423 protein-coding genes, 1 tRNA gene, 6 pseudogenes and 2 riboswitches (2 of these 432 cut by a window edge) are annotated in these 451,819 nt (G+C 70.3%); of the genes and pseudogenes, 268 read left to right on the plus strand and 162 right to left on the minus strand.

Annotated features, from left to right (window positions below):
• On the plus strand, window positions 1-628 hold the 3' portion of the coding sequence (locus ACGFWE_RS16770) for a UDP-N-acetylmuramate dehydrogenase (RefSeq protein WP_393600317.1). It extends 428 nt beyond the left edge of the window; the window shows 628 of its 1,056 coding nt (coding positions 429-1,056); the start codon falls outside the window, past its left edge; the stop codon is at window positions 626-628.
• A 140-nt stretch (window positions 629-768) separates the two neighbouring features.
• Window positions 769-1,437: a hypothetical protein gene (locus ACGFWE_RS16775; RefSeq protein WP_393600318.1), complete on the plus strand. Its 669-nt coding sequence runs from the start codon at window positions 769-771 to the stop codon at window positions 1,435-1,437.
• Here the strand turns inward: ACGFWE_RS16775 and ACGFWE_RS16780 are convergent.
• The gene (locus tag ACGFWE_RS16780) at window positions 1,418-2,458 is read right to left on the minus strand and encodes an adenosine deaminase (protein ID WP_352389254.1); all 1,041 of its coding nucleotides are present in this window, start codon (window positions 2,456-2,458) and stop codon (window positions 1,418-1,420) included. The two genes, ACGFWE_RS16775 and ACGFWE_RS16780, sit on opposite strands and share 20 nt — an antisense overlap.
• Before the next feature lie 116 nt (window positions 2,459-2,574).
• Window positions 2,575-3,801: a pyridoxal phosphate-dependent aminotransferase gene (locus ACGFWE_RS16785; protein ID WP_352389253.1), complete on the minus strand. Its 1,227-nt coding sequence runs from the start codon at window positions 3,799-3,801 to the stop codon at window positions 2,575-2,577.
• Window positions 3,802-4,049: 248 nt separating this feature from the next.
• Between ACGFWE_RS16785 and ACGFWE_RS16790 the strand changes: the two genes are divergently transcribed.
• From ACGFWE_RS16790 to nusG, 3 genes are all read left to right on the plus strand, one after another.
• Window positions 4,050-4,122: transfer RNA gene (locus ACGFWE_RS16790), tRNA-Trp, on the plus strand.
• A gap of 108 nt (window positions 4,123-4,230) precedes the next feature.
• Window positions 4,231-4,518 (plus strand): preprotein translocase subunit SecE, encoded by a 288-nt coding sequence (gene secE / locus ACGFWE_RS16795; protein WP_352389252.1) that lies wholly within the window; start codon window positions 4,231-4,233, stop codon window positions 4,516-4,518.
• A gap of 80 nt (window positions 4,519-4,598) precedes the next feature.
• Window positions 4,599-5,498 (plus strand): transcription termination/antitermination protein NusG, encoded by a 900-nt coding sequence (gene nusG, locus ACGFWE_RS16800; protein ID WP_393600319.1) that lies wholly within the window; start codon window positions 4,599-4,601, stop codon window positions 5,496-5,498.
• A 75-nt stretch (window positions 5,499-5,573) separates the two neighbouring features.
• On the opposite strand, the gene ACGFWE_RS16805 is transcribed toward nusG, so the two are convergent.
• The 4 genes from ACGFWE_RS16805 to ACGFWE_RS16820 are packed head-to-tail and all read right to left on the minus strand — an operon-like array spanning window position 5,574 to window position 8,942.
• Window positions 5,574-6,821, minus strand: coding sequence for a tyrosine-type recombinase/integrase (locus ACGFWE_RS16805; protein ID WP_393600320.1), 1,248 nt, complete (start codon window positions 6,819-6,821; stop codon window positions 5,574-5,576).
• Complete coding sequence (locus ACGFWE_RS16810; protein ID WP_393600321.1) at window positions 6,821-7,012, minus strand: helix-turn-helix transcriptional regulator; 192 nt, start codon at window positions 7,010-7,012, stop codon at window positions 6,821-6,823. The genes ACGFWE_RS16805 and ACGFWE_RS16810 overlap by 1 nt, the downstream gene beginning before the upstream one ends.
• Complete coding sequence (gene repSA, locus ACGFWE_RS16815) at window positions 7,009-8,406, minus strand: replication initiator protein RepSA (protein ID WP_393600773.1); 1,398 nt, start codon at window positions 8,404-8,406, stop codon at window positions 7,009-7,011. Before repSA ends, ACGFWE_RS16810 begins: the two co-directional genes overlap by 4 nt.
• A gap of 26 nt (window positions 8,407-8,432) precedes the next feature.
• Window positions 8,433-8,942, minus strand: coding sequence for a hypothetical protein (locus ACGFWE_RS16820; RefSeq protein WP_393600322.1), 510 nt, complete (start codon window positions 8,940-8,942; stop codon window positions 8,433-8,435).
• Window positions 8,943-9,128: 186 nt separating this feature from the next.
• Here ACGFWE_RS16820 and ACGFWE_RS16825 point away from each other — a divergent pair, with 186 nt between their 5' ends.
• The 9 genes from ACGFWE_RS16825 (at window position 9,129) to ACGFWE_RS16865 (ending at window position 23,118) form a co-directional block, all read left to right on the plus strand.
• Window positions 9,129-9,866, plus strand: a complete 738-nt coding sequence (locus ACGFWE_RS16825) for a GntR family transcriptional regulator (RefSeq protein WP_393600323.1) — start codon at window positions 9,129-9,131, stop codon at window positions 9,864-9,866.
• A 759-nt stretch (window positions 9,867-10,625) separates the two neighbouring features.
• Entirely contained in the window at window positions 10,626-11,060 is a 435-nt protein-coding gene (gene rplK / locus ACGFWE_RS16830) for a 50S ribosomal protein L11 (protein ID WP_019072313.1), read from the plus strand.
• Window positions 11,061-11,142: 82 nt separating this feature from the next.
• Window positions 11,143-11,868, plus strand: coding sequence for a 50S ribosomal protein L1 (gene rplA / locus ACGFWE_RS16835; protein ID WP_352389250.1), 726 nt, complete (start codon window positions 11,143-11,145; stop codon window positions 11,866-11,868).
• 114 nt (window positions 11,869-11,982) lie between these two features.
• Entirely contained in the window at window positions 11,983-12,825 is an 843-nt protein-coding gene (locus ACGFWE_RS16840) for a hypothetical protein (RefSeq protein ID WP_393600324.1), read from the plus strand.
• Window positions 12,826-12,915: 90 nt separating this feature from the next.
• Complete coding sequence (locus ACGFWE_RS16845; RefSeq protein WP_393600325.1) at window positions 12,916-13,767, plus strand: LppX_LprAFG lipoprotein; 852 nt, start codon at window positions 12,916-12,918, stop codon at window positions 13,765-13,767.
• Window positions 13,768-14,044: 277 nt separating this feature from the next.
• Window positions 14,045-14,575 (plus strand): 50S ribosomal protein L10, encoded by a 531-nt coding sequence (gene rplJ, locus ACGFWE_RS16850; RefSeq protein WP_007384048.1) that lies wholly within the window; start codon window positions 14,045-14,047, stop codon window positions 14,573-14,575.
• A 115-nt stretch (window positions 14,576-14,690) separates the two neighbouring features.
• Window positions 14,691-15,074, plus strand: a complete 384-nt coding sequence (gene rplL / locus ACGFWE_RS16855) for a 50S ribosomal protein L7/L12 (RefSeq protein ID WP_030039747.1) — start codon at window positions 14,691-14,693, stop codon at window positions 15,072-15,074.
• A gap of 558 nt (window positions 15,075-15,632) precedes the next feature.
• Window positions 15,633-19,118: a DNA-directed RNA polymerase subunit beta gene (gene rpoB, locus ACGFWE_RS16860; RefSeq protein ID WP_393600326.1), complete on the plus strand. Its 3,486-nt coding sequence runs from the start codon at window positions 15,633-15,635 to the stop codon at window positions 19,116-19,118.
• 100 nt (window positions 19,119-19,218) lie between these two features.
• Window positions 19,219-23,118 carry a DNA-directed RNA polymerase subunit beta' gene (locus tag ACGFWE_RS16865; protein WP_393600327.1) on the plus strand — a complete coding sequence of 1,300 codons (3,900 nt, stop codon included), beginning with the start codon at window positions 19,219-19,221 and terminating at the stop codon, window positions 23,116-23,118.
• 55 nt (window positions 23,119-23,173) lie between these two features.
• Here ACGFWE_RS16865 and ACGFWE_RS16870 read toward each other — a convergent pair whose 3' ends face one another.
• The 6 genes from ACGFWE_RS16870 to ACGFWE_RS16895 all read right to left on the minus strand — a co-directional run bounded on the left by ACGFWE_RS16870 (window position 23,174) and on the right by ACGFWE_RS16895 (window position 29,621).
• Window positions 23,174-24,169: a M48 family metalloprotease gene (locus tag ACGFWE_RS16870; RefSeq protein ID WP_393600328.1), complete on the minus strand. Its 996-nt coding sequence runs from the start codon at window positions 24,167-24,169 to the stop codon at window positions 23,174-23,176.
• Between the two features lie 27 nt (window positions 24,170-24,196).
• Window positions 24,197-24,706, minus strand: coding sequence for a Pycsar system effector family protein (locus ACGFWE_RS16875; RefSeq protein ID WP_393600329.1), 510 nt, complete (start codon window positions 24,704-24,706; stop codon window positions 24,197-24,199).
• Window positions 24,703-25,797, minus strand: a complete 1,095-nt coding sequence (locus tag ACGFWE_RS16880; protein ID WP_393600330.1) for a hypothetical protein — start codon at window positions 25,795-25,797, stop codon at window positions 24,703-24,705. The genes ACGFWE_RS16875 and ACGFWE_RS16880 overlap by 4 nt, the downstream gene beginning before the upstream one ends.
• 17 nt (window positions 25,798-25,814) lie before the next feature.
• Entirely contained in the window at window positions 25,815-27,968 is a 2,154-nt protein-coding gene (locus ACGFWE_RS16885) for a hypothetical protein (RefSeq protein ID WP_393600331.1), read from the minus strand.
• Window positions 27,965-28,720, minus strand: coding sequence for a hypothetical protein (locus tag ACGFWE_RS16890; RefSeq protein WP_393600332.1), 756 nt, complete (start codon window positions 28,718-28,720; stop codon window positions 27,965-27,967). The genes ACGFWE_RS16885 and ACGFWE_RS16890 overlap by 4 nt, the downstream gene beginning before the upstream one ends.
• Before the next feature lie 184 nt (window positions 28,721-28,904).
• Entirely contained in the window at window positions 28,905-29,621 is a 717-nt protein-coding gene (locus ACGFWE_RS16895) for a Crp/Fnr family transcriptional regulator (protein WP_393600333.1), read from the minus strand.
• Between the two features lie 304 nt (window positions 29,622-29,925).
• Between ACGFWE_RS16895 and ACGFWE_RS16900 the strand changes: the two genes are divergently transcribed.
• From ACGFWE_RS16900 to truA, 39 genes are all read left to right on the plus strand, one after another.
• Window positions 29,926-30,474: a DUF1707 and DUF4190 domain-containing protein gene (locus ACGFWE_RS16900; RefSeq protein ID WP_352389243.1), complete on the plus strand. Its 549-nt coding sequence runs from the start codon at window positions 29,926-29,928 to the stop codon at window positions 30,472-30,474.
• A gap of 333 nt (window positions 30,475-30,807) precedes the next feature.
• Window positions 30,808-31,179: a 30S ribosomal protein S12 gene (gene rpsL, locus ACGFWE_RS16905; protein ID WP_003948652.1), complete on the plus strand. Its 372-nt coding sequence runs from the start codon at window positions 30,808-30,810 to the stop codon at window positions 31,177-31,179.
• 2 nt (window positions 31,180-31,181) lie between these two features.
• Complete coding sequence (gene rpsG / locus ACGFWE_RS16910) at window positions 31,182-31,652, plus strand: 30S ribosomal protein S7 (RefSeq protein ID WP_007384059.1); 471 nt, start codon at window positions 31,182-31,184, stop codon at window positions 31,650-31,652.
• 39 nt (window positions 31,653-31,691) lie between these two features.
• Window positions 31,692-33,818 carry an elongation factor G gene (fusA, locus tag ACGFWE_RS16915; RefSeq protein WP_352389242.1) on the plus strand — a complete coding sequence of 709 codons (2,127 nt, stop codon included), beginning with the start codon at window positions 31,692-31,694 and terminating at the stop codon, window positions 33,816-33,818.
• A 155-nt stretch (window positions 33,819-33,973) separates the two neighbouring features.
• Window positions 33,974-35,167 carry an elongation factor Tu gene (gene tuf, locus ACGFWE_RS16920; RefSeq protein WP_164423757.1) on the plus strand — a complete coding sequence of 398 codons (1,194 nt, stop codon included), beginning with the start codon at window positions 33,974-33,976 and terminating at the stop codon, window positions 35,165-35,167.
• 229 nt (window positions 35,168-35,396) lie between these two features.
• Window positions 35,397-36,605, plus strand: coding sequence for an acyltransferase family protein (locus ACGFWE_RS16925; protein ID WP_393600334.1), 1,209 nt, complete (start codon window positions 35,397-35,399; stop codon window positions 36,603-36,605).
• A 75-nt stretch (window positions 36,606-36,680) separates the two neighbouring features.
• Window positions 36,681-37,034: a hypothetical protein gene (locus ACGFWE_RS16930; protein WP_352389240.1), complete on the plus strand. Its 354-nt coding sequence runs from the start codon at window positions 36,681-36,683 to the stop codon at window positions 37,032-37,034.
• Window positions 37,035-37,106: 72 nt separating this feature from the next.
• On the plus strand, window positions 37,107-37,937 hold the full coding sequence (locus tag ACGFWE_RS16935; protein WP_352389239.1) for a hypothetical protein: 831 nt from the start codon (window positions 37,107-37,109) through the stop codon (window positions 37,935-37,937).
• A gap of 493 nt (window positions 37,938-38,430) precedes the next feature.
• Entirely contained in the window at window positions 38,431-38,739 is a 309-nt protein-coding gene (gene rpsJ, locus ACGFWE_RS16940; protein WP_003948644.1) for a 30S ribosomal protein S10, read from the plus strand.
• A 17-nt stretch (window positions 38,740-38,756) separates the two neighbouring features.
• Window positions 38,757-39,401 carry a 50S ribosomal protein L3 gene (gene rplC / locus ACGFWE_RS16945; protein WP_020135811.1) on the plus strand — a complete coding sequence of 215 codons (645 nt, stop codon included), beginning with the start codon at window positions 38,757-38,759 and terminating at the stop codon, window positions 39,399-39,401.
• Window positions 39,402-39,406: 5 nt separating this feature from the next.
• Window positions 39,407-40,063 carry a 50S ribosomal protein L4 gene (rplD, locus tag ACGFWE_RS16950; RefSeq protein WP_057607914.1) on the plus strand — a complete coding sequence of 219 codons (657 nt, stop codon included), beginning with the start codon at window positions 39,407-39,409 and terminating at the stop codon, window positions 40,061-40,063.
• On the plus strand, window positions 40,063-40,482 hold the full coding sequence (rplW, locus tag ACGFWE_RS16955) for a 50S ribosomal protein L23 (protein ID WP_352389238.1): 420 nt from the start codon (window positions 40,063-40,065) through the stop codon (window positions 40,480-40,482). Before rplD ends, rplW begins: the two co-directional genes overlap by 1 nt.
• Window positions 40,483-40,520: 38 nt before the next feature.
• Window positions 40,521-41,357 carry a 50S ribosomal protein L2 gene (gene rplB / locus ACGFWE_RS16960; protein ID WP_007384068.1) on the plus strand — a complete coding sequence of 279 codons (837 nt, stop codon included), beginning with the start codon at window positions 40,521-40,523 and terminating at the stop codon, window positions 41,355-41,357.
• A gap of 12 nt (window positions 41,358-41,369) precedes the next feature.
• Complete coding sequence (rpsS, locus tag ACGFWE_RS16965) at window positions 41,370-41,651, plus strand: 30S ribosomal protein S19 (RefSeq protein WP_007384069.1); 282 nt, start codon at window positions 41,370-41,372, stop codon at window positions 41,649-41,651.
• A 44-nt stretch (window positions 41,652-41,695) separates the two neighbouring features.
• Window positions 41,696-42,043 carry a 50S ribosomal protein L22 gene (rplV, locus tag ACGFWE_RS16970; protein ID WP_006604878.1) on the plus strand — a complete coding sequence of 116 codons (348 nt, stop codon included), beginning with the start codon at window positions 41,696-41,698 and terminating at the stop codon, window positions 42,041-42,043.
• Window positions 42,043-42,876 (plus strand): 30S ribosomal protein S3, encoded by an 834-nt coding sequence (rpsC, locus tag ACGFWE_RS16975; protein ID WP_352389237.1) that lies wholly within the window; start codon window positions 42,043-42,045, stop codon window positions 42,874-42,876. The genes rplV and rpsC overlap by 1 nt, the downstream gene beginning before the upstream one ends.
• A gap of 5 nt (window positions 42,877-42,881) precedes the next feature.
• Entirely contained in the window at window positions 42,882-43,301 is a 420-nt protein-coding gene (rplP, locus tag ACGFWE_RS16980; RefSeq protein WP_006140905.1) for a 50S ribosomal protein L16, read from the plus strand.
• Window positions 43,301-43,525: a 50S ribosomal protein L29 gene (gene rpmC / locus ACGFWE_RS16985; protein WP_005481220.1), complete on the plus strand. Its 225-nt coding sequence runs from the start codon at window positions 43,301-43,303 to the stop codon at window positions 43,523-43,525. Before rplP ends, rpmC begins: the two co-directional genes overlap by 1 nt.
• Window positions 43,525-43,812 carry a 30S ribosomal protein S17 gene (gene rpsQ / locus ACGFWE_RS16990; protein WP_007384073.1) on the plus strand — a complete coding sequence of 96 codons (288 nt, stop codon included), beginning with the start codon at window positions 43,525-43,527 and terminating at the stop codon, window positions 43,810-43,812. The genes rpmC and rpsQ overlap by 1 nt, the downstream gene beginning before the upstream one ends.
• A 128-nt stretch (window positions 43,813-43,940) precedes the next feature.
• Window positions 43,941-44,309: a 50S ribosomal protein L14 gene (gene rplN / locus ACGFWE_RS16995; protein ID WP_003998823.1), complete on the plus strand. Its 369-nt coding sequence runs from the start codon at window positions 43,941-43,943 to the stop codon at window positions 44,307-44,309.
• A 2-nt stretch (window positions 44,310-44,311) separates the two neighbouring features.
• Complete coding sequence (gene rplX, locus ACGFWE_RS17000) at window positions 44,312-44,635, plus strand: 50S ribosomal protein L24 (RefSeq protein ID WP_003992365.1); 324 nt, start codon at window positions 44,312-44,314, stop codon at window positions 44,633-44,635.
• Window positions 44,635-45,192: a 50S ribosomal protein L5 gene (gene rplE, locus ACGFWE_RS17005; protein WP_007384074.1), complete on the plus strand. Its 558-nt coding sequence runs from the start codon at window positions 44,635-44,637 to the stop codon at window positions 45,190-45,192. Before rplX ends, rplE begins: the two co-directional genes overlap by 1 nt.
• Window positions 45,193-45,197: 5 nt before the next feature.
• Window positions 45,198-45,383, plus strand: a complete 186-nt coding sequence (locus ACGFWE_RS17010) for a type Z 30S ribosomal protein S14 (protein WP_003948630.1) — start codon at window positions 45,198-45,200, stop codon at window positions 45,381-45,383.
• 210 nt (window positions 45,384-45,593) lie between these two features.
• Window positions 45,594-45,992 (plus strand): 30S ribosomal protein S8, encoded by a 399-nt coding sequence (rpsH, locus tag ACGFWE_RS17015; RefSeq protein ID WP_007384075.1) that lies wholly within the window; start codon window positions 45,594-45,596, stop codon window positions 45,990-45,992.
• 25 nt (window positions 45,993-46,017) lie between these two features.
• Window positions 46,018-46,557: a 50S ribosomal protein L6 gene (gene rplF / locus ACGFWE_RS17020; RefSeq protein WP_352389236.1), complete on the plus strand. Its 540-nt coding sequence runs from the start codon at window positions 46,018-46,020 to the stop codon at window positions 46,555-46,557.
• A 3-nt stretch (window positions 46,558-46,560) separates the two neighbouring features.
• Window positions 46,561-46,944, plus strand: a complete 384-nt coding sequence (gene rplR, locus ACGFWE_RS17025) for a 50S ribosomal protein L18 (RefSeq protein ID WP_352389235.1) — start codon at window positions 46,561-46,563, stop codon at window positions 46,942-46,944.
• Window positions 46,945-46,980: 36 nt separating this feature from the next.
• Window positions 46,981-47,589: a 30S ribosomal protein S5 gene (gene rpsE / locus ACGFWE_RS17030; protein ID WP_007384078.1), complete on the plus strand. Its 609-nt coding sequence runs from the start codon at window positions 46,981-46,983 to the stop codon at window positions 47,587-47,589.
• Window positions 47,589-47,771 (plus strand): 50S ribosomal protein L30, encoded by a 183-nt coding sequence (rpmD, locus tag ACGFWE_RS17035; protein WP_005481207.1) that lies wholly within the window; start codon window positions 47,589-47,591, stop codon window positions 47,769-47,771. The genes rpsE and rpmD overlap by 1 nt, the downstream gene beginning before the upstream one ends.
• Window positions 47,772-47,773: 2 nt before the next feature.
• On the plus strand, window positions 47,774-48,229 hold the full coding sequence (rplO, locus tag ACGFWE_RS17040; protein WP_007384079.1) for a 50S ribosomal protein L15: 456 nt from the start codon (window positions 47,774-47,776) through the stop codon (window positions 48,227-48,229).
• A 175-nt stretch (window positions 48,230-48,404) separates the two neighbouring features.
• Window positions 48,405-49,718 (plus strand): preprotein translocase subunit SecY, encoded by a 1,314-nt coding sequence (gene secY / locus ACGFWE_RS17045; RefSeq protein ID WP_352389234.1) that lies wholly within the window; start codon window positions 48,405-48,407, stop codon window positions 49,716-49,718.
• A complete protein-coding gene (locus ACGFWE_RS17050; RefSeq protein ID WP_057607909.1) occupies window positions 49,718-50,380 on the plus strand; it encodes an adenylate kinase in 663 nt (220 codons plus the stop codon). The genes secY and ACGFWE_RS17050 overlap by 1 nt, the downstream gene beginning before the upstream one ends.
• Before the next feature lie 148 nt (window positions 50,381-50,528).
• Window positions 50,529-51,365, plus strand: coding sequence for a type I methionyl aminopeptidase (gene map, locus ACGFWE_RS17055; protein ID WP_393600335.1), 837 nt, complete (start codon window positions 50,529-50,531; stop codon window positions 51,363-51,365).
• Between the two features lie 153 nt (window positions 51,366-51,518).
• On the plus strand, window positions 51,519-51,740 hold the full coding sequence (gene infA, locus ACGFWE_RS17060; RefSeq protein ID WP_003948620.1) for a translation initiation factor IF-1: 222 nt from the start codon (window positions 51,519-51,521) through the stop codon (window positions 51,738-51,740).
• Window positions 51,741-51,799: 59 nt separating this feature from the next.
• On the plus strand, window positions 51,800-51,913 hold the full coding sequence (gene rpmJ, locus ACGFWE_RS17065) for a 50S ribosomal protein L36 (protein WP_003998809.1): 114 nt from the start codon (window positions 51,800-51,802) through the stop codon (window positions 51,911-51,913).
• A 186-nt stretch (window positions 51,914-52,099) separates the two neighbouring features.
• Window positions 52,100-52,480, plus strand: coding sequence for a 30S ribosomal protein S13 (gene rpsM, locus ACGFWE_RS17070; RefSeq protein ID WP_352389232.1), 381 nt, complete (start codon window positions 52,100-52,102; stop codon window positions 52,478-52,480).
• A gap of 70 nt (window positions 52,481-52,550) precedes the next feature.
• Window positions 52,551-52,955: a 30S ribosomal protein S11 gene (gene rpsK / locus ACGFWE_RS17075; RefSeq protein WP_003956432.1), complete on the plus strand. Its 405-nt coding sequence runs from the start codon at window positions 52,551-52,553 to the stop codon at window positions 52,953-52,955.
• A gap of 158 nt (window positions 52,956-53,113) precedes the next feature.
• Entirely contained in the window at window positions 53,114-54,136 is a 1,023-nt protein-coding gene (locus ACGFWE_RS17080; protein ID WP_003966937.1) for a DNA-directed RNA polymerase subunit alpha, read from the plus strand.
• A 162-nt stretch (window positions 54,137-54,298) separates the two neighbouring features.
• On the plus strand, window positions 54,299-54,808 hold the full coding sequence (gene rplQ / locus ACGFWE_RS17085) for a 50S ribosomal protein L17 (protein ID WP_393600336.1): 510 nt from the start codon (window positions 54,299-54,301) through the stop codon (window positions 54,806-54,808).
• Between the two features lie 136 nt (window positions 54,809-54,944).
• Complete coding sequence (gene truA / locus ACGFWE_RS17090) at window positions 54,945-55,799, plus strand: tRNA pseudouridine(38-40) synthase TruA (protein WP_393600337.1); 855 nt, start codon at window positions 54,945-54,947, stop codon at window positions 55,797-55,799.
• A gap of 30 nt (window positions 55,800-55,829) precedes the next feature.
• Here truA and ACGFWE_RS17095 read toward each other — a convergent pair whose 3' ends face one another.
• A complete protein-coding gene (locus ACGFWE_RS17095) occupies window positions 55,830-60,239 on the minus strand; it encodes a choice-of-anchor D domain-containing protein (RefSeq protein WP_393600338.1) in 4,410 nt (1,469 codons plus the stop codon).
• A gap of 292 nt (window positions 60,240-60,531) precedes the next feature.
• Here ACGFWE_RS17095 and ACGFWE_RS17100 point away from each other — a divergent pair, with 292 nt between their 5' ends.
• The 6 genes from ACGFWE_RS17100 (at window position 60,532) to ACGFWE_RS17125 (ending at window position 68,263) form a co-directional block, all read left to right on the plus strand.
• On the plus strand, window positions 60,532-62,124 hold the full coding sequence (locus tag ACGFWE_RS17100; protein ID WP_393600339.1) for a glycosyltransferase family 2 protein: 1,593 nt from the start codon (window positions 60,532-60,534) through the stop codon (window positions 62,122-62,124).
• Window positions 62,121-63,170: a glycoside hydrolase family 26 protein gene (locus ACGFWE_RS17105; RefSeq protein ID WP_393600340.1), complete on the plus strand. Its 1,050-nt coding sequence runs from the start codon at window positions 62,121-62,123 to the stop codon at window positions 63,168-63,170. Before ACGFWE_RS17100 ends, ACGFWE_RS17105 begins: the two co-directional genes overlap by 4 nt.
• Window positions 63,167-65,074 (plus strand): ArnT family glycosyltransferase, encoded by a 1,908-nt coding sequence (locus tag ACGFWE_RS17110; protein ID WP_393600341.1) that lies wholly within the window; start codon window positions 63,167-63,169, stop codon window positions 65,072-65,074. The genes ACGFWE_RS17105 and ACGFWE_RS17110 overlap by 4 nt, the downstream gene beginning before the upstream one ends.
• On the plus strand, window positions 65,071-66,900 hold the full coding sequence (locus ACGFWE_RS17115) for a glycosyltransferase family 39 protein (RefSeq protein WP_393600342.1): 1,830 nt from the start codon (window positions 65,071-65,073) through the stop codon (window positions 66,898-66,900). Before ACGFWE_RS17110 ends, ACGFWE_RS17115 begins: the two co-directional genes overlap by 4 nt.
• Before the next feature lie 68 nt (window positions 66,901-66,968).
• Window positions 66,969-67,727, plus strand: a complete 759-nt coding sequence (locus tag ACGFWE_RS17120) for a polyprenol monophosphomannose synthase (RefSeq protein WP_352389224.1) — start codon at window positions 66,969-66,971, stop codon at window positions 67,725-67,727.
• A gap of 8 nt (window positions 67,728-67,735) precedes the next feature.
• The gene (locus ACGFWE_RS17125; RefSeq protein ID WP_352389223.1) at window positions 67,736-68,263 is read left to right on the plus strand and encodes a GtrA family protein; all 528 of its coding nucleotides are present in this window, start codon (window positions 67,736-67,738) and stop codon (window positions 68,261-68,263) included.
• A gap of 34 nt (window positions 68,264-68,297) precedes the next feature.
• Here ACGFWE_RS17125 and ACGFWE_RS17130 read toward each other — a convergent pair whose 3' ends face one another.
• Window positions 68,298-69,185 (minus strand): hypothetical protein, encoded by an 888-nt coding sequence (locus ACGFWE_RS17130; protein ID WP_393600343.1) that lies wholly within the window; start codon window positions 69,183-69,185, stop codon window positions 68,298-68,300.
• 340 nt (window positions 69,186-69,525) lie between these two features.
• Between ACGFWE_RS17130 and rplM the strand changes: the two genes are divergently transcribed.
• The 3 genes from rplM to glmM all read left to right on the plus strand — a co-directional run bounded on the left by rplM (window position 69,526) and on the right by glmM (window position 72,087).
• Window positions 69,526-69,969, plus strand: a complete 444-nt coding sequence (gene rplM, locus ACGFWE_RS17135; RefSeq protein WP_352389221.1) for a 50S ribosomal protein L13 — start codon at window positions 69,526-69,528, stop codon at window positions 69,967-69,969.
• A 42-nt stretch (window positions 69,970-70,011) separates the two neighbouring features.
• On the plus strand, window positions 70,012-70,539 hold the full coding sequence (gene rpsI / locus ACGFWE_RS17140) for a 30S ribosomal protein S9 (RefSeq protein ID WP_352389220.1): 528 nt from the start codon (window positions 70,012-70,014) through the stop codon (window positions 70,537-70,539).
• 189 nt (window positions 70,540-70,728) lie between these two features.
• Window positions 70,729-72,087: a phosphoglucosamine mutase gene (gene glmM, locus ACGFWE_RS17145; protein ID WP_352389219.1), complete on the plus strand. Its 1,359-nt coding sequence runs from the start codon at window positions 70,729-70,731 to the stop codon at window positions 72,085-72,087.
• 18 nt (window positions 72,088-72,105) lie between these two features.
• Here the strand turns inward: glmM and ACGFWE_RS17150 are convergent, their stop codons facing one another.
• The 3 genes from ACGFWE_RS17150 to ACGFWE_RS17160 all read right to left on the minus strand — a co-directional run bounded on the left by ACGFWE_RS17150 (window position 72,106) and on the right by ACGFWE_RS17160 (window position 74,383).
• Window positions 72,106-73,026 (minus strand): DUF389 domain-containing protein, encoded by a 921-nt coding sequence (locus ACGFWE_RS17150; protein ID WP_393600344.1) that lies wholly within the window; start codon window positions 73,024-73,026, stop codon window positions 72,106-72,108.
• A 26-nt stretch (window positions 73,027-73,052) separates the two neighbouring features.
• Complete coding sequence (coaA, locus tag ACGFWE_RS17155) at window positions 73,053-74,021, minus strand: type I pantothenate kinase (RefSeq protein WP_352389288.1); 969 nt, start codon at window positions 74,019-74,021, stop codon at window positions 73,053-73,055.
• 101 nt (window positions 74,022-74,122) lie between these two features.
• Window positions 74,123-74,383 carry a CbrC family protein gene (locus ACGFWE_RS17160; protein WP_352389287.1) on the minus strand — a complete coding sequence of 87 codons (261 nt, stop codon included), beginning with the start codon at window positions 74,381-74,383 and terminating at the stop codon, window positions 74,123-74,125.
• 166 nt (window positions 74,384-74,549) lie between these two features.
• Here ACGFWE_RS17160 and glmS point away from each other — a divergent pair, with 166 nt between their 5' ends.
• Complete coding sequence (gene glmS / locus ACGFWE_RS17165; RefSeq protein ID WP_393600345.1) at window positions 74,550-76,397, plus strand: glutamine--fructose-6-phosphate transaminase (isomerizing); 1,848 nt, start codon at window positions 74,550-74,552, stop codon at window positions 76,395-76,397.
• Here glmS and ACGFWE_RS17170 read toward each other — a convergent pair.
• The 3 genes and pseudogenes from ACGFWE_RS17170 to ACGFWE_RS17180 form a co-directional block, all read right to left on the minus strand.
• Window positions 76,384-78,168 carry a M16 family metallopeptidase gene (locus tag ACGFWE_RS17170; RefSeq protein ID WP_393600346.1) on the minus strand — a complete coding sequence of 595 codons (1,785 nt, stop codon included), beginning with the start codon at window positions 78,166-78,168 and terminating at the stop codon, window positions 76,384-76,386. The two genes, glmS and ACGFWE_RS17170, sit on opposite strands and share 14 nt — an antisense overlap.
• Before the next feature lie 17 nt (window positions 78,169-78,185).
• The gene (locus ACGFWE_RS17175) at window positions 78,186-79,151 is read right to left on the minus strand and encodes a tetratricopeptide repeat protein (RefSeq protein ID WP_393600347.1); all 966 of its coding nucleotides are present in this window, start codon (window positions 79,149-79,151) and stop codon (window positions 78,186-78,188) included.
• A 66-nt stretch (window positions 79,152-79,217) separates the two neighbouring features.
• Window positions 79,218-79,373 (minus strand): annotated as a pseudogene (locus ACGFWE_RS17180) (DUF397 domain-containing protein); the annotation flags it as partial.
• Window positions 79,374-79,381: 8 nt separating this feature from the next.
• Between ACGFWE_RS17180 and ACGFWE_RS17185 the strand changes: the two are divergent.
• Complete coding sequence (locus ACGFWE_RS17185) at window positions 79,382-79,789, plus strand: ATP-binding protein (protein WP_393600348.1); 408 nt, start codon at window positions 79,382-79,384, stop codon at window positions 79,787-79,789.
• A 15-nt stretch (window positions 79,790-79,804) separates the two neighbouring features.
• On the opposite strand, the gene ACGFWE_RS17190 is transcribed toward ACGFWE_RS17185, so the two are convergent.
• On the minus strand, window positions 79,805-80,428 hold the full coding sequence (locus tag ACGFWE_RS17190) for a histidine phosphatase family protein (RefSeq protein ID WP_393600349.1): 624 nt from the start codon (window positions 80,426-80,428) through the stop codon (window positions 79,805-79,807).
• A 766-nt stretch (window positions 80,429-81,194) separates the two neighbouring features.
• Between ACGFWE_RS17190 and ACGFWE_RS17195 the strand changes: the two genes are divergently transcribed.
• From ACGFWE_RS17195 to ACGFWE_RS17230, 8 genes are all read left to right on the plus strand, one after another.
• Window positions 81,195-81,455 carry a hypothetical protein gene (locus ACGFWE_RS17195; protein WP_352389210.1) on the plus strand — a complete coding sequence of 87 codons (261 nt, stop codon included), beginning with the start codon at window positions 81,195-81,197 and terminating at the stop codon, window positions 81,453-81,455.
• A 30-nt stretch (window positions 81,456-81,485) separates the two neighbouring features.
• Window positions 81,486-81,857 (plus strand): holo-ACP synthase, encoded by a 372-nt coding sequence (locus ACGFWE_RS17200; RefSeq protein ID WP_352389209.1) that lies wholly within the window; start codon window positions 81,486-81,488, stop codon window positions 81,855-81,857.
• A gap of 901 nt (window positions 81,858-82,758) precedes the next feature.
• A complete protein-coding gene (locus ACGFWE_RS17205) occupies window positions 82,759-84,192 on the plus strand; it encodes an NAD(P)H-hydrate dehydratase (protein ID WP_393600350.1) in 1,434 nt (477 codons plus the stop codon).
• Window positions 84,193-84,305: 113 nt separating this feature from the next.
• Window positions 84,306-84,929 (plus strand): M23 family metallopeptidase, encoded by a 624-nt coding sequence (locus ACGFWE_RS17210; protein WP_393600351.1) that lies wholly within the window; start codon window positions 84,306-84,308, stop codon window positions 84,927-84,929.
• 113 nt (window positions 84,930-85,042) lie between these two features.
• Window positions 85,043-86,212, plus strand: a complete 1,170-nt coding sequence (gene alr, locus ACGFWE_RS17215) for an alanine racemase (protein ID WP_393600352.1) — start codon at window positions 85,043-85,045, stop codon at window positions 86,210-86,212.
• An 84-nt stretch (window positions 86,213-86,296) separates the two neighbouring features.
• On the plus strand, window positions 86,297-87,550 hold the full coding sequence (locus ACGFWE_RS17220) for an alpha/beta hydrolase (RefSeq protein ID WP_352389204.1): 1,254 nt from the start codon (window positions 86,297-86,299) through the stop codon (window positions 87,548-87,550).
• Window positions 87,522-88,028 (plus strand): tRNA (adenosine(37)-N6)-threonylcarbamoyltransferase complex ATPase subunit type 1 TsaE, encoded by a 507-nt coding sequence (gene tsaE / locus ACGFWE_RS17225; protein ID WP_352389203.1) that lies wholly within the window; start codon window positions 87,522-87,524, stop codon window positions 88,026-88,028. Before ACGFWE_RS17220 ends, tsaE begins: the two co-directional genes overlap by 29 nt.
• 150 nt (window positions 88,029-88,178) lie before the next feature.
• On the plus strand, window positions 88,179-88,352 hold the full coding sequence (locus ACGFWE_RS17230) for a hypothetical protein (protein WP_393600353.1): 174 nt from the start codon (window positions 88,179-88,181) through the stop codon (window positions 88,350-88,352).
• 53 nt (window positions 88,353-88,405) lie between these two features.
• On the opposite strand, the gene ACGFWE_RS17235 is transcribed toward ACGFWE_RS17230, so the two are convergent.
• Window positions 88,406-88,957 carry a hypothetical protein gene (locus ACGFWE_RS17235; RefSeq protein ID WP_352389201.1) on the minus strand — a complete coding sequence of 184 codons (552 nt, stop codon included), beginning with the start codon at window positions 88,955-88,957 and terminating at the stop codon, window positions 88,406-88,408.
• Between the two features lie 176 nt (window positions 88,958-89,133).
• Between ACGFWE_RS17235 and tsaB the strand changes: the two genes are divergently transcribed.
• The 4 genes from tsaB to ACGFWE_RS17255 are packed head-to-tail and all read left to right on the plus strand — an operon-like array spanning window position 89,134 to window position 91,643.
• Entirely contained in the window at window positions 89,134-89,790 is a 657-nt protein-coding gene (gene tsaB, locus ACGFWE_RS17240; protein WP_352389200.1) for a tRNA (adenosine(37)-N6)-threonylcarbamoyltransferase complex dimerization subunit type 1 TsaB, read from the plus strand.
• A complete protein-coding gene (rimI, locus tag ACGFWE_RS17245) occupies window positions 89,787-90,317 on the plus strand; it encodes a ribosomal protein S18-alanine N-acetyltransferase (RefSeq protein ID WP_352389199.1) in 531 nt (176 codons plus the stop codon). The genes tsaB and rimI overlap by 4 nt, the downstream gene beginning before the upstream one ends.
• Window positions 90,310-91,395, plus strand: coding sequence for a tRNA (adenosine(37)-N6)-threonylcarbamoyltransferase complex transferase subunit TsaD (tsaD, locus tag ACGFWE_RS17250; RefSeq protein ID WP_352389198.1), 1,086 nt, complete (start codon window positions 90,310-90,312; stop codon window positions 91,393-91,395). Before rimI ends, tsaD begins: the two co-directional genes overlap by 8 nt.
• A complete protein-coding gene (locus tag ACGFWE_RS17255) occupies window positions 91,392-91,643 on the plus strand; it encodes a hypothetical protein (RefSeq protein WP_352389197.1) in 252 nt (83 codons plus the stop codon). The genes tsaD and ACGFWE_RS17255 overlap by 4 nt, the downstream gene beginning before the upstream one ends.
• A gap of 9 nt (window positions 91,644-91,652) precedes the next feature.
• On the opposite strand, the gene ACGFWE_RS17260 is transcribed toward ACGFWE_RS17255, so the two are convergent.
• Entirely contained in the window at window positions 91,653-93,953 is a 2,301-nt protein-coding gene (locus ACGFWE_RS17260; RefSeq protein WP_393600354.1) for a glycoside hydrolase family 3 N-terminal domain-containing protein, read from the minus strand.
• A 128-nt stretch (window positions 93,954-94,081) separates the two neighbouring features.
• Between ACGFWE_RS17260 and ACGFWE_RS17265 the strand changes: the two genes are divergently transcribed.
• From ACGFWE_RS17265 to ACGFWE_RS17295, 7 genes are all read left to right on the plus strand, one after another.
• The gene (locus ACGFWE_RS17265) at window positions 94,082-95,146 is read left to right on the plus strand and encodes a LacI family DNA-binding transcriptional regulator (protein WP_393600355.1); all 1,065 of its coding nucleotides are present in this window, start codon (window positions 94,082-94,084) and stop codon (window positions 95,144-95,146) included.
• 269 nt (window positions 95,147-95,415) lie between these two features.
• Window positions 95,416-96,759, plus strand: a complete 1,344-nt coding sequence (locus ACGFWE_RS17270) for an endo-1,4-beta-xylanase (protein WP_393600356.1) — start codon at window positions 95,416-95,418, stop codon at window positions 96,757-96,759.
• A gap of 61 nt (window positions 96,760-96,820) precedes the next feature.
• The gene (locus tag ACGFWE_RS17275; RefSeq protein WP_393600357.1) at window positions 96,821-97,867 is read left to right on the plus strand and encodes an LCP family protein; all 1,047 of its coding nucleotides are present in this window, start codon (window positions 96,821-96,823) and stop codon (window positions 97,865-97,867) included.
• Between the two features lie 138 nt (window positions 97,868-98,005).
• Window positions 98,006-99,364 (plus strand): FG-GAP and VCBS repeat-containing protein, encoded by a 1,359-nt coding sequence (locus ACGFWE_RS17280; RefSeq protein ID WP_393600358.1) that lies wholly within the window; start codon window positions 98,006-98,008, stop codon window positions 99,362-99,364.
• A 137-nt stretch (window positions 99,365-99,501) separates the two neighbouring features.
• Window positions 99,502-99,858: a YciI family protein gene (locus tag ACGFWE_RS17285; RefSeq protein ID WP_037719081.1), complete on the plus strand. Its 357-nt coding sequence runs from the start codon at window positions 99,502-99,504 to the stop codon at window positions 99,856-99,858.
• Window positions 99,859-99,905: 47 nt separating this feature from the next.
• Window positions 99,906-101,183 carry an RNA polymerase sigma factor gene (locus ACGFWE_RS17290; protein ID WP_393600359.1) on the plus strand — a complete coding sequence of 426 codons (1,278 nt, stop codon included), beginning with the start codon at window positions 99,906-99,908 and terminating at the stop codon, window positions 101,181-101,183.
• Window positions 101,184-101,297: 114 nt separating this feature from the next.
• A complete protein-coding gene (locus ACGFWE_RS17295) occupies window positions 101,298-103,340 on the plus strand; it encodes a cell wall-binding repeat-containing protein (RefSeq protein WP_393600360.1) in 2,043 nt (680 codons plus the stop codon).
• Here ACGFWE_RS17295 and ACGFWE_RS17300 read toward each other — a convergent pair.
• Complete coding sequence (locus ACGFWE_RS17300; protein ID WP_393600361.1) at window positions 103,318-104,511, minus strand: methyltransferase domain-containing protein; 1,194 nt, start codon at window positions 104,509-104,511, stop codon at window positions 103,318-103,320. The genes ACGFWE_RS17295 and ACGFWE_RS17300 overlap by 23 nt on opposite strands.
• Before the next feature lie 91 nt (window positions 104,512-104,602).
• Between ACGFWE_RS17300 and ACGFWE_RS17305 the strand changes: the two genes are divergently transcribed.
• From ACGFWE_RS17305 to ACGFWE_RS17335, 7 genes are all read left to right on the plus strand, one after another.
• The gene (locus ACGFWE_RS17305; protein ID WP_393600362.1) at window positions 104,603-105,550 is read left to right on the plus strand and encodes a polysaccharide deacetylase family protein; all 948 of its coding nucleotides are present in this window, start codon (window positions 104,603-104,605) and stop codon (window positions 105,548-105,550) included.
• Entirely contained in the window at window positions 105,547-106,323 is a 777-nt protein-coding gene (locus tag ACGFWE_RS17310) for a polysaccharide deacetylase family protein (protein ID WP_393600363.1), read from the plus strand. Before ACGFWE_RS17305 ends, ACGFWE_RS17310 begins: the two co-directional genes overlap by 4 nt.
• 315 nt (window positions 106,324-106,638) lie before the next feature.
• Window positions 106,639-106,947 (plus strand): co-chaperone GroES, encoded by a 309-nt coding sequence (gene groES, locus ACGFWE_RS17315; protein ID WP_019066754.1) that lies wholly within the window; start codon window positions 106,639-106,641, stop codon window positions 106,945-106,947.
• 111 nt (window positions 106,948-107,058) lie between these two features.
• A complete protein-coding gene (gene groL / locus ACGFWE_RS17320) occupies window positions 107,059-108,684 on the plus strand; it encodes a chaperonin GroEL (RefSeq protein WP_393600364.1) in 1,626 nt (541 codons plus the stop codon).
• Window positions 108,685-108,893: 209 nt separating this feature from the next.
• Complete coding sequence (locus ACGFWE_RS17325) at window positions 108,894-109,376, plus strand: hypothetical protein (RefSeq protein ID WP_393600365.1); 483 nt, start codon at window positions 108,894-108,896, stop codon at window positions 109,374-109,376.
• 77 nt (window positions 109,377-109,453) lie between these two features.
• Window positions 109,454-110,770: a KGGVGR-motif variant AAA ATPase gene (locus ACGFWE_RS17330; protein ID WP_393600366.1), complete on the plus strand. Its 1,317-nt coding sequence runs from the start codon at window positions 109,454-109,456 to the stop codon at window positions 110,768-110,770.
• Entirely contained in the window at window positions 110,767-112,248 is a 1,482-nt protein-coding gene (locus ACGFWE_RS17335) for a hypothetical protein (protein WP_393600367.1), read from the plus strand. Before ACGFWE_RS17330 ends, ACGFWE_RS17335 begins: the two co-directional genes overlap by 4 nt.
• Window positions 112,249-112,407: 159 nt before the next feature.
• Here the strand turns inward: ACGFWE_RS17335 and ACGFWE_RS17340 are convergent, their stop codons facing one another.
• The 3 genes from ACGFWE_RS17340 to ACGFWE_RS17350 all read right to left on the minus strand — a co-directional run bounded on the left by ACGFWE_RS17340 (window position 112,408) and on the right by ACGFWE_RS17350 (window position 114,653).
• Entirely contained in the window at window positions 112,408-113,097 is a 690-nt protein-coding gene (locus ACGFWE_RS17340; RefSeq protein WP_352389186.1) for an ester cyclase, read from the minus strand.
• A gap of 63 nt (window positions 113,098-113,160) precedes the next feature.
• Window positions 113,161-113,934 carry an SDR family oxidoreductase gene (locus ACGFWE_RS17345; RefSeq protein WP_352389185.1) on the minus strand — a complete coding sequence of 258 codons (774 nt, stop codon included), beginning with the start codon at window positions 113,932-113,934 and terminating at the stop codon, window positions 113,161-113,163.
• A 50-nt stretch (window positions 113,935-113,984) separates the two neighbouring features.
• Window positions 113,985-114,653: an MOSC domain-containing protein gene (locus ACGFWE_RS17350; RefSeq protein ID WP_352389184.1), complete on the minus strand. Its 669-nt coding sequence runs from the start codon at window positions 114,651-114,653 to the stop codon at window positions 113,985-113,987.
• An 80-nt stretch (window positions 114,654-114,733) separates the two neighbouring features.
• On the opposite strand from ACGFWE_RS17350, the gene ACGFWE_RS17355 reads away from it, so the two are divergent.
• The gene (locus ACGFWE_RS17355; RefSeq protein ID WP_393600368.1) at window positions 114,734-115,630 is read left to right on the plus strand and encodes a LysR family transcriptional regulator; all 897 of its coding nucleotides are present in this window, start codon (window positions 114,734-114,736) and stop codon (window positions 115,628-115,630) included.
• 78 nt (window positions 115,631-115,708) lie between these two features.
• On the opposite strand, the gene ACGFWE_RS17360 is transcribed toward ACGFWE_RS17355, so the two are convergent.
• Entirely contained in the window at window positions 115,709-116,035 is a 327-nt protein-coding gene (locus ACGFWE_RS17360; RefSeq protein ID WP_393600369.1) for a WhiB family transcriptional regulator, read from the minus strand.
• A 381-nt stretch (window positions 116,036-116,416) separates the two neighbouring features.
• Between ACGFWE_RS17360 and ACGFWE_RS17365 the strand changes: the two genes are divergently transcribed.
• The 4 genes from ACGFWE_RS17365 to ACGFWE_RS17380 all read left to right on the plus strand — a co-directional run bounded on the left by ACGFWE_RS17365 (window position 116,417) and on the right by ACGFWE_RS17380 (window position 120,806).
• On the plus strand, window positions 116,417-117,028 hold the full coding sequence (locus ACGFWE_RS17365) for a response regulator transcription factor (protein WP_003948568.1): 612 nt from the start codon (window positions 116,417-116,419) through the stop codon (window positions 117,026-117,028).
• Window positions 117,029-117,314: 286 nt separating this feature from the next.
• The gene (locus tag ACGFWE_RS17370) at window positions 117,315-117,902 is read left to right on the plus strand and encodes a sigma-70 family RNA polymerase sigma factor (protein ID WP_007384137.1); all 588 of its coding nucleotides are present in this window, start codon (window positions 117,315-117,317) and stop codon (window positions 117,900-117,902) included.
• A gap of 158 nt (window positions 117,903-118,060) precedes the next feature.
• Entirely contained in the window at window positions 118,061-119,563 is a 1,503-nt protein-coding gene (guaB, locus tag ACGFWE_RS17375) for an IMP dehydrogenase (RefSeq protein ID WP_352389182.1), read from the plus strand.
• Between the two features lie 118 nt (window positions 119,564-119,681).
• The gene (locus ACGFWE_RS17380) at window positions 119,682-120,806 is read left to right on the plus strand and encodes a GuaB3 family IMP dehydrogenase-related protein (protein ID WP_393600370.1); all 1,125 of its coding nucleotides are present in this window, start codon (window positions 119,682-119,684) and stop codon (window positions 120,804-120,806) included.
• A 687-nt stretch (window positions 120,807-121,493) separates the two neighbouring features.
• Here ACGFWE_RS17380 and ACGFWE_RS17385 read toward each other — a convergent pair.
• Both ACGFWE_RS17385 and ACGFWE_RS17390 read right to left on the minus strand, forming a co-directional pair.
• On the minus strand, window positions 121,494-122,066 hold the full coding sequence (locus tag ACGFWE_RS17385; RefSeq protein WP_393600371.1) for a hypothetical protein: 573 nt from the start codon (window positions 122,064-122,066) through the stop codon (window positions 121,494-121,496).
• Between the two features lie 123 nt (window positions 122,067-122,189).
• Complete coding sequence (locus ACGFWE_RS17390; protein ID WP_393600372.1) at window positions 122,190-123,395, minus strand: nucleotide sugar dehydrogenase; 1,206 nt, start codon at window positions 123,393-123,395, stop codon at window positions 122,190-122,192.
• 311 nt (window positions 123,396-123,706) lie between these two features.
• On the opposite strand from ACGFWE_RS17390, the gene ACGFWE_RS17395 reads away from it, so the two are divergent.
• Window positions 123,707-125,413: a glycerol-3-phosphate dehydrogenase/oxidase gene (locus tag ACGFWE_RS17395; RefSeq protein ID WP_393600373.1), complete on the plus strand. Its 1,707-nt coding sequence runs from the start codon at window positions 123,707-123,709 to the stop codon at window positions 125,411-125,413.
• Window positions 125,414-125,496: 83 nt separating this feature from the next.
• On the opposite strand, the gene ACGFWE_RS17400 is transcribed toward ACGFWE_RS17395, so the two are convergent.
• Window positions 125,497-126,573, minus strand: coding sequence for a serine hydrolase domain-containing protein (locus ACGFWE_RS17400; protein ID WP_393600374.1), 1,077 nt, complete (start codon window positions 126,571-126,573; stop codon window positions 125,497-125,499).
• Window positions 126,574-127,115: 542 nt separating this feature from the next.
• Here ACGFWE_RS17400 and ACGFWE_RS17405 point away from each other — a divergent pair.
• The 9 genes from ACGFWE_RS17405 to ACGFWE_RS17445 all read left to right on the plus strand — a co-directional run bounded on the left by ACGFWE_RS17405 (window position 127,116) and on the right by ACGFWE_RS17445 (window position 142,408).
• The gene (locus ACGFWE_RS17405) at window positions 127,116-129,230 is read left to right on the plus strand and encodes a serine/threonine-protein kinase (RefSeq protein WP_393600775.1); all 2,115 of its coding nucleotides are present in this window, start codon (window positions 127,116-127,118) and stop codon (window positions 129,228-129,230) included.
• 174 nt (window positions 129,231-129,404) lie between these two features.
• Window positions 129,405-132,098 carry a protein kinase gene (locus tag ACGFWE_RS17410; RefSeq protein WP_393600375.1) on the plus strand — a complete coding sequence of 898 codons (2,694 nt, stop codon included), beginning with the start codon at window positions 129,405-129,407 and terminating at the stop codon, window positions 132,096-132,098.
• Between the two features lie 152 nt (window positions 132,099-132,250).
• Complete coding sequence (locus ACGFWE_RS17415) at window positions 132,251-134,002, plus strand: serine/threonine-protein kinase (RefSeq protein ID WP_352389284.1); 1,752 nt, start codon at window positions 132,251-132,253, stop codon at window positions 134,000-134,002.
• A 58-nt stretch (window positions 134,003-134,060) separates the two neighbouring features.
• A complete protein-coding gene (locus ACGFWE_RS17420) occupies window positions 134,061-135,671 on the plus strand; it encodes a serine/threonine-protein kinase (RefSeq protein WP_352389175.1) in 1,611 nt (536 codons plus the stop codon).
• A gap of 74 nt (window positions 135,672-135,745) precedes the next feature.
• On the plus strand, window positions 135,746-137,329 hold the full coding sequence (locus ACGFWE_RS17425) for a serine/threonine-protein kinase (protein WP_393600376.1): 1,584 nt from the start codon (window positions 135,746-135,748) through the stop codon (window positions 137,327-137,329).
• Between the two features lie 44 nt (window positions 137,330-137,373).
• On the plus strand, window positions 137,374-137,859 hold the full coding sequence (locus ACGFWE_RS17430) for a DUF3710 domain-containing protein (RefSeq protein ID WP_393600778.1): 486 nt from the start codon (window positions 137,374-137,376) through the stop codon (window positions 137,857-137,859).
• 46 nt (window positions 137,860-137,905) lie between these two features.
• Complete coding sequence (locus tag ACGFWE_RS17435; protein ID WP_393600377.1) at window positions 137,906-138,838, plus strand: serine/threonine-protein kinase; 933 nt, start codon at window positions 137,906-137,908, stop codon at window positions 138,836-138,838.
• Window positions 138,839-138,963: 125 nt separating this feature from the next.
• The gene (locus tag ACGFWE_RS17440) at window positions 138,964-140,577 is read left to right on the plus strand and encodes a succinic semialdehyde dehydrogenase (RefSeq protein ID WP_352389172.1); all 1,614 of its coding nucleotides are present in this window, start codon (window positions 138,964-138,966) and stop codon (window positions 140,575-140,577) included.
• Window positions 140,578-140,629: 52 nt separating this feature from the next.
• Window positions 140,630-142,408, plus strand: a complete 1,779-nt coding sequence (locus ACGFWE_RS17445; protein ID WP_393600378.1) for a GMC family oxidoreductase N-terminal domain-containing protein — start codon at window positions 140,630-140,632, stop codon at window positions 142,406-142,408.
• A gap of 120 nt (window positions 142,409-142,528) precedes the next feature.
• Here the strand turns inward: ACGFWE_RS17445 and ACGFWE_RS17450 are convergent, their stop codons facing one another.
• Window positions 142,529-143,560 carry an LPXTG cell wall anchor domain-containing protein gene (locus tag ACGFWE_RS17450; protein ID WP_393600379.1) on the minus strand — a complete coding sequence of 344 codons (1,032 nt, stop codon included), beginning with the start codon at window positions 143,558-143,560 and terminating at the stop codon, window positions 142,529-142,531.
• Between the two features lie 214 nt (window positions 143,561-143,774).
• Here ACGFWE_RS17450 and ACGFWE_RS17455 point away from each other — a divergent pair, with 214 nt between their 5' ends.
• Complete coding sequence (locus ACGFWE_RS17455; protein WP_393600380.1) at window positions 143,775-144,872, plus strand: hypothetical protein; 1,098 nt, start codon at window positions 143,775-143,777, stop codon at window positions 144,870-144,872.
• A 573-nt stretch (window positions 144,873-145,445) separates the two neighbouring features.
• Here ACGFWE_RS17455 and ACGFWE_RS17460 read toward each other — a convergent pair.
• On the minus strand, window positions 145,446-145,700 hold the full coding sequence (locus ACGFWE_RS17460) for a chorismate mutase (RefSeq protein WP_352389168.1): 255 nt from the start codon (window positions 145,698-145,700) through the stop codon (window positions 145,446-145,448).
• Between the two features lie 316 nt (window positions 145,701-146,016).
• Here ACGFWE_RS17460 and guaA point away from each other — a divergent pair, with 316 nt between their 5' ends.
• A complete protein-coding gene (guaA, locus tag ACGFWE_RS17465; RefSeq protein WP_352389167.1) occupies window positions 146,017-147,594 on the plus strand; it encodes a glutamine-hydrolyzing GMP synthase in 1,578 nt (525 codons plus the stop codon).
• 18 nt (window positions 147,595-147,612) lie between these two features.
• Here guaA and ACGFWE_RS17470 read toward each other — a convergent pair whose 3' ends face one another.
• Window positions 147,613-148,080 carry a pyridoxamine 5'-phosphate oxidase family protein gene (locus ACGFWE_RS17470; RefSeq protein WP_393600381.1) on the minus strand — a complete coding sequence of 156 codons (468 nt, stop codon included), beginning with the start codon at window positions 148,078-148,080 and terminating at the stop codon, window positions 147,613-147,615.
• Between the two features lie 140 nt (window positions 148,081-148,220).
• On the opposite strand from ACGFWE_RS17470, the gene ACGFWE_RS17475 reads away from it, so the two are divergent.
• Window positions 148,221-149,027: a class II aldolase/adducin family protein gene (locus ACGFWE_RS17475; RefSeq protein WP_352389165.1), complete on the plus strand. Its 807-nt coding sequence runs from the start codon at window positions 148,221-148,223 to the stop codon at window positions 149,025-149,027.
• Window positions 149,028-149,093: 66 nt separating this feature from the next.
• Here ACGFWE_RS17475 and ACGFWE_RS17480 read toward each other — a convergent pair whose 3' ends face one another.
• Complete coding sequence (locus ACGFWE_RS17480) at window positions 149,094-149,951, minus strand: ANTAR domain-containing protein (RefSeq protein WP_393600382.1); 858 nt, start codon at window positions 149,949-149,951, stop codon at window positions 149,094-149,096.
• Window positions 149,952-150,301: 350 nt separating this feature from the next.
• Here ACGFWE_RS17480 and ACGFWE_RS17485 point away from each other — a divergent pair, with 350 nt between their 5' ends.
• Window positions 150,302-150,991 (plus strand): hypothetical protein, encoded by a 690-nt coding sequence (locus ACGFWE_RS17485; RefSeq protein WP_352389163.1) that lies wholly within the window; start codon window positions 150,302-150,304, stop codon window positions 150,989-150,991.
• A gap of 137 nt (window positions 150,992-151,128) precedes the next feature.
• On the opposite strand, the gene ACGFWE_RS17490 is transcribed toward ACGFWE_RS17485, so the two are convergent.
• Window positions 151,129-152,025 (minus strand): DUF4429 domain-containing protein, encoded by an 897-nt coding sequence (locus tag ACGFWE_RS17490; protein WP_352389162.1) that lies wholly within the window; start codon window positions 152,023-152,025, stop codon window positions 151,129-151,131.
• Window positions 152,026-152,256: 231 nt separating this feature from the next.
• Between ACGFWE_RS17490 and ACGFWE_RS17495 the strand changes: the two genes are divergently transcribed.
• Together ACGFWE_RS17495 and ACGFWE_RS17500 are read left to right on the plus strand one after the other, a co-directional pair.
• Window positions 152,257-153,546, plus strand: a complete 1,290-nt coding sequence (locus ACGFWE_RS17495) for a hypothetical protein (RefSeq protein ID WP_393600383.1) — start codon at window positions 152,257-152,259, stop codon at window positions 153,544-153,546.
• A 117-nt stretch (window positions 153,547-153,663) separates the two neighbouring features.
• Window positions 153,664-154,194, plus strand: coding sequence for a DoxX family protein (locus ACGFWE_RS17500; RefSeq protein ID WP_352389160.1), 531 nt, complete (start codon window positions 153,664-153,666; stop codon window positions 154,192-154,194).
• Window positions 154,195-154,242: 48 nt separating this feature from the next.
• Here ACGFWE_RS17500 and ACGFWE_RS17505 read toward each other — a convergent pair whose 3' ends face one another.
• Window positions 154,243-154,512 carry a hypothetical protein gene (locus ACGFWE_RS17505; RefSeq protein ID WP_393600384.1) on the minus strand — a complete coding sequence of 90 codons (270 nt, stop codon included), beginning with the start codon at window positions 154,510-154,512 and terminating at the stop codon, window positions 154,243-154,245.
• On the minus strand, window positions 154,499-155,971 hold the full coding sequence (locus ACGFWE_RS17510; protein ID WP_393600385.1) for a PspC domain-containing protein: 1,473 nt from the start codon (window positions 155,969-155,971) through the stop codon (window positions 154,499-154,501). The genes ACGFWE_RS17505 and ACGFWE_RS17510 overlap by 14 nt, the downstream gene beginning before the upstream one ends.
• Before the next feature lie 142 nt (window positions 155,972-156,113).
• Here ACGFWE_RS17510 and ACGFWE_RS17515 point away from each other — a divergent pair, with 142 nt between their 5' ends.
• Window positions 156,114-157,442, plus strand: a complete 1,329-nt coding sequence (locus tag ACGFWE_RS17515; protein ID WP_393600386.1) for a PspC domain-containing protein — start codon at window positions 156,114-156,116, stop codon at window positions 157,440-157,442.
• Window positions 157,439-158,149: a response regulator transcription factor gene (locus ACGFWE_RS17520; RefSeq protein ID WP_352389156.1), complete on the plus strand. Its 711-nt coding sequence runs from the start codon at window positions 157,439-157,441 to the stop codon at window positions 158,147-158,149. Before ACGFWE_RS17515 ends, ACGFWE_RS17520 begins: the two co-directional genes overlap by 4 nt.
• A 3-nt stretch (window positions 158,150-158,152) precedes the next feature.
• On the opposite strand, the gene ACGFWE_RS17525 is transcribed toward ACGFWE_RS17520, so the two are convergent.
• Window positions 158,153-159,214, minus strand: coding sequence for an NlpC/P60 family protein (locus ACGFWE_RS17525; RefSeq protein ID WP_393600387.1), 1,062 nt, complete (start codon window positions 159,212-159,214; stop codon window positions 158,153-158,155).
• A gap of 459 nt (window positions 159,215-159,673) precedes the next feature.
• Between ACGFWE_RS17525 and ACGFWE_RS17530 the strand changes: the two genes are divergently transcribed.
• On the plus strand, window positions 159,674-160,027 hold the full coding sequence (locus ACGFWE_RS17530; RefSeq protein WP_352389154.1) for a hypothetical protein: 354 nt from the start codon (window positions 159,674-159,676) through the stop codon (window positions 160,025-160,027).
• Window positions 160,028-160,067: 40 nt separating this feature from the next.
• Here ACGFWE_RS17530 and ACGFWE_RS17535 read toward each other — a convergent pair whose 3' ends face one another.
• Complete coding sequence (locus ACGFWE_RS17535) at window positions 160,068-161,213, minus strand: NlpC/P60 family protein (RefSeq protein WP_393600388.1); 1,146 nt, start codon at window positions 161,211-161,213, stop codon at window positions 160,068-160,070.
• Window positions 161,214-161,221: 8 nt separating this feature from the next.
• A riboswitch (cyclic di-AMP (ydaO/yuaA leader) is annotated at window positions 161,222-161,367 on the minus strand.
• Between the two features lie 311 nt (window positions 161,368-161,678).
• On the opposite strand from ACGFWE_RS17535, the gene pcrA reads away from it, so the two are divergent.
• Entirely contained in the window at window positions 161,679-164,162 is a 2,484-nt protein-coding gene (gene pcrA / locus ACGFWE_RS17540) for a DNA helicase PcrA (protein WP_393600389.1), read from the plus strand.
• Between the two features lie 46 nt (window positions 164,163-164,208).
• Here the strand turns inward: pcrA and ACGFWE_RS17545 are convergent, their stop codons facing one another.
• On the minus strand, window positions 164,209-165,720 hold the full coding sequence (locus ACGFWE_RS17545; RefSeq protein WP_393600780.1) for a M23 family metallopeptidase: 1,512 nt from the start codon (window positions 165,718-165,720) through the stop codon (window positions 164,209-164,211).
• Window positions 165,721-166,058: 338 nt separating this feature from the next.
• Window positions 166,059-166,922, minus strand: a complete 864-nt coding sequence (locus ACGFWE_RS17550; protein ID WP_352389151.1) for an alpha/beta fold hydrolase — start codon at window positions 166,920-166,922, stop codon at window positions 166,059-166,061.
• 551 nt (window positions 166,923-167,473) lie between these two features.
• On the opposite strand from ACGFWE_RS17550, the gene ACGFWE_RS17555 reads away from it, so the two are divergent.
• Window positions 167,474-167,890 carry a cobalamin B12-binding domain-containing protein gene (locus tag ACGFWE_RS17555; protein WP_352389150.1) on the plus strand — a complete coding sequence of 139 codons (417 nt, stop codon included), beginning with the start codon at window positions 167,474-167,476 and terminating at the stop codon, window positions 167,888-167,890.
• A 333-nt stretch (window positions 167,891-168,223) separates the two neighbouring features.
• On the opposite strand, the gene ACGFWE_RS17560 is transcribed toward ACGFWE_RS17555, so the two are convergent.
• Together ACGFWE_RS17560 and ACGFWE_RS17565 are read right to left on the minus strand one after the other, a co-directional pair.
• Window positions 168,224-169,846: a DUF5691 domain-containing protein gene (locus tag ACGFWE_RS17560; RefSeq protein ID WP_393600390.1), complete on the minus strand. Its 1,623-nt coding sequence runs from the start codon at window positions 169,844-169,846 to the stop codon at window positions 168,224-168,226.
• Between the two features lie 41 nt (window positions 169,847-169,887).
• Window positions 169,888-171,243: an SWIM zinc finger family protein gene (locus tag ACGFWE_RS17565; protein ID WP_393600391.1), complete on the minus strand. Its 1,356-nt coding sequence runs from the start codon at window positions 171,241-171,243 to the stop codon at window positions 169,888-169,890.
• A 157-nt stretch (window positions 171,244-171,400) separates the two neighbouring features.
• Between ACGFWE_RS17565 and ACGFWE_RS17570 the strand changes: the two genes are divergently transcribed.
• The 7 genes from ACGFWE_RS17570 to sucD all read left to right on the plus strand — a co-directional run bounded on the left by ACGFWE_RS17570 (window position 171,401) and on the right by sucD (window position 182,296).
• Entirely contained in the window at window positions 171,401-172,531 is a 1,131-nt protein-coding gene (locus tag ACGFWE_RS17570; RefSeq protein WP_352389147.1) for an AAA family ATPase, read from the plus strand.
• A 279-nt stretch (window positions 172,532-172,810) separates the two neighbouring features.
• Window positions 172,811-175,384 (plus strand): DUF5682 family protein, encoded by a 2,574-nt coding sequence (locus ACGFWE_RS17575; protein WP_393600782.1) that lies wholly within the window; start codon window positions 172,811-172,813, stop codon window positions 175,382-175,384.
• Window positions 175,385-175,559: 175 nt separating this feature from the next.
• Entirely contained in the window at window positions 175,560-176,882 is a 1,323-nt protein-coding gene (locus ACGFWE_RS17580) for a VWA domain-containing protein (protein WP_393600392.1), read from the plus strand.
• Window positions 176,883-177,133: 251 nt separating this feature from the next.
• Window positions 177,134-178,129, plus strand: coding sequence for a hypothetical protein (locus ACGFWE_RS17585; RefSeq protein WP_393600393.1), 996 nt, complete (start codon window positions 177,134-177,136; stop codon window positions 178,127-178,129).
• A gap of 172 nt (window positions 178,130-178,301) precedes the next feature.
• Complete coding sequence (locus tag ACGFWE_RS17590) at window positions 178,302-179,750, plus strand: hypothetical protein (RefSeq protein ID WP_393600394.1); 1,449 nt, start codon at window positions 178,302-178,304, stop codon at window positions 179,748-179,750.
• 461 nt (window positions 179,751-180,211) lie between these two features.
• Window positions 180,212-181,390, plus strand: coding sequence for an ADP-forming succinate--CoA ligase subunit beta (gene sucC / locus ACGFWE_RS17595; protein ID WP_352389143.1), 1,179 nt, complete (start codon window positions 180,212-180,214; stop codon window positions 181,388-181,390).
• A gap of 21 nt (window positions 181,391-181,411) precedes the next feature.
• Window positions 181,412-182,296, plus strand: a complete 885-nt coding sequence (sucD, locus tag ACGFWE_RS17600; protein WP_352389142.1) for a succinate--CoA ligase subunit alpha — start codon at window positions 181,412-181,414, stop codon at window positions 182,294-182,296.
• A gap of 231 nt (window positions 182,297-182,527) precedes the next feature.
• Here the strand turns inward: sucD and ACGFWE_RS17605 are convergent, their stop codons facing one another.
• Window positions 182,528-183,355: a sigma factor-like helix-turn-helix DNA-binding protein gene (locus ACGFWE_RS17605; RefSeq protein WP_393600395.1), complete on the minus strand. Its 828-nt coding sequence runs from the start codon at window positions 183,353-183,355 to the stop codon at window positions 182,528-182,530.
• 96 nt (window positions 183,356-183,451) lie between these two features.
• Here ACGFWE_RS17605 and ACGFWE_RS17610 point away from each other — a divergent pair, with 96 nt between their 5' ends.
• Window positions 183,452-185,152 carry a DUF6350 family protein gene (locus ACGFWE_RS17610; protein ID WP_393600396.1) on the plus strand — a complete coding sequence of 567 codons (1,701 nt, stop codon included), beginning with the start codon at window positions 183,452-183,454 and terminating at the stop codon, window positions 185,150-185,152.
• Between the two features lie 6 nt (window positions 185,153-185,158).
• On the opposite strand, the gene ACGFWE_RS17615 is transcribed toward ACGFWE_RS17610, so the two are convergent.
• Window positions 185,159-185,959 (minus strand): hypothetical protein, encoded by an 801-nt coding sequence (locus ACGFWE_RS17615; RefSeq protein WP_352389140.1) that lies wholly within the window; start codon window positions 185,957-185,959, stop codon window positions 185,159-185,161.
• Window positions 185,960-186,249: 290 nt separating this feature from the next.
• On the opposite strand from ACGFWE_RS17615, the gene purN reads away from it, so the two are divergent.
• On the plus strand, window positions 186,250-186,897 hold the full coding sequence (purN, locus tag ACGFWE_RS17620; protein ID WP_393600397.1) for a phosphoribosylglycinamide formyltransferase: 648 nt from the start codon (window positions 186,250-186,252) through the stop codon (window positions 186,895-186,897).
• Entirely contained in the window at window positions 186,894-188,468 is a 1,575-nt protein-coding gene (purH, locus tag ACGFWE_RS17625) for a bifunctional phosphoribosylaminoimidazolecarboxamide formyltransferase/IMP cyclohydrolase (RefSeq protein ID WP_393600398.1), read from the plus strand. Before purN ends, purH begins: the two co-directional genes overlap by 4 nt.
• A gap of 35 nt (window positions 188,469-188,503) precedes the next feature.
• On the opposite strand, the gene ACGFWE_RS17630 is transcribed toward purH, so the two are convergent.
• A complete protein-coding gene (locus ACGFWE_RS17630) occupies window positions 188,504-190,168 on the minus strand; it encodes a protein kinase (protein WP_393600399.1) in 1,665 nt (554 codons plus the stop codon).
• A gap of 171 nt (window positions 190,169-190,339) precedes the next feature.
• Window positions 190,340-191,014 carry an RDD family protein gene (locus ACGFWE_RS17635; protein WP_352389136.1) on the minus strand — a complete coding sequence of 225 codons (675 nt, stop codon included), beginning with the start codon at window positions 191,012-191,014 and terminating at the stop codon, window positions 190,340-190,342.
• A 239-nt stretch (window positions 191,015-191,253) separates the two neighbouring features.
• Between ACGFWE_RS17635 and ACGFWE_RS17640 the strand changes: the two genes are divergently transcribed.
• From ACGFWE_RS17640 to ACGFWE_RS17665, 6 genes are all read left to right on the plus strand, one after another.
• Entirely contained in the window at window positions 191,254-192,108 is an 855-nt protein-coding gene (locus ACGFWE_RS17640; protein ID WP_352389135.1) for a bifunctional methylenetetrahydrofolate dehydrogenase/methenyltetrahydrofolate cyclohydrolase, read from the plus strand.
• A gap of 298 nt (window positions 192,109-192,406) precedes the next feature.
• The gene (locus ACGFWE_RS17645) at window positions 192,407-192,877 is read left to right on the plus strand and encodes a DUF3017 domain-containing protein (RefSeq protein ID WP_393600784.1); all 471 of its coding nucleotides are present in this window, start codon (window positions 192,407-192,409) and stop codon (window positions 192,875-192,877) included.
• Between the two features lie 242 nt (window positions 192,878-193,119).
• Entirely contained in the window at window positions 193,120-193,596 is a 477-nt protein-coding gene (locus ACGFWE_RS17650; protein ID WP_352389134.1) for a helix-turn-helix transcriptional regulator, read from the plus strand.
• Between the two features lie 233 nt (window positions 193,597-193,829).
• A complete protein-coding gene (locus tag ACGFWE_RS17655; RefSeq protein ID WP_393600400.1) occupies window positions 193,830-195,065 on the plus strand; it encodes a DUF2690 domain-containing protein in 1,236 nt (411 codons plus the stop codon).
• A 350-nt stretch (window positions 195,066-195,415) separates the two neighbouring features.
• Window positions 195,416-196,405 carry a malate dehydrogenase gene (locus ACGFWE_RS17660; RefSeq protein WP_352389132.1) on the plus strand — a complete coding sequence of 330 codons (990 nt, stop codon included), beginning with the start codon at window positions 195,416-195,418 and terminating at the stop codon, window positions 196,403-196,405.
• Between the two features lie 153 nt (window positions 196,406-196,558).
• A complete protein-coding gene (locus tag ACGFWE_RS17665) occupies window positions 196,559-197,449 on the plus strand; it encodes a hypothetical protein (RefSeq protein WP_352389131.1) in 891 nt (296 codons plus the stop codon).
• A 25-nt stretch (window positions 197,450-197,474) separates the two neighbouring features.
• Here ACGFWE_RS17665 and ACGFWE_RS17670 read toward each other — a convergent pair whose 3' ends face one another.
• Both ACGFWE_RS17670 and ACGFWE_RS17675 read right to left on the minus strand, forming a co-directional pair.
• Complete coding sequence (locus ACGFWE_RS17670; RefSeq protein ID WP_352389130.1) at window positions 197,475-197,795, minus strand: hypothetical protein; 321 nt, start codon at window positions 197,793-197,795, stop codon at window positions 197,475-197,477.
• 52 nt (window positions 197,796-197,847) lie between these two features.
• Window positions 197,848-199,253, minus strand: a pseudogene (locus tag ACGFWE_RS17675) (MFS transporter).
• 50 nt (window positions 199,254-199,303) lie between these two features.
• Here ACGFWE_RS17675 and ACGFWE_RS17680 point away from each other — a divergent pair.
• Window positions 199,304-199,540 (plus strand): annotated as a pseudogene (locus tag ACGFWE_RS17680) (LysR family transcriptional regulator); the annotation flags it as partial.
• Here ACGFWE_RS17680 and ACGFWE_RS17685 read toward each other — a convergent pair.
• A complete protein-coding gene (locus ACGFWE_RS17685) occupies window positions 199,492-200,388 on the minus strand; it encodes a GNAT family N-acetyltransferase (protein WP_393600401.1) in 897 nt (298 codons plus the stop codon). The pseudogene ACGFWE_RS17680 and the gene ACGFWE_RS17685 sit on opposite strands and share 49 nt — an antisense overlap.
• A 140-nt stretch (window positions 200,389-200,528) precedes the next feature.
• Between ACGFWE_RS17685 and ACGFWE_RS17690 the strand changes: the two genes are divergently transcribed.
• From ACGFWE_RS17690 to ACGFWE_RS17725, 8 genes are all read left to right on the plus strand, one after another.
• Window positions 200,529-202,310 carry a hypothetical protein gene (locus ACGFWE_RS17690; RefSeq protein ID WP_393600402.1) on the plus strand — a complete coding sequence of 594 codons (1,782 nt, stop codon included), beginning with the start codon at window positions 200,529-200,531 and terminating at the stop codon, window positions 202,308-202,310.
• Window positions 202,297-202,653, plus strand: a complete 357-nt coding sequence (locus ACGFWE_RS17695) for a hypothetical protein (protein WP_393600403.1) — start codon at window positions 202,297-202,299, stop codon at window positions 202,651-202,653. The genes ACGFWE_RS17690 and ACGFWE_RS17695 overlap by 14 nt, the downstream gene beginning before the upstream one ends.
• Window positions 202,654-202,748: 95 nt before the next feature.
• Window positions 202,749-203,903: a hypothetical protein gene (locus tag ACGFWE_RS17700; protein ID WP_393600404.1), complete on the plus strand. Its 1,155-nt coding sequence runs from the start codon at window positions 202,749-202,751 to the stop codon at window positions 203,901-203,903.
• A 186-nt stretch (window positions 203,904-204,089) separates the two neighbouring features.
• A complete protein-coding gene (locus ACGFWE_RS17705; protein ID WP_352389125.1) occupies window positions 204,090-205,616 on the plus strand; it encodes an aldehyde dehydrogenase family protein in 1,527 nt (508 codons plus the stop codon).
• 50 nt (window positions 205,617-205,666) lie between these two features.
• Window positions 205,667-207,196 (plus strand): GMC family oxidoreductase, encoded by a 1,530-nt coding sequence (locus ACGFWE_RS17710; RefSeq protein ID WP_393600405.1) that lies wholly within the window; start codon window positions 205,667-205,669, stop codon window positions 207,194-207,196.
• Window positions 207,196-208,275, plus strand: coding sequence for a glycine betaine/L-proline ABC transporter ATP-binding protein (locus ACGFWE_RS17715; RefSeq protein WP_393600406.1), 1,080 nt, complete (start codon window positions 207,196-207,198; stop codon window positions 208,273-208,275). Before ACGFWE_RS17710 ends, ACGFWE_RS17715 begins: the two co-directional genes overlap by 1 nt.
• On the plus strand, window positions 208,275-210,218 hold the full coding sequence (locus tag ACGFWE_RS17720) for an ABC transporter permease (RefSeq protein ID WP_393600407.1): 1,944 nt from the start codon (window positions 208,275-208,277) through the stop codon (window positions 210,216-210,218). Before ACGFWE_RS17715 ends, ACGFWE_RS17720 begins: the two co-directional genes overlap by 1 nt.
• Before the next feature lies 1 nt (window position 210,219).
• Window positions 210,220-211,167: an ABC transporter substrate-binding protein gene (locus tag ACGFWE_RS17725; RefSeq protein WP_352389121.1), complete on the plus strand. Its 948-nt coding sequence runs from the start codon at window positions 210,220-210,222 to the stop codon at window positions 211,165-211,167.
• Between the two features lie 6 nt (window positions 211,168-211,173).
• Here ACGFWE_RS17725 and ACGFWE_RS17730 read toward each other — a convergent pair whose 3' ends face one another.
• Genes ACGFWE_RS17730 through ACGFWE_RS17740 form a run of 3 tightly spaced genes read right to left on the minus strand, consistent with a single transcriptional unit; the run spans window position 211,174 to window position 212,830 of the window.
• On the minus strand, window positions 211,174-211,896 hold the full coding sequence (locus tag ACGFWE_RS17730) for an isocitrate lyase/phosphoenolpyruvate mutase family protein (RefSeq protein ID WP_393600408.1): 723 nt from the start codon (window positions 211,894-211,896) through the stop codon (window positions 211,174-211,176).
• Window positions 211,893-212,336, minus strand: coding sequence for a carboxymuconolactone decarboxylase family protein (locus ACGFWE_RS17735; protein WP_393600409.1), 444 nt, complete (start codon window positions 212,334-212,336; stop codon window positions 211,893-211,895). The genes ACGFWE_RS17730 and ACGFWE_RS17735 overlap by 4 nt, the downstream gene beginning before the upstream one ends.
• Window positions 212,333-212,830, minus strand: coding sequence for a carboxymuconolactone decarboxylase family protein (locus ACGFWE_RS17740; protein WP_393600410.1), 498 nt, complete (start codon window positions 212,828-212,830; stop codon window positions 212,333-212,335). Before ACGFWE_RS17740 ends, ACGFWE_RS17735 begins: the two co-directional genes overlap by 4 nt.
• 46 nt (window positions 212,831-212,876) lie before the next feature.
• Here ACGFWE_RS17740 and ACGFWE_RS17745 point away from each other — a divergent pair, with 46 nt between their 5' ends.
• Window positions 212,877-214,265 (plus strand): PLP-dependent aminotransferase family protein, encoded by a 1,389-nt coding sequence (locus ACGFWE_RS17745; protein ID WP_393600411.1) that lies wholly within the window; start codon window positions 212,877-212,879, stop codon window positions 214,263-214,265.
• Between the two features lie 112 nt (window positions 214,266-214,377).
• Here the strand turns inward: ACGFWE_RS17745 and ACGFWE_RS17750 are convergent, their stop codons facing one another.
• A complete protein-coding gene (locus tag ACGFWE_RS17750; protein ID WP_393600786.1) occupies window positions 214,378-215,241 on the minus strand; it encodes a hypothetical protein in 864 nt (287 codons plus the stop codon).
• Between the two features lie 29 nt (window positions 215,242-215,270).
• On the opposite strand from ACGFWE_RS17750, the pseudogene ACGFWE_RS17755 reads away from it, so the two are divergent.
• A pseudogene (locus ACGFWE_RS17755) lies at window positions 215,271-215,390 on the plus strand (glutathionylspermidine synthase family protein); the annotation flags it as partial.
• A gap of 157 nt (window positions 215,391-215,547) precedes the next feature.
• Window positions 215,548-215,637, plus strand: a riboswitch (ZMP/ZTP riboswitch).
• 41 nt (window positions 215,638-215,678) lie between these two features.
• Window positions 215,679-217,130 (plus strand): glycine hydroxymethyltransferase, encoded by a 1,452-nt coding sequence (locus ACGFWE_RS17760; protein WP_393600412.1) that lies wholly within the window; start codon window positions 215,679-215,681, stop codon window positions 217,128-217,130.
• Window positions 217,131-217,180: 50 nt separating this feature from the next.
• Here the strand turns inward: ACGFWE_RS17760 and ACGFWE_RS17765 are convergent, their stop codons facing one another.
• The 3 genes from ACGFWE_RS17765 to ACGFWE_RS17775 all read right to left on the minus strand — a co-directional run bounded on the left by ACGFWE_RS17765 (window position 217,181) and on the right by ACGFWE_RS17775 (window position 219,547).
• On the minus strand, window positions 217,181-217,825 hold the full coding sequence (locus tag ACGFWE_RS17765) for a hypothetical protein (protein ID WP_393600788.1): 645 nt from the start codon (window positions 217,823-217,825) through the stop codon (window positions 217,181-217,183).
• A 245-nt stretch (window positions 217,826-218,070) separates the two neighbouring features.
• On the minus strand, window positions 218,071-219,000 hold the full coding sequence (locus ACGFWE_RS17770) for a hypothetical protein (RefSeq protein WP_352389115.1): 930 nt from the start codon (window positions 218,998-219,000) through the stop codon (window positions 218,071-218,073).
• Window positions 218,987-219,547 (minus strand): RNA polymerase sigma factor, encoded by a 561-nt coding sequence (locus ACGFWE_RS17775; RefSeq protein ID WP_352389114.1) that lies wholly within the window; start codon window positions 219,545-219,547, stop codon window positions 218,987-218,989. Before ACGFWE_RS17775 ends, ACGFWE_RS17770 begins: the two co-directional genes overlap by 14 nt.
• 142 nt (window positions 219,548-219,689) lie before the next feature.
• On the opposite strand from ACGFWE_RS17775, the gene trpS reads away from it, so the two are divergent.
• Complete coding sequence (gene trpS, locus ACGFWE_RS17780; RefSeq protein ID WP_352389113.1) at window positions 219,690-220,703, plus strand: tryptophan--tRNA ligase; 1,014 nt, start codon at window positions 219,690-219,692, stop codon at window positions 220,701-220,703.
• A 185-nt stretch (window positions 220,704-220,888) separates the two neighbouring features.
• Window positions 220,889-221,473 (plus strand): 2'-5' RNA ligase family protein, encoded by a 585-nt coding sequence (locus ACGFWE_RS17785; RefSeq protein WP_393600413.1) that lies wholly within the window; start codon window positions 220,889-220,891, stop codon window positions 221,471-221,473.
• Between the two features lie 27 nt (window positions 221,474-221,500).
• Here the strand turns inward: ACGFWE_RS17785 and ACGFWE_RS17790 are convergent, their stop codons facing one another.
• Both ACGFWE_RS17790 and ACGFWE_RS17795 read right to left on the minus strand, forming a co-directional pair.
• Window positions 221,501-222,256: a decaprenylphospho-beta-D-erythro-pentofuranosid-2-ulose 2-reductase gene (locus ACGFWE_RS17790; protein ID WP_352389111.1), complete on the minus strand. Its 756-nt coding sequence runs from the start codon at window positions 222,254-222,256 to the stop codon at window positions 221,501-221,503.
• Window positions 222,257-222,303: 47 nt separating this feature from the next.
• Window positions 222,304-223,695 (minus strand): FAD-binding protein, encoded by a 1,392-nt coding sequence (locus tag ACGFWE_RS17795; protein ID WP_393600414.1) that lies wholly within the window; start codon window positions 223,693-223,695, stop codon window positions 222,304-222,306.
• A gap of 168 nt (window positions 223,696-223,863) precedes the next feature.
• Here ACGFWE_RS17795 and ACGFWE_RS17800 point away from each other — a divergent pair, with 168 nt between their 5' ends.
• Window positions 223,864-224,775 carry a YihY/virulence factor BrkB family protein gene (locus ACGFWE_RS17800; protein ID WP_352389109.1) on the plus strand — a complete coding sequence of 304 codons (912 nt, stop codon included), beginning with the start codon at window positions 223,864-223,866 and terminating at the stop codon, window positions 224,773-224,775.
• Here ACGFWE_RS17800 and ACGFWE_RS17805 read toward each other — a convergent pair.
• A complete protein-coding gene (locus ACGFWE_RS17805; RefSeq protein WP_352389108.1) occupies window positions 224,720-226,015 on the minus strand; it encodes a D-alanyl-D-alanine carboxypeptidase in 1,296 nt (431 codons plus the stop codon). The genes ACGFWE_RS17800 and ACGFWE_RS17805 overlap by 56 nt on opposite strands.
• A gap of 91 nt (window positions 226,016-226,106) precedes the next feature.
• On the opposite strand from ACGFWE_RS17805, the gene ACGFWE_RS17810 reads away from it, so the two are divergent.
• The 4 genes from ACGFWE_RS17810 to ACGFWE_RS17825 all read left to right on the plus strand — a co-directional run bounded on the left by ACGFWE_RS17810 (window position 226,107) and on the right by ACGFWE_RS17825 (window position 229,926).
• Entirely contained in the window at window positions 226,107-226,367 is a 261-nt protein-coding gene (locus ACGFWE_RS17810; protein WP_352389107.1) for an SCO4848 family membrane protein, read from the plus strand.
• Window positions 226,368-226,373: 6 nt separating this feature from the next.
• A complete protein-coding gene (locus ACGFWE_RS17815) occupies window positions 226,374-227,654 on the plus strand; it encodes a metallophosphoesterase (protein ID WP_393600415.1) in 1,281 nt (426 codons plus the stop codon).
• 194 nt (window positions 227,655-227,848) lie between these two features.
• Window positions 227,849-229,405: an ABC transporter substrate-binding protein gene (locus tag ACGFWE_RS17820; RefSeq protein WP_393600416.1), complete on the plus strand. Its 1,557-nt coding sequence runs from the start codon at window positions 227,849-227,851 to the stop codon at window positions 229,403-229,405.
• A 122-nt stretch (window positions 229,406-229,527) separates the two neighbouring features.
• Window positions 229,528-229,926 (plus strand): ATP-binding protein, encoded by a 399-nt coding sequence (locus ACGFWE_RS17825; protein WP_352389104.1) that lies wholly within the window; start codon window positions 229,528-229,530, stop codon window positions 229,924-229,926.
• Window positions 229,927-229,953: 27 nt separating this feature from the next.
• Here the strand turns inward: ACGFWE_RS17825 and ACGFWE_RS17830 are convergent, their stop codons facing one another.
• Together ACGFWE_RS17830 and ACGFWE_RS17835 are read right to left on the minus strand one after the other, a co-directional pair.
• Window positions 229,954-231,408 carry an ATP-binding protein gene (locus ACGFWE_RS17830; RefSeq protein WP_393600417.1) on the minus strand — a complete coding sequence of 485 codons (1,455 nt, stop codon included), beginning with the start codon at window positions 231,406-231,408 and terminating at the stop codon, window positions 229,954-229,956.
• Window positions 231,405-232,106, minus strand: a complete 702-nt coding sequence (locus ACGFWE_RS17835; protein ID WP_352389277.1) for a response regulator transcription factor — start codon at window positions 232,104-232,106, stop codon at window positions 231,405-231,407. Before ACGFWE_RS17835 ends, ACGFWE_RS17830 begins: the two co-directional genes overlap by 4 nt.
• A 187-nt stretch (window positions 232,107-232,293) precedes the next feature.
• Between ACGFWE_RS17835 and ACGFWE_RS17840 the strand changes: the two genes are divergently transcribed.
• Window positions 232,294-234,702 (plus strand): MMPL family transporter, encoded by a 2,409-nt coding sequence (locus ACGFWE_RS17840; protein WP_393600790.1) that lies wholly within the window; start codon window positions 232,294-232,296, stop codon window positions 234,700-234,702.
• Between the two features lie 5 nt (window positions 234,703-234,707).
• On the opposite strand, the gene ACGFWE_RS17845 is transcribed toward ACGFWE_RS17840, so the two are convergent.
• The 4 genes from ACGFWE_RS17845 to ACGFWE_RS17860 all read right to left on the minus strand — a co-directional run bounded on the left by ACGFWE_RS17845 (window position 234,708) and on the right by ACGFWE_RS17860 (window position 236,898).
• Entirely contained in the window at window positions 234,708-235,460 is a 753-nt protein-coding gene (locus tag ACGFWE_RS17845; RefSeq protein WP_352389102.1) for a TetR family transcriptional regulator, read from the minus strand.
• Window positions 235,461-235,471: 11 nt separating this feature from the next.
• The gene (locus tag ACGFWE_RS17850; RefSeq protein WP_393600418.1) at window positions 235,472-235,978 is read right to left on the minus strand and encodes a thiol-disulfide oxidoreductase DCC family protein; all 507 of its coding nucleotides are present in this window, start codon (window positions 235,976-235,978) and stop codon (window positions 235,472-235,474) included.
• Entirely contained in the window at window positions 235,975-236,370 is a 396-nt protein-coding gene (locus ACGFWE_RS17855; protein WP_393600419.1) for a hypothetical protein, read from the minus strand. The genes ACGFWE_RS17850 and ACGFWE_RS17855 overlap by 4 nt, the downstream gene beginning before the upstream one ends.
• Before the next feature lie 117 nt (window positions 236,371-236,487).
• Entirely contained in the window at window positions 236,488-236,898 is a 411-nt protein-coding gene (locus tag ACGFWE_RS17860; RefSeq protein WP_393600420.1) for a VOC family protein, read from the minus strand.
• Between the two features lie 125 nt (window positions 236,899-237,023).
• Here ACGFWE_RS17860 and ACGFWE_RS17865 point away from each other — a divergent pair, with 125 nt between their 5' ends.
• Genes ACGFWE_RS17865 through ACGFWE_RS17880 form a run of 4 tightly spaced genes read left to right on the plus strand, consistent with a single transcriptional unit; the run spans window position 237,024 to window position 240,778 of the window.
• Window positions 237,024-237,440 carry a TM2 domain-containing protein gene (locus tag ACGFWE_RS17865; RefSeq protein WP_393600421.1) on the plus strand — a complete coding sequence of 139 codons (417 nt, stop codon included), beginning with the start codon at window positions 237,024-237,026 and terminating at the stop codon, window positions 237,438-237,440.
• A complete protein-coding gene (locus ACGFWE_RS17870; protein ID WP_393600422.1) occupies window positions 237,412-237,858 on the plus strand; it encodes a DUF2752 domain-containing protein in 447 nt (148 codons plus the stop codon). Before ACGFWE_RS17865 ends, ACGFWE_RS17870 begins: the two co-directional genes overlap by 29 nt.
• Window positions 237,859-237,908: 50 nt before the next feature.
• Window positions 237,909-238,301: a hypothetical protein gene (locus ACGFWE_RS17875; protein ID WP_393600423.1), complete on the plus strand. Its 393-nt coding sequence runs from the start codon at window positions 237,909-237,911 to the stop codon at window positions 238,299-238,301.
• Between the two features lie 2 nt (window positions 238,302-238,303).
• Window positions 238,304-240,778, plus strand: coding sequence for a DUF4132 domain-containing protein (locus ACGFWE_RS17880; protein ID WP_393600424.1), 2,475 nt, complete (start codon window positions 238,304-238,306; stop codon window positions 240,776-240,778).
• A 20-nt stretch (window positions 240,779-240,798) separates the two neighbouring features.
• On the opposite strand, the gene ACGFWE_RS17885 is transcribed toward ACGFWE_RS17880, so the two are convergent.
• From ACGFWE_RS17885 to ACGFWE_RS17915, 7 genes are all read right to left on the minus strand, one after another.
• On the minus strand, window positions 240,799-242,082 hold the full coding sequence (locus ACGFWE_RS17885; RefSeq protein ID WP_393600425.1) for a M48 family metallopeptidase: 1,284 nt from the start codon (window positions 242,080-242,082) through the stop codon (window positions 240,799-240,801).
• A gap of 90 nt (window positions 242,083-242,172) precedes the next feature.
• Window positions 242,173-242,961: a hypothetical protein gene (locus tag ACGFWE_RS17890; RefSeq protein WP_393600426.1), complete on the minus strand. Its 789-nt coding sequence runs from the start codon at window positions 242,959-242,961 to the stop codon at window positions 242,173-242,175.
• Between the two features lie 600 nt (window positions 242,962-243,561).
• On the minus strand, window positions 243,562-244,341 hold the full coding sequence (locus ACGFWE_RS17895) for a succinate dehydrogenase iron-sulfur subunit (protein WP_352389097.1): 780 nt from the start codon (window positions 244,339-244,341) through the stop codon (window positions 243,562-243,564).
• Window positions 244,341-246,095: a succinate dehydrogenase flavoprotein subunit gene (sdhA, locus tag ACGFWE_RS17900; RefSeq protein WP_352389096.1), complete on the minus strand. Its 1,755-nt coding sequence runs from the start codon at window positions 246,093-246,095 to the stop codon at window positions 244,341-244,343. Before sdhA ends, ACGFWE_RS17895 begins: the two co-directional genes overlap by 1 nt.
• 19 nt (window positions 246,096-246,114) lie before the next feature.
• Window positions 246,115-246,597, minus strand: coding sequence for a succinate dehydrogenase hydrophobic membrane anchor subunit (locus ACGFWE_RS17905; RefSeq protein WP_352389095.1), 483 nt, complete (start codon window positions 246,595-246,597; stop codon window positions 246,115-246,117).
• Window positions 246,598-246,602: 5 nt separating this feature from the next.
• Complete coding sequence (gene sdhC, locus ACGFWE_RS17910) at window positions 246,603-246,983, minus strand: succinate dehydrogenase, cytochrome b556 subunit (RefSeq protein ID WP_352389094.1); 381 nt, start codon at window positions 246,981-246,983, stop codon at window positions 246,603-246,605.
• 201 nt (window positions 246,984-247,184) lie between these two features.
• Window positions 247,185-247,697: a 2-oxo-4-hydroxy-4-carboxy-5-ureidoimidazoline decarboxylase gene (locus ACGFWE_RS17915; protein WP_352389093.1), complete on the minus strand. Its 513-nt coding sequence runs from the start codon at window positions 247,695-247,697 to the stop codon at window positions 247,185-247,187.
• 155 nt (window positions 247,698-247,852) lie between these two features.
• Here ACGFWE_RS17915 and ACGFWE_RS17920 point away from each other — a divergent pair, with 155 nt between their 5' ends.
• From ACGFWE_RS17920 to ACGFWE_RS17935, 4 genes are all read left to right on the plus strand, one after another.
• On the plus strand, window positions 247,853-249,505 hold the full coding sequence (locus ACGFWE_RS17920) for a family 20 glycosylhydrolase (protein ID WP_393600427.1): 1,653 nt from the start codon (window positions 247,853-247,855) through the stop codon (window positions 249,503-249,505).
• A 123-nt stretch (window positions 249,506-249,628) separates the two neighbouring features.
• Window positions 249,629-250,396: a DUF4328 domain-containing protein gene (locus ACGFWE_RS17925; protein WP_393600428.1), complete on the plus strand. Its 768-nt coding sequence runs from the start codon at window positions 249,629-249,631 to the stop codon at window positions 250,394-250,396.
• An 86-nt stretch (window positions 250,397-250,482) separates the two neighbouring features.
• Window positions 250,483-250,995, plus strand: coding sequence for a hypothetical protein (locus tag ACGFWE_RS17930; RefSeq protein WP_352389090.1), 513 nt, complete (start codon window positions 250,483-250,485; stop codon window positions 250,993-250,995).
• Window positions 250,996-251,071: 76 nt separating this feature from the next.
• Window positions 251,072-251,671 carry a hypothetical protein gene (locus ACGFWE_RS17935; protein ID WP_352389089.1) on the plus strand — a complete coding sequence of 200 codons (600 nt, stop codon included), beginning with the start codon at window positions 251,072-251,074 and terminating at the stop codon, window positions 251,669-251,671.
• A 43-nt stretch (window positions 251,672-251,714) separates the two neighbouring features.
• On the opposite strand, the gene ACGFWE_RS17940 is transcribed toward ACGFWE_RS17935, so the two are convergent.
• Window positions 251,715-252,176, minus strand: coding sequence for a DUF1877 domain-containing protein (locus ACGFWE_RS17940; protein ID WP_393600429.1), 462 nt, complete (start codon window positions 252,174-252,176; stop codon window positions 251,715-251,717).
• Window positions 252,177-252,364: 188 nt separating this feature from the next.
• Here ACGFWE_RS17940 and ACGFWE_RS17945 point away from each other — a divergent pair, with 188 nt between their 5' ends.
• Both ACGFWE_RS17945 and ACGFWE_RS17950 read left to right on the plus strand, forming a co-directional pair.
• A complete protein-coding gene (locus tag ACGFWE_RS17945) occupies window positions 252,365-252,793 on the plus strand; it encodes a hypothetical protein (protein WP_352389087.1) in 429 nt (142 codons plus the stop codon).
• A gap of 57 nt (window positions 252,794-252,850) precedes the next feature.
• A complete protein-coding gene (locus ACGFWE_RS17950; protein WP_352389086.1) occupies window positions 252,851-253,012 on the plus strand; it encodes a hypothetical protein in 162 nt (53 codons plus the stop codon).
• Here ACGFWE_RS17950 and ACGFWE_RS17955 read toward each other — a convergent pair.
• Window positions 253,005-255,218 carry a peptidoglycan recognition protein gene (locus tag ACGFWE_RS17955; RefSeq protein WP_393600430.1) on the minus strand — a complete coding sequence of 738 codons (2,214 nt, stop codon included), beginning with the start codon at window positions 255,216-255,218 and terminating at the stop codon, window positions 253,005-253,007. The genes ACGFWE_RS17950 and ACGFWE_RS17955 overlap by 8 nt on opposite strands.
• Before the next feature lie 269 nt (window positions 255,219-255,487).
• Here ACGFWE_RS17955 and ACGFWE_RS17960 point away from each other — a divergent pair, with 269 nt between their 5' ends.
• The 3 genes from ACGFWE_RS17960 (at window position 255,488) to ACGFWE_RS17970 (ending at window position 258,145) form a co-directional block, all read left to right on the plus strand.
• Window positions 255,488-256,105: an RNA polymerase sigma factor gene (locus tag ACGFWE_RS17960; protein WP_393600431.1), complete on the plus strand. Its 618-nt coding sequence runs from the start codon at window positions 255,488-255,490 to the stop codon at window positions 256,103-256,105.
• A complete protein-coding gene (locus tag ACGFWE_RS17965) occupies window positions 256,102-257,175 on the plus strand; it encodes a hypothetical protein (RefSeq protein WP_393600432.1) in 1,074 nt (357 codons plus the stop codon). The genes ACGFWE_RS17960 and ACGFWE_RS17965 overlap by 4 nt, the downstream gene beginning before the upstream one ends.
• A 199-nt stretch (window positions 257,176-257,374) precedes the next feature.
• The gene (locus ACGFWE_RS17970; protein WP_393600433.1) at window positions 257,375-258,145 is read left to right on the plus strand and encodes an alpha/beta fold hydrolase; all 771 of its coding nucleotides are present in this window, start codon (window positions 257,375-257,377) and stop codon (window positions 258,143-258,145) included.
• A 76-nt stretch (window positions 258,146-258,221) separates the two neighbouring features.
• On the opposite strand, the gene ACGFWE_RS17975 is transcribed toward ACGFWE_RS17970, so the two are convergent.
• The 4 genes from ACGFWE_RS17975 to ACGFWE_RS17990 are packed head-to-tail and all read right to left on the minus strand — an operon-like array spanning window position 258,222 to window position 262,467.
• On the minus strand, window positions 258,222-258,653 hold the full coding sequence (locus ACGFWE_RS17975; protein WP_393600434.1) for a PPOX class F420-dependent oxidoreductase: 432 nt from the start codon (window positions 258,651-258,653) through the stop codon (window positions 258,222-258,224).
• 41 nt (window positions 258,654-258,694) lie between these two features.
• Window positions 258,695-259,951 (minus strand): ATP-grasp domain-containing protein, encoded by a 1,257-nt coding sequence (locus ACGFWE_RS17980; protein ID WP_352389080.1) that lies wholly within the window; start codon window positions 259,949-259,951, stop codon window positions 258,695-258,697.
• A gap of 19 nt (window positions 259,952-259,970) precedes the next feature.
• Window positions 259,971-261,194: an MFS transporter gene (locus tag ACGFWE_RS17985; RefSeq protein WP_393600435.1), complete on the minus strand. Its 1,224-nt coding sequence runs from the start codon at window positions 261,192-261,194 to the stop codon at window positions 259,971-259,973.
• 7 nt (window positions 261,195-261,201) lie between these two features.
• The gene (locus tag ACGFWE_RS17990) at window positions 261,202-262,467 is read right to left on the minus strand and encodes an acetyl-CoA carboxylase biotin carboxylase subunit family protein (protein ID WP_393600436.1); all 1,266 of its coding nucleotides are present in this window, start codon (window positions 262,465-262,467) and stop codon (window positions 261,202-261,204) included.
• A 158-nt stretch (window positions 262,468-262,625) separates the two neighbouring features.
• Between ACGFWE_RS17990 and ACGFWE_RS17995 the strand changes: the two genes are divergently transcribed.
• Window positions 262,626-263,732, plus strand: a complete 1,107-nt coding sequence (locus tag ACGFWE_RS17995; protein ID WP_352389077.1) for a LuxR C-terminal-related transcriptional regulator — start codon at window positions 262,626-262,628, stop codon at window positions 263,730-263,732.
• 125 nt (window positions 263,733-263,857) lie between these two features.
• Window positions 263,858-264,886 (plus strand): LuxR family transcriptional regulator, encoded by a 1,029-nt coding sequence (locus ACGFWE_RS18000; protein ID WP_352389076.1) that lies wholly within the window; start codon window positions 263,858-263,860, stop codon window positions 264,884-264,886.
• A 120-nt stretch (window positions 264,887-265,006) separates the two neighbouring features.
• Here the strand turns inward: ACGFWE_RS18000 and ACGFWE_RS18005 are convergent, their stop codons facing one another.
• The 7 genes from ACGFWE_RS18005 to ACGFWE_RS18035 form a co-directional block, all read right to left on the minus strand.
• Window positions 265,007-266,446: a uracil-xanthine permease family protein gene (locus ACGFWE_RS18005; RefSeq protein ID WP_393600437.1), complete on the minus strand. Its 1,440-nt coding sequence runs from the start codon at window positions 266,444-266,446 to the stop codon at window positions 265,007-265,009.
• 148 nt (window positions 266,447-266,594) lie between these two features.
• Complete coding sequence (locus tag ACGFWE_RS18010) at window positions 266,595-267,830, minus strand: ATP-grasp domain-containing protein (RefSeq protein ID WP_393600438.1); 1,236 nt, start codon at window positions 267,828-267,830, stop codon at window positions 266,595-266,597.
• Between the two features lie 56 nt (window positions 267,831-267,886).
• Entirely contained in the window at window positions 267,887-268,936 is a 1,050-nt protein-coding gene (locus tag ACGFWE_RS18015; protein WP_393600439.1) for an isopenicillin N synthase family dioxygenase, read from the minus strand.
• A gap of 39 nt (window positions 268,937-268,975) precedes the next feature.
• Window positions 268,976-269,536 carry a TIGR00730 family Rossman fold protein gene (locus ACGFWE_RS18020; protein WP_352389072.1) on the minus strand — a complete coding sequence of 187 codons (561 nt, stop codon included), beginning with the start codon at window positions 269,534-269,536 and terminating at the stop codon, window positions 268,976-268,978.
• Window positions 269,537-269,555: 19 nt separating this feature from the next.
• Entirely contained in the window at window positions 269,556-270,320 is a 765-nt protein-coding gene (thyX, locus tag ACGFWE_RS18025; protein WP_352389071.1) for an FAD-dependent thymidylate synthase, read from the minus strand.
• A 57-nt stretch (window positions 270,321-270,377) separates the two neighbouring features.
• Window positions 270,378-270,572 (minus strand): hypothetical protein, encoded by a 195-nt coding sequence (locus ACGFWE_RS18030; protein WP_352389070.1) that lies wholly within the window; start codon window positions 270,570-270,572, stop codon window positions 270,378-270,380.
• A gap of 209 nt (window positions 270,573-270,781) precedes the next feature.
• Window positions 270,782-271,087 (minus strand): hypothetical protein, encoded by a 306-nt coding sequence (locus ACGFWE_RS18035; protein WP_352389069.1) that lies wholly within the window; start codon window positions 271,085-271,087, stop codon window positions 270,782-270,784.
• A gap of 513 nt (window positions 271,088-271,600) precedes the next feature.
• On the opposite strand from ACGFWE_RS18035, the gene ACGFWE_RS18040 reads away from it, so the two are divergent.
• Entirely contained in the window at window positions 271,601-272,263 is a 663-nt protein-coding gene (locus ACGFWE_RS18040) for an RNA polymerase sigma factor (RefSeq protein ID WP_352389068.1), read from the plus strand.
• A complete protein-coding gene (locus ACGFWE_RS18045; protein ID WP_393600440.1) occupies window positions 272,263-273,342 on the plus strand; it encodes a hypothetical protein in 1,080 nt (359 codons plus the stop codon). The genes ACGFWE_RS18040 and ACGFWE_RS18045 overlap by 1 nt, the downstream gene beginning before the upstream one ends.
• A 222-nt stretch (window positions 273,343-273,564) precedes the next feature.
• Here the strand turns inward: ACGFWE_RS18045 and ACGFWE_RS18050 are convergent, their stop codons facing one another.
• The gene (locus tag ACGFWE_RS18050) at window positions 273,565-274,395 is read right to left on the minus strand and encodes a L,D-transpeptidase family protein (protein ID WP_393600441.1); all 831 of its coding nucleotides are present in this window, start codon (window positions 274,393-274,395) and stop codon (window positions 273,565-273,567) included.
• A gap of 124 nt (window positions 274,396-274,519) precedes the next feature.
• On the opposite strand from ACGFWE_RS18050, the gene ACGFWE_RS18055 reads away from it, so the two are divergent.
• Window positions 274,520-276,100, plus strand: a complete 1,581-nt coding sequence (locus ACGFWE_RS18055) for a methylmalonyl-CoA mutase (RefSeq protein ID WP_393600442.1) — start codon at window positions 274,520-274,522, stop codon at window positions 276,098-276,100.
• 34 nt (window positions 276,101-276,134) lie between these two features.
• Here ACGFWE_RS18055 and ACGFWE_RS18060 read toward each other — a convergent pair whose 3' ends face one another.
• Window positions 276,135-277,532: an FAD-dependent oxidoreductase gene (locus ACGFWE_RS18060; protein ID WP_393600443.1), complete on the minus strand. Its 1,398-nt coding sequence runs from the start codon at window positions 277,530-277,532 to the stop codon at window positions 276,135-276,137.
• Between the two features lie 70 nt (window positions 277,533-277,602).
• Between ACGFWE_RS18060 and ACGFWE_RS18065 the strand changes: the two genes are divergently transcribed.
• The gene (locus ACGFWE_RS18065; RefSeq protein WP_393600444.1) at window positions 277,603-278,301 is read left to right on the plus strand and encodes a TetR/AcrR family transcriptional regulator; all 699 of its coding nucleotides are present in this window, start codon (window positions 277,603-277,605) and stop codon (window positions 278,299-278,301) included.
• On the opposite strand, the gene ACGFWE_RS18070 is transcribed toward ACGFWE_RS18065, so the two are convergent.
• From ACGFWE_RS18070 to ACGFWE_RS18080, 3 genes are all read right to left on the minus strand, one after another.
• Window positions 278,292-279,452, minus strand: coding sequence for an acyltransferase family protein (locus ACGFWE_RS18070; protein WP_393600445.1), 1,161 nt, complete (start codon window positions 279,450-279,452; stop codon window positions 278,292-278,294). The two genes, ACGFWE_RS18065 and ACGFWE_RS18070, sit on opposite strands and share 10 nt — an antisense overlap.
• Window positions 279,453-279,630: 178 nt before the next feature.
• Complete coding sequence (locus tag ACGFWE_RS18075) at window positions 279,631-280,974, minus strand: alpha-2,8-polysialyltransferase family protein (RefSeq protein WP_352389062.1); 1,344 nt, start codon at window positions 280,972-280,974, stop codon at window positions 279,631-279,633.
• Window positions 280,974-281,960, minus strand: coding sequence for a glycosyltransferase family 2 protein (locus ACGFWE_RS18080; protein WP_352389061.1), 987 nt, complete (start codon window positions 281,958-281,960; stop codon window positions 280,974-280,976). Before ACGFWE_RS18080 ends, ACGFWE_RS18075 begins: the two co-directional genes overlap by 1 nt.
• A gap of 198 nt (window positions 281,961-282,158) precedes the next feature.
• Between ACGFWE_RS18080 and ACGFWE_RS18085 the strand changes: the two genes are divergently transcribed.
• The 9 genes from ACGFWE_RS18085 to ACGFWE_RS18125 all read left to right on the plus strand — a co-directional run bounded on the left by ACGFWE_RS18085 (window position 282,159) and on the right by ACGFWE_RS18125 (window position 294,601).
• Window positions 282,159-283,520 carry a DUF6716 putative glycosyltransferase gene (locus ACGFWE_RS18085; protein WP_393600446.1) on the plus strand — a complete coding sequence of 454 codons (1,362 nt, stop codon included), beginning with the start codon at window positions 282,159-282,161 and terminating at the stop codon, window positions 283,518-283,520.
• A gap of 35 nt (window positions 283,521-283,555) precedes the next feature.
• Window positions 283,556-284,803, plus strand: a complete 1,248-nt coding sequence (locus ACGFWE_RS18090) for a cytidylyltransferase domain-containing protein (protein WP_393600447.1) — start codon at window positions 283,556-283,558, stop codon at window positions 284,801-284,803.
• A gap of 14 nt (window positions 284,804-284,817) precedes the next feature.
• Window positions 284,818-285,759, plus strand: a complete 942-nt coding sequence (locus ACGFWE_RS18095; RefSeq protein WP_393600448.1) for an N-acetylneuraminate synthase family protein — start codon at window positions 284,818-284,820, stop codon at window positions 285,757-285,759.
• Window positions 285,760-285,856: 97 nt separating this feature from the next.
• Window positions 285,857-286,921, plus strand: a complete 1,065-nt coding sequence (locus tag ACGFWE_RS18100; RefSeq protein WP_352389274.1) for a hypothetical protein — start codon at window positions 285,857-285,859, stop codon at window positions 286,919-286,921.
• A gap of 105 nt (window positions 286,922-287,026) precedes the next feature.
• Window positions 287,027-287,395: an SseB family protein gene (locus ACGFWE_RS18105; RefSeq protein WP_352389057.1), complete on the plus strand. Its 369-nt coding sequence runs from the start codon at window positions 287,027-287,029 to the stop codon at window positions 287,393-287,395.
• Window positions 287,392-287,991 carry a hypothetical protein gene (locus ACGFWE_RS18110; protein ID WP_352389056.1) on the plus strand — a complete coding sequence of 200 codons (600 nt, stop codon included), beginning with the start codon at window positions 287,392-287,394 and terminating at the stop codon, window positions 287,989-287,991. The genes ACGFWE_RS18105 and ACGFWE_RS18110 overlap by 4 nt, the downstream gene beginning before the upstream one ends.
• Window positions 287,991-292,730 carry a putative T7SS-secreted protein gene (locus tag ACGFWE_RS18115; RefSeq protein ID WP_393600449.1) on the plus strand — a complete coding sequence of 1,580 codons (4,740 nt, stop codon included), beginning with the start codon at window positions 287,991-287,993 and terminating at the stop codon, window positions 292,728-292,730. Before ACGFWE_RS18110 ends, ACGFWE_RS18115 begins: the two co-directional genes overlap by 1 nt.
• Window positions 292,727-293,278, plus strand: a complete 552-nt coding sequence (locus ACGFWE_RS18120; protein ID WP_393600450.1) for a hypothetical protein — start codon at window positions 292,727-292,729, stop codon at window positions 293,276-293,278. Before ACGFWE_RS18115 ends, ACGFWE_RS18120 begins: the two co-directional genes overlap by 4 nt.
• 966 nt (window positions 293,279-294,244) lie before the next feature.
• Window positions 294,245-294,601 (plus strand): DUF1266 domain-containing protein, encoded by a 357-nt coding sequence (locus ACGFWE_RS18125; RefSeq protein WP_393600792.1) that lies wholly within the window; start codon window positions 294,245-294,247, stop codon window positions 294,599-294,601.
• Between the two features lie 2 nt (window positions 294,602-294,603).
• Here the strand turns inward: ACGFWE_RS18125 and ACGFWE_RS18130 are convergent, their stop codons facing one another.
• The 6 genes from ACGFWE_RS18130 to ACGFWE_RS18155 form a co-directional block, all read right to left on the minus strand.
• Complete coding sequence (locus ACGFWE_RS18130) at window positions 294,604-294,933, minus strand: hypothetical protein (protein WP_393600451.1); 330 nt, start codon at window positions 294,931-294,933, stop codon at window positions 294,604-294,606.
• A 137-nt stretch (window positions 294,934-295,070) separates the two neighbouring features.
• Window positions 295,071-296,015, minus strand: coding sequence for a hypothetical protein (locus ACGFWE_RS18135; RefSeq protein WP_393600452.1), 945 nt, complete (start codon window positions 296,013-296,015; stop codon window positions 295,071-295,073).
• An 80-nt stretch (window positions 296,016-296,095) separates the two neighbouring features.
• Window positions 296,096-296,755 (minus strand): class I SAM-dependent methyltransferase, encoded by a 660-nt coding sequence (locus tag ACGFWE_RS18140; RefSeq protein WP_393600453.1) that lies wholly within the window; start codon window positions 296,753-296,755, stop codon window positions 296,096-296,098.
• A gap of 75 nt (window positions 296,756-296,830) precedes the next feature.
• Window positions 296,831-297,031 (minus strand): DUF397 domain-containing protein, encoded by a 201-nt coding sequence (locus ACGFWE_RS18145; RefSeq protein ID WP_393600454.1) that lies wholly within the window; start codon window positions 297,029-297,031, stop codon window positions 296,831-296,833.
• Window positions 297,028-297,228 (minus strand): DUF397 domain-containing protein, encoded by a 201-nt coding sequence (locus ACGFWE_RS18150; protein WP_393600455.1) that lies wholly within the window; start codon window positions 297,226-297,228, stop codon window positions 297,028-297,030. The genes ACGFWE_RS18145 and ACGFWE_RS18150 overlap by 4 nt, the downstream gene beginning before the upstream one ends.
• An 8-nt stretch (window positions 297,229-297,236) precedes the next feature.
• On the minus strand, window positions 297,237-298,088 hold the full coding sequence (locus tag ACGFWE_RS18155) for a helix-turn-helix domain-containing protein (protein WP_393600456.1): 852 nt from the start codon (window positions 298,086-298,088) through the stop codon (window positions 297,237-297,239).
• 215 nt (window positions 298,089-298,303) lie between these two features.
• On the opposite strand from ACGFWE_RS18155, the gene ACGFWE_RS18160 reads away from it, so the two are divergent.
• The 9 genes from ACGFWE_RS18160 to ACGFWE_RS18200 all read left to right on the plus strand — a co-directional run bounded on the left by ACGFWE_RS18160 (window position 298,304) and on the right by ACGFWE_RS18200 (window position 308,511).
• The gene (locus ACGFWE_RS18160) at window positions 298,304-298,711 is read left to right on the plus strand and encodes an ATP-binding protein (RefSeq protein WP_393600457.1); all 408 of its coding nucleotides are present in this window, start codon (window positions 298,304-298,306) and stop codon (window positions 298,709-298,711) included.
• A 591-nt stretch (window positions 298,712-299,302) separates the two neighbouring features.
• Complete coding sequence (locus ACGFWE_RS18165; protein ID WP_352389272.1) at window positions 299,303-300,523, plus strand: M20 family metallopeptidase; 1,221 nt, start codon at window positions 299,303-299,305, stop codon at window positions 300,521-300,523.
• Window positions 300,524-300,811: 288 nt separating this feature from the next.
• Entirely contained in the window at window positions 300,812-301,870 is a 1,059-nt protein-coding gene (locus ACGFWE_RS18170) for a BMP family ABC transporter substrate-binding protein (RefSeq protein WP_352389046.1), read from the plus strand.
• 295 nt (window positions 301,871-302,165) lie between these two features.
• Window positions 302,166-303,713, plus strand: a complete 1,548-nt coding sequence (locus ACGFWE_RS18175; RefSeq protein WP_393600794.1) for an ABC transporter ATP-binding protein — start codon at window positions 302,166-302,168, stop codon at window positions 303,711-303,713.
• Window positions 303,710-304,837, plus strand: a complete 1,128-nt coding sequence (locus tag ACGFWE_RS18180) for an ABC transporter permease (RefSeq protein ID WP_393600458.1) — start codon at window positions 303,710-303,712, stop codon at window positions 304,835-304,837. Before ACGFWE_RS18175 ends, ACGFWE_RS18180 begins: the two co-directional genes overlap by 4 nt.
• Entirely contained in the window at window positions 304,837-306,120 is a 1,284-nt protein-coding gene (locus ACGFWE_RS18185; RefSeq protein ID WP_352389044.1) for an ABC transporter permease, read from the plus strand. The genes ACGFWE_RS18180 and ACGFWE_RS18185 overlap by 1 nt, the downstream gene beginning before the upstream one ends.
• Window positions 306,117-306,518, plus strand: coding sequence for a cytidine deaminase (locus ACGFWE_RS18190; RefSeq protein ID WP_352389043.1), 402 nt, complete (start codon window positions 306,117-306,119; stop codon window positions 306,516-306,518). Before ACGFWE_RS18185 ends, ACGFWE_RS18190 begins: the two co-directional genes overlap by 4 nt.
• Window positions 306,519-306,545: 27 nt before the next feature.
• Complete coding sequence (locus tag ACGFWE_RS18195) at window positions 306,546-307,823, plus strand: thymidine phosphorylase (RefSeq protein WP_393600796.1); 1,278 nt, start codon at window positions 306,546-306,548, stop codon at window positions 307,821-307,823.
• Window positions 307,824-307,917: 94 nt separating this feature from the next.
• Window positions 307,918-308,511, plus strand: coding sequence for a Uma2 family endonuclease (locus tag ACGFWE_RS18200; protein WP_352389042.1), 594 nt, complete (start codon window positions 307,918-307,920; stop codon window positions 308,509-308,511).
• A gap of 7 nt (window positions 308,512-308,518) precedes the next feature.
• On the opposite strand, the gene ACGFWE_RS18205 is transcribed toward ACGFWE_RS18200, so the two are convergent.
• Window positions 308,519-309,442 (minus strand): AEC family transporter, encoded by a 924-nt coding sequence (locus tag ACGFWE_RS18205; RefSeq protein ID WP_352389041.1) that lies wholly within the window; start codon window positions 309,440-309,442, stop codon window positions 308,519-308,521.
• Window positions 309,443-309,575: 133 nt separating this feature from the next.
• Here ACGFWE_RS18205 and ACGFWE_RS18210 point away from each other — a divergent pair, with 133 nt between their 5' ends.
• On the plus strand, window positions 309,576-309,962 hold the full coding sequence (locus tag ACGFWE_RS18210; RefSeq protein ID WP_352389040.1) for an STAS domain-containing protein: 387 nt from the start codon (window positions 309,576-309,578) through the stop codon (window positions 309,960-309,962).
• Here the strand turns inward: ACGFWE_RS18210 and ACGFWE_RS18215 are convergent.
• Together ACGFWE_RS18215 and ACGFWE_RS18220 are read right to left on the minus strand one after the other, a co-directional pair.
• Window positions 309,846-310,862 carry a sigma-70 family RNA polymerase sigma factor gene (locus ACGFWE_RS18215; RefSeq protein ID WP_352389039.1) on the minus strand — a complete coding sequence of 339 codons (1,017 nt, stop codon included), beginning with the start codon at window positions 310,860-310,862 and terminating at the stop codon, window positions 309,846-309,848. The two genes, ACGFWE_RS18210 and ACGFWE_RS18215, sit on opposite strands and share 117 nt — an antisense overlap.
• 201 nt (window positions 310,863-311,063) lie before the next feature.
• A complete protein-coding gene (locus ACGFWE_RS18220) occupies window positions 311,064-312,344 on the minus strand; it encodes an MFS transporter (protein WP_393600459.1) in 1,281 nt (426 codons plus the stop codon).
• A 63-nt stretch (window positions 312,345-312,407) separates the two neighbouring features.
• Here ACGFWE_RS18220 and ACGFWE_RS18225 point away from each other — a divergent pair, with 63 nt between their 5' ends.
• Window positions 312,408-313,358: a LysR family transcriptional regulator gene (locus tag ACGFWE_RS18225; RefSeq protein WP_393600460.1), complete on the plus strand. Its 951-nt coding sequence runs from the start codon at window positions 312,408-312,410 to the stop codon at window positions 313,356-313,358.
• A gap of 43 nt (window positions 313,359-313,401) precedes the next feature.
• Here the strand turns inward: ACGFWE_RS18225 and ACGFWE_RS18230 are convergent, their stop codons facing one another.
• Window positions 313,402-314,157, minus strand: coding sequence for an alpha/beta hydrolase (locus ACGFWE_RS18230; protein ID WP_352389036.1), 756 nt, complete (start codon window positions 314,155-314,157; stop codon window positions 313,402-313,404).
• Window positions 314,158-314,271: 114 nt separating this feature from the next.
• Between ACGFWE_RS18230 and ACGFWE_RS18235 the strand changes: the two genes are divergently transcribed.
• Both ACGFWE_RS18235 and ACGFWE_RS18240 read left to right on the plus strand, forming a co-directional pair.
• Window positions 314,272-315,435 (plus strand): adenosine deaminase, encoded by a 1,164-nt coding sequence (locus ACGFWE_RS18235; RefSeq protein ID WP_393600461.1) that lies wholly within the window; start codon window positions 314,272-314,274, stop codon window positions 315,433-315,435.
• A 137-nt stretch (window positions 315,436-315,572) separates the two neighbouring features.
• Window positions 315,573-315,929 (plus strand): ATP-binding protein, encoded by a 357-nt coding sequence (locus tag ACGFWE_RS18240; RefSeq protein ID WP_352389034.1) that lies wholly within the window; start codon window positions 315,573-315,575, stop codon window positions 315,927-315,929.
• 80 nt (window positions 315,930-316,009) lie between these two features.
• Here ACGFWE_RS18240 and ACGFWE_RS18245 read toward each other — a convergent pair whose 3' ends face one another.
• From ACGFWE_RS18245 to afsQ1, 5 genes are all read right to left on the minus strand, one after another.
• Entirely contained in the window at window positions 316,010-316,210 is a 201-nt protein-coding gene (locus ACGFWE_RS18245; protein ID WP_123762707.1) for a PspC domain-containing protein, read from the minus strand.
• Between the two features lie 91 nt (window positions 316,211-316,301).
• Window positions 316,302-316,853 carry a VanZ family protein gene (locus ACGFWE_RS18250; RefSeq protein ID WP_393600462.1) on the minus strand — a complete coding sequence of 184 codons (552 nt, stop codon included), beginning with the start codon at window positions 316,851-316,853 and terminating at the stop codon, window positions 316,302-316,304.
• A 92-nt stretch (window positions 316,854-316,945) separates the two neighbouring features.
• Window positions 316,946-317,599 (minus strand): hypothetical protein, encoded by a 654-nt coding sequence (locus ACGFWE_RS18255; protein WP_393600798.1) that lies wholly within the window; start codon window positions 317,597-317,599, stop codon window positions 316,946-316,948.
• A complete protein-coding gene (locus tag ACGFWE_RS18260) occupies window positions 317,599-319,176 on the minus strand; it encodes a HAMP domain-containing sensor histidine kinase (protein WP_352389032.1) in 1,578 nt (525 codons plus the stop codon). The genes ACGFWE_RS18255 and ACGFWE_RS18260 overlap by 1 nt, the downstream gene beginning before the upstream one ends.
• Window positions 319,173-319,850 carry a two-component system response regulator AfsQ1 gene (gene afsQ1 / locus ACGFWE_RS18265; protein WP_037718821.1) on the minus strand — a complete coding sequence of 226 codons (678 nt, stop codon included), beginning with the start codon at window positions 319,848-319,850 and terminating at the stop codon, window positions 319,173-319,175. Before afsQ1 ends, ACGFWE_RS18260 begins: the two co-directional genes overlap by 4 nt.
• A 229-nt stretch (window positions 319,851-320,079) precedes the next feature.
• Between afsQ1 and ACGFWE_RS18270 the strand changes: the two genes are divergently transcribed.
• Window positions 320,080-320,823: a SigE family RNA polymerase sigma factor gene (locus tag ACGFWE_RS18270; protein ID WP_393600463.1), complete on the plus strand. Its 744-nt coding sequence runs from the start codon at window positions 320,080-320,082 to the stop codon at window positions 320,821-320,823.
• Window positions 320,824-320,987: 164 nt separating this feature from the next.
• On the opposite strand, the gene ACGFWE_RS18275 is transcribed toward ACGFWE_RS18270, so the two are convergent.
• Window positions 320,988-321,323, minus strand: coding sequence for a DUF6281 family protein (locus tag ACGFWE_RS18275; protein ID WP_352389030.1), 336 nt, complete (start codon window positions 321,321-321,323; stop codon window positions 320,988-320,990).
• Window positions 321,324-321,397: 74 nt separating this feature from the next.
• Window positions 321,398-322,102 carry a uridine kinase gene (locus tag ACGFWE_RS18280; RefSeq protein WP_393600464.1) on the minus strand — a complete coding sequence of 235 codons (705 nt, stop codon included), beginning with the start codon at window positions 322,100-322,102 and terminating at the stop codon, window positions 321,398-321,400.
• A 60-nt stretch (window positions 322,103-322,162) separates the two neighbouring features.
• On the opposite strand from ACGFWE_RS18280, the gene ACGFWE_RS18285 reads away from it, so the two are divergent.
• Complete coding sequence (locus ACGFWE_RS18285; RefSeq protein ID WP_352389028.1) at window positions 322,163-322,558, plus strand: hypothetical protein; 396 nt, start codon at window positions 322,163-322,165, stop codon at window positions 322,556-322,558.
• Window positions 322,559-322,642: 84 nt separating this feature from the next.
• Here the strand turns inward: ACGFWE_RS18285 and ACGFWE_RS18290 are convergent, their stop codons facing one another.
• From ACGFWE_RS18290 to deoC, 3 genes are read right to left on the minus strand one after another with little or no spacing between them, the layout of a single operon-like run.
• Window positions 322,643-323,539 carry an aldehyde dehydrogenase family protein gene (locus ACGFWE_RS18290; RefSeq protein WP_352389027.1) on the minus strand — a complete coding sequence of 299 codons (897 nt, stop codon included), beginning with the start codon at window positions 323,537-323,539 and terminating at the stop codon, window positions 322,643-322,645.
• Window positions 323,532-324,974: an aldehyde dehydrogenase family protein gene (locus tag ACGFWE_RS18295; RefSeq protein WP_393600465.1), complete on the minus strand. Its 1,443-nt coding sequence runs from the start codon at window positions 324,972-324,974 to the stop codon at window positions 323,532-323,534. Before ACGFWE_RS18295 ends, ACGFWE_RS18290 begins: the two co-directional genes overlap by 8 nt.
• Window positions 324,975-324,979: 5 nt before the next feature.
• Window positions 324,980-325,939 carry a deoxyribose-phosphate aldolase gene (gene deoC / locus ACGFWE_RS18300; protein WP_352389268.1) on the minus strand — a complete coding sequence of 320 codons (960 nt, stop codon included), beginning with the start codon at window positions 325,937-325,939 and terminating at the stop codon, window positions 324,980-324,982.
• A 121-nt stretch (window positions 325,940-326,060) separates the two neighbouring features.
• Between deoC and ACGFWE_RS18305 the strand changes: the two genes are divergently transcribed.
• The gene (locus ACGFWE_RS18305; RefSeq protein WP_393600466.1) at window positions 326,061-326,720 is read left to right on the plus strand and encodes a PH domain-containing protein; all 660 of its coding nucleotides are present in this window, start codon (window positions 326,061-326,063) and stop codon (window positions 326,718-326,720) included.
• A 127-nt stretch (window positions 326,721-326,847) separates the two neighbouring features.
• On the opposite strand, the gene ACGFWE_RS18310 is transcribed toward ACGFWE_RS18305, so the two are convergent.
• From ACGFWE_RS18310 to ACGFWE_RS18320, 3 genes are all read right to left on the minus strand, one after another.
• On the minus strand, window positions 326,848-328,479 hold the full coding sequence (locus ACGFWE_RS18310; protein ID WP_393600467.1) for a phospho-sugar mutase: 1,632 nt from the start codon (window positions 328,477-328,479) through the stop codon (window positions 326,848-326,850).
• A 339-nt stretch (window positions 328,480-328,818) separates the two neighbouring features.
• Window positions 328,819-329,643, minus strand: coding sequence for a purine-nucleoside phosphorylase (locus ACGFWE_RS18315; RefSeq protein ID WP_352389023.1), 825 nt, complete (start codon window positions 329,641-329,643; stop codon window positions 328,819-328,821).
• A gap of 92 nt (window positions 329,644-329,735) precedes the next feature.
• Window positions 329,736-330,173, minus strand: coding sequence for a gamma-glutamylcyclotransferase (locus ACGFWE_RS18320; protein WP_007384315.1), 438 nt, complete (start codon window positions 330,171-330,173; stop codon window positions 329,736-329,738).
• Between the two features lie 96 nt (window positions 330,174-330,269).
• On the opposite strand from ACGFWE_RS18320, the gene ACGFWE_RS18325 reads away from it, so the two are divergent.
• Both ACGFWE_RS18325 and ACGFWE_RS18330 read left to right on the plus strand, forming a co-directional pair.
• Window positions 330,270-331,718: an NAD(P)H-quinone dehydrogenase gene (locus tag ACGFWE_RS18325; RefSeq protein ID WP_352389022.1), complete on the plus strand. Its 1,449-nt coding sequence runs from the start codon at window positions 330,270-330,272 to the stop codon at window positions 331,716-331,718.
• Window positions 331,719-331,884: 166 nt separating this feature from the next.
• Entirely contained in the window at window positions 331,885-332,847 is a 963-nt protein-coding gene (locus ACGFWE_RS18330) for a DeoR/GlpR family DNA-binding transcription regulator (protein WP_352389021.1), read from the plus strand.
• Between the two features lie 249 nt (window positions 332,848-333,096).
• On the opposite strand, the gene ACGFWE_RS18335 is transcribed toward ACGFWE_RS18330, so the two are convergent.
• The gene (locus ACGFWE_RS18335) at window positions 333,097-334,869 is read right to left on the minus strand and encodes an acetyl/propionyl/methylcrotonyl-CoA carboxylase subunit alpha (RefSeq protein WP_393600468.1); all 1,773 of its coding nucleotides are present in this window, start codon (window positions 334,867-334,869) and stop codon (window positions 333,097-333,099) included.
• 364 nt (window positions 334,870-335,233) lie between these two features.
• On the opposite strand from ACGFWE_RS18335, the gene ACGFWE_RS18340 reads away from it, so the two are divergent.
• Window positions 335,234-335,695, plus strand: coding sequence for a hypothetical protein (locus ACGFWE_RS18340; protein ID WP_393600469.1), 462 nt, complete (start codon window positions 335,234-335,236; stop codon window positions 335,693-335,695).
• Here the strand turns inward: ACGFWE_RS18340 and ACGFWE_RS18345 are convergent.
• The 4 genes from ACGFWE_RS18345 to ACGFWE_RS18360 form a co-directional block, all read right to left on the minus strand.
• Window positions 335,664-336,284 (minus strand): nucleoside triphosphate pyrophosphatase, encoded by a 621-nt coding sequence (locus ACGFWE_RS18345; RefSeq protein ID WP_352389018.1) that lies wholly within the window; start codon window positions 336,282-336,284, stop codon window positions 335,664-335,666. The genes ACGFWE_RS18340 and ACGFWE_RS18345 overlap by 32 nt on opposite strands.
• A gap of 18 nt (window positions 336,285-336,302) precedes the next feature.
• Window positions 336,303-336,431, minus strand: a complete 129-nt coding sequence (gene mmpB / locus ACGFWE_RS18350; RefSeq protein ID WP_352389017.1) for a morphogenic membrane protein MmpB — start codon at window positions 336,429-336,431, stop codon at window positions 336,303-336,305.
• Between the two features lie 102 nt (window positions 336,432-336,533).
• Entirely contained in the window at window positions 336,534-336,743 is a 210-nt protein-coding gene (locus ACGFWE_RS18355) for an acyl-CoA carboxylase subunit epsilon (RefSeq protein WP_352389016.1), read from the minus strand.
• Window positions 336,744-336,760: 17 nt separating this feature from the next.
• Window positions 336,761-338,353, minus strand: coding sequence for an acyl-CoA carboxylase subunit beta (locus ACGFWE_RS18360; RefSeq protein ID WP_352389015.1), 1,593 nt, complete (start codon window positions 338,351-338,353; stop codon window positions 336,761-336,763).
• Window positions 338,354-338,463: 110 nt separating this feature from the next.
• Between ACGFWE_RS18360 and ACGFWE_RS18365 the strand changes: the two genes are divergently transcribed.
• Complete coding sequence (locus tag ACGFWE_RS18365; protein WP_352389014.1) at window positions 338,464-339,327, plus strand: biotin--[acetyl-CoA-carboxylase] ligase; 864 nt, start codon at window positions 338,464-338,466, stop codon at window positions 339,325-339,327.
• 188 nt (window positions 339,328-339,515) lie between these two features.
• Window positions 339,516-340,610, plus strand: a complete 1,095-nt coding sequence (locus tag ACGFWE_RS18370) for an adenylate/guanylate cyclase domain-containing protein (protein ID WP_352389013.1) — start codon at window positions 339,516-339,518, stop codon at window positions 340,608-340,610.
• Here the strand turns inward: ACGFWE_RS18370 and ACGFWE_RS18375 are convergent.
• Window positions 340,607-341,257, minus strand: a complete 651-nt coding sequence (locus tag ACGFWE_RS18375; protein WP_393600470.1) for a hypothetical protein — start codon at window positions 341,255-341,257, stop codon at window positions 340,607-340,609. The two genes, ACGFWE_RS18370 and ACGFWE_RS18375, sit on opposite strands and share 4 nt — an antisense overlap.
• Before the next feature lie 199 nt (window positions 341,258-341,456).
• Between ACGFWE_RS18375 and ACGFWE_RS18380 the strand changes: the two genes are divergently transcribed.
• The 3 genes from ACGFWE_RS18380 to hutH all read left to right on the plus strand — a co-directional run bounded on the left by ACGFWE_RS18380 (window position 341,457) and on the right by hutH (window position 345,415).
• Window positions 341,457-342,260 carry an enoyl-CoA hydratase-related protein gene (locus ACGFWE_RS18380; RefSeq protein WP_352389011.1) on the plus strand — a complete coding sequence of 268 codons (804 nt, stop codon included), beginning with the start codon at window positions 341,457-341,459 and terminating at the stop codon, window positions 342,258-342,260.
• Between the two features lie 385 nt (window positions 342,261-342,645).
• Window positions 342,646-343,794: a GGDEF domain-containing protein gene (locus ACGFWE_RS18385; protein WP_352389010.1), complete on the plus strand. Its 1,149-nt coding sequence runs from the start codon at window positions 342,646-342,648 to the stop codon at window positions 343,792-343,794.
• A gap of 82 nt (window positions 343,795-343,876) precedes the next feature.
• On the plus strand, window positions 343,877-345,415 hold the full coding sequence (hutH, locus tag ACGFWE_RS18390) for a histidine ammonia-lyase (RefSeq protein WP_352389267.1): 1,539 nt from the start codon (window positions 343,877-343,879) through the stop codon (window positions 345,413-345,415).
• Between the two features lie 317 nt (window positions 345,416-345,732).
• Here the strand turns inward: hutH and ACGFWE_RS18395 are convergent, their stop codons facing one another.
• Window positions 345,733-346,014, minus strand: coding sequence for an LPXTG cell wall anchor domain-containing protein (locus tag ACGFWE_RS18395; protein ID WP_352389266.1), 282 nt, complete (start codon window positions 346,012-346,014; stop codon window positions 345,733-345,735).
• Between the two features lie 130 nt (window positions 346,015-346,144).
• Here ACGFWE_RS18395 and ACGFWE_RS18400 point away from each other — a divergent pair, with 130 nt between their 5' ends.
• From ACGFWE_RS18400 to ACGFWE_RS18420, 5 genes are all read left to right on the plus strand, one after another.
• On the plus strand, window positions 346,145-346,486 hold the full coding sequence (locus ACGFWE_RS18400; protein WP_393600471.1) for a hypothetical protein: 342 nt from the start codon (window positions 346,145-346,147) through the stop codon (window positions 346,484-346,486).
• A gap of 212 nt (window positions 346,487-346,698) precedes the next feature.
• Window positions 346,699-347,961: an Ig-like domain-containing protein gene (locus ACGFWE_RS18405; RefSeq protein ID WP_393600472.1), complete on the plus strand. Its 1,263-nt coding sequence runs from the start codon at window positions 346,699-346,701 to the stop codon at window positions 347,959-347,961.
• Window positions 347,962-348,150: 189 nt separating this feature from the next.
• Window positions 348,151-349,620 carry an ABC transporter permease gene (locus ACGFWE_RS18410; protein ID WP_393600473.1) on the plus strand — a complete coding sequence of 490 codons (1,470 nt, stop codon included), beginning with the start codon at window positions 348,151-348,153 and terminating at the stop codon, window positions 349,618-349,620.
• Window positions 349,621-349,891: 271 nt separating this feature from the next.
• Entirely contained in the window at window positions 349,892-350,575 is a 684-nt protein-coding gene (locus tag ACGFWE_RS18415) for an ABC transporter ATP-binding protein (protein ID WP_352389006.1), read from the plus strand.
• Between the two features lie 214 nt (window positions 350,576-350,789).
• Window positions 350,790-354,107 (plus strand): S8 family serine peptidase, encoded by a 3,318-nt coding sequence (locus ACGFWE_RS18420; RefSeq protein ID WP_393600801.1) that lies wholly within the window; start codon window positions 350,790-350,792, stop codon window positions 354,105-354,107.
• Between the two features lie 77 nt (window positions 354,108-354,184).
• Here the strand turns inward: ACGFWE_RS18420 and sigJ are convergent, their stop codons facing one another.
• Window positions 354,185-355,084: an RNA polymerase sigma factor SigJ gene (gene sigJ, locus ACGFWE_RS18425; RefSeq protein WP_393600474.1), complete on the minus strand. Its 900-nt coding sequence runs from the start codon at window positions 355,082-355,084 to the stop codon at window positions 354,185-354,187.
• A gap of 114 nt (window positions 355,085-355,198) precedes the next feature.
• On the opposite strand from sigJ, the gene ACGFWE_RS18430 reads away from it, so the two are divergent.
• Entirely contained in the window at window positions 355,199-355,702 is a 504-nt protein-coding gene (locus ACGFWE_RS18430; protein WP_352389004.1) for a nuclear transport factor 2 family protein, read from the plus strand.
• A gap of 52 nt (window positions 355,703-355,754) precedes the next feature.
• A complete protein-coding gene (locus ACGFWE_RS18435) occupies window positions 355,755-356,525 on the plus strand; it encodes an antibiotic biosynthesis monooxygenase (protein WP_352389003.1) in 771 nt (256 codons plus the stop codon).
• A gap of 7 nt (window positions 356,526-356,532) precedes the next feature.
• Here ACGFWE_RS18435 and ACGFWE_RS18440 read toward each other — a convergent pair whose 3' ends face one another.
• Window positions 356,533-357,435: a helix-turn-helix transcriptional regulator gene (locus ACGFWE_RS18440; protein WP_352389264.1), complete on the minus strand. Its 903-nt coding sequence runs from the start codon at window positions 357,433-357,435 to the stop codon at window positions 356,533-356,535.
• Window positions 357,436-357,625: 190 nt separating this feature from the next.
• On the opposite strand from ACGFWE_RS18440, the gene ACGFWE_RS18445 reads away from it, so the two are divergent.
• On the plus strand, window positions 357,626-358,666 hold the full coding sequence (locus ACGFWE_RS18445; RefSeq protein WP_393600475.1) for an NAD(P)-dependent alcohol dehydrogenase: 1,041 nt from the start codon (window positions 357,626-357,628) through the stop codon (window positions 358,664-358,666).
• A 249-nt stretch (window positions 358,667-358,915) separates the two neighbouring features.
• Here the strand turns inward: ACGFWE_RS18445 and ACGFWE_RS18450 are convergent, their stop codons facing one another.
• The 3 genes from ACGFWE_RS18450 to ACGFWE_RS18460 all read right to left on the minus strand — a co-directional run bounded on the left by ACGFWE_RS18450 (window position 358,916) and on the right by ACGFWE_RS18460 (window position 361,750).
• Window positions 358,916-359,071 (minus strand): hypothetical protein, encoded by a 156-nt coding sequence (locus ACGFWE_RS18450; protein ID WP_393600476.1) that lies wholly within the window; start codon window positions 359,069-359,071, stop codon window positions 358,916-358,918.
• A gap of 515 nt (window positions 359,072-359,586) precedes the next feature.
• The gene (locus ACGFWE_RS18455) at window positions 359,587-360,507 is read right to left on the minus strand and encodes a DUF5829 family protein (protein WP_352389263.1); all 921 of its coding nucleotides are present in this window, start codon (window positions 360,505-360,507) and stop codon (window positions 359,587-359,589) included.
• Between the two features lie 127 nt (window positions 360,508-360,634).
• On the minus strand, window positions 360,635-361,750 hold the full coding sequence (locus ACGFWE_RS18460) for an AI-2E family transporter (RefSeq protein ID WP_352389000.1): 1,116 nt from the start codon (window positions 361,748-361,750) through the stop codon (window positions 360,635-360,637).
• A gap of 172 nt (window positions 361,751-361,922) precedes the next feature.
• On the opposite strand from ACGFWE_RS18460, the gene msrA (ACGFWE_RS18465) reads away from it, so the two are divergent.
• Window positions 361,923-362,435, plus strand: a complete 513-nt coding sequence (msrA, locus tag ACGFWE_RS18465) for a peptide-methionine (S)-S-oxide reductase MsrA (protein ID WP_352388999.1) — start codon at window positions 361,923-361,925, stop codon at window positions 362,433-362,435.
• Window positions 362,436-362,478: 43 nt separating this feature from the next.
• Here msrA (ACGFWE_RS18465) and ACGFWE_RS18470 read toward each other — a convergent pair whose 3' ends face one another.
• The 4 genes from ACGFWE_RS18470 to ACGFWE_RS18485 all read right to left on the minus strand — a co-directional run bounded on the left by ACGFWE_RS18470 (window position 362,479) and on the right by ACGFWE_RS18485 (window position 365,330).
• Complete coding sequence (locus ACGFWE_RS18470) at window positions 362,479-363,483, minus strand: MerR family transcriptional regulator (RefSeq protein ID WP_393600477.1); 1,005 nt, start codon at window positions 363,481-363,483, stop codon at window positions 362,479-362,481.
• 6 nt (window positions 363,484-363,489) lie between these two features.
• The gene (locus ACGFWE_RS18475; RefSeq protein WP_393600804.1) at window positions 363,490-364,152 is read right to left on the minus strand and encodes a HEAT repeat domain-containing protein; all 663 of its coding nucleotides are present in this window, start codon (window positions 364,150-364,152) and stop codon (window positions 363,490-363,492) included.
• Between the two features lie 96 nt (window positions 364,153-364,248).
• Entirely contained in the window at window positions 364,249-364,689 is a 441-nt protein-coding gene (locus ACGFWE_RS18480) for a DUF4291 family protein (RefSeq protein WP_393600806.1), read from the minus strand.
• On the minus strand, window positions 364,629-365,330 hold the full coding sequence (locus ACGFWE_RS18485; protein ID WP_393600478.1) for a hypothetical protein: 702 nt from the start codon (window positions 365,328-365,330) through the stop codon (window positions 364,629-364,631). Before ACGFWE_RS18485 ends, ACGFWE_RS18480 begins: the two co-directional genes overlap by 61 nt.
• A 125-nt stretch (window positions 365,331-365,455) precedes the next feature.
• Here ACGFWE_RS18485 and ACGFWE_RS18490 point away from each other — a divergent pair, with 125 nt between their 5' ends.
• Window positions 365,456-366,049, plus strand: a complete 594-nt coding sequence (locus tag ACGFWE_RS18490; protein WP_393600479.1) for a DUF4291 domain-containing protein — start codon at window positions 365,456-365,458, stop codon at window positions 366,047-366,049.
• A 192-nt stretch (window positions 366,050-366,241) separates the two neighbouring features.
• Here the strand turns inward: ACGFWE_RS18490 and ACGFWE_RS18495 are convergent, their stop codons facing one another.
• Window positions 366,242-366,352: a DUF4839 domain-containing protein gene (locus ACGFWE_RS18495; RefSeq protein ID WP_352388995.1), complete on the minus strand. Its 111-nt coding sequence runs from the start codon at window positions 366,350-366,352 to the stop codon at window positions 366,242-366,244.
• A 332-nt stretch (window positions 366,353-366,684) separates the two neighbouring features.
• Between ACGFWE_RS18495 and ACGFWE_RS18500 the strand changes: the two genes are divergently transcribed.
• Window positions 366,685-367,032 carry a hypothetical protein gene (locus tag ACGFWE_RS18500; protein WP_352388994.1) on the plus strand — a complete coding sequence of 116 codons (348 nt, stop codon included), beginning with the start codon at window positions 366,685-366,687 and terminating at the stop codon, window positions 367,030-367,032.
• Window positions 367,033-367,170: 138 nt separating this feature from the next.
• Here the strand turns inward: ACGFWE_RS18500 and msrA (ACGFWE_RS18505) are convergent, their stop codons facing one another.
• Both msrA (ACGFWE_RS18505) and ACGFWE_RS18510 read right to left on the minus strand, forming a co-directional pair.
• Window positions 367,171-367,875, minus strand: coding sequence for a peptide-methionine (S)-S-oxide reductase MsrA (gene msrA, locus ACGFWE_RS18505; protein WP_393600808.1), 705 nt, complete (start codon window positions 367,873-367,875; stop codon window positions 367,171-367,173).
• Between the two features lie 145 nt (window positions 367,876-368,020).
• A complete protein-coding gene (locus ACGFWE_RS18510; protein WP_393600480.1) occupies window positions 368,021-369,139 on the minus strand; it encodes a hypothetical protein in 1,119 nt (372 codons plus the stop codon).
• 195 nt (window positions 369,140-369,334) lie between these two features.
• On the opposite strand from ACGFWE_RS18510, the gene ACGFWE_RS18515 reads away from it, so the two are divergent.
• Window positions 369,335-370,492 (plus strand): cystathionine gamma-synthase, encoded by a 1,158-nt coding sequence (locus ACGFWE_RS18515; protein ID WP_352388992.1) that lies wholly within the window; start codon window positions 369,335-369,337, stop codon window positions 370,490-370,492.
• Window positions 370,493-370,499: 7 nt separating this feature from the next.
• Here ACGFWE_RS18515 and ACGFWE_RS18520 read toward each other — a convergent pair whose 3' ends face one another.
• The 3 genes from ACGFWE_RS18520 to ACGFWE_RS18530 form a co-directional block, all read right to left on the minus strand.
• Entirely contained in the window at window positions 370,500-370,748 is a 249-nt protein-coding gene (locus tag ACGFWE_RS18520; RefSeq protein ID WP_352388991.1) for a hypothetical protein, read from the minus strand.
• Between the two features lie 28 nt (window positions 370,749-370,776).
• A complete protein-coding gene (locus ACGFWE_RS18525; protein ID WP_352388990.1) occupies window positions 370,777-371,280 on the minus strand; it encodes a sigma factor-like helix-turn-helix DNA-binding protein in 504 nt (167 codons plus the stop codon).
• Between the two features lie 135 nt (window positions 371,281-371,415).
• Window positions 371,416-371,919, minus strand: a complete 504-nt coding sequence (locus ACGFWE_RS18530) for a MarR family winged helix-turn-helix transcriptional regulator (RefSeq protein WP_209440215.1) — start codon at window positions 371,917-371,919, stop codon at window positions 371,416-371,418.
• A gap of 163 nt (window positions 371,920-372,082) precedes the next feature.
• Here ACGFWE_RS18530 and ilvA point away from each other — a divergent pair, with 163 nt between their 5' ends.
• From ilvA to ACGFWE_RS18545, 3 genes are all read left to right on the plus strand, one after another.
• Window positions 372,083-373,312: a threonine ammonia-lyase gene (ilvA, locus tag ACGFWE_RS18535; RefSeq protein ID WP_352388989.1), complete on the plus strand. Its 1,230-nt coding sequence runs from the start codon at window positions 372,083-372,085 to the stop codon at window positions 373,310-373,312.
• Window positions 373,313-373,505: 193 nt separating this feature from the next.
• On the plus strand, window positions 373,506-374,483 hold the full coding sequence (locus tag ACGFWE_RS18540; protein WP_393600481.1) for an ATP-binding cassette domain-containing protein: 978 nt from the start codon (window positions 373,506-373,508) through the stop codon (window positions 374,481-374,483).
• Window positions 374,484-374,488: 5 nt separating this feature from the next.
• Window positions 374,489-375,286 (plus strand): ABC transporter permease, encoded by a 798-nt coding sequence (locus ACGFWE_RS18545; protein WP_352389260.1) that lies wholly within the window; start codon window positions 374,489-374,491, stop codon window positions 375,284-375,286.
• A gap of 60 nt (window positions 375,287-375,346) precedes the next feature.
• On the opposite strand, the gene greA is transcribed toward ACGFWE_RS18545, so the two are convergent.
• Together greA and ACGFWE_RS18555 are read right to left on the minus strand one after the other, a co-directional pair.
• Entirely contained in the window at window positions 375,347-375,847 is a 501-nt protein-coding gene (greA, locus tag ACGFWE_RS18550; RefSeq protein WP_352388987.1) for a transcription elongation factor GreA, read from the minus strand.
• Between the two features lie 168 nt (window positions 375,848-376,015).
• Window positions 376,016-376,414, minus strand: a complete 399-nt coding sequence (locus tag ACGFWE_RS18555) for a DUF4307 domain-containing protein (protein WP_393600482.1) — start codon at window positions 376,412-376,414, stop codon at window positions 376,016-376,018.
• A 135-nt stretch (window positions 376,415-376,549) separates the two neighbouring features.
• Here ACGFWE_RS18555 and mca point away from each other — a divergent pair, with 135 nt between their 5' ends.
• Both mca and ACGFWE_RS18565 read left to right on the plus strand, forming a co-directional pair.
• On the plus strand, window positions 376,550-377,410 hold the full coding sequence (gene mca / locus ACGFWE_RS18560; RefSeq protein WP_352389259.1) for a mycothiol conjugate amidase Mca: 861 nt from the start codon (window positions 376,550-376,552) through the stop codon (window positions 377,408-377,410).
• On the plus strand, window positions 377,403-377,660 hold the full coding sequence (locus ACGFWE_RS18565; RefSeq protein ID WP_352388985.1) for a hypothetical protein: 258 nt from the start codon (window positions 377,403-377,405) through the stop codon (window positions 377,658-377,660). The genes mca and ACGFWE_RS18565 overlap by 8 nt, the downstream gene beginning before the upstream one ends.
• Before the next feature lie 175 nt (window positions 377,661-377,835).
• Here ACGFWE_RS18565 and ACGFWE_RS18570 read toward each other — a convergent pair whose 3' ends face one another.
• Window positions 377,836-381,039 (minus strand): tetratricopeptide repeat protein, encoded by a 3,204-nt coding sequence (locus ACGFWE_RS18570; protein ID WP_393600483.1) that lies wholly within the window; start codon window positions 381,037-381,039, stop codon window positions 377,836-377,838.
• A gap of 173 nt (window positions 381,040-381,212) precedes the next feature.
• Here ACGFWE_RS18570 and ACGFWE_RS18575 point away from each other — a divergent pair, with 173 nt between their 5' ends.
• Both ACGFWE_RS18575 and ACGFWE_RS18580 read left to right on the plus strand, forming a co-directional pair.
• Window positions 381,213-381,875, plus strand: a complete 663-nt coding sequence (locus ACGFWE_RS18575; protein ID WP_393600484.1) for a hypothetical protein — start codon at window positions 381,213-381,215, stop codon at window positions 381,873-381,875.
• A 29-nt stretch (window positions 381,876-381,904) separates the two neighbouring features.
• Window positions 381,905-383,935 (plus strand): thioredoxin domain-containing protein, encoded by a 2,031-nt coding sequence (locus ACGFWE_RS18580; protein ID WP_393600485.1) that lies wholly within the window; start codon window positions 381,905-381,907, stop codon window positions 383,933-383,935.
• Here the strand turns inward: ACGFWE_RS18580 and ACGFWE_RS18585 are convergent.
• The 4 genes from ACGFWE_RS18585 to ACGFWE_RS18600 all read right to left on the minus strand — a co-directional run bounded on the left by ACGFWE_RS18585 (window position 383,892) and on the right by ACGFWE_RS18600 (window position 387,695).
• The gene (locus ACGFWE_RS18585; RefSeq protein WP_352388981.1) at window positions 383,892-384,650 is read right to left on the minus strand and encodes a Mut7-C RNAse domain-containing protein; all 759 of its coding nucleotides are present in this window, start codon (window positions 384,648-384,650) and stop codon (window positions 383,892-383,894) included. The two genes, ACGFWE_RS18580 and ACGFWE_RS18585, sit on opposite strands and share 44 nt — an antisense overlap.
• A 33-nt stretch (window positions 384,651-384,683) precedes the next feature.
• Window positions 384,684-385,325, minus strand: coding sequence for a TetR family transcriptional regulator (locus ACGFWE_RS18590; protein WP_352388980.1), 642 nt, complete (start codon window positions 385,323-385,325; stop codon window positions 384,684-384,686).
• Window positions 385,322-386,866, minus strand: a complete 1,545-nt coding sequence (locus ACGFWE_RS18595; protein ID WP_393600486.1) for an MFS transporter — start codon at window positions 386,864-386,866, stop codon at window positions 385,322-385,324. The genes ACGFWE_RS18590 and ACGFWE_RS18595 overlap by 4 nt, the downstream gene beginning before the upstream one ends.
• A gap of 115 nt (window positions 386,867-386,981) precedes the next feature.
• A complete protein-coding gene (locus ACGFWE_RS18600) occupies window positions 386,982-387,695 on the minus strand; it encodes a hemolysin III family protein (protein WP_393600487.1) in 714 nt (237 codons plus the stop codon).
• 337 nt (window positions 387,696-388,032) lie between these two features.
• Between ACGFWE_RS18600 and ACGFWE_RS18605 the strand changes: the two genes are divergently transcribed.
• The gene (locus tag ACGFWE_RS18605) at window positions 388,033-389,856 is read left to right on the plus strand and encodes a phosphoenolpyruvate carboxykinase (GTP) (RefSeq protein ID WP_352388977.1); all 1,824 of its coding nucleotides are present in this window, start codon (window positions 388,033-388,035) and stop codon (window positions 389,854-389,856) included.
• A gap of 386 nt (window positions 389,857-390,242) precedes the next feature.
• On the opposite strand, the gene ACGFWE_RS18610 is transcribed toward ACGFWE_RS18605, so the two are convergent.
• Both ACGFWE_RS18610 and ACGFWE_RS18615 read right to left on the minus strand, forming a co-directional pair.
• Complete coding sequence (locus tag ACGFWE_RS18610) at window positions 390,243-390,665, minus strand: hypothetical protein (RefSeq protein WP_352388976.1); 423 nt, start codon at window positions 390,663-390,665, stop codon at window positions 390,243-390,245.
• Window positions 390,666-390,754: 89 nt separating this feature from the next.
• Entirely contained in the window at window positions 390,755-391,966 is a 1,212-nt protein-coding gene (locus tag ACGFWE_RS18615; protein WP_352388975.1) for a pyridoxal phosphate-dependent aminotransferase, read from the minus strand.
• A 1,313-nt stretch (window positions 391,967-393,279) separates the two neighbouring features.
• Here ACGFWE_RS18615 and ACGFWE_RS18620 point away from each other — a divergent pair.
• Window positions 393,280-394,212 (plus strand): serine protease, encoded by a 933-nt coding sequence (locus ACGFWE_RS18620; RefSeq protein ID WP_393600488.1) that lies wholly within the window; start codon window positions 393,280-393,282, stop codon window positions 394,210-394,212.
• Window positions 394,213-394,242: 30 nt separating this feature from the next.
• Here the strand turns inward: ACGFWE_RS18620 and ACGFWE_RS18625 are convergent, their stop codons facing one another.
• Window positions 394,243-395,853: an amidohydrolase family protein gene (locus ACGFWE_RS18625; protein WP_393600489.1), complete on the minus strand. Its 1,611-nt coding sequence runs from the start codon at window positions 395,851-395,853 to the stop codon at window positions 394,243-394,245.
• A 20-nt stretch (window positions 395,854-395,873) separates the two neighbouring features.
• Window positions 395,874-397,148, minus strand: a complete 1,275-nt coding sequence (locus ACGFWE_RS18630) for an amino acid deaminase (protein WP_393600490.1) — start codon at window positions 397,146-397,148, stop codon at window positions 395,874-395,876.
• 157 nt (window positions 397,149-397,305) lie between these two features.
• On the opposite strand from ACGFWE_RS18630, the gene ACGFWE_RS18635 reads away from it, so the two are divergent.
• The 5 genes from ACGFWE_RS18635 (at window position 397,306) to ACGFWE_RS18655 (ending at window position 401,934) form a co-directional block, all read left to right on the plus strand.
• Window positions 397,306-398,538, plus strand: coding sequence for a sugar kinase (locus ACGFWE_RS18635; protein ID WP_393600811.1), 1,233 nt, complete (start codon window positions 397,306-397,308; stop codon window positions 398,536-398,538).
• Window positions 398,535-399,296, plus strand: a complete 762-nt coding sequence (locus ACGFWE_RS18640; RefSeq protein ID WP_393600491.1) for an IclR family transcriptional regulator — start codon at window positions 398,535-398,537, stop codon at window positions 399,294-399,296. Before ACGFWE_RS18635 ends, ACGFWE_RS18640 begins: the two co-directional genes overlap by 4 nt.
• Window positions 399,293-399,712: a RidA family protein gene (locus ACGFWE_RS18645; protein WP_393600492.1), complete on the plus strand. Its 420-nt coding sequence runs from the start codon at window positions 399,293-399,295 to the stop codon at window positions 399,710-399,712. The genes ACGFWE_RS18640 and ACGFWE_RS18645 overlap by 4 nt, the downstream gene beginning before the upstream one ends.
• Before the next feature lie 123 nt (window positions 399,713-399,835).
• Entirely contained in the window at window positions 399,836-401,308 is a 1,473-nt protein-coding gene (locus tag ACGFWE_RS18650; RefSeq protein ID WP_393600493.1) for a GntP family permease, read from the plus strand.
• 83 nt (window positions 401,309-401,391) lie between these two features.
• Entirely contained in the window at window positions 401,392-401,934 is a 543-nt protein-coding gene (locus ACGFWE_RS18655; RefSeq protein WP_393600494.1) for a hypothetical protein, read from the plus strand.
• Window positions 401,935-401,940: 6 nt separating this feature from the next.
• Here ACGFWE_RS18655 and ACGFWE_RS18660 read toward each other — a convergent pair whose 3' ends face one another.
• Window positions 401,941-403,275, minus strand: a complete 1,335-nt coding sequence (locus ACGFWE_RS18660; protein WP_352388966.1) for a M14 family metallopeptidase — start codon at window positions 403,273-403,275, stop codon at window positions 401,941-401,943.
• A gap of 236 nt (window positions 403,276-403,511) precedes the next feature.
• On the opposite strand from ACGFWE_RS18660, the gene ACGFWE_RS18665 reads away from it, so the two are divergent.
• A complete protein-coding gene (locus ACGFWE_RS18665) occupies window positions 403,512-404,834 on the plus strand; it encodes an Nramp family divalent metal transporter (protein ID WP_393600495.1) in 1,323 nt (440 codons plus the stop codon).
• Here the strand turns inward: ACGFWE_RS18665 and ACGFWE_RS18670 are convergent.
• Window positions 404,831-406,081 (minus strand): hypothetical protein, encoded by a 1,251-nt coding sequence (locus ACGFWE_RS18670; RefSeq protein WP_393600496.1) that lies wholly within the window; start codon window positions 406,079-406,081, stop codon window positions 404,831-404,833. The two genes, ACGFWE_RS18665 and ACGFWE_RS18670, sit on opposite strands and share 4 nt — an antisense overlap.
• Window positions 406,082-406,158: 77 nt before the next feature.
• Window positions 406,159-406,665, minus strand: coding sequence for a SigE family RNA polymerase sigma factor (locus ACGFWE_RS18675; RefSeq protein WP_352388963.1), 507 nt, complete (start codon window positions 406,663-406,665; stop codon window positions 406,159-406,161).
• A 123-nt stretch (window positions 406,666-406,788) separates the two neighbouring features.
• Here ACGFWE_RS18675 and ACGFWE_RS18680 point away from each other — a divergent pair, with 123 nt between their 5' ends.
• Complete coding sequence (locus tag ACGFWE_RS18680; protein WP_352388962.1) at window positions 406,789-407,151, plus strand: hypothetical protein; 363 nt, start codon at window positions 406,789-406,791, stop codon at window positions 407,149-407,151.
• Window positions 407,148-407,465, plus strand: coding sequence for a hypothetical protein (locus ACGFWE_RS18685; RefSeq protein WP_393600497.1), 318 nt, complete (start codon window positions 407,148-407,150; stop codon window positions 407,463-407,465). Before ACGFWE_RS18680 ends, ACGFWE_RS18685 begins: the two co-directional genes overlap by 4 nt.
• Window positions 407,466-407,472: 7 nt before the next feature.
• Here ACGFWE_RS18685 and ACGFWE_RS18690 read toward each other — a convergent pair whose 3' ends face one another.
• A complete protein-coding gene (locus ACGFWE_RS18690) occupies window positions 407,473-409,155 on the minus strand; it encodes a chitinase (RefSeq protein WP_393600498.1) in 1,683 nt (560 codons plus the stop codon).
• Between the two features lie 255 nt (window positions 409,156-409,410).
• On the opposite strand from ACGFWE_RS18690, the gene ACGFWE_RS18695 reads away from it, so the two are divergent.
• From ACGFWE_RS18695 to ACGFWE_RS18760, 14 genes are all read left to right on the plus strand, one after another.
• Entirely contained in the window at window positions 409,411-410,310 is a 900-nt protein-coding gene (locus ACGFWE_RS18695; protein WP_393600499.1) for a hypothetical protein, read from the plus strand.
• A 66-nt stretch (window positions 410,311-410,376) separates the two neighbouring features.
• Window positions 410,377-411,084, plus strand: a complete 708-nt coding sequence (gene cpaB, locus ACGFWE_RS18700; protein WP_352388958.1) for a Flp pilus assembly protein CpaB — start codon at window positions 410,377-410,379, stop codon at window positions 411,082-411,084.
• A 9-nt stretch (window positions 411,085-411,093) separates the two neighbouring features.
• Window positions 411,094-412,344 (plus strand): CpaE family protein, encoded by a 1,251-nt coding sequence (locus ACGFWE_RS18705; protein ID WP_393600500.1) that lies wholly within the window; start codon window positions 411,094-411,096, stop codon window positions 412,342-412,344.
• Window positions 412,341-412,712 carry a TadE/TadG family type IV pilus assembly protein gene (locus ACGFWE_RS18710; protein ID WP_352388956.1) on the plus strand — a complete coding sequence of 124 codons (372 nt, stop codon included), beginning with the start codon at window positions 412,341-412,343 and terminating at the stop codon, window positions 412,710-412,712. Before ACGFWE_RS18705 ends, ACGFWE_RS18710 begins: the two co-directional genes overlap by 4 nt.
• A gap of 1 nt (window position 412,713) precedes the next feature.
• Window positions 412,714-413,067, plus strand: a complete 354-nt coding sequence (locus ACGFWE_RS18715) for a TadE/TadG family type IV pilus assembly protein (protein WP_393600501.1) — start codon at window positions 412,714-412,716, stop codon at window positions 413,065-413,067.
• A gap of 12 nt (window positions 413,068-413,079) precedes the next feature.
• A complete protein-coding gene (locus tag ACGFWE_RS18720; RefSeq protein WP_393600502.1) occupies window positions 413,080-414,417 on the plus strand; it encodes a CpaF family protein in 1,338 nt (445 codons plus the stop codon).
• Window positions 414,418-414,427: 10 nt separating this feature from the next.
• Complete coding sequence (locus ACGFWE_RS18725; RefSeq protein WP_393600503.1) at window positions 414,428-415,372, plus strand: type II secretion system F family protein; 945 nt, start codon at window positions 414,428-414,430, stop codon at window positions 415,370-415,372.
• 17 nt (window positions 415,373-415,389) lie between these two features.
• Window positions 415,390-416,277 (plus strand): DUF5936 domain-containing protein, encoded by an 888-nt coding sequence (locus tag ACGFWE_RS18730; protein WP_352389258.1) that lies wholly within the window; start codon window positions 415,390-415,392, stop codon window positions 416,275-416,277.
• A 16-nt stretch (window positions 416,278-416,293) separates the two neighbouring features.
• Complete coding sequence (locus ACGFWE_RS18735; RefSeq protein WP_352389257.1) at window positions 416,294-417,583, plus strand: histidine kinase; 1,290 nt, start codon at window positions 416,294-416,296, stop codon at window positions 417,581-417,583.
• Window positions 417,584-417,735: 152 nt separating this feature from the next.
• On the plus strand, window positions 417,736-418,533 hold the full coding sequence (locus ACGFWE_RS18740; RefSeq protein ID WP_393600504.1) for a response regulator: 798 nt from the start codon (window positions 417,736-417,738) through the stop codon (window positions 418,531-418,533).
• 112 nt (window positions 418,534-418,645) lie between these two features.
• A complete protein-coding gene (locus tag ACGFWE_RS18745) occupies window positions 418,646-418,807 on the plus strand; it encodes a Flp family type IVb pilin (protein ID WP_249125848.1) in 162 nt (53 codons plus the stop codon).
• On the plus strand, window positions 418,804-419,433 hold the full coding sequence (locus tag ACGFWE_RS18750) for a pilus assembly protein TadG-related protein (protein ID WP_393600814.1): 630 nt from the start codon (window positions 418,804-418,806) through the stop codon (window positions 419,431-419,433). The genes ACGFWE_RS18745 and ACGFWE_RS18750 overlap by 4 nt, the downstream gene beginning before the upstream one ends.
• Window positions 419,434-419,467: 34 nt before the next feature.
• On the plus strand, window positions 419,468-420,043 hold the full coding sequence (locus ACGFWE_RS18755; RefSeq protein ID WP_393600505.1) for a hypothetical protein: 576 nt from the start codon (window positions 419,468-419,470) through the stop codon (window positions 420,041-420,043).
• An 8-nt stretch (window positions 420,044-420,051) separates the two neighbouring features.
• Window positions 420,052-420,672: an OmpA family protein gene (locus tag ACGFWE_RS18760; protein ID WP_393600506.1), complete on the plus strand. Its 621-nt coding sequence runs from the start codon at window positions 420,052-420,054 to the stop codon at window positions 420,670-420,672.
• 45 nt (window positions 420,673-420,717) lie between these two features.
• Here ACGFWE_RS18760 and ACGFWE_RS18765 read toward each other — a convergent pair whose 3' ends face one another.
• The gene (locus tag ACGFWE_RS18765) at window positions 420,718-421,950 is read right to left on the minus strand and encodes a cytochrome P450 (RefSeq protein WP_393600507.1); all 1,233 of its coding nucleotides are present in this window, start codon (window positions 421,948-421,950) and stop codon (window positions 420,718-420,720) included.
• Between the two features lie 311 nt (window positions 421,951-422,261).
• Between ACGFWE_RS18765 and ACGFWE_RS18770 the strand changes: the two genes are divergently transcribed.
• From ACGFWE_RS18770 to ACGFWE_RS18790, 5 genes and pseudogenes are all read left to right on the plus strand, one after another.
• Window positions 422,262-422,600, plus strand: coding sequence for a hypothetical protein (locus ACGFWE_RS18770; RefSeq protein ID WP_393600508.1), 339 nt, complete (start codon window positions 422,262-422,264; stop codon window positions 422,598-422,600).
• Between the two features lie 66 nt (window positions 422,601-422,666).
• Window positions 422,667-424,904, plus strand: coding sequence for a hypothetical protein (locus tag ACGFWE_RS18775; RefSeq protein WP_393600509.1), 2,238 nt, complete (start codon window positions 422,667-422,669; stop codon window positions 424,902-424,904).
• On the plus strand, window positions 424,904-425,533 hold the full coding sequence (locus ACGFWE_RS18780) for a hypothetical protein (RefSeq protein ID WP_393600510.1): 630 nt from the start codon (window positions 424,904-424,906) through the stop codon (window positions 425,531-425,533). Before ACGFWE_RS18775 ends, ACGFWE_RS18780 begins: the two co-directional genes overlap by 1 nt.
• Window positions 425,534-426,022: 489 nt before the next feature.
• Window positions 426,023-426,643, plus strand: a pseudogene (locus tag ACGFWE_RS18785) (DUF6082 family protein).
• 85 nt (window positions 426,644-426,728) lie between these two features.
• Window positions 426,729-427,046: pseudogene (locus tag ACGFWE_RS18790) on the plus strand (IS5/IS1182 family transposase); the annotation flags it as partial.
• A gap of 151 nt (window positions 427,047-427,197) precedes the next feature.
• Here ACGFWE_RS18790 and mycP read toward each other — a convergent pair.
• The 3 genes from mycP to ACGFWE_RS18805 all read right to left on the minus strand — a co-directional run bounded on the left by mycP (window position 427,198) and on the right by ACGFWE_RS18805 (window position 430,300).
• Window positions 427,198-428,514, minus strand: coding sequence for a type VII secretion-associated serine protease mycosin (gene mycP, locus ACGFWE_RS18795; protein ID WP_393600511.1), 1,317 nt, complete (start codon window positions 428,512-428,514; stop codon window positions 427,198-427,200).
• A 79-nt stretch (window positions 428,515-428,593) separates the two neighbouring features.
• A complete protein-coding gene (locus tag ACGFWE_RS18800; protein ID WP_393600512.1) occupies window positions 428,594-429,958 on the minus strand; it encodes a hypothetical protein in 1,365 nt (454 codons plus the stop codon).
• A gap of 18 nt (window positions 429,959-429,976) precedes the next feature.
• The gene (locus ACGFWE_RS18805; protein ID WP_352388941.1) at window positions 429,977-430,300 is read right to left on the minus strand and encodes a hypothetical protein; all 324 of its coding nucleotides are present in this window, start codon (window positions 430,298-430,300) and stop codon (window positions 429,977-429,979) included.
• Between the two features lie 344 nt (window positions 430,301-430,644).
• Between ACGFWE_RS18805 and ACGFWE_RS18810 the strand changes: the two genes are divergently transcribed.
• The 5 genes from ACGFWE_RS18810 (at window position 430,645) to ACGFWE_RS18830 (ending at window position 435,979) form a co-directional block, all read left to right on the plus strand.
• Entirely contained in the window at window positions 430,645-431,214 is a 570-nt protein-coding gene (locus ACGFWE_RS18810; RefSeq protein WP_393600513.1) for an SseB family protein, read from the plus strand.
• Window positions 431,211-431,795 (plus strand): hypothetical protein, encoded by a 585-nt coding sequence (locus ACGFWE_RS18815; RefSeq protein ID WP_393600514.1) that lies wholly within the window; start codon window positions 431,211-431,213, stop codon window positions 431,793-431,795. Before ACGFWE_RS18810 ends, ACGFWE_RS18815 begins: the two co-directional genes overlap by 4 nt.
• Window positions 431,795-433,759, plus strand: coding sequence for an ADP-ribosyltransferase (locus tag ACGFWE_RS18820; RefSeq protein WP_393600515.1), 1,965 nt, complete (start codon window positions 431,795-431,797; stop codon window positions 433,757-433,759). The genes ACGFWE_RS18815 and ACGFWE_RS18820 overlap by 1 nt, the downstream gene beginning before the upstream one ends.
• Window positions 433,756-434,796: a type VII secretion system-associated protein gene (locus tag ACGFWE_RS18825; RefSeq protein ID WP_352388937.1), complete on the plus strand. Its 1,041-nt coding sequence runs from the start codon at window positions 433,756-433,758 to the stop codon at window positions 434,794-434,796. The genes ACGFWE_RS18820 and ACGFWE_RS18825 overlap by 4 nt, the downstream gene beginning before the upstream one ends.
• A gap of 172 nt (window positions 434,797-434,968) precedes the next feature.
• Window positions 434,969-435,979: an alpha/beta hydrolase gene (locus tag ACGFWE_RS18830; protein ID WP_393600516.1), complete on the plus strand. Its 1,011-nt coding sequence runs from the start codon at window positions 434,969-434,971 to the stop codon at window positions 435,977-435,979.
• A gap of 34 nt (window positions 435,980-436,013) precedes the next feature.
• Here the strand turns inward: ACGFWE_RS18830 and ACGFWE_RS18835 are convergent, their stop codons facing one another.
• A complete protein-coding gene (locus ACGFWE_RS18835) occupies window positions 436,014-436,376 on the minus strand; it encodes a DUF192 domain-containing protein (RefSeq protein WP_352388935.1) in 363 nt (120 codons plus the stop codon).
• A gap of 65 nt (window positions 436,377-436,441) precedes the next feature.
• On the opposite strand from ACGFWE_RS18835, the gene ACGFWE_RS18840 reads away from it, so the two are divergent.
• The 10 genes from ACGFWE_RS18840 to ACGFWE_RS18885 all read left to right on the plus strand — a co-directional run bounded on the left by ACGFWE_RS18840 (window position 436,442) and on the right by ACGFWE_RS18885 (window position 446,389).
• Window positions 436,442-437,023, plus strand: coding sequence for a dihydrofolate reductase family protein (locus ACGFWE_RS18840; RefSeq protein WP_352388934.1), 582 nt, complete (start codon window positions 436,442-436,444; stop codon window positions 437,021-437,023).
• A 40-nt stretch (window positions 437,024-437,063) separates the two neighbouring features.
• On the plus strand, window positions 437,064-437,936 hold the full coding sequence (locus tag ACGFWE_RS18845; protein WP_393600517.1) for an LLM class flavin-dependent oxidoreductase: 873 nt from the start codon (window positions 437,064-437,066) through the stop codon (window positions 437,934-437,936).
• 117 nt (window positions 437,937-438,053) lie between these two features.
• On the plus strand, window positions 438,054-438,842 hold the full coding sequence (locus ACGFWE_RS18850; RefSeq protein WP_393600518.1) for a methyltransferase domain-containing protein: 789 nt from the start codon (window positions 438,054-438,056) through the stop codon (window positions 438,840-438,842).
• A gap of 713 nt (window positions 438,843-439,555) precedes the next feature.
• Window positions 439,556-440,329, plus strand: coding sequence for an isoprenyl transferase (locus tag ACGFWE_RS18855; RefSeq protein WP_352388931.1), 774 nt, complete (start codon window positions 439,556-439,558; stop codon window positions 440,327-440,329).
• A 325-nt stretch (window positions 440,330-440,654) separates the two neighbouring features.
• Entirely contained in the window at window positions 440,655-441,980 is a 1,326-nt protein-coding gene (locus tag ACGFWE_RS18860; protein WP_352388930.1) for a PhoH family protein, read from the plus strand.
• A gap of 408 nt (window positions 441,981-442,388) precedes the next feature.
• Window positions 442,389-443,075 carry a transglycosylase SLT domain-containing protein gene (locus ACGFWE_RS18865; protein WP_352388929.1) on the plus strand — a complete coding sequence of 229 codons (687 nt, stop codon included), beginning with the start codon at window positions 442,389-442,391 and terminating at the stop codon, window positions 443,073-443,075.
• A 126-nt stretch (window positions 443,076-443,201) separates the two neighbouring features.
• Window positions 443,202-444,545 carry an AI-2E family transporter gene (locus tag ACGFWE_RS18870; protein ID WP_393600519.1) on the plus strand — a complete coding sequence of 448 codons (1,344 nt, stop codon included), beginning with the start codon at window positions 443,202-443,204 and terminating at the stop codon, window positions 444,543-444,545.
• 154 nt (window positions 444,546-444,699) lie between these two features.
• Entirely contained in the window at window positions 444,700-445,518 is an 819-nt protein-coding gene (locus tag ACGFWE_RS18875) for a MarR family transcriptional regulator (RefSeq protein WP_352388927.1), read from the plus strand.
• Between the two features lie 42 nt (window positions 445,519-445,560).
• The gene (locus ACGFWE_RS18880; RefSeq protein WP_352388926.1) at window positions 445,561-445,956 is read left to right on the plus strand and encodes a roadblock/LC7 domain-containing protein; all 396 of its coding nucleotides are present in this window, start codon (window positions 445,561-445,563) and stop codon (window positions 445,954-445,956) included.
• Window positions 445,957-445,960: 4 nt separating this feature from the next.
• Entirely contained in the window at window positions 445,961-446,389 is a 429-nt protein-coding gene (locus ACGFWE_RS18885) for a hypothetical protein (RefSeq protein WP_393600520.1), read from the plus strand.
• Between the two features lie 22 nt (window positions 446,390-446,411).
• Here ACGFWE_RS18885 and ACGFWE_RS18890 read toward each other — a convergent pair whose 3' ends face one another.
• From ACGFWE_RS18890 to ACGFWE_RS18910, 5 genes are all read right to left on the minus strand, one after another.
• A complete protein-coding gene (locus ACGFWE_RS18890; protein ID WP_393600521.1) occupies window positions 446,412-448,775 on the minus strand; it encodes an ABC transporter permease in 2,364 nt (787 codons plus the stop codon).
• The gene (locus tag ACGFWE_RS18895; protein WP_352388923.1) at window positions 448,772-449,458 is read right to left on the minus strand and encodes an ABC transporter ATP-binding protein; all 687 of its coding nucleotides are present in this window, start codon (window positions 449,456-449,458) and stop codon (window positions 448,772-448,774) included. The genes ACGFWE_RS18890 and ACGFWE_RS18895 overlap by 4 nt, the downstream gene beginning before the upstream one ends.
• Window positions 449,455-449,979, minus strand: a complete 525-nt coding sequence (locus ACGFWE_RS18900; RefSeq protein WP_352388922.1) for a PadR family transcriptional regulator — start codon at window positions 449,977-449,979, stop codon at window positions 449,455-449,457. Before ACGFWE_RS18900 ends, ACGFWE_RS18895 begins: the two co-directional genes overlap by 4 nt.
• A gap of 115 nt (window positions 449,980-450,094) precedes the next feature.
• A complete protein-coding gene (locus ACGFWE_RS18905) occupies window positions 450,095-450,418 on the minus strand; it encodes a hypothetical protein (RefSeq protein WP_393600522.1) in 324 nt (107 codons plus the stop codon).
• A complete protein-coding gene (locus ACGFWE_RS18910) occupies window positions 450,364-451,281 on the minus strand; it encodes an SPFH domain-containing protein (RefSeq protein WP_352388920.1) in 918 nt (305 codons plus the stop codon). Before ACGFWE_RS18910 ends, ACGFWE_RS18905 begins: the two co-directional genes overlap by 55 nt.
• Before the next feature lie 229 nt (window positions 451,282-451,510).
• Between ACGFWE_RS18910 and ACGFWE_RS18915 the strand changes: the two genes are divergently transcribed.
• Window positions 451,511-451,819: the start of a transglycosylase domain-containing protein gene (locus ACGFWE_RS18915; protein WP_393600523.1), read on the plus strand. Its footprint extends 2,037 nt past the window's final position; the window shows 309 of its 2,346 coding nt (coding positions 1-309); its start codon is at window positions 451,511-451,513; the stop codon falls past the right edge of the window.

The following is a 451,819-nucleotide window of genomic DNA, read 5'->3' on the forward strand; positions in this document are numbered from 1 at the left end:
CAGCGGCGAAACCGTCACCCTCACCAACGACGACTGCGCCTTCTCCTACCGCCACAGCCGCTTCAAGGAAGACCCCGCCCGCTACGTCGTCCTGCGCGTCCACTTCGACCTGGAGGACGCCGGCGGCCTCTCCGCGCCGATCAAGTACGCCGAAACCGCCCGCACCCTGGGTGTCGAGCCCGGCGACCGCGTCCCCCTCACCGACGCCCGCACAACCGTCCTGAAGCTGCGCGCCGGAAAGGGCATGGTCCTGGACCCCGACGACCACGACACCTGGTCGGCAGGCTCCTTCTTCACCAACCCCATCCTCACGGCCACCCAGTTCGCGGAGTTCCACACGCGCGTGAAGCACCACTTGGGCGAGGACACCGAACCCCCCGCCTACCCCGCGGGCGACGGCCGCACCAAGACCTCCGCGGCCTGGCTCATCGACAAGGCCGGCTTCACCAAGGGCTACGGCACCGGCCCGGCCCGCATCTCCACCAAGCACACCCTGGCCCTCACCAACCGCGGCAACGCCACCACGGAGGACCTCCTCGCCCTGGCCCGAGAGGTCGTGGCAGGTGTAAGGGACACCTTCGGCATCACCCTGGTCAACGAACCCGTGACAGTCGGCGTCACCCTCTAGGCCACGCACCCGCACCCCGCACCCCCGCACCCCGCACCCGAGCACCCCTCCGCGGCGCGCCCCCTCCCCGGCGCGGAATACCGTTTGCCGACGCCCGACCCCGGCGGCCACGCTGGGCCCATGACGTCCAGGACCCCCGCATGCGGCTGAGTCTCACCGAGTTCAGACCCCGCACCGGACCTCACGAACACCGTGTGGTCCAGCCCCGCCACACCCTGCGCCACACCTCGCTGACCGCGCCGGAACCGATCGGCATGCTCCTCGGCGACCACGACGGCCTGAACCGGCTCGCCGGTCTGTTCTCCTTCGCCGCCTGCTCACGGCACACGATCGTCCACGTACCCCTGCGGGACGGCATCCCGCCGGACGAGGGCCAGGGGCAGCGCGTCGACATCGTCCTCGCACACCACTCGTACGGCCTGCGCCCCAGCAAGTGGCCCGAGCTGCGGCGCACACTCAAGGCCGGCACCCCCCTGTCCGTACGCACCGACGAGGCACGTACGCACAAGGACGCCGACGCGTGGAGGCAACGACACACGCGCGCGGACTTCCGGGACGAACTGCGGCACGCCACGCACGCGCGCACGTTCTTCCTGTTCGGCAGCCGGGACGCCTTCGCCGGGGCGGCCGTGAACTTCGCGTACGCCGCGGGCTGGGGACCACGCCAGAAGGGCGTCGGCAAAGGACGCTCGGCCATGGTCGCGGGGATCTGGCTGAAGGACGAGCCCGGCGGCGGGCACCCCCGCGAGATCCTGATCTGCTTCAAGCCCTATCCGCCCTACGCCCACTTCAAGCCACCGGGCCACTGAGCCAGTCGTCCACCCCCGACAGCAGTTTGGTCTTCACGTCCTCCGGTGCCGCCGAGGCCCGTACCGACTGCCGGGCCAGCTCCGCCAGTTCCGCGTCCGAGAAGCCGTGATACCGCCGGGCGATCTCGTACTGCGCCGCCAGCCGGGATCCGAACAGCAGCGGGTCGTCGGCGCCCAGCGCCATCGGTACCCCGGCCTCGAACAGTTTCCGCAGCGGCACATCCTCGTGCTTCTCGTAGACGCCGAGCGCCACATTGGACGCCGGGCACACCTCGCACGTCACCTGCCGGTCCGCCAGCCGCTTCAGCAGCCGCGGGTCGTCCGCCGCGCGCACCCCGTGCCCGATCCGGTTCGCGTCCAGATCGTCCAGACAGTCCCGTACCGACGACGGCCCGGCCAGCTCGCCACCGTGCGGCGCCGACAGCAGCCCGCCCTCGCGCGCGATGTTGAAGGCCCGGTCGAAGTCCCTTGCCAGGCCACGGCGTTCGTCGTTCGAGAGGCCGAAGCCGACCACGCCCTTGTCCGCGTACCGCACCGCCAGCCGGGCCAGGGTGCGCGCGTCCAGGGGATGCTTCATCCGGTTCGCGGCGACCAGCACCCGCATCCCGAGCCCCGTCTCCCGCGAGGTGGTCTCCACCGCGTCCAGGATGATCTCCAGCGCGGGGATCAGTCCGCCGAGCATGGGGGCGTACGACGTCGGGTCGACCTGGATCTCCAGCCACCCCGAGCCGTCGCGGACGTCCTCCTCCGCGGCCTCCCGCACCAGCCGCCGGATGTCCTCGGGCTCTCTGAGGCACGAGCGGGCCGCGTCGTACAGGCGCTGGAAACGGAACCAGCCCCGCTCGTCCGTGGCCCGCAGTTTCGGCGGTTCCCCGCTGGTCAGTGCTTCGGTCAGCGCATCCGGCAGGCGTACGCCGTACTTGTCGGCCAGCTCCAGAACCGTCCCCGGCCGCATGGATCCGGTGAAGTGCAGGTGCAGATGGGCTTTCGGCAGCTCAGAGACATCACGTACACGCTCCATTCGAGGATCCTGCCGTACGTCACCGGTGTCCCGGTACCGCTTTCCCCTTTAGTGGTCTTGCTCGCACAAAAAAATGGGACCCCCTCATGTGAGGGGGTCCCATGACTACGGCGATCTCAGTCCCGCGCCTCCGCCAGCAGCTTCTGGATCCGCGAGACGCCCTCGACGAGATCCTCGTCACCCAGCGCGTACGACAGCCGCAGATAGCCCGGCGTGCCGAAGGCCTCGCCCGGGACGACCGCGACCTCGGCCTCCTCCAGGATCAGCGCGGCCAGCTCGACCGTGTCCTGCGGGCGCCTGCCGCGGATCTCCTTGCCGAGCAGGGCCTTGACCGACGGGTAGGCGTAGAAGGCGCCCTCGGGCTCCGGGCAGAGCACGCCGTCGATCTCGTTGAGCATGCGGACGATGGTCTTGCGGCGGCGGTCGAAGGCCGTGCGCATCTCCGCCACCGCGTCGAGGTTGCCGGAGACCGCGGCGAGGGCCGCGACCTGGGCGACGTTGGACACGTTGGACGTGGCGTGCGACTGCAGGTTGGTCGCGGCCTTGACGACGTCCTTCGGGCCGATGATCCAGCCCACCCGCCAGCCGGTCATGGCGTACGTCTTCGCCACCCCGTTGACGACGACGCACTTGTCGCGCAGCTCGGGCAGGAGCGCGGGCAGCGAGGTGAACGTCGCGTCGCCGTAGACGAGGTGCTCGTAGATCTCGTCGGTCAGCACCCACAGGCCGTGCTCGACGGCCCAGCGGCCGATTGCCTCGGCGTCGGCCTGGCTGTAGACGGCACCGGTCGGGTTGGAGGGGGAGACGAAGAGGACGACCTTCGTCTTCTCCGTGCGGGCCGCCTCCAGCTGGTCGACGGAGACCCGGTAGCCGGTCGTCTCGTCGGCGACGACCTCCACCGGGACACCGCCGGCCAGCCGGATCGACTCCGGGTAGGTCGTCCAGTACGGCGCCGGGACGATGACCTCGTCGCCCGGGTCGAGGATCGCGGCGAAGGCCTCGTAGATCGCCTGCTTTCCGCCGTTGGTCACCAGGATCTGGGACGCCTCGACCTCGTAGCCGGAGTCGCGCAGCGTCTTCGCGGCGATCGCGGCCTTCAGCTCGGGCAGTCCGCCGGCCGGCGTATAGCGGTGGTACTTCGGGTTCGAGCAGGCCTCGATGGCGGCCTGGACGATGTAGTCCGGGGTCGGGAAGTCCGGTTCACCGGCGCCGAAGCCGATCACCGGCCGCCCCGCGGCCTTGAGGGCCTTGGCCTTGGCGTCCACGGCGAGGGTGGCGGACTCGGAGATCGCGCCGACTCGGGCGGAGACCCGGCGCTCGGTGGGAGGGATTGCAGCGCTCATGGGCCCCATCGTTCCAGACCGGAAACTCCCCCGGCACACGGGTTTCACAGACTGAACACCGGCTGAACAACCGTCCGGATTCGCATCGCACGCTGGGCGATCTTCCTCTCCCAAGCCCCGTACGGGCGCTTTCTGTTCGACGGGGGGCCGTGGACCACGTACACTCTCACCTCGTTGGCCTTCAGCCGCCGCCCATCCAGGTGCACACCGAGCACCCGGTCGGATGCGGTACGTTGGGGGACACACAAAGGGTCGTAGCTCAATTGGTAGAGCACCGGTCTCCAAAACCGGCGGTTGGGGGTTCAAGTCCCTCCGGCCCTGCTACACACACCTTCGCCAGGATGTGTGCGCATGTACGTACAGCAATGCACCGCCGTGCGGCTCCAACCGGGCGCGGCACGGCCACGACCCGGGAACAGGTGAGGACGAATGGCGGATGCCGTGGGCTCCATCGACACGCCTGGCGCCCAGGATGAAGTGCCGGACACCAAGAAGAAGGTCCGCAAGGGCGGCAAGCGTGCCAAGAAGGGCCCGCTGAAGCGTCTTGCGACCTTCTACCGGCAGATCGTCGCAGAACTCCGCAAGGTCGTCTGGCCGTCGCGGAACCAGCTGACGACGTACACGACCGTGGTGATCGTCTTTGTTCTCGTCATGATCGGCCTGGTGACCGTGATTGACTATGGACTCAACCACGCCGCCAAGTACGTATTCGGCTGAGCACAGAGCGAAGGGCGCCGAGGTTACCGGCGCCCCTTTTCGCATGTTCCACCCCTTGTATCCAGGAAGAAGCAGCCACCGTGTCTGACCAGAACCTGAACGACGCCATCGAGCCCGACGAGTCTGTCGACGACGAGCTCGACATCGTCGAGGGCGCGGACGAGGACCTGGACGAGGTCGAGGCTGCCGACGCCGAGGCCGGCGAGCCCGCCGAGGAAGCCGCCCTCCACGCCGAGGACGACGACGCCGAGGACGAGTCCGGCGGTGACATCGAGTCCGGTGGTGACATCGAGTCCGGCGGCGACATCGAGGCCGTCGAGGACGGGGAAGAGGCGGACGCCGAGGAGGAGCCGGCCGAGCCGGTCGACCCCGTCGCCGCCCTCCGCGAGGAACTGCGGACCCTGCCCGGCGAGTGGTACGTCATCCACACCTACGCCGGTTACGAGAACCGCGTGAAGACCAACCTCGAGCAGCGTGCCGTCTCGCTGAACGTCGAGGACTTCATCTTCCAGGCCGAGGTGCCGCAGGAAGAGGTCGCGCAGATCAAGAACGGCGAGCGCAAGACCATCCGTCAGAACAAGCTCCCCGGCTATGTGCTGGTGCGCATGGACCTGACGAACGAGTCCTGGGGCGTCGTCCGCAACACCCCCGGCGTCACCGGCTTCGTGGGCAACGCCTACGACCCGTACCCGCTGACCCTGGACGAGATCGTCAAGATGCTCGCCCCGGAGGCCGAGGAGAAGGCCGCCCGTGAGGCCGCCGAGGCCGAGGGCAAGCCGGCTCCGCAGCGCAAGGTCGAGGTCCAGGTCCTGGACTTCGAGGTCGGCGACTCGGTCACCGTCACCGACGGCCCGTTCGCCACGCTGCAGGCCACGATCAACGAGATCAACGCCGACTCCAAGAAGGTCAAGGGCCTCGTCGAGATCTTCGGCCGCGAGACCCCGGTCGAGCTGAGCTTCGACCAGATCCAGAAGAACTAGGTCAACGATCATCCGAAAGAGCCCCTGACCAGCGGTTTCCCGTTGGACAGGGGCTCTCTCGCGTGCTGGGGGCCGTCATTGGGCCGTCGTACGCCTCCGGGCCTTGAGGTAGACCGCATCCACGGCCTTCCGGGTCCGGGTCTCGCTCGCGGGCATCAAGTGCGTGTACGTCCGCAGGGTGAACCCCGCATCGGAGTGCCCGAGGTAGGTGCTCAGAGCCTTGATGTTCTCCCCAGCGTCCAGGAGAACCGAGGCGTAGAAGTGCCTCAGGGCATGCATGCCGTCTTCGCGGGCTTCCTTGTACCGCTCGCCAGGACCCGGGACAGGGATCACTCCGGCCGTGGCCAGCGCGGGCTTCCAGACGTGGGTGTTGAAGTCGTTCCGGCGAAGAGCCGAGCCGTCCTGAGTGGTGAAGTACAGGAGCTTGGTCACCGGCGGGCCGTCCGAGCGCAACCAGGGCAACGTGATCTCGACCGGCGGGAAAGCCGTCATGTGCGTGGCGAGTACGGCAGCCACCGAGTCAGGGAGAGGCACGTCACGGAGCTTGTTGTTCTTGGGCGGAGCGAAGATCAGGTGACCGTTCACGAGCTTCACCTGTTGCGTGACGTGCAGCACACCGGCCAGCGGATCCACGTCGTCCACGGCAAGTCCGAAGATCTCACCTTGCCGTAGGCCGCAGCCAGCGCCGACATCGACCATGGCCCGGAGCCGATCAGGCATCCCGGCTCGGACCGCGAAGACGCGATCAGGCGACCAGGGCGCGACCCGTCCCGGCGACGGCTTGGGAGGGCGGACCGAGCCAGCGCGGCACGGGTTGCGAGCCAGGTAGCCGTCATCCACGGCGGCCGACAGTACAGCCGAGACGTTCCCGAAGATCACACGTCGGTACGAGCTGGCGGCCCCTGTGTCCTCCAGGAGCCGAGCCCAGGCACGGATGTGCGAGGGCTGGAAGGAAGCCAGCGGCCGAGTGCCCAGGTGCGGGAAGGCGTGGAGCCGTAGCCGACTCTCGACAGCAACGCGGGTAGCCGGGTCGGTCGTCTGCGAGGCAAGCCAGTCATCGGCGTACTGCTTGAACGTGATCTTTCCGGCCTTAGGGTCGATGTACTGGCCGCGCGCCATGTCCGCTTCGATGTGCGAGAGCCACTGATCAGCGAGCCGCTTCTGTCGGTCCGGGAAGCTCTTGGACTTCTCGGATCCGTCCGGGCCGATGTAGCGCGCGCGGTAGCGCAGGCCCAAGCCGTACCGGTCGGTCTTGACCTTGCGCGTCTTGCCGTCCGAACCGATCTCGGTCTTGTACCAGCGGTCTTGGACGTGTCCGGCCATCAGGCAGCCCCTTCCATGAGGGATTCCACCCAGGCCCGGACGTCTTCCGGGTCGAAGCGGAGATGCCGGCCAACGCGGAAGCCGCGCGGTCCAGTGCCCTTGCGTCGCCATTGATAGACGGTGTCCACGCTGGGCAGGCGCAGCATGACCACGAGGTCTTCCGGGGTGAGGTACTGATCGGGGAGCCTCATGCGCACACCCCCCAATCGCCCGGGTCGGGTTGATCGGCGAGGGCTTCACGTGCGATCTCTCGGTTCAGTCGGATGTCCTTTGCGATCGATTCGGCCAGCCAGGACTCCCCCGGCGTGTGGCCCTGTCCGGCGTAGGTCCAGTGGGCGAGCACGAGCGTGGAGCCCTCCGAGTCGTCGAGGTCCTCGGACAGGCCCCGTTCGCGGCGCTCTTGGCGGGCGCGGTAGTCGGCGCGCACCTGCCGGAGGGCGCCGAGGGTGGTGGAGTAGCGACGGGACTTGGTCGAGAAGTGCCCGCGGAAGCCGAGCATGTGAGCCCACCGCGCCAGCATCCGGTCCGGGTAGGCGTCGTCCAGGTCCCAGCAAGCTTCGATCAGGCGCCGGGTGTGGGCAGGCAGAGGGAGCTTGTCGAGTTCGGCCAGCTCCCCGATCCGGTGATCTACGGTGCCCGTGGTCTCCGCTGCCTTGGTGGCGTACTTAGCGACGTAGGAGGCCACCGCCGCTTCGGTCAGCTCCTCATGTCCGAGGGCGCCGATCGGCTGCACGTCGACCTGAGAGCCCCACCGCAGTACCCGCGCGGGAAAGCCGCCGGAAGCAGGCACCGGCACGGAGACCCGATCGGCAGCGGCACGGATCGCATCGTCCAGGAGAGCGATCGTGGCCCACGCTGGCGGGGTGGTGTCCGGGCCGTCCGGCCCGTCGAGGCGCACCACGGCGTGGAAGTGAACGGCGCCCCGCTTCTGGAACTCAGCAACCTTCCCGAAGGAGACCCGGCACACCTCCTTCAGTGCGGACTGCGTGAGCCCGGCCCGTGCGGCGATCTCACGGCGGAGGTAGATCGTGAACCGGCGCCACAGGTCCCCGGCGAAGTTGTTGAACAGCACCGCACCCGCGTAGTCGTACCGGTCCGGGGCCAGCGCCGTACCGAGGGCGGGATCGTCCTCAGCATGGGAGCTCCCGCAGCGGCAGCGTCCGGAGTCCGGCCGGTTGTGCACGGGCCCGAACGAGGGCGCGGTGAGGGTGGCGAAGACCCGGGGGTGATCCCGCACGAACGGCGAGACGCCCTTGTTGAGGTCACCGGTGATCCCGGCACGGATCAGGTGGTAGGTGTCCCCGGCGTAGGTCCACGCGCAGGCCGGGCAGCGCGAGGCACGGCGGTTGCCGCAGGCCACCCGCAGCATGCCGCCCGGCTCAGCCTCAGTGCTGTAGGAGTAGAGGACGTCACCGGTCTTGGCGTCGCGGGTGACGGTCTGGCCCTGGAGGCGGATCGGATGCGCGCAGCCACCGGTACGGCGGACCTGTTCCTGCCAGCGGTCGAAGCCGGGCGAGTTGGCCACCCGGAGCATGTCCGCGAGGGTGAGCGGGTCGGTGCCCAGGGAGGCCGCAGCATCGGCCACGGCCTCAGGGGCGACGGGGAAGTCCGTCACGCGGCACCGCCGTCCTGGCACACCCAGCACGGGACGTAGCCCTCTTCGTACCAGCCGGAGGCCTCGTCGATGACCTGGTTGACCCAGAGCTTCCCGGCGCCGTCACACCTCGGGCACGTCCCGTCGATCACGGCAGGGAGGTCCCTCGCGGCCGGGGCGGGAGCGATCCACATGACGGTGACCGACGCCACGGATTCCGCGAGGCCAAGCCGCCGCTTGGACGGAAACCGCTCCTTGTGGCGGCGGTCGATCTCCGGGGTGGTCATGTCGCGCAGCCACAGCCTGCGGTGACCGAGCAGGCGGGACGCGCGCTGACGAACCTCCTCACGACCAAGGCGGGCAACGCCCTGAGCGATCCAGCCGATCACGGCCGGGTCGTGAGGCCCCCGCAGCAGGTAGCGAGTCGGCATGTCTGAGGCGTAGAGCGCAACAGCGCGCTCCATGGCTTCCAGATCTTCGAGTAACGCAGTGGCCAGGGTGTGCGAAGCAACCAGCGTTCCGGGCATGATGGGGCATCCCTTCCAGGGAGCCAGGGGCGGCGGTTCTTCTTGGCGGTTGAGCGCCGCCCCTGGGCATGGCGTATTTCGTGCCGAATGTCACCTGTCGGAGCGTGAGGCACAGCTCTATAGTGTTTTAGAGCACCTCGACCGTCAAGGGGGTGTTCTAAAGTGCTCTAGAAGGGAGCTGTGTGCATGGCCGGGAACTCGCCAGCGCTGCCGCCGTATCGGCGTATTGCCGCGCAGATCAAGGACCGGATCGAACGTGGCGAGTTGCAGCCCGGAGATCGCATTCCGTCGGTCCGGGAGATCGTGCGTGACGAAGGTGTCTCAGTGGCCACGGCTACGCGAGTCGCGTCCGTCCTCCGGGCAGAGGGATATGCAGAAACCATCCCTGGGATCGGAACGGTGGCGCGTATGCCTGGCAAGCTCACAACGGGACCTGACCGACTTCAGTTGCAGCGAGCGACGGGTAGCGGGTTCAGGCCCGGCGAACGGGTCGAGATCATCAGCGCGGAATTGGTGCCCGCAAGCGCTGAGGTGGCCGACGCCCTAGAAGTAGGGGAGGGGACGCAAGTCGTCCAGCGTCGGCGCCGGTACTTGGATGAAGACGGGGTGATCGCTCTGTCTACTTCTTGGCTGCCGGGCGAGATGGCGGAAGCCGCTCCGGAGCTGATCTCGACAGGGCCACTCCCGAAGATGACGTTCGGCCTGATTGAGGACCGGACAGGCCGCCGGGCGATCAAGCGCCGGGACACTGTGTCGATCGAGGAGCTTCCGGAAGGTGTCGCCTCCCTTCTGGACCTTGATCCAGGCACCCCGGTACTGAGCATGGCCAACCGCTACTGGGATCAACATGGACAGATCACCGAGTACGCGCGCGACTACATGGGGCCGGGTCGCGTTCTTGAGGCGGACTACGACCTTCAGTAGCCAGCCTTCCTGTCGGGATGCTTAGCGGCCCCCGGTGGCCCCCAGTTACGGGTTTCTCTACCTCATCAAGTGCCCGCGCAAGCGCGGGCTGGCCCCTTGGGCCCTGGCCCTCTACGCCTTCGGCGTCCGGGCCTGGGCCCCTGGGGCCGCAAGCGAGTTACGGCCCTATAGGTAGAAGCCGGACTACGCCGGCGGGGCCGGTCGGCTCCGAGACTTTAGGCAGCCACCATGGGGCGAGCCTCGAAGATCATGGCCCCAACGTCGTGCTTTAACGGGCAGGTCCACAGACTGCCCGACTCGCCGGAAGCTTACGGGGCCATGATCACTCGCCCCATGGCAGCTCCAGCCCAAAGTCTCGGAGCCGACCTCTCGCCGTCTTCGACCTTCAGCCGACAGGGGCGGAAGGGGAGGAGGGGGTGAAGGAGGTGGAGGAGGGGGGAGTGGATGGGAGCCGGGGCCGTCTGGGGGCCGTGCGAGGCGAACCGACGTTGACAGATGATGACAACTGATCACAGCGTTCGCGCTGGTCAGAAACCGGCGTCCGCAGAGCGCCCCACGTGAGAGACTTGGCGCACCACTTCCAGAAGAACTAGTTTCTTCCGGACAGAGCTTCCGACCAGGTCAGGCGGGCTGTCACAGCTCGTCTGACCTGGTCGGTTTTTGGCCGCGCATCTATACCCGCTATCGTTGTGCGGTATGCCTGCGTTCGGGTGGTCCCCGTAGGCAGGCAGGACCCGAATCGAAAGGACCCGGAGAGCTATGCCTCCCAAGAAGAAGAAGGTCACGGGGCTCATCAAGCTCCAGATCAACGCCGGTGCGGCGAACCCCGCCCCGCCGGTCGGCCCCGCGCTCGGTCAGCACGGCGTCAACATCATGGAGTTCTGCAAGGCCTACAACGCCGCGACCGAGTCGCAGCGTGGCTGGGTCATCCCGGTGGAGATCACGGTCTACGAGGACCGCTCCTTCACCTTCGTGACCAAGACTCCGCCGGCCGCGAAGATGATCCTCAAGGCCGCGGGTGTCGAGAAGGGCTCCGGCGAGCCGCACAAGACCAAGGTCGCCAAGATCACCCAGGCGCAGGTCCGTGAGATCGCCACGACCAAGCTCCCCGACCTGAACGCCAACGACCTGGACGCCGCGTCCAAGATCATCGCTGGCACCGCCCGTTCCATGGGCATCACGGTCGAGGGCTGATCCCCAGCCCCCAGCACCTTCGTAGCACCGTGGAAGGGCCTGCTCGGCCCGTACCACGACTCCTCAACACTCAGGAGCAGTAGTGAGCAAGCGCAGCAAGTCCCTCCGCGCTGCGGACGCCAAGATCGACCGGGAGAAGCTCTACGCCCCGCTCGAGGCCGTCCGTCTCGCCAAGGAGACCTCCACCTCCAAGTTCGACGGCACCGTCGAGGTCGCCTTCCGTCTGGGTGTCGACCCGCGCAAGGCGGACCAGATGGTCCGTGGCACCGTGAACCTCCCGCACGGCACCGGCAAGACCGCCCGGGTCCTGGTCTTCGCGACCGGTGACCGTGCCGAGGCCGCTCGTGCCGCGGGCGCCGACATCGTCGGCGCCGACGAGCTCATCGACGAGGTGTCGAAGGGCCGTCTGGACTTCGACGCCGTCGTCGCCACCCCGGACCTCATGGGCAAGGTCGGCCGCCTCGGCCGCGTGCTCGGTCCCCGTGGTCTCATGCCGAACCCCAAGACCGGCACCGTCACCCCCGATGTCACCAAGGCTGTCAACGACATCAAGGGCGGCAAGATCGAGTTCCGCGTCGACAAGCACTCGAACCTGCACTTCATCATCGGCAAGACGTCGTTCGACGACACCAAGCTGGTGGAGAACTACGGCGCGGCGCTGGAGGAGATCCTCCGTCTGAAGCCGTCCGCCGCCAAGGGCCGGTACATCAAGAAGGCCGCCATCAGCACCACGATGGGCCCCGGCATTCCGCTCGACTCCAACCGCACCCGCAACCTCCTCGTCGAGGAGGACCCGGCCGCGGTCTGAGCCACCGGCAGGTTTCACGGGCCCCGCACCTTCAAAGGTGCGGGGCCCGTTCCCATGTGCGGGGAGCGTGCTCTGAGTTAGCGTGCGAGCAGGGCACCTGCACCAGGGGGACGCATGAAGAGGACGACGGTCCGGCTCACCACGGCCGCCGCACTGGCGGGACTCGCCGCCTGTACGTCCTCCGGTTCCTCCGACCGGCCGGCGAAGGAGGAGCACACGGCCTCGGCCCCCGCCTCCCTGGCGGCCCTGCGCACCGCCGAGCACTCCACCGAGCGGGCCCGGACCGCCCGGGTGAGATCCACCACCGTGATGGGCACCCAGCTGTCCCTCACCGCCGACGGCGTCCTCGCCTGGCGCGACGGCCTCTCCGGCGCCCTCACCATCGACTACACCGGCGGCACCGCGGCCGAGACGATGCGCGACCTGGGTGTCACCTCCATGGAGGCCCGCTACCTCTCCGACGCGTACTACGCGCGCATGGGCGACACCTTCGCCGCCAAGACGGGCGGCAAGCACTGGCTCAGGTACGCCTACGACGACCTGAAGACCCTCGGCGGCGGCGCCGACCTCGCCGACCAGATGCGCTCCACCACCCCCAACCAGTCGGTGCGGCTGCTGCTGGACTCCGACGACGTGCGCGAGCTCGGCCGGGAGACCGTGGACGGCCAGAGCACCACGCACTACACCGGCACGGTGGACGTCCGGAACGTCACCGACACCGAGCTCCGCCGCCGCCTTCAGGACGCCGAGGTCACCGCCGAGACCGTCGACATCTGGGTCAACGAGAAGAACCTGCTGGTCAAGAAGATCGAGAAGACCAGTACGGCGAACGGCAGGGTGACCCAGACCGCCCACTACAGCGACTACGGCGTCAAGGTCGCCGTACGGAAGCCGCCGGCCGCCGACACCGAGGACTTCAAGACCCTCCTGTCACAGTCGAGCATCAACCCCACCTGAGCAGCGGGGAATTCACGGACCCCTCGGGTCCCTCTCGGATAAACTCGCGGTCTTGCTGTGAATCGACCATGTGTTCCTTGGGGGGAATCAATGTCTATTTCTGTACGACGTTCCGTGCGCGGTCGGACCATCGGTGCCGGACTCGCCGCCGTGGCCCTGGCCGCGGGTGCGGTGAGCTGTTCCAAGGGGGACGAGGAGTCGCCCGAGATGACTCCCGCGGCGGCGGTCGCCAAGGCGGCGAAGAACACGGAGGAGATCACCTCCTTCCGCTACCGCATGAAGGGCGAGATCCCCGAGCAGGGGCAGGTGGTGGCCGAGGCCTCCATGCGGACCAAGCCCGACATCGCGATGAGCATGAAGATGACCTCGCCCAAGGAGGGCTCCGCCGAGATCCGGCTCGTCGACAAGGCCATGTACATCGGCGGCAACGCCGAGCTGGCCAAGGAGATGGACGGCAAGAAGTGGATGAAGTTCGACCTGTCCGGGCTCGACAAGGAGGGCGGCCTCGGCGCGACCGCTCCCGGCGCCGGCCAGGCCGACCAGAACCCGGCCAGCATGTCCGCCTTCCTCAACAGCGCCAAGGACGTGAAGAAGGTCGGCACCGAGACCGTCGACGGGGTCAAGACGACCCACTACGCGGGCGACGTCACCCTGGCCGAGCTCAAGGCCTCCTACAAGGACGCCGACAAGTCGGTCCGTGAGCAGCGTGAGAAGAGCACCCAGCAGATCGAGAAGCTGGGCCTGGACAAGTTCACGATGGACATGTGGGTCGACGGTGAGGACCACGCCAAGCAGTTCCGCATGCGGGGCGACGCCGACAAGGGCAAGTTCGACATGACCTTCACCTTCCTCGACTACAACAAGCCGGTGACCGTCACGGCGCCGCCCGCCAAGGAGACCGCGGACCTGGCCGAGATGATGAAGGAACTCCAGAACAGCTGAACGCCGTAGGGCCGGATTTGCTTGACAGGGATCCGGTCCCGTACGCTCCTACAGAAGCCAAAGACCGCTGGTCGTTGCCGTGTCCTCGCAAGAGGGGGCGGTGGCCGAAGGATCCGCTGAATTCTGCGGACGACCCGCGCAGGTGACCGTGGAAGTGCTCCCAGGATCGCGTCAGTGATTCCGGTAGAGCTACGCCCCGTGCGCCTGCGCCGGGGCGTTTCGTTTTGTGCAGCCCCTTCCGAGCGGTCCTCATCACCCGGAAGGAGGCCGACGCTCTATGGCAAGGCCCGACAAGGCTGCCGCGGTAGCCGAGCTGACGGAGCAGTTCCGCAGCTCGAACGCCGCCGTGCTGACCGAGTACCGGGGTCTCACCGTGGCGCAGCTCAAGACGCTGCGTCGTTCGCTCGGTGAAGACGCCCAGTACGCCGTGGTGAAGAACACGCTGACCAAGATCGCGGCCAACGAGGCCGGGATCTCGACGCTCGACGACCTGTTCAACGGTCCGACAGCGGTTGCCTTCATCACCGGTGACCCGGTGACGTCGGCGAAGGGTCTTCGTGACTTCGCCAAGGACAACCCGAACCTCGTCATCAAGGGCGGTGTCCTTGACGGCAAGGCGCTGTCCGCCGATGAGATCAAGAAGCTCGCGGACCTCGAGTCCCGCGAGGTTCTGCTCGCCAAGCTGGCGGGCGCCTTCAAGGGCAAGCAGACTCAGGCTGCTCAGGTCTTCCAGGCGCTCCCGTCGAAGCTCGTCCGCACCGTGGACGCGCTTCGCGCCAAGCAGGACGAGCAGGGCGGTGCCGAGTAACTCGGCTCGCGCATTGATCCACGCCGCGTGAGGCGCGGGTCGTAGCGGGCCGTAAGTACGCCCGCCGTATCGATACAACCGGCACCTGCCGACATTAGTGGAAGGATCGCCCCTCATGGCGAAGCTCAGCCAGGAAGACCTGCTCGCGCAGTTCGAGGAGATGACCCTCATCGAGCTCTCCGAGTTCGTGAAGGCCTTCGAGGAGAAGTTCGACGTCACCGCCGCCGCGGCCGTCGCCGTCGCGGGCCCGGCCCAGGGTGGCCCGGCTGCCCCGGTCGAGGAGGAGAAGGACGAGTTCGACGTCATCCTCACCGGTGCGGGCGACAAGAAGATCCAGGTCATCAAGGTCGTGCGTGAGCTGACCTCCCTGGGTCTGAAGGAGGCCAAGGACCTCGTGGACGGCGCCCCGAAGCCCGTTCTCGAGAAGGTCGCCAAGGACGCCGCCGAGAAGGCCGCCGAGTCCCTCAAGGGCGCCGGCGCCTCCGTCGAGGTCAAGTAACACCCCACAGGCCCCGATCGGCCTGTAACGCGCAAGCGCCGAAGAGCGATCATCCATCCGGGTGGTCGCTCTTCGGCGTTCCTGGAGGCGCGGTCACGGTTGCCTTGCGGCCTCGTGGGCGAGGGGTATGGTGATCTTCGTCGTGTCTCCCGGAACCTCAGGTTCGGGCAGAGGGGGCCTTGACGAACCGCACGCAGCGCGCAATTCTCAGGACGCGTCGCCAGAACGGTCCGAATCCGAGGCATGGATCGGCGACGAAGAGGGCAGTATCAACGTGCGTTGAGGGCACCATGCAGAGGACGTTGAGGGCAGCGAGAGTTTTTGAAGACCGGGCAGAAAAGCAGGGCTGGACATCAGTGCGCCAAGTGGCTACACTGACCCTTTGCGCTGCCTGTTAGCTGTCCCCTGCCCGTCACCAGGGGTCTGCCCTCGCCTCAGCATCGACGACCGGACATCTCCGACCTGGCCTCTTGGCCAAATCGGAGAGACCTGTCTCTGTGCCGCGGAGGAGGGCCCGGGGAGCGCGTAGTGAGTCCGAGCCCTCGGAAGGACCCCCTCTTGGCCGCCTCGCGCACTGCCTCGACCGCGAATACGAACAACGCCGCCAGCACCGCCCCGCTGCGCATCTCTTTTGCAAAGATCAAGGAGCCTCTCGAGGTTCCCAACCTGCTCGCGCTGCAGACCGAGAGCTTTGACTGGCTGCTCGGGAACTCCGCCTGGCAGAGTCGGGTCGAGGAGGCTCTTGAGTCCGGTCAGGACGTCCCCACCAAGTCCGGTCTGGAGGAGATCTTCGAGGAGATCTCCCCGATCGAGGACTTCTCCGGGTCGATGTCGCTGACGTTCCGCGACCACCGTTTCGAGCCGCCGAAGAACAGCATCGACGAGTGCAAGGAGCGCGACTTCACGTACGCGGCTCCGCTCTTCGTGACGGCCGAATTCACCAACAACGAGACCGGCGAGATCAAGTCCCAGACGGTCTTCATGGGCGACTTCCCGCTCATGACGGGCAAGGGCACCTTCGTCATCAACGGCACCGAGCGTGTCGTGGTGTCCCAGCTGGTCCGCTCGCCGGGTGTCTACTTCGACTCCTCCATCGACAAGACGTCCGACAAGGACATCTTCTCGGCCAAGATCATCCCGTCCCGGGGTGCCTGGCTGGAGATGGAGATCGACAAGCGCGACATGGTCGGTGTCCGCATCGACCGCAAGCGCAAGCAGTCCGTCACCGTGCTTCTGAAGGCTCTCGGGTGGACCACCGAGCAGATCCTGGAGGAGTTCGGCGAGTACGAGTCGATGCGCGCCACCCTGGAGAAGGACCACACCCAGGGCCAGGACGACGCGCTGCTCGACATCTACCGCAAGCTGCGTCCGGGCGAGCCCCCCACCCGTGAGGCCGCCCAGACTCTTCTGGAGAACCTCTACTTCAACCCCAAGCGCTACGACCTCGCCAAGGTCGGCCGCTACAAGGTCAACAAGAAGCTGGGTGCGGACGCTCCGCTGGACGCGGGCATCCTGACCGTCGAGGACATCATCTCGACGATCAAGTACCTGGTGAAGCTGCACGCGGGCGAGACCGAGACCACCGGTGACAGCGGCACCTCGATCGTCGTCGAGACCGACGACATCGACCACTTCGGCAACCGTCGTCTGCGCAGCGTCGGCGAGCTCATCCAGAACCAGGTCCGTACGGGTCTGGCTCGTATGGAGCGCGTCGTCCGTGAGCGCATGACGACCCAGGACGTCGAGGCGATCACGCCGCAGACCCTGATCAACATCCGGCCGGTCGTCGCCTCCATCAAGGAGTTCTTCGGCACCAGCCAGCTGTCGCAGTTCATGGACCAGAACAACCCGCTGTCGGGTCTCACCCACAAGCGCCGTCTGTCGGCTCTTGGCCCGGGTGGTCTCTCCCGTGAGCGGGCCGGCTTCGAGGTCCGTGACGTGCACCCGTCCCACTACGGACGCATGTGCCCGATCGAGACGCCCGAAGGCCCGAACATCGGTCTGATCGGTTCGCTCGCCTCCTACGGCCGCGTCAACGCGTTCGGCTTCGTGGAGACGCCGTACCGCCGGGTCACCGACGGCATCGTCACCGACGAGGTCGACTACCTCACGGCCGACGAGGAGGACCGCTTCGTCATCGCGCAGGCCAACGCCACGCTCGACGACGACATGCGGTTCTCCGAGAACCGTGTCCTGGTCCGCCGTCGTGGCGGCGAGGTCGACTACGTCCCCGGTGACGACGTCGACTACATGGACGTCTCGCCGCGCCAGATGGTGTCGGTCGCGACCGCCATGATCCCGTTCCTCGAGCACGACGACGCCAACCGTGCCCTCATGGGCGCGAACATGATGCGTCAGGCGGTGCCGCTCATCAAGAGCGAGGCCCCGCTCGTCGGCACCGGCATGGAGTACCGCTCCGCCGTCGACGCCGGTGACGTGGTCAAGGCCGAGAAGGCGGGTGTGGTCCAGGAGGTCTCCGCGGACTACATCACCACCGCCAACGACGACGGCACGTACATCACGTACCGCCTGGCCAAGTTCGCCCGCTCCAACCAGGGCACCTCGGTCAACCAGAAGGTCATCGTCAACGAGGGCGACCGGATCATCGAGGGCCAGGTCCTGGCCGACGGTCCGGCCACCGAGAACGGCGAGATGGCGCTGGGCAAGAACCTGCTCGTGGCGTTCATGCCGTGGGAGGGTCACAACTACGAGGACGCGATCATCCTGTCGCAGCGCCTCGTGCAGGACGACGTCCTCTCCTCGATCCACATCGAGGAGCACGAGGTCGACGCCCGTGACACCAAGCTCGGCCCCGAGGAGATCACCCGGGACATCCCGAACGTCTCCGAGGAGGTCCTCGCCGACCTCGACGAGCGCGGCATCATCCGTATCGGTGCCGAGGTCGTCGCCGGCGACATCCTCGTCGGCAAGGTCACGCCCAAGGGTGAGACCGAGCTGACGCCGGAGGAGCGCCTGCTCCGTGCGATCTTCGGTGAGAAGGCCCGTGAGGTCCGTGACACCTCGCTGAAGGTGCCGCACGGCGAGATCGGCAAGGTCATCGGCGTCCGCGTCTTCGACCGTGAAGAGGGCGACGAGCTGCCGCCGGGCGTGAACCAGCTGGTTCGTGTCTACGTGGCGCAGAAGCGCAAGATCACGGACGGTGACAAGCTCGCCGGCCGGCACGGCAACAAGGGTGTCATCTCCAAGATCCTGCCCATCGAGGACATGCCGTTCCTCGAGGACGGGACCCCGGTCGACATCATCCTCAACCCGCTGGGTGTGCCGTCCCGAATGAACCCGGGACAGGTCCTGGAGATCCACCTCGGCTGGCTCGCCAGCCGCGGCTGGGACGTCTCCGGCCTCGGCGAGGACTGGGCCAAGCGCCTGCAGGTCATCGGTGCCGACCAGGTCGACCCGGGCACCAACGTCGCCACCCCCGTCTTCGACGGTGCGCGTGAGGACGAGCTCGCGGGTCTGCTGCAGCACACCATCCCGAACCGCGACGGTGAGCGCATGGTGCAGCCCACCGGTAAGGCGAGGATGTTCGACGGCCGCTCCGGCGAGCCGTTCCCGGAGCCGATCTCGGTCGGCTACATGTACATCCTCAAGCTCCACCACCTGGTCGACGACAAGCTGCACGCCCGTTCGACCGGTCCGTACTCGATGATCACCCAGCAGCCGCTGGGTGGTAAGGCCCAGTTCGGTGGCCAGCGCTTCGGTGAGATGGAGGTGTGGGCGCTGGAGGCATACGGCGCCGCGTACGCCCTCCAGGAGCTGCTGACCATCAAGTCCGACGACGTCACCGGCCGCGTGAAGGTCTACGAGGCCATCGTCAAGGGCGAGAACATTCCCGAGCCCGGCATCCCCGAGTCCTTCAAGGTGCTCATCAAGGAGATGCAGTCCCTGTGCCTCAACGTGGAGGTGCTGTCCTCGGACGGCATGTCCATCGAGATGCGCGACACCGACGAGGACGTCTTCCGCGCGGCGGAAGAGCTCGGCATCGACCTGTCCCGGCGCGAGCCGAGCAGCGTCGAAGAGGTCTGACGGGAGTCCGGCCGGAGGACCTGGTGAGGACCTCCGGCCGGCCCCTGGACCCCCGTTTCAGACCCCTAAGACTTACAACCCTGAGAGGGATTGACGCATAGTGCTCGACGTCAACTTCTTCGATGAGCTCCGGATCGGTCTGGCCACCGCTGACGACATCCGTCAGTGGAGCCACGGCGAGGTCAAGAAGCCCGAGACCATCAACTACCGCACCCTCAAGCCCGAAAAGGACGGACTCTTCTGCGAGAAGATCTTCGGTCCGACCCGGGACTGGGAGTGCTACTGCGGCAAGTACAAGCGTGTCCGGTTCAAGGGCATCATCTGTGAGCGCTGCGGCGTCGAGGTCACTCGCGCCAAGGTGCGCCGTGAGCGGATGGGCCACATCGAACTGGCCGCCCCCGTCACGCACATCTGGTACTTCAAGGGTGTCCCGTCGCGTCTGGGCTACCTGCTCGACCTGGCTCCCAAGGACCTCGAGAAGGTCATCTACTTCGCGGCGTACATGATCACGTACGTCGACGAGGAGCGCCGCACGCGTGACCTGCCCTCCCTGGAGGCGCACGTCTCCGTGGAGCGTCAGCAGGTCGAGAACCGTCGCGACGCCGACCTCGAGGCCCGCGCCAAGAAGCTGGAAAGCGACCTGGCCGAGCTGGAGGCCGAGGGTGCCAAGGCCGACGTGCGCCGCAAGGTGCGCGAGGGTGCCGAGCGCGAGATGAAGCAGCTGCGCGACCGTGCGCAGCGCGAGATCGACCGTCTCGACGAGGTGTGGACCCGCTTCAAGAACCTCAAGGTCCAGGACCTCGAAGGTGACGAGCTGCTCTACCGCGAGCTGCGTGACCGCTTCGGCACGTACTTCGACGGTTCGATGGGTGCCGCGGCGCTGCAGAAGCGCCTGGAGTCCTTCGACCTCGACGAGGAGGCCGAGCGCCTCCGCGAGATCATCCGTACCGGCAAGGGCCAGAAGAAGACCCGTGCGCTGAAGCGGCTGAAGGTCGTGTCTGCGTTCCTGCAGACCTCCAACAGCCCCAAGGGCATGGTCCTCGACTGCGTCCCGGTCATCCCGCCGGACCTTCGCCCGATGGTGCAGCTGGACGGTGGCCGCTTCGCGACCTCCGACCTGAACGACCTGTACCGCCGTGTGATCAACCGCAACAACCGCCTGAAGCGACTCCTTGACCTCGGCGCGCCCGAGATCATCGTGAACAACGAGAAGCGCATGCTTCAGGAGGCCGTCGACGCGCTCTTCGACAACGGCCGTCGTGGTCGCCCGGTCACGGGCCCCGGCAACCGTCCGCTGAAGTCGCTGTCCGACATGCTCAAGGGCAAGCAGGGCCGTTTCCGTCAGAACCTGCTCGGCAAGCGTGTGGACTACTCCGCGCGTTCCGTGATCGTCGTCGGCCCGCAGCTCAAGCTGCACCAGTGCGGTCTGCCGAAGGCGATGGCGCTGGAGCTGTTCAAGCCGTTCGTGATGAAGCGCCTGGTGGACCTGAACCACGCGCAGAACATCAAGAGCGCCAAGCGCATGGTGGAGCGCGGCCGCACGGTCGTGTACGACGTCCTCGAAGAGGTCATCGCCGAGCACCCGGTGCTGCTGAACCGTGCTCCCACCCTGCACCGCCTCGGCATCCAGGCCTTCGAGCCGCAGCTGGTCGAGGGCAAGGCCATCCAGATCCACCCGCTCGTCTGCACCGCGTTCAACGCGGACTTCGACGGCGACCAGATGGCCGTACACCTTCCGCTGTCCGCGGAGGCGCAGGCCGAGGCCCGCATCCTGATGCTGTCCTCGAACAACATCCTCAAGCCCGCCGACGGCCGTCCGGTGACGATGCCGACGCAGGACATGGTCCTCGGTCTGTTCTTCCTCACCACCGACGGCGAGCTGCGTGACACCAAGGGCGAGGGCCGCGCGTTCGGCTCCACGGCCGAGGCGATCATGGCGTTCGACGCCGGCGAGCTGGCGCTGCAGTCGCCGATCGACATCCGCTTCCCGGTGGGCACCATCCCGCCGCGTGGCTGGACGCCGCCGGAGCGCGAGGAGGGCGAGCCGGAGTGGCAGCAGGGTGACTCGTTCCGCCTGCGCACCACCCTGGGCCGCGCGCTCTTCAACGAGCTGCTGCCCGAGGACTACCCGTTCGTCGACTACTCGGTGGGCAAGAAGCAGCTCTCCGAGATCGTCAACGACCTGGCCGAGCGCTACCCCAAGGTCATCGTGGCGGCGACGCTCGACAACCTGAAGGCGGCGGGCTTCTACTGGGCGACCCGTTCCGGTGTCACCGTGGCCATCTCCGACGTCGTCGTTCCCGAGGCGAAGAAGGAGATCGTCAAGGGCTACGAGGCGCAGGACGAGAAGGTCCAGAAGCAGTACGAGCGCGGTCTGATCACCAAGGAAGAGCGCACGCAGGAGCTCATCGCGATCTGGACCAAGGCGACCAACGAGGTCGCCGAGGCGATGAACGCGAACTTCCCCAAGACGAACCCCATCTTCATGATGGTTGACTCGGGTGCCCGAGGAAACATGATGCAGATGCGGCAGATCGCCGGTATGCGTGGTCTGGTGTCGAACGCCAAGAACGAGACGATTCCGCGTCCGATCAAGGCGTCCTTCCGTGAGGGCCTGTCCGTGCTGGAGTACTTCATCTCCACGCACGGTGCCCGTAAGGGTCTGGCGGACACCGCCCTGCGTACCGCCGACTCGGGTTACCTGACCCGTCGTCTGGTGGACGTCTCGCAGGACGTCATCATCCGCGAGGAGGACTGCGGCACCGACCGCGGCCTCAAGCTCAACATCGCGGAGGTCGGCGCGGACGGCGTGCTGCGCAAGGCGGACGACGTCGAGACCAGCGTGTACGCACGTGCGCTGGCCGAGGACATCACCGTCGACGGCAAGGTGCTGGCCCCGGCCAACACCGACCTCGGCGACGTCCTCATCGACGAGCTCGTCAGGCACGGCGTCTCCCAGGTCAAGACCCGCTCGGTCCTGACCTGCGAGTCCGCCGTCGGCACCTGCGCCATGTGCTACGGCCGCTCGCTGGCCACCGGCAAGCTGGTCGACATCGGTGAGGCGGTCGGCATCATCGCCGCCCAGTCCATCGGTGAGCCCGGTACCCAGCTGACGATGCGTACCTTCCACACCGGTGGTGTGGCCGGTGACGACATCACCCAGGGTCTGCCGCGTGTCGTCGAGCTCTTCGAGGCCCGTACCCCGAAGGGTGTCGCCCCGATCTCCGAGGCCCAGGGCCGCGTGCGGATCGAGGAGACCGAGAAGACCAAGAAGATCGTCATCACGCCGGACGACGGCAGCGACGAGACGGCGTTCCCGATCTCGAAGCGCGCCCGACTCCTGGTCAGCGAGGGCGAGCACGTCGAGGTGGGCCAGAAGCTCACCGTGGGTGCCACCAACCCGCACGACGTGCTGCGCATTCTGGGTCAGCGTGCCGTCCAGGTCCACCTGGTCGGCGAGGTCCAGAAGGTCTACAACTCGCAGGGTGTGTCGATCCACGACAAGCACATCGAGATCATCATCCGGCAGATGCTGCGCCGTGTGACGATCATCGAGTCCGGCGACGCCGAGCTGCTGCCCGGCGAGCTGGTCGAGCGCTCGAAGTTCGAGACCGAGAACCGTCGTGTGGTCCAGGAGGGCGGTCACCCGGCCTCCGGTCGTCCGCAGCTGATGGGTATCACCAAGGCCTCGCTGGCGACGGAATCCTGGCTGTCGGCCGCCTCCTTCCAGGAGACGACCCGAGTCCTGACGGACGCGGCGATCAACGCCAAGTCCGACAGCCTCATCGGCCTCAAGGAGAACGTCATCATCGGTAAGCTCATCCCGGCCGGTACGGGTCTGTCCCGCTACCGCAACATCCGGGTCGAGCCGACCGAGGAGGCCAAGGCCGCGATGTACTCGGCCGTCGGCTACGACGACATCGACTACTCGCCGTTCGGCACGGGGTCCGGCCAGGCTGTTCCGCTGGAGGACTACGACTACGGGCCGTACAACCAGTAGGCGCATTGCTTGAGTCGGAGGGCGGTCACCTTTGAGGTGGCCGCCCTTCGGCGTTTCAGCGTCGCCCGCGGTCCAGATGGGCCTGGAGACGGTGCATACGGGTGTGGACGTCGGGACGCGAGTCCAGCAGCCGCACCATGACCGCGTCCGGGGTGGTTCGCCGGGTCTGCTGGCGGTGGTGCTCGGCATGCAGCACCGCCAGCAGATGCGCGGCGAAACCGAGGCCCGCGGCATGCTCGTCCGCGCGCAGCTCGGCTCGTCGGGAGACCGCGGCCACCAGGTACGGGGTGGCCAGGGGCAGGAAGATCAGACCGTACGTCGCGGTCGCCAGCACGAGGAGTACGACACCGGCCACGACGGCGGAGAGGACCGCCGCGCTCCCCGATGGGCGCTCCACACGCGAGGCCAGCCAGAGCACCAGGCGCCGGGTCAGCCGTGCGGGCAGTGCGTACCAGAGCGAGAGCAGCGACGCCCAGGCGTGTCCCCGGGTGTGGTGGCCCAGTTCATGTGCGAGCACACCGCCGAGCTGGGCCGGGGTGAGTGTCGCCAGCGAGTGGCTGGTCACGCTGACGATGTGACCGGCCGCCGCCAGGGCATTGATCTCCTCGCTCTCCTCCACCCATAGCTGGTATCCGTTGGCGTCGACTCCGGCACGGCCGGCCACCTCCCGCCAGACCGGCCGCAGCTTGCGCTCCTCCTCCGGCGCTGGATACCGCAGCCGCAGCAGCCAACGGGCCAGCAGCCGTTCGCAGGGTCGGCTGAAGACCAGGACTCCGCTCAGCGCCCAGCAGCCCAACGGGACCCACCACGCCAGTCCGGTCACGATGCCTACGAGACACGACAGCGCGAACACCACGGCCGTACTTGCGAGCCCATGGGGAAGATGGAGTGCCAGATGGCCGATAGCCGTGAGGTCCATGCCGCGCTGCCGGGCCGGTATGTGGACGCGTCCGGTGCGGAGCGGCAACTCATCCTGTGGCTCCGCCGGCTTTCGCAGTTTCTCCGGCATGGGTGGATCGCCGGGCGCCTCGGGGTCGTAGAACAGGGACATGGCGCTTCCTTCCGCACGGGGACGGGTTCAGGCGACGAGCAGGGACAGCGGGAGCAGGAGGGCCGAGCCGCCGAAGGCGATCAGGCCGGTCCGGATCCAGAAGTGCTTGCGGGCGGCGATGCGGCTGTTCTCGGTGAGCGCGGCGCGCAGCGCCCGCGCGGGGGCGCGTTCGGTGTCCGCGAGGGCCGAGCCGAGCTGGCCCGCGCGGGCGGCGCGACGGATGTCGCCGAAGTAGGTGAGCGGGAGGCCCGGGGCCCAGCGGCTCCTGCCGTAGCGGGGGGTGACGGCAAGCAGCAGTGCGAAGAGCGAGCCGACCAGTAGGGCCGATCCGGACCACCACAGCAGGGCGGCGGCCGGAGGGAGCCGGGCGGGGCTCCAGTGGAGGTCGATCACCAGTGCGCTCAGCACCCCTGCGGTCAGGCCGAGCACGCCGACCAGGACCGTGGCCTTGGCGTCCGCGCGGGCGATCTCACCGCGGAGGTCGGCGAGCAGCTGGACGTCGGCCCGAGGCCGCGGGGCGCGCGGACCCCGGGTCACGGCCCGTCGTCCAGGCGCTTCTGGAGCGGCAACTCCGGGTAGGGCGGGGGTAGTTCGGTACCGGTGGTGGTTCCGGTCGCCCGTAGTATCGCGGTCATCCGTTCGACGACGAGGTCGGTGGGTTTCTCGAGCTGGTAGCCCTCCAGCCATTTGTTGTCGAGGGCCCGGTCGATCAGCTGCAGCTGGGTCTTCACCGCCTCCGCCTGCTCGGTGTGCAACCGGTCGAGGACCAGAGCGGTGTCCTCCGGGTGCACCGCGAGGTGCAGGGCGACCGCGGCCGTGCCACCCCGGTCCAGGTGGTGCTTGTAGAACGTGAGCTTCTCCGCAGTCCGTTCGGAGGCGTACTGCTCACGGAGCCGTGTCGCCTCGTGCTCCGGCCGGGCGGCCTCCTCCTCGTGCCGGGCGGTGCGGAGCCGGTTCTGGTGGATCCGCTCGACGGCATCCCGGCGCAACCGCACCGAGCAGGTGACCTCCAGCCCCTCCATGGCCGCGAGCTGTGGAGAGGCGTCCACCGCCCGCTGCACGGCTTTTTCCGCCTCCGCGCTCGCCTCGATGGGGTGCCCGCGGCCGGCCGCCCGCAGCACGGGCCGGAGCCGGCGGGTGACGAGGCCGGGCACATCACGCTCCTGGCTGCGGACGAATCGCTCCGGGTCGACGACCCGCCAGGTGATGTCGGCGACGGCCTCGAACTCGAAGCTGTCGACCTGACTGGGCAGCGGCTCGGTCAGCCGGAAGGCGTGCGGGTCCGTGTCCACCTCGTACAGGGCGACGTAGCCCCATACGGACGTGGGGCGCTTCGGCGGCATGAACGTTCGGTACGCCCCTTTGCGGGTGACCAGGACCAGGGCGTGCTGGAGGTCTCCGGCGAAGCGGCGGCTGCCGAGGCGGAAGCGGGACAGTTGCCAGACGGTGCGGACGGGGTCCGCGTCCTTGTGGGGGCGCTCGGGCTGCTGGAACCAGTCGAGCTGGTCCTCCGGTGGCGGGGTCCGGCCGACGCTCTGTCCGGGGGGCGACTTCGGCTCGGTGTTCTCCGTTTGCTCACCCGGTGTCGACGACCGCGGCAGGTCGGGGGGCGGGGCGGTGTGTTCCATGATCGGTCTCCTCGGGCTCAGGGAGCGGAGATGCGTGCCAGCAGCCGTTCGGCTGCCGGGGAGCCGCTCTTGTCGGCGTCGCGGACGGTTCGCAGCAGGTGGCTCACGCGGCTGTGGTTGGCGGGTGTCGTGACGAGAGCGGGGAGCAGCGAGGTGAGGGCCGCCTCGGACTCCGGGTCGCGGTCGGCGGCCCGCACCCAGCCGCGCAGGATGCGCAGCGCCTTCGTCGTGCGGGCCCGGTCGGCCAGCGCCTCCTGCCAGAACGAGATCAGGTGCTGGGCGTCGGTGTCATCGATCGCCGCCGCGGCCTGGGCGTACCAGTCGAGGACGAGCGGACGGTCGTTGTGCTCGTCGGACTGCTCGCAGGCCTGGAGGAAGGCGAGCAGCGCGTACTCACGGACCGCGCGGTCGCCGGTGAGGTGTTCGGCGAGTGCCCTCAGGACGGGCCGGCGTACCGCGAGGAGCAGCAGTTCGAGGGCGTCCGCGAACTGGATGGCCTCCTCCTTCACGAACTCCGCGTAGGCCTCGGCCTCGTCCTCGTCGCCCTCCAGGTCCTGTTGCCTGCGCTGCCCCCGGATGGCCTCCAGCAGGGCGTTCAGGGCGTGTTCGTAGTGCACGGGACCGAGCAGGCCGTAGGCGCGCACGGCCGTCCAGCGGCGGCCCTCGAAGCCGTCGTAGTCGCCGGTGCACCAGTCGTGCAGGATGCGGAAGACGGCGGGAACGTCCAGGAGCTGGGCCATGGTGAGGGCGTTGGCCGCCGTCAGCCAGGAGTTGAACTCCTCCTCGTCCGCCCAGGGTTCGATGAGCAGGGCCATGGCCGAGGACAGGTCGGCGGTCGCGAGCAGGGCGGTGGCCGAGGCCGCCCGGGTCCTGACCAGGGGGCGGCCGTCGTCGGCGAGTTCCTGGATCCACTCGACGAGGGCCGGCCGGGCGGACGGGTGGAGGTTCCACACATCCTTCAGCAGGAGCTGGGCCATGCGCTCGTCCCGGAAGGCCGCGAAGTACTGGCCCACGAGCGGCCCCCACCCGGTGGCCTCGGTGTCGATGTAGCCGCGGGCGTGGGCGAGGCGCAGCCGTTCCTCACGCGAGCCGCCGAAAACCGGGATCTCGGCTGGCTTGTGGGGGTTGGACGTCCGCTGGAGCCGTATGTAGAGCAGGTCGGCGAGTTCGGCGGTCACCGCGTACGGCGCTCTGTCGAACACGGCGAGGGCGATCAGGAAGGCCTTTTCGTGCAGCGGGGTCGGGCGGTTGTCGTCGCCGAGCCAGCGGGAGACCTGGGTGGTCGCGGCCTGCTCGCCGTGGGCGGCGAGTTTCTCCTCGTCGATCTCGTCGCGGTGGAAGGCGACGATCAGCCGCGCGAACTCCTCGATCCCGTCCGGTTGCTGCTGCCGCGCCAAGAACTCCGTTATCGGCGTGCGCCCGCACAGCTCGGCCCACGCGGCCTCCCCGGTGTGCCGAACGACATGGGAGCGCAGCATGTCCTCGGCGGCGGGAGGTTCCCAGCGCACGAACGGGACGTCCTCCAGAGCCGCCGACGGTTCGACCGTGATCACCAGATAGCCGCCGGTATGCTCCAACCGCTCGCGCAGGCCCAGCAGATGGGGCTCGCGCAGGGGACGGCTGCGACTGGTGGCCAGGTTCAGCAGGACGTATCCGGCCCCGTCGGCCAGCTGCTCCAGGAGGGCTGCGAGCGAGGCGGGCGGGTCAAGGTTGCGAACCCGCTCGGCCCGCAGCCGGGTCAGCAGCATGAGGGCCGCCGAACGCCGGCCGGTGTCGCGTCCACCGGCCAGGATCACCACTCGGTCGGTGCGCAGCCGGGCCAGCGCCTCGTCGAAGCTCGGGCAGGCGTGGAAGACGTACGACAACTCCTCGATCTGCTCCCGGCGGATCTCTCCGGAGAGGTGTTCCGAACGCTCCGGCCGTGCGCCGAAGTGGTAGTTCACATCGCCTTTGACGGTGCCGCCGGTGATGCCGAACAGGTCGCGCTCGACGCCGGTGCGGGCCAGCGGCATGACGAACGCGGGGCCGTGGTCGATCAGGCTCCGGCGGGCGTCCCAGGCCTTCTGTCGCTGCTGTTCCTGTTCGGCGGACTCGTCCTGCTTCTTCTGCTTGTCCGGGTCGGCTCCGTCGGTCGGGGCCGCCGGGCCGGCGGCCGTGTCGTCCTGGTTCATCGGCCTTCACCTCGCCGGGCGGAGCCGAAGTCGTAGTTCAGGTCGCGGGAGGTGCCGCCACTGGGGCCGTAATGGTCGCCGCCGACGTGGGTCTCGTTGTGCTGGGAGGAGGGGGCACCAGGTGCGGGGGAGCCGGTGCCGGTCGCGGCGGTCGGGTCCGTCGTATCCGACGCGGGCGGGCCGTGGAGCCAGGCGACCGTGGGGCCCTCCTTCGTGTCCAGGGTGATGCGGTGGAAGTCCTCCGGGCGTACGCCCAGCGGGCCGTCGGACACGACTCCCTGATAGATGGCGTCGGACGCGCACAGCACGCAGTCGTCACCGCGGGCCTTCAGTGCGTCCTTCAGCGGGTCGGAGTCCAGCAGCCGTACGGCGTGGTTGAGGTCCCGGCCGACCCAGCCGCCGAGCTCGTCCACGGCGACGTAACCGGCGGAGAGCACCATGCGCAGGCGCATCCGGGTGCTTTCGGCGATCAGCCGGTTCTTGCCGTGCAGCAGCGCGGGCGTCTCGGACAGCAGGGTCTTGGTGAGCGCCGACACGGAGATCCGGGTGTCGATGAGCTCCATGACGGAGTCACCGCGGTCGGCGCGCAGCCGGGAGGTCTCGTCGACGCCGGCGGCCAGGAGGGTGGCGTCGACGACGTCGTAGAGCATGCGGCGCAGATACGCCTGCTCCACGTTGTCGCGCCTGCCGAACCGCTCGATGTCGAACAGCAGGATGGTGCGGTACACGGGGTCGGTCGTGCGCTGGGTCATGGCTGCCTCTCGCGAGTGGGACTGGTGCCCAGCACGATGGCCGCCCCCGGGACGTTCGGCGGAGGGACGATGACACGGAGCGACTGTGACCGTGTGCACAGACAGCGCGCGCCCGTGCCCGTACGGCCGGGAGCCCCTCATACGGGCAGGCGGCCCCCGGTACGGGCAGCGGGTTCCCGCACGGTCAGCCGGCGCTCCCCCCGACGATGCGGCGCAGCACATCGGGACGGAGCACGACGATGCGGCGGCGATCGGTGATGACGACCTCGCGGCCGCGGAGGTCCTTGAGGAGCCGGGCCACCGCCTCGCGTGAGGAGCCGACCGAGCCCGCGAACTCCTGCTGGCTGAGACCGATGGTCAGTTCGATGCCCTCGTCCGTGTGCTTGCCGTGGGTCCGCACGAGTTCGAGCAGCAGGACGGCCAACCGCTCACGCACGGTCAGGGCGGCCCATTCCAGCCTGCGGCGGTCCGTCGAACGCTGCCGGTCGGTGGCGAGGCCCAGCAGTTGGAGGGCCACCCGGGCGTTGGCGGAGAGGAACGCGGTGAAACGGCTCTCCTCCACGACCACCGCGCCGACCGGTTCCAGGGCGGTGACCGTCGCCGAGCGCAGCCGCCTGCTGAGGGCGGCGCCCTCGCCGACTATGTCGCCCGGGCCGCGGAGGGCGAGCAGAGCCTCGTAGCCGTTGACGGCGTTCACCGTGACCTTGGTCCAGCCGTGCAGGAGAAGCAGCACATGGGTGGACGGTTCGTTCTGGCGCATGACGACCCCGCGTGCCGGATAGTTCAGCGGGCGGCCGATGGCGAGCAGGGCGACCCGGTCCTCCTTCTCCAGACGGGCGAGAAACGGCACCTTGTCGTCGAAACCGTCGTCGTCCCACGTGTGCGTGTGCCCCCCGGCCATATCTCCCGCCCCCTCGTTCACCTGCACGGACGCCGTTGATTCCGCAACCAGTCAACGTACTTGAAGTGGCGGTTCGGGAAACGGGCGACAATCGGCCGCCGTGGCCGACGCGCCGTAGGTCGTCGTAGGGGCCGGTGCTGTTGGGCGTTTCCCGCTGGAGATGCGGGAACCTGTCCCGGTATCGCAGCGTTGGAGCATCATGGAGGCATTCGACCGCCCAGGGGGTGCTCCTGTGTCGCAACCGTCATGGCAACCGTGGCAGGGCAAGGACGAGTCGCCGTCAGGGCCGGGAAGAGCCGGCCCTGTGGCGGGTCCCTGGTCCGGCGCGGGCGCCCCTGTGGCCCGTCCCTGGCCCCCGTATGCCGCCCCGCAGCCCGTCGCCTCCGCCATGCTCGCCTCCCACGCCGACCGTGAGCGGGCCGTCGATGTGCTGCGGGCCGGGTACGGCGAGGGGCGGCTGGAGAAGGGCGAGTTCGACAAGCGGGTGGAGCGGGCCTACGGCGCGCGGACCGTCGGAGAGCTGGCGCTGCTGGTGTCCGACCTGCCGCTGGGGCCGATGCCGCAGTCTGCGCCCGTCATGGCCGTACCGCGGACGTTCCTGCCCGCCCCGCGGCCGCGGGCCAACGGGAAGGCGGTCGGGGCCGCGGTGTGCGGGCTGCTGTGCGTGCCGACGTTCGGGTTCACCGGGATTCCGGCGGTGATCCTCGGACACGCGGCGCGGGCGGAGATGGAGCGGACCGGAGAGGGCGGTGACGGGCTCGCACTGACCGGGCTCGTGTTCGGCTGGCTGTCGATCGCCGCGTGGTCGGTCGTGATGACGCTGCTGATCGCGGTGGGCCTCGCCTCCGGGTGAGCACCGCGAGAAGACGCCGCTCGTGCGTGTGCACCATGTGAAATCGAAGATCATCCACGGCGTAGGGGCTTGACACCGGCCGCAGTGAGAGGTTGCGCTCGTCCATCTGTTTTGACCGCAGCGAATCAGCTGGGTACGCTCAGACCTTGTGCCTGGGGTGTGCCCTGGCTCCCGTGCGTGCCTTCAACCGCATAGGGGGAGTCGTAAGCGGCCACCGTAATCTGCGCCCTTTTCGCCTTGCGGCGGGAGTCCGCGGCTTCGACACACCCGACCGCGTGGGTCGGCGATGTTCCAGGTTAGCTTCACACTCGGCACACAGAAACCGGAGAAGTAGTGCCTACGATCCAGCAGCTGGTCCGGAAGGGCCGGCAGGACAAGGTCGAGAAGAACAAGACGCCCGCGCTCGAGGGTTCGCCCCAGCGCCGTGGCGTCTGCACGCGCGTGTTCACGACCACCCCGAAGAAGCCGAACTCGGCCCTGCGTAAGGTCGCGCGTGTGCGTCTGACCAGCGGGATCGAGGTCACTGCTTACATTCCGGGTGAGGGACACAACCTGCAGGAGCACTCCATCGTGCTCGTGCGCGGCGGCCGTGTGAAGGACCTGCCCGGTGTTCGCTACAAGATCATCCGCGGTTCGCTCGACACCCAGGGTGTCAAGAACCGCAAGCAGGCCCGCAGCCGCTACGGCGCCAAGAAGGAGAAGTAAGAATGCCTCGTAAGGGCCCCGCCCCGAAGCGCCCGGTCATCATCGACCCGGTCTACGGTTCTCCTCTTGTCACCTCCCTGATCAACAAGGTGCTGCTGAACGGCAAGCGCTCCACCGCCGAGCGCATCGTGTACGGCGCCATGGAGGGCCTGCGCGAGAAGACCAGCAACGACCCGGTCATCACGCTGAAGCGCGCGCTGGAGAACATCAAGCCCACGCTTGAGGTCAAGTCCCGCCGTGTCGGTGGCGCCACCTACCAGGTGCCGGTCGAGGTCAAGCCCGGCCGCGCCAACACGCTGGCGCTGCGCTGGCTGGTCGGTTACTCCCGCGCCCGTCGCGAGAAGACCATGACCGAGCGTCTGCTCAACGAGCTTCTCGACGCTTCGAACGGCCTCGGTGCGGCCGTCAAGAAGCGCGAGGACACCCACAAGATGGCCGAGTCCAACAAGGCCTTCGCGCACTACCGCTGGTAGTCGCAGACCCCATCGAGACCGAGAGAAGACTGAAGCCTTATGGCTACCACTTCACTTGACCTGGCCAAGGTCCGCAACATCGGGATCATGGCCCACATCGACGCGGGCAAGACGACCACCACCGAGCGGATCCTCTTCTACACCGGCGTCAGCTACAAGATCGGTGAGGTCCACGACGGCGCCGCCACCATGGACTGGATGGAGCAGGAGCAGGAGCGTGGCATCACGATCACCTCTGCTGCCACCACCTGTCACTGGCCGCTCGAGGACGACGACTACACGATCAACATCATCGACACCCCCGGGCACGTCGACTTCACGGTCGAGGTGGAGCGTTCGCTCCGCGTCCTCGACGGTGCCGTCACGGTGTTCGACGGTGTCGCGGGTGTCGAGCCGCAGTCCGAGACGGTGTGGCGTCAGGCCGACCGTTACGGCGTGCCGCGCATCTGCTTCGTGAACAAGCTGGACCGTACCGGCGCCGAGTTCCACCGCTGTGTGGACATGATCTCGGACCGTCTGGGCGCCGTCCCGCTCGTCATGCAGCTGCCGATCGGCGCCGAGATGGACTTCAAGGGCGTTGTGGACCTGGTCCGCATGAAGGCGCTCGTGTGGTCCGCCGAGGCGGCGAAGGGCGAGATGTACGACGTCGTCGACATCCCGGCCACGCACACCGAGGCTGCCGAGGAGTACCGCGGCAAGCTGGTCGAGGCCGTCGCGGAGAACGACGACGAGATCATGGAGCTGTTCCTGGAGGGCCAGGAGCCCACCGAGGAGCAGCTGTACGCCGCGATCCGTCGTATCACCATCGCGTCCGGCAAGTCCGACGGCGTCACCGTCACCCCGGTGTTCTGCGGCACCGCGTTCAAGAACAAGGGCGTCCAGCCCCTGCTCGACGCGGTCGTGCGCTACCTGCCGACCCCGCTCGACGTCGAGGCCATCGAGGGCCACGACGTGAAGGACCCCGAGCTGGTCGTCAAGCGCAAGCCGTCCGACGACGAGCCGCTGTCCGCGCTGGCGTTCAAGATCATGAGCGACCCGCACCTGGGCAAGCTCACCTTCGTCCGGATCTACTCCGGTCGCCTGGAGTCCGGCTCCGCGGTGCTGAACTCCGTCAAGGGCAAGAAGGAGCGCATCGGCAAGATCTACCGCATGCACGCGAACAAGCGTGAGGAGATCGAGTCGGTGGGCGCCGGCGACATCGTCGCCGTCATGGGCCTCAAGCAGACCACCACCGGTGAGACGCTGAGCGACGACAAGAACCCGGTCATCCTGGAGTCCATGGACTTCCCGGCGCCGGTGATCCAGGTCGCCATCGAGCCCAAGTCCAAGGGTGACCAGGAGAAGCTGGGTGTCGCCATCCAGCGTCTCGCGGAGGAGGACCCCTCCTTCCAGGTCCACTCGGACGAGGAGACCGGCCAGACCATCATCGGTGGTATGGGCGAGCTGCACCTCGAGGTGCTGGTCGACCGTATGCGCCGTGAGTTCAAGGTCGAGGCCAACGTCGGCAAGCCGCAGGTCGCCTACCGTGAGACGATCCGCAAGGCCGTCGAGCGCGTCGACTACACGCACAAGAAGCAGACTGGTGGAACCGGCCAGTTCGCCAAGGTGCAGATCGCGATCGAGCCGATCGAGAGCGGCGACGCCTCGTACGAGTTCGTGAACAAGGTGACCGGTGGCCGTATCCCGAAGGAGTACATCCCTTCGGTGGACGCCGGTGCGCAGGAGGCCATGCAGTTCGGCATCCTCGCCGGGTACGAGATGACGGGCGTTCGCGTCACGCTTCTCGACGGCGCCTACCACGAGGTCGACTCCTCCGAGCTCGCGTTCAAGATCGCCGGCTCGCAGGCCTTCAAGGAGGCCGCGCGCAAGGCAAGCCCCGTGCTGCTCGAGCCGATGATGGCCGTTGAGGTCACCACGCCCGAGGACTACATGGGTGAGGTCATCGGCGACATCAACTCCCGCCGTGGTCAGATCCAGGCCATGGAGGAGCGGGCCGGTGCCCGCGTCGTGAAGGGCCTCGTGCCCCTCTCGGAGATGTTCGGCTACGTCGGAGACCTCCGCAGCAAGACGTCGGGTCGCGCAAGCTACTCGATGCAGTTCGACTCCTACGCCGAGGTTCCGCGGAACGTCGCCGAGGAGATCATCGCGAAGGCCAAGGGCGAGTAACGCACCGCGTTCGCACGCTTTAGGCTTGACTCCGGAGCCCGGAGGGGCATTCACCCGCATTTGCGGGGGGAGTGCCCCCGGGCCGAGGCTTTCCAGCAAAGATCACCTGGCGCCGATGAAGCAAGGCGTTCAGAACCACTCCACAGGAGGACCCCGTGGCGAAGGCGAAGTTCGAGCGGACTAAGCCCCACGTCAACATCGGCACCATCGGTCACATCGACCACGGTAAGACGACCCTTACGGCCGCCATTACCAAGGTGCTGCACGACGCGTACCCGGACCTGAACGAGGCCTCGGCCTTCGACCAGATCGACAAGGCTCCCGAGGAGCGCCAGCGCGGTATCACCATCTCCATCGCGCACGTCGAGTACCAGACCGAGACGCGTCACTACGCCCACGTCGACTGCCCCGGTCACGCGGACTACATCAAGAACATGATCACGGGTGCGGCGCAGATGGACGGCGCCATCCTCGTGGTCGCCGCCACCGACGGCCCGATGCCGCAGACCAAGGAGCACGTGCTCCTGGCCCGCCAGGTCGGCGTCCCCTACATCGTCGTCGCCCTGAACAAGGCCGACATGGTGGACGACGAGGAGATCCTGGAGCTCGTCGAGCTCGAGGTTCGCGAGCTGCTCTCCGAGTACGAGTTCCCGGGCGACGACCTTCCGGTCGTCAAGGTCTCGGCGCTCAAGGCCCTTGAGGGCGACAAGGAGTGGGGCCAGACCGTCCTCGACCTGATGAAGGCCGTCGACGAGTCGATCCCGCAGCCCGAGCGTGACGTCGACAAGCCGTTCCTGATGCCGATCGAGGACGTCTTCACGATCACCGGTCGTGGCACCGTCGTCACCGGTCGTATCGAGCGTGGTGTCCTCAAGGTCAACGAGACCGTCGACATCATCGGCATCAAGACCGAGAAGACCACCACCACGGTCACCGGCATCGAGATGTTCCGCAAGCTGCTCGACGAGGGTCAGGCGGGCGAGAACGTCGGTCTGCTCCTCCGTGGCATCAAGCGCGAGGACGTCGAGCGCGGCCAGGTCATCATCAAGCCGGGTTCGGTCACGCCGCACACCCAGTTCGAGGCCCAGGCCTACATCCTGTCCAAGGACGAGGGTGGCCGCCACACGCCGTTCTTCAACAACTACCGTCCGCAGTTCTACTTCCGGACGACGGACGTGACCGGCGTGGTGACCCTCCCCGAGGGCACCGAGATGGTCATGCCGGGTGACAACACCGAGATGAAGGTGGAGCTCATCCAGCCCGTCGCCATGGAAGAGGGCCTGAAGTTCGCCATCCGTGAGGGTGGCCGGACGGTCGGCGCCGGCCAGGTCACCAAGATCACTGCCTGATCTTGGCCCGGTCGGGTCTCTGACCCGGTAGGTCTCTGAGGGGGCCCGTACGACTTCGGTCGTACGGGCCCTTTCGCATGGTTGCCGCACACCTCGCCGCAGCGCTTCACAGAGTTCCCTCGGACTTCATCTGACGTCCCCGCGACCGCGGTTGTGCGGGTCGTAGCCTGAGGCGTCCGGTGGCCGCTTCCGGCCCGGGATTCCCTCGCGAGGACGGACGGACACGCAGGTGTCGATGCAGGACGCGGAGAGCAGAAGGCCGATACCGCGCCGGGTCGTCAGCGGCCTGCAGCAGCCGCTTCCGCCGCTCACCGTGCCCGTCCAGCCGGGCCGGCCCGCGCACACCGCCCGGCACCCCGTCGTACGCGACCGCGCTGGCCGCCGGCTGTACGCCATCGACGGCATCCGGCTCCTCGCCGCCCTGTTGGTCGCCGTGCACCACTACGCCGGCACCCGCCGCGTCGACCAGCCGGGCAACCGCGTCTGGGACCGCCCGGTCTCCGACGTCATGCCGACGGTCTTCCGGTTCGCCTCCTACGGCTGGATCGGCGTCGAGATCTTCTTCGTGATCAGCGGCTTCGTGATCTGCATGTCCTGCTGGGGCCGTACCCCCCGCCAGTTCTTCACGTCACGGGTGATCCGGCTGTACCCGGCGTACTGGTTCGCCATCGTCTTCACCACGGCCGTCCTGGTCGCCCTGCCCGGCGTGTGGGACCGCCTGCGCACCCGGGACGTACTCCTCAACTTCACGATGCTGCAGTCCGGTTCGGGCGTGACGAACGTCGACGGCGTCTACTGGACCCTCTGGTCGGAGCTGCGCTTCTACCTTCTCTTCCTGGTGGTCGTGCGGAGCGGCCTGACCTACCGCAAGGTCGTCGTCTTCTGCTGCGTGTGGGGCGCCGCGGCCATGCTCGCCCCGATCTCGAAGCTCCCCCTGCTGGAACTGGTCGCCAACCCGGAGGGCGCCTGGTACTTCATCGCGGGCCTCTCCCTCTACCTGATGCACCGCTTCGGGCAGGACCTGCTGCTGTGGGGCATCCTCGCGATGGCCTGGCTGATGGGCCAGCGCGAACTGGGCATCAGGATCGACGAGGTCGAGCATGTGTCGGGCTGGCGGGGGAGCGTGGCGATCTTCACCGTGTTCCTGCTCGCCATGGTCGCCATCGCCCTGGGCGCCACAGACCGCATCCGCTGGAGGTGGCTGGTGACGGCGGGCGCGCTGACGTATCCGCTGTACCTGACGCACTACGCGGCCGGTACGACGGTCATCAACCGCCTGCGCGACACCATGGAAGCCCGTCTGCTGGTCGTCTGCGTCATCGCCGGGTTCCTGCTGCTGAGCTGGCTGGTGCACCGGTTCGTGGAGCGGCCGGTGGCACGGCTGCTGAAGCGGGGGCTGGACACGTCGTTCGCACGCCTCAGGAACGCCGGCGCCTGAATCCCGTACGACGGCCCGGCCATCTGAGTACGAACGCTCATGCGACCGCACCCGCTCGGGGGCTGTGATGGACCCATGCCGGACCTCACGCTCGACGACGACCGCGCGAACGGCGCCTGGGTCGCCCCGCTGCTCTCGACACTCCTCACCGTGCCCGCGTGTCTGCTCGCCTACGTCTTCGGCGGCCTCTCCGCTATGGCCTGCGACTCCTGCACGGCCCCCGAGGCCGACCGCTTCGAGTCGAGCTTCGGCATCGCCTTCCCGGTGCTGCTGGGGGGCCTGGGCACCGCCCTGTTCCTGCTGGCCGCCGGATGGGCCCTGCCATGGGAACGCCGCAACACGGCACGCCGGACGGGCCTCACACTGGCGGCACCGGCGCTGGTGCCGGTCGTGTACGTCGTGTTCGCGGCGCTGGTGGACTGGCCGTAGCCCAAGCGAACGTCATGATCAGGTCATGGGATAGTCTGCGCGGTTTCTGTCCCGCACCACGAAAGAGGTGGCATGACCACTGGCAGACGCGCGGCCACCGGGATCGCGCTCGCGGGGGCCCTGGCCCTCACGCTCCTGAACGCCCCGGCGGCCCAGGCCCAGGACACCGGCATCACGGTGTCCGACATCGTGATCAACAAGGGCAAGCCGATCGTGGTCGGCACGACCAAGCCGGTCGAGCCGTCCATCACCTTCAAGATCACCCTGCCGTCCGGGTACAGCACGAGCGACCCGTTCCGGTACGACGCGTTCCCCTTCCTCTACCGGGGAGCCCTGCCGCAGGACCTGGCCGGTTCCATGGACCACTACATCGGCCCCGGCGGCTACACCTGCTACGAGCAGAGCGACAAGAAGGCCGAGTGCGAGGGGTCCCTGTACATCGACCCCCACCCGAGCCGTGACGAGGTCGACTCCAACAGTGATGCCACCACCTGGAAGACCGGCGTGTCCCTGCTCCTGTTCAAGGCCAACGGCAACCTCGCGGCCCACGAGCGCGAGACCCGGTCCCTGACCGTCCGGCTCAAGCGGGCGGCGAAGGTCACGGTGAACGCCTCGCCGGAGCCGGTCGTCAAGGGCAGGAAGATCACCGTCACCGGCAAGCTCACCCGCGCGGACTGGGCGACCAAGAAGTACGGGGCCTACGGCGGCCGTTCGGTCACCCTGCAGTTCCGTGAGACGGGCACCAGCTCCTTCGTCACGGTGAAGAAGGTCACGTCGAGCAGCACCGGAGCTCTGAAGACGACGGTCACCGCCTCGAAGGACGGGACCTGGCGCTGGTCGTACGGGGGCAACGACACGACGGGCGCCGCGACCAGCGGCGGGGACCACGTCGACGTGCGCTGAACCGACTTCCGCAAGCGGCAGGCCGCGCCCCGACTCGCCAGCGGGCGCGGCCTGTTGTCCGTACGGGCGCCGGAGGCTCGTAGTGTGACCCGTGTGCCGCTGTGAAGAGGACTCGTGTTTGACCTGCGTCACTCTCGGGGTAAGGTCTCCGGCTCGATTGGCCAGGCCCCTGCCCCGTATGGCAGACTAGCGGGGTTGCTCGGTCGAGTGTTGATGCTGCGCGCCTCCCGCCGGGAGGACCGGAAGCGAGTCCCACAGTACTCGTCGTTCCAACTGCCGTAAGGCAGCGCTGGGGCGGACGTACGGGAATCTTTCGGGAAGTGTCAGTGCGGCGCCGACCAGGCACCCGGTGAACTTCTTTCTCAGGCAAAAGATGTTCGGACAAGGGACATCTGTGTCAGTGAGAGTGCGACACACCCGACCGCGTGGGTCGGAGAAGGTCAAGGGAACACCGGGTTCCAGAGCTGTAGAGAGACAGGACTAACGAGTAGCCATGGCGGGACAGAAGATCCGCATCCGGCTCAAGGCCTACGACCACGAGGTCATCGACAGCTCGGCGAAGAAGATCGTCGAGACGGTGACGCGTACTGGTGCGTCGGTCGCGGGCCCGGTGCCGCTGCCCACTGAGAAGAACGTGTACTGCGTCATCAAGTCGCCGCACAAGTACAAGGACTCTCGCGAGCACTTCGAGATGCGCACGCACAAGCGTCTGATCGACATCCTCGACCCGACCCCCAAGACCGTTGACTCTCTGATGCGACTCGACCTCCCGGCCGGTGTCGACATCGAGATCAAGCTCTGAGGCCGGTGATCTGAAAGATGGCTAAGCAGATCAAGGGCATCCTGGGCGAGAAGCTCGGCATGACGCAGGTGTGGGACGAGAACAACCGTGTTGTTCCGGTCACCGTCGTCAAGGCCGGCCCCAATGTCGTGACCCAGGTCCGTACGAACGATGTCGACGGCTACGAGTCCGTCCAGATCGCGTTCGGCGAGATCGACCCGCGCAAGGTGAACAAGCCCCTCAAGGGCCACTTCGCCAAGGCCGACGTCACTCCCCGCCGCCACCTCGTCGAGATCCGTACCGCTGACGCCAGCGAGTACACCCTCGGCCAGGAGATCACCGCTGAGGTGTTCGAGGCCGGCATCAAGGTAGACGTGACCGGCAAGAGCAAGGGCAAGGGCTTCGCCGGTGTCATGAAGCGTCACAACTTCAAGGGCCTCGGCGCCGGTCACGGCACCCAGCGCAAGCACCGCTCTCCCGGTTCCATCGGTGGCTGCGCCACCCCGGGCCGCGTGTTCAAGGGCCTCCGCATGGCGGGTCGTATGGGCAACGAGCGGGTCACCACCCAGAACCTGACCGTTCACGCCGTTGACGCGGAGAAGGGCCTGCTGCTCATCAAGGGCGCGGTTCCTGGTCCGAACGGCGGCCTCGTCCTGGTCCGCACCGCGGCCAAGGGGGCCTGAGGACTATGAGCACCATTGACATTCTGTCGCCCTCCGGCGACACCGCCGGGACCGTAGAGCTCCCGGCCGAGATCTTCGACGTCGAGAAGATCAGCATCCCGCTGCTTCACCAGGTCGTCGTCGCGCAGCTGGCCGCCGCCCGTCAGGGCACGCACAAGGTCAAGCGTCGTGGCGAGGTCCGTGGTGGCGGCAAGAAGCCGTACCGCCAGAAGGGCACCGGCCGCGCCCGTCAGGGTTCGACCCGTGCGCCGCAGTTCGCCGGCGGTGGCGTCGTCCACGGCCCCACGCCGCGTGACTACTCGCAGCGGACCCCGAAGAAGATGAAGGCCGCGGCCCTGCGCCACGCCCTCACCGACCGGGCCCGCAACAACCGCATCCACGTCGTCTCCGGCGTCATCGAGGGCGAGTCGCCTTCGACGAAGGCCGCGAAGACGCTCTTCGGCAAGATCAGCGAGCGCAAGAACCTGCTGCTCGTGATCGACCGTGCCGACGAGGCCGCGTGGCTGTCCGCCCGCAACCTGCCCCAGGTGCACATCCTGGAGCCGGGCCAGCTGAACACGTACGACGTTCTCGTCTCGGACGACGTGGTCTTCACCCAGGCCGCTTTCGAGTCCTTCGTGTCTGGCCCCAAGGCCGCTGACACCGAAGGGAGCGAAGCCTGATGGCTACGCGTCACCCGAGCATTGCCTCGAAGGCCGCCAAGGCCAAGAAGGTCGCGCGCGTCGCCAAGGCGCGCCGCCACGAGGCCGAGGGCAAGAACACCGTCGTCACGCCGGCGAGCAAGGCCTTCACGGACCACCGTGACGTCCTGCTGAAGCCGGTCGTGTCCGAGAAGAGCTACGCGCTTCTCGACGAGGGCAAGTACACGTTCATCGTGGCTCCCGGCGCCAACAAGACCCAGATCAAGCAGGCCGTCCAGGCGGTCTTCTCGGTCAAGGTCACCGGGGTGAACACGATCAACCGCCAGGGCAAGCGCAAGCGGACCCGCACCGGCTTCGGCAAGCGTGCCGACAGCAAGCGCGCGATCGTGACCCTTGCCGAGGGCGACCGTATCGACATCTTCGGCGGTCCGTCCGCGTAAGCGGGTCGGATCGTCCGATATCGGACGAGGACTGAGAAATGGGAATCCGCAAGTACAAGCCGACTACGCCGGGCCGTCGTGGCTCCAGCGTCGCCGACTTCGTCGAGGTCACGCGGTCCACGCCGGAGAAGTCGCTGGTCCGCCCGCTGCACAGCAAGGGCGGCCGTAACAACGCCGGTCGTGTGACCGTTCGCCACCAGGGTGGCGGACACAAGCGCGCCTACCGAGTGATCGACTTCCGTCGTCACGACAAGGACGGCGTGCCGGCGAAGGTCGCGCACATCGAGTACGACCCCAACCGCACCGCGCGCATCGCGCTGCTGCACTACGCGGACGGCGAGAAGCGCTACATCCTCGCCCCGCGCAACCTGCAGCAGGGTGACCGCGTCGAGAACGGTCCCGGGGCCGACATCAAGCCGGGCAACAACCTGGCGCTCCGCAACATCCCGGTCGGTACCACGATCCACGCGATCGAGCTCCGTCCCGGTGGCGGCGCCAAGTTCGCCCGCTCCGCCGGTGCCTCCGTGCAGCTGCTGGCGAAGGAGGGCACCATGGCCCACCTTCGTATGCCCTCCGGTGAGATCCGCCTGGTCGACCAGCGCTGCCGCGCCACGGTCGGCGAGGTCGGCAACGCCGAGCAGAGCAACATCAACTGGGGTAAGGCCGGCCGCAAGCGCTGGCTGGGCGTCCGCCCGACCGTTCGCGGTGTGGCGATGAACCCGGTTGACCACCCCCACGGTGGTGGTGAGGGCAAGACCTCCGGTGGTCGCCACCCGGTCAGCCCCTGGGGTCAGAAGGAGGGTCGTACTCGTTCGCCGAAGAAGGCTTCGAACAAGTACATCGTCCGCCGCCGCAAGACGAACAAGAAGCGCTAGGAGCGGGTTTAGATGCCGCGCAGTCTCAAGAAGGGGCCCTTCGTCGACGACCACCTCATCAAGAAGGTGGACGCCCAGAACGAAGCCGGTTCCAAGAACGTCATCAAGACCTGGTCCCGTCGCTCGATGATCGTCCCGGCCATGCTCGGCCACACGATCGCGGTGCACAACGGCAAGACCCACATCCCGGTGTTCGTCACCGAGTCGATGGTCGGCCACAAGCTCGGCGAGTTCTCGCCGACGCGCACCTTCCGGGGTCACGTCAAGGACGACCGGAAGTCGAAGCGCCGCTAAACGCGGATCGCATTCAGACACGTAAGTAACTGAGAGGGACAACCATGGAAGCCAGGGCCCAGGCGCGGTACATCCGCGTTACGCCCATGAAGGCCCGCCGCGTGGTGGACCTTATCCGTGGCATGGACGCCACGGAGGCTCAGGCGGTCCTGCGATTCGCTCCGCAGGCCGCCTCCGTGCCCGTCGGCAAGGTGCTCGACAGCGCCATCGCCAACGCCGCACACAACTACGACCACACCGACGCCGGCAGCCTCGTCATCTCCGAGGCGTACGTCGACGAGGGTCCGACCCTGAAGCGGTTCCGGCCGCGCGCCCAGGGCCGTGCCTACCGGATCCGCAAGCGGACCAGCCACATCACCGTGGTCGTCAGCAGCAAGGAAGGAACCCGGTAATGGGCCAGAAGGTTAACCCGCATGGGTTCCGGCTCGGCATCACCACGGACTTCAAGTCCCGTTGGTACGCCGACAAGCTGTACAAGGACTACGTCAAGGAAGACGTCGCCATCCGTCGGATGATGACGTCCGGCATGGAGCGCGCCGGCATCTCGAAGGTGGAGATCGAGCGCACCCGTGACCGTGTGCGTGTGGACATCCACACCGCTCGTCCGGGCATCGTCATCGGCCGCCGTGGCGCCGAGGCCGACCGCATCCGCGGTGACCTCGAGAAGCTCACGGGCAAGCAGGTCCAGCTGAACATCCTCGAGGTCAAGAACCCCGAGACCGACGCTCAGCTGGTTGCCCAGGCCGTCGCCGAGCAGCTCTCCTCCCGCGTCTCCTTCCGCCGCGCCATGCGTAAGAGCATGCAGTCGGCGATGAAGGCCGGCGCCAAGGGCATCAAGATCCAGTGCGGCGGCCGCCTCGGCGGCGCCGAGATGTCCCGCTCGGAGTTCTACCGCGAGGGCCGCGTGCCCCTGCACACGCTCCGCGCGAACGTGGACTACGGCTTCTTCGAGGCCAAGACGACCTTCGGCCGCATCGGTGTGAAGGTCTGGATCTACAAGGGCGATGTCAAGAACATCGCCGAGGTCCGCGCCGAGAACGCTGCTGCCCGCGCCGGCAACCGCCCGGCCCGTGGTGGCGGCGGCGCCGACCGCCCGGCCCGTGGTGGCCGTGGTGGCGAGCGCGGCGGTCGCGGTCGTAAGCCGCAGACGGCTCCCGCTGCCGAGGCCCCCAAGGCCGAGGCTCCGGCTGCCGCTCCGGCTGAGAGCACCGGAACGGAGGCCTGACCGACATGCTGATCCCCCGTAGGGTCAAGCACCGCAAGCAGCACCACCCGAAGCGCCGTGGTCAGGCCAAGGGCGGTACGACGGTCTCGTTCGGCGAGTACGGCATTCAGGCCCTCACGCCGGCGTACGTGACCAACCGTCAGATCGAGGCGGCCCGTATCGCCATGACCCGCCACATCAAGCGTGGCGGCAAGGTCTGGATCAACATCTACCCGGACCGCCCGCTCACGAAGAAGCCTGCCGAGACCCGCATGGGTTCCGGTAAGGGTTCGCCGGAGTGGTGGATCGCGAACGTGCACCCGGGCCGGGTCATGTTCGAGCTGTCCTACCCCAACGAGAAGATCGCCCGTGAGGCCCTGACTCGCGCAGCCCACAAGCTGCCGATGAAGTGCCGGATCGTCAAGCGCGAGGCAGGTGAAGCGTGATGTCGGCCGGTACCAAGGCGTCCGAGCTGCGCGAACTGGGTGACGAGGAGCTTCTCAACAAGCTCCGCGAAGCCAAGGAAGAGCTGTTCAACCTCCGCTTCCAGGCGGCGACGGGTCAGCTCGAGAACCACGGTCGGCTCAAGGCCGTCCGTAAGGACATCGCGCGGATCTACACCCTGATGCGTGAGCGCGAGCTGGGCATCGAGACGGTGGAGAGCGCCTGATGAGTGAGAGCAACGTGACTGAGCAGACTGCAGAGGCCCGCGGCTTCCGCAAGACCCGTGAGGGTCTCGTCGTCAGCGACAAGATGGACAAGACCGTCGTCGTCGCCGTCGAGGACCGCGTCAAGCACGCGCTGTACGGCAAGGTCATCCGCCGTACCAACAAGCTCAAGGCGCACGACGAGCAGAACGCTGCCGGAGTCGGCGACCGGGTACTCCTCGCGGAGACCCGCCCGCTGTCGGCGACCAAGCGCTGGCGCGTCGTCGAGATCCTCGAGAAGGCCAAGTAGGTAATTCCCGCAAGGGAATTCCAAACAAGTACGCCTGCGGGGATCATCCCGCAGGACAGTTCCGCCAGGCTCCGGGAGCCGCTCGCTGAGCGGCTCCCGGGGAACCGGCAGACAAACAGGAGATAGACGTGATCCAGCAGGAGTCGCGACTGCGTGTCGCCGACAACACTGGTGCGAAGGAAATCCTTTGCATCCGTGTGCTCGGTGGCTCCGGTCGCCGCTACGCGGGCATCGGTGACGTCATTGTCGCCACCGTCAAGGACGCGATCCCCGGTGGCAACGTGAAGAAGGGTGACGTCGTCAAGGCGGTCATCGTTCGCACCGTCAAGGAGCGCCGCCGTCCGGACGGCTCGTACATCCGCTTCGACGAGAACGCCGCCGTCATTCTGAAGAACGACGGCGACCCTCGCGGCACCCGTATCTTCGGCCCCGTCGGCCGTGAGCTGCGCGAGAAGAAGTTCATGAAGATCATCTCGCTCGCGCCGGAGGTGCTGTAAGCATGAAGATCAAGAAGGGCGACCTGGTCCAGGTCATCACCGGTAAGGACAAGGGCAAGCAGGGCAAGGTCATCGCGGCCTTCCCCCGCGAGGACCGTGTCCTGGTCGAGGGTGTCAACCGGGTCAAGAAGCACACCAAGGCCGGCCCGACCGCTCGCGGTTCGCAGGCCGGTGGCATCGTCACGACCGAGGCGCCGATCCACGTCTCCAACGTCCAGCTGGTCGTTGAGAAGGACGGCAACAAGGTCGTCACGCGTGTCGGTTACCGCTTCGACGACGAGGGCAACAAGATCCGCGTTGCCAAGCGGACGGGTGAGGACATCTGATGGCTACCACCACGACTCCGCGTCTCAAGACGAAGTACCGCGAGGAGATCGCGGGCAAGCTGCGTGACGAGTTCAAGTACGAGAACGTCATGCAGATCCCCGGCCTCGTCAAGATCGTGGTCAACATGGGTGTGGGCGACGCCGCCCGCGACTCCAAGCTGATCGACGGCGCGATTCGCGACCTCACCACGATCACCGGTCAGAAGCCGGCCGTCACCAAGGCCCGTAAGTCCATCGCGCAGTTCAAGCTGCGTGAGGGCCAGCCGATCGGTGCCCACGTCACACTTCGTGGCGACCGCATGTGGGAGTTCCTGGACCGCACCCTGTCGCTCGCGCTGCCGCGCATCCGCGACTTCCGTGGTCTGTCCCCCAAGCAGTTCGACGGCCGTGGCAACTACACCTTCGGTCTCACGGAGCAGGTCATGTTCCACGAGATCGACCAGGACAAGATCGACCGTACCCGGGGCATGGACATCACCGTGGTCACCACGGCGACCAACGACGCTGAGGGCCGCGCGCTCCTTCGTCACCTCGGCTTCCCGTTCAAGGAGGCGTGAGCGAGATGGCGAAGAAGGCTCTGATTGCCAAGGCTGCTCGCAAGCCCAAGTTCGGTGTGCGTGGCTACACCCGCTGCCAGCGCTGCGGCCGTCCGCACTCCGTGTACCGCAAGTTCGGCCTGTGCCGCGTGTGCCTTCGTGAGATGGCTCACCGTGGCGAGCTGCCGGGCGTGACCAAGAGCTCCTGGTAGTCCCGTACTTCGGGACTGCAGGAACTCTCGGTAAGTAAAGGGCAGTGTCAGGTGCCCACCCCTTCATGGCTTAGGCTAGAAGGGTTGGGCGCCTGGACGCCCATACGACTTACTACGCCGTAGGTCCACCGCACCGCACCCGCCTCGTCTCGGATCGAGGAGAGGGATGGGCACCTGGAAACCCCGGCGAGAGAGGCCGAAGGCCAATTCATGACCATGACTGATCCGATCGCAGACATGCTTACGCGTCTGCGGAACGCGAACTCGGCGTACCACGACTCCGTGACGATGCCGGCGTCCAAGATCAAGTCTCACATCGCGGAGATCCTCCAGCAGGAGGGCTTCATCACGGGCTGGAAGGTCGAGGACGCCGAGGTCGGCAAGAACCTCGTTCTCGAGCTGAAGTTCGGCCCGAACCGTGAGCGCTCCATTGCGGGCATCAAGCGGATCTCCAAGCCCGGTCTCCGGGTTTACGCGAAGTCCACCAACCTGCCGAAGGTGCTGGGCGGCCTGGGCGTGGCGATCATCTCCACGTCGCACGGGCTCCTCACCGACAAGCAGGCCGGCAAGAAGGGCGTAGGCGGAGAAGTTCTCGCCTACGTCTGGTAGCGGAAAGGAATCGGAGGAAAAAGCTATGTCGCGTATTGGCAAGCTCCCCATCACGGTTCCCGCCGGCGTGGACGTCACCATCGACGGCCAGACGGTCTCGGTCAAGGGCCCCAAGGGCGAGTTGACCCACACCGTCGTGGCGCCGATCGAGATCGCCAAGGGTGAGGACGGCGTTCTGAACGTCACCCGCCCCAACGACGAGCGTCAGAGCAAGGCCCTGCACGGCCTGTCCCGCACGCTGGTGGCGAACATGATCACCGGCGTGACCCAGGGTTACGTGAAGAAGCTCGAGATCAGCGGAGTCGGTTACCGCGTTCAGGCCAAGGGATCGAACCTCGAGTTCGCTCTGGGCTACAGCCACCCGATCACCGTCGAGGCCCCCGAGGGCATCACCTTCAAGGTGGAGGCCCCCACCCGGTTCTCGGTCGAGGGCATCGACAAGCAGAAGGTCGGCGAGGTTGCGGCCAACATCCGCAAGCTGCGCAAGCCTGACCCGTACAAGGCCAAGGGCGTCAAGTACGAGGGCGAAGTCATCCGCCGCAAGGTCGGAAAGGCGGGTAAGTAAGCCATGGCATACGGACAGAAGATCCTGAAGGGCGACGCCTACAAGCGCGCCGCGATCAAGCGCCGTCACATCCGGATCCGCAAGCGGCTCTCCGGTACGGCGGAGCGTCCCCGTCTGGTCGTTACCCGCTCCAACCGCCACATCGTGGCCCAGGTGATCGACGACATCAAGGGTCACACCCTGGCGTCGGCGTCCACCCTGGACACCACGGTCCGCGGTGGCGAGGGCGACAAGTCCGCGCAGGCCAAGCAGGTCGGCGCCCTGGTCGCCGAGCGCGCGAAGGCGGCCGGTGTCGAAGCAGTCGTGTTCGACCGTGGTGGCAACCAGTACGCCGGGCGCATCGCCGCCCTGGCGGACGCCGCCCGCGAAGCCGGGCTCAAGTTCTGAGCCGCTCGTAGCTAGCGGAAAGAGAGAGGTAATCCAATGGCTGGACCCCAGCGCCGCGGTGGCGGTGCCGGTGGCGGCGAGCGGCGGGACCGTAAGGGTCGTGACGGTGGCGCAGCTGCCGCCGAGAAGACTGCTTACGTTGAGCGCGTTGTCGCGATCAACCGCGTCGCCAAGGTTGTGAAGGGTGGTCGTCGCTTCAGCTTCACTGCGCTCGTCGTAGTGGGCGACGGTGACGGCACCGTGGGTGTCGGTTACGGCAAGGCCAAGGAGGTGCCGGCCGCCATCGCCAAGGGTGTTGAGGAGGCCAAGAAGCACTTCTTCAAGGTCCCCCGTATCCAGGGCACCATCCCGCACCCGATCACGGGTGAGAAGGCGGCGGGCGTCGTCCTGCTCAAGCCGGCGTCCCCCGGTACCGGCGTTATCGCCGGTGGCCCGGTGCGTGCCGTGCTCGAGTGCGCCGGCGTTCACGACATCCTGTCGAAGTCGCTCGGTTCGTCGAACGCGATCAACATCGTGCACGCCACCGTGGCGGCCCTGAAGGGCCTGCAGCGTCCCGAGGAGATCGCGGCTCGCCGCGGTCTGCCCCTCGAGGACGTCGCTCCCGCGGCTCTGCTGCGTGCGCGTGCCGGGGCTGGTGCTGCGTAATGGCTCAGCTCAAGATCACGCAGACGAAGTCGTACATCGGCAGCAAGCAGAACCACCGTGACACCCTGCGTTCCCTTGGTCTCAAGGGCATCAACACGCAGGTCGTCAAGGAGGATCGTCCCGAGTTCCGCGGCATGGTGCACACCGTCCGCCACCTCGTGACGGTCGAGGAGGTCGACTGATCATGGCGGAGAACAACCCGCTCAAGATCCACAACCTCCGTCCCGCCCCGGGCGCCAAGACCGCCAAGACCCGTGTGGGTCGTGGTGAGGCGTCGAAGGGTAAGACGGCCGGTCGTGGTACCAAGGGTACGAAGGCCCGTTACCAGGTTCCGGAGCGCTTCGAGGGTGGCCAGATGCCCCTCCACATGCGTCTTCCGAAGCTGAAGGGCTTCAAGAACCCGTTCAAGACCGAGTTCCAGGTCGTGAACCTCGACAAGCTGGGCGCGCTGTACCCCGAGGGTGGCGAGGTCACCGTCGAGGACCTCGTGGCCAAGGGTGCCGTTCGCAAGAACAGCCTCGTCAAGGTCCTCGGCCAGGGCGAGATCTCCGTGGCGCTGCAGGTGACGGTCGACGCCGTCTCCGGCTCCGCCAAGGAAAAGATCACCGCCGCCGGCGGCACGGTCACCGAGCTCGTCTGAGCACGATGACCTGAAGCAGTACCCACCGGGGATACCTCACAACGAGGTATCCCCGGTTGGTCGTTCCACGGCAGGCGGCGGCCCGGGTAAGGTGGCCTGCACTGCTTTCTCTCATATTCGTGAACCTCAAGACCGTCACCCTTGACGCAGTAGCGCGGGGGTCGCAGGAGGCACCGTGCTCACCGCGTTCGCCCGGGCGTTCAAGACGCCCGACCTGCGCAAGAAGCTGCTCTTCACGCTCGCCATCATCGTGGTGTACCGCGTGGGTACCCACATCCCGATCCCTGGCGTCGACTACAAGTCTGTCCAGGAATGCGTGGACCAGGCGTCCGGCAACCAGGGACTCTTCGGTCTGGTCAACATGTTCAGCGGTGGCGCGCTGCTGCAGATCACGATCTTCGCGCTCGGCATCATGCCGTACATCACGGCGAGCATCATTCTGCAGCTGCTGACCGTGGTGATCCCACGCCTGGAAGCCCTCAAGAAGGAGGGCCAGGCCGGTACGGCGAAGATCACGCAGTACACCCGTTACCTCACGGTGGCGCTCGCCATCCTGCAGGGCACGGGCCTGGTGGCCACCGCCCGCAGCGGCGCCCTCTTCTCCGGCTGCACCGTCGCGTCGAGCATCGTCCCGGACCGCGCCATCTTCAGCACCATCGTCATGGTCATCACGATGACCGCCGGTACGGCCGTCGTCATGTGGCTCGGTGAGCTCATCACCGACCGCGGCATCGGCAACGGCATGTCGATCCTGATGTTCATCTCGATCGCCGCCACCTTCCCGTCCGCGCTCTGGGCCATCAAGAAGCAGGGCACCCTGGCCGGCGGCTGGATCGAGTTCGGCACCGTCATCGCGGTCGGCCTGGTCATGGTCGGTCTGGTGGTCTTCGTCGAGCAGGCGCAGCGCCGCATTCCGGTGCAGTACGCGAAGCGCATGATCGGCCGCCGTTCCTACGGTGGTACGTCGACGTACATCCCGCTGAAGGTCAACCAGGCCGGTGTGATTCCGGTCATCTTCGCGTCGTCGCTGCTCTACATCCCGGCGCTGGTGGCGCAGTTCTCGAGCGGTACGTCGAGCTGGAAGACCTGGATCGAGGCCAACCTCACCAAGGGCGACCACCCGATTTACATCAGCATGTACTTCTTGCTCATCGTTTTCTTCGCGTTCTTCTATGTGGCGATCTCCTTCAACCCCGAGGAAGTCGCCGACAACATGAAGAAGTATGGTGGCTTCATCCCGGGCATCCGGGCTGGCCGACCGACCGCTGAGTACCTGTCGTACGTACTCAACCGGATCACCTGGCCGGGTTCGCTGTACTTGGGTCTGATCGCACTCGTACCGACGATGGCGTTGGTTGGCTTCGGGGCAAGCCAGAACTTCCCGTTCGGTGGGACAAGCATCCTGATCATCGTGGGTGTGGGTCTCGAGACGGTGAAGCAGATCGAGAGCCAGCTCCAGCAGCGCAATTACGAAGGGTTCCTCCGCTGATGCGTATCGTCCTCGTCGGGCCGCCGGGCGCCGGTAAGGGAACGCAGGCCGCGTTCCTCGCCCAGAACCTGTCGATCCCGCACATCTCCACGGGCGACCTGTTCCGCGCCAACATCAGCCGGCAGACGGACCTCGGCAAACTCGCGAAGTCCTACATGGACGCGGGCAACCTGGTTCCGGACGAGGTCACCATCGGCATGGCCAAGGACCGCATGGAGCAGCCGGACGCCGAGAACGGCTTCCTGCTCGACGGCTTCCCGCGGAACGTCTCGCAGGCCGAGTCGCTCGACGAGATGCTGCAGCACGAGGGCATGAAGCTGGACGCGGTGCTGGACCTCGAAGTACCCGAGGAGGAGGTCGTCAAGCGCATCGCCGGCCGCCGCATCTGCCGCAACGACTCGGCGCACGTCTTCCACGTGTCGTACAAGGCGCCGAAGCAGGACGGCGTCTGTGACGTCTGCGGCGGCGAGCTGTACCAGCGTGACGACGACTCCGAGGAGACGGTCCGCAAGCGCCTGGAGGTCTACCACACCCAGACCGAGCCGATCATCGACTACTACAAGGCCCAGGGCCTGGTGGTCACGATCTCGGCGCTCGGCAAGGTGGAGGACGTCACCGGCCGTGCCATGGAGGCGCTCCAGCACGAGGGCGACGCCGCGTAAGCGGTCTTCCCCAGCGGTTTTTCGCGTACGACAGCCGCGGTTCCCTTCCCAGGGGGCCGCGGCTGCTGTGTGGGTGCACGTATCGTTGAAGACGCCTTGTCGAAGGCACCCCCGCAGGTTCCCCCGGTTTCAGAGAGGCTTCCGCCGCATGGTGCAGATCAAGACCCCCGAGCAGATCGCCAAGATGCGCGAGGCGGGGCTGGTCGTCGCCGCCATTCACGCGGCGACCCGAGACGCCGCGGTGCCCGGGGCCACGACCAGGGATCTCGACCAGGTCGCGCGCAAGGTCCTCGCGGAGCACGACGCCAAGCCGAACTTCCTCGGCTACGGCGGCTTCCCGGCGACGATCTGCACCTCCGTGAACGAGGTCGTCGTCCACGGCATCCCGTCCGACGAGGTCGTCCTCAAGGACGGCGACATCATCTCCATCGACTGCGGCGCGATCATCGACGGCTGGCACGGCGACGCGGCCTACACGGCCTTCGTGGGCTCGGGCCACGCCCCGGAGCTCCTGGAGCTCTCGCGGGTGACCGAGGAGTCCATGTGGGCCGGCATCGCGGCGATGAAGCAGGGCAACCGGCTCGTCGACGTCTCCCGGGCCATCGAGACGTACATCCGCCGCCAGCCGAAGCCGGGCGGCGGCCGCTACGGGATCATCGAGGACTACGGCGGCCACGGCATCGGCACCGAGATGCACATGGACCCGCACCTGCTGAACTACGTCGACCGGCGCCGGGGCAAGGGGCCGAAGCTGGTCACCGGGTTCTGCCTGGCGATCGAGCCGATGGTGTCCCTGGGCACACCGAAGACGGAGGTCCTGTCGGACGACTGGACGGTCATCACGACGGACGGCACATGGTCCTCCCACTGGGAGCACTCGGTGGCGCTGACGGACGAGGGACCGCTGGTCCTGACGGCTCCCGACGGGGGCAGGGCGAAGCTCGCGGAGCACGGCGTCACGGCCGCTCCCGACCCGCTCGCTTAACGATCTCCGTTCCGGGGCATCCTTCCTCGATTCGTGTTTCGGAGTGGCCTGACGTAGACTGACTCGTCGGCTCTCGTGCACCCGCATGTCCGCATGCGCCCATCAGGGAAGTGCAGGGGAACCGATCAAGGTAGTCGATTCGAAGGGCGAAGCGTGGCCAAGAAGCAAGGTGCCATCGAGATCGAGGGCACTGTCGTCGAGTCTCTTCCGAACGCCATGTTCAAGGTCGAGCTCCAGAACGGCCACCAGGTCCTGGCTCACATCAGCGGCAAGATGCGTATGCACTACATCCGTATCCTCCCTGACGACCGGGTCGTGGTGGAGTTGTCTCCGTACGACCTGACACGTGGCCGGATCGTCTACCGGTACAAGTAGATCTTGCCCGCATCCCGCTGCGGCGGGGTGGTGGCACTGACCCGGAGAACCTCAATCCCATGAAGGTCAAGCCGAGCGTCAAGAAGATCTGCGACAAGTGCAGGGTGATCCGCCGTCACGGCCGGGTCATGGTCATTTGCGAGAACCCGCGCCACAAGCAGCGCCAGGGCTGACGCAGGACCGAACCCTCTGCTCTCGCAGGGATTCGCGCGACGCAAGCTGAATTGTTCATACGCAGAACCCAGACGTACTCCGTCTGACACCCCCGGTTCGGAGGCCGGGGACCCAGTTCGTACCTGGTACGGCGGCTGGGAACCGGTTCTGTGGAAGACCTCCGAAGATCACCAGGAGCCATTGAAGTGGCACGCGTTTCCGGTGTTGACATCCCGCGCGAAAAGCGCGTGGAGGTCGCCCTGACCTATGTGTTCGGCATCGGCCGGACCCTTTCGCAGAAGACGCTGGCCGAGACCGGCGTCAACCCGAACACCCGCGTTCGCGACCTCTCCGAGGAGGAGCTCGTCGCGATTCGTGAGTACGTCGACAACAACCTCAAGACCGAGGGTGACCTTCGTCGCGAGGTCCAGGCCGACATCCGCCGCAAGGTCGAGATCGGCTGCTACCAGGGTCTGCGCCACCGCCGTGGACTGCCCGTCCGTGGTCAGCGCACCAGCACGAACGCTCGTACCCGCAAGGGCCCGCGTCGCGCCATCGCCGGCAAGAAGAAGCCGGGCAAGAAGTAGTCCTCAGCGGACAACGCTTCATCAGCGGTCTTCGCTGTAGGACCGACCACCTCCCCGTAGGAGTTTGTAGATGCCCCCCAAGGGTCGTCAGGGCGCTGCCAAGAAGGTGCGCCGCAAGGAAAAGAAGAACGTCGCTCATGGGCACGCCCACATCAAGAGCACGTTCAACAACACCATCGTCTCGATCACGGACCCCTCGGGCAACGTGATCTCCTGGGCCTCCGCCGGCCACGTCGGCTTCAAGGGCTCGCGCAAGTCCACCCCCTTCGCCGCGCAGATGGCCGCCGAGTCGGCCGCCCGCCGCGCGCAGGAGCACGGCATGCGCAAGGTTGACGTGTTCGTCAAGGGTCCCGGCTCCGGCCGTGAGACCGCGATCCGCTCCCTCCAGGCCACCGGCCTCGAGGTCGGCTCGATCCAGGACGTCACGCCGACCCCGCACAACGGCTGCCGTCCGCCGAAGCGCCGCCGCGTCTGACGCGTCGGCCCAGGGCAGCTCGCTGTCTTGAGGGTGCGGGCGGTACGGCTCTTCGGAGCGGTGCCGCCCGTACCCTTGCAGTACCCCGCGCTTTCACCGGTGCGGGTCCGTCGGGCGTCAAATAGCGGGCGTCCACGAAAGAAGGATCTGATCCACACATGCTGATCGCTCAGCGTCCGTCACTGACCGAAGAGGTCGTCGACGAATTCCGCTCCCGGTTCGTGATCGAGCCGCTGGAGCCGGGCTTCGGCTACACCCTCGGCAACTCCCTCCGCCGCACCCTCCTGTCGTCGATCCCCGGCGCTGCTGTCACCAGCATCCGCATCGACGGCGTCCTGCACGAGTTCACCACCGTGCCGGGCGTCAAGGAGGACGTCACCGACCTGATCCTCAACATCAAGCAGCTGGTCGTCTCCTCGGAGCACGACGAGCCGGTCGTGATGTACCTGCGCAAGCAGGGCCCGGGTCTGGTCACCGCCGCCGACATCGCGCCCCCGGCCGGTGTCGAGGTGCACAACCCCGACCTCGTCCTCGCCACGCTCAACGGCAAGGGCAAGCTGGAGATGGAGCTCACGGTCGAGCGTGGCCGCGGTTACGTCTCCGCAGTGCAGAACAAGCAGGTGGGCCAGGAGATCGGCCGTATCCCGGTCGACTCCATCTACAGCCCCGTGCTGAAGGTCACGTACAAGGTCGAGGCGACCCGTGTCGAGCAGCGCACCGACTTCGACAAGCTGATCGTCGACGTCGAGACCAAGCAGGCCATGCGTCCCCGTGACGCCATGGCGTCGGCCGGTAAGACCCTGGTCGAGCTGTTCGGTCTCGCCCGCGAGCTGAACATCGACGCCGAGGGCATCGACATGGGCCCGTCCCCCACGGACGCCGCCCTTGCCGCTGATCTCGCCCTGCCGATCGAGGAGCTGGAGCTCACCGTTCGGTCGTACAACTGCCTCAAGCGTGAGGGCATCCACTCCGTGGGTGAGCTCGTGGCGCGTTCCGAGGCCGACCTGCTGGACATCCGCAACTTCGGTGCGAAGTCCATCGACGAGGTCAAGGCGAAGCTGGCCGGCATGGGCCTGGCCCTGAAGGACAGCCCGCCCGGATTCGACCCGACCGCCGCCGCGGATGCCTTCGGCGCGGACGACGATGCAGACGCCGGGTTCGTCGAGACCGAGCAGTACTAAGAGCTCGGGACCGACTGCCGGTCCTTGGCTGCGGGGCCGTTGTGGCTGGTCGCGCAGTTCCCCGCGCCCCTTTGGGGCGCGGGTCTCCGACGAGCAACCCGCTCGCTCGGATACTGACCTCGGTACCTGATACGGCCGGGGCAGACACCTAGGAGAGACACCATGCCGAAGCCCACCAAGGGTGCCCGTCTGGGCGGCAGCGCCGCACACGAGAAGCTGCTCCTCGCGAACCTCGCGAAGAGCCTCTTCGAGCACGGCCGCATCACCACCACCGAGGCGAAGGCGCGCAAGCTGCGCCCGTACGCCGAGCGTCTGATCACCAAGGGCAAGAAGGGCGACCTTCACAACCGCCGTCAGGTGCTCCAGGTGATCACGGACAAGAGCATCGTGCACACGCTCTTCACCGAGATCGGCCCGCGCTACGAGAACCGTCCCGGTGGCTACACCCGCATCACCAAGATCGGTAACCGTCGTGGCGACAACGCGCCCATGGCTGTCATCGAGCTGGTCGAGGCGCTGACGGTCGCGCAGCAGGCGACGGGTGAGGCCGAGGCCGCCACCAAGCGTTCCGCCAAGGACGCCGAGGCTGCTCCGGCCGCCGAGGAGACCAAGGTCGACACGACCAAGGCCGACGAGGCCGAGGACGCCACCGAGGAGTCCAAGGACGCCTGACGCTTCCGCGTCGTGACGGGCCCGCCCCTTTCGGGGGCGGGCCCGTTCGTGTTGTGCGGACGCGAGCGGGAGGGCTCCGGCGGACGAGTCCGCCCCTCGGGGTGGGCCCGTGCCGCGTTGCTGAGAGGATCCAGGGGTGAGCGACGAAGTACAGCCCGGTTACGTCCGTGTCCGCCTCGACCTGTCCTACGACGGCACCGACTTCTCCGGATGGGCCAAGCAGGCCGGTGGTCGGCGGACCGTACAGGGTGAGATCGAGGACGCGCTGCGCACGGTCACGCGGTCGAAGGACGTGACGTACGAGCTGACCGTGGCCGGACGGACCGATGCCGGGGTGCATGCGCGGGGGCAGGTGGCGCATGTGGATCTGCCCGAGGGGCTGTGGGAGGAGCATCGGGAGAAGCTGCTGAAGCGGCTGGCGGGGCGGTTGCCGAAGGATGTGCGGGTGTGGGGGGTCACGGAGGCGCCGGGGGGGTTCAATGCGCGGTTCGCCGCTCTGTGGCGCCGGTACATCTACCGGGTGGGGGACCGTCCCGGTGGCGTGGATCCGTTGCTGCGCAACCATGTGCTGTGGCACGACTGGGAGTTGGACGTCGCGGTCATGGACGCCGCCGCCAAGTCCCTCGTCGGGGAGCACGACTTCGCGGCGTACGCGAAGAAGCGTGAGGGGGCGACGACGATCCGGGAGATCCTCGACTTCGGGGTGCGGCGGCGGACGGACGGGGTCGTCGAGATCGAGGTCCGGGCCGACGCCTTCTGTCACAACCAGGTGCGGTCGATGGTGGGTGCCCTGCTGTTCGTGGGAGACGGACACCGAGGGGCGGAGTGGCCCCGGAAGGTGCTGGACGCCGGTGTCCGGGACAGTGCCGTCCATGTCGTACGGCCGCACGGGCTGACGTTGGAGGAAGTGGGCTACCCCGCCGACGAGTTGCTGGCGGCGCGGAGCAAGGAAGCGCGGAACCGGCGGTCGTTGCCGGCGGCCGGTCGCTGACCGGCCGCCGACGCAGGACCGCAGTCGGGGTCACTGCCTGACGGTGAAGTACTGCCAGGCCCCCCAGGTGCTGAGGTTGGTGTTGTCCCGGCTGCTGTGGACGTACTGCGCGGCCACCCGGTACTTGTTGTCGACGCCGTTGGTGAGGGACATCTGCTGGCTGCCGGTGCTGGCGGAGGTGAGGGCCGAGCAGGGCGAGGTGCTCTGCGTGTGCCAGGCGCCGCTGTAGTACCGCTGTACGCGGTAGAGGACGCACTGGCCGGCCTTGTTGGGCGAGACGGTGACGTCGAGCCGCTCCTTGGCGGTGCGGTGGTACACCCGGTAGAGGGTGCTTCCGTAGTGCGTGCTCGTGTAGTAGCCGGACAGCTTCTCCGCGACCCCCGCATAGGAGTGCACGGCGTGGGCGGCGGTCTTCGGGGCGTACCGGTGGTCACCGGCGAACACCGCGCTGAACGTGGTGTTGCGGGTGAGTTTGTAGGACGCCGTCAGATTGCCGTGGGAGTCCACCGCCCCGGACTTCACCAGGACCTTCGTGCCGCTGTACGGCTGAGCGTAGATCGACACCGTACGGCTGTTGTAGGTCGTGCCGAGGTGCGCGGTGATCTTCGCTGACTGACCGTAGTTGTAGGTCGAGTGGTCCGTGGTGACGGTCAGGGAGGTCGAGGTCCGGGACACCTGGACGGTGGCGGTGCTGCTGCCGGACTTGTGCGAGACGTCGCCGCCGTAGGACACCTTGTAGGTGTTGGCGCCGCCGATCTGCGGGGTGTCCTTGAGCGTGAACGAACCGTCCGTGGCGACCTTGGCGTCGGCCAGTGCGACACCGGACGCATGCGCCAGGTCGGTCTTCGTCACCTTGACGACCTGACCGGCGACGAAGGGCGCGCCGGAGAGCTTGCCCGGCACGGTCAGCGCGGCGGCGCGGCCGGACGTGGCCGGAGCCGTCAGGGTGACCGAGGTGGGCAGCTTGGCGACCTGGACGAGGCCGGTGGCGCTCGCCGCCTCGTGGGTCGCGTCCCCCGCGTAGCTCGCCGCGTAGGTGTACGTGCCTTCCGTCGACGGGGTGTCGGCGAACGTGAAGGTACCGTCCGCCGCGGTCGTCACATCGGGCAGTGCCGTTCCGTTCCTCGTGAGGTGGACGGCCTGGCCCGCGCTCAGTGCCGAGGTCGAGTCCAGCGTGCCCTTGAGGGTCAGCGCCCGGCCCGGGACACCCGTGCCGGGGGCGGTGAGCTGGAGTGAGCTCGCCGCCTTCGGGTCCGGCGCCGTGGGCGCAGCCTCGCTGACGACCGGGCCGCTCACCGTCTGCACGTCGGGGCTGTCGGCGGTGCCGCCGGAGAAGGCGAGGAGCGCGCTGGACGGCAGCGTCGGTGTCGCGTCCACCACCTGCGTCCCGTCGATCCGGACGTACAGATGGCCGGCGTCGATCTGGACGTCGATCTGGTGCGTGCCCTGGCGCAGGGCCGTGGTGAGGGGGACCACCGACTGGTAGTCGATCGCCGTCGAGCCGGACGAACTGCGGCCCACGCCCACGAAGTTCATCGCCTGGATCGTGTTGTTGAAGCCGGTGCCGAACGCGATCACCGTGCCCGGCCGCCCCGCGATGCCGAGGCCGTCGCCGTTCGCGCCGAGCGCCGAGGCGGAGTTCTGGGCCGGGTCGAGCAGCGAGAGCGTCATGCCCTTCCCGCCGGTGCCGGGACCGAACTTCGCGGTGAAGGTGGCCCGCAGACCGTCGGTGCGCAGCGCCTTGCCGTACACCGCCGTGCCCGCCTGGTAGTCGGTGGCCGGGGTCAGCTGGACGCCGCCGCCGTCGGCGGGCACCGCCGAGCCGTTGGTCTGCCACTGTCCGTCGGCGACCGAGGTGGTCGTGGCGGTGCCGGTACCGGTGCCCTTGACCGGGACGTACATGGCGCCCTGGCTGGTGCCGTTCTCGTCGGTACCGGTGCCGGTGACCTCGTAGAAGGCGCTCAGATCCGCAGCCGAGCGCGGAGTGAACGTCACGCTCTGCACCGCGGTCTGCTCGGGACCGATGATCAGGCCCTCCGACAGCTGTACCGGGCTGTTGAAGTCACCCGTCGGTGCCTTGGCCTTGGTCACCTTCACCGGGATGTTGCCGGTGTTGGTGATGGTGAACGACAGCGACCTGGAGCTGCCGACCGGGACCTTGCCGAAGTCCAGCGAGCTCGTGGAGAACTCCAGGTGTCCCTGTCCCGTGATGGCCGTCGCGCTGACCGGCACGCTCAGCGTGTGGGTGGTGCCGTCGCCGCTGCTGCTGACCACGAGAGTGTCGCTGTCCTCCTGGTCGTCGGTCGGTGTGTAGGTGACCGAGACCACGAACGAGCCACCGGCCGGTACGACCGTCCCCGCGCTCGGCAGCCCCGAGGCGGAGAAGGCGCCGCCGGGCGAGGCGACCGAGTCGATGGTCTCCGGTGCGGTACCGGTGTTGGTGATCTGGAGGTTCAGCGTCGAGGTGCTGCCGGTGGGCACTTCCCCGAAGTCCAGGGCGGCGGGTGCCGCTCCGAGACCGGGCCTGGTGCCGACGCCGTGGAGGGCGAAGACCAGCTTCTGGCCGTCCGACAGGTTCGCGGTCAGCGTGCCGTTGATGCCGCCGGTGGCGGTGGGGGCGAAGCTGATCGGTACGTCCAGGGTGGCGTCCGTCGCCAGCGCCGTGGGCTGCTCGGGGGTGGGTACGGCGGACGGGTCGACCGAGAAGGCGCCGGAGGCCTTGAGCCCGGTGATGCTGACGTCCTGCGTGGCGGTCAGCTTCATGGCGGCCGAACTGCTGCCGCCCAGGCCGACCTGGCCGAAGTCCAGCGAGGCCGCGGTCAGCGCCGTCCTGGCCGGGCTGCCGAAGCCGTAGAGGACCCCGTCCCGGGTGCCGACGTACACCTTGCCGCGCTCGGCGGTCGGCGTGCTGAACTTCGTCGCGGTGCCGATCGGTGCCGACCACAGCAACGGGAGGTGGCCGTTGCCGTCGGGGGTGGGGCTGTAGGCGCGCAGGGTGCCGTCGGCACCGGAGGCGTTGCTCGCGGAGGTCATCCACACCAGGGCGCTGGACTCGTCCGTGCCGTCGGACGTGACCAGGGGAGAGCCGCTGGTGTAGCCGAAGGTGTCCTGGCTCTGGCCGGTGAGGGTGAGCGCGGGCGTACCGCCGTTGCGCACGCCGTACTTGAGTGCGCGCAGCGGGCCCTGGTTGCCGACGACGTAGACATAGCCGCCGTCGCCGCCCCAGAACGCGGGGTGTCCCCACATGCCCTGGTAGGGGCCGGACGTGCTCACCGCGGCGTCGCCGCCCTGGGGGCCCTGGCCCATGCCGCCGAGGTTGTCGCGGTCGAGCAGGAAGATCCGCCCGTCCTTGCCCTGCTGGATCAGCAGGTGGGGATGCTCGCTGGTACCGAAGCCGTCGGGCAGCGCCATCGGGGCGCCCGAGGAGATGTCCTGGTCGGTCAGGTCCAGGGTCGCGGCGTCGCTGGGGCTGAAGAAGTCGGCGGTGCTGAGGCTGTTGTCCGCTCCCACCTGGAGCCGTACGACGGACTCGGCGAGGGTGCCCTGAACGGTCTTGCCGGGCCCGGGCGCGGGGCTGATGCCGTTGCCGGTGCTGAAGAAGATCCGGCCGGACCCGTCCGAGACCAGTCCGCCGCCGGACTGCCAGATGCCGGCGCCGCCCGTGCTGGCACCGGTCACCGAGGCCCACATCGAGGTGATGCTGTGTCCGGTGGTGCTCACGCCGACCACATAGCCGCGGTAGGGCCACGCGTCGCAGTGGCCGCCGAAGCCCGCGTAGACGACGCCGTCCATCAGCAGCAGGCCGGGGCGCTGCTGTTCGTAGAAGGCGTCGAACTCGTTGCCCGGGTCGTTGACGGGGCTTCCGGCGATGGTGACCGGCCACCCGGCGCGCTCGGCTCCGGAGGACGGGTCCACCGCGTGCATCAGCCACTTCGGGTGGCGGTGCGTGGAGGTGCCGTCGTCGACCTTGGTGGTGAAGTAGAGGGAGCCGGTGGCGGAGTCGTAGACGGGGGTCGCGGTGGCGCCCACGTTGGGCACCAGGTCTCCGCAGCCGATCGCCGAGGCCGGCCAGGCCGGTCCGTAGTTCTTGCTCCACTCGATCGCACCGGTCGTACGGTCGAGGCCGTACAGGGTGTTGCTCTCGGTGACCGCGATCACCTGGTCGCCCAGCACCAGCGGCTGGGCGTATATCTGCCCGTCCAGCTTGGTGGCGAAGAGCCGGCCGAAGGCGGAGGACTGGACGACCGCCGGGGAGAGCGAGGATTCGTCCTGGTCCCAGTTGGTGCGCAGATTATCCACACCCTGGGTGTTCTGGTCGGCCTGGGCGGAGGACGCGATCAGGCTGATCGTCGTGCCGATCAGCGCCGCGACGGCCGCGGCGACGACGGAGAGCAGCCATGTGCGCCGCCGGCCGCGATGACGGCCACCGCGTGCGGGCATGAGAAACCCGGGCAAATCGGAACCCCCCTCTGGCGTCCGTGCCCGGAGCGGTCACAGGTACGGCACAAACGTGAAGACTGAGTGGTTGTTCTTATCATCAGTTGGGCTGATTGCGCACTGGGGCGTCGCTGTTACCCCTGTGACCCGTGATGAAACCCTCACTTAACAAGAAGGTTGAGACGTAAAGGCGAAAATCCGGTTATGCTTTCGCGGTCCGGTCGAGAGTTCGATTTATGGGGATGGCCGGTATTCGGGTGGGGTAGGCAGGGCCGGTGCGGTCCTGGGGGGTTTGATGACTAGTGCAGTTGGCGCTGCCGCGCGCCCTCGGAGGCGCAGGCGGGTCGTGGAGAACCACGGACTCCTGCCGCAGCCGCCGGACGACGTCGAGAAGTACTCCTATACACGGCGTCACCTGTGGGTTCTGACGGCCGGCTCACTGATCAGTTTCGCGTGCCTCGCGGTGAGCCAGCTCCTGTTCACCGCGTCCAGCCCGTGGTTCTGGCTGACGATGCCGCTGCTCGCCTTCGTGGTCGCGGACTACCTGATCTCGCTGTACCTGGACGGGCTGAGCAAGGACTTCGACGTCAAGGGGCACAAGCGCCTCGTCCGCGCGTGGCGGCCCGCCAGGTATCCGAGCGTGGACATCTTCCTGCCGGTGTGCGGTGAGCCCCTGGAGGTGCTCCACAACACCTGGGTCCATGTGAACCGGCTGGCCGGCAGCTATCAGGGCGTCGTGAAGACCTACGTCCTCGACGACGCCGCCGAGGACGAGGTCGGGGCCATGGCCGCCGACTTCGGGTTCCACTACGTGGTGCGGCCCAACCGCGGCTGGTTCAAGAAGGCCGGCAACCTCAACCACGCCTTCGAGAAGACCGACGGCGACCACATCCTCATCCTGGACGCCGACTTCGCGCCGCGCGCCGACCTGCTCGACGAGCTGCTGCCGCACATGGACGACGACGAGAAGGTCGCCATCGTGCAGTCGCCGCAGTTCTTCCGCATCGTCGACGCGCAGAACTGGATCGAGCGCGGCGCGGGCGCCGTGCAGGAGCAGTTCTACCGCTCCGTCCAGACCTCCCGTGAGGACCATGACGGGTCCATCTGCGTGGGCTCGTGCGCCGTCTACCGGCGCGCGGCCCTGGAGCAGACCGGCGGCATCACGCTGATCGAGCACTCCGAGGACATGTACACCGGCTTCGATCTGCGGGCCCTCGGCTGGAAGCTGCGCTACGTGCCCGTCGCGCTGTCCGCCGGCGTGTGCCCGGACACGGCCGGTGCGTTCCACAACCAGCAGTACCGCTGGTGCATGGGCTCGCTGGAGCTGCTCACCAGCAAGCGGTTCTGGGAAATGGACCTCAAGTTCAAGACGCGGCTGTGCTACGTCTCGGGCTTCCTCTACTACCTCCAGACCGCGCTCGCCACGTTCATCGCGCCGGTCATCCCGCTCGGCCTGATGATCCTCCGCCCGGACCTGATGCGCGCCGAGGCCACCCTCTGGGTGCTGCCGAGCGTCGCGTACGTGACGCTGGTGCTGCCGCTCTGGCACCGGGCGCCGTACCGGCTGGAGGCCTGGGCCGTCCGCATCATGTACGGGTGGTCGCACGTCTTCGCCGTCTGGGACGTGATGCGGGGCCGCCCGATGGGCTGGAAGCCCACCGGTTCGGCGGGCGCCAAGAAGAACGGCATGCGCCGCTACTGGAACTGCATGATCCTCTGGACCGGCGGCACCGCCGTGGCCTGGATCATCGTCGCGGCCTGGCGCATGCTCACCCTCTATCCGCCGGACTTCGCGCTGATGCTGTCCGCCGGCCTCTTCTACGCCATGGTCGTCGGCCGTGTTCTCGTCCAGCCGCACGCCCAGGAAGTGCAGGAAGCGACCGCATGAGTCTCTCCGTACGCCAGGTACGAGTCCTGCGTCCCGTGCGGGTGCTGGCCGCCGTCCTGCTCGCCGGCGCGCTGACGGCCGGATGCAGCACGTTCTCCGACGAGGGCCGCTCCCAGTACGAGCGCAGCCAGGGCGAGCACCCGGACGCCACCGGCACGGCCGAGGCCACCGGGTCGGCGAAGCCCGAGCCGCCGTACGACGTGCGGCCGCTGCTGGAGCCGAAGAAGAAGTACCTGGGCCTGGCCGCCGACGGTGCCCCCGCCAAGATGACATCCGTCGAGGACTTCGCCGGGCGGGCCGGCAAGAAGCCCAACCTGCTGGAGTTCTACTCGGCCTGGGGCGACCAGTACGAGCAGCGGCTCGTGCAGAACTCCTGGGACTACGGCGCGGTGGCGTTCATCGCCTGGGAGCCGTTCAAGACGAGCATGAAGGACATCGCCTCGGGCAAGGAGGACGCGTACATCCACGAGTACGCGCAGTCCGTCAAGGAACTGAACCTTCCCGTGGCGATCAGCTTCGGGCACGAGATGAACGGCTTCTGGTACCCGTGGGGCACCAAGAAGACCACCGCCGCCCAGTTCACCGCCGCGTACAAGCACATCCACGACATCTTCGACGACGAGGGTGCCACCCAGGTCATCTGGGTGTGGAGCCCGAACGTCACCCACCCGATGCCGAAGGTGAAGCTCAAGCCGTACTGGCCGGGCGACGACTACGTCGACTGGGTCGGTGTCATCGGCTACTACGGGGCCACCGGCCCGAGCACGTACCAGACGCTGTACGGGCCGACGATGACCCAGATCCGTGCCTTCACGAAGAAACCGTTCATCATCGCGGAGACCGCCGCGCAGGCCGGTGAGCGCAAGCCCGCCGACATCAAGTCCCTCTTCCGGGGGACCGCCGAGCGCGACGACGTCATCGGGTTCGTCTGGTTCAACTTCGACAAGGAGACGGACTGGCGCATCAACAGCGGTCCGCTGTCCGAGAAGACCTTCAAGGAGCAGGCCGCGAACCCGGACTTCGGATTCGATGTGACGAAGCCATGAGCGATCCCACCACGCCCACGTGGGCGGACGACTCCGAGTTGCATGACGCATACGCGTACGGGCAGCAGCACGGCCAGGGGAATCAACAGCAGTACGGTCACACCGAGGACAGCGGGCGGCGGTACGCACAACGGGAGAGCCTGCGCCAGTATGCGCAACAGGCCCACTCGCCGGACCAGGAACAGGCCGGTGGCTACCAGCCCGGCCACTTCACCGAGACCGGCAGCTGGCGCTTCGACGTCCACGACCGGACGTCCTCGTACACCGACCAGCAGGCGTACGACACCTTCGCGCCCTTCGACCCGTACGCCTCCTACACCGCCGTCGAGACCGAACCGGCGACTCCCACGGCCGCGGAGCCCGAGCCGCGGAAGCCCGCCTACACGCTGGCGCCCGTCGCGGAGTCGTCGTGGGCGGTGGACACGCGGCGCAGCAAGCTGCTCGGGCGCGGGGTGCTGCTGTGCATTCTGCTCGTGCAGGCGGGGCTCTCCCTGCGGCTGACCGGGACGGCCTTCCAGGACGAGGCGCTCTACATCGCGTCGGGCCACTACGAGCTGGCCAACCTGCTGCACGGCACCAAACTGCCGGTGGACTTCGCGGCCTACTTCTCCGGGCACCCCAAGCTGTATCCGGTGCTCGCCGGCGCCGTCGACAGCCAGTTCGGCCTCGCCGGTGTACGCGTGGTCAGCCTGCTGTTCATGCTGGGTGCCACCACACTGCTGTACTCGCTGACCAGGCGGCTGTTCAACCTGCGCGCCGCGCTCGGCGCGGCCGCGCTCTTCTCGGTGCTCCAGTCGACGATGGTGCTCGGCAACTTCGCCACGTACGACGCCGCTGCCATCTTCCTGCTCGGACTGTCCGCCTGGGCGGTGGTGCGCACCGACCGGATGAAGTCCCTGGCCGTGCTGCTCGCGGCACCGCCGGCCGCACTGGCCTTCGGCGTGAAGTACGCCTCCGGTCTGTATCTTCCGACCCTGGTGGTTCTCGCGGTGATCACCGCGCACCGGCACCGCGGCCCCCGCGCGCTGGGCCGGGGTGTGGTGCTGGGGACGGGCATCGCGGTCCTGCTCGGGATCGGCTACTACTTCTCCGGTCCGCTGGGCGGCATCAGCTCCACCACCACCGACCGTGCGAAGGGCACGGACACGGCGGCGACGATGCTCCAGCACAGCGCGGAGTGGGGCGGGCTGGTCTTCCTGGCCGCGCTCGGCGGCACGATCGCCTACGCACTGCGCACGCGGATGGGCGAGATGCCGTGGATCGGCGGCGAGACCCCGGGGCGCTGGCGGCGCGCCGCGCTCGGCCTGGTACTGACGGGCACCGCACTGCTCGCTCCCGCCTACCAGATCCACCTCCACACCGAGATCTCGCTCTACAAGCACGTCGGCTTCGGACTGTTCTTCGCCGCGCCGCTGGCGGGCCTCGGCATGGCCCGCCTGGTCGGCCCGCACTTCCGGCATCCGCAGCTGGGGATCCTGCTGTACGTCGTCACCCTCGTGTTCGGCATGGTGCAGGCCCAGCGGGCGTACAGCTTCCCGGACTCCACGCAGATGACCGCGTACCTGCGCACGGTCGTCGACAAGAAGGGCACCTACCTCGCCGAGGAGCAGGAGGTCCCCGCCTACTACCTGCGGGACAAGACCGACTGGACGCAGTGGCAGAACTCCTACTTCATGGACTACCGCGGCAAGGACGGCAAGCAGTACACCGGCCCCGACGCGTTCCGCCAGGCCGTCCGCGACGGAAAGTTCGACGCGATCGTGATGCACGGCAACGTCAGCCCGGTGACGTACGAAGCGGTGAAGGAGGGGTTGAAGAACAACTCCCACTACCGGCTGGCGGCCGTGTTCCCGTACACCACGAGCAGCGGAGATCACGCCTACCGGATTTGGGTGAAGCGATGAGTCCCCATGCCCCCGCTCCGTACGGTGGCGGCTACCCCGACGCCTCGGGCGGCCACGATCCCTACGCGGAACAGGGCGCCTACGCAGGGCAGGGCACGTACGCCGGCGGCCAGGGCACGTACGCCGACCCGGGGCAGGGCACCTACGCCGACCCGGGCGCGTACGGCGCTCCTGGCCAGTACGCCGATCCGGGCAGGTACCCGGGCGGGCAGGACTCGTACGCCCCCGAGCCCGCCGCTCCGGAACCGGTCGACCCGCAGCCACCCGCGGACGAGCCGGCCGAGGATGAGCCCGAGGGCCAAAAGGGCGGGCGGCTCGCCACCGCGGTGGTCTTTCTGGTGCCCACGGCGCTGGCCCTCGCTCTGATCCTGCGCGGGATCGGTGACCGCCAGCTGTGGCGCGACGAGCACGCCACCTGGTGGGCGGCCACGCTGTCCTTCCACGACCTGAGCCTGCTGATCCGCTCCATCGACGTCGTGTTCACGCCCTACTACGTGCTCATGCACCTCTGGATCGCCCTCGCCGGGGACTCCCCGACCGCGATGCGCATCCCCGGTGCGGTGGCCATGGCGGCCTCCGCGGGCCTGCTCGCCCTGCTCGGGCGGCGGCTGTTCACCACACAGGTGGGACTGCTCGCGGGGCTTGCCTTCGCCGTCGTGCCGGTCACCACGCGGTACGGGCAGGAGATCCGCCCGTACGCCTTCGCGGTGGCCGCGGTACTGCTGTCGACACTGCTGCTCGCCAGGGCGCTGGACAGGCCGTCGTTCAAGGTGTGGGTCGCCTACACGCTGTCGGTGCCGCTGATCGGCTGGAGCCACCTGGCCTCGATGGCCGTCCTGGGCGCGCATCTGGTGATGATCCTCATCGCCCGGCGGGCCGGTGACAGGATCGTGGGCTGGGCCTATGCCGCGGCCTGCACGCTGGGCATGTGCTTCGTCATCCCCATGGCCGTCTCCGGCTCGGGGCAGAGCGGACAGATCGCCTGGAACAATCCGGTGCTGAAGGACCTGATCGACTTCCCCAAGAACCTCTTCGGGTCATGGGCGGTGGCAGTGCCGGTCATGGCGCTCGGCGCGCTCGGGCTGTTCTTCGCGGGACGGCGTGCCCTTCCGCTGGCCGTCTGGATCGTGCTGCCGCCCGTGGCGACCTACGCCACCGCCGAGCAGCTGCATCTCTTCCTGCCGCGCTACCTGCTCTTCACCGCGCCCGCCTGGGTACTGCTCGCGGCCGTCGCCGTGGTCCGGATCGCCGGGCCGGTGGCCGGGGCGAAGGCCGGTACGGGAGCGGCGGCGCGGCGGGGCCTCGGCTGGGTGCTCGTGGCGGCAGCGGTCGCCGGGATCGCCTTCCAGTCGCTGCCCGGCATCCGTGAGACCCGGCAGAACGCACTGGGCGAGCCCGATTTCCGCGGCGCCGCCCAGCTCATCGAGGCCGGGCAGAAGACGGGCGACGGCATCGTCTTCAGCGGTGTGATGTCCGAGCGCCGGGCCATGGACTACGAGCTCCGGGACGACGCCGGGCGCCCGCGCGACTCGCTGATGTACCGCACTCCGCAGGAACTGGGGTCGTTCGGCGCGCTCGAATGCCCGGATTCCGCGAGGTGCCTGGCCAAGGCCGACCGACTGTGGCTCGTGTCGACGACGCTCGACGGGCAGCCGTTCAGCGGCATGCCGAAGACGACGGCGACCGTGATCCAGAAGAGCTTCAAGGTCGTGAGGACCAAGAAGCTGAACTACCTCCAGCTCGTGCTCCTCGAAAGGACACGCGCGGCGACGGACGACCCGTCCGAGGACAAGGACGACGCCGCCAAGCGCAAGGTGCACACCTGAGCCGGGTTCCGGACGCGGGACGACCCGCGTCCGGCGGGGGGAGTAATCAATTGGGGAGGGAAAAGAAGATGACGTACGACGTGGGGGCGGACGTGCCTGTCACCGTGGTGATGCCCACGTACAACGAAGCCGCCAACCTGCCGAGAATGGCCGAGGCGGTGCTTCAACTGCCGCTCAGTGGACTCCACTTGAAGATAGTGGACGACTCCAGTCCGGATGGTACAGGACAGATCGCCGAGGAGCTCGCCGAGAAGTACAACGCGGACGGACGGCGCCGCATGAGCGTGCTGCACCGGACCGAGAAGGACGGCCTCGGGCGCGCCTACGTCGCCGGCATGAGCGCCGCCCTGGACGAGGGCGCCGCGTACGTCGTCCAGATGGACGCCGACGGCAGCCACCCGGTGGAAGCGGTCCCACGCATGCTCGGTACGGCCGTGGCGTCCGGGGTCGGCCTGGTCGTGGGCAGCCGGTACGTGGAGGGCGGCTCACTGGACGAGGAGTGGGGCAGGCACCGCGTCCTGCTCTCCCGCTTCGCCAACCGGTACGCCCGGACCGTGCTCGGCACCAAGATCCGGGACATCACCGCGGGCTTCAACCTGTGGTCGGCGGCCACCCTGCGGGACCTCGACCTCGCGACCCTGGACAGCGCCGGGTACAGCTTCCAGGTCGAGCTGAAGTTCAAGGCCGTCCGGGCCGGGCACAGCGCCGTGGAGATCCCGATCCGCTTCGAGGAGCGCACCGAGGGCGTCTCCAAGATGAACCTCTCGACGCAGATCGAGTCGGCCGTGATGCCGGTACGGCTGCGACTGCGCAACCGACGGGGCTGAGCGCGGCGGTGAGCAGCGGACGTCACGCGCTTCCCTCCCGGTGGGGGAGGCTGTACCGCGAGATCGCGAAGTTCGGGATGGTGGGGGCATCCGGCTTCGTCGTCAATCTCGCGGTCTTCAACCTCATCAGGACCGTCACGGACTGGCAGACCGTCCGGGCGAGCGTCCTGGCCACGGTCGTCGCGATCCTGAGCAACTACCTCGGGCTGCGGTACTTCGCGTACCGCAACCGGGCCCAGGAGGACCGCAACAGCCGCAGGAAGGAACTCACCCTCTTCCTGCTGTTCAGCGCGATCGGACTGGTCATCGAGAACTCGGTCCTCTATGCCACGACCTACGGGTTCGGCTGGGACGGCACGCTCGCCACCAACGTCAGCAAGTTCATCGGCATCGGCGTGGCGACGCTCTTCCGCTTCTGGTCCTACCGCACCTGGGTCTTCAGGACGGCCGGGAGCCGGCGGACGGCCGGCAGCCTGCCGGAACCCGTCGTGCCGTACCCCGAGCCCGCCCTGAGCGGCTCCCGGGAGCGGATCTGACCTGACCGGACCCGGCGCGCCTCGGCGCGCCGGGTCATCCGCCCGCGGCCGTCGAAGCCTGTGCCTCGCCGCGGCGGTGGATCTGGCGGAAGGTGAACTCGGCCAGGTTGTCGCCGATGCCGAAGACCGCGGTGTCCTTCTCCGTGACGTTCTTGCCGCTGGCGAAGCCGGCGATGGTGAAGTAGGCGTAGCGGCCGTAGGAGTTCGAGGTCGTGCGGCAGATCGCGGAGTTGCAGAAGGCCTTGACCGCGCCGCCGGACAGCGACTTGACGATGTCCTTCTTGGTGTTGACCTGGCTCTTCGCCTTCGCCGCCCGGGTCTCGGTGTCGAAGACGGCCACGCCGACCGTCACCGAGACGCCGTCCTTGGTGTAGCTGACGCGCATGAACTGGGTGCAGCCGTTGGCGTTGAGGATCTTGCCGAGGCTGGCCTGGACGCTGTCGGCCGCGGCGCAGTTCTTCGTGTCGGCGGTCGTGCCCTTCTTGTACACGGTCGAGCCCATGGTCAGCTGGGTGCCCGGGAAGAGGATCTTCGCGCTGAGCGGGGCCGTGTCCTTGGCCTTGCTGGCGATGAAGTCCTTCGGGTCCAGCGGCGGCGGGGCACTGGTCGGCGCGAACGACGGGGCGGTCCCGGTCGCGCTGGGGATCGCGGCGGCCGACAGCGAGGACGCCGGCTTGTTCGCCTCGTCGTCGCCGTTCGCCGATACGACGGCCATCGCCACGGCGGTGCCTATCGCGACCGTGGCGAGCGCGCCGCCGACGATGAAGAACAGCCGACGCCGTCGGTTGCGGATCTCGGAGGCCTCGGCGAGCGCGGCCCAGTCCGGAGTCTGCTCGCTCCCGCCGTCGCCCCACGGCTGCTGTGACTGCGGTTTCCAGGGATCCCACTGGGACGGGGGTCCCCCCTGCTGCCCAAAGCTCATGGGGCGCATCTTAGACGGGGGACGGGAGGTGCTGCGGGGCCTCTCGTGGGGCTCCCGGGGACCTTTCCGGCAGGGGTGCACATCTCGGTCCCAGAGGTGCTGTGACGCTTGCCGCGGCGGACTCGTTTTGACCCGTCCGGGGCAGCGCGGGTAACCTTGCGGTTTGTTATGCGTATCGGCTTGGTCGTTCTCACGCGAGAGGCCCTTACGTAGGTTCCCTGGAGCAGTTACCAGTGGGCGGCATACGGGCATCGTCCCCGGCCATTGTCGTCCCCAGCTGCACGATCGCTTCAGTGATGCCATGTGTCAGCACCCATCCACTGAAGAAGAAGGCTGCGAAGTGCGTACGTACAGCCCCAAGCCCGGCGATGTGACTCGCCAGTGGCATGTCATTGACGCTCAGGACGTCGTCCTGGGCCGTCTGGCCACCACCGCTGCGAACCTCCTCCGTGGCAAGCACAAGCCGACCTATGCCCCGCACATGGACATGGGCGACTTCGTCATCATCATCAACGCCGACAAGGTTCACCTGTCCGGCAACAAGAAGACCCAGAAGCTGGCGTACCGCCACTCCGGCTACCCGGGTGGTCTGCGCTCCGTCCGCTACGACGAGCTGCTGGCGAAGAACCCCGAGAAGGCCGTCGAGAAGGCCATCAAGGGCATGATCCCCAAGAACACCCTGGGCCGTCAGATGCTCTCCAAGCTGAAGGTCTACTCGGGCGACCAGCACCCGCACGCTGCCCAGCAGCCGGTGCCGTTCGAGATCACCCAGGTCGCGCAGTAGTTCCGGCCACCCCCTAAGACAGAAAAGAATCTGAGGAGCATCGTGGCCGAGACCACTGTTGAGCAGCCGGTCGAAGAGACCGAGACCGAGCTCGTCGACATCGACAGCTACACCACCGAGTCCGAGGTGCCCGTCGAGGGCGAGTACACCTCGGAGTCCCTCGCCGGCCGCTTCGGCGACCCCCAGCCGGCCGCCGGCCTGGGCCGTCGTAAGAACGCCATCGCCCGCGTCCGGATCGTCCCGGGCACCGGCAAGTGGAAGATCAACGGTCGCACCCTCGAGGACTACTTCCCGAACAAGGTGCACCAGCAGGAAGTCAACGAGCCCTTCAAGGTGCTCGAGCTCGAGGGCCGCTACGACGTCGTCGCCCGCATCTCCGGTGGCGGTGTCTCCGGTCAGGCCGGTGCGCTCCGTCTCGGTGTCGCCCGCGCGCTGAACGAGGCCGACGTGGACAACAACCGCGGCGCCCTCAAGAAGGCCGGCTTCCTCCGTCGCGACGACCGTGCGGTCGAGCGCAAGAAGGCCGGTCTCAAGAAGGCCCGCAAGGCCCCGCAGTACAGCAAGCGTTAATCTCGCTGCCTGTTCTGCTCGTACCGGCTCGTTCCCGCGAGTCAGCAGTACGTCCGTTCGCCCCGGCGGCACGCCACAGTGCCGCCGGGGCGTTCGTTTATCACAGCCTCGGGCGTATAACGGCACAAGGCGCTCAAAGGCTCATGTGATCGGATGATCTCCGTAATGACGCTTTCCTCAGGAGGACAAGTGGGACGACTCTTCGGCACGGACGGCGTGCGCGGTGTCGCCAACGCGGATCTGACGGCCGAGCTGGCGCTCGGTCTGTCCGTCGCGGCGGCGCACGTGCTGGCCGAGGCGGGTACGTTCCAGGGCCACCGGCCGACCGCGGTGGTGGGACGGGATCCGCGCGCGTCCGGGGAGTTCCTGGAGGCCGCCGTGGTCGCGGGCCTCGCGAGCGCCGGCGTGGACGTGCTGAAGGTCGGCGTGCTGCCCACGCCCGCCGTCGCGTATCTCACCGGTGTGCTCGGCGCCGACCTCGGCGTCGTGCTCTCCGCCAGCCACAACGCCATGCCCGACAACGGCATCAAGTTCCTCGCGCGCGGCGGGCACAAGCTCGACGACGAGCTGGAGGAGCGCATCGAGGCGGTCTACGACGCGCACCGGCACGGTGAGCCCTGGGAGCGGCCGACCGGCGGCGGTGTCGGCCGGGTCCGCGAGTACACCGAGGGCTTCGACAAGTACGTGGCCCATCTGATCGCCGTACTGCCGAACCGGCTCGACGGGCTGAAGATCGTCCTCGACGAGGCCCACGGCGCTGCCGCCTGGGTCTCGCCGGAGGCCTTCTCGCGGGCCGGCGCCGAGGTGATCACCATCGGGGCCCAGCCGGACGGGCTCAACATCAACGACGGGTGCGGCTCCACGCATCTCGGACCGCTGAAGACCGCCGTCGTCGAGCACGGGGCCGACTTCGGCATCGCGCACGACGGGGACGCCGACCGGTGCCTGGCCGTCGACCACACCGGCGAGGAGGTGGACGGCGACCAGATCATGGCCGTACTCGCGCTGGCGATGAGGGACCGGTCGGCGCTGCGGTCCGACACCGTCGTCGCGACGGTCATGTCGAACCTGGGCTTCAAGCTGGCGCTGGAGCGGGAGGGGCTCCGGCTCGTCCAGACCGCGGTCGGGGACCGGTACGTGCTGGAGGAGATGAAGCAGCACGGGTACGCCCTCGGAGGCGAGCAGTCCGGGCACGTCATCATCCTCGACCACGCCACGACCGGGGACGGGACGCTGACCGGGCTGATGCTGGCGGCTCGCGTCGCGGAGAGCGGGCGGTCGCTGAAGGAGCTGGCCTCCGTGATGGAGCGGCTTCCTCAGGTGCTGATCAACGTGCCCGACGTCGACCGGTCGCGGGTTTCGACCTCCGGCGAGCTGGCGGCGGCCGTGACCGAGGCCGAGCGTGAACTGGGCGCCACGGGGCGGGTGTTGCTGCGGCCGTCGGGGACCGAGCCGCTGGTGCGGGTGATGGTCGAGGCGGCGGACATCGATCAGGCCCGGTCGGTGGCGGGGCGGCTGGCGGATGCGGTGAAGTCGGCGTTGGGGTGAGTGGTTCCTGGCGCCGCCTCAGGGGCGCTTGCGCCACAGCCACTTCTGGAAGAGCAGGGTGAGGGTGCCTGCCAGGACGATGCCCAGCAGGTTCAGCAGGAGCTGCTCTGTTGAACCCCACGCCTGCTTGTACTCGCTGTAGCTGAAGGCGACCGCGGCGTTGGCGGCTGCCGGGACCGTGGTCACCGAGATGGCGACGCCGACCAGGGCACCCGACTTGGCCGAGGTCAAGGACAGGGTGCCCGCGCAGCCGGCGAGGACGGCCACGACGAAGGAGAACCAGTCGGGGCGGTAGATGAAGTTGGTGTTGGGACGCAGGGCGTCCAACTGCTCGGCGCTGAACAGGCTCACGGAATCCATGAAGTAGCTGAAGCCCACCGTGACGAGCATCGCCACCGCGAAGCCCACCAGAAGGGCGTTCAGCGAACGTAGCGCCAGGCGGGGGTGGCGCTGCACGATCGCCGTGCTGAAGGCCGCCAGGGGCCCGAACTCCGGGCCCACCGCCATCGCGCCCACGATCAGGATCGCGTTGTCCAGCACCACACCGCAGGCCGCGATCATCGTGGCCAGCGTGATGAAGGCGAGATAGGTGATGGAGAGCGTCGACTCCTCGTGCGTCGCGTCGGTCAGGTGCTCCCAGATGACCGCGTCCACGCCTTCGCCGGGTGCGTCCTCCTCGGCCTTGTCCGCGCGGTCGGAGAGGGACAGGTCGATGTTCTCGACGGCGATGGAGCCGGTCTTGTCGAGGTCCAACTTCCGCAACTCGCCGATGAGTTCGTCACCGGCCTCGCGGGCCACGTCACACATCACGACGTCACCCGCCGGATTGCGGGCGGCGCCCGGCATGACGACGAGGTGCGTGGTGCCGACCGTGTTCTCGATGAGTCGGACCACGTCGTCGGTCGTCCCGGCCGGGGTGATCAGGCGCAGATGCAGCATGGCGCCTATTTAACAGGCGCGGGTTTCTAGAGCTTGCGGAGGCTGAGTTTGCGCACCTTGTGGTCCTGGCCCTTGCGGATGACGAGGGTGGCGCGGCCGCGGGTGGGGGCGATGTTCTCGACCAGGTTGGGTTTGTTGATGGTGCGCCAGAGGGTGCGGGCGTAGTCGACGGCCTCCTCCTCCGACACCTGGGTGTACTTCCTGAAGTAGGAGTCGGGGTTCTGGAAGGCGGTCTGCCTCAGCTTCTTGAACCGGCTGAGGTACCAGCGCTCGATGTCCTCGGCGCTCGCGTCGACGTACACGCTGAAGTCGAAGTAGTCGGCGAGACCGACGCGGGTGCGGCCGTCCGTGCCCGGGAGGGCGGGCTGCAGGACATTGAGGCCCTCGACGATCAGGATGTCGGGGCGACGCACGGTGAGCCGCTGGTCGGGGACGATGTCGTAGATCAGGTGGGAGTAGACGGGGGCGGTGACCTCGTCCTTGCCCGCCTTGATGTCGGCGACGAAACGGGTCAGCGCGCGGCGGTCGTACGACTCCGGGAAACCCTTGCGCGACATGAGCCCGCGGGCCTCCAGCTCCCGGGTGGGCAGCAGGAACCCGTCGGTCGTGACCAGCTCCACGCGCGGGTGCTCGGGCCAGCGGGAGAGCAGGGCCTGGAGGAGACGGGCGACGGTGGACTTCCCCACCGCGACCGATCCGGCGACCCCTATGACGAACGGGGTGCCGGACTGGGAACCCTGTTCGCCCAGGAAGGTGTTCAGGGCGCCTCTGAGGCCGTCCGTGGCGCCGACGTAGAGGTTCAGGAGCCGGGAGAGCGGGAGGTAGATGTCCCGCACCTCGTCGAGGTCGATGACGTCACCGAGACCCCGCAGCTTCTCGACCTCTTCGGCATTCAGCGGGAGCGGCGTTTTTTCGCGCAGCGCACTCCACTCGGAGCGGGTGAGGTCGACGTAGGGAGTCGCCTCCGGCTTGTGCCGGTGGGCGCTCCGGGGCATCGGGGAGACCGGGGAGATCACAGTCCATTGTTAACGGAGTTTGAACGGGGTGGGGGGTGGAGTGGGTCACGTCGGGCTGTGGGGTGCCTGTTCCGGCGTGGTCAGGTGAAGTCCGCGCAGGCGAGGTGGGTGGCGCAGACCCGGCAGCGGAAGAGGTACGCGGTGGGCCGGCCGTCCTTGTCGAGGAAGGCGAGGAAGTCGTCGAACCGGTCGTCCGGCCACCGCCCGCGGAGGTGCTCGACGGCGTCCGGGTACTTCTCGAGCTCCTTCGCTCCGGCGGGACCGAGGAATTCGGCGCCGTCGCCACAGTGGGTCAGCCAGTCCGGGGTCTGCCAGGCGGGGAATCCGGGGGTGCGCTTCAGGAAGTGCGGTCACACGGTGCGTGCCTGCCCTGTGAGCGCAAGGGAAGCCTCTGTCCTTTCTGAGGGGGAGTGGATCGAGTCGGCCCGATCCCGCCCCCGCCGCGATATCCGGAATCGGGCACGAAGTGCCGTGTTCCGACGGCTCCCGGCCCCTAGGCTGCCGCGCATGTGCGGAATCGTGGGATACGTGGGGTCGCAGTCGGCGCTCGATGTCGTGATGGCCGGGCTGAAGCGGCTGGAGTACCGGGGGTACGACTCGGCAGGCGTCGTCGTGGCGGCGGACGGTGGGCTGGCGGCGGCCAAGAAGGCCGGGAAGCTGGTGAATCTGGAGAAGGAGCTGGTGGACCGGCCGTTGCCGGCGGGGCTCACCGGTATCGGGCACACCCGGTGGGCCACGCACGGCGGGCCGACCGACGCCAACGCGCACCCTCATCTGGACAATGCCGGCCGGGTCGCGGTCGTCCACAACGGGATCATCGAGAACTTCGCCGCGCTGCGGGCCGAGTTGGAGGAGCGGGGGCACGCGCTCGGCTCCGAGACCGACACCGAGGTCGTCGCGCACCTGCTGGCCGAGGAGTTCTCGGCGACGGCCGACCTCGCGGAGGCGATGCGGCTGGTGTGCCGGCGGCTGGAGGGGGCGTTCACCCTGGTGGCCGTGCACGCCGACGAACCGGACGTCGTCGTGGGAGCCCGGCGGAACTCGCCGCTGGTGGTCGGCGTCGGCGAGGGCGAGGCGTTTCTGGCGTCGGACGTGGCGGCCTTCATCGCGCACACCCGGTCCGCGATCGAGCTCGGTCAGGACCAGGTCGTCGAGCTGCGCCGGGACGGGGTGACCGTCACCGGGTTCGACGGCCGCCCCGCCGACGTCCAGCCGTACCACGTCGACTGGGACGCCTCCGCCGCCGAGAAGGGCGGCTACGACTACTTCATGCTCAAGGAGATCGCCGAGCAGCCGAAGGCGGTCGCCGACACGCTGCTCGGCCGTATCGACGCGGCAGGCTCCCTCACGCTGGACGAGGTCCGGATCTCCGACGCCGAGCTGCGCGAGGTGGACAAGGTCGTCATCGTGGCCTGCGGTACGGCCTTCCACGCGGGGATGATCGCCAAGTACGCCATCGAGCACTGGACCCGTATCCCCTGCGAGGTGGAGCTGGCGAGCGAGTTCCGCTACCGGGACCCGATCCTGGGACCACGGTCCCTCGTGATCGCCATCTCCCAGTCCGGCGAGACCATGGACACGCTCATGGCGCTACGGCACGCCCGTGAGCAGGGTTCCAAGGTGCTGGCGATCTGCAACACCAACGGGTCGACGATCCCCCGGGAGTCGGACGCGGTGCTGTACACGCACGCGGGGCCCGAGGTCGCCGTGGCGTCGACGAAGGCGTTCCTGACACAGCTCGTGGCGTGTTACCTGGTCGCGCTGTATCTCGGGCAGGTGCGGGGGACCAAGTGGGGCGACGAGATCTCCGCCGTCGTCCGGGACCTCGCGCAGATCTCCGGTGAGGTCGAGCGCGTGCTGGAGACGATGGAGCCGGTCCGGGCGCTGGCGCGGTCGCTGGCGGACAAGAAGACCGTGCTGTTCCTCGGGCGGCACGTCGGGTATCCGGTCGCGCTGGAGGGCGCGCTCAAGCTCAAGGAACTCGCCTACATGCACGCCGAGGGCTTCGCGGCGGGGGAGCTGAAGCACGGGCCGATCGCCCTGATCGAGGAGGACCTGCCGGTCGTGGTGGTCGTGCCCTCGCCCCGGGGGCGGTCGGTGATCCACGACAAGCTCGTGTCCAACATCCAGGAGATCAGGGCCCGGGGAGCGCGGACCATCGTGATCGCGGAGGAGGGGGACGAGGCGGTGGTGCCGTACGCCGATCACCTGATCCGGATTCCGGCCACCCCGACCCTGCTGCAGCCGCTGGTGGCGACGGTGCCGTTGCAGGTGTTCGCGTGCGAGCTGGCCACCGCCCGGGGCAACGAGGTGGACCAGCCCCGGAACCTGGCGAAGTCGGTCACGGTGGAGTAGTCGGCTGCCCGGTCAGGTACAGGTTGCGGGCGGCGCGGATCAGCCGAAACTCCAGCACGAATCCGGCGACCGCAGAGAATCCGACCGCGGGGCCGTGGATCCCCTTGACGACGAGGATGACGAGGACCACGGGCCACACCGTGGCCAGCGCGGCCACGAGGGCGAAGCGGCCCGACACCCGCCCGGCCGCCCTCGCCCCCCGGCCGCCTTCGCTCTGCTTGGACCCGTCCGCCGGGGTCCGCGGGTCGGGAACCGTCCGTTCGCCCGGCTGAGGTATCTCCTTCGCCGGGCGGGCCGGAAGGGGGACGACCGCGGCGGCGGGAACCGCCTTGTCCAGTACGGCGATCCGCTCGGCCGTGACGTCCCCGAACAGGGTCGGCTCCACGGCCACGCGGAAGCCGTCGAGGCCGGTCAGGTACCGGGCCCCGTCGGGGCGGGTGGTCATGGCGGCGCAGGCGTCGTACCGCACGGTGACCAGGCCGCCCGGCGTCGACAGCGTCACGCCCGCCTCGCCGATGATCAGCGTGACGTCGTCGTCCTCCAGGGAGGGGTGCAGGGTGCCGGAGACCCCGGACGGCGAGAAGTGCGGGGCGCGGGTGAGGCCCGCCCAGTCGGCACTCTCGGTCGGTATCTGGAGCAGCCCGCCGTCCCACGCCTCGCGGGCGACCTCGCGCAGCTCGGCGATGCCGACCGCCTCGAGTTCGGCCCGGTACTGCCCGGGAGCCAGGATCCGGTGGCCGGTCAGCAGGCTGAGCGCGTACGACGGCAGCAGCGCCGCTCCGAGGTCGGGGGTGTCGTAGGGCTTGAGCAACTTCCCGCGCGCGGAGTTCAGTTCGGCCTGCTCGATGCGGCCGGCGCGCAGCCGGGCGAAGGCGTCGACGAACCCGCCGACCGCGGCGTCCTGCTTGTGCGGAAGCGCGTCGGCGTACGCGGTGAGGGTGGCGAAGTCGGGGTCGCGCGGGGAGTAGTCGGCCTCCGCCGAGTACGAGTAGCCGCCCTTCTGGCGCAGGTCCTGGAAGAGGGCGCGGCCCAGCACCTCGGCGAACACGGCGGCCGCGGTGGAGCGGCGCAGGACGGAGGTGAAGACGAGGTGGCCGTCTTCGCCGCGGAAGTACGCGGGCGTGACGGGGAGCGCGCTGGTCGCGGCCGGGGTCGGGAAGCGGCGGCCGGCGGGCAGGGTGAGGTCGAGGCCGTCCGGCACGCGGTCCGCGCTGAGGAACAGCACGGCGTTGTCCCGGGTGAAGCGGGTCTCGGCCCAGTGCCGCACCTGGTCGGCCGTCACGCTCCGGGTGCCGAGTTCGTCGTAGCCGGACAGGCCGTAGCCCTGGGCGCCGTAACGCCAGGGCGGCATCGGGGCCATGGGACCCTTCCCGCGGCTGCCCGCCTCCGTGCGCAGGATCTCCTTCTCCGTCTCCAGCCGGTCCATGGGGAGGTCGCGCAGGGCCGCGCAGACGCTGTTGAGGTACGTGACGACCTCCTCCTCGTCGCCGGTGACGTGGAAGAGGGTGTACGTGTCCGCCGTGGCCCCGTTGTAGTGCAGGTCGGACAGGCCCAGGCGGTACAGGGCGAGGTGCTCCACGAGGTGCGTGATGCCGGAGGTGGGCAGGGTCTCGTCGGCGTGGCCCACCCGGAAGGTGAGACCGGCGGTGATCGGACCCGGGCGCGGGGCGAAGAGGGTGGGTATGCCGTGGACGGTGGTGTGACGGACGATGCCGTCGAGAACGCCGAGGGCGTCCAGTTCCGGGGCGGCCGAGTGTTCGTGCGTGGTCATGTCGGGTGTCGCCTTCCTCAGCGCGTCGCCGACGCGGCGGTGCGGTACTCCGTGAACCGGGTCTTCCAGTCGGGCAGGTACCGCCAGAAGGACTCGTGGGCGGTGTCGCCCAGGGCGGCGAAGTGCGGGGCGGCGTCGCCGAGATGGCCGCCGAGGGAGAAAGCCAGGGCGAAGGTGCTGTGGCTCTCGGTCCAGTGCCAGTCGCGGCGGTGGTCGGGGTGCAGGACGGACGCGCGGGCGGCGCGGCGCAGTTCGTCGCGGACCGATACGTCCCGCAGGTACTCGGTGGCCTCGGCGGTGTCCTGGTGGTCCTGGTGGTCCGCCCAGTGCTCGATGTGGGCCTCGGCGACCAGGACGCCGGAGTGCGATCCCTCCGGCGCGGCGCTCACACACTCCTGGGCGAAGCCGTGCGCGGCCTCCCACGAACCGCCCCGCTCGGGGCACAGCTGCTGCAGCAGGTGCGACTGCGCGCGGAAGTGGTGCGGGTGGTGCTCCGTGAGCCGGTCGTAGCGCCGGCGGGCCTCGGACTGCCCCAGCGCCAGCCCACGGGCGGTCGCCAGCCGGGCGGTCCACGCCGGGACGTACGCCGGCTGCTCCGCACACACCTCGATCAGCAGCCGCTCCGCCTTGCGCAGCCAGTCGCGGGACAGCTCGGCCTGGTCCCACGAGAGGTCCTCGGCGAGGCCGCGGCCGCGGGCCCGCCGGCCGAGGTGGATGTACCGCTCGGCGAGAAGGGTGCGGGGGAGTGGGTCGGTGGGCTCTGTTTTCGCCGCCTTCTCCAGGTACCACTCGGTCCGGTCGATCCCGGCGAGGAGCGCCGCCGCGAAGGAGACGTCGACAGGGGAGGAGATCTCCTCGAAGAACGCCCGCGTGGCCACCCAGTCCCCGTCCCACCCGGCGGCGCGGAGCGGTTCGAGTTCGGGCACCGCGTCGAACGGGTCGGTGATCGGTGGTGCGGTCCCGCCGACAGTACTTTCGCCCATACGACGGTCCCCCTGGCCTGGCCGATACGCGGTGCTGCGCAGGCTAGCAGGAGGGGTTACGCGGGGTTACTGAGTTAGGGGGGTGGTCTTGAGGGCGTCGATGAAGGCGGTGAAGGTGGGGGTGGGGAGGATGAGGGTGGCTCGGGTGGGGGCTTTGGAGTCACGGATGGATACGTGGGTGGGGGAGTTGGCTATCTCGACGCATTCGTTGCCTGAACCGGAGTTGACGTATGCCCGAAAACGAACCCTGGGAGTACACCCTGTACATCCCCAACGACCTCCGAGCCGTCACCGTCGCTCGCCGCACCCTCCGCCTGATCCTCACCCTGCACGGCCTGATCCGCCTGACCGACACCGCGGAGCTCCTCGCTGCGGAGTTGGTCTCGGACGCCGTACGCCATACAAAGGGACCAGCCGCACTGCGGGTGCGCTGGTCGGCGGGCGTGCTGCGGATCGGGGCGTGGGACGCGGACCCCGAACCTCCCGAACCGCCGGGGGAGTTCGACCTGTTGGGGGAGGCGGAGGAGGGGAGGGGGCTGGCGCTGGTGCGGGCCTGCGCGGATCTGTGGGGGTGGCAGCCGCTGGCCCGGCACGGTAACCGGGGGAAGTACGTGTGGTGCGAGCTGGCCGCGGCCTGAGCGGTGGTGGTGCGTTCAGATGTGCTGCTCGGGAGGGAAACCGGTCCAGCGCAGCTCGGTGGGCAGGTGTCTCATGTCGTTGGCGACAAGCACGGAGGCGGCTCGGCCGGGCGCGTATCGGATGACCGTGAGTGCCGCGTTCGCGTGGTTGAGGCCGAGCCAGCGCCACTTCGGGGCGTGCAGGGCGTCCCGGACGAGCCAGGCGACGAGGAAGTTATGGGTGACGACCAACTCGTGGCGGTCCTCCTCGCCGTCCACCGGTCCGGTGAACAGGTCGAGTGCCTGACGCGCCAGCACGGCGCCCTGCTCCCGTTCCTCGTCGGTGGTGTCGGCGAGGAAGCGGAGGTAGAAGTCCGATGCTTCGGGCGGGAGTTCGTCCTTCTGGGGGACGTAGGGCACGTAGTCCCCCGCGACTTCCGAAGTGAGTAGGGGAAGGTCCTTCAGTTGGTCGTGGATCAGGCGGGCTGTCTGTGCCGCACGCGGCAGCGGGCCGTGGTGAACGGCCGTAAGGGGGATGTCCCGAAGACGTCGGCCGAGCAGTGTGGCCTGCTGTCGGCCCGCCGGGGTCAGCCCGCTCTCGTCCGGCAACGCCTCGCCGTGCCGGGCGAGATAGAGGTAACGGGTGGCTGTGCCGGTCATCGCGGGCTCCTCTGTGAGCGATCTCCTGGACCTGTATACCTGGCGTGATCATGGTCACTTTGGCCTGGGGAAAGAGGGCGAGGCCCTTGTGGGCTGCGTAAAGGCCGCATAAAACTCTCTTCGCTCTTGGTTCCTGATCGTGGGAGGTCCCGTGCGTCCGGCACGTCCGCCTGGTGTCGTTGCCGCCTTCGGGCTGGCCACAGTCCTGACGCTCCTGTGCGTGGGCGGATGTTCGGCCGATCCCCAGGATGTGGACGGTTCGCCGACGAGCTCGGAGTCCTCGACGGCGGATGCCCTCAAGGGCAAAACCTCGGTGTCCCCTTCCCCGAGCGCATCCCCCTCCGCGTCTCCCACGCCTTCGACGACCACCCCGTCCGCCAAGTCCACGCCGACGCGGCGGGCACCGACTTCCTCATCTCAAGTGGGCGGGTCGGGCGGATCAACCCGTGCCGGTGGTTCCGGTACGACGGGCGGTGGGTCGGGTGGCGGCTCCGGCACCGTTCCCCAGAACCCCAACCGCGGCCAGAATCCTCCGCCCGCGCCGCCCCGGCCGTCCCCCACTCCGGAATGGACTTCCGGCGCCTGGCAGCCCGGCGACCCTGTGGAGACGACCGCTCCGGTAATGACACCCAGCCAGGGCTGACCCGCGAGGGGAACGTTTCGGCGCTGCTCGAAAGGGTGAACGTACTCCGGGTTTTCGGCTGGGCCGGTCGGTGATCGATCTACCTTGCGCAAGACCCCAGCCGGAGAGAAATGGAATCGGATCATGTCGTTCGTCAGCTACTTCCCCGGCCGGGGGACGGTTCGTGAGACGGCCTACGTGGAAGGAAGGACGGAAGGCGAGGCCAAGGGGATTCTGTCCGTGCTGGAGGTGCGCGGCATCCCCGTGACCGACCGTGTGCGCGAGCGCATCACCAGCTGCACCGATCTCGACCGCATGGACACCTGGCTGGAGCGTTCCCGCACGGTCGAGCGGGCCGAGGACCTGTTCGACGAGGACGGAAGTGCCGACAAGCCGATCTCGTGACCGGCGCCGAACGGATCGTAGAGTGCCCGGATGAGCATCATCGGGGTCGGTATCGACGTAGCCGAGATCGAGCGGTTCGCGGCGTCGCTGGAGCGTACGCCCGGCCTGGCCCAACGGCTCTTCCGGGACGACGAGTTGCTGCTGCCCGGCGGGGAGCGGCGGGGTGTCGCCTCGCTGGCGGCGCGGTTCGCCGCGAAGGAGGCCCTGGCGAAGGCGCTCGGGGCCCCCGCGGGCCTGCACTGGACGGATGCCGAGGTCTACGTCGAGGACAGCGGGCAGCCGCGGCTGCGGGTGACCGGGACGGTCGCGGCGCGGGCGGCGGAACTCGGGGTGCGGTCCTGGCACGTGTCGCTCAGTCATGACGCGGGGGTGGCGTCGGCGGTCGTGATCGCGGAGGGGTGACGAACGGGTTCGGGGTGGCGGTCGCTCCTGCCGTACTTCTTGCGGAGGCCGGCGCACGGCGGTGACCGCACGGAAGAACGAGAGGACCTGGTGCACACGGGAACCGACAACTCCGGTCGCACCACGCTGGGTTCGGACTGGTTCCACCACACCGCGCCGGGGCTCGCGTCCACGACGACGAACGGTGTCGACACCGGATTCATCCGTGAACCGGCGGGCATTTGGAGTCCATGACGACTGGGGGGAAGTCCTACTCCTGCCTCACCGACGCCACCGGCCTGCCGCGCACGACACCGACCCCGACCCCGACGGCAATGCACGCAGCTGGTGGAAAGTACTCTCCAGTCGAGAATGGCCAGGATGCGCTGATATTCATCGCCGCTTTCGCTGTGATGGTTGGTGTGCTGTACGTCGTTTCTCGTAGACGGAGATTGCGGACCCATGACGGGCACCCCCTTCGTATGCGGCCCGCGATAAGAGAGGTGGGCATCTTTTCCGCGATCTTGATCGTGGGAGGGATAGGCGCGTGCGTCGCGGGGACGGTAACCGGCGATGTCGTGCCGGTCTCACTCGGAGCGATCGCCGCGGTCAGTGGGGTGGTTCTGGCAGACCTCGCCTTCCTGGGCCATCGGAAGACCCGTGAGTCTTAGGGGTCGTAGCGAATCTCGTGCTCATCGTCTTTGTGGGCCGCGAAAAGACAGGGGGGTATATGACTGATCCGACGGTCCTGGTCGTTGTCCTCGTGGGGCTCGTCGTCTACGGCCTCTCTCGGAAGAGGCGACGCTGACAGTCGCGCCAGGGTCGAGTCCCTCGTGCTGGTTCTCTACGTCGCCGACCGGGACGGGCGGTGAGGACGGGCCGGGGTGATCGTGGCGAAGGGTTCTGCGGCAGACTCGATCCCATGCGTACTGCGTACAACGTGGAGACGGTCAGGACCGCCGAGCGGGAGCTGATGGCACGGCTTCCGGAAGGCGCGCTGATGCAGCGGGCGGCTGCCGGACTCGCCGCCGCCTGCGCGGACTTGCTGGGGCGGGTGTACGGCCGACGGGTCGTGCTGCTCGTCGGGAGCGGGGACAACGGCGGTGACGCCCTGTATGCCGGAGCCCGGCTGGCGCGGCGGGGGGCCGGGGTCGCTGCCGTGCTGCTCGCGCCCGAGCGGGCCCATGGCGGGGGGCTCGCGGCGCTGCGGCGGGCGGGAGGCCGGACGGTGGCTCCGGGCGACGCCGAGGAACTCATCGAACGTGCCGATCTCCTCCTCGACGGCATCGTCGGGATCGGCGGCAAGGGCGGGCTCCGCCCCGACGCGGCGCGGCTTGCCGAGGTCGCCGAGCGGTCCCGTGCCGTCGTCGTCGCCGTGGATCTGCCCAGCGGGGTCGACGCCGACACCGGTGAGGTGCGCGGGGCGGCCGTACGGGCCGACCTGACCGTCACGTTCGGGACGCACAAGCCGGGGCTGCTGATCGATCCCGCGCGGGAGTACGCCGGGTCGGTGCGGCTCGTCGACATCGGGCTCGCGCTCCCGGAGGAGGCCGAAGCGGAGGCCCTCCAACACGCCGACGTACGGCGGCTGTTGCCCGTGCCGGCCGGGGAGAGCGACAAGTACCGGCGGGGCGTCGTCGGGATCGCCGCCGGGTCCGCGCGCTATCCCGGGGCCGCCGTGCTCGCCGTGTACGGGGCGCTGCGGGGCGGCGCCGGGGCCGTGCGGTACGTCGGGCCCGCCGGGGACGCCGTGATCGCCCGCTTCCCCGAGACGCTCGTCTCCGACCGGGGGCCGAAGCAGGCCGGGCGGGTCCAGGCGTGGGTGGTGGGACCGGGGGCCGGGGACGACGCCTCGGCCGTCGCGGAGGTGCTGGCGTCGGACGTGCCGGTGCTCGTCGACGCGGACGGGCTGCGGCTCGCCGACCGGGACGCCGTACGCGCGCGTACCGCGCCGACGCTCATGACCCCGCACGCCGGAGAGGCCGCCGCGCTCCTCGGGGTGGCGCGCGAGGAGGTCGAGGGGGCCCGGCTGGCCTCAGCGCGGGAACTTGCCGGGCGTTACGGCGCGACCGTGCTGCTCAAGGGCTCGACCACGCTGGTCGCCGACGCGGGCGGCGGGGCCGTACGCGTGAACCCGACCGGGACGGCCTGGCTGGCCACCGCCGGCAGCGGGGACGTCCTGTCCGGCCTCGCGGGGTCCCTGCTCGCGTCCGGGCTGAGCGCCCTGGACGCCGGCAGCGTGGGCGCGTACCTGCACGGGCTGGCCGGACGGTTCGCGGCCGACGGGGCCCCGGTGGGCGCCCACGACGTGGCCGAGGCCGTACCGGCGGCCTGGCGGGACGTCACGGACGCGTGACCCGGGGCCATTGGGCCCGGCAAACGGGCGAGTCACCGCGAACTACTACCTGATGGGACCAATACCGGTCGGTCGAATATGCGGAGCCGAAAGAGCGATGTTTCGCTGGCCGCATGGATGAGCCAAATATACGAGGCACCACCCGGCGTGAATTGCTGGGAGGAGCGGCAGTCGTTCTGGGGAGTCCCGTTCTCGGTTTCCGCGGGGACAGCCCCGAACCGTTAGAGGAAGAGCACGACGGGAACTGCGGCAGCGACTACGACGCGGAATACGAGGAACTCCTCGAGTCCGCCGAGGACGTCGAGGTCAGCGACCGCTCCCTCGCAACGGCCAAGTGGACTCGCCCCATCCGGAAGCGGGCCAGAGTGACCATGCGCTACCGCGTGCGGGGAAACTGGCTGGCCGGATACCACACCGGAGTGGATCTTGCCGTGGCCAAGGGAACCCCGGTTTACGCGGTGGGCACCGGCGTCGTCGTCCTGGCCAGCTGGTCGGGGTCGTACGGAAAGGCCGTGACGATCAAGATGAGCGATTCCCGGTACGTGCTCTACGCCCACCTCTCGCGCATCTCCGTCGCGCGCGGTGCCAAGGTCAAGGCCGGCACCCGCATCGGGAGCAGCGGCGCCACCGGGCGCGCCACCGGCCCGCACCTGCACTTCGAGGTGCGCTCCCGCCGCCCGTACGGCTATGACATCGACCCGGTGAAGTACCTGGCCCGGCACGGTCTGATCCTCTGACTCACGCGTAAGCCACGCGTAAGCCATGCATAAGCGCACAAGGCACGCGTGACCGTGCGTCCCGGGACGTGCTCATCGGCGGTGTCAGTCGCCTCTGAGACACTGGGGGCGCCATGAACGAGACAGCAACCGCCCCGACCGCACCGCTGCGCGCCCGCGCCGAGATCGACCTGGCCGCGCTGCGGGCCAATGTGCGGGCCCTGCGCGCCCGCGCGTCGGGGTCCGCCCTCATGGCCGTGGTCAAATCCGACGCGTACGGCCATGGCGCGGTGCCCTGCGCCCGCGCCGCGGTCGAGGCGGGGGCCGGGTGGCTCGGGACCGCCACGCCGGAGGAGGCTCTGGCACTGCGCAGGGCGGGGCTGCCCGGGCGGATCATGTGCTGGCTGTGGACGCCCGGCGGCCCCTGGCGCGAGGCGATCGAGGCCGACCTCGACGTCTCCGTCAGCGGGATGTGGGCGCTGCGGGAGCTCGTCGCGGCGGCCCGCGAGGCCGGCGTACCCGCGCGCGTGCAGCTCAAGGCCGACACCGGCCTCGGGCGCAACGGCTGCCAGCCCGGCGAGGACTGGGCGGAGCTGGTCGCCGAGGCCCTGCGCGCACAGTCCGAAGGGCTCCTGCGCGTCACCGGCCTCTGGTCGCACTTCGCCTGCGCCGACGAGCCGGGCCACCCCTCCATCGCCGCCCAGCTCACCCTCTTCCGCGAGATGCTCGCGTACGCCGAGGGCCAGGGCGTGCGCCCCGAGGTGCGGCACATCGCCAACTCGCCCGCCACCCTCACGCTTCCGGAGAGCCACTTCGACCTCGTCCGGACCGGCATCGCGACCTACGGCATCTCGCCGAGCCCCGAGATCGGCGACCCCGCCGACTTCGGACTGCGCCCGGTGATGACGCTGTCGGCGTCGCTCGCGCTGGTCAAGCGCGTTCCGGCAGGCCATGGCGTCAGCTACGGCCATCGCTATGTCACCCCGGGTGCCACGACCCTCGGTCTCGTGCCCGTCGGATACGCGGACGGCATCCCCCGGCACGCCTCCGGCGCCGGGCCGGTGCTGGTCGACGGCAAGTGGCGCACGGTCGCCGGGCGGATCGCCATGGACCAGTTCGTCGTGGACCTCGGCGGCGACGAGCCCGCCACCGGCACCCGGGCCGTGCTCTTCGGCCCCGGCGACCGGGGCGAGCCCACCGCCGAGGACTGGGCCCAGGCAGCGGGCACCATCGCCTACGAAATCGTGACCCGCATCGGAACGCGCGTTCCCCGCGTCTATGTGAATGAGGGACAAGCGGGGTAACCGCAACAGTGCGCGTCAGATCAGCCAGTCCCGCAACACCGGTATCACCCGGCCCTTGAACGACCCAGCGAACAGGAGCGGTACGTGAGCGAGAGCAGTGCGGAGGCCGTCGTCGACGCCGCCGCTTCGGTGGCCCTCGCCTCCGCTACGGCGGCGGGTGGCGGGTGGCGCCGGGCGACCGGGGTCGCCGGCGCCGCGATAGGCGTGATCGCCGCGGGCGCCGCGGCGGGTGTCGCCCTCGAGCGGCTCACCGTCGGACGCGGCATGCGGGAGCGGGCCCGGCTCGCCCTCGACTCGACCGGGCCGTACGGCGCAGTGCGCGGCACCCCCGGCAAGGCGCAAGCCGACGACGGCACCGAGCTGTACTACGAGGTCGACGACGTCGATCCGGAGGCCGCTCCCGCGCTGTCGCCGCGCCGGCGCCGGCTGTTCGGGCGCAAGGCCCCCGCTCCCGTGACGGTCGTCTTCAGCCACGGCTACTGCCTCAGCCAGGACTCCTGGCACTTCCAGCGCGCGGCGCTCAGGGGTGTCGTACGGACCGTGCACTGGGACCAGCGCAGCCACGGGCGGTCCGGGCGTGGTGCCCGGCAGGTGCGGGACGGAGTGCCGGTCGACATCGAGCAGCTCGGGCGCGACCTCAAAGCCGTCATCGACGCGACCGTCCCCGAGGGCCCGATCGTGCTCGTCGGTCACTCCATGGGCGGAATGACCGTCATGGCTCTGGCCGACCAGTACCCCGAACTGATCCGCGACCGGGTGGTCGCGGTGGCCCTGGTCGGTACGTCGTCCGGGCGGCTCGGCGAGGTCAACTTCGGGCTGCCCGTCGCGGGCGTCAACGCCGTACGGCGGGTGCTGCCGGGCGTCCTCAAGGTGCTGGGGCAACGCGCCGACCTGGTGGAGAAGGGCCGACGGGCCACCGCCGACCTGTTCGCCGGGGTCATCAAGCGCTACTCCTTCGCGTCCCGGGACGTCGACCCGGCCATCGTCCGGTTCGCCGAGCGGATGATCGAGGGCACCCCGATCGACGTGGTCGCCGAGTACTACCCGGCGTTCGACAATCACGACAAGACCGCCGCCCTCGCCCACTTCGTGGACAAGCCGGTGCTCGTGCTCGCCGGAGTGGGCGACATGGTCACGCCCAGCGAGCACAGCGAGGCGATCGCCTCCCTGCTGCCGGAGGCGGAGCTGGTGCTGGTCCCCGACGCCGGGCACCTCGTCATGCTGGAACACCCGGAAGTGGTCACCGACCGCCTCGCCGACCTGCTCACCCGCGCGGGGGCGGTACCCGCAGGGGCTACCGTTGGCGGTTATGGAAGCAGTACCGCGCAACCCGGTTGAGACCGAGCTGACCGTCACCTCCCCCGAGCAGATGCGCGAGCTGGGCCTGAAGCTCGCCAAGCTGCTGCGCGCCGGGGACCTCGTGATGCTCAGCGGGGAGCTCGGCGCGGGCAAGACGACACTGACCCGCGGACTCGGTGAGGGGCTCGGGGTGCGAGGGGCCGTGACCTCGCCGACCTTCGTGATCGCCCGGGTGCATCCGTCCCTGGGGGGCGGACCGCCGCTCGTCCACGTCGACGCGTACCGCCTGGGCGGCGGGCTCGACGAGATGGAGGACCTCGATCTCGACGTCTCGCTGCCGGAGTCGGTGATCGTCGTGGAGTGGGGCGAGGGCAAGGTCGAGGAGCTGACCGACGACCGGCTCCAGGTGCAGATCCACCGCGCGGTCGGTGACACGACCGACGAGGTGCGGCACGTGACGCTGACGCCGGTCGGGGAGCGGTGGACCGCGGCCGACCTCAGCGTGCTCACGGCCTGAGAACCCGTCCGCCACCCGCCCGCCGTGTGAACGTTTCCGACAATCCGTCGGCAAGATATTGCACAGTGCGTCATGTGCGTGGTCACATGGTACCCAGCTCGTGGTTAGGTCTACCTAACCACGCCCGCCCCCGAACTCCTGGAGGCGTCCATGTCGGCCACCGAGAACCGGCCCCAGCCGCAGCCGTACGTGCTCGTCGGCGGTGTGTCCATGCGTGATCTGCTGGCGTCCTGCGCGGCCGCGGAGGCCGTCTCCACACCGCCGCGACTGCCCGACCCGGGGACGACACGGACGGCCGCCGCCGAGCGCCCCAAAGCGGCCTGAGTCGCCCAAACCGGCCTGAGCTCCAAACCGGCCTGAGCCCCGAAGCGGCCGAGTCAGTGGATGACCGCGACCTTCGCGCCGATCGTCGCGAAGGCCCACATCGCGTCGCCGTCCTCGCGGGACTCCCGGATGCCGCCCGTCGGCACCGTGGTCGCGGCGGGAGCCGGACGCCCCGCCTGCTCCACGGCCGAACTGAAGCCGATCGCCACGCCGTCGATGCTCGTGAAGCGGACCACGTGCTCGATGGGCGTGCCATCGGTGCCGGTCACGGAGTTCGAGCGGGAGGTCACCACGTAGACGCCGGGGGCGGGGTCGATGGTGCCGGGGATGACCTGGAAGGTGCGGGTGACCTGGCCGCCGGCGTTGACCAGCCAGACACGGTTGTCGTCCAGGGAGTACACGACACGCTCGCCGGCGCCCGAGCCCGGCGGCAGCGCGGCGGGGTTGCGCTCGTCGCGGGGGACCTTCGAGGTGACGGCCGCGGGGACACTGCTGGTGTGCGCCCTGGTGGGGACCGTCGCGGAGGCCTGGTAGGCGAGGAAGCCGACCGTCGCGAGGGCCGCTGTGGTGAGGGCGGTCACGAAAGCCGCGTTGCTGGTTGCCACCGGTCACCTCTCGAGTACTTGGTCCTGATTTGTGGCGACCGTAGCAGGTCGTCGAGGGGGTGCCGTGCCGTCGTGGCTGGTCGCGCCCGCGCGCCGGAACCGTAGGCCGTCACACCCCCGAGGGTCAGTAGCGGCCTGCGGCCACCCGGGTCCTCCCGGAGCCGTAGGCTGTTTGCGTGCTCTTGCTCGCTCTGGATACCGCCACCCCCGCCGTGACCGTCGCCCTGCATGACGGGCGGGACGTCGTCGCCTCGTTCAGTCAGGTGGACGCGCGCCGGCACGGGGAGCTGTTGTTGCCGGCCGTCGACCGGGTGCTCGCGGACGCGGGGGTGAAGCTGGACGCGGTCACCGGGATCGTCGTGGGAATCGGCCCCGGGCCCTACACCGGGCTGCGCGTCGGGCTCATGACCGCCGACACCTTCGGGCTCGCGCTCAAGATCCCCGTGCACGGGGTGTGCACCCTGGACGGACTCGCCTACGCGGCCGATGTCGGCGACGGCCCCTTCGTCGTGGCGACCGACGCACGGCGCAAGGAGGTCTACTGGGCCACCTACTCCGACCCCCGCACCCGCGTGAGCGATCCCGCGGTCGACCGGCCCGCCGACATCGCCGGGCAGGTCGAGGGGCTGCCCGCGGTCGGCGCCGGGGCCCTGCTCTACCCGGACACCTTCCCCGACGCCCGCGAGCCCGAGCACGTGTCGGCCGCCGCGCTCGCCGCCCTCGCCGCCGAGCGCATCGAGGCCGGGGCGGAACTGCCCGCCCCGCGCCCGCTGTATCTGCGGCGGCCGGACGCGCAGGTGCCCAAGAACTACAAGGTGGTCACCCCCAAGTGACCACACCCGTGATTCCTGTGCTGCGCGAGATGCGGTGGTGGGACATCGAGCCCGTCCTGGAGCTGGAGCGGGACCTGTTCCCGGAGGACGCCTGGTCCCGGGGCATGTTCTGGTCCGAACTCGCACACTCCCGGGGCCCCGAGGCGACCCGGCGGTTCGTGGTGGCCGAGGAGGGCGAACGGATCGTCGGATACGCCGGACTCGCCTCCGCGGGCGAGCTGGCCGACGTCCAGACGATCGCCGTCGCCCGCGACCACTGGGGCACCGGACTCGGGGCGACGCTGCTGACCGAGCTGCTGCGGGCCGCGACCGCCTTCGAGTGCGCCGAAGTGATGCTGGAGTGCCGGATCGACAACATCCGCGCCCAGAAGCTCTACGAGCGCTTCGGCTTCGAGGCCATCGGGTTCCGGCGCGGCTACTACCAGCCGGGCAATGTGGACGCCCTGGTCATGCGGCTGACCACAGCATCCGACAGCGGCTCCGCCGAGCGACCGACATCAGAACGAGGAACCGAGATCAATGGCTGACGAACCGCTTGTCCTGGGCATCGAGACCTCCTGTGACGAGACCGGCGTCGGCATCGTCCGGGGTACCACCCTGCTGGCCGACGCCATCGCGTCCAGCGTCGACGAGCACGCCCGGTTCGGCGGCGTGGTGCCGGAGGTGGCCAGCAGGGCGCACCTGGAGGCGATGGTGCCGACCGTCGAGCGCGCCCTGAAGGAGGCCGGTGTCTCCGCGAAGGACCTCGACGGCATCGCCGTCACCGCGGGTCCCGGACTCGCCGGTGCGCTGCTCGTCGGGGTCTCCGCCGCGAAGGCGTACGCCTACGCGCTCGGCAAGCCCCTCTACGGCGTGAACCACCTCGCCTCCCACATCTGCGTCGACCAGCTGGAGCACGGGGCGTTGCCCGAGCCGACGATGGCGCTGCTGGTCAGCGGCGGTCACTCGTCGTTGCTGCTGTCCTCGGACATCACCTCCGACGTACGGCCCATGGGCGCGACCATCGACGACGCCGCCGGCGAGGCCTTCGACAAGATCGCCCGGGTGCTGAACCTCGGCTTCCCGGGCGGCCCGGTCATCGACCGGTACGCGCGCGAGGGCGACCCGTCGGCGATCGCGTTCCCGCGCGGACTGACCGGGCCGCGCGACCCGGCGTACGACTTCTCCTTCTCCGGGCTGAAGACGGCGGTGGCCCGATGGATCGAGGCCAAGCGGGCCGCGGGGGAGGAGGTGCCGGTGCGTGACGTGGCGGCCTCCTTCCAGGAGGCGGTGGTGGACGTGCTGACCCGCAAGGCCGTGCGGGCCTGCAAGGACGAGGGCGTCGACCACCTGATGATCGGCGGGGGCGTGGCCGCCAACTCCCGGCTGCGGGTCCTCGCCCAGGAGCGCTGCGAGGCCGCCGGGATCCGCCTGAGGGTCCCGCGTCCCAAGCTGTGCACCGACAACGGCGCGATGGTCGCCGCCCTCGGCGCCGAGATGGTGGCCCGCAACCGCCCCGCCTCCAGCTGGGACCTCTCCGCCGACTCCTCCCTGCCGGTGACCGACCCCCATGTGCCGGGCCACGACCACGTGCACGAGGTCAGCAAGGAGAACCTCTACTCGTGACGGTCGCGTTGATGTGGGAGGCCCGCGCGGTCGAGGGCCGGGGCGACGACCTGCTCGCCTGGGCCCGCCGACAGGAGCTTGCCGTACGGCCGTTGCGGCGGGAGACCTTCCGGGCGCCGCAGGGCCGCGTCCTCGTCATCACGTGGTGGGACGCGGCCTACGACGCCGAGCTGCCCGAACTACCGGAGCCCGACGGTGAGTTGGCGGCAAGGGCGGTGCACCGGTGGCGGTTCGAGTCGGTGGAGTGACGGCGACTGCTACGACACCTCCGTCTCGCAGCGCAGCCGGCGGTCCGCGCCCAGCTCCCGCACCGGGCCCGTCAGACGCAGCCGTGCCGTGTGCTTGACCTCCGCGCTCGACGCCGACAGCCGTAGCTCCAGATCGCCCGGTTCGACGATCCGGCGGCCCTTGCGGTCGGTGAACGCCGACAGCTCCGCATGGAAGCGGAAGGTCACGCGCCGGTACTCGCCCGGCTCCAGCTCCAGCCGCTGATAGCCGATCAGCCGGACGTCCGGGCGGGTCACCGAGGCGACCGGGTCGTGCAGATACAGCTGGACGACCTCGGTGCCCGCCCGGTCCCCCGCGTTGCGCACGGTCAGCGACACGTCGTACGTGCCGTCCGGGCCGATCTCCGCCGGCGCGCCGCCCGTGAAGTCCTCCCACGCGAACTCCGTGTAGGAGCGGCCGTGTCCGAAGGCGTACAGCGGGGTCGGGTCCAGGTTGCTGACCTCGCCCGCGAGGCCGAGGGGCGGCTGGAGGTAGGTCCACGGCTGACCGCCGGGCACCCGCGGCACGCTCACCGGAAGGCGGCCCGAAGGGTTGACGCGGCCCGACAGCACTCCCGCCACCGCCGGGCCGCCCTCCTCCCCGGGGAAGAAGGCCTGGACGACCGCGCCGAGCCGGCCGTCCCAGCGGCCGAGCGCATAGGGGCGGCCGGTCAGCAGGACCAGCACGACCGGGACGCCGGTGGCGACCAGCGAGTCCAGCAACTCGCCCTGCACGCCCGGCAGTCGCAGGTCCGTCACATCGCAGCCCTCGCCCGAGGTGCCCCGGCCGAACAGGCCCGCCCGGTCACCGAGCACCGCCACACAGACGTCCGCCTCGGCCGTCCGGGCCACCGCCTCCTCGAAGCCGCTGGTGTCCGGCTCGTCGACCCCGCAGCCCTCGGTGAATGTCACCTTGGCGTCGGGGAGTTCGGCGCGTAGCGCGTCCAGGACCGTCGGGATCTCGATGCCCATGGGGATGTCGGGGTGGTGGGTGAGGACATGGGAGGGGAAGGAGTAGCAGCCCAGCATCGCGAGGGCGTCGGCGGCGCGGGGGCCGACGACCGCGATCCGAGTGTCCGGGGCCAGCGGGAGCAGGCCGGCCGGGTTGTCCAGTAGGACCACCGACTCCTCGGCGAGGCGGCGGGCCAGGGCGCGGTTCGCCGTCGAGTCGAGATTGATCCGCTCGGTGGGCTCAGGGGTCCAGTCCTCGTCCAGGAGGCCCAGCTCGCACTTCTGGAGCAGGACCCGGCGGGCCGCCCGGTCGATGAGCGACTCGGGGACCTCGCCCGCGCGGACGGCCTCGATCAAGGGGGTGCCGTAGCACTTGAGGGTCGGCAGCTCGACGTCGAGGCCCGCCGCGAGGGCCGCGTGCGCCGCGCCCGCCTCGGTGCCGGCGATCCGGTGCTGGGTCTGCAGGAAGCCGACGCCGAAGTAGTCGGCGACCACCGTGCCGGTGAACCCCCACTCCTCGCGCAGCAGTTCGGTCAGCAGGCCGGGGTCGGCGGAGGCCGGGACGCCGTCGGTGTCGGTGTAGGCGGCCATCACCGAGCGGGCCCCGCCCTCGCGCAGGGCGAACTCGAAGGGCGGCAGGGTGATGTCGGCGAACTCGCGCACGCCCGCCCGCACGGGGGCGAGGTTGCGGGCGCCGGCCGAGGAGGCGTACCCGGCGAAGTGCTTGAGCGTGGCGACGATCCCGGCCGACTCCAGGCCGCGGACGTAGGCGGCGCCGATCGTGCCCACCAGGTACGGGTCCTCGCCGATCGTCTCCTCGACCCGTCCCCAGCGCGGGTCGCGGACGACGTCCAGGACGGGGGCCAGACCCTGGTGGACGCCGACCGTGCGCAGGTCGCGGCCGATGGCACCGGCCATCTCCTCGACCAGTTCGGCGTCCCAGCTCGCTCCCCAGGCGAGCGGGACCGGATAGGCGGTGGCCCGCCAGGTGGTGAAGCCGGCCAGGCACTCCTCGTGCGCGAGCGCGGGAATGCCGAAGCGGCCGGCGTCGGTGATACGGCGCTGGGCGCGGGCCAGTGCCTGCGCGCCCAGCGCCGGGTCCACGGGGGCGGTGCCGAAGGGCCGGGTGAGCTGGCCGAGCCCCCGGGTGATCAGCTCGTCCCAGTCGTAGTCGGCGGTCATCTCGCGCTGGAGGGGGGCGACTCCGTCCCCGTCCGCGCTGGCGCCCACCCACACGCCGTAGAGCTGGGCGGTCTTCTCCTCCAGGGTCATCCGGGAGAGGAGGTCGTCGACGCGGGCGGAGGCGGTCAGGGCGGGGTCACGCCAGGGCGCGGTGGTCATGTAACTCCTGTCGGGCTCGACTGTCGGGCCGACTTCGCGAATGTTTCGACATTTAATCCGAATGTTTTGGGAACCTAGGGCCGCACGGAGGGTTCGTCAAGAGGTCGTGCAGGGATACGATCGCCGCCATGACGCCCCCCGAGCCCGCTGAAACCCGGACGACTTCCCCGACGGCAGGACGGTCGCCGCAGACGGCCACGCTGGCCGAGATCGCCCGCGAGGCGGGTGTGTCGGCGCCGACAGTTTCGAAGGTCCTCAACGGCCGGGCCGACGTCGCGCCCGCGACCCGCGCTCGCGTCGAGGACCTGCTGCGCGCGCACGGCTACCGGCGCCGACGTGCCGAGGCGAGCCGTTCGCCCCTGATCGATCTGGTCTTCCACGAACTGGAGAGCGCGTGGGCGATGGAGGTGATCCGGGGTGTGGAGAACGTGGCCCGTGACGCCGGGCTCAGTGTCGTGCTGAGCGAGAGCGCGGGGCGGCTCACCCCCGGGCGCACCTGGGCCGACCAGGTCGCCGCCCGCCGCCCGCACGGGGTGGTCCTCGTACTGTCCGGGCTCGACGAGTCCCAGCGCGCGTTGCTGGGCAGCAGATCGATCCCGTTCGTGGTGATGGACCCGGCCGGGGATCCGGGCGCCGACGTGCCCTCCATCGGCGCGACCAACTGGCAGGGCGGGCTCGCCGCGACCCGCCACCTGGTCGAGCTCGGGCACCGCAGGATCGGCGCGATCAGCGGGCCCTCCCGCATGATGTGCAGCCGCGCCCGCATCGACGGCTACCGGGCCGCCCTGGAGACGGCGGGGCTGCCCGTCGACCCCGACCTGATCATGGCCGGTGACTTCCACCACGAGACCGGCTACCGCCAGGGCCTGGAACTGCTGCGCCGTCCCGACCGGCCCACCGCGGTCTTCGCCGGCAACGACCTCCAGGCGCTCGGCCTCTACGAGGCGGCCCGCGAGCTGGGCCTGCGGATTCCGGAGGACCTGAGCGTGGTCGGCTTCGACGACCTTCCGGTGGCGCCCTGGGTGGGCCCGCCGCTGACGACCGTACGGCAGCCGCTGACCGAGATGGCCGAGGCCGCGGCCAAGCTGGTGCTCGACCTCGGCAGGGAGGGCGGCAGCCCGGCGGCGACCCGGGTGGAACTGGCGACGAGCCTGGTGGTGCGCAGCAGTACGGGGGCACCTCCGGCGGTTTGACCGGGGCGGGTACGACACGGACCGCGCTCCGGCCGACGGACCCCGCGTCAATGGCTTGGTGGTGCTCCTTGTGGGGCGGCCGGGGGTTTGTCGTGGCTGGTCGCGCAGTTCCCCGCGCCCCTGGGTGGGACATCGCGGCCGGTGCCATGGGCTTCGGGTGCCGCGGTACCGCTGAGGCCCGGGAGTGGCTATTGACGGGTGGGGTGCCTGCGCCCACACTCCTCCGAAGCCAATCGGTTGCACGACCGAAACTTTCGGAGGCGCCCGCAATGAGATCTCTGAGAACCGGCTTATCCCTTGTGTCCCTCCTGAGCGGCCTCGCGCTGCTCGCCCCGGCCCCCACGGCGAGCGCCGCCGACGTACCCCTGCGCGAGCTCGCCGCCGCCAAGGGCAAGGTCATCGGTACGGCCGTCACCGGGTCCAAGCTCACCGGCACCTACGGCGACCTCGCCGGGGCGCAGTTCAACTCGCTGACCCCCGGCAACGCCATGAAATGGGGCTCGGTCGAGCCGAGCCGCGGCAGCTACAACTGGGCCGAGGCCGACCAGATCGTGAACTTCGCCGAGGCCCACGGCCAGCAGGTGCGCGGCCACACCCTGGTCTGGCACAACCAGAACCCGGACTGGCTGACCAACGGCACCTGGACCCCGGCCCAGCTCAGCCGGCTCCTGGACGACCACATCGCGCTCGAAGTGGGCCGCTACAAGGGCCGGCTCGCCGCCTGGGACGTCGTCAACGAGCCCTTCAACGAGGACGGCACCTACCGCCAGACCCTCTGGTACAACGGCCTCGGCACCGGCTACATCGCCCAGGCGCTCACCGCCGCCCGCGCCGCCGACCCGGCCGCCAGGCTGTACATCAACGACTACAACGTCGAGGGCGTCAACGCGAAGTCCACCGCCCTGTACAACCTGGTCAAGTCGCTGAAGGAACAGGGCGTCCCGATCGACGGGGTCGGTCTCCAGGCCCATCTGATCGTCGGCCAGGTCCCCGCCACGCTCCAGCAGAACATCCAGCGCTTCGCCGACCTCGGGGTGGACGTGGCGATCACCGAGCTGGACATCCGGATGACGCTGCCCTCCGACAGCGCCAAGCTGACCCAGCAGGCCGCCGACTACAAGGCCGTCATGAACGCGTGCGTGGCGGTCGCGCGCTGCGTCGGCGCCACCGTCTGGGGCTTCACCGACTCCGACTCCTGGATCCCGAGCACCTTCCCGGGCCAGGGCGCGGCGACGCCGTACGACGAGAACTACGCGCCGAAACCGGCGTACCACGCGATCGCGGAGGCGCTCGGCGGTACCACCACCCCTGAGCCGACGGGTGCGTGCAGTGCGGTCTACAGCGTGACCAGTCAGTGGAACACCGGCTTCACGGGGCAGGTCAAGATCTCCTGCTCGGGTGCCGCCCTGTCGTCCTGGAAGGCCGGCTGGACGTACGGCGCCGGGCAGCGGATCACCCAGGCCTGGAACGCGATCTGCACCCAGTCCGGGACCGCGGTCAGCTGCTCGAACGCGGCCTACAACGGGACGGTGCCGGACGGCGGCTCGGTGACCTTCGGATTCAACGGCTCGTGGAGCGGCAGCAATCCGGTTCCGGTCGTGACGCTGGGTTGAGAAGTCTGAGATTTTCCGAAGAAAGCCGCCCGGGAGGCGTTCCTCGTAATAATTCGGACTTATGTTCCTCTCTGTGATCGGAGACGACGAGGACAGACGAGTGGGCCGGCGGCCGAGAGCACTGAAGGCCGTCGGCCTCACCCTCGCGGGTGCGCTGGTCCTGGGCTGCGCGGCGGCGGGCTGGGCGTACTGGCACCTCAACAGCAACATCAAGAGCGTCGACATCAACAGCGCGCTCGGCGACGACCGCCCGGCCAAGGCGACCCCGGCCCCCGCGGTCTCGCAGGAGGCCCCGCTGCCCACCGAGGCGCTGAACATCCTGGTCCTGGGCTCCGACTCGCGCAGCGGAAAGGAGAACCAGGCGCTCGGCGGCGGCAGCAGCACCGGCGCCCGGTCCGACACCGCGATGGTCGTGCACATCGACGCGGGCCGCACCACGGCCACCGTCGTCAGCATCCCGCGCGACACCCTCGTCACCCGCCCGTCCTGCCCCCTGGGGAGCGGAGGCTCCACGGCGGTCTCGTATCGCGCCATGTTCAACAGCGCCTATTCCGTGGGCGGTCCGGTGTGCGCGGTCAAGACCGTCGAGTCGATCACGGACGTCCGCATGGACCACTACATCGAGATCGACTTCTCGGGCTTCGCGAAGCTGGTGAACGCGCTCGGCGGGGTCACGGTCACCACGGACGAGGACATCGACGACAACGACAGCCACCTGCATCTGAAGGCGGGCACCCACCACCTCGACGGCAAGCAGGCCCTCGCCCTGGCCCGCACCCGGCACGGCATAGGCGACGGCAGCGACCTGGGCCGCATAGGCCTCCAGCAGAAGCTGGTGACGGCCCTGCTGGAGCAGATCTCCGCCACGAACCTGCTGACCAGCCCCACCAAGCTGTACTCCGTCGCCGACGCCGTCACCGGCAGCCTCACCACCGACACCGGCCTCGACTCCCTGACCGAGCTGATGAGCCTCGGCGAGAGCCTGAAGGGCCTGGCGGCCGGTGACGTGAAGACGGTGACCATGCCGGTCGTGACCGCGCCCTCGAACCCGAACCGGGTGGTGGCGAAGGAACCCGCGGCGCGCGAGCTGTGGGAGTCGCTGCGCTGAGCCCTTGCTGACGTGTTCACCGAAAAATGAACGCCTGCTGCAACCAGTGAGCGTCCAGGGGAGTCTGTTGCGGTGACCACATTGCAGTAACCAGGGGGAACACCGATGTCCAACTCGCGTTCGTACACAGCTTGGTCCGTGCCACTGATCGCTGGCGTGCTCGCGCTCGGCGGGATACCCGCCCTGGCGGGCACCGCCGCGGCGGCCGAATCGAAGGCCGTCCAGAACGACTTCAACGGCGACGGCTACAAGGACCTCGCCGTCGGCGCCCCGATCGCCACGGTCGGCGGCAAGCAGGGGGCGGGCTACGTCACCGTCATGTACGGCGGCCCGCACGGCCTGACCAAGGACAGCCGCACCATCATCAGCCGTTCCACCAGCGGGATCCCGGGCGATCCCGCCGCGGGCGAGAACTTCGGCTACCAGCTGTCCACCGGGGACCTGGACGGCGACGGACGCACCGACCTGATCATCGGGCAGGCCTCCTCGACCCGGGACGCGGTCGTCGTCTGGGGCACCAAGGAGGGCCTGTCCGGCGGGGTGTCCGTACCCGCGGCGACCACCCAGGCGGGCGACTTCGACGGTGACAGCTGGCCGGACCTGGTCCTGTTCCGCGGCGGCCGTGCCCCGGGCGACGACCCGCTCGGCACCGAGGCCACCGTCTGGCGCGGCCCGATCTCCCGGACCGGGAAGCCGACCGCCACGCAGGACTTCGGCTCGCCCAAGGTGGAGCCCTTCGACGTGATGAACGCGGCCGCCGGGGACGTCAACGGCGACGGCCGTGACGACCTCGCGCTGACCGTCTACACCGGCGACGGCGGCATCGGCTCCCAGCTCTACCTGTCCAACGCCTCGGGAGGCGCCTTCACCTATGTCGCCGGCCCCGAGGGCAGCGGTCAGGTGGCCTTCGGCGACGTCAACGGCGACGGTTTCGACGACGTCGTCCGGGGCGTCCCGAACCAGTCCACGGTCACCGTGGCCCTCGGCTCGGCCTCCGGGCCGAAGCCGGCGTCGACCTGGAAGTCGTACAGCCAGGACACCGAGGGGGTCCCCGGCGCCACGGAGGAGGAGGACCGCTTCGGCGACGCGGTTTCCGCCCGTGACGTCAACGGCGACGGCTACGCCGACGTGGCCGTGGGCGCGCCCGGCGAGGCGCTCGGCGACAAGGGCGGGGCGGGCATGGTCAACGTCCTCTACGGCAGCCGCGACGGCCTGACCGGCTCGGGCGCCCAGGGCTACACCCAGGACACCGACGGCGTCCCCGGTGCCGCGGAGTCGAGCGACAACTTCGGCGGCTCGGTCAGCCTCCTCGACATCAACGGCAACGGCTACGCGGACCTCGCTGTGGCGGCCCCCCGCGAGAACACCGGTGACGGCGCGGTCTGGTCGCTGCGGGGGCGTCCGACCGGCATCGTGACGGACGCGGCGTTCACCTTCGGTCCGGTGACGATCGGGGCGCCGTCCGCCAAGGCGTGGTTCGGCGGGGTGCTGTCGTAGCAGGTCAGGACCCTGGTTCGGGGCCCTGGAAAAAATCTCCGAAGAAATCCGCGGGGTCTGTCGATCCCGGCCTCTCCCGATCGACGCACTGGTGAGAGGCCGGGAAGGGCCGGCCTCGTAGCGACCGAGGAGTCACCATGCCGCGTTACCTGTCGATGGTTCAGATCGACGAGAAGACCGCCCCCGCCGAGGGCCCCAGCGACGCCCTGATGCAGCGCATGGGCGAGCTGATCGAGGAGATGACGAAGGCCGGGGTGCTGCTCGACACCGCCGGGCTCACGCCGACCGCGCAGGGGGCCCGGGTGCGCTGGGAGAAGGGGCAGCTGTCGGTGACCGACGGGCCCTTCACCGAGGCGAAGGAGGTCGTCGGGGGGTACGCGATCGTCCAGGCCAAGGACATGGCCGAGGCGATCGAGTGGACCAAGCGCTTCCTGAAGGTGCACGAGGAGCACTGGACGGTCACCTGCGAGGTGCGGGAGATCGCGGAGGGCTGAGCCCTCTTCCTTGGCCGCGGGGACGTACGGGTGTCGAATGGGGGGTTGTGACCTCACAGCCCCCCACCACCGACGCCCGCTCCTCCGTGGAGACCGTCGTGGAGACCGTCTTCCGCATGGAGTCGCCGCGCATCATCGCCGGCGTCACCCGGGTCGTCCGGGACGTCGGCATCGCCGAGGAACTCGCGCAGGACGCGCTGGTCGCGGCGCTGGAGCAGTGGCCGCGCGACGGCGTCCCCGACAACCCGGGCGCCTGGCTCACGGCCATCGCGCGCAGACGGGCCGTGGACCTGGTCCGCCGCCGGGAGAACTACGCCCGCAAGCTGGCCGAGATCGGCCGGGACCTGCCGGAGACCGCCCCGCCGCAGGAGCCCGCCGACCCCGAGGACATCGACGACGACCTGCTCAGGCTCGTCTTCACCACCTGCCACCCGGTGCTGTCCGCCGAGGCCCGTACCGCCCTCACCCTGCGGCTGCTCGGCGGTCTGACCACCCCGGAGATCGCCCGCGCCTTCCTCGTCCCGGAGGCGACGGTCGCCCAGCGCATCGTGCGCGCCAAACGGACCCTCGCCACGAAGAACATCGCCTTCGAGGTGCCCTACGGCCCCGACCGCGAGGCCCGTCTCGGCTCGGTCCTCGACGTCATCTACCTGATCTTCAACGAGGGGTACGCGGCCACCGCGGGCGACGACTGGCTGCGCCCCTCCCTGTGCGAGGACGCCCTGCGCCTGGCCCGCCTGCTGTCCGCCCTCATGCCCAAGGAACCCGAAGTGCACGGCCTGGCGGCCCTGTTGGAGTTCCAGGCCTCCCGTACGGCCGCCCGGACCGGACCGCGCGGCGAGCCGGTCCTGCTCAGGGACCAGAACCGCAGCCGCTGGAACCGCATGCTCATCGCCCGCGGCATCAAGGCCCTGAGCCGCGCCGACGCGACGGCCACCGGCGCCCCGGGCCCCTACGTCCTGCAGGCCGCCATCGCCGCCTGCCACGCGCACGCGTACTCCTACGACGAGACCGACTGGCCGGCCATCGCCACCCTCTACGCCCTGCTCGCCGCCCGCACCCTCTCCCCGGTCGTCGAACTCAACCGCGCGGTCGCCGTCTCGATGGCCGAGGGCCCGGGCCCGGCCCTGGAGATCGTCGACGCGCTCACCGACGAACCCGCCCTGCTCGACTACCACCTGCTGCCGAGCGTGCGCGGCGATCTCCTCGCCCGCCTCGGACGGACGGCCGAGGCGCGGGCCGAGTTCGCACGGGCGGCCACGCTGACCCGCAACGAACGGGAGCGTGAACTGCTGCTGGACCGGGCGCGGGAGTGCGGTCAGTGATCCGTTTTCGAACAGTTGCACATCAGTAAATTTGTTCCCCTGATGTCCCGTTGGCGTCCTACAGTGACTCAGTCTCTGTGTGGAGACCGTGAAAACCCTGTAGAGGATGACAACTTGAGACTGTTCACGCGCCGCCGTGCCGCGGCGCTCGCGACCGCGGCGGCGCTCGCCGCGGTGGGCACCCTGGCCGCCGCGCCCGGCGCCGCCGCCGACGACGCGGGCCCCTGGCCGGGCACCGAGGGCCGGATCCTCACCGACGGCCCGGTGCTCGTCGACACCGCCACCGGCAAGCAGACCGCGGTGCCCAACACCTACGGCGGCTACGCCGCCTGGGCCCCGGACGGCAGCCGTCTGGTCACCTCCGCGAGCCAGATCAGCAGCATCCGCCCCAGCGGCGGCTCGAAGTTCACCCTGCCCTGGGCGGAGGGCGTGCGCTCCAGCGCCCAGTACCAGGACCTGACCTTCTGGTGGGGCGGCCGTTACGTCGTCTTCTCCACCGGCGGCCAGCTCGCCTACGGCCCCTCCGACGCCTCCTGGGCGCCCCGCCCGCTGCTGTCGTCGGCCCTGGAGCCGGACACCGTCTGCGACACCGACCCGACGGTGAGCCCGTCCGGCAAGGTCGCCTTCGAACGCCGTATCAACTACGGCTGCTACGACAACGCCGGCGTGTACGTCTACGACCCGACCGCCAAGACGGTCAAGCGGGTCCTCGGCAACGCCGGGCAGCCCGCCTACTCGCCCGACGGCACCAAGCTGGCCTTCGTCCGCAAGGACACCGACGGCAAGCAGCAGATCTTCACGGCCAACGCCGACGGCACCGGCGTCAAGCAGCTCACCACCGGGCCCGGCTACGTCGCCAACCCGTCCTGGTCGCCCACCGGCACCCGGATCGTCTTCGACGCGCACACCACGGGCGACAGCACCGACGTGCAGACCACCGAGTACGCCGACGTCGCCACCGGTGAGCGCACGGCAGTCCCGGGCACCCCGCAGGGCGGCAACCCCAGCTGGCAGCCGCTGCGCAAGAACACCACCGCCCGGATCTGGGGCTCCGGCAGCACCCCGACCGTCGTCGCGGCCTCCCGCTGGACCTGGAACAAGGTCGGCACCAGCGCGCCGGGCCTGATGGACGCCAAGGCGGCCGTGCTGACCAACCAGGACAGCACCGCGTACGCGCTGACCGCGCCCGCGCTGGCCGGCAAGAAGCAGGGGCCGGTCCTCGCGACCCCGAAGGGCGGTCTTTCGGCGGCGGTGAAGGCCGAGCTGAAGCGGGTGCTGAAGCGGGGCGCCAACGTCTATCTCGTCGGCAACACCTCGGTCCTGAGCAGCTCCGTCACCTCCCAGGTCAAGGCCCTCGGCTTCACGCCCAAGCGGCTGACCGGCGCGGACCGCTTCGCGACCTCGGTCGCCGTGGCCAAGACGATCACCACCAGCCCGAAGTACGTGTTCCTGGCCTCCGGCACCGACGCCTACGCGTCCCTCCCGGCCGCCGCCGCGGCCGGCGCCGACGGCACGAGCAGCGCGGGCGGCCTCGTCCTGACCAACGGCAAGAAGCTGTCCTCGTCGGTGAAGTCGTACCTCAACGGCCTCAACCCGGCGAAGACCATGGTCATCCCGGTGGGTGCGGACGCCAGGTACGCGCTGACCCACACGGACTTCTCCCGGTGGCCCTCCACGTACTCGTACTACCCGATCTCGGGGAAGACCAGGGCCGCCCTCTCGGTGGCCGTCGCCAGGTTCTGGTGGAGCACGCCGAGCAACGTGGCCCTCGCCTACTCGAGTTCCTGGCGTGACGGGCTGTCGGCGGCCGGGGCGATGAACGTCTTCGGGCCGGTCCTGTGGACCTCCCGTGCCTCCCTCTCGCCCGAGCTGACGAGCTATCTGCTGCGCGAGTCCGCGAGCACCAACGCGGTGATCGCCTTCGGCGGTACCGGCAACCTCTCGGCGAGCACCCTCGGTTCGGCGGGCGCCTCGGTCGCCGCGAACGGCGCCCAGGTCGTCTACACGCCGTTCCGCAACGGCGACGAGCCGGCGAGCAGCCGCACGAGCGCCCTGCGCACCGGCGGCGACGAGACCCGGAACGCCACCGCGGCGCGCACCGGCCCGGTCGGCGCCGACCCGCACCTGGAGTCGCTCAGGACGGTCCAGCACCAGTAAGAGCCCTCGCGGGGGCGCCGATCAGCATGGTCGGCGCCCCCGCGACCCGGGTCAGGAACACGGTCACGGAGTGCGGCCCCTGCGGCTTCGGCAGCGCCTTGCGCCGCAACTCCTCCGGCTCGACGGCCGACCCCCGCTTCTTCACGGTGAGGATCCCGACCTGCCGTTCCCGCAGCAGCGCCTTCAACTTCTTCACGTTGAAGGGGAGTTGGTCGGTGATCTCGTAGGCGGTGGCGTACGGGGTCGGGTGCAGTGCGTCGGCGGTGACGTAGGCGATGGTCTCGTCGATCAGCCCGCCGTCCAGGTCCTCGGCCACCTCGGCGACCAGATGGGACCGGACGACGGCTCCGTCGGGCTCGTACAAGTACCGCCCCACGGACCGGACCTCGGGGTCGGGGAGACCCCGCCCCAGCAGCGTCCGCGGTCCCGGCAGCAGCGTCGCCCGGACGGCGCCCGGCGCGGTGCCGAACCACAGCACCGCCTCCTTCACGTCCCCGCCGTCGGAGATCCACTCCGCCTCGGCCTCCGACGGAACCGCCTCGTGCGGGATGCCCGGCGCGACCTTCAGCGCGGCGTGCGGGGCCTTGAGAGCTGCCCGCACGGCCCAGGACAGCGGCGGCGAGTAGGCCTCCGGATCGAAGATGCGGCCCCGCCCGCCGCGCCGCGCGGGATCCACGAACACGGCGTCGTACGCGGCCGTGTCGACCTCCGTGACATCCGCCTCCCGTACGTCGATCAGGCCGGCGAGTCCCAGCGCGTCCGCGTTCGCCCGCGCGGCCGCCGCCGTCAGCGGGTCCCGGTCCACCGCGAGGACCCGGATCCCGGCCCGGGCCAGCGCGATCGCGTCACCGCCGATCCCGCAGCACAGGTCCGCGACGGAGGTGACACCCAGGGCCTGCAGCCGCTCGGCCCGGTACGCCGCCACGCTCGCCCGCGTCGACTGCTCGACCCCGTTGGGCGTGAAGAACATCCGCTCCGCGTCCTCGGCCCCGAACTTCACCGCCGCCCGCTGCCGCAACCGGGCCTGGCCGAGCGCCGCGGAGACCAGCTCGGCGGGGTGCTCGCGGCGCAGCCGGGTGGCGACGGCGAGTTCGTCGGCGGGGGCGGTGCCGCGCACGTCGTCGAGGAGGGCACGGCCCTCGGGGGTGAGGAGGGGGGCGAGGTCGGTCACCGGGTCATTGTGGGCCAGTCGGTGGACGGTCCGCTTCCGGGCGGCGGTGTCGGCCCGGGCGCTCCGCCCTGACCTGCGAGGATCCGGCGCCATGGGAACAGTAGGACAAAACGATAAAAGTGGTGCGTTGGGGGTGTCGATCCGCGGCGGACTCGTCCTCCTGGCCGTGGCCGCCCTGGTCTCCGGCTGCGCCCGCCCGGCCGGGACGGACGCACGGCCGCAGCGGCCCCTCAAGGCACCTCCGGCCCCCGCGGCCGCCCCCGCCGCCGACCTCCAGGCCGACAAGACCGTCATCCGGGCCGCCAGGCTCCGCGCCGAGCAGAGACGGATCGCCACCGCCAGGCGCTGGGGGCTGAAGCAGGTCCCGCTGACGGCGCCGCCCGCGCCCGTGACCAAGCCCCGCATCACCACCCGCGAGGGCTTCGAGGTCGAGGGCCACGAGGAGAAGGGGCTGCCCCCGGTCTTCACCACCATCCCCACCGAAGAGAAGATCGTCTTCCTCACCATCGACGACGGCGCCGAGAAGGACCCCGCGTTCCTGCGGATGATGAGCGAGCTGGAGATCCCCTACACCGCCTTCCTCAGCGACTACCTGGTCAAGGACGACTACGGCTACTTCGCGAAGATGCGGGACGCGGGGGTCGTGCTGAACAACCACACCCTCCACCACCCCTACCTGCCCGCGCTGTCGTACGCCCGCCAGAAGCGCGAGATCTGCGGCATGCAGGACGTCGTCGAGAAGCACTACGGCACGCGGCCCGCGCTCTTCCGCCCGCCGTACGGCAACTACAACGAGGACACCCTGCGCGCGGCCGGGTCCTGCGGCATCAGGTACGCGCCGATCTGGAACGAGGAGGTCTTCGTCGACCACTGGGAGTACCGCGAGGAGGACCAGCGGATCCACCCCGGCGACATCGTGCTCAGCCACTTCCGGGGCCGGGAGGACTGGAAGGGCACGATGACCGACATGGTCCGCCGCTTCCTGGACAAGGTCACGGCCGAGGGGTACGCCGTCGCACGCCTCGAGGACTACCTGTGAGACCGCGGACCCTGGTCGCCGCCGCACTGGCGGCCGTACTCCTCGCCGGCTGCGCCCAGTCCGTCGACCCCATCGAACGGCTGGGCAAGAAGGCGGCCCAGCGGGTGGGGTCGTACGGGCCGGCAAGGGCGGACGGGCGGCCGTACCGCCACTGGGGTCTCGCGGCCCCGCTGCCGTCGCCCCCGCGGGTGCCGGCGCGCGCGGTGGCGGGCCCGGGCCGGGTGCCACCGGTGGTGAAGCGGGTGCCGACGTCCGACAAGGTCGTCTTCCTCACCTACGACGACGGCGCGGAGAAGGACCCGCGCTTCGTCGACCTGGTCCGTGAACTGCGGCTGCCCGTCAGCATGTTCCTCACGGACAGCGTCGTCGGCCCCGGCTACGGCCACTTCGCGCGCCTCAGGTCGGTCGGCGCGAGCATCCAGAACCACACCCTGGACCACCCGGCCCTGCGCGGGCTGCCGTACACCGGCCAGCGCGCCGAGATCTGCGGCCAGCAGGAGAAGGTGCGCTCCCGCTTCGGGATCCGGCCACGACTGTTCCGGCCGCCCTACGGCACGTACGACCGCACGACCCTGCGCGCGGCGGCCGACTGCGGGCTCTCGGCGGTGGTGCTGTGGAGCGTGTCGGCGGAGGGCGGCGTGCCGGAGCGGCCGCTGCGGGCGGGCGACATCGTCTCGGTTCCGTCGGGAGCGGCGACGGGCCCGACCCTGAGACTGCTGCGGGAGATCCAGCGCCGAGGGCTGACAGTGGGTCGGCTGGAGGACTACCTGTAGGCATTTCAGCCCGTCTGGGGGTGCCCCCTCTGGGGGAGTTTGAGGACGAGGCCCTTGGGCCGTAGCGGGGGCCTGGGGGCGGCAGCCCCCAGAGCGGCAACCCCCATTCACCCGCACCCGAATTCCGCTCAGCCGCGCCGCGAATTGGCACTCCGCTTGACCGAGTGCTAATCACGGTCATAGTCTCGGGTCTGGCACTCCCCCCTGGAGAGTGCCAACACAGCGACGGGCAGGTCCGGCACCCGCGACGACGGATCCACCTGGTCGCCACCTCAGACAGTCAACCCCGTGATCTCCGAAGGGGGAGGTCGGATCGTGACGACCACCAGCTCCAAGGTTGCCATCAAGCCGCTCGAGGACCGCATTGTGGTCCAGCCGCTCGACGCCGAGCAGACCACCGCCTCTGGCCTGGTCATCCCGGACACCGCCAAGGAGAAGCCCCAGGAGGGCGTCGTCCTGGCCGTGGGCCCGGGCCGCTTCGAGAACGGCGAGCGCCTGCCGCTCGACGTCAAGACCGGCGACATCGTGCTGTACAGCAAGTACGGCGGCACCGAGGTGAAGTACAGCGGCGAGGAGTACCTCGTCCTCTCGGCCCGCGACGTGCTCGCGATCATCGAGAAGTAATTCACCGAAGCATTTCTTTGAGCTGCGCCCCTGGCCCCCCGACCACTGACAAGCCGGGCGCCCGGGGCGCAGTCTCTTTTCCCCTAGATTTCCGAGAGGGCTCACGCTCCCATGGCGAAGATCCTGAAGTTCGACGAGGACGCCCGTCGCGCCCTCGAGCGCGGCGTCAACAAGCTTGCCGACACGGTCAAGGTGACGATCGGCCCCAAGGGCCGCAACGTCGTCATCGACAAGAAGTTCGGCGCTCCCACCATCACCAACGACGGTGTCACGATCGCCCGTGAGGTCGAGATCGAGGACCCGTACGAGAACCTCGGTGCCCAGCTGGTGAAGGAGGTGGCGACCAAGACCAACGACATCGCGGGTGACGGCACCACCACCGCCACCGTGCTCGCCCAGGCGCTGGTCCGCGAGGGCCTGAAGAACGTCGCCGCGGGTGCCTCCCCGGCCGCCCTGAAGAAGGGCATCGATGCCGCGGTGAAGGCCGTGTCCGAGGAGCTCCTCGCGACCGCCCGCCCGATCGACGAGAAGTCCGACATCGCCGCCGTCGCCGGTCTGTCCGCCCAGGACAGCCAGGTCGGCGAGCTCATCGCCGAGGCGATGGACAAGGTCGGCAAGGACGGTGTCATCACCGTCGAGGAGTCCAACACCTTCGGTCTGGAGCTGGACTTCACCGAGGGCATGGCCTTCGACAAGGGCTACCTGTCGCCGTACATGGTCTCCGACCAGGAGCGTATGGAGGCCGTCCTCGACGACCCGTACATCCTGATCAACCAGGGCAAGATCTCCTCGATCCAGGACCTGCTTCCGCTTCTCGAGAAGGTCATCCAGGCGGGCGCCTCCAAGCCGCTGCTGATCATCGCCGAGGACGTCGAGGGCGAGGCCCTGTCGACCCTGGTCGTCAACAAGATCCGCGGCACCTTCAACGCGGTCGCCGTCAAGGCCCCCGGCTTCGGTGACCGCCGCAAGGCGATGCTGCAGGACATGGCGACCCTGACCGGCGCCGAGGTCATCTCCGAGGAGGTCGGCCTCAAGCTCGACCAGGTCGGCCTCGAGGTGCTGGGCTCCGCCCGCCGCGTCACCGTCACCAAGGACGACACCACGATCGTCGACGGCGCCGGTGACTCCGCCGCCGTCCAGGGCCGCGTCGCCCAGATCAAGGCCGAGATCGAGAACACCGACTCCGACTGGGACCGCGAGAAGCTCCAGGAGCGCCTCGCGAAGCTGGCCGGCGGCGTGTGCGTGATCAAGGTCGGCGCCGCCACCGAGGTGGAGCTGAAGGAGAAGAAGCACCGTCTGGAGGACGCCATCTCCGCGACCCGCGCCGCGGTCGAGGAGGGCATCGTCTCCGGTGGTGGCTCCGCTCTGGTCCACGCCGCCAAGGTGCTCGAAGGCGGTCTGGGCAAGACCGGCGACGAGGCCACCGGTGTCGCCGTCGTCCGCAAGGCCGTCGTCGAGCCGCTGCGCTGGATCGCCGAGAACGCCGGCCTCGAGGGCTACGTCATCACCGCCAAGGTCGCCGAGCTCGACAAGGGCCAGGGCTTCAACGCCGCGACCGGCGAGTACGGCGACCTGGTCAAGGCCGGCGTCATCGACCCGGTCAAGGTCACCCGCTCCGCCCTGGAGAACGCCGCCTCCATCGCCTCCCTCCTCCTGACGACCGAGACCCTGGTCGTCGAGAAGAAGGAAGAGGAGGAGCCGGCCGCCGGTGGTCACAGCCACGGCCACTCCCACTGAGCTCAGTAGCTCGTAGAGGGCCCGGCACCCGAGGGGTGCCGGGCCTTCGTGCTGCCGTGTCCATCGTCAGCAGTCAGGTCGCATACCGTCAGTCCTCGGGACGCACCAGGAAGCGGACGGGCTCCGCGAGTGCCGCCCCACGGCGGCGGTGTGCGGGGTTTGTCGTGGCCGGAGTCCCGGCGACCGCTTCGCGCCCTAAAATTCGTTCCGTGTCGGCGAATTCAGAAGAGCACCACTACGCGCACGCGGCCCTTCGGCACTTCGAGGACGCCGTCTTCCTCCACGACAACACACGGTTGCCCAACGCCGACCATCACTTCGGTTTCGCCGTCGAGTGCGCTCTCAAGAGTCTGCTGCTCCGCTTCACCGTGGCGACGATGGACCCGAAGAAGCCCGGAGGACCGCGGTCCAAGTCCCCCTATGTCAAGGATCCGGCGACCGGCAAGGTCGCTCAGTCCTACAGCCACCTTCCTTGGGTCGCCACCGACGTGGCCCTCCTGACCCACGGCAGGTCGGCGACCCACTTATCCGCAGCGCTTGGAGGGCTGGCCGCCTTCGACACGTGGTCGGTCGACGACCGGTACCTCGACGGCAGCGATGTCGCCGAGGAGGACGTGCGTCAACGGCGTACCGTGGCCCGGACCATACTCGGTCTGCACGAGCAGGCACTGATCACCGGAAGGCTGTCGTGACCCTCGCCCCTGAACCGGTCGACCGACCGGTCCGCTTCGCTGAGGCACGACCCCGTGCCCTGACGCTGGCCCACGAGATGGCAGCCGTTGGGGTGGACGTGCTGGCCGTACGGGACGTTCTCGGCCGCTTCACGCTCATCGTCGACGACCGCACGCAGCCGCTCCCGGCCGCCCTGGAGGACCTGGAGGCCGCTTACGGCCCCCGTCTCGCCCGGGAGTTGGGCCGTTACACCGCAGACCGCCCCCTGATGCGCGCATCAGGTCTCTTCTCGGCCGACGGCCTGCTGAACTCCGAACGGGCCGTCAGGGACCCGGACCGGCCCACCGGGCGGGTCCGGATCCTCGACAACACGGTGGTCGGTGAGGACTGGGCGCAGGTATCCACCCCCGCCCCCGAGGCGGATGGCTCCCGCACCCACCGCACCGCGCTCTACGGCTTCAAGGGCGGGGTGGGACGCAGCACGGCGACCGCCGTCCTGGCCCGCCATCTGGCCGACCAGGGGCACATCGTGCTCGTCGTCGACCTGGACCTGGAGTCCCCGGGCGTGGGCCCGCTGGTCGCGGAGGGTACGGACCTGCCCGCCCACGGCATCATCGACCAGCTCGTAGAGTCGGCCGTGGACAACGCCGAAGAACTGGACCACGTGATCCGCACGGGTTACACGCCCCGCGGCGGCCGGGGCGAACTGTGGGTGGCGCCCGCCCGTGGCCGGGGAACGCCGGGCACCTCGTACGCCTATGTGGACAAGCTCAACCGGGTGTACGCGGACATCCCCGGCGCCGACTTCGCCGAGCGGCTGGAACAGGCCGTACGCGCCTGTGAGGACGCGGTGGCCCGGGATGGCGAGAGCGGCCGGCGCCCCGACGTCGTCCTCCTCGACAGCCGGGCCGGTATCCACGACATCGCTGCCGTCACCATCTCCCGCCTGTGCGACCTGGCCCTCCTGTTCGGCACAGACAACGTCCAGACCTGGGAGGGCTACGGGGATCTCTTCGAGGCCTGGCTCTCCTCCGGACAGGCACCTGCGATCCGGGAGAAGCTGCGCATGGTGGCGTCGATGGTCCCGGACTCCCCGCTGCGACCGCAGGGCGCCTACCTGGAGTCGTTCCGCGAGCACGCCTGGGAGTGCTTCGCGCTGCTCTACGACGATGATGTCGTCGATCCCGAGACCAACGAACTGGACCCCGACACCTTCTCCCCGTTCCTGGAGGACGACGCGGCTCCCCACCACCCGATCCCGATCCTGTTCGAGCCGGGACTGGTCGGCCTGGACGCGGTCGCCGCGCCCGGCTGGCAGGACCGTGCCTTCGTCCAGGCGGCGTACCGGGACTTCCTGCCCACCGCTACGCTCCTGATCACCGCAGATCCGCAGAGCAGCGAAGGACCGCGATGAGCATCGCCGCACTGGGCGTCCAGGAGTACCGCGACCTTCTGACGGCAGCCCTGCCCGAGGCGCACGACGCCGACACCGCCGAGCCGAACATCCAGAGCCTGTTCACCCCGGACACTCACCGGGCAGCCCTCTACGTCGACAGCACGGTGGTACGTGGCGGCCGGGGCGTAGGCAAGACTTTCTGGTACCGCTCACTGCTCGACGAGACCCTGCGTGAGATTGCCGCACAGGAGTACGGCATCGAGCGCCTGCGCAGCGTGAGCGTGTTCCGTGGATACGGCGCCGCCCTGGAGCCCGACCTCTATCCGGGGCCGGGCAACCTGCGCCAGCTGGTGGAGGAGGGAGTCCGCCCCTACGACCTCTGGTTCGCCGTACTGCTGACCGCCTTCGGCCAGCCGGAGCTGCGGGAGCTCCCCGAATGGCGGGACAAAGCCGCCTGGGTGCGTAGCAACCCCGGCGCGGCCGAGCGCACGGTGCAGCAGGCCGACAAGGAGGCCCAGGCGAATCGCATCACGCACCTGGTCCTCTTCGACGCCCTGGAGCATCTGCACCGGGTCCGCGCGCAGGCCGACCGGCTCGTGGGCGGCATCCTGGAACTGGCGCTCGCCATGCGCCTGGGTACCCGCAACATCCGCTTCAAGGTGTTCATCCGCCCTGACATGTACGACGGCGCCCTGCTGCACTTCCCCGACGCCTCCAAGCTGACGTCGAACGCGGCGGCCCTGACCTGGTCCCGCGCCAACCTCTACGGACTGCTCTTCCACACCCTGGGCAACACCGACGGCGACCTCGCTACCCGCTTCCGGCAGCTCACGGGCGGCTGGCAGCCCGAGGCGGACGGCCGGCGCCATGTTCCGCCCGCGCTGCTCAGCGGAGACGAGCAGTTCCAGCAAGACCAGTTCACCCTGTTCGCCGGCCCCTACATGGGGTCCAACTTCCGCAAGGGGCACACCTTCACCTGGCTCCCCAACCATCTGATGGACGGGGTCGAGCAGGTCAGCCCGCGCAGCTTCTTGAGCGCACTGCAGAAGGCTCTGGCCGAGACCCGTGGCCAGTACGCAGGCCACGAGTTCGCCCTCCACCACGAGGGGATCCGACGCGGGGTGCAGACGGCGTCGGAGACTCGGGTGGCTGAGGTCGGCGAGGACATGCCGTGGGTTCGACTGGCGATCGAGCCGCTGGCGGGCCATCAGGTGCCGATAGACCAGGACAAGGTCGAGGCCCTGTGGGAGGACTCCCGCCTCGTGGACGCCCTGCGCAAGGAGGCGGCCGAGCGGTATGTGCCCGGCGACCCTCAGGAGGACACTCTGGTGCGCACTGGTCCGCGCTATCCGGATGATCCGGCTCAGCTGATCGAAGAGCTGATCTCCCTGGGCGTGATGCGCCGCCGTCGCGACGGCCGCATCGACCTGCCGGACGTGTACCGCATCGCCTTCGGCGTGGGCCGTAAGGGCGGGGTGCCGAGGGTAGCCGGCTGATCCCGCGGATTCTGTTGATCTCGGGGTCACGTGGCGGTGGCGTGCACGCTCACGAAGGCATGCAGACCAGGTTGTCAGCCCCGGGACCTGACGAAGAAGTCCCCGTTCCCTCACAGGGAACGGGGACTTTCCCCTTCGCGGGTCACAGGGATCGGGCCGTCATTCTCCGAGCACTCCCAGCTGTTCCAGCAGCCCGGCCCGGTCGTACTGCCACCAGCCCTCGCAGATCATTCCGTCCCGGAACCGGTGCCAGGTGGTGCCGGTCATGGTGACGTTCTGGCCGGTGGCCGGAATGCCGAGGAAATCGCCCTTGTGCCGGCCGGCCAGGGTCCAGCGGGTGCACACCTGGTCGCCCTGGGCGATCTGGTCGTCGACCCGGAAGGCGAGATCGAAGGCCTGGCTCCACTCGGCGTACACCTGGCGCGAACCCTCCAGGTCCACGTCGCCGGGGTTGCCCGGGACATGCTCCAGGTAGTCGTCGGAGAACCCTTCGAACACGAGGTCCGTCCCGGACCGCCCGGCCCGCTCGAAGAACTGCCGTGACGTCGCCGGGTTGAGCTGCTCGTCCCGCACCACGTCCAGATCCATGAAGGTCGGCGCCTCGTCGCAGAGCGCGACCATCCCCTGGAAGATCTCTTCGGTCTCCGGCATCCCCGAATTCCGCATCGCCTCCTCGTACGACGGGAACTCCACGATCTCGACGAAGTGCGACGCGTCGGAGCGGTCCTTGCCGACCACCGCGTGCGTCGCGGTCCGCTTCCCCTTGGTCTGCTCGACCCAGGTGTCCATCAGCCGGTCCATCTCGTCGAAACGGCTGGTCCTGCAGTCGATGAGCTGTACGAACGTCATACGCGATCGCCTCCGGCCCCCCTGGGTCCGGCATTACGGCACCATTGTCCGCCTTTTCGGGCCCTACTGCGGCCCGTACTTGCGCCCAGTCCTCGACGTGATCCCGCCCAGCAGCCCCCGCGGCGCCACCTTCACCAGCCCCATGAGCGCCTTGTACCGCGGATCCGGGATCGACAGGGTCTTGCCGCGAGACAGGTCACCGAGGGCCGCGGCGACCAGTTTGTCCGCGTCGAGCCACATCCAGCCCGGGATGTTGTCCGTGCCCATCCCGGCCCGCTGGTGGAACTCCGTCCGCACGAACCCCGGGCACAGGGCCATCAGCCGGACCCCGCTCCCGGCCAGATCCTTCGCCGCGCCCTGCGTGAACTGCACGACCCACGCCTTCGAGGCGCCGTACGTCCCGCGGGGCACGAACGCGGCCACCGACGCGACGTTCACCACACCCCCGCGCCGGCGCTCCCGCATCCCCTCCGTCGCCGCCGACGTCAGTCGCAGCACCGCCTCGCAGTGCACCTTGAGCATCTTCAGCTCGTCGGCCATGGAGACGTCGAGATAGCGGCCCTTGTTGCCGAAGCCGGCGTTGTTGACGAGGAGGTCGACGGGGGACCTGCGGTCGGAGAGGCGGGCGGCGACCGCCTCGATGCCGGGGTCCGTGGCGAGGTCGGCGGTGAGGACCTCGGCCTCGATGCCGTGCCGGTCGTGGAGTTCGGTCGCCTGTTCCCGGAGCCGCTTGGTGTCGCGGGCCACCAGCACCAGGTTGTGCCCGTCAGCCGCCAGCCGTCGTGCGAACGCGGCACCGATGCCCGCGGTCGATCCCGTAATCAATGCCGTTGTCATGGCGCAAGGTTAATGACCGGGACCGACAGCGTCCGCTTGCCGAGGGCCCGTCAGGCGCCGTACTTCTCCACATACTCCAGCGCCCACTGCCGCACCTCCGGATGGAGAGCCTCTCCCGCCGCCAACAGCCGTGGCTGGAGCGGCCGTTCGGTGGTCATCGCCCGGAACGCCAGGGCGACCGTCACGTCGTGGTCCGGCCGGTGCACGATCTCGACCGGGTCCCCGGTACGGATCTCGCCCGGCTGGATCACCCGCAGGTACGCGCCCGGCGCGCCCTTCTGTGTGAACCGCTTCACCCACCGCTCCTCCGCCATGTGGCCCTGGAAGGTGCCGCACGGTATCCGCGCGCTGGTGACCTCCAGCACCACCTCGGGCCCGATGCGCCAGCGTTCCCCGATCCGCGCGCCGGAGACGTCGATGCCCTCGGTCGTGAGGTTCTCGCCGAACGCGCCGTTGGCCAGGGTGCGCCCCAGCTCGCCCTCCCATACGTCCAGGTCCTCGCGCGCCATCGCGTACACGGCCTGGTCGTCGCCGCCGTGGTGCTGCTTCTTGCACACCGCGTCCCCGGCGAGCGCGCTGCCGCCGATGCCCTTCGGCCCGGGCGCGGTCACCCGCACCGGTCCGTCGACCGACCGCTTGTCGATACCGGTGACACCCTCCGGGTTGTCCGTGTACGGAACGGCCTGCGCGCGGCCCACATTCACCGACAGAAGCTTCATGGCGCCACGGTAGGGGGCCGGGACTCAAAGGTGCCACGCATTATTCGGCGCCATGCCAAAGCGCGACTTATCCTCGAAGGGTGATCGAGGCCCGTCATCTCCGTGTCCTGCGCGCCGTCGCCGCCACCGGCTCCTTCTCCGCGGCGGGGCGCGAACTGGGCTGCACCCAGCCCGCCGTCAGCCAGCAGATGAAGGCCCTGGAGGCGTCCGTGGGCACGCCGTTGCTCATCCGCACCGGACGCGAGATGCGGCTGACCCAGGCGGGGCAGGCCCTGGTGCGGCACGCCGCCGGCATCCTGGCGGGCCTCACCGCGGCCGAGGAGGAGGTCGCCGCCATCGCCGGGCTGCGGGCGGGGCGCGTCCGGCTCGTCTCCTTCCCCAGCGGCAGCTCCACCCTCGTCCCGACCGCCCTCGCCGCCCTGCGCGCCGCCCACCCCGGCACCCGGGTCTCCCTGGAGGAGGCCGAACCCCCGCAGTCCGTCACGCTGCTGAGAGAGGGCGACTGCGACATCGCACTCGCCTTCCGGTACGAGGGGGCCGCGGGCGGCGACGAGTGGGACGACCTCGTCGTACGGCCCCTGCTGACCGACCGGCTCGTCGCCCTGGTACCCGAGCGGCACCGGCTCGCGCACGCGGGGTCCGTGGCCATCGGGGAGCTCGCCGGGGAGTCGTGGATCGCCGGATGCCCGCGCTGCCGGGGTCAGTTGGTCGAGGTGTGCGAGAGCGCCGGCTTCACGCCCCGCATCGACTTCGCGACCGACGACTACCCGGCGGTCGTCGGCCTGGTGGGCGCGGGTCTCGGCGTCGCCGTCCTGCCCCAGCTCGCCGTCGAGTCCGTACGGCCCCGGGGTGCGCGCACGGTGACGCTGGAACCGGCGGTCCGGCGGGAGATCGTCGCGCTCACCCTGCCCGACCTGGCACAGGTGCCGGCGGTGGCGGCGACCCTGGAGCAGCTGGCGCACGCGGCCGACCGATAGGCACAGGCGGCGCCCCGCCGCCCCGCCGAACAGAAGGAAGGGCACGCGCGTGCGTGCCCTCTATGGAGAAACGTTCCTTCAATTGTTCGATGTGCCGCTCCCGACGGATGAAGCCGACACCAGCCGGTGCCGCGCCCGCCCCATGAGCTCCTCGCGCTCGTCCTCGGTCAGTCCGCCCCACACGCCGTACGGCTCTCTCACCGCCAACGCGTGCGCCGCACACTGTGCGCGCACCGGGCATCTCATGCAGACCTCCTTGGCCGAGTTCTCGCGAGCGCTCCGGGCCGCACCGCGCTCGCCCTCCGGATGGAAGAAGAGCGAGCTGTCCACTCCGCGACAGGCGGCCAGGAGCTGCCAGTCCCACAGGTCCGCGTTCGGTCCGGGAAGGCGGGAGAAATCTGCCATTGCGTGACCCCTTGTAGCCGTTCTGGGCGGATACGGTGTCCACGACCGTACATCTACGATCTAAGGAGATGAAAATATGACTCATTGCGAATCTAGCCTCAGACACCAGGAAATGGGAAGAAAAGGGTCTGAATGGGGCATGGGTTGTGATGAAACGTTGTGGGTCCGTCGTGCATGTCTGCACCGTGTCCGCCCCCTCACGTAGAGTGCCGAAGACAGTGCGCAGCCCCGTAACTCTTTCGGGTGACCGTCGTTGAGAGTGCGGAGGCGGTTGAAACAAGAAGTGCTCGGGCAGGCGTCCGAGACGGTCGACCGCACAGGTGACGATTTCGTACCAGCCTGGAGGCTCAAGGTGACGTGCATCAGCTGCGGAGGACGGCCATGACATCCGTCCTCGTCTGCGACGACTCCCCGCTTGCCCGAGAGGCGCTCCGCCGCGCGGTCGCGACCGTGCCCGGCGTCGAGCGCGTGACGACCGCGGCCAACGGCGAGGAAGTCCTCCGCCGCTGGGGTGCGGACCGTTCGGACCTGATTCTGATGGACGTACGCATGCCCGGTCTGGGCGGCGTCGAGACCGTACGGCGGCTGCTGTCCGCGGACCCCGGTGCGCGCATCATCATGCTCACGGTCGCGGAGGACCTCGACGGGGTCGCTCTCGCGGTCGCCGCCGGTGCGCGGGGCTACCTCCACAAGGACGCCTCACGCGCGGAGTTGCGCGCCACGGTGACGCAGGCGCTCGCCGACCCGACCTGGCGGCTCGCCCCGCGCCGGCTGCGGTCGGCGGAGATGGGCGCGGCGCCCACGCTCACCGCGCGTGAGATCCAGGTCCTCGAAGGCATGAGCCACGGTCGGTCCAACGCGGAGATCGGGCGGGAGCTGTTCCTGTCCGAGGACACCGTCAAGACCCACGCGCGGCGACTGTTCAAGAAGCTCGGTGCCTCGGACCGGGCGCACGCCGTGGCGCTCGGGTTCCGGTGGGGCCTGGTTCGCTGAGCACCTCGCCGAAGTGAAGCTGCGGGTCGCCACCGGCTGGTCCTGCAGCTCTCCGCGCCCCTGAAGGGGCGCGGTCGCGGGGTCGGCCGGGCAGTCACATCGGCGCCCGCTGCTTGTTTCGGCGCGGATGCCGCATCCTTGAGATGTGGAGTCTCTCGGGGACGATTCGGTCGAGCGGAAGGGGAGGGCGCAGGGTATGGCTTCCGGCGCACCTGCTCATAACGCTTCGGTGCACAACAACCAGCGCGATGCCGCGGATCCAACGACGCCAAGGCACCATGGACCGATGCGTGACGACGAGGCGGCTCATCCCCATGGGGCGATCGGTGCGCTCGTCCACAGTGCCGTGGAAGGGGACGAGCAGGCCACGCACGACCTGCTCGCCCATGTCCACCCCCTGGCCCTGCGCTACTGCCGCACCCGGCTGTCCCGTCTCCCGGGTGATGCCCGGCACTTCGTGGAGGACCTCGCGCAGGAGGTCTGCGTAGCCGTCCTCCTCGCCCTGCCGCGCTACCGCGACACCGGGCGCCCCTTCGAGGCCTTCGTCTTCGCCATCGCCGCGCACAAGGTCGCCGACCTGCAGCGCGCGGCCATGCGCCACCCCGGTTCGACGGCGGTGCCGTCCGACGAGATGCCGGAGCGGCCCGACGACTCGCTCGGCCCCGAGGAGCGGGCACTGCTCAGCAGCGACGCCGAATGGGCCAAGAAATTGCTGGCCAACCTCCCCGAGAACCAGCGCGAACTGCTGCTGCTGCGCATCGCCGTGGGGTTGACGGCGGAGGAGACGGGTCAGATGTTGGGAATGTCACCCGGTGCGGTCCGTGTGGCACAGCACCGGGCGCTGAGCAGACTGCGGGCGCTGGCCGAGCAGTAGAGCGCGCTCCTGAACAGGCGGCACGCCCGTCCCGTACGAACATACGAAGCTCGGAGCGGGTCCGAAACCGTGGATCCGCGGAATCCGTGGAATGTGACATCCCTGCTTCCCGTTAGCATGGACATCCGCACCGATCAAGGCCATTTGGGGAAGGTGTCATGACTGCAAACGTCGACGGAGTGCCCGGTAAATTCGCGACGCTCGGGCTGACCTACGACGACGTGCTGCTGCTGCCGGGAGCGTCCGAGGTGCTCCCCAACGCGGTCGACACCTCGTCCCGCATCTCCCGCAACGTCCGGGTCAACATCCCGCTGCTCTCGGCCGCCATGGACAAGGTGACCGAGTCCCGCATGGCCATCGCGATGGCCCGCCTCGGCGGCGTCGGCGTGCTGCACCGCAACCTCTCCGTCGAGGACCAGGTCAACCAGGTCGACCTGGTGAAGCGGTCCGAGTCCGGCATGGTCACCGACCCGATCACCGTGCACCCGGAGGCGACCCTCGCCGAGGCCGACGCCCTGTGCGCCAAGTTCCGCATCAGCGGTGTCCCGGTCACCGACCCGGCCGGCAAGCTCCTCGGCATCGTGACCAACCGCGACATGGCCTTCGAGTCGGACCGCAGCCGTCAGGTGCGCGAGGTCATGACGCCGATGCCGCTGGTCACCGGCCAGGTCGGCATCTCCGGCAGCGAGGCCATGGAGCTGCTGCGCCGCCACAAGATCGAGAAGCTTCCCCTGGTCGACGAGGCGGGCGTCCTCAAGGGCCTGATCACCGTCAAGGACTTCGTCAAGGCGGAGAAGTACCCCCACTCCGCCAAGGACGCCGAGGGCCGGCTCCTCGTCGGTGCCGCCGTCGGCGCCAGCCCCGAGGCCCTGGAGCGGGCCCAGGCGCTCGCCGAGGCCGGTGTGGACTTCCTGGTCGTCGACACCTCGCACGGCCACAACAGCAACGCCCTCAGCTGGATGTCGAAGATCAAGTCCAGCGTCGGCGTCGACGTGATCGGCGGCAACGTCGCCACCCGTGACGGCGCCCAGGCGCTGATCGACGCCGGTGTCGACGGCATCAAGGTCGGTGTCGGACCGGGCTCCATCTGTACCACCCGCGTGGTCGCCGGCATCGGCGTCCCGCAGGTCACCGCCATCTACGAGGCCTCCCTCGCCGCCCGTCCCGCCGGCATCCCGCTGATCGGCGACGGCGGCCTGCAGTACTCCGGCGACATCGGCAAGGCGCTCGCCGCCGGCGCCGACACCGTGATGCTGGGCTCGCTGCTCGCGGGCTGCGAGGAGTCGCCCGGCGAGCTGCAGTTCATCAACGGCAAGCAGTTCAAGTCGTACCGCGGCATGGGCTCGCTCGGCGCCATGCAGTCCCGCGGCCAGGGCAAGTCGTACTCCAAGGACCGCTACTTCCAGGCCGAGGTCTCCGCCGACGACAAGCTCGTGCCCGAGGGCATCGAGGGCCAGGTGCCCTACCGAGGCCCGCTGTCCAGCGTCCTGCACCAGCTCGTCGGCGGCCTGCGCCAGACCATGGGCTACGTGGGCGCGGCCACCATCGACGAGATGGAGTCCAAGGGCCGCTTCGTGCGGATCACCTCGGCAGGGCTGAAGGAGTCGCACCCGCACGACATCCAGATGACGGTCGAGGCACCGAACTACAGCCGTAAGTGAGCCTTCGCTGAAGTCCACGCGCGCGTGAGGGCGGTCCCGGAGCATCCGGGGCCGCCCCTGCCGTACCCGTCGGGGATACTGGGAGGCGCTGCAACGCATCAGGGAAAGGCCACACATCGTGACTGAGATCGAGATCGGGCGCGGCAAGCGCGGCCGCCGGGCGTACGCCTTCGACGACATCGCCGTCGTCCCCAGCCGTCGTACGCGCGACCCGAAGGAGGTCTCGATCGCCTGGCAGATCGACGCCTACCGCTTCGAGCTGCCGTTCCTGGCCGCCCCCATGGACTCGGTCGTCTCCCCGGCCACCGCGATCCGCATCGGTGAGCTCGGCGGCCTCGGCGTGCTGAACCTCGAAGGTCTGTGGACGCGGTACGAGGACCCGCAGCCGCTGCTCGACGAGATCGCCGAGCTGGACGTGGACGCCGCGACCCGGCGCCTTCAGGAAATCTACGCGGCTCCCATCAAGGAGGAGCTGATCGGGCAGCGCATCAAGGAGGTGCGCGACGCGGGCGTGATCACGGCGGCCGCGCTCTCCCCGCAGCGCACCGCACAGTTCTCCAAGGCCGTCGTGGACGCGGGCGTGGACATCTTCGTGATCCGCGGTACGACCGTCTCGGCGGAGCACGTCTCCGGCTCGCACGAGCCGCTGAACCTGAAGCAGTTCATCTACGAGCTCGACGTCCCGGTGATCGTCGGCGGCTGCGCCACGTACACCGCCGCCCTGCACCTGATGCGCACCGGCGCGGCGGGCGTCCTGGTCGGCTTCGGCGGCGGCGCGGCGCACACCACGCGCAACGTGCTGGGCATCCAGGTACCCATGGCGACGGCGGTCGCGGACGTGGCCGCCGCCCGCCGGGACTACATGGACGAGTCCGGCGGCCGGTATGTGCACGTCATCGCCGACGGTGGCGTGGGCTGGTCCGGCGACCTCCCCAAGGCGATCGCCTGCGGCGCGGACGCCGTGATGATGGGCTCCCCGCTCGCCCGGGCCACGGACGCGCCGGGCCGCGGCCACCACTGGGGCATGGAGGCCGTCAACGAGGAGCTGCCGCGCGGCAAGAAGGTCGACCTCGGCACGGTCGGCACCATCGAGGAGGTCCTGGCGGGCCCGTCGCACATCCCGGACGGCTCGATGAACTTCTTCGGCGCGCTGCGGCGGGCGATGGCCACGACCGGGTACAGCGAGCTGAAGGAGTTCCAGCGGGTCGAGGTCACGGTGGCCGACTCGCAGCACAAGCGGTAGGGCTTACGGCGGAAAGGGGGCCGGTCACCTGGTGACCGGCCCCCTTTCGTGTGCCCTGGGGCTTTGCGGGGCGGGCGGCGCGTGGGGTGGTGCGGGGGCGCGCGGTTGCGTTCGGGGTGGAAACGGGCTGGTCAGCCGGACCGTGGGCGAAACGTCCGTGTCGGCGCCCCAGGTTCCTGGAGCGCCCCCTTCCAAGGATTTGGTTCCGGACCCCGCTCCTCGGGGCCCGGCCCGATGTCCGACGGACCGTCCACCGGGAACTGGGCGGTGTCGTGGAAGGGGGCGTCCATGGGACGTCACCGCAAGCCCACTCGCTGGGACCGAATCCGTCTTCGGATGGTGAAGTGCCGGAGGAGGTGGATCTTGCGGATTTTCGGATGGTGAGCGGCCGCCCCCACGAGAACTAGGGGCGGACACTCCGTGAACCATCAGGAGCCTGCCGCAGTACCCGCTGCGGTGGGCTCCACCTTGTTGGTGGGCTGGTGAGCGGCCGCCCCCACAGGACCTAGGGGCGGACACTCCGTGAACCATCCAGGAGCCCTGCCGCAGTACCCCCTGCGGCCGACCCCACCTGTCTCCGTAAGGTACCCGCGCCGCGTCCCGCATGCCACCAGCTCCGGCCGCAGGTCCACCCGTGCGCCCCCCTCCACAACCGATGCGCCGCCCCTTCGCCGGGCACTGGCAGCGTCAGAGGGCCGCCTTCTTGGCGCCGGTGAAGGCGACGTACGCGGCGATCGCGAAGAACAGGAACGTCAGCGGGTCGGCGTCCGCCTTCCAAGCCTCCTGGAGGACGTCGAAGTGCTGGAAGAAGAGTTCGCTGAAGCTCAGCGGGGTCTCCTTGGCGGCGATCACGGCCTCGCCCACCAGCTGGCCCATGTAGACGGAGCCCAGCGACAGGACCGCGCTCGCGACCGGCAGCACGGGGTTGCGGCCACCGAGACGCCCTGCGGCGAGGCCGACCAGGAAGCCGACGCCGACCGCCGCCCAGCCGATCTCGTGCTTGGTCAGGCCGATGATCGCGCCGTAGACACCGCCGGCGACCACGGCGGCGACGAAGGCGGCCACCAGACCGAGGCCGAGGTTGTTGCGCACCGGAGCGGGGGCGGGGACGGCCCCGTACGGGACCCCCGGTGCCGGAGGCGGGGGTACGGCGCCCGGCTGCTGGGCGTACGGGTTGCCGTCGACCGGCTGGGGCTGGGGCTGGGGCTGGGCCTGCGGCTCGGCAGGCGGCTGGGCAGGCGGTGGAGCTGACTGGCTCATGACAGAAATCCCCCCACGGGACGGTACGAGCGGAATGGTGAAGCAGAGAAGCGTGCGCACGAATGTGCGACGAGTGAGGGGAGATTAACAGGTGGGTCCGACAGAGCCACCTGCGTTTTGACGTCAGAGGCGGTGCGCCGCCCCCGTAGGTGTGGCCCCCCGTGTGTCCAGCAGCAGCTGGGCCTTCACCGACAGGCCTTGCAGGTCGTACGTCCGGTGCTGCTGGAGCAGGATCGTCAGGTCCGCGTCGGCCGCCGCCTCGTAGAGGGAGTCCGCGCGCGGGACCGGGCGGTCCAGGACGCTCCAGGACGGGATGTGGGGGTCGTGGTAGCTGACGGCGGCGCCGAGTTCCATCAGGCGTACGGCGACCTCCTGGGCGGGGGTGCCCTGCTGGTCGGCGAGGTCGGGCTTGTAGGTGACGCCTAGGAGGAGGACACGGGCCCCGCGCGCGGACTTGCCGTGCTCGTTGAGGAGGGCCGCGGCGCGCTGGACGACGTAACGGGGCATCTGGTCGTTGACCTGCCGGGCGAGTTCGACCATGCGCAGGGAGCGGCCGGCGCTGGTGAGGTCGCGCGGGATCGCGTGGCCGCCGACGCCGGGGCCGGGGCGGAAGGCATGGAAGCCGAAGGGTTTCGTCTCCGCGCAGCGGATGACGTCCCACAGGTCGACGCCGAGGTCGTGGCAGAGGACGGCCATCTCGTTGACGAGGGCGATGTTGACGTGCCGGTAGTTGGTCTCCAGGAGCTGGACCGTCTCCGCCTCGCGCGGGCCACGCGCGCGTACCACCTTGTCGGTGAGGCGCGAGTAGAAGGCGGCGGCCGATTCCGTGCACGCGGGCGTGAGGCCGCCGATCACCTTGGGCGTGGTGGCGGGCGTGAAGTCGCGGTTGCCGGGATCGACCCGGGTGGGGGAGTAGGCGAGGTGGAAGTCGCGGCCCGCGCGCAGGCCCGAGCCCGTTTCGAGGAGCGGGCGCAGGAATTCCTCGGTGGTGCCCGGCGGGACGGGGGACTCCAGGATGACGGTGGTGTGCGGGCGCAGGTGTGTGCTCAGTGTGCGGGCGGCCGCCTCCACCTGGCTCAGGTCCGGGCCGCCGTCCGTGCCCGGCGGAGTCGGGGCGCAGATGACCGCCGTACGCACCCGGCCGAGTTCGGCGGGGCCCGCTGCCGTCCGGAAGCCCCCCGAGAGCATCCGGCGCAGTTCGGCGGGGCTGAGGGAGCCGGCCTCGGGGCCGGTGCGGTAGCCGAGGGTGGAGATGCCGGCGGCGACAGCGGCCTGGGCCAGGGGCAGTCCGTAGGGACCGAGTCCGATCACGGCGAGATCTGCGGGCATGGCGTGGGCCGTCCTTCCCAGTAACCGAAGCGGGACAGGTGCGCAAGCCCTGTGGACTGGACGAGCGAGCGCAATGTCAGACTAGGAGTAAATATGACCGATATACGGGATTGATTCCGTGTGTCTTCCTGTGGGGTTGTGAGCGTTGGCCTGCGCAGTGGTGAAAGTTATCCACAGGCTGAGGGTGACTGGTGGCTGAAGTCGGGCAAGCCGGTCAGGATTGGGCATGAGGGATACGGACCGGGCCACTCCTCAAGGAAGATCCGGCCCGCGACCGTGACCGGCGCGATCTACAGCTGGAGGCAGCAGTGGTGAGGACAGCGACACTGGGGCCGGCGCAGCGCGCCGAGTCACTCGCGGCAATGGCCGAGCGTGAACTGGACATCCTGGTGGTGGGAGCCGGCGTGGTCGGTGCGGGAACCGCGCTCGACGCGGTGACCCGTGGCCTGTCCGTGGGCCTTGTCGAGGCGCGTGACTGGGCCTCGGGCACCTCCAGCCGCTCCAGCAAGCTGATCCACGGCGGCCTGCGCTATCTGGAGATGCTCGACTTCGCCCTCGTCCGCGAGGCGCTGAAGGAGCGCGGACTGCTGCTCGAGCGGCTCGCCCCGCATCTCGTGAAGCCCGTGGCCTTTCTGTACCCCTTGCAGCACAAGGGCTGGGAGCGCCTGTACGCCGGCTCGGGCGTCGCGCTCTACGACGCCATGTCGATGGCCCGGGGGCACGGTCGGGGCCTGCCCACGCACCGGCACCTGAGCCACCGTCACGCCCTGCGCGTCGCGCCCGCCTTGAAGAAGGACGCCCTGGTCGGCGCGCTGCAGTACTACGACGCCCAGATGGACGACGCCCGCTTCGTGGCCACCCTCGTGCGCACGGCGACCGCCTACGGCGCCAAGACGGCCAACCGCGCCCGGGTGACCGGGTTCCTGCGCGAGGGCGAACGGGTGGTCGGGGCCCGGGTGCAGGACGTCGAGGCGGGCGGGGAGTACGAGATCCGCGCCAAGCAGGTGGTCAACGCGACCGGCGTGTGGACCGACGACACCCAGGCGATGGTCGGCGAGCGGGGACAGTTTCACGTCCGCGCCTCCAAGGGCATCCACCTGGTCGTGCCCAAGGACCGCATCCACTCCACCACCGGACTGATCCTGCGCACCGAGAAGTCCGTGCTGTTCGTCATCCCCTGGGGCCGGCATTGGATCATCGGCACCACCGACACCGACTGGGACCTCGACAAGGCCCACCCGGCCGCCTCCAGCGCGGACATCGACTATCTGCTGGAACACGTGAACTCGGTGCTCGCGGTACCGCTGACCCGGGACGACGTCCAGGGCGTGTACGCAGGCCTCAGGCCCCTACTCGCCGGTGAGTCGGACGCCACCAGCAAGCTCTCCCGCGAACACACCGTGGCGCATCCGGTGCCGGGACTCGTCGTCGTGGCGGGCGGCAAGTACACGACCTACCGGGTGATGGCCAAGGACGCCGTCGACGAGGCGGTGCACGGGCTCGACACCCGAGTCGCCGCATGCGTCACGGAGGACGTACCGCTGCTGGGCGCCGAGGGCTACCGGGCGCTGTGGAACGCGCGGGCGCGGATCGCGGCACGCACCGGGCTCCATGTCGTCCGGGTCGAACATCTGCTGAATCGGTACGGCAGCCTTGCCGAGGAGGTCCTCGACCTCATCGCCTCGGACGCCACGCTGGGCGAGCCGATGCAGGCCGCCGACGACTATCTGCGTGCCGAGATCGTCTACGCCGCCTCGCACGAGGGCGCGCGGCATCTGGACGACGTGCTGACCCGGCGCACCCGTATCTCCATCGAGACCTTCGACCGGGGTGTGCGCTCCGCCCGCGAGGCCGCCGAACTGATGGCGCCGGTGCTGGGCTGGGACAAGGACCAGATCGAGCGCGAGGTCGAGCACTACGAGAAGCGGGTTGAGGCGGAACGGGAGTCGCAGCGGCAGCCGGACGACCTGACGGCGGACGCGGCGCGGTTGGGGGCGCCGGACATCGCGCCGTTGTAGCCCGCGTAGTCCGCTGGGCCTCTCCGCCGACCGCACCCGAACGAGTGTCGGGAGTCGGGATCTCCGTTCGGAACCCGGTCGTTCTACGAGGTGCGGGGGCAGAACTCGGCGGCGAGCAGGGCCGGTTCGAGGCCGGGATCTGCGATCGACGTCGTGTTCACGCGGAAGGTGAGGACGCGACGGCCGCCGACCGTGGCTGCGGTGCGCACGTAGCTGCCGGCGATGCGGCCGTTGTGCCCCCACACCGTGGTGCCGCACGGCAGCTTCACCGGGAACAGGCCCATGCCGTACAAGCCGTGTGCGGTGCGGGTGTCCGTCATCTCGTGCAGCCAGTACGGGGACAGCAGCCGGCCGCCGAGCAGCGCCGCGTAGAAGCGGTCCAGATCGGCGAGGGTGCTCACCAGCTCGCCCGCGGCTCCGGCCACCCGCGGGTCGAGCGCGGTGATGTCGGATCCGCCGGTGGTGTAGGCGCGGCCGTGCGGGGAGGGCAGTGAGGTGCGCGAACCAGGAAAGGAGGTGCCCGTCAGGCGCAGCGGGGCGATGATCCGCCGCTCGGCCTCGGTGGCGTAGGAGTCGCCGGTGACCTTTTGGATCACCATGCCGAGCAGGACGTAGTTGGTGTTCGAGTAGGAGTAGCGGCCGGGGTCGGCCGGAGGGTGGGTGAGTGCGATACGGACGGCTTGAACAGGAGTGAGGGGGACCAGGCCCCGGGTGTCCGTGGTGAAGTCGCTCAGGCCGCTGGTGTGGGTGAGCAGGGCGCGCAGGGTCAGCGCGCGACCGTCGTTGCCCGCTCCCCGCACCAGGCCGGGCAGGTGCTGCTCCACCGTGTCGGAGAGCTTCAGGCGATGCTCCGAGGCCAGTTGGAGGACGACCGTCGCGATGAAGGTCTTGGTGATGCTGCCGGCGCGGAAGTGGTCGGCGCGGGCGATCTCCGGTCCTGCCTCGGCGTAACGGGTCCCGCCGTCGCCGCTCTGCTCCTTCGCCAGAAGCGCCGCGGCGGGAGCACCGCCCTGCGCGACCAGCAACGGGAGCAGTGCGTCTGTGGGCTGGGCGGCGGGGGCGGAGTGGGTTGAGGGGGCAGGGGAGGCTGCGGGGGTCAGGGCGAGCAGCATCAGGGACACCGGGACGGCCAGTAGTGCCCGTGCACGAAGTGGCAGCATCGCGGATCCTCCCTTGTCGGGGCCATCATGCAGGGTTGCGGGGGTGCGGGTTCGGTGGGGGCGGGCGTTGTGCGCAGTTCCGCGCGCTCCTGGATGCCTGCGGCGGCCTGCTTGGCTCCGGTGGGGGCGTGTGTAGCGCGTGCGGTTCGGTGGGTGGGTCACCCCGTCCCCTCGCCGCCGTACGCGGGTGCACGAGTCCCACCCAGGGGCGCGGGGAACTGCGCGACCAGCCCCCACCGGCCCGCGCCCGCCCGACGACCTGACCTGGCACCCCCGTAGGCGCCCCGCTCAAGCCCGGCGCAGCGGCACCGCGGGGAACTGCGCGACCAGCCACGATGCACCCGCGCCCGCCCGACGACCTGCCCCGGCGCCCCCATGGGTGCCCCGCTCAAACCGAGTGCAGCGGCACCGCGGGGAACTGCGCGACCAGCCCCCACCGACCCGCACTCGCCCCACAAACCGACCCGGCACCCCTGGGCGTCGGGCACTTGTCGGGTGAGGGACAATGGAGGCTCTGTCAGGGCGGGTTCATGAGGGGACGCATGTCGGACGCGGAGCGGGCGGGAGCATCCCGGCAGGACGAGAGCGAGCGTCTCCTCGCCGGGCGGTACCGGCTGGGAGGAGTGCTCGGCCGCGGAGGCATGGGCACGGTGTGGCGGGCCGAGGACGAGACCCTGGGCAGGACGGTGGCCGTCAAGGAGCTCCGGTTCCCGTCCAGCATCGACGAGGACGAGAAGCGCCGGCTGATCACACGCACGCTGCGTGAGGCCAAGGCGATCGCACGGATCCGCAACACCAGCGCGGTGACCGTGTACGACGTGGTCGACGAGGACGACCGGCCGTGGATCGTGATGGAGCTCGTCGAGGGCAAGTCGCTCGCCGAGGTCATCCGGGAGGACGGGCTGCTGGAGCCCAAGCGCGCGGCGGAGGTGGGCCTCGCGATCCTCGACGTGCTCAGGTCCGCGCACCGCGAGGGCATCCTGCACCGGGACGTGAAGCCGTCCAACGTGCTGATTTCCGAGGACGGCCGGGTCGTACTCACCGACTTCGGCATCGCCCAGGTCGAGGGCGACCCGTCCATCACCTCCACCGGCATGCTCGTCGGTGCCCCCTCCTACATCTCCCCGGAGCGGGCCCGTGGGCACAAGCCGGGGCCCGCGGCCGACATGTGGTCGCTCGGCGGTCTGCTGTACGCGGCGGTCGAGGGCGCCCCGCCGTACGACAAGGGGTCCGCGATCGCGACGCTCACGGCGGTGATGACCGAGCCGTTGGAGGAGCCGAAGAACGCCGGTCCGCTCAGGGACGTCATCTACGGCCTGCTCACCAAGGACCCCGCCCAGCGGCTCGACGACGTCCGCGCGCGGGCCATGCTCACCGCGGTGATCCACGCGCCCGAGTCGAAGCAGTCCGAGCCGGAGCCGGCGTCCGACGCGACCCGGGTGGTGCCGTTGCCGGCGCAGCCGCAGGAGCGTGCGGGCGGGGAGCGGCTGCGCGGGGCGCTGCGTTCCGTGCGCAAGGCCGCCGGGGCGGCGGCGACGTCCGCGGCCGTGTCCCTCACCAAGTCCGGGAGCGGTACGGCGGGTTCGGGCGGGTCGGGTTCGGGTGAGGCGGGTTCGCCGGGCGGCAAGGTGCCCGCCCAGGCTTCCGGGGCTGCTTCGGCGGCTCCGGCCCCCTCCAAGGCTCCGGCCTCCCCGGCCGCTTCGGCCTCTCCCGCTTCACCGGCGCCTTCCGCGTCGGAGGCGGCTCCGGCGCCTGCTTCGACGTCGGCCTCCACCGGGGCGGCCGGGGTCCGGGACGCGAAGACGCGGCAGGCCGACGCGGCCTCCGGCGGGCGGAGTTCGGGGTGGCCCGTGATGACGCCGCCGCCGGACCTGGCGCCGAGGCCGGTGCCCAGGGCGCCGTTGACCGACGTGGTGCCGCGGCGGACGCTGGTGATCATCGCTGTGGTCGTGGCGCTGGCGGTCATCGGTACCGTGCTGGCCCTCACGCTCGGCGGGGACGACGGCAGCGACGGGGCGAAGGGCGGCGGCGCCAAGGTGACGGCGAGCGCGAGCTCCAGTGCCGGCACCAAGGAGGACAAGAGCGGGGGCACCGGGACCGACGGGTCCTCCACCGGGTCCGCTTCGCCGGACACGGGCGCGGGGGCCGCGAACACGCCCAGCACGGAGGAGAGCGGCCGGAGTTCGGAAGGGTCCTCCGGCTCGGGGGGCTCCGCCGATGACGGTGCGGTGGCCTCGACGTACACGGGGAGCCAGGGGTACTCGATCGGGCTGCCCGAGGGGTGGAAGTTCCGGACCAGCAGCTCCGCGGGCGACCGGTTCACCGGGCCCGAGGGGCAGAAGCTGCTCATCGCCTGGACCAGCACGCCCAAGGGCGACCCGGTGGCGGACTGGAAGAGCCAGGAACAGGGCATGCGCCGCGCGCAGTACACCAAGATCCGCATAGAGAAGGTGGGCTACCGGGGCTGGAACGCGGCCGACTGGGAGTTCACCTATGTGGAGAGCGGGACGAAGTACCGGACCATAGACCGTGGGTTCGTCGTGAACGGCCATCTCGGATATGCGTTGATGTACACCGCGAAAGCCGCGAACTGGGGCACTGAGCTGCGCAAGGACACATGGCACACGCTCGCTCGCACCTTCGAACCGAAGTCGTGAAGCGCTGTGCGGTAAACGGTCATGTGTTTGAAGCCTGAGATCTGGAATCCCCTCTTTGCGGGTTGCCTCCGGCACGTATCGTGAAGGTTCGTGGACCGTCCGCATCCAGGTTCGGGTGCGGAACGGGCCACGAGGCGAACGGAATTGACCAACCGGGCGGCCGGGGGAGGCAACGTGGACGACTATGCGGGTCGGGTGCTCGCCGACCGCTACCGCCTGCCGCTGCCTCCGTCCGACGAGTACGAACTCGCCGAGACGCGCGCCTTCGACACCTACAGCGGGCAGGAAGTCCTGGTCCGGCAGGTGCCGTTGCCCGAGGTCGTCGAGGCGGAGGTGCTCGACGCCGAGGGGCTGCCCGACGGGTTCACGGCCCGGGAACCCCGGGACGCGCGGCGGACCCCGGGGAGGCGCGGCGCACGCCGGCCCACCGAGCCTGCCGTGCGGCGAGCCGTCGAGGCCGCGCAGGCCGCCGCCCGGATCCCCGACCATCCGCGGCTCGACCAGGTCTTCGACGTGTTCGCCGAGGGCGGTTCGCTGTGGATCGTCAGTGAGTTGGTGCCCGCGCGGCCGCTGGCGGCGCTGCTCGCCGAGAAGCCGCTGACGCCGTACCGGGCGGCCGAGGTCGCCTCCGACGTGCTCATGGCGCTGCGGGTGCTGCACGCGCACGGCTGGGTGCACCGCAACATCACCGCCCGTACGGTGCTGGTCTGCGACGACGGCCGCGTCATGCTGACCGGTCTCGCGGTCGGCGCGGCCGAGGAGGCACTGTGCGGCTATGACCCGGTGCCGGCCGAGGCCGGTGAATGGGGCACCGGGGGCGAGGAGTTCGGGACCGGGGCGGACGACGGTCCGGGCGCCGGGGCCGACAGGCGTGGTGCACCGGGTGGACAGGTGGTTCCCGGGCAGGCGACGGGACCGGCCGGTGGGCCCGGCCCGACGGGCAGGGCTGGTGGGGCCGGGGTACCCGGCGGGGCGGCCGGTGCTCGTACGGCTCTCGGTAAAAGTGGCGCCGGTGCGGCCTTCGGACTGGGTGCCCAGAGCACCGGGCCGGGCCCGGGCAGTGCGGTCACCTTCGGTGGAGGCGATCCCGAGGCCGCCCGGCGGGCCGCCATCGAGGCGCGGGAGGCCCGTGGGCTGCCCAGCGCCGGGGCGGAGGCGGCGAGCGGGACCGGGGCGTCGGCCGAACTCGTCCGCAGGGAGCCCGACAGCGGTACGGACATCCGGGCGGCGCGGGCCGGGGCGATCGCCGCGTACCGCGCGGGCGCACGGGCGGCGGCCCGGGTCCAGGAGGCACAGAGCGGCAGGACCGCCCTGCCCGGAGCCCGCCCGGCGCCGGAGGCCGACCCCGCCGTACCCACGCGGGACGCCGGCCCCGCCGTACAGGCCAACGGCCTGCCGCAGCCACCGCGGTCGGCGTATCCCTCGGCCAATGGGCTTGCGCAGTCGCCGTATCCGGCCGTGGACGCTGTCGAGCAGGTGCCCGGCGCCGGGCCGGCGGGACGGACGGCCGATCCCTACGGAGTGCGTCCCACTCCCTGGCACGGGGCGGTGCCGCGCGATGCGGTCGCGGCGTCCGAGCCCGCCCGCTGGGAGGACCTGCCGCCGAGCGATGCCCCCGCCCGTCGCGGCCCCGCCACCGCGCTCGCCGCCGAGCGGGCCCGGCAGGCACGGATGGCCGTGGTGGGACCCGTCACCGAGCGATGGGCGCCGGAGCAGGCCGGGCCGGTGCACGAGAACTGGCAGCTCGCCGCGCCCATCGGGCCCGCGACCGACCTGTGGGCTCTCGGGGCGTTGCTGTTCCGGGCCGTCCAGGGGCACGCGCCCTATCCCGAGGAGTCGACGGCCGAGCTGGTGCAGCTGGTGTGTGCCGAGCCGCCGGCCTTCGCGGAGGAGTGCGGGCCGCTCAGGCCGGTCGTGGAGTCGCTGCTGCGGCAGGACCCGACCGAGCGGCTGGACTTCGAGGAACTGCGCGGCTGGCTGCGGTCGTTGGTGCGGTCCGCGCCCGAACCGGAGGCCGGCGCCCATGTCATCGCCGCGCCGCCCGTCGACGCGAACCGGCTGCCGATCGTGCGGCGCCGGGGCGAGTTGGTGCGCCGGCGGCGGGCCGGGCTGCCCGCGAGGCACGGACGGCACAAGCGGGCCCGGGAGGAGGCCGCCCCCTCACCGCGCCGCCTCGGCCGCACCCTGCTGCTGCTCATCCTGCTGGTGATGGCCGCGGCGATCGCGTACGCCATGTATTTCATGCCGAAGGCGGACCCCGACGACAAGGGCGCCGCACGGGAGACGGGTTCCACCAGCCAGGCCAATCCGGCGCAGTCCCCGGAGGCCGGCGGTGAGCCCCGGCCCGAGCCGACCACCCCCGAACCCTCGCAGTCCAGCGGTGCCGCCGAGACCCAGACCGCGGGGCCCGAGGTCGCCGACGGTTTCACCCTGCGTACGGACGCCGAGGGCTTCAAGGTTGCGGTGGCCGGCGGCTGGGACCGCACCCCGAGGAACGGCCGCGGTCAGGTGGTCTACTCGCAGGGCAACTTCGAGCTGATCGTCGTCCCCGGGCGGGACACCGCGGCCGCGAACGGCAGCGACCCCATGGTCTACCAGCGCGAGAAGGAGCCCGAACTCCAGCCGTACCGCGACTCCAGCTGGGCCACCGCCACCGGGCTGAAGTCGATCCAGGTCGGCACCAGGAGCATGGCCGAGGGGCAGTTCACCTGGACCGGCGACGACGGGCGCGAGCTGTACGTGCGCAATGTCGCGATCCTGATCGGCGGGAAGTACCACGTGGTGCAGGTGCGCGGTCCGGAGGCGGAGCGGGACGAGGTGACCCGGCTCTACGAGCAGGCGTCGGCCACGTACCAGGTGACCGGCTGACGGACGCCGTACCGGCGCCGCGGGTTCACCCGTTCTTCGCGGAAGCGACAACCGTCACAGTGAGGTCTCCTTGACGCCCCCCTGGTTCCCCTCGGCGCGGGCCGGTCCTTAGTCTGACTGCGTCAAGAGCATTGCGGGGAAACGTGAATCAGATGCAGGGCCTGCTCCTCGCGGGGCGCTACCGGCTCGCCGACCCGATAGGCAAGGGCGGTATGGGCCGGGTCTGGCGTGCCCACGACGAGGTGCTGCACCGGGCGGTGGCCATCAAGGAATTGACGGCCGCGCTCTATGTTTCCGAGAGCGACCAGGCCGTACTGCTCGCCCGCACCCGCGCCGAGGCGCGCGCGGCCGCCCGGATCAACCACTCGGCCGTCGTCACCGTGCACGACGTGCTCGACCACGACGGCCGGCCCTGGATCGTGATGGAGCTGGTCGAGGGCCGCTCGCTGGCCGACGCCGTCAAGGAGGACGCCCGCATCGAGGCGCGCGAGGCGGCCCGGATCGGGCTGTGGGTGCTGCGGGCCCTGCGCGCCGCGCACTCCGCCGGCGTCCTGCACAGGGATGTGAAACCCGGCAACGTCCTTCTCGCGCGCGACGGCCGCGTCCTGCTCACCGACTTCGGGATCGCCCAGATCGAGGGCGACACCACCATCACCCGCACCGGAGAGGTCGTCGGCTCGGTCGACTACCTCGCCCCCGAGCGGGTCCGCGGTGCCGACCCCGGCCCGTCCGCGGACCTGTGGGCGCTCGGTGCCACGTTGTACACGGCGGTCGAGGGACGTTCGCCGTTCCGGCGTACGACGCCGCTGACCACCATGCAGGCCGTGGTCGACGAGGAGCCCGCCGAGCCGCTGAACGCCGGCCCGCTCGGGCCCGTCATCGCCGCCCTGCTGCACAAGGACCCCGCCGCGCGGCCCGACGCGGCCGAGGCCGAGCAGATGCTCGCCGAGGCGGCGGAGGGACGGCGGCCGAGCGCGGCACAGGCGTATGTGCCGACGCAACATGTGCGTTCCCGCCATGAGCCGGGGGCGCACAGCGGGTCCCACAGTGGGTTCGGCACACCGAGGACGGGCACACAGGCGACGGGCACACCGGTCGGCGGAACGTCGTATCCCTCGGCCTCGGGGCCGTCGTACTCCTCGGGCTCCGGCCCGACGTACCACTCCGGATCCCCGTACGCCCAGGCCCCCGCATCCACGGTCATCGGCCCGCCGCACCACACCGGGACGACCCCGGCCGGTCCGTCCAGGCGCCGCAGGCTGCGCTCGGCCGCACTCGTCGTCGCGCTCGCCGCCGTCGTCAGCGCGGGGACCGTGGTCGCGCTGCAGAAGTGGGACGAGGGACGGGACGGGGGCGGCACCTCGGCCTCCTCGAGCGCTGGCGCCTCACCCAGCACCACGGCGGGGGCGGGCGCGGACGCGGACGAGGTCCTGGACGGCTGGGTCCGGTACCCCGACCCCGTGGGCTTCAGCGTCTCCCTCCCCAAGGGCTGGAAACGCTCGGTCTTCGGGACCCCGGCCGACGGCCTGACCCAGATCGACTACTCCCCGGACGAGGGCAAGCACTTCCTCCGGATCGCGATCGACACCTCGCCGGACTTCGACGATCCCCTCCAGCACCAGCGCGACCTCGAGAAGCAGATCGACGGGCTCAAGGACTACCACGGCGTGGGCATGGTCGAGAACACCTACCGGGACCGGCCGGGCGCCCGGTGGGAGTACACCTGGACCGCGTTGGCGAAGGACAGCGCCTTCCCCGGACCGCGCCGGGCCGTGGAGGAGACGTACATGTCCCGGGACGGCGTCGAGTACGTGATCTACATGTCGGCGCCCGCGGAGAGCTGGCCGACCACCAGCAAGCAGTTCACGAGGGTGCTCCAGGGCTGGAAGGAGCCGAACAGCTGATGGAGTTGGCCGGTCACCGTCCCGGAGGGCATCCGTCCGCTGCGGCATGATGGGGCGCATGGGGACCGAGGGGGACACCTTCCGTGTGATCGCGGGCCGTTACCGCCTGGAGGCGAGGATCGGGCGCGGCGGCATGGGCGTGGTGTGGCGGGCGACCGACCAACTGCTCGGCCGGCAGGTCGCCGTCAAGGAGATCCCGCTCGACGAGACACTCTCCGCCGAGGACGCCCGGCTCCAGCGCGAGCGCACCCTGCGCGAGGCCGGCGCGGTCGCCCGGCTCAGCCACCCGCACATCATGGTGGTCCACGACGTCGTCGAGCAGGACGAACGGCCGTACATCGTCATGGAGTTGATCGACGGCGGCTCCCTCGCCGACCGGATCTCCGCCGACGGCCCGGTCGACGCCGCCGAGGCCGCCCGGATCGGCGCCGACCTGCTGAGCGCGCTGCGCGCGGCGCACGCGGCCGGGGTGCTGCACCGGGACATCAAGCCCGCCAACGTCCTCGTCGAGTCCGGTACCGGCCGGGTCGTGCTCACCGACTTCGGCATCGCCCAGGTCGCGGGCGCCACCACGCTCACCGAGACCGGTTCCTTCGTCGGTTCGCCCGAGTACACCGCGCCCGAGCGGATGTCCGGGGTCAGGACCGGTCCGGAGGCCGACCTGTGGTCGCTCGGCGCGCTGCTGTGCACGGCCCTCAGCGGCGAATCGCCGTTCCGCCGCGACTCGTTGGGCGGCATCCTGCACGCCGTCGTCATCGACGAGATCCGGCCGCCCGCACAGGCCGCGCCGCTCCTGCCGGTCGTACGGGGCCTGCTGGAGCGGGATCCCGAGCGGCGGCTGGACGCGGTGGAGGCGGAGCGGATGCTGCGGGCCTTCCTGGAGACGGGTCGCACGCCTACGCGTCGGGCGCCCGAGCGGACGTACACGCCGACCCAGCGGGATCTTCCGCTACGGCGGTCCCCGGTGCCGGAGCGGCCGGGGAGCGGTGGGCTCATGGCGCCGCTGCGGTCGAGGCGGGGCGTGCTCACGGCGGCGCTGCTGGTCGCCGTGCTGGCGGGAGCGGGGGCGTCGGCGGCGGTGCTGCTGATGGACCGGGGCGGGCGGGACGGCCGTACGACCGTCGGCACCTCGGCGCCCGGGACACCCGCGAGCGGCTCCACCGGGACACGGGAGCCCACACCCACTGGGCCCACTGGGCCCACCGCGCCGACCGCGACCCTGCCCTCCGCGCCCTCCGGATATCACGTCGCCGAGGACCCCGCCGGGTTCGCGCTCGCCGTGCCCGACGGGTTCACCCGGGAGCCGCAGGGGGAGCGGGTCTTCTATCTGTCGGCCGGGGAGACCTTCCGTCTCGGGGTCAAGGTCACCGACCCCCAGCCCGGGGGTCCACTGGGTGTGATGCGGCGCGCGGCCGCCAAGGGCCCGGAGGCCAATCCCGGTTACCGCGACGGCCGGATCACCTCGGTCACGCACCGCGGACACCCCGCCGCGCTGTGGGAGTTCACCTGGGACGGCTTCAGCGCGGCCGAGGGCGCCCGGCACACCTACGACATGTGCTGGGAGGAGAACGGGCGGCTGTACGACGTGTGGGTGTCGGCGCCGGTCGGGAAGGTGCGGGAGGCCAGGGAGCACTTCGACGTGGCCGTCGACACCTTCACGAGACGGTAGGAATACGTCACGGGTGTGTGACCGGAACGCGTCACCTCTGGATGCTTGCGGGTCTGGCGCGATATGGATGAACCATGAGCAGCAGCGGGGGAGTCGGCCACGAGTCCGACGAGACGACGAGTTATGTTCTGCAACCTCCCAGGCCCCGTCAGTCGGAGCCGGGCGTCGGCCGGCTCATCGCGGGCCGGTACCGGCTGCTCGCCAAGCTCGGGCACGGTGGCATGGGCACGGTGTGGCGGGCCAAGGACGAGACGGTGGACCGGGAGGTGGCCGTCAAGGAGCCTCGCCTCCCGGATCATCTTCCCGAACGCGAACAGGGAAACGCCTTCGAGCGAATGCGTCGCGAGGCGCGTGCCGCGGCCCGGCTCGACCACCCGTCTGTCGTGAACGTGCACGACGTGGCGGTCGTGGACGGCCGACCGTGGATCGTGATGGAGCTGGTGCAGGGCCGTTCGCTGGGCGACGCGTTGCAGGAGGGCACCCTCGGGGCACGGGAAGCGGCGAGAATCGGCCTGGAGGTGCTCGGCGCGCTGGAGGCCGCGCACGCGGCGGGCATCCTGCACAGGGATGTGAAACCGGACAACGTCCTGCTCGGACGCCACGACCGGGTCGTCCTCACCGACTTCGGCATCGCCCAGATCGAGGGCGAGACCAACCTGACCGACACCGGCGGCTTCGTGGGCTCCCCCGAGTTCATCGCCCCCGAGCGGGTGCTGGGCCAGCGCCCCGGCCCCGCCTCCGACCTCTGGTCCCTCGGCGTGGTCCTGTACGCGGCGACGGAGGGCGTCTCGCCGTTCCGCCGCAGCAACACCCCCGCGACCCTCCAGTCCGTCCTCAACGCCACGCCCGCGCCGCCGGCCGCCGCGCCTGGCCCGCTCGCCGACGCCATCAACGGCCTCCTCCAGAAGGACCCGGCGCACCGCCCGAACGCCGCCCAGGTCAGGGCGCTCCTGGAGGCCACCGCCAACCCGCCCGCCCCGGAGCCCACGCAGGTCGTGCGGACCGTGGAGGTGCCGGTGGGCGGCGGCCTCCGGCTGGGCCGCAAGGCTGTTCTCAGGCTCGGGATCGGGCTCGGCGCGGTGGTCGTCGCGGCCGCGGTGGCGGCGTATCTGGTGATCGTGGACCCGTTCGCGGGGCCGCTGCCGGACGGCTGGACGAAGAAGCACACCAAGGACGTGGCCGCGACGCTGGCGGTGCCGGCGGACTACCAACCCACCACGCCCGACCGGAAGACGGACAAGACCCACTGGATCACGTACGCCGACTACAGCGGCGGCATCTGGATCGGCCTGGCCCTGCAGCGGAAGGCCGAGGACACCGCCCACAACATCGCGGGCTCCGCGGCGGCCGAGATGTACGACGACGACAGCCGGTTCAAGGAGAGCGGCGACTACGACCTCAGCATGCCGGACACCCCGAAGACCCGGCCCGAGGACCGGACCTACCAGGGTCGGAAGGCCGCGGCGAACACCGTCACGTACAAGACCACGGACAGCCAGAATCCCCGCCCGCGCGAGCTCCAGATCTTCTACTACCGCACCTCCGCCGGCGACATGTACAAGCTCACCGTCAGCTATCCCGGCAAGGGGGACTTCACGGACAGGGGGCGGGAGGTGGCGCGGACGGCGATCGCGAATCTGGGGGTGGACGAGCTCTGACGGCGCAGGAGGAGCTCGACGTCGGCCGGCCGTGGGACGGTGAGCTGGTCGATCTCGGAGGCCTGTTGGTGCCGACCGGGCCGGGAGTGAGGATGGAGCTCATGACATCCCGTGACGGCTCCCCAGTGGCTGTCACCGTCATTCGCGGCCGCCGGACAGCGATCCAGCTCCAGGCCTTCCGGGTGCCCTCGGACACCTCCTGGGCCACCATCCGTGAGCGGCTGACCCGGTCGATACTCGGTCAGGGCGGTTCCGTCGAGGAACGCGTCGGCCGCGCGGGAACCGAACTCCGGGCGGTCGTACGGATCCAGGGCCCTCCCGGCAAGGACAGCCGGAACGTGCGTGTGCTCGGCCGCGACGGTCCGGGGTGGATCCTGCGCGGCTTCGTGTCGGGAGTCGGCGCGGAACCCCACAGCACCGAGGAGTGGCCCTACACCACGTTCCAGGGCACGGTGGTCCGCCCGCCCTCCGCTCCCTCGGGCACCGACATCCTGATCCGGCTGCGCCAGCCCCCGCGGTCGGGTGTCTGAGCCCGCCGCTTAGACAAGGGCATGACCCGCACGGTACTCATGTGCCATGAGTGAAGACGGCGAACTCCCGCCCGACGGACGTCTGATCGGTGGGCGTTACCGGCTCGTCGAGCGGGTCGGCTCCGGGCCGGGCGGCACGGTGTGGCGGGCTCGAGACGAGCAGGACGAGCGGTACGTCGCCGTCAAGGAACCCCGGTTGACCGGGGATCCGGAGGACGAGGAGCGGCAGCGGGCCGCGCACCGGCTGCCGCACGAGGCACGGGCCGCGGCGTGGGTCGACCACCCGGCGGCCGTCGCCATCCATGACGTACTTCTCGACGACGGACTGCCCTGGATCGTCATGGAGTTGGTGGAGGGCCAGTCGCTGGAGGCCGCTCTCGCCGGGCGTGGGCCGCTGCCTGCCGCCGAGGCCGCCCGGATCGGGCTCGCCGTCCTCGGCGCACTCCACGCGGCCCATGGCGTCGGCATCGTCCACCGCGACCTCAAGCCGTCCAACGTCCTGCTCGAAGCGGAGAGCGGACGGGTCGTCGTCACCGACTTCGGTATCGGCGGCGCCGGGCACACCGACGGCCGGAAGGCCTCTGCCCGGTTCGCCGCCCCGGAGTGCGCGTCGGGGCCCGGCGCCGGGCCCGCTTCCGATCTGTGGTCGTTGGGGGCGGTGCTCCGGGTGGCCGTGCCGGACGACGCCCGGTCCGGTCCGCTGGATTCCTTGCTGGAGCGACTCCTCGTCCCCGAGCCGGAGAAGCGGCCCCCGGCGGAGGAAGTCGCCGGGGTGCTGGCCGAGGTCGCCGGGGCGAGTCTGCCGGAGTGGGCCGCGGAAGCGCCCGCCCCGCCTCCGGCCCTGGAGGCCCCGGCACCCACCCCGGCACTGCCCGCGCCCGACGTCCCCGACCCGGCCACCGCGACCCAGGAGCCCCGCCGCCTCACCGCGCTGTCCGCCCTCGGCCTCCTGCTCCAGAAAAAACCCGAACGCGGCTGATCATCTCCTCCCAACCCCCTGATCAGCACATTCATCGCCAGTCATCACTGGCACAGTGGGTGTCGTCGGGAACGCCCGTTACCGACGGGTACCCAAAGGCCCCGCTCCCGAATACCCTGCGGCTCATGACGGACGCGCAGGCCCCGGCCAAGACCGGCACGAACCCCCTCGCCCCCGCCCCGCAGGGCGCCCGCACCGCGGCCGACGTGGTCACCCCCGAGCTGGTCGCCCAGCTCACCAAGGGGGTGACCGGGTCCGGCCGCACCGCCAACCACACGCCGTTCACCGGCGAGAAGCTGGCGGACCTGCCCGAATCCACGCCCGAGGACGTGGAGAAGGCCTTCGAGGCGGCCCGCCGGGCGCAGGCGGTGTGGGAGCAGACCCCCGTACGGCAGCGCGCGGCCGTCCTGCTCCGCTTCCACGACCTGATCCTCGAACGCCAGGCGGAGGTCCTCGACCTCATCCAGCTGGAGACCGGCAAGGCCCGGCTGCACGCCCACGAGGAGGTGCAGGCGGTTGCCGTGGCCGCCCGGCACTACGGCCGTAAAGCGCCCGCCTATCTCAAGCCGAAGCGGCACACCGGCGCCGTGCCCACCCTCACCAAGGTCACCGAGCTGCGCCACCCGCGTGGCGTCGTCGGCCAGATCGCCCCCTGGAACTACCCGCTGGAGCTGTCGGTGGGCGACGCGCTCCCCGCCTTCGTCGCGGGCAACGCCGTCGTCATGAAGCCGGACACCGAGACCTGCCTGACCGCCCTGTGGGCCCGCGACCTCCTCGTCGAGGCCGGGCTGCCCGCCGAGGTCTTCCAAATCGTCCTCGGCGAGGGCCCGGTCGTCGGTCCGGAGGTCGTCCGGCACGCCGACTACGTCTCCTTCACCGGCTCCACCCGCACAGGCCGCGAGGTCGCCCAGGGCGCCGCCGCCCGTCTGGTCGGCGTCTCCCTCGAACTCGGCGGCAAGAACGCCATGCTGGTCCTGGAGGACGCCGACATCGAGAAGGCCGCCGCCGGAGCCGTCCGCGCCTGCTTCTCCTCGGCCGGCCAACTCTGCATCTCCATCGAGCGGTTGTACGTCCACGAGTCGATCGCAGACGCCTTCCTGGAGCGCTTCGCCGCCCGTACGAAGGCCATGCGGCTCGGCACGTCCCTCGCCTACGGCGCCGACATGGGATCCCTGGTCGGGGAGAGGCAGCTGGAGACCGTCACCCGGCATGTCGAGGAGGCGGTGTCCAAGGGCGCGACGGTCGTCGCCGGCGGCGTCGCCCGTCCGGACATCGGCCCCTACTACTTCGAGCCGACCATCCTCGACGGCGTCACCGAGCCCATGGCGGTCTGCACCGAGGAGACCTTCGGCCCGGTCGTCTCGATCTACCGCTTCACGACCGAGGACGAGGCGGTGGAACTCGCCAACTCCACGCCGTACGGACTGAACTCGTCGGTGTGGACGAAGGACGGCAGGCGCGGCCGCGAGATCGCCTCCCGGGTGCGGGCCGGCACCGTCAACGTCAACGAGGGATACGCCTCCGCCTACGGCAGCGTCCAGTCCCCGATGGGCGGCATGAAGGACTCCGGCCTCGGCCGCCGGCACGGCTCCGAGGGCATCCTCAAGTACACCGAGGCGCAGACCATCGCCCAGCAGCGGCTGCTGCCGATGGCGCCGTCGCTGGGCATGGACGACGAGAAGTACGCGCAGTTCATGAGCCGGAGCCTGAAGGTGATGAAGGCCTTCCGCTTCAAGTAGGAACACCGGTTCGCAACGACGTTCTCAACGACGTTCTCAACGAGGAGAGCACGTGCCACAGGACACCTACGACTACGACGTCATCGTCGTCGGCTCCGGCTTCGGCGGCAGCGTCACCGCCCTTCGTCTCACCGAGAAGGGCTACCGCGTAGGTGTCCTGGAAGCCGGCCGCCGCTTCACCCGCGAGACGCTGCCCAAGAATTCCTGGGACCTGAAGAACTACCTCTGGGCGCCGAAGCTCGGCATGTTCGGCATCCAGCGCATCCACCTCCTGGGCAACGTCATGGTCCTCGCGGGGGCGGGCGTCGGCGGCGGCTCCCTCAACTACGCCAACACCCTCTACGTCCCGCCGACACCCTTCTTCGAGGACCCGCAGTGGCGTGACATCACCGACTGGCAGGAGGAGTTGAAGCCGTACTACGACCAGGCCCGCCGCATGCTCGGCGTACGGCTCAACCCGACGATGACCCCCTCCGACGTCCACCTCAAGGCGGCCGCCGAACGGATGGGCGTCGGCGACACCTTCCACATGGCCCCGGTCGGTGTCTTCTTCGGCGACGGCGAGGACGCGGAGGGCAAGTGGAAAGCCGCCCCCGGCGAGCAGGTCGACGACCCCTACTTCGGCGGCGCGGGCCCCTCCCGCAAGGCCTGCATCGAGTGCGGCGAGTGCATGACCGGCTGCCGGCACGGCGCCAAGAACACCCTGAACGAGAACTACCTCTACCTCGCCGAGAAGGCGGGCGCGGTCGTCCACCCGCTCACCACCGTCGTGTCGGTCACGGACGACTCCCAGGGCGGCTACGCGATCGCGACCCTCCCCACCGACGACCGCCGCACGGCGAAGGGCCGCACCTTCAAGGCCCGCAAGGTCGTCATCGCCGCCGGCACCTACGGCACCCAGACCCTGCTGCACCGCATGAAGGCGGGCGGCCAACTGCCGTACCTCTCCGACCGGTTGGGCGAGCTCACCCGCACCAACTCGGAGGCCCTGGTCGGCGCCCAGACCGACAACCGCCGATACCGCAGGGCGACCGGCGCGCCGAAGGCCGACTTCACCCGGGGCGTCGCCATCACCTCGTCCATCCACCCGGACGAGAACACCCACATCGAGCCGGTCCGCTACGGCAGGGGCTCCAACTCGATGGGCAGCCTCTCGATCCTCCAAGTGCCCTACGCCGAGGGCTCGTCGAGGGTCATGGCCTGGCTGGCCAACGCCGCGAAGCACCCGCTTCTCGTGCTGCGCTCCCTCTCCAACCGCCGCTGGTCGGAGAAGACCATCATCGGCCTCGTCATGCAGTCACTGGACAACTCCCTGACGACGTACCTGAAACCGGACGGCGTCGGCAAGGGCCTGCTCACCGCCCGCCAGGGCCACGGCTCGCCCAACCCCAAGCAGATCAGGGCCGCTTCCGAGGCCGCTTCCGCGATCGCCGCCGACATCAACGGCTTCGCCGGCTCCAACGTCGGCGAGCTGATGGGCGCCCCGCTCACCGCCCACTTCCTCGGCGGCTGCCCCATCGGCTCCTCCCGCGAGACCGGCGTCATCGACCCGTACCACCGGCTCTACGGCCACCCCGGGATCTCGGTCGTGGACGGCGCCGCGGTCTCCGCCAACCTCGGCGTGAACCCCTCGCTGACCATCACCGCGCAGGCCGAGCGGGCGATGTCGTACTGGCCCAACAACGGCGAGCAGGACCCGCGTCCGGCCCAGGGCGAGGCCTACGTCCGTCTCGACGCCGTCGAGCCCAAGTCGCCGGCGGTCCCGGCGGAGGCCTTCGGTGCGCTGAAGCTGCCGTTCCTGGGGATGCCGGCGGTGCCGAAGAAGTCGTAGCGCCAAGAAAGACAGACAAGTAAAGACAGACAAGAAAGACAGAAGAGAAGGACCCGCACCCCCCTCCGAGTGCGGGTCCTTCTCCTGTCCTGCGCCGAGCCGCTGCTACCGCGCTACGACTCAGGCGTGGGCGCCGGCCGCGCCCTTGCGCCGCTTCACCGCGAAGACCACACCGGTACCGGCGACGACGGCGAAGCCGCCGACGAGGCCGAGGACCGGCAGGGCCGAGCTCGAACCGGTCTCGGCGAGCTGGCCGTCGGCGTCGACGGTGTTGACGTCGGAGATGACGTTCTTGCCGCCGGTCTGCGGCTTGGAGTCGTTCGGCTTGCCCGCGTCGGAGCTGGCCGGCAGGACCTCGAAGTAGTAGATGCCGGCGTTCTCGTCGGAGGAGACCCAGCAGCCCTTGTCGTCCGAGTACTGGGCGAGACCGATGGCGATGCCGATGGCGCTCGGGACCTGACGGTCGACCTTCACCCGCAGCTGGTAGCTGAGGGAGTCGCCGCCGTCGAGGGAGAAGGCGTTGAACGCGCCGCCCTCGCCGAACTCCGTGGTCACGTCGACCCAGGCGCCGCCCTGCTTCACCTGCAGGGTGAGCAGGTCGCTGTAGTCCTCCTCGAAGTCCCAGTCGACCGCCCCGACACCGACGATCGGCTGAATGTCCTTGATCGTGTCGTCACCGGTGTTGCTGACGTTGAACTTGAAGTTCGTCCAGCCGCTGCCCGCCACGATGCTCTCGGGCAGGCCGGTCAGCGAGCTGTGCAGCGCGTCGCTGTCGTTGAAGATCGGGCCGTCGTCCTCGTCGACCTCGCACTCGTCGACGGGCTTGCCGCTCTCGCTCGGGGAGGGGCCGGCGCTGGCACTCGCGGAGCCGGACGGGCTCACCGAGGAGCTGGTGGAGGGGGCCGGGCTGGACTGGCCGGCGGCGGGGGAGCTCTCACCCGTGGCAGGCGTGGTCTCGGGGGCGGCCGGGGTCGACTCCGGGGCCGCCGGAGTGCTTTCGGGGGCCGCCGGGGTGGTCTCCGCGGCGGGCGTGCTCTCGGCCGCGGTCGGCGTGGGGGACTCGTCAGCGAACGCGCTCGGCGCGGCGAACAGGGCCAGCGGCGCGATCGCGGCGGTCGCGGCCGCGGCGGCCAGTGCACGACGAAGCTTCATGAAGACCTCGGATGTCAGGTGCGCCGCATTGTCCGCGGCACGCGTCAAGGAGAGGCCTCCGCGTGTGGGGCGCGGGTGGGGCCCGTGATTCGTGAGGTTTGATTCGCGACAACTGTGAATGGTTGTGCGGGCGTTCACAGAAACCTTATGTGGGCTGAGTCACATACAGCTTCGCCTTGTGAAAGGGCTTTCCCAGGCCTTAGAACTGACCGACGTGTCTGAAGACCCCAAGATCCCGGACGACGTCTGGGAACAGTTCGCCCGTGATACCGAGCGGGACATCCGAAGCTCCGCCCCCAAGGAGCCGTCCGCACGGGCCCGTCAGGTGACGGAGCGGCTGCGGCGACAGGAAGCGCGCGGTGAACTGCCGGAGGGCTGGCGCACCGGGCCGGTCCGGCAGCAGAAGAAGAGCCGACGGGGTCTGTGGGGCGTCCTCGGTGTCGCCGTCGCGGTCGTGGTGGCCGTCGTGGCGGTGAAGCCGTCCCTGGTGCCGGGCGATCCCTTCGGCGGCGGGACCTCCGAGACCGCGTCCTCCCCGCTGCCCATGGAGACGGCGGCCCCCACCGCGGCCCCGGGCGCCGTGGACGCCGAGACCCCCACCCTCGACGACCCCTTCGCCGGCTCCCCGGCCAAGCAGTGGGCCGACGGCGAGGCCGGGATCGTCGTACCGGAGGCGAAAGCCGTGCGCGGCCAGTCCCCGGCGAAGGTCGGCCAGGCCCTGAAGCTGACCAAAAAGCTCCTGGTCGAGTCCAACCTCAATCCGGCCACGCTGCGCGGCGAACGGCCCGCCGCGGCGCTCGCCCTGCTGGACCCGCGGCAGGACGACGTCCTCGACCGGCTCGAGACGGGCCTGCGCAAGCCGGACAAGGAGCACGACCCGCTGTCGATGTTCAGCCGCTTCGACCCCGCCGAGGTCAGGCTCGCCGGTGACGTGGTCAAGCTCCGTGGCCGGATCACGGTCAAGGCGGGCGAGCACGCCTCCGTGGCCGTGCACGCCGACTACACCTTCGTCTATCCGGTCGTCCGCACCGACGGCACCACCGAGGTCACCCGCACCATCGTCCGCCGCGTCCTCGACGTCGAGCTTCCCGACCCGGCCAGGTACCGGGTCACACCGGGCAGGCTCACCGTCCTGCGCCACGACGAGAGCGCCGGCAACACGTCCTGCGATGTGTACGACGGCTTCCTGCACCCGAACTTCCCCTCGTCCGAGCCCACGGAACCGGCGCCCTCGGGGGAGACCAGGGACCCGTACGACCGCAGCGAGGACATCGGCCGGGCCAAGGACTGCGGCACGGTGTCCCGGGTCTGAGTCCGGATATCCGCGGACCCGAGGATCCGAGTCCAGGCAGGCGAAGGGCCCCGCGGGACGGAACCGCGGGGCCCTTCTTTCGTCAGCACCGACGTCAGGGCTGCGCCGGTGCCTGGGAGCGGCGCCGGGGGGTTGCGCCGCTTGCCTTGGCTGCCCTGGGTCGGCGCCCCGGCGCGCAGGGGGCGCGCGGATGGTCTGGACCTCTGGCAGTACGGCAACGCAATGCGGATGTGGTTGTGTACGGCGGGACTTGGGGGCTTTGTAGGCATCGTGCTGGATGGACGCGGCCTCCGCAACCGTTTGACCCAGCCTTGTGCCGGTACTTGTCCCGCCGGCCGGCCCCGGGCGTCCCCGGGGCCGGCCGTTCTCTTGGGTGACCGGGCTGCTGTCCCCTGCCGTCCGGTCACTTCCTGGAGCGAGGTCCCACGGCGCACGGCGTGATCCGTACGCCTCATCGCTCCAGCGAGCCACGCGTGGTTCTGGCGGGCCCGCCCCTGGCTGGCACGGACACCACCACCAACGAAGCGGTGCGCGCCGCGGTCACGCGCCGTACGGGTGAGGTGGGGCCCGAACTCAGATGCGACCGCGGCACAGTTCGAGCAGCGTCATGGCGAGGGAGGTGCCGGGCCTGCCGAGGGCGTCGCGGTAGCGGCCGAGGATCTCCATCTCGCGGGAGAGGTGGACCCTTCGGCCGCCGGAGGCGATACGGGTCTGCTGGACGACGGACGAGACGGCCATCCGTTCCTGGACCAGACCGATGATCCGGTCGTCGAGCGCGTCGATGCGCTCGCGGGCGTTGGCGATGGTCGCTTCCGGTGTGGTGGTCATGTGGGGCTCCTGGGTGGGGTGGGTGCCCCGGAGCGGCAAGGTCCGGAAAACACCAGGCACCCCGGACCTTGTCGGCCCGGGGCGCCTGGGAAGTCGCTTGTCAGTTGCTCAAGCAGCACGACCATGGCAGCCGGCGGGCCGGGTGCCATAGGTGAACAGGAAGGACGTCTGCGTGAGCATGGCAGCAGTATGCCGGGCCGGACGGGAGGGTCCAACCGGGTTCGCATCCTGAGACGGAGCTCGGCCCCGAACCGGCTCCACGACTCCCGGTAGACTCGGTACCACACACACCTCGCTCACCGCCGGAAGGCAACCCGTGTCATCAGCGAACCCCGCCGCCGCCCCCGACACCGTCCTGGTCGTCGACTTCGGTGCGCAGTACGCCCAGCTCATCGCCCGTCGTGTCCGCGAGGCCCGGGTCTACAGCGAGATCGTGCCGAGCACCATGCCGGTCGCGGAGATGCTCGCCAAGAACCCGGCGGGGATCATCCTCTCCGGCGGCCCCTCGTCGGTGTACGCGGAGGGCGCCCCGCGCCTGGACCGCGAGCTGTTCGAGTCCGGCGTCCCGGTCTTCGGCATGTGCTACGGCTTCCAGCTGATGGCCACCACCCTCGGCGGCACCGTCGACAACACCGGTGCCCGCGAGTACGGCCGCACTCCGCTGCACGTCTCGAAGTCCGGCTCGACCCTCTTCGAGGGCACCCCGGACGAGCAGTCGGTGTGGATGTCCCACGGCGACGCCTGCTCCGCCGCCCCCGAGGGCTTCAGCGTGACCGCGTCCACGGACGTCGTCCCGGTCGCCGCCTTCGAGAACGACGAGAAGAAGCTCTACGGCGTCCAGTACCACCCCGAGGTCATGCACTCCACGCACGGCCAGCAGGTCCTGGAGCACTTCCTGTACCGGGGTGCCGGTCTGAAGCCGGACTGGACCACCGGCAACGTGATCGAGGAGCAGGTCGCCGCGATCCGCGAGCAGGTCGGCGACAAGCGCGCGATCTGCGGCCTGTCCGGCGGCGTGGACTCCGCGGTGGCGGCAGCGCTCGTCGCGCGCGCCATCGGCGACCAGCTGACCTGCGTGTACGTCGACCACGGCCTGATGCGCAAGGGCGAGACCGAGCAGGTCGAGAAGGACTTCGTGGCCGCGACCGGCGTCAAGCTGGTCGTCGTCGACGCGGAGGAGCGCTTCCTGACCGCTCTCAAGGGTGTCTCCGACCCCGAGGAGAAGCGGAAGATCATCGGCCGGGAGTTCATCCGGGTCTTCGAGCAGGCCCAGGCGGAGATCATCGCGGACGAGGGTCCGGCGGTGGAGTTCCTCGTCCAGGGCACGCTCTACCCGGACGTGGTCGAGTCCGGTGGCGGCACCGGCACCGCCAACATCAAGTCCCACCACAACGTGGGCGGCCTCCCCGAGGACCTCGAGTTCCAGCTCATCGAGCCGCTGCGCAAGCTGTTCAAGGACGAGGTGCGCATGGTCGGCCAGGAGCTCGGGCTCCCGGACGAGATCGTCCAGCGCCAGCCCTTCCCCGGCCCCGGCCTCGGCATTCGCATCGTCGGCGAGGTGACGAAGGAGCGTCTCGACCTCCTCCGCGACGCCGACGCCATCGCCCGCGAGGAGCTCACCGCGGCCGGCCTCGACCGCGACATCTGGCAGTGCCCGGTGGTCCTGCTCGCCGACGTCCGCTCGGTCGGCGTCCAGGGTGACGGCCGGACCTACGGCCACCCGATCGTCCTGCGCCCGGTCTCCTCCGAGGACGCCATGACCGCCGACTGGTCGAGGCTGCCGTACGACGTCCTCGCGAAGATCTCGACGCGGATCACCAACGAGGTGGCCGACGTCAACCGCGTGGTGCTCGACGTGACGTCGAAGCCGCCGGGGACGATCGAGTGGGAGTAGGGCTCCCGCTCCTGAAGGTCAGGTCCGCTTGATCGTGCGCAGGGGCTGACCGGGCTTCCAGACCTGGAGGACCAGGTACTTCTCGTCCTCGACGGAGGTCCGCACGACCTCGGTCAGCTCGGTGCGGAAGAGGTGGAACGGCTCCGGCGGTTTCACCTCTTCGCCGTATGCGGCCTTGGTCCCGGGATCGGTGACCTCTCTCGCGTGACCGCTGATCCGGACGTCCCCGCCTCCCAGGCTCTGGCCCTCGCCGGGGTTCGCCTGGAGACAGAAGCGGGGGTCGCGCTGCAGGTCCCGCGCCTTCAGCGAGTCCGGCATCATGCCGAGCCAGAGCTCGCCGCCGAGGAAGCGGACCTCCAGGCCCGTCGTGCGCGGGGAGCCGTCCTTGCGGAGCGTGGCGAGGACGTGGTGGGTGAAGGCGGCGAACCGGTCCTCGACGGTCCTGGCGAGGTCGGGTTCCGCGGCGGAGAAGGCAGCCCAGTTCATAGCGGACAGTGTTCCTTCGATACCCGACATCCTCTGTCTGGTATCCGCCGGGTACGCCATCTTTACGAATCACCCCTGTTCTCTTGCGCTGACCGACGGTAACTTCCGCCACGTAAAGCAACCCAGTGCTGGAGGAGCACATGCACGGGACGCCCCTCGGGCCCACTCCGCCGATGCCGCTGCCCACCGAGAAGCTGCAGTTCGCGATGCCGCCGATGCACGACTCCGTCGAGGAGGAACGCCGGTACCGCAAGGAGCGGCTCGCCGGCGCGCTGCGGATCTTCGGCCGGCTCGGCTTCGAGGACGGCGTGTCCGGGCACATCACCGCACGCGACCCGGAGTTCACCGACTGCTTCTGGGTCAACCCCTTCGGCATGCCGTTCAAGCACGTCACCGTGAGCGACCTCGTGCTCGCCAACTCCGACGGGCAGGTGCTCGACGGCCGCTACCACGTCAACCAGGCGGCCTTCACCGTGCACTCCCAGGTGCACGCCGCCCGCCCCGACGTCGTCGCCGTCGCCCACTGCCACTCCGTGCACGGACGGGCGCTGTCCACACTCGGCGAGCTCCTGGACCCCCTCACCCAGGAGAGCTGCGCCTTCTACGAGGACCACGCGCTGTACGAGGCCTACACCGGGGTCGCCGTCGACGCCGAGGAGGGCCGCCGGATCGCCGCCGCGCTCGGGTCCCGCAAGGCGCTGGTCCTGCGCAACCACGGGCTGCTGACCGTCGGGGACTCGGTGGACGCGGCGGCCTGGTGGTTCCTGTCGATGGAACGGTCCAGCCAGGTGCAGCTGCTGGCCCGCGCCGCCGGACGGCCCGTGCTCATCGACCACCGGGCGGCGCTGGCGACCTGGCAGCAGCTGGGCGGGGATCTCGTGGCGTGGATCAACTACCAGCCGATGTGGCAGGACATCAGCCGCAGCGAGCCGGATCTGCTGAGCTAGTGCTCTGACCGCATGCCTTCGCCCGGTTGGGCGGGTGTGGGTCCTCCCTGACCGGACGCGAAACGGTCAGCGGTGATTGCGCGCGGTGGTGTGGAGGTGTTCCAGGGCGTCGAGGACGACGGTGTGGCGATGCCAGTGCAGCCACCGGCCCACGGCGGCCCCGGTCTTCTCCAAAGCGGTGAGCTGTGTCCGGCTGAGGCCTGCCAGGGGTCGTTCGTGGTGGGAGGAGATCATGCCGAGCACGTGGCCCCGGCTGGTCAGGGGGAGGCTGTGGGCGGCGCGGCTGCCGGCCTGGAGGATGGCGTGGCGGGAATCGTCATCGAAGATGTCGGCTGATTCGACATCTTTCACGGTGATCTGCTGACGCTGCTGGGCAGCTTGCGCACACAAGGTGGTCGAATCCTGGACGAAGGCGAAGAAGTCGGTGAAATGCCGGTTCAGGCCGGTGTGCTTCTCCAGGCGCAGCATCCCGTGTTCGGCGAGCTGGACGTTGCCCATATCGGTTTCGGTGACGTGCAGGACCCGCCGCAGCGCCGTCCGAAGAACCAGTGCGTGGCTTTCGGCCCCCGCCCCTTGCAGCGCCAGATCCGGCAGCGCGGGGGCGACGAAGCGGACCCGGCGCGGAAACCACTGCACGGCACCGGAGTCCGGACCGGCGATGCGCACCACGGCATCAGCGAGCGTGTGAAGCTTGATGTTGAAGCGCTGAGACGTCTGCTTCAGCAGTTCGAACCCTGCGGCGGGACCGGCCAGACGGTAGCGGTGGACCAGGATCCGCTGCGCCGGTTCGACCGCGGCCCGCGCGAGTTGCCGGTTGCGCACCTCAAGTGCAGCCGCTGAAGCGGTGGGTATGCCCTCACGAGGCCCGTCCGAGCGGGGACCGACCGGCAAGGGGCCGGACATCCCTTGGCTTTCGTCGATCACAACGGCACCTCCTGAGAGCATAAGGACACGAAGGGACCGCAGGAGCGCACGCTTGCTCGCGACGCGTCCCGCGGTGTGCCTGTGGCCTAAGCACTCACCCTCACCCTAAACACACAACCGCCCAGCTCGACACAGGGCCTCACCTGCCAGAAGTTCGACGTTGCGGGCTCGCCGCCTTGTCGTCGGGCTTCAAGTTCTTGCCGGGCCGGGACGTGCTCAGCTTCACCGCCTCGGAATCCCGACCCCGACCCCGACCGTGACTTTGTCGAGCGTGGCGTCTGACGGAGGGTCAGGAACAGCGGATCCGCTGTCACCTGTACGGTTTCGCCTCTCGCTGTTTTACTTGCGGAATGCGCTGGCGAGACAGCAGCAGTTCATGGTGTGTCGTCAACATCGTTTTCGGGTTGGTCCTCGTGGGGCTGGGCGCCTGGCGCATCGGGCCGGCGCACCACCGCGAGCACCAGCAACGGGTCGCGGCGGCGTGTATCGCCGAGCGTGGTGTCGAGCAGTGCCTGCCGGTGCGGACCGCCGCCATCACCAAAACAGTCAGGCTGAAGCAGACGTTCGGCGGGGTCATGCTGGACGTGTATCTCGACGGGGCCTCCAAGCCGGCGTTCGAGATCTCGCCGCACTGGAGCGAGCGGGACAGCTCGACAGTGGTCGTCGCCGACTTGCAGGGCGAGGTGTGGGCCTGGCAGGAGAGCGAGCACCATCGGTGGGAAGAACTGTACGAACCATGGCCGTGGTGGACACTCATCTATCTCTCGGTGATCCTGATCGGCGGCTGGTTCGTACTGAACTTCGCGAGCGAGCTGCTCATCGAGGGACACAGCCGGTACAGAGAACTGGCCGAGAGGTTGGTCGCCCTGTACGGCGGAGTGAGCTTTGCGGGGACGGTGATCCTCGCCGGGTTCTCCTTCTCCTGGATCTTCGGGCTGGGCTCCATCGCCGTCGTGGCGCTGGCCGTCGGAGTCAACGGCGCGGACCTCTGGCTCCATTGGCGAAACGCCTGGTTCCGTGCCCGCCGTGTACCGCGTTGACCGTACCCACACCCGCGCCCGTGCAGGACGGCAGCCACTTCAGCTCGGCGGCGTCGCAGGGTTCGAAGATCGTCCCAAGGGCTCGGCCCGTGAAGCTGATCGGCGCTCCAACCCGGTGAACCTTCGCGGTCGGAGCACTAGAAGCCCCGCAGCACCGCGGCCTTCGTCATCGCGAACTCCTCGTCCGTGAGCACCCCGTCGCGGTGCAGCTCACCCAACTCCCGCAGCCTGCGCAGCAGTACGTCGTGATGGTCGGCCTGGGTGGCGGCAGCCGCGGTGAGCCGGTGGCGGTGGGCGCCCGCGTCGCCGTACGGGAGGTCCCAGCGGGTGGACGGGTGCGGCAGCCGGGCGGTGACCGCCGTCGCGACGAGCGCCGTGAGCAGGTCGCGGCGGGTGCTGCCCCACAGGTCGAGGGCGTAGGGGTCCTTGTCCGGCGGCAGTTTCGAGAAGGATGTCCCGCGGGTCACGAACCGCAGGAAACCGTCCTCGAAACCGGAGTTGGGCAGCCACTCGACCTGGACGACGTCGCCCACGTCGATGATCCGCGGGCCGGTCGCCCGCTTCACCCGGTCGGAGGTGTCGGACCAGTCGATACGGACCTGGGTGCCGTCGAAGGACACCGTGCCGTCGGAGGAGCGCACCGAGACCGGGACCGGCGGGCCGGACAGCAGATAGGCCTTCGTCGGCTCGTTCGGGACCTCGTCGAGGAGGAGGGCGCGGCGGATCTCCTCGGCCACGTACTCGGCGACCCCGGCCCGGTCGACGTCCACGGTCAGTCGGTACGGATCGGCCGGGTCCGGCAGGCGGCCGCCGGTCGCGTGCAGCAGCGGGTCCGCGCCCTCCCGCAGCCGCATCCGCAGCCGGCCGCGCTTGCGTTCGGGCTCGAACGCCACGCCCGCTATGGCCTCCAGGGGCACGGCGACCTCGCCGTACGTCTGCCGGAACAGCGGCACGGAACGGTGGAGTCCCGGTGTGATCCTGACCGTTGTGCCGTCGAAGACCCAGGTCCCGTCACGCTGGATGATCTCGGCCATGGGGAAATTCTCGCAGCCGGGTCAACACGGCGGGCCCCGCTTCACCCGCGCTGACCAGACCTGCCAAGCGGGGGCGGTGTGCTGTAGGGCACAATTCGCTGTCATCACGGCGGAGTTGTCCGGGGTTCTCCGTGGGGTGCGGGGCGCGAGGGTTTGCGGGTTGTGCGGTCGGTCGGCCATGGGGTCATCCGGGGCCGGAGAGCAAGCGTTGTGGGAAGGCAGGCGTCGGTCGTGGCGGTGCAGGAAGCGAGACAGGGCGCGACCGGGGGTGTGCCCGCGGGTGCGCACGAGGGCGGGTGCGCCTGTGGGGACTGTCCGCACGGGGCGCGCGCCGGGCATCGGCGGGCGGTGGCGGCATTCCTCCTGAAGCGCGACGAGTTCGCCGCCGGGCAGGGCCTGCCGGCGGCCGTGGCGCACTCCGCGTCGGCCTCCCGCCAGTGGGTCTCGGAGGAACTGACCCAGTCCGCGGAGGCCGTGGCCGAGCGGGGGCGGGCGGAGGGTGCCGTCTGGCTCGCACGGCTGTGGCGTCGTACCGCATACGCGGTGTGGGCCGCTGTCGTGGTGCTCCTCCTCGTCCAGGCTCTGACCGCCATCGGCGCGGGGTGGACCACGGCGCGTACGGCCGGGCTGGTGGCGGCGCTGGTGGTCGCGGGTTCGCTGACCGCGGCGTCCTGGTTCCACCGGTCCCGGGGCGGGGTGCTCGCACCGGTCATCGGTGAGGACAACCGGCTGTCCACCTCGCGGGCCGTCGCGGTCGCTTGGGTGCTGTTCGTCGCCTACGCGGTGCTCGTGCTGGTGGGCCGGCTGGCCGCGGCCTCCGACGCCCGTGAGCGGGACCGGCTGATCTCCGGGCTCGAACTGGCCCGGGGTGCGGGGGTCGTCACCGTGCTGGCCGTGGTGTGCGGGATCGCCGTGCTGGTGCGGCGGGTGGTCGGGCTGCGGGTGCTCGGGCAGCGGCTGCAGAAGGTGCGGGCGGACCGGCCGCGCGCCGCCGACCTGCTGACGGACGACTCCGGGCGGGGTGCCTTCGCCGACATCCAGTACGTCGTGATCGGCGGGGTCGCCCTGCTGTTCGCGGCGGTACGGCTGGCCCGGCGGCCGGACCAGTTGCCGGATCTGCCGTGGGGGCTGGCGGTGGTGGTGCTGGTGTCCGCGGCGACGTACGTCGCCGGGAAGTACGCGGAGGGCGGGCGGCCGGTGATCCTTTCCGTGGTGCGGTCGCGGGAGGCGGGCGACCTGGACGGGCCCGTCCGTACCGGGGACGACATCGAGATCCGGGGTGCGGGATTCGTGCCGCCGGGGGCACAGGGGGCGGATCGGCTGTCCCGGATGGTGGTGCGGATCGGCCCGGTGAACGTGCATGTGCCGTTGGTGCCGGTGGCCGGGGGATTCAGCAACCCCACGGACGAGGTACTGACCGTGCCGGTGCCGGCCGATGTGGAGCCCGGCCGGGTCGAGGTGCAGGTGGTGACGGCGGCGGGCGCGGAGACCAATCGGTATGCGATCGATGTGACCGACTGAGGGGGGGCCGTGTCGCCAGGGGCGCGGGAAAACCCGCCATCCATTGAGTGGCGCCGCCCCTGCGTGCGTATGGTCTGGTGAGGGTCTCGGCACGCTGGTGAGAGGCGGCTCGAAGCGATGACTCACAGTTTTCGTACGGACACGCACGCCCCCTACTACGACGATCAACGGTCCTGGCGGGACAGCATCGGCCAGTACGCCCTGCTGCCGTTGCGGCTCTTCCTCGGTGTCACGTTCATCTACGCCGGCCTGGACAAGCTGACCGACAGTGCCTTCATGAAGGGCTCCGGCTCGGGTTCCGTCGGCGACATGATGCGCAGCGTCCGGGACTCCTCGGCCATCCCCGCACTGGTCGACCTGTCCTTGAAGAACCCCGTCGGCTTCGGCTACGCCATCGCCTTCGGTGAACTCGCCGTCGGTATCGGCACCCTGCTCGGCATCCTCGCCCGCCTCGCCGCACTCGGCGGTGCGCTGATCTCGCTCAGCCTGTGGCTGACCGTGAGCTGGGCCTCCGACCCCTATTACTACGGCAACGACCTCGCCTACCTGATGGCCTGGCTGCCTCTCGTCCTCGCTGGGGCCTCCGTGTTCTCCGTGGACGCAGCCTGGCAGGGCCGACGGCGGCGGCGATTGGGTGGTTATCGGTAGCTCCGGCCGGCGGAGCTGATCGGTGCTCGGGTGGTCGGTGCTCCGTGATCAGTGGTTCACGGGCGGCTGGGGTGTCTGGTCGGCCTCCGGTGCGGTGGTCGTACGGCGTCTGTCGCGGCGGTTGGTGTGGTGGTTGCGCACGGCCCGGGTCAGCAGGCCCACCACGCCCGCGAGGCAGAGGCCGCCGACGACCATGGGGATCACCGCGAACCACGGGGTGTCCCAGGCGCCGCCCGCGTCACCGGCGTAGGTGATGCCCGCGACGGTCAGGAAGAGGCCGGCGACCAGTTTTCCCGGCTGGAACTCATGACGCAGCACGGCTCACCTCCGCCTGGCCGATGCCCACCCGTAGGTCTATGTCGAGGGTGGCGGTGTTCTTCGCGTCCGAAACCGGTTTCAGGGTGATCTCCTTGCGCTTGCCCGGTGCCACGTCCACGTCCGCCTGGTCGTCGCCCGGCAACTGGATGTCGCCCACTCCCACGTCGATGACCGCTTTCACCGTCACGTCACGGGGAACGATCACCACCAGCCGGCCCACTCCCACGTCGGCCTGGGTCGTCACCGTCCGGCCCTTGGCGAAATCAACGCGGGACAGGTCCAAGGTGCCTACTCCGGTGCCGAGTTCGTACTGCCCGCGGATGTTCTGCGTCGTTGCCGGTGTCCAGTTCGTGCGGACCCAGTGCGTGGTGATGTCCTTCGGCAGCACGGCCGAGGTGGCGAGCAGGCCCGCTGTGACGATCGCCAGGAAGACCGAGCCCGCTCCGGTGCGGCCCAGGAAGGAACTGGTCGCCATCCCCACGCCCAGGACGATCAGCGCGCAGGACAGGCCGGTCTGCAGGCTGGTGCCCAGAGCATGGTCCTCCCAGGTCGCCCCGGTGCCGAGGCCGCCCGCCAGCAGGGCGAGCAGGAAGACCCAGCCGCCGATCCAACGGGGACCGCGAGGCTTCGGCGGGCGGATCCGGGCCGCGTCGATGTCCTCGCGCCGGCTCCAGGCGACGCCCCGGCCGATGTTGACGGCCGCCGCGATGTCACGGTCGCGGGAGTCGCTCGGGCCCCACAGATAGCCCGTGCCACCGACGTGGGTGCCGTCCTTGACTATGGGGTCGCGCCACCAGGACGGGTAACCGGCCGGCACCGGTGGGGCCTGGGCCTCCGGCGGGGCGTCGGCGACGGCCTGGGCGGCGAGCGGGTCGGGGTCGGGGGTGCCGCGGTTGCGCGACCAGTACCCCGCGCCCGCGAGGAGCAGGGAGAGCACTACGGCGAAGGCCAGCACGCTGGTGTTGCTCAGCATGGTGAGGAACACCCCGCAGCCGACCAGGGCGAAGAGCACGCCGGTCAGGGCCTGGCCGTCCACCCGGCCGGTGAGCAGCTTGCGCACCTCGTTCTCCTCCTCGTCCTCGTACGGGACGAAGAGCCAGGCGAAGCCGTAGAAGATGAGACCTATGCCGCCGGTCGCCGACAGCACGGCGAGCGTGATCCGGAAGATCACCGGGTCCATGTCGTACTGCCGCCCGAGTCCGGCGCACACCCCGGCGAGCAGCTTGTGCCGTCGGTCCCGCCGGAAGCGCGGGGGCGCCGGGGGCACATCCCCGACGGGGGCCGTGTCCTGGGGGGTGACGGTGGGCGGGGCCGGTGTGCCTCCTTCTCTCCGCGTGCCCGCCCGCCCGTGCGCGCCCGAAGCCCGGCCGGTGTCGGCGGCCTGGCCCGCGCCGGGGCCGGTGCCGGGGTCCGGGCCTCCGCCGGATCCGGCGCCCGCGGCGTGCTGGTGATCTGTCATGTGTCCATGGTGACGGGCGCCGGGGCGGGACGGGAGTCGGAACGACCCTGGCCGGACCCTGATATCGGCCCTGAGAGGGGGGAGGGAGGTGTTCGGAAGACGCGCCGTTCGAAGATCAGGGGAGTCTCGGGGGACAACCCTGATGCCCCCGCACTGCGGCCGTGTGACCATCGATGGCATGCCGGAAGCCGCAGCAGCGCCCCTCGTCGAACCGCGGCCGCCGCGCAAGCTCTACCGCAGCAGCGACGGACGCTGGCTGGGTGGTGTGGCGCGGGGGCTCGCCGGGCACCTCGGGCTGCCCGTGATCTGGGTGCGGCTCGTCTTCGTCGGCCTGTTCATGGCGGACGGGCTCGGCGCGCTGCTGTATGCCGCGTTCTGGTTCTTCGTGCCGCTCGGCATCGGCGGGGTCGGCGGCCAGAAGCCCCCGTCCCTGGTCACCACCGAGACCTCGCCGGACGGCCGCCGCAGACTGGTCGCCCGGCGTCCGGACAAGGGCCAGATCGTGGCCCTGCTGCTCATGGTCGTCGTGGCCATGGTCTTCGTCGGCAATGTCAAGGTGGGCAATGGCGCCAAGGCCTACCTCTGGCCGGCCGTCCTGGTCGGCGCGGGCGTCGCCCTCGTCTGGCGCCAGGCGGACAACGCCCGCCGGGCCCGCTGGATGGAGGTGGGCCGCCGCCGGCGCACCCTGACGCTGCTGCGCGCCGCGGGCGGAGTCCTCCTCGTCACCGCGGGCGTCTCCGGGGTCTTCGTCCTCCAGGGCTCCACCGCCCACCTCGGCTCGGTCCTCCAGGCGGCCCTCGCGGTCCTCGTCGGGATAACGCTCCTCGCGGGGCCGTATCTCGTCCGCATGACCCAGGACCTCTCCGAGGAGCGCCTGATGCGCATCCGTGCCCAGGAGCGCGCGGAGGTCGCGGCCCACGTCCACGACTCGGTGCTGCACACCCTGACCCTGATCCAGCGCAACGCGGAGAACGCGAGCGAGGTGCGGCGCCTGGCCCGCGCCCAGGAGCGCGACCTGCGCACCTGGCTGTACAAACCCGAGGGCACCGGCAAGGACGAGGCCGACGAACCCACGGACCTCGGCGACGCCGTGCGGCGCAGCGCGGCCGAGGTCGAGGACAAGCACGGCGTTCCCATAGAGGTCGTGGTCGTCGGCGACTGCCCGCTCGACGAGAGAACCGGCGCACAGATGCAGGCCGCGCGTGAGGCGATGGTCAACGCCGCCAAGTACGGTGGCGAGGGTGGCGCCGTACAGGTCTACGCCGAAGTCGAGGGCAGGACGGTCTTCGTGTCCGTCCGGGACCGCGGCCCCGGCTTCGACCTCGACTCGATACCCGCCGACCGGATGGGTGTCAGAGAATCGATCATCGGCCGCATGGAGCGCCATGGCGGCACGGCCCGGCTGCGCGCGGTGCCGGGCGGCGGCACGGAGGTCGAGCTGGAGATGGAGAGGGCGGAGAAGACGTCATGAGCGACGAGGCGAATGGCACGACGGAGGTCACCGGGGGCGCGGCCGAGCGCCGGGTGCGCGTGGTCCTCGTCGACGACCACCGCATGTTCCGTACGGGCGTCCAGGCCGAGATCGGCCGGACCGAGGAGACCGGCGTCGAGGTCGTCGGGGAGGCTGCCGACGTCGACCAGGCCGTCACCGTCATCACCGCGACCCGTCCCGAGGTCGTTCTCCTCGACGTCCATCTCCCGGGCGGCGGCGGAGTCGAAGTGCTGCGCCGGTGCGCCCCGTTGATGGCCGACGCCGAGCAGCCCGTCCGCTTCCTCGCCCTGTCCGTCTCGGACGCGGCCGAGGACGTGATCGGAGTGATCCGGGGCGGTGCGCGCGGCTATGTGACGAAGACGATCACCGGCACGGACCTCGTCAACTCCGTCTTCCGCGTCCAGGAGGGCGACGCCGTCTTCTCGCCGCGCCTGGCCGGCTTCGTCCTGGACGCCTTCGCCTCCACCGACGCCCCGCCGGTCGACGAGGACCTCGACCGCCTCACCCAGCGCGAGCGGGAGGTGCTGAGGCTCATCGCGCGCGGCTACGCCTACAAGGAGATCGCCAAGCAGCTGTTCATCTCGGTGAAGACGGTCGAGTCCCATGTCTCCGCGGTCCTGCGCAAGCTCCAGCTCTCCAACCGTCACGAGCTGACCCGGTGGGCGACGGCGCGGCGGCTGGTCTGACGCTCACACCACGCGCGTGGCGCCCGCGAACGGCATCTGGTCGATGGGCGCCACCCGCACCGGTGCCGACGGGTTCGGAGCGTGGATCATCTGCCCGTCGCCGACGTACATGCCGACGTGGCTGATGCCCGAGTAGAAGAACACCAGGTCGCCGGGGAGGAGTTCGGAGCGGGAGACGCGCCGGCCGGCGTCGATCTGGGCGTAGGTCGTGCGGGGCAGGGAGATGCCCGCCGAGCGGTAGGCGGCCTGGATGAGCCCCGAGCAGTCGAAGGCGTCCGGACCGGTGGCGCCCCAGACATAGGGGCTGCCGAGCTTGGCGTAGGCGTAGGAAACGGCCGCTGCGGCGCGGGAGTTGGGGGCCGTCGCAGTGGCCGCGCCGGGGGACGTCAGCTCGTCGCGTGCCCCCGTGGCGGCCCGTGAGGCGCGGTCCCCGTCGGCGCCGAGCACCGCCCGTTCCTCGGCCGGCAGCTGGGACATCAGACGGCGGGCCGCGCCCAGTTTGCCGGTGATCGTCTTCTTGTGGCGCTTCAGCTCCGCCTGGCGCGACTTCAGCGAGGCCAGCTCGATGTGCGCGGCCCCGCGCAGCTGCTCGATCTCCCGCAGCTGCCGGCGTACGTTCGCCACGGAGGCGGCCTGGCGGTTACCGGCTCGTTCGGCGAACTCGGCGCTGTCCAGGTACCGGTCGGGGTCGTCGGTGAGCGCGAGCTGCATCGCGGGGTCGAGGCCGCCGCCGCGGTACTGCGCCGCGGCCATCGAACCCAGCGCGTCCCGCTCCTCGTTGAGCTGTTCCGTCCTGCGGGCCGCCTGGTCCCGCAGGCTCTCCAGCCGGGTCTCGGCCGCCTTGGCCTTCTCCTTCGCGCCGTTGTACTTCTCGGTGGCCGACTCGGCCTCCTGGTACAGCTGGTCCACCTTCGCCTCGACCTGCGCCGGTGTGAGCTGCGGCTCGGCGTGTCCGATCCCGTCGAAGCCCGTCGCGGTCGCCGCCCCCGCGAGGGCGATGGTCGCTGCCGTACGGACCGTATGGCCGCCGGCCGAGCGGCTGCGGGGCTTGCGGTGCGCTGCCACGTGGACTGCACGTCCTTTCCTGCGATCGCCCGCCCCGAGGCTCAGGGACGTACGAACGCCAGGGGTGAGCGGCCGTACGACCCGCCCGGGGCGGTGTGCGCGTCCGGCGACGGCCCGCACAGGGGGAGCAGGCCGCCGCCGGACCTTTCTCGGCGGTGGTGGCCGACTGCCGCCCCTGGCCCGGGCGGCGGTGGGGAGCCGGTCACCTGAGGGAGGACGCTAAACCTGAGCGTGTCCGGGAGGTAACGCGTTGTGCGGAACTGCCGCCAGAGGACCGCCCGGTGACCGAAGGTGACCGTGATGCCGGGGTGGCGCCGTCGCCTTCGCGCGGTGCGCTGACCGAAGTAGCGATTCCGGGGCGCACGGCCGACGTGGAGTGCTAAGGGCCGCATATATGCGAGATCCACCCACAGGGCCCGGTGCGCGTGCCCCTCGGGCCCCGGCATAGGCTCCGGCCTCATGGACGTACTCATCCATCTCTTCGTCGGCCTGCACATCATCGGCATCGCCGCGCTGCTCGGCGGCTTCCTCACCCAGATGAAGGCGATGGGCCGGGGCACCGCCCGGTTCGTCCCCGCGATGCTGCACGGCGCCGCGACGATGCTGGTCACCGGGATGATCCTGGTCGGCCTCAACCAGGCCGACGACCAGCACGTCAACAACATCAAGATCGGCGTGAAGCTGGCCCTGCTGATCGTGATCCTCGGCCTCGTCTATGTGAAACGGGACGACGAGAAGGTGGACAAGAGCCTGTTCGGCCTGGTCGGCGCGCTGACCACGGCCAACATCTTCATCGCGGTGCTGTGGACCTGACCGCGGTACGGGCGGAGCCGACCGCCCCGCCGCGACGGCCTCAGGCGGGGCGCACCACGCTGTGGATCCCCGACTCGCCGTCGTAGTAGATCGACTCCTCGCGGACGTACGCGCCCGGCTTGGGGGCGTGGATCATCATGCCGTTGCCGATGTAGAGGCCGACGTGGCTGATGTCGCCGTAGAAGAAGACCAGGTCACCGGGTTGGGCGTCGGCCAGGGAGACCGTGGTGCCGGCGCCGACCTGGTCGTAGGTGACGCGGGGGAGGTCGACGCCGGCGGCCTTCCAGGCGGCCTGGGTGAGCCCTGAGCAGTCGTATGAGTCGGGGCCGGTGGCGCCCCAGACGTACGGCTTGCCGATCTGCGCGCGGGCGAAGGCGAGGGCCTTGGCGGCCCTGGTGGCGTACGAGGAGTCGGCCGCCGTCGACGTGCTCTCCTGTGGGCCGGTGGCCTTCTGGGCGGTCTCCTGGGCGGCCTTCTCCGCCGCCGCCTGCTGCCGCGCCAGCTCCGCCGCCTTGCGGGCCGCCTCCTGCTGCTCGCGCTTCTCGATCGCCGCGAGGCGCGCCTTCTCCTGGGCGGTCAGCTCCGACAGCAGCCCGCGCGCGTCGGCGAGCTTCTTCTGGACGGTCGCCTTGGCGGTCCTCAGGTTGCTCTGCGTGTCGGTGAGCGCCTGAAGGCTCTGGGAGGCCTCCTGGCGCTTCTTCATCGTCGCGGACTGCTCGGAGACGTAGTCGTCGACCGCGCCCTTCTGGCGGCTCGTCAAGCGGCCCATCAGCTGCGTCTGGTCGAAGTAGTCCTGCGGGGTGTCGGCGAGCAGGAAGGTCGCCGTGTCGGGCGCGGCGGCACCGGTGCGGTACTGGGCCGCGGCGAAGGAACCGAGTTCCTCGCGTGCCTCGTTGAGCTTCTGGGTGCGCTGGGCGACGTCGTCCAGGAGCGTCTCGACCTGCTTGCGCTGCTTGGCCGTTTTCTCCTTGGCCGCGTTGTAGGTGTCGGTCGCCGACTCGGCCTGGCGGTAGAGGTCGTCGACCTTCTTCTCGACCTCTTCGAGACTCGGCTTGTCATCGCCCGGCGCGGCGTTCGCCGACTGGGACAGCAGGGCCACGGAGGTGAGGGCGGCCGTCGCGAGGGCCGGGGTCCGTATGCCTGCTACGCGCGTACCGACGGGACGCGACTTGCGGTGCGACGCCAAGGGAGGCGACTCCTTCCGTGCTCCGCCTACCGGGTCAGCTGTCGGGGTGGGGCGGGAAGGGTTGCCCTACGGCGCTCCCGTAGGCGGGAGTCGGCCGATTCACCCCGGGTTCGGTGGGTCCCCGGCTCCGGGCGCGCGGCGGCGCCTGCGGACTCGGCGGAGGCCGTGCGGCCCGGCGACGTTCGCCGGAGAGGGTCGTACGGCCTGACCGGAACGGTAGCCAACGGGTGTGGCCCGTGTGAAGGTTGGTGGTCGATATGCCCGATACATTTTCGTGACCTTCATCGCGGGCGTCGCTCCACGGCGGGGATTCGGGATGATCTGTCGTGGTGAGGGGGTGTTCGCCGTTCCTGGCGCTCTGGGCACGGCACATCGGTCCGGGACCCGTCACGGACCGTGACGGGAGGATGGATGTTCTTAGGGCGGCGGCGGGCTGTCAGTGGGGCACCCTAGACTCGGAGAGCGATGAGCAGCCTCTTTGACGACAGCTTCCTGGCGGACCTCCAGGCCCCTCGCGGGCATGCGGAGGAGCCCCCGCCGCCGCCCGAGGACGACCACGTGCCGGAACCCGTTCCGGACGACCTGTTCGGTGGGAAGTTCGACGTGCCCCCGGACCGGGACGCCTACTACCGCGACGGAGCCCCGCGCCCGGTGGTGGACCCGGCCGCACTCCTGGAGGGGCTGAACGAGAACCAGCGCGCGGCCGTCGTGCACTCCGGCACCCCGCTGCTCATCGTGGCCGGCGCCGGTTCCGGCAAGACCCGGGTGCTCACCCACCGCATCGCCCACCTGCTCGGCGAGCGCAATGTCCACCCGGGCCAGATCCTCGCGATCACCTTCACCAACAAGGCCGCGGGCGAGATGAAGGAGCGCGTCGAGCAGCTCGTGGGCCCGCGCGCGAACGCGATGTGGGTGATGACCTTCCACAGCGCCTGCGTGCGGATCCTGCGGAGGGAGTCGAAGAAGCTCGGGTTCACCTCTTCCTTCTCGATCTACGACGCCGCCGACTCCAAGCGGCTCATGGCCCTGGTCTGCCGCGATCTGGACCTCGACCCCAAGCGCTACCCCCCGAAGTCCTTCAGCGCCAAGATCAGCAACCTGAAGAACGAGCTGATCGACGAGGAGGACTTCGCCGCGCAGGCCACCGACGGCTTCGAGAAGACCCTCGCCCAGGCCTACGCCATGTACCAGTCGCGCCTCCGCGAGGCGAACGCCCTCGACTTCGACGACCTGATCATGACGACGGTCAACCTGCTCCGGGCGTTCCCCGACGTCTCCGAGCACTACCGCCGCCGCTTCCGGCATGTCCTCGTCGACGAGTACCAGGACACCAACCACGCGCAGTACGCGCTGGTCAGGGAGCTGGTCGGGACCACCGAGCACCCGGTGGACGTGCCGCCGAGCGAGCACGACCTGCCGCCCGCCGAGCTCTGTGTCGTCGGTGACGCCGACCAGTCGATCTACGCCTTCCGCGGCGCGACCATCCGCAACATCCTCCAGTTCGAGGAGGACTACCCGGACGCGACGACGATCCTCCTGGAGCAGAACTACCGCTCCACCCAGACGATCCTCACCGCCGCCAACGCCGTCATCGAGCGCAACGAGTCCCGCCGCCCCAAGAACCTGTGGACCAACGCCGGCGCGGGCGCGCGCATCACCGGCTATGTCGCCGACACCGAGCACGACGAGGCGCAGTTCGTCGCCGACGAGATAGACCGCCTCACGGACGCGGGTGACGCGAAGGCCGGCGATGTCGCCGTTTTCTACCGGACCAACGCGCAGTCCCGTGTCTTCGAAGAGGTCTTCATCCGCGTCGGCCTGCCGTACAAGGTCGTCGGCGGCGTCCGCTTCTACGAGCGCAAGGAGATCCGGGACGTCCTGGCCTACCTGCGCGTCCTCGCCAACCCGGAGGACTCCGTGCCGCTGCGCCGGATCCTCAACGTCCCCAAGCGCGGCATCGGCGACCGGGCCGAGGCGATGATCGACGCCCTGTCCCAGCGCGAGAAGATCAGCTTCCCGCAGGCGCTCAAGCGCGTCGACGAGGCGTACGGCATGGCCGCGCGCTCCACCAACGCCGTGAAGCGGTTCAACGTGCTGATGGAGGAGCTCCGGACGATCGTCGAGTCCGGCGCGGGCCCGGCGACCGTCCTGGAAGCCGTCCTCGAACGCACCGGCTATCTCGCCGAGTTGCAGGCCTCCACCGACCCGCAGGACGAGACCCGCATCGAGAACCTCCAGGAACTCGCCGCCGTGGCCCTGGAGTTCGAGCAGGAGTCCGGCGAGGGCGAGGAGACCGGCTCGCTCTCCGACTTCCTGGAGCGGGTCGCGCTCGTCGCCGACTCCGACCAGATCCCCGACGAGGACGAGGACGGCTCCGGCGTCATCACCCTGATGACCCTGCACACCGCCAAGGGCCTGGAGTTCCCGGTCGTCTTCCTCACCGGCATGGAGGACGGCGTCTTCCCGCACATGCGCGCCCTCGGCCAGGCCAAGGAGCTGGAGGAGGAGCGGCGCCTGGCGTACGTGGGCATCACGCGTGCGCGTGAGCGGCTGTATCTGACCCGGTCCTCCCTGCGCAGCGCGTGGGGGCAGCCGTCGTACAACCCGCCCTCCCGCTTCCTGGAGGAGATCCCGGCGCAGCACGTGGACTGGAAGCGCACGGGGGCGGTCGGCGCTCCCGCGGGGCCGGTCTCTGGGGTTGCCGCCTCACTGTCGTCGTCCCGTTCCCGCTCCTCGGCGTCGGGCGCGTCCGGTTTCGCGACGCGCAGGACCTCGGAAAAGCCGGTGGTGTCCCTGGCCGTCGGCGACCGTGTCACCCACGACCAGTTCGGTCTCGGCACGGTGGTCGGAGTGAAGGGCACGGGCGCGAACGCCGAGGCCACGATCGACTTCGGAGAGGCCAAGCCGAAGCGGCTGCTGCTGCGGTACGCGCCGGTGGAGAAGCTGTAGCTCCGGAAAGGGCCGGAAGGCCGGAAGGGGGACTGGGCCCGAGGAATTACGTCGGGTCCAGTCCGTGGCTGCGCAGCCATGGCAGCGGGTCTATGGCCGAACCGGCCGCCGGGTGCACCTCGAAGTGCAGGTGGGGTCCGGTCGAGTTGCCGGAGTTGCCGGAGTAGGCGATCGGGTCGCCGGCCTTGACCGTCGTACCGGAGGCGACGCGGTAGCTGGAGAGGTGGCAGTACCACGTCTCGGTGCCGTCCTTCGCCGTCACGACCATCATGTTGCCGTACGCGCTGTTCCACTGCGTGCGGACGGTGCCGTCGGTCGCGGCCATCACCGTCGTGCCGTACGACACCGGGAAGTCGATGCCGGTGTGGACGGACATCCAGTTGACGCCGGACTGACCGAAGTAGGCGCTCAGACCCCGCTGCGCGACCGGAAGCGCGAACTTCGGGCGCAGCCGCTCCTTGCGGGCCGCCTCCTCCGCCGCCTTCCTCTTCTCGGCCAACTGCTGAGTCTTGAGGTCGATGCGTTCCTGTGTGCGGCTGGCCCGGTCGGCGAAGTCGTCGGCACCGGCCCTGAGGCTCTCGAGCTGGGTGTCCAGCTTGTTGTTGGCGATGGCCGGCTTGACGGCGCTCGTGTCCGCGAGGGTCGTCGAGGTGTCCTTGTCGTCGCCGGTCAGCGTGCCGACCGAGGCGGCGGCGATCCCGGCGACCCCCATGACACAAGCCGAGGGAACGGCGATCGTCAGCAGCGCGGAGCGCTTGGCGGGCATACGGCGGCGGGAGCGGCCCGCGTTGCGCGCGGCGACGCGGGAGCCGGGGGCGGGCGCCGACGCCTGGGGTGCCTCTTCCTGGTCGTCCAGGAGCGGGGCGTCGGCGTCGAGGACGGCGGGCAATTCGCCGGTGTCGGTGGTGGCCGTGGTGTCGGTAGTGGCGTTCGACTCGCCGTCGTGCGAGGTGTGTTCGGCGTAGGCGTCGCCGTAAGGATTCGCCTCGCCGTACGCGTGGGTCTCGTCGTACCCGGCCTGCTCGAAGGTGGCCGTCGGCTGCGGGTCGGCCGCCGTGCCCTCGGAGTTCCACTGCGTGGCGTCGTACGTCCCGGTGTCGAAGGTCTGCGTGCCCCATTCCCAGTGCTGGGTCTGGTCGGCCGGGCCCGCGGACCGGTCGGGCTGGTGCCAGGAACTGGCGTCCCACTGTCCGCTGTGATCGACGCTGCCGGCCTGCGGCGGGATCGCGGCGAGCTGCTGCTGGTCGGCGCCCCACTGCGTGGCGTCGTACGCGCCGGTGTCGTAGGCGGCGTGGTGCTGGGCCGCGTACATGTCGTAGTTCAGGGTCTGGTGACCGCCGGTGTTCCACGTCGAGGAGTCGTACGAACCGGTGGTGTCCTCCGGCATGTTGCCGAAGAGCGGGTCGGTCTCGAAGGTGCCGGTGGCGTGGGCGCCGGTCGTGCCCGGGGCGTCGAAACCAGTGGCGTCATAGCCGCCGTACGTGGTGAAGTCGCCGTACTGGGCCTCCTGGGTGCCGTACGACGAGTCGGCGTCGGAGGCCGGAGCCGGGGTGGTCATGGTCCCCGACGGGTGACGGTCGTTCACCAACTTCTCTTTCGCCTCGACAACAGGGGCTGCCAGAGCAGTGCGGTGACTGTACCCGGCGGTATGCGGGCGCGACAATCTTCAACTGGTTTTGGGCGCGCAGGAAACGGGCATTCGGACGTGTTTCGGGGGACCGCGGGCGGGACTTTGGCTCTGTGTTCGAAGGATGTTCGATGCTGGTCCGCGGTCAGGCGGCTGTCGGAGCGCTGTCGGAGGCCTGTGTGACTCGCTGGCGGCGGGCTGGGTGAGGAGCCGTCGGCGGCCTGGGGAGGAGCGGTAGGCCGGCTGGTGTCCGGTGGCCGATACGACCGTTACGCCACGGTCAGTCCGCCCGCGCGGCCGGCTGTCTCCTCCCCGGCCCGCGCGGTGTCGAGAACCTGCCGTATGCCGTTCGCGACGGCGGGATGCACGGGCAGGGCGAGATGTCCGATCCCGCTCACCCGGACGTTCTCCACCATCAGGTCCTCATGGTCGATGCAGGCGGTCTCCAGCGGATCCATCAGGTGGTCGAGGTCGCTCCAGAAGCTGACGAAGTGCGTACGGCAGCCCGGGGCCGGCTCAGTGAGCTCCTCGAGCAACTCCGAGCCGGGGCGCATCTGGCGCACGATGGGGTGCGCGTTCGCCAGTGGCGCCACCCGGGTGCCCGAGTGCGGCGTGCCGAGCGTCACCAGCGTGCGGACCCGGGTGTCGCCGCCGAGACGCTGCACGTAGTACCGCGCGATCAGGCCGCCGAGGCTGTGCCCGACGACGTCGACCCGCTCGCTGCCCGTGCGCTCGCAGATCCCCTCTATGTGCCGGCCGAGGAGCTCCGCCGCGGCGCGGATGTCGCAGGTCAGCGGGGAGTAGTTGAGCGACTCGATCTGCTGCCTGCCGTGCTGGGCGAGGCTGCGGCGCAGGAGCACGAAGACCGAACGGTTGTCGATGAAGCCGTGCAGCAGGACGACCGGGGGCTTGGCCTCCGTCGGCAGCTGTGCGGCGCCGTCCTCCGGGAGCCGGGGCAGGGGGGAACGGCGCTCCTGGACGATGCCGGACGGATAGAGGAGGAGATGTCCCGCGAGGATCGCGATCTCGAGCGTGGTCGCCTTCAGGAGGGCCAGGGAGAGTCCCGCCAGCCTGCCGGGAAGCAGACGCTGGCAGAGCGGGAGAAAGGGCAGCAGCGCCTTGGTGACCTTCATGGCCGACCTCCTGTCGGCACACGGGAGGACAGCTCCGTCCCCCGTGTGCGCTCGTGGGAAGTCGCGGCGAAGGTTGCCGACGCCGACGTGGCGCGAAGGGGGCGCGGGGGGTGGGTGCGGCGGTCGGCGCTCGGTTCCGGGGCCACCGGGCGGGCCGGCGGAGCTGACAGAACCGGTGGTGCGGGCGATGCCGACGGTGCCGGTGCGTTTTCCGGTCGTATCGGTGGTGCCGGTGCTGCTGACGGTGCTGGTGGTGCGCCGGTGACGTGACGAGCCGCCCTGTCGGTGTGGCGACGAGGCTCCCCGCTGTCGTGCCTTACCTGTCCTACGTGCCCTTCGTGCCGTCGCCGGCGCGCCGCGCCCCCGTGGCGCGCGGCCTGCGGCGCGGTGACCTCGTTGCGGCTCCCGAACGTGTCCCACCATATGATTTCCCCCTCGGTGCCCACTGGAAACAGCCTGGCGCGAGATGGCGGCGACAACGTTCGTTCACATTCCCGGTCTGTGCGGTACTAGTCGGTAGGAATGGACGCAGTCGCTTCATGGAGGCAGTGATGGGTGTGACAGCCGGTCCGATCCGCGTAGTGGTGGCCAAGCCGGGCCTCGACGGTCATGATCGCGGAGCCAAGGTCATCGCGAGGGCGCTGCGCGACGCGGGCATGGAGGTCATCTACACCGGCCTCCACCAGACTCCCGAGCAGATCGTCGACACCGCGATCCAGGAGGACGCCGACGCGATCGGCCTCTCCATCCTCTCCGGCGCCCACAACACGCTGTTCGCCGCGGTGATCGACCTGCTCGGGGAGCGGGAGGCCGAGGACATCCTGGTATTCGGCGGCGGGATCATCCCGGACGGGGACATCCCTGAGCTGAAGGAGAAGGGGGTCGCGGAGATCTTCACGCCGGGGGCGACGACCCAGTCGATCGTGGACTGGGTGCGGGCGAATGTGCGGCAGCCGACGGGGGCGTAGGCGGACGCGGCGGTTGGACGCCGGTTGGATGCCGGGTGCGGGCCGGTGGGGGCCGGTCGCGGAGTTCCCCGCGCCCCTGAGTGGGTGCCGTCACGCGTGCCCGGCCGTACCCCGCCTGGGCGCGGGGGTGTGACGGCGGCGGCTTCGCGGCGGGGCGTGGTCGGCCGCGAGAACCTGCAGCCTCGACGAACCCCCAGCCTCGACGAACCCCCAGCCTCGACGAACCCGCAGCCGCCCGGACGGCTTGACGTGGCGCCCGGCACCGGTTGCGACGAACTTGCACCGCCGGACGGCATGACCTGGCCCTGGCCCCCCCGTTGCCCGCCTGCGTGCCTACGCGCCCCCCAGCTCCTCCGTCATCGCCGCCCGCAACCGCAAGGTCGTCACCAGTCGCTGGAATGCCTCGGCCCAGTAGCCGCCCGCCCCGGGACTCGCGTCCTCCCCCTCGTCCGGCACCGCCATCAGGCCCTCCAGGCGCCCCGCCTCGGCCGGATCGAGACACCGCTCGGCCAGCCCCATCACCCCGCTGAAACTCCACGGGTAACTCCCCGCGTCCCGAGCGATGTTGAGCGCGTCGACCACCGCTCGCCCGAGCGGCCCGGCCCACGGCACCCCGCACACTCCCAGCAGCTGAAACGCCTCGGACAACCCGTGCGTCGCGATGAATCCGGCGACCCACTCGGCCCGTTCGGCGGAGCCCAACGTCGCCAGCAGCTTGGCCCGCTCCGCCAGTGACACCGCCCCCGGCCCCCCGGCCTCCGGCGCCGCGGGGGCTCCGAGCAGCGCCCGCGCCCACGCGGCGTCCCGCTGCCGTACGGCGGCCCGGCACCACGCCGCGTGCAGTTCGTTCCGCCAGTCGTCCGCCACCGGCAGCGCCACGATCTCCTCGGGCGTCCGCCCACCGAGCCGACCCGGCCACACCCCCAGCGGCGCCGCCTCCACCAACTGCCCGAACCACCACGACCGTTCCCCCCGCCCCGAGGGCGCCTTCGCCACGACGCCGTCGCGCTCCATGCCCGGGTCGCACTCGTGCGGCACCTCGACGAGGATCGCCGGCGTGTCCTGGGTGTGGTCGACGGCCACGCACGCCCCGGCCCGGACCGCCATCCGCGCCGCCAGCGCCGAACCCGGCAGCGCGGACAGCAACTCCGCGGCCGTGGCCCGTACGTTGCGGCTCCGGTCGGCCAGCGCCTGCTCCAGGAACGGCTCGTCGTCCGGCCCCAGGCCCGTCCGCAGCGAGTCGAGGAACATCAGCCGGTCCTCGGCCCGCTCGGTCGCCCAGGTCATCGCGAGCAGCTCACGCGCGGCGGCGGGCTCCCGGGCTCGTATCGCCCCGAGAAGGGCCACCCGCTCGGCGAACAGGCCTTCCTCCCAGAGCCGTTGGATCCCCGCGGTGTCCTGCGGCGGCGGCAGCGCCGCTCCGCCGCCGGGTGTCGCCCGCAGCGCGAATCGCCAGTCCGGGTTCAGCCGGGCGAGCCAGATGGCACGCGAACCCGCGAACGCCAGTGCCGCCGGCCGCAGGTCCGTACGCCCCCGGGCCGCGTCCAGCAACGCGGGCAGCAGCTCCGCAGGCGCCGCGTAGCCGCGGGCGTTCGCCGCCGAGAGCCACTGCGGGAGCAGCTCCATCAGATCCGGTGCGGTACCCCTGCGGCCGCCGCCGCCCGTGCCCGGCCGGTCGGCGAGCAGCATCGCGAGCCGACGGGCCGCCGCCGCGGGCAGGGAAGGGCGCGGGTCTTCGGGCGCAGGCTGCGGCCGCTGTGCCGCGCGCGCGGGCCTGAGCCCGGCCCGCCGCCGTACGGTCTCCACGGCCGCCGCGTCCAGCAGGGCCACCGGCGCCTCGGGACCGGGCGGGATGCCGGGCGGTGTGCGGCGCGCGGTGCCGAGCAGGGCCGACGTGACGAGCTCCTCCCAGGCGTCCGACGCGGAGGGCTTGGCCGTCGCGGAGGTCCTGTCCATGCGGTTCCTTTCCGTCCGGTCGGCTGCTGGCTCGGTTCCGTTCAGCACAGTCGCACCGCCTCGCCCGCGCCCTCGGGCCACGCCGTCAGCGGGGTGAAGCCGCGGTGGCCGCATTCACCGAAGACCTTCACCGGGGCCCCGCCCGAGAGCGCGACCAGGCGCCACAGGCCCGGACGGGAACGGGCGGAGGCGGTGAGCGGCAGGGCCGCGTCGCCCTCGGCGTCGGCCAGTTGCCAGGAGTCCCCGTCCGGGGCCGGTATCACCCGGTCCAGGGTCACGGGGACGGAGTCGAGCCACGGGTCGTCCCGCAGCGCCGCGCCGTAGTGGGCGGCCGCCTGCTCGGTCGTCACTCCGGGTGGGCGGGTCGCCGAGGGTACGGGCGGCGCGAACTGCTCGCCGAGCGCCGCCCGCAGCTGACCGGTACCGGGGTAGGCGGCCACCTCCGCCTCCAGCTCCAGCCCCACCGGCAGCGCCAGTTCGGGAGCGCGGCCGACCGCGCCGTAGGAAAGGAGCAGGGCCGTGCGGCCCGAGTCCGTGCCGTGCAGCCAGATCCGGCGGGTCGTCAGACGGGCGTCCGCCGTGTCGTACTGGGCGAGCACCAGCCAGCGGTCCCGGATCCCGGGGCCGTCCGCCGAGGCGGGCAGGCCGATCCGGGAACGGACCGTCGACGCCAGACCGTCCGGCAGCCGCTCGCGGCGCAGCCAGCCCTGGTCGAGAAGGTGGATGAGGGCGCACTCCTCCAGCAGCCGCACCGGCCAGCCCGGACCGGACGACGGGATCGACCCCAACTCCCGCACTCGGCCGGCGAGTCCTGGCGCCTGGGCGTCGACCATGCGCGCGGCAGTCTCCTCCCACATGCCGTATCCCGCCTGCTCCGCCCCCGCCAGACCACCCCGCAGCAGGTCCGCCAGCCGCTGCTCCAGCTCCGTCGCCCCCGCCGTGATCCGCACGGCCCGGCGCTCCGCCCTGCGCCGCGCCCCCTCCGGATCACCGGCCCCGGCGCCCGAACCGGCCGCGTCCGCCGTCCGCTTCTCCTGCGCCCGCTGCCTTCTCCCCGCTATCCACTGCTCCGCCCAGTCCGGTGCCCGGCCCGGCGGCACCGCTCCCTCCCCGCCGGCCCAGAGCAGCAGCAGCCCGAGCGCGTGTTTGCACGGGAACTTGCGGCTCGGGCAGCTGCACTTGTACGCCGGACCCGCGGCGTCCGCGACGTCGATGACCGTCTGATACGGCTTGCTGCCACTGCCTTTGCACAGTCCCCACACCGTCCCCTCGTCGGAACTCCCCGCCTCGGACCATGGCCCGGCCGCGCCGAGTTTGCTTCCCGCTTTGCGTGAGGCGGCGTCAGGAGCCAGTGCCAGCACCTGATCCGCCGTCCAGCGCACCCCCTGCTGAGTCATGTCATCGAAGGTAGATCCCCCCACTGACAATCGGCCCCGGACCGACGGCCGCTCCGACCCCCGTGAGCGCGTTTCCGCAGGTCGGATCGCATTGTCAGTGGCGTGGTGCACGGTTGGTGACAGATCCGAACCGGCCGAGCTGGAGGGGGCCTCAGCCATGTCTGTGTCTGTTGAACCGACGAACGTGGAACCGAAGCAGGGATCACCGGCCGAGGCGTTGCGGCCGCATGCCGAGGAAGCCTTCGCCGGTGAACTCGCCGCGCTGGCCGCGCAGGACGACCGCCCGCGCCCGGTCCGCTGGAAGCTGTCGCCGTGGGCGGTGGCGACCTACCTCCTCGGCGGCACCCTGCCGGACGGCACGGTGATCACTCCGAAGTACGTGGGTCCGCGGCGCCTCGTCGAGGTCGCCGTCACCACCCTCGCCACCGACCGCGCCCTGCTCCTGCTCGGCGTGCCCGGCACCGCCAAGACCTGGGTCTCCGAACATCTCGCCGCTGCGGTCAGCGGTGACTCGACCCTGCTCGTGCAGGGCACGGCGGGCACCCCGGAGGAGGCGATCCGCTACGGCTGGAACTACGCACAGCTGCTCGCCAACGGCCCGAGCCGTGCCGCGCTCGTGCCCAGCCCCGTGATGCGGGCCATGGCGGAGGGGATGACGGCCCGGGTCGAGGAGCTGACCCGTATCCCTGCCGACGTGCAGGACTCGCTGATCACGATCCTGTCCGAGAAGACGCTGCCGATACCGGAGCTGGGCTCGGAGGTGCAGGCGGTCCGCGGCTTCAACCTCATCGCCACGGCCAATGACCGCGACCGCGGGGTCAACGACCTCTCCAGCGCCCTGCGCCGCCGTTTCAACACGGTGGTGCTGCCGCTGCCGGAGAGTGTCGAGGCCGAGGTCGACATCGTCTCGCGCCGCGTCGACCAGATCGGCCGCTCCCTGGACCTGCCGGCCGCGCCGGACGGCATCGCCGAGATCCGCCGGGTCGTGACGGTCTTCCGCGAGCTGCGCGACGGGATGACGTCCGACGGCCGTACGAAGCTCAAGTCACCCAGCGGCACGCTGTCGACCGCCGAGGCCATCTCCGTCGTCACCAACGGTCTCGCGCTCGCCGCCCACTTCGGTGACGGCGTCCTGCGGGCCGGAGACGTCGCCGCGGGCATTCTCGGCGCCGTCGTCCGCGATCCGGCTGCCGACCGGGTCATCTGGCAGGAGTACCTGGAGGCGGTCGTCCGCGAGCGGGACGGCTGGAAGGACTTCTACCGGGCGTGCCGGGAGGTCAGTGCGTGAGCGATGGTCCGGGGTTCGTGCGGACGGGAACCGGGGTGGCTGAGACAAGGGGACGGTCGTGACGGGCGGTCGTGACGGGCGGTCGTGACGGGTGTGGAGCGGGGCGGCGGCAACGGGACCGGGCAGAGCGGAGAGGACGACTCCGAGTGGCCATGGAGGGAGGGGATCGGTGTGACGGGTGCGGGTGAGGTCGAGAGCAGGGCGGCGAGCGGCTCCGCAGCGGCCGGCGACGGGGAAGCGGGTCTGGTCGACGTGGGCGTTCATGACGGTGGTGAGGGGGTGGCCGACGCCGGTGTTCGGGGGAGCCGGAGGTCCGGCACCGGGCCGTTGCTGCTCGGGGTGCGGCATCACGGGCCCGGGTCGGCGCGGGCGGTGCGGGCGGCGCTGGACGCGGCCCTGCCCCGGATCGTGCTGATCGAGGGGCCGCCCGAGGCCGACGCGTTGATTCCGCTGGCCGCAGAGGAGGACATGCGACCGCCGGTGGCGCTGCTCGCCCATGCCGTGGACGAGCCCGGCCGTTCGGCGTTCTGGCCGCTGGCCGAGTTCTCCCCGGAGTGGGTGGCGATCCGCTGGGCGCTGGAGCACGAGGTCCCGGCCCGTTTCATCGACCTGCCGGCCACGCACACCCTGGCGTGGGGGAGGGACGTGGCGGACGAAGGGCCGACGGACCGACCGGACGAACCCGCCGCCGAGGGACCGGACCCGAGTGGGCCCGAGGAGCGGCCTGCCCCGGCCGACGAGAACGCCGCCCCGGGAGAAGCGGAGCCCTCTTCCACCGGCGGGAACCCAACCCCGGACGACCAGCCCGACGTTCACGACGCCGTCCGTGTCGACCCGCTGGGGGTGCTGGCCGAGGCCGCCGGATACGACGATCCCGAGCGGTGGTGGGAGGACGTCGTCGAGCACCGGGGAGCGGGGCAGGGCGACGTGTTCGAGCCGTTCACCGTGCTGGAAGAGGCGATGGAGGTGCTGCGGGAGACGTACGGGACCGGTGGACACGACCGGGACCTCGTGCGGGAGGCGTACATGCGGCTCCAGCTGCGGGCCGCCCAGCGGGAGTTCGGGGACGACGTGGCCGTGGTGTGCGGGGCCTGGCATGTGCCCGCGTTGCGGCGGAAGAGCACGGTCGCCGGCGACAAGGCGCTGCTGAAGGGGCTCCCCAAGGTCAAGGCGGACATGACATGGGTGCCGTGGACACACCGCAGGCTCTCGCGGCACAGCGGCTACGGCGCCGGTATCGACTCGCCCGGCTGGTACGGGCACCTGTTCGGCGCGCCCAACCGGCCCGTCGAGCGGTGGCTGACCAAGGTGGCGGGGCTGCTGCGGGACGAGGACCGGATCGTGTCCTCGGCGCACGTCATCGAGGCCGTACGGCTGGCCGAGACGCTCGCGGCGATGCGCGGCCGGCCCCTGCCCGGCCTGAGCGAGACGACCGACGCGGTGCGGGCGGTGATGTGCGAGGGCTCGGACGTGCCGTTGGCGCTGGTGCACGACCGGCTGGTGGTCGGGGACGTCCTGGGGGAGGTGCCGCAGGCGGCGCCCGCGGTGCCGTTGCAGCGCGACCTGGACCGGATCCAGCGGCGGCTGCGGCTCAAACCGGAGGCGTTGGAGCGGGAGTTGGAGCTGGACCTGCGCAAGGAGAACGACGCCGGGCGCAGCACGCTGCTGCACCGGCTGCGGCTTCTGGGCGTGGCGTGGGGTGAACCGGCGGCCTCGCGGGGGAGCACGGGCACGTTCCGCGAGACATGGCGACTGCGGTGGGAGCCGGAGCTGTCGGTGCGGGTCGCCGAGGCGGGGGTGTGGGGCACGACGGTGCTCTCCGCCGCGACGGCCAAGGCGGAGGCGGACGCCGTCTCCGCGCCGGGACTCGCCGACGTCACCGCCCTCGCCGAGCACTGTCTGCTGGCCGAACTCCCCGACGCCCTGCCCACGGTGATGCAGATCCTCGCCGACCGCGCCGCGCTGGACGCGGACGTCGGCCACCTCGCCCAGGCCCTGCCGGCCCTCGTCCGTTCCCTGCGCTACGGCGATGTGCGCGGCACCGACACCGGCGCCCTGACGGAGGTCGCCGCGGGCCTCGCCGAGCGGGTCTTCGTCGGCCTGCCCCCGGCCTGTGCCGCGCTCGACGCGGAGGCGGCGGAGGAGATGCGGCGTCATGTGGACGCGGTGCACGGGGCGGTGGGGTTGCTGGGCGAGGTGGCGGCTCCCGAGGACGCGACCTCGGGTTCGGAACCGGGCGGCAGGGGGGACGCGCCGGTTCCGGCTCACCACGGTCTCCGTGGCCGTTGGCAGGCCGTGCTCACGGTGTTGTCCCTGCGGGACACCGTGCCCGGTGTCATACGCGGGCGGGCGGTCCGACTGCTGCTGGACGACGGGGAGTTGGCGCAGGACGAGGCGGCTCGGCTCATGGGGCTCGTGCTCTCTCCGGGGACGGAGCCGGGGGACGCGGCCGCGTGGATCGAGGGTTTCGTCGGGGGCGGGTCCGGCGGCGGGATGCTTCTCGTGCACGACGAGCGGCTGCTCGGACTCGTCGACGCCTGGCTGACCGGGGTGTCGGCGGAGGCGTTCACCGATGTGCTGCCGCTGCTGCGGCGCACGTTCTCGGCGTACGAGCCGGGAGTGCGGCGGACCTTGGGCGAACTGGTCCGGCGGGGCCCGGGACAGCGGGGGAGCGCGGCGGGAGCCGGTTCCGGGATACCGGGTTTCGGGGCCGACCTCGACAGCGACCGGGCCGACGCCGTGCTGCCGGTGGTGAGGCTGCTCCTCGGCCTGGACGACAACCACGACGGCGACCACGACGACGGCTTGGCGCACAACGACGACAACGACCTTGCGGGGGTGGCGGGACGATGACCGAGGTATGGCGGACACCGCGGGGCGGGGCAGGCAGGGCAGCAGCAGCCGCCGCTGTCGGGGACGGGCAAGAAGTCCCACCCGGGAACAGGACCGGGTCCCGGGCGAAGCACGGCTCGGTGACGAGCGTGACCGTGGTCCCGCTCTGGGACCGGTTCCGGACGGGAGAGCGGGCATGACGACCGATCCGAACGGCCTGACGGCACCGGCGACACCTAGGACCACGGAACCCGCCACGGGTCCGGGGCACGCGCAGATGGATCCGGAGGGACAACCGGCCGGGGAGCCGGCCGCGGCCCCGGCCGCCGTCCCGCCACGGTCGTCGGCCGGCACGGCAGCCCGCTCTGCCTCCTCCACCGACGAGCGGCTGCGGCGTTGGCGGCTTGTGCTGGGTGGGGAGGCGGCCGACGGCACCGGGTGTGCGCTCAGTGGGCAGGATGCCGCGATGGACGGAGCGTTGGCCGCGCTCTACGGCCGGGGAGACGGGAAGGGACAGGCGGGGAAGGAGCGTTCGGCGGGGCTCGGGGCCTCGGCACCGTCCGTGGCGCGATGGCTGGGGGACATCCGGACGTACTTCCCGTCCTCCGTCGTCCAGGTCATGCAGCGGGACGCCATCGACCGGCTGGGGCTGTCCACCCTGCTTCTCGAACCGGAGATGCTGGAGGCGGTCGAGGCCGACGTACACCTGGTCGGCACGCTGCTCTCGCTCAACAAGGCGATGCCGGAGACGACGAAGGAGACGGCCCGTGCCGTCGTGCGGAAGGTCGTCGAGGATCTGGAGAAGCGGCTCGCCACCCGCACCCGCGCCACGCTCACCGGCGCCCTCGACCGCAGCGCCCGGATCAACCGGCCGCGCCACCACGACATCGACTGGAACCGCACGATCTCGGCCAACCTCAAGCACTACCTCCCGGAGTACCGGACGATCGTGCCCGAGCGGCTCATCGGCTACGGCCGGGCCTCCCGGTCGGTGAAGAAGGAGGTCGTCCTCTGCATCGACCAGTCGGGCTCGATGGCGGCGTCCGTCGTCTACGCGTCCGTGTTCGGGGCGGTGCTGGCGTCCATGCGGTCGATCGACACACGGCTCGTCGTCTTCGACACGGCGGTCGTCGACCTCACCGACCAGCTCGACGACCCGGTGGACGTACTCTTCGGCACACAGCTCGGTGGCGGCACGGACATCAATCGGGCGCTGGCGTACTGCCAGTCGCAGATCACCCGGCCCGCGGAGACGGTGATGGTGCTGATCAGCGACCTCTACGAGGGCGGCATACGCAACGAGATGCTCAAGCGGGTCGCGGCGATGAAGGCGTCCGGGGTGCAGTTCGTGACGCTGCTCGCGCTGTCGGACGAGGGGGCGCCGGCCTACGACCGGGAGCACGCTGCCGCGCTCGCCGCGCTGGGCGCACCGGCCTTCGCCTGCACGCCCGACCTGTTCCCCGAGGTGATGGCGGCGGCCATCGAGAAGCGACCGCTTCCGATACCGGACCCGGCGTGACCCCGGGCTCCCCGTTGGCGATTTGTCGACCCGGTGACCTGCGGCTTCGCCCAGCAAAACGGACATGACTACGCATCGGTAACAGGGGGCTTGCGCGACCTCGGGCACCCCGTGCAAGGATCGCTTTCTCCAGAGTCTTCACCCTTCCCCTCCGTTTCCCTTTCGCCTCCGTTCCTGTTGGCCGCCGTTCTGTTTCACTTCGTTCCTTTTCGCTTCGCTTCGTTCCGCCGCACGGAAGGACCTGCCCCCTCGTGACCTGGTCAGCAGCCTTTCCCGGTGCCACCCTGCGCGTGCTGCGCGCGGTGGTGGGACGGCGAGCGCTGCAACTGGGGCTGCTGGTGGGCGGGTTGTTCGTGCTCGGCTTCCTCTGCGGGGAGCAGGCGCAGGCGGCGGACGGCATCGGGGCGTTGCCGGGCAGGACGGTCGGTCAGCTGGTGAAGCCCCCGGCGGAGCCGAAGTCCACGCCGCACATGGCCATGGACACGACCACGACCATGGACACGGCAAAGGCCGGCGCTCCCCGGCCGGTTGCCGCCAAGCCCGGCACTGATGTCCTCACTCACCCGGCCGACGACAAGGTGCTCCGCCCGGTGACCGAGGACGTCGTCGGGGCCGTGGTCAACGGTGTCGTGCAGCCGGTCGGGGATCTGGTCGGGACGGTGACCACGGGGCTGACCGAGACGGTCGGGATACCGGCGCAGCCCACACTGCCGGGGTGGCCGGCGATGCCGTCGCTCCCGGAGTCCCCGTCGTGGCCGACCCTGCCAACTCTGCCGACCGTGCCGGGTGTTCCCGCGGTGCCGGGCCTGCCCGCGATCCCGGGCCAGACCTTGCCCGCACCCGCGCCGATCACCTCGGCGCCGCAGCCCCCGTCGGGCGATCACGCGGCGGGGAAGTCGGCCGGTGACGAGGAATCGGCGGACGCCGGTGCCGTGTACGGGCCGCGGTTCGCCGGTCACGGCACCGTGACCGAGTCCGTCGCGCGCCCCTCCGCCCACCGCCCCACCTCCACCCCTACCTCCACCTCCGCCGCCCACGCGCCCGCGCACCAGGCGCCCTCCGACAACCGGGGCGGAGCCCTGGGCGGCAAGTCGGCGGTGGACAGCGGCTCGTCGCGACACGCCGACGCGCATGCCATCACCCCCGACCACCGGGCGCCGCTGCGGCTCGTGGCCGGTGCCGCCGCGAGCGCCGACGCGGCCGCGACCCGGGACAGGCACCGGGACATCCCCGTCTTCCCCGGCTAGGACAGACCTTCCCCCGCCGACCTGCCGCGCGGGGGAGGAACAGGTCTGCCCCAGCCGTTCGGACACCCCCCAGATCTCCTCAGATCTCCGGACGGATCCCCCTGGAGCCCTATGGCTCCGGATGTCCCCATGCCTCTCCAGGCCTCCCAAGATCCAGGGATCTGACGCACTCATGAACAAGAACATCCGCCGTTCCCTCGTCATAGCCGCCGGTGTCACCGGTACTTGGGCACTCGGTTCCGCCGTGGCCAGTGCGGACGAGCTCCCGGCCACCGCCCTCTCCGCGACGGACACCGCGTCCGACACGATCACGACGGTCACCGACACGCTCGACGGCACGGTCACCGACGCCACCACCACTGCGCGAAAGACGGCAACCAGCACCACCGACCAGGCCGGCCGTCCCGCAGACACGACGGCCACCGTCGCCCCCAAGGTGTCCAAGGTGAAGGGCGCCGCGGCCATCCAGGGCGCGAAGGCGGCCCGGGCCGCGCAGGCCGAGGCGAAGGCGAACGCCGCGCAGGCAGCCGCCGTCAAGGCCGCCGACGTCCCCGACGCAGCCGTATCCGCCGCGCGCCGCACACCCACCACCCCCCAGCACGGCATCGACTACCTCTTCGGCCCCCTCTCCGCCTTCGCCCCCGAGAGCCGGATCACCGACGTCTCCGCCGTCCCCGGCACCGTCACGCCCGTCGTCGCGCCCGTTGTCGCGCCCGTTGTCGACCAGACGGGCGCCGCGATCGTGCCGCCCGTCGTCACTGCCGCCGTGGACGGTGTCCTGCCGGTCGCCCAAGAGGTCGTACCCGTCGTCGGGCGGACCGTGGACGGGGTTCCCCCGGTCGCCGGAGGAGCCGTGGGCGGGGTCGCGTGGACCGCCGGGCACGCCGTGAACGCCGCGACCACGCTGGCGTACGACGTCGTCGGGGACGTCTCCCCGGTCGTGGGCGGCACGGTCGCCGGAGTCGGGGGGATCCAGGACGGCGTGGCCGGGTACGCCACCGGCACGGTCACCGGCGTACACCCGGTCGCCGACGCCGTCGTCGCCGACGTGCCGCCGTACGCCACCGGTCTTGTCGGGCAGGTCGCCCAGGACACCACCGACGCCGTGCTGCCGCCGGTCGTGAACACCGCCGTGCACGGCGTCGTGCCGGTCGCCGGGCAGGCCGTCACGGACGCGGGCACCCTGGCGTACGGCGTCAGGCAGGACGTCCGGCCCTTCGCGACCGAAGTCACCGGCGACGTCCCGCCGCTCGCGTACGGCGTGGCGGGCCACACCACCGAGCTGGCGTACGGCGTCGCGGATCAGGTCCCGGTCTTCGCGCACGGTGTCACCGGGGCCGTTCAGCCCGTCGTCGGCACCGTCACCCGGACGGTGGAACCGGTCGCCGACAGCGCCACGACGCTGGCCCACGGTGTGACGGGTGACCTCGCTCCGTTCGCGTACGGCGTCGTCGGCGAGGTGACCCCCGTGGCCGGGCAGGTCGGTCCCTTCGCCGACGACCTGACCGGGACCGTCCACGGCACCGCGGGACCGCTCGCCGGGCACGCCGTCAACGGTGTCCAGGGCGTGGCCGAGTCCCTCACCCCGGGTTACGCGCAGGACCTGCGTCACCGCGCCTGACCACCCCCCACCGACTCCGTGAGGCGACGGGCCCCGGACGGCCGAAAGCCGTCGGTCTGTCCTGCCGGAACCTCACGGACCGGGCGGAGAGGTCCCCATTGGGGTGGGGATCTACCGCCCAGGCTCCTTGAAAGGTTGAAAAGGGGCTGCACAGAGGGCCTCACCGGGACAACCCCATCCCGGTGAGGCCCTTCCCATGAGCAGCCGGAAGGCTCCCCGCGACCTCACACGCGGCACGCCGTGCCAGTGAGCGCGGCATCATGTGACAGGTATCACCGCTCAGGTGTGACCCTCGATTTAGGGGCGTCCCGCAAGCAGCGATAACCTGCGAGACGGACATGCCGCGCGCTCGGACACCGTGTGCGCCTCCCTTGTGACAGACACGGTCGGACGTCACGTTGCCCTCGCGGCACGCCCACGCAGACAACGAACCGCGAGATCACTGATAGGGACGGAAGCGCGTGGACCTGTTCGAGTACCAGGCGAGGGACCTCTTCGCCAAGCACGATGTACCGGTGCTGGCCGGTGAAGTCATCGACACGCCTGAGGCGGCCCGCGCAGCCACCGAGCGCCTCGGTGGCAAGTCCGTCGTCAAGGCCCAGGTGAAGGTCGGCGGCCGTGGAAAGGCCGGCGGCGTGAAGCTGGCCGCGACCGCCGACGAGGCGGTCGAGCACGCGACCAACATCCTCGGCATGGACATCAAGGGCCACACGGTCCACAAGGTGATGATCGCCGAGACGGCCCCGGAGATCGTGGAGGAGTACTACGTCTCCTTCCTCCTGGACCGCGCCAACCGCACCTTCCTCTCCATCGCGTCCGTCGAGGGCGGCATGGAGATCGAGGAGGTGGCGGAGACCCGCCCCGAGGCCGTCGCCAAGACGCCGATCGACGCCAACGTGGGTGTGACCCCCGAGGTCGCCCGCCAGATCGTCGAGGCCGCGAAGTTCCCGGCCGAGGTCGCCGACAAGGTCGCGAACGTCCTGGTCACCCTGTGGAAGACCTTCATCGAGGAGGACGCCCTCCTCGTCGAGGTCAACCCGCTGGCCAAGGTCGCCTCCGGTGACGTCATCGCCCTGGACGGCAAGGTCTCCCTCGACGAGAACGCCGAGTTCCGTCAGCCGGGACACGAGGCCCTCCAGGACAAGGACGCGGCCAACCCGCTCGAGGCCGCCGCCAAGGAGAAGAACCTCAACTACGTCAAGCTCGACGGCGAGGTCGGCATCATCGGCAACGGCGCGGGTCTCGTCATGAGCACCCTGGACGTCGTCGCGTACGCCGGTGAGGCCCACGGCGGCGTCAAGCCCGCCAACTTCCTCGACATCGGCGGCGGCGCCTCCGCGGCCGTCATGGCGAACGGCCTGGAGATCATCCTGGGCGACCCCGACGTCAAGTCGGTCTTCGTCAACGTCTTCGGCGGCATCACCGCGTGCGACGAGGTCGCCAACGGCATCGTGCAGGCGCTGCAGCTGCTCGCGGACAAGGGCGAGGACGTCACCAAGCCCCTCGTCGTCCGCCTCGACGGCAACAACGCCGAGCTGGGTCGCAAGATCCTCTCCGACGCCAACCACCCGCTGGTCCAGCGCGTGGACACCATGGACGGCGCGGCCGACAAGGCCGCCGAGCTCGCGGCTGCGAAGTAAGGAAGAGGGACAGACACAGCCATGGCTATCTTCCTCAACAAGGACAGCAAGGTCATCGTCCAGGGCATGACCGGTGCCACGGGCATGAAGCACACCAAGCTCATGCTGGCCGACGGCACGAACATCGTCGGCGGTGTGAACCCCCGTAAGGCGGGCACGTCCGTCGACATCGACGGCAACGAGATCCCGGTCTTCGGCACGGTCGCCGAGGCGATCGAGAAGACGGGCGCGAACGTGTCCGTCCTCTTCGTACCGCCGGCCTTCGCGAAGGCCGCCGTCGTCGAGGCCATCGACGCCGAGATCCCGCTCGCGGTCGTCATCACCGAGGGCATCGCGGTCCACGACTCCGCCGCGTTCTACGCGTACGCGGTGTCGCAGGGCAACAAGACCCGGATCATCGGCCCGAACTGCCCCGGTCTCATCACCCCGGGCCAGTCGAACGCCGGCATCATCCCGGGCGACATCACCAAGCCGGGCCGCATCGGCCTGGTCTCGAAGTCCGGCACGCTGACGTACCAGATGATGTACGAGCTGCGGGACATCGGCTTCTCCTCCGCCGTCGGCATCGGTGGCGACCCGATCATCGGTACGACGCACATCGACGCGCTCGCCGCGTTCGAGGCCGACCCCGACACCGACCTGATCGTGATGATCGGTGAGATCGGTGGCGACGCCGAGGAGCGGGCCGCGGCGTTCATCAAGGAGAACGTGACCAAGCCGGTCGTCGGCTACGTCGCGGGCTTCACCGCGCCCGAGGGCAAGACCATGGGCCACGCCGGCGCCATCGTCTCCGGCTCCTCCGGCACGGCCGCCGCGAAGAAGGAGGCCCTCGAGGCCGCCGGCGTCAAGGTCGGCAAGACGCCGACCGAGACGGCGAAGCTGGCGCGCGAGATTCTGGCCGGCTGAACAGGTAGTCGGCTGAACGTCGGTGGGCCCGTTCCCCTTACAGGGGGCGGGCCCATCGGCGCGTCACGGGGGTGCCGGGTCGGGATGTCGGGCGGCTGCGAGTGCGTCGTGGCTGGTCGCGCCGCGCGGCGAAGCCGCTGATGTCGCCGCCCCGCGCCCCTTGAGCGCGTCCCGCTGTACGCCCCTTCAAAGGCGCGGGGAACTGCGCGACCAGCCCCCACCGGCCCGCAGCTAACGACTCAGCGGAACCAACCTCTCCGGACCGCTCGCCGTCTCCTCCCGCAGCTTCTTCCGCAGTTTCGTCTCCGCCTCCGACAATGCGCCCTGACCCACCTTCCCCGGTACCCCCCGCACCTCCGACCCCGGCGCGACCGGTGGCTCGTAATGCGTCGGAGCCGTCCGCAGCGTGAGCGCCGTCGTGCCGATCAGGGCCACCGTGAACGCGATCGCCGCCCGGGTCCACAAGCGCGCCCGGCGCTCGCTCCCAGCCCGCACCGCGGGCGGCTGCGCCGCACGCAACCCCTGCGTGGAGGCCAGCGAGACCAGGCGCTCGTGCAGATCGGACGGGTCTGCCAGGTCGGGCAGGCGTGCGGCGATCGCCGACCGCGCGTTCATCAGCCGGTACGCGGTCGCCGGGGTGCTCGCCTCCGTCTCCGCCGCCGTCTCCGGAAGGTCGAGGCCCACGCCGTCGTACAGCAGGAGCGTGCGCCGCTGCGACGGCGGGAGCTTCAGGAGTACGGCCATCAGCGCGCGGTCGGCCGGGTCGGGGACGGGTGTCTCGGGGCCACGGTGACGGGGGCGGAAACGGTGCCAGGGAGAGAGGGCGTACTCGTACGCCATGACCCGTGCCCAACCCGCCGGATCCCGGTCCACCGCCACCTCGGGCCAGCGCTGCCAGACGAGTTGGAAGGCCCGTTCGACCGACTCGCGGGCGAGTTCGCGGCGGCCGGTGAGCAGATAGGTCTGCCGGACGAGCGCGGGCGCGCAGAACCCGTAGAGCGTGTCGAAGGCCTGAGCCGGCGTCAGGGGAGTGGCGGCGAGCTCCTCGCTCTGCTTCACGGGGCACCCCTTCGTACGAAAAAGTACATAGTCGTATATTGAGCGACACATCGGAGGTTCGGCTGTTACGACGAGAAAGCGCGTGTCGTTGGGACCATGGCGGGCGTGATCCAGATGACCGCTCGCCGCACCTCGTTGTCGCCCCTGCTCATCCGGTTGCGTGACCGGACGCCCGGCCTGGCCGCCGGCCTGCTGGGCGGTGCGGTGGCCGCCGGGCTGGGGCTCGGCACGTTCGCCGTGCTCGTGATCGCGCTGTGGATCAGCTCGCCGTACCCCGACAGTGGGCCCGGGGGCGCGCTGCACGTGGCCGCGGCCCTGTGGCTGCTCGCGCACGGCACCGAGCTGATCCGGACGGACACGCTCTCCGGTGTTCCGGCGCCCGTCGGGGTGACCCCGATGCTGCTGCCGGCGCTGCCGTTGTGGCTGGTGCACCGGGCGGCGCGAGACCTGGCCACCGGGGACGAGGCGCCGCCGCAGGCGTCCGCGCGGACGGCGTGGGCGGGGGTCGTGCTCGGGTACCTCGCCGTCGGCGCGGCCGTCGCCCTGTACGCGTCCGGCGGGGCGCTGCGGCCCTCCTGGACGTGGACCTGCGTGTGCCTGCCTGCCGTCGTCATGGGCGCGGCCGGGTCAGGGGTGTGGACGGCGTACGGCCGTCCCGCCGAGGCGCTGGACGGGGTGCTGGTGCTGCTGCCCGCGGGGGTGCGGCGGCTCGTCCTCGGGGCGGAGGCGCGGGCACGGCTCTTCGCGGCGGCACGAGCCGCGGGGGCCGGGGTCTGCGTGCTCGTCGGGGGCGGGACGGTGCTGCTGGCGGTGTCGCTGGTGGCGCACGGCGGCGCGACGCGGGGGTCGTTCCTCCAGGTGACGGAGGGCTGGTCGGGACGGTTCGCCGTCGTGCTGCTGTGTCTGGCGCTGGTGCCGAACGCGGCGGTGTGGGCGGTGAGTTACGCCGCCGGACCCGGGTTCGTACTCGGCGCGGGGCATGTCGTGGGCCCGCTGTCCTCGGACCCCGCGCCGATGCTGCCGCCGTTTCCGCTGCTGGCGGCGGTACCGGAGGCGGGGACCGGGGGGCCGGCGCACTGGGCGGCGGGAGCGGTGCCGGTGGTGGCCGGGGTCGTGGTGGGGTGGTTCGTGGGGCGGGCCGCGGACGCGGGATGGTCGCGCGGGCGGACGGCGGGCGCGGTGGTGTGGGCCGCGGTGCTGTGCGCGGGGGCGGTCGCCGCGCTGACCGCGCCGGCCGGCGGACCGCTCGGGGTGGGGGTGCTGGCCCGGTTCGGGCCGGTGTGGTGGCAGGTCGGCGCGGCGGTGGCGGGATGGATCACGGTGGCGGGGCTGCCGGTGGCGCTGGCGGTACGGGCTTGGCGGGGCTTCTCGGCGGGCGGGCCGCGTCCAGGGGTGCCGTCGGTGCGGGTTCCGCTCTCGCGACACAAGGCGACGGACGGGGCCGGAGCCACGTCCGGGACCGTTCCTGGGGCCACGTCCGGGACCCCTGCCGGGACCCGCACCGACGGCACCACTTCCGGCACCGCTCCCAGGATCGCTCCCGTGACCGGCCCGGCGGAGGAAAGCGTCCCGCAGGACGCCCCCGGCGACCAGGACGACACCTACGTCCCCCACGACCGGGACCGGGACGACTCCTACGAGCCCTACGACTTCCTGCCCGCCGCACCCCGGACGGAGTCGGAGCCGTCGTCGACGCCCTGGTACGACGAGGCTTCACGGGAGTCCCGCTGGGCGCTCCTGAAGGAGGCGGCCACGCCGCCGGAGGGCTCCCCCGAGAAGTCTCCGCCCACCGACTGACCGCCGTCAGCCGTTCGTGCTGAGCACGCCCCGCAGTTGCTTCGGGAGCAGATCCGAGCAGGACTGCTGGGCCTGGTTGGTCAGGGAGTCGTTCATGCAGGTGTAGTAGTCGTCGTAGACCAGCCTCGCGGTGAAGCTCGCCGCCACGAAAAGCAGGGCCAGGGAGGCCGTGACCAGGCCGCTGATCGCCGCAGAGGTCTGGGGGCGGGCGGACCGGGGCGGGGCGGGGGTGTCGGGGTCCGGGGTGCGGGGCTTGGCGCGCACCGCGCTGATGCCCCAGTACAGGGCCAGCGCGCCCAGCAGCAGGCTCACGTACGGCCAGCCGAAGAGGACGAAGAAGACGGCCCACATGCCGCACAGCAGGGAGTAGCGGGCGCGGCGCTGGGAGGGGTCCGTCGGGTCCCAGCGCGGCCCCGGACCCGCGCTGCCCTGTCCTCCCGGACCGCCACCGGGACCCGCGCCCGGACGGTCACCGAAGCCGCCGTCGGAGCGGCCCGGCTGGCGGTCGCTCCACTGGCTGCCCCACGGGGTGCGGCCGCCGTCCTCACTCTCGCCACCGTCCGAGTCCTCGGGGCGGCGGCGCGGCTGCCACGGGCGGTCCGGAGTGCCCTCCGGCGGGGCGGCGAAGGGGTTGTCGTCCTCGGCCGTACCGCCCTGCCCCTCGCCGTTCCTCCTGCCGTTCTCCGTGCCGGAGGAAGGGGCGTCCGGCGGCGAGGCGGGCTGCTCCCGCAGCAGCAGGCCGCTGCGCGCCCCTCCCGGCACCGACTGCTGGGGGAGCGTGAGGAGTCGCAGGCTGCGGTCCGACATCAAGTGAGCGTCTTCCCCTTGAAGGATGTGACTTGCCATGGATTGCGTGGATCGAACGGTTCGGCGGGCCCGTCGGCGCGGGCCTCACCCCGTGAACGCACCGCACACCACCCGCGTTCCCGGACCGTCCCTCCCAGACGCTACCTTCCGGCCACGCCCCCGTCCCGTGGGGGCCTTCCGATGTGCCGGTATCGTTGCTGGCGTTCGGCCGCTTCGTAGGCTTCCCCGTATCCCGGGGCTCGAAGCATTCGTACGACCGTACAAACGCTCCCCCGAGAAAGGGCCCCGCCGTGGCCGCCAAGCCCGTGGCCGAGCAGGCCAGGCCGGTCCAGCGCCTGGTCGTGCTGGTCTCCGGATCCGGTACGAACCTCCAAGCGCTGCTGGACGCCATCGCGACGAGCGGGGCGGCGGCCTACGGTGCCGAGATCGTGGCCGTCGGGGCGGACCGCGAGAACATCGAGGGGCTCGCGCGGGCCGAGCGGGCCGGGATTCCCACCTTCGTCCGCAAGGTCAAGGACTTCGGGACCCGTGAGGAGTGGGACGCCGCCCTCGCCGAGGCCGTCTCCGCGTACGAACCCGACCTCGTGGTGTCCGCCGGGTTCATGAAGATCGTGGGGAAGGAGTTCCTCGCGCGCTTCGGCGGGCGGTTCGTGAACACCCATCCCGCGCTGCTGCCCAGTTTTCCGGGGGCCCACGGAGTGCGCGACGCGCTCGCGTACGGAGCCAGGGTCACCGGCTGCACCGTCCACTTCGTCGACGACGGCGTCGACACCGGACCGATCATCGCCCAGGGCGTGGTGGAGATCCGGGACGAGGACGACGAGAGCGCTCTGCACGAGCGCATCAAGGAAGTCGAGCGAAGGCTGCTCGTCGAGGTCGTGGGGCGGCTCGCCCGCAACGGCTATCGCATTGAGGGACGAAAGGTAGTTATCCAGTGACCGCCGAGAGCATCGAGAGCGGCAAGCGGGCCATCCGTCGCGCGCTCGTCAGCGTCTACGACAAGACCGGCCTCGAAGAGCTGGCCCGCGGACTGCACGAGGCCGGTGTCGAGCTCGTCTCCACCGGGTCCACCGCGGGCCGTATCGCCGCCGCCGGCGTCCCCGTCACCAAGGTCGAGGAGCTCACCGGCTTCCCCGAGTGCCTGGACGGCCGGGTCAAGACCCTGCACCCGCGCGTGCACGCCGGCATCCTCGCCGACCTGCGGCTGGACAGCCACCGCGAGCAGCTCGCGGAGCTGGGCGTCGAGCCGTTCGACCTCGTCGTCGTGAACCTCTACCCGTTCCGCGAGACCGTCGCCTCCGGTGCGAGCCCCGACGAGTGCGTCGAGCAGATCGACATCGGCGGCCCGTCCATGGTGCGCGCCGCCGCGAAGAACCACCCGTCGGTCGCCGTCGTCACCAGCCCCGAGCGGTACGCGGACGTCCTGACCGCGGTCAAGGACGGCGGCTTCGACCTCACCACCCGCAAGCGCCTCGCCGCCGAGGCCTTCCGGCACACCGCCGAGTACGACATCGCGGTGGCGAGCTGGTTCGCCAGCTCCTACGCCCCCGCCGACGAGTCGCTCTTCCCCGACTTCCTCGGCGCCACCCTGGAGCGCCGCAGCACCCTGCGCTACGGCGAGAACCCGCACCAGCCCGCCGCGCTCTACGTCGACGGCACCGGCGTCGGTCTCGCCGAGGCCGAGCAGCTGCACGGCAAGGAGATGTCGTACAACAACTACACGGACACGGACGCCGCCCGCCGTGCCGCGTACGACCACACCGAGCCGGCCGTCGCGATCATCAAGCACGCCAACCCCTGCGGCATCGCGGTCGGCGCGGACGTCGCCGAGGCGCACCGCAAGGCACACGCGTGTGACCCGCTGTCGGCCTTCGGCGGGGTCATCGCCGTCAACCGGCCGGTGAGCCGGGAGATGGCGGAGCAGGTCGCCGAGATCTTCACCGAGGTCATCGTCGCGCCCGACTACGAGGACGGCGCCCTCGAAGCCCTCGCCAAGAAGAAGAACATCCGCGTCCTGAGGGCCCCGGCCGCGCCCGCGCACCCCGCCGAGGTCAAGCCCATCGACGGCGGCGCGCTCCTCCAGGTCACCGACCGCCTCCAGGCCGAGGGCGACGACCCGGCGAACTGGACGCTGGCGACCGGCGAGGCCCTGAGCGCGGACGAGCTCGGCGAGCTCGCCTTCGCCTGGCGGGCCTGCCGGGCCGTCAAGTCCAACGCCATCCTGCTCGCCAAGGACGGCGCCTCGGTCGGCGTCGGCATGGGGCAGGTCAACCGGGTCGACTCCGCGAAGCTTGCCGTCGAGCGGGCCGGTGCCGAGCGCGCGCAGGGCTCGTACGCCGCCTCGGACGCCTTCTTCCCGTTCCCGGACGGCCTGGAGGTCCTCCTGGAGGCCGGTGTGAAGGCGGTCGTGCAGCCGGGCGGCTCGGTCCGTGACGAACTCGTCGTCGAGGCCGCCAAGAAGGCCGGCGTCACGATGTACTTCACGGGGACACGGCACTTCTTCCACTGACGGAACACCGCACAGGGCGGCGCCGCGATCGACATCTACGTCGAACTGCGCAGCGCCGCCCACGTGTTGGGCCCCACCTGCCCGTCCACCTCCAGCCCCTTCGCGCTCTGGAACTGCTTGACCGCGGACCGGGTGTCCTTGCCGAACTCGCCGTCCACGCCCGAACCGCCCACGCTGTAGCCGCGCTTGGTGAGCATGCACTGCACCTGCACGACCCGCTGGCCCTTGTCGCCGTAGTCGGTGAGTTCGGTGCCGGAGTAGTAGGTGCAGCCGGAGATCCAGGCGGGGGTGGCCGGGGGTGCGGCGGTTTTGGTCACCGTGGCGGTCGGGGTGGGGGCGGTGCTGGTCCCACCGCCCGTGCCGCCGCTGTTCCGGGTGGCCGTCGCGGACGGAGTGCTGTCCGGTGCGCTGCTGCTCTCCTCGGGGGCGGCCGTCTGCGGCTCGCTCTTGTCCTTCTTCTTCCCGTCGTCCTTGCCGGAGGGCGAGGCGGAGGCGCTGGACGGGGGAGAAGCCGAGACGACCGCGGCGGTGCTGCTTCGGGGGGCCGTCGGGGCGGCCGCGGCCGGGGAGTCGAGCCCCGGGCGGGTCAGCAGGAAGGCGCTGACGGCCACCGCCCCCACGGCGACGCCCGCGACACCGACCAGATAGGACCTCCTGCGCTTCGGCCCGGCGGGGTCCGGAGCCGGAACCGGCGAGACAACGGGCTCCAAGGGCGTACGGAAGTGGGGGGACTGCCGGACGGGCATGCCCTCCAGCACCGCGCACCCCTGCTGCCGGTCGCGGAGCCGGGCGGCCAGGGGGTCGTGCCAGTCGGACGCGCGGCCGTGTCCGGCGGCCGTGGCCGCGTCGATCAGCTGCCGCGGGGAGGGGCGTCCGGCGGGGTCCTTGGCCAGGCAGGCGGACAGCAGCGCCGCCAACGACGGGTCCGTCTGCGCGAGTTCGGCCATGATCTCGGTGTCGGGTGCCTCGAAGGCGACCCGGTGCATGACGTCCACGCCGGTTCCGTCGCCGAAGGGAGCGTGCCCGGTGGCGGCGTAGACGAGGGTGCAGCCGAGGGAGAAGACGTCGGAGGCGGCGTCGCAGCGGCCCTCGCGCAGATACTCGGGCGCCATGTACGCGGGCGTGCCGACCCGGTTGCCGGTCGTGGTGATCGCGCTGCTGTCGGCCGCGCGGGAGATGCCGAAGTCGATGACGTGCGCGCCCCGGGGGGACAGGATCACGTTGGACGGCTTGAGGTCCCGGTGCACGATCCCCGCGGCGGTCAGTGCCGACAGGGCCTCCCCGAGTTCCGCCACCAGCCGCCAGACCACGGCCGACGCCGGCAGCCCGCACTCGCGCACGGCCTCGGCGAGACTGAGACCGGGCAGGTACTCGGTGGCCATCCACAGCAGCGCGTCGTCGAACCCGGTGCCGAGCAGGTGCGGCGCACGCGGGGTACGCACCCGCCCGTGCACGGCGGCCTCCCGCTCGAACCGCCGCCGGAAGTCCGGGCCTTCGGCGTACTCGGGCCGGATCACCTTCACGGCGGCCAGCCCCGGGGCGTCGTCGGCGCGCCGGGCCAGATAGACCCGGCCCATGCCGCCGCTGCCGAGCAGCCCGAGCGGGACGTAGGGTCCGATGCGTCCGGGATCGGCGGGCAGCAGCGGGACCGCGCCCGCCTGCCGCAGCGCGGTGTCACCGGCCGCCGGTATGTCTGTCACGCGCTCCCGACCTGCCTCTTCGTTCACAACGTGCTCTCACGGCACGCCAGTTGACGGGGAGAGGCTATCGTCCGGCGCCGGGGAGCGTCCGGCATACGGAGGGAACGCCCCGGGGCCGTGTCACGACGTGACACGGCCCCGGGGAGAAGTATGGAGAGAACGGGGGAGGGCTCAGTTGGTGCGGATGACGATGGACGAGCAGATTTTGTCGGCGAAGGTCTGACGCTTGGCGTCCCAGGCCGGCCACAGCCAGCCGAGGTAGCACGCGAGGCTGTCCACGAAGTGCGCGAGGCGGCGGACGAAGGCCATGCCGACACCGAGGGGCTGACCGTCGCTCTCCCGCACCAGACGGATGCCGAGCGCCTTCTTGCCGAGCGTCTGGCCGGTACGGCCCTCCATGATCAGCATCCAGATGGCGAGGCCGATGACGATGAGGTAACCGATGATCGCCAGGGCCGGGATCTTGTTGGCCGCGCCGACGCCGGCGAGGATGTACGGAACCGCGAAGACCAGCATGTCGACCAGGGTGCCCAGGAAGCGCTGGCCCCAGTTCGCGTACGGGGGCTGCGCGCCGTACCCCGGCTGCTGCGGGTAGCCGTAGGCGGAGGCGGGGACCTGCGGCGCCTGCGGGTAGCCGTAGCCGGGCTGCTGCGGATAGCCCTGCTGCTGGGGGTATCCCTGCTGCGGCGGCACACCCTGGGGGGCCTGCTGCGGGTAGCCGTAGCCCGGCTGCTGCGGGGGCTGCTGCTGGGGGTAGCCGTAACCGGGCTGCTGCGGCGGCTGCTGCTGGGGGTTCTGCGGGTCCTGCGGCTTTTCATAAGGGTTGCTGGGCGAGCCGAAACTCATGGTGATCCTCCGTTGGCCTGCTGGGGACGATGCGGACTGCGCGGAGGAACGTCACGGTCTGAGCGGTTTGCCCCCCGAACATCAACCGCGATACTGCGCCAGACATCGTTCTAGGCAGGTGTGTTGTTGTCCACCCTCATTCGATATGTGTTGTGCAAGTGCAACCTCGTCGATCTTGGGCGGGGCCGTGGCGGAACCCGGATTGGAACCGGGGCCGGGTCATCCGGGAGGATGGGGTCATGACCGCCCAGATTCTCGATGGCAAGGCCACCGCAGCCGCGATCAAGTCCGATCTGACCGCCCGCGTGGCGGCGCTGAAGGAGAAGGGCGTCACGCCCGGCCTCGGCACGATCCTCGTCGGGAGCGACCCCGGCAGCCAGAAGTACGTCGCGGGCAAGCACCGCGACTGCGCGCAGGTCGGCATCGCCTCCATCCAGCGTGAACTGCCCGAGACGGCCACGCAGGAGGAGATCGAGGCAGTCGTCCGCGAGCTCAACGACGACCCGGCGTGCACCGGTTACATCGTTCAGCTGCCGCTGCCCAAGGGCATCGACGAGAACCGGATCCTGGAGCTCATGGACCCGGACAAGGACGCGGACGGGCTGCACCCGATGAACCTCGGCCGCCTCGTCCTCAACGAGCCGGCGCCGCTGCCCTGCACCCCGAACGGCGTGCTGACGTTGCTGCGTCAGTACGGCGTCGAGATCAAGGGTGCGGAGGTGGTGGTCGTCGGCCGTGGCGTGACGATCGGCCGCCCGATGCCGCTGCTGCTCACCCGGCGCAGCGAGAACGCCACGGTGACCCAGTGCCACACCGGCACCCGTGACCTGTCCTCGCACCTCAAGCGCGCGGACATCATCGTCGCCGCCGCCGGTTCCGCCCATCTGATCCGTCCCGAGGACGTGAAGCCGGGCGCCGCCGTCCTCGACGTCGGTGTCTCCCGCAACGCCGAGGGCAGGATCGTCGGCGACGTCCACCCCGGCGTCGCCGAGGTCGCCGGCTTCATCTCCCCGAACCCCGGCGGAGTCGGCCCGATGACCCGCGCCCAGCTGCTCGTCAACGTGGTCGAGGCGGCGGAGCGCAGTGTCGCCTGAGGCACCCGGCCCCGAGAAGCGGGGAGCGACGACGGGGGCGACCGCGGCGCGGGGCTCCCAGGAGGCGGCCGGGTCGCGGGAGCCACGTGTGGAGCCGGCCGAGGCGGCCGGGGCCGGGGAGCGGGCGGCTGCGGCGCGGGGCTCTCAGGAGGTGGGCGTGGGATCGGCCGCGTCGGGCGAGTCCCGCGGGGCGGACGCCGGGAAGGCCGCGTCGGGAGAGACCCGTAGGTCGGTCGCTTCCTCGGGCCAGGCCGGCGCTGCTCGAAAGTCCGACGGTGTCGACGTCGCGTCGGACGCGGTGCCGGATTCCGGAGAGCAGGACGAGCTCGTCGTGCGGGATCCGATCAGTGCGCCCGACGCCGACGGGCGGCCGCGGCGGGTGACCCGGCGGTTTCCGCTGTTCACCAGGGACACCGCGCCGCCCGAGGGCGGTGGCCGCGCCGCGCCGCGGGACGCTCCGGCGCCCGCCCGGCAGTGGCCGGTGCTCGCCGTGCTGGCCGTGGTGGGGCTCGGGCTGCTGCTGACCGCCCTCGACCAGTTCCGCTTGGGCACCCTGCTCGTCGGTGTCGCCCTGCTGGCCGGCGCCGTGCTGCGCTGGCTGCTGCCGGACGTCGGCATGCTCGCCGTCCGCTCCCGGTTCACCGACATCGCCACCTACGGCGTGCTCGGCGCGGCGATCGTCCTGCTGGCGATGATGGTGCAGCCGAACCCGTGGCTGGAGATCCCGTTCCTCAAGGACACCCTGCACTTCACGGTCAGCAGCAGCTGATCCGGCGCGGACACGGGACGGCGGTCCGCCCCCACCCCCGATGAGGGACGGGCCGTCGTCACGGTCAAGACTCCCGCGCCCCGAACACCCTGTTCAAGCGCTGTCGGTTCGCTGTGGCACAGCGGTGACGGTTCCGGCACGGTGTGCGTGGCATGCCACAGCCGCCCCCCGGCAAGGAACCGATCAGCCCCCTGACGTCGTCAATTGCCTGGAAGCAGGTGAGAACGCCGCGGAGGTGGGCGATGAGTGGCTGGCAGGCGCTGCCCGACGATCTGCCGCCGGAGGTGCGGCACTTCGTGGAGCAGCTCAGGCGGCTCAAGGACGGCACGGGGCTCAGCCTCGTCGCGCTCGGCGCCCGTACCGCGTACAGCAAGTCCTCCTGGCACCGCTATCTCAACGCCACCCAGCCCCCGCCCCGTCAGGCCGTCGCCGCCCTGTGCCGGATCGCGGGCCTCGACACCACCGACGCCGAGCGCTTCGGTGTGCGCTGGGAACTCGCGGTCCAGGCCTGGCCCCGCCCGGCGGCGACGCCCGCGCGGACCGCCGAGGGGGAGCGGGGCGCGACGGGGGAGGGGTACGAGGACGATCCCACGCTGCCGTGGTGGGACGAGCCCCCGGGCGAGCGCGCGAGCGGCATGAACCGCCTGCTGCTGGCCGCCGCGCTGCTGCTCGTCCTCGTCCTGCTGCTCGGGGTGGCCGGTGCCGTTGCCTCTGGGTGATCGGGAGACTTCCGTGGCGGCCGTTATTTCCGGTGTGTTCCACCTGTGACGATGTATCAACAAGTTTGCGCATTTGATATGGAGCTGTTCGACAGCACGGCTAACGTGTCGAACTTGCGGATGCTCCCGTGCGCCCCCACCCGAGGAGCTGAGATCCTTGGGGCGGGGGAAGAGCGGGGAACAACCAGCACCGACCGGGGGGAAGAGGGGGAGCAATGCCTCGTTGGAGGGCCTTGCCGGATGAACTGGATCCGCAGGTCAGGGAGTTCGCGAGCCAGCTGCGGCGGCTCGTGGACCGCAGCGGCCTGAGCATCGCGGCCGTCGCCGACCGCACGGGTTACAGCAAGACGTCCTGGGACCGGTATCTCAACGGCCGGCTGCTCGCGCCGAAGGGTGCGATCGTCGCCCTGGCCGAGGTCACCGGCACCAATCCCGTTCACCTGACCACGATGTGGGAGCTCGCCGAACGCGCCTGGAGCCGTTCGGAGATGCGCCACGACATGACCATGGAGGCCATCCGGATCTCCCAGGCGCGGGCCGCGCTCGGCGAGTTCGGGGCACCGCCCGCGAACGCCAAGGGCACCAAAGGCGCCAAGACGGCCCGCAGAAGCGGCAGCGCGACGGCGACGCCGGGGGTCGCGGGACCGGCCGGGGTCGCTCCCACGGTGCCGCCCCAGCCGATGTCCTCGCAGAACGACAGCGCCGAGGCGCGGCGCGCCGGGTCCTCGGGGAGCAACTCCTGGGGCATGGCCGGCTACCAGGGGCCCTCGCAGGCGACGGGGCGGACGGCCCCGGCCGCACCGGCCTCCTCGGAGGGTCCGGGACGGACACCGGGGACTGCGGGGACTTCGGGGACACCGGGGACACCTGGGCCGTACGACGAGCCGCAGGACGCGCGTCCCGGGGACCGGCCCGCCGGCGCCTCCGGAGTCCCCGGTGGCTCCGGTGCCTCCAGTGGTTCCGGTGGTTCCGGCGGAGGCAAGCGGCGGCTGACGATGTTCCTCGCGGGGGTCGTCGGGGTGCTGGTCGTGGTCGCCGCCGTGTTCTTCCTGACCGACCCGGGCGGGGACAAGAAGAACCAGGGCGGGAAGTCGCCGTCGCCGTCCGCCAGCGCGAGCGTCTCGCTGCCCGCCGGGGTGAAGTGCAGCGGTCAGGGGTGCACCGGGAAGGACGCCGAGGCCATGGGGTGCAGCGGGGACCTGGTGACCACCGCCCAGACCGCGACGGTGGGGGCGACCGTGGTCGAGGTGCGCTACAGCAAGATCTGCGGGGCCGCCTGGGGGCGGGTCACCCAGGCCGGGCAGGGCGACAAGGTCGAGGTGAGCGCGGGCAAGGCGACCGAGCGGAGCGGCAGCATCACGGAGGCCGGGGACACGATCGCCTACACGCCGATGGTCGCCGTGAAGGACGCGGGCGAGGCGAAGGCGTGCGTGACGCTGGCCTCCGGACAGCAGGGGTGCACCGGCTGAGAGCGCCCGGGGACCCACCCCGCGCCCCCGGGAACCCACCCCGCGCCCACGGAGTCGGTAAAACCTCGCCGAGTGCGCATGGGCTCCGGAATCGGGGGCACGTGAGAACTACCCCCACGGGAGTCCGGAAACGGTACCCCCCATAAGGCGGCCGCCTCCGTCCCCCTCTCCCGGACGGGCGGCCGCCTCTTCGTTCGGGGCAGCGGTTTGTGGGGTGGGCCACACGGGGCCGGACGTCCGGCATCCCGGATGCGCGATAGCCTGACCGCTGGAGATCTCTTGACGCCGAGAGATCGATCAAACGTCCGGGGCAGGGACGCCCCACCGCCAGCTGTCATACGGAGAACGCCATGACCCGCACTCCCGTGAACGTCACCGTCACCGGCGCGGCCGGCCAGATCGGTTACGCCCTGCTCTTCCGCATCGCCTCCGGCCAGCTGCTCGGCGCGGACGTGCCGGTCAAGCTCCGCCTCCTGGAGATCACCCCGGCGCTCAAGGCCGCCGAGGGCACCGCGATGGAGCTCGACGACTGCGCCTTCCCGCTGCTCCAGGGCATCGACATCACGGACGACCCGAACGTCGCCTTCGACGGCACCAACGTCGGTCTGCTCGTCGGCGCCCGCCCCCGCACCAAGGGCATGGAGCGCGGTGACCTCCTGGAGGCCAACGGCGGCATCTTCAAGCCGCAGGGCAAGGCCATCAACGACCACGCCGCGGACGACGTGAAGATCCTGGTCGTCGGCAACCCGGCCAACACCAACGCGCTGATCGCCCAGGCCGCCGCCCCGGACGTACCGGCCGAGCGCTTCACCGCGATGACCCGCCTGGACCACAACCGCGCGCTGACCCAGCTCGCGAAGAAGACGGGCACCACGGTCGCCGACATCAAGCGTCTGACCATCTGGGGCAACCACTCCGCCACCCAGTACCCGGACATCTTCCACGCCACGGTCGCCGGCAAGAACGCCGCCGAGACCGTCAACGACGAGAAGTGGCTGGCCGAGGACTTCATCCCGACCGTCGCCAAGCGCGGCGCCGCGATCATCGAGGCCCGTGGCGCGTCCTCCGCCGCGTCGGCCGCCAACGCCGCCATCGACCACGTGTACACCTGGGTCAACGGCACCGCGGACGGCGACTGGACCTCCATGGGCATCCCGTCGGACGGCTCCTACGGCGTCCCGCAGGGCCTGATCTCCTCGTTCCCGGTCACCACCAAGGACGGGCAGTACGAGATCGTCCAGGGCCTGGACATCAACGAGTTCTCCCGCGCCCGCATCGACGCGTCGGTGAAGGAGCTGGAGGAGGAGCGCGAGGCGGTCCGCGCGCTCGGCCTCATCTGAGTTCTCTCGGCGTCCCTCGGCGGCCGGGTCTTCTCGACGACTCTGTCACGAGCCTGCACGGGCCCTGTTCCGGTTCCTTCCGGAACGGGGCCCGTGGCCGTTTCTCGCCCTACGGTCGAACCCTTACCCGGTGGGGTGATTCGGGGGTTCACGATGAGCGGCTGGAACGGCTACAGCTCCGGTTCCGGAGCGGGACACGAGCCGAGCGAGGAGAGCGGCCGGTCGGCCTGGCACTCGGCGGAGACCGGGCCGACCGCTCCGCCGTGGGCCTCCGCCGAGACGCAGACCTCGCTCGCGCCGCCCTGGGCGGCGGCCGGGACACAGGCATCGCCGGTGCCGCCCTGGACCCCGGTGGGACCGGCTCCCGCGGACCCCGCGCACGCGCCCCATCGGGTCCGGCGGGTGCTCGCCGCCCTCGCGGTGGCCGTCCTGGTCGGGGTCGCGGTCGGTGCCGGCGTCTGGCTGTTCCTGCGGGACACCTCCCTCGGCTCCGGCACCCGCCCGGGCGCCGGCCCCGCGCCGAGCGTCGGGGCCCCCTCTTCCCCGTCCCCCTCCTCGTCCGCGTCGCCGTCGGCGTCCGGCTCCACAGCCCCGGGATACCGCCGCGTCCAGGACCCCGTCGGCTACAGCGTCGACGTACCCCGGGGCTGGACCCGCACCGAGAAGCAGGGCCGCTCCGCTCCGGTCGTCGTCTACGACGCCCCCGCCGACGGCCGCCGCCTCCAGGTCTTCCGGATCGCGGAGGACACCCCGGCCCAGTCCCTCGACCTGGCCGAGAACGACCCGGGCTACGGCTTCGTCCGCCGGCCCGGCTACCAGGTCCTGGACCGCGCCTCCGGCACCACCTGGGCCGAACTCGTCTACCGCTACGACGACACCGACCTCGGCGCCCGCCAGGTCGTCGACCACCGCTTCCAGGCCGCCGACGGCACGCTGTACGCGATCCGCGCGACCGGCCCCGCCACCCTCACGCCCACCCTGGTGCGCGAGCCGCTCACCAGGGCGCTGGCCTCCTTCTGCCCGGCGGACACGGAGTGCGGCTGAGCGGCCCTGGCAGGATCCGTCCCGCTCACCGCAGCAGACAGGGCGGGCGGTGCCGGGCGCGGCGTGACCGAACCCTCGGATCCGCCGAGCCGCACCTGCCGGCCCACCGCGCCCCCGCGCGCCGGTCCCGCCCCCGGCCCCGGCCCGGCATCACCCCGGACGCACAACTCGCCCGCACCGCACGGCTCGTGGCCCGGCACCGCGCGTACGTACGGGGCGCGGGACCTGGCCCGGCCAGGACGCGGACCCGCTCTCCGGGGCGCACCTCGGGGCCGACGAGGCCGGTGCCCTCGACGCGAGCGCGGAGCATCAGCAGGCCGACGACCGGGTTCAGAAGGGAGGGCACGGCGGCTCCTCGGGTCAACTGGTGCGCGGGCTGGGGTGGTTGGACCGCCGGTTCAGTGGCGGGCCGAACGCGATAGTACTCGTTCCCGACCGGACGCGATAGTGCGTGATTCTCCGGGTCGGCCGCGGTGTCCGACGGCCACGACCGCCGTGGCCGCCAGCACCAGCACGGCGACCGTGCGCAGGGCCGGGCCCATGCCGTGCGCAAGGTCGGAGTGGGAGGCCAGCACCGTGCCGGTGACGGCGACGCCGAGGGCCGCTCCGATCTCGCGGGCCGAGGTGCCCAGACCCGAGGCTAGGCCCGCCCGGTGCGGCGGGAGCGCGGTGGCGACGCCCAGGGTGAGCGCGGGCATGGACAGGCCGGTCCCGGCCGAAATGACCAGCAGCCAGCAGGCGTACACGGGGTAGGGCGTGCCGGCGTCCACGGTGGACACACCGAGCAGGCCGAGACCGATCAGAGCGAGACCGCTGGTGATGACGGGCAGCGGGTGCCCGGCCCAGCGGGTCGCCAGCCTCGGCAGTACGGCCATGCCGGCGACGACCGGCAGGATCGCCACACCGGTGAGGGCGGGTCCGTAGCCCTTCACGCCTTGCAGGTACTGGGAGTTGACGTAGAAGAGGGCGAACAGGCCGAAGAAGCCGGTCGCCATGCCGAGGGTGGTCGCGCGCAGCCGGGGTGCGGCGAAGACACGCGGGTCGAACAGCGGGGTGCGGGAGCGCAGGGAGTGCGCGGTGAAGACGGTGACCAGGGCCGCGCCGGCCGCGAAGGCGGTCAGGATGCGCGGTGAGGTCCAGCCGTGCACCGGCCCTCGATGATGCCGAAGAGGACGGCCACCAGGCCCGCCGTGAGCAGGAGCGTGCCCAGCGGATCCAGCCGGTGCTGCGGGGCGCGCTCGGTGCGCGGGGTGGTGAGGGCGACGGCGACGGCCAGCAGGGCGGCCGGCGGGACCATGAGCGCGAACAGGGCACGCCAGGTGAGGAACTGGCCCACGAGTCCGCCGCCCAGGTTGCCCAGCATGCCGCCCAGGCCGATCGCCAGCTTCCAGGAGGCCATCGCCCGGGCCCGGCCCTCGGGGCCCGCGAGGCGCAGCAGGATCGACATGGTGGCGGGGGTGATCAGCGCGGCCCCGGCCCCGGAAACGCCCCGGCCGGCGACGAGGAGTGCCGGGCTCTGGGCGAGGGCACTGGTGGCGGCGCCCGCGGCGAACAGGCCGAGACCCGTGAGCAGGGCGCCCTTCTGCCCGTGGCGGTCGCCGAGGGCGCCGGCCGGGATGAGGAGAGAGGCGAAGACGATGACGTACGCGTCGACGGTCCACAGGATCTCGGTGGACGAGGGGTGCAGCGAGGACGAACTCAGCTCCGGGATCAGGAGGTTGATGGCGGCGACCATGCTCTGGGCGACGAGGACGCAGGCGCACAGGGCGAGGAGGGTGGAGCGTTTCAGGGCGTGCGGGGGCATGGCTCCTCCGGGGAGCGTGGCGCTGGTGTGGGATGCCCTGTCACCGTAGGCTCGCAGGTGTCCTGCACTCCTGGGCGCTGCCGCTCGCGGCCGCCCTCGGCCTGGTGACCTTCGAGGTGCCGCTGCGACTGCCTCCGCTGAGACTGGGGCTGGCCTGGCATCCGCGGCACGACGCCGACCCGGCGCACGCGTGGCTGCGGCGGACGGTGCGGGAACTGCTCGCGCAGTGGTCGGGCGGTCAGCTCACCGGGCCGGACAGCCGCTTCTCGAACCAGTGGTCGCCGTAGACGTGCTCGGCGTAGGGCGGGATCTCCTTGTAGCCGCACGAGCGGTACATCGCCTGCGCCTCGGTGAGCGACGCGTGGGTGTCGAGCCGCAGGACGGTGAGGCCGCGGGCGGCGGCCTCCGTCTCCAGGGCGGTGAGGATCCGGCGGGCCAGGCCCAGGCGGCGGGCGTCCGGGTGCACCCACACATGGCGGAGCTCGCCGATGCGCGGTTTCAGCCGCCGCAGCGCACCGCAGCCCACGGGGCGGCCCTCCTCGTACGCCACGAAGAACGCGCCCGCGGCCCCGGAGACCTCCTCGGGGCCGACCAGGTCGGACGGGTCGAAGCCCTCCGGGAAGCGGGCGTCGATGTCGGCGGCGTAGGCGTCCAGGCAGGCGCGGGCGTCGGGAGCGGCGCCGTCGACCGGGGCCACGGTGATCGCGGCCAGCCGCAGCAGGCGCTGGGCGGTGCTCATCGCCTCGGTGAGCCGGTCGCGCTGGGCCGGGGTGAGCCCGTCGAGCAGTCCGGCGGCGAGGGCGTCGGCCCGGCGGTTCTGCTCCTTGAGCTCGGTCCGTCCGGCGCGGGTCAGCTCGATCATGCGCAGCCGGCTGTCGTGCGGGTGGACGCTGATCCGGACCAGGCCCTGCGCCTGGAGGGTCTTCGCCATCCGGCTCAGATATCCGGCGTCGAGGCCGAGCCGGGTCCTGAGCTCGCGCAGTGAGACGCCCTCGCCGATCTCGAACAGCAGCCGCGCCTCGCCGAGCGGGCGGTCCTGGCCGAGGTAGTGGTCGTCCAGGGCGCCGATACGGCGGGTGAAGTAGCGGTTGAACCGGCGGAACTCCGCCACGTGCCGTGTCGAGACCGGATCCATAACCTTTGACTTTAGTCAAAGGAGCGAGAGGGCGTCCATCGTCCTGGCATTCCGGTTTCCCGACCCCACCCGCACCCCTATGCTGATGGTTTGTCAACAAGTGACGTGAGAAACGGCTTTGCACGCATCGGGGGAGTCGCGTGACCACTACATCTGTGCCTCGGCAACCGCAGTCGGCCCCGCCGGGCCCCGCCACCCCGCCGCACGCCAGTGAGGCGACCCGGCTGCTGTGCGCGGGCACCTACCTGGATTCCGGATACCGGGACCGGGTCATCGAGCAGCTCCACCTCAACGAACAGCGGATCGTCGCGCCCTCGCTCGGCCTCGACGCGGCCCGGGTGCTCGCACACGCCCTGCGGGCCCGGCGCCAGGAGCTTCTGTGGGCCGGTCTGATCCTGGGCCTGTGGGTGATCGGGGTGCCGCTGACCGGCGGACTGCTGTTCGGGTTCCTCGTCCCCAGCCTGCTGCTCGCGGCCGCCTCGTGGGTCCGGGGCAAGGGCGCGAACCCGCCGCTGTACCGGTGGCTGACGGCCTTCGTCATGCGCTGGTGGGGGCGCCTGTTCTTCGCGACCTTCCTGATCGTGGCCCTCGTCGTCGCGTTCGGCGGAGGCGAGGACGACTCGTCGTCCTACGGCGGCTCGGGATCCTTCGGCGACTCGTACGGCTACGGCGACTCCTACGGCTCCTACGGCGACTCGTCCGACCTGTCCGACCTGCTGTTCCCCGATGTCGACGGGGTCAGCGGGCTGATTGGTCCGCTGCAGGCCTGGCTGTTGATCGTCGTCTTCGCGCTGATCGCGGTGTGCGTGGCCGCGCAGCGCGGCCAGTTCGCCAGGGCGCTCGGCGCCGAACTGTCCCCGCAGCGCTTCCCCGACGCGGCCGGCGACCCCGCCGAGCGCGCCGAGGGCCAGCGGTTCCAGCGGCTGAAGCAGCGCATCCGGATCGAACAGCACGCACCGCTGGTCATGTACCACGAGAAGCGTCCCTTCTGCGGCGCCGGGTTCGCCTACGAGACCTGGGTGCTCGCCGTCGAGCTCAGGCCCGACGAGACGAAGAAGGAACAGCTGCCGCTGAACAACCGCGCGATCCTGGAGAAGATCCGCCCGCTGATCGAACAGCTGCGGCTGCCCTCCGAGTTCGCCGGGCACACGGTCCGCGACCGGCTGCGCTGGCTGGAGATCGACGAGTGCGTGTTCCTGCCCGCCGAGGGGCTGCGCCGGCGCGAGGAGGCGCCGTACCATCCGCAGGCCTTCGAGGACCACCGGGCACGCGCGGTCGAGGAGGGCGCCGAGAAGCGGCGGCACTTCCTGCGGATCCGGGTCGGCGGCTGGGAGGAGGAGCTGGTCGTCACGGTCTTCGTGCGCGTCCACACCCAGGGCCGGATGCTCATGCTGGAGATCGCCCCGCATGTGCTGCTGCCGGTGCGCGAGGACTTCAAGGACGCCGACCGCACGGCCCACACCTACCGGCACAACAACGCGCTCGGCAAGGCGGCCTGGGCGGTGGCCCGGGTGCCGGGCTCCGCGGCCCGCTCCCTCGTCACCCTCGGCCGGGGGGTGGCCTACGCGTGGAAGCTGCTGACCGGCGGCTACGCGGGCGCGCTGCCCGACGGCCCGGCGCTGTCGGTGCGCGAACTGGGCTCGATGGACGCGGGGTCCCGCTTCCAGGAGATGGACGCCTACCGCTACCTCAGGAGCGTGCAGGACCGGGTCGCGCACGGCGTGCTGACCGCGCTGGCCGAATCCGGTTACCAGACCGGCGAGTTCGTCCAGAAGATCGTGAACATCAACAACGGCGTGCACGTCGAGGGCGGAGTCCACGGCAGCACCTTCGCGGCGGGCACGCACGCCACCGCGTTCTCCACCACCGGCGGCGCGGGGACGGCAGGACAGAAGGGAACCAGCGGCAATGGCAACGGATGAGCCGGGCGTCAGCATCAGCGGCGGCGTCCACGGCAGCACCTTCGCGATCGGCAGCCACGCGCACGCCGAGAGCCACCACGGTACGGCGCCCCAGCGGGACGAGACCGCCGAGGCGCTCCTGACCGCCGTACGGGAACTGCGCGAGGACCTCACGCGCCTCAGGACCACCGACCAGACGGCCGCGCTGGACACCGCGCTGGCCGAGACGGAGGAGGAGATCGTCACGACCGGGCAGGCCGGACCGACCCGCCGGGAGCGCCTGCGGGCGCTGCTGGACGACTCGCAGGCGCTGGTCGGCCTGGTCGCGTCGGCGGGTGCGGTGGCCGGGCTGCTGGGGTTGTGAGCGCAGGCGTACGGTGCCCACTGTGCGGGACACGGTGAGCCGGCCCGCACGGCACGGGCGTGAACGGGGGACGCGGTGAGTGGGAAGGGGACGCCATGAGCGGGGGCGTGCGGTACTGGAACGAGGAGACGCAGCGGTGGGAGGACGGCGACGGGAGCGGGGCCGCGACCGGTCCGGTCACTCCGCCGCCACCGGTCCGGCCGGACGCGGTGCCGTCGGCCGGCGGCACCGCCACGCCGTCCGCGGGACCGGCCGCGCCCGTGTGGCCGCCGGCCGCCGGGGCGGAGACGGTCCCTGACACGGCCGCGGCGTCCGGCTCCGCGGGATCTCCGGCGTCCACCGTCCCCTCCCCGCCCCCGGGTTGGCCCGCCGGCGGTGACGGCAGCACCTGGCACGGGCCGGGCGCTCCCACCGCCCCCGGCGGCGGCTGGTCCTCCGTCGAGCAGATCGGCGGTGGGTCCGGCCCGTCGCCCGAGTGGTCGGGGTCCGCTTGGTCGACCACCGGTCAGCCGGCCGTCCCCGAGCCGCCCGCCGGGACGAACCGCAGGCTCCTGTGGTCCGCGCTCGCCGGTGTCGCGGCGGTCGGGGTCGCCGTCACCCTGGTGCTGACGCAGGTCGTCGACGGCGGTGACCAGGACGACAAGGCCGCTGACGCGAGCCCCACGCCCACCGGGGTCGTCTCGCAGCAGAGCGATCCCTACGAGTCGCCGACCCCCACGCCGACCGAGGACACGGCGTCCCCGCTCGCCTCGGCGCCCGAACTCCCCGCCGGGTACGAGCTGTACCAGGACGAGGAGGAATTCCGTATCGCACGGCCCACGGGCTGGTCGCGTACCACCGTGGCCTCCCAGTACGGCATCGACGTGGTCAACTACCGCAGCCCGGACGGCAAACGCCGGCTGCAGGTGTACCAGGTCGCGGAGGAGTCCCCGGAGGCCTCCTTCAAGCTGTACCTCTCCGCCGACACCCCGAAGCCGGACGGCTTCGAGAAGCTGGACCTCCAGCCCGTCGAGGAGGCCGGGTTCACCGGCGAACGTCTGGAGTACCGGGCCGACACCCTCAGCGGCGAGCCGGACATCGGCCCCTGGCACGTCTACGACGAGCGGTTCGTCGCCCAGGACGGCTTCATCTACGCGATCGCCGTGTACGGCCCGGAGAGCGACGGCGGCCAGGACGAACTCGAACTTCTGACCACCGCGCTCTCCGGATTCTGCGCGCCCTACGCCTGCGACGCGGCGTCGATCGACTGAACCGGCGCCGTCCACACCTGCCGCCATACCTTTCGCCCTGTTTCGTCCGCATTTTCAGTGAGCCAGCCCACTTTCGGCCAGCGATTGCGCATGCAATCGAGGCGCGGGGGAATGCGACGACGGTCCCCGTGAGTGACACCCATGTGACACAGGGGAACCGAACAGGAACGGAAGGCAACACCGATCATGGCCGGACAGCACGTGCGGCAGGAGCCGCAGACCATCCACGCGGGCGGCGAGTGGCGCGCAGCCGTCTCCGGAGCCACCCGCGAGATCCTCGATCCCGCCGACGCGCGGCCCTTCGCCGTGGTCGCCGAGGGCGACGAGAAGGACACCGATCTGGCGGTCGCCGCCGCCCGCCGGGCCTTCGACTCAGGACAGGGCCCCTGGCCGCTCACCCCCGTCGCCGAACGTGCCGCACTGCTGCGCCGCGTCGCCGATCTTCTCGTACGCGACCGCGAAGAGCTCGGCCTCCTGGAGAGCCGGGACGCGGGCAAGACGGTGGAGGAGGGCCGGGTCGACATCGACTGTGTCGCCGACGCCTTCCGCTACTTCGCCGACCTGGCCGCCGGTGAGGCGTCCGGCCGGGTCGTCGATGCCGGCTCGACCGACATCCACAGCGTCGTCGTCCACGAACCCGTCGGCGTGTGCGCGCTGATCACTCCCTGGAACTACCCGCTCCTCCAGGCCAGTTGGAAGATCGCCCCGGCGCTCGCGGCCGGCAACACCTTCGTGGTCAAGCCGAGCGAGATCACCCCGATGACGACGATCGCGCTCATCGAGCTGCTCGTCGAGGCCGGTCTGCCCGAAGGCGTGGCCAACATCGTGACCGGCCCCGGCCACACCGTCGGCGCCCGGCTCGCCGAGCACCCCGACGTCGACCTGGTCTCCTTCACCGGCGGCCTGGTCAGCGGCACCAAGGTCGCACAGGCGGCCGCCGTCTCGGTGAAGAAGGTCGCCCTCGAACTCGGCGGCAAGAACCCCAACGTGGTCTTCGCCGACGCCTGTGCCACCCCCGAGGGCTTCGACACCGCCGTCGACCAGGCCCTCAACGCCGCCTTCATCCACAGCGGCCAGGTCTGTTCCGCGGGCGGCCGCCTCATCGTCGAGGAGTCCGTCCGGGACCGCTTCGTCGCCGAACTCGCCCGCCGCGCCTCGAAGATCCGCCTCGGCCGCGGAACCGAGGACGGCGTCGAGTGCGGGCCGCTGGTCTCCGAGCAGCAGCGCGCCAAGGTCGAGTCCTACGTCGCGTCCGCGCTCGCCGAGGGCGCGGTGCTGCGCTCCGGCGGACAGCGCCCCGAGCCGTCGCCCGAGCGTCCCGCCGACGGCTACTTCTACGAGCCGACCGTCCTGGACCGCTGCCACCGCGAGATGCGGGTCGTGCGCGAGGAGGTCTTCGGACCGGTCCTCACCGTCGAGACCTTCCGCACCGAGGACGAGGCGATCGCCCTCGCCAACGACACCGAGTACGGTCTCGCAGGCGCCGTCTGGACCGCCGACGCCGGACGCGCCCGCCGGGTCGCCGGCCGGCTGCGCCACGGCACCGTCTGGATCAACGACTTCCACCCCTACCTCCCGCAGGCGGAGTGGGGCGGCTTCGGAAAGAGCGGAGTGGGCCGCGAGCTCGGCCCCGCCGGACTCGCCGAGTACCGCGAGAGCAAGCACGTCTACCAGAACCTGGCGCCGAAGCCGGTCCGCTGGTTCGCAGGCTGAGCGCACTCGCCCTCCTCTCCTCTCTCTCAAGACTTCCCTGGAGTACCCCCATGTCCGAGATCAAACAGGAGTACGACTACGTCGTCGTCGGAGGTGGAACGGCAGGCTCCGTCATAGCCGCCCGCCTCACCGAGAACCCCGACGTCACCGTCGCCGTCATCGAGGGCGGCCCCAGTGATGTCGGCCGGGACGACGTCCTCACCCTGCGCCGCTGGATGGGCCTGCTCGGCGGCGAACTCGACTACGACTACCCGACCACCGAGCAGCCGCGCGGCAACTCCCACATCCGGCACAGCCGCGCCCGGGTCCTCGGGGGCTGCTCCTCCCACAACACCCTGATCGCCTTCAAGCCGCTGCCGTCCGACTGGGACGAGTGGGAGGAGGCCGGCGCCAAGGGCTGGGGCGCGGTGCCGATGGAGGCGTACTACGCCCGGCTGAAGAACAACATCGTCCCGGTCGACGAGAAGGACCGGAACGCCATCGCCCGTGACTTCGTCGACGCGGCCCAGAAGGCACTCCAGGTCCCCCGCGTGGAGGGCTTCAACAAGAAGCCCTTCGACGACGGCGTCGGCTTCTTCGACCTCGCCTACCACCCGGAGAACAACAAGCGCTCCTCTGCGTCGGTGGCGTATCTGCACCCGGTGATGGACGAGCGGCCCAACCTCCGCATCTTCCTGGAGACCTGGGCGTACAAGCTGGAGCTGGACGGCACGCGTGCGGAAGGCGTGCACGTGCGGACGAAGGACGGCGAGGAGACCCTCATCAGGGCCCGCCGTGAAGTCCTCCTGTGCGCGGGCGCCGTCGACTCGCCCCGTCTGCTGCTCCACTCCGGCATCGGACCCCGCGAGGACCTCGAAGCCCTCGGCATACCCGTCGTCCACGACCTGCCGGGCGTCGGCGAGAACCTCCTCGACCACCCCGAGTCGGTGATCGTCTGGGAGACGAACGGCCCGATCCCCGAGAACTCCGCGATGGACTCCGACGCGGGCCTGTTCGTGCGCCGCGACCCCGAACACGCGGGCCCCGACCTGATGTTCCACTTCTACCAGGTCCCCTTCACGGACAACCCGGAACGTCTCGGGTACGAACGCCCGGCGTACGGCGTCTCGATGACCCCGAACATCCCCAAGCCCAAGAGCCGCGGCCGCCTCTACCTCACTAGCGCGGACCCGGAGGTGAAGCCCGCCCTCGACTTCCGGTACTTCACCGACGAGGACGACTACGACGGCCGCACCCTCGTCGACGGGATCAAAATCGCCCGCGAGATCGCCCGCACCGAACCGCTCGCCGGCTGGCTGAAGCGGGAGGTGTGCCCCGGCCCCGACATCACCGGCGACGAGGAGCTGAGCGAGTACGCCCGCAAGGTCGCGCACACCGTGTACCACCCGGCGGGCACCTGCCGTATGGGTGCCGCCGACGACGAACTGGCCGTCGTGGACCCCGAGTTGAGGATCCGCGGCCTGGACGGCATCCGCATCGCGGACGCCTCCGTGTTCCCGACCATGACCGCCGTGAACCCCATGATCGGGGTGCTCATGGTCGGTGAGAAAGCCGTAGACCTGCTGGGAGGTGGTGCGTGATGAGTACGACCGCGACCATGGAGAAGCCGCCGACGACGGACCAGGCCGTGTTCTCCGTCGACGGACTGTGGAAGGTGTTCGGCCCCAAGGCGGACCGCGTTCCCGAGGACGCCGAACTGTCCGCCCTCGACCCCGCCGACCTGCGCGCCCAGACGGGCTGCACGGCGGCCGTCCGCAATGTGAGCTTCGACGTCCGCAAGGGCGAGGTCTTCGTCGTCATGGGCCTGTCCGGCTCCGGCAAGTCCACGCTGGTGCGCTGTCTGACCCGGCTGATCGAACCGACGGCCGGCACGATCTGCATCGACGGCGAGGACGTCCGCGCGATGGACAAGTCCCGGCTGCGCGAACTGCGCCGCCACCGCGCCGCGATGGTCTTCCAGCACTTCGGCCTCCTCCCGCATCGCACGGTCCTCGACAACGTGGCGTACGGCCTGGAGATCCAGGGCATGGGCAAGGCCGAGCGCCGGGCCCGGGCCGCCGAGGTCGTCGCCAAGGTGGGTCTGGAGGGCATGGAACAGCGCAAGCCCTCCCAGCTGTCCGGCGGCCAGCAGCAGCGCGTCGGCCTCGCCCGGGCGCTCGCGGTGGACCCGCAGGTCCTCCTCTTCGACGAGCCGTTCAGCGCCCTCGACCCGCTGATCCGGCGGGACATGCAGGAGGAGGTCGTCCGCCTGCACCGCGAGGAGGGCCGCACGATGGTCTTCATCACCCACGACCTGAGCGAGGCGCTGAAGCTCGGCGACCGCATCGCCCTGATGCGGGACGGCAAGGTCGTCCAGCTGGGCACCCCGGAGGAGATCGTCGGCTCCCCGGCCGACGGCTATGTCCGCGAGTTCGTCCGGGACGTGCCGCGCGAACAGGTCATGACGGTCCGCCGGGCCATGAAGCCGGGCGACTGCGCGGGCCCGACGCACCCGGGCGCGCTGGCCCCGAACGCCGTGGTCGCCGACGCCATCAAGGTCGTCGCCGAGAGCGGCCGGCCGGCGTGCGTCGTGGAGAACGGACGCTGCCTGGGCGTCGTCGACCACGAGCGTCTCATCGACGTCGTGGCCGGAACGGAGCTCCGCAAGGAGGCCGTCTGATGGCGACCGTCACCGCGTCCACGCCCCGCGCGCTGCCCACCGGTCTGCTCAAGCACCGCGCCGTCCACAAGATCCTGCTCATCGCCCTCGCCGCCGCCGTCCTCGTCCCCCTCGCCAACGCCCGCTGGGCCAGCGGCAGTTGGCCGACCGCCCTCACCGTCGACCTCACCAAGCCGCTCGGCAGCACCAGCGACTGGATCATCGACAACCGCGACAGCCACCCGCTGTTCCTCTACTTCTTCGGCTACATCAGCAACGCGGTCGTGATCTCCGTACGCGCCGTGTACCTCGTCCTGCTCGGCGCGGGCTGGGCCGGCGTCACCGCGCTCGGCGCCCTCGTGGCCTGGCGGGTCGCCGGCGTCCGGCTGGCCCTGGGCACGACGGCGGCGTTCCTCGCCTGCGGTGTGCTCGGCATGTGGGTCCCCACCATGCAGACCCTCGCCCTGATGGTCGTCGCCGTGCTCGCCTCGGTCGTCGTCGGCGTCCTGCTGGGGCTCGCCGCCGGACTGTCCCGCCGCATGGACAAGATCCTGCGCCCGGTCCTGGACACCATGCAGGTCATGCCCGCCTACGCCTACCTCCTCCCGGTGGTCCTGGTCTTCGGCATGGGCGTGCCCGCCGCCGTCCTCGCCACCGTCGTCTACGCCGCCCCGCCCATGGCCCGCCTCACCGCGCTCGGCCTGCAGGGCGCGGACAAGGAGGTCCTGGAGGCGGTCGAGTCCCTCGGCACCACCGCCCGCCAGCGGCTGCTGACCGCCCGTATCCCGCTGGCCCGCAAGGAACTCCTCCTCGGCCTCAACCAGACCATCATGATGGCGCTGTCCATGGCCGTCATCGCCTCCGTGATCGGCGCCGCCGGTCTCGGTGACCGCGTCTACCAGGCGCTGGCCTCGGTCGACGTGGGCGCCGCCCTCGCGGCCGGTATCCCGATCGTGCTGCTCGCCGTCGTCCTCGACCGGGTCACCGGTGCGGCGGGCGCGGCGGACGACACCGAGCGACAGGGACGCGCCGGATGGGCGTACGCCCTCGCCGGGACCGTCGTCGTGGCCGTCGCCGGGCGGCTGCTGGGCCGTCTCGACTGGCCCGACGCCTGGACCCTGAACATCGCCGAGCCCGTCAACCGGGCCGTCGACTGGATGACGGACCACCTCTACTCCGGTGTCCCCGTCGTCGGCGGCACCGCCGACTGGGCCGGCCACTTCACCACCTGGGTCCTCGACCCGGTTCGCGACGGGCTCCAGGGGCTGCCCTGGTGGTCCGTCCTGCTCATCGTCGCCACCCTGGCGTGGCTGATCGGCACCTGGCGCACCGCGCTCACCGCGGTCCTCGCCATGGCCGCGATCGGCGTCCTCGGCGTGTGGACACCCGCGCTGGACACCCTGTCGCAGGTCCTCGCGGCCGTCGCCGTCACCCTCGTCCTGGGCTTCGCGACCGCCGTCGCGGCGGCCCGCAGCGACCGCGTCGAACGCCTGCTGCGGCCCGTCCTGGACGTCTTCCAGACCATGCCGCAGTTCGTGTACCTGATCCCGGTCGTCGCGCTGTTCGGCGTGGGCCGCGCGCCCGCCGCCGCGGCGGCCGTCGTCTACGCGCTGCCCGCCGTCGTCCGCATCACCACGCAGGGCCTGCGCCAGGTCGACCCCGCCGCGATGGAGTCCTCGCACTCGCTCGGCGCGACCAGCTGGCAGCAGCTGCGACAGGTCCAGCTCCCGCTCGCCCGGCCCGCGTTGCTGCTCGCCGTCAACCAGGGCGTGGTCCTCGTCCTCGCCGTCGTCGTCATCGGCGGTCTGGTCGGTGGCGGCGCGCTCGGCTACGACACCGTCTTCGGCCTGGCCCAGGGCGACCTGGCGACCGGCCTGGTCGCGGGAGCCGCCATCGTCTGCCTCGGCCTGATGCTCGACCGGGTCACCCAGCCGACCGAACGCCGCACGGGGAAGGGAGCCTGACATGCGACTTCGTACGATCGCCGCGATGAGCTCGCTGGTGCTGCTCACCGGCTGCGGTGCCGCCGACATGACCAAGCAGGCCTCGCCCTTCGCCAACGCCCAGGGGGCCAAGAGCCTGACCCTGTCCGTGCAGTCCTGGGTCGGTGCGCAGGCCAACGTGGCCGTCGCCCAGTACCTGTTGGAGCACAAACTCGGCTACCGCGTCGACACCGTCCAGGTCGACGAGGTCCCCGCCTGGGACGCGCTCAGCCAGGGCCGGGTCGACGCCATCCTGGAGGACTGGGGCCACCCCGAGCAGGAACAGCGGTACGTCAAGGACAAGAAGACGATCACGCCGGGCGGCGGACTAGGCGTGACCGGGCACATCGGCTGGTACGTCCCGACGTACTTCGCCAAGCAGCACCCGGACGTCACCAACTGGAAGAACCTCAACAAGTACGCCTCCCAGCTGCGCACCGCGGAGAGCGGCGGCAAGGGCCAGCTGATGGACGGCTCCCCGTCCTACGTCACCAACGACAAGGCGCTGGTGAAGAACCTGGGCCTGGACTACCAGGTGGTCTTCGCCGGTTCGGAGGCCGCGCAGATCACCCAGATGAAACAGTTCGCCAAGGAGAAGAAGCCCTTCCTCACCTACTGGTACGCCCCCCAGTGGCTGTTCGAGAAGGTCCCGATGACCGAGGTGAAGCTGCCCCCCTACAAGGAGGGCTGCGACGCGGACCCGGCGAAGATCAAGTGCGCCTATCCGCACACCCCGCTCCAGAAGTACCTCAACACGGACTTCGCCAAGTCCGGCGGCAGGGCGGCGGCCTTCCTCAAGAAGTTCAAGTGGACGACCGAGGACCAGAACCAGGTCTCCCTGATGATCGCCGACCAGAAGCTGACACCGGAGGACGCGGCGAAGAAGTGGGTGGACAGCCACCCCTCCACGTGGAAGGCGTGGCTGTCCTGAACGCGGCTACTTCTGGAGACTGTCGGCGATCTCCCGCAACTGCCGGGCCGCCCTGCGCTGGAGCCCCGGCCCGAACGTGACGCGAGTGGCCCCGAGTCCACCGAGTTCGGTGGGCGAGGGGCCCTCGCCGTCCAGCCGCCCCAACACGTTGAGCGGCCCCTGGATCCCGGACCGCAGCAACGGCAGTACGTCCGCCGGGGCGCCGATCGGATAGACGCAGTCGGCACCCGCGGCGACATACAGCGCGGCCCGCTCGATGGCCCGCTCGGGATCGCCGTCGCCGTAGGCGAACGTGTCCACGCGGGCGTTGACGAACAGCCGGTCACCGGCCGCGTACCGGACTTCGGCGAGCCAGTCGGCGTGCCGGCGTGGGTCCTTGAGGGTTCCTTTCTCGGAGTCCTCCAGGTTGCAGCCCACGGCCCCCGCCTCCAGCAGCCGCTCCACCAGCTCCCTCGGGGCCAGCCCGTACCCGCCCTCGACGTCCGCCGACACCGGGATGTCCACGGCCCCGCAGACGCGCGCCACCGCGGCGAACATCTCGTCGGCCGGCGTCGACCCGTCCTCGTGGCCGAGCGCGGCCGCGATCCCCGCGCTGGGCGTGGCGAGCGCCGGGAACCCGACCTCCTCGCACACCCGGGCGCTGACCGCGTCCCAGGGACCGGGCAGGACGAGGGGATCGCCCGGGAGGCGGCTGCGGTGCAGGCCGCGAAAGACGTCCACCTTGCTCACGGTCGGTACCCCCCGGGCGGGATCCGGCGGGCGACCATCACCCGGTTCCAGTTGTTGATGGCGACGATCAGCCCGATGAGATGGGCGAGTCGGCCGTCGTCGAAGTGCTTGGCGGCGCCGGCGTACACGTCGTCCGGCACGAAACCGTCCGTCAGGACCGTCACCGCCTCGGTCAGCGCGAGCGCGGCCCGCTCCCGCTCGTCGAAGACGCCCTCCGCCTCCTCCCACGCGGCCAGCAGGTCCAACTGGCGCTCACTCACCCCGTGCTCGCGGGCGATCGCCAGATGCATGTCCAGGCAGAACGCGCAGTGGTTGAGCTGCGAGGCCCGGATGACGACCAGTTCGGCGAGGGCCGGGTCGCCGAGTCCCTGTTTCGCGGTGGCGCTGAGCGCGGACAGGGCCCGGCCGACCTCGCGGTCCAGGACGTCCGTACGGCTCACTGGTGCTGCCCCGCCTCGTAGTGGCCCGGGACCATACGGCACGTCACACCGAACCGGTTCCACGCGTTGATCACCGTGATCGCGGCGATCAGCTGGGCCAGCTCCGCCTCCTCGAAGTGCTTGGCCGCGTGCTCGTACACCTCGTCCGGCACGAAGCCGTCGGTGAGGACCGTGACCGCGTCGGTCAGTTCGAGGGCCGCGACCTCCTTCTCCGTGTAGAAGTGCTTCGACTCCTCCCATGCCCCGAGCTGGATGATCCGCTCGACGCTCTCACCGGCCGCGAGGGCGTCCTTGGAGTGCATGTCGACGCAGAACGCGCAGTGGTTGATCTGCGAGGCGCGGATCTTCACCAGCTCGAGGAGCCGGGGGTCGAGGCCGCGCCGGGCGGCCGTGTCGAGGCGGAGCATCGCCTTGTAGACCTCGGGGGCGTGCTGGGCCCAGGACAGGCGGGGCGGGTGTTCGGGGCTGTACCGGACGGTTTCCTCTGTGGTCATGTCTCGACCCTAGGAGCCGGGCAGCCCAAGGGTATGGTCCACTTTCATGGCGAAACTCCGGGCCACTTTCGGCATCGACCTGCATCTGGAACCCACCGGAGGGGGCGTCCGGCGGGGCCTCACCGACGCCCTGCGCGAGGCCGTCCGCACCGGCCGTCTCGCCCCCGGCACCCGGCTGCCCTCCTCCCGCGCCCTCGCCGCCGACCTGGGCATCGCCCGCAACACCGTCGCCGACGCCTACGCCGACCTGGTCGCCGAGGGCTGGCTCACCGCCCGCCAGGGCTCGGGCACCCACGTCTCGCAGCGAACGGTGGTCCCGCCCACCGGCCCCGCACCCCGCCCCCGCGAACCCGGGCGCCCCACCCACAACCTCGTGCCCGGCACCCCCGACCTCGCCTCCTTCCCGCGCGCGGAATGGCTCAAGGCCGCCCGCCGCGCCCTCGCCACCGCCTCCTACCAGGCCCTCGACTACGGCGATCCGCGCGGGCGCATCGAACTGCGCACCGCCCTCGCCGAGTACCTCTCCCGCGCCCGCGGGGTGCGCGCCGACCCCGAACACATCCTGGTCTGCGCCGGTATCTCGCACGGCCTGCGCCTCCTCGGCGCGGTGCTGCGGGCCCGGGGCGCCCGCACGGTCGCCGTGGAGTCGTACGGCCTCGACGTGCACTGGAACCTGCTCGATGCCGCCGGTCTGCGGACCGTGCCGCTGCCGTTCGACGAACGCGGCACGGACCCGGGGGAGTTGACCGACCAGGACGCGGTGCTGCTCACCCCCGCCCACCAGTTCCCGATGGGCGGCACCCTGCACCGCGACCGCCGTTCGGCCGTCGTCGAGTGGGCGCGCCGCACCGGCGGGGTGGTCGTCGAGGACGACTACGACGGCGAGTTCCGCTACGACCGCCAGCCCGTCGGCGCCCTCCAGGGCCTGGACCCCGACCACGTCGTCCACGCGGGCACAGCCAGCAAGTCCCTCGCCCCCGGCCTCCGGCTGGGCTGGCTGGTGCTGCCGCCCGGCCTCATGGAGGAGGTGCTGACCGCCAAGGGCGGCATCGACTCCTGCGGCTCCCTCGACCAGCTGACCCTCGCCGAGTTCCTCGTCTCCGGTGCCTACGACCGCCATGTGCGCGCCGCCCGACTGCGCTACCGGCGCCGCCGCGACGCCCTCGTCGCCGAGCTCGCGCGGCGGGCCCCGAAGGTCCACGCCACCGGGATCGCGGCCGGTCTGCACGTGGTGCTGCGGCTCCCGCCGGGCACCGAGCAGTCGGCGCTGCGGGCGGCGGCCTGGCAGGGCCTCGCGGTCCACGGACTGCACCGCTACCAGCACCCCGAGGCCACCGTCGAGCGACGCGACGCACTCGTCGTGGGCTACGGCACACCGCCGGACCACGCCTGGTCGGGAGCGCTGGAGGCGCTGTGCGCGGTGCTGCCCGAATGACGCCGCGACGGGATCCGCAGGGCCGACGGCTCGGCGATTTCGGCGTGGTGGTCCGGGAGGCGCACCACCTCTCACTCCATCGAGCCGCACCGGGCAGTAACTCAAGCGACCCTTACGGGATGCGGAGAGGGGACTGCGGAGCCGAATGCTCCGGGGCCTCCCCGAACCTGGCCAGCGCCAGCGCCCCCGCGACGGCCACCGCGAAACCCAGCACCGCCACCCACGTCAGCCCCTCCCGGGTACGGTCCCCGAGCCACACCACCCCCACCAGCGCGGGCCCGATCGTCTCCCCGATCACCATCCCGGCGGTCGCCGTGGTCACCGACCCCCGCTGCAGCGCCGAGGTCAGCGACAGAAAGGCCGCACCACCGCCGACGAGGAGCGCGTACGTCGCCGGGTTGGCCAGCAGTGCCGACGGCGCGAGCGAGTCGATCAGGCGTACCGCCACCTCGACCACCCCGAACCCGAACCCGGCACCCAGCCCGAGCGCCAACGCCCGCCCCCGGTCCGGCAGTCGCCCACCCAGCAGTGCCAGGGCCAGCACCGCCAGGGCCGTCCCGAGCATCGCGTACTTCAAGGCCGCAGGGCCGCCCCGGTCGCCCTCCGTCCCGGACGCGATCCCCAGCAGCGCCATCCCCGCGCACACCACCCCGACCGCGCCCCACTCGGCCCCGCTCAGCCGAACCCGCAGCAGCCGCGCCGACACCACCGCGGTCACCGCGAGACTCGACGCGAGCGCCGCGCCGACCGCATAGATCGGGACCGACCGCAACGCGGCGATCTGCAACAGGAAGCCCACCCCGTCCAGGGCCAGCCCCGCCAGATACCGCCACTGCCGCACCGCCCGCAGGAACAGCGTCACCGCGAACGCCGTCCCCTCGCCGTCACCGCCGCCCGCGTCCGCCGCACGCGCCGCCATCGCCTGCAGCACGGTGGCCGTGCCGAAGCAGACCGCGGCACCCAGAGCACACACCATTCCGAAGAGCACGAAGTGACCTTAGGGGCAACCACGTCGTCCTCGGCGCCTGGATCGTGGAGAACGAGTCGGCGGGCCTGGGCATCCGGGAGTCCTCCGGCCTGGTCACCGACGAGTACGCGCGCTTTCTGCCGCATGTGATCCTCTGAGGCCGGTGAGGGCCCTCGGGCCGGAGTGCCGACGAGCTGGGCTGCGAGACCCGGAACCCGCCCGGCGCCCGACCCCGGAACCCGCCGCCCGGCCTCGAAGCCGTCGCTCGCATGGTGGACGTCGCGCAGGTGCCCTTCGGCGTGCCCGGTAGGCTGGCCGGCAGGCCGTGACTGGCGCGCAGGGATGGGACGGACCATCGGGGAGCGGCCTGTGAGTGACCAAGTGCCGTGCGCCTGGGCCGAACCGTGATCCGTGACCGCTTCAAGCCACGCAGCCCGGAGGCCGCCATGTCAGAGCAGCAGCCCCTGTCCACCGAGTCCACGGCCTTCCGCGCCGCCCTCGACGTGATCCGCGCCGTCGAGCCGCGCGTAGCCGACGCCATCGGCCAGGAGGTCCACGACCAGCGCGAGATGCTCAAGCTGATCGCCTCCGAGAACTACGCCTCCCCGGCCACCCTCCTCGCGATGGGCAACTGGTTCAGCGACAAGTACGCCGAGGGCACCATCGGCCGCCGCTTCTACGCCGGCTGCCGCAACGTCGACACCGTCGAGTCCCTGGCCGCCGAGCACGCAAGGGAGCTCTTCGGCGCCCGGCACGCCTACGTCCAGCCGCACTCCGGCATCGACGCCAACCTCGTCGCCTTCTGGTCCGTCCTCGCCCAGCGCGTGGAGGTCCCCGCCCTGGAGAAGGCCGGCGTCCGCCAGGTCAACGACCTCTCCGACGCCGACTGGGCCGAGCTCCGCCAGGCCTTCGGCAACCAGCGCATGCTCGGCATGTCCCTGGACGCCGGCGGCCACCTCACCCACGGCTTCCGCCCCAACATCTCCGGCAAGATGTTCGACCAGCGCTCCTACGGCACCGACCCCGCCACCGGCCTTGTCGACTACGACGCGCTGCGCGCCTCGGCCCGCGAGTTCAAGCCGCTGATCATCGTCGCCGGCTACTCGGCCTACCCCCGGCTGGTGAACTTCCGGATCATGCGCGAGATCGCCGACGAGGTCGGCGCCACGCTCATGGTCGACATGGCCCACTTCGCCGGTCTCGTCGCCGGCAAGGTCCTCACCGGCGACTTCGACCCGGTCCCGCACGCCCAGATCGTCACGACCACCACCCACAAGTCCCTGCGCGGCCCGCGCGGCGGCATGGTGCTGTGCGACGACTCCCTCAAGGACCAGGTCGACCGCGGCTGCCCGATGGTCCTCGGCGGCCCGCTCCCGCACGTCATGGCCGCCAAGGCCGTCGCCCTCGCCGAGGCCCGGCAGCCCTCCTTCCAGGACTACGCCCAGCGGATCGTCGACAACTCCCGCGCCCTGGCCGAGGGCCTGATGCGCCGTGGCGCCACCCTGGTCACCGGCGGCACCGACAACCACCTCAACCTGATCGACGTGACCTCCTCCTACGGCCTCACCGGCCGCCAGGCCGAGGCCGCCCTGCTCGACTCGGGCATCGTCACCAACCGCAACGCCATCCCGGCCGACCCCAACGGCGCCTGGTACACCTCCGGCATCCGCATCGGCACCCCCGCCCTGACCACCCGTGGTCTCGGCACCGCCGAGATGGACGAGGTCGCCGGTCTCATCGACCGAGTCCTCACCACCACGGAGCCCGGCACCACCAAGTCGGGGGCGCCCTCCAAGGCCCAGCACGTCCTGGACCCGAAGGTCGCGGACGAGATCTCCCACCGGGCCACCGACCTCGTTGCCGGTTTCCCGCTGTACCCGGAGATCGACCTCGGCTGACCCCCGTCCTCTGTCGAGTCCTCTCTTGAGTTGTCAAAGACCGGTGACTCCTAGAGATCGATGAGTTCCTGACGTGGTTCGTCCCGCGGCGGTCCGGCTCCTGGCCCGGCCGCCGCGCGGCGTATCAGCCGCGTGCCGCCGGCCCCCGCGGCGAATCCCACGACGAGCCCCGGTACTGCCCACCACACGCCACGCTCCGGACCGGACGCACCCTTGGCCCCCTCGCCCTGACCCTGACCGGCACCGCCCGCGAGGCCCGCCCGGTCCAGCCGGTCGAACACCGCCCGGGGAGCCCGGTGCCAGCGAATGTCGTCGTCCTCCTGCTCCGGTGCCGGATCCGAGCGCACCCACGGCGTGCCGTCCCCGGCCAGGAACAGCTGGTCCTGCCGCGCCACCGCCACATCACCACCCGGCGCCGAATCCGTCCGGGGCCAGCCGCCCACCCCCGTCAGCCCCCACACCACGGTGAACCGCACCGGCGGATACCGGCCCTCCCCCCAGGCGTCCGAGACCCGCTCCGTGCCCGTGTATGTGGGCTGCAGCAACTCCCACAGACGCGTGAAGTACGGCTCGTCGGCACGCACGGCCTTCGTCCGCCCCGAGCCGCCGGTGACGACCATCGCCAGGTCGGGCCTGTCCAGGCCCGCCTCCCGCGCCGGCGGTGGCGCCGCGTCGGCCGCGGGCGCCGCGAACACGGTCACCGCCGCCACCGCCGGTGCGAGCACCGCGAGTGCCCTGCGCGGCCCGAGCCGCAGTTTTGCCAGTGTGCTCCGCACTGTCGTCCCCCTCGATCGACGCACCCACGCTTCCCCAAGCTCGCGAGCACCTCCTTTCGTCACCCATCACGCATGTCCTGCCGCGGCCCCGGCTTCCCGCGCAGCGAGCCGCGTGTCACTTCTGGTACACCGCCCGGCCCGGCGGGGTTCCCACCTCGCCCGCACTAATCCGAGGGCTTCCCGGCACCCTTGCTCCCGGGCTCGCCGAGGGACCGCGCGATCTCCACGGCCCGCGCCTTCGACGCGACCCCCTCCAGCCGCAGCGTCACCTCCGGCACGTCCAAGACGTCCGACCCGTGCGTCCACAGCAGCGTCGGCCCGGCAGTGCGCTGCTCGCGGGTGTAGTGGGAGCCCGCCGCGTCCACCAGCCAGAAACTCAGCAGGTGCGGTCGCGGAAACCACAGAGCCGTGTCCTTGACCGCTTCGAGGCCCGAGGGGTCCGAGGAGTCCCCGCGCAGCGAGAGCCACTCCGGCTGCTCCCGCACACTCTTGGTGAAGCCGATGTCCAGACGGGCCGGGTACTCGTCCAGCCGGACGGTGCGCCCCCGCTCACGCCAGCACAGGCTCACCAGGGACCGCCCCCGCGGCTCGGCCGTCACCGTGACCACGTCCGGAGCGCCGAGCGTGGCCGGCACCAGTGGCTCGAACCCCGCCCGCCGCTCGGCCTGTCCCAGCGACACCGAGCGCCCACAACCGGGCACCTCGGCCCCCGGTGAGGGCACCGCCGAGGGGTCGTACCGCACCTCGACCCCGCCGAAGTCGAACCAGTCCAGGACAGCCGCCCGCACCGGAGGTGTGAGCGCGAGGACCGCCAGCAGCCCGCACAGGCTCGCGGCCAGCGAACGCCACCGCGCCCGCGTCCACCGCCGCACCGCCCGCAGCCGCTCACCGGGGCCCGGCGCCCGGGCCACCGGGACCGGCAGCCGCTCGGCGAGTATCTGCTCCAGCACCCGCTCCACCATCGACTCGGACCTGCCCGCACCCGGCGCGTCCAGCGAACGCCCGAGCGCCCGCAGCTCCTCGGGCAGCCGGGACGCACGCTCCCGCGCGCTCCCGTCGGCGCCCTCACCGCCGTAGGCCTCACCCACGCTCATCACCCCCTTCCCGGGGCTCGACATCGGGCAGCAGCTTGCCGAGCTTGCGCAGCGCGCGGTTCAGACGGGACTTCACCGTCCCCCGGGGCCAGCCCAGGGCCTGGGCCGTCTCGGACTCGTCCATCTCCAGCAGATAGCGGTAGGTGACGACCAGCCGGTGTTCCTCGCTCAGCCTCTCCAGCGCGGACTCCAGTGCGGCGCGGCGCTCTATCTCCACGGCCGCGACCGCCGGGTCCGCCGATTCCGGTATCAGCGGCTCGGCCTCCGCGAAGGCCGCCTCGCGACCGACGAGGGTGCGCTGGCGTGCCGCCGTGCGCACCGTGTTCCTCGTCTCATTGGCCACGATGGACATGAACCACGGCTTGAAAGCCGAGCCCTCCCTGAAGCGGCCGAGCGAGCAGTACGCCTTGACGAAGGCCTGCTGCACCACGTCCTCCGCGTCCGCACCCGCCCCGAGCGCGGTGGCCGCTCGCATCGCCAGACCGGTATGGGCCCGCACCAGCTCCGCGTACGCCTCCGGATCCCCGGCGCGTACGCGTGCGATCACCGCGGCCTCATCGACGATGCGGCCCCCCTCCCGCGTCCTCACACGATGGATACACCGCCCGGACCGAATCGGTTCCCACCCGTGGCACATCTGTTTCCGGCTGGTTCCGGATCGCCCCCCGGCACCTGAGAGAATGGTGGGCATGGCTTCAGACCGACCCCGCGTGCTCTCCGGAATCCAGCCCACCGCAGGCTCGTTCCACCTCGGCAACTACCTCGGCGCCGTCCGCCAGTGGGTGGCCCTGCAGGAGACCCACGACGCGTTCTACATGGTCGTCGACCTGCACGCGATCACGGTTCCGCAGGACCCGAAGGAGCTCACGGCCAACACCCGCCTGGCCGCGGCCCAGCTCCTCGCCGCGGGCCTCGACCCGGAGCGCTGCACGCTCTTCGTCCAGAGCCACGTCCCCGAGCACGCCCAGCTCGCCTGGGTCATGAACTGCCTCACCGGCTTCGGCGAGGCCTCCCGCATGACCCAGTTCAAGGACAAGTCCGCCCGGCAGGGCGCCGACAGCGCGAGCGTCGGCCTGTTCACGTATCCGATCCTCCAGGTCGCGGACATCCTGCTCTACCAGGCCAACGAGGTCCCGGTCGGTGAGGACCAGCGTCAGCACGTCGAGCTGACCCGCGACCTCGCCGCCCGCTTCAACGGCCGCTTCGGCGAGACCTTCACGATCCCGAAGCCGTACATCCTCAAGGAGACGGCGAAGATCTACGACCTCCAGGACCCGTCGATCAAGATGAGCAAGTCGGCGTCCACGCCGAAGGGCCTCATCAACCTCCTCGACGAGCCGAAGGCCACCGCCAAGAAGGTCAAGAGCGCGGTCACGGACACCGACACCGTCATTCGCTACGACGCCGAGAACAAGCCGGGCGTCAGCAACCTGCTCACCATCTACTCGACCCTGACCGGCACCGGCGTCCCGGAGCTGGAGCAGCAGTACGAGGGCAAGCTCTACGGCGCGCTCAAGACGGACCTCGCCGAGATCGTCGTCGACTTCGTCACGCCGTTCCGGGAGCGGACCCAGCAGTACCTGGACGACCCGGAGACGCTGGACTCGATCCTGGCCAAGGGTGCGGAGAAGGCCCGCGCGGTCGCCGCGGAGACCCTCTCGCAGACGTACGAGAAGGTCGGCTTCCTGCCCGCCAAGCACTGATCGCCGCCCGGCCCGTCGGCACCGGCCGCGGGCACCGGGCGTACCACCGCACACCAGCACCACCGGACAGAGCGCTGCACATCACTATGCCTGCGCCTGCCCACAGCACAGCCGTGGCCGTACAGTCGATAGGCGGACGGCCGGGAACGAATCCGACAGGGCGACAGGGACGAACAGGAGACGACGTGGGGACCGTAACGATCGGTGTGTCGATCTCGGTCCCGGAGCCTCACGGCAGCCTGCTCCAGGAGCGGCGCGCGGGCTTCGGCGACGCCGCGGCTCACGGTATCCCCACCCATGTCACGCTGCTGCCGCCCACAGAGGTCGAGGACACCGCGCTGACCGCCATCGAGGCGCACCTCACCGAGGTCGCCGCGGCGGGCCGGCCGTTCCCGATGAAGCTGTCCGGCACCGGCACCTTCCGGCCGCTGTCACCCGTCGTCTTCGTCCAGGTCGCCCAGGGCGCCGAGGCCTGCACCTGGCTCCAGAAGCAGGTCCGTGACGCCTCGGGGCCGGTCGCGCGGGAACTCCAGTTCCCGTACCACCCGCACGTCACCGTGGCCCACGGCATCGACGAGGCGGCCATGGACCGCGCCTTCGAGGAGCTCGCCGACTTCGAGGCCGAGTGGCCCTGCACCGGCTTCGCGCTCTACGAGCAGGGCGCCGACGGGGTGTGGCGCAAGCTGCGCGAGTTCACCTTCGGGAGATCGGCCGTACCGCCGCAGGCGGGGCACGTGGAGCGCGGCTCCCTGCCCACCAGCCAGCTGTAACTCCTGGTACAGCTGCTGTAACCGCAGTTACAGCGGCAGCCGCCGGAACACCGCCCGCGGGACATGCCGCACCGCCGCCATCACCACCCGCAGCACTCCGGGCACCCACACTGTCTCAGAGCGGCGCCGCAGACCCAGCTCGATCGCCGTCGCGACGGCCTCCGGAGTGGTCGCGAGGGGCGCCTCCTCCAGACCGGCCGTCATCCTCGACCGCACGAACCCGGGCCGTACGACCATCACGTGCACGCCCGTGCCGTGCAGGGCGTCGCCGAGCCCCTGGGCGAAGACGTCGAGGCCGGCCTTGCTGGAGCCGTAGATGAAGTCGGCGCGGCGGGCGCGCTCGCCGGCGACCGAGGAGAGCACGACGAGCGAACCGTGCCCCTGGGTCTGCAACGCGCGCGCGGACACCAGACCGGCCGAGACGGCGCCCGTGTAGTTGGTCTGAGCCACCCGCACCGCGGCGACCGGCTCCCGCTCGTCGTGGGCCTGGTCGCCGAGGATCCCGAAGGCGAGCAGCACCATGTCGACGTCGCCCTCGGCGAACACCTTCCCGAGCACCGCCTCGTGGGACTCGGGGTCCAGCGCGTCGAAGGCGACGGTGTGGACCTCGGCCCCCAGAGAGCGCAATTGCGTGGCGGCCGACTCCAGGGCGGGGGACGGGCGTCCCGCCAGCCACACCGTGCGGGTGCGACGGACGACGAGACGGCGGACGGTGGCCAGCGCGATCTCGGACGTACCGCCGAGGACGAGCAGGGACTGAGGGATGCCGAAGGCGTCCTTCACGAGCAGCTCCTTGGGAGGGCCGGGGATCTTCAGAGGACTCAGAGGACTCAGAGGGCGAGACGGCGGGACAGGTCGGAGGTGAACACCCCGCGCGGATCCAGCTGCGCGCGCAGCGCGCGGAAGTCGTCGAGGCGCGGGTACATCGCGGCGAGCAGCTCCGGCCGCAGGCGGGAGTCCTCGGCGAGGCAGACCCGCCCGCCGGCCGCGGCCACCACCTCGTCCAGCTCGTCGAGGAGGGCGCCGAGGCCCGGCAGGCCGGCCGGGGCGTCCAGGGCCAGGGTCCAGCCGGGCACCGGGAAGGAGAGCCATCCGGGATCGGCGTCCCCGAACCGCTTGAGGACGGCGAGGAAGGACGGACACCGCTGTCCGCCGACCCGCCGCACGATCCGGCGCAGCGCCTCCTCCTGGCCGTGCCCGACGACGAACTGGTACCGCACGAAGCCGCCGCGGCCGTAGACCCGGTTCCAGTGGGGCACGCCGTCCAGCGGGTGGAAGAAGGCGGAGATCTCCTGCAGCCGGCCGGTACGCGCGCGGGGCGCCTTCCGGTACCGGAGCTCGTTGAACAGCCCCACGGTCGTGCGGTTGACCAGCCCTTCGGGAAGGAAGGCGGGCGGGCCCGGGAAGCGCGGGGGGCGGAAGGCCGACGGGGCTCTACGCGCGCGTGTGCCCCCGGCGAGCGGTCCCGCCGCCTCCAGCTGCCCCGCTGTCTCCAGCGCCTCCAGCGAGGCGTGGTCGCCCCGGGTCAGCACCGCCCGCCCCGTCGCCGCCCCGCGGGCCAGCAGGTCGATCCAGGCGACCGAGTAGCGGTAACCGCGATCCCCGGTGGTCAGACGGGCCATCAGATCGTCCAGGTCCCGCGCGCGTTCGGTGTCGACCGACATCAATGAGGTCTCGACCGGCTGGAGCTGGACCGTCGCGGTGAGGATCATCCCGGTCAGGCCCAGGCCGCCGGTGGTCGCGTCGAACAGGGGCGTGCCGCGGCGCACGCTGCGGATCGCGCCGTCGGCGGTGAGGAGCTCGAAGGACAGCACATGGCGGGAGAAGGAGCCGGACACATGGTGGTTCCTGCCGTGGACGTCCGCGCCGATCGCGCCGCCGACCGTGACGTAGCCGGTGCCGGGCGTCACCGGCACGAACCAGCCCAGGGGCAGCAGCACCTCCATGAGCCGGTGCAGGGAGACGCCCGCGTCGCACAGCACGGTGCCGCCCTCGGCGTCGATCGCGTGGACGCGGTTCAGAGCGGTCATGTCGAACACCGCGCCGCCGGCGTTCTGCGCCGCGTCCCCGCAGGCCCGCCCCAGGCCCCTCGGGATGCCGCCGCGGGTCCCGCGGTCCCGGACGGCGGCCACGGCCTCCTCGTAGCTCCGCAGGCGGATCGGACGGGTCGCGGTGGGGGCGGTGCGGCCCCATCCCGTGACGGGAACGGTGTCGGCAGACATGCCGGTGACCGTATCGCCGCTATAGGGGCAATCAGCTCATAAACCCCATCTCCCTACTCGGAATGGGTGATTAATGGGATGTCGCTCAATATGGCCGGAGTTCAGTGCCGGGGAGGTTCGCAGGGGTACTCACACATCGGTCTTCCGCACGGAGGGCAAGATCCGCTCATGGACTGGCTGAAGAGACTCCCCGTCGTCGGGCCGCTCTGGGTGCGCCTGACGGCCACGCACGCGTGGCGGTCGTACGAGCGGCTGGACCGGGTGAAGTGGACCCGGCTGGCCGCCGCGATGACGTTCTCCAGCTTCGTCGCGCTGTTCCCGCTGCTCACCGTGGCCGCCGCGATCGCCGCCGCGACGCTCAGCACGGAGCAGCAGAACGACCTCCAGGACAAGATCGCCGACCAGGTCCCCGGCATCTCCGACCAGCTGAACATCGGCGACCTGGTGCAGAACGCCGGCACCGTCGGCCTCATCGCCGCGGCCGCCCTGCTGTTCACCGGCATCGGCTGGGCCGGCTGGATGCGCGAGTGTCTGCGCGCGGTGTGGGAGCTGCCCGACGAGGACGAGAACCCGATCCTGCGCAGGGGCAAGGACCTGGGCATCCTGGTCGGGCTCGGCGGCGCCGTCCTGGTCACGCTCGCCATCTCCACCGTCGCCTCCGCGCTGGTCGACTGGATCGGCGGGGAACTGGGCCTCCAGGAGGGCGGCGCGGGCCGGGCGCTGCTGCGCGTCGCCGCGTTCGTCATCGCCGTACTCGCCGACTTCCTGCTCCTGCTGTACGTGCTGACCCTGCTCCCCGGGGTCGAGCCGACGCGCCGCCGGCTGTTCGTCGCCGCGCTGACCGGCGCGGTCGGCTTCGAACTGCTGAAGCTGCTGCTGAGCGGCTATATGCAGGGCGTGGCGACGAAGAGCATGTACGGCGCGTTCGGCGTCCCCGTCGCCCTGCTGCTGTGGATCAACTTCACGGCGAAGCTGGTGCTGTTCTGCGCCGCGTGGACGGCGACGGGGAGCAAGGAGCAGGAGCTCACGGACGGGGCGAGCGACGACGTACCAGATCCGGCAGCGGCCAGCGGCGGTTGACGAGGAACGCGGCGCCCGCGAGCAGCACGACGAGCCCGCCGGCGATCGCGAAGGCCGTCCCCATGCCGCGGGAGCCGCCGTCGGCCGTGGCCGACGCGACCGGCTTCGCCGAAGCCCCCTGACCCGCGGACTCCCCGGAGCCGCCGGAACCACCCCCGGCCTCACCGGAGGTCCCCGGCTGCGCGGCGCCCTTGGGCGGCACCAGCTCACCCACCGGCTGCACCTTGCCGGCCGCCTTGAAGCCCCAGTCGAAGAGCTTCGCGGTCTCCTTGTAGACCTCGTTGTGCTCTTCCTTCGACGGGTTCATGACGGTGACGAGCAGCACCCTGCCATTGCGCTCGGCGACGCCCGTGAAGGTGGCGCCGGCATTGGTGGTGTTGCCGTTCTTCACACCTGCGATGCCCTGGTACTGCGCGATGTCGTAGTCGCCGCTCAGCAGCCGGTTGGTGTTCTGGATCTCGAAGGGCTTGCGGACGAGCTTGCCCTTCTTGTCCTTCTTCGACTCGCCCGGGAACTTCGCGGTGACCGTCGAGCAGTACTCGCGGAAGTCCTTCTTCTGCAGCCCGGAGCGGGCGAACAGGGTCAGGTCGTAGGCCGAGGAGACCTGGCCGGGGGCGTCGTAGCCGTCGGGGCTGACCACGTGCGTGTCGAGGGCCTGGAGCTCCTCGGCGTGCTCGTTCATCTCCTGGACGGTCTTGGCGACGCCCTTGTTCATCGCCGACAGGACATGTACCGCGTCGTTGCCGGAGCGAAGGAAAACACCGAGCCACAGATCGTGGACCGTGTACGTCTCGCCCTCCTTTATCCCGACGAGGCTGGAGCCGGCGCCCATGCCCGCGAGGTCGGAGGGGACGACCTTGTGCTTCCCGGTCTTGGGGAACTTCGGCAGCACGGTGTCCGCGAAGAGCATCTTCATGGTGCTCGCGGGAGGCAGCCGCCAGTGCGCGTTGTGCGAGGCCAGCACATCGCCGGACTCGGCGTCGGTGACGATCCAGGAGCGCGCGGTGATGTCCTTCGGCAGCACCGGGACGCCGCTCGCGAGATTGACCTGTGTGCCCGCCTGCCCGAGCCGCGCGCCGCCCACGGTCGACATCCTCGCCGGGGGAGTGGCGCTCGGGGACGCGCTGGGTGAGGGGTGGGGAGCCGCGAGGGCGACAGGCGCGGTCAGCGCGAGGGACGACAGGGCGGCGGAGGTGACCAGCAGGGATCGTCCGGCGGTCTTCTTGTGGGGTGCGGACACGCTCAGGAACGTACATGCCGCGGACGGCGAAGTCCCGGCGCCCTCCCCACCCCGGCCGCCGAATCGGCCAACGGACCGCGATACTGGACCCATGAAGCTCAGCCGCCCCGTCTCCTGGTTCCTGCTCGCCTTCGGGGTGTGGAGCTGGATCATCTGGATCACTTTCGTCAAGAACCTCGTCAAGGACGCCAGCGGGCTCGCGTTCGACGACGCGGGCGACCCGACGGGCTACTTCTGGGTGCACCTGCTGCTGGCTGTCGTCTCCTTCGTACTGGGGACGGTCGTCGGGCTCATCGGGTTGCGTTCGGTGCGCGTACTGCGCCGGAACTCACAGCCGACCCCCGAGAGTTAGCAGACCGTGGTCATCGTCTTCGCACTGCTCGCCCTCACCGTCCTCGTGACGGCCAACTGGTATCTGTGGCGTCGCCTGTTCCGCGACACCACCGAAGGCCCCGGCCGGGTCCGCCGCGCGGGCGCGGTGCTCATCGGGGGCGGCTGGGTACTGGCGGTCGCCGCCCTGGTCGCGGAGCGCACCGGCGCCCCCTTCTGGCTCCAGCGCGTGCTCGCGTGGCCCGGCTTCCTGTGGCTGGCGCTGTCGATCTACCTGCTGCTCGCGGTCGTGGCGGGAGAGGTCGTACGGCCCCTGCTGCGCCGTGTCCTCGAACGCCGGGACGGGCGCGGGGAGCCGGCCGTGGCCGCCGTACCGCAGCCGGAGCGGGTGCCCGCGGGAGCGCCGGCCGAGAAGCCGCAGGAGCCGGGCGAGGGCGGGCCGGCGTCCGAGGGGCCGCGGGAACCCGGGCCGCCCACCCCGGTCCCCTCCCGCCGCCTGTTCGTCTCCCGGGTGGTCGCCGGAGCCGCCGCCGCGGCCGCCGTGGGGACCGTCGGCCAGGGCACCTACGGCGTCCTGCGCGGCCCCAGGGTCAAGCGGGTCACCGTGCCGCTGGCGAAGCTCCCGCGCGCGGCGCACGGCTACCGGATCGCGGTGGTCAGCGACATCCATCTGAGCCCGGTGCTCGGCCGCGGGTTCGCCCAGAAGGTCGTCGACACGATCAACTCCACCCGGCCCGACCTGATCGCGGTCGTCGGCGACCTGGTCGACGGCAGCGTGAAGGACCTCGGCCCGGCCGCCGCCCCCCTGGCCCGGCTCGAGGCACGGCACGGCTCGTTCTTCGTCACCGGCAACCACGAGTACTTCTCCGGCGCCGAGCAGTGGGTCGAGGAGGTACGGCGGCTCGGTCTGCGCCCGCTGGAGAACGACCGCACCGAACTGGCCTGGTTCGACCTCGCCGGCGTCAACGACATCGCGGGCGAGAGCGAGGGCCAGGGCCCCGACTTCGCCAAGGCCCTCGGCGACCGGGACACGGCACGCGCGTGCGTGCTCCTCGCCCACCAGCCGGTCCAGATCCACGACGCGGTCGAGCACGGCGTCGACCTCCAGCTCTCCGGCCACACCCACGGCGGCCAGCTCTGGCCCGGCAACCTCGTCGCGGAGCTCGCGAACCCGACCGTCGCCGGTCTGGAGCGCTACGGCGACACCCAGCTCTACGTCAGCCGCGGCGCCGGCGCCTGGGGCCCGCCCACGCGCGTGGGCGCCCCCTCGGACATCACGGTGATCGAACTGGCGTCGAAGCAGGCCTGAACAACGCCTGAAGGATCTTCCTCGGGAGACTCTGTGAGAGCCCTGTGAAACATGGCCGAAATGCCTTGCGGTAACGTCTTGCCCAACTCCCCAAATCCCTCTTCCCCCAGGTGAAACACCTGTGATTAGGTGATCCGCGCCACTAGGGGTGGCATGTGTACTGGGACCCAGAGGGGTCCGGGGAGGGCAAACCGATGCGGTCGGTTCGCATGCGGATTCTCGCGACGCTGCTCGTTCTGGGGGTTGTGGGGGTCGGCGGCTGGCAGTTGCTCCCGGCAGAGGGGAGCACGGGCAAGGCGATCAAGGTCGGAACGACCGACGAAGTCACCTCACTCGATCCGGCCGGCGCCTATGACGCCGGTTCCTGGGCGCTGTTCAACAACGTCTTCCAGTCACTGCTCGCCTTCGAGCCGGGCAGTGTCACACCCGTGCCCGACGCGGCCGAGAGCTGTGGCTTCGAGGGCAAGGATCTGCGTACCTACCGCTGTGTGCTGCGCGAGGGGCTCACGTTCCCGAGCGGCCGCGAGATGACCGCGAAGGACGTCAAGTACTCCTTCGACCGGGTCAAGAAGATCAACTCCGACGTGGGTCCGGCCTCCCTGCTGGACACCCTGGAGTCGGTCGGTGCCAGCGGCCGGACGGTCACCTTCCGGCTGTCCTCGCCGGACGCCACCTTCCCGTTCAAGGTGGCCACCGGAGCCGGCGCCATCGTCGACAGCACCAAGTACCCCGCGAACTCCCTGCGCAAGGACTACGGCGTCGACGGCACCGGGCCGTACGAGCTGACGTCGTACACGAAGGGGAAGAAGGCGGTCCTCGCACCCAACGGCGACTACAAGGGCGAGATCAGCGGCACCGGGCGCCCCGTCGAACTCGACTACTACGGCGACTCGGCCAAGCTGAACAGTGCCTGGAAGGCGAAGCAGATCGACGTCGCCTACCGCCAGCTGCCGCCCGACGTGCTCGCCGCGCTGAACCCGAGCGATCCCGGCCAGCGCGTCTCGGAGGCCGACAGCTCCGAGGTCCGCAACCTCTACCTCAATACCCGCGCGGGCAGGCCGCTGCACGACGTCAAGGTGCGTCAGGCCATGGCCTGGCTGATCAACCGCGAGCAGCTGGCCGCCTCGGTGTACGAGGGGACCGTCGACCCGCTCTACTCGCTGATCCCGGCCGGCATCACCGGCCACACCACGTCGTTCTTCGACGCCTACCCGGAGCCGAGCGTCAAGAAGGCACGCGCCCTGCTCACCGAGGCCGGCGTGAGCACCCCGGTCGACTTCACCTACGGCTACGGCCTCAACAGCGGTTCCGCCGCCGCGGAGGCCAAGGAACTCAAGAAGCAGCTGGAGGCGAGCGGCCTGTTCAAGGTGACCCTCAAGGGTTACGAATGGACCGACTTCCAGAAGCGCTGGGCGACCGGGAAGCTGGACGCCTACGCGGTCGGCTGGGTGGCCGACTACCCCGACCCGGACACCTACGGCTCCCCGCTGGTCGGCACCGACGGCACCATGAGCACCGGCTACAGCAGCAACGAGGTCGACCACCTGATTCAGGACAGCCGGCGCTACGCCGACCGCGGCGAGGCCGAGCAGGACTTCCGCGACGTCCAGGCGTCGATCGCCCACGACATCCCGGTGATCCCGCTGTGGCAGGCCAAGGACTACGTCGTGACCACCGAGGACGTCGGTGGCGGCCAGTACCTCTCGGACGGCACCGGGGTCTTCCGGCTCTGGCGCCTCAGCTGGATCTGACCCCGACGTCATCGCGCCGTATCCGGCGCGTTTGCGCAGCACCGGCATTGGCCCGGGTGGCGCCGGGCAGCCACTCGACGCAGCAGCATGTGGCGGAGATGTGTGCGGGGTGAGGAGCAGACGTGCTGAGACGCAACTCCTTCCGGCTGCCCCGGCATCCGGCCTCCGTCGGTCTCGCCCGGCGCCGGGTCCGTGACCATCTGGCCGACTGGGGACACGGAACGGATGATCCGGCGCTGGCCGACGCGGTCCTGCTGGTGTCCGAGCTGGCCACCAACGTGGTACGCCACGGGCCGCTCCTGGAGCGGGAGTTCGAGGTCGCGGTGACCGCACTCGCGGACGGCTCCTGCCTCATAGAGGTCTCCGACGAGGGCCGGCCGGAGCCCCGGCTGCGGGTGGTCGGCCGGTCCGAGGAGACCGGCCGGGGCCTGCACCTGGTGGAGAACGTCGCCACCGCGTGGGGGGTGTGGAGCCGGGGCCGGCACGGCAGGACCGTGTGGGCCCTGGTGATGGCCGACTGAGCGGACGGCAGGACGTACGACGTCGAGTCACTGCCCCGTCGGCGCCCGCACCGGCAGGGTGACCGTCACCGCCAGCCCCTCGCCCGGGGCTGTGCGCACCGCCACCTCGCCGCCGTGGGCCCGCACCACCCCCTGCACGATCGCCAGGCCCAGACCGCTGCCCGCGCCGCCGCCGACCCGGAAGAACCGGTCGAAGACACGGGCCGCGTCCTGCGCCGACAGCCCCGGACCGTCGTCGGCGACACACAGCCGTACGACCCCGTCCTCGCGCTCCACGCCCAGCCGCACCGGCACGTCGGCGGGCGTGTGCGTGCGCACGTTGCCCACCAGGTTGCCCAGGACCTGTCGGAGCCCCGACTCGTCGGCCCGCACCAGCAGGGCGCCCTCGGCGGCGACCTCGACCGGCCGGTCGGGCTGCTGCACCCGCAGGTCCTCGGCCGCGTCCCGCACCAGCCGGCTCAGGTCGACGTTCCTGAACCGCAGTTCGGGCTGCTGGTCGAGGCGGGCGAGGGTGAGCAGCTCGTCGACGAGCCGCCCCATCCGGTCGGTCTCCGCGAGCACCCGGGCCCAGGCGCGCTTGCGGTCGTCCGGGTCGGAGAGCATGCCCTTGTCGTACAGCTGGAGGTAGCCGCGTATCGCGGACAGCGGGGTGCGCAGCTCGTGCGAGGCGTCGGCGACGAAGCTGCGCAGCTGGGCCGCGCTGCGCTCGCGCGTGCGGTACGCCGACTCGACCTGGTGGAGCATGGAGTTGAGGGCGACCCGCAGCTGCTCGACCTCCAGGGTGGTCTCGCAGCTGGAGGGGATGCGCCGGGTCAGATCGCCCTCGGCGATCGCCGACGAGGTCTCCACCATGTCCTCCAGCGGCCGCATCCGGCGCCGGACGCTGAACATCGTCAGACAGGCCAGCAGGGCGAGCAGCAGGGTGCCGATCGCGAGATCGAGCTTGACGGCCTTGGCGACGCCCTGGTGCAGGACGTCGGTGGGCGCGGCGAGCAGCGCGTACGTGCCGTCGCCGAGCCGGGCCGCCGTGGCACGGTAGGTGGAGCCGTCCATGGTGACGTCGTGCGGCTCGGAGTCGGCGGCGAGCGCGCGCGGGTCGCCCGCCGCCTTCGCCAGGCCCCGCTGGGACTCGGTCGGAGCGAAGCCGAGGATCCCGATCGGCTCGCCCCGGCCGTCGACGGCCGCGAAGACGGTCTCGGCCGTGTGGTCGTCGTCCTGCTGGGCGGGTATGAGCCGGTCGCGGACGAAGCTCAGCATGGTCAGCGAGTCGATCTCCCGCAGGGTGAGCTGCGAACCGGCCAGGGAGTCGCGGGTCTTGAGGAGCTGGCTGTCGATCTGGTCGAGCAGGTAGTACCGCATGCCCATCACGCTCACGGCGGTCGCCGCGACGATGCCGATCGCGAGCAGCACCACATTGGCCAGCGTCAGCTTGCCACGCAGCGAGTGGATGCCGTGCCGGCGGCGGGGCAGGCGGAACCTCATGCCAGCCCGTACCCGACACCCCGCCGGGTGGTGATCACCGGCGGTCCCAGGGCGTCCAGCTTGCGCCGCAGATAGCTGATGTAGGTCTCCACGACGGTCGACTCGGGCGGGGTGTGCTCGTACTGCCAGACGTGGCGCAGGAGTTGCTCCTTGGGGACGATCCGGCCGCCGTTGCGCACCAGGAAGCGCAGCAGCGCGTACTCGGTGGGGGTGAGCTCGACCGTGCGGCCGTCGCGGTGCACCGAGTAGGTCGTCTCGTCCAGCTCCAGATCGCCGTAGCGCAGCGGCGGGCGCTGCGGCAGGACGTCGGCGGGACGGGTGCGGCGCAGCACGGCGGTGATCCTCGCGACGACCTCGTCGATGTTGAACGGCTTGGTGATGTAGTCGTCGCCGAAGCCGAGGGCGCCGACGATCTCGGCGGGGGAGTCCCGCGCGGTGAGGAAGACCAGGGCCAGGTCGGGCCGCCGCTCGCGCAGTTCACGGCCGAGGGCGCGGCCGTCGCCGTCGGGCAGCATGACGTCGAGCAGGGCCGCGTCCGGGCGGGTGCGGTCGGTGAGCGCGAGCGCCTCGCGGACGGAGCCCGCGACCATCACCTCGAACCGGTGGTAGCGCAGGGCGATGGCGAGGACGTCGGCGATGCTCTCCTCGTCCTCCACCACCAGCACGGTCCCCGGACTCTTCGTCTCTCCCCCAGCCATGTCCCCACCCATGTCCCCAGCCATGCCCTCAGTATCGACGGGCCCACTGACAACCGCTCGGCTTCTGCTTTGGAGTTCCTTGTGAGTCATGGTGTGCGGCCCCCACGCGCGCGCGGCGCCGTCGAATCTGTTGCGCAGGACCTGGGGGACCAACCGACCGAGTGAGGAGCTGTTGAGCGTGGCGGCATTGGCACGGTGGTGTTACCGGCACCGGCTGGTGGTCCTGTTGCTGTGGGTGGGAGCGTTGTTCGGCCTGGGCTTTTCGGCCTCGACGGCGGGCACGGACTACGCGAACGTCTTCTCCCTCCCGAACACGGACTCCAAGCGCGCGTACGACCTGATGGAGAAGGCGTTCCCGCAGAGCGCGGGCGACACCGACACGGTGGTGTGGAAGGTCGACGAGGGTTCGGTACGGGACCAGGCCGTACGGTCCCGCGTCCAGCCCGCACTCGACAAGATCGCCGGCATGAAGGGCGTCGGCGGCGTGACCAGCCCCTACACGGCGGGCGCGGCCCAGATCAGCGGCGACGGGCGGATCGCCTACGCCCAGATCACCTTCACCGACCAGGCGAACGCCGTACCCAAGGAACTGGTCCAGGACGTCGTCGACACCGCACAGGGAGCCGAACGCGCCGGACTGCAGGTCGAGTTGGGCGGTCAGGCGATCCAGCGGGTGCAGGAGCCGCCCACCGGTCTCGCGGAGATGGTCGGCATCGTGGCGGCGGCCGTCGTACTGTTCCTGGCCTTCGGCTCGCTCTACGCGATGCTGCTGCCGCTCGCCGTTGCCGTCTTCGGTGTCGGCATGGGCCTGTTCTCGACGCAGCTGCTCAGCCACGGCACCGACATCCCCGACCTGGCCCCCCTGCTGGCCACCTTGATAGGCCTGGGCGTCGGCATCGACTACGCCCTGTTCATCGTCACCCGGCACCGCAAGGGCGTCCTGCGCGGCATGGATCCGGAGGAGTCGGTGGTCACCGCCCTCAACACCTCGGGCCGTGCCGTGCTGTTCGCGGGCGGCACGGTGTGCATCGCGCTCGCCGGGATGCTGGTGACCAACCTGCGCTTCCTGGACGGCGTGGTCATCGGCACCTCGCTGACCGTGGTGCTCAGCGTCCTCGCGGCCACCACCCTGCTGCCGGCGCTCCTCGGCTTCCTGGGCAAGCGGGTGCTCAGCCGCCGGCAGCGGCGCAGGCTCGCCGCCACCGGGCCCGAGCCGGAGCGGACGAGCGGACTGGCCGCCCGCTGGTCGGCGGGCGTGCAGAAGCGCCCGCGCCGGACCGCCGTGCTCGCCCTCGCCGTCATGGCCGTCCTCGCGCTGCCGGTGCTGTCGCTGCGCCTGGGCGCGACCGACCAGGGCAACGACGACACCACGACGACCACCAGGAAGGCCTACGACCTGCTCGCCGAGGGCTTCGGCCCCGGCTTCAACGGACCGCTCCAGGTGGTCACCGAGGGCGGCGACGCCACCGCTCTCGTCAAGGGCATCCAGGGCACGGAGGGGGTCGCCCGGGTCGCCGCGCTGCCGCCCGCGCGGGGCGTGACGGTGATCCAGGTCGTCCCGACCACGTCACCGCAGTCCGAGGAGACCGACCGGCTCATCGACACCCTGCGGGACGAGGTGATCCCGCAGGCCGGGGCGCAGGCCCACGTGGGCGGTGTCACGGCGGTCTCCAAGGACTTCGCGACGGTCACCGGCGACCGCCTCCCGTTCTTCATCGCGACCATCATCGGCCTCGGCTTCCTGCTCCTCCTGATCGCCTTCCGCTCCCTGGTGGTGCCGCTGACGGCCGCGGTGATGAACCTGATCGCGGCGGCCGCCTCCTTCGGCGTCCTCGTGGCGATCTTCCAGTGGGGCTGGGGACTGGACCTGCTGAGCCTCGGCAAGGAGGGCCCGATCAACGCCTTCCTGCCGGTCATCATGCTGTCCCTGCTGTTCGGCCTCTCGATGGACTACCAGGTGTTCCTGGTCAGCCGGATGCACGAGGAATGGGTCCACACCAAGGACAACGCCCGCGCGGTCCGCGTCGGCCTGGCCGAGACCAGTCGCGTGATCAACTCCGCTGCCCTGATCATGGTCTGCGTGTTCCTGGCGTTCGTCCTCAGCGGCGACTCCGGGGCGGCGATGGCGGGCGTGGGCCTGGCGGCCGCCGTGGCCCTGGACGCCTTCATCCTGCGCACCGCCCTGGTGCCGGCCGCGATGCATCTGCTCGGCGACTCCAACTGGTGGCTGCCCAAGGGATTGGAGAAGCGGCTGCCGCACCTGGCGGTGGAGCCGAAGGAGGAGGCGGCCGCGCCGACCGGGGCTCCCGCGAGCGGCGGCCCGGCATCGGCCGTCCACGGCTTCGTCCGTACGACGGAGGGGGAGCCGCTGGAGGGCGCCGCGGTGACGCTGCTGTCGGCCGGGGGCCGGCAACTGGACCGGGTGGAGTCACTGGCCGACGGCTCCTACATCGTCTCCGTCCCGGCGCCCGGGACGTATCTGCTGGCGGCCACGGCCGCGTCGTACGGCTCACGCGCCCGGCACGTCGTCGTGGGCGAGGGGCCGCTGGTGTACGACGTGGAGCTGGCCGACGGTGAGGTGGACGCCGTCAACTGACCCGACTACGCCTTCCTGCCGGGGTCCGGCATCACCTTCGTCATCCCCGGCAGGAAGTCCGTGAACAGCTCGTGCACCTCCCGTACGAGCGGCCTGAGCACCCGGAAGCGGGCCAGCGACACGCCCCTCGCGGTGAGCTTGGCACCGCGCTCCGCGAGCCGGTAGCTGCGCTCCCGGCCCTCCGTGCGGTCGAAGATCCAGTACAGGACGAGCCCCATCTGGGACAGCCACATCAACTCGGGCAGGATGTCCTCGAGTTCCTCGGGCACCTTCGTCCGCGTCGCGCCCCGGAGCACCTCGCGGTGTACGGCGATGGCCTCCACGCGCGCGTGCTCCGACTCCGGCGAGAAGGGACTGAGCGGGCTGTCGGGGTCCGCGGCGTTCTTGAAGAACTGCACCGCGAACTCGTGGTACGGCCGCGCGATGTCCAGCCAGATCTTCAGGACCCCCGCGAGCCGGGCCTCCAGGTCGCTCTCCCGGGCCAGGAGCTCCCGGACCGCCACCCGGTGCTCGGCGGCGATCCGGTCGTAGAAGCCCTGGATCAGGTGTTCCTTGCCCGCGAAGTAGTAGTACGCGTTGCCGACGGAGACGCCGGCCTCCTGGGCGATGGCCCGCATGGTGGTCTTGTCGTACCCCCGCTCCCGGAACAGCCGCATGGCGGTCTCCAGGATCAGCGCGCGAGTCTGTTCGGACTTGCTCGTCGGCTCGGACTTGCCGGTGGTACCGCCCTCGTCGGGCCCTTCGTTGTTCGCAGGCACGGAAAGAGAGCCTAACCAGTGGCGCAGCCGCCGCCGTCGCACCCCGGCGCGGTGTGGGCCCAGCCCCGGCCGGCCTCGTACGTCCAGCCGTCCGCCCGGCGGTACACCTTGCCGTCCCACCGGCCCCCCTGCCGCGGGGCGCCCCGCCACTTGGCGGCGGCGAGCACCGCGCCCTTCGCGAGCCGCGCCCCGGAGGGGGTGCTGAGCCGGTGGGCGAGCGGCCGGTGCTCGCGCAGCGCCCACAGGGTCACGATCCAGGCCGCGGTGTCGCGGTAGACCTGCCCAGCGTCACCGACGACGGTGATCTCCTCCAGGGTGGCGCGGTGATCGAGCCCGGGATACTTCCGCCTGGCCTCCTCCGACCCGGCCGGCACCATCTCCAGCGGCACCAGTTGCGGCTGCCGTACGAGCCAGTCGCGCAGGAAGGCGCACAGCGAGCAGTCGGCGTCGTACAGGACGGTGAGCCGGCGGACCGGGGTGCGGTCCGCCGTCCCGCCCGGGGCTGCCGGGCCCGTCACGCCCGGACCCAGTCCTGCGGCGCGACCGGCGGCACCTGCTCCCGCTCCATGGCGCCCCGCCTGCGGATCCGGTTCAGGACGTACACGTTGGCCAGGTGCATCACGCCGAGCACCAGCAGCACCACGCCCACCTTGGTGGACAGGGCCTCGAAGACACCGCGCGTGTCCTCGATCGTGCCGTCGCCGCTGAGGTACAGCGCGACGAACCCGAGGTTCACGAGATAGAAGCCGACCACCAGGAGGTGGTTGACGGCCTCGGCGAGCTTCTCGTTGCCGCGCAGCACGTCGGCGAGGAAGATCCGTCCGTTCCTGCTGAGCGTGCGGGCCACCCAGACGGTCAGGGCGATGCTGACGACGAGGTAGATGACGTAGGCGACGACCGTGCGGTCCATGCGCCTCCCCCTTCTTGAACGCGTTCAAAACGCTGACAGGGGAGACAGTAGACCTGATTTTGAACGTGTTCAACTCGTTGGCGAAGAGGTCTGCGTCACGTGTGCGCGTGCCGCGCCTCAGGCGCGTCGGGCGAGCTCCGGACGCTTGGTGTAGTCGGTGAGCCCGAGGACGTTCCCCCACGGGTCGGCGATCTCGACGGTCCAGCCGGTGGCCACGGAGAAGGGCTCGTCGAGCAGTTCGACGCCGGCCGTGCGCAGCTCCCGGGCGGCGGTCCTGGCGTCCGGTACCTCCAGCCACACGCGTGTGGCGGGCCACGGCGGCGGCCGGTGCCCCAGCCCCTCCTCCTGCCGGAGCAGGATCCCGGGCGTCTCGCCGCCCACCGTCAGCAGCGCGATCCCGGCCTCGTCGAGCCGGAAGCCCACCGTGAAGCCCGCGCGCCCGTAGAAGGAGAGCGCCTCGCCGAGGTCACCGACGGGCAGCAGCACGTTGTCGAAACCGAGCAGTTCGTACGACTGGTCATCTGACATGCCGTCAGATTAAGCCGGGGGTGCGGAAACGGGCTTCTGCGACGCGGTGTCGTCGGGCATGATGACCGGGCGCATTGTCGTCTTTTCGCGGGTCCTCCCGCTTCGGTCCCCAGGAGCAGTCTCCCTTGAGCGAACAGCAGGGTCAGGAAAAGCAGGACCCCCAGCAGGGCCCACAGCAGCCGGGCTACCCGCCGCAGGGGCCCCCGCCGGGCTATCAGCAGCCGGGGTACCCGCCTCCCGGGTTCCCGCCGCCGGGCTACTACCCGCCGCCCCCGGGGACGTACACCGGAGACCCCAACGCCCCCTACGGCTACGACCCGTACGGACGGCCGTACTCCGACAAGTCGAAGGTCATCGCGGGCATCCTCCAGCTCACCCTCGGCGGCTTCGGCGTCGGACGCTTCTACCTGGGCAACGTCGGGATGGGGCTCGCACAGCTCTTCACCTGCGGCGGCCTGGGCGTCTGGTCGCTGATCGACGGCATCCTCCTGCTCACCGGGAACGACCACACCGATGAACAAGGCCGGATCCTCCGCAGCTAGGGCGCGGGGGACCGAGCGCCAAGTGCCCGTACGGCGCTCCCCGCTCCGCCACCCCGCGACGGCACCGGCGGCGGTGCTCGCCGCAGGAGCCGCCGGTGCCGGGTACCTCTACCGCACCGACCCGCACGAGCCCGGCCACGTCCTGCCGCAGTGCCCGTTCCGCATGCTCACCGGCCTGCTCTGCCCGGCCTGCGGCGGCACCCGCATGGTGTACGACCTGATGCACGGCCACCTCGCCGAGGCCTGGCTGGACAACCGGGCCCTGCTGCTCGCCTCGCCCTACGCCCTCGTCCTGCTGGGTCGCTGGGCGTGGGCGGGCCTGCACGGACGCCGCTGGAGACCCACGCTGAGTCCCCGGGCGCAGGTGGCCGTCCTCGCGGTGGCCGTGGCCTGGACGGTGGCCCGCAACATCGTCTAGCCCACTGCCGTCCGGGCCCGTTGTCAGTGCTGCCTCGTACTGTCTTCGGCATGGGAATCGTGACGTTCGTCGACGAGACGACAAGCGGGAGCCGTAGCGACGGCTGGGGTCTGGAGATCGCCGAGGAGCGGCTCGCCGTGCGCGAGTTGATCCGCCGCCGGGTCTTCCAGGAGGTCGCCGAGTACAACGCGCGCACGCCCGCCGTCTTCCAGGGCCTGGTCCAGCCCGAGGACACCGAACGCGTACTGAACGGCTACGCGTTGCGCACGCCCCGCCGCATGGACCCCGAGACCCAGACCGAGCTCGCCCTCAAGGCCTTCCTGGGCAACGGCTTCCTGGTGCTGGTCGGCGACCGTCAGGTGACCGAGCTCGACGAGGAGATCGACCTCGTGCTCGGCACCGAGGTGACGTTCCTGAAGCTCGTCCCGCTGGTGGGTGGCTGACCATGGGCGAGATCCAGAAGTACAAGGACCTGATCGGCCGCCGCGTCGCCGACGACGCGTTGGAGGAGCTCGCCGTCGACCTGCTGAGGGCCGCGATCGCCAACAGGGGCAACTGGAGCGGCCTGTGGGACGGCGTCCTGGCCCGCGTGCGCGAACTGCCTCCGGAGGCGCGGTCGCGAGTCGCCGACGGCCTCGTCACGCAGTACCACTCGGAACAGGCGGGCGAGAGCGCCCGGCAGAACGCGCTGATCCTGCTGGGCATCGTCTCCCGCGACCTGCCGCCCCACGACCGCCTGGCCGCCGAACGCCTGTCCCTGCTCGACGAGATCTCCCGGCAGCACTCCTTCTGGTACGGCACCGGCTACGAGAACCTCATCGAGGCCGAGCTGGCCGCCGGCCGCCCGATCCCGCCCGCCGTCGTCGCCACCGTCCGGCGTTCCGCCCTGCACGCCTACCACAACGCCAACCTGCCCCGGACGGCGAAGAAGCTGACCGAGCCGCCCCTCAACGTCGGCGAGGAGTGGGCCGAACAGGCCCTGCGGGATGCCGGGACCGACGCCGGCCCCGCCTGGAGGGAACTGCTCGCACACATGGCGACCGCCACCGCGGCCAAGCCCTCCGCCAAATGGGACAAGCAGGCGACCGCCCTGGTCGTCACACTCGGCCCCGACCGCGTCCGCGAGGCGGTGGTCCGCTGGCTCGCCCTCGTCGGCCGCCCCCGCACCTTCGAGCTGGACCGCGGGCGCTACGAACCGGACGTCAACAGCGCCTACGACCCCTACAACGCGAACACGCTGCGTGGCCTGGCCTGGCTGCTCTCCCTTCTCCCGCCGCACCCCGACACCGCCCGCGCTCTCGGCGTCCTGGTCGAGACGTCCCTCAAGAAGGTCGCCGGACTCGGCCCGCGCAACCCGAAGGTCGCCAACGCCGGGGTCAACGCCCTCGCCCGCGTCGACAGCGAGGCGGCCCTCGCCGAACTGGCCCGGTTGGCCACCAGGGTGACGTACAAGAACACCGCCAAACTGCTCGACGCGGCATTGGAGGCCCGCGCCGTCGCCCTGGGCCTCAGCCGCGAGGAGATCGAGGAACTGGCCGTACCGGCATACGGCCTGACCGGGGTCGGACACGCGGAGCACCGGCTCGGCGAGGCGACCGCGGTCCTCCAAGTCCAGGGCACCAAAGCCGTGTTGACCTGGCACAACGCGAGCGGCAAGCCGGTGAGGACCGTGCCCGCCGCCGTACGACGGGATCACGCGGAGGAGTTGAAGGAGCTCAAGGCGACCGTCAAGGACATCGACAGGATGCTCTCGGCGCAGAGCGAGCGACTGGACCGCCAGTTCCTGGCCGACCGCACCTGGTCCTACGCCACCTGGCGCGAGCGCTACCTGGACCATCCCCTGGTCGGCACCCTGGCCCGCCGCCTCCTGTGGACGGTGGACGGCACGACGGTCGGCTATGCCGAAGGCGCCCTGCGCACGGTCACGGACGCCGCAGTCACCGACGGGACGGACGTCCGCCTCTGGCACCCGGTGGACCACACCCCCGCGGAGATCGTCGCCTGGCGCGACTGGCTGGAACGCCACGGAGTGACACAACCCTTCAAGCAGGCCCACCGAGAGGTCTACCTGCTGACGGACGCCGAGCGCGCCACCGGCACCTACTCCAACCGCTTCGCGGCCCACGTCCTGCGCCAGCACCAGTTCCACTCCCTGGCGGCGGCGCGGGGCTGGCGCAACAAACTCCGCCTGGCCGTCGACGACGAGGCCCCGCCGCCCGTCCGCGACCTCCCGCGCTGGGGCCTGCGCGCCGAGTACTGGATCGAGGGCGAGGGCGGCGAGGACTACACGGACATCACCGACTCCGGCACCTTTCTGCGCCTGCGCACCGACCAGGTCCGCTTCTACCCGATCGACGCCCCGGGGAACTCGGCTCACTGCGCGGGCGGCGAGTACCGCATGTGGCTGCGCGACGGCGAGGACCCGGTGGATCCCCTGCCGCTGACGCGGATCCCGCCCCTGGTCCTCTCCGAAGTCCTGCGCGACGTCGACCTGTTCGTCGGCGTGGCCAGCATCGGCAACGACCCCACCTGGCAGGACGGCGGCCCCGGCGGCCGCTTCCAGGAGTACTGGACGTCGTACGGCTTCGGAGAGCTCAGTCAGAGCGCGGAGACGCGCCGCCTCCTCCTGGACCGCCTGATCCCGAGGCTCGCGATAGCCGACCGCTGCACCCTGGAGGGCCGCTTCCTCCACGTCAAGGGCGACCGCCACACGTACAAGATCCACCTCGGCTCGGGCAACATCCTGCGCACCCCGAACGACCAGTACCTCTGCATCGTCCCGAAGTCCAACCCGTCCGCCCCGCAGGCCGGTTACCTCCCCTACGAGGGCGACCGCCTGCTCGCGGTCATCCTGAGCAAGGCGATGATGCTGGCGGACGACACGCGGATCACAGACCCGACGATCCTGAGCCAGCTGTGAGCGGCCGGCTCAAGAGGCCGTCACAGGTTCCCGTAACCGTCCCTGACGACCTCACGGGCCAGCGTCCCGCGTAGGTCCGCCAGTTCACCGGCGATGCGCTCGGAGCGGCCGGTGTCCGCCGTCACCAGGGCGGGCACCGGCGTACCGTCCAGCAGGAGCCGGCGCCGCAGATGGGTCGGCGGGTGGCTCGCGTCGACGCTGTGGCCCCGGAGCGCACCGACCCGGCGCTGCCGCTCGTACTCGGACTCCGGGACGGAGTCCAGATGGGCGGTGAGCGCTTCCCACAGGTCGTCGGAGTTCCGCTCGCCGCTCCGGGCCGACCCGCGCAGCCGGCGAGTGTTGATCTCGCGGTGCAGGGTGGTGACGATCGAGTCGGTGACCATCAGGCGGTCCATCAGACCGACCGCGCCCTCGGTGGAACCGGCGCGGGCCGCCGCCGCGTCGGCCAGGTACTCACCGCGCTGGGAGACCCGTGCGGTCAGCAGGTCGAGCAGCGCCATGACGGCCATGATCAGCAGGCGCAGCGGAACGCAGGCCAGGTTGGCGATGGCCTGGATCACGTTCGGGTTCGGCGTGGGCCGGACGTAGTAGAGCCAAGTGCTCAGCGATCTCAGGGCGGTGCCCACGACCATGCCGTGCCGGGTGTCGCCCTGGGTGAAGTGACCGAGCTCGTGGCCCAGGAGCGCGATCCGCTGCTGAGGGCTCAGCACCTCCCACAGCGGCAGCCCCAGCGTCAGGAGCCTGCGCCGCAGCCCGAGATGGGTCACGCTCGCGTTGGCTTCCACGTCGACGACGACGGCGTCCACGCTCCGGGTGCCCATGGCGGCGGCGACCTCGTCGACGAGTGCGTACAGTTCCGGCGCGTCGTCTCGCAGCAGCACGCGGTCGTCCTCGGACAGCCGGTTCAGGCGCGGTCGCAGTGACCAGGCCAGTGCCAGGAAGAACAGCCCGAAGGCCATGCCGAGCCCACCCCAGCCACGGACCAGGCCCCACACGCCGACCGCGGCGAGGACGAGGGTCAGGCCGTGCACGGTGAGCGCGATCGCGTAGGCGAGCGGACCCGACGCGGTCCGCCGGGTCCGCCGGCCCGCGTCCTCGGCGCTCAGCTCGTCGAACAGTCGGGCGCCGTACCGTTGCGCCAGCCTGTGACGCACGCCGTCCAGCCCGCGCTTCCCCTCACCGGGCCCCTGCGGATCCACGTTCCATTCGCAGGCGGCACACCACGTGGTGAACCGCCTGTCCGTACGGATCTCCACCCCGCACTGCGGGCACGACGACACGATCTCTTCTCCAGCGGTACGCACCGCTGCCTCCCCCGCCCCCGGCCCTCACCGGGCCCCCAACTCATGACCGCCGCAGTGGATCACGCCCCGTTCACCGACGCAATCCCGAATTCAGCCGACGGTTTTTCCGCACCCACCCACTCGCCGGGTGTCAAGTGCGATGTCGTCCATGCGGATGTCGTACGACGAAGGGGTCGGGTTCGCCTGGTAGAGCTGCCAGCCCAGCTTCAGCCTGTCGAAGGCGGGGAAGACAAAGTCGTCCGCAGTCCCCCCGTGCTCCTTGGTGGACACCGTCAGGCCGGACTGCTCCACGCCGTCCAGGTACACGGTGACGCGATTGTCGCCGGCGTCGAGATGGAACTCGACGCACTGCCACTTCCCCGCGACGGCCGGCGAGGAGGTCTTCCAGGCAGTCCAGTCCCCGGTGGGCCCGAGATCGGACCCGACGCCCCAGAAGTTGCCGCCGTCGCTCGGCACGAACTGCCCGCCGAGCGGCCGCACCAGCGTCGGCGAGTCCGCCCCGGACGCCTCGGCGATGGTCCAGTGGGCCCAGTCCGGCGCCGTGGGAAAGCCCACGACCCGCAGCCGCACGCGCCCCCAGAAGCTGTTGCCGGGCGCGGAGAGCCCATCGAACACGAGGAAGGCCCGACCGTTGCCCTCGGTACGGATCCGCAGCTCACGCCCGTGCCCCGGGGCGCCCCGGACGACGGTCATCGTGCCGTCGGCGGTGTCGGTGGACCAGCCGCGTCCTCCGGTGACGGGACCGAGGGGGAGCCGGTCGAAGTTCTCCCGGGCCAATGTGCCGTGGGGAGCGGGAGTCGCGGAGGCAGTGGGGGGTATCGCGAGGAGTACCGCTGCGGCGGCACACAGTGCAGCGGCGGTTTTTCTCAGGAGTGCCATGCCGCCATTCTGTAACTGGAGCACCACAAGTCACAGAGTTGACAGGGGAGTTGGCCGACGTTCGCTCCTTCGGGTCCGGATCGTGCGGGAGAGGTGGAATTGACCGTGCCGTCACCGAGAGTCTTCTTCGCCGAAGTGCGCGAGGCGTTCACAGAGCTCGCGGAAAGGCTGGGCCTGGAAGGGCCGGTCGAGAGCGAAAGGGTGCTGCCCGTCTCCACCTACACGCGAGGGGCGGTCGAGTACGGGGTCTACCTGGAGGAGCGGGAGGGGTCCGTGGACATCAACGCCGCCCTGCGGACGGAATCCATCCGGTTCACGGTGGGCATCGAACAACTCGCCATCGCCGCAGGCATCGTGGACAAGCGCGGCACCGTCTCCTTCAGTGCCCGCAACCTGAAGCAGCTGAAGAAGTCCCTGGTGGGTCAACGGGCCTTCATCGAGCCCATCCATCCCCTGCTCTCCGGTGACCCTGAGCCGGCCGTGCGGCTGATGCGTGCGGCCGGTGCCAGGGAGTGGAGGCGGACGCCCGGAAAACGAGTGAGGGCCCCGCCCCGGTGCGAACCGGGATACGGGGCCCAACTCACCGTAGGAGAACGGAGATCAGAAGCGGCGCGTGATCAGCGCTCGCTTCACCTCCTGGATCGCCTTCGTGACCTCGATGCCGCGCGGGCAGGCGTCCGTGCAGTTGAAGGTCGTGCGGCAGCGCCACACGCCGTCGCGGTCGTTGAGGATCTCCAGGCGCTGCTCGCCCGCCTCGTCACGCGAGTCGAAGATGAAGCGGTGCGCGTTGACGATGGCCGCCGGGCCGAAGTACTGGCCGTCGTTCCAGAAGACCGGGCACGAGGAGGTGCAGGCCGCGCACAGGATGCACTTCGTCGTGTCGTCGAAGCGCTCACGGTCCTCGGCGGACTGGAGGCGCTCCCTCGTCGGCTCGTTCGTGTCCTTCGTGATGAGGAAGGGCATGACGTCGCGGTACGCCTGGAAGAACGGGTCCATGTCGACCACGAGGTCCTTGAGGACCGTCAGGCCCTTGATGGCCTCGACCGTGATCGGCTTCTCGGGGTTGAGATCCTTGATCAGGGTCTTGCAGGCCAGGCGGTTCTTGCCGTTGATCCGCATGGCGTCCGAACCGCAGATGCCGTGGGCGCACGAGCGGCGGAAGGTCAGTGTGCCGTCCTGCTCCCACTTGATCTTGTGGAGGGCGTCGAGGACACGTTCCTTCGGGTCGATCTCCAGCTGGAAGTCTTCCCAGGTCGCCTCCCCCGAGACCTCCGAGTTGAAGCGGCGGATGCGGAAGGTGGCCGTGATGTACGGAGAGTCGGCGAAGCCGGGCTCGGGCGTGCCGGCCGCGTCCGCCTTGTCCAGGGTCGGGGTTGCCATCAGTACTTACGCTCCATCGGCTGGTAGCGGGTCTGGACGACCGGCTTGTAGTCGAGACGGATGGACTCGGTGCCGTCGTCGCCCACCTCGCGGTACGCCATGGTGTGGCGCATGAAGTTGACGTCGTCGCGGTTCGGGTAGTCCTCGCGGTAGTGACCGCCGCGGGACTCCTTGCGGGCCAGCGCCGACACCGCCATGACCTCGGCCAGGTCGAGCAGGTTGCCCAGCTCGATGGCCTCCAGCAGGTCGGTGTTGAACCGCTTGCCCTTGTCCTGGATCGAGACGTTCAGGTAGCGCTCGCGCAGCTCCGCGATCTTCTCGACCGCCGTCTTGATCGTCTGCTCGGTGCGGAACACCATGACGTTCGCGTCCATGGTCTCCTGCAGCTCGCGGCGGATGACCGACACGCGCTCGGTGCCCGTCGCGTCGCGCAGGCGCTCGACCTGGGCGACGACCAGCTCCGCCGGGTTCTCCGGCAGCTCGACGAAGTCGGCCTTCTGGGAGTACTCGGCGGCGGCGATGCCCGCCCGCTTGCCGAACACGTTGATGTCCAGGAGGGAGTTCGTGCCGAGGCGGTTGGCGCCGTGCACCGAGACGCACGCGACCTCGCCGGCCGCGTACAGGCCCGGGACGACCGTCGTGTTGTCCGCCAGGACCTCACCCTCGACGTTGGTCGGGATGCCGCCCATCGCGTAGTGCGCGGTGGGCTGGATCGGGATCGGGTCCGTGTACGGCTCGATACCGAGGTAGGTGCGCGCGAACTCGGTGATGTCCGGGAGCTTCGCGTCCAGCTGCTCCGGCGGCAGGTGGGTCAGGTCCAGGTACACATGGTCGCCCTCGGGACCGCAGCCGCGGCCCTCACGGATCTCCGTGTAGATGGAGCGGGACACGACGTCACGGGACGCGAGGTCCTTCATGACCGGCGCGTACTTCTCCATGAAGCGCTCGCCGTCCTTGTTGCGCAGGATGCCGCCCTCACCGCGGGCGCCCTCCGTCAGCAGGATGCCCATGCGCCAGATGCCGGTCGGGTGGAACTGGAAGAACTCCATGTCCTCCAGCGGGATGCCCCGGCGGTAGACGGCCGCCTGGCCGTCACCGGTCAGGGTGTGCGCGTTCGACGTCACCTTGAAGAACTTGCCGCAGCCGCCGGACGCGTAGATCACGGCCTTCGCCTGGAAGACGTGGATCTCACCGGTGGCCAGCTCGTACGCCACCACACCGGCCGAGCGCTTGACGCCGTCGACCTCGGTGATCAGCTGGTCCAGGACGTAGAACTCGTTGAAGAACTCCACGCCCTCCTTGACGCAGTTCTGGTACAGCGTCTGGAGGATCATGTGGCCGGTGCGGTCGGCCGCGTAGCAGGAGCGGCGGACCGGGGCCTCGCCGTGGTTCCTGGAGTGACCGCCGAAGCGGCGCTGGTCGATCGTGCCGTTCGGGGTGCGGTTGAACGGCAGGCCCATCTTCTCCAGGTCGAGGACCGAGTCGATGGCCTCCTTCGCCAGGATCTCGGCGGCGTCCTGGTCGACCAGGTAGTCACCGCCCTTGACCGTGTCGAAGGTGTGCCACTCCCAGTTGTCCTCCTCCACGTTGGCCAGCGCGGCGGCCATGCCGCCCTGCGCGGCGCCCGTGTGGGAACGGGTGGGGTACAGCTTGGTCAGGACCGCGGTGCGGCTGCGCTTCGTCGACTCGATGGCCGCGCGCATGCCCGCGCCACCGGCGCCGACGATGACGGTGTCGTACTTGTGGATCTTCATGATTCTCGCAGCCCCGTGCCTAGCGGATGTTCGGGTCGAAGGTGAAGATCACCAGCGTGCCCAGCAGGATGGTGAACACCGTGGCGGTGTAGAGCAGGCCCTTGAGCCACAGCCGGGTGCCCGGCCGCTCCGCGTAGTCGTTGATGATCGTGCGCAGGCCGTTGGCGCCGTGCAGCATCGCGAGCCAGAGCATCAGCAGATCCCAGACCTGCCAGAACGGGGACGCCCAGCGGCCCGCCACGAAGGCGAAGCCGACCTTGGAGACGCCGCCGTCCAGCACCAACTGGATCAGCAGGTGGCCGATGACCAGGACGACCAGGACGATGCCGGACAGGCGCATGAACAGCCAGGCGGCCATCTCGAAGTTGCCCCGCGTGGACTTCGGGGACTTCTTGGTGCGCTTGCGCGGGGCCTCGATGAGGGGCGCCGGGTTGTCGACGCCGTAGCCGGAGGTGCCCTCGACGGGGCCGATGCCGGACGGGGTGGTTTCAGTGGTCGCCATCGGTATCAGCTCCCGAACAGTTCACGAGCGGCGTGGCCGAGGACGGGGTAGATCGCCCCGAGCATCAGCACGACCCAGACGCCGGCCACCACCCAGAACATCTGCTTCTGGTAGCGCGGGCCCTTCGACCAGAAGTCGACGGCGATGACGCGCAGGCCGTTGAGCGCGTGGAAGAGGATGGCGGCCACGAGGCCGTACTCCAGACACGCGACGAGCGGGGTCTTGTACGTGGCTACGACCTTGTCGTAGTCCTCGGGTGAGACACGGACGAGAGCGGTGTCCAGCACGTGAACGAACAGGAAGAAGAAGATGAGGACGCCGGTGACTCGATGAGCCACCCAGGACCACATTCCTTCCCGGCCGCGGTACAGCGTTCCAGCCGGCACGGAAGTCCCTCCGGGAGCGGGGTATCGGGGCCAGCCGGCTTGTGCTGTCGGTCGGGCCCGGCCGGGTACGGTCCACCGGCCCCCAGCATCGTAGCGATGCGCTGCCGCTGGGCTTACCCGGGGCCTACCTGTGTGATCAAAGTGGCACGCAGATGGGGGAACTCGATGGCTGATGGGGTGGTCTGTGCTGTTATGCGCCGTCTACGGCCTCGCGCCCCGCAGGGCGGACACCAGCCGGCCCCGTGCGATGCGGCGGAGTTCCTCGGCCGCGACCATCCGCTCCTCCTCCGGATCGTTTGTCAATCGTGACCGGATGCCCGCCAGGACGTGGTCCAGGGCCTCTGCCGGAGGCAGGCCGTCCAGGCAGATGACGAAGGCGTGGCCGAAGCGGGCCTCGTAGGCCGCGTGGGCCGCGTCCATCGCCATGTGGGCGGCCGAGTGGGCGTCCTCCGGCAGCACGGGGAGCGTCTCGGCCGCCAGGGCCTCGAAGAGATCCGACACCGTCAGGTCGTAGGCCGCCTCGTCCGCGGCCGCGAGCAGCGCGTCCACCGTTGGATAGGGGCGGTGCGCCACGACCCGCTCCGCCCAGCGCAGGCTGCGCAGACAGTCCAGGAGCAGGGGCCGTGCCTCGTCGGCGGGCGCGCTGTTGAGGGCGTCCAGGACGGTGGGCAGGGACGGCATGGCCAGTCGGCCGGGAGAATGTGTGGGCGTCACGTGTGTTTCGGCAGGGGAAGCTGTGAGCGATGTGACCTCACGCTATCGAGAGTGGACATGACCTGTCCGACGGATGCCCGAATTTCACCCGCACGGGAGAGTTTCGGAACGTGTGGTGGACACGCTCCTCTCCCTCGAGGCCCTAGGTTGGCGATGTGAGCCAGCACAGGAAGCGACCGGAGAAGCAGGCACGGGGGCTGATCGTGGGGGCGGTGGCCGTCACCGTCGCGGCCGGGGTGAGCCTCGGGCTGTGGGCGGGCGGCGACAGCGGCCCGGCCGGATCGGCCACGTCCCAGGCCCAGTCCCCCTCGGGCGGCGCAGCGGAAGGCGCCCCGACCCCGGCGAGATCCCCGAGCCCGGCCCCCAGCCCCACGCGGTCCTACCCCCTGTCCACCACCCCCCGCACCATCCCCGCCGTCCGCGCCCACACCCCGGCGCGCGGCCCCGGCTGGCGTCCCGCCCGCGGGCTGCGCGTGGTCGTGAACGACGCCGACCTCGCCGACGAGGGGCGCCTTCTCGCCGGTGAGCTGGGGCTGACGTACGCCGGGCAGAAGGACGACGTACGCGCCGGGGACGTACGCCTCACGCTCGACGACGACGAGGGCGCGGACCCGGAGTCGTACCGCATGACCGTGCGCGGCGGGCGGGTCGCCATCAGCGCGCCGGACGACGCCGGCGTCTTCTACGGCACCCGCACGCTCAAGCAGGAGGTGCGCGGCGGAGCCACGGCACAGGAGGGCGTCGTGCGCGACGAGCCCGCCAAGCCGGTGCGCGGGTTCTCCCTGGACATCGCGCGCAAGAACTTCACGGCCGGCTGGATCGAGGACCGGGTCCGGGAGCTGGGCGACCTGAAGTTCAACCGGCTCCAGCTGCACTTCTCCGACGACCAGGCCTTCCGGATCGAGTCCGTCTCGCACCCGGAGATCGTGTCGAAGCAGCACCTGACCAAGGCGCAGGTGAAGAGGATCGTCGCGCTCGCGGCCCAGCGGCACATCGCCGTCGTACCGGAGATCGACTCGCCCGGGCACCTGGGCGCCGTCCTCGCCGCGCACCCCGAGCTTCAGCTGCGCAGTGCGGCGGGGAACGCGGCGCGCGGGGCCGTCGACATCTCCAACCCGGCATCCGCCAAACTCGTCGACGACCTGCTCAAGGAGTACGCCGGCCTCTTCCCCGGCGCCGACTGGCACCTCGGCGGCGACGAGTACCGCGCGCTGATGGTCTCCGACCCGGCGGCGACCTACCCGCAGCTCGCCACCGCCGCCAGGAAGGCCTACGGCGCCGGCGCCGGCGTCGAGGACCTGACCACGGGCTGGCTCAACGACCGCGCCGCCACCGTCCGGAAGCACGGCAAGGCCCCGCTCGCGTGGAACGACGGATTCTTCCGGGGGACGTCCGTCCGGGCCGCCGGCGACATCCGGGTCGGGTACTGGACGGGCAAGGAGATCGGCGCCCGGCCGCCGGTGGAGTACCTGAGCGCGGGACGCAAGGTCGTCAACTACAACGACGAGTTCCTCTACTACGTCCTCGGGCAGCCCAACCAGTTCTACTACCCGACGGGACAGCGGATCTACGAGGAGTGGACCCCGCGAGTCCTCCGCGGCACGACAGCCGTCCCCTCGAAGTACGACAGCCAGATCCTCGGCGGGTACTTCGCGGTGTGGTGCGACTTCTCGAACGCGCAGACGCAGGACCAGGTGGCGGCGGGCATCCGGATGCCGCTGCGGGCCACCACGCAGAAGCTGTGGGACCCGGGGAAGCCCGCCCTGACCTGGTCCAGGTTTAAGGCACTGGCGGACCGGCTGGGCTGAGGAACCGGGGATTCCCGGTGGACGTACCGGGCCGGCGGACCGTATGTTCCGCATGCCGCGCGTGAGGCTCTGGGGAGAACCCGCGCGGTCGGCTGATCATCCGGACCTCGGGGGGACCTCACCATGCTCTGCACGCGCTGCCATCACGTCGAAGCGGCACCGGACGGCGTCCTGTGCTCCGGATGCGCCACGCCCGCCGGATTCGCGGCCCCGCCGGCCGGTGTCACACCGACGACCTGGCTGCGCTCGCCGGTCGGGCTCGGGCGGGCCACCGCGGCGCTGCTCGCGGTGGTGGCGGCGGTCGACGCGTTCGCCCTCGGCGCGGACCTCCTCATGTACGACGTCACCGGGGATCTCGCCGGCGGCGCCACCGGGGCCGACGTATGGGACCGCTCCGACTTGGCGGACAAGCTCACCGGCGTGGCCGGTGTCGCACAGGCGCTCCTGATGGTGGCCTGCGCCGTCGTCGTCGTCGTCTGGCTGTGGCGCGTCCGGCTCAACGCCGAGGTGTTCGCCCCCGACGGACACCGCAAGGCGCGCGCCTGGGTGATCGCCGGCTGGGTCGTGCCAATCGTGAGCCTGTGGTACCCGCGCCGGGTCGTGGTCGACATCTGGGACGCGAGCAGCACGGGGGACAAGCCCGACGGGCATGCCCTGATCAACGCCTGGTGGACGCTGTGGCTCCTCTCGCTGACCCTCGGGCAGGTCCTGTACACCGCGTTCGACGAGGCCGACACCTCCCAGGAGATCCACGACTCCATGACGCAGGCGATGGTCGCCGACGGTCTCGACCTCGTGGCCGCCCTGCTCGCCGCCGCTGTCGTGCTGCGGTTGACCCGGATGCAGAACGAGAAGGCCCACCGGGGACCCGAGGCACCCGTCGCCGTGTGACGGATTTGGTCCATCCTGCTGCGAACTGCCGTACGAATGTGGTGTATTCGGGCCCGAACCGTACCGAGCAGCCAGGGGGGCCGCGAATGGGCTACTGGGGTTACTTCGTCGTGGGCCGCGGGGAGCGGCCGCTCGCCGAACTGGACGCGCTGGCCGGTGCCGAGGGCATGGTCCTGCGTGAGTCGGCGCCCGGCGGATGGCAGGTCTGGGAGTACGCGAGCGGCGAGGGCGAGGTCGGGAACATGAACGCCCTCGCCCTGGAGACCGGTTCGCCCGCGCTCTTCGGATACGTCATGGACAGCGCCTCGGTGGTCCTGGAGGCGGCGGGGCCCGAGAGCGGGGCCTGGACGACCTGTCTGGCCCGGGCCGCCATGGCGACATACCTCGGGGCCGGTGCCTCCGACGAGGAGGGGCCGGTCCTGGAGGACTACTTCCTCGAACCCCGGGACGCTGCCGCGCGGGCCGTCGCCTGGGCCGCGGAGGCGGGCCACGAGGTGGCCGAAGAGCCTTTGCTCGACGTACTGAGCGCCGAACCGGACCTGTTGGCCGAAAACCTCTTCTTCCGTATGCTCGACCGGCTCGGTGTGGTGCCCCTGTGACACTCCCGGGCCATCGCACGCAGTAAGGGGAAGTGCGGGTTCCGTGAGGGGATGCCGCTCGGCGAGGGAGGCGTGGATGAGTCTGGTGGAGCTGATCGGCCAGGCCGACGAACGTGGCCTGGCCGCCAGCGGGTTGGCTTGTTTGGATCGGTGCGTCCCGCTGCTCGGCGGCGACGACGAGGTCCTGCGGCCCCTGTGGGCCGGGCTCGCGGACGACGCCGGGGCCGAGGAGTGGGGCGAACGGCTGGAGCAGGTGCGGGGGAAGCTGGGCGGGGACGCGGAGTTCGGGGCGGTCGAGGGGGCCACCGGTGATTTTTCCGGCTCCGGTGACGACGAGGCCGTGCTGCTGGCCCGCCGGATGCTCGCCGCGGCGCCGGCCGAGCGGTCCGCCGCCGGGGTACGGGCGTGGGCCGACGCCTGCTCGGTCGCCGCGCTGCAGATCCACCGGCTGCTCGACCCCCTGAAGGACGCCGGCGACTCGGTCGACGCCCGCCGTGAGGGCCGTACGGAGGGCATGTCCCCCCTCGTCGCCGCCGAACTGCGCCGCCAGATCACCGTCCTGGAACTGCTCGCCGGCCACGGCCCGGCAGGACTGCGCCCCGCTCTGGAGGTCTCCACGGAGGGCCGCCGGGTGCTGCGCGCGGTGGTGTCCCGCAGGAGCCGGCGGCGGGGCTGAGGACCGGCCCTCACCGGGTGCGTGGCCGACTGGGCGAGTGGCTTTACTGGACCAGCCACTTGACCACCGCGTCCCCGTACTGCGCGGTCTGCCCGTAGAACGCCGTCAGGTCCCGGTGCGCCGCCGCGAACAGCCCCCGCGCCTCCCGTTCCGCGGCCGACCCGCCGTGTCTCGGCAGCAGTTCCTCGCGGGCGACCCGCCACAGGGCCTCGAAGTCGGCCGCACCCAGGTACGTGGAGACACGGTTCGCCCGGGCCGCGGTCAGGAGCAGGAACGGGGGTCTGCCGCGGTCGCCCGGCTGGACCGGAAGGCCGCCGAGGACCACCTCGGCGCCGGTGTAGAGGAGTTCGTGGTCCAGGTAGGACTTGTCCAGCACCTCCTCCCGGTGTCGTCCGATGCGTTCGCGTACGGCGTCCCAGTCGTCCTCGAACAGCCGTTGCATCCAGTTCGCGCTGTTGCGCAGGGCCGAGGGCGGCACCGCGCGGAGATGGAAGTAGTCGCTCATCGAAGACAGGAGCGCGCGGGAGGGACGAATCGTCACTCCGGCGTCAACCTCGCTACCGGGAGGGTCCTGTGACCGTCCGGAAAGGGTTGCGGTGAAGGTGCGCCGGTCCTGCACCGGTCCGGCGGAAGTCCCCTGATCCGGGTGACGAAACACCCCGCCGAAACGCTTTTTCCCGTGTGATGGCTGATGTGACGACTGACGTGACGACTGATGTGACGACCCGCCGGGCAGCCGCGCCCGCCCCCCGGCCCTCCGCCGCGGCCAAGCCCGTGCGGTGGGCCGCCGACGCGGTGTCGGCCCTGCGCGAGGGCGCACGCGTCCGGCTCGACTACTCGGCGCAGAGCCTGTGGCGCGTGGACCGGCTGATCGAGGAGATACGGCGGGAGGGTGCGCCGTACGCCGCCGTGGAGACCGTGCTGCGCGGGCTCGGTGCCTATGCCGGTGAGGTCGTCGTCCGCCAGACCGGTGCCGAGTGGTGGACGAGCGGCGGCGAGCACTGGGTCCGTACGCCCGACGGGCGGCTGTGGGACCCGGTGAACGAGGCCCGCCGCTGCTTCGCCGGGGACGGCTCGCTGCGGCTGCTGTGCCGCGATGCGACGGGCGGTGTGCGGCGCTGACCGCACGGACGAAGACGGGCGAGGCAAACACCGTAACAAGAGACGGCCGAGGCGACCGTGCACGGCTTCAACGTGGCCACCTGGTGGGCGTTCGGCGCGCTGCTGCCGGCCGCGCTGATCGCGGGAGTCGTGGTGAACGCGGAACGGGCGCCCACTCCCCAGGGTGCGGGGGAGCGGACGCCCGAGCCGGTGGATTCGGCGCTCCAGCGGGCTACTTGATGTAGACCAGGCCGTCCGTCGTGACCGTCGGACGGCCGCTGGTGCCGACCACCACGATCTTCACGGTGTGCTTGGCGCTGCTGGACCAGGACTTGGTCCAGATCGCGTCGCGGTACTTCGTGGTCGAGGACTTCAGGTCCACGGTCGCGACCTTGGTGCCGTCCACGTACACGTACGCCTGCCCGGAGGTGGCCGCCCGCGAGACCGTCCACGCGGCGGACTTGCCGGTGAACGTCCAGGTCAGGCTGGCGTTCTTGGAACCGCTGGAGTACGACTTGCCACCGAGGTAGCTGGTGGAGGAACGGCTCGTCCAGCTGCCGGACTTCGTGGCCGAGGTCTCCTGGAGGATCATCGGCGTGTACGAGGGCGACGAGGTGCGGGTGTTGCCCGCGACGTCGGACGCCTTCATCGACCAGACGCTCGCGGCACCGGACTTGGCGGTACGGCTGGAGCTCGTGGTGGTCGGGCCGAAGGTGGCCGTCGTCGGGGACAGCAGGCTCACCGACTTCAGGGCCTGGGAGTCGGCGGCCTTCCAGCCGAGGGTGACCGGGACGGCGGTGGGGTCGACCGTGCCGGCGCGCAGGGTGATCTTCGGGGTGGTGGAGAAGGTCGGCGCGGTGGTGTCGGTGACGACGGTCAGCGCGCCGGTCGCGGGAGTGACCTTGCCGGACTGGTGCACGGCCCGTACGGCAACCTTGTGGCTGCCCGCGGCCAGGGTGGTGCTCGCCGAAGTGGCCGTACCGGACGCGGTGGCGACGACCTTGCCGTCCACCAGCAGCTCGAACTTCGAGATCAGCGAACCCGGCGTGGTGGTGGACCACTTCGCCGTGATCGCGCCCTTCGTGTAGTACGTCGTGCCGGACAGGGTCGCGCCGGTCAGCGAGGTGAGCTTCAGGCCCTGCACCGGGCCGGACGCCCAGGCGCGGATGGTCGGCAGCTGGGCGTAGAGCGAGGTGCCCGGGCACTCGGTGGCGTAGCCGTCGCGATGGCCGGAGACCCGGTTGAAGGTGTAGAGGCCGCCAGCGGTGAAGCTCGTACCGGCGAGGTTCTTCTGGGTCGCGCCCGCCGTCAGCTGGACCGTCGAGTCGGGGTCGACGCCGTACTGGCCGAGCTTCCAGGCAGTGATCCGGGCGACCGAGGTGAGGGCGGCGTTCGAGGCGCCCGCGTCGGTGTAGTTGCCGAGGATCGCGATACCGGTGGACTCACGGTTCCAGCCGTAGGTGTGCGCGCCGAGGACCGGCAGGTCCACACCGCCCTTGCGGCCCTCGAAGATCGTGCCGCACTTGTCGACGAGGAAGTTGTAGCCGATGTCGTTCCAGCCGTTGGTCTGCGTGTGGTACGCGTAGATGCCCCGGACGATCGCGGCCGAGTCGGTGCACGAGTAGTCGTTGGAGTCGGCCGTGTGGTGCACGAAGACGGCCTTCACTCCGGCGTTGTACTCCGACGGGTCGGGGCTGAGCGACTCGTCGGCGCCCCAGCCGGCGCGGGAGACGATCGTCGGTTCCGGGGCCGTGGAGGGGGGCGCGGTGGGGATGGTGGCGGTGGGGGTGGGCGTGGCGGTAGCCGTGTCGGTCGGCGTCGCGGTCGCGGTCGGAGACGCTGACGTGGTGTCGCTCACCGTCGGCGTCGGAGTCGGTGTCGGTGTCGGCGTGGGTGTCCCGTCCACGGCGAAGGCCGCCGGGTCGGTGTCGTCGCCCGCGTTCCGCTGCTCCGCGGCGGTCGCGATGCCCGGGTCGACGAGGTTGACCTCAAGTCCCTTGGGCAGCCCGGTACTTGTGCTGCCGTCCTCGTGGACGACCTGCACCTGCACGCCGTCCGAGGGGCCGACCCACAGCGGTTCGGACGCGCCGCGCGCGCCGTTGCGCTCGTCGGGGTCCTCCGGCGGGTCGATGTTCGTCTCCAGGTCCTGCCAGGCGGACCACTCGCCGCTCTCGCTGCCGCGGGTGCGCACCTGCGCCTTGCCCTCCAGGGGCTTGGTCAGCCCCGTCCAGGAGACACCGAGCAACGAGAACTGCTTGGTCTCCGTGCGGGGCAGCTCCCGCTTGCCGGTCGCGGTGCCCTTCAGCGTCAAGTCGTAGACCTTCACCGGCCGTTTGGGCTGAAGGTCCCCCGCAGCGTCGCTCGACGGACTGGCGGCGGCGTAGGTCGCGATGCCGCCGCCCCCCAGAACCACCGCACCGAGCGTCAGCCACGCCCTCCGCTTCATGCTGAGCGGTCTGTACGCACGGCTTTTACGACGACTCACTACCCACCCCTGATTCTGGTCACAGAAAAACCACCTGTCACACAGGTGGCACTCATACAGCGTACGAACTCTCCCAGGTGTCACAGGTGTTCGAGGCGGGGTGCCCGGGATGTCCGGCCCGCTGTGACACTTCTGTGAGGTCCGGCGCTGTTGACCGTGGGGGAGATGGGCAAGGGTGACCGTGCCGGACGGTGCGGAATCGCCACGAACCGGTACGGACGGGAAAGTTTTTGGGCCAGGGAGGGGAACCCCGCCGCGTGCAGGCGTACGACGGGGAACTGGGCGCGGCCGTCGCGCGGGCCCAGGAGGGTGACGAGAGTGCCTTCGCGGTCGCCTACCGGCTGGTGCAGCCCGGACTGCTCGGCTATCTGCGCGGGCTGGTCGGGGAGGACGCGGAGGACGTGGCGTCGGACGCGTGGCTGGAGATCGCCCGGGACCTGGGCCGGTTCCGGGGCGACGGGGCGGGCTTCCGCGGCTGGACGGCGACCATCGCCCGGCACCGGGCCCTGGACCATCTGCGCCGGCTCAAGGTGCGGCCCCGGTCGGCGGCGCTGGAGCAGGACATGCTGGACCTGCCGGGTCCGTACAGCACGCACGACCAGGCGCTGGAGTCCCTCTCCACCGAGTACGCCCTGCAACTGGTCCGGGGGCTGCCGCGCGACCAGGCCGAGGCGGTGCTGCTGCGGGTGGTGGTCGGACTGGACGGCCCCGCCGCCGCCCGCGTCCTCGGCAAGCGCCCCGGCGCGGTGCGCACCGCGGCGTACCGGGGCCTGAAGCGGCTGGCGCATGAGCTGGGCGCCGGGAGAGTGACGGATGACGGCCCCCGGACGCTGGGGGAGTCGACATGACAGGTGAGGACACCACCTCGGACAGGGACGGACACGGCATGGGCGACGAGCGGAGCGGCGACGCGGCGGGCCGCCGGTCGGCACGCCCGCAGGAGCCCGTGCGGGGCCAGGAACACGGCGACGGCTCAGCGCCGGGTGGTGGCGGGGTGCGGGGTGGCGCCCCCGTGCCGGGGCGGCAGCGGCCGTATGACGAGGGTGTGCCCGAGGAGGAGCGGACGCCTGCCGGGGGCCAGGGCCAGGGCCCGGGCCCAGGTGTCCTCGGCCAGGAGCCGGTCGGCGGCGGGCGGCGTTTCGGCGGGCGGGCGGCGGCACGCAGGGGCCCCGGCGTCTCCGCGTCCATGCCGGACCACGGGAACCGCACCGCTGCCGGGCCGGAGCCTTCGTACGACGACGGCTCCCTCGCGGCGCTGCTGGCGGTGGCCATCCGCGGGGAGAGCTCGGACGGTGACGCGGAGCGGCGGGCCGTGGCTGCCTTCCGGGCGGCGCGGGACGCCGGGGCGCATCGGGCGCGGACACGGCGGCGGGACGACTGGCGGCCCCGCACGCCGCGGCGCCGGACACGTTCTTTGAAGGCGACGCTCTCCGTGCTCCTCGCCAGCCTCACCCTCGGCGGTGTCGCCTACGCGGCGATCGGCTCGGCGGGCAGCGGTCCGGACGGGGGCGTGGCCGAGGGCAAGGACGTACGCCCGAGCGTCTCGGCGAGCAGCCCGGCCGAGTCGCACAGCAGCGCGCGGTCCTCCGCGTCCGCCCCCGCCGAACGCCCGCCCACCGCGAAGGACACCCTGGCCCACTGCCGTGTCTACGAGAAGCTCCGGGGCCGGGGCAAGGCGCTGGACGCCCCGGCGTTCCAGCGGCTCGTGACGGCGGCCGGCGGCGAGGCGAACGTGAGCGCCTACTGCGCCGCGCTCACGGACCCGGCCGACGCGAAGGGCTCCGGCAACGGGAAGGGCGCGGGGAACGCCAAGGACGCGGGGAACGCCAAGGACGCGGGCGACGTGAAACCGGGGAAGCAGAAGGACAAGGCGAGCGGCCGGCGGAACGCGGACGGGAACAAGTCCAAGAAGCAGTGACCAGGAATCCCGCCCCGGCCTCTGTCACCTGTGCCGGGACAGATGGGCCGCGATTGTACGGGGCATCGATTTGTGGACAGTGCGGCCCTGATGCCGGAGCGTCCCGGGTCGGCCGGGCCGGGACAGCAGTCTCGTGGGCGGACTCCAGCGTCTATTACCCTCGTCGCCCTACCGATCTTGATTGCAGGGGAGCCAGACTGTGCGCAGCGCCGTCGCAACGACCGAGGGTGACCGGATCCGCTGGGTGGAACTGCCTGGGCGGGAGCGCGCCCGCGTCTACGTACACGGCCTCGGTGCCACTTCGCCCGCCTACTTCGCGGAGACAGCGGTCCACCCGCTGTTGGCCGGCCACCGTTCACTGCTGATCGATCTACTCGGCCATGGCATCAGTGACCGCCCGACGGCATTCGACTACACCCTGGAGGCGCACGCCGACGCCCTCGCCGAAGCGCTGACTTCTGCGGGTGTCACCGGTGCGGAGCTGATCGCCCACAGCATGGGCGGTTCGGTGGCCATCGTCCTGGCGGCCCGGCACCCACGCCTGGTCTCCCGCTTGGTCCTGGTCGACGCCAACCTTGACCCGATTCCGCTCCAGGCCGGCTCCGGCGGCAGCAGCGGCATCGCCGCCTACTCCGAACAGGAATTCCTGGCAGGCGGCTGGCGAGAAGTCCGCGACCGGGTCGGCCCCCACTGGTGGTCCACCATGCGCCTGGCCGGCCGCGAGGCCTTGCACCGCAGCGCGGTCCATCTCACTCGCGGTACCACCCCCACCATGCGCGAACTTCTGCTGGACTTGAAGATCCCGCGTACCTACCTGTTGCCCGAGGACGACAGCCCGCTCCCGGGCGCCGACGCGCTCACCGAGTCCGGGGTGGTCGTGGTTTCGATCCCGGACTGCGGGCACAACATCATGCTGGACAACCCGGACGCCTTCGCCTCCGCCACCGCAGCCGCACTCGACCAGGAGTAACGTCCCTCGCGGGCGACGGCAGCCTCGCAACGCAGGCCCCGCAGACGCCGGGCCTGCGGGGCACAGGTCACCTCGGTCATTCCGAGATCCCGCTGTATGCGATGACGTTCCTCACGGTCGCCCGGACCAGGTATTCCCCGGACACCGAATTGCGTGCTCCGTACTGATCGGCCAGGGCCTGGCCCATGTAGCGGGCACCGATGCGGGTAGCCCAGTAGCGCAGTTCCTCGGGGCTCTCCGTGAGCCGTGCCGTGCAGTCGAACATCACGTAGCTGTAGGGCGGTTCCTGGTCGTCCATACACAGAGCCAAGCGGGGGTCCCGCAGCAGTGCCTTGGCCTTGAGCGAGGCGTGCCAGGTCGTGAACACGATCTCGCACGCGCCGTCCGCCGTCTCGTCCAGGAGGAACCACACCGGGGTCACGTGGGGCCGTCCGTCCCTGCGGTGGGTCGCCAGCTTCGCGGTACGCGTACCGGCGAGTACGAACGACCGCCACTGCTCTTCGGTCATGGGTTGCATCGGTTTCGCGCCTTCAGGTCATGGACGGGTTCTCAGTGCTCCCCGGCCAGTTCGTACATGCCGTTCCCGTCGAGGTAATGGATGGTGCCGATGTCGCGCATCACGACCTCCTCCATCTCGTGGAAGAGCCGCACGAAGCCCACGTACGTCATGTCATCGGTGGTGGGGACGAGTTCGCCGCCGACGGGTACGAACTGCGAGAAGTCGTAGAAGCTTTCCAGCTTCTTGATGTCGTCGATGTGGCGCAGCCCGGCCAGCCGCCCGGCCGTCGGCGAGACCAAGCCGACGGAGGCGAAGTGCTGCTTGATCGTGTAGGCCCGGGCGTGGCGCTCGTGAAAGCGCTCGGGCCGCACGTACGCGTCGACGGTCCAGTCGAAGGGGGACTCGCCGGTCGCCTGCCGGACGTAGTACGGCAGGTCTCCGCCGCAGATCCTGGCGCCCATCTCGATCAGCACCGGCCCCTCGGGGGTGAGCTTCAGCTCGATGTGGGCGGGGCCGTGCCGCACGCCGAGGGCGTCCAGGACGCGCAGCGCGTAGGAGGCGAGCTGATCCTGAGCGTCGCCGTGACGCGGCAGCAAGTAGACGGAGTTGCTGATGTCGTGCACGCCGTTCACCGAGATGCGGGTGGTGGCGATGATGTCGGTGACGTGGTGGCGGCCGTCCCGGCTGACGGTGTTGACCATGAATTCGCCACCGTAGAGGTACTCCTGGGCGACGACGCCCTCGTTCCGCTGTGAAAACAGGTTGTCGGCATCGGTGAGTTCGCGGAACGCGGCGGCGCTGTCCTGCGGGTCGTCGCAGAACCGGATGCCGTCGTTGCCCGCGCTCCTGAGGGGTTTGACGACCACGCGGCCGCCGTGCTCGCGGTGCCAGGCTTCCAGTTCCTCGGCGCTGGTGGCGAGCAGCTGGCGGGCGCCGCGCAGGCCCGCCGCCTTGATGGTCTCGATCATCGTGAACTTGTCGCGGCGCGCCTTGCTGAGGGCGGTGCCGTTGGTAGGCAGGCCCATCGCCTCGCTCAGCCGGTCGGCGAACTCGACACCGAACTCGTGGCCGGCGATGACGGCCACCGGGCCGTAGGCGCTCACCGCGCGCACTGTCTCTTCGAAGTCCCCGCTGTGGACAATGTTGTCGACGTACAGCGACAGGTCGAGGGAGGCGGCGAAGGCCGTCGGCATTTCGGGCGTGCTCTGCACGCGTATGCACTCGTATCCGGCTGCGCGGAACTCCGGTGGGAAGAACCGTGCCGTGCCGAAGGCGTCGACCAGGACAACGTAACCCTTGGTGCTCATCCGTTACTCCTTGCTGAAGTCATGCCGTGGCGTCTGCCAGGGCCTGGTCCGGCTCCTGTGCGGCGGTCGTGGGCCTACGGCCCAGCCACTGGTGTCCGGTGAGGGCGAGGGCGGACAGGGCGGCGCCGGTCAGGCCGATCACCACGAAGGCCCATCGCGGGCCGGCCGAGTCCTGGACCGCGCCGGACAGCGCGGGTCCGATGCTGTTGCCGACGGTGAGGGCGGCGCTGTAGCAGCCCATGACCACTCCGCGGGCCCCGTCCGGGGCGAGGGAACTCGCGGCGCTGCCGGTGGAGGCGAAGGCGGGCGAGCACAGTGCTGCCGGGAGAGCCATGGCCAGGCAGAGCAGCCGCCAGTCGCCGGTCGCGAAGCCACCGACGACGGTGGTGAGGCCAACCAGGCCGGCAATGACAGCGAAGCCGGGCGGGCGCTTGACGGTGCCGTAGACGAGGGCGCCGATCAGCGAGCAGAATCCGCAGACGGTCAGGACCAGACCGGCGAACTCGACCTGCCCCGAGTGCCGCAGACCGCCTACGATGGCCGACTCGTACCCGGCGGTGGCCAGGGTCGTGGCCGTGGTCGCCGCGAGGACGGGCAGCAGGGCGGGCGTGAACCAGGCCCGGAACGTCGTCCGCGACGGGCGGGTGCCGGCGGCGGGCTCCGAAGTGGTCGCCCGCACCGTGGGGTTGAGCAGTGCGAGTCCCAGCCCGGCAAGGCTGACGATCACGCCGAGTCCCCGCATGGAGGCCGCGCTGGAGACGGAGGTGGCGACGGTGACGCCGAGCGCGGGGCCCACCATGTACGAGATGTTGGAGGTCATGGCATCCAGCGCGAAGGCCGTGTTGCGGTCCTCTTCCGGGATCGCCACCGCCAGCCGCAGCCGTACCAGGGCGAAGCCGGGCAGGTTGAGCAGCCCGACGCCGACCGCGCTGACGACCAGCACCTCGTACGGCATCACCGGTCCGAAGCCCCAGAACAGCATTTGGGCGAGGACCGAGATCAGCAGCACCGGGCGGGCGCCGTACCGGTCCATCATGCGGCCCTGGACGGGGCCGCCGATGCCGACGCCCACCGTCCACGCCGTGATCACCAGACCGGCGGCGCCGAACCCGCGTCCCAGGCCGAGGAGGACCGCGAGGTTGAGGACCACGGGAAACGCCACTACGGCGATCTTGGAGAACAGGCCAAGGAGCATCAGCGACCCGATGCCCGGCCGGCCCAGCACTTTTCGGTAATTCTTCATGCCCATGTCACCGTTCCAGGAGCTTCAGGTCGGGCGGGGCGGCCCCGACGGCCACCGCGATCTGCGTGAGGAACACCTCGTCGGTGAACCGGTGCCGCCGCCACAGAGATGCGAGTTTCGTGGGCAGTTCCGGCCGGCCGTCGAGCTCGCAGGTGATGATGATGTTGGGGTGCTGTACGCCGTCGATGGTGAGCGTCTGGGTGCGTACGACCTCCAGTTCGCGCGTGGCGTCGCGGATGAACTCCGGAGTGGGGTCGTGGATCGGGAACTGGAGGCACACCTGCTGCACCGGGGCCACGGTCCGCACCGACGGCGCGGGCCAGCTGCCGTCCAGGATCGACAGCAGGCAGTCGTAGGTGTTGATGCCGGAGGCGGCGATGCACGGCGTGGTGGTGCCGGTGACCCGGGGGTTGATCTCCAGAACCTGGTAGCGCCCGTCCTCGTAGATCATGTCGATCCCGATGGCGCCCTCCAAGTCCAGCCCGCGGCACAGTTCCTGGAGCTTCTCGGCCACGGGGGCGAACGCCTCGTCGTGCTCGGGACGCGGGGTTGCGTAGCGCAGCCGGCCGAAGTTGAACACCGGGCCGGCCTCCGCCGGCCCCTGCCACACGATGGGCTGCACCACGTAGACGCCGCGGGAGCCCACCACCTCCACCGAGCAGATCTCCCCGGAGACGCACTGCTCCAGAATGAAATTACCGTCGTGCGGCCGGGCCAGATGCTGCTGCAGTTCGTCCTCGTCGGATATCGCCACCATGCCGACGCCCATGCAATCCCACAGCGGCTTGCTGATCACCGGATAGCCGAGGTCGGCAACCTGCATCAGAATGGATTCGACATAGGCGGGGATATGCAGTCCGCGGCCGGCCAGCACGTCGCTGTCGACAAGGATGCCGCCGGGTATGTCGAACCCGTACTCCTTCAGCAGCCCCTTCGTGTCCCACTTGTTGGAGGCGACGTGCACGGCAGCCAGGCCGTGGCCGACCATCGGAATGCCGACGGGTTCGAGGATCCGTTTCACCACCGCGTCACGCAGGGCGTTCTCGTCCGCGATCGACAGCGACACCACTCCGTCGGCGGCCCAGTCGATCACCTTCTTGGCGAGTTCCGTAGGCGTGATGTCACCGGGTAGCTTCTGAGCCGTACCCGGGAAATCGTCCGGTCCGCAATCGCCGTCCGTGTAGAAGAGTCTGGCCTCGATTCCCTCCTGTTCGAACCTTGATTCAAGGAGTTTGAGATAAGGCTTGGTCTGCTGAATCTCGATGGATCGCAAGAAAGCGATTCGGCGCATCATTCACCCTTTCGGGGAGCCGCGGCCACACAGTCGTGCCGATTCGTACAGCGCGACAGGAAGATTCTGGCAGCGATCCTGCGCCGAGCAGAGAGATAATCGGTGGCCCAAGGTGGCCTGACCGGAAGAGGAAGCCGACGATGGAGCGTTCAGGGACACAGCAGCGGGGGCCGGCGCCCGAGCTTGAGCCGGGTGCGCTTCTCCTCTACGAATGGGCCCTGCGCCGCGGCATCCTCCGCGACACAGCCATCGCCGCCGCCGAACTGGGGTTGTCGGAGAAGGAGTTGAGCATAGCCCTCGACGACCTTCTGCGGCTCGGCCTGCTCCAGCGGGCCGGTGGGGCCGATGCGTGGACGCCGGTGGATCCGACGGTGGCCGAGATGGCGGCACGGGCCCCGCTGGAGCGTGAGATACGGGAGCGGCAGCGGGAGTTGAGCCGACTGCACACCCGGCTCCGGCCGCTCGCCTCCCTCTACGCCGAGCACGCCCGCAGCGGGCGCAGGACCGAGGGCCTGCGGCTGGTGGACAGCGCCGCGGACGTGCGCCGGGAGCTGTCGGCGATGACCCGGTTGTGCACCGAGGAGATGGTCAGCATTCAGCCGGGCGGCGGCCGCAGCCCGAAGACGCTGCACGGGATCATCGAGGAGAGCGTCGCGATGCTGGAGCGGGGCGTGCGGCTGCGCACGCTGTACCAGCACACGGCGCGCGCGAGCCTGGCGACGCAGACGTATGTGCGCGCGGTGTCGGCGGCGGGCGCGCATGTCCGTACCACGGCCGAGGTGTTCGACCGCGTCATCATCTTCGACCGGGAGACCGCGTTCGTACCGCAGTCGCGTGTCGACGGCCGCCCTCAGGGCGCGTCGATCATCACGGATCCGACCGTCGTGGAGTTCCTGTACCGACTGTTCGAGACGCTGTGGAGATCGGGCCGGCCCTTCGATCCCGGGGAGGTGAACGGCGGGCGGCTCACCGAGCAGGGCGAGAGCGCCCAGGACCGGCTGTCCGCGGACGACTTGAAGCTCACCATCCTGCGCCTGATGGCGGCCGGACTGAAGGACGACGTGATCGCCCGCCGCCTGGGCATGGCCCCGCGAACCCTGCGCCGTCACCTTCGGGACATCACAGGTGAACTGGAGGCGGAGAGCAGGTTCCAGGCCGGCTACCGGGCCTGGCGGCTGGGCCTGCCGCTGGAGGGCGGGACGGAGGACGAGGCTCGCACCGAGCGGGCGCCGTCCCAACCGGACTGAGTTCCCGGCGGCTGGATCATGACCGTCGGAACATCACGCTGCGCGATTGAACATACTCGGACAGGAGGGAACGGTTAGACTCGGGCGGCTCTGTGCGATCACTCGACCCCACACCGGAGTTGGCGATGAGCAAGTCCGTGGTCCCCATACCCAGCGCCAAGGCGCGCACGACCTATGTCGAGCTGCTCAGGCAGGAACTGCAGAGTCAGTCCGGCAGCTGCGCGGAAACGATTCGGCGGTCCGGTCCCGAGCTCGACGAGGGCACGCTCGCCGAACTCCTCGCGATGGGGATGGTCAGCCAGGACGCCTCCGCGCCTGCGCAGTTGACGGTCGTCGACCCCGGCGTCGTGGAGGCCCGCCTCGGCGCCCTGCTGCGCTCCACCGCGCTGACCATGCTGGACGAGGCGCGCAATCTGACCGACCTGTTACGGCCCCTGATCGTCGAGTCGCGCCAGGGCCCGGGGCCGCAAGAGGGTGAACCCATCGTCCGTATCGAGGGCAAGGCCGCGATCAGTGCGATCGTCAACGAGACCGTGCAGCAGGCCACCACGGAGCTGTTCACCGCGCAGCCCGGCGGCGGGCGGCCCAAGGACACGCTGGAGAAGGTGCGCAGACAGACGGCCGAGTTGCTGGGCCGCGGTGTGGAGGTGCGCACGCTGTACCAGCACACGGCCTGGCACGACGGCCCGACCCGCGAGTACGTGGCCGAGATGACCGCTCTCGGCGCCCAGGTGCGCACCATGGACGAGCTCGTCGACCGGCTCATCGTCATCGACCGCAGCCTGGCGTTCATCCCGGCCGACAACGAGCACGACCAGGCCGTGATCATCCGGGAACCGGCCATCGTACGGTTCCTGGTCGGTGTGTTCGAGCGCAACTGGCTGCGTGCCAAGCCGTTCCAGGGCTCCCGGACACCGAACGAGTCCAGCCACATCAGCGGCGTGCTGCGGGAGACCATCATCCGCTGCCTGATCCACGGTGACAGCGACAGTGCGATCGCGAAGCGAATCGGGCTGAGCACCCGGGCCTATGCGACACACCTGGCCAAGCTGAAGTCCGAGCTCAAGGCCGAGACCCGATTCCAGCTCGGCTACCAACTGGGCATGCTGGCGTCCTCCGCGGCCGCGGAACGGGGCGACGGGTCCGAGGCGTGATCGCCCGGGAGGCCCCGTAGCGCGACCGGCGACCCGCATCGGGGCACGAACGCCGGCAGGGCCGCGAGCGGGGGATGCTCGCGGCCCTGCCGCACTTCACGTTCTGCCGGCAGCAGTCGGCTACGCCTCCTGGTGCTGCTGTTCCGGGACCGGCGCTCCGACCTCCGCCACGGCCGTTTTCCTCCCGACCGCCCTCTGCTCGAACTCCCGCACCTCCTCGCCGGCCCGGCGCCCCGCGGCGAGCGCGTGATGGCCGAGCAGTGTCACCACCGTGCCCAGGGCGATGCCGCTGATGGAGAAGTCGCCCAGGGTGATCTCGACGCCGCCGATGCCGAGCACCGAGCCCGCCGCGATGGGGACCAGGTTCACCGGGTCCGCGAAGTCCACCTTCGCCTTGATCCAGATCTTGGCGCCGAGCAGCCCGATCATCCCGTACAGCACCACGGTGATGCCGCCCAGCACCCCGCCGGGCGTGGCCGCGACGAGCGCGCCGAACTTGGGGCAGAGTCCGAAGGCCAGCGCCGCGCCGGCAGCCGCCCAGTAGGCGGCGGCCGAGTAGACACGGGTCGCCGCCATCACGCCGATGTTCTCCGCGTACGTCGTCGTGGGCGGGCCACCGACCGCCGCCGAGAGCACGGTCGCCAGACCGTCGCCGAGCACCGCGCGGCCGAGCACCGGGTCGAGGTTCTCCCCGGTCATCTCGCCCACGGCCTTGACGTGCCCGGCGTTCTCCGCGATCAGCGCGATCACACCGGGCAGCACGAGCAGGGCCGCGGAGGCGCTGAACGACGGTGCGTGCAGGGCGGGCAGCCCAAACCAGTCGGCCGACGCGACCGACTCCAGCTGCACCCGTGCGTGCGTGGTGACCTTGCCGTCCGGGCCTGGTGCGGTGATCGGGCCGAGGGCCCTGTCCAGGGCCCAGGACAGGACGTAGCCGACGACGAGACCGACGAACACGGCGAGCCGGCTCCAGAAGCCGCGCAGCAGGACGCCCACCGCGATGACCACGCACATGGTGGCGAGCGCCGTCCACTGGTCCTGGGGCCAGTAGATGTCCGCCACCACGGGGGCCAGGCTCAGGCCGATCAGCAGCACCACGGCGCCGGCCACGACCGGTGGGAACAGCCGGTTCACCAGGCTCGGTCCGAGGCGGTGGACGAGCAGGCCGACCACCGAGAGCACCAGGCCCGCCACCAGGATCGCGCCGGTGACCGTGGCCGTGCTTCCGCCTGCCGTCCGGATCGCGGCGACGCCGCCGACGAAGGACGCGCTGGTACCCAGATAGCTGGGCACCCGGCCCTGCACCACGAGCAGGAACAGCACGGTTGCGACCCCGGACATCATGATGGCCAGGTTCGGGTCGAGCCCCATCACCACGGGGAAGACGAAGGTCGCGCCGAACATCGCCACCACGTGCTGGGCGCCCAGCCCCAGGGTGCGGGGCCAGGAGAGGCGTTCGTGCGGCAGCACGGCTGCTCCGGGCCGCGGCGCCCGGCCGTCGCCGTGCAGCCGCCAGCCCACGCCCAGCCCTCTCCTTGCCGGAACTTCCGTACCTTTCATGCGATTTCTCCGGTTCTCGGTCATGCCGCATCGCGGCGGCCATGAACTGGTGTACGAACACAAAGGGCTGGGTCGCTGCTGCTCATGAGCCGGTTCACGCGTGCGTGCCAGAAGGAGGAGCGGCGGTCGCCCGACGGGGACGCGGGGCTCAGGCCTCCACGTCGCAGGCCACCGAAACCATCACGGCAGCAGCGCGCCGGTCGGCCTCGACCGGGTTCGCGGCCACGACGATCGCATGGCCCACCCGGGTGTGCTTCACCTCGGCACCGCCGACCAGGTCGCCCGGTTCCACGTAGGACCGCACCGCCGCGAGATGCGGGTTCAGGCTGAGGCCCGTGAGCCCGCGGAAGGTGCCGTGCGCCGCGGTGTTGATGTAGCGCAACGCGGCGGCACCGGAGCGCCGCGGCTGCGGCTGCGGCGCTTCGCCGAGGACGGTCTGCACATACGCCCGGGCCAGGTCGATCCCGGTGGCGTGCTTGATCGCCTCCAGTACGGCGCCGTCGGGCGGGCCGGCGCCGATCTCGATGAGCACCGGGCCGTCCGCGGTGAGTTTCAGATCGGTTTGCGCGATCCCGTCTCGAAGCCCGAGGGCCACAACGCCGTCGGCCACGGCGGCAGCCGTGCGCGCCGTCGTCCACTCGTCCAGGTCGGCCGGCACGGTGTGGCCTGTCTCCTCGCGCTCCCGGCCGTCCGTCATGTACTTCCGGGTCAGGGCGAGGTGGGTGCAGTTGCCCTGGTGCAGCACGCTCACCACGCTGTACTCGGGGCCCTCCAGGTACCCCTGGACCAGAGCCACCGCACCGTAGGCGAGGCCGTACGTCGTGTCCGTACAGCGGTTCAGTGCCCGGCGGACGGCGGGCTGCAGCTCGGCCGGGCCGCGCACCACGCTCACCCCCACCGACCCCGTGTTCTCCACGGGCTTGACCACGACGGGGTAGTCCAGCCCGGCCGCCTCCAGCCGCTGCTGGGCAGCCTCGGGCGAGACCAACGCCACCGTGGGTGCGCTGGGCACCCCGTGCCGCTGCATCGCCTGGGCCATGTGCCACTTGTTGCGTGCGGCCGGGGCCCGGCCGGCGGAGTGCCCCGGCGCACCGATCCGGAGGGCGAGGGCTGCGGCCAGCGGGGAGAAGCGCCCCCCGCTGACCGCCACCGCTCCGATTCCCTCCTGGGTGCAGTACTCGGCGAGTTGGTCGACGGCCTGTTCCGCTGAGCGGAAGTCGGTGAACACCACACCGCTCAGCTCTCTGCGCATCTGCGGACGGCACCGCACGTACAACTCCCGGTGCGTCGCGACATGCACGCCCACGTCGAGCTGCTGCGCCGCCCGCACTATGCACTCGGCGGCCGTGTTCTCGGCACCGAGGAGCAGAGCTGCTCTGGCCACGTCATCTCACCTCGCTCTCGCCGGTTCACCTTCAAGGCGGTCTGCGGGATGCGCCGTCAACCGCCGTACGCCCTGCTGAACTTGCCGACGATGTAGTCGCCGGAACGTACCGATGCGTGCCGGGGAGGGTTGTCCGGTCCGGTACAGGTGGGAATGCACTCGATCAACGCATCGTAGGCCGGTTGGTGGAAGAACGGCACCGAGTAGCGCTCCTTGTCTGCCAGTTCCCTGGGCGGGTTGATGACCCGGTGGACCGTGCTCACCCAGCGGTTGTTGGTCCAGATCGCCATGAGGTCGCCGATGTTGACCACGAAGGAGCCCTCGATGTAGGGCACGTCGAGCCACTCGCCGGTCTTGTCGAGGACCTGCAGGCCGCCCGGACCGTCGTCCTGGTAGAGGATCGTCAGGCTGCCCCAGTCGCTGTGGATGCCCTTGCGCAACTGGCCCGGGGCCGGCTGCTCGGTCTGTCGCGGGTAGTAGTTCGCGGTCAGGTTCGTCATATGCCTGTCGATCTTGTCCTCGAACCAGCTCTCCGGCAGGTCGAGGGCGAGCGCGAACAGCCGCATGATGTCGGCGGCCAGCACTTCCATGGCCGCGTAGTAGGACCGGTAGGCCCGGGCGAAGCCGGGCAGTTCCGGCCAGCGGTTCGGGGTCGCCAGCGCCGGGTCCGCGTCGGGCGGCAGCCGGTGTGCCCCGTCGGGCTCGCCGAGCCGGTTGATGGTGAAGGTCTCGGAGACGTCGGGCAACTTGCGCTCGTGCTCCACCTCGGCGTCGGCATTGGAGGCGGCCAGGCTGCCCTTGCGGCCGAAGCCGCGCATCAGCGGGTCGGCGGGGTCCGCCAGCAGCTTCGCCTTCGCCTCCGCCGGCAGCGCGAAGAACTCACGGGTGGCCCGGTACATCTCCGAAATGGTGTCCTGCCGCACCCCGTGACCGACGATCACCAGGAATCCGCTGGTGCGGCAGACCTCGTCGATCACGGCGCCGAGCCGCCGGTCCGCCTCGGCAGACGACCGGGCCGAACTCAGGTCGATCACCGGAACGTAACCCTCCACCACGGTGACCTGTGCGGCCTCCTCGACCGCGCTCTCCATATTCAGTAGCGACATCGCTCCTACTTTCGATTCAGCCCTGCGAGGGGGTTTCGGTCAGCCCCAGCGAGGGGGCGGGGCTTCCCAGTCCCGCACAAGGCGGAGGAACTCGGTCGCGTCCGCGACGGGCACGAGGGTGCCGAGCTCCTGCTCTCGCAGGAATCCACTGGCGGACATCCGGCAGACCATCCGCAGGAGGCGGTCCCAGTAGCCCTCGACGTTCAGCAGCGTGACGGGCTTCTGGTGCGTGCCGAGGACCAGCCAGGCCCAGACTTCGAGGATCTCCTCCGCGGTGCCCACCCCGCCCGGCAGCGCGACGAACGCGTCCGCCAGGTCGGCCATCAGCTGCTTGCGCTGATGCATGGTGTCGACGACATGCAGTTCGGTCAGGCCCGGATGGGCGACCTCGGCGTCGACGAGATGGGTCGGGATGACTCCGGTGACCCGTCCGCCGGCCGCCAGGGCGGAGTCGGCCACGACGCCCATGAGGCCCGCCGCTCCGCCGCCGTAGACGATCTCGTGGCCTTCCGCGACCAGTTCCTTGGCGAACATGGCCGCTGCTTCTCGGTAGATCGGCCGGTTGCCGAGGGCCGACCCCGCGTAGACGGTGATACGCACGGCAGGGATTCCCTTCCGGTCAGGGGCTGACCCGGCCGAACTTCTCGAACGCCGCGTGGGTCAGCGGCATCAGGCGCGCGAACTCCGCCTCCATCTGCTCGGCCAGGATCTCGATCTCGCGCTGCGGGTGCGAGATGTAGGCGGCGTCGGTGCGGTGGGTGCGCAGCCCCAGGAAGTGCATCAGCGAGCGGGCATTGCAGGTGGCGTAGACGGTGGAGTAAGTCGCCACCGGCAGTACCACGCGGGCCAGTTCGCGAGCGATTCCGGCGTCGAGCATCTTCTGGTACTCGCGGAATGCCGAGCGGTAGGCCTCACTGGTGGCCGTGCTCACCAGCTCGTAGTCCTGCTCGTCGCCCGGTACGTACTGGTAGTGACCGGGCTTGCCGATCTGCTTCAGGGCGCGCTCACGGTCCGGTACGTAAAAGACGTTCTTCAGGTCCTTGTAACGCGCGCTTTCCTCGTTGAAGGACCACATTCGGTGCCGCATCATGTGCCGGATCGTGAAAATCGGCGCGTGCACCAGGAAGGTCATGGAGTTGTGCTCGAAAGGACTGCCGTGGCGGCTGCGCATGAGATATCGGATGAGGCCCCCGATGTAGTCGTCGCCGCGTTCCTCGCGGTGCGCCTCCTCGCCGGCCGTGGACACGCGCGCCGCACGGACGACGCCGATGTCGGAGGCGGTGTGATCGACGAGTTCGACCGTGATCTCGCTGCGCAGTTCGATCTCCGGTCCGAAGGCCGTGTCCTCGTCGGTTCCGGTCTCGATCGCCGGGCTGATCGTCATTTGCAATTCCCTTCGTTGACCTGGCTCGTTGTCGCTTGGCTGGCGGACCGGGCGGAGTCAGTCCCAGCCGTGATCGAGGGGCGTGGCACCCGCGACGACCGTCGTGGTGGCCGAGGCGTCGGCCGCTGTGGCGACGGCGGGGGCGGCGGCTACGGCGAGGACACCGACGGCTGCGACTGCGGCTGCAGCCAGGCTGATGCGCAGACCGCGGGTGCTGGCGACAACTGCCTGAAGGGAGATCGTGCGGGGCATTTCATCCTCTTTCGTATCCGAGTTTCGAACGGCTCTCCTGCCTGCGATGTCTATTCTTCGAGGGCGGCTGGTCCGCAGTAAGGTCACACTTGTGCAGTGCGCAACTGAGAATCCTTGCAGGCACCTTCAGGCATCCACAGCAAAAGCCCCGTCGCCGGCGGATGGGAAACCTTTCCCCGGCGACGGGGCTTTTGCTGAACGGAAGTGGGCTACCTGTCGAGTGCGCCGACCACCGTTCCGGGCGTGAGCGTGCGGACTGGCTCATGCCGTTTGTCGTCATGGATCTCGCGCACTGCGATGGTCGCTGTCACGACAGCGGCCCGGGCCAGGCCCAGGACATCCCGGGCGGAGTCCAGATCACGGTGGGGCAGGCGCACGACGACATCCGTGGCGCACTCGATGAGGTGCAGAGCCGCCCTGGCCAAGGAGTCGTCGCAGGGATAGCTCTGCTCCACAGCGGTGCGTGCGCTCTTCAGGAGTGCGGCCGCGTTGATCGTCTTCTCGATGTTGTCCAACTTGCCTCCTAGGTCGGCAGTGACTGCGTCACCTCCGTTGGCAGAGCCCCATCAGCAGCTCGGGGGCTTCAACTCTGCTGGAGTCGCCGGGCGCCCGGGAGGGTCAAAGGCGTGCAGGTGCAGAGTTCTGCTGCGTCCGCACGGCGGGGAGAGGTGGCTGAGCTCGTCGGCTTCCCGGCCGCTGGGCCTGGGCGGGATCATCCAGTAGCTGGTCACCTGAGGTGAAACGCGAGACGGCCGGGGCCGCCACCCCCCACAGGAGAGGCCCCGGCCGTCGCGCGGTACGGGCCGCGCGGCGGCCCGTACTTCCTTCAGCGTCATGAGTGCGGTTTCTGTCACACCCTGCCGAACCGCCTGCGGATCACGAGCCAGTTGCATTTTGTACGGACATGGACGAGCAGCGGTTTCAGGTCGTAACGTGCCTTTCGCGCCGGGCGCGGAAGTTGAATGATCAACCCCTCGACGGCTCGAAGCGGCGACCATCGATCGCGACCACGTATTGAGGATTCACGGGTGCTGGGGGACGACGCGGAGTTGACTGCCGCGGTGCTTGCGGCACAGGACGGGGACGAGACCGCGTTCCGGACTGTGTACCGCGCGGTGCACCCGCGGCTGCTCGGATACGTCCGGACGCTGGTCGGCGATCCGGACGCCGAGGACGTGGCCTCCGAGGCGTGGCTCCAGATAGCCCGTGACCTGGACCGTTTCGACGGAGACGCGGACCGGTTCCGTGGCTGGGCGGCCCGGATAGCCCGCAACCGCGCCCTCGACCACATCCGCATGCGCGGCCGCCGCCCCGCGATCGGCGGGGACGAGACCGAGCTGACCGGGAAGCCCGCCGAGTCGGACACCGCGGGCGAGGCCATCGAGGCGCTGTCCACCGACACCACCCTCTCGCTCATCGCGCGGCTGCCCCAGGACCAGGCCGAGGCCGTGGTGCTGCGGGTGGTGGTCGGCCTGGACGCCAAGACCGCCGCCGAGACCCTCGGCAAGCGTCCCGGCGCGGTACGGACGGCCGCGCACCGGGGTCTGAAACGGCTCGCCGAGCTCCTCGGCGAGGATCCGGAATCGGCCGGCGCGCTCGATGCCCTGCCGCCGCAGCGAGAACCGCAGGACAGTGCGGTGACGTCCGCGAGTGTGACGCATATGCGCCCGCGGACGCAGAAGGACATGTGATGGCCGACGAGAGCTACGGGTGGCTGGACCTCGAGACAGCGGAGCGGTTGCTGCGCGGCGAGTCACTGGAAGCTGTCGACGAGGCCGCCCGCGACCAGGCCGAGCGGCTCGCGAAAACGCTCGACGCGCTGACCGCCGAACCGGCTCCGACCAGCGGCGCACTCCCCGGTGAGGAGGCCGCGCTGGCCGCGTTCCGCAAGGTGCGCGCGGATCGTGCGGACGACTGGGTGAGCCCGCCCGCCCCGGGCCGGCGCCCGGCCGAAGCCCGTTCCGCCGATGCCGGGCTCGTGCGGATCGGTGCCCCCGAGGCGAGGTCCGGCCGGGCCCGCCGGCGGCGTCCCGCGCACCTCGGGCTGGCCGCCGTACTGGCCGTCGGGATGGTGGGCGGAGTGGCCGTCGCGGCCGGATTCGGAGTCCTGCCGCACGTCGGGGACGGCGAACCGGAACCCGCGGCCTCGGTGTCGGCCGCCGCCACCCCTAAGCGCCCGCCCGTCTCGCCGTCGGCCCCGGCCCCCCACGTCGCGCCCTCGCCCGAGGGCTCCCCCTCCGGTGGGACCGGCTCCCGGGACACGGCACGCGGGGACACCGGCTCGGCCCCCGGCACGGGCTCGGACGGGCGCGGTGTACGGCCCCGCGGTGACGGAAACGCGGCTGCCTCGGCCTGCCGGGACGTGCGCGCCGGAAAGAAGCTCGACCCGACCCGCAAACGTGCCCTGGAGGGTGCGGCGGGCGGGACCTCGCGGGTGTGGACGTACTGCATGGGCGTCCTGTCCGGCGCCGACACCCGGGGCGACGCCAAGTCGGCCCCCGACGACCGCAAGAGCGACGGCAAGGGTGACGGCAAGAGCGACGGCAAGGGCGAGGACACCGGCAACCACGAGGACAACGACAAGAGCGGCCACGGCGACCGGAACGGCCACGGGGACGGAAACGGGAACGGCCACGACGACGGCCGGTTCGCGCCCCCTCGCCGGAACCACCACGACCCCGACGGCGGCACCTCCGGCGCCCCGCTCGCCTCGCCCGGGGCAACGATGTCACCCACCCCGCGGCCGAACCCGTCGTACAGCGCGATCTGACCGCTCTCCGCGCCGCTGACCTGCACTTTTCTCACCCACCGCGGTTTCGGTCGCGGTGGGTGTGACGTTTTCGGCCGCTGCGGCGCAGTATGGAGTGAGCCGACTGGTCATCGGCCGTCGCACAGAGCCGGGGTTCCCCCCGTACCTACGGCTCGTGCACCTCGGCGCGGGCGGGACACGTTCCCCCGGTCCCGTCCGCGCCCCTGATCCTCGTCGCGGAACTCACCAGTGGACGACGACCTTGTCGCCGTTCCTCACCTGGGCGAACAGATCCGCGATCGCCGCCTCGTCCCGCACGTTGACGCAGCCGTGCGAGCCGCCCGCGTATCCGTGGGCGGCGAAGTCGGCCGAGTAGTGCACCGCCTGGCCGCCGCTGAAGAACATCGCGTAAGGCATCGGGGAGTCGTAGAGCGTCGACACATGGTGCCGTGACTTCCAGTAGACGTTGAACACACCCTCACGGGTCGGTGTGCCCACCGAGCCGAAGCGGACCGGCACGGTTTTGACCGTCCGTCCGTCGATCACCCAGCGCAGGGTCCGGCTGGTCTTGCTGATGCACAGCACCCGCCCGGTCAGACAGCGCGCGTCCGGCGCCTCGGCCGGCTGGCCGCCCATCAGATACAGCTCCCACTTGCCCGGCTCGTGCGTCATGTCCTTCAGCCGCTTCCAGGTGACCGTGTCGGTCCTCCCGGTCCTCGGCAGTCCGCGCTTGCCCTGGAACCCCTTCACCGCCCGCTCGGTGAGATCGTCGTACGACCCCGTCGGCCCGTCGTAGAGCCAGGCGACCTGACGCAGCCGGGCCTGCAACTCCCGTACGTCCCGGCCGGAGTCGCCCCGCGACCACAGCACGGCGGGCGCGGGGGCCGCACCGGACGGGGACGTGGACGGCGTCGCACTCGGCTTCGGGTCGTCGCCGGCCGGCGGTGTGCTGTGCCGCGGGACCTCGATCCGCACCGGCAGACGCCGCTTGCCGTCCCCGTCCCCGTCGGCGGTCCGCACCGTGCAGCCGCAGGCCAGCGCCAGGACCAGCAGTGCGGCGAACGATCTCCCCATGCCCGTACTACGCATCCGGACCCCCTGTCGTCTCACCGGCATCCCCCTGAGATGTCTCCCCCCGGACGGCCGGTTGCGAACGACCCGGCGGCGCTTCGCCCGGGACCGCAATACGGTGGTGGGCATGACGCGTGAGTCGGAGTCCGGACTGCCCATCGAACCCGTCTACGGTCCCGAGGCCCTCGAGGGCTGGGCCCCCGAGGAGAAGCTCGGCGAGCCGGGCGGGTACCCCTTCACGCGGGGCGTGTACCCGTCGATGTACACGGGCCGCCCCTGGACGATGCGCCAGTACGCCGGTTTCGGCACGGCGGCGGAGTCCAACGCCCGCTACCGGCAGCTGATCGCCCACGGCACGACGGGCCTGTCGGTCGCCTTCGACCTGCCCACCCAGATGGGCCACGACTCCGACGCCCCGATCGCCCACGGCGAGGTCGGCAAGGTGGGAGTCGCCGTCGACTCGATCGACGACATGCGGGTGCTGTTCGGCGGGATCCCGCTGGACCAGGTGTCCACGTCGATGACGATCAACGCACCCGCCGCCCTCCTGCTGCTCCTGTACCAGCTGGTCGCGGAGGAGCAGGGGGTGCCGGCGGACCAGCTCACCGGCACGATCCAGAACGACGTGCTGAAGGAGTACATCGCGCGGGGCACGTACATCTTCCCGCCGAAGCCCTCCCTGCGCCTGACCGCGGACATCTTCAAGTACTGCGGGGCCGAGATCCCGAGGTGGAACACGATCTCGATCTCCGGCTACCACATGGCCGAGGCGGGCGCCTCCCCGGTGCAGGAGATCGCGTTCACGCTCGCCGACGGCATCGAGTACGTGCGCACGGCGGTCGCGGCCGGCATGGATGTCGACGACTTCGCACCCCGCCTGTCGTTCTTCTTCGTCGCGCGGACGACGATCCTGGAGGAGGTCGCCAAGTTCCGTGCCGCCAGGCGGATCTGGGCGAAGGTGATGCGGGACGAGTTCGGGGCGCGGAACCCGAAGTCGCTGATGCTCCGCTTCCACACGCAGACGGCCGGCGTGCAGCTGACGGCCCAGCAGCCGGAACTCAACCTGGTCCGCGTCGCCGTCCAGGGCCTGGCCGCGGTCCTCGGCGGCACCCAGTCCCTGCACACCAACTCCTTCGACGAGGCCATCGCGCTCCCCACCGACAAGAGCGCCCGGCTGGCGCTCCGTACGCAGCAGGTCCTCGCCCACGAGACCGACGTCACGGCCACCGTGGACCCCTTCGCGGGCTCGTACGCCGTCGAGCGGATGACCGACGACGTCGAGGCGGCCGCGCTGGACCTGATGCGGAAGGTCGAGGACCTCGGGGGCGCGGTCGCCGCCATCGAGCACGGCTTCCAGAAGAACGAGATCGAGCACAACGCCTACCGCATCGCCCGGGAGACCGACTCCGGCGAGCGGGTGGTCGTGGGCGTCAACCGCTTCCGGCTCGACGAGGAGGAGCCGTACGAGCCGCTCCGCGTCGATCCCGCCATCGAGGCCCGGCAGGCGGAGCGGCTGGCCCGGCTGCGTGCCGAGCGCGACCGGTCCGCGGTGGACGCGGCCCTCGCCGCCCTGAAGAAGGCGGCGGAGGGCGAGGACAACGTCCTGTACCCGATGAAGGACGCGCTGAAGGCCCGGGCGACGGTGGGCGAGGTGTGCAACGCGCTGCGCGAGGTGTGGGGTACGTATGTCCCGGCGGACGCGTTCTGAGTGCGACAGTCGTCCGCGGTGAAGGTGTCGTCAGCTAGCGCGTGACGCCTCGGCCGACATACTCCGTCAGCTTGGAGGCGTCCTCGCCCGCCCACCCCACATAGCCGTCCGGACGTACCAGGAACAGCCCCTTCCCGTACGACGGTTGCTCGTCACCGGTGACCACCCGCACCGATTCCGGCAGCTCCGGAGCCTCGGCCCCGACCGCCACCAGCGTCCAGTGCGGGCCCCGGAACGCGTCGAAGAGCCGTGTGCCCGCCAGCTTGCCGTCGGGGGCGCGGTCGCCCGCGCGGAGTCCGTCCGGTGCCGTCCGTGTCTCCTCCGTGAGGGACGAGTCGCGGTAGCCCAGGCCCAGTTGGCGGGTCGCCTCACCCCGGCGGACCTCTCCCCGGTGCACGCCCGTCGAGATGCCGAGCATCTGCGCGGCGATGGGGCGGCGTTCCTCCTCGTAGGTGTCCAGGAGGGCGGCCGGGGCACCGGCCCGCAGCACCGCGCCCAGCTTCCAGCCCAGGTTGTAGGCGTCCTGGACGCTGGTGTTCAGGCCCTGACCACCGGCCGGGGAGTGGACGTGGGCCGCGTCACCGGCGAGGAAGACCCGGCCGGAGCGGAAACGGTCCGCGAGGGCCGCGCGGGGCCGGAAGTCGGAGGCCCAGCGGACCTCGGTCACCGACTCGGGGGCCAGGTGGGAGCGAGCCGCGACGACCGTGCGGATCGCGTCGGGAGACAGGTCCACCCGCGTGCCCTCCGGGAACTGGGCCACGACCTGGAAGTCCTCGGTGCCGGCGAGCGGGCAGATCGCGAGGTAGCCGCTCTCGCCGCGCGGCGGGAAGACGTGCCAGTTGTCCCGGTCGAGGCCGGTGATGCGGGCGTCCGCGACGAGGAGGGGGTTCGCGTCGACCGTCTCGCCGGTCATGCCGATGCCGAGCGTCCGGCGGACGACGGAGCGCCCGCCGTCGGCGGCGACCACGTACCGGGCGCGGACGTCCGCTCCCGCCGCGAAGCGCACGGTCACCCCGTCCGCGTCCTGCTCGAACCCCACGACCTCCCGGCCGAAGGACACCCGCCCGCCCAGCTCCTCCAGCCGTGCGAACAGCACCTCCTGGGTGCGCCACTGCGGCACCATCCACGATGCGTTGTACGGCGAGTCCTCCGTCGCCTCGGCCTCGTCGAACATCCGGTGCTCGCCGACCCGCTCACCGTCCTGCCAGACCATGCCGACCGGGTAGCTCCCGCCGACCGCGCGGATCGCGTCGAGCACGCCGAGATCGTCGAAGACCTCCATGGTGCGCGGCTGGAGGCCCTTGCCGCGTGAACCCGGGAACAGCCGGTCCGCCTTCTCCACGACCAGCGCGTCCACACCCCGCCGGGCGAGGTCGATACCGAGAGCGAGACCCGTGGGGCCCGCGCCGACGACCAGTACGTCCGTGTTCATACCCATCTCCTTAACGCTGTTAAGTTCCGCTGCCGTCGAGAGTGCCCTTAACGCTGTTAAGCTGTCAAGCGTGAGTACCGAGAAACGCCCGCCCCTCGACCGCGCCCGGGTCGCCGACACCGCCCTGAGGCTCCTGAACGAGGTGGGCCTGGACGGCCTCAGCCTGCGGGCCATCGCCAAGGAACTCGACGTCAAGGCCCCCGCCCTGTACTGGCACTTCAAGGACAAGCAGGCGCTGCTCGACGAGATGGCGACGGAGATGTTCCGGCGCATGGTCGCCGGGACCGCACTCGACCCGTCCGACACCTGGCGCGAGCGGCTCCTCAAGGCCAACCGCGGACTGCGCACCGCCCTGCTCGGCTACCGCGACGGCGCCAAGGTCTACAGCGGCTCACGCTTCACGGGCCTGGTCCACGTCGAGCAGATGGAGGAGACCCTCCGGCTCTTCACGGCCGCCGGATTCACCCTCGCCCAGGCGGTCCGGGCCACGTCGACGTCGTACCTCTACACGCTCGGCTTCGTCATCGAGGAACAGGGCGTGGAGCCGCTGCCCGGCGAGCGCCGCGAAGGCTTCGACGTGGCGGAACGCGCCCGCGCGATGGCCGACTTCCCGTTGTCGTCGGCGGCGGGTGCGGAGATCTTCCAGGACTTCGACCAGCACTACGAGGAGGGCCTGGCACTGGTGATCGACGGAATCGAGAAGCGGTACGCGAACGCCCCGCAGGGGCACGGCGAACCCCCACGCACCCCCACCCGCACTCAGCCCTGACGAGCCCGGCGTCCGCCCGCTGCCCGAGCGGTGAGCGCCGTACGCAGCCGCGGAGTCAACCGGTCCTCCACGAAGCGGTTCAGGAGCCAGGCCAGGGTCAGCATGGAGGCGAGGGTCAGGAGGAAGGTCACGCCCGACGGCAGGCCCAGGTCGCGGCGGAGGACCTCGATCACCACCCAGCCCAGGTGTTCGTGCACCAGGTAGAAGGGGTACGTCAGCGCTCCGGCCACCGTCAGCCAGCGCCAGTTCGCCCACTCCAGCAGGCCGAGCGCGATCGCGGCGACGGCGAGGAACCCGAGGGCGACGACCAGGACGATGCCGTACGACGTCCGGTGGGCGAAGGCGTTCGGGTCCGAGACGTTCCACAGCTCGCGCACCGCGTAGTGCTGGCCGATCAGGAAGCTCACGGCGACGATGCCCCACGCGTAGGCGTCCTTGCGGTCGCGGTGGACCAGGTAGAGACCCATGCCGCCGATGAAGAACGGCGCGTACTGCGGCATCAGCACGATGTCCAGCAGTGGCATCTTCGCGCCCTGGGCGATCGCGGCCGCGAGGGTCCAGCACGCGCAGAACATGACGACCCGGCGCCGGCTCGCCCCCGGCAGGACCACGACCAGGGCGAACAGGGCGTAGAAGCGGATCTCCGCCCACAGGGTCCAGTCGACGCCGAGCACCCGGTCGACGCCCAGCGGCTGCTGGAGCAGGGTCAGGTTCACCAGGGCGTCGCTCGGCGAGACCGTCTTGTGGACGACCCAGGGGAGCGCGAAGATCCCGGCGACGAGGAGGACGGCCGCCCAGTACGCGGGCATCAGCCGGGACACGCGGGAGGCGAAGAACGAGCGCAGCGGACGGCCCCAGCCGCTCATGCAGATGACGAAGCCGCTGATGACGAAGAAGATCTGGACGCCGAGACAGCCGTAGGCGAACGGCGTGTGCAGGGTGGGGAACTGCTCCCTGGGCGAGCTGCCCCACGCCTGGGTGACGACGCCGCCGCGGCCGCCGTAGTGGTAGAGCGCCACCATCAGCGCGGCGATCAGCCGCAGCCCGTCCAGCGCGCGGAGCCGGCCGCCCGCGCGCTTCACCGGCGCGACCCGAACGGGTGCAGCCGTGACGGACTGCGGCTTGGTGGTGCTCACGACCGTCTCGGTCACGGTGGTACCCCTAGCAGGCAGAAGTGGCGTCCACCAGCAGGTTAGGCAGCGCCCTGAGCACTTTTGTTCGAGGAGGTCGCTCTTCGCTCAGCTCTCTCCAAGGGTTCACCTGGCCGACGGACAGGATTCCCCCGGTGTTCCCGGCCCACCGGAGCAACCCCCGCCCGAGCTTTTGGCGCTATCGCCGTACGGCCTTCTTCAGGGCCCGCGCCCTGCGCACCACCCGGCGCGCCGTCGCGTTGTGCGGCAGGAAGGCCAGCCGCTCCGGAATCCCGCCCGGCAGCCCGAGCGAGGTCAGGCGCTTCTTGCGGAAGTAGCGCCGGGTGCGCGGGCCGAAGTGCTGGGAGAGATAGCGTTCCGCGGCCGGGCGCAGCGATGGGTGGAGCTGCGCCTGCATCGTGAAACTCAGCGCGGTCACCAGGGAGTTGAGCGTGTCGGCAGGCACCGCCTCCTCGCCCTTGCGGCCCTCCAGATCCGCCAGCACCGCGTCCGCCAGTACCACCGGCACCCGGTTGCTGTTCTGGTACGGCGTCAGCCGCTCGAGGAGCAGGTCGGTGCCGATGCGGGCGGCCGGCAGGTCGTAGAGGGCGGAGGCCGTGAACAGGGCGGTGGAGAAGCAGCCGACGACCAGTGCGGGCCGGGCCTTCTCGAACAGCACCTCGGCGAGGACCGGGGTGTCCAGGACGGTGAGGTCCACGCCCAGCTTCTCGGCCTCGGCCTCCAGGGCACGGCTGAAGCGGGCCGGCGCGCTGGGGTGCGGCTTGAAGACGACCGTACGGTGCCCCTTGGCGACCGCGCCCTTCAGCATCCGTACGTGCAGGGCCTCCTCCTCCTCGGGGGAGAGGATGTCCAGCGCGGAGAGGTACTGGCCGAGCAGCAGGGCCGCGTCGTCCGGCAGCGGCGGCAACTCCTCCACGGCGGCGGTCAGTTCACTCATCGCCTTCAGGAAGGCGGACGTCGGCACCACGACCGGCGGTACGCCGAACTCGGTCAGCAGCATCGGCGTGAGGCCCGCGATCAGGTCCAGGTGGAGCAGGCGGCGCACGCGCGTGCCGACCAGCGGGTCGAGCTTGCTGCGGGTGGGGCCGTAACTCATCAGCCCGTCGGCGTAGACGTCGATGGGAGCGCCGGTGAAGATCTGGGCGACGGTGAGGGCGGGGGCGACCTGGAGGGACTCCAGGACCAGTTCGACCCGGTCCTCGCCCAGGCCCCACAGCAGTCGCAGATAGCGCTCGAACAGGGGGATGTCGTCCGGACGAGGGGACCAGGAGCCCGGGTGGAAGGGGCGGATGGCCTCGTTCCAGGAGAGCACCTCGTCGAAGTGGTCGCGCAGCGGCGCGAAGCCCGGCATCTCGTCCAGCGGCGTCGACGTCTCCGGTGTCGCCGTGTTGTTGAACACCAGCAGCACCCGCCGCTCGGGTTCCTCGAAGAGGTCCGAGTCGATCGCGGCGGCCAGCGTGACCGCGCCGTACAGCGTGGAGGCGCAGAAGATCTGGGTCGTACGGGAACCGGTCGGGGGCATCACGCGGCCGCCTTCGCTGTGGTGACCCGTCGCCGCAGCCGCCGCAGCTTGGCGGAACGGCGCAGGTCCATGCTGTCGAGTACGTCACCGAGCGCGTCCTGCGGCATCCGCCTCATGGCCGCCGCGCTCATCGCCCGCAGCTGCCTGGCCACGGACGGCTCCCACTTGGACTCGTCGGAGAGATGGTGGGCCATGATCGCGCAGTAGGTGCGCACCGCCTTGGGGAGCAGCTTGTCGGCGTCCCGGTCAGCGGCCGTCTCCTCGATGACCTGGTCGAAGGCGCGGATGAAGTCGAGCTGGCGGGCGTCGCCGATCTGGGTGAGGGAGGAGGCCACCCCGCGCCGGTAGAACACGCCCAGCAGGCTCACCACCGCGAACGACTCGGCCTCGCGGTGCAGCTTCCAGATCCACGGCCGGTCCTCGGCCGTGCGCAGCCCGTCGGTGAAGTGCAGCAGGCCCTTGTCGAGCAGACGGCGGTGGTAGGCGCCGGCCCACGCGTACGCGTAGTCCACGGAGGTCGAGCGGTCGGCGGGCAGGATCGCGTCCCGCGGGTTCAGCACCTCGCCCCGCCGCCCGATCGGGACCCGGTGCACGGACCGGGCGCGCGCGACGGTCTGCACATGGTCGGTACGGACGAAGTCGCAGCCCAACTCCTCGATGGCGGAGACCAGTTGCGTGAGGTAGCCCGGCGCGAGCCAGTCGTCGCCGTCCAGGAACGTCAGGTACTCGCCGCGCGCCGCGTCCAGGCCGGTGTTGCGCGCGGTGGCGAGCCCTCCGTTCGTCTCGTGGTGGAGGACCCGCACCTGGGCGACGTCCGACAGCTCCTCGGCCGCACGGTCGAGAATCGCCGGAGTCTCGTCCTTGGATTTGTCGTTCACCAGGACGAACTCGAAATCCCGGCGGGCATTCAGGCGAAGACTTCGGAGGGTGTCGGGGGCGTATTGCTGCACGTTGTAGAACGGCACGATGACGGAGAGCTTGGGCACCCGCAAAACGCTAGAAGGCGGTCCGGCAGCAGAACTTTCCGGAAAGGAGACTGGGGGTGAATTCGATGTGTCGGATCGGTGCATCCCGTGTACTTCCCGGTCCTGGGCGGGCCAGTTCGGCTCTCGGTGGGCCTTTGTTAACTTCTCGTTGATTCACGGTTGGGCGGGACCTAGAAATTCCTTCCTAGCGTCGTCGTCGTGCCGCCAAGTACAACGAAGTCCCTTCGAATCGCCGTCCTCGCGGACTCCGACACCCGCTGGAAATGGGGTGCGCTGACCGCCGACCGCATCGCTCCGGATCCCTCCATGGAAGCCGGACCCCGAGACGGGGTGCAAGCGGGCCCCGCGCTGGACGGATTCCTGCTGCGCGGCCGGGCCACCCCCACCGCACGCCAGCTCCAAGAGGTCGGCGTGCGCGCGGACTCCCTGCGGGAGGTCACCGCGGCCGAGTTCCTGCGGGCCATGGCCGAGACGTCGTACGACCTCGTCGTGCTGGCCCTGGTCGGCGGCGGGGTCCAGGCGATGCTGCACGGGCTCGGGCGCGTCTGGGAGGGCCTCGAGAAGCGTCCCGTCGTCGTCACCGGCTATGTCGGCGTCGTCTACGAGAAGCTCGCCGACGGTCTGCTCCTGCGGCACGGGGCCGACCTGGTCCTGGCCAACTCCCGCCAGGACGCCGAGCGTTTCCGCGCGGTGTACGAGGGTGTGGGCGCGGACGCCTCCGCGGTGACCGAGGTGGCGCTGCCGTTCCTCGGCGGTGCGGCCTACGAAGGCGAACACGCCCCGTACACCGTGGTGTTCGCGGTCCAGCCCTCGGTGCCGGACAACCGCAGGGACCGCGTGTACCTGCTGAACCGGCTCGTCCGGCACGCCCGCCTCCACCCCGAGCGCGAGGTGCTGCTCAAGCTGCGCTCCCGGCCCGGTGAACACACCACGCACATCGAGGAGTTGCCGTACCAGAAGCTGGTCCAGCGGCTCGAACCGCCGGCCAACTTCCGTCTGGTGTACGGCCACATGGGCGAGGTCCTGGACCGGACCGACCTGCTGGTCACCGTCAGCTCCACGGCCGCGCTGGAGTCCTTGCACCGCGGCATCCCGACGGTCGTGCTGACCGACCTGGGCATCCGCGAGGTCCTCGGCAACCACCACTTCGTCGGCTCCGGCTGCCTCGCCTCCTGGGACCAACTGGACGCGGGCCACCGGCCGGTGCCCGACGAGGAGTGGGTGGCCCGCCAGGGAGTGGTCGCCGGGGGCACCCCCTCCGGGGGAGGTTCGTACGCGCACGCCTTCGACGCGGCGCGCGAGCGCATCACCAAGCTGCTGGCCTCGCCCGAGCTGCCGCCGCTGACCCCGTACTACACACCCGTCACCGCCCCCGGCTACCTCCCCGGCATCCTCGCCCGCCATCACCTGGGACCCGACGGCACACCGCTGCCCGGCGCCCCCGCCCACGAAAGGGAGCCGGGCCCGGTCCGCCGGATCGTCCGCCGCGCGGCCCGCGGCGCCTACCGGCACGGGGTGCAGCGCGTGGCTCCGGTGATCCGGCGGATGGGGGAGCTGTGAACACCTTCCCAGGCCTCTCGCAAGGAGCAGACCCCATGTCCAACCCGCAAGCGGGCCAAGGCGCTTCGGTGCGCCGGGTGCTCGCGGTGATCCCCGCGCGCGGCGGCTCCAAGGGCGTGCCCGCGAAGAACCTCGCCCCTGTCGGGGGAGTGCCGCTGGTGGCACGGGCGGTGCGCGAGTGCCTCGCCACCCGGCTGGTGACCGACGTCGTGGTCTCCACCGACGACCAGGCGATCGCCGCCGCCGCCCGCGAGGCCGGCGCCGAGGTCGTGCTGCGCCCCGCCGCCATCGCCGGTGACACGGCCACCTCGGAGGCGGCCGTCCTGCACGCCCTGGACACCCACGAGGCCCTGCACGGCGCGGCCGTCGACGTGGTGGTGTTCGTGCAGTGCACCAGCCCCTTCGTCGTCCGCGAGGACATCGACGGGGTCGCCGCCGCGATCGTCGAGGACGGCGCGGACACCGCGGTCACCGTGGCCCCCTTCCACGGCTTCATCTGGCGGGACGCCGAGTCCCCCGAGGACGAGGCCGACGCGGCCACCGGCGGCTACGGCGTCAACCACGACAAGTCCTACCGCCCCCGCCGCCAGGACCGCCCCCAGGACCTCCTGGAGACCGGCGCCGCCTACGCGATGGACGCGCCGGGCTTCCGCAAGCACCGGCATCGTTTCTTCGGCCGTACGGAACTGGTCCGCACGGACCCCGCGCGCGTGCTGGAGATCGACGACCCGCACGACCTCGCGAGGGCCCGCGCGCTGGCGCCCCTCTTCGACGCCGACCGCGCCGGAGCGCTGCCGTCCTTCGACGACATCGACGCGGCCGTACTGGACTTCGACGGCACCCAGACCGACGACCGGGTGCTGATCGACGCCGATGGAAAGGAGTTCGTCTCCGTGCACCGCGGCGACGGACTCGGCATCGCCGCCCTGCGCAAGTCGGGCCTGAAGATGCTGATCCTCTCCACGGAGCAGAACCCGGTCGTCGCCGCCCGCGCACGCAAGCTCAAGATCCCCGTGCTGCACGGCATCGACCGGAAGGACCTCGCACTGAAGCAGTGGTGCGAGGAGCAGGGCATCGCGCCCGAGCGCGTGCTCTACGTCGGCAACGACGTCAACGACCTCCCGTGCTTCGCCCTCGTGGGCTGGCCCGTGGCGGTCGCGAGCGCCCACGACGTGGTACGCGGCGCCGCCCGTGCGGTCACCACCGTCCCCGGTGGCGACGGCGCGATCCGAGAGATCGCCAGCTGGATCCTCGGCCCCTCTCTCGACTCCCTCGACAGTTAAGGAACGTTCCCGCCATGTCTGTTAACTCCCGCCTGCGCACCTTCGGCACCGAGCGCATCGCCGGCCCCGGCCAGCCCGTCTACATCTGCGGCGAGATCGGCATCAACCACAACGGCGAGCTGGAGAACGCCTTCAAGCTCATCGACGTGGCCGCCGAGGCCGGCTGCGACGCCGTGAAGTTCCAGAAGCGCACGCCCGAGATCTGCACCCCGCGCGACCAGTGGGACATCGAGCGTGACACCCCTTGGGGCCGGATGACCTACATCGACTACCGCCACCGCGTGGAGTTCGGCGAGGACGAGTACCGCCAGATCGACGCGTACTGCAAGGAGAAGGGGATCGCCTGGTTCGCCTCCCCGTGGGACACCGAGGCCGTCGCCTTCCTGGAGAAGTTCGACGTCCCGGCCCACAAGGTGGCGAGCGCCTCCCTCACGGACGACGAGCTGCTGAAGGCGCTGCGCGCCACCGGCCGCACGATCATCCTCTCCTCCGGCATGTCCACCCCGAAGCAGATCCGCCACGCGGTCGAGGTCCTCGGCTCGGAGAACATCCTTCTCTGCCACGCCACTTCGACGTACCCGGCGAAGGCCGAGGAGCTCAACCTCCGGGTCATCAACACGCTCCAGGAGGAGTACCCGAACGTCCCGATCGGCTACTCCGGCCACGAGACGGGCCTGCAGACCACGCTGGCCGCGGTCGCCCTCGGCGCGACCTTCGTCGAGCGCCACATCACCCTGGACCGCGCGATGTGGGGTTCCGACCAGGCCGCGTCGGTGGAGCCGCAGGGCCTGCAGCGGCTCGTGCGGGACATCCGCACCATCGAGGCCTCCCTCGGCGACGGCGTCAAGAAGGTCTACGACTCCGAGCTCGGCCCCATGAAGAAGCTGCGCCGCGTCACCGGCGTGGTCGCCGAGGCGGAGATCGCCGCGGCGGCGGGCGAGCCGGTCTCGGTCTGAGCCACCAGGTACCGGGTCCCCGGCGACTGTCCGTCCGGGACCCGGTGTTCATTACGCGCGCCGCATGAGCGCCTTACGACGGGACGGTCGTACGTCGATGAGCCCCCGCGCCGGGAACACCGGCCCCCGCACTCTCGCGTTCGTGGAGAGCCCGGTCCAGCTGCTCAACGTGCTGGAGTGGGCGCACGGGCACGCGCCCGGCGCGGAGCTCACCCTCGTCGTGCTGTCCCCGACCGACCCCATGACCCGCGGCCAGCTGCGCCGCATGGCGGAACTGGCCCGCGAGGAGGGCCACGAGGTCCGCTGGGAGGAGGCGAGGGGCGGCCCCGCGGCCCCCTTCCAGACCATCGGCGGCCTGGCGGGCATGCTCCGCAGGGCGGACCGCGTGGTCCTGGGCGACCCCTTCTCCCGCTATGTCCAGCTGTTGCTCACCATCACCAGGGCCTCCGCCCTGGTCGTGGTCGACGACGGCACGGCGACGATGGAGTTCGTCGCCCAACTGGCCCGCGGCGAACGCCTGGTGCGCTGGCACCGCAAGGGTGGCCGCCCGAGCCCCCGCGACCTCGCCTTCGCCCCGATATCGGCGGCGGCCCGCAAGCGCCTGACGCCGGGGGAGGGCAGGGAAGTCGGGATCTTCACCTCGATGCCGATGGCGGAGACCCCGGCAGGCGTGACGGTCTCGTCCCACTCCTTCGCCTGGACCCGCGGCCGCTTCGGCCCGCCGCGCATCACGAAGGGCGCGGACATGGTCGGCACCTCGCTGGTGGAGACAGGCGTGGTGGACGCCGACCGCTATGTGGAGGCGGTCACCCGCCTGGCCAAGTCCCATGGCGCGACCCGCTACTTCGCCCACCGCCGCGAGTCGACGGAGAAGCTCCACCGGCTGGCCGTGGAGACGGGGCTGGAGATCGTCCGCCCCGACCTCCCACTGGAGCTGATCGCCCGACGCGGACCCATCGGCCGTACGATCCTCAGCTTCCCTTCGACGGTCGTGCACACCCTGCCGCTGGCGTTGGCGGGCACGGGGGTCCGCGTGGCCGTGTGCGACATCGACCCGGACTGGCTGACGGAGACGGCCTCGCCGCGGGCGCAGGGGTTCTTGTCGGGGGTCACGGGGACGGCCCGGGATGTGCACCGGTTGTCGGCGGTGGCGGCGGTGTGAGTTCGGGGCCTGGCCGAAAACGCCCAAGTCGCTCTCAGCCGCATCGTCTAGCATCGTCGTTCACTTGTGCGACGTTCGATGAGGGTGACGACGGGGGCGGCTGGAGTGGATGCCGAGACGTTGCGGCAGGGCAACCTGCGCGCGGCAGTGGGGGAGTTCCGGCGCAGCCAGGTACTGGTGCCGGTCGTGAACGGCTCGTTGCTGTCGGCGGAGGCCGGCGGGATTCGCTGGCTGTTCGCGTTCACGGATCTCGCGGCGCTGGAACGATTCGCCGAGGCGCGGGGTGAGGCCGTACCGGAGCGCATACCGGTGTACGGCGCGCGCCTGCTGGACCAGGTGATCCCGAGGGTGGACGGTCCTACGGGGATCGCGGTGGACGCGGGAAGTCCGGCGGGCCTGGTGTTGCCCCCGGTGACGGGGATCGTGCCGGACGCGGTGGCCGTGGACGTCTCTTCGAAGGAGTCGGCGACGTGAGCGACGGCTACCAGGTCGATCCGGAGGCGATGGAACGGATCACCCGAGGCATCAACCAGGCGATGGCGGAGCTCAAGGAGTTCGGCTTCGACATCGAGGCGAACCTGGGCCGCGGCTTCGACGACCTCTCGATGACCGGACTGGAGACGGGCGACGACGGCCTCCAGCAGGTGTTCGCCGACTTCTGCGACCGCTGGGGCTGGGGCGTGCGCTCGCTGATGCAGGACGCGAACGAGTTCGCGGGCCGACTGGGCCTGTCGGCGGGGATCTACCACGAGCAGGAGCAGTACGTCTCCGACACCCTGAAGTCGGTGTGGACGGCCGGCACGGGCAACCCGTACCTGTCCCCGGACGAGGTGAAGGCACGTTCCTGGTCGGAGACGCTGAAGGACAACCCGGTCAGCCAGGTGGCGAACGCGGACTACAGCGCGGAGTCCTTCACGTCGGGCGCGGACGAGGTGAAGGCGGCCTGGACCCAGGCGGCGGAAGACGTCTCGACATCGACGGTGACACCGGACGCGTTCTTCGACCCCCGGACGGACTGGCAGTGGAGCGGGCCCCCCTCTTCGGCCTCTGACGGGGAGGGCGAGGACTGATGGGCTTCGGAGATCTGGTCGACGGCTTCGGCGACGGTCTGGAGAGCGCGGCCGACGGCCTGAACAAGGGCGTCGGCGAGGCCGTCAACTGGGGCACGGACAAAACGGCGGGGCTGCTGTCGGACGTGGGCGCCGACGGCGCGGCGGAGAAGGTCCGCGACTTCGGCGAGAGCGTGAACAACCGCCTGGGCGGCACGGTCGCCGAGCGCGCCCTGGGCGAGAGCGAGGACCCGAAGGAACTCGTCCACGGCAGCGAGCCGGCGCTCCGCGAACGGGCCGGGCACCTGCGGAAGTTCGCGGCCGCCTTCGAGAACGTCGGCCAGGGCATGCGCTCGCTCGACCCGGGCGAGTGGCGGGGCCAGGCGGCGGACGCGTTCCGCGCGAAGTTCGACGTACAGCCGAAGCAGTGGCTGACGGCGGCGGACGCGTGCACGGCGGCGGCCGGCGCTCTGGACGCGTACGCGGACACGGTCCGCTGGGCACAGCAGCAGGCGCAGGCGGCGATCGACGCCTACCGCAGGGCGCAGGACGCCTCACGACGGGCGGCGGACGCGTACGACGCGAAGGTGACGGCGTACAACCAGGCGGCCGACCGCTACAACGCGACCGCCGAGGCGGGCGGCGATCCGGGAGCGAAGCCGACGAAACCGGGCGACTTCGTCGACCCCGGGACGGCGGGCCGCGAGGAAGCACAGGAGATCCTGTCCCACGCGCGCCGTCTGCGCACGGACGCGGCGCAGGACGCCCGTCGCAAGCTGGCGGCAGCGCTGGAATCGGCCCCGCCCAAACCGGAGTTCACCGACCGCCTGGGCGCGGGCGCGGCCGACCTGTTCGTCGGCACCCAGCTCAACTCGGTCCACGTCCTGGGCGGCCTCCTGCGTGGCGGCACGGACATGCTGAAACTGGCCCGCACGGTCAACCCCCTGGACCCGTACAACCTGACCCACCCCGGCGAGTGGACGAAGAACTCCCAGCTGCTGCTGGCGGGCCTGGTGGGCACGGCGGCGCACCCGGAGCGGCTGCCGATGGCGATCCTGGGGACGGGGTGGTCGAGCGACCCGGGGGACTCGGCGGGGTATCTGCTCTCGAACCTGATCGGGGGCAAGGGCGCGGGTGGTGTGGGGCGTGCGGCTGCGCGGGATGCTCTGCGCGGGGTGGCGAAGGACGCGGCGACGGCCGCCGCACGGCAGGGCACGCGCCGGGGACTCATGGACGTCGCCCGGGAACTGAAGTGCAAGCTCTTCGGCAGCGACCCGATCGACATGGCCACCGGCCGTATGTCCCTGCCCCAGACCGATGTGACCCTCCCCGCGCGGCTGCCTCTGATCTTCACCCGCCAGTTCGAGTCGTCGTACCGGGCGGGCCGCTGGTTCGGCCCGTGCTGGACGTCGACGGCGGACCAGCGGCTGGAGATCGACGCCGAGGGAGTCATCTTCGTCCGCGAGGACGGCTCGTTGCTGGCGTATCCGCACCCGGCGCCAGGTGTCCCGGTGCTGCCGCTTGAGGGCGCTTCCTGGCCGCTGACGGTGGACGAGTGGGGCGACTACACGGTCACCGACCCGGAGTCCGGCCGTGTCTGGGACTTCGCGGGCCCGGGCGGCGACGGCATAGCCCTGCTCTCCCAGCTGATCGACCGCTCGGGCAGCCAGTGGCTCACCTTCGAGTACGACGACGAGGGCGCCCCCAAGGGCATCGTGCACTCGTCCGGCTACGACCTGAGGATCACCACCGAGGGCGGCCGGATCACGGTCCTGCACCTGACCGACGACATCGAATTGGTTCGCTTCACCTACGACGCGCATGGCCACCTGTCGACGGTGACGAACTCCTCGGGCCTGCCGACCCGCTTCACCAACGACTCCACCGGCCGGATCACCGCCTGGACCGACACCAACGACTCCTCGTACCACTACGTCTACGACGACGAGGACCGCTGCACGTCACAGGGCGGTGAGGCGGGCCACCTGAGCTACACCTACTCCTACGGCGACCCCGACCCGACCACCGGGCATCGGACGGTCACGGCGGTCGACTCCCTGGGCCACAGCACCCGTTACGAGATCAACAGCGACCTGCACGTGGCAGCGGTGACCACCCCGGACGGCGCCACGACCCACACCACCTACGACCGGGCCCACCGCCCGCTGACCGTCACCGACCCACTGGGCCGCACGCGTGGCTATGCCTACGACGAGGCGGGCCGCACGGTCCTGGCAGTCCGCCCCGACGGCCGCTACACCAGCATCGCCTACGACGCCCAGGGCATGCCGGTGGCGATGTCCGGCCCCGACGGAACCCACGTCACCCAGCAGTTCGACGAGTTCGGCAACCGCACGGCGGTGACCGACGCTGCGGGTACGACGACCCGCTTCACATACGACGACCAGGGCCACCTGGAGTCCGTCACCAACGCGCTCGGCCACACCACAAGGGTCCGCTGCAACGCGGCGGGCCTGCCCCTGGAGATCACCGACCCCCTGGGCGCGGTGACCCGCTATGAACGCGACGCCTTCGGCCGCCCGGTGACGATCACGGACCCGACGGGTTCTGAGACGGGCCTGGAGTGGACGGTGGAGGGCCGCCTGTCCCGCCGTACGGCGGCGGACGGCACGGCGGAGTCCTGGACCTACGACGGCGAGGGCAACTGCACGGCCCACACGGACGCGTCGGGCGCGGTGACCCGCTACGAATACACCCACTTCGACCTGCTGGCCGCCCGCACGGACCCGGACGGCGTGCGCTACGAGTTCGACCACGACACGGAACTACGCCTCACGCAGGTGGTGAACCCGCAGGGCCTGACGTGGAGTTACGAGTACGACCCGGCAGGCCGCCTGATCGCGGAGACGGACTTCGACGACCGCAGGCTGACGTACGACCATGACCGGGCCGGTCAGCTGAGAGGCACCACAACCGCTACCGGCCAGTCGATCCACTTCTCGCGGGACGTCCTGGGCCAGGTGATCCGCAAGGACGCGGCCGGGGCGGTCACCACGTACGGGTACGACCTGACGGGCGCCCTGACGGAGGCGGCGGGCCCGGACGCGACCCTGATGCTGCACCGGGACGAAGCGGGCCGCGTGCTGTCGGAGACGGTGAACGGCCGCACGCTCACCCACACCTACGACGTGCTGGGCCGCCGCACCAGCCGCACTACACCGTCCGCCGCGACGACGACATGGTCGTACGACGCGTCGGGCAACCGCACCGGCATGGCGGTGTCGGGCCGAACCCTCACCTTCACGCATGACGAGGCAGGCCGCGAACTGACCCGCCACATAGCCGAGTCGGTCACTCTCACCCAGGCCTTCGACCCTCTGGGCCGCCTGAAGAAGCAAGACATCATCGGCCCGGCCGGCACCCACCTCCAGCACCGCGCGTACACCTACCGAGCCGACGGCAACCTCACGGCCATCGACGACCACCTGAACGGCACGCGCCACTTCGACCTGGACATGGCAGGCAGGGTGACGGCCGTCCACGCGGCGAACTGGACGGAGACGTACGCCTACGACGAGGCGGGCAACCAGACGCAGGCGACCTGGCCCTCCAGCCACCCCGGCCACGACTCGACCGGCGACCGCACCTACACGGGCACCCGCATCACCCGCGCCGGCGCCATCCGCTACGAACACGACGAAGCGGGCCGCATCACCCTCCGCCAGAAAACCCGCCTGTCCCGCAAGCCGGACACCTGGCGCTACGAATGGGACGCGGAGGACCGCCTGACGGCGGTGACAACCCCCGACGGCACGGTGTGGCGCTACCGCTACGACCCGCTGGGCCGCCGCATCGCGAAGCAACGCCTGGCGGGGGACGGCACGTCGGTCTTGGAACAGGTGGACTTCACCTGGGACGGCACGACCCTCTGCGAACAGACGACGAGGTCCCCGTCCCTCCCCAACCCGGTGACGCTGACCTGGAACCACCAGGGCCTGCACCCCCTCACCCAGACGGAACGCATCACAGCCGCCGACGCCCCCCAGGACGAAATCGACTCCCGCTTCTTCGCCATAGTCACCGACCTGGTCGGCACCCCGACCGAACTCATCGACGAGTCCGGCGACATAGCCTGGCGCACCCGCAGCACCCTGTGGGGCACAACAGCATGGGCTGCGGACAGCACGGCCTACACACCCCTCCGCTTCCCGGGCCAGTACTTCGACCCGGAAACGGGGTTGCATTACAACTACTTCCGGCACTATGACCCCGAAACGGCGCGCTACACCAGCCCCGATCCGTTGGGACTCGCGCCCGCCCCCAATCCCACCACCTACGTCCACAATCCACACACGTGGATAGATCCTCTCGGCCTGGCGGGGTGCCGCCCCCTGCCCAGGGGGCACAGCTCACAACCGGCTTTCAAGAACGACCCCTATAACCCTGACGTTGTCAGTCGGCGCATTGAGGACATGCGCCGGTTGTACGGGATCGAGGAGCCTCCTCCGGCTGCTAGTGCCAGCGGCATGATCGGCGCCAATGGCACACAAGTGACGAGCAAGACAATGTGGAACCATGGCCCGTATCGCATCGATGTCGAGAACCCTAACCCCGGGCAGCGGGCCGGACAGTTGCACTTCCAAGACCAAAGCAATCTCACTGCGAAATACCAGTATAATTTTGAAACTGGGAACTTTGATGGACTTCCACGCTCAATCGAGAAGGAAGTCGGTAAAAGCCCTGGATTTCAGGCCGGTATTGACAAGGGGCTGCGCATGTTGGGAGAAGAACGACCATGAAGATGAATGCCAGTATGGCCGATCTCCTCGAAGGTGTCGAATTTCGCGTTCGAGAAGAAGACGCACCGGACCAGTTCCGTGCAGTCGTGCGCGAGGGGTGGATTATGGACGGCGAGGCGCAACTACTTAGAGCCCTCTATTCCGGCTACTCCGGAGTTGGGGTGCAGGAGTTCGAGGACGTCGTTCACTACGAGGCCACCGTGAACGGTCGCGGCATGATGGACTATGACCTCCCGAAATCCGGTCCGGAGAGGCGTGCGTCACTCCTGCGGAGGTCTCTCGGATACGCCTGCTCAGCCCTGCTGGCCGTACCGGCCAGCCAGCGGTGGCCGGCGCTGGGATATGTCTCGCTGTCCGAGGGGGGAATCGATGGCGACTCACTCACCGCGCATGTCACTTTCTGCTCTCGGCGACTGGAGCTACCAGCCTACGCAAGCGACATGGATTCCTACATGCACGAGGCGCTGATGGAGATCTCTCAGGAAGATGCGGCGGAATTGCTCAGGGGTGAGGGATCCCCTCGCAGGCTTCCGAACGGATTCGAATAGGATCCGGCGGATATACTCGAAAGCAATAAGATGCGTTCCATTACCTGAGAAGTAACAGGTGAAGAATGTCGTTCGGTCCCGCTTCCGCGGGCTTCAGCCCTCCCACTCCGCCTTCCTGGACCCCTCCCTCGGAAGTCGAGCAAGCGCTGCTGGACGCCAAGTCTCGTGACGACTGGCCCGCGTACTTCGATGCACTTGCGCAGAGTCGGGTGTACTTCGAGATTCGGCGCGACAAGGTGGACGCCAGGTCCACTGATATTCGCCCCCTCTTCGAGTCCGACCCCCGAGTCCCCGGTGGGAGGATCTGGGCTGTCTACACCGAGGGCATGTTGCCCGTGCCCGAACCGCATCGCGTGTTCGACTGGTATCCGCTTTCGTGGTTCGCGAAGGTCTGGGATCCGACCGACCCGCCCATGATCGTTGTCAATCCCAGGACACCGTGCGAGGCATTCCTTCCCTCCGCGCCGCCGCACTCCCACGCCTGGGGCCAGTACACCGACCGAAAGAAGGGCCCCTCGGACGAGGCAGCACTGCGGACTCTTCGGGTGGGCGGCCCATTGCACGGGCCCGTGGCACATGGGCTGGCTTGCGGTGCTCACCTCATCGTCCGCCAGGGACTACCGTGGAACGCCCTGGCGTACCACGGTCAGGGCTACCCCGCGGAACGCGAAATGCTGCGAACCTCGTGGGGCATAACAAGCCATCAGCAGTGGCAGGGCCCAGCAGCACGCCCTGCTGTCCACCGACGGCGCCAACCCGGTCTGGGAATTCGCCCTCGGTCTGCGCCGCGTCATCGCCCGTGACTTCGGCGGATACGTCGAGACCGCCTTCTGGCGGGAGTCGGCCGCGCGCGTTCTGCGTCAGCGTGCGGAGGGCGAGACCCTTCTCACCCCGGACGGCATCACGAAGACCGAACCCGTCCCTGCGGCGGAGACCGAGGCGCGCATCAAGGGCGTCCAGCACCTCATTGGCCGTATCACCCGCTACGAGGCCCGTATGCGCGCCGACGGCATCCTCGGTGACGGGCAGTACGTCACCTCCGCCGACGCCTGGGATCTGGGCCGCGCCTCCTGCATGGCCCGCTGGGGTCTGAGCACGCGCTACTGCGACCTGCCGGAAGCGGAGGCCGCCGTCGTCGAGGCCGGGTACAACGCAGCCCGCTGCTATGAGTCCTGGGAGGAATTCTCCGCCGCCTTCATCCTCGGCCGCTGTCTGCAGTTCGACAACGAGAAGTTCGGCAGTTGGTACCAGGACATGGTGACCGTCCACAGGATCCTGACCTCGGAACCCGGCAGTCCCTGGCTCAACGTCCCCTTCCGATAGGGCTACCGGGGCTGCCGTGCCCGTACGAAATTTTCAGGCTCACAATGCGCGGTCAGCGGCAGATCGTTGGCCGCTCCGCAGCGAAAGACCACGAAACGTGGGTGTCGAATCGGCGCCGGGGCGGCAAGCATGTCCCGGACGAGGGCGTCGTACTCATGGCGGCCGAAGGGCTGGTTGTCGAGCCACTTGATCGACCCGACACAGTGCACCCGTCGGGCCAACGGCTCGCGGTCGGCGCCGATGAGGTCGATCTCGGGATTGTTCTGCCGGCTCCACCAGCCGCTGATCGCCTCGGCATGGGGCCATTCATCGTCCGGAAGCAGGCTCTGCAACGACTCGCGGACCAGTGGCTCGACCGCACGATCACGCGTCTAACGTAGATCCATTCTTACGTAGATTGGATCTTACTTACCTGCGCCTTTCTTGGCAGCCCGCAGCAGAATCTTGAAGCCTTCGTGACCCACGACTTCTATGAGTCGGTCCAGCGGTTCGGGTGGCCGGAGGGATCTGTGGTGAGCCAGGTTCTGTCGCCAAGGGGCTGGATGTCGTAGGGATTGGCAGAGTGCGCGTCGAACTCGGTCCGGACTCGGCCCGAGCGCACATCGAGGCGGTAGTGACGGAACCACTCCTGCTCGTCCTCGGTTTCGCCGACGAGGGTGACGATGACCGTGTCCGGACTCAGGTACCCGCCACTCCATTCCACGTAGGTCTCGTCCGGGTCGTGTCCGAAGGCGTCGGCGGAGAGGGCGAACGTCACCTCGCCGTCGGGGTAGGTGTGGATGGCGATGTCGGCCTGCTCGTGGTGAACGGTCATGAAGTGGTGTCCGTCGGGCGACAGGCCGATGAGGCAACGGTCGCTCCAGGGATAGCAGAAGAGGTCCATCCGGTCCCCGGTCAGCGAGGCACGGTAGATGACCGAGCCGTCCTGCCCTTCGCCCACGTCGAGGAGGACCTGATCATTCGCCGGGTGCCGCAGTTGCTGTCCGCCGTGCCCGACTGTCTGGAGATCCGCCTGCGCGATGACCGTTCCGGCCTCGGCGTCCAAGGCGACCCACTGGTCGGGGCGGTTACGGCCGGCCATGGCGTCGGGCCGGTAGACCCACACCACGCGGTCGTCCCACGACAGCACGCAGCTGGGCAGGTGTCCGTGTTGCTGGTCCGACTGCGGTTCGAACTGCGACCGCCAGACCTCCACCCCATCTGCCGTCACGCGCACAGCCGCGTGGAGGGTCGTGTAGTAGGCGTGCTGGAGATCGGCGGCAACGGCGTGGTCAACGACATCGTCCTCGGGAGACGGCCGGAAGACCAACGTGGGCGACAGCACGCCCCTGGCATCGGCAGCCAGGTCGTAGGCGCAGATGCGTCCGTCAACGAGGCGCGTGATGAGCTGCAGGGAGTGCGGGGATTGAGCCATGCGTCGGAGGTTAGCGCCCGAGCGGATCTTCGTTCCGGTGGCCCTGGCGGGCTCCGGCCTGTCGCTCAACTGATGCTGGCCTACGCCGGTTTCTGCGCCACCAGGTATGCGCGGGCCAGCTTTTCCTCGCCGAGGGGCTCCCTGAGGACCCGGAGGATCACCTGGAAGCCGGCCACGATGAGGGGCTCGACGACCGCCTCCGGGGCGCGCAACCAGTAGTCGAGGGAGATCTTGTGGCCGAAGCGTTCGTCCAGGTGCATGTGGGTGCCGCCGGGCTCGTACTGGAAGCCGATCAGGGCGTGGGCGCCGGGGGCGAGGACGCGGTGGAACTCTGCGAAGGCCCTCGGAAGGTGGTCGTCGGGGACGTGGATGATTGAGTACAGCGCGGTGATGCCGCCCAGGGTTTCCGACGGCAGGTCCAGCGACGTCATGGAGCCCACGTGGAAGCGGAGGTTGGGGTGGGCTCTGCGGGCCAGTTCGACCATCTTCGGGGAGACGTCCACGCCGAAGACCCGGACGCCGAGGTCGTGGAGCGCCGCGGTCACGTGTCCCGGGCCGCTGCCGATGTCGGCCACCGGGCCCTTGCTCTGCTCCTTCACCAACTCCGCGAAGCCGGTGATCTGGGCTCTATCCAGCGTGGGGATGCCGGTCCAGTCCGAGAACTGCTCGCTGTAGGGCTCGGCGATCGTGTCGTACGCGGTTCGGGTGGCCCGTATGAAGTCGGGGGTCTCGGCGTTCACTTGCTGCACCCTAGCGGGGGGTCTCGGGGCGGCGGGTGGGAAGTTACGGAGCGCCGCGTGGAGTTTGCCTGGGCGTCAGCGGGCGGCGGGGTGCGGGGACTTGAGGGCTTCGAGGAAGGCGGTGAAGGTGTTGGGCGGGAAGGTGAGGGTTGCCCTGGTCGGGGTCTTGGAGTCGCGGACGGCTATGTAGGTGGGGTGGGTTGAGATCTCCACGCAGGCGTTGCCGTCGCCGCCGCCGGAGTAGGACGACTTGTTCCACTGAGTCACGGCGGTCATCGGGCGGCGGGGTGCGGTGTCTTGAGGGCTTCGAGGAAGGCTGTGAAGACTCCGGTCGGGAAGGTGAGGTTGGCGCCGGCCGGGGTCTTGGAGTCGCGGACGGCTATGTGAGTGGGTGAGTTTGCTATCTCGACGCAGGAGTCGCCGTCGCCAGGACCTGAGTAGGACGACTTCCGCCAGTTGTCGGGGGTGTCCATGGGGTGCCTCACAGCTCTTTCGCCAGCCTGTGGATGAAGTCGCGCGACCGCTCCGGGTCAAGCGACACGGACTCCACTTTACGGAAGAGCGTTCGAAAGGCGCCGAGTTGGGCTTCGGAATCGATGAAGGTCGCGCCGTGGGGGCCATCCCGTACGACGGTGTCCAGCCTGGGTACGGCTCCTTCCGCATACGTCATGGCGCTCGCGGCACCAGCGAAGTGCTCCAGGCCGAAGGGGATGACCCGCACGGTGATGTGGTCCGCTTCGGAGAGCTGAAGAACGCGGGAGAGTTGAGCTAGTGAAGCAGCGCGGTTGCTGACCATGATGCGCAGTGCTGCCTCGTGGATGATGGCTTTGTATGGCTTGGGGGTGGAGCCTTCAAGGGTCACCTTGCGCCGCATGCGGTGCTGGACGCGCAACTCGAGCTCTTCGCGAGGAAGTTCGGGGACCCTGTAGGCGTATACGGCGCGGGCGTAGTCCTCTGTCTGGAGCGGGCCGGGAATGTACAGGAACTGGGCCTCCCGGAGGGAGGCTGCGTGATGTTCCAACTCGGCGAGATCGAGGAACGGTGTGGGCAGATGCCCCCGGTACTCCTCCCACCAGCCCCGAGTCCGGTCGGTCGCCATGGAGACCAGGGCGTCGATCAGCTCGCTGTCCGAGCTGGAGTAGTGGGCGGCGAGGCGGCGCAGGCGTTTCTCGCTCACTCCTGAGACACCCGACTCGATCTGGCTGATCTGGACGGAGTTCACTCCGAGCAACGCCGCTGCCTCGCGGGCGCTGAGGCCTGCTGCCTCGCGGAGCCTGCGCAACTCGACCGCCAAGCGCATCTGGCGTGCTGTGGGCTCGCGCTTGGTCCCCATCGACCACCCTTCGGTTCAACGTACTTCTGTGCACGACTCGTTCGGGGTCAGGTTACGCGACCGGCTTGCTGTTCCTTAAATCTAAGGTCTACCGTCGGTGACGCGACGCACACGCTGCGGAATAGCCGGGATCCCGGAAGCGCACCGCCCCGTCCTGCCACGACGGCTGCGGCACTGCCACCGCCCGAAGCCCCCTGGAGAGCTGGAGTCGAGCCATGCCCGAAAACGACCCCTGGGTGTACACCCTGTGCATCCCGAACGACGTCCGAGCCGTCACCGTCGCTCGCCGCACCCTCCGGCTCATCCTCACGATGCACGGCCTGATCCGCCTGACCGACACCGCCGAGCTTCTCGCGGCCGAGCTGGTCTCCAATGCCGTACGCCATACAAAGGGGCCGGCCGCACTGCGGGTGCGCTGGTCGGCCGGGGTGCTGCGGATCGGGGCGTGGGATGCGGACCCTGGGCCTCCTGAGCCGCCCGGTGAGCTGAGCGCCATGGGCGAGGTGGAGGAGGGGCGGGGGCTCGCGCTGGTCAAGGCCTGTGCCGATGTGTGGGGCTGGCAGCCCTTGGCCCGGCACGGCAACCGGGGGAAGTTCGTGTGGTGTGAGCTGGGCGCGGCTTGAGGGGTGACCGTGGGGCCGCCCGCTTCTGTCGGCGCCGATGACCCTCCGGGCCACCCGTGACACGGCTCACTCCGGCACGGGGGACGGGTGGGCGAGGCCCGAGGTCGGCCGCGTCGCGGGCCGGGGTCCGCGGGGCGCGGTCGCGGTTCGCATGCGCGCCGGGTGGTGTGGCGGCGAGCGGATGGGGAACCGGGATGGGGTGGGAGGCGGTCCCCTTGAGCGCGAAGGGTGACCGCAAGCACAGGGGGCGACCTCCGTCGCCCTCGGTCGGGGCTCGCGGCAGTCGCAGGCCGCCTGTCCGTCGTCCACGACGGTCTCCACCACCGTCGATCACCCGACGTGGCCCGGCCGCGCCTCGCCGTGATGACCCGGACCTGCCCCAACCTCATCCCGATCCTGTTTCGACAGATGAAACAGAACCACCGGACGCAAGCCCGGCATGGTATGTGTGGGAAAGATGGTTCCTACCCATCTCAAATCACATCCATGCGTCGAGCGACCAGATTTTCTTCCCACGGCGGGTTGAAGTTTTGTTGATCGCGGGTCGGTTGGTCGCCCCGGCGTCCTACCCTTTAGAGGGTGAAGCAACTGATGTCACTGGAGTCCGAGGTCGATCTGCCCGGGGAAGCCGTGCTTCCCGGCGTGCTGAGCGACGCGCTGCACGCCGAACTGGTCCACTTCCGGCGCGACTTGCACATGCACCCGGAGCTCGGCAATCAGGAGTTCCGAACCACCGCGGCGATCAAGGAGCGACTGGAGCGGGCCGGGCTCAAGCCCCGGGTGCTCGCCGTGGGGACCGGTCTCGTCTGTGACATCGGGGAGTGGGACGGCGAAAGGCCCATGCTTGCCCTGCGCGCCGACATCGACGGCCTGCCCATCCCGGACATGAAGACCGAGTGCTCGTACCGGTCGACCGTGCCCGATCGGGCGCATGCCTGTGGACACGATGTGCACACGACCGTCGTGCTCGGCGCCGGGCTCGTCCTCGCCGACCTGCACCAGCGGGGGCTGCTGCCGCGGCCCGTGCGGCTGATCTTCCAGCCCGCCGAGGAAGTGCTGCCCGGCGGTGCCGCCGACGCCATCGAGTGCGGGGTGCTGGAGGGCGTCGGGAAGATGCTCGCCGTGCACTGCGACCCCCGGGTCGACGCCGGAAAGATCGGGCTCAGGACCGGTGCGATCACCTCCGCCTGCGACCGGCTGGAGATCTCCCTCGACGGGCCCGGCGGGCACACCGCCCGGCCGCACCTCACTACCGACCTCGTCACCGCCGCCGCCCGCGTCGTCACCGACGTGCCCGCCCTCGTCGGACGACGGGTGGACACGCGGGCCGGGCTCGCCGTGACCTGGGGCCGGATCGAGTCGGGGCACGCCCCGAACGTCATCCCGCAGCACGCCGAGCTCTCCGGGACCGTGCGCTGCCTCGACCTCGACACCTGGCAGCAGGCCCCGGACATCGTGGTCGCCGCCATCGACGAGGTCGCCAATCTGCACGGGGCCAAGTCCGAGATCAACTACGTACGGGGCGTGCCGCCCGTCGTCAACGACGGGGACGTCACCGAGCTGATCCGCGAGGCCATGACCGCCCGGCGCGGCGCCGACTCCGTCGAGAGCACCGAGCAGAGCCTCGGCGGCGAGGACTTCTCCTGGTACCTGCAGCGCGTCCCCGGCGCCATGGCCCGCCTCGGGGTGCGCACGCCGGGCGAGCGGACCGTGCGCGACCTGCACCAGGGCGACTTCGACGCCGACGAGTCCGCCATCACCGTAGGCGTGGAGATGTTCACGGCGGCGGCCCTGCTGGATGCCGCTCAGTGACCCGAGCGTGACGGAACGGCCCCTCGGGGGCCGTTCCGCCGAGCGGCGCAACATGGCCGTAAGCCAATCGTGCGCACATCGAAATCCCGGTGTGCGAGGCAGGAAGAGTCTGAGTTCAGACGCTGTTTGCCTCGAATCGATAACGGCTTCGGAAGAGGTCTGTTTCCGACATCTACGCGCGTTACGATGCCGCGAAGCCAACGCCGCAGGGGCGTACAGGCCCGGGCACTGGCATGGTGCTCACATGAAGCGCCGACAAGGCGCTCAGGTCAGGTGAAGGAGCCTCCCGTGCGCCGGGTAGCCAAGCTTTCCGCTGCGTGTATCGCCACCGCAGCTCTCGCACTGACTGCCACAGCCTGTGGCAGCACCTCCTCCGAGGACGACAGCTCCTCGTCCGCCTCCGCCGGCAGCGGCAAGGGCGGTATCAAGATCGGTCTCGCCTACGACGTCGGCGGCCGTGGTGACCGTTCCTTCAACGACTCCGCCGCGCGCGGTGCCGACAAGGCCGAGAAGGAGTTCGGCGGCTCCATCAAGGAGCTCACCGCCAAGAGCTCCGACACGGAGGCCGACCGCGAGCAGCGCCTGACCGACCTCGCCGACGCCGGCTACAACCCGATCGTCGCCATCGGCTTCTCCTACGCCACCTCGGTCGACAAGGTCGCCGCCAAGTACCCGAAGGTCAACTTCGGCCTCATCGACGCGGTCGCGAAGGCCAAGAACGTGGACAGCATCACCTTCACCGAGGAGCAGGGTTCCTACCTGGCCGGTGTCGCCGCGGCGCTGAAGACCAAGAAGAACCACGTCGGCTTCATCGGCGGCGTGGACACCCCGCTGATCAAGAAGTTCGAGGCGGGCTACGCCCAGGGCGTCAAGGACACCAACCCCAAGGTCAAGGTCGACGTCCAGTACCTGACCCACGGCTCGGACTTCTCCGGCTTCGCCAGCCCCGACAAGGGCAAGGAGGCCGCGTCCGGCATGCTCGACGGCGGCGCCGACGTGATCTACGCCGCGGCCGGCTCCTCCGGCAACGGCTCGATCGAGGCCGTCTCCGGCGTCAAGGGCGCCTGGGCCATCGGCGTGGACTCGGACCAGTACAACATCGCGGGTCTGAGCAAGTACAAGAACTCGATCCTCACCTCGATGGTCAAGAACGTCGACGTCGGCGTCTACGACTTCATCAAGTCCGTCAAGGACGGCAAGCCGCTCACCGGCAACCAGGTGTACTCGCTCGAGAAGGGCGGCGTCAGCCTGGCCACCAGCGGTGGCTTCATCGACGACATCCAGCCGCAGCTGGACGCCGCGAAGAAGAAGATCGTCGACGGCACCGTCAAGGTCAAGACCAGCTGACCTGACGGTTCCCGCCGGAACCCGGGCTCGGCGAAGGGGCCTCGACAACCCCCTCGCCGAGCCATAACAATGTGGCGACTCTACGCGTGTAGCACGGAGTAGCCGCGCCAAGGCCCGTCCGGCGGATCAGGCCGGCACCAAGCAGCGGTACCTTGTCTGCGCACGTGCCCCCGTGACACCGGCATGGTCCCCCGGACAGGCCCCAGCGTCGCCGACGCCTGCCCTCCCCTACGCAGCCCCTTTTCCCCGAGGAGAGTGCGCCATCAACGCGTCCAGCCCTCCCGCTGCCGTCGAACTGCGCGGCATCACCAAGCGATTCCCCGGCGTCGTCGCCAACAAGGACATCGACATCACCGTCCGCACGGGCACCGTGCACGCCCTGTGCGGTGAGAACGGTGCCGGCAAGTCCACCCTGATGAAGATCCTCTACGGCATGCAGCAGCCGGACGAGGGCACCATCACGGTGAACGGCGAGACGGTCACCTTCCACACCCCCGCCGACGCCATCGCCCGTGGCATCGGCATGGTCCACCAGCACTTCATGCTCGCCGACAACCTCACCGTCCTGGAGAACGTCGTCCTGGGCGCGGAGAAGCTGTACGGCATCGGCGCCAAGGCCCGCGCGAAGATCAGGGAGATCTCCGACGCGTACAGCCTGAACGTCCGGCCGGACGTGCTGCTCGAGGAGCTCGGCGTCGCCGACCGCCAGCGCGTGGAGATCCTCAAGGTCCTCTACCGCGGCGCCAAGACCCTGATCCTCGACGAGCCCACCGCGGTCCTCGTCCCGCAGGAGGTCGACTCCCTCTTCGACAACCTGCGCGAGCTCAAGGCCGAGGGCCTCACCGTCATCTTCATCTCGCACAAGCTCGGCGAGGTCCTGTCGGTGGCCGACGAGATCACCGTCATCCGGCGCGGCACCACCGTCGGCACGGTCGAGCCCGCCGGTACGACCCCCAAGCAGCTCGCCGAGCTGATGGTGGGCAGCGAACTGCCCACGCCGGAGACCGAGGAGTCCACGGTCACCGACGTCCCGCTGCTGAAGCTGGACGGCCTGCGCCTGGCCCAGACCGACCTCGACGGCATCGAGCGGATCATCCTCGACGACATCTCCTTCACCATCCACAAGGGCGAGGTCCTCGGGATCGCCGGCGTGGAGGGCAACGGCCAGTCCGAACTGGTCGAGGCCATCATGGGCATCCGCGACCCCGACTCCGGCACGGTCACCCTCGACGGCACCGACATCTCCCACCTCCCCACCCGCCACCGCCGCGAGGCCGGCGTCGGCTACATCCCCGAGGACCGCCACCGCCACGGCCTGCTCCTCGAGGCCCCGCTGTGGGAGAACCGCATCCTCGGCCACGTCACCGAGAAGCCCAACTCCCGCGGCCAGCTGCTCGACATCAAGGCCGCCCGCACCGACACCGAGCGCATCATCACGGCGTACGACGTCCGCACCCCCGGCATCGACGTCACCGCCGCCTCCCTGTCCGGCGGCAACCAGCAGAAGCTGATCGTCGGCCGCGAGATGAGCCACGCGCCCAAGCTGCTCATCGCCGCCCACCCCACCCGTGGCGTGGACGTCGGCGCGCAGGCCGCGATCTGGGACCACATCCGCGAGGCCCGCCGCGAGGGCCTGGCCGTGCTGCTGATCTCCGCCGACCTGGACGAGCTCATCGGCCTGTCCGACACCCTGCGGGTGATGTACCGCGGCCGACTGGTCGCCGACGCCGACCCCGCCACCATCACCCCCGAGGAGCTGGGCTCCGCCATGACCGGTGCCGCCACCGGCCACCTGGAGCACGCAGCGGACTCCGCAGCGGACCACGAGGACGACGCCCGATGAACAAGCTGACCCAACGCATCGACAGGGAGCGGCTGCTCCTCGGCATCGCGGCCCCGCTGCTCGCGGTCGTCGCCGCGGTCGTCGTCACCACCCTGGTGATCCTCGCCACCGGCAAGAACCCGGGCGCCGCCTTCAGCGACATGCTGACCTACGGCTCCGCCAGCGACAGCCAGGTCTACATCCTCAACAAGGCGACGACGTACTACCTCGCGGGTGTCGCGGTGGCCATCGGCTTCCGCATGAACCTGTTCAACATCGGCGTCGACGGCCAGTACCGCATCGCCGCGTTCTTCGCCGCCGTCCTCGGCGGGGCGCTGACCACGCCCGGCTGGATCTCCATCCCGCTGATCATCCTGTGCGCCATGGGCACCGGCGCCGTGTGGGCGGGCATCGCGGGCATCCTCAAGGTGACCCGCGGCGTCAGCGAGGTCATCTCGACGATCATGCTCAACGCGATCGCCACCGCGATCATCGCCTACCTGCTCCAGCCCGGAAAGCTCGCCGAGCTCCAGGCCGGCGGCACGGTCGTCTCCACCAAACCGCTGCCGTCGTCCTCGTACTTCTTCCAGATCGACACCGGCGCCGCGGGCGAGCTGTGGGGCTTCATCGTCATCGCCGTGCTCGTCGGCATCGCGTACTGGTTCGTCCTCGGCCGCACCCGCTTCGGCTTCGACCTGCGCACCGTCGGCCAGTCCGAGAGCGCCGCCGCCGCGAGCGGTGTCTCGGTGAAGAAGATGATCGCCACCAGCATGCTCATCTCGGGCGCGGTGGCCGGCCTGATCGGCATGCCGACCCTGCTCAACGACAGCCACCAGTTCAGCAACGACTTCCCCGTGGGCATCGGCTTCACCGGTATCGCCATCGCCCTGCTCGGCCGGAACAACCCGGTCGGCATCGCGCTGGGCGCGCTGCTGTGGGGCTTCCTCGAGCGCACCACCAACCACCTGGAGTTCGAGGGCTACGACAAGGAGATCCTCGGCGTGATCCAGGGCGTCATCGTCCTGTCCGTCGTCATCGCCTACGAAGTCGTACGCCGTTACGGGCTCAAGCGCCAGCAGCAGCGGGTCGGCGCCGAGCTCGCCGCCCAGGCCGCAGCCCCGACCCAGAAGCAGGAGGTGGCGTGATGACTGCCACGACGACCCACACGCCGCCCCCCGCGGCACCCAAGGCGGACACCGCCACCCGGTCGGGCCGCTCGCTCGGCCAGATCCTCATGATCGTCGCCGGTGCGCTGCTGCTCGTCGCCGCGGTCCGCGTGATCTCCGGCTCCGACCAGCTCACCTCCGAGGGCCAGGTCTCGGCGGCGCTCAGTCTCGCCGTGCCGATCGGCCTCGCGGGCCTCGCCGGTCTGTGGTCCGAGCGGTCCGGCGTGGTCAACATCGGCCTCGAGGGCATGATGATCCTCGGCACCTTCGGCGCCGGCTGGATCGGCTGGCAGTCCAGCCCCTGGCTCGGCCTGCTGTGCGGCGTCGGCTTCGGCGTCGTGGGCGGTCTGCTGCACGCGGTCGCGACCGTCACCTTCGGCGTCGACCACATCGTCTCCGGTGTCGCGATCAACCTCCTCGCGCTCGGCACCACCCAGTACCTCGCCAAGCTCTTCTTCGTGGACGGCAAGGCGGAGGAAGCGGGCGGCAACCCCAAGCAGTCCCCGCCCGTGGACACACTGCCCAGCTTCGACGTCCCGGGCATCTCCAGCGGGCTGCACTCCGTCGAGAACCACCACTGGTTCCTGATCTCCGACATCGCGGGCATCCTCGGCGGCCTGTTCACCAACCTGTCCATCGTGACGGTCCTGGTGGTCGTGCTGTTCGTCGGCAGCTGGTGGGTGCTGTGGCGCACCGCGTTCGGTCTGCGGCTGCGCTCCTGCGGCGAGAACCCGATCGCCGCCGAGTCCCTCGGCGTCAACGTCTACAAGTACAAGTACATGGCCGTGGCGATCTCCGGCGGCCTCGCCGGACTCGGCGGCGCCTTCCTGGCCCTGGTCACCTCGCACACGTACCTGGAGGGCCAGACCGGCGGCCGCGGCTACATCGGCCTCGCCGCCATGATCTTCGGCAACTGGCGGCCCGGCGGACTCGCCATGGGCGCGGGCCTGTTCGGCTACTCCGACGCGCTCCAGCTGCGCAACGGCGGCGAGACCGTCCACGCGCTGCTGCTCCTGCTGTTCGTGCTGCTCCTGGCGATGGGCGGCTGGAAGCTGTACAAGAAGGCGCACTGGCAGGGCGGCATCAGCCTCATGGTGGCCGCGGGCGTCCTGGTCTGGTACCTGGTCACCGACGAGGTCCCGAGCGACTTCGTGGGCGCCACCCCGTACGTCGTCACGCTGCTGGTGCTGTCGCTGTCCGCGCAGCGCCTGCGGATGCCCAAGGCGGACGGCATGCGCTACCGGAAGGGCCAGGGCAAGTGACCGCCCGGTCCGACATCGACTGGGAGTCGCTGCGCGAGCGGGCCCGGGACGCCATGTCCCGGGCGTACGCCCCGTACTCCGGCTACCCGGTCGGCGTGGCCGCCCTGGTCGACGACGGCCGTACCGTCACCGGCTGCAACGTCGAGAACGCCTCCTACGGCCTCGGCCTGTGCGCCGAGTGCGGTCTGGTCTCGGAGCTGCAGAACACGGGCGGCGGCCGTCTCACGCACTTCACGTGCGTGGACGGCCGGGGCGAGATCCTCGTCCCCTGCGGCCGCTGCCGTCAGCTGCTGTACGAGTTCGGCGGCCCGGACCTGCTCCTGGAGACCCCGGCGGGCATCCTGCCGCTGTCGGAGATGCTGCCGCAGGCCTTCGGGCCGGGGCATCTCACCAAGTAATTCCCGGAAGGAAAGCCCTGCATGGCCATGGACGCCATCTCCGTCATCCGCACCAAGCGCGACCGCGGTGAACTCAGCGACGAGCAGATCGACTGGGTCATCGACGCGTACACCCGCGGGGAGGTCGCCGACGAGCAGATGTCCGCGCTTGCGATGGCGATCCTGCTCAACGGCATGAACCGCCGTGAGATCGCCCGCTGGACCGCCGCGATGATCGCCTCGGGCGAGCGCATGGACTTCTCGTCCCTGTCCCGCCCGACGGCCGACAAGCACTCCACGGGCGGCGTCGGCGACAAGATCACCCTCCCGCTGGCGCCCCTGGTGGCGGCCTGCGGCGCGGCCGTGCCGCAGCTCTCGGGCCGCGGTCTCGGCCACACCGGCGGCACGCTCGACAAGCTGGAGTCGATCCCGGGCTGGCGCGCGCTGCTGTCGAACGAGGAGATGCTGAACGTCCTCGACACCACCGGGGCGGTCATCTGCGCGGCGGGCGACGGCCTGGCTCCCGCCGACAAGAAGCTGTACGCCCTGCGCGACGTCACCGGCACGGTCGAGGCGATCCCCCTGATCGCCTCCTCCATCATGTCGAAGAAGATCGCGGAGGGGACCGGCTCGCTGGTCCTGGACGTGAAGGCCGGCACCGGCGCGTTCATGAAGACCATCGAGGACGCGCGTGAGCTGGCGTCCACCATGGTGGGCCTGGGCACGGACCACGGCGTGAAGACGGTCGCGCTCCTGACGGACATGTCGACCCCGCTCGGCCTCACGGCCGGCAACGCCCTCGAAGTCCGCGAGTCGATCGAGGTCCTGGCCGGCGGCGGCCCGTCGGACGTGGTGGAGCTGACCCTCGCGCTGGCCCGCGAGATGCTCGACGCGGCGGGCGTGCGCGACGCCGACCCCGCGAAGGCCCTGGCCGACGGCTCCGCGATGGACGTCTGGCGCCGGATGATCGCGGCGCAGGGCGGCGACCCGGACGCGGAGCTGCCCGTGGCCCGCGAGCAGCACGTGATCAAGGCGTCCGCCTCGGGCGTCCTGACCCGCCTCGACGCCTACGGCATAGGCGTCGCCGCCTGGCGCCTCGGCGCGGGGCGTGCCCGCAAGGAGGACCCGGTCCAGGCGGGCGCGGGCGTCGAACTGCACGCCAAGCCCGGCGACACGGTGACGGAGGGCCAGCCCCTCCTGACCCTCCACACCGACACCCCGGAGCGCTTCGAGTACGCACTGGAGTCGATCGAGGGTTCCTACGACATCGGGGCGACGGGTACGGCCTTCACGGCGTCGCCGGTGGTGCTGGAACGCATCGCCTGACCTGCGGGTTCCTCATTCGGGTGAACGGGATCGGTGGACCGCCACCGGTCCCGTTCGGCATGCTGGGATCGGTGACGACCGATTGGAGACCGCCATGAGCGCACTCGCCGCCGAGTCCGGGGCCCCTGAGGGCACGGGCTGGGACGAGATCGTCCGGGTCTGGGAAGAGACGGACGCTCCTGAGGGCAGCAAGGTGGAGATCGTCGAAGGGATCGTCACCGTGTCGCCGCCGCCGTCCGAAGAACACAACGACACTGCTGAGCTGCTCCATGAACGCCTGTACGGGGCGCTGCCTCCGGACTGCAACTGGGGCATCTATCAGACGCTCGGACTGACGTGCCCGGAGACGGGTGGCCTGTTCGTTCCGGACCTGTGCGTGGTGCCGAGGACCGCCTTGCGCCGTGGAACACGCGTGCATGCCGGCGAGGCCGAACTCGTTGTCGAGGTCACGTCCAAGAGCAATGCGAACCATGACCGCATCAAGAAAGCCCACGGCTACGCCGTGGCGGGAGTGCCGCTCTACCTCCTCCTGGATGCCTGGCAGTCGGGGCGCCCCACGGCGACGCTTTACGGAGAGCCGCAAAACGGTACGTACCGCGTCCTTGTCTCGGTGGAGTACGGCGAGAGGCTCACGTTGCCCTCACCGTTCAAGTTGGACCTGGACACGGGCATCTTCCCTCTCAGTTGACACCTGGTCACCCCAACAACGCCGCCACCGCCACCAACACCGGCACCGACAACACCGTCGACACCAGGATCGAGTCCCGGGCCAAGCGTTCGCCCACGCCGTAGGTGGAGGCGTACGTGTAGAGGTTCTGCGCGGCCGGCAGGGCCGAGGTCACCACCACGTCGAGGAGTTGCGCCCCGTGCAGGCCGAAGACCCCGGCCGCCAGCGCCCAGGCCGCAGCTGGCTGTCCCACCGACTTCAGCGCGACCGAGAGCAGGACGAGCTGCCGGTCCGGACCCCGGCCGGGCAGGGTGCTGCCGCACAGGGAGATGCCGAAGGCGAGGAGGACGGCCGGGACCGACATACCGCCGATCAGGGTCAGGGGGTCCATGACAGGGGCCGGGACCTTCAGACCGGCCGCCGATACCGCCACGCCGGCCAGCGAGCCCACCGCGATCGGATTACGGAGCGGGGTCAGCAGTCTCCGCCACAGCGGGCGCTTCTCCCCCTCGCCCGACGCCAGGTCCAGGACCGTCAGCGCGAGCGGAGTCACTCCCACCAGCTGGAACAGCAGCACCGGCGCCACCAGCGAGGCATCCCCGAGGACGTACACCGCGATCGGGATGCCGAGGTTGCCCGAGTTGACGTAGGACGAGCACAGCGCGCCGATCGTCGTACGGCCCAGCCCCCAGCCCCGTACGACACCCACCGCGACGAAGACGCCCGCCGCCGCTGCCGTGCTGAGCGCGGTCACCAGCAGGCGGCTGGAGAAGATCACCGACAGGTCGGCCCGGGCCAGCGTGGTGAACAGCAGGGCGGGGGAGGCGACATGGAAGGCGAGCTTGGTCAGGACCTCCCGGCCCTGGTCGCCGAGGTAGCCCCGCAGACCGATGAGATAGCCGACCCCGATCACCACCGCGATGACCGCGAAGCCGGTCAGCACTCCCTGCACGGAGGCTCCTCAAGGGTGAGGAGGACGTGGCATATCCAGGGAGGTGCTGATCGGTGGCGCATACAGGCAACCCTCGGGGGCAGGTGGCACCCAGGTCAACGTGATCCTGCCCGCGCGGTCGGGGCGTCGGCCGATGAGTTACGCCCGCCCGCCAGGTCTACCGATCGTGGACGCCATGACACCCGCTGTACTCGTGCTGGCCGGCCCCGTCACCCGGGACGAGGTGACGGGGCTCGGCGACGAGGTCCGGGCCCTGCTGCGCACGACCCGCGCCGGGGTGGTGGTGTGCGATGTCGCCGGGCTGGGACCGCCGGGCCTCGCCGTCGTCGATCTGCTCGCCCGGCTGCAGCTCGCGGCCCGGCGCGCCGGGGGCCGGATCAGACTGCGTGACCCCGATCCCGGGCTACACGCCCTCCTCGACCTCGTCGGCCTCCGCTTCGAGGTGGAGGGGCAGGCCGAACAGGGGGAACCAGCGCTGGGTGTCGAGGAAGAAGTGGAACCCGGTGAGCCTGCCGTCTGAGATCTCCAGCACCTGGACCGCCCACGGGATGTGACCGCCCTTGTCCGGGTCCGGCTTGTACTGGGCGAACCCCGGCATGCCGTTGACCTGCACCGGCACCAGACGGGAGCCCTCGCAGGCCGAGCCGAGGGTCGTCATGAAGCCCGTGATGTCGTCGTGGCCCGTCAGCCACAGGTCGAACGGCGGCATCGTCATGATGGCGTCCTCGTGGAGGAGAGCCGTCAGAGCCGTCATGTCGTAGCCCTCGAACGCCTTCACATAGCGGTCCAGGAGCTTCTGCTGCTCCTCGTCCAGCGGGTCGGAGACGGCCGCGTCGGCGCCGTGCTCCTCCCGCTCGGCGAGGGTGGCGCGGGCGCGCTGGAGGGCGCTGTTGACCGAGGCGACGGAGGTGTCGAGGAGTTCGGCGACCTCGCTCGCCTTCCAGGCCAGCACCTCGCGCAGGATCAGCACCGCGCGCTGCTTGGGCGGCAGTTGCTGCAGGGCGGCCATGAAGGCGAGCCGCACGGTCTCCTTGGCCACCGCCGCCTCGGCCGGGTCCTCGACGGTGGGCAGGATGCGGTTGTCCGGCATCGGCTCCAGCCAGGTGTGGTCCGGGCGGGGGGACAGGGCGGCCTGGGCGAGGGGCGTCGATTCGGTGAGGTCCATGGGGCGGGCGCGCTTGTTGCCCGCCGTCAGCATGTCCAGACAGACGTTGGTCGCGATCCGGTACAGCCAGGAGCGGAGACTGGAACGGCCCTCGAACCTGTCGTAGCTCCGCCAGGCCCGCACCATCGTGTCCTGCACCGCGTCCTCGGCCTCGAAGGAGGAGCCGAGCATGCGGTAGCAGTACCCCGTCAGCTCCGTGCGGTGCTTCTCGAGCCTGACGTCGAGGTCTGTCGTCGTAGCCGTAGCGTCCGTCATCGTCCACCCACCCCTGTGGCCGTGCTGTGCCGCGCCTTTGCGCCCACTACTCGGAAACTACCGCAGAGGTCTGACAATGGCGTGCCGAGTGGGTGAACGCGCAGGTCAGAGGGTTCTCACCGGCACCGGCCCTACCCGTCCCACCAAAAGAGCGTCCCCCTGACCGGCCGACCCCGGCCAGGGGGAAGCAGAACGTGCGGCTCAGGCCGTCGCGAGCCGCTGCTGGGCCCGGGCCGCACGCGTTCCGAGGACGGTGATCGACACCACGCCGAGCACCGCCAGCAGTCCGACCCCGACGGTTCCGCCCCAGCCGCCCGCGTGGAAGGCGAGCGCGCCGACCGTGCTGCCCGCGCTGGAGCCGATGTAGTAGGCGGACTGGTAGAGGGCCGAGGCCTGGGCGCGGCCGTGGGTGGCCGTCTTGCTGACCGCCGAGGACGCCACCGCGTGCCCGGCGAAGAAGCCCCCGGTGATCAGGACCAGGCCCAGCAGCACCAGCCCGAGGGAGTCGGCCAGGGAGAGCAGCAGGCCCGCGGCCGTCGTACCGCCCGCCGCGTACAGCGCGCCCCGGCGGCCCAGGCGACCGACGAGCCGGCCCGCCGTCGACGCGGACACCGTGCCCACCAGGTAGACCAGGAAGATCGAGCCGACGATGCCCTGGGGGAGGGAGAAGGGCGCCTCGGTCAGCCGGTAGCCGATCACCGTGTACACGCCGCCGAAGACCGTCATGAACAGCGCGCCGATGGCGTAGAGGCGGCGCAGCAACGGGTCGCCCAGGTGTCCGCGGACCGTGCCGAGCAGTACCCGCGGCCGCAGCGAGCCCGCCACGAAGTGCTTCGGCGCCGGCAGCAGCAGGCGGAACGCCACCGCGCAGGCCACCGCGAGCGCGCCGATGACCCCCACGGCCACCCGCCAGCCCCACTCCTGCGCGACCCAGCCGGTGATGACCCGGCCGCTCATCCCGCCGACGCTGTTGCCGGCGACGAACAGGCCGATCGCCGTGACCAGCGCCTTCGGCCGGACCTCCTCGGCGAGATACGCCGTCGCGGAGGCGGGCAGTCCCGCCAGGGCCGCACCCTGTACCGCCCGCAGCACGACCAGCGTGGTCAGCGAGGGTGCGAAGGGGACCAGGATCCCGACCGTCACCGCGACCGCCAGCGACGCCGTCATGACCGTACGGCGTCCGAAGCGCTCGGAGAGGGCGCTCATCGGCAGCACGAACAGCGCCAGGCCGCCGGTCGCCGCCGCCACCGTCCAGCTCGCCTCGCTCGCCGCGACCCCGAACTCGCCCGAGATCAGCGGGAGAAGGGCCTGCGTGGAGTACAGCAGTGCGAAGGTCGCGACACCGGCGAGGAAGAGGGCGAAGCTCATCCGGCGGTAGCCGGGGCCGCCCGGGGTCAGACGGGAGTCGACGGTGGCAGAGGCGGGGGATGCGGCGGGGGATACGGCGCCCACGCGGGTGGACGCCTCGGTACTGGCAGGCATGCTTCGAAGTTACGTACGGCCGCGCTCATCCGTCCAATGCATGGATTCGCCATAATCGTTCCCATGGAGCATCAGCAGAGGTCACAGGTGCGTCTGTCACCGTCCAGTGACACAGAAGACATGGTGATGTTGCTGGCCCCGCGGCTCGCCTACTTCGCCCGAGTGGCCCGCACCGAGCACGTCACCCGCGCCGCCCAGGAGATGGACGTACCGCAGTCGACGCTCTCGCGGGCCATGGTCCGCCTCGAGCAGGATCTCGGCGTCGACCTCTTCGCCCGCATCGGCCGCACGGTCTCCCTGACCCCCGCCGGCCGCACCTTCCTCGGCTCCGTCGACCGCGCCCTCGCCGAGATCCGGCGCGCCGCCGACGAGGTTCGTGCCGACGCCGACCCGGCCACCGGCAAGGTCGCCTTCGGCTTTCTGCACACCATGGGCTCGGAGACGGTTCCCGGCCTCATCCGGGCCTTCCGCGCAGACCACCCCCGCGTCCGGTTCAGCCTGGTCCAGAACTACGGCGAGGCGATGATCGAACGCCTGCGCGCGGGCGAGCTGGACCTGTGCCTGACCTCACCGGTCCCGGACGCCCCCGACCTCGTGGCCCGTCGCCTCGACGAACAGAAGCTGCGGCTCGTGGTTCCCGCCGACCACCCGCTCGCGGGCCGCAGGCGGGTGCGCCTCGCCGAGGCCGCCGAGGAGTCCTTCGTCACCCTGGAGCCCGGTTACGGTCTGCGCCGCATCACCGACGACCTCTGCCAGGAGGCCGGGTTCAAGCCCCGCATCGCCTTCGAGGGCGAAGAGGCGGAGACCTTGCGGGGGCTGGTGGCGGCAGGACTGGGCGTGGCCCTTCTGCCACCGCCGGCCTTCCCGCGCCCGGGAGTCGTGGAACTGACGGTCACGGCCCCTCGGGCGGCCCGCGAGATCGGCGTCGCCTGGCTCGACGGCCACCCGGACACACCCCCGGTGGCCGCCTTCAAGAAGTTCCTGCTGTCGAGAAGGGGGAACCTGCTGCCCTGACCTGCGACCCCGCTGCCCTGACCCACGACCCCGCTGCCCCGGCCTACCGCCGCCGCCCGAACCCGGAGGCGAGCGGCATACGCAGCCCCAACGGCGGCGGAGCGGCCAGCGCGTCCTGCACCGGCCGTGACAGCACCCGCCCGAACAGTGCCCCCATCACGAAGTCCTCGGTCAGCGCGTGCACTTCGGCCCGGTACTGATGCAGTCCGTGCCCGTCGGAGTGCACCTCGAACCGGCACACCTCCCGGTTCGCCTTCTTCGCCCGGGACGCGAACCGGAACGACAACTCGGGGTCCGTCTGCTGGTCGTTGGTCCCGTGCACGATCAAGACCCGGCGCCCCGCGAGCTGCTTGACCGGTTCCGGATCGGCCGCCACATCCTCCTCGGGCAGCCAGGGAGCGACCGCCACCACGGAGTTGACGGCCTCGTGCCCGCCCGCGTGCAGCGCGGCCCGTGCGCCCATGTCGATGCCGACCAGGGACACGGGGACGTCGCCGTAGCGCCGTACGACCTCGTCGGCGGCCCAGGTCGCGTCGTGCGCGAGATGCGCCTCGCTGCCGTTCCAGCCGCGATAGCGGTAGTGCACCAGGTGTGCCGCGAGCCCGTCGGCGTGCCCCGCGCGGGCGAGTCGTCGTCCCAACGCCCTTACGGCGGAGGGCAGTCGCATCGAGGCGGGTCTGCGCAGAGAGGTCTCGTCGCCGCCCGGGAGGAGCAGCACCACCCCGCTCACCGCCGCCGGCTCCGGGCCGAGTGTCCTGCCCAGTCGGGCGCTGCGAACCGGCGTCGCTTGCTGTGCCATGACAGAACAGTGTCAGAAGCGCGGGGGGTACGACACGGGGCCGGGCGGTCACCGTTACGTATCGGCGGATTCGTACAGCGGGCGCTCTACGCGCGTAGGAGTTAGAGTGCGTAAATGACGAGCCAGACTGACCGGAGGGGGAACCCCCCGAGCCCGGACCAGATCCGCCGGGCACCCAAGGTTCTGCTGCACGACCACCTCGACGGCGGGCTGCGCCCCGGCACGATCGTCGACCTCGCCCGGGACACCGGGTACACCGCGCTCCCCGACACCGACGCGGACCGGCTGGGCGTCTGGTTCCGCGAGGCCGCCGACTCCGGTTCGCTGGAGCGGTACTTGGAGACCTTCTCGCACACCGTCGGCGTCATGCAGACCCGCGAGGCACTCACCCGGGTCGCCGCCGAGTGCGCCGAGGACCTCGCCGCGGACGGAGTCGTCTACGCCGAGGTGCGGTACGCCCCCGAGCAGCACCTGGAGAAGGGGCTGACCCTCGAAGAGGTCGTCGAGGCAGTCAACGAGGGCTTCCGTGAAGGCGAGCGGAGGGCCAGGGCCAACGGCCACCGCATCCGCGTCGGCGCCCTGCTCACCGCCATGCGGCACGCGGCCCGTGCCCTGGAGATCGCCGAACTCGCCAACCGCTACCGGGACCTCGGGGTCGTGGGCTTCGACATCGCGGGCGCCGAGGCCGGGTACCCGCCCACCCGTCATCTCGACGCCTTCGAGTACCTCAAGCGCGAGAACAACCACTTCACCATCCACGCCGGCGAGGCCTTCGGGCTGCCGTCCATCTGGCAGGCCCTGCAGTGGTGCGGCGCCGACCGGCTCGGGCACGGCGTGCGCATCATCGACGACATCCAGGTCCACGAGGACGGCACGGTCAAGCTCGGACGGCTCGCCTCCTACGTCCGGGACAAGCGGATCCCGCTGGAGCTGTGCCCCAGCTCCAATCTCCAGACCGGGGCCGCGTCGTCGTACGCCGAGCACCCGATCGGGCTGCTGCGGCGCCTGCACTTCCGGGCCACCGTGAACACCGACAACCGGCTGATGTCCGGCACCAGCATGAGCCGGGAATTCGAGCACCTTGTCGACGCGTTCGGTTATTCGCTCGACGACATGCAGTGGTTCTCCGTCAATGCGATGAAATCAGCGTTCATTCCTTTCGATGAACGACTCGCGATGATCAATGACGTCGTCAAGCCCGGATATGCCGAGCTGAAATCCGAATGGCTGTTCCAGCAGACCGCCTCCACCAGCGGTTCTGTGGCCGAGGAGAGCTGAGAGAGGAAATCCTCGGGTGTGGAATGCGGGCGGGTGTTCACCATCCGTCCGCATTTCGATGTTTGCGGTGGGCGGGCTCCCGTGTTTACGTTCGTGGACCGCTGACATCCCGTAAACCCATTTCGAGGACGCATTTCATGAAGCAGTCTGCTGCCAAGACCCTCGGTGTCGCCGCCCTCGGTGCCGCCTTCGCCGCCGCCGGCGCGGGTGCCGCGAACGCCGCTCCGGCGGTCCCGGACGCCACTCAGGCGCTCGGCTCCGTCTCCCAGGGGCTCCCCACCGAGAACGTCACCAAGGCGCTGCCGGGCGCCGGTGAGGCGCTGACGCAGGCCCAGCCGGCGCTCGCCACGGGCGTCTCGGCCGCGCAGCCCGCCGTCGAGAAGGTGCTCTCCGACGGCCCGACCGGGCCCCTCGCCGGTCTCCTCGGCGGCCTGCCGGTCGGCCAGGTCCTGCCCGGCAGCGGCACCGGCCTCAACGGTCTGCCGATCGGCTGACCCGCCGCTCCTCGCACGCGCCGGTGGGGCGCACCCCCGAGATCTCGGGAGTGCGCCCCACCGGCGTCCGTGCACAGAGGTCACCAGGCGGTCTGGGCCTTGTCCTCCGAGGGGAACAGGATCCACAGCGCGATGTAGAGCAGGAACTGCGGGCCCGGCAGCAGACAGGACACCAGGAAGATCACGCGCATCGTGGTCGCGGAGGTGCCGAAGCGCCGTGCCAGCGCGGCACACACTCCGCCGATCATGCGGCCGTTGGTGGGGCGGGCGAGGCGGGACATTGCGGCTCCTTCGTGAGCGTCGGGGTCGGGTCCGGGTGACCCTCTCCAGCTGTCTTCAACGCTACGGAGACGAACGCCACAAAGCGTCGCTCTACGGTGCGATCCCGACCCTGGGAATCGTCGGGGTCCTACCCTGAGCCGGCTCCTCCTGGCGGACGGTGGTGCGCCGGCGCCGCTCGGTCCTGCGGCGCAGCGAGTGGCGCACCGCCGGCACGACGACGAGGTGCGCGAGGGCGACGCCCGCCGTGTTCAGGAACAGGGAGTCGATGTCGACGACCTGGCCGGGGACGCCGGTCTGGAGCAGCTCTATGCCCAGGGAGATCAGCGCGCCCGCGACACAGGTGCGGATCAGGGAACCGACGGGCGACGCCCACAGCCGGCCGTGCACCATCGGGAGCAGCAGACCGAGCGGGGCCAGCAGCGCGAGCCCCTCGCCGATCCGCAGGGCCGCCTCCCGCCCGCGGAGGGCGAGGTCGGCGCGGATGCCGGCGAACGGATGCAGATTGGCCGGGACGACCCAGGGCACGTCCAGCGGACGCAGCGTGAACCAGGCGACGAACGCGAGGTGTGCGACGAGGAGGGCACCTCCTGCCACACGGACGCGAAGGGCGGCATTGCCGCCTACGAAGCCTTGACGCTGCACGATCCCCTAGACGCCCCGCTCGGCACGATCGGTTCCGGAACGCCCGGGGTACCCGGGTGAGGGCTGCGCCACACGGGGTGGCCGGACCCGCGTCAGCCGCCCGTCACCTCGGTCGACGGCGGCTGGTGGCTGTTCGGCTGGGAACGGACCTCGTCCGTGCAGTCGTAGCGGCGCAGCGGTGCGGTCGTGGGGCCGCCGAGGATGACGGAGCCGTCGCCCTCGGCCGCAGCCGAGTCGGAGAAGGTGCACACGACCTGGGCGAGGGCGTACGCGGAGAGCTCGGCGGGCGGGGTGCTCAGCCGGAGCGTGTCGTCGGGGTCCTTGGGGCGCGGCCCGCCGACGGTCATGCCGCCGCGGACGTACGTCTGGTAGCCGGCCTCCCGCTCGGCCGTCGACGGGTTCTCGGCGAGCTGGTCGAGGAGCCCCTGCGCGACCAGCACCCGCCGCTGGGAGTCGGCGGTCCCGTCGGGAACCCTGAGGCTCCGGTCCACGGCCACCAGCGACGACCCGCACAGCAGGAACACCTGCACGGCCAGCCCGTGCGAGGACGGCTCCGCGGCGTCGGGCTCGGACAGCGAGCACCGCACCCGTGAGGGCGCGGGACCGAAGTCGGTGGGCACCTCGGTGGGCCGGATCCCGCATCCGGCGACCAGCAGGGCGAGCAGCGGGAGCGCCAGCAGCCGCGGCACGTCCAGTCCGGCGCGCGCTGCGTCCGCCCGCCGCGTCCGTCGTCCCTCCGGGCGCATCACGGCTGTCCCTTCTTCGCCTTGTCGTCGTCCTTCTTGGCCTCCATGAGCTGTTCCGCCAGCTCCGAGGCGTCCCGGGGAAGCCGCAGCGTGAAGACGGCGCCCCCGCCGGGGGAGTTCGCCGCGGTGATCTCGCCGCCGTGGATGTGGGCGTTCTCCAGGGCGATCGAGAGGCCCAGGCCGCTGCCCTCGGAGCGCGGGCGGGAGGCGCTGGCCTTGTAGAAGCGGTCGAAGACGTGCGGGAGGACGTCCTCGGGGATGCCGGGGCCGTGGTCGCTGACCCGGATGACGATCTCGTCGTCCGCCGTGCGCACCGCCACCCGCACCGGGGAGCCGCCGTGCTTGAGGGCGTTGCCGATCAGGTTGGCCAGGATCACGTCGAGGCGGCGCGGGTCGAGACGGGCGTGCATGCCGCGCTCGGCGTCCAGCTCCACCGCGTCCAGCCACGCGCGCGCGTCGATGCACGCGGTGATCTGGTCGGCCACGTCGACGTCGTCCAGGACCAGCCGGGCCGTACCCGCGTCGAAGCGGGTGACCTCCATCAGGTTCTCGACCAGGTCGTTCAGCCTGCGGGTCTCGCTCACCACCAGCCGCACGGCCGGTTCGATCATCGGGTCCATCGAGCCGGACTCGGCCTCCAGCTCCTCCTCCAGGATCTCCGTCACGGCGGTCATCGCGGTGAGCGGCGTCCGCAGCTCATGGCTCATGTCCGCCACGAACCGCCGGGAGGCGTCGTCGCGGGCGGACATGTCCTCGACCCGTTTCTCCAGCGCCTCGGCCGCGTAGTTGAACGTCCGTGACAGGTCGGCGAGTTCGTCGGTGCCCGACACCCTGAGCCGGGTGTCCAGCTTGCCCTCGCCGAGCCGCCGGGCGGCGACTCCCAGCCGGTGCACCGGCTTCAGTACGGTCGTCGCGGCGGCCTGCGCGAGCAGCGCGGAGCCGATCAGGGCGAGCCCGGTGGCGATACCCAGCGACCAGGCGAGGGAGTTGAGGTCCTTGGCCTCCGGTTCGAGCGACGTGAGCATGTAACCGGTCGGGCCGCCGCCGATCACCCGGGTGCCGGCGACCAGGTACGGGGTGTCGTGGTCGACGGTCCGCTGCCAGTACAGGTGGTAGGCGTACTTGTTGGCGGAGTCGACCTTCTGCTTCTCGTTCACCGCCTCGCGCAGCGACACGGGCACGTCCTGGAGCGTGAAGCCGTCCAGGGCGCCCGAGTTGCCGTACACCGTCCTGCCGTCGGCGTCGGAGGACACGAGCAGCACGCCGAAGCGCTGGCTGCTGCCCGCCATCTGCCCGGCCGCCTGCTGGAGTTCGTCCTGCGTGGGGTTCTCCGGCAGGGCGCCCGCGCGGTTCTGCATCTCCTGCTGGAAGTCCCGCAGCACCGCGTCCTGGGCGCGGGTGAGGACCGCCTCGCGGTTGAGCCAGTAGGCGATCCCGGACGCGGACACGGCCGCGGTCAGCGCCACCAGGCCGAAGACGACGACGAGCCGCAGCCGCAGACTGGTGAAACGCAGCCCTGACCACACGCCCTTGCGAGCCGCGAACCAGCCGCGGAACCCCCCTTGTGCTTCGGTCACTGAGGCGTGTCCAGCCGGTAACCCACGCCCCGCACGGTACGGATCAGCGTCGGGGACGACGGCACGTCCTCGACCTTGGCGCGCAGCCGCTGGACACAGGCGTCCACCAGGCGCGAGTCACCGAGGTAGTCGTGTTCCCAGACCAGCCGCAGCAACTGCTGGCGGGACAGGGCCTGGCCGGGCCGCCGGCTCAGCTCCAGGAGCAGCCTGAGCTCGGTCGGGGTGAGCTGGAGGTCCTCGCCGTTCTTCGTCACGGTCATGGCCGCGCGGTCGATGACCAGGGAGCCGAAGCTCGCCGCGTCGGTCGACTCGCGTTCCCCGCGGCGCAGCACGGCCCGGATCCGGGCGTCCAGCACCCGCCCCTGGATCGGTTTGACGACATAGTCGTCGGCGCCGGACTCCAGTCCGACGACGATGTCGATGTCGTCGTTGCGCGCGGTCAGCAAGATGATCGGCAGCTGGTCGGTGCGCCGGATGCGCCGGCACACCTCGAACCCGTCGATGCCGGGCAGCATCACATCCAGCACGATCAGGTCCGGCCGCTGCTCACGCAGCAGCTTCAGGCCGTCCTCGCCGGTGGCAGCGGTGGCAACCCGGTGGCCCTGGCGCGTGAGGCTCAGCTCCAGGGCCGTACGGATGGCGTCGTCGTCCTCGATCAGCAACAGGGAAGGCACGGGCTCATTCTGGCCCATGGAGGGGGTGCGGTACGACCTGTGGGGACAGGCAGTCCGTACGGCACCCGTCCGTGGGTCCGCTGTGCAATTCCTGAGACCGGGCCCTGTGACAGGTCTGTGACAGTCGGCGGACACGGTCATGAAGGTGCGTTGGCAGAGTTCTCGGCACAGGCAAGGAACCACCGCCTGAGCAAGCCGAACACCGGAAGTCCACGACGGGGGGCGCGAGATGAACACGCTGCACAGCATCAGCACCAGCGCAGTGATCACTCGGCTGCACGACGTGAACGGGGGCCGGGGTTCCAAGGAGTCCGGTGCCGTGAGCGGGCGGGGGTGCGCTCGCGGCACCGGGCGTCAGCACACCGCGTACGTGGCGGTGGTTGACACCTCCACGGGGGAATCGCACGGGGGATCGTCGTACAGGGAGGACTCGGGGGAGCGTCGCTCGCTGTCGGAGGCGGAGTTCACCGCCTACGTCCAGGAGCGCCGCGCCTCCCTGTACGCCACCGCCTACCACCTGACCGGTGACCGCTTCGAGGCCGAGGACCTGCTCCAGAGCGCGCTGTTCTCGACGTACAGGGCGTGGGACCGGATCAGCGACAAGGCCGCGGTCGGGGGCTACCTCCGCCGCACCATGACGAATCTGCACATCAGCGCGTGGCGCCGCCGCAAGCTGAACGAATACCCGACCGAGGAACTGCCGGAGACGCCCGGCGACACGGACGCGATGCGCGGCACGGAACTGCGCGCGGTCCTGTGGCAGGCGCTCGCCCGGCTCCCCGAACTCCAGCGCACGATGCTGGTCCTCCGTTACTACGAGGGCCGCACCGACCCGGAGATCGCGGAGATCCTCGACATCAGTGTCGGCACGGTGAAGTCCAGCATCTGGCGGTCCCTGCGCCGCCTGCGGGAGGACGAGGTCCTCAGCTTCGGCCGTGACGAGGAGAACGCCTTCGGGGAGCTCGTCGCCTGAGGGTCGGGGGAAGCACGACACGGGGGGACGGGGACCAGGGGTACCGGCTGGGGGGCCGGTACCCGTGGGGGGACCAACGGGGGGTCACGGGGGACCTGCGGGGGAGCACCGAGAAGCGGGACTGGAGGGCCGGGGGGCCCGTCCGGTCCCGCTTTGGTGTGTGCTCAGCCGATCTCCATGAGCCTGGCCCGGGCAGGCGAGTCCCCGACGGCGATGGCCTCGGCGGGATCCCTGCCCTCGACGGCGTACGCGCCGGTCGTGCCTTCGGGAATGGCGACTTCGGGATCGCTCGGGGTGTCGTCGCACTCCGGGATGCGGGCCGTGCCCAGCCGCACTCCGACGGTGAAGTCCTCGTCCCCGGTGGGCAGATAGTCGCGGTTCTCATATCTCACCACCCCCGCACAGGAGGACGCGGCCTCGCCGCCGGACGAGCACCCCGACGCGCTGCCGGCGACCACCGCCAGTATCGCCACCGTCATGACCAGCCGTGCCGTCGTCATGGGCTTCCTTTCCGCAGGGACCGTGTCTTTGGTCCTACGACGGAGAAGGCGCCCAAGTCGTTCGGCCGGGCCGCTCAGGCCGCCGGGGCAGCGGCCGGGTGGTGGCCCGCCGTCGCTACGGTGAGGCGGGCCAGGGCCTCGTCCTTGTCGCACGGGTGGGCGCCCAGCGCGGTCTGGCGGGCGACGATCGAGCGCTCCAGGCGCATCAGGCGCCAGCCGCGGCGCAGCAGGAACGGCACGGACTTGCGGCCCTCGCGCAGATCCCGCAGGAACCGGCGGCGGAACGTGCGCACCGGACCCCGGCTCAGGCACAGCGCGTCGCCCAGCACCCCGAGCTCCCGGCAGCGGGTGACGATCTCGGCGGCGAAGATGCCCTCCGCGATGAACAGCGGGGTCCGGCCCATCTCGACCGCCTCCTCGCCGGTGCGGGCGCTCAGCGAGATGTCGTAGACCGGGATCTTCGTGCGGCCCGTGCGGCACAGTTCGACGATCGCGGCCACCGCGGCGTCCGCGTCCCACGATCCGGGGTGGTCCCAGTCGATGTCGGAGCTCCCCGCCACCAGCGGCAGCGTCGGGTCGTCGCCCTCCTTGTAGAAGTCGTCGAGCCGGAGGACCGGAAGACCGGAACGGGCCGAGAGAAGGGACTTGCCGGAGCCGGAGGGGCCGCAGAGCAGCACGACTCGCGTCGGTATGGGCGGTTGGGAGCTCACGGGACACCAGTGTGAGGCATTCACCCGCTGTTCATCGACCCCGCGGGTTGGCTTTGAAGCGCGCGTCACACCTCAACTACCCTTCGTGTCGACACGCTTACCCAGTGCACAAAAAAGGTGGCAGAAACGATGGCCCGACACGCGAACCCGACCGTCCAGCGCACCCTCACCGCCCTCGCGACCGCAGGTGTCGCACTCGGCGCCGGCGCCGGGGCGGCCGCCGCGGACACCGAGCCGGTGGTCGACGTGCTGCACACCCGGCCCACCTCGCTCGGCAACATCGACCCCCAGTCCGGGCTCCGCTCCCTCACCGGCACGGTCGGCTACGTCACCGGCCCGGTCGCCGGCCTCAAGCCGAACCCGCTGGCGGGCACGGGAGTGGACCCGCTGGACAACGGGCTGGGGACCCAGCTGGCGGACTTCCAGCCGCTGACGTCGCAGGCGCTGACCGGACCGGTCGCGCAGGCGCAGTCGATCGGCAGCATGCCGGTGGTGGGGCAGGTGGCGGGACTACTGAGCAACTGAACCGGACACACGGCCGCTTCGGCACGGAGCCGCGCCTTCCCCGGACGGAGGGAGGGCGCGGCTCCGCGGTGTCGCGGCCCGCTGTCAGTACGCGGAGCCGGACGCGCCCAGCGACCCCGTCGGGTGCCACACCGTCTTCGTCTCCAGGAACGCCGTCAGGCGGTCGATGCCCGGAGTCGCCGTCCAGTTGTCCACAGGCTGTGGACGCAGGACCCGCTTCAAGTTGTCCGCCGCCGCGATCTCCAGCTCCTTCGCGAGGACCTCGTCCGCGCCCGCCAAGTCGATGGCGTTGACATCCTGGTGGGACGCCAGCGGGGCCGCGATCTCCGCCGTACGGCCCGAGAGGACGTTGACCACGCCTCCGGGGACGTCGGAGGTGGCCAGGACCTCGCCCAGGGAGAGGGCGGGGAGCGGGAACCTCTCCGAGGCGATCACCACCGCCGTGTTGCCCGTGGCGATCACCGGGGCGAGCACCGAGACCAGGCCCAGGAACGACGACTCCTGCGGGGCCAGGACGGCCACCACGCCCGTCGGCTCGGGGGAGGACAGGTTGAAGTACGGGCCGGCCACCGGGTTGCCGCCACCCACCACCTGGGCGATCTTGTCGGTCCAGCCCGCGTACCAGACCCAGCGGTCGATCGTCGCCTCGACCTGCTCGGCCGCCCTGGACTTCGACAGGCCCTCGGCGTCGGCCACCTCGTGGACGAACTGCGTCCTGCGGCCCTCCAGCATCTCCGCGACCCGGTACAGGATCTGGCCGCGGTTGTAGGCGGTGGCCCCGGACCAGGCGCCGAACGCCTTGCGCGCGGCCACGACCGCGTCACGGGCGTCCTTGCGGCTCGACTGCGGCGCGTTCGCCAGCCACTTGCCCTTTGCGTCGGTCACCTCGTACACCCGGCCGCTCTCGGAACGCGGGAACTTCCCGCCGACGTACAGCTTGTAGGTCTTGAAGACGCTCAGACGGTCATTGCGCTCAGACATCGAGGTACGCCTCCAGGCCGTGGCGGCCGCCCTCGCGGCCGAAGCCCGACTCCTTGTAGCCGCCGAAGGGCGACGTCGGGTCGAACTTGTTGAACGTGTTGGACCAGACGACCCCGGCCCGGAGCTTGTTCGCCACCGCCAGGATCCGCGAACCCTTCTCCGTCCAGATGCCCGCCGAGAGGCCGTACTGGGTGTTGTTGGCCTTGGCGACGGCCTCGTCCGGGGTGCGGAAGGTGAGGACCGACAGGACCGGGCCGAAGATCTCGTCGCGGGCGATGGTGTGCGCCTGGGTGACGTTGGTGAAGAGCGTCGGGGCGAACCAGTAGCCGGAGGAGGGGAGTTCGCACTCCGGGGACCAGGGCTCGGCGCCCTCGGCCGTGCCCTGCTCGACGAGCGAGGTGATCCGCGAGAGCTGTTCGGCGGAGTTGATCGCGCCGATGTCGGTGTTCTTGTCGAGCGGGTCGCCGAGGCGGAGGGTGGACAGGCGGCGCTTGAGGGAGTCCAGCAGCTCGTCCTGGATCGACTCCTGGACCAGGAGCCGGGAGCCCGCGCAGCAGACCTGGCCCTGGTTGAAGAAGATGCCGGTGACGATCCCCTCGACGGCCTGGTCGATCGGGGCGTCGTCGAAGACGATGTTGGCGCCCTTGCCGCCCAGTTCGAGGGTCAGCTTCTTGCGGGTGCCGGCGACCGTACGGGCGATCTCCTTGCCCACGGCCGTGGAGCCGGTGAAGGCCACCTTGTTCACGTCCGGGTGCGCGACGAGCGCGGCGCCCGTGTCGCCGTAGCCCGGAAGGATGTTGACGACACCCCGGGGCAGGCCCGCCTGGCGGCAGATGTCCGCGAAGAACAGGGCGGACAGCGGGGTCGTCTCGGCGGGCTTGAGCACCACCGTGTTGCCGGTCGCCAGCGCCGGGGCGATCTTCCACGCCAGCATGAGCAGCGGGAAGTTCCACGGGATGACCTGGCCGGCCACGCCGAGGGGCTTGGGCGCGGTACCGAAACCGGCGTGTTCCAGCTTGTCGGCCCAGCCCGCGTAGTAGAAGAAGTGCGCGGCGACCAGGGGGAGGTCGGCGTCGCGGGTCTCCTTGATGGGCTTGCCGTTGTCCAGGGTCTCCAGTACGGCGAGCTCGCGGCTGCGCTCCTGGATGATCCGGGCGATGCGGAACAGGTACTTGGCGCGCTCGGAGCCGGGCAGCGCGGACCACTTCTCGAAGGCCTTGCGGGCGGCCAGCACCGCCCGGTCGACGTCCGCCTCGCCCGCCTGGGCGATCTCGGACAGGACCTCCTCGGTGGACGGCGAGACGGTCTTGAAGACCTTGCCCTCGGCCGCTTCCACGAACTCGCCGTCGATGAACAGGCCGTAGGAGGGGGCGATGTCGACGACCGAGCGTGACTCGGGTGCCGGTGCGTACTCGAATGCGGATGCAGGTGTCATGGTGATCAGTCCACCGTCACGTAGTCGGGGCCGGAGTAGCGGCCGGTGGCCAGCTTCTGACGCTGCATCAGCAGGTCGTTCAGGAGCGAGGAGGCGCCGAAGCGGAACCAGTGGTTGTCCAGCCAGTCCTCGCCCGCCGTCTCGTTGACCAGTACGAGAAACTTGATGGCGTCCTTGGACGTCCTGATGCCGCCGGCCGGCTTCACGCCCACCTGGACGCCGGTCTGGGCGCGGAAGTCGCGCACCGCCTCCAGCATCAGCAGGGTGTTCGCCGGGGTCGCGTTCACCGCGACCTTGCCGGTGGACGTCTTGATGAAGTCCGCGCCCGCCAGCATGCCGAGCCAGCTCGCGCGGCGGATGTTGTCGTACGTCGACAGCTCGCCGGTCTCGAAGATGACCTTGAGCCGGGCGTCCGTACCGCAGACCTCGCGCACGGCGACGATCTCGTCGTACACCTTCAGGTATCTGCCGGAGAGGAACGCGCCGCGGTCGATGACCATGTCGACCTCGTCGGCACCGGCGGCCACGGCGTCGCGCACGTCGGCCAGCTTCACGTCCAGGGCGGCACGCCCGGCCGGGAACGCGGTGGCGACCGAGGCGACCTTCACGCCGGAACCGGCGACGGCCTCCTTGGCGACGGCCACCATGTCGGGATAGACGCAGACCGCGGCCGTGGCGGGGGCCGTCCGGTCGGTCGGGTCGGGGCGGACCGCTTTCGCGCCGAGCGCCCGGACCTTGCCCGGGGTGTCCGCGCCTTCCAGCGTCGTCAGGTCGACCATCGAGATGGCGAGGTCGATGGCGTACGCCTTCGCGGTCGTCTTGATGGAACGCGTACCGAGGGAGGCGGCTCGCGCCTCCAGGCCGACCGCGTCCACGCCGGGCAGCCCGTGAAGGAACCGGCGCAGCGAGCTGTCGGACGCGGTCACGTCCGTGAGCGGGTGTGCGGCTGATGCAGTGGTGGGCATGGTCACCAGACGAGCATATCTACGCGCGTAGCGGCTGTACACCCCGGAGTACGGGTTCTGCGGGCACCCGCAGGGCACCCGCACATGAGCACCGACCCGGACGGCGCTTAGGATCGGCCTCATGACGACCGCACCCCCCGAGTCCAGGGACCGCATCTACCGCTCACCCATGGCGCTGATCGGCGGCTTCCTCCTCCTCGTCATCATCGGCTGGCTCGGCATCGACGCCGTCGTCTCCGGCACCGGCCGCACGCCGTGGCTCGCGCTCGCCGCGCTGATCCTCGTCGTACCGCTGGTGATCGCCTTCACCCTGCGCCCGGCCGTCTTCGCGAACGACGACCGGCTGCGCGTCCGCAACCCCTTCCGCGTGATCGTCGTGCCGTGGGGCGAGGTCGAGATGTTCCGCTCCGGTTACTCGAACGAGGTGTTCGTCAAGTCCGGCGGCAAGTACCAATTGTGGGCGATCCCGGTCTCCCTGCGCGGCCGCAAGAAGGCGGCCCGGCAGTCGGCCCGGCAGGCCGCGGGCGGCGGCTCCGGCAGGGGCCTCGGCCTGTTCGGCGGCGGAATGCAGCCGGACGGCTTCGGCGGCCGTACGCCCGCCCCGGAGGGGCCGACCCGGGCCGAGACCGACAAGATCATGGACGATCTGCGCGAGACGCTGGAGGCGCGGGGGGCGGCCAAGACGTCCCAGGGCGAGGTTGCCGTGCGGTGGGCGTACGAGATCGTGGGGCCTGCGGTGGCCGGGGCGGTGCTGCTGGCGATTCTGGTGGCTGTGGGGTGACGGCTCCCGCGGTGCCGGGAGCGGTTGTCGGGCGGCCGCGGGCCCGTGGTGGCTGGTCGCGCCGCGCGGCGGAGCCGCTGATGTCACAGCCCCGCGCCCCTGAGGGACGCGGGGGACGGGGACGGGGTCAGATGCCGGCTGCCGCCGACAGGTCTCGCTTGATGGCGGCCAGGAGGTCCGTCGCCCGGGCACGGGCCGCCGGGAGGTCGGCGTGTGCGGGGACCGGGACGACCACTTCCAGATAGCACTTCAGCTTCGGCTCGGTGCCGCTCGGGCGGACGACGACCCGGGCGCCGGTGAGGGTGTAGCGCAGGCCGTCGGTGGGCGGGAGCTTGTCCGTGCCCTCGGTGAGGTCCTCCGCCCTGGTGATGGGCAGGCCCGCGAGCTCGGTCGGCGGGTGCTCGCGGAGCTGCTCCATCGCCCGGGCGATGACCGACAGGTCCTCCACGCGGACGGAGAGCTGGTCCGTGGCGTGCAGGCCGTGTGTCACGGCGAGGTCGTCGAGGAGGTCGAGGAGCGTGCGGTTCTGTTCCTTCAGCTCGGAGGCGAGTTCCGTGATGAGGAGGGCCGCGGTGATGCCGTCCTTGTCCCGTACGCCCTCGGGGTCCACGCAGTAGCCGAGGGCCTCCTCGTAGCCGTAGCGCAGGCCCTCCACGCGGGCGATCCACTTGAAGCCGGTGAGGGTCTCCTCGTAGGGCAGGCCCGCCTTCTCGGCGATCCTGCCGAGGAGGGAGGAGGAGACGATCGACTCGGCGAAGGTGCCCTGCGCTCCGCGGGACACCAGGTGGGCGGCGAGGAGGGCGCCCACCTCGTCGCCCCTGAGCATGCGCCAGGTGCCGTTCTCCTCGACCGCCACCGCGCAGCGGTCCGCGTCGGGGTCGTTCGCGATGATCAGGTCCGGGTTGGTCTCCCCGGCCTTCGCGAAGGCCAGGTCCATCGCACCCGGTTCCTCCGGGTTGGGGAAGGCGACGGTCGGGAAGTCGGGGTCGGGTTCGGCCTGCTCCGCGACGAGGTCCGGGGCGGGGAAGCCGGCGCGGGCGAAGGCGGCGAGGAGGGTGTCCTTGCCGACGCCGTGCATCGCGGTGTAGACGGTGCGGGCGGTGCGGGGGGAGTTCTCGGCGAGTACGGCGTCCGTACGGGCGAGGTAGGCGTCCAGGACGCCGTCGTCGAGGCTCTCCCAGCCGGTGTCGGGGCGCGGGACGTCGTTCAGGGAGGCGATCGCGTCGATCTCCGCGGCGATCTCCGCGTCGGCGGGCGGCACGATCTGGGAGCCGTCGCCGAGGTAGACCTTGTAGCCGTTGTCGCGGGGCGGGTTGTGGCTGGCGGTGACCTCCACGCCGGCCACGGCGCCGAGGTGCCTTATCGCGAACGCGAGGACGGGGGTGGGGAGGGGGCGGGGGAGGACCGCCGCGTTCAGTCCGGCGCCGGTCATCACGGCGGCGGTGTCCCGCGCGAAGTCCTCCGACTTGTGGCGGGCGTCGTAGCCGATGACGACGAGGCCGTCGGTGCTGCCGTGCTTCTTGAGGTACGCGGCGAGGCCGGCGGCGGCCCGGATGACGACCGCGCGGTTCATGCGCATGGGGCCCGCGCCGAGTTCGCCGCGGAGGCCGGCGGTGCCGAACTGGAGGGTGCCGCTGAAACGGGCGGTGAGTTCGGTGACGTCTCCGGCCTCGATGAGCCCCGCGAGCTCGTCGCGGGTGTCCGGGTCGGGGTCCTCGGCGAGCCAGGTGCGGGCCCGGGCGATGAGATCGTCGTGCACGGTTGCGTCAGCCTCTCGTTGTCGGTCGTGTTCGGGTGCGGGTCCGGTGGGGGCGGGCGTTTTCTGCGCAGTTCCCCGCGCCCCTTATATGCCTGCGGCGGCCTGTTCCGGTCCGGTGGGGGCGTGTGTAGCGCGCGCGGTTCGGCGGGTGGGTCGGTGCCGGGATGGGGGGTGTCCGTCCTCGGTACGGCGGCTCGGTCCCTTTGAGCAGGGCTCGGTAACGGACGCCGGCCGCCGTACGCGGGTGCACGAGTCCCACCCAGGGGCGCGGGGAACTGCGCGATCAGCCCCCACCGGCCCGCAGCCGCCCGACGACAACACGCGGCACCCCCTGCAGCGTCAGAGCCGTCCGAGCACCTGCGCCAGCAGGGAACCCATCCGTGTCGCGCTGTCGCGGCCCGCCTGGAGGACCTCCTCGTGGTTCAGCGGCTCGCCCGTCATGCCCGCGGCGAGGTTCGTCACCAGGGAGATGCCGAGGACCTCCGCACCCGCCTCGCGCGCGGCGATCGCTTCCAGGACCGTCGACATGCCCACCAGGTCCGCGCCGATGACGCGGGCCATGCGGATCTCGGCCGGCGTCTCGTAGTGCGGGCCCGGGAACTGGGCGTAGACGCCCTCCTCCAGGGTCGGGTCGATCTCCTTGCACAGGGCGCGCAGGCGGGGGGAGTACAGGTCGGTCAGGTCGACGAAGTTGGCGCCGATGATCGGGGAGGTCGCCGTGAGGTTGAGGTGGTCGCTGATCAGGACCGGCTGGCCGGGGCGCATGCCCTCGCGGAGGCCGCCGCAGCCGTTCGTCAACACAATGGTCTTGCAGCCGGCGGCCACCGCCGTACGGACGCCGTGCGCGACGGCGGCCACCCCGCGGCCCTCGTAGTAGTGGGTGCGGCCGAGGAAGACCAGGGCCCGCTTCTCACCGATCTGGTACGAGCGGATCTTGCCGCCGTGTCCCTCCACCGCCGGCGGCGGGAAACCGGGCAGCTCGGTGACCTGGAACTCGGCGTCGGGGGCACCGAGGGCGTCCACGGCCGGTGCCCAGCCGGAGCCCATCACGAGGGCGACGTCGTGGGTCTCGGCGCCGGTCAGTTCGCGCAGGCGCGCGGCGGCGGCGTCGGCGGCGGTGTGGGGGTCGCCCTGGATGTCGTCCGGAAGAAGAGATGCGTTCACGCGGATGAGGGTAGCCGGTCCGGGCCTACGCGCGTAGATGACGGAGCTGACGTGATGGCGATCGTTGTCTTGTCGTTTCCGGCCAACGGCGCTCAGCAGGGGCGCTTGCGGAGTTCCATGACGTAGTCGTGGGGCGCGCCCGCGGACTCCGCCGCGTCCGCGATCTCGCCGAGGTAGCGGGCGGAGGGCAGACCGCCCTCGTAGCCGTTCAGGACGTAGGTCCAGGCGTGCTCCTCACCCTCCAGGGTGTGGACCCGCATGCGTGTGCGGCGGTAGATGTCCAGGCCCACGCCTTCCCACCGGTCCATCGACTCGTCGTCGGCGGGGGCGATCTCGTAGAGCGCCACGAACACCTGGGAGAGGGGGTCCTCGACGATCGTCGCCAGTGCGCCCTCCCAGCCCATGTGCTCGCCCCCGAAGGTCAGCCGCCACCCGTTCAGCCACCCCGTGGCGCGCATCGGCGAGTGCGGGGCGCGGCGGGTCATCAGCCGCGCGTCGAGGTTGCCGGCATAGGCGGCGTAGAGCGACATGGGTCGAGGGTACGGCAGCAGTCCCCGGTGTCTCTCCCGTAACAGTGGCGTCTCGGGGTGCCCCCCAGGCCGTGGCACCCCGCGTCGTACGGGACAATGGAGTACGTGACTCGGATCGTGATCATCGGTGGCGGACCCGGCGGATACGAGGCGGCCCTGGTGGCCGCCCAGCTCGGCGCGGAGGTGACCGTCGTCGACTGCGACGGTCTGGGCGGAGCGTCGGTGCTGACCGACTGCGTGCCGTCGAAGACCCTTATCGCTACGGCCGAGGTCATGACGACCTTCGATTCGTCGTACGAGGAGTTGGGGATCATCGTCGCCGATGACACCCCACCTCTGGAGCAGGCCGCCCGGGTGGTGGGCGTCGACCTCGGCAAGGTCAACCGGCGTGTGAAGCGGCTCGCCCTTGCCCAGTCGCACGACATCACGGCCTCCGTGACGCGTGCCGGGGCCCGGGTGCTGCGCGGGCGTGGCCGTCTGGAGGGCATGCAGGCCCTCGACGGGTCGCGCAAGGTCGTGGTGCGGGCCGTGGACGGGAGCGAGGAGACGCTCGTCGCGGACGCCGTGCTGATCGCCACGGGTGGGCATCCGCGTGAGCTGCCCGACGCCCAGCCCGACGGCGAGCGCATTCTCAACTGGACCCAGGTCTACGACCTCGACGAGCTGCCGGAAGAGCTCATCGTGGTCGGTTCCGGTGTCACCGGTGCCGAGTTCGCCGGGGCCTACCAGGCGCTCGGGTCGAAGGTCACGCTCGTGTCGTCGCGGGACCGCGTGCTGCCGGGTGAGGACCCGGACGCGGCCGCGGTCCTCGAGGACGTCTTCCGCCGTCGGGGCATGAACGTCATGGCGCGCTCCCGTGCCCAGTCCGCCAAGCGGGTCGGGGACCGGGTCGAGGTCACGCTGGCGGACGGCCGGGTCATCACCGGCTCGCACTGTCTGATGGCCGTCGGTGCCATTCCCAACAGCGCCGGGATGGGCCTCGAGGAAGCGGGCGTCAAGCTGCGCGAGTCCGGGCACATCTGGACCGACAAGGTGTCCAGGACGACCGCTCCGGGTGTGTATGCCGCCGGTGACGTGACCGGGGTGTTCGCGCTGGCCTCCGTGGCCGCCATGCAGGGGCGTATCGCCATGTACCACTTCCTCGGCGACGCGGTGGCCCCGCTGAACCTGAAGACGGTCTCGTCGAACGTCTTCACCGACCCCGAGATCGCCACCGTCGGGTACTCGCAGTCCGACGTGGACAGCGGCAAGATCGACGCCCGGTCCGTGAAGCTGCCGCTGCTGCGCAACCCGCGTGCCAAGATGCAGGGCATCCGCGACGGCTTCGTCAAGATCTTCTGCCGGCCGGGCACCGGGATCGTCGTCGGCGGTGTCGTCGTCGCGCCCCGCGCCTCGGAACTGATCCATCCCATCTCGCTCGCGGTCGACAACAATCTGACGGTCGAACAGATCGCGAACGCGTTCACCGTCTACCCCTCCCTTTCCGGGTCGATCGCCGAGGTGGCGCGGCAGTTGCACACGCGCAAGGAGATCGAGGGAGCCTGACGGCCGAAAGCGATTCCTGCCTGGTCACAGGGAGTCGTCGACCATTCGTGCGGCATAGGCGGGGAGATTAGGCCCTATACCACTCCCCGTCCTACTGTGCGAACAACTTCGGTAATTCGGCGCATACTGCTGAAACCAGACGGTCGTTGGGGTTACTGTCAGTTTCGTGTTCGCTGCAGAACGTCGCCAATTGATCCTCGAAATGGTGCGAGCCAATGGAGCCGTGTCGCTCCGTGAGCTCGCCCGCGTCGTCCAGACCTCCGAAGTGACCGTACGGCGGGACGTGCGCGCACTGGAGGCAGAAGGACTCCTCGACCGCCGGCATGGCGGTGCGGTATTGCCGGGCGGGTTCACGCGAGAGTCCGGCTTTCCGCAGAAATCGCATCTCGCGACCGCCGAGAAGACGGCCATCGCCGATCTCGCCGCGGGTCTCGTCGAAGAAGGCGAGGCCATTGTGGTGGGGGCGGGTACCACCACACAGGAACTGGCCCGCCGGCTCGCCCGGGTTCCCGGGCTGACGGTCGTGACCAATTCCCTCCTGGTGGCCCAGGCATTGGCCCACGCCAACCGGGTGGAGGTCGTGATGACCGGCGGCACCCTGCGCGGTTCCAATTACGCCCTGGTGGGTTCGGGGGCGGAACAGTCGCTCCAGGGACTCAGGGTCTCGCGCGCCTTCCTCTCCGGGAGCGGGCTCACCGCCGAGCGCGGCCTTTCCACGTCCAACATGCTCTCCGCGTCCGTGGACCGGGCGCTGGTGCAGGCCGCCGCGGAGGTCGTGGTCCTCGCCGACCACACCAAGCTCGGCACCGACACCATGTTCCAGACCGTACCCACGGACATCATCACCCGCCTGGTCACGGACGAACCCCCGGCCCACGACGACCGGGCCGGCACGGAACTCCAGGCGCTCGCCGACCAGGGGGTGCAGATCGCCGTGGCCGGCGCGTCGGGAGCACCGGGGGGTGATCAGGTCCCGGCGCGGCAGCAACAGCGCCGGGACGTGCCCGTACCGGGCCCCCGCCGCGGCCAGCTCCCGTCGGCGGGCCCCGGCTTTCGAACGGCCACGGCCCTGAGCGACCCGACTGCGGGCGCGGAGCGGGCTCGGGTGGCGGATCTACGGCGCCGCTGAGGCTTTTTGGGCGGGCGGCTTGAGGGGCGGGGCCGTGGGCTGCGGCGGCTGTGCGGGTGGGGGCGGGCGTTGTGCGCCCACGCGGCGGAGCCGCATAGGGACACAGTCCCGCGCCCCTGGATGCCTGCGGCGGCCCGTTCCGGTTCGTCGGGGGCCATGTCGTACCACCGTGTCGGGGGACGGGGAAGCGAGGCGCCCCGCGGACCGACTGCTTCGGTTCGCGGGGCGCCTCGGGAGTCGTACGGCTGCTCAGTCCTTGATCTCGCAGATCGCGGAGCCCGAGGTGATCGAGGTCCCGACCTCCGCGGACAGGCCCTTGACGGTGCCGGCCTTGTGCGCGTTGAGCGGCTGCTCCATCTTCATCGCTTCGAGGACGACGATCAGGTCGCCCTCCTTGACCTCCTGGCCCTCCTCCACGGCGATCTTGACGATCGTGCCCTGCATCGGGGAGGCGAGGGTGTCACCGGAGGCCACCGGACCGGACTTCTTGGCCGCCCGGCGCTTGGGCTTGGCGCCCGCCGCGAGGCCGGTGCGGGCCAGGGACATGCCCAGGGAGGAGGGCAGGGAGACCTCCAGGCGCTTGCCGCCGACCTCGACGACGATCGTCTCGCGGTCGGTGTCGTCCTCGGCGTCGGTGTCGGCCGGGGCCGCGAAGGGCTTGATGTCGTTGACGAACTCGGTCTCGATCCAGCGGGTGTGGACCGTGAAGGGGTCCTGGCTGCCGGTGAGCTCGGGGGCGAACGCCGGGTCGGTGACCACCTTGCGGTGGAAGGGGATGGCGGTGGCCATGCCCTCGACCTGGAACTCCTCCAGGGCGCGGGCGGCGCGCTGCAGGGCCTGTGCGCGGGTGGCGCCGGTGACGATCAGCTTGGCCAGCAGGGAGTCCCAGGCCGGGCCGATGACCGAGCCGGACTCCACGCCCGCGTCCAGGCGCACGCCGGGACCGGAGGGTGCCTCGAACCTCGTGACGGTGCCGGGGGCGGGCAGGAAGTTGCGGCCCGGGTCCTCGCCGTTGATGCGGAACTCGAAGGAGTGGCCGCGCAGTTCGGGGTCGCCGTAGCCCAGTTCCTCGCCGTCGGCGATGCGGAACATCTCGCGCACCAGGTCGATGCCGGCGACCTCCTCGGTGACCGGGTGCTCGACCTGCAGACGGGTGTTGACCTCCAGGAAGGAGATCGTGCCGTCCTGGCCGACGAGGAACTCACAGGTGCCCGCGCCCTCGTAGGCGGCCTCCTTCAGGATCGCCTTGGAGGCCCGGTACAGCTCGGCCACCTGCTCCTCGGACAGGAAGGGCGCCGGCGCCTCCTCGACCAGCTTCTGGTGGCGCCGCTGCAGGGAGCAGTCACGGGTGGAGACAACGACCACGTTGCCGTGCTTGTCGGCCAGGCACTGGGTCTCCACGTGCCGGGGGCGGTCCAGGTACCGCTCGACGAAGCACTCGCCGCGGCCGAAGGCGGCCACCGCCTCGCGCACCGCGGAGTCGTACAGCTCGGGGACCTCTTCGAGGGTGCGGGCGACCTTCAGGCCGCGGCCGCCACCGCCGAAGGCGGCCTTGATGGCGATGGGCAGGCCGTGTTCCTCGGCGAAGGCCACGACCTCGTCGGCACCGGAGACCGGGTCGGAGGTGCCGGCCACCAGGGGGGCACCGGCCCGCTGGGCGATGTGCCGGGCGGCGACCTTGTCACCCAGGTCGCGGATGGCCTGCGGGGGCGGGCCGATCCAGATCAGGCCCGCGTCCAGGACCGCCTGCGCGAACTCGGCGTTCTCGGAGAGGAAGCCGTAACCCGGATGGATGGCGTCCGCGCCCGACTCCCGCGCGGCGCCCAGGACCTTGCCGATGTCCAGGTAGCTGGTGGCCGGGGTGTCACCGCCCAGGGCGAACGCCTCATCCGCGGCGCGGACATGCAGAGCGTCCCGGTCCGGGTCGGCGTACACGGCCACGCTCGCGATACCGGCATCCCGGCAGGCCCGGGCAACGCGGACAGCGATTTCGCCACGGTTGGCGATGAGCACCTTGCGCACGATTGAGGCTCCCTCCTTGAAACAAGCCGAGTTTAGGGACTGCCGACACGGCTCTTCGACCCGTCCCCTGTGGTGACCTTCCCCACACGGAGCGTGATACGAGCATGCACGACCCGCGAAATCCCTTGTCGCACCTCGGTACGCAGGGCTCCTCCCGGAAACCCTAGCCCTCCTCTGTGGTCAAGGTCTCTGTGAGAGCGTGCTGCGGACCACTCCGATTCTTTGTGGAGTCCCTACGAATGGCCCAATGATTCTTTGCCCGCGGCCGAACCCTTGTCCCAGGGTTTACCCGTTAGTAGCGTTCGCGCTGTATTGAACGTACGTCGGGTATCAAGAGCGCGGCTCGAAAGTGGGTGGGAACCGGGTGATACGCAGACCGGTGGCGTGGGTCGTGGCGGTGGTCCTCCTCGCCGAGGCTCTCGGCGTGGCGGCGCTGAACTGGATCATGGGCACGCTCGTCGACGCGCAGAACATGTCGCTGGCCGGTCTGGACCCGGACGCGATGTCGATGTCCTCGAAGATCGGCGGGATCGTCTTCGGCCTCTACTTCGCGATGTGCGCGCTGGTCGCCCTGCTGGTGGCGGTCCGCGACCGGCAGCCCGCCGGCCTCGGCCGGATCCTGCTGATCAGCGCCGCCGTGGTGCACGGCCTGCTGGCCGCGGTCGCCTGGGCGCTGATCGGCTGGTCGTCGTTCCTCTTCATGCTCGTGATGCTCGGGCTGATCGTGCTCGTGCTGGTGACCTACGACGGAGGGCGGGAGCCGGCCGCGGCGGAGCCGCACGACACGCAGCCGCTCACGCCTCCGGCGGCGCCCACAACTCCGTGATGCCGACGCCCAGCTCGGCCAGCAGCCGGCGCAGCAGCGGCAGGCTGAGGCCGATCACATTGCCGTGGTCGCCGTCGATGCCCTCGATGAACGGGGCCGAACGGCCGTCCAGCGTGAACGCCCCCGCGACGTAGAGGGGTTCGCCGGAGGCGACGTACGCGGCGATCTCCTCGTCGGTCGGCTCGCCGAAGTGGACGACGGTGGAGGCGACCGCGGAGACGTACCGGCCGCTCGTCGTGTCGTAGACGCAGTGGCCGGTCTGGAGGGTGCCCGCGCGCCCGCGCATGGCCTTCCAGCGGGCCGTCGCCTCCTCGGCGTCGGCGGGCTTGCCCAGTGCCTCGCCGTCCAGGTCGAGCACCGAGTCGCAGCCGATCACCAGCGCACCCTTGACCTCGGGCTTCGCGGCCACGACGGAGGCCTTCGCCTCGGCGAGGGCGAGGGCGAGTTCGGCGGGGGTGGGGGCGGAGACGGCGTCCTCGTCGACCCCGCTCACGAGCACCTCGGGGGTGAGGCCGGCCTGGCGCAGCAGGTTCAGGCGAGCGGGTGACTGGGAGGCGAGCACGAGTCGGCGGCGCGGCTGATCGGTCATGCGGTCAGAGTAGTCCGGTCAGCGCAACCCGATCACGATCATCGCGAGCACCATGGCCAGTGCCAGGAACACGCTCAGGCGCCGGAGCATGTCCTGCGTGTCGCGCAGTTCCTTCGGCGGTTCGTTCTCGGGGTCGGACCACAGCATGGTTCCAGCGTGCGGCGATTTCGCGGGAGGCGCCTGAGTACGCGTACTCAACTTCCCGGGCTGCGGCCGGTCCGGGGGGCCCGGACCGGCCGCACCCGTCCTCTAGGACGGCCAGTAGGTGCGGGTCCACGCCGTCGGGCCCGGCTGGGGCAGGCGGCGGCCCGCGATCCTCGACGGGTCGGACCACGCGGCCCTGGTCTCCTCCGCGCCCGACGGCGTCTCCGTCGCCGCCGCGGCGCGGGCCCGGACCACCGCCAGGGCGGCGGCAAGCTCCTCCGGAGTGGGGTTTCCCCGTACGACCTTGATGTTCATGACGGCTCCCGGCAGGGCTAGAGGGGGATGTTGCCGTGCTTCTTGGGGGGCAGGGTCTCGCGCTTGGTACGGAGCTGGCGCAGGCCCCTGACGACATGGCGGCGGGTGTCCGACGGCATGATCACGGAGTCGATGTAGCCGCGCTCGGCCGCGATGTAGGGGTTGAGGAGAGCGTCCTCGTACTCCTGGATCAGCCGGGCCCGGGTCGCCTCCGCGTCCCCGGCGGCCTCGGCCTCCGAGATCGTGCGCCGGTGCAGGATGTTGACCGCGCCCTGGGCACCCATGACGGCGATCTGGGCGGTCGGCCAGGCGAGGTTGATGTCCGCGCCGAGGTGCTTGGAGCCCATGACGTCGTAGGCGCCGCCGAAGGCCTTGCGGGTGATCACCGTGATGAGCGGGACGGTCGCTTCCGCGTAGGCGTAGATCAGCTTGGCGCCGCGGCGGATGATGCCGTCGTGCTCCTGGCCGACGCCCGGGAGGAAGCCGGGGACGTCCACGAAGGTGATCACCGGGATGTTGAAGGCGTCGCAGGTGCGGACGAAGCGCGCCGCCTTCTCGGACGCGGTGATGTCCAGGCAGCCGGCGAACTGCATCGGCTGGTTGGCGACGATGCCGACCGGATGGCCCTCGACCCGGCCGTAGCCGGTGAGGATGTTCGGCGCGTACAGCGGCTGCGTCTCGAAGAACTCGGCGTCGTCCAGGATGTGCTCGATCACCGTGTGCATGTCGTACGGCTGGTTCGCGCTGTCCGGGACGAGCGTGTCCAGCTCGCGGTCCTCGTCGGTGACCGCGAGGTCCGCCTCCTCCGGGTAGACCGGCGGCTCGGACAGGTTGTTGGACGGCAGGTACGACAGCAGCTGCTTGACGTACTCGACGGCGTCCTTCTCGTCCCCGGCCATGTGATGGGCCACGCCGGACACCGCGTTGTGGGTACGGGCGCCGCCCAGCTCCTCGAAGCCGACGTCCTCGCCGGTGACCGTCTTGATGACGTCGGGGCCGGTGATGAACATGTGCGAGGTCTGGTCGACCATCACCGTGAAGTCGGTGATCGCCGGGGAGTACACGGCGCCGCCCGCGCAGGGACCGACGACCAGGCTGATCTGCGGGATGACGCCGCTCGCGTGGGTGTTGCGGCGGAAGATCTCGCCGTACGCGCCCAGCGAGGCCACCCCCTCCTGGATGCGGGCGCCGCCGGAGTCGTTGATGCCGATGACCGGACAGCCGGTCTTCAGCGCGAAGTCCATCACCTTGACGATCTTCTGGCCGTAGACCTCGCCCAGGGCGCCGCCGAAGACGGTGAAGTCCTGGGAGAACACGGCGACGGGGCGGCCGTCGACGGTGCCGTACCCGGTGACGACACCGTCGCCGTACGGGCGGTTGCTCTCCAGGCCGAAGTTGGTGGAGCGGTGGCGGGCGAACTCGTCCAGCTCGACGAAGGAGCCCTCGTCGAGGAGCAGGTCGATGCGCTCACGGGCCGTCAACTTGCCCTTGGCGTGCTGCTTCTCGACGGCACGTTCGGAGCCGGCGTGCGTCGCCTCCTGGATGCGGCGCTGCAGATCCGCGAGTTTGCCCGCGGTGGTGTGGATGTCGATCTCTTCCGGCTCGGACATCGGGATGTGGCTCCCTGCCTGCTCAAAAGGGGGGACGGTTACTCATCCGTAGAGTAGTGGTGCCCCTACGAAACAGCAGTGCGGCGTTTCACACACCTAGGGTGGCTTGCATGACGCCGCGAGATGTTTCAGGAGACGACAGCCGTTGGTCGGACCTCGACCGGCCGCCCCTCAACGCCGCCGCACTGCGGCGCGGGCTGGTGCGGGAGGGCGGGCTGTGGTCCGGGATCGAGGTGGTGGCAGGCACCGGCTCCACCAACTCCGACCTGGTCGCCCGCGCCACCGCCGGCAAGGCGACCGAGGGCGCGGTCCTCGTCGCCGAGGAGCAGACCGCGGGGCGGGGCCGCCTGGACCGCCAGTGGACGGCACCGCCGCGGTCGGGCCTGTTCTTCTCCGTTCTGCTGACACCCGGGGACGTGCCGGTGGCCCGCTGGGGCTGGCTGCCGCTGCTGACCGGGGTGGCGGTGGCGAAGGGCCTGTCGCGGGCGGCGGGCGTGGACACGGCTCTCAAGTGGCCCAACGACCTCCTGGTGACCGTGGGCGGCGAGGAACGCAAGGCCGGCGGGATCCTCGCCGAACGGGCGGGCGAAGGCGGAGTCGTCGTGGGCGTCGGCATCAACGTCACCCTCCGGGAGGACGAGCTGCCCGTCCCCACCGCCGGTTCGCTGGCGCTGGCCGGAGCGGTCAGCACCGACCGGGACCCCCTGCTGCGGGCCGTCCTGCGCTCCCTGGAGGAGTGGTACGACCGCTGGCGCGCGGCAGCGGGCGACCCGACGGTGAGCGGCCTCCAGGAGACGTATGCGGCGGGGTGCGCGACGCTGGGAAGAAGGGTGCGGGCTGAGCTGCCAGGAGATCGTTCGCTGGTGGGGGAGGCGGTGGCGGTGGATGGCGACGGCCGCTTGGTGATCGCGACGGAGGAAGGGGTGCAGCAGCCGGTGGGTGCGGGAGACATCGTGCACCTGCGACCGGCGTAGACGTGCACTAGCCAGGGGCGCGGGGAACTGCGCGACCAGCCACGACGCCCCGGCGGCCGACCAGAGAGGCAAGCCACTCACGGTCCATCGGTTCCACCTGGCGGAGCGAGGACGTGAGCTGGCGCACACCTGCCGTACAGTTGAGGCCGGTCGATACCTGACCGTGACAGATCGGAAGGGCAGCAGGCGTGACCGCAGACGACACGGGCTCCGGCGCGGACGCGACCCCGCACCCGCTCGCCGTGCGTCTCGAACAGCTCATCCTCGGCGCCGAGCGGCGCTACACCCCCTTTCAGGCGGCCCGCACCGCCGGTGTCTCCATGGAGCTGGCCACCCGCTTCTGGCGGGCGATGGGCTTCGCCGACGTCGGCCAGGCCAAGGCGTTCACCGAGGCGGACGTCCTCGCGCTGCGCCGGCTCGCCGGTCTCGTCGAGGCGGGGCTGCTGAGCGAGGCCATGGCCGTACAGGTGGCACGGTCCACCGGGCAGACCACCGCCCGGCTCGCCGAGTGGCAGATCGACTCCTTCCTGGAGGGCCTGACCGACCCCCCGGAGCCGGGCATGACCCGCACCGAGGTGACGTACCCGATCATCGAGCTGCTCCTGCCCGAGCTGGAGGAGTTCCTCGTCTACGTCTGGCGCCGCCAGCTCTCCGCCTCGGCGGGGCGGGTCGTGCAGGCCGCCGACGACGAGGAGATGGTCGACCGGCGGCTGTGCGTCGGCTTCGCCGACCTCGTCGGGTTCACGCGGCTGACCCGCCGTATGGAGGAGGAGGAGCTCGGCGAGCTCGTCGAGGCCTTCGAGACCACCGCCGCCGACCTCGTCGCCGCGCGCGGCGGACGGCTCATCAAGACCCTCGGTGACGAGGTGCTGTACGCGGCCGACGACGCGGCCGTGGCCGCCGAGATCGCGCTGCGGCTGATCGAGACCATGGCGAACGACGAGACCATGCCCGAGCTGCGCGTCGGCATCGCCTTCGGCACGGTGACCACCCGTATGGGTGATGTCTTCGGTACGACGGTGAACCTCGCCTCCCGGTTGACCTCGATAGCTCCCCGGGACGCGGTCCTCGTCGACAGCGCCTTCGCCGAGGAGCTGATCCGGCACGGCGAGGCGCCCGCCTCCGAGGCGGAGGCGGCCGAGGCCGCGGCCACCGCCGAGAAGGAGGGCGAGGAGCCGCCGACATACCGCTTCGCGCTCCAGCCGATGTGGCAGCGGCCGGTGCGTGGACTCGGCGTCGTCGAGCCCTGGCTGCTGACCCGCCGGGACGTGGCCCCCTCCTAGCCGCCCTGCCGCACGCACAGGCCGACGATCGGCACGCACAGGCCCGGCGCGGGCGCGGGCTGGGCCGAGTGCGTGGGCCGGGGCGTGGGCGTCGACGCGGGTGGTGGCGTGGTCGCGGCCGTCGGCCGTGCGTGGGGCGGCGGTGCGTGGGGCGGCGGTGTGCTGCTCGCCGTCGGGGCCGGTGCCTGGGTGTTCGGGGCGTCCGGGATCGTCGTCGGGGCCGCCGCGAAGGGCAGGGGCACGGCGGTCGCGGACCCTGCCGGGGCCGGGGACACAGCGCGTGTCGGAGTCGCGGAGATCCCGCCCATCGCCGTGGTCGACGACGGGCTCGCCCGCGGGACGGAGCCCACGGCCGCGGCGGCGTACGTCGTCCGGTCCTTGCCGGTGCCGGTGCCGGTGCCGGTGCCCGTGTCGAGGTCCGTGTCCGTGCCGGGGGCGGCCTGGGGGTCCGGCTCCGCCGCGCCGAAAGCGCCCATTCCCGCGTCGGGGGTCAGCCGTACGAGGCTCAGGGCGCCGGCGGCCAGGGCGAGGCCGCCCGCTGCGAGCAGGACCTTGCGGGGGCGGGGCTTGCGGTGGCGGCCGCGCGGTCCGAACAGGCGGGTGCCGCCGTCCTCCGCCATGCCTGTCGTCGTCATCGTCGCCGTCATGCTTCCTCCCCTGGGTGCCCGCGCCCCCTGTGCGCCGGGCGGGGCGCACGTTATGCGCTGCCGTGGGCGGTGGGGGTGGAGTTGGGCGGGATGTCACTCGATCGGGGTGTCGGACGGGTCGGCGGGAACCTTTCGCGGTGGGAGCGGGGCTGCGATGATCGGAGCGTTCTTGTTAACCCGCGTTAACCGGGAGGGTGTCATGGGTGAGGAGCGGTTCGGGGAGTTCGTGCTGGTGAGACGGCATGAGGAGGGGTATGTCGCCGAGCTGGTCCTCGACCGGCCCAAGGCGATGAACGCGGTCTCCACGGAGATGGCCCGGTCCGTCGCCGCCGCCTGCGACGCACTGGGGGGTGATCAGGGGGTGCGGGTTGTCGTCGTGAGCTCCACGCATGAGCGTGCCTTCTGCGTGGGGGCCGATCTGAAGGAACGGAACTCCTTCAGCGACGCGGATCTCGTACGGCAGCGGCCGGTGGCCCGGGGGGCGTACACGGGGGTGCTGGAGCTGCCCGTGCCGACGATCGCCGCGGTGCACGGGTTCGCGTTGGGCGGGGGGTACGAGCTGGCGCTGTCCTGCGACCTGATCGTGGCCGACCGTACGGCGGTGGTGGGGCTGCCGGAGGTGTCGGTGGGGGTGATCCCCGGGGGCGGGGGGACGCAGTTGCTGCCGCGGCGGGTGGGGGCGGCCAGGGCCGCGGAGCTGATCTTCACTGCGCGGCGGGTGGAGGCGGAGGAGGCGTACCGGCTGGGGCTGGTGGATCAGCTGGTGGAGCCGGGGGAGGACCGGGCGTCGGCGTTGTCGCTGGCGACTCGCATCGCCGCGAACTCGCCCGTGGGGCTGCGGGCGGCCAAGCGGGCGCTACGGCTCGGGCAGGGGCTGGAGCTGCGGACCGGGCTCGAGGTGGAGGACGCGGCGTGGCGGGCGGTGGCGTTCTCGGCGGACCGGGCGGAGGGGGTGGCGGCGTTCAACGAGCACCGCGCCCCACGGTGGCCTCCGGCGGTTTGACGGGGTTGTCTGCGGGTCCGGTGGGGGCGGGCGTCTTTGCGCAGTTCCCCGCGCCCCTGGATGCCTGCGGCGGCCCGTGCGGCTCCGGTGGGGGCGTGTGCAGCGCGCGGGGTTGGCCGACGGCCCGTCCTGGCGCAGGCGACTGCAACCCCCCAGGGGCGCGGGCAACTGCGCGACCAGCCACGACGCACCCGCACCCGCCCCACTACTTCACCCGGCACCCCCATGGGCGCCCCGCTCAAGCCCAGCGCAGCGGCCCCGCGGGGAACTGCGCGACCAGCCCCCACCCGCCCGACGACATTGCGAGGCACATCCCTGGGCGGCCCGTTCTCTAACGGCCCAACCACACCCGGGCCCCCGCCCGAATCCTCCCTAGCCTGGAGTGATGGGTGAGGACATCCGGCTGGCTGCGGTCGTCGCGTTGGCTCAGGGCATGGCGGCGGCTCACGGCTCGCGGGAGGCGTGGCGGGCCGCCGCCGCTGGGGCGTGCCGTGCGCTCGGGGGCAGTTTCGCCGCGTTGTCCGTGTGGGAGCGGGAGCTCGGACGGCTCAGGGTGCTGGTGAACGTGGGGGAGCGGACCGCCGGTGAGGAGGAGTTCCCCGAGGGTGAGGCCTACCCCGTGCACCAGTTCCCGGAGATCACCGAGTTTCTGCACGAGCGGTGGGCCGGGGGCGGCGAGCCCAACGCGTGGGTGGAGACGGCGGAGGGCCCCGCGGCCGGGGGACCGCCGGGGTATGTGCACCAGCGGGTCGCCGCACTTCGCAGGAGAGGGCGCGGGAGCTGTGTCGTCGCCCCCATCGTGCTGAACGGGCGGGCCTGGGGGGAGCTGTATGTCGCCCGGCCCACCGGTGCCCCCGTCTTCGGGCGGGAGGACGCCGACTTCGCCACCGTACTGGCCGCCGTCGTCGCCGCCGGAATCGCCCAGGCGGAGCGGTTGGAGGAGGCGAGACGGCTGGCGTTCACGGACGCGCTGACCGGGCTCGCCAATCGCCGGGCCGTCGACGCGCGGCTCGACGAGGCCATCGACCGGCACAACAGGGACGGCGTCGTCGTCAGTCTCGTCGTCTGCGATCTCAACGGGCTGAAGCGGGTCAACGACACCCGCGGGCACGCCGTGGGCGACCGGCTGCTGGAACGTTTCGGGTCGGTGCTGTCGCTGTGCGGGGCCATGCTGCCGGGTGCGCTGGCCGCGCGGCTCGGTGGGGACGAGTTCTGTCTGCTCGCCGTCGGGCCGTCCGCCGACGACGTCGTCAGGGCCGCCGACGAACTCTGCCGGCGGGCCGGTGAGCTGGAGCTGGGGGAGGGGGTGGCGTGCGGGGTGGCCTCCACCGCCGATCCCATCGGGCCGGTCCGGTCCGCCCGGCGGCTCTTCCGGCTCGCCGATGCCGCGCAGTACCGGGCCAAGGCCGAGCGTGCCGAAAGACCCGTCGTCGCGGGGCGGCGCGGGCCCGACGATCCCGTCGTACGGCTGGCCGACGCGGCTCCGTCGGGGCAGACGCCCGAGCGGCGGACGTTCCGGGGGCGGCAGCCCTGAGGCCGGTCGGCCCGGTAAGGGGCGTACCCCCTACCCAGTAGTGACATCCAGGAATTCACTGCGTACGCTCCTGAATATGGATATGCACACTGTGGTGGTGGGGACGTCCGGGGTCACCGCGTCCGACGTCCTTGCCGTGGCGCGGGACGGTGCCCGGATCGAGCTCTCCGAGGAGGCGGTCGCCGCTCTGGCCGCGGCCCGCGGGATCGTCGACGCCCTCGCGGCCAGGCCCGAGCCCGTCTACGGCGTCAGCACCGGCTTCGGCGCCCTCGCGACCCGGCACATCAGCCCCGAGCTCCGGGCGCAGTTGCAGCGCAACATCGTCCGTTCGCACGCCGCGGGAATGGGACCGCGGGTCGAGCGGGAGGTCGTACGGGCGCTGATGTTCCTGCGGCTGAAGACCGTCTGCTCGGGGCGGACGGGCGTGCGGCCCGAGGTCGCGCAGACCATGGCCGACGTGCTCAACGCCGGGATCACGCCGGTCGTCCACGAGTACGGTTCCCTCGGTTGTTCCGGTGATCTCGCGCCGCTCTCGCACTGCGCCCTCACGCTCATGGGGGAGGGGGACGCCGAAGGGCCGGACGGGGTGGTGAGGCCTGCCGGGGAACTGCTGGCCGAGCACGGGATCGCGCCCGTCGAGCTGCGGGAGAAGGAGGGCCTCGCCCTTCTCAACGGCACCGACGGCATGCTCGGGATGCTGGTCATGGCGCTCGCCGACCTGGACATGCTCTACAAGTCCGCCGACATCACCGCCGCCCTGTCGCTGGAGGCCCTGCTCGGTACCGACAAGGTGCTCGCTCCCGAACTGCACGCCATCCGGCCGCATCCGGGACAGGGCGCCTCCGCCGCCAACATGCTGGCCGTGCTGAAGGGTTCGGAACTCACCGGGCATCACCAGGACGACGCGCCCCGGGTCCAGGACGCCTACTCCGTGCGCTGCGCACCGCAGGTCGCCGGGGCCGGGCGGGACACCCTGGCGCACGCGCGGCTGGTCGCGGAGCGGGAGTTGGCGTCCGCGGTCGACAACCCCGTGGTGCTGCCGGACGGTCGGGTGGAGTCCAACGGCAACTTCCATGGCGCGCCGGTGGCTTACGTGCTGGACTTCCTCGCCATCGCCGTCGCCGACCTCGCGTCGATCGCCGAGCGGCGCACCGACCGGCTGCTCGACAAGAACCGGTCCCACGGGCTGCCGCCGTTCCTCGCCGACGACGCCGGAGTGGACTCCGGGCTGATGATCGCCCAGTACACGCAGGCCGCGCTGGTCAGCGAGTTGAAGCGGCTGGCCGTACCGGCGTCCGCGGACTCGATCCCCTCGTCCGCGATGCAGGAGGACCACGTCTCGATGGGGTGGTCGGCCGCGCGCAAGCTGCGCACCGCCGTCGACAACCTCACCCGGGTCCTCGCCGTCGAGCTCTACGCCGCCTCGCGCGCCGTCGAGCTGCGCGAGGGCCTGAGCCCGGCGCCGGCGACGCAGGCCGCCATCAGCGCCGTACGCAAGGCGGGTGTCGAGGGTCCCGGGCCTGACCGGTTCCTGTCGCCCGATCTCGCCGCGGCCGACGTGTTCGTGCGGGAGGGGCGGTTGGTCGAAGCGGTGGAGGCGGTCACCGGGCCGTTGCGGTGAGGGGGCGGGCCCTGTCGTAGGAGCCCGGCAGGGCCCGGAGCGTTACGTGAGCTTTCGTACCTGGGCGTCGATGTCTCCGACGGCGACACCACCCGGCCGGAGTCCCGGAGCGAGCTGCAGGCGGACAAGGCCGCCTGCGCCCCCCTCGCCTACGCCCTCCTCACGGACGCCTTCGGGTCGTCGCCCGGACTCCCGCCACATCCCGCGAGGAGGGCGGACACCAGCACGCCGGCGGTCGCCGTGGCGCCTGTGCGCGCCCTCGATGATCTCTTCATTGGCGGACTGTGAAGGGCGTGCCAAGAAACCGTCAAGCCGGTTTAAAAACCCAGCCGTTCCCGCCGTACCGAATAGACGACGAAGCCCGCACCCAGCGTGAGGAACAGGGTCCCGCCGACGACGTACGGCGTGGTGTCGAAGCTGCCGGTGTCGGCGAGCCGGGTGCCGTCCGTGGACGTCTCGGTGCTCGCGGTCGTGACCCGTGCCTGCGTCGTGGCCTGCACGGACGGCTCTGTTCTCGCCGGGGTGTCCTGGGTCGCGTTGGCGGACGGGACGAACCACAGGGCGCCCAGGAGGGTCCCCGCGGCGGTGGCGGTCAGCAACGGACGTCGAACGGATGACACGGAATATCGATCCCCTTGTGGTGCTGGCGAATTGGCCGTGTGGGGCGATGTTAGTGAAAGGCGCGGGTCACGGGAAAGTCACGGGAGCCATGGGCTTTACGCTCCGGGCATGAGCACTGAAGAGACATCACGTTTTGTACGGCTTCGGGTGGAACTCGTCGTCGAGGTCGACGACCGGGAGGCCGTGACCCGGGCCGCGCTGGCGCGGATCGCGGGGGACTCGGACATGCCGGGCGACGAGCGGGCACATGCCGAGAGCGCTGTGACGGAAGACACTGCGGAGGCCCTCGCGTACCTCGTGGACCCGTTCGACCTGGTCGGAGAGGTGCCGGGGGTCGAACTCGCCCAGGCCTCCTGGAGCAGCGAGCACATCGACTACGACCCGGATTCGCCGGACTGGGACCTCGACGACGATGATGTGGAGGAAGACGAGGAAGAGGTCGTCGGCTGAGTGCCCGGGAAATTCGTGACCCCGGGTGGCAACCGCCGCCCGGGGTTTCGTCGTCTCAGGGGTCGCACGGACCGAGAGACACACCTTCCGCCCCAGCGGACGTGGTGTGCCCCACACCTTCGGGGAAGGTGGAACGGGACGAACCGGTCGTAGCGTTTAGTTTTTATTGACGGGGACTCTCGGGGTTTCTGGGTTTCTGGGATTCGGCAACGATGGAGAAGCGTGTGATGACGGTCAGTAAGCGGCGCAGGGGCCTGACGGTCGCGTCCGCTCTGCTCGGCGGGGTGCTGATGCTCTCTGCCTGTTCCGGTGGCGATGATTCCCCGTCGGGCGGCGGCAGCGACACCTCGCAGGCCAAGGCCGACGAGGCGGCGGCCAAGAAGAGCTCCCAGGCCGAGATCAAGATCACACCCAAGGACGGCACGGACAACGCCTCCATCAACAACTCCGCCACCGTCACCGTGAGCAAGGGCACGCTCACCGACGTGACGATGACGACCACCGACGGCACGAAGGTCGCCGGCCAGCTGTCCGCGGACAAGACCAGCTGGAAGCCCGACACCCAGCTGGAGCGCTCCACGACCTACAAGCTCGCCGCCGAGGCCAAGGACTCCGACGGGCTCGTCGCCCACGAGAACGCCTCGTTCACGACGGTCTCCCCGGCCAACAGCTTCATAGGCAACTTCACGCCGGAGGACGGCTCGACCGTCGGCGTGGGCATGCCGGTGTCGATCAACTTCAACAAGGAGATCACCAACAAGGCGGCCGTGCAGAAGGGCGTCACGGTCTCCTCCAGCAGCGGCCAGGAGGTCGTCTGCCACTGGTTCTCCACCGTCCGCATGGACTGCCGTCCCGACGAGTACTGGAAGGAGAACTCCACCGTCACGCTGAAGCTCGCGCTCGACGGTGTCGAGGGAGCCTCCGGTGTCTACGGCGTCCAGCAGAAGACGGTCACCTTCAAGATCGGCCGCAACCAGGTCTCGTACGTCGACGCGAAGACCAAGCAGATGAAGATCACCCACAACGGCACGGTCATCAAGACCATCCCGATCTCGGCCGGCTCGCCGGAGAACAAGACGTACGAAGGCGTCATGGTGATGTCCGAGAAGTTCAAGGAGACGCGCATGAACGGCGCGACCGTGGGCTTCACCGACGACGACGGCAAGGGCGAGTACGACATCAAGGACGTGCCGCACGCCATCCGGCTCACCAACTCCGGCACCTTCGTGCACGGCAACTACTGGGGCGCGAAGTCGGTCTTCGGCAACGTGAACACCAGCCACGGCTGCGTGGGCCTGTCCGACACCAAGGGCGCCAACGACAAGGGCACGCCGGGCTACTGGTTCTACACCAACTCGATCGTCGGTGACGTGGTGGTCGTGAAGAACACCGGCGACAAGACGGTGGCCCCGGACAACGGTCTCAACGGCTGGAACCTGAGCTGGGCGGACTGGAAGGCGGGGTCGGCGGTCTGACGTCCGACTGCTGACACGGATCGTTCGAGGGCGGTCACCCGACGGGGTGGCCGCCCTCGGCTGTTTCCGGGGCGCCTCCCTCTTTCTGACAGGTTCGTCCAGGGTCCTGCCTGGCTCCCGGACAGCCTTCTCATGCAGCTCTTATTCGGGGCTTATGGAGTCATCACGCGCCGTACCTAGCTTGCGGCCATGTTCTTCACCTACCTGAGGCGCGAACTGCGCCGCCGCAGAAAGGCGGCCCTCGTCGTCGCCTCCGGGCTCGCGCTCGGGATCGCGCTGGTCATCGTGGTCAGTTCCGTGTCGTCCGGCATGGGGCAGGCCCAGGACAAGGTCCTCCAGTCGCTGTACGGGCTGGGCACCGACATGACCGTCACCAAGGCCGCCCAGCCGCAGGCCAGTTCCTCGGACCGGCCGCGCTTCCGGTTCGACGCGCAGGACAACGGGTCCGACGCGGAGCAGAGCAGCGACCGCGTGATGGTGCAGGGGTTCCAGACCCTGTCCGCCGCCACGGTCACCAAGGTCGACGGGCAGACCGGCGTCTCGGACGCGGTCGGCGGGCTGAGTCTCCAGGTCATCAAGATCAACGGCCAGTTCACGCGCGGCCAGTTCCAGCAGAACGGCAACGGGGGCGGTGAAGGCGGCTTCGGCCGGAACGGCGGCGGTACCGGCCAGCCGCAGGGTGAAGTACGGGGCGGCGGCGCCGACTTCGACGTCAACAACTACTCCGTCTTCGGCACCGACGTCACCAAGGCGGCCCTCGGCCCGCTGACCTCCTCCAAGATCACCAGCGGCCGTACGTTCAAGGCGACCGAGGCCGATGCCAAGGTCGCCGTGCTCGACTCCGCGTACGCCAAGGAGAAGAAGCTCAAGGTCGGTTCCACCGTCACCATCAAGAGCGTCAAGTTCAAGGTGATCGGCATCGCCACCGCGGACAGCGGGGACGCGGCCGCCAACGTCTACATCCCGCTCACCCGGGCGCAGACCCTCAGCGACTCGAAGAACAAGGTCACCACGATCTACGTCAAGGCGACCGACTCCCAGAAGATCGACGCCGTCAAGTCGACGATCCAGAAGAACATCTCGGGTACGACGGTGACGACCTCGGCGGATCTCGCGGACACGGTGTCGGGGTCGCTGTCGACGGCGTCCTCGCTCGCCACGAACGTCGGCAAGTGGCTGTCGATCGCCGTGCTGGTGGCCGCGTTCCTGGTGGCCGGTCTGCTGACTTCCTCCGCTGTCTCTCGCCGGGTGCGGGAGTTCGGCACCCTCAAGGCGCTGGGGTGGAAGTCGGGGCGGGTGACCCGGCAGGTCGTCGGTGAGGCGATGGTGAACGGGCTGCTGGGCGGGGCGCTGGGCATCGCGCTTGGCCTGGCGGGCGCGTACGTCGTGACGGCCGTCAGCCCCACGCTTCAGGCGCAGTTGGGCGGTGGCGGTGGTGGCACGGGTGGTCCCGGTGGCGGAGGCGGCGGTTTCGGCGGTGGGTTCGGCCGGCAGGCGGCCGCCAAGACGCTGGACGTCTCCCTGACCGCTCCGGTCAGCCTCACGACGGTGTCGATCGCGGTCGCGCTGGCCGTGGCCGGCGGTCTCATCGCCGGGGCGTTCGGCGGCTGGCGTGCGTCCCGGCTGCGGCCGGCGGACGCGTTGCGCCGCGTCGAGTAGCGGACGTCGGCTGTGGCCCCGGCCGGCCGGGGCGCAGTTGAGTGACACCGACCCCCCGAGCCGTTTCGAGCGGCACGACTTCTCACAGCTACGCGCTGGGGACGCCTGTCTCCTGCTGGGTGGAACGCCTGCTGTCGTGGGAGGGCTGTTCCCGCATACAGCAACGTGACCGCACCCCCAGGGGCGCGGGGAACTGCGCGACGAGCCCCCACGGACCCGCACCCGTCACCAACCCGCACCACCCCGAACCCCACCACCCCAGGAGCTCACCATGTACGAACTCAGAAGCGTCACCAAGCGCTACTCCCGAGGCAAGGACACCGTCGACGCGCTCGCCGGTGTGGACCTCACCATCGCCGACGGGGACCGGCTCGTCATCCAGGGCCCCACCGGCGGCGGCAAGTCCACCCTGCTCCAGATGCTCGGCGCACTGGACAAGCCCACGGAGGGCGAAGTCGTCCTGGACGGCACCGACCTGGCCAAGCTGTCGGAGGCCAGGCTGACCAAGGTCCGCAGCGAGAACATCGGCTTCGTCTTCCAGTCCTTCAACCTCATCCCCACCCTCACCGCCCAGGAGAACGTCGAGACCGCCCTCGTACCCCTCGGTGTGAAGGCGAAGGAGCGGCGGGAGCGGGCGGCCGAGGCGCTCACCTCCGTCGGGCTGGGGGAGCGCCTGAGGCATCTGCCCTCCGAGCTGTCCGGCGGCCAGCAGCAGCGCGTCGCCATCGCCCGGGCCCTCGTCAAGCAGCCGAAGGTGCTCCTCGCCGACGAACCCACCGGCAACCTCGACGAGTCGATGCGTGACGAGATCATGGACGTACTCGAACGCATGTGGAAGGAGCTGGGGCTGACCTTCATCATGGTCACCCACGACTCCGCCATCGCGAAGAAGGCCCCCCGCCTCGCCACGATCCGCAAGGGAAGGATCACTGTGAAGGAGAACGCCGCCCCCTGAACGGGCGAGCGAGCGCGAGCAGCCTCAACTCCCCCTGAATCCGGCAGTCTTGTAACAGACTTTGCTGTCAGGGACTTGTCTATTGAGGTCGTGATCACCCCTCGGCATACTGCGAGCACCGGGGGGTGCACGTATACGCGTGCGAGTCTCCCCCCGCCCGGGTGAACGGGGAATTCACCCGGTCCTTCTGCAAGGGGGAAACTTGCGCAGACAAGTGAAAAAGGCATGCGCCGCCACGATCGCCACGGCGGCCGCGGTAGCGCTCGCGGCGGGCATGACCAGCCCGGCGTCGGCGGACGCGCAGCAGACGGCGAACGTCGCAGAGGCCAACAAGGCACAGCTCACGCCCCAGCACCGCATCACCCTGATCACCGGTGACCGCGTCGTCGTGGACGCCAAGGGCCGCGTCGTGGGCCTGGAGCCCGCCAAGGGCCGCGAGCACATACCGGTTCAGCTCCGCAAGGCCGACGGCCACACCTACGTGCTGCCGTCCGACGTCGTCCGCCTGGTGTCGAGCGGCAAGCTCGACCAGCGGCTCTTCGACGTCACCGAGCTCAACAAGGCCGCCACCCGCAAGTCCCAGAGCAAGGGACTGAAGGTGATCGTCGGCTACAAGGGCGCGGCGAGCGCCGCCAAGAACGACGTCCGGGACGCGGGCACGCTCCGCCACTCCCTGACCTCCCTGAACGCCGACGCGGTGCAGACGCCGAAGGAGGACGCGCCCGAGCTGTGGGACGCGGTCACCAACGGCGACAAGACCGCCTCCGGTATCGCGCACGTCTGGCTCGACGGCGTCCGCAAGGCCAGCCTCGACAAGTCCGTGCCGCAGATCGGCGCGCCGACCGCCTGGGCCAAGGGCTACGACGGCAAGGGCGTCAAGATCGCCGTCCTGGACACCGGCATCGACGCGACCCACCCGGACCTCAAGGACCAGGTGATCGCGGCCAAGAACTTCTCCACCTCCGCCGACGCGACCGACAAGTTCGGCCACGGCACCCACGTCGCCTCCATCGCGGCCGGTACCGGCGCGAAGTCGAACGGCAAGTACAAGGGTGTGGCGCCGGGCGCCAAGCTGCTCAACGGCAAGGTGCTCAGCGACGACGGGTACGGCGACGACTCGCAGATCCTGGCCGGCATGGAGTGGGCCGCCGAGCAGGGCGCCAACGTCGTCAACCTCAGCCTGGGCGGCGGCGACACCCCGGAGATCGACCCGTTGGAGGCGGAGGTCAACAAGCTCTCCGCCGAGAAGGGCATCCTCTTCGCCATCGCCGCCGGCAACTCGGGTCCGGAATCCGTCGGTTCGCCGGGCAGCGCGGACGCCGCGCTCACCGTCGGCGCCGTCGACGACAAGGACAAGCTGGCCGACTTCTCCAGCACCGGCCCACGCACCGGCGACGGTGCGATCAAGCCGGACGTCACCGCGCCCGGCGTCGACATCACCGCAGCCGCGGCCAAGGGCAGCCTCATCGACCAGGAGGTCGGCGAGAAGCCGCCCGGCTACCTCACCATCTCCGGTACGTCGATGGCGACCCCGCATGTCGCGGGCGCGGCGGCGATCCTCAAGCAGGAGCACCCGAACTGGGGCTACGCCGAGCTGAAGGGCGCCCTGACGGGCTCCGCCAAGGGCGGCAAGTACACGCCGTTCCAGCAGGGTTCGGGCCGTATCCAGGTCGACAAGGCCATCACGCAGTCCGTGATCGCCGACCCGGTCTCGGTGAGCTTCGGCACCCAGCAGTGGCCGCACACCGACGACAAGCCGGACACCAAGCAGGTGACGTACCGCAACCTCGGTACGAAGGACGTCACGCTGAAGCTGTCGTCGACGGCCACCAACCCGAAGGGCCAGGCCGCTCCGGCCGGCTTCTTCAAGCTGGGCGCCACCACGGTGACGGTCCCGGCGAACGGCGGCACGGCATCCGTCCCCCTCACCGTCAACACCAAGCTGGGCGGCACGCTCGACGGCGCCTACTCGGCGTACGTGACGGCGACGGGCGGCGGCCAGACCGTGCGTACGGCGGCGGCGGTGCAGCGGGAGGTCGAGTCCTACGACGTCACGCTGAACGTCCTCGACCGCGACGGCAAGCCGGCCAAGAACTACAGCGCGGACCTGTACGGCATCTCGGGCCTCGCCAACGGCAAGTGGTACTCGCCGTACGACGAGGACGGCACCGCCACCGTCCGCGTGCCCAAGGGCGGTTACGTCCTCAACTCCGCGTACTTCGTGGACCCGGAGGACTTCACCAAGGGCGCCGACTGGCTGGTCCAGCCGAAGCTGAACGTCACGAAGAACACGACGGTCACGCTGGACGCGCGCAAGGCCAAGCCGGTCGACATCACCGTGCCGGACACGGCCGCCAAGTCCGAGTTCGCCTCCCCCGGCTTCCAGATCGACACGCCCGACGGCGGTTACGGCTTCGGCTGGTTCCTGGACTCGTACGCGGGCTTCCGTACCGCGCACTTCGGTCCGCAGGTGACCGACGGCTCGCTCACCGAGCAGTTCGACGGCCACTGGAGCAAGGGCGCCACCGAGCAGTACGACACCGTCGCCGGCGGCAAGGTCAAGCAGTTCGCCACCGGTTACACCAAGCACTACAAGGCGAGCGAGCTGGCCAAGGTGAAGGTCGGCCTGGGCGCGGCGGCGAGCGGCAAGAAGGGCTCGATCAACGCCACGGGCTGGCTGCCCGGCTCCTTCTCCGCCTCCTCGATGGGTATCCAGCAGACCCTGCCGGGCACCCGCACCCTGCACCTGTCCACCCTCAGCGGTGTCAAGTGGGAGATGGACTTCGAGCAGTCCGGCGGCGTCGACCAGGACGGCTTCCCGATCTCCGAGGCGTACTACACCCTCGGTGCCGCGCAGTCCTACAAGGGCGGCAAGTCGTACGGGAAGACCTTCAACACCGCGGTCTTCGGTCCGCATCTCAACGCCGACTTCGGTCTGTACCGCGACGGCAACGAGGTCTTCGGCTTCCTCCCGCTGTTCGCGGACGGTCAGGGCCACGCCGGTTCCTCGGCGTTCACCTCGGTCAACACCACGCTGTACAAGAACGGCGTCAAGGTCGGCTCGAACGACGACCCGCTGTTCGGCGAGAAGACGTTCAAGGTCCCGGCCGGCCAGGCCAACTACAAGCTGACGACCTCGGTCAAGCGCAGTGTCAAGGTCGCGGCGGCCTCCACCCGGATCGACGCCAGCTGGACCTTCGCGTCCAAGAAGACGGGCAACCTCACCAAGCTGCCCGCCTCCACCGTCCGCTTCAACGCGGCCACGGGTCTGGACAGCAAGGTCGAGGCCGGTAAGACGGTCAAGATCCCGGTGACCGTCGAGGGCTCCGCCAAGGGCTCGAACCTGAAGTCCCTCGCGGTGTACGTGTCGTACGACTACGGCCAGACCTGGAAGAAGGTCACGGTCTCGGGCGGCAAGATCACCGTGAAGAACCCGGCGAAGGGGAAGGCCATCTCCTTCCACGCCAAGATCGCCGACAAGAAGGGCAACAAGTCGACGATCTCGATCTACAACGCGTACTACGGGAAGTGACCTGTAGCAGGCGGTAGGTGAAGGGCCCGTCGGAAGCACTGCTTCCGGCGGGCCTTCCGCGTACCGTCAGCCCGCCGTCAGCCCGCCGTCCAGGGCCGCAGCTTCTCCGGGTTGCGTACCGCCCAGATCCGGGTGACCCGGTCGCCCTCGACATCGAGGGCGAGGACCGCCTCGACGGTGTCGTCCACCTGGACCACCAGGCCCGGCCGGCCGTTGACCGTGCGTTCCAGGAGGGCCAGTTCGGGGGCGCCGGTGACGAGGCCGGCCAGGAAGCGGGCGATCGGCTCACCGCCGTGCAGCGGCACGGGCAGGGCGGTGACGACGCCGCCGCCGTCGCTGGTCGCCACGGCGTTCGGGTCGAGGAGCCGGACGAGCGCGGCGATGTCCTTGGCCTGCCAGGCCTCCTTGAAATTCCTCACCACACCCGCATGACGGGTCGGCGGGGCCACCGGGGGCCGCCCCTCGCGCACGCGCCGGCGGGCCGAGACCGCCAGTTGCCGGCAGGCCGCCGGGGTACGGCCCACGATCTCGGCCACCTCGGCGAACGGGTAGCGGAAGACGTCGTGCAGGACGAACGCCACCCGCTCGGCCGGGGTCATCGACTCCAGCAGCACGAGGAAGGCCATGCCGACCGACTCGTCGAGGGTGACCCGGTCGGCCGGATCCGCCGGGGTGCCGGCCCACTCCACGCTGTCCGGCAGCGGCTCCGGGAGCCACTCACCGACGTATCTCTCCCGCCGGGCCCGCGCCGAGCCGAGCACGTCCAGGCAGATGCGCCCGGCGACCGTGGTCAGCCAGCCGGCCGGCGACCTGATCGCCCGCTGCTGCTCGGGTGACATGGCGTACCAGCGGACGTACGTCTCCTGCACGACGTCCTCGGCGTCCGCCAGGGACCCGAGGAGCCGGTACGCGAGATGGATCAGCCGGCGCCGCTCACCCATGATCGCGCTCAGGGCAGGCTCGGACGGTGTGCTCATGACGATTCCCTTCCTTTGCCGGTACGACGGCACAGCGCCCCGGAATGTGACGTCCTCACATTCCACGCGGCCATCCCGTCCTACCGGTGAACAACCCAACGAGGGAGGAGCACCATGAACGACCTGAGGACCATCGCCGACCGAGTCGAGATCCAGGCACTGCCGGGCGAGTTCACCGACGCGGGCATGATGCGGGACTACGACCGCCTGGCGGCCCTGTTCGCCGAGGACGGCGTGTTGCGGATACCCGCCGCCGGCGTCGAGTTCACCGGCCCCGGGGAGATCCGCGAGGGGATCGAACGGCTGCGGGGCGTGTGGGAGTACTTCGTGCAGACCGTGCATCCGGGAGTGGTCCGGGTCGAGGGCGACAGCGCGTACGGGCGGGCGTACATCGCGGAGTTCGGGCGGATGCGCGACGGCAGCTCGCACGGCAACCACGCCCTGTACCACGACCGCTACCGGCGCACCCCGGACGGCTGGCGGTTCACCGAGCGCTCCTACGAGATCCGCTACCTCGACACCACCGCGCTCACGGGCGCCCCACCGGAGCCGGGACTGACCGTGCCCCTGCCCGCCGGGAGCGCCGGGAGTGCCGGGAGTGCCGGGAGGCAACCCTGATCCGGCTCCCGGAAGAGCAGCTTCCGACGGCCGCCCGTGTTTGAGTGGCCGTATGACCACACAGACCGTCGAGTACATCCGCTACCGCATCCCGGAAGACCGCTCGGCGGAGTTCCTGTCCGCCTACACGCACGCCTCGGTGCAGCTGGCGGCGGCCCCGCAATGCGTCGACTACGAACTGGCGCGCTGCGAGGAGGACTTCGAGCACTTCGTCCTGCGGATCACCTGGACCTCCACCGAGGACCACCTGGAGGGCTTCCGCAAGTCGGAGCTGTTCCCGGACTTCCTCGCCGAGATCCGGCCGTACACCGAGAACATCGAGGAGATGCGCCACTACACACCGACGACGGTCCGCGGCCGGGGCGCCGCCGTCCCCACCCTGTTCGCGTGGGCGGGCGGTGCGGAGGCCTTCGGCCGGCTCACCACGGTGTTCTACGAGAAGGTCCTGGCCGACGACCTCCTGGCCCCGGTGTTCGAGGGCCTGGCCCCCGAGCATGCCGAGCACGTCGCCCTGTGGCTCGCGGAGGTCTTCGGCGGGCCGACCGCCTACTCGGAGACCCAGGGCGGCCACGGACACATGGTCGCCAAACACCTGGGCCGCGACATCACCGAGCCGCAGCGCCGCCGCTGGGTGAACCTCATCCAGGACGCCGCCGACGAGGCCGGCCTGCCCACCGACCCGGAGTTCCGCTCGGCGTTCCTCGCCTACGTCGAGTGGGGCACCCGGCTCGCCGTCCACTTCTCCGGACCGGACGCCAAGCCGCCCGCGGAGCAGCCGGTGCCGCAGTGGAACTGGGGGGCGGCACCGCCGTACCAGGGCTGAGACCGGGTCAGGAGCGCGCGGACTCGCCCGCCCGTGTCGCGTCCGCGCCCCAGCTCGCCAGCAGCCGCAGCGCCTCCGCCGACGGGGAGCCCGGTTCCGCGTGGTAGGTGATCAGGGCCTGCTCGGTGCCGTCGGACAGCGGGAACGACTCGAAGTTCAGGGTCAGTTCGCCGACCAGCGGATGGCGAAGCTGCTTGACGCCGAAGTTCTTCTCCTTGACGTCGTGCGTGGCCCACAGACGCCTGAACTCCTCGCTCTTGACGGAGAGTTCACCCACGAGGGCGGACAGCCGCGGATCGTCCGGATGGCAGCCCGCGTCCATGCGCAGATAGCTGACCACGTCGGTCGCCTTCTGCTCCCACGGCACGAACAGCTCGCGGTACTCCGGCCGCAGGAACACCAGCCGGGCCCAGTTGCGCTCCTGCACCGGCAGCTCCGACCAGTCCCCGAAGACCGCCGCCGCCATCCGGTTCCAGGCCAGGATGTCCGAGCGCCGCCCCGAGACGTACGCGGGGACGTCCACCGAGTCCAGCAGCTGCCGGATCGACCCGCGCACCTGCTCGGTCCGCGCGGCCGGCTTCTTCTTGTGCTGCTTGGGCTTCGCCAGATGCGTGAGGTGCGCGTGCTCGGCGTCGGTCAGCCGCAGCGCGCGGGCGATGGAGCCGAGGACCTCCGTCGAGACATTGCGCCCGTTGCCCTGCTCCAGGCGGGTGTAGTACGCCACGGAGACGCCCGCCAGCTGGGCCAGCTCCTCGCGGCGCAGTCCCGGCACCCTGCGGTGCCGCCCGAAGTCCGGCAGCCCCACGTCCTCCGGCTTCAGCCGGGCCCGCCGGGTGCGCAGAAACTCGCTGAGCTCGGCACGCCGGTCCAGTGAGCCGCTTCCGGGCAGTTCCTCGGCCATGTCGGCCATGTCGTCCATGGCTTCAAGTATTCACGGTCGTACGCTCACCATCCTGTCCCCGCCAGTAGTAGGACCAGTGGACGTACGCAAAGCTGTGGCCTGGGTGGATCGTCATGCGTGGGGCACTCTGTACAGCGTGCCCGGACGGATGGACAGAAGGCAGCCGGGCACGAACCCCCTCGCTAGGAGAACCCCCGGCATGACCACTGTCGCCGCATACGCCGCCCCCGCCGCGAAGGCTCCCCTGGAGCGCACCACCATCGAGCGCCGGGCGGTCCGCGAACACGACGTCCTCATCGACATCAAGTTCGCCGGTATCTGCCACTCCGACATCCACCAGGCCCGTGAGGGCTGGGGCGAGGCCATCTTCCCGATGGTCCCGGGCCACGAGATCGCGGGCGTCGTCTCCGAGGTCGGCCCCGGCGTCACCAAGTACAAGGTCGGCGACCGTGTGGGTGTCGGCTGCATGGTCGACTCGTGCGGTGAGTGCGAGAACTGCAAGGCCGGCATCGAGCAGCACTGCACCCAGGGCAACGTCCCCACGTACAACGGCATCGGCAAGGACGGCGAGCCCACCTACGGCGGCTACTCCGAGAAGGTCGTCGTCGACGAGAACTACGTCGTCCGCATCCCCGAGGGCCTGGCCCTCGACGAGGCCGCGCCGCTGCTGTGCGCCGGCATCACCACCTACTCCCCGCTCAAGCAGTGGGGCGCGGGTCCCGGCAAGAAGGTCGCCGTGATCGGCCTGGGCGGCCTCGGCCACATGGGCGTCAAGATCGCGCACGCGCTGGGCGCCGAGGTGACCGTCCTCTCCCAGTCCCTGCGCAAGAAGGACGACGGCCTGAAGCTGGGCGCCGACCACTACTACGCGACCAGCGACGAGAACACGTTCAAGGAGCTGGCCGGCTCCTTCGACCTCATCCTCTCCACGGTCTCCGCGCCCCTCGACTTCGGTGCCTACCTGAGCCTGCTCAAGACGGGCGGCGCGCTGGTCAACGTCGGCGCCCCCGAGGAGCCGGTCGCCATCAACCTCTTCTCCCTCATCGGCGGCAACAAGATCCTCGCCGGTTCGGCGATCGGCGGCATCGCCGAGACCCAGGAGATGCTGGACTTCTGCGCGGAGCACACCCTCGGCGCCGAGATCGAGCTGATCGCCGCGTCGGAGATCAACGAGGCGTACGAGCGAGTCGTCAACAGCGACGTCCGCTACCGCTTCGTGATCGACACGTCGACGATCTGACCCGCACGGTGTGAACGACGTGAACGAAGGGCCCCGGTCTTGTGCCGGGGCCTTTCAGCGTGCGGCCGCCTGCTGGGACTCGTCGGCGTGCGGCCCTCCGCCGGGGCCGTCAGACGCCTTCCACCACCCGCCCCGGCGAGATCAACCACGACGACGCGGGCCGGGGCGTCTCCTGACGCGGCCGTACGGCAGCGGGGGCTGACGCTTCCGGGCCAGGGCCTCCACCGGCATGCTGCTGGTTACGCGGCTTCACAGTCCGGAGGCGTTCGGGGACACCCATGCGCCGAACCGCTCGCGCAGCCGGTCCCGTTCGCCGGCCGACGCGAGGACGACGTCCGCGCCACCGTCGTAGGGATGATGGATGTGCCGCATCCCGGTGTCCGCCACGAACACCCCGGCGAGCACGTCGTCGGCGTGCAGGAACGCGTCTCGGGGTCGGAGACGTCCTCGTCGGCCAAGGTCATCCACCGTGTCCCGTCCGGGTGCACCTCGGGCCGCCGCTCCGCGAGTTCGGGCCCGTCGGGCTCCCAGGACCACCCCACGGTCACGACGTACACCTCGCCTCCGGCGAAGAGCTCCTCCAGCACGGCGTGGTACCGGTGCAGGACGACGCCGTACTCCTCCTCCGTCGCGGGGTAGCGCTTGGACCCGGGAAGACTGTGGAAACGGACCCAGCGGTCGGGGTAGTGGCTCCGCAACTCATGAGCGACGGGCGGGCCTTGGGGCCACTGCCGTTGCCGGAGCGCGGAGAGGTACTCGGCGTCGACAGCGGAAGTCATCGGCTCTGCGTCACGGTGCACATCATCGAACCAGCCTGGCAGACATGCCGACTTGGAGTGATCCGGATGCCGCCCCCGGCTCGGCGCGGGGCGTGGGGCTGCGCCCCCTCGGGCGAGAGGGCGCACCCACTGTCCAAAGGCCTACCGAGTGCCGTTCGCCGCGAACGTCCACACCGCGCGGCTGCCGGGGCCGACCGTGAGGGTCGAGTGGCCGAGCTGCTCCACGTGGCGGTCCTTCACGGGCCGGTTGAGCGACATCTCGACCCGCTGGAAGCCCGCTTGTTCGCGCGGGACGGCGTCGAGCCGGATCGTGGTGCCGCCGCCCTGCGCGATGACGCCACCGCCCGTCACGGTCTTGACGGCGAACCCGCCCGCCCGCAGCAGCGGCACGGTGTCGGCGAGGTCGCCCTCGGTGACCGCGATGCGCACGGAGGTCACGTCACGCATCAGGTGGTTGCGGTAGTCGTCGGACAGGACGCGCTCTCGGCCGACGTCACCGGGGAAGCTCGCCGGCTCGGTGTTGCTGCGGGGATCGGCGAAGTACTCCGGCCGGTACTCCATCGCCCAGGCCCCGAAGGCGTCGTACTCGGTGGTGGTGAGGATGGCGTCGAACCACGGCACGGGCACACCGTCACCGAGGTCCCGGGTCTGGAGGAACTCGATGGGGTCGGCGACCCCCTCGCTCTTCAGTCGTTCGGTGACCGTCGCCAGGTCGCCGTCCCGTTCGGTCGACAGGCCCAGTCCGGCGGAGCCGAGGGTGCCGTCCTGGCCGGCGATGTCACCGACTCCGAACAGTTCGAGATAGGTCTCGCGGCCCATCAGGTAGCGGCCGGTCCAGGTCTGTCCGCCGGTCCCGGTCGTGGTGCGGACCTGGAAGTTGGCGAAGTCCCTGAGGTAGTCGGAGTGTTCGATGGCGTCGGCGGTCTCCCGGTCGAAAACCCCGTAGGAATGGTTGTAGAACAACAGCTGCCGGTCGGACGAGGACGGGCTGTCCTCGGCCTGTGCCGTCCCCACAGCACCCCCGATCGCTCCGGCGAGGGCCACAGCGAGCACGACGATCATCCGTAATATCCGCGGAATCATCATGCGGGCGATCGTAGGTCGGGAAGGCGGCGGGCGCGGTTCTTTTTCAACGGGGTCGAAATGCTTGACACCCGGGGTTCGGCGGGGCGGGGCACGGGACCCCTCGTCAGGACGGGGCGGCGATACCGGTCTCCGGCCCCTCGCCGCCCGGATCCTGTGACGGTTCCTGGAGCTGCTCGCGCACGTAGTCCCAGATCACCGCGATCAGCGCGGAGACCGGTACCGCGAGCAGACTCCCCACGATTCCGGCGAGGTTGCCGCCCAGGGTCACCATCAGCAGGACCACCGCCGCGTGCAGGCCGAGTCCCCGGCTCTGGATCATGGGCTGGAACACATTGCCCTCGAGCTGCTGCACCACCACGATGATGGCCAGCACGATCAGCGCGTCCGTCAGGCCGTTGGAGACCAGCGCGATGAGAACCGCGACGAAACCGGCGAAGAAGGCACCGATGATCGGCACGAACGCGGAGACGAAGGTCAGCACCGCCAGCGGGAGCACCAGCGGTACCCCCAGAATCCACAGACCCAGGCCGATCAGGACGGCGTCGATCAGGCCGACGGCCGCCTGGGAACGCACGAAGGAACCCAGCGTGTCCCAGCCGCGCGCGGCCACGGTCGGGACGTCGGTGGAGAGCCGGCCGGGCAGCTGACGGGCGAGCCACGGCAGGAACCGCGGGCCGTCCTTGAGGAAGAAGAACATCAAAAACAGTGCCAGTACGGCGGTGACCAGGCCGTTCACCACGGTGCTCACTCCCGTGACGACAGCGCCGACCATGCTGCCGAGACCGTCCTGCGCTCGGGAGACCGCGGAGTCGAAGGCCTTGTCGATCTGGGCGTCACCGATGTTCAACGGCGGCCCGGCGGCCCACTCGCGCACCTTCTGGACGCCGTCCACCACCCCGTCGGTCAACTGGCCGGACTGGGACGCCACCGGCACCGCGATCAGTGCCACGATCCCCGCGGCGACCAGCAGGAACAGCACGGTCACCGTCGACGCGGCGAGAGCGGGCTTCCACCCGCGGCGCAGCAGGAAGCGGGTCGGCGGCCAGGTCAGCGTGGTCAGCAGCAGACCGATCACGAGCGGCCACACCACCGACCACATCCGGCCCAGCACCCACAGGCTCACCGTGAGCATCAGCAATATGAGCAGCAGCTCCGCGGAGGCCCGCGCCGACGTGCGCAGCGCTGCGCGGGTTCTCGTAGAACTCAGGTTCGCAGTCACGGGGGCACCCTATGGGTACTCACGTCACACCGGCACCATGGCTGCGTCAGCGGTTGTCAGGCGGTCGGCCGTGGAATCGCCCGGCACCCTCGCGCGTTGTGGGGGAGTGGGCAGGGGATGCCGGCGGTCGGCCGGCCGAGCGGCCCGAGCGAGCAGATATGGGAGGACAGCGATGGCTGCGCAGACACACAGGGCCGTGCTGGCGGGCGGATGCTTCTGGGGCATGGAGGAGCTGATCCGCCGGCTGCCGGGCGTCACGGCGACCCGGGTGGGATACACCGGCGGTGATGTGCCGAACGCCACGTACCGCAACCACGGCACGCACGCGGAGGCCATCGAGATCCTCTTCGACCCCGAGCAGACCGACTACCGCACGCTCCTGGAGTTCTTCTTCCAGATCCACGACCCGAGCACCAAGAACCGCCAGGGCAACGACATCGGCCTCAGCTACCGCTCGGCGATCTACTACGTGGACGACGAGCAGAAGCGGATCGCCGAGGACACGATCGCGGACGTCGACGCCTCCGGTCTGTGGCCGGGCAAGGTCGTCACCGAGGTGGAGCCGGTGGGCCCCTTCTGGGAGGCCGAGCCCGAGCACCAGGACTACCTCCAGCGCTACCCGGACGGATACACCTGCCACTTCCCCCGGCCGGGATGGCGGCTGCCGGCCCGCGCGGAGGGCTGACCGCGAGGCGGCCCGCAGGCCGGCTCGGCCGCGGGGAGATCCGTCAGCGTGCCTCGCGCAGCCGAAGAAGATACGTCGCGGTCAGCGCGACGGCACGGTCCCCGTCGTACGACAGCTCCACGAGGGCGCGTACGGCCGTAGCGCCCGGGATGTCCGCCAGCGCCTGGGTCAGCCGGGCGCGGGCGGGCTCCTCGGTGGCCTCGTGGGAGAGGCGGTCGACGAGCCCGGTGGCGATCCGGTCCGCCGTCGCGGTGTCGCTCGCCAGCACGCTCAGCGCGTCGGCCGCGTCGGTGTCGTTCGGCCCCGCCACGATCATGTCGATGAGCGCGGGAACGGCATCGGCCACGCCACGTGTCCCCAGTGCCAGTGCCGCCTGGCCGCGGACCAGGGCATCGGGGTCCGCGAGAGCCGCACGCAGCCCGGCGGTGGACTCTTCGCCGGGGATCTCGGCGAGGGACCGGGCGGCACGTTCCCGTACCGCGGCCGACGGTGAGCCGAGGCCCTCCACCAGCAGTGCCGTGCCGCCGTCGCCGGATCGTGCCAGCGCCCACCGAAGGGCTCCGGCGACGTTCGGATCGCTCTCCTCGAGAACCGCCTCGACCAGGGCCTCCACCGGCACGCGGATCTCGTCGACCGAGGACAGGGCGGCACGCTGACGGTCGGCGGCGCTCTTGGACCCCAGCGCCCGAAGCATCACGACGACCTGGAGCACGTCCTCCCAGCCGGCGGGTTCCGCGGCATCGATCCGGCGCAGCCGCGTGAGCAACTCGGTCTCGGCGGCGATGCGTTCGCGCGTCTGACGGAGGAGGTCGTCGACGAGCGCCGAGGGCGTGAAGCCGGGGTCGTCGAGTGCGCGCCCGATCTCGCGCAGCGACAGTCCCAGCGACCTGAGGCTCTCGATGTGGAAGATCCGGCGGATGTCGTCGCCGGAGTACTCCCGGTAGCCGGAACCCGTACGACCCGAAGGGCGCAGCAGGCCGAGCGACTCGTAGTGCCTGAGCATGCGGGCACTGACCCCGGACCGTCGCGCCACCTCACCGATCAGCACGCCCTGTCATCCCTTCTCACCGTCCCCGCCGAGGGCCACCGCGCGCTTCGCCTCCTCGATCGCGGACTCGAACCCGGCATCAGGGTCGCGCAGCAGCCGTTCCGTGGCGAACGCGTGCGTGCGCACCCGCCGGTCGGAGGCCGTCGCCGCGGCACGCAGAACCGGCAGCGCGACCTCACCCAGCGCGACCAGCGCCCTGCTGAGACTCAGCTGCGTCTCCCGCTCGCCACGGCCCAACTGCGTCGCCAGTACGGCGGCCAAAGCGGACTCCTCGTCTTCCGGCACCAGCACGACCGCGGTCCGCCACGCGCTGCGCGCCACCTCGTCGTCACGGTCGGACAGGAGCGCCCTCGTGATCGCCGGCCATGCCCGCCGGTCCCCGATCTTCGACAGCGTGTGCAACGCCTGGCTCCGCGCCTGCGCCCGCTCCGAGCCGACTTCCCGCAGCAGCGCGGGGAGCGTCACGGACACCGGGTGGCGGGTGAGGGCCCAGGTGAGCATGTCCCGGACGAAGAACTCGGGCTCGACCGCACAGCGCTCGACGAGCATGTCGACGAACCGCGGATCCGGCGCCGTCCCGACCGCCAGCGCCGCCCGCAGCCGCACGGACGAACGACGGTCCTCCAGCCCCTGGAGCGCCCGCACCGCTTCCTGCCCCTGCTCCGTCATGGCCACCGAGACCACCTCCTCGACAAGCAGTGAAGGCCTTGTCACGGTGTCAAGGTCAATCGGCCCGGAGCCCGGAGCGTGAATCAAGGCGGGGCACTATTCGCGTAGGTGGGCCAGAAGTTCGTCCTCGACTCGACGCCGCGGGGTCACCTCGCGGATGGCGATCGTCCACTCGTCCGCATAGCGTCGTGAGGCCTCGCCGGAGAGGCCCAGTTGCAGGGAACGGTACGGCCGGGGCTGGAGCCGCAGATCTCGCTCCGGGTCCCACTGCACGCGAGCCGGCGCGCGCTTCACCTGACGCTGCCAGGTGGCCCGGTCGGGGTGTGTGCCGCGGGCGTAGCCCGACAGGCACGCGTTGGTCAGCGCCCACTCGAAGCCGGCACGGCTGATCTCGACCGCGAGAACGGTCTCCTGCCCCTCCTTGGTGCCCCAGCCGCAGCGGTACATCATCCACAGGAACGACGGTTTGATCCACGTCAAGGCGTGTTCACAGACCCTTTCGCGTGGCGGTGTCCAAGGCTCCGTACGCCTCCGCAGAGCCCCCAGTCATCCAGACCGGAGTAAATCAACATGGTGCGGCACGAGGGGGCAGAGAGGGACTCGGCCTCTCCCGCGTACAGGGCGACCAAGGAGTCGTTGCCCCTCCACCAGTTGTCCGTCATCCCCTTGACCTCCGCGACCGGCTCGAAGCCGTCCAGAGCGATCTCATCGACGCGATCGCCGGTGACTCTGGTGACCTGCTGCGCCCACATCGACGCATGGTGGGCGAGAGCGACGGACTCCACCCACCCCTCGACGGTTCGGTGCAGGGGCGTCCAGCGATAGCCGTACACCCCGAACTCCCCGCCCGGTCCGATCATGAACGAGTAGGGGGTTGCGGTCCTATCGGGCCCTGCCGGGTACAGCCATCCCTCGTTCGGCGAACCCTCCGGAAGATCGGAGTCCAGATACCTGGGTCCACCGTCATAGTGCGGAGCCGGAGGCAGCACGAGACCTCCCCAGCGCTCCTGATACTCCTTCACACGGTTGATCTCCACCGGCGGGACGCCGAGCGCAAGCCACTGCTCCGCAAGCCGGCCGACCGGCGGCACGTCGATCCTGAAGCTGTGCGCGGTGATGAACGACCGCGCCCGACGCGTCAGTCCATCGAGTACGGCTTTACTGAGATGACGCTCCATGTGCCGGACGCTACTTGGCCCATACGGGCAAGTGCCTGCCGTTTGCGGTCGACGTGCTCCGTCGGATCGGGCAACGGGTCGAAAATCGGTGGTCACCTGAGCTGACCGAGCCCACGCTGTACGCCATGGAAGAACCGCTCCGCAGGATTCGCGCGCTCCATACGGCGTCCACGATCACCGTCTACCAGGCGTACTCCCCTGAGATCGGGCTGCCCGCCATCCGAGACGGTCGTTTTCCGGCAGCGTGGAAGCCCGGCCGCATGACGTGGATCAAACCCAGTTTCATGTGGATGATGTACCGGTCAGGCTGGGGTACGAAGGAGGGGCAGGAGACCGTCCTCGCCGTCGAGATCACCCGCGCCGGCTTCGACTGGGCACTGCGCCATGCCTGCCTGTCGAGTTACGTCCGCGGACTGCATCCCGACCGCGGCGCCTGGCAGCGTGACCTGAAGCGCGCACCGGCCCGTGTCCAGTGGGATCCCGAACGCGATCTGCACCTGCGTCCGCTGCCGCACCGCTCGCTGCAACTGGGGCTCTCGGGTGAGGCATCGTCGCGCTACGCGGACGAGTGGATCGTGTCGATCAGCGACGTGACTCCGCTCGCCAACGAGATCCAGGCACTCGTCAGGAACGGTGAACTGGACTCAGCCGCCGGACTGCTCCCCCAGGAGCAGGGATACCCCGCCAGTGCAGAAGTCCTGGCCCACCTGTGTCCTTGACCTGCGATCAGGGCGCAACTGGGGCCATCATCCACGGGTCACACGGCGGCGCAGGCCTGTGAACGCTGCCTGATGACCCACGTCCAGCCGCGCTCACAGCCATCTGCCGGACTGCATCGAGCGGGGAGCGGTCAAGATCTGTGGATCAGCCGGTGCTGCTGCTGGAGGCCGACGAATTGGCTGCCCGTCGGACTACCTGACTTCCGTCGAGACCGGGTCGAGGACGAAGACGCATTGGTCGGCGTTGAATTCGCCTACCTCGGCGACGAATCGGAACTTGTCGCCTGCGTCGACGATGCTCATGAACGCAGGTGAACCTCACGGCTTCCTCAGGAAATGCGAGGAAGCCGGTAGCCCATCCCCAGCACTGGCATGATCGCATCAGTTGCCGACTTGGCCCGAAGAACTGCAAGGGCAGCAATCCCACTCACCCTTTACGCGCCGCCTCTGGAAGGACTGATATGCCTCGCCGCACCCGTGCAGCAGGACTGAGCCTCCTGTGCGCTGCGGTGGCCTTCCCCGTCGCCGCGTGCACAACAGACCATCCGGACACCAGGCAGGCTCCGCAGCCTCGGCAATCCCCCTCGCCCAGCCCGGCAACGGCAACCGCCGCGCCGAACACTGCACGACCCTCCGTGCTGAAGCCGCCGGAGCTGGACGCCGACGAGACTCTCGCCGGCCGACAGGAAATGACCAGCGGGAACGCCAGCATCGCCTACAGCAAGGGCAGGAAAGGCGACGCCCTCATTGTGGCAGTGAGCTGCCAGGGCGAAGGGAAGATCAAGGTCGTCGTGCGGTCCGTACACGTCTCCTTCTCACAGCCATGCGTCGCCGACAAGAACAGCACCAACCACAACCAGGTTGACCTGACGGGGGCAGATCGAAACGGCGTCGCCTCGGTCGAAGCACCTTCAGCCGTTCGTTGGTCCATGACCATCGGCCATGGCGCACCAGTACAGGAAGAGTCACCCGAGGAGAGCTAGGAGGTTGCCAATGCGGCTTGACGACCACGTCAAGCCGCGCTGACGGACCATCTGACGATGGGTCGTATCCCTGGCCGGCCCGCAGGTAACCGCGATGGGCCATGCCGAACCTCGTAGCCTCCGCCTGGAGGGTCTCGCCTACTCCCCAACAGGAGCAATGCCTGTTGGGCAAGCCGCGACCTGGTTCGTCCCGGACGGGTCACTTAGCTTGACCCCCGTCCCGCCGATCCCGCAGTAACCCCCCGGATTCCTGTCCAGGTACTGCTGGTGGTAGCCCTCCGCCGGATAGAAGGGTCGGCCCGCCGCGGGGAGGATCTCCGTGCTGATCGTGCGGTGGTGGCCCGAGGCCGTGAGGGCCTTCTGGTAGGCGGCGCGGGAGGCCTCGGCCACCGCTGCCTGCTCGCGGGTGTGGGTGTGGATCGCCGAGCGGTACTGGGTGCCGACGTCGTTGCCCTGGCGGAAGCCCTGGGTGGGGTCGTGGGACTCCCAGAAGGTCTTGAGGAGGCGCTCGTACGAGATGAGGGCGGGGTCGAAGACCACGCGGACCGCCTCGGTGTGGCCCGTGAGGCCCGAGCAGACCTCCTCGTACATGGGGTTCTCGGTGTGGCCGCCCTGGTAGCCGACCAGCGTCGTCCACACTCCCACCGGGAGCTTCCAGAACGTGCGCTCGGCGCCCCAGAAGCAGCCCAGGCCGAAGTCGGCGATCCCGTAGCCCTCGGGGTAGGGGCCGAGCAGCGGGGTGCCGAGGACGGTGTGCCGGTCGGGGACCGTGTACGCCGGCTCGGAGCGGCCCTGCAGCGCCTGCTCGCGGGTGGGCAGGACGGGCGTACGGCCGAACAGCATGGCGTGGGCTCCTTCGTTCGTGCGCGTCACACAGGGGTGTCCGCACCGTGAACGTTTCCGTGCCGGGCCGCATTCCGACAAGCCCGCCGTCGGCCCGAAGGCGTCGCGCCCGCCGGATCACCCCGGTACCGTCACGACGGCGCGGTCACTGCGTCAGCGTCGCCGGGCTCCCGCCGTTCGCCTCGTACCCCGCCACCGCCAGCGCCCGGTATATCGCGAACTCCGCGGCCGGGTCGGCGGACAGGGTCCAGGGCAGGGCGCCGACGTGGCCGTCGATGTGGACCAGCTGGTTCATGGCCTCCGCCCAGCGTTCGCCGCGCACCAGGAAGAAGACCAGCAGGTGGCGGACATGGGCCAGCATCGGGTCGTCGGCGCGGGCGGAGTGGACGGCGTGCAGCGCGCCGTGGATCGCCTTGGTCACGACCTCGCTCTGGTAGAAACCGCTGACCAGATTGACCTCGGGCAGATGCTCGAAGACCGCGAACAACGGCATCGCGGCGAGCAGCGAGCCGTGCGGGGCGCGGGCGGCCGCCGCCTCCGCGAAGCTGTACGCCAGCTCCCGCGAGCCGTGCCACTTCTCGCACCAGTAGTGCAGCGCGGCCAGATGCGCCCCCATGTGGGCCGGCGCGCGGTCCAGGATCTTCAGCCACAGCTGCTCGAACTCGGCCCGGGAATAGGCCAGTCCGCGCGCGACGGAGAGCTCGACGAGGTACGGGACCGGATCTCCCGGAGCCAGCAGTGCCGCCTCGCCGCAGGCCGCCTTCGCCTCCTCCATGATGATCCGGAAGTCGTCCGTGCCCGGCGTCGACGTCCGCCACGCCTGCTGGACCAGGAACTCCGCGTGCACGGCCGCGCCGCCCGCGTCCTTGGGCTGCTCGGCCCGCCACACCCGCAGCCACTGCCCGCCCGGTGCCTCGCTGACCCCGCCCGGCCGCTGCCGCAGCTCCAGCGAGGCGGCCCCGGCGAAGGCCTGCACACGCTGCCAGCGCAGCTCGCCCTCCCGCTCGGTGCCCGCCAGGAGCTGTGCGGCGGCCTTGTAGTCCTGCGTGCGCTGCACCAGGTCCAGGACGTCCAGCAGATCCTGGTCGGGGCCGGGCATGCGGATGTCCAGCTCCTCCTGCCGTACGAAGCCGTAGTCCTCCGGGTCCGCGGCGTCCGGGTGGCCGGCCGGGACCTGCTCGATCCCGCCCCGCCCACGCCGCAGGAACGGAAGCAGCACGAAGCCCAGCAGGACCGCCGCCATCAGGACCCAGAGAATCTCCATGCCCCAAGAGTTCCAGACGCCGCCGACAATTGCCCAACCCGGTCGGCGCCCTGTGGAAAACGCCACGGACCGGCCGGGACGTCCTGGGGAAAACTCTCCGCGAGCAGGCCGTACGCCTGGGGAAAACCCTGCCGTACGGCCGTGCCGAGCCCGCCGTCCGTCATCGGTGCTCCGGGCGGACTACCCTCGGAGCCCATGAGCGACAGGCACATCAGTCAGCACTTCGAGACCCTCGCGATCCACGCGGGCAACACCGCGGACCCCCTCACCGGCGCGGTGGTCCCGCCGATCTACCAGGTCTCGACCTACAAGCAGGACGGCGTGGGCGGTCTGCGCGGCGGCTACGAGTACAGCCGCAGCGCCAACCCGACCCGTACCGCCCTGGAGGAGAACCTCGCCGCCCTCGAAGGCGGCCGCCGGGGTCTCGCGTTCGCGTCCGGACTGGCGGCCGAGGACTGCCTGCTGCGTACGCTGCTCAGCCCCGGCGACCACGTGGTCATCCCCAACGACGCGTACGGCGGCACGTTCCGCCTCTTCGCGAAGGTCGTCGCCCGCTGGGGCGTCGAGTGGTCGGTCGCCGACACCAGCGACCCGGCCGCCGTACGGGCCGCGATCACCCCGAAGACCAAGGCCGTGTGGGTGGAGACCCCCTCCAACCCGCTGCTCGGCATCACCGACATCGCCGCCGTCGCCCAGGTCTCCCGGGACGCGGGCGCAAAGCTCGTCGTCGACAACACCTTCGCGACGCCCTACCTCCAGCAGCCGCTGGCGCTCGGCGCCGATGTCGTCGTGCACTCCCTGACCAAGTACATGGGCGGTCACTCCGACGTCGTGGGCGGCGCGCTGGTCTGCGCCGACGAGGCGCTCGGCGAGGAGCTGGCCTACCACCAGAACGCGATGGGCGCGGTAGCCGGGCCCTTCGACTCCTGGCTGGTGCTGCGCGGCGCCAAGACGCTGTCGGTGCGCATGGACCGGCACAGCGAGAACGCCACGAAGGTCGCCGACATGCTGACCCGGCACGCGCGCGTGACGCAGGTGCTCTACCCGGGCCTGGAGGAACACCCCGGCCACGAGGTCGCGGCCAAGCAGATGCGGTCCTTCGGCGGCATGGTCTCCTTCCGGGTCGAGGGCGGCGAGGAGGCGGCCGTCGAGGTCTGCAACCGCGCCAGGATCTTCACCCTGGGGGAGTCCCTGGGCGGCGTCGAGTCGCTGATCGAGCACCCCGGCCGGATGACGCACGCGTCCGTGGCGGGCTCGGCCCTCGAGGTGCCCGCCGACCTCGTACGCCTCTCGGTGGGCATCGAGAACGTCGACGACCTGCTGGACGACCTCCAGCAGGCGCTGGCCAAGTAGGCCCGTCTCACCAGCCCGTCATCGGTGGAGTCGTCGTGGACGGCGGCTCCACCCAGGGGCGCGCGGTCAGCGCCCACACCACGAACGCCACACTGGCGGCGAGCAGCAGCAGCCACATGATCCGGCGCGCCGCGGACCTGCGCCGCAGCATGCGCGACCCCCGCCGCACGGCGTCCCCGCACAGATCCGCCGGCACCTGTGGCGTCCCGCGCTCCATGAGCTGCCGTACGGCGGCCTCGCGCTGGGTCCGGTTCACGGGCACCTCCCGGGCAAGGACGTCCGCCTCATGACGCCGCCACCTTCGCCCCCACCACCGCCGGTGCGGGCCCACGCGGTGGGTGCAGCAGGGTCGCCGTCGCCCGGTCGCAGATCGTGCGGACGCGTTCCGCCGGCAGGCCGAGCAGGGCCGCCGCCTGTTCCTCGGCCACACCCTCGTAGAGGCGCAGCACCAGCACCAGCCGCTCCTGGGGAGCCAGCCGGGACAACGGGCTGGACGGGTGCGGGCGGCCGCCGAGCAGAACGCCGTGGCGGCGCCACGCCCCGTGTGCGAAGCGCAGGGCGAGATACTGACGGGCCCGGTCGTAGGGGTCCTCGCCGCGCAGCCGGTCCCAGCACGCGTACGTGTGGGCGAGCGCCAGCGTCAGCAGGCGTCGCGCGCGCGGGTTGTCGTGCGGCGACTCCGCCGTCAGGAGCGTCGCGGTGTGCAGCAGCCGCCCGGCCGCGCCCGCCACGAACGCCTCGAACTCCCGGGCCCGACGCGTGCTCTGGACCACCTGCCGTTGCCGCACCGCACCTCCCCGCCTGACCCGGTCTCGAAGGACCCGGTCTCATATGAGGCCCGGCGCGGCCGTCCGGTCAAGAGGCGGGGCGGTACACACGCGCGTGCGTGCCTCACGCGTGCCTGATACGTGCCTCACGCGTGCCTAGGAGGACTGCGCCTCCGGTCCCGGAACGCCCTGGGCGGCCATCCGGGAGGACAGCGCGGTGTTGAAGCGTGTGAGGAGCGTGCAGAACGCCTCGCGCTCCTCCGGCGCCCAGTCGTGTGTCAGCTCGGCCATCAACTGACGCCGGGAGGAGCGCACTTCCTCCAGCCGGGACTGCCCGCGCGGGGACAGCTGGAGAACCACCGCGCGTCCGTCCTCGGGGTGCGAGGTGCGCTTGACCAGGCCGGTGTCGACGAGCGGCGCCACCTGCCGGGTGACCGTCGACGAGTCGATGCCCATGCTCGCCGCGAGCGCCTTGACGCCCATCGGACCTTCCTTGTCGAGCCGGTTGAGCAGCAGGTACGCGGCGCGGTCCATGGAGTTGCGCACCTGCCCCACCCCGCCGAGCCGGGTCTGTTCGGCACGACGGGCGAAGACCGCCACCTCGTGCTGCAGGGTGTCGAGAAGACCGGTGTCACCGACGGTCGTCATGTCCATCGACATTCCAGGTGTTGTGGGCATGGCCGGAGGCTCACTTCATGAAGGGGCAGCTGAATTGGGGGACAGAGTACGCGGCCGGGAGGCAGGCCGTACCAGCGCTGCGCAAACCCGTCTCGGACGTTGGTCACAGCGCGAACAGGCGCGTGTGAACTGCGAGACTTGAGTCATGAACTACCGCAAGGCCCACCCCGTGCCGCCGGTGACGCTCGACGACGTGCGCGGCGCGCAGAAGATGCTGTCGGGCGTGGCGCGGACGACCGCGATGGAGGGCAGCCGCCATCTGAGCCGGCTGGTGGGCGCGCCGGTGCACTTCAAGTGCGAGAACCTCCAGCGGACGGGCTCGTTCAAACTCCGCGGCGCCTACGTCCGGATCGCCGGACTGCTGCCCGAGGAGCGGGCCGCGGGCGTCGTGGCCGCGAGCGCCGGGAACCACGCGCAGGGCGTCGCGCTGGCGTCCACGCTGCTCGGTGTGAGCTCCACGGTGTTCATGCCCAAGGGCGCCCCGCTGCCGAAGATCAGCGCCACCCGGCACTACGGCGCCGAGGTGCGCCTGCACGGCCAGGTGGTCGACGAGACCATGGCCGCCGCGCAGGAGTACGCGGCCGAGACGGGCGCGGTGTTCATCCACCCCTTCGATCACCCGGACGTCATCGCCGGGCAGGGCACGGTCGGTCTGGAGATCCTGGAGCAGTGCCCGGAGGTGCGCACGATCGTCCTCGGGATCGGCGGCGGCGGACTCGCGGCCGGGGTCGCGATCGCGGTGAAGACGCTCAGGCCCGACGTGCGGATCGTGGGTGTGCAGGCGGCGGGCGCGGCGGCGTATCCGCCCTCGCTGGCGGCCGGGCACCCGGTGTCGATCGAGAACCCGGCGACGATGGCCGACGGCATGAAGGTGGGGCGGCCCGGGGACGTGCCGTTCGGGATCGTGGGCGAACTCGTGGACGAGGTCCGCACGGTGACCGAGGACGAGCTGTCCGCCGCGCTGCTGCTGTGTCTGGAGCGGGCCAAGCTGGTCGTCGAGCCCGCCGGGGCGAGCCCGGTCGCCGCCCTGCTGAGCGACCCCGGCGCCTTCGAGGGGCCGGTCGTCGCCGTGCTGTCCGGCGGCAACGTCGACCCGGTGCTGCTGCAGCGGGTCCTGCGGCACGGCATGTCCGCGCAGGGCCGCTACCTGGCCGTCCGGCTGCGGCTGACGGACCGGCCCGGTGCCCTCGCGACGCTTCTCGGGGTGTTGTCAGTGGTCGACGCTAATGTCCTGGACGTGAGCCACGTCCGGACCGATCCACGGCTCGGGCTCGCGGAGGCGGAGGTCGAGCTGCACCTGGAGACGAAGGGCCCCGAGCACTGCGCCGAAGTCGGCCGAGCCCTGCGCGAGTCGGGCTACACGGTCATCGACTGAGGTCGGGACCCCTTCACACCCCTTCAGGACACCCGATTCACTCTTTCGGGCAAGTCCATTGAGAGACGCGATACATCGCGTTATGGTGTGTCTCGTGCCATCGCTCACACCGCCCGCGGTAGAAAAAGCACGGGCGCAAGAAACCGCACAAACCTAGGCTTTCCCAAGAATCCCCGACGACGTGGAGACTGATATGCCAGGCGCCATCTATGCCGAAGGCCTGGTCAAGACCTTCGGAGACGTAAAGGCTCTGGACGGCGTCGACCTAGATGTCCCGGAAGGCACCGTCCTGGGCCTCCTCGGACCGAACGGCGCGGGCAAGACGACGGCCGTCCGCTGCCTGACGACCCTGCTCAAGCCCGACCGCGGCTCGGCGGTCGTCGCCGGCATCGACGTCCTCAAGCGCCCCGACGACGTACGACGCTCCATCGGACTCTCCGGCCAGTTCGCGGCGGTCGACGAATACCTCACCGGCCGCGAGAACCTCCAGATGGTCGGCCAGCTCTACCAGATGAAGGCCAAGCCCGCGAAGGCCCGCGCGACCGAACTGCTGGAGCAGTTCGACCTCGCCGACGCGGCCGACCGCCCCACCAAGACCTACTCCGGTGGTATGCGCCGCCGCCTCGACCTCGCGGCCGCCCTGGTGGTCTCACCGCCCGTCATGTTCATGGACGAGCCGACGACCGGCCTCGACCCGCGCAACCGCCAACTGCTGTGGGAGGTCATCAAACAGCTGGTCTCCGGGGGGACGACCCTGCTGCTGACCACCCAGTACCTGGAGGAGGCCGACCACCTCGCCCACGAGATCGCCGTCGTCGACCACGGCCGTGTCATCGCCACCGGCACCTCCGACCAGCTCAAGGCCCGCACCGGCGGCGAACGCGTCGAGGTCGTCGTGCACGAGCGCGAGCACATCCAGGCCGCCTCGGAGATCCTGCGCGGCTTCGGCAAGGGCGACACCACGGTCGAGGACCACATGCGCAAGCTCACCGTGCCCGTCACCGGCGGCGCCAAGCTGCTCGCCGAGGTCATCCGCGAGCTCGACACCCGGGGCATCGAGATAGACGACATCGGTTTGCGCAGGCCCACCCTCGACGACGTCTTCCTGTCGCTGACGGGACACGCGGCCGAGGTCAAGGACGAGGCGAGCGACAAGGAGACCGCCAAGTGAGCATGATGAACGACTCCCTGGTCATCGCCCGGCGGAACCTGATCCGCATGACCCGGATCCCCGAGATGATCCTCTTCGGGCTGATCCAGCCCATCATGTTCGTGGTCCTCTTCACGTACGTCTTCGGCGGCTCGATGAAGATCGGCGACAGCACCGACCCGGACGTCTACAAGAACTTCCTGATGGCCGGCATCTTCGCGCAGACCGTCACGTTCGCGACCGCGGGCGCCGGCGCCGGCATCGCCGACGACATGCACAAGGGGCTCATCGACCGCTTCCGCTCGCTGCCGATGGCGCGCGGCGCGGTACTGACCGGCCGTACCGTCGCCGATCTCGTGCAGACCGCCCTGACCCTGCTGGTCCTGGCGCTGGTCGCCCTGCTCGTCGGCTGGCGTCCCGGCTCCGTGGACCCGACCAACTTCGGCAAGATCCTCGGCGGCTTCGGCCTGCTCCTGCTGCTGGGGTACGCCTTCACCTGGATCGGGGCCCTGATCGGTCTGTCCGTGCGGACCCCGGAGGCGGCCACCTCCGGAGGACTGATCTGGCTCTTCCCGGTGACGTTCATCTCGAACGCCTTCGTGGACTCCGGCCAGATGACCCCGTGGCTGCGTCACATCGCCGAGTGGAACCCGTTCAGCGCCACCGTGCAGGCCTGCCGTCAGCTCTTCGGCGACCCCGGTCTGTCCCAGTCCGACGCCTGGCCCATGCAGCACCCGGTCTGGGCCTCGCTGATCTACTCGGTCCTGATCATCGCCCTGTTCAGAACCCTCGCGGTCCGCAAGTACCGCTCGGCCACCGCATGACAAAGCCCCCGGCGCCGCCAGGGCGCCGGGGGCCCGTCAAAGGCAGACGGACGGCCGGGGTCAGGCGTTGTAGGGCTCGGCCTTGAGGATGGTCACGGAGGCCTTCTTGCCGTTCGGCAGTTCGTACTCCGCGTTCTCACCGACCTTGTGGCCGATCACGCCGGAGCCCAGCGGGGACTGCGGCGAGTAGGTCTCGACGTCCGAGCTCGCGTACTCGCGCGAGGCGAGCAGGAAGGTCATGGTGTCGTCCTCGTCACCGTCGAAGGCGATCGTCACGACCATCCCGGGCGCCACGGTGCCGTCCGCGGACGCCGGGGCCTCGCCGACCTTGGCCTTCTCCAGGAGCTGGGTCAGCTGCCGGATGCGGAGCTCCTGCTTGCCCTGCTCTTCCTTGGCTGCGTGATACCCGCCGTTCTCGCGCAGGTCGCCCTCCTCGCGCGCTGCCGCGATCTTCGCGGTGACTTCCTCGCGCGCGGGACCAGACAGGTACGCCAGCTCTTCCTTGAGCTTGGTGTACGCCTCCTGCGTAAGCCAGGTGACGTCTTCGCTGGTCTGGGTCACAGGTGCTCCTCGTAGGTACTGGGAATACAAAGCATCGCCCTACCCAGAAGAATGGTCCTTCACGGATGGGCGAAACCACGAGCCTAACAATTCAGGAGCCGAAGGGGGAGGACATAAGCCATCAGAAATACGTCGACGCAGGTCAGCGTCCAGGTATCGAGGGTGACGTCAGTCGGCGTGACAGCCCAGCAGCTCGGCCGTGGTGCCCGGGGCCGTCGTACGGAGCGTGACGACCTTGTCGATGCGGGTGGCGTCACCGTCGAAACGGAAGTCGGCCCGGCCCACCTCGGTGCCGTTCGCCGCCTGGGAGCGGACCGTGCAGTAGCCGGAGGTGCCGGAGTCCTTGCGGACCTCCAGATGCACCTGGACCGCGGAGTTCGTCGCGTCGAAGGCGATCACCTCGCCGCTGATCTTGTTCTGGCCGACGTAGTGGTACGCGAAGTAACCGATCAACGCGAGCAGAAGGGCTCCGAGCACGGCACCGGCGATCTTGAGCTTGCGGTCGGCACGCTCGTCCGAGGAGCGGCCGTAGCGACCCTCGGGCAGCCGTGTGCTCGCCGTACTCATGATCGTCTCCCTGGAAACCGGGCCGCGGAATTAATCGCCCCCCGATTCGGTCACTATAGAAGCCGCCGTTCGCACCCGAAGACACCGGGGGCGCTGACTTACGAGGATTGAGTCTTGACTGACCAGCTGCGACTGATGGCCGTGCACGCCCACCCCGACGACGAGTCGAGCAAGGGCGCGGCCACCATGGCGAAGTACGTGTCCGAGGGGGTGGACGTGCTGGTCGTGACCTGCACGGGTGGGGAGCGCGGCTCCATCCTCAATCCGAAGCTCCAGGGCGACACGTACATCGAGGAGCACATCCACGAGGTACGCAAGAAGGAGATGGACGAGGCCCGCGAGATCCTCGGCGTCCGGCAGGAGTGGCTCGGCTTCGTCGACTCCGGCCTGCCCGAGGGCGACCCGCTGCCGCCGCTGCCCGAGGGCTGCTTCGCCCTGGAGGACGTCGACAAGGCGGCCGGTGAACTGGTGAAGCAGATCCGCGCCTTCCGTCCCCAGGTGATCACCACCTACGACGAGAACGGCGGCTACCCGCACCCCGACCACATCATGACCCACAAGATCTCGATGGTGGCGTTCGAGGGCGCGGCGGACACCGAGAAGTTCCCCGAGTCCGAGTTCGGCCCGGCGTACCAGCCGCTCAAGCTCTACTACAACCAGGGCTTCAACCGTCCCCGCACCGAGGCGCTGCACCACGCGTTGATCGAGCGGGGCATGGAGTCGCCGTACGGGGACTGGCTCAAGCGCTGGGACGAGTCGCCGATGCGCGACCGCACCCTGACCACGCACATCCCGTGCGCGGAGTTCTTCGAGATCCGCGACAAGGCCCTGATCGCGCACGCCACCCAGATCGACCCCGACGGCGGCTGGTTCCGGGTGCCGATGGAGATCCAGAAGGAGGTCTGGCCGACCGAGGAGTACGAGCTCGCGAAGTCCCTCGTCGATACCTCCCTCCCCGAGGACGACCTCTTTGCGGGCATCCGCGACAATGCCTGACATGAGCGCAAGCGCAAGCCTGGCAATGACGCACTTCGTGACCTTCGCCAAGGAGGTCGACGAGGACAAGGTCACCCCCGGCGTCCTCGGCTTCATCGTCTTCGCGGCGATGGCCCTGGCGGTGTGGGCCCTGATGAAGTCCATGAGCAAGCACATGAAGAAGGTCGACTTCACGGAGTCCACGGACGAGGCCTCCGGCAAGGAGCCCGCCGAGAGCCCGTCCGGCAAGGCCTCACCGGCCAAGGGCTGACCCACGCGGCGGCGACGGGAGGGGACGACAGGGGCCCTCCCGTCATCGGCCGTGCCCGGCCCGGCGACAGCAGTCGATGGCTGTCCAGGGTCTGTGCGAGGCGGTGTACGACGGGTGTGGCGCGCGTATGACCCCTCGGGGCGTGGTTGCCCGCAGGGCGGACCCGCCGTGCGCCTCAGCCCCGCGCCGGGGCCACCTCGACCCCCATCACCTCCCGCGCATGACGGTTCGGGACCATTCCCAGACGCCATGCCTGCCACCCCGTGTCCAGGTTCACCCCGCGCTCCAACAGCAGCCCGTACGCCCCCACGTAGTCGTCCAGCTTCTCGTCCCGGGCGCCGTGTTCCCGGCGGCTCAGTTCCGCCAGCTCCTCCTGGGCGACCGCCGCGCCGATCTCCACACCGCCCGGTGCCGCGTACGGCAACAGGGTGCAGCGCAGGAAGCGGGCCCAGTCCTCGCCCCGCTGGTCGCCGTAGGAGGCGAACAGGGCCACCGCCTCGTCGCACAGCGCGAGGGCCTGCGGGGTACGGCCGTTCCCCGCGTCCACCACCGCCAGTTCCAGGCAGGTCCACGCCTCGCCATGGGCGACGCCGATGCGCTGGAAGTCGGCGCGGGCATCCACCAGAAGCTGGCGGGCGAAGCCCGAGTTGCGCAACGAGCCGGTCTGCGCGGCCCGTTGGTCACGGGTGGCACGGGCCGAGTGGTGCCGGGCGCAGGCCAGGCCGTAGACGTCCCGCATCCGGGAGAACATCGTCCGCGAGCGCTCCAGCTCGCGGACCGCGAGGTCCAGGCTGCCCGTCTCCTCCAGCGCCTGGCCCAGGTAGTACACCGTCCACGCCTCGCCCCGCGCGTCCTCGTTGTCGCGATGACGGGAGGCCGCCTGGCGCAGCCCGTCCACCGCCGCCGACGGATCCCCTGCCACCAGGCGGGCCCGCGCCAGCTGGGTCAGCGCCCACGCCTCGCCACGGGCGTCGCGGGTGCGGCCGTACAGGTCGAGGGCGGTTCTGAGCTCCGACTCCGCGCGCGGTACGTCGCCCATGCGCAGGGCCAGCTGGCCGAGCTGGAAGTGGGCCCAGGCCTCGCCGTGGACGGACTCGCCGGCCCGGTGCAGGACCAGGGAGCGGGTGAGGAGGTCCAGGGACTCGGCCACCCGCCCGCGGTCGCGTTCGACGGCCGCCAGGGCGTGCATGGTCCAGGCACGGTCCGTGGCCAGTTCGGGAGGCGACTGCAGGGCCAGCGCCTCCTGGAGCCTCGCCGCCGCTTCGGTGAGCTGGCCCTGGTGGTGCAGGGTGATGCCCAGGGAGCACAGGGCACGCGCGGCCCCCGCGTCGTGATGGGCCTCCATGTAGAGATCGACCACCGAGGTCAGGGTGGTACGGGCCTTGTCCAGCTCGCCCAGCTGGCGGGCGGCGATACCGGTGCGCCACTGCACCGAGCGCACGAGCAGCCCCTGGTCCACCGCCTGCGCCAACTCGCTGATCTCACCGAGCCGGTAGAGGTCGCCGCGCAGCAGGCAGTAGTCGCACAGGGCGCCCAGAAGGTTGAGGACCGCCCCCTGGTTGACACCTTCCGCGTGCCTGAGCGCCGCCGTGATGAAGCTCGACTCGTCGTCCAGCCAGCGCAGCGCCTCGTCCAGCGAGGTGAAACCGTGCGGGCTGAAACGGTCCGAGCGGGTCGACATGTTGCCGTCGACCAGGCGCAGCACCGAGTCGGCGAGATCGGCGTAGTTGACGATGAGGCGTTCCTGCGCGGCCGTGCGCTCGGCCGGCTCCTCCTCGTCCACCAGTCTGGCCTGGGCGAACGCGCGGACCGAGTCGTGGACGCGGTAACGGCTGCCGCGGACGTGGTCGATCAGCCCCGCCCGGGCCAGCGCCGTCAGATGCCGGGTCGCCTCCGTCTCGTCGGTGGCCAGCAGCGCGGCGGCCGCGGCGGCGCCGAGCGAGGACCGACCGGCCAGCGCGAGCCGCCGCAGCAGCCGGCGGGCCGGCTCCGACTGGTCCGTGTAGCGCAGCCACAGAGCGCGTTCCACGGGCCCGACCGGGCCGTACGCGCCCAGATCCGCGGCGAGTTGGCGCGGGGAGCGGGGGCCCAGGGACGAGCCCGCGATACGCAGAGCCAGGGGCAGGCCGCCGCACAATTCCCTGATCCGGTCGGCGGACTGGGCGTCGTAGGGGCCGGTGGCGGACTGCGCGGCCGCGCTCAGAAGCTCTTCGGCGCCTGCCGCGTCCATGGCCTCGACCGGGAGATCGTGCACCTGGGCGGCGAGGTCCGACGGCAGACCGAGCGGCTCGCGCGCGGTGACCAGGACCAGGCTGTCGGAACGCTCCGGGACGAGGGTGCGGACCTGCTCGGGGTCCGAGGCGTCGTCCAGCACGATCGTCACGGGCAGGCCGGTCAGATGCTGGTGGTACAACTCGCTCAGCCGCTTGACCTGCTGGTCCGGGGAGGAACGCTCACGGAACAGCAGCTGTTCGCGCGGGGCGCCGAGCCGGTTCAGCAGATGCAGCAGCGCGTCCCGGGTGGAGAGCGGGGACTCGTCCGGGTTGTCGCCGCGCAGGTCCACGACGCAGGCGCCGCGGAAGTAGTCCTTGAGGTCGTGCGCCGCCCGCACGGCCAGCGCCGTACGCCCGCTGCCGGGCGGTCCGTGCAGCACGACGACCGTGGGCCGGGTCTCGGTGGTCGCGCGCGAGGCCTGCACCCACTGCCGGATACGGCCCATCTCCGTCCGCCGGCCCGCGAACTCGCCCATCCGCTCGGGAAGTTGACCGAACGACTGCTCCAGCACACTCCTCCCGCGGGCCGCCGCGCTCTTGTCCGTGCCGCGCAGCCGCGGGCCCGCCTTCTTCGGACCGGTCGACGCGCTCAGCACCCGCTGCTGGTCGAGGAAGGGCCGGATGCCCCGTACCTCCAGAGCCGTCAGCCACTGCAGCCGCAGCTGTTCCGGGCCGCCGGGCTGGCCGAGGGCGCCCGCCCGGTGGTGCGCGGCCGGCAGATGCGAGCCGGCCACCTTCACCACGGTCGCCGCCGCGCCCACCACCCCTACGACCACGCCCGCGCCCAGCGCGGTGCCCGCGTCGGTACCGAGCGCCAGGTCGGCCACGGCGGCGGCCAGCGCGGCGACCGCGGCCACCAGCAGCGGGGTCCCGGACGCCTCCTTCGCGTACCGCTGCCCGAAGCTGAGCTGACCGGCCTGCGCCTCGTCCAGCGCGCGGGTGTAGGCCTCGTACTCCTCGGCGGCCGTCTGCGCCATCGCGTCCAGCGATCCCCGGGCCCGCGCGAGCAGCACAGCCCCGTCGACCCGCCCGCCCGACCGCCGCACCTCCTCCTCGACCGCCCGCCCCAACAACCGTTCGGCTTCCGCCCGATGACTGTCCCGCATGTCACTTCCCCCTCCGGCGGACAACGGCTTTCTTGGTCAAGTGTGCTGCGGACGGGGCACGGGGGCGAGAGGGCGGAGGCGCCCCGTCGTCGTGAAGAGTTGGTGAATCGAGGCTGTGGGCTGCCTGTATGGCTATCGTGATCACCGACATCACGGGGAAAGACGGGGATCACATGACTGCGGAGAACAACACGCCGACGAGCCCGCCGCAGGGGCCCCACCAACAGCCGCGCTGGGCCTGGTGGGTTGTCGGGATCGTCGTACCGGTGGTGGGAATCCTCGTCACGGTGCTGTTGAGCCGCCAGGGTTCGTCGAACGACGACAAGGGCGACACGGGTGCCGGCGGAGCCGGGAGCGTGCAGTCGGCACCCACCACGCCGGGGTCCGGCACCTCGCCGTCGTCCGACTCCGCGGAGGAGGGGCCCGCGAAGAGCGCGCCGGCCGGCCGGGTGCGGTTCGGCCCGGCCGTCGTGGACGCCGACACCACCAACTCGGGCTCGTACATCGAACTCGACACGTCCCCGCCGATCGTGTCGGGCACGGACATCAAGGGCGGCGACATCATCTTCGGGGCGTCCCACGGCGACCCGAACCTGTTCGTCCCCCGTTCCGCCTCCAACCTGGCGCCCCTGCCCGCCTCGGGGACCGCGCCGACGGCCGAGGAGTGCGCCGAGAGCGTCGACCGCAACGGCACCTACACCGCGGAGGTCAAGCGCGGTGAACGTTTCTGCCTGCTGACCGACGAGGGCCGGATCGCCTACCTCCGCGTCGTCACCGCACCGAGCAGCGGCACGGGAAAGCTCGACGTCACGGTGTGGGAGACGCCTGACGCCTGACTACGGGGTACTGCGGCAGGATGGACACCATGCCGAACCGACTGGCGCACGAGACGTCCCCCTACCTCCTCCAGCACGCCGAGAACCCCGTCGACTGGTGGCCCTGGTCGACCGAGGCCTTCGAGGTGGCGCGGAAGACGAACAAACCCGTCCTGCTGAGCGTCGGCTATTCGAGTTGTCACTGGTGTCATGTCATGGCCCACGAGTCCTTCGAGGACCGGGAGACCGCCGACTTCCTCAACGCGCACTTCGTGAGCGTCAAGGTCGACCGCGAGGAACGCCCCGACGTAGACGCCGTCTACATGGAGGCCGTGCAGGCCGCCACCGGGCAGGGCGGCTGGCCCATGACCGTGTTTCTGACCCCGGACGCCGAGCCCTTCTATTTCGGCACCTACTTCCCGCCCTCCCCCCGCCAGGGCATGCCCTCCTTCCGGCAGGTCCTGGAGGGGGTCCGGGCCGCCTGGACCGACCGGCGGGACGAGGTCGCCGAGGTCGCCGGGAAGATCGTGCGGGACCTCGCCGGGCGGGAGATCTCCTACGGCGACTCGCAGGCCCCCGGCGAGGAGCAGCTCGCCGCGGCGCTGCTCGGGCTGACGAGGGAGTACGACGAGCAGCGCGGCGGGTTCGGCGGGGCGCCGAAGTTCCCGCCGTCCATGGTCGTGGAGTTCCTGCTGCGGCACCACGCCCGCACCGGCGCCGAGGGCGCCCTTCAGATGGCCCGGGACACCTGTGAGTGGATGGCCCGCGGCGGGATCCACGACCAGCTCGGCGGCGGCTTCGCCCGCTACTCCGTCGACCGCGACTGGATCGTGCCGCACTTCGAGAAGATGCTCTACGACAACGCCCTGCTGTGCCGCGTCTACGCCCACCTGTGGCGGTCCACCGGCTCGGATCTCGCCCGCCGGGTCGCGCTCGACACCGCCGACTTCATGGTGCGGGAACTGCGCACGAACGAGGGCGGGTTCGCGTCCGCGCTGGACGCCGACAGTGACGACGGGACCGGCAGGCACGTCGAGGGCGCGTACTACGTGTGGACGCCGGAGCAGTTGCGTGAGGTGCTCGGGGAGCAGGACGCCGAGGTCGCGGCGCGGTACTTCGGTGTCACCGAGGAGGGCACCTTCGAGCACGGGCAGTCCGTGCTGCAGCTTCCGCAGCAGGACACCGTGTTCGACGCCGAGACGATCGAGTCGATCAGGCGGCGGCTCCTCGACGCGCGTGCGGAGCGCCCCGCGCCCGGCCGGGACGACAAGGTCGTCGCCGCGTGGAACGGGCTCGCGATCGCCGCGCTCGCCGAGACGGGCGCCTACTTCGACCGGCCCGACCTGGTCGAGGCCGCCGTATCGGCCGCCGATCTTCTCGTGCGGGTGCATCTGGACGAGCAGGCCCGGCTGTCCCGTACCAGCAAGGACGGTCAGGTCGGGGCGAACGACGGGGTGCTGGAGGACTACGCCGATGTCGCCGAGGGCTTCCTCGCGCTCGCGTCGGTGACCGGGGAGGGGGTCTGGCTCGACTTCGCCGGGTTCCTGCTCGACCACGTGCTGACGCGGTTCACCGGGGCTGAAGGCGGGCTCTTCGACACCGCCGCCGACGGCGAGCGGCTGATTCGCAGGCCGCAGGACCCGACCGACAACGCGGTGCCCTCCGGGTGGACGGCCGCAGCCGGGGCGCTGTTGTCCTACGCCGCGCAGACCGGGTCCGAGCCGCATCGCGCGGCCGCGGAGAAGGCACTCGGGGTGGTGAAGGCGCTCGGTCCCCGGGTGCCGCGGTTCGTCGGATGGGGGCTCGCGGTGGCGGAGGCATACCTCGACGGGCCGAAGGAGGTCGCGATCGTCGGGCCGGCGCTGACCGACGGCGCCACAAAGGCACTGCACCGTACGGCACTTCTGGGGACCGCCCCCGGTGCCGTGGTCGCGGTGGGGACTCCGGACAGCGATGAACTCCCGCTGCTCGCCGACCGGATCCTCGTCAACGGCGAGCCCACCGCTTACGTCTGCCGGCACTTCACCTGTGAGGCGCCTACGACCGACGCGGAGGCGCTGCGGGCGGCGCTGGGCGGCTAGCCTCCGCCAGGGCGTTCGCCACGATCGCCTCCAGTTGTTCGTGGTGTGCGCCCTTCCAGTAGGCGCGGCCGCACTCCTGGCACTGGGCGAAGACGTCGTACGACCGTTCCGTGCCGCCCTCCAGCCGGTCCGCCACCTGCTCCTTGGTGGCCTGGCGCAGCAGGCCGTTGCAGGCTGTGCAGCGGGTCCAGGGGCGCAGTTCGGGGCGGAAGCGGTCCAGGACGTCGCGGAGTTGGTCCTCGGGGCGGGTGCTGTAGACGAAGGCGCCCGCCCAGAGTTCCCTGCGGTGCAGCAGGCCCCGGTCGCGGCTGAGCAGGACCCGTTTCTCGGTCGCCGAGCGGGTGGCGAGGGCGGGGTCGCCGATGTCCAGTGACTCGTACGCCGTGTCCACGCCGAGCAGGCGCAGGCGGCGGGCGAGGGTGCCGAGGTGGACGTCGAGGAGGAAGCGCAGGGGAGCGCCGGGGACCTCCTGGGGGCGTGTGACGGCCCTGACCTCCACGGAGTCGCCCGCTACGGGGACGTAGGACCTCGGGACCTCGCGGCCGTTGACCCTGAGGGCCCCGACCTCGGTGAGCGGGACGCCGGTGGACTCGACGACGTGGCCGAGGGAGGAGACGCCGTCGGTGGTGAGGGAGGTGGAGCCGCCGCGGCGTCCGTGCGGGACGAAGAGGCCCAGGTCGGGGGCGAATTGGATGTGGATCTCCGGTGCGCTCACCCGCTCAGGATGCCATGGGGGACGGTGGTGGCCTCAGGGCTTTTTCGTGGGCAGGCCGCGCTCCAGGACATCCAGGGCGTGGTTCAGGTGATCGCTCAGATCGCCCTCGAAGTCGTTCTCCGCCCAGTACAGGGAGGCCTCCATGATTCCGCCGATGAGGGACATCGCGCAGACCCGCACCTCCAGGCCGTCCGGGTCCAGGCCGGACCGCTCGGCGAGGGCCTGGCGGAGCACGCGTCCTGTCTCCGACATGCTCTCGACCATCCGGGCGCGGACGGCGGGGATCTTGAACGCGAGGTGCGTCCGCAGACGGATCATGTCGGGGTCCTCCGCCATGAGCCCCTCGTAGGCGATGCGCATCACGTGCCGCACCGAGTCCATCCACGGCTCGTCCGCGGGCCGGGCCCGCAGTTCCTCCAGCATCAGAGGGTCGTACTCGTCCGTGAGGACGATGTCCTCCTTGGTCGGGAAGTAACGGAAGACGGTCGACGGTGAGACCTCGGCCCGCTCGGCGATCTGCTCGACGGTCGTGGCGTCGTAGCCCTGTTCCTTGATCAGCGCGTAGGTCGCGGTGCGGATCGCCTCGCGGGTCTTGATCTTCTTGCGCTCACGAAGGCCCAGTTGGGGGCGGTCGGCGGGGGAGAGGGGGGAGCGTGCGGCCGTCATGGGGTTCATTGTCGGGCATCGGCCTCCTCGGCAGCCATGTCCGGGGTGGTGGGGGTATCGGCGGGGCGGGGGGTGCCCGGCAGGAAGGCCGCGGCGAGCAGCGCGGCGACGAGGGCCGCGATCCCGCAGACCAGGAGGACGACGTCCATGCCGTGGACGTAGGCGCTGTTCGCGGAGGCCAACAGATCGGCCGAGCCGGTGTGCTGGGCGACCATGTGTGCCGCGACCACGGACTCCCCGGCGGTGTCGGCGGCCCCGGCGGGCAGTCCGGTGACGTCGAGGCGGTCTCGGAAGGTGCCGGCGAGGAGGCTGCCGAGCAGGGCGATGCCGATCGCGCCGCCGACCTGGCGCATGGTCATCAGGAGTCCGGAACCGCTGCCGGCGCGGTCGCGGGGCAGGGCGCTGAGGCCGCCGTTCATGGCGGGGATGAGGGAGAGGCCGAAGCCGAAGCCGGTGAGGGCGAGCCACAGCGCGACGAATCCGTAGCCGGAGTCGACAGTCGTACGGCTGCCGAGGAGCCCGGCGAAGGCCAGTACCACCAGACCGGCGCTCACCGTGGGGCGTGCGCCGAAGCGGGCGACGATCTTGGGGGCGAGGCGGGAGGCGAGCAGCAGTCCGCCCATCATCGGCAGCAGCCGGACGCCGGTGCCCAGGGCGTCGTGGCCGAGGACGGCCTGGAGGAAGGGCGGGAGGACGAACAGCAGGCCGGTCAGGATGAAGTTCACCAGGGTCGCGGCGACGGTGTTGAAGAGGAAGCCGCGGTGGGTGAGCAGGGTCATGTCGAGCATGGGGCGCTGGACGCGCCGTTCGCGTACGACCAGCCCGGCGATCAGGACGACGGACGCCGCGAGGATACCGAGGACCAGCGGGTCGCCCCAGCCGCGGGTGGGGGCCTCGATGATCGCGTAGACGAGGGCGCCGAGGCCGCTGACGGTGAGCGCGGCGGAGGGGGCGTCGACCTTGGGGGAGGACGGGTCGCGGGTCTCGGGGAGGAGGAAGACGCAGGCGGCGATGCCGATCGCGGCCATCGGGACGTTGACCAGGAACACCGAGCCCCACCAGAAGTGGTTCAGCAGCCAGCCGCCGATGACCGGACCCAGCGGCAGGCCGAGTGCGGAGGCGGCGGAGACGATGCCGACGGCCTTGGTGCGTTCGTCGGGGGCGAAGAGCGTGGGCAGCACGGAGAGTGCGAGCGGGGTGACGAGGGCGCCACCGACGCCCATCACCGCGCGGGCGGCGATCACCGCGTTCACATCGCCGGCCAGTGCGCCGACCAGTGATCCGGCGAGGAAGATCGCGAGTCCGGTGATCAGCATGCGGCGCCGTCCGAACCGGTCGCCGAGCAGGCCCGCGGGGAGCATCAGGGCCGCGAAGACGACGACGTAGGCGTCCGCCATCCACTGCTGCGCGCCGGTGCTCGCGTCGAGGTCGGCGGCCATGGTCGGCAGCGCCACATTGAGGATCGTGAGGTCGAAGCCGAGCGTCAGCATGCTCGCGACGAGGGCGGCCAGGGCCCACCAGCGACGGGGGTCCGGAGTGATGGTTTCCATGGAATGAGAGTAACTCTCAAAAGATAATAACTGTCAATCGAGTTCGGCATGCAAAATTGGCACGCAAAAAGGGCCACGGCTCGGAAGCCGTGACCCTCGAGAGGCGCGGAACGGTCTACGGGTGCTGGTACGCCACCATCGAGATGCCGATGTAGTGGACGGCGAAGGCGGCCACGGTGAGGGAGTGGAACACCTCGTGGAAGCCGAACCAGCGCGGTGAGGGGTTCGGCCGCTTCAGGCCGTAGATCACACCGCCCGCGCTGTAGAGCAGGCCGCCGATGACGACCAGGACCAGGACCGCGACGCCGCCGGCGCGCATGAAGTCGGGCAGGAAGAAGACGGCGGCCCAGCCCATCGCGATGTAGCAGGGGGTGTAGAGCCAGCGCGGGGCGCCGACCCAGAAGACCCGGAAGAGGATGCCGGCCACGGCGGCACTCCAGATGCCCCACAGCAGCAATCGCCCCTTGCTGCCGGGCAGGAGCAGCATGGTCAGCGGGGTGTAGGTGCCCGCGATGATCAGGAAGATGTTGGCGTGATCCAGCCGTCGCAGGACGCCGTCCATGCGGGGGCTCCAGGTGCCCCGGTGGTACAGCGCGCTCACGCCGAACAGCAGGCAGGCGGTCAGGGCGAAGATCCCGCAGGCGATCCGGCCTCTGGTGGAGTCGGCGAGGGCGGTGAGCACCAGCCCCGCGACCAGTGCGGCCGGGAACATGCCGAGGTGCAGCCAGCCGCGCAGCTTCGGCTTGACGGGCTCGGCCAGGTGCTGGGCGTGCTGCTTGATCTGGTGGGACAGGGAGGGCGTTTCGGCGTCGTGGGCGGGCGGCGTCATGCCCGGCATCGTACCTACGGGACCGTAGGTTACGCGTGAGTACGGCATGACATCGGCCAGGAGTGGCCATCGTCTCACGGGAGTTGACCAGTAAAGAAACGGTCGAATGAACGCTACGTGTGCGCAAATAAACGCGCTGTGCCCAGAGAAAGCGTGGCGATCCTCACTCCGCTCACCTGTGATGCCCTCTGGACAGATGGGCGCTTCAGTCGGATGATCAAATGAGTGCGGTCGGCACCGGATGAGCGCCAAGGTCACCACCTGAAGGCACGAGAAGCATCCGGGTCGCAGCCCCCACGGGGCCTCCAAACAAAAAATCCCTCATCTAGGAGCAATCGTGGCGCGCGACATCGCGGCTCCCCCCGTCATCCCCACCCAGCACAAGGAACTGATCTCGTGGGTGAACGAGATCGCCGAACTGACCCAGCCGGACAGCGTGGTCTGGTGTGACGGATCCGAAGCGGAGTACGAGCGCCTGTGCGAGGAGCTCGTCGCGAAGGGCACCTTCAAGAAGCTCGACCCGATCAAACGCCCAAACTCCTACTACGCGGCCTCCGACCCGACCGACGTCGCGCGCGTCGAGGACCGCACCTTCATCTGCTCGGAGAAGGAGGAGGACGCGGGCCCGACGAACCACTGGAAGGCACCGGCGGAGATGCGGGACATCTTCACCGGGGACAAGGGCGTCTTCCGCGGTTCGATGAAGGGCCGGACGATGTACGTCGTCCCCTTCTGCATGGGCCCGCTCGGCTCCGACCTCTCCGCGATCGGCGTCGAGATCACCGACTCCGCCTACGTCGCGGTCTCCATGCGCACCATGACCCGCATGGGACAGCCGGTCCTCGACGAACTCGGCGAGGACGGCTTCTTCGTGAAGGCCGTCCACACCCTCGGGGCGCCGCTGGAGGAGGGCCAGGAGGACGTTCCCTGGCCGTGCAACTCCACCAAGTACATCTCGCACTTCCCGGAGTCCCGCGAGATCTGGTCCTACGGCTCCGGCTACGGCGGCAACGCCCTGCTCGGCAAGAAGTGCTACGCCCTGCGCATCGCGTCGGTGATGGCCCGCGACGAGGGCTGGCTCGCCGAGCACATGCTCATCCTCAAGCTCACCCCGCCGCAGGGCGAGTCCAAGTACGTCGCCGCCGCCTTCCCGAGCGCCTGCGGCAAGACCAACCTCGCCATGCTGGAGCCCACGATCTCCGGCTGGACCGTGGAGACCATCGGCGACGACATCGCCTGGATGCGGTTCGGCGAGGACGGCCGCCTCTACGCCATCAACCCCGAGGCCGGCTTCTTCGGCGTCGCGCCCGGCACCGGTGAGCACACCAACGCCAACGCGATGAAGACCCTGTGGGGCAACTCGGTCTTCACCAACGTGGCGCTGACCGACGACAACGACGTCTGGTGGGAGGGCATGACGGAGGAGACCCCGGCCCACCTGACGGACTGGAAGGGCAACGACTGGACGCCCTCCTCGGACGTCCCGGCCGCCCACCCCAACGCCCGCTTCACCACCCCCGCCGCGCAGTGCCCGATCATCGCGCCCGAGTGGGAGGACCCCAAGGGCGTGCCGATCTCGGCGATCCTGTTCGGCGGGCGGCGCGCGAGCGCGGTGCCGCTGGTGACGGAGTCCTTCGACTGGAACCACGGCGTCTTCCTCGGCGCCAACGTGGCCTCCGAGAAGACCGCCGCCGCCGAGGGCAAGGTCGGCGAGCTGCGCCGCGACCCCTTCGCCATGCTGCCGTTCTGCGGCTACAACATGGGCGACTACATGGGGCACTGGGTCGACGTGGCCAAGGACAAGGACCAGTCGAAGCTCCCGAAGATCTACTACGTCAACTGGTTCCGCAAGAACGACGAGGGCAAGTTCGTCTGGCCCGGCTTCGGCGAGAACAGCCGCGTCCTGAAGTGGATCGTGGAGCGGCTCGAGGGCAGGGCCGAGGGCGTCGAGACCCCGATCGGCATCCTGCCGGCCAAGGACGCGCTCGACACCAAGGGCCTCGAACTGGCCGACTCCGACCTGGAGTTCCTGCTCACGGTCGACAAGGAGGTGTGGCGGGAGGAGGCGTCCCTGATCCCCGAGCACCTCAATACCTTCGGCGACCACACCCCGAAGGAGCTGTGGGACGAGTACCGGGCGCTGGTGCAGCGCCTGGGCTGATCCCCCTCATACCCCCGCGGCCGGCCCCGATGGGAGCCCTGACCCGTGATCGTCACGGGCCGGCCGCGGGTGGCGGCACGAGGGCCGTGCAGGCCCTGAGTCACGAAACAGCCCCGCACAATGGCGTGCGGGGCGTGCTGCCTTTGCCTGACCTCGCCGGCTCTCGGTGAGGCGCCCCGTCAGGGGCGCGGGGCTGCCGTGGATATGCGGCTCAGCGGCGGCGCTACCAGCCACGACGAACTCGCAGCCGCCACCCGACACGGACCCCTACGGCGATCCGGCACCCCCGCTCAAGCCGACGCAGTGCGTGGCACCCGGTCCGCACGTCGCTCTGGGTGCGCGCGGACCGGGGCCGTTCAAGGGAGCCGTAGGCTCAGTGGGTGGGCTCAGTGGGTGGCGAGTTCGCGGGGCTCCAGGGCCGCCGCGTGGGCGTCCATCCGCTCCGCCGCCAGGATCGCCGCCGCCGTGTCCGCACGGGACGCCGCCACCAGCAGCGCGCGCCCGGCCACCGCGTGGGCGCGGTGGTGCAGGTCGGTGAGGTGCGGTTCCGAGCCGACCGAGGTCAGCGAAGCGCGAGCCGGTGCGCCTCCGCCCCGCAGCCGGGTCACCTGCTCGGCGAGCCGCTCGGCCGCGGTGTCCAGGTCGGCGGAGGGTGCCAGCGCACGCAGTTCGTCCGTGACGGCGAGGAGTGCGGCGAGATGGCCCGCGAGCTGGATGTCCAGCTCTTCCTCGCGGGAACGGTGGGGAAAGTCGGAGGTGGGGCCGGCCATCGTGGAGTGGACCGACTTGGTGCGGATCGGTTCGTACATGGGATGGCCTCCTGTGCAGTCAGGAAACCATCCTAGCTTAGATTTCGTCTAAAGTTGAGTTGAGCGAGCGCAAAGATCGGACCCTCGGTCTACGGCTGCCCGTAACCGTCCAGGAAGTTCCCGATCCGCCCCACCGCGTCCCGCAGGTCCCCGACCGTCGGCAGGGTCACCACCCGGAAGTGGTCGGGCTCGGGCCAGTTGAAGCCGGAGCCCTGGACGACCATGATCTTCTCCTGGCGCAGCAGGTCCAGGACCATCCGCCGGTCGTCCTTGATCTTGAAGACCTTGGGGTCGAGCCGGGGGAAGAGGTACAGCGCCCCCTTCGGCTTCACGCAGCTCACGCCGGGGATCTGGGTCAGCAGGTCGTACGCCACGTCCCGCTGCTCGACGAGCCGTCCGCCCGGCAGCACCAGATCCTTGATCGACTGCCGTCCGCTGAGCGCGGCGACCACTCCGTGCTGTCCCGGCATGTTCGCGCACAGGCGCATGTTGGCCAGGACGGTCAGACCCTCGATGTAGGAGTCGGCGTGTGCGCGCGGGCCGGAGATCGACATCCAGCCCACGCGGTACCCGGCGACCCGGTAGGCCTTGGACATGCCGTTGAAGGTGAGGGTGAGCAGGTCCGGGGCGATCGACGCCGTCGGGGTGTGTGTGGCACCGTCGTAGAGGATCTTGTCGTAGATCTCGTCCGAGCAGACCAGCAGGTTGTGCCGGCGGGCGATGTCGGTCAGCCCCTTGAGCATGGTCTCGTCGTACACCGCGCCGGTGGGGTTGTTGGGGTTGATGATGACGATCGCCTTGGTGCGGTCGGTGACCTTGCGCTCCACGTCCGCGAGGTCGGGCATCCAGTCAGACTGCTCGTCGCAGCGGTAGTGGACGGCCGTACCGCCGGACAGCGACACGGCGGCCGTCCACAGCGGGTAGTCGGGGGCCGGTACGAGGACCTCGTCGCCGTCGTCGAGCAGGCCCTGCATCGCCATCACGATCAGCTCGGAGACGCCGTTGCCGATGAAGACGTGTTCGACGTCGGTCTCGATGCCGATGGTCTGGTTGTGCATGACGACGGCCCGGCGTGCGGCGAGCAGGCCCTTGGCGTCGCCGTACCCGTGGGCCGTTGACACGTTCCGGAGGACGTCCTCCAGGATCTCGGGCGGCGCCTCGAACCCGAAGGCGGCGGGGTTGCCCGTGTTCAGCTTGAGGATGCGGTGCCCGGCCGCTTCCAGGCGCATCGCCTCCTCGAGAACCGGGCCCCGGATCTCGTAACAGACATTGGCGAGCTTGGTCGACTGGATCACCTGCATGTCTGGGAGCTTACGGCCCGGTAACGCTTGACGGGTCGTGTTTTCCGCCACGTGAGACGCGGTGGTTTGGACTGTTATCGCCCGCTAGCTGTCCCAGCTGCCACATCCGGCCCTGTGATGCGCCGTGAACGCCTGTGCGCCGGGGGCTGGGGTGACCCGGCGTACGAGGAGCGCACAGGCGCGCGACGGCGGAACTCCCTCGGATCGAGCCCGCCGACCGGAGCGCGTCGAACGGTCCCGATCCCGTCGGCCGGGCCGCCTGCGGTAGGGATGGCCGACGCTTGCGCAGGGTGGCCGTGGGGGCGGCAGCCGTGAGTACGGCCCTGGCGGGACTCGCGGCGCGATGCCGCCCCGGCTTCCGGGGAGCCGAGCGGTACTCCACCCGGCCGGCGGCCCGAGGCATCCGGTGGGTTGGCGCCGGGCGTATCCGGTACGAGCACCTGGGCTGCCTGCGGTAGGGCTGGTCGGGATTCGCGCGGGTGGTCGTGGCGGCGGCAGCCGTGAGTGCGGGGCTGTCTCTGTCGTTGTCGGACTCCTGCTCCGGGCCCTGGCGGGGCTCGCGGCGCGATGCCGCCCCGGCTTCCGGGGAGCCGAGCGGTACTCCACCCGGCCGGCGGCCCGAGGCATCCGGTGGGTTGGCACCGGCGTATCCGGTACGAGCACCTGGGCTGCCTGCGGTAGGGCTGGTCGGGATTCGCGCGGGTGGTCGTGGTGGTCGGAGTCGTGGCGGCGGCAGCCGTGAGTGCGGGGCTGTCTCTGTCGTTGTCGGACTCCTGCTCCGGGCCCTGGCGGCACCCGCGGCGCGAAGCCGCCCCGGCCTTCGCGGAGGCGAGCTGCGCCCGGCCCCCGGCTTCCTCCACCCGGCCGGCAGTCCCGGGCGCGCGGGCTCCCGATGGGCCGGTGGTCGGTGTCGGCGTATTCGTTGTGAGCACTCCGGCATCCGACCATCCCCGGTGGTCCGGCAACCAGAGTCGGCGCCTCTGACGTGCGCGCCCCCCACCCGTGTCCAGGGCCCGCGCCGACGCAAGTCCGTCACTCCTCGCCGCCCTCGAGCAAGCGCCCCCACGGCCACCTCCGACAGCAAGAGACGTGGGGCAACGTGGCGGCAAGACGCTCAAGTAGCCCTACAGATGGGTAAGTTGAACTCGCGGAAATGTTCGCCCTGTCCCGGATGTGCAGGTGTCGTCCGTCGAGGGGCGCGGGCTCGGCACAGGTTCTTGTCCAAGTGGCCACCCTTCTTCGCAATGTTCATGACAAACTCACGGGCGGCCGGAAGATTTCCGGTCGCCCAAGTCGCAAGAGGGGACCCCCACATGAGAAAGCCTCTCGTCGCCGCGCTCAGCGCCCTGGCCCTGGCCGGGATAGGCGCCGCACCCGCCGTCGCCGCCGAGCCCACGGCCCGGAGCGTGGGCAAGAGCGTGGACACCAACACCCCCGTCTCCGTGGTCCAGAACCTGGTCACGTCCGCCACCGACACCCTGTCCCAGGTCACGGCCCCGTCGCCCAAGCTCCAGGCCGTGACCCTCGCCGGGACCGTCTCGCTCAGCAACTGTTCCGGCTCGGTCATCCGGTTCCCGAACTCCCTGGACACCGCCCCGGCACTGGTGCTCAGCAACGGGCACTGCCTCACCACCGGCTTCCCCGAGCCCGGCGAGGTGCTCACCAACCAGGCGTCCAGCCGGACCTTCGGGCTGCTCAACTCCGCCGGTACCAAGGTCGCCACCCTGCGCGCCAGCAAGCTCGCCTACGGCACCATGACCGACACGGACGTCTCGATCTACCAGCTCACCAGCACGTACGCGTCGATCAAGAGCGCGTACGGCATCTCCCCGCTCACCGTGCAGGACACGCACCCGACCGCCGGGACCGCCATCACGGTGGCCTCCGGGTACTGGAAGCGGCTCTACAGCTGCAACATCGACGGGTTCGCGTACCGGCTGAAGGAGGGCGACTGGACCTGGAAGGACTCGGTCCGTTACACCTCCGCCTGCCAGACCATCGGCGGCACCTCGGGCTCGCCCGTCATCGACCAGGCCACCGGCAAGGTCGTCGCCGTCAACAACACCGGCAACGAGGACGGCGAGCGCTGCACGGAGAACAACCCGTGCGAGGTCGACGCGAACGGCAACGTCACCGTCCGCGAGGGCATCAACTACGCCCAGGAGATCTACAACATCCCGGCCTGCTTCACGACCGGCAACCAGCTCAACCTGAGCGCGAGCGGCTGCACCCTGCCCAAGCCGTAGGCCCCGGCCGGTAAGGCGCGCGGCGTTCCGTCACACGGGACTGCGACGGACCGCCCGCCCCGCCAGGACATCCGTGCGCCGGCCGTCCTCGATCACGAACCGTCCGTCGACCAGGACGTGCGGGATGCCGGTCGGCAGCCTGCGCGGGTCCTCGAAGGTCGAACCCGGGGCCACCGTCTCCGGATCGAAGAGGACCAGGTCGGCCCGGTAGCCCTCCTTGATCAGGCCTCGGTCCGGCAGGCGCAGCCGGGACGCCGGGCGCGAGGTGAGGTGGGCCACGCACTCCTCCAGGGAGAGGACGCCCAACTCCCGCACGTACGTGCCGAGATACCGCGGGAACGTGCCGTACGCCCGTGGATGCGGCTTGGCGCCCTGAAGGATGCCGTCGGAGCCGCCGGTGTGGACCGGGTGCCGCATGATCGTGCGGACGTTCTCCTCGTGGCCCACGTGCTGGAGGATCGACGGGGCCAGCCGGTCGGCGAGCAGGAGCCGGCGGGCGGTCGTCCAGGGGCTCTCGCCGCGTACGCGGGCCGACTCCGCGACCGTACGGCCGACGAAGTCCGCGAGGGCCGGGTCGCCGACGCCCGAGATCTCGATGGTGTTCCACTCGACGGGCACCCCGTGGCAGCCGTCCGCCCCGACGACCTCCAGGTGGTGCCGGATCCGCTCGGCCGTGTCGTCGTCCGCCAGCCGCTTCAGGACCGCCTCGGGGCCGCCCTCGCCCGCCCAGCTCGGCAGCAGGGCCGCGAGGGTCGTGGCGCCGGGCGTGTAGGGGTAGGTGTCCAGGCTGATGTCGGCGCCCGACGCCAGCGCCTCGTCCAGGAGGGCGAGAAGTTCCGGCGCCCGGCCCTTGTTCACGCCGAAGTTCATGGTCGCGTGGGCGAGGTGGAGGGCGCAGCCGGCCTCCCGGGCCAGGGCGACCATCTCCTCGTACGCCTTCAGGGCCTCCGCGCCGTACGAGCGGTGGTGCGGGCAGTAGTAGCCGCCGTACTCGGCCACCACCCGGCACAGTTCGGTGAGTTCGGCGTCCTCGGCGTACATGCCGGGCGTGTAGGTCAGGCCCGACGACATGCCTAGCGCGCCCTGTTCCATGCCCTCCGCGACCAGCCGGCGCATACGGTCCAGCTCGTGGGGGGTCGCCTCGCGGTCCTCCCAGCCGACGACGAGCGCGCGGACCGTGCCCTGGGGGATCAGGTAGGCCGCGTTGACGGCGATCCCGCGGTCGAGGCGGTCCAGGTACTCGCCCACCGACCGCCAGTCGAAGTCGATGTCGTCGCCGTGGCCGTTCCACCCGGTGATGGCGCGGCGGACCTCCTCCAGGGTCCGGTCGTCGACCGGCGCGTACGACAGCCCGTCCTGGCCCAGCACTTCGAGCGTGACGCCCTGCGCGGCCTTGGCGCTGTGGTCGGGGTCGCGCAGCAGGGCCAGGTCGCTGTGGGCGTGCATGTCGATGAAGCCGGGGGAGAGGACGAGTCCCTCGGCGTCCACCTCGCGCCGGGCCTTGGGGCGTTGGCAGCCCGCGGCGGCGGCCTCCTTGACGATCGACACGATCCGGCCGCCGTCGACGACCACGTCGGCGCGGTACGAGGGGGCGCCGCTGCCGTCGACGACGTCCGCGTCCCGGATGACGAGCTCTTCCATCGCCGGACTCCCTTCGCGTCTCAGAAGAACGTGCGGATGTATTCGACAACCGTGCCGTCGGCCTCCGCCACCGGGATCAGCTGCCACTTGTCGAAGGACGTGCACGGGTGGGAGAGGCCGAGGCCCAGCCAGTCGCCGACCTCGAGGTCGGTCCCGGGGGTGGTGGCCAGCCAGGCGTGCTGGTCGGACAGGGCGGTCACCTCGATGCCGGTGGCCGGGCGCTCGGTGCCGTCCCGGCGGACCACCTGCGGGAAGGGCAGGTCGAGGTCGTGGGCCGCGTCCCGCTTGCCCGCGTTGGCGAAGGCCTGGCCGGGGGAGGGGCGGGAGACGATCTGCGCCCACAACCGGAACGCGGGCTCCAGGGCGCCCTCCTCGGGGATCCGGTTGAAGGGCGTCACCTTGCGGTAGTGGCCGTCGTCGTGCGAGACGTAGGCGCCGGAGCGGAGCAACTTCAGTACCGGCAGGGAGAGTTCGGGGACCTCGGCGAAGACGTCGGCGACCGCGTCGAACCAGGCGCTGCCGCCGGCGCTGATCACGATCCCGTCCGGTGCCGCCGCGTCGAACCGTCCCGCCTTGTCGAAGTCGGCGGCCAGGGCGACGAGTCGGCGCAGCCAGGCGTGGACGCGCTCCGGGTCGGCGTCGGGGACCTCGCCCTCGTATCCGGCGACACCGACGAGCCGTAGCGTCCTTGTGGCCGCGACCGCGTCGGCGACGGCCGCGCACTCCGCCTCCGTGCGGACGCCGGTGCGGGCGCCCTCACCGGCGGCGAGTTCGACGACGACGTCCAGGGGGCGGGCGGTGCCCCGCAGGGCCGCGTCCATCAGCTCGACTCCGCGGACGGAGTCGACGTAGCAGATGAAGCGGAAGGTCTCGTCGCGCGCGAGCTCGGCGGCGATCCACCTCAGGGCCGCCGGGTCCACCAGTTCGTTCGCGAGGAAGACCCGCTGGACGCCGTACGCCCGCGCGACGCGCACCTGGTGGGGTACGGCCAGGGTGATGCCCCAGGCGCCGTGCTCGATCTGGCGCCGGAAGAGCTGGGGGGCCATGGTCGTCTTGCCGTGCGGGGCGAAGGCGAGGCCGTGACGGGCGGCGTACGTCTGAATGAGCGCGAGGTTGTGCCGCAGGCGCTCGGCGGAGAGGGCGAGTACGGGGGTCGTGAAGCCGTCGGTGAAGAGGTTGCGGCGCTGGGCGGTCAGCTCGGCGACGGTCAGGCCGTCCGCGTCCGGCGGGAGGCCCTTGAAGCGGTGGTCGACGCGGTCCTCCGCGAGACGGGCGAGCGCTTCGGTACCGGACACGAGGCCTCCCTGAAGGGGTGCGTTGCACTCTCTGCAACGTTCATTGCGTATATCGCTCACTGCTGTCTAACATCCAGGCGAATCCCGGGTCAATGAAGGAGCTACGACCATCGTGAATGCCCCCGACGTCGTGGACGTCGTCGCGCTCGGCGAGTCCATGGTCACGTTCCTGCCCAGCCGGCCCGGACGACTCGCCGACGTGCCGTCCTTCGACCGGGCGATCGGGGGCGCGGAGTCGAACGTCGCCTGCGGGCTGGCCGCCGCCGGTCACGCGGTGCGGTGGGTCAGCCGGGTCGGGGCGGACGGCTTCGGGGATCACCTCGTCGAGACGATCGGGGCGTACGGGGTCGACACCTCCGCGGTCGGCAGGGATGCCTCCCGGCCCACGGGGGTGTACTTCCGTACGGCGGGGGACCGGGCGACCGATGCGCATGAGGTCGCCTACTACCGGGCGGGGTCGGCTGCTTCGGCGATGTCCGCGGCGAACCTGGATCTGTCGGTGGTGCGGGCGGCTCGGGTGCTGCACCTTTCGGGGATCACGGCCGCGCTGTCGTCCGAGTGCCTGGAGTTGCTGCGTGAGCTGACGGCACCGGCGGCGGACCGGCCGCTCGTGTCCTTCGACGTCAATCACCGGGCCGGGTTGTGGCGTGACGCCGACGGGCCCCGGGTGCTGCTGGAGTTGGCGCGCCGGGCCGACCTCGTGTTCGTGGGGGAGGACGAGGCCGAGGAGGCGTGGGGAGTGACGGGCGGGCCCTCGGGGATTCGGGCGGTGCTGCCCGAGCCGGGGGTGCTGGTGGTGAAGCAAGGGGGCCTGGGGGCCACGGCGTTCGTGTCGTCCGCGGGTCGGTGGGGGCAGGGCGCCGCGCCCTGCGGCGGGACCGCGCATCGACACGGCCCCGCACCGCTGGCGGCGGTCACCGGCCCGGGGTCGCAGGATGACGGACCTTCACCCGATCATTCGCAGCCCGCCGACAGCCGTCCCTTCGCCCTGACCCCGGGCGGCCGTGCCGTCAGGGGCGGCTCCCGGTCCGCCCAGGGCGGCAGCCCGCAGGTGCGGGCGAGCGACACCCGCCCCCGGCCGGCCACGGCGCCGGGGGTCTTCGTGCCGGCCCTGGCCGTGGACGTCGTGGCCACCACCGGTGCCGGCGATGCCTTCGCGGCGGGCTTCCTCTCCGCCACCCTGCGCGAACTCCCCCTGAAAAGCCGCCTGCGCCACGGTCACCTGTGGGCCGCCGCCGCCCTCGCCACCCCCGGTGACCTCGCGACACCCCCCGACCGCGACACCACCGACCGGCTGGCCGCCCTCGACGACGACACGTGGGGGACACTTCGACTCGGCCCCGGCCGGACGCAGGCCGACAGGGCCCCGGAGGAGGTACGCACCCCATGAGCCAGACCGTCGACCGAGCACTGAGCATCCTGCCGCTGCTCGCCGAGGGCCCCGCCGACCTCGGGCAGGTCGCCGACCGCCTCGGCGTCCACAAGTCCACCGCGCTGCGACTCCTGCGCACCCTCCACGAACACGGCATGGTCTACCGGCAGTCCGACCAGCGCTACCGCCTCGGCGCCCGCCTCATCGCCCTGGCCCAGGAGGCGATGGAGAACCTCGACATCCGCGAGATCGCCCACCCCCACCTCGTACGGCTGAACGAACAGTGCGGTCACACCGTCCACCTCGCCGTGTACGAGGAGGCCGAGGTGCTGTACATCGACAAGGTCGAGAGCCGGTATCCGGTGCGGATGTACTCGCGGATCGGCAAGCCCGTCGCCATCACCGTCGCCGCGGTGGCCAAGCTGCTGCTCGCCGATCTGCCCGATGCCGAGCGGCGCGCCCTCGCGGACACCCTGGAATACCCCCTGTACACGGCCCGTTCGACACCCAACGCCCCCGCTTTCCTCCAGGAGTTGGAGCGGGTGCGCGAACAGGGCTGGGCCACCGACCTCGGTGGCCACGAGGAGTCCATCAACTGCGTCGCGGCCCCTGTCCGCGGCGCCGACGGCAGGGTCGTCGCGGCGATGTCGGTCTCCGCGCCCAACGTCGTCGTCACCGCCGAGGAACTCCTCACCCTCCTCCCACAGGTCCGCCGTACGGCCGATGCCATCAGCGGCGAGTACTCGGGCAGAACGACAGCCAAGGAACCCGGATGACGGACAAGACGGACAAGATCGCGCTCACCCCCAGTACCCACACCACCCCGCCCGCGAAGTTCTCCCACGGAGTGCGGAAGGGCAACATCCTCCAGGTCGCCGGGCAGGTCGGCTTCCTGCCCGCCGAGGAGGGCAAGCCGCCCACGCCCGCCGGGTCCACCCTGCGCGAACAGACCCTCCAGACCCTCGCCAACGTCAAGGCGATCCTGGAGGAGGGCGGCGCCTCCTGGGACGACGTGCTGATGATCCGCGTCTACCTGACGGACGTGGACCACTTCGCCGAGATGAACTCGATCTACAACACCTACTTCGAGGAACAGGGCCTCACCGCCCCGCCCGCCGCCCGGACCACCGTCTACGTCGGGCTGCCCGCCGGGCTCCTCATCGAGATCGACGCGCTCGCCGTCCTCGGCTGACGGCCCGTCGACTCCCGTACTCCCCGCACCTCCCGCACGTCCCGCACGGCACGGCACCCCCCGGGGTGCCGTGCCGCGATGCCCCCTGCCCGAAAGCTCCATGTACTTACGAAGAGGACCCCCATGTCACTACCGCTCGCCGCGGCCACCGAGACACCCCCGCACACCGGTGGCCTGCTCCTCCTCATCGACGGCACCGCGGGCCTCCTCACGGTCGCCGCCCTCGGTATCGCCCTGCTGCTCTTCCTGATCATCAAGGTGAGACTCCAGCCCTTCGTCGCCCTGCTCGGCGTCTCCATAACCGTCGGCCTGCTCGCCGGTCTCTCGGTCACCGAACTCTTCGGCACGGTCCAGCGATCGGACGCCGTGTCCACCATCGAGTCCGGGATGGGCGGCATCCTCGGCCATGTCGCGATCATCATCGGTCTGGGCACGATGCTCGGGGCGATCCTCGAAGTCAGCGGCGGCGCCGAGGTGTTGGCGTCCCGGCTGCTCAACCTCTTCGGCGAGAAGCGCGCCCCGCTCGCCATGGGCCTCACCGGCCTGATCTTCGGCATCCCGGTCTTCTTCGACGTCGGCATCTTCGTCCTCGCGCCGATCGTGTACGCGGCGGCCAAGCGCAGCGGCAGGTCGATCCTGCTCTACTGTCTGCCGCTGCTGGCGGGCCTGTCGATGACCCACGCCTTCCTGCCCCCGCACCCCGGCCCGGTCGCCGCCGCCGGACTGCTCCACGTGGACCTCGGCTGGGTGATCCTCATGGGCATCGTCTGCGGCATCCCCGCGGTGCTGGCCGCGTGGGCCTACTCGGCGTGGGTCGGCCGCCGCATCTTCGTCGCGGTGCCGCAGGACATGGTGGAGGCGGCCGCGGAGGCGAAGCAGGCGGTGATCGAGGAGCAGCGGTCGCAGGGCGTCGTACCGCGCGAGGACCCCGTACCGCTCGGCACGGTCCTCGGCATCATCGGTACGCCCCTGGTCCTGATCCTCGCCGCCACGTTCTCCTCGATCGCGCTCGACCCCTCCACCGGCCGCTCGGTCATCGAGTTCTTCGGCAGCCCCTTTGTGGCGCTGACCATCGCCCTGCTCCTCGCCTACTACCTGCTCGGCATCCGCCGCGGCTGGTCCCGCAGGTCCCTGGAGACGGTGTCGACCGCGTCCCTCAAGCCGGTCGGCAACATCCTGCTGGTCGTCGGCGCGGGCGGGGTCTTCGGCGCGGTCCTCAAGGCCAGCGGGGTCGCCCAGGCGCTCTCCGACACCTTCAACGACGTCGGCCTGCCGGTGCTCGTGCTGTCGTACCTGATCTCGGTGGTGCTGCGGGTCGCCCAGGGCTCGGCGACGGTCGCCATCGTCACCACGGCGGGCATCGTGGCGCCCCTGCTGTCGGAGGGCCACCACTCCCAGGCTTTCGTCGCCCTCGTCATCATGGCCATCTCGGCCGGCTCCATCTTCGCCTCCCACGTCAACGACGGCGGCTTCTGGATGGTGGCCAAGTACTTCGGCATCAGCGAGCGGGACACGCTGAAGACGTGGACCGTGCTGGAGACGGTGCTGTCGGTGGCCGGGTTCGCGGTGGCCGCGGTCCTGAGTGTGTTCATGTAGGCGGTCCGGCCCCATGTAGGCGTCCGATAACGATGTAGGGGCCGGCTGTGTCCGGCACAGGATCGTCGACCATACTGCCCGCTGTGGAGCAGCGCATAGGTTCGAGCAGCCAGCCCCTGGAAGGCGCCGGATTCGACCCGGCCTTCATCCCCGGGCTCACCCCACCCGCGTCCGGCGAGGCGGGGGAGACCGAGGCGGAGGAGGCCGTGGAGGCCGACGAACCCGCGGCGGAGGCGGTGTCCTCTTCGGCTTCGGTCCCCGAGGAGACCGAAGCCGAGGAGACCGAAGCCGAGGAGGACGCCGCCGACGGGCCCGTCTTCGAGGCCTCCGACCGGCGCGCGAGGATCGTCGCCGATCACAAGGGCGTACGGCTCTCTCTCGACGACCAGGCCTGCGAGTTCCGCTGGGACGAGATCGGCGCCGTCGAGACGGAGTCCCCGCGCTTCGGCAAGCGGTTCACCATCACGGTGCACACCCCCGACCGGCGCTGGTACCCGATCGAGATCGAGGCCGGGTCGAGGGCGCGGTTCACCGAGTGGGACGAGCAGTTGGACGCCGTCCTGGACGCGTACTTCGAGGACGAGACCCCGGAGTCGGAGAAAGAAGAGGCCGAGGAGTCCGAGTAGGGGCCCCTAGCAGTACTGGGCCTGCTTCCCGATGGACCGGTACATGCAGTCCGAGTTCTCCAGTAGTTGGAGGACCGCGTCCCGGTTCCTGGACGTCTCCCGCTCGATCACCTCGTCGGGCGGGTAGAAACCGCCACCGGAACTCGACGACGGATACATCTCGAAGGTGTACGAGAAGATCTTGTGCGTGCCCCAGAGGTAGTCGTCGATCGACCCGTCGGTGATGTACAGGTCGCTGGCCTGCTCCGCCGTGTACCCGTTGCTCGCGGCCAGCTTCTGCCCGACGGTCCTGAACACGGCGTTGTCGTCCGCCGTCATCCCGGTCCCCGTGTCGGAGTACGTGTACCCGTAGGGCCACAGCACCAGTTCGCTGTACGTGTGGAAGTCGATGTTCGACTTGATCTGCTGGACCCCGCCGACGACCCGGCTGCGCACGAAGTCGGCGACCACCTTGACCTCGGGCGCCGACTCGGCGGCCGGACCCCGGTAGGTCTCGGACGACGTCGACCCGGACGAGCCGCCGCAGCAGCCCCAGCGGTAGGCCCAGTTGCGGTTGAGGTCCGTACCGACGGCCGAAGAACCGGAGTTGGGCTGCCGGTTCTTGCGCCACGAGCGGTAGGAGCCGGTGGCGACGTCGTACTCGCCGCCGTCCGGGTTGAGGTCGGGGACGATCCAGATCTCCCGGTTGTTGACCATGTTCGTCACCCGTGAGTCGCTCCCGTACCCCGCGCCGAGTTCGCGCAGCAGGTACAGGGCCATCTCCACCGTGAGGTGCTCGCGGGCGTGCTGGTGGTGGGTGAACAGCACCTCGGGCTCGGCCTCGTCGGTCCCCACGTTGTCGCTGATCTTGATGGCGACGATGTTCCGGCCCTGGTACGAGGTGCCGATGACCCGCTTGCTCATGATGTTCGGGTAGGCGGCGAGGCGCTGGTCGATCTCGGCGTTCATCTCGGCGTAGTTGTGGTAGCGCGAGTCGGCCGAGGGGAAGTCGTAGAGCCGGACCCCGCCCTCCGCGGTCCTCGACGGAACAGACCCCGCCTCGGAGACCTCGTACCCGAGTCGGCGCAGCTGCCTGATCTGGTCGGCTCTTCCGGAGACCACCACGGTCTCCTCGTCGGCCTCGTCCACCGTCACGCCCGTCTGCTGGATCGCCGTACGGGTCACGGGTGTCGAGTGCTGGTGGATCTCGTACTGGCGGACGTCCTCGGTGCTCGGCGCCGCCTTCGGGGCGCTGTCGGCGCTCGCGGAGAGCGGGGCCGCGAGGGCGAGGGCCAGAACGGCGGCGAGGGCGGCGTGGCGGGTGCCGCCGCGGGCGCCGGAACCGCGTATGCGAAGTCGCATGAAGTCTCCTGTGTTCTCCGGGGTTTCCGGGATCTCCGGAAGTGGGGGAGTGGAGCGGGGGTGGTTCAGCGACGTGCTGCCGGTGCGGGTGTGCCGCTCATCGCGGGCGTGCTCATCGTGGGCTTGTGGCATGAGCAGGTCAAGAGTCAATAAAGACGCGATGGCGTGAACTGTGCGCCGGTCCTTCACCGCATGCCCTCTTGCCGTGCCGCGATCTTTGGGGTTTCTTGACCTTCATGGCGGACACCACGGACAACACAGTGACCGGTGCCGGTGAGGCGAACCCCCTGCCCCGCAAGTCCAGTTGGCGGTACATCGGCCCGGGGATCGTCGTCGCCGCGACCGGCGTCGGCGCCGGTGACCTGGTCGCCACGCTCATCGCGGGCAGCAACTTCGGCTACACCCTGCTGTGGGCCGCGGTGATCGGCTGCCTGGTCAAGATCTCCCTCGCGGAGGCGGCGGGCCGCTGGCATCTGTCCACCGGCCGCACCCTGTTCGACGGCTGGGCGAGCCTGGGCCGCTGGACCACCTGGTTCTTCGCCGCCTACGTGGTGATCTGGGGCTTCGTGTACGGCGCGGCGGCCATGTCGTCGAGCGCACTGCCGCTCCAGGCGCTGTTCCCGGACGTGATGGACCTCGAATGGTGGGCCATCGCCTGCGGTCTGGTCGGCCTGGTCTTCGTCTGGTTCAACAAGTACGCCGTCTTCGAGAAGGTCATGACGGTCCTGGTCGGCGTCATGTTCGTGGTGACGGTGTACCTGGCGATCAGGGTCACCCCGAACCTGGGCGACGCCTTCGCGGGCCTGCTGCCCGTCCTGCCCGACGAGAAGGACTCCGTCCTCAACACCCTCGGCCTGATCGGCGGCGTCGGCGGCACGATCACCCTCGCGGCGTACGGCTACTGGGTCAACGCCAAGGGATGGACCAACACCGGCTGGATGAAGGTGATGCGCCTGGACAACCGGGTCGCCTACATCACCACCGGCATCTTCGTCGTCGCCATGCTCTTCGTCGGCGCGGAACTGCTGCACAGCTCCAACGTGGCGATCGCGAGCGGCGACAAGGGGCTCGTCCAGCTGAGCGACATCCTGGAGGACGAGTACGGCTCGGCGACCGCCAAGTTCTTCCTGATCGGCTTCTTCGCCACGTCCTTCACCTCGCTGATCGGCGTCTGGCACGGCGTGAGCCTGATGTTCGCGGACTTCGTGGCGCGCTACCGCGGCCGCGAGGGCGCGGCGGGCTCCGGCCAGGAGGTCGCGTCCGGCTCCCGCGAGCGCTCCTGGCCCTTCCGGGCGTATCTGCTCTGGCTGACCTTCCCCCCGATGGTCCTGCTCTTCCAGGGCCAGCCCTTCCGTCTGGTCATCCTCTACGGCGTCCTCGGCGCTGCCTTCCTGCCCTTCCTGGCCGGCACCCTGATGTGGCTGCTGAACACCTCCCGCACGCCCAGGGAGTGGCGCAACGGCTCCCTGAGCAACGCGATGCTGGCGATCGCGGGCCTGCTGTTCCTGGTCCTGTGCGTGAAGCAGATCTGGGACCAGCCCTGGTCGGAGTTCTTCTAACTGCCGCTCCACCACAGGGCGTCGAGCGCCATCTTCCGCATCTGGGCGATGGTCAGCGCGGGGGTCTTGCGGGTCGCGGGCTCCATCTGGGTGCCGGCGTTGAAAGCACTGATCACCACGCGTTTGCCGTCGGCGCGCATGGTGTCGACGGTCCACATCACCTGGTCGCCCCGGTCTCCGGGGCCCTGTTTGACGGCGACCCGGGTGCCGTCGGGCAGGGTCTCGGAGTTCGAGCCGAAGAGGTCACCGGCCGAGTCCAGCATGTCGGGCTGCACATTGACCTGGACCATGCTTTGGCCCTTGCCGTCGTCGACCACGGCGTAGGCGTAGTCGCCGTCGTCGCTGCTCTTGCCGGTCACCTTCAGGCCCTTGGGCAGCAGGGCCAGCAGATGGGTGCGGGCGTGCAGGTCGGAGCCGGGGAGCTCCGGGTCGGGCAGGGGCGCGGGGAGGGCGTTCGCGACGGTGCGCCACTCCTTCGCCGCCGCCAGCCGGGTCAACCGGGCCGGGTCCAGCGGGGGATCGGTCCGGGTGGCGGGCTTGCCCTTCTCGGCGGCCGCGTTCCACTCGCTCACGGTGATGTGCTGCCCGGTCGGGGTGACCAGCTCGGCGGACCAGAACTTGGTGTCCACCCGGCGGTCGGGATACTCGTAGCCCTGGAGCACGGTGACCACGGAGCCGTCGGCGAGCCGGCTCGTCCTGCAGGCGTCGTACGGGATGAACACCCGGTCGGGGCACTGGGCCGCCTGCCGGGCCTGTGTACCGCCCGGCTGCACCCGGCCCACGCTGACCCCGATGGCCGCGGCGCCCTTGCCGTCGTCGAAGACCAGCCCGGCGGACGGCGAGGGCACCTTCAGCTTGTGGGTCGGCTCGGTGCCCTGCCCGCGCTCCTCGCTGAAGTCGCCCTTGGGCAACAGGCGCTTGAGGATCTCGATCATCTGTTTGTCGGTCGTGTGCGTGGCCGTGACGCTCGGCTTCGGCTTCGGCTTGGCGGAGGCCGTCACGGACGACGGCACGGCCTCCGTCGCCGTACCGCCCGGCCGCAGGACCAGCGCCCCGCCCACGCAGGCGAGCACGACGCTCGCGGCGCCCCCGGCGACGGCGGCCCGCCGCACGAACCGCTTGCGCCGGCCGAGCACCGCGCCCCGTGCGGCCAGGGCCGTGCGGTCGGTGTTGAACCCGCCGCCGGTCTCGTGCAAAGCGGCGGCGAACCGCTCCTCGAAGGGGTCTGTGTGCTGGTCTGCGGGCATGGGAAACCACCGTTCCGGGTCGGACGAATCGGTCGGACGAATCGGTCGGACGAAAGCGAAGTCGGAGGGCCGGCCGGTCAGGGCCGGGCGTAGGCGCCGATGTCCTCGCCGAGGAGCCCGCGCAACTGCTTGAGGGCTCGGGTGCAGCGCGTGCGGACGGCTGCCGCGCTGGAGTTCAGGACACCGGCGGTCTCCTCGATGGAGCGGTCCTCCCAGTAGCGCAGGACGACCACGGCCCGGTCCTTGGCGGGCAGCCGCGCGAGGGCGTCGAGCAGCGTCAGCCGCAGGGGCGTGTCGACACCGGCGGCGGCCACCTCCGGCAGGACGTCGGTCGCGCGCTCACCGCTGCTGCGGCGGCGCCGATGGGTCAGGAACACCCGGACCAGGACGGTCTGCGCGTACGCCGCCGGGTTGCCGACGTGGGAGATCCGGCTCCAGCGGACGTAGATCCGCCCGAGCGCCTCCTGCACCAGGTCCTCGGCGAGATGAGTGTCACCCGCGGTCAGCAGACACGCCGACCGGTACAGGTGTCCGGCCCGGGCAGCGGCGAACTCCGCGTACTCGTCCGCGCGGGCCTGTCTCATGTGTTCCCCCTGGTGCTGTGCGCCCGGCTGTAAAAAGAGGTCCTCACTTCACCGACGCGGTGGGGCGGGGAGAATGTTTCACATGACCTGCGAGCAGTCCACGACGCAAGGGAACGGATGCCGATGACGACCCCGCCGCCGCCGGGCTTCGGCCCGCCACCGCCCCCCTCGGCCTTCGCCTCTCCGCCGCCCCAAGAGGTGCCCGCGGGCCCGGAGTTCATGGCCGTCGACCGCCACAACTCCATCGTCGTCGACTCCGCGGGCGTCGCCTTCGAGGACCACGGGCGCTCGGCCGAGTTCTCCTGGCACGAGATCCGCAGCGTCCACTACAAGGCCGGCCCGAACGGCAAGACCTTGATGATGGCCGTCGTCCACCTCGACGGCCGCTTCTACGAGTGCGTCGTCGACGCGCGGAGCCGGGACACCCTGGGTCAGTGGTTCGCCCAACTGGCACCGGTCCTCGGGTACTACCAGCCGCTGGCGTGACGGTGGACGCGGAGCTCCAGATCCACGAGGTGCGGAGCGCGACGGCGACGGGGGTGACGGTCGTCGTGCGCTGCCTCCGCGGCCCCGTCCGCCCAGGCGCCCGCTTCTCGCTGGTCCGCGACACACGGGCGCCGATCGATCTGACGGTGACGAGCATCGTGCGCTACAACCGCCCGGACCACACGGTCGACCCCGGGCACTCCGCCCTGGTCACGCTCCGCGGCACGGGTGCGCGGGAGCTGCGGCCGACGATCGGGGAGACGGGCCGGGAAGTCATGGCGGTCGTCCAGGGCGCCAACCCGGCCGCGTCCTGACCGACGGCTACGGCAACCCGTGCACGTGCGGGCCCACCGTGCCCGACCAGGCGTTGCCCGCCGACGCGTCCCAGTTCGTCGACCAGGTCATGGCGCCGCGCAGGTCCGGGTAGGTCTTCGACGGCTTGAAGGAGCCGCATCCCGTGCCCTTCGTCAGGCAGTCCAGCGCGTTGTTCACCACGGAAGGCGCGACATAGCCGCTGCCCGCCCCGCTCGTGGACGCCGGCAGGCCCAACCCCACCTGGGACGGGGACAGTCCGCCCTCCAGCTGGATGCAGGCCAGGGCGGTCAGGAAGTCCACCGAGCCCTGGGAGTAGACCTTGCCGTCGCAGCCCAGCATCGAACCGCTGTTGTAGTACTGCATGTTGACGACCGTGAGGATGTCCTTCACGTTCAGCGCGGTCTGGAAGTACGCGTTGGACGTCGACTGCATGTCGATCGTCTGCGGTGCCATCGTGAGGACGAGACCCGAGCCCGCCTTCGCCGCGAGAGAGCGCAACGCCTGGGACATGTACGTCGCGTTGAGCCCGTTCTCCAGATCGATGTCGACGCCGTCGAAGCCGTACGTCTGCATTAGCGCGTACACCGAGTTCGCGAAGTTCGCCGCGGACGTCGGATCGCTCACCGAGACCGTGCCGTTCTGGCCGCCCACGGAGACGACGACCTTCTTCCCGGCCGCCTGCTTCGCCTTGATGTCCGCCTTGAACTGGTCGACCGTGTACCCGCCGAGCCCCGCCGAGTCGAGGGTGAAGGTCACGGCACCCGGAGTCGTCGTCGCGTCCGCGAACGCCACCGCGATGATGTCGTACTGCGACTGCACGGCCGACAGCTTCTGGACCGTCGCCCCGTTGTTGAAGTTCTGCCAGTACCCGGTGAGAGCGTGCTTGGGCACCGTGCCGCCCCCGCCGCCCGTGGAAGCGGTCGTCGTCCCCGTCACCGCGCCCGACTTCACTGACTCGCCCGCCGAGTTCACCGCCGTGACCTGGAAGCTGTACGACGTCGACGCGGCCAGCCCCGTCACGGTCGCCGAGGTCCCGGTCACCGCGGTGACCTTTGTGCCGTTGCGGTAGACGTTGTAGCCCGTCGCGCCCGAGACCGTGTTCCAGGCCAGGGAGACGGACGACGAGGACGTACCGGAGACCGCCAGGCCGGTCGGTGCCCCCGGGACCGTGGGAGAGGGGTCACCCCCGCCGCCCCCGTCCGGGCCGTAGACCGACACGTCGTCGGCGAGGTAGGCGGCCTGTCCGTACCAGCCGTGCGTGTAGACCGTCACCGAGGTCGTCGAGGCGCCCGTGGTGAAGGTGGTCGTCAGCTGCTTCCAGGAGGCGGAGTCCGGGGTCCAGGCCGACACGTCCGTGGTGCCGGTGCCGGTCGCGCCCAGGTAGGCGTAGCCGCCCTGCACCCACGCGCTCAGCGTGTACGTCGAGTTCGGCTTCACGGCCACCGTCTGGACGCACTTGGCGTTGTCCTGCCCGGCCGGTGTCGCCTTCAGCGCGGCCGAGCCGCCGTGCACCGGGGAGGAGACGGTCGTACCGCTGCTCGCGGAACAGGTCCAGTTGGTCAGGCCGGACTCGAAGCCGGCGTTCTTCGCGTTGTTGACGTCCGCGGCCGAGGCGGGGCCCGCGAAACCCAGGGCGAGGGCCGCGGTGACGGTGGTGGTCCAGAACCGTCTTCTGCTGAGTATGGGCATGACAAGAGAGTTGGTCCAGACCAATACCGCTGTCAAGGAGGGCGTCGCGATGAATGCACAACCGGCCTTTCTCCGGCCCGCGCACGTGGCAAGTGCGCCCCATCTGGGCAGGAATGGACCGCTATTGACACGTTACGCAGGCCAGGAAGTCACAGAATCGCTGTTCTCCGGCCATGGAGCCGTGGTTACAGTGCTCAGGTAGTCACGCAGTGAAGTCGATCGGGTGCGCCGGAGTGATCCGTCGGGCCCACGGGCATGGGATACGGGGAGCTGCGCGTGCCAACTGCCATCGCGGTGACCGGCACCGACATGGCGCTGCCGGCGCAGGACGAGCGGACCCTGCCCGCCGTCGTGCTCGACGGCCTGGACCGGCAGCCGCTCGACCACTCGCTCGCCGCCCTCCAGACCCTGATCGACCAGCACGGACATGTGGTCGTCGTGTACTCCCGTGCCGTGCCCCCGGCGGTGGACCAGCGGCTGCGTACCGTGCGGTCCCTCCTGGAGAGCGACCGGATCGCCCTGTTCCAGCCCGAACTGCCACCCCTCGCGACCGCCGTCCTGGCCCGCCAGTTGAGGCAGCTCGCCTCCTGCGACCTCAGCCCCGGCGTGCTCGCCTCGGCGGGCCGGCTGCTCACCCACTACCTCCACGCGGGCGCGCTCCTCGGCTCCGTGGCCAAGCTCGACCGGGTCCCCGTCGGGCTCAAGTCGCACGCCAAGTCCTGGGTGCCGGGAAGCCAGTTCGCCGTGCTCGCCCACCCGCAGCCGCAGCTCGTCAGGCTCGCCCCGGACGCCACGCTCGCCGGCCCGGAGTTCGCCACCTCGATGCTCGTCGCCCGCGGCCAGCTCCAGTCCGACTGGGTCTCCGGGAGCCTCGCCACCTCCTGGCGGATCCAGGGGCTGCGCGAGACCCCGCTGCCCGCCGAGTCCGCCGAGTGGTGGGGCACCGGCAAGCTGATCGAGTTCTGCACCTTCCTGCCCGACCTGTCCGTCCTCTACCAACTCGTCACCTCGGTACGGCAGAACATCTGTCACTGGTGCGGCATCGACGTCATCGGCGACCGCTGCGTCTTCTGCTCGGCCACCGCACCCGTGACGCCCGCCTCCGCGCAGCAACAGCAGCAACAGCACGCCCAGCACCAACTGCCCGCCGGGTGAGCCGCACCGGATCGCCCCCGTCCCCGATTCCGCTCGACCGAGCCCCCCAACGAGGTTGTACGGTTCATGAACTCCCGTCAGCGCCGCGGCGTGATACTCCTGCTCCTGTCGGTCCTGGGCGCCCTCGCGGCCTTCGCCGGCGTGCTCTCCGTCATCGACGACGTGAAGTCCAAGGTCGGCCCCGAGGTCACGGCGTACGAGGTCCGCAAGAGCATCCCGCCGTACACCCGGCTCACCGCGGACCAGTTCAAGAAGACGGAGATGCCCGAGCGCTGGCTGTCGGCGAACGCGGTCACCGATCTCGCGGACATCCGCGACAAGATCGCCGTGACGACCCTCAAAGCGGGCTCGCTGCTGCAGAGCGACATGATCGTCGATCAGCCGGCCCTGCGGCCCGGGCAGCAGGAGGTCGCCATCATGATCGACGCGGCGACCGGCGTCGCCGGCAAGATCACGGCAGGCTCCGCGGTCAACGTCTACGCCACCTTCGAGGGGCAGCGCGAGGGTGACCCCGACCTGTCCAAGGTCATCGTGACGAACGCGCGGGTCCTCGACGTCGGGGAGATCACCGCCCTCGAACCCGACGCCGACAGCCGCACCCGCGGGGCCACCGACGCCGTCCCTATCACCTTCGCGCTCTCCGCCCTCGACGCCCAGCGCATCACGTACGCCGAGTCCTTCGCCAAGCGCGTCCGGCTCGCCCTGGTGGCACCGGGCGAGACCGGCACCATCCCGGAGCAGGACCGCACGTACGAACTCGCGAAGGACAAGTGAGAGGCCGCCATGCCCACGAGGATCCTTCCGGCCGTCGGCGACGCGGACGCGGTCCGCTCCCTCACCACGCTGCTCAGCCAGCTCCCGGACGCCGAGCCCGTCGCCCCGGTCACCGACTCCACGCAGCTCATCGACACCCTCGCGCGCCTGGCCTCCGAGTCGATCGACGAGCTGCCCGAGGTCGTGGTCGTCCACGAGCGGATCGGTCCCGTGCCGGCCCTGGAGCTGATCCGTGAGGTCGCCCTGCGCTTCCCGGCCGTCGGCGTCATCCTCGTCACCTCCGACGTCAGCCCCGGCCTCTTCCAGGCCGCCATGGACTACGGCGCCCGCGGCCTCATCGCCCTCCCGCTCGGCTACGAGGAGCTCGCCACCCGGGTGCACGCGGTCGCCCAGTGGTCCACGGGCGTACGACGGCACCTGGGCGCCGTCACGGACGTGTTCACCGGCGTCGGCGGCACCGTCGTCACGGTCAGCGGCGCGAAGGGCGGCGTCGGCGCCACCACCACCGCCATCCAGCTCGCCCTCGCCGCCCAGGCCTCCGGCCGCACCACCGCCCTGCTCGACCTGGACCTCCAGACCGGCGACGTCGCCTCCTACCTGGACGTCCAGTTCCGCCGCTCGGTCGTCGACCTGGCCACCATCACCGACATCTCCCCGCGTGTCCTCGCCGACGCCGTCTTCCCCCACGACACCGGCCTCGCGCTGCTGCTCGCCCCCGGCGAGGGCGAACGCGGCGAGGAGGTCACCGAGCGCGCCGCCCGCCAGATCGTGAGCGCCCTGCGCTCCCGCTACGAGGTCGTCGTCGTCGACTGCGGCGCCCAGCTCAGCGGGGCCGGCGCGGCGGTCGTGGAGATGGCCGACACGGCCCTGCTGGTCACCACCCCGGACGTGGTCGCCGTACGCGGCGCCAAGCGTGCCGTGCGCATGTGGGACCGCCTCCAGGTCCGCAAGGCCGAGGAGACCACGGTCGTCGTCAACCGGCACAGCCGCGGTACGGAGATCCAGCCCGCGCTCATCCAGAAGATCACCGGCACGGGCGTCGCGGCGACCGTGATCCCGGCGAACTTCAAGGAGCTCCAGGGCGCGGTGGACGCGGGCCGGGTGCACGAACTCGACGCCAAGGGCACGGTCAAGCAGGCCCTGTGGACGCTCGCCGGTGAACTGGGCCTGGTCAAGGGCACGGAGACGAACTCCCATCGCAACGGCGGCCGGGAGCGCGGCGCGCTGACCTTCCGGCGACGCAAGGAGCTCGGCAGATGAGCCCGCGCCGGGACGAGGGACAGGTGACGATCGAGTTCCTCGGGATGACCCCGCTGATCCTGATCACGCTGGTGCTGATGTGGCAGTTCGTACTGCTGGGGTACACGTTCTCGCTCGCGGGGAATGCTGCGGACGAGGCGGTACGGGCCGCGACGGCGGCGGCGCCGGGGGAGCGGGAGGCCGCGTGCGAGCAGGCGGGACTGGACAAGCTGCCGGGCGCCTGGAGCGGCCGGGTGAACTGCAGCACCGGCGGCGGCTATGTCACGGCCGATGTCCACCTCGACGTCCCCGTCCTGTTCCCGGGTGCGATCGCCTTCCCCTTCCAGGTCGACGGCCACGCTGGCGCGGTGGAGGAGGACAAGGACTGAGATGTCGTACTCCCCGAAGAGCACGCGTGACCGCGGTCAGGTGGCCCTCGAATACCTCGGCTTCATCCCGATCCTGATCCTCGTCGCCATGGCGGGCGTCCAGATCGGGCTGATCGCCTACACCGCCCAGCAGGCCGGTACGGCGGCCAGGGCCGGGGCGCGGGCCGCCTCGCTGGACCTGAGCGCGCAGGACGGCTGTGTGAACGCGATCAGCGACTGGCTGTCCGTCGACTGCGCCGAGGGCGGAGGCGGCGACTCGGTCACCGTCACGGCCACCGTGCAGATCCCGTCGATCGTCCCCGGCTGGAGCTTCGATCCCGCCGTCAAGACCGCCACCATGCCGCTCGACCACTGAACGAGGTACCCCATGAGTCTGCGGTCCCGCATCAACACCCCCGAGGAGAACGGCAGCCGGGGCGAGGACGGCCACCTCGTCTCCTCCTACCGGGCCAAGCTCCTGGAGGAGATCGACCTCGCGGAGATGAGCGCACTGGCGGCGGCCGAGCGCCGGGCCCGCCTGGAGCGGGTGCTCGGGCACATCATCAGCCGTGAGGGGCCGGTCCTGTCGACCGTCGAACGCTCGCAGCTGATCCGGCGGGTGGTCGACGAGGCACTCGGCCTCGGCATCCTGGAACCGCTGCTCGAAGACGCCTCCATCACCGAGATCATGGTCAACGGCCCGGACTCGATCTTCGTCGAACGCTGCGGCCGCGTCGAGCAGTTGCCGCTGCGCTTCCCCTCCCACGACCAGCTGATGCAGACCATCGAGCGCATCGTCTCCACGGTCAACCGGCGCGTGGACGAGACGAACCCGATGGTCGACGCGCGCCTGCCGTCCGGCGAACGCGTCAACGTCATCATCCCGCCGCTCTCCCTGACCGGCGCGATCCTCACGATCCGCCGCTTCCCCCGCTCCTACACGCTGCAGGAACTGGCCGGCTTCGACTCGCTCGACGAGAACATGCTGTACCTGCTGGCGGCCCTGGTGCAGGCGCGCTTCAACATCATCGTGTCGGGCGCGACGGGCACGGGGAAGACGACCCTGCTCAACGCGCTGTCCGGGCTCATTCCGGAGGGCGACCGGATCATCACCATCGAGGACTCGGCCGAACTCCAGCTCCAGCAACGGCACGTGGTGCGGCTGGAGTCGCGGCCGCCGAACGTGGAGGGCCAGGGCAGGGTCACCATCCGCGACCTGGTCCGCAACTCGCTGCGCATGCGCCCCGACCGGATCGTGGTCGGCGAGGTCCGTGGCGGCGAGTCCCTGGACATGCTCCAGGCGATGTCGACGGGCCACGACGGCTCCCTCGCCACGGTCCACGCCAACAACGCGGAGGACGCGCTGATGCGGCTGAAGACCCTGGCCTCGATGTCGGAGGTGGAGATCCCCTTCGAGGCGCTGCACGACCAGATCAACAGCGCGGTCGACGTGATCATCCAGCTCACCCGGTTCGCCGACGGCGCCCGCCGGATCACCGAGATCGCCCTGCTCGACAGCCACGGCGCCGAGCCGTACCGGCTGGCCACGGTGGCCCGCTTCGACGCGCAGCCCATGGCGGCGGACGGCCGGATCTACGGCCGGTTCGCGTACTTCCCGCTGCCGCGCCGTGCCGTCGACCGCCTCTACATGGCGAGCCAGCCCACCCCCCAGGCGTTCGGGGTGGCCCAGTCCGCGGCCCAGTTGGCCATCCGAGAAGCCAGGTAGGACCCACCCCATGGACCTGCAGACCCTCGTCACGCTCACCGTCGGCGCCACCTTGCTGACGTGCGCCCTCGCCGTCGTGGGCGTCCACGTCTACGCCAAGGGGCGGGCGCAGCGGGCGGCACTGGTCGACCGGCTGTCGGCCGCGGGCCAGGTGCCGTACACCGGCCGCCGCCGGCACTTCCGGGACCTGGACCGCAGGCTGCGCCGCACCCGGCTCGGCCGGCAGCTGGAACTGCGGCTGGCGGCGACCGGGTTGGACGTGACGCCGGGCGAGTTCTTCGCCGCGATGATCGGACTCGTCGGGGGCCTGTGGTTGGTCGGACAGGCGGCCCTGGCGCCCTTCTTCGGCCCGCTGGCCGGCCTGGCGGGCGTCTGGGCGGCGGTGCAGTTCCTCAACTGGCAGCGCCAGAAGCGCATCGAGAAGTTCATCAACCAACTCCCCGAACTGGCCCGCATCCTGGCCAACGCCACCCACGCCGGTCTCGCCCTGCGCACCGCGATAGGCATGGCGGCGGAGGAACTGGAAGCACCGGCAGGGGAGGAACTGGCCAACGTGGCCAACCAGTTGGCGGTCGGCGTGTCGATGGAGGACGCGCTCGACGAGATGGCGAAGCGACTGCCGTCCAGGGAGCTGGTGGTCCTGGTGACGACCCTGGTGCTGTCGAGCCGGGCGGGCGGCCAAGTGGTCAGCGCCCTCAGGAACCTGACCGAGACGCTGGAGGAACGCAAGGAGACCCGGCGCGAGGTCCGCACCCAGCTCTCCCAGGTGAGCATGACGTCGTACGCGGTCCCGGTCCTGGGCGTCGGCTCGCTGTTCCTGATGAACGGCGTCAAGGACGGCGCGCTGGAGCGGATGACGGGCTCACCGCTGGGCCAGGGCGCGGTGATCATCGCGTTCGCCCTGTACGCGGTGGGATTCATCCTGATCCGCCGCCTGTCACGGATCGACGTCTGAGAGGGGGGGCGGCTGTGATCGGTATCGGACTGGCCCTGTTGATGGCCGTGAGCGTGTGGGGCGTCTTCGCCGGCATCCGCATGTACCGGGCGGAGGCGAAACTGCCGAGCGACCTGGTGCTGGCACTGGAGGTCGGATCGACCCGCACCGGCGCGGTCGACTCCCTGATCGACCGCATGGGCATGCGGTACGCGCCGGCGGTCCTGCGTCTGATGGGCCCCAAACAGGTGGCGAAATACCGCCGCAAGATCGACCTGGCGGGCAACCCGGGCGGCCTGACCATCCACCGCTACGCGGCCCGCAGGGCGGTCTACGGCTTCCTCGGCGCCCTGGGCTTCCTGGTCTTCCTCCTGCGCGGCCAGATCCTGGTGGCCCTGCTCCTGCTGGCCTTCGGGGCGTTCTGGACGGAGGTCGGCATCTGGTCGGCGATCCGGGTCAGGAAGGACGTCATCGAGCGCACGCTCCCCGACTTCCTGGACGTGCTGGCGGTGGTGGTGAGCGCGGGCCTCGGCTTCCGCCAGGCACTGGACCGGGTGGCCTCCAAGTACGAGGGCCCCTGGGCCGACGAACTGCGCATCACGCTGCGCCAGATGGACCTGGGCATGAGCCGCCGCCAGGCCTTCGCGGAGCTGCGCCGCCGCAACGACTCCGAACAGGTCGCGATGTTCGTGACGGCGCTCCAGCAGGGCGAGGAACTGGGCGCTCCCATCGTGGACACCCTGGTCTCCCTGGCCAAGGACATGCGCCGCACGGACGCCCAGAACGCCCGCCGCAAGGCCGCCCGCGCGGTCCCCAAGGCCACCATGATGATCACCACCTTCATGGTCCCGGCCACGATGCTCCTGCTGGCCGCGGGACTGCTGCTCGGCTCGGGCACCGATTTCGGCACGATCACGGGGAAGTAGGGACCGGGCGATGCCGATGACGGATGCGCGCAGGAACAGCCATCCCGCCTCAGGCCGGGTGGGTCCCTCCGACGTGCCCGCACTGGACATCCAGGTCAACGCCCTGCAGGCGATGTGCCGCCAGGTCTTCGGCTTCCGCCTGGCGATGATCGCCCTGGCCGCCCCCGCCGCCCTCCTCAACGCGGGTCCCGGCCTGGGCACCCGCCTGGTCGGCGCGGCGGTCGTCGTCACCTTCATGGTGTCGTACGCCCTCTTCAGGGACTGGGAACGCTTCGGCCCCCTCCTCCTGCGCCACCCCACCCTCCTGGCCGCGGACACCCTCTTCGGCAGCCTCCTGCTGATCTCCGCGGGCCCGGACACCACCCTCGCGTACGTCAGTGTCTGCACCCCCCTCCTCGCCGGCATCGCCTACAGCTGGCGAGGCGCCGCGGTCTTCGCGTCCCTGCAGTCCCTGATCCTGCTCCTGGCCCAGACCGCCCTCCCGCACCCGAACACGACTCCCGCCGACATCCTGCTGCTCCCGGGTTTCTGCGTGATCACGGGCGCGGTCGGCTCCACCCTGCGCAACCTGCTGCTCCGCTTCGGCACCGCGACCCAGGCGCTCACCGCGATGAAGGCCCGCCTCGCGGTGACGGAGGCGGTCGGCGAGGAACGGGCCCGGCTCGCGCGGGAGATGCACGACTCGGTGGCGAAGACCCTGCACGGCGTCGCCCTGGCGGCAGAGGGCCTGGCGGCGTCGGCGGCCGCCCCCGCCCCGGACCCGGCCCTGCTCAAACAGCAGGCCGAGCTGGTGGCCCGAGCGGCCCGCAGAGCGGCGACGGAGTCCCGCGAACTCCTCACCGACCTGCGCCGGGACCCGGCCCCCACCACGGACGTACTCGAAGAACTGGCGGCCCGCACGCGGAACTTCAGCGCCCGTACGACCCTCCAGGCGACCTACCGGGCCCCCACCCACTCCCACCCCGCGCTCGCCGTCCCGCACCCCGTGGCCCGCCAGCTCCTCACCATCACCGAGGAGGCGATGGAGAACGCCCACCGGCACGCCGAGGCCACGCGCGTCGACGTCACGGCGGACGTCGACCCCGACCAAGAACTGCTCAGCATCAGCGTCCAGGACGACGGCCGCGGCCTCCCCCCGGACACCACCCTCGACGCACTGCGCCGCTCCGGCCACTTCGGCCTGGTCGGCATGGTGGAACGCGCCGAGTCGGTGGGCGCCCGTATCCACATCGGCGGGGGCACGGACGCGAAGGGCACGGAAGTGCTCCTGCAACTGCCCTTGCCACCGCCGCGGGCGGACGGATGACTACCGGGCCGGTGATGGTTGGACCGGTGACAGCCGGACCGGTGACGGCTGGACCGATGCGAGCCGGACCCATGACGGCTGGACCGATGCGAGCCGGACCGGTGACCGCCGGACCGACGACCCCCGCACCCCACCCGAGAGGAGGCCGTGACATGCCGGACGACGACCCCCAGCACCCCACCCCACCGATCGCGCTGTTCCCGACGGCCCCGGTCACCCCCGTCCGGATCGTCGTCGCCGACGACAACCCGGTGGTCCGAGCGGGCCTCACCGCCCTCCTCACGGGCCGCCCGGACATCACGGTCGTGGCGGAGGCGGCGGACGGCCGCGAGGCGTACGAGGCCGCGAGCCGGCACCGCCCGGACGTGGTCCTCCTGGACGTCCGGATGCCGGGCGTGGACGGCATCTCGGCGCTCCCGTACCTGGTACCGATCGCCCCGGTGCTGATGCTGACGTACAGCGGAGAACCGGAGACCGTCCAGGAGGCGCTGCGCCGGGGAGCCGACGGCTACCTCGTGCACGGCGAGTTCACCGCGGACCAGCTCGTCCTGGCCGTACGGGACACCGCGCGGGGCCGCACCCACCTCACGCCCACGGCGGCGACCGCCCTGCTGGCGCAACTACGCGATGCGAATGCACACGTAAGTCCGCATCTGCCGTACCCAGCAACGTCAATTGCTCTAAAGGGACTTTCGCAACTGCAACCATCTGTGGGACAGTCGTCATCGGACAGGTCGCGTTTCCAACTCAGCGCGAGGGAGGCGGAGATCATGGACCTCATCGCATCCGGCATGACCAACCAGCAGATCGCCGCCGCCTGCTTCATCAGCGAGAAGACGGTCAAGAACCACATCAACCGCATCTTCGCCAAGCTCCACAGCACGAGCCGCTCCGAGGCCGCCGCGAAGTGGCTGGGCACGGCCCCGAGTTCGGGCCGAGGGGTGGGGTGAGCCGTGTCCATGCGAGCTTGGGCCCGGATTTGGGCCCAGGGACCCTGCGCCGACCGGGATCCGAAGGTCTACGTTCCGGTGGTCGATGGCGGCGACACCGAAGGGTCTCACGATGAGCAACCGGTTCAACGACGACAAGGGTCAGACCGCGGTCGAGTACCTGGGCATCATCGCGGTGGTGGTGGCGATCGTGCTGGCGATCACGGGGACGGACATCGGCCAGGCCATCTACGACGCGATTGTGGACAAGATCGACGAGGTCATCGGCGCCTGACGCGGGCCCCTCGGCACGACGACGCAGGGCAGGCTTTCCCCATCTACATCACGGTGGTGGCGGGCCTGCTCTTTCTCGCGTTCGCCTTCCTGGCCGTCGGTCAGGCCGGGGCGAACCGGAACGGCGCCCAGACGGCGGCCGACGCGGCGGCGCTGGCGGCGGCCCTGGACACGCGGGACAAGCTCACCGACAAGTGGGTGGAGAACGTCCTCGATCCGACCAAGTGGCAGGACATCTTCGACGGCCTGGGGGTGCCGTTCGACGGCTGCCCACGGGCGGACCAACTGGCCGCGCAGAACGACGCCACGGTCACCTGCACGGCGCTGTCGGGGATGCCCCCGGGCTACGAGGTCGAAGCGACGACCAACAAGACCGTCGGTGATTCCATCGTCCCCGGCACCGAGAACAAGAGGTCGGTACAGCAGGCCACTGCCGTGATCGAATCGGCCTGCACATTCGAACTGCCGGGAGTGGACGCCGACGCGGACGCCGATGCCGACGCCGACGCGGACGCCGACGTGCTGCCGACGCTCACGTGCGACGAACGCGAATGGACTCTGGACCCGACGGATCTCAAGGATCTCCCGAAGCCCGAGGATCTCTTCGACGTGCATCTGGCCGACTGACAAACCAACCACGAGTGGTGAAGGAAGCGCAGTGATGAGCATTCGGTTCACGGCGAAGGCCCGCAGGGGGATGGTCGCGCTGACGATCGCGGCCGGTCTGGCCGTCGGCGTGGCCGGCTGCGGCGGTGGAGGCGACGACAAGAAGCCGGAGGCGTCCGCGTCCGCATCCAAGAGCGGCAGTTCCGGCGCGAGCACCCAGGAGGGCACGGACGAGCCCGTCGCCGAACTCAAGGGCGAGGACGGGCTCGTCCTCCGGATCGACTCCGTGCAGCGGGACTCCGGCGGATTCCTCACGGTGAGCGGCGAGATGAAGAACGACGGCGACAAGGCGGCCCGCGTCTCGGTACGGACGGCGGGCGACGAGACCGAGATCATCAGGCACGGCTCGTCACTGGGCGGAGCGACTCTGGTCGACTCCAAGTCCAAGAAGCGCTACTACGTTCTGCGCGACACCGACGGCCGGCCCCTGACGACGACGGGCATGCCGAGGATCGATTCGGGCGCGTCCATCCCGGTGTTCATGCAGTTCCCGGCCCCCCCGACGAACACCACCGACGTCACCTTCCAACTCCCCACCTTCGCCTCCGCCACCATCCAGATCTCCGGGTGAGGCACCCCATGACCACCGCTCCCCGCCTCGCCCTCACCCTGACCGCGGCCACGCTCCTCACGGCCGTGTTCCTCCCCGCCGCGCAGGCCGACGACGGCCCCAGCGTGCCGCCGGGCACCGAGCCCTCCGCCACCGCACCCGTCGAGGTGGACCCCAACGACCCGGACCTGAAGCTCCCCGAGGGCGCCACCCTCGCCGAGCCGAAGGTCCTGGACATCAAGCAGGTCGTGGAGGACCAGAGCGGCGACGAACGGCGTGAGGACACGAACGCGGACGTGAAGTTCGCCCTGCAGGCAGAGGTCCTGTTCGGCAAGGACAGCGCGAAGCTGAACGGCGAGGCGAAGGCCCGTATCTCCGCGATCGCGGCGGAGATCAAGAACCAGCACGCCACCCGGATCCGCGTCTTCGGCTTCACCGACGACCTCGGCAGCTACGCCCACGGCCGCACCCTCTCCCGGCAGCGCGCCAACGCCGTACAGGACGTCCTGGACCAGGAGTTGAAGGACTCCGGGATCACCTACGAGGTCCGCGGCTACTCCGAGGACTACCCGATCGCCTCCAACTCGACGGAGTCGGGCCGCAAGAAGAACCGACGGGTCGAGGTGTCCTTCCCGCGGGGGGAGAACTGACCGACCGCTCGGCCGTGTTCAGTGACCGGTGCATCCTCGTGGCCCTCACCAGGTCACCGGCAGCTCGTAGACGCCGTAGACGATGCCGTCGTCCTTGAAGGGGATCCTGTCGAGGTCGGTGGCCCGGCGCAGGGTGGGGATGCGGCGGAAGACGGTGTGGTGGACGACCTGGAGTTCCAGGCGGGCCAGGGGCTGGCCCAGGCACTGGTGGATGCCGAAGCCGAAGGCCATGTGGCGACGGGCGTCGCGGCGGACGTCGAGCCGTTCGGGCTCGGGGAAGACGGCGGACTGCCAGTTGCCCGTGGCGCCCGGCATGATGACGCCTTCACCGGCGCGGATGGACCGGCCACCGACCTCCAGGTCCTCCAGGGCGAGCCGGCGCTGGCCGTTGTGGACGACGGTCAGATAGCGCAGCACCTCGTCGGCGGCGGACGCCAGGACCTTCGGGTCGTCGGTGTCGCGGACGACGGCGAGCTGGTCGGGGTGTTCCAGGAACGCGAGGATGCCCAGGGCCAGCATGTTGGCGCTGGTCTCGTGCCCGGCGCCGAGCAGCAGGACACCCAGCATGGTGGCGTCGTGGTGGGTGAGATCACCGGTGCGTACCCGAGAGGCCGGCTCGGAGAGCATGTCGTCGGCGGGGTCGGCGAGTTTCGCGTCGATCTGGCCGCCCAGGTACTGGTAGATCTCGCCGAAGGCGGCCCGAACCGCTTCGGCGGTCACGTCCCGGCGGAGCGCCACCTTGCTGTTGGCCTGGAAGAAGTCGTGGTCCTCGTACGGGACACCGAGCAGCTCGCAGATCACCAGCGACGGCAGCGGGAGCGTGAGTGCCTCGACCAGGTCGACCGGCCTGGGCCCGGCCAGGATCCGGTCGATCAGGTCGTCGGTCATCCGCTGGACGGCCGGGCGCAGGGCCTCGATACGTTTGACGGCGAACGAACCGGTGACCATCCGGCGGATGCGCGCGTGGTCGGGGTCGTCCATGTTGAGGAAGGACGGCGGGTTCTTGGCGGCGGTCTCCCGGAAGGCCTCGTTCAGGTAGGGGAAGCCCGCCCGGGTGGTGTCGACGCTGAGGCGCGGGTCGCCGTACAGGGCCCGCTGGTCCTCGTAGCGGGTGACGAGCCAGTGCACGCTGCCGTCCCACAGCCGGACCCGGGAGACCGGCTCCTCGGCGTGCAGTCTCATCATCGCCGGGGGCGGAGCGAACGGACACCCGGCCGCCCGGGGCATCGGGAAGTCGGGAACGGCCTCGTCCTGCGTGTCGGCAGGGGTGTGGGTCATGACACTCCTCGGTGGGGGGAAGGAAGCCGAGGACATCGCACCCCGCGAACCTGACAACTCCCCGTCAGACGGCTGACGGATGGCTGATTGGCCGGATCCGGAGAGGTGCCTGTGCCCAATACTGGGCGTATGCGAGAGCAACGGCTCTACGACTCCTCCCTGTCTGTGTCGTCAGGGTCGAAATCCAGCCGAGGCCGGGAAGGTCATCCCGCCACGGTGATACTTTTTACTCGCTCACCGCAAATCGATTCGCGTAACAAACCGAAAGCCCCGAAAGGCGAGGGGCGGCAGCGAACAACGGGGGATACGGCATGTCGGGCGGCACGGACATCGAGGATCCGGCGGCACTGAACCGCGCGGGCACCGGCGCGCAGGAGATGGCGGGACGGACACGAACCGCCGGCGCCCACCCGGTGGACGAGACCCGCTCGGCATCCAAGGACTTCGGCAGCGGCAACTGGAACGGCGGCCTCGGCGCAGCGCTCAGCGGCCTGGCGGAGACCTGGTCGAGCCAGGTCTCGGCGCTCGCGTCCACGTGCGAGGGCCTCTCCCGCCAGTGCGGCGGCTCGGGCCTGCTCTACCAGAACACCGAGACGGCGAACACGCAGACCATGCGCTCCCTGTCCGGCAAGCCGTCACCGTTCGGCTGACGCTGACGCTGACGCGATCCCACCACCGCCATCTGCGATCACCACACCACGGGGACCACCACAGCCATGCCGACGTACGAGCAGCTGTACCACCTCAACCTCAGCAACCTGAAGGCCGCGGCCGACCGCTGGCGGGAGACGGCCACCAAGTTCAAGGGCCTGCACAGCGCGTACGGCGACGAGGTCGCGGCGCCCTTCAAGCAGGCCGGCTGGCACCAGCCCGTGCTGACGGCGGCCAAGGCGGACAGCGATGTCCGCGCCGCCCACCAGGAGTTCGAGGACGCCCAGAAGGAGGCGGAGGGCATCGCCGGTGTCCTCGCCTCATTCCACGGCGCTTTGAAGAAGGCCAAGGACGACCTCATCCACCTCTCCGAGGTAGCGGCCCCGAAACAGGAGCTGCACGTCAGCGCCACCGGCGTCGTCACCCCACGCAACGACGCCAACCAGCAGACCTGGGCCCACCACGACCCCGACGGCCAGGCCCTCATCCGCGAACAGCAACAGGCCTGCGACGCCTTCGCCCGCCGCATCGAAGCCGTCCTCCAACAGGCCGCCGACGCCGACGAAACAGCATGCTGGGCCCTGCGCCGCGACCTGGGCGGCAACACGGCCAACTTCAACTCCAAGGTCGTCATGTCCCTCGACGCGGCCGATGCTTCACGTGCCCTGGACCTGGCTAAAAAGGGCTCGGACATGTCGGACAAGGAGCTCAGGCAGCTCAACGAACTGCTGCGGGCCAACAAGGGAGACCAAGAGTTCGCCGAGAAGTTCGCCACCGGTTTGGGTGGCCGAGGCACCTTGGCGTTCTGGGCAGACATGGCGGATCCCGCCGGGCAGTACGGCGCGGCCCGGCCAGAGCGGGAACAGCTGCTGAAGGAGCTTCAGAAGGACCTCGGGGACACCCTGGGGACCGCCACCCAGTCCGACAGCAAGGAAATGCAGGACTGGAAGAAGGAAGTCATCAGACTCGGCCCGAAGCCGCTCGGTATCGATGACGCCGGCAACCCGGCCGGATTCCAGGTGATGAGCAGCCTGATGCGGCACGGAAAGTACGAGCCTCAGTTCATGGAGGACTACGGCAAGGCTCTCATCGCCACCGACAAGTCGTTCGGCAAGGACGTCGAGGCTGACTGGTTCGGTGACAACGGCGTCGGCAAGCTGAACTACTTCGGCAGCAACGAAGGCAGCACCGACCCCATGACCGGCTACATGGAGGGCCTCGGTCGCTGCCCTGAAGCAGCGACGAAGATCTTCGGAAACGAGGAGTACTTCGACTACCTCACCGACGATCGGAAATGGTTCCAGGACCAGGAGTGGCCGGCCTTCGACCCGGAGACCGGCGAACGGATTCCAGCTCCCATCACCGGCTACAACCAACTGGGTCATGCCTTGGAAGCGGCCACGACCGGGCACCCCTATGACGAAGCGCCGCCGAAGGACCTCCCTGCGCACACAGACCAGCAGGCCGAGATCATGCAGAAGATCGTCCAGGGCGTCTCCAAGGATCCGGACATGGCTCGGGACGGGATGGACGACAGTCTTGGCCGGATGAGCGCCGAGTACATGCCGGATTTCAGCAGGGCCATGGCCAGCGACAAGTCGCCAGACGGAATGTCCCTGTTCCCGCTGGAGGGAACACAGGCGAACTTCGGCGAACAAGATGCGGCAAGGTTCCTCATGACGGTCGGCAAGAGCCCCGAGGGGTACGCCGCAGTCAACCTCGGACAGACCGCCTATGCGGCAAACCTGTACGACTACCACCTCAAGCACCCGGACGCCTATGCGCCGGACACGGACGAAGCCCTGAAGAACATCGCTCACTCGTCGGGTGAGATCCAAGGAGCTATCGCCGTCGGCCGCCAGGAGACGGAAATCGGGGATGCCGTGGAGGCCGACAAGGAGTACAACGACGCCTTGGAACGCAACGGAGCCTGGGCGTCCGGCATGGTGGGTACCGGTATCGGAGTCGGTACGTCCTTCATCGCGACGCCTGCCACGGGAGCCGTTGTGGGCGGTGTGGCCACCACGATCAGCGGGGACATCATCAGCCAGATCGTCGATGGCAAGGAGCAGGACAGCACCGGCAAGGTCGTCTACAGCACCGGCCAGGACTGGCAGCACGTCAAGGACTCCACCGCGCAGGTGAACCAGGACGCCGTGCAGGCGGCGATTGAGGCCCACGGAACCTCGCACACCCAGAACTTCAACAGCATCATCGCCAGCGAGACAACCGCGGGAATTGTCGAAGCGCAGGCCAACCTGTCCGGATACGGGCGGGACCTGGGCGCGGAAAGCAGAGACTGATGAAAACTGTAGTGGTAGTGGCAACCAGTGTTGTCGCCCTGGCTGGTTGCCTCGTGGGAGGGTTCTTCGCCGGAAGGGCATTGCCCGGTCCTGAGAAGGCCCACCTCGACAGCCGCGACATCTGCGCCGGCGACGACTTCCAGAATCAGCTGGTCTCGTTCGAGCGCATCCTGCCACAGGGGAAGAACTTCGCATCCTCGGCCAGTTCGCGCAGCAGTGACATTGCCGACGAACTGAACTCGACCTGCCGTATCTCAGTTGACGGCGAGAGTGTCTTCTACCTTGAGAGCCAGACCGTCACCATGTCTGCCGACACATGGGAGAAAGGCCTCTTGGCGGACGGGGTCGTCAACAGGGACGGGCTCAAGTCGTTCAAGGCCGGGACCCGAGCGCTTTCGTCGCCCAACGCGGCAGCGATCTACCTCAACTGCACACGCAAGGATTCCCAGGGCCGGGCCATGGCCCTGAGTATCGATGTCTCAGCTCGAGGCCCGGCAGTCTCCAAGACCGGTGACCACCGTCAGGATCTGGCCGAGATCGCGGTACAGGCAGCCCGTGTGGCCGCTCTGCCGACTCAATGCAAGTCCGTCGATCCGCTACCGGAGGGCACACTGCCTGCACTGGATTGACGGTTGCCGGGGGGGTGACGCCGGCAATTCTTGCGGGGTTCCGACACTGGGCTTCGGTGTCGGGCGCCTCCAGATGCCCACCGGCAGGCGACAGCGAACTCACGGTCCAGGAGCAACTGAGACCACGACCTCCGAGTCTGCTGGGAGCGCGAAAGGGCCGCACCTCGAGCTGAGGGCGGCGAGAAGCGGGTGGTGCGGCTGCGATCCGTCCGGCAGCGAGCTGTGCGCCGAATCGGCGCGGGTGAGGTTGGGCAGGCGGGCGATGTTGAGCACGGCAGCTGGAAGTAGGCTGCCTCAGGCTCGGCTTGGTCACGGGGGCCGGCGCGCCTGGGGGTGATTGATCTGATAGTTCGTCATGGACCTGCGGCTGATGCATCGGTGGCTCGCCGAGCAGGCAGGGTTCTGGGGTTGGTCGGCGCCGCTGCGGTTGCGCTGACGGCGGTGCTGTTGTCGCCTTTCGTGCTGGAGGCGCTTTCCGGCTCCAAGGGCGTGGACTGGAACAGGCTGAGTGAGATCGGCGCGGCGTACGGCTTCACGTCGGCGATCGTCTCGGCGCTGGCGTTAGCCGGTGTCGCTGTTTCCCTCGTCGTGCAGAACCGGCAGGCGAGGGCGGAATAGATTCAGGGGATCCGCAGCTACTACCTGGAGCTCGTCCGTCTGGAACTCGATGACATGCCGCTCTTCCAGCCCGTGTGGGGCGACACGGACATCGTCGATCCGCATGAGCAGAAGCGGCATGTCTACGCCGACCTCATGATGAACTACGCGTGGATGGGCTTCGAGATCGGGACCATTCGCGAGAGTCTGCTGCGGGACATGCTCGCCGGGATGTTCACCGGAGAGGCCGGCCGACATTACTGGCGCAGGGCTCACACGTCGTGGATCGCCAGTTCGTCGGGAAGCCGGGTCGGTCGCCGTTTCCTGGCCATCGTGAGTGAGGAGCACGCTCGGGCTGTCGCGTCCGGACCGCCGACTCGCTCGACCATTGCCTCCCCTCCGCCTGCCGTGCCGGCTGCGAGGGCGTCGCTCGCGCTGCGGACATCGGTAGGTGCCCTGATCGGTCTGGGCGCCGGCCTGGCGCTCGGGTCACTGCTGCGCAGCCGACGCTGAGGGTGCCGGCCGCAGACTGGATGATCAAGGTGTGGCTGGTGTGATCACGGCGTAGGAGCCGCCTTGCACAACACCGTTCCCTGGACTGGGCCGGCGCCAGTTCGGCACATTGGTGGCCGCCCTGCGGTGTGAGGGTGCCGATACGGTTCGCCGGGGGTGGCCTTGGAGTCCGCCCCGGGAGGAACCGGGCGCTATGGGCCGTGGCCCATCCGCGTACGAACTTGCCGATGCGCCAGCTGGCCCCGCTGTTCGGGGCCTCGAAGTCGGCGGCGGACCGGATCACAGTCCAGCTGGGCCCGCTGGTGTCCCTCCAGCCGCAACGCCGGTTCGCCAAGGACGCCGCGCTGACCGGGGCGGCACCCTGGTGCCCACCCGCGACCAAGAGGTGGCGGAACAGGAGAAGAAGTCCCCGGCCAGGGCGATGCTGACTGTCCCGACCGGAGTCTTCGCACCCTTCATCGGTGCCCTGAAGGACTGCTCCGCCGTCGCCGACTTTGCAGGGTTCCGGGACTGACTCACTTGGTTCGCCGAACCGTTGGCATGACCGGCTGCGGCTACTGCTGGGGCGGCCACTGGCCCTGAGGCGGGGTGGGCGGTTGCTGGTACGGATTGGCCTGCTGAGGTGAGACCGGCTGGTGGTACGGGTTCTGCTGCGGGTGGGGCTGCTGGCCGTACGGCGGGTAGCCGGAGGGAGTGCCAGGACCGGTGGGCTCGCTGTTGCCGTTCCTGTTTCGCCTGGATCGCTTCCCGATCAGGAGGGTGACCAGGCCGATGACAGCCAGGCCTACGACTCCGACAAGGGCCCAGATGATCACAGCGTTTCGGTCCGTCTCCTTCTCCTCGGATTCCCCCAGCGCGGACGCGGCAGGTTTCCCCTTCAGGGACTCCGGGACAGTCAGAGGGCCGTACTTCGAGCCGGCCGGGATGTTGTCCTTGAGGGCGGCGAGGGGCTGGATGATGCCGTAGCCGTAGCTCTTGTCCGGCAGGGGCAGACCCTTCTCCGAATCGGGCAGCGCCGCTGTCTTTACTAGACGGTTGGCGATCTGGCCTGCTGTCAGGTCAGGGAACTTGGATCGGAGGAGGGCTGCTGCTGCGGATGTGTAGGCGGTCGCATCCGATGTGCCGTCTCCTGCGTGATAGCCATTGCCAGCGCCGTTGGCGGAGACGATGTTGGTTCCGGGAGCTGTCAATGTGACATGAGGGCCCGAGTTGGATTTCTCCCAGACCTTCCCGTCGTTCGTCACAGCACCCACGCCCAGCGCGCCCGGTGAAGCTGCCGGGTAGCATTTGGACGAGTTGCCGTCATTACCTGCGCCGCCCACGACTAGGACATCGTGACTCAATGCATAGGCTACGGCTTCTGACGTCTTGTCCAACTCGCTCTGATCCGTGGAATAAAAGCATTGCGACACGTTGATCACAGATGCGCCGTGGTCAACGGCGTATCGAATGGCAACGTCCGTTCCCGGTCCGCCAGTGCCGTACTCTCGGATCGGTAGAATCTTCACCTCAGGCGCCAGGCCGATCACGCCATCATTTGTGCCGTGCCCATGGCCGGCGATGATGGATGCCATTGCTGTTCCGTGATTATCGCCTGAAGCTGGGGTCGCGCTACCCCCGTCCATGAAATCCTTGCCTTCAAGGACATTCCCTTGAAGGTCTACGTGGCTGGCGTTCACTCCGTCGTCGATAACGGCAACTGTGACGCCTTGTCCCTTGGAGAACTTCCACACGGATTCGGCATTGAGTGCCTTGAGTGCCCATTGATCTTCTCTGACCTGATCTGCTGCCGCGAGGGGAGCAGAGGCAAACAGAAACGCCCCGGCCAATGTGCTGCAGCCTGCTGTGCGAAGTGCCTGGGCGAAGCCCATTTGCCTGTCCTCTCTCCGGATGGTGAGGGGCTGACCCTGGACGCCCCTCACCATCCCGCCAACTGTGGCGTCCCGCGCCTTACTGCTCGATGACCCGAGGCGCCACGTTACGCTGCGGGGTCCAGGTCTCCTCATCCTCGACCAGATAGTCGGGACGCTCCCGCTCGCGCTGCTCTTCGTCCTTGGGGCGACCGCTACGGCCAATTGGTGTACCCGCGACTCCGCCCTTACGGACAGCGCCGGCTCCTCGGCCCGCGGCACCGCGGCTGTTGTGCAGGCCCGAGCCGCCAGCCGTTCCTCTGCCTGTGCCAGCACCCGCCTTGGGCGTTCCACCGCTGATGCCATCGGACTGGCGAGCCGAGCCTCCCGGGCGGGCGCTCCCGACCGCACCCGCACCCGCACCTGCTCCAGCGCGGCCGGGCGTGCCGCCCACGCCGGGCCGGCCGACCATCGCTCCGCGCGCCCCGGCTACGCCGCCGACGACGCCAGCGCCACCACCGACGCTGCCACCAGCGGATCCACCACCGACGCCGCCACCGCCACTGACCGTCGGCGTACCAGTGTGGCCACCGGAGATGCCGTCAATCGCCGTGCCTACATTGTGGATCGGTGCCGTCGATTGATGCGCTCCGCCGGTGATGCCCGAAGGCGCAGTCACCGACTTCGACTGGCTGATACTGCCAGTCTGGGCGTGCCGGGCGGTGTCTGCTGTCACTTTCTGCGGGCTTCGAGGCGAGGCGGCCGACGTAGTGGCCACCGGCGTGGGCGTAATGCCGCCGGGGTCCCCTGGGTAGTCCTTCTCGCTCTCAATCGGTGGCTTCCTATTCCACGACCCCATGGCCTTGGCCTGCGAGTTATAAGACGCCCCCAACGTCTCCATCTTCGCCGCCATGGCCAGCTGCGCCTCCCGCCCCGCAGACAGGTCGTCGTGATTGCGGTCGGCCACCTCCTGCGCGCCCATCCCGGCGGCGATGTCCTTCTTCATTCCGTTGTCGTTGCCGGTGAATCCGTCTCCTGCGGAATTGAGAAAGCTGGACACCCTCCCCGGCTTCTTCATCGCCAGGACGTCATCCTTGACCTTGCCCAGCGTGTAGGCGGCATTCGCCATGGCGAGCGACGTGTGCCCGGCATACTTCGCGGTGTCGCCGATGCTCTTGCTGACCTGCTTTGCCTTCGCGGCGAATCCGTCGGCGGCGGCCCCCTTCCAGTGTTCCTGGATGCGGGCGACCTCCTTCTCGAAGTCGCGCTGGATCGTGGTCAGTTGGGCCTGCACGCCCTTCCAGCCCGTGACGACGTCCTCCACGAGGTCCGGTCTGGCGTGGCGGACCATGGCCTTCATCTCGTCCATGTTCTTGCCGCCGGAGAAGGGTGTCGTGTGCTTCTCGTTGAAGCACATGTTCATCTCGACGTAGTCATAGTCGATGTACTTGTCGCCGTCAGCCACGGTTGTGTGCCCCCTCGATCACTGCGTACCCGCGTTCGGGAAACTCGCCTGCGCCGCGTAGTCCGTGTCCTGGTACGCCCCGTGCGTGTACTTCGTCTTGCGCCCGAACTCGTCCATGACCGTGTTGAGATACTTCACGACGTCCTCGATGTACGTCTTCATCTCGTTGTGGGCGTTGGCGAGTTTGTGCGCCTCGTCGAATCCGGTTCCGAGGGCGCCTTCGGGGAGATACGTGTTGGTCGCCGTATCCGTGTTCGCCTTGCCGAGATCGCTCAGTACTTGGTTCAACGCGGTGACGGTCTTCTCGAGTTCGTCGAGATCGACGCTCACTTCTTCGGCCATGCCCAGCTCCCCGTTTACTTCGCTGCGTCACTCGCGGTCGGTGTATGTGTCGTGCTCGTGTCACGATCGATGGCGGACACACCCGTTCCGACCTGCCCCAACTCTACTGTCGACCACAGACAGAACGAACATCACAACGTTCCGTCACGAGACCACGATGAACTCAACCCACCTTGTCCACAAGCGGGATTCAAGGCGGCGCGCGCACCGCCCGCCCCGTCGGCAAAGGCAAACGCATGGTGCGCTGTCGGCATGGGCAACGCCCGTCCCACCCGGTTGGACTCACGCACGATCACCATGATGTGCTTTCGCGCATCACAAGATCAGTCACGGGGTGACCACACATGAAGGTGGACGCGGCCGACGGCCCGACACATGGCGTAGGCACCCTCCAACGGGCAACGCTGGCCGCCGAGATCCACGACCTCTACGACGGACAGGGCGACGGCGACAGGCTGCTCGCGGCCTTCCGTGCGGCGGCGCTCTACGTGCCGTTCGCCGCGGGCGATGCCCACAGGGATCCCGAGGGCAGCGCCGCGGATGCCAACGACGGCCAGGACCAAGCCATGTGCAGCGGCGAAGCCGACGGCGTCCGCTGGCTCTACGCCTTCACCTCCACCACCGAACTGGAGCGTTTCGCACGCACCCGCGCCGAGGCCGGCACCGACCCCGGGTGGGCGAGCGGCCGTATTCGCTACTGGACGGTGCTCGGCTCCCGGCTGCTCGACATCGCCGTACCCGCCGCCGTGGCGGAGAGCCGTACGCCCACCGGGGTGGCGGTGGACGTCGGTGGCATCCGGCCGCTCCTCCTCCCTCCGCTGTCCGGGATCGTGCCGGACTTGGTGGCGTTGGATGCAGCAGCACTCGTCGACCGGACCTCAGGGACCGGACCTCAGAACGCGGGGGAAGCGTGAGCAACGGATACGAAGCGGATCCCGAGGTCCTCGCGCAGGCCGCCAAAGGCATCAACCAGACGATCGAGGAGCTCCAGGACGTCGGCATGGTCGGCGGGGGAGCGGTCGGACGCGGCTTCGGCAGCCTGGAGTTGACGCAGCTGCAGATGGGACACACCGGGCTGGCCAAGGCCTTCGCCACCTTCGCGGAACGCTGGGAGTGGGGTGTGAAGGCGCTGGTCGACGAGGGCAATGAGATCGCCGAGAAGCTCGATCTGTCGGCCGGTTACTACCACGAGGCCGAGGAGTACGCGATCGGCGTCACCAAGGACTACGTCGTGGCCGCCTACGGCGATCCGGCCGTCTCCGGCGAGGACGCGGAGCGGATGTCGTGGGGCCAGGTCGGGGCCTCGGCAAAGGGGAGTTGGACGCCGGATCTCTCCCAGCAGTCGGCCTCCGAGTCCCTGCACCAGATGGGGCAGAGCTGGCAGGCCACCGAGGAGGACCTGTCCACCAGCGGTCAGTACGGCACGCAGCTGCGGGCCGGTGGAGAGTTCGTGCGGGAGTCGGTGGACGCCGTCACGCCTGAGGACGGGGACTGATGGGCGTCCTTGGGGAGTTGGGAGACCTGGCCGGCGGCGTCAAGCAGGGCATCTCCGACGGTGTCAACGCGACCGCGGGCGCGGTGGGCGACAGCCTTGACGGGGTCGGGCTCAAGTCCGCCGGAGAAAGGGTCCGCGATGGCGCCGAATACCTCACCGGGGCGGTCGGCGCCGTGGTGCCCGAGCGGGAGTTGGGCGAGGCCGATGAGCCGGGCGAGCTGATCCACGGCTCCACCGGGGACATCGAGGAGGCCGTCCGGCATCTGCAGGCCTTCGCCGCCGCGTTCGAGAGCACCGGGCAGGCACTGAGGAAGCTCGACCCGGGACACTGGACCGGCACCGCGGCCGAGTCCTTCCAGGACTCCTTCACCACTCACCCCAAGAAATGGCTGACCGCGGCCGATGCCTGTACGGCCGCGGCGCAGGCGCTGGCGTCGTACGCCCACACGGTGTCCTGGGCGCGCGGGCAGGCGGGTGAGGCGATCGCGAAGTGGCGGGCCGCGGAGGCGAAGAGCACCGCGGCCCGGCAGAAGTACGACCAGCAGCTCTGGGACTACCGGTCAGCCCTGGGCGTCCGCTCCCTGGCGAGCTCCGGCGACCGTACCCCCACCGACCCGGGGGACTTCGTGGACCCCGGAGAGGCAGACCGGCAGTCGGCCCGGGAGATCCTCGAGCACGCCCGCCACACGCGGGATTCCGACGCCGAGACCGCCGCGACCAAGGTGACCGGCGCGTTCGAGGCGGCCCCTGCCGAGCCCGGTGCCTGGGCCAGGCTCAAGGCCGGACTGATGGACGCCCCCATGGCCGCCAACATGGAGCTGGAGCACTTCGCCGGCGGCTTCCTCAAGGGCGGGATCGGGCTGACCCGCATGATGCGGACGGTCAACCCGCTGGACCCGTACAACCTCACCCACCCCTCGCAGTACCTGCGGAACGTCTCCATCACCGGTATGGGGCTGCTCACCTCGGCCAACCACCCGTTGCGCACCGCCAAGTCGATGGCCGGCTCAGGGTGGTCGACGGACCCGTCCGAGGCGTTCGGCACCCTCACTTTCGACGTCGGCCTCGACCTGCTCACCGGCGGTGCGGGCGCGAGTGCGAGCACGGCCCGCCGCACGTTCACCGCGGGTGTGAAGGACGCCATGGAGACGGGGGTGGAGCGGGGCGTCCGGGAGGGGGCCGGGACGGCGACCGAGAACGCGGGAGAATCTGCCGCGAGGAGCGTGGCCAAGGACGGGTTGCCGGACGGCTGGACCGTCAAGCACGGCGACGAGGCCGCTGACGCCTCCCGGGGCAAGTGGGCGGAACCCGGCCCTGCGGACGGCTCATCGGCCCCGGCCTCCGAGTCCGGCGCCGGAAGCGCTGTCCCGGACGCCGCCGAGCACCCATCGGCGACGACCGGTGGCTCCGGCAACGCGGTCACGTTCCACAGCAATGCGGACGCCATGCGCTATGGGGCCGAGCACTGGAACGACTACGCGGAGAACCTGCCTGTCGACCAGCAGGCGGCGGTGCGGGGCTACACCGGAACCGAATACCAGCAGATCAACGGGTTCCTGCGGGACGGCCAGTTCGACACGGAGGCGGTACGCCAGCAGGTCGAGCACCTCGACAAGGCACTCACCGGGAAGCCGCTCCCTGAGGATGTCGTAGTCGCCCGCGGCACGAACCTGGGCCACTATCTGCGGGAGATCGGCAGCGACGACCCGTCGAAGATGGTCGGCAGGGACTTCACGGACAAGGCCTACATGTCCACTTCGTTGGGGGACCCCGTCTTCACTCACAAGGAGGCCATCCTCCATCTGCACGTACCCAAGGAAACTCCTGGTCTGTGGGTGGAGAAGCTGAGCCACGCCGAGGTCGGTGAGCGTGAACTCCTGCTCGGTCGCGGCAACACATACACGATCACCAAGGCGTACCAGTCCAACGGGCAGTGGCATATCTACGGAGAGATCCAACGATGAGCGAGCAGCACAAGCCGGACGAGCAGTCCGGGGAGAGGCCCTTCTCCCGGCTGGCGGATGACCTCAAACCTGAGCTGGTTGACGGCCCGAGCAACTACAAGTGGCGGGCGAACGGCCCCGTGCAGTACGTCGTGGTGGCCAACATGGAGGGCATCCTGGGGTTCCTGTGGGCATCGGATGCGGAGGGCGCCGCCGGCTATGTCACGCGCGTGGAAATGAGTCCCGACTCCACTCTTTCCATCCGATTCTGGAAAGAGCTGCGGCAATCCGCGTTCCGGCGAGGACTCGCTCCCAGCGAGGCGTTGGCCGAGATGGCGCAGCAGGAGGGCGGTTACCCGCATCCCGGACGGGTGCTGCCCGGGCCCTGGCAGGAGGCTCCCAGTCTGGCAGACCTCGAGGAAGACATCGTCGGCGACAGCAGGTGGGATCCGAGCCCGCGTGATCTGAAGGTGCGGGTGCAGCCCGTGATCCCTCTGCACGGTCCGAAGCTGCTCGTGCCCGAGGTGACGGAGGGCATGCGGCGTGCCGCCCGGCGTCAGCCCGGCAGAATGCTGTTCGCCGTCGATCCGGGCCACATTCCCTACAACGAGGTCCCGGAGCACGGGATGCTGGGCGGCTGGCTCATCGACGAGAACGGTGAGCTCGGCGATTTCTACTTCAACCCCCACTACGAGCCCACCCGCAGGGCGCTGGGGTATCTCCCTCCGGAGAACGAGATGGAGCGCACGCTGCAGGCCTTCAGATCGCGCCGCGGCACCCCCGAGGCACTCCTGGACGCCCTCCGCGAAGGCACCCTGCTGGTGTCCGTCGAGGCGGACGGCAAGCAGCTCCGCTTCCGCCGGGGCGACGACGGCGAGCGCTTCCTGGACGTCTACACCAGTACGCAGTACGTCCCGGACGACGGTCGGCAGGTGCGGGCGATGAACGGCGGGGAGCTGGCCAAGGGTCTGTACGGGTGCCATGTGGCGATCAACACCGGCAGTCGTCCGAGTCTGTGGATCCCGTCGTCCGACCTCGCGGTCAGCGCGTTCGGCTGACGGCGGCGGCACCACGGATCGCCGCCGCGCTCGCCCTCCCGCTGGGCGGGGTCATCCACGTCGTCCGCTTCGAGGCGGCTACTCGAACGGGCCGTCGGTATCGGCAAGTACACCCTCGACCGGGTGTGCAGGGCCATCGTGTGACACCGAGGTGATTCCTAGCCTCATCGGTATGACTGACAACAAGAACCCTCATCCCGAAGGAACTTCGCGGCGCCGGGCCTTGGGGGGCCTCGCCGGTGTGGCGGGTGCCGCCGCACTCGCCACAGGTACAGGTGCGGAAACCGCGCACGCCACACCTCGCCCGTCTCGCGTACGGACGTACGTCCTCGTCCACGGCACCCACAGCGCCGGCGCGTTCTGGACGGCGATCGGCAGGGAACTCGCGCTGCGCGGGCACCGGGTCGTCGCCGTGGACCAACCCCTGCACGGCACCGAGAAGTTCATCCCGAAGGCGTACCAGGAACAGGACCTGCGCGCCCTCGAGACCGAGCCCTCGCCGGTCGCTGCCCTCACCCTCGACGACTTCGAGCGGCGCGTCACCGGCGCGGTCCGCCGGGCCGCACGACTCGGCGGCCCCGTGATCCTGGTCGGCCACAGCATGGGCGGTGCCTCGGTGAGCCGGGTCGCCGACGCCGTACCCGAACTCCTCGACCACATCTGCTACATGGCCGCCTTCTGCCCGAGCCGCACGATGCCCTCCATGGACGCCTGCACGGCCTCCCCGGAGGGGCAGCACGCCATCAGCCCGGTGGGCCACATGATCGGCGACCCGGACAAGCTGGGTGTACTGCGCCTCAACTGGCGTACGGCCGATCGCAGTGCCCTCGCCACCTTCAAGGAGATGATCTGCGCGGACTACTCGGACGTCGAGTTCCTGCGCGTACTGGAAGGCATGCAGACGGACGAGTCGACGACGGCGTACGGCAACCGGGCGGTCGGCCGGGCGGCCACCTGGGGCCGGGTCCCGCGCACCTATCTTCGCTTCGGCAAGGACAGGACCGTGGCCACGCAACTCCAGGACCGCATGATCGCGGAAGCCGACGCCCTCACCCCGCACAACCGCTTCACGGTCCACGACTTCCCGACCGCCGGCCATCTCGGCCCGGCGGACCCGTCCCCCGTGGTCAACGTCCTCCACGGTCTCGGTGCGCGTACCGGCCGGAATCCACGGACTCTCTGACGGAATCTCCCACGCATGGGGTTTCCGCCCGCCGCTACTCCACCGAGATCTCCACCCGCACCCCCACCCGCACCCCCCACCCCTCCATCACCCCCGCCCCCGCCTCCAGCACATGCCGTGACCGCACCCGCGGCAGTCCCAGTCGTCCGGGCTTCATGGTCCGTACGGCGATGACCCGGAGGCCGCGGTCGAGGTAGGCGACATCGATGGGCATCCGCATCCGGAAGGTGTGCACGCCGCCCGCGGGGGAGAGCAGGAGCGCGCCGTCCACGGAGTCCCGTCCGAGCAGCCCCCGGGTGCGGGCCCGGTAGGAGGTCGCGATCTCCAGCGGTACGGAGAATCCGGCCCGCTCCCCGTGCACCACCAGCCTGCCTCGCCCGTCCCGCCAGCGTCCCATCCCCGAGCACCTCCCAGCTGTACCGTGGCGCCCATCCTCCACCGCGCTTCCAGGTCAGGTGTCCGATGCGGAAAATCGTCCTGATGATGTCCATGTCCCTCGACGGCTACATCGAGGGCCCCGACCGCGACATCAGCTGGCACAGGGTCGACGACGAGCTGCACGCGCACATGAACGCCACGGTCGCCGGGATGGGCGGGCTGCTCCACGGCCGGGTCGTCTACGAGCTCATGGCCGACTACTGGCCCACCGCCGACGCCGACCCCGAAGCCCCCGCGTCCGTCAGGGAGTTCGCCCCGATCTGGCGGGACCTCCCCAAGGTCGTCTACTCCCGGACCCTCACGCACGTCGACTGGAACTCCACCCTCGTCCGCGAGGTCGTACCGGAAGAGGTCCGGGCGCTGAAGGAGCAGCCGGGCGGTGATCTCTCCCTGGGCGGGGCCGGCGTGGCGGAGACCTTTCTGCGGTACGGCCTCGTCGACGAGCTGCGGATCTACGTCCACCCCGTCCTCGTCGGCCGGGGCAAGCCCCTCTTCCCGGACGCCGACACGCTGACCTCCCTCCGGCTCGTCGAGTCGCACACCTTCGGCAACGGCGTCGTACTGCTGCGGTACGAGCCGGAACACGAGAACGGCACGGCCCCGTAAAGGAGTTGTCCGTTCCCGTTGCGGTGGGTAGGAAGGCGGCATGACCGGACTCGGCGCTGTGTTCCGTCCCCAACTCCCTCCCGAGCGACTGCGGGCCCTCGCCCGGCTCGCCGACGAGACGGGGCTCGAAGAGCTCTGGCTGTGGGAGGACTGCTTCCGGGAGGGCGGGATCTCCACCGCCGCAGCCGCCCTCGCGTGGACCGAGCGGGTGCGGATCGGCGTCGGGCTGCTCCCCGTGCCCCTGCGGAACGTCGCCATCACCGCGATGGAGGCGGCCACGCTGCACCGAATGTTCCCGGGACGCGCGGTCCTCGGCGTCGGCCACGGTGTGCAGGACTGGATGGGGCAGGTGGGAGCGCGGGCGGAGTCGCCGCTCACCCTGTTGCGCGAGCATCTCCTCGCGCTGCGGGCCCTGTTGGCGGGGGAGCGCGTCACCACGCGGGGGCGGTACGTCTCGCTGGACGACGTCGCCCTCGACTGGCCGCCCGACGGCCCCGTCGAGGTGCTCACCGGGGCCACCGGCCCGCGCACCCTGAGCCTCGCGGGCGAGGCCGCCGACGGCACCGTGCTCACCGCCAGCACCCCGCCCGAGGGGGTCCGCAGGGCCCGGCGGCTCATCGACGAGGGACGGGAGAAGGCGGGGCGGACGGATCCGCACCGGGTCGTCGTCTATCTCGTCACCGCCACCGGACCCGGCGCGGCCGCCCGGCTGCGCGCCGAACTCACCGAGGAGGGCGTCGCCGACGTCCCCGACCTCGGTGTCGCCGGGGACGCGGACGCCGTCGCCCAGGCCGTCCAGCGGCTCGCCGACGCCGGCGCCGACACGGTCGTCCTCCAGCCGACGGCCGACGAACCCGACCCGGAGGGCTTCGTACGGTTCGCCGCGCGCGAAGTCCAGCCGCTGGTGTCCTGACTCCCACCGGGTGTCCTGACTCCCGCCTGGTGCCTCGACTCCCACCTGGGCGCACCGGCTGAACGAGCGCCGAAAAATGAGCGGCGCCCGCCCGCACCCCCTGCGACGATCACTGCCATGACCTCCCACCGCACCCGCGCATTCGAAGACCTCGTCGCCGAGGGCGCCGCCGTGCCCACCGAGGGCTGGGACTTCTCCTGGTTCGAGGGACGGGCCACGGAGGCGCGGCCCTCGTGGGGGTATGCGCGCGCACTGGGCGGACGGCTGGCCGGTGCCGCCGCCTCGCTGGACATCCAGACCGGCGGCGGCGAGGTCATGGACTTCGCTCTCGGACAGGGCGTCAGGACGCCCGTGCTCGCCGCGGCCACCGAGGGATGGCCGCCGAACGCCGCCAAGGCGACCGCCCTGCTGCGCCCGCGCGGCATAGTGGTCGTCGCCGTACCGGAGGACGCGCCGCTGCCCTTCGCCGACGCCACCTTCGACCTGGTCAGCAGCCGACACCCGGTCAACCCCCAGTGGGCGGAGATCGCGCGCGTACTGCGGCCCGGCGGTACGTACTTCGCCCAGCACGTCGGCCCGCGCAGCGTCTTCGAGCTCGTCGAGCACTTCCTGGGCCCGCAGCCCGCGGCGCAGAGCTCGGACCGCCACCCCGACCGCGAACGCGCCGCCGCCGAGGCCGCCGGACTGGAGATCGTCGACCTGCGCGCCGAGCGGCTGCGGATCGAGTTCCACGACATCGGCGCCGTCGTCCACTTCCTGCGCAAGGTGGTGTGGATGGTCCCCGGTTTCACCGTGGCGCAGTACGAGCCCCTACTGCGGTCCCTGCACGAGCGGATCGAGTCCGAGGGCCCCTTCGTGGCACACAGCAGCCGCCACCTCGTCGAGGCCCGCAAACCGCTCGGCTGAGACGCCCCGGCCCGCAACAAGCCCCCGCAAAGCGGACAATATGTGCATCCTCGGCCGATCCACCCCGCATATCCATGGTCTTCACGAGGTTTCCACATCGTTATCCCAGGCGGCTCGCGTCCGGGTCATGGCTGACGTAAATTCAAGACGAGGCAATTCGCGTCAGCAAAGCTGCGCGGTGGCACCGCGCAGAGGAGGGGGCTGCGCGGTGCCGCGCCCACTTCCCGGCGTCAAAGAAACGTTCCGACCCGGAGTCACCCACGCGGGCGATGCCCCACGCCCCCATGATTCCGCCGCGATTCAGCCACGAAACCCCCATGAACAGGGCTTCGACCCACCACCGCGCCGTCGCCGCCCGACTCCGGAGAGTAGTTGTGGCACGCCGATGCACACACCATCCCTCACGAAGGGTTATGGTGGAAACCCCCCCTCGGGCCGGTCCGTCTCCCCCCCACGGACCGGCCCGTTTTTTGTGCGCGGGCGACGGCCGGGAGACGCGCGAGAGATGCCTGCGAGACGCGCATGAGTCGGGCGGCCGGGGTACCCGCCCAGGCGCGGCGCCCGCACCGACAGGGGCTTCGCGGCACGGGCGCGACCGGTCCCCGACGGCCTGCCACCGCCCACGCACCAGAAGGCCCCGTGCAGTTGGCAACCGGAAGCCACCGGTACGCTCTAGCCGCGGGGACCGCCATCTCAGAGGGGCTGACTTTCACGTGAACCTGCGCGACAAGCTGCGTGGCCTGCTGGTCAGGCTCTACGCACGCCGGGTGGAAGGCCACCTGGACCACGCCCAGGTGCCCAAGCACATCGGTGTCATCGTGGACGGCAGCCGGCGCTGGGCGAAGGCCGCCGGTTCCAGCCCCGTCGACGGTCACCGCGCCGGCGCGGAGAAGATCGAGGAGTTCCTCGGCTGGTGCAGCGAGACGGACGTCGAGGTCGTCACCCTCTGGCTGCTGTCGACGGACAACTTCAACCGCCCGCCGGAGGAGCTCGGCCCCCTCCTCGGCATCATCGAGGACGTCGTGCGCACCCTCGCCGCCGACGGCCGCTGGCGCGTCCACCACGTCGGCACCCCCGACCTGCTGCCCTCCCCGATGCAGACGGCGCTGAAGGAGGCGGAGGAGTCCACCGCTCACGTCGACGGAATACTGGTCAACGTCGCCATCGGCTACGGCGGCCGCCAGGAGATCGCCGACGCCGTACGGTCGATGCTGCTGGACGCGCACGACAAGGGCACCTCGATGGAGGAGCTCGCCGAGGCCGTCGACATCGACATGATCGGCCGTCATCTCTACACCGGCGACCAGCCCGACCCCGACCTCGTGATCCGTACCAGCGGCGAGCAGCGGCTGTCCGGATTCATGCTGTGGCAGACCGCCCATTCGGAGTACTACTTCTGCGAGGTCTTCTGGCCGGCCTTCCGCAAGGTCGACTTCCTGCGTGCGCTGCGCGACTACGCGGCACGCCACCGCCGCTACGGCGGCTGACAGGCACCCCACAGAAAAGCGCCCGTCTACCCCGTTTGGGGCGGAAGTAACAAGGAGTTCACCAGCGCGCCGTCGTCCGTACTGGCATGGCAGCGCATGTTCGAGGGCATAACCCAGTCAGGTCGATGCCCGAACCACGGGTGTCGGATCTCAGCGGGCGGCACGGGGCCGTCCGCCCGGGAGGCCCTTTGCACCAGCTCGACCGTGCGGTCTCAGCACGGAAGAAGCAGTGGAGGGCCGGTTCCCGGCCCGTGCAAACGGGCCGTCGACCGGTCCAGCTCCACTCCGTCGCTCCCCGACCTCATCCGAGGGGGTACGTCCTTCCGTGGTGACCAGCACAAAGCGCCACAAGCCAGACCGGCGCACTTATGTCCTCGACACCAGTGTTCTGCTGTCGGACCCCAACGCCCTGAGCCGCTTCGACGAGCACGAGGTCGTGCTCCCCATCGTCGTGGTGACGGAACTGGAGGCCAAGAGGCACCATCCCGAACTCGGATACTTCGCCCGGCAGGCCCTGCGCCTGCTCGACGACTTCCGGGTCCGGCACGGTCGCCTGGACGCCCCCATCCCGATCGGGGACCTCGGCGGAACCGTCCGTGTCGAGCTCAACCACTCGGACCCCAGCGTGCTGCCCAGCGGCTACCGGCTGGGGGACAACGACTCCCGCATCCTCGCTGTCGCCCGGAATCTGCAGGCGGAGGGGTTCGACGTCACCGTCGTCTCGAAGGATCTCCCGCTCAGGATCAAGGCGTCCTCGGTCGGTCTGCTGGCCGAGGAGTACCGCGCCGAACTCGCCATCACGGGCTCCTCCGGCTGGACCGGGATGTCCGAGCTGACGCTGCCCGGCGAACAGGTCGACATCCTCTTCGAGGAGGGGCACGTCTACGCCCCCGAGGCCGCCGAGCTGCCCGTCCACACGGGGCTGACCATCCACTCCGAGCGCGGCAAGGCGCTCGGCCGGGTCTCGCCCGAGGGCAGCATCCGCCTGGTGCGCGGCGACCGGGAGGCGTTCGGCATCAAGGGCCGCAGCGCGGAGCAGCGCATCGCGCTGGACATCCTGCTCGACCCGGACATCGGGATCGTTTCCATGGGCGGCCGGGCCGGCACCGGAAAGTCGGCGCTCGCGCTGTGCGCGGGTCTGGAGGCGGTCCTGGAGCGCCGCCAGCACCAGAAGGTCATGGTCTTCCGTCCGCTGTACGCGGTGGGCGGGCAGGAACTCGGCTATCTGCCGGGCTCCGAGGCCGAGAAGATGGGCCCCTGGGCGCAGGCGGTCTTCGACACGCTGTCCGCGGTCACCAGCCGCGAGGTCATCGAGGAGGTCACCGCGCGCGGCATGCTCGAGGTCCTGCCGCTCACCCACATCCGCGGCCGCTCGCTCCACGACGCGTTCGTGATCGTGGACGAGGCACAGTCGCTGGAGCGGAATGTGCTTCTCACTGTTCTGTCCCGAATCGGCGCGAATTCACGGGTCGTTCTGACCCATGACGTGGCCCAGCGGGACAATCTGCGGGTCGGTCGCTACGACGGTGTGGTCGCCGTGGTGGAGAAGCTGAAGGGGCACCCGCTCTTCGCCCACGTCACGCTGACGAGGTCCGAGAGGTCCCAGATCGCGGCGCTTGTGACCGAAATGCTGGAAGACGGCCAGATCTGACAGAACCAGGGGAATAGCGGGGCCAGTTGGCGCCGTCCGGAAAGGCCAAGAGCCTAGCCGGGCGGCGCCTTCGTGTGTCGCCGTTTCTCGAAATCCCTGGGGCCAAACGGGATGTGAGCTTTCACACGCAACTCAGAATTGCCACCCGGCGTCCGGTTACGGCAGAGTCTCACTCCTGTCAGGCCCCGCATACGACACATCTGTACCCCCAGCGGTACGGCACCACAGCACCACCACCAACTCCACAGCGTCGTCGTATGCCGCCCGCGCACCATGCGGCGCTCCCCGTGAGGGAGTTGCCCACCGGGCCCGTGCCTCCCGTGACCCCGCAGTTGGGAGGCCAGTGTCTAGGGGCACGATTGCGTCCGCCAGGGTCACCGAAGCGGGCGATGCTGGAAGGAAAACCGTGTGAGCCCGATTTCGGTCCGGGGATTCGCAGTGGCCTCAGCCACCGCGGTCACCGCTGTCGGAAGCGTTGTCGGAGTTGCCTCCGGCAGTGTCGCGCAGCCGAACGACGCCGAGGCGATGGCAGCCGACACGACGACGCTCCTGGCGGACATCCCCGCGGGTGAGCAGGCTCAGGTGCAGACCGCGTCCCTCACGCAGCAGGCCGACACTCAGGCCATCGCCGCGGACGCGAGCGCCAAGAAGGTCGCGGAGGAGTCGGCGCGCAAGGCCGCCGCCAAGTCCGCGATCGAGAAGAAGGAGGCCGCCGAGAAGGCGGCCAAGGAAGCCAAGGAGCGCGCCGAGGCCAAGGAGAAGGCCAGCAGGAGCTCCTCCAGCTTCCCCGTGCAGAGCTCGTACACGGTCGACCAGATCCAGGCGATGGCTGCCTCGATGGTGCCGAGCGGGCAGTTCCAGTGCTTCAGCAACATCGTGGACCACGAGTCCAGCTGGAACTACCGGGCCGTCAACGCCTCCTCCGGTGCCTACGGTCTCTTCCAGGCCCTGCCGGGCTCCAAGATGTCGTCGGTCGGCTCCGACTGGCAGACCAACCCGGCCACCCAGATCAAGTGGGGCCTCAACTACATGGACAGCCGGTACGGCAGCCCCTGTGAGGCCTGGTCGTTCTGGCAGGCCAACCACTGGTACTGAGCGCGCCCGGCACTCAACCCCGCGAAGCCCCTCCCCGTCCTAGGGGGAGGGGCTTTTGCCCTGTACGGTCGGACCGGACGACTCCAGGGGGGAGTGGTGGGGAGAGACGGGGGAAGAGGACGGATCATGTCGCGAGTGCCAGGGTGGATCGGTCGGCTCGGTGCCCGACTGACCGATGTGGGAGAGCGGCTGGACGAGCGCCGCGCCGAGGTGGCCCGTGAGGAGGCCGAGGCCGACTCGTCCGAGCCGCCCCGGCGCAAGCCGGGGAAACCGGCGAGGACCGCCTCCCGCCCGCCCGTCGTGCTGGTCCCCCGCCCCGACCCGGCGCAGGCCGTGCCGTGGGGCGTACGGGTCGCCGCCGAGGCCGGCTGGCGGCTTCTGGTCCTGGCGGGCACCGTCTGGGTGCTGATGCGGGTCATCAGCTCCGTACAGCTCGTCGTCTTCGCCTTCGTCGTCGCCCTGCTCATCACCGCGCTGCTCCAGCCGACGGTGGCCCGCCTCATGCGGCACGGCGTCCCGCGCGGCCCCGCCACGGCACTCACCGCCATCCTCGGCTTCGTCGTGATAGGGCTGATGGGCTGGTTCGTGACCTGGCAGGTCATGGAGAACATCGACGACCTCTCCGACCAGATCCAGAGCGGCATCGACGATCTGCGCAACTGGCTCCTGAAGAGCCCCTTCCACGTCACCGACAAGCAGATCAACCAGATCGCCAAGAACCTGCGGGAAGCGGTCGGCGCCAACACCGACCAGATCACGTCGGCGGGCCTGGAGGGCGTCCAGGTCGTCGTGGAGGCCCTCACCGGCATCCTGCTGACCTTCTTCTCCACCCTCTTCCTGCTCTACGACGGCCGGCGCATCTGGGAGTGGACGCTGAAGCTGGTCCCCGCGGCCGCCCGTCCCGCCGTGGCCGGCGCGGGCCCCCGCGCCTGGCACACCCTGACCGCCTACGTCCGCGGCACGGTCCTGGTGGCCCTCATCGACGCCGTTTTCATCGGCATCGGCATCTACTTCCTCGACGTCCCCATGGCCGTCCCGCTGGCCGTCTTCATCTTCCTGTTCTCTTTCATCCCGCTCGTCGGCGCGGTCGCCTCCGGCGCGCTGGCGGTCCTCGTCGCGCTGGTCACCCAGGGCGTGTTCACGGCGGTGATGACCCTCGCGGTGGTCCTCGCTGTCCAGCAGATCGAGGGCCACATCCTCCAGCCGTTCATCCTGGGCCGCGCGGTGCGCGTCCACCCGCTCGCGGTCGTACTCACCGTCGCGACCGGCGGCATGGTGGCCGGCATCGGCGGCGCGGTGGTGGCCGTACCGCTGGTGGCGGTGACGAACACGGTGGTGAGCTACCTCAAGGCGTACGCCGAGGAACAGTCGGCGCCGCCCGAGGCCGAGGACGAGGTCGTCACAGCGGAAGAAGGTCAGGCGGATCCGCCTCCGGAACCTGAAAAACCTGCCCCTGATTCGGTCAATTGAGCGCCGAACACAGTGTTTTGAACAGCCCGGGAACTCAACTTCCGTCAACTAGGGGCAGGTAGGAAACCCGCCCTCGGAATATGCGCCCGGACTGATACACCTTCCCTCCTCAGCGCTACGCGTCAGGCGTGTGTGCGAAATGGCGGGGGGTGTGATGTCGGGGCACGAACACCTGGCACAGGCCCTGGCCGCGTGCGGCCGTGACGGCTTCACCGGAGAGCTGCGGATCACCGGCACGCCCGGCGGCACCTTCCACTTCGGGGACGGCCGGGTGGTCGCCGCGGAGTCGCCCGGCGCACCGGGCCCGGAGGCGCTGCTGCTGCGCTCCGGGCGGGTCAGCGGCGAGCAGTGGGCCGAGCTGGTGCGTGAGTCCGGCGGCTCCCGCTGGCCGGCCACCGCGCTCATCGCGCACGGCTACGCGGGGGCCGCGCAGCTGCGGGTGGTGTGCTCGCTGGCCCTGCACGACGCCGCGTTCGCGATGGCCGCGGGCCGGGTGGAGGAGTGCGAACGCCTCCCCACCGCGGAGCCGTTCGCGCAGGTCCCCCTGGGTGAGCCGCCCCTCAGGCTGCTCCAGGACGCGGTCCGCAGACTTGCCGCGCTCGCCGCCCTGCCGCACCCCGTGCACCCCGACCGGGAGCGTCCCGTGCGCTCCGGCACGGGCAGCGCGGCCGGGTCCCTGCGATGCGAGCTGCTCACGCAGGCCGACGGCCGCAGTACGGCCCGCGACCTCGCCTTCCGGGTCGGGCGCGGGGTCTACACCGTGACGGTCGAGATCGCCCGCATGCTCGACGAAGGGCTCCTGGTGTGCGCGGGACCGCCCGCGCCCGTCGCGGTCCGTGCCCTCCCCGAGGGCGACGAACTGAGGCCCCGCAGGCCCCCGGCCGGGGAGCGGCCCCCGGCCCCGGCGAGAACCGATCTGCCCCGCCGAAAACCCGGCGGCTTCTTCCGGCTCAGAAACGGGACGTCCACATGAAAAAGCCGATCAGACGCGAACAGAACTAGGGGAGTGGAATTCATGGATCACCAAGCGCTGGCACTCGAAATGCGCGGTCTGCGCGAACAGGTCACCGGAATCACGGACACCGCGCTGGCCGCCGCGGACGGGCTGCTCATCGCCGCGGACACCGCCGACTCGATCGACCCGGAGGGCCTCGCCGCGCTCGCGGCGGCCGGCCTCGGCCTCGCCCGGCGCACCGCCGGGGCGACCGCCCGCGGCACGCTGCGCCGGACGGTGACCTACGGCAGCCACGGCTGCGCCGCCTTCTACGCCGTCGGGGAGACCGCCCTGATGGTCGTGCTCGGCGACGAGGGCCTGGACGTGGACCACCTGCACCGGGCGACCCAGCCGACCCTGAACCGGATCGGCTCGATCCTCACCGACAAGGCGACCGAGAAAGCGTCAGGAGTCTGAAGGGATGGCGACGAAGCGTATGACCTCAGGTTTCTCCGACCAGGTGATGGGCCTGGTCAAGTCCCTTCGCACCGATGCCCCCGACTGCGTCGCGTCCGGCGTGGTCGACATGTCCACCGGCATGCTGCTGTCGTACGAGACCGTCGAGAGCCACCCGCCGGAGGTACTGGACCTCCTGGCGGGTGCGACGCTCGACCTGTTCCAGGGCCGTACGGTCGTGATGATCGAGGACGTCTTCAAGGAGCGCCGCGGGGTCAGCAGCGACAACCACTTCTTCCAGGAGATCCTCGTCAACAGCGAGAACCTCACGCACCTGTTCGTGCGGCTGGTCGAACAGCAGGACGTCGTGGCCGTGGTGGTCTGCCGCAAGTCGGTCAACGTCGGCATGCTGTTCGCCCAGGTCCGGCGGGTGGTGAAGGAGTACAGCCTCTGAGCGGACCCCCGGCTGCGGGCGGCTACTCCGTCCGCAGCCCGTCCGGCCGCATCAGCCTCAGCAGCGGCGGCAGGCTCAGCAGCGTCACCACGAGGACGACCCCGGCCCCCACACCGGTCATCGACAGCACACTCGGCCAGTCCACGCGGACCGCCGTGCCCGTCATCTTCAGCAGGACCGCGCCCAGCGTCAACCCGACCACCGAGGCCAGCAGCAGCCCCAGCGAGATCGGGATCGCCGTCTGCCACAGCACCGACAGGCTCAGGGTGCGCCGCCGGGTGCCGAAGGCGATCAGCGCCGACAGCAGCTTCCTGCGCTCCCGCAGCTGCTCCAGCTGGGAGACCAGCAGGCTCGCCCCGATCAGCGCCAGCACACAGGCGGCGCCCACGAACAGGCCGGTGCGGATGGAGGAGTAGCGGTCGTTGCTCTCGGTGGACACCCAGGTCATGGGCTCCTCGTACGGGTTGATCCGGGCGGCCGTGTTGCGGACGTGGTCGCGCGCGTCCGGCAGCGAGTCGTCCACCCGCACATAGATCTCTCCGCGCACCCCCGCGGCGGCCTGTGCCGGGAAGGCGCCCGGGGTGAGCAGGATTCCGCCGCGCCGGTAACCCGTCGGGTCGGCGATGGACTCCGCCTGCTTGACGCCCTTCGGGACCGTCCAGACGACCGAGGTCTGCTTCTCCGCGGCCTCGGAGGTGTCGAACCAGAGCTTCTGGCCGGGCCGGGCCGTCACGTTCGACGCGTCGTCGGCGTTCTGCCTGTCGGTGTCGCCCTCGCCCGCCGCCGGGGCGACGTGCGAGACGAAGATGTCGCCGTCGCGGCAGGAGGGCAGCTTGGCCACCTCACGCAGGGACGTGCAGTCGGCGACGGTCACCCGGGCCCAGTTCGCGTCCTCGCCCGAGCCGTCGTTGACGAAGCCCTCGTCGAACGCGAACACCTGCCGGACGCCCTTGGTCGCGGCCAGTTCCTTCGCGGTCGCCGCGAGCGCCTTCCCCTTCGGGACGGTCACCTGCATCTGCGCCCGCGAGATGTCGTAACCGGTGTCCTTCGTGTAGTCGCTCGAGGTGCCCGCGAACAGCATCTGCAGGGCGATCGCCCCGGCCACCGCGACCGCGATCCCGTTGACCATCCGGGCGGCCGTGCCGCTGCTCAACTGAAGCCTGCGTACGGCCAGTTGCCAGGACACCGCGCCCGCGCCCAGCCGGGCCACGACCGCCTCGACGATCCACGGCAGCAGCGTGGTCACACCGACAAGCAGCAGGATGACACCGCCGCTGACGAGGTACTGGTTGAAGTCGCCGCCGTCCCGGCCCTGTCCGACCATCGGGTACAGCATCCCGAGCCCGGCCAGCGGCAGCAGCAGCCGCCACCACAGCCGGCGTCGCGCGGGCTTCGCCGTACGCACCACGCCGAGCGGCTCGATCACCACGCCCCGCAGGGCGAGCAGCGTCACCAGCACGGCCGCCGCGGGCACCGCGACCGCGACCAGCAGGGCCAGCAGCGGCGAGGGGTTGAGATAGCTCGGGAACACGCTCTGCCCGAACACCTCGACGGAGCCCGCCACTTCGCGGCCGATCAGGAAGAACCCGGTGCCGAGCACGAGACCGAGCACCGAACCCGCCAACGCCTCGCCGGCGGCGATCCGCCTGGTCGAGCGGCCGTCGGCACCCACCAGACGCAGGGCCGCGAGCCGCCGGTCGCGCCGCTCGCCGCCGAAGCGCGCGGCCGCCGTGATGAACACGGCGACCGGCATCAGCAGCACCACGAAGACGACCAGGACCAGCAGCACCAACACCGGGTCGGAGTCCGACTCGGTCGGGTTCGGGTTCCCGTACTTGTCGATCCGGCTGATCCCGGCGCCGTTGATGTCCTGGGCGGCGAGCCCCTCGGCCCCGCGGTAGAAGGCGAGTTCGTGGGAGCCGATCAGCCCGCTCTCGGCGATCGTCCCGGCGATCCGGTTCGGCAGCCGCTCCCGCAGCAGCTTGCCGTCCTCGGATTCCAGCAGTTTCTTCAGCGCGGGGGAGACAACCATCTCGCCGACCGCGGGGAACTTCGCGACCCCGGGCGGCAGGGGCGCCTTCGGCCCCTCGGGCTCCAGGTCCCGGCCGCGGATGTCGGTGTCCCGGAAGGTGGTCGACGCGTTCCCCGACAGCAGGGTGTTGTCGGCCTTCTTCATGTCTTGCCCGTAGTTGATGTCCGCACGGGCGTCGCCCCGTTCGTGCCGGACCGCCAGCGCGTTCGGCAGCGCGGTGGTCAGCAGCAGCAACGCCACCCCGAGCCCGACCCCGACCGCGGTCAGCAGCGCCCGGACCCATCCCTCGCGCCCGCCCGCGAAGGCGAACCGGACCCCCATAGAGAGGTCTCGCCACCACTGCCTGAGACTCATACGACCCGCTCCATGTCCCGGGACTTCCCGTCCCGTACGACGATCTCGCGGTCGGAGTAGGCGGCCACCCGTGCCTCGTGCGTGACGAGGACGACGGCAGCGTTGGTGGACCGGGCGGCCTCGGTGAGCAGCTCCATGACCCGCTCGCCGTTGAGGGAGTCCAGCGCGCCGGTCGGCTCGTCGGCGAACAGCACCCGCGGGTTGGTCACCAGGGACCGGGCCACGGCCACGCGCTGCCCCTGACCGCCGGAGACCTCACCGGGCCGCTTCTTCCTCAGGTCGTCGACCTCCAGGCGCTCCATCCAGCCCAGGGCCGCCTTCTCGGCCTCCTTGCGGGAGGTGCCGTTCAGCCGCAGCGGCAGCGCCACGTTCTCGACGCAGGTCAGCTCGGGGACGAGCTGCCCGAACTGGAAGACGAACCCGAACTCGGAGCGCCGCAGAGCGCTGCGCTCGGCGTCGTTCATCGTCGCCATCTCGCGGCCGTTGTACATGATCGAGCCCGAGTCGGGCGTGACGATTCCGGCGAGACAGTGCAGCAGGGTCGACTTGCCGGACCCCGAGGGGCCCATGACGGCGACGACCTCGCCGGGGTGGATGGAGAACTGGGCGCCGTCGAGGGCGACGGTCGGACCGTAGGTCTTGCGCAGCTCGTCGGCGACGAGCAGGGAACCGGCCGGGGTCACTTGACCACCACCTCCGCGAGCTTGTCGAGACGCGCAGCGGTCAGCTCCAGCCAGCGCAGGTCGGCCTCGAGATGGAACAGGGCGTGATCGCAGATCAGCTGGTCGGCGAGGTCGCCCCGGCGCTTGCGGTCGGTGAGGATGCGCATCATCCGCAGATGCTCGGCGCGCTGGTTGTCGAGGATGTCTCCGGCGTCCCGGTGCGTGAGCAGCGCGAGGACGACCTTGGTGTACAGCGTGGACTGGAGATACGGCTCGGGCTTCTCGGGCGTGGCGAGCCACCGCTGTACGTCGGTGACCCCGGCGTCCGTGATGGCGTACCGCTTGCGCTCGGGACCGTCGCCGGGCTCGACCGCGTCGACCTCGACGAGGCCGTTCTTCAACAGCCGCGACATCGTCGAGTAGACCTGGCCGTAGTGCAGCGGCCGGTCGTGACCGAACTTCTCGTCGAAGGCCCGCTTGAGGTCGTAACCGTGGCGGGGCCCGGACTCCAGGAGCCCTAGGAGGGTGTGACCGATGGACATGAGGAGGACTGTACATGCGGTGTATACCCCTCGTGTATACGTGCGGTGTGCAGTCGCGTCCGGGGTGCGTGGAGCCGCAGGTGAGGGCCGATTGTCACGGTTCTGCTACACGCGCTCAAGGGCCCTCGGTGTCCCGGGTGCCCCGTGCGTCCCGGGCGTCCTTGGGTGGCCGTCCCCGGCGCGGCAGCGGGCCGGCGTCACCGGGCAGGCGGCCGGCCTCCTTGAGGGCCCTGCGCAGCAGGAACTCGATCTGCGCGTTCGCCGAGCGCAGTTCGTCCCCGGCCCAGCGCGCCAGCGCCTCGTACACCAGCGGGTCCAGCCTCAGCAGCACCTGCTTGCGCTGCTGAGGCCGCCGCTCGGGGGAGTCCCCCTCGAAAGGTGCCGTCACTGGTAGAGCGTCCCGGTGTTGAGGACCGGCTGCGGGGCGCGGTCGCCGCACAGCACCACCATCAGGTTGGAGACCATCGCCGCCTTGCGCTCCTCGTCCAGTTCCACGATGTCCCGCTCGGTGATCCGGGCGAGCGCCTCCTCGACCATGCCGACCGCGCCCTCCACGATCTGCCGCCGGGCCGCGACGACCGCGCCGGCCTGCTGCCGCTGGAGCATCGCCGAGGCGATCTCCGGCGCGTAGGCGAGGTGGGTGAAGCGGGACTCGATGATCTGCACGCCGGCCGACTCCACGCGCGCGTGCAGCTCGGTGGCGAGCTTCTGGGTGATCTCGTCGGCGTTGCCGCGCAGCGAGAGCCCGTCCTCCTCGTGGGCGTCGTAGGGGTACTCGATGGCGATGTGCCGTACGGCCGTCTCGGTCTGGGTGGCGACGAACTTCACGAAGTTGTCGACCTCGAAGGTGGCCTGCGCGGTGTCCTCGACCTTCCACACCACGACCGCGGCCAGTTCGATCGGGTTGCCGTAGGCGTCGTTGACCTTGAGGACGGCGGTCTCGTGGTTGCGGACCCGGGTGGAGACCTTGGTCCGGGAGGTGAAGGGGTTCACCCAGCGCAGGCCGTCCTGGCGGATGGTGCCTTTGTAGCGCCCGAAGAGCTGGACGACCCGGGCCTCGCCCGGCGCCACCGTGTTCAGGCCGCGCAGCGAGATGAGCGCCGCGATCAGCACGAGGACTCCGCCGACGGCGAAGCCGGGGCTCTCCCCGCTCGCGGCGAACAGGAAGACGGCGATCAGCAGCCCGACCAGGCCCAGCAGCAGCACGAGCGCGCCGCCGATGCTGTGCGCGGCCACCTCGCGTACGCGTGGGGCGGGCATGTCGGGTGTGTCGGCGATGGGTGCGGAGTCTTGCGCGGACATGGTGGTCCCCCGTCTAGCTCGGTTCTAGCAAAGTGATAGCACTTTACCCCGTCCTGGCAACCTTGACACCCTCTCGGAGGTCTGGTTCCGAGGAGGCGGGTGCTGATTCTCACGCCCGCCCGGGACCCGATCGAAGGCGCTGTGTCATATAGACCGGTGTTAGCTTTCTGAGCTGACCTGAGCCACGAACCGGTGTGGCCGCCGATGAGGAAGCGGAGCGAGTCGACCCATGGGACGAGCGGAAGAGAGAAGAGCACGTCAGCGCGGTGGCCGCCGCGCGGCGCCGCCCACGCGCTCGTCCGGGACGCCGAGCGACGGCATCGTGACCGGCGGCAGGGCCGCGGCGCGCAGAGCGGCGCAGGGCAAGAAGGGCGCGAAAAAAGGTAAGAGCGGCATACGCCGGCTCTTCACCTGGAAGAAGATCCTCGGCACCTTCCTCGGCTTCTGCCTGCTCGGTATCGGCGCGTTCATCGTGATGTACATGATGATCGCCGTGCCCAAGGGCAACGCGGACGCACAGAAGCAGAGCAACATCTAC

The sequence above is a fragment of the Streptomyces sp. NPDC048523 genome (assembly GCF_043199815.1).
Lineage (GTDB): Bacteria > Actinomycetota > Actinomycetes > Streptomycetales > Streptomycetaceae > Streptomyces.

Coding starts and splice junctions, on each gene's coding strand:
- ACGFWE_RS16775 (WP_393600318.1), top strand. CDS start 769: ATGCGGCTGAGTCTCACCGAGTTCAGACCCCGCACCGGACCTCACGAA.
- ACGFWE_RS16780 (WP_352389254.1), bottom strand. CDS start 2,458: ATGGAGCGTGTACGTGATGTCTCTGAGCTGCCGAAAGCCCATCTGCAC.
- ACGFWE_RS16785 (WP_352389253.1), bottom strand. CDS start 3,801: ATGAGCGCTGCAATCCCTCCCACCGAGCGCCGGGTCTCCGCCCGAGTC.
- secE (WP_352389252.1), top strand. CDS start 4,231: ATGGCGGATGCCGTGGGCTCCATCGACACGCCTGGCGCCCAGGATGAA.
- ACGFWE_RS16805 (WP_393600320.1), bottom strand. CDS start 6,821: ATGGCCGGACACGTCCAAGACCGCTGGTACAAGACCGAGATCGGTTCG.
- ACGFWE_RS16810 (WP_393600321.1), bottom strand. CDS start 7,012: ATGAGGCTCCCCGATCAGTACCTCACCCCGGAAGACCTCGTGGTCATG.
- ACGFWE_RS16820 (WP_393600322.1), bottom strand. CDS start 8,942: ATGCCCGGAACGCTGGTTGCTTCGCACACCCTGGCCACTGCGTTACTC.
- ACGFWE_RS16825 (WP_393600323.1), top strand. CDS start 9,129: ATGGCCGGGAACTCGCCAGCGCTGCCGCCGTATCGGCGTATTGCCGCG.
- rplK (WP_019072313.1), top strand. CDS start 10,626: ATGCCTCCCAAGAAGAAGAAGGTCACGGGGCTCATCAAGCTCCAGATC.
- ACGFWE_RS16840 (WP_393600324.1), top strand. CDS start 11,983: ATGAAGAGGACGACGGTCCGGCTCACCACGGCCGCCGCACTGGCGGGA.
- ACGFWE_RS16845 (WP_393600325.1), top strand. CDS start 12,916: ATGTCTATTTCTGTACGACGTTCCGTGCGCGGTCGGACCATCGGTGCC.
- rplJ (WP_007384048.1), top strand. CDS start 14,045: ATGGCAAGGCCCGACAAGGCTGCCGCGGTAGCCGAGCTGACGGAGCAG.
- rplL (WP_030039747.1), top strand. CDS start 14,691: ATGGCGAAGCTCAGCCAGGAAGACCTGCTCGCGCAGTTCGAGGAGATG.
- ACGFWE_RS16870 (WP_393600328.1), bottom strand. CDS start 24,169: ATGTCCCTGTTCTACGACCCCGAGGCGCCCGGCGATCCACCCATGCCG.
- ACGFWE_RS16880 (WP_393600330.1), bottom strand. CDS start 25,797: ATGGAACACACCGCCCCGCCCCCCGACCTGCCGCGGTCGTCGACACCG.
- ACGFWE_RS16885 (WP_393600331.1), bottom strand. CDS start 27,968: ATGAACCAGGACGACACGGCCGCCGGCCCGGCGGCCCCGACCGACGGA.
- ACGFWE_RS16890 (WP_393600332.1), bottom strand. CDS start 28,720: ATGACCCAGCGCACGACCGACCCCGTGTACCGCACCATCCTGCTGTTC.
- ACGFWE_RS16895 (WP_393600333.1), bottom strand. CDS start 29,621: ATGGCCGGGGGGCACACGCACACGTGGGACGACGACGGTTTCGACGAC.
- rpsG (WP_007384059.1), top strand. CDS start 31,182: ATGCCTCGTAAGGGCCCCGCCCCGAAGCGCCCGGTCATCATCGACCCG.
- fusA (WP_352389242.1), top strand. CDS start 31,692: ATGGCTACCACTTCACTTGACCTGGCCAAGGTCCGCAACATCGGGATC.
- ACGFWE_RS16930 (WP_352389240.1), top strand. CDS start 36,681: ATGCCGGACCTCACGCTCGACGACGACCGCGCGAACGGCGCCTGGGTC.
- ACGFWE_RS16935 (WP_352389239.1), top strand. CDS start 37,107: ATGACCACTGGCAGACGCGCGGCCACCGGGATCGCGCTCGCGGGGGCC.
- rpsJ (WP_003948644.1), top strand. CDS start 38,431: ATGGCGGGACAGAAGATCCGCATCCGGCTCAAGGCCTACGACCACGAG.
- rplC (WP_020135811.1), top strand. CDS start 38,757: ATGGCTAAGCAGATCAAGGGCATCCTGGGCGAGAAGCTCGGCATGACG.
- rplD (WP_057607914.1), top strand. CDS start 39,407: ATGAGCACCATTGACATTCTGTCGCCCTCCGGCGACACCGCCGGGACC.
- rplW (WP_352389238.1), top strand. CDS start 40,063: ATGGCTACGCGTCACCCGAGCATTGCCTCGAAGGCCGCCAAGGCCAAG.
- rplB (WP_007384068.1), top strand. CDS start 40,521: ATGGGAATCCGCAAGTACAAGCCGACTACGCCGGGCCGTCGTGGCTCC.
- rpsS (WP_007384069.1), top strand. CDS start 41,370: ATGCCGCGCAGTCTCAAGAAGGGGCCCTTCGTCGACGACCACCTCATC.
- rplV (WP_006604878.1), top strand. CDS start 41,696: ATGGAAGCCAGGGCCCAGGCGCGGTACATCCGCGTTACGCCCATGAAG.
- rpsC (WP_352389237.1), top strand. CDS start 42,043: ATGGGCCAGAAGGTTAACCCGCATGGGTTCCGGCTCGGCATCACCACG.
- rplP (WP_006140905.1), top strand. CDS start 42,882: ATGCTGATCCCCCGTAGGGTCAAGCACCGCAAGCAGCACCACCCGAAG.
- rpmC (WP_005481220.1), top strand. CDS start 43,301: ATGTCGGCCGGTACCAAGGCGTCCGAGCTGCGCGAACTGGGTGACGAG.
- rpsQ (WP_007384073.1), top strand. CDS start 43,525: ATGAGTGAGAGCAACGTGACTGAGCAGACTGCAGAGGCCCGCGGCTTC.
- rplX (WP_003992365.1), top strand. CDS start 44,312: ATGAAGATCAAGAAGGGCGACCTGGTCCAGGTCATCACCGGTAAGGAC.
- rplE (WP_007384074.1), top strand. CDS start 44,635: ATGGCTACCACCACGACTCCGCGTCTCAAGACGAAGTACCGCGAGGAG.
- ACGFWE_RS17010 (WP_003948630.1), top strand. CDS start 45,198: ATGGCGAAGAAGGCTCTGATTGCCAAGGCTGCTCGCAAGCCCAAGTTC.
- rpsH (WP_007384075.1), top strand. CDS start 45,594: ATGACCATGACTGATCCGATCGCAGACATGCTTACGCGTCTGCGGAAC.
- rplF (WP_352389236.1), top strand. CDS start 46,018: ATGTCGCGTATTGGCAAGCTCCCCATCACGGTTCCCGCCGGCGTGGAC.
- rplR (WP_352389235.1), top strand. CDS start 46,561: ATGGCATACGGACAGAAGATCCTGAAGGGCGACGCCTACAAGCGCGCC.
- rpsE (WP_007384078.1), top strand. CDS start 46,981: ATGGCTGGACCCCAGCGCCGCGGTGGCGGTGCCGGTGGCGGCGAGCGG.
- rpmD (WP_005481207.1), top strand. CDS start 47,589: ATGGCTCAGCTCAAGATCACGCAGACGAAGTCGTACATCGGCAGCAAG.
- rplO (WP_007384079.1), top strand. CDS start 47,774: ATGGCGGAGAACAACCCGCTCAAGATCCACAACCTCCGTCCCGCCCCG.
- ACGFWE_RS17050 (WP_057607909.1), top strand. CDS start 49,718: ATGCGTATCGTCCTCGTCGGGCCGCCGGGCGCCGGTAAGGGAACGCAG.
- map (WP_393600335.1), top strand. CDS start 50,529: ATGGTGCAGATCAAGACCCCCGAGCAGATCGCCAAGATGCGCGAGGCG.
- rpmJ (WP_003998809.1), top strand. CDS start 51,800: ATGAAGGTCAAGCCGAGCGTCAAGAAGATCTGCGACAAGTGCAGGGTG.
- rpsK (WP_003956432.1), top strand. CDS start 52,551: ATGCCCCCCAAGGGTCGTCAGGGCGCTGCCAAGAAGGTGCGCCGCAAG.
- ACGFWE_RS17080 (WP_003966937.1), top strand. CDS start 53,114: ATGCTGATCGCTCAGCGTCCGTCACTGACCGAAGAGGTCGTCGACGAA.
- rplQ (WP_393600336.1), top strand. CDS start 54,299: ATGCCGAAGCCCACCAAGGGTGCCCGTCTGGGCGGCAGCGCCGCACAC.
- ACGFWE_RS17095 (WP_393600338.1), bottom strand. CDS start 60,239: ATGCCCGCACGCGGTGGCCGTCATCGCGGCCGGCGGCGCACATGGCTG.
- ACGFWE_RS17100 (WP_393600339.1), top strand. CDS start 60,532: ATGACTAGTGCAGTTGGCGCTGCCGCGCGCCCTCGGAGGCGCAGGCGG.
- ACGFWE_RS17105 (WP_393600340.1), top strand. CDS start 62,121: ATGAGTCTCTCCGTACGCCAGGTACGAGTCCTGCGTCCCGTGCGGGTG.
- ACGFWE_RS17110 (WP_393600341.1), top strand. CDS start 63,167: ATGAGCGATCCCACCACGCCCACGTGGGCGGACGACTCCGAGTTGCAT.
- ACGFWE_RS17115 (WP_393600342.1), top strand. CDS start 65,071: ATGAGTCCCCATGCCCCCGCTCCGTACGGTGGCGGCTACCCCGACGCC.
- ACGFWE_RS17120 (WP_352389224.1), top strand. CDS start 66,969: ATGACGTACGACGTGGGGGCGGACGTGCCTGTCACCGTGGTGATGCCC.
- ACGFWE_RS17130 (WP_393600343.1), bottom strand. CDS start 69,185: ATGAGCTTTGGGCAGCAGGGGGGACCCCCGTCCCAGTGGGATCCCTGG.
- ACGFWE_RS17150 (WP_393600344.1), bottom strand. CDS start 73,026: ATGCTGCATCTGCGCCTGATCACCCCGGCCGGGACGACCGACGACGTG.
- coaA (WP_352389288.1), bottom strand. CDS start 74,021: ATGCCCCGGAGCGCCCACCGGCACAAGCCGGAGGCGACTCCCTACGTC.
- glmS (WP_393600345.1), top strand. CDS start 74,550: ATGTGCGGAATCGTGGGATACGTGGGGTCGCAGTCGGCGCTCGATGTC.
- ACGFWE_RS17170 (WP_393600346.1), bottom strand. CDS start 78,168: ATGACCACGCACGAACACTCGGCCGCCCCGGAACTGGACGCCCTCGGC.
- ACGFWE_RS17175 (WP_393600347.1), bottom strand. CDS start 79,151: ATGGGCGAAAGTACTGTCGGCGGGACCGCACCACCGATCACCGACCCG.
- ACGFWE_RS17185 (WP_393600348.1), top strand. CDS start 79,382: ATGCCCGAAAACGAACCCTGGGAGTACACCCTGTACATCCCCAACGAC.
- ACGFWE_RS17190 (WP_393600349.1), bottom strand. CDS start 80,428: ATGACCGGCACAGCCACCCGTTACCTCTATCTCGCCCGGCACGGCGAG.
- ACGFWE_RS17195 (WP_352389210.1), top strand. CDS start 81,195: ATGTCGTTCGTCAGCTACTTCCCCGGCCGGGGGACGGTTCGTGAGACG.
- ACGFWE_RS17200 (WP_352389209.1), top strand. CDS start 81,486: ATGAGCATCATCGGGGTCGGTATCGACGTAGCCGAGATCGAGCGGTTC.
- ACGFWE_RS17205 (WP_393600350.1), top strand. CDS start 82,759: ATGCGTACTGCGTACAACGTGGAGACGGTCAGGACCGCCGAGCGGGAG.
- ACGFWE_RS17210 (WP_393600351.1), top strand. CDS start 84,306: ATGGATGAGCCAAATATACGAGGCACCACCCGGCGTGAATTGCTGGGA.
- alr (WP_393600352.1), top strand. CDS start 85,043: ATGAACGAGACAGCAACCGCCCCGACCGCACCGCTGCGCGCCCGCGCC.
- tsaE (WP_352389203.1), top strand. CDS start 87,522: ATGGAAGCAGTACCGCGCAACCCGGTTGAGACCGAGCTGACCGTCACC.
- ACGFWE_RS17230 (WP_393600353.1), top strand. CDS start 88,179: ATGTCGGCCACCGAGAACCGGCCCCAGCCGCAGCCGTACGTGCTCGTC.
- tsaD (WP_352389198.1), top strand. CDS start 90,310: ATGGCTGACGAACCGCTTGTCCTGGGCATCGAGACCTCCTGTGACGAG.
- ACGFWE_RS17260 (WP_393600354.1), bottom strand. CDS start 93,953: ATGACCACCGCGCCCTGGCGTGACCCCGCCCTGACCGCCTCCGCCCGC.
- ACGFWE_RS17265 (WP_393600355.1), top strand. CDS start 94,082: ATGACGCCCCCCGAGCCCGCTGAAACCCGGACGACTTCCCCGACGGCA.
- ACGFWE_RS17270 (WP_393600356.1), top strand. CDS start 95,416: ATGAGATCTCTGAGAACCGGCTTATCCCTTGTGTCCCTCCTGAGCGGC.
- ACGFWE_RS17275 (WP_393600357.1), top strand. CDS start 96,821: ATGTTCCTCTCTGTGATCGGAGACGACGAGGACAGACGAGTGGGCCGG.
- ACGFWE_RS17285 (WP_037719081.1), top strand. CDS start 99,502: ATGCCGCGTTACCTGTCGATGGTTCAGATCGACGAGAAGACCGCCCCC.
- ACGFWE_RS17305 (WP_393600362.1), top strand. CDS start 104,603: ATGGGAACAGTAGGACAAAACGATAAAAGTGGTGCGTTGGGGGTGTCG.
- groL (WP_393600364.1), top strand. CDS start 107,059: ATGGCGAAGATCCTGAAGTTCGACGAGGACGCCCGTCGCGCCCTCGAG.
- ACGFWE_RS17330 (WP_393600366.1), top strand. CDS start 109,454: ATGGCAGCCGTTGGGGTGGACGTGCTGGCCGTACGGGACGTTCTCGGC.
- ACGFWE_RS17335 (WP_393600367.1), top strand. CDS start 110,767: ATGAGCATCGCCGCACTGGGCGTCCAGGAGTACCGCGACCTTCTGACG.
- ACGFWE_RS17340 (WP_352389186.1), bottom strand. CDS start 113,097: ATGACGTTCGTACAGCTCATCGACTGCAGGACCAGCCGTTTCGACGAG.
- ACGFWE_RS17345 (WP_352389185.1), bottom strand. CDS start 113,934: ATGACAACGGCATTGATTACGGGATCGACCGCGGGCATCGGTGCCGCG.
- ACGFWE_RS17350 (WP_352389184.1), bottom strand. CDS start 114,653: ATGAAGCTTCTGTCGGTGAATGTGGGCCGCGCGCAGGCCGTTCCGTAC.
- ACGFWE_RS17360 (WP_393600369.1), bottom strand. CDS start 116,035: ATGGCAGATTTCTCCCGCCTTCCCGGACCGAACGCGGACCTGTGGGAC.
- ACGFWE_RS17365 (WP_003948568.1), top strand. CDS start 116,417: ATGACATCCGTCCTCGTCTGCGACGACTCCCCGCTTGCCCGAGAGGCG.
- ACGFWE_RS17370 (WP_007384137.1), top strand. CDS start 117,315: ATGCGTGACGACGAGGCGGCTCATCCCCATGGGGCGATCGGTGCGCTC.
- guaB (WP_352389182.1), top strand. CDS start 118,061: ATGACTGCAAACGTCGACGGAGTGCCCGGTAAATTCGCGACGCTCGGG.
- ACGFWE_RS17385 (WP_393600371.1), bottom strand. CDS start 122,066: ATGAGCCAGTCAGCTCCACCGCCTGCCCAGCCGCCTGCCGAGCCGCAG.
- ACGFWE_RS17390 (WP_393600372.1), bottom strand. CDS start 123,395: ATGCCCGCAGATCTCGCCGTGATCGGACTCGGTCCCTACGGACTGCCC.
- ACGFWE_RS17400 (WP_393600374.1), bottom strand. CDS start 126,573: ATGCTGCCACTTCGTGCACGGGCACTACTGGCCGTCCCGGTGTCCCTG.
- ACGFWE_RS17405 (WP_393600775.1), top strand. CDS start 127,116: ATGTCGGACGCGGAGCGGGCGGGAGCATCCCGGCAGGACGAGAGCGAG.
- ACGFWE_RS17415 (WP_352389284.1), top strand. CDS start 132,251: ATGCAGGGCCTGCTCCTCGCGGGGCGCTACCGGCTCGCCGACCCGATA.
- ACGFWE_RS17420 (WP_352389175.1), top strand. CDS start 134,061: ATGGGGACCGAGGGGGACACCTTCCGTGTGATCGCGGGCCGTTACCGC.
- ACGFWE_RS17425 (WP_393600376.1), top strand. CDS start 135,746: ATGAGCAGCAGCGGGGGAGTCGGCCACGAGTCCGACGAGACGACGAGT.
- ACGFWE_RS17435 (WP_393600377.1), top strand. CDS start 137,906: ATGAGTGAAGACGGCGAACTCCCGCCCGACGGACGTCTGATCGGTGGG.
- ACGFWE_RS17440 (WP_352389172.1), top strand. CDS start 138,964: ATGACGGACGCGCAGGCCCCGGCCAAGACCGGCACGAACCCCCTCGCC.
- ACGFWE_RS17450 (WP_393600379.1), bottom strand. CDS start 143,560: ATGAAGCTTCGTCGTGCACTGGCCGCCGCGGCCGCGACCGCCGCGATC.
- ACGFWE_RS17460 (WP_352389168.1), bottom strand. CDS start 145,700: ATGACCACCACACCGGAAGCGACCATCGCCAACGCCCGCGAGCGCATC.
- ACGFWE_RS17470 (WP_393600381.1), bottom strand. CDS start 148,080: ATGAACTGGGCTGCCTTCTCCGCCGCGGAACCCGACCTCGCCAGGACC.
- ACGFWE_RS17475 (WP_352389165.1), top strand. CDS start 148,221: ATGCACGGGACGCCCCTCGGGCCCACTCCGCCGATGCCGCTGCCCACC.
- ACGFWE_RS17485 (WP_352389163.1), top strand. CDS start 150,302: ATGCGCTGGCGAGACAGCAGCAGTTCATGGTGTGTCGTCAACATCGTT.
- ACGFWE_RS17490 (WP_352389162.1), bottom strand. CDS start 152,025: ATGGCCGAGATCATCCAGCGTGACGGGACCTGGGTCTTCGACGGCACA.
- ACGFWE_RS17500 (WP_352389160.1), top strand. CDS start 153,664: ATGACTCACAGTTTTCGTACGGACACGCACGCCCCCTACTACGACGAT.
- ACGFWE_RS17510 (WP_393600385.1), bottom strand. CDS start 155,971: ATGACAGATCACCAGCACGCCGCGGGCGCCGGATCCGGCGGAGGCCCG.
- ACGFWE_RS17515 (WP_393600386.1), top strand. CDS start 156,114: ATGCCCCCGCACTGCGGCCGTGTGACCATCGATGGCATGCCGGAAGCC.
- ACGFWE_RS17520 (WP_352389156.1), top strand. CDS start 157,439: ATGAGCGACGAGGCGAATGGCACGACGGAGGTCACCGGGGGCGCGGCC.
- ACGFWE_RS17530 (WP_352389154.1), top strand. CDS start 159,674: ATGGACGTACTCATCCATCTCTTCGTCGGCCTGCACATCATCGGCATC.
- pcrA (WP_393600389.1), top strand. CDS start 161,679: ATGAGCAGCCTCTTTGACGACAGCTTCCTGGCGGACCTCCAGGCCCCT.
- ACGFWE_RS17545 (WP_393600780.1), bottom strand. CDS start 165,720: ATGACCACCCCGGCTCCGGCCTCCGACGCCGACTCGTCGTACGGCACC.
- ACGFWE_RS17550 (WP_352389151.1), bottom strand. CDS start 166,922: ATGAAGGTCACCAAGGCGCTGCTGCCCTTTCTCCCGCTCTGCCAGCGT.
- ACGFWE_RS17555 (WP_352389150.1), top strand. CDS start 167,474: ATGGGTGTGACAGCCGGTCCGATCCGCGTAGTGGTGGCCAAGCCGGGC.
- ACGFWE_RS17560 (WP_393600390.1), bottom strand. CDS start 169,846: ATGGACAGGACCTCCGCGACGGCCAAGCCCTCCGCGTCGGACGCCTGG.
- ACGFWE_RS17565 (WP_393600391.1), bottom strand. CDS start 171,243: ATGACTCAGCAGGGGGTGCGCTGGACGGCGGATCAGGTGCTGGCACTG.
- ACGFWE_RS17570 (WP_352389147.1), top strand. CDS start 171,401: ATGTCTGTGTCTGTTGAACCGACGAACGTGGAACCGAAGCAGGGATCA.
- ACGFWE_RS17580 (WP_393600392.1), top strand. CDS start 175,560: ATGACGACCGATCCGAACGGCCTGACGGCACCGGCGACACCTAGGACC.
- ACGFWE_RS17590 (WP_393600394.1), top strand. CDS start 178,302: ATGAACAAGAACATCCGCCGTTCCCTCGTCATAGCCGCCGGTGTCACC.
- sucD (WP_352389142.1), top strand. CDS start 181,412: ATGGCTATCTTCCTCAACAAGGACAGCAAGGTCATCGTCCAGGGCATG.
- ACGFWE_RS17610 (WP_393600396.1), top strand. CDS start 183,452: ATGGCGGGCGTGATCCAGATGACCGCTCGCCGCACCTCGTTGTCGCCC.
- ACGFWE_RS17615 (WP_352389140.1), bottom strand. CDS start 185,959: ATGTCGGACCGCAGCCTGCGACTCCTCACGCTCCCCCAGCAGTCGGTG.
- ACGFWE_RS17635 (WP_352389136.1), bottom strand. CDS start 191,014: ATGAGTTTCGGCTCGCCCAGCAACCCTTATGAAAAGCCGCAGGACCCG.
- ACGFWE_RS17640 (WP_352389135.1), top strand. CDS start 191,254: ATGACCGCCCAGATTCTCGATGGCAAGGCCACCGCAGCCGCGATCAAG.
- ACGFWE_RS17650 (WP_352389134.1), top strand. CDS start 193,120: ATGAGTGGCTGGCAGGCGCTGCCCGACGATCTGCCGCCGGAGGTGCGG.
- ACGFWE_RS17660 (WP_352389132.1), top strand. CDS start 195,416: ATGACCCGCACTCCCGTGAACGTCACCGTCACCGGCGCGGCCGGCCAG.
- ACGFWE_RS17665 (WP_352389131.1), top strand. CDS start 196,559: ATGAGCGGCTGGAACGGCTACAGCTCCGGTTCCGGAGCGGGACACGAG.
- ACGFWE_RS17685 (WP_393600401.1), bottom strand. CDS start 200,388: ATGGATCCGGTCTCGACACGGCACGTGGCGGAGTTCCGCCGGTTCAAC.
- ACGFWE_RS17695 (WP_393600403.1), top strand. CDS start 202,297: ATGGCAACGGATGAGCCGGGCGTCAGCATCAGCGGCGGCGTCCACGGC.
- ACGFWE_RS17700 (WP_393600404.1), top strand. CDS start 202,749: ATGAGCGGGGGCGTGCGGTACTGGAACGAGGAGACGCAGCGGTGGGAG.
- ACGFWE_RS17705 (WP_352389125.1), top strand. CDS start 204,090: ATGGCCGGACAGCACGTGCGGCAGGAGCCGCAGACCATCCACGCGGGC.
- ACGFWE_RS17710 (WP_393600405.1), top strand. CDS start 205,667: ATGTCCGAGATCAAACAGGAGTACGACTACGTCGTCGTCGGAGGTGGA.
- ACGFWE_RS17715 (WP_393600406.1), top strand. CDS start 207,196: ATGAGTACGACCGCGACCATGGAGAAGCCGCCGACGACGGACCAGGCC.
- ACGFWE_RS17720 (WP_393600407.1), top strand. CDS start 208,275: ATGGCGACCGTCACCGCGTCCACGCCCCGCGCGCTGCCCACCGGTCTG.
- ACGFWE_RS17725 (WP_352389121.1), top strand. CDS start 210,220: ATGCGACTTCGTACGATCGCCGCGATGAGCTCGCTGGTGCTGCTCACC.
- ACGFWE_RS17740 (WP_393600410.1), bottom strand. CDS start 212,830: ATGACCACAGAGGAAACCGTCCGGTACAGCCCCGAACACCCGCCCCGC.
- ACGFWE_RS17745 (WP_393600411.1), top strand. CDS start 212,877: ATGGCGAAACTCCGGGCCACTTTCGGCATCGACCTGCATCTGGAACCC.
- ACGFWE_RS17750 (WP_393600786.1), bottom strand. CDS start 215,241: ATGGTGTGTGCTCTGGGTGCCGCGGTCTGCTTCGGCACGGCCACCGTG.
- ACGFWE_RS17760 (WP_393600412.1), top strand. CDS start 215,679: ATGTCAGAGCAGCAGCCCCTGTCCACCGAGTCCACGGCCTTCCGCGCC.
- ACGFWE_RS17770 (WP_352389115.1), bottom strand. CDS start 219,000: ATGAGCGTGGGTGAGGCCTACGGCGGTGAGGGCGCCGACGGGAGCGCG.
- trpS (WP_352389113.1), top strand. CDS start 219,690: ATGGCTTCAGACCGACCCCGCGTGCTCTCCGGAATCCAGCCCACCGCA.
- ACGFWE_RS17795 (WP_393600414.1), bottom strand. CDS start 223,695: ATGTCTGCCGACACCGTTCCCGTCACGGGATGGGGCCGCACCGCCCCC.
- ACGFWE_RS17800 (WP_352389109.1), top strand. CDS start 223,864: ATGGACTGGCTGAAGAGACTCCCCGTCGTCGGGCCGCTCTGGGTGCGC.
- ACGFWE_RS17810 (WP_352389107.1), top strand. CDS start 226,107: ATGAAGCTCAGCCGCCCCGTCTCCTGGTTCCTGCTCGCCTTCGGGGTG.
- ACGFWE_RS17820 (WP_393600416.1), top strand. CDS start 227,849: ATGCGGTCGGTTCGCATGCGGATTCTCGCGACGCTGCTCGTTCTGGGG.
- ACGFWE_RS17830 (WP_393600417.1), bottom strand. CDS start 231,408: ATGAGGTTCCGCCTGCCCCGCCGCCGGCACGGCATCCACTCGCTGCGT.
- ACGFWE_RS17835 (WP_352389277.1), bottom strand. CDS start 232,106: ATGGCTGGGGGAGAGACGAAGAGTCCGGGGACCGTGCTGGTGGTGGAG.
- ACGFWE_RS17855 (WP_393600419.1), bottom strand. CDS start 236,370: ATGGACCGCACGGTCGTCGCCTACGTCATCTACCTCGTCGTCAGCATC.
- ACGFWE_RS17860 (WP_393600420.1), bottom strand. CDS start 236,898: ATGTCAGATGACCAGTCGTACGAACTGCTCGGTTTCGACAACGTGCTG.
- ACGFWE_RS17870 (WP_393600422.1), top strand. CDS start 237,412: ATGAACAAGGCCGGATCCTCCGCAGCTAGGGCGCGGGGGACCGAGCGC.
- ACGFWE_RS17875 (WP_393600423.1), top strand. CDS start 237,909: ATGGGAATCGTGACGTTCGTCGACGAGACGACAAGCGGGAGCCGTAGC.
- ACGFWE_RS17880 (WP_393600424.1), top strand. CDS start 238,304: ATGGGCGAGATCCAGAAGTACAAGGACCTGATCGGCCGCCGCGTCGCC.
- ACGFWE_RS17890 (WP_393600426.1), bottom strand. CDS start 242,961: ATGGCACTCCTGAGAAAAACCGCCGCTGCACTGTGTGCCGCCGCAGCG.
- ACGFWE_RS17895 (WP_352389097.1), bottom strand. CDS start 244,341: ATGGCAACCCCGACCCTGGACAAGGCGGACGCGGCCGGCACGCCCGAG.
- sdhA (WP_352389096.1), bottom strand. CDS start 246,095: ATGAAGATCCACAAGTACGACACCGTCATCGTCGGCGCCGGTGGCGCG.
- ACGFWE_RS17905 (WP_352389095.1), bottom strand. CDS start 246,597: ATGGCGACCACTGAAACCACCCCGTCCGGCATCGGCCCCGTCGAGGGC.
- ACGFWE_RS17925 (WP_393600428.1), top strand. CDS start 249,629: ATGCTCTGCACGCGCTGCCATCACGTCGAAGCGGCACCGGACGGCGTC.
- ACGFWE_RS17930 (WP_352389090.1), top strand. CDS start 250,483: ATGGGCTACTGGGGTTACTTCGTCGTGGGCCGCGGGGAGCGGCCGCTC.
- ACGFWE_RS17935 (WP_352389089.1), top strand. CDS start 251,072: ATGAGTCTGGTGGAGCTGATCGGCCAGGCCGACGAACGTGGCCTGGCC.
- ACGFWE_RS17940 (WP_393600429.1), bottom strand. CDS start 252,176: ATGAGCGACTACTTCCATCTCCGCGCGGTGCCGCCCTCGGCCCTGCGC.
- ACGFWE_RS17955 (WP_393600430.1), bottom strand. CDS start 255,218: ATGAAGCGGAGGGCGTGGCTGACGCTCGGTGCGGTGGTTCTGGGGGGC.
- ACGFWE_RS17965 (WP_393600432.1), top strand. CDS start 256,102: ATGACAGGTGAGGACACCACCTCGGACAGGGACGGACACGGCATGGGC.
- ACGFWE_RS17975 (WP_393600434.1), bottom strand. CDS start 258,653: ATGACCGAAGAGCAGTGGCGGTCGTTCGTACTCGCCGGTACGCGTACC.
- ACGFWE_RS17980 (WP_352389080.1), bottom strand. CDS start 259,951: ATGAGCACCAAGGGTTACGTTGTCCTGGTCGACGCCTTCGGCACGGCA.
- ACGFWE_RS17985 (WP_393600435.1), bottom strand. CDS start 261,194: ATGAAGAATTACCGAAAAGTGCTGGGCCGGCCGGGCATCGGGTCGCTG.
- ACGFWE_RS17995 (WP_352389077.1), top strand. CDS start 262,626: ATGGAGCGTTCAGGGACACAGCAGCGGGGGCCGGCGCCCGAGCTTGAG.
- ACGFWE_RS18000 (WP_352389076.1), top strand. CDS start 263,858: ATGAGCAAGTCCGTGGTCCCCATACCCAGCGCCAAGGCGCGCACGACC.
- ACGFWE_RS18005 (WP_393600437.1), bottom strand. CDS start 266,446: ATGAAAGGTACGGAAGTTCCGGCAAGGAGAGGGCTGGGCGTGGGCTGG.
- ACGFWE_RS18015 (WP_393600439.1), bottom strand. CDS start 268,936: ATGTCGCTACTGAATATGGAGAGCGCGGTCGAGGAGGCCGCACAGGTC.
- thyX (WP_352389071.1), bottom strand. CDS start 270,320: ATGACGATCAGCCCGGCGATCGAGACCGGAACCGACGAGGACACGGCC.
- ACGFWE_RS18030 (WP_352389070.1), bottom strand. CDS start 270,572: ATGCCCCGCACGATCTCCCTTCAGGCAGTTGTCGCCAGCACCCGCGGT.
- ACGFWE_RS18045 (WP_393600440.1), top strand. CDS start 272,263: ATGGCCGACGAGAGCTACGGGTGGCTGGACCTCGAGACAGCGGAGCGG.
- ACGFWE_RS18050 (WP_393600441.1), bottom strand. CDS start 274,395: ATGGGGAGATCGTTCGCCGCACTGCTGGTCCTGGCGCTGGCCTGCGGC.
- ACGFWE_RS18055 (WP_393600442.1), top strand. CDS start 274,520: ATGACGCGTGAGTCGGAGTCCGGACTGCCCATCGAACCCGTCTACGGT.
- ACGFWE_RS18060 (WP_393600443.1), bottom strand. CDS start 277,532: ATGAACACGGACGTACTGGTCGTCGGCGCGGGCCCCACGGGTCTCGCT.
- ACGFWE_RS18075 (WP_352389062.1), bottom strand. CDS start 280,974: ATGCCCCCGACCGGTTCCCGTACGACCCAGATCTTCTGCGCCTCCACG.
- ACGFWE_RS18090 (WP_393600447.1), top strand. CDS start 283,556: ATGTCCAACCCGCAAGCGGGCCAAGGCGCTTCGGTGCGCCGGGTGCTC.
- ACGFWE_RS18095 (WP_393600448.1), top strand. CDS start 284,818: ATGTCTGTTAACTCCCGCCTGCGCACCTTCGGCACCGAGCGCATCGCC.
- ACGFWE_RS18100 (WP_352389274.1), top strand. CDS start 285,857: ATGAGCCCCCGCGCCGGGAACACCGGCCCCCGCACTCTCGCGTTCGTG.
- ACGFWE_RS18115 (WP_393600449.1), top strand. CDS start 287,991: ATGGGCTTCGGAGATCTGGTCGACGGCTTCGGCGACGGTCTGGAGAGC.
- ACGFWE_RS18120 (WP_393600450.1), top strand. CDS start 292,727: ATGAAGATGAATGCCAGTATGGCCGATCTCCTCGAAGGTGTCGAATTT.
- ACGFWE_RS18135 (WP_393600452.1), bottom strand. CDS start 296,015: ATGGCTCAATCCCCGCACTCCCTGCAGCTCATCACGCGCCTCGTTGAC.
- ACGFWE_RS18145 (WP_393600454.1), bottom strand. CDS start 297,031: ATGACCGCCGTGACTCAGTGGAACAAGTCGTCCTACTCCGGCGGCGGC.
- ACGFWE_RS18150 (WP_393600455.1), bottom strand. CDS start 297,228: ATGGACACCCCCGACAACTGGCGGAAGTCGTCCTACTCAGGTCCTGGC.
- ACGFWE_RS18155 (WP_393600456.1), bottom strand. CDS start 298,088: ATGGGGACCAAGCGCGAGCCCACAGCACGCCAGATGCGCTTGGCGGTC.
- ACGFWE_RS18160 (WP_393600457.1), top strand. CDS start 298,304: ATGCCCGAAAACGACCCCTGGGTGTACACCCTGTGCATCCCGAACGAC.
- ACGFWE_RS18165 (WP_352389272.1), top strand. CDS start 299,303: ATGTCACTGGAGTCCGAGGTCGATCTGCCCGGGGAAGCCGTGCTTCCC.
- ACGFWE_RS18180 (WP_393600458.1), top strand. CDS start 303,710: ATGAACAAGCTGACCCAACGCATCGACAGGGAGCGGCTGCTCCTCGGC.
- ACGFWE_RS18185 (WP_352389044.1), top strand. CDS start 304,837: ATGACTGCCACGACGACCCACACGCCGCCCCCCGCGGCACCCAAGGCG.
- ACGFWE_RS18195 (WP_393600796.1), top strand. CDS start 306,546: ATGGACGCCATCTCCGTCATCCGCACCAAGCGCGACCGCGGTGAACTC.
- ACGFWE_RS18200 (WP_352389042.1), top strand. CDS start 307,918: ATGAGCGCACTCGCCGCCGAGTCCGGGGCCCCTGAGGGCACGGGCTGG.
- ACGFWE_RS18210 (WP_352389040.1), top strand. CDS start 309,576: ATGAGTTACGCCCGCCCGCCAGGTCTACCGATCGTGGACGCCATGACA.
- ACGFWE_RS18215 (WP_352389039.1), bottom strand. CDS start 310,862: ATGACGGACGCTACGGCTACGACGACAGACCTCGACGTCAGGCTCGAG.
- ACGFWE_RS18220 (WP_393600459.1), bottom strand. CDS start 312,344: ATGCCTGCCAGTACCGAGGCGTCCACCCGCGTGGGCGCCGTATCCCCC.
- ACGFWE_RS18225 (WP_393600460.1), top strand. CDS start 312,408: ATGGAGCATCAGCAGAGGTCACAGGTGCGTCTGTCACCGTCCAGTGAC.
- ACGFWE_RS18230 (WP_352389036.1), bottom strand. CDS start 314,157: ATGGCACAGCAAGCGACGCCGGTTCGCAGCGCCCGACTGGGCAGGACA.
- ACGFWE_RS18235 (WP_393600461.1), top strand. CDS start 314,272: ATGACGAGCCAGACTGACCGGAGGGGGAACCCCCCGAGCCCGGACCAG.
- ACGFWE_RS18240 (WP_352389034.1), top strand. CDS start 315,573: ATGAAGCAGTCTGCTGCCAAGACCCTCGGTGTCGCCGCCCTCGGTGCC.
- ACGFWE_RS18245 (WP_123762707.1), bottom strand. CDS start 316,210: ATGTCCCGCCTCGCCCGCCCCACCAACGGCCGCATGATCGGCGGAGTG.
- ACGFWE_RS18255 (WP_393600798.1), bottom strand. CDS start 317,599: ATGCGCCCGGAGGGACGACGGACGCGGCGGGCGGACGCAGCGCGCGCC.
- ACGFWE_RS18270 (WP_393600463.1), top strand. CDS start 320,080: ATGAACACGCTGCACAGCATCAGCACCAGCGCAGTGATCACTCGGCTG.
- ACGFWE_RS18275 (WP_352389030.1), bottom strand. CDS start 321,323: ATGACGACGGCACGGCTGGTCATGACGGTGGCGATACTGGCGGTGGTC.
- ACGFWE_RS18285 (WP_352389028.1), top strand. CDS start 322,163: ATGGCCCGACACGCGAACCCGACCGTCCAGCGCACCCTCACCGCCCTC.
- ACGFWE_RS18290 (WP_352389027.1), bottom strand. CDS start 323,539: ATGTCTGAGCGCAATGACCGTCTGAGCGTCTTCAAGACCTACAAGCTG.
- ACGFWE_RS18295 (WP_393600465.1), bottom strand. CDS start 324,974: ATGACACCTGCATCCGCATTCGAGTACGCACCGGCACCCGAGTCACGC.
- deoC (WP_352389268.1), bottom strand. CDS start 325,939: ATGCCCACCACTGCATCAGCCGCACACCCGCTCACGGACGTGACCGCG.
- ACGFWE_RS18305 (WP_393600466.1), top strand. CDS start 326,061: ATGACGACCGCACCCCCCGAGTCCAGGGACCGCATCTACCGCTCACCC.
- ACGFWE_RS18320 (WP_007384315.1), bottom strand. CDS start 330,173: ATGTCGCTCTACGCCGCCTATGCCGGCAACCTCGACGCGCGGCTGATG.
- ACGFWE_RS18325 (WP_352389022.1), top strand. CDS start 330,270: ATGGAGTACGTGACTCGGATCGTGATCATCGGTGGCGGACCCGGCGGA.
- ACGFWE_RS18345 (WP_352389018.1), bottom strand. CDS start 336,284: ATGACCGATCAGCCGCGCCGCCGACTCGTGCTCGCCTCCCAGTCACCC.
- mmpB (WP_352389017.1), bottom strand. CDS start 336,431: ATGCTGTGGTCCGACCCCGAGAACGAACCGCCGAAGGAACTGCGCGAC.
- ACGFWE_RS18355 (WP_352389016.1), bottom strand. CDS start 336,743: ATGAACATCAAGGTCGTACGGGGAAACCCCACTCCGGAGGAGCTTGCC.
- ACGFWE_RS18360 (WP_352389015.1), bottom strand. CDS start 338,353: ATGTCCGAGCCGGAAGAGATCGACATCCACACCACCGCGGGCAAACTC.
- ACGFWE_RS18365 (WP_352389014.1), top strand. CDS start 338,464: ATGACGCCGCGAGATGTTTCAGGAGACGACAGCCGTTGGTCGGACCTC.
- ACGFWE_RS18375 (WP_393600470.1), bottom strand. CDS start 341,257: ATGACGGCGACGATGACGACGACAGGCATGGCGGAGGACGGCGGCACC.
- ACGFWE_RS18380 (WP_352389011.1), top strand. CDS start 341,457: ATGGGTGAGGAGCGGTTCGGGGAGTTCGTGCTGGTGAGACGGCATGAG.
- ACGFWE_RS18385 (WP_352389010.1), top strand. CDS start 342,646: ATGGGTGAGGACATCCGGCTGGCTGCGGTCGTCGCGTTGGCTCAGGGC.
- hutH (WP_352389267.1), top strand. CDS start 343,877: ATGCACACTGTGGTGGTGGGGACGTCCGGGGTCACCGCGTCCGACGTC.
- ACGFWE_RS18400 (WP_393600471.1), top strand. CDS start 346,145: ATGAGCACTGAAGAGACATCACGTTTTGTACGGCTTCGGGTGGAACTC.
- ACGFWE_RS18405 (WP_393600472.1), top strand. CDS start 346,699: ATGGAGAAGCGTGTGATGACGGTCAGTAAGCGGCGCAGGGGCCTGACG.
- ACGFWE_RS18410 (WP_393600473.1), top strand. CDS start 348,151: ATGTTCTTCACCTACCTGAGGCGCGAACTGCGCCGCCGCAGAAAGGCG.
- ACGFWE_RS18415 (WP_352389006.1), top strand. CDS start 349,892: ATGTACGAACTCAGAAGCGTCACCAAGCGCTACTCCCGAGGCAAGGAC.
- sigJ (WP_393600474.1), bottom strand. CDS start 355,084: ATGAGCACACCGTCCGAGCCTGCCCTGAGCGCGATCATGGGTGAGCGG.
- ACGFWE_RS18430 (WP_352389004.1), top strand. CDS start 355,199: ATGAACGACCTGAGGACCATCGCCGACCGAGTCGAGATCCAGGCACTG.
- ACGFWE_RS18435 (WP_352389003.1), top strand. CDS start 355,755: ATGACCACACAGACCGTCGAGTACATCCGCTACCGCATCCCGGAAGAC.
- ACGFWE_RS18440 (WP_352389264.1), bottom strand. CDS start 357,435: ATGGCCGACATGGCCGAGGAACTGCCCGGAAGCGGCTCACTGGACCGG.
- ACGFWE_RS18445 (WP_393600475.1), top strand. CDS start 357,626: ATGACCACTGTCGCCGCATACGCCGCCCCCGCCGCGAAGGCTCCCCTG.
- ACGFWE_RS18455 (WP_352389263.1), bottom strand. CDS start 360,507: ATGATCGTCGTGCTCGCTGTGGCCCTCGCCGGAGCGATCGGGGGTGCT.
- msrA (WP_352388999.1), top strand. CDS start 361,923: ATGGCTGCGCAGACACACAGGGCCGTGCTGGCGGGCGGATGCTTCTGG.
- ACGFWE_RS18475 (WP_393600804.1), bottom strand. CDS start 364,152: ATGACGGAGCAGGGGCAGGAAGCGGTGCGGGCGCTCCAGGGGCTGGAG.
- ACGFWE_RS18485 (WP_393600478.1), bottom strand. CDS start 365,330: ATGGAGCGTCATCTCAGTAAAGCCGTACTCGATGGACTGACGCGTCGG.
- ACGFWE_RS18490 (WP_393600479.1), top strand. CDS start 365,456: ATGGAAGAACCGCTCCGCAGGATTCGCGCGCTCCATACGGCGTCCACG.
- ACGFWE_RS18495 (WP_352388995.1), bottom strand. CDS start 366,352: ATGAGCATCGTCGACGCAGGCGACAAGTTCCGATTCGTCGCCGAGGTA.
- msrA (WP_393600808.1), bottom strand. CDS start 367,875: ATGCTGTTCGGCCGTACGCCCGTCCTGCCCACCCGCGAGCAGGCGCTG.
- ACGFWE_RS18510 (WP_393600480.1), bottom strand. CDS start 369,139: ATGGAGATTCTCTGGGTCCTGATGGCGGCGGTCCTGCTGGGCTTCGTG.
- ACGFWE_RS18515 (WP_352388992.1), top strand. CDS start 369,335: ATGAGCGACAGGCACATCAGTCAGCACTTCGAGACCCTCGCGATCCAC.
- ACGFWE_RS18530 (WP_209440215.1), bottom strand. CDS start 371,919: ATGTCGATGGACATGACGACCGTCGGTGACACCGGTCTTCTCGACACC.
- ilvA (WP_352388989.1), top strand. CDS start 372,083: ATGAACTACCGCAAGGCCCACCCCGTGCCGCCGGTGACGCTCGACGAC.
- ACGFWE_RS18540 (WP_393600481.1), top strand. CDS start 373,506: ATGCCAGGCGCCATCTATGCCGAAGGCCTGGTCAAGACCTTCGGAGAC.
- ACGFWE_RS18545 (WP_352389260.1), top strand. CDS start 374,489: ATGAACGACTCCCTGGTCATCGCCCGGCGGAACCTGATCCGCATGACC.
- ACGFWE_RS18555 (WP_393600482.1), bottom strand. CDS start 376,414: ATGAGTACGGCGAGCACACGGCTGCCCGAGGGTCGCTACGGCCGCTCC.
- mca (WP_352389259.1), top strand. CDS start 376,550: ATGGCCGTGCACGCCCACCCCGACGACGAGTCGAGCAAGGGCGCGGCC.
- ACGFWE_RS18565 (WP_352388985.1), top strand. CDS start 377,403: ATGCCTGACATGAGCGCAAGCGCAAGCCTGGCAATGACGCACTTCGTG.
- ACGFWE_RS18570 (WP_393600483.1), bottom strand. CDS start 381,039: ATGCGGGACAGTCATCGGGCGGAAGCCGAACGGTTGTTGGGGCGGGCG.
- ACGFWE_RS18575 (WP_393600484.1), top strand. CDS start 381,213: ATGACTGCGGAGAACAACACGCCGACGAGCCCGCCGCAGGGGCCCCAC.
- ACGFWE_RS18580 (WP_393600485.1), top strand. CDS start 381,905: ATGCCGAACCGACTGGCGCACGAGACGTCCCCCTACCTCCTCCAGCAC.
- ACGFWE_RS18590 (WP_352388980.1), bottom strand. CDS start 385,325: ATGAACCCCATGACGGCCGCACGCTCCCCCCTCTCCCCCGCCGACCGC.
- ACGFWE_RS18595 (WP_393600486.1), bottom strand. CDS start 386,866: ATGGAAACCATCACTCCGGACCCCCGTCGCTGGTGGGCCCTGGCCGCC.
- ACGFWE_RS18600 (WP_393600487.1), bottom strand. CDS start 387,695: ATGACGCCGCCCGCCCACGACGCCGAAACGCCCTCCCTGTCCCACCAG.
- ACGFWE_RS18610 (WP_352388976.1), bottom strand. CDS start 390,665: ATGTACGAACCGATCCGCACCAAGTCGGTCCACTCCACGATGGCCGGC.
- ACGFWE_RS18615 (WP_352388975.1), bottom strand. CDS start 391,966: ATGCAGGTGATCCAGTCGACCAAGCTCGCCAATGTCTGTTACGAGATC.
- ACGFWE_RS18620 (WP_393600488.1), top strand. CDS start 393,280: ATGAGAAAGCCTCTCGTCGCCGCGCTCAGCGCCCTGGCCCTGGCCGGG.
- ACGFWE_RS18625 (WP_393600489.1), bottom strand. CDS start 395,853: ATGGAAGAGCTCGTCATCCGGGACGCGGACGTCGTCGACGGCAGCGGC.
- ACGFWE_RS18635 (WP_393600811.1), top strand. CDS start 397,306: ATGGTCACGTTCCTGCCCAGCCGGCCCGGACGACTCGCCGACGTGCCG.
- ACGFWE_RS18640 (WP_393600491.1), top strand. CDS start 398,535: ATGAGCCAGACCGTCGACCGAGCACTGAGCATCCTGCCGCTGCTCGCC.
- ACGFWE_RS18645 (WP_393600492.1), top strand. CDS start 399,293: ATGACGGACAAGACGGACAAGATCGCGCTCACCCCCAGTACCCACACC.
- ACGFWE_RS18650 (WP_393600493.1), top strand. CDS start 399,836: ATGTCACTACCGCTCGCCGCGGCCACCGAGACACCCCCGCACACCGGT.
- ACGFWE_RS18660 (WP_352388966.1), bottom strand. CDS start 403,275: ATGCGACTTCGCATACGCGGTTCCGGCGCCCGCGGCGGCACCCGCCAC.
- ACGFWE_RS18665 (WP_393600495.1), top strand. CDS start 403,512: ATGGCGGACACCACGGACAACACAGTGACCGGTGCCGGTGAGGCGAAC.
- ACGFWE_RS18670 (WP_393600496.1), bottom strand. CDS start 406,081: ATGCCCGCAGACCAGCACACAGACCCCTTCGAGGAGCGGTTCGCCGCC.
- ACGFWE_RS18675 (WP_352388963.1), bottom strand. CDS start 406,665: ATGAGACAGGCCCGCGCGGACGAGTACGCGGAGTTCGCCGCTGCCCGG.
- ACGFWE_RS18680 (WP_352388962.1), top strand. CDS start 406,789: ATGACGACCCCGCCGCCGCCGGGCTTCGGCCCGCCACCGCCCCCCTCG.
- ACGFWE_RS18690 (WP_393600498.1), bottom strand. CDS start 409,155: ATGCCCATACTCAGCAGAAGACGGTTCTGGACCACCACCGTCACCGCG.
- ACGFWE_RS18695 (WP_393600499.1), top strand. CDS start 409,411: ATGGGATACGGGGAGCTGCGCGTGCCAACTGCCATCGCGGTGACCGGC.
- cpaB (WP_352388958.1), top strand. CDS start 410,377: ATGAACTCCCGTCAGCGCCGCGGCGTGATACTCCTGCTCCTGTCGGTC.
- ACGFWE_RS18705 (WP_393600500.1), top strand. CDS start 411,094: ATGCCCACGAGGATCCTTCCGGCCGTCGGCGACGCGGACGCGGTCCGC.
- ACGFWE_RS18710 (WP_352388956.1), top strand. CDS start 412,341: ATGAGCCCGCGCCGGGACGAGGGACAGGTGACGATCGAGTTCCTCGGG.
- ACGFWE_RS18715 (WP_393600501.1), top strand. CDS start 412,714: ATGTCGTACTCCCCGAAGAGCACGCGTGACCGCGGTCAGGTGGCCCTC.
- ACGFWE_RS18720 (WP_393600502.1), top strand. CDS start 413,080: ATGAGTCTGCGGTCCCGCATCAACACCCCCGAGGAGAACGGCAGCCGG.
- ACGFWE_RS18725 (WP_393600503.1), top strand. CDS start 414,428: ATGGACCTGCAGACCCTCGTCACGCTCACCGTCGGCGCCACCTTGCTG.
- ACGFWE_RS18735 (WP_352389257.1), top strand. CDS start 416,294: ATGACGGATGCGCGCAGGAACAGCCATCCCGCCTCAGGCCGGGTGGGT.
- ACGFWE_RS18740 (WP_393600504.1), top strand. CDS start 417,736: ATGCCGGACGACGACCCCCAGCACCCCACCCCACCGATCGCGCTGTTC.
- ACGFWE_RS18745 (WP_249125848.1), top strand. CDS start 418,646: ATGAGCAACCGGTTCAACGACGACAAGGGTCAGACCGCGGTCGAGTAC.
- ACGFWE_RS18755 (WP_393600505.1), top strand. CDS start 419,468: ATGAGCATTCGGTTCACGGCGAAGGCCCGCAGGGGGATGGTCGCGCTG.
- ACGFWE_RS18760 (WP_393600506.1), top strand. CDS start 420,052: ATGACCACCGCTCCCCGCCTCGCCCTCACCCTGACCGCGGCCACGCTC.
- ACGFWE_RS18765 (WP_393600507.1), bottom strand. CDS start 421,950: ATGACCCACACCCCTGCCGACACGCAGGACGAGGCCGTTCCCGACTTC.
- ACGFWE_RS18770 (WP_393600508.1), top strand. CDS start 422,262: ATGTCGGGCGGCACGGACATCGAGGATCCGGCGGCACTGAACCGCGCG.
- ACGFWE_RS18775 (WP_393600509.1), top strand. CDS start 422,667: ATGCCGACGTACGAGCAGCTGTACCACCTCAACCTCAGCAACCTGAAG.
- ACGFWE_RS18780 (WP_393600510.1), top strand. CDS start 424,904: ATGAAAACTGTAGTGGTAGTGGCAACCAGTGTTGTCGCCCTGGCTGGT.
- mycP (WP_393600511.1), bottom strand. CDS start 428,514: ATGGGCTTCGCCCAGGCACTTCGCACAGCAGGCTGCAGCACATTGGCC.
- ACGFWE_RS18805 (WP_352388941.1), bottom strand. CDS start 430,300: ATGGCCGAAGAAGTGAGCGTCGATCTCGACGAACTCGAGAAGACCGTC.
- ACGFWE_RS18810 (WP_393600513.1), top strand. CDS start 430,645: ATGAAGGTGGACGCGGCCGACGGCCCGACACATGGCGTAGGCACCCTC.
- ACGFWE_RS18820 (WP_393600515.1), top strand. CDS start 431,795: ATGGGCGTCCTTGGGGAGTTGGGAGACCTGGCCGGCGGCGTCAAGCAG.
- ACGFWE_RS18825 (WP_352388937.1), top strand. CDS start 433,756: ATGAGCGAGCAGCACAAGCCGGACGAGCAGTCCGGGGAGAGGCCCTTC.
- ACGFWE_RS18830 (WP_393600516.1), top strand. CDS start 434,969: ATGACTGACAACAAGAACCCTCATCCCGAAGGAACTTCGCGGCGCCGG.
- ACGFWE_RS18835 (WP_352388935.1), bottom strand. CDS start 436,376: ATGGGACGCTGGCGGGACGGGCGAGGCAGGCTGGTGGTGCACGGGGAG.
- ACGFWE_RS18840 (WP_352388934.1), top strand. CDS start 436,442: ATGCGGAAAATCGTCCTGATGATGTCCATGTCCCTCGACGGCTACATC.
- ACGFWE_RS18845 (WP_393600517.1), top strand. CDS start 437,064: ATGACCGGACTCGGCGCTGTGTTCCGTCCCCAACTCCCTCCCGAGCGA.
- ACGFWE_RS18850 (WP_393600518.1), top strand. CDS start 438,054: ATGACCTCCCACCGCACCCGCGCATTCGAAGACCTCGTCGCCGAGGGC.
- ACGFWE_RS18870 (WP_393600519.1), top strand. CDS start 443,202: ATGTCGCGAGTGCCAGGGTGGATCGGTCGGCTCGGTGCCCGACTGACC.
- ACGFWE_RS18875 (WP_352388927.1), top strand. CDS start 444,700: ATGTCGGGGCACGAACACCTGGCACAGGCCCTGGCCGCGTGCGGCCGT.
- ACGFWE_RS18880 (WP_352388926.1), top strand. CDS start 445,561: ATGGATCACCAAGCGCTGGCACTCGAAATGCGCGGTCTGCGCGAACAG.
- ACGFWE_RS18885 (WP_393600520.1), top strand. CDS start 445,961: ATGGCGACGAAGCGTATGACCTCAGGTTTCTCCGACCAGGTGATGGGC.
- ACGFWE_RS18890 (WP_393600521.1), bottom strand. CDS start 448,775: ATGAGTCTCAGGCAGTGGTGGCGAGACCTCTCTATGGGGGTCCGGTTC.
- ACGFWE_RS18900 (WP_352388922.1), bottom strand. CDS start 449,979: ATGTCCATCGGTCACACCCTCCTAGGGCTCCTGGAGTCCGGGCCCCGC.
- ACGFWE_RS18910 (WP_352388920.1), bottom strand. CDS start 451,281: ATGTCCGCGCAAGACTCCGCACCCATCGCCGACACACCCGACATGCCC.